The sequence below is a fragment of the Nonomuraea muscovyensis genome, from assembly GCF_014207745.1.
In the GTDB taxonomy this organism is placed as follows: domain Bacteria; phylum Actinomycetota; class Actinomycetes; order Streptosporangiales; family Streptosporangiaceae; genus Nonomuraea; species Nonomuraea muscovyensis.
Map to the genome: position 1 here is coordinate 2764438 of NZ_JACHJB010000001.1, position 453023 is coordinate 3217460.

Below are 453023 nucleotides of genomic sequence, written 5' to 3' on the forward strand. Positions count from 1 at the left end.
GGTCATCTCGGCCAGCGGCGCGTCCCCGGCCGTCGTTCCGGCAGTCCAGGCGAGGAAGCGCCTGGCGCGGGAGAGGTACGTGGCCCTGCTGGAGCAGGCCAGCCGGGAACCGGCCAGCGCCGCGGCGTACGCGGACAGCATCCGGTCGTAGGGGGCCGGGAGCGGGGGCGGGCCGGTCCGTGCGGTCACGAGGTACTCCCTTTCAGCGAGGGCCGAGTCGCCGCGGGGCGGGGCAGGGTGAGGGGGTTCCGGGGCAGAGACGCTAGGGGAGTGGTGGGACGGGGCGACACCCGCTCAGGTCCCCGGCAGCCGGGACCTTCGGCCCTTGCCCGGACCACACGGGTGGGCACGGGCGAAAGGCATGCCCGCCAGGGTGGCCAAGGGTCCCGTGCCCGGCGGATGCTGGGAGGAGGGGACCAGCGAGGGGGAGTCATGCAGGCCAAGCAGTGGACCGTACAGATCTACATCAGCGAGGACGACGGTGACGAGCGCACGCAGGCGCGTGCCGTCCTGTACGCCCGGGACAGCAAGTGGCACGAGAGCGTGGGCGTCGCCAGGCGCAACCCCGGTGACCGCCCGGTGCCGGAGATCGGCGACGAGCTGGCGGCCGGGCGGGCGCTGATGGACCTGGCCGACAAGCTGATCGGCGACGCCGTGGACGACGTCGCCCGGCTGGGCGGGCCCATCGACGCGCGGTGACGCGGCACGGTCCAGGTGTTGACGCAAAGGGGAGGAAGGGATACGTTCCGGTAGATTTCACGGTCGTCCAAGGGAAATCCGGTGAGATGCCGGTGCGGACGCGCCACTGTATCCGGGACGAAGATCCCGGGAGCCAGGTCGCTTGGCGATCGTGACCTCACTGGCTGGGACGCGTCATCCCCGAGGAGGCTCGCATGAGTGGTCTGTCCACTCCGTCCACCCTTCCCCTGCCCCGCCTGCGGCCGTGGCTGCTGCTGGGCGTACCGGTGCTGCTGCTCGTCGCCTACCTGGTGCTGATGGACAACGGCGCCGTCTCCCAGGCGGGCACCTACCTGCACGAACTCATGCACGACGGGCGGCATCTGCTCGGCGTGCCGTGCCACTAGGGGCGCCGGTGGTGCGCACCCTGCTGGTCAGGGGCCTGTTGCTCGGGCTCGTGGCCGGTCTGATCGCGGGCGCCTTCGCCTTCGCCGTCGGTGAACCGCGGGTCGAGAGCGCCATCGCCCTGGAGGAGGCCGCCGCCGCTCCGGCGGGCCACGCGGACCATGACCATGACCATGACCACGGCGCCGTCGTGAGCAGGCCGGTGCAGAAGGCCGGGCTGTTCCTCGCGACCGGGCTCTACGGGCTGGCCGTGGGCGGGATCTTCGCCCTGGTGTACGCGGGACTGCGCGGGCGCGTCGGGCCCAGGTCCGAGGGCGGGCTGGGGCTGGCCGCCGCAGGTGTCGCGTTCGTGGCGGTCATTCTCGTACCGTTCATGAAATATCCGGCCAACCCGCCGGCGGTGGGCGACCCGGAGACGATCACCGGCCGGACGCTGCTGTACGTGGTCATGGTGCTGGTCGGGCTGGCGGCGACGGCCATCGCCGTGGCGACGGCGCGGCAGGTCGGTGCCGGTCCGTGGGCGCGCTGGGCCGCGGCCGTGGCGGCGTTCCTCGTGCCGGTGGTGGCCGCCTGGCTGCTGCTGCCGACGGTGGACGAGGTGCCGGAGGGTTTCCCCGCGACGTTGCTGTGGGAGTTCAGGCTGGCGTCGCTGGGCACGCAGCTCGTCTTCTGGGCGGCCTTCGGCGCGCTGTTCGGCTGGGCCTGCGACCGGGCGGCCCGCGTGCCGAAGGCCGCTCCCGTGGCCGCGGCCTGACCGGGGTGCTGTTCGTCAGGCAGGCGAGCACACCCGGCATGCGCGGGGCCCGCTTCCCCGCCCCGGGGGAGGCGGCCGACCCGGCGAGCCTCGCCCGGGCCGCCGCGCTGGCGGAGACGGTCGCCGGCCGGCCCGCGTTCGCGGCGCCGGCGGTGGCCGCCGGGCAGACCGCCTCGGCCATGGGCCTGGTGGCCTCTGTGGTGCCGGAGCTGGCCGAGCCCGGCTTCGGGCGGTGGGGCGGCCTGCCGTACGGACGGGTCGCGCGGGAGGAGCCGGACGGTCTGGCGAGCTGGCTCGCCGACCCGCGCGCGGCCCCGCACGGCGGCGAGAGTCTGGCCGCGCAGGCGGCGCGCGTCGCCGCCTGGCTCGGCTCCGCGCCTCCGGAGGAGGTCGTGGTCGTCTGCGACGCCGGAGCGATCAGAGCGGCGCTGGGTCACGCGCTCGGCCTGGACCCGCTCTCCGCCGCGAGGTTCGACGTCGCACCGCTGTCCATCACCGCGCTGTCCCCGACCCGGGGCGGCTGGCGGGTCGCCCATGTCAACCGGAAGGTCGCCGCGTGATCGCCACCTACCCGTTCAGCGCCGTCGTCGGGCTCGACGACCTGAAGCTGGCGCTGGTGCTCAACGCCGTCTCCCCGCGTGTGGGCGGCGTGCTCGTCCGGGGGGAGAAGGGCACCGCCAAGTCCACGATCGTCCGGGCTCTGGCCGCCCAGTTGCCCCCGGTGGAGGCGGTGACCGGGTGCCGGTTCGCCTGCGATCCGGCCGCGCCCGACCCCGCCTGCCCCGACGGCCCGCACGAACCCGGCGAGCAGCGGCTGCGCCGCCCCGCCGCGCTGGTGGAGCTGCCGGTCGGCGCCTCGGAGGACCGGCTCGTCGGTGCCCTCGACGTGGAACGGGCGCTGACGGAGGGCGTCAAGGCGTTCCAGCCGGGGCTGCTGGCCGCCGCCCATCGCGGCGTGCTGTACGTGGACGAGGTCAACCTGCTCCACGACCACCTCGTGGACCTGCTGCTCGACGCCGCCGCCCTGGGCACCTGCTACGTCGAGCGGGAGACCGTGTCGGTCCGGCACGCGGCCCGCTTCCTGCTGGTGGGCACCATGAACCCCGAGGAGGGGGAGCTGCGCCCGCAGCTCCTCGACAGGTTCGGGCTGACCGTGGAGGTGCGCGCCTCCCGCGACCCGGGCGAACGGGCCGAGGTGGTCAGGCGGCGGCTCGCCTTCGAGGCCGGACCGGAGGAGTTCGCCGGCCGGTGGGCCGCCGAGGAGTCGGCGCTGGCCGGGCGGATCGCGCGGGCCCGTGACCGGCTGCCGGGCGTGCGGCTGCCGGACGCCCGGCTCAGGCAGATCGCCACGGTGTGCGCGGCGTTCGAGGTGGACGGGCTGCGTGCCGACCTGGTCACGGCGAGCGCGGCCATGGCGCATGCGGCCTGGCAGGGCCGGCAGGTGGTGACGACCGACGACGTGCGGGCGGCGGCCCGGCTGTCGCTGCCCCACCGGCGCCGGCGCGATCCGTTCGACGCGCCGGGCCTCGACGAGGAGCTGCTGGAGCGGCTGCTGGAGGAGACGTCCGGTCCCGACGATCCCGACGATCCCGACGGTCCAAACGGTCCAAACGGTCCGGACGGGCCCGGGGATGGCGGTCCCGTGGGTGGTGGACCCGACGGTCTCGGTCCTGGTGACGGCGGGTCGTCCGGGGAGAGCGCGGGGCTCGGTTCGGAGACGTCGCGGGAGGACGCCGGTTCGCGTCCACAGGGTGTGGACGGCCAGGCGGCCGGGACGGCGGAGGCCGGTCCACAGGCTGTGGACGGGCCGGCGGGCTCTCGGCCGGCGGCCCCCGCAGGGCGGCCGGCGGGGGCCGCCGAGCCGTACCGGGTGCCGTTGCTGCAGGTGCCGGGCCTGGGCGAGGGTGCGGCGGGACGCCGGTCGCGGGCGCGGAGCGCGCACGGCCGCGTCACCGGCGCGCGGCGGCCCCGCGGGCGCCTGCACGGCCTGCATCTCACCGCGACGATCCTCGCCGCCGCGCCGCACCAGAGGACGCGGGGCCGCACCGGGCCCGGCCTGCTGCTCCGCGCGGACGACCTGCGCGAGGTGGTGCGCGAGGGCAGGGAGGGCAATCTCGTGCTGTTCGTGGTGGACGCCAGCGGGTCGATGGCCGCCCGCAGGCGGATGACCGCGGTGAAGACGGCGGTGCTGAGCCTGCTGCTGGACGCCTACCAGCGCCGCGACAAGGTGGGCCTGGTCACCTTCCGGGGCACCGCTGCTGAGGTGGTGCTGCCGCCCACCTCGTCGGTGGAGGCGGGCGCGGCCCGGCTGCGCTCGCTGCCGACCGGGGGCCGCACCCCGCTGGCCGCCGGGCTGGCCAAGGCGGCGGACGTGCTGCGGGTGGAGCGGGTGCGCGACCCGGCCCGCCGCCCGCTGCTCGTCCTGGTGACCGACGGCCGCGCCACCGCCGGCGGCGACGTGGAGCGGGCGGCCGGGCTGCTCGACGGCACGGCGAGCGTCGTCGTGGACTGCGAGAGCGGTCCCGTACGGCTCGGCCTGGCCGTCCGGCTGGCCGCCCGGCTGCGCGCACGGCTCCTCCCGCTCGACGCCCTGTCGGACCTGGGCTCGGCGGTCCGCGACTACCGGAAGGCGGTCTGACATGCCGCAGGGAAAGCCGGCCGTCGTGCCGGACGACGGGCTCACCACCCGGCAGCGCCGCGCCAGGCCGCTGCTGATGGTCCACACCGGGCCGGGCAAGGGCAAGTCGACGGCGGCGTTCGGCATGGCGCTGCGCGCCTGGAACCAGGGCTGGCCGGTCGGGGTGTTCCAGTTCGTCAAGTCGGCCAGGTGGCGGGTCGGGGAGGAACGGGCGCTCAAGATCCTCGGCGCCTCCGGCGAGGGCGGGCCGGTCGCCTGGCACAAGATGGGGGAGGGCTGGTCGTGGATCCAGCGCCCCGGCGCCCAGGAGGACCACGCGGCCGACGCCCGCGAAGGGTGGGAGCAGATCAAACGCGACCTGGCGGCCGAGACCTACCGGTTCTACGTCCTGGACGAGTTCACGTACCCGCTGAAGTGGGGCTGGCTCGACCTCGACGACGTGCTGGACACGCTGACCGGCAGGCCGGGCGCCCAGCACGTCGTGATCACCGGCAGGGACGCGCCGGAGCGGCTGGTGGAGGCGGCCGACCTGGTGACGGAGATGGGCAAGGTGCGCCACCCCATGGACTCCGGCCAGAAGGGGCAGAAGGGCATCGAGTGGTGATCCCGCGGCTCGTGGTCGCCGCCCCCTCCTCCGGGAGCGGGAAGACGACCGTGGCGACCGGCCTGATGGCGGCGCTGCGCGCCCGGGGGCTCCAGGTGTCGCCGCACAAGGTGGGGCCCGACTACATCGACCCCGGCTACCACGCGCTGGCGACCGGCCGGCCGGGCCGCAACCTGGACCCGTGGCTGGTCGGCGAGGAGCGGGTGGCCCCGCTGTTCCTGCACGGGGCGGCGGGGTGCGACGTGGCGGTGGTCGAGGGCGTGATGGGCCTGTTCGACGGCAGGGGGGAGACGGACCTCGCCTCGACCGCGCACGTCGCCCGGCTGCTCGCCGCCCCGGTCGTGCTGGTCGTGGACGCGGCCGGGCAGAGCAGGTCGGTGGCGGCGCTGGTGCACGGGTTCGCGACGTTCGACCCGCGGGTGCGGGTGGGCGGCGTGGTGCTCAACCGGGTCGGGTCCGACCGGCACGAGGAGCTGTGCCGGGCCGCGCTGGCGGCGGCGGGCGTCCCGGTGCTGGGGGCGATCCGGCGCGACGACGCCGTCTGCACGCCGTCCCGCCACCTGGGGCTGGTGCCGGCGGCCGAGCGGGAGGCCGAGGCGCTGGCCGCGGTGGACCGGCTGGCCGCGCTCGTGGCGCGGGAGTGCGACCTCGACGCCGTGCTGCGGCTGGCGCGCACCGCCCCGCCGCTGGACGCGACCCCCTGGGACCCCGTACGGGCCCTCGCGGAGACCGGCGAACCGGACGGCGGGACGCCGCTCGCGGTGGACGCGGTGGACGCGGCGGGGGACCCGGGCCGGTCGGCGGCGGGGCCGGCCGGGGCGCGGCCGGTGGTGGCGGTGGCCGGTGGGGCGGCGTTCACGTTCGGGTACGCCGAGCACGTCGAGCTGCTGCGCGCCGCCGGAGCCGACATCGCCGTCCTCGACCCGCTCCGCGACGAGAGGCTGCCCGACGGCACCGGCGCGCTGGTGATCGGCGGCGGCTTCCCCGAGGTGTACGCCGCCGAACTGGCCGCCAACGAATCCCTGCGCGAGCAGGTCGCCGCGTTCGCCGGCCCCGTCGTCGCCGAGTGTGCCGGCCTGCTCTACCTCTGCCGCGAGCTGGACGGCCGGCGGATGTGCGGCCGGCTGCCCGGCGTGGCCCGGATGACGGACCGGCTGACGCTCGGCTACCGGGAGGCCACGGCGACCCGGGCGTCGCTGCTGACCAGGCCGGGCGAGCGCTTCACCGGGCACGAGTTCCACCGGACGACCCTGGTCACGGACGCCGAGCCGCTGCTGCGGTGGGAGGGCGGCGGCGACGGGTTCGGCGACGCCCTCCTCACGGCCACCTACCTGCACCTGCACTGGGCGGGGCGGCCGGCGTCGGCTCAGCGGCTGGTGTCGTCCTCCAGATCCCCTTCGGTCCTGAGGTAGACCTCTTGCAGACCGCGCAACAGCTCAGGGTCCGGGTGCTCCCACATGCCGCGCTCGGCGGCCTCCAGGAGGCGCTCGGCGATGCCGTGCAGGGCCCACGGGTTCGACCTGGCCATGAACGCCTGGTTCTCCGGGTCCAGCACGTACGCGGCGGTCAGCCTGTCGTACATCCAGTCGGCCATCACCCCGGTCGTGGCGTCGTAGCCGAACAGGTAGTCCACGGTCGCGGCCAGCTCGAACGCGCCCTTGTAGCCGTGCCGGCGCATCGCGGCCAGCCAGTTGGGGTTCACCACCCGGGCCCGGAAGATCCGGGCGGTCTCCTCCGACAGGGTCCGGGTGCGCACGGCGTCGGGGCGGGTGCTGTCGCCGACGTACGCGGCCGGCGCCCGGCCGGTGAGGGCGCGGACCGTGGCGACCATGCCGCCGTGGTACTGGAAGTAGTCGTCGGAGTCGGCGATGTCGTGCTCGCGGGTGTCGACGTTCTTGGCCGCCACGGCGATCCTGCGGTAGGCGCTCTCCATGTCCTGGCGGGCGGGGACGCCGTCGAGGTCACGGCCGTAGGCGAAGCCGCCCCACACCGCGTACACCTCGGCCAGGTCGGCGTCGTCGCGCCAGTTGCGGCTGTCGATGAGCGGCAGCAGCCCGGCCCCGTACGCGCCGGGCGCCGAGCCGAAGATCCGCATGGTGGCCCGGCGGGTGTCGCCGTGCGCCTCGGCGTCGGCGGCGACGTGGGCGCGCACGTAGTTGTCCTCGTGCGGCTCGTCCAGCCCGGCGACCAGCCGGACGGCGTCGTCCAGCATGCCGACCACGTGCGGGAACGCGTCCCGGAAGAAGCCGCTGATGCGGACCGTCACGTCGATGCGGGGCCGGCCCAGCTCGGCGAGCGGCACCGGCTCCAGGCCGGCCACCCGGCGGGACGCCTCGTCCCAGGCGGGGCGGACGCCGAGCAGCGCGAGCACCTCGGCCACGTCGTCGCCGGCGGTCCGCATCGCGCTGGTGCCCCAGACGGACAGCCCCACCGAGCGCGGCCACTCGCCCGTGTCGGCCCGGTAGCGCTCCAGCAGCGAGTCGGCCATGGCCTGCCCGGTCTCCCAGGCGAGCCGGCTCGGCACGGCCCGCGGGTCGACCGAGTAGAAGTTGCGGCCGGTCGGCAGCACGTTGACCAGGCCGCGCAGCGGCGAACCGCTGGGCCCGGCGGGGACGTAGCCGCCGTCGAGGGCGTGCAGGACGTGGTCGAGCTCGTCGGTGGTGCGGGCCAGCCGGGGCACGATCTCGGTGGCGGCGAACACGAGGATGCGCGCCACCGGCTCGTGCCGCTCCCCGGGCACCAGCCGCGCGACCTCGGGGGCGGCTTCGGGGGACCAGCCGCGCTCCTCCATGGACTCGACCAGGGCACGGGCGGTCGCCTCGGCGCGGTCCACCTCACCCAGCCCGGCGGTGCCGTCCTCGGCCAGGCCCAGGGCCTCGCGCAGGCCGGGCAGCGTCTCGCGGCCCGACCACAGCTGCCTGGCCCGCAGCATGGCGAGCACCAGGTTCACCCTGTCGCCACCGGTCGGCGCCCGGCCGAGCACGTGCAGGCCGTCGCGGATCTGCGCGTCCTTCACCTCGCACAACCAGCCGTCCACGTGCAGCAGGAAGTCGTCGAACTCCGTGTCGTGCGGCCGGTCCGTCAGGCCGAGGTCGTGGTCGAGCCGGGCCGCCTGGATCAGCGTCCAGATCTGCGCCCTGATGGCGGGCAGCTTGGCCGGGTCCATGGCGGCGATCGAGGCGTGCTCGTCGAGGAGCTGCTCCAGCCGGGCGATGTCGCCGTACGTCTCGGCGCGGGCCATGGGCGGCACCATGTGGTCCACGAGCACGGCGTGCGCGCGCCGCTTGGCCTGGGTGCCCTCGCCGGGGTCGTTCACCAGGAACGGGTAGACGAGCGGCAGGTCGCCGATGGCCGCGTCGGTGGCGCAGGAGGCGGACATGCCCGCCGACTTGCCCGGCAGCCATTCGAGGTTGCCGTGCTTGCCCACGTGGACCATGGCGTGCGCGCCGAACTCCGCCGACAGCCACCGGTAGGCGGCCAGGTAGTGGTGGCTGGGCGGCAGGTCGGGGTCGTGGTAGACGGCGATCGGGTTCTCGCCGAAGCCGCGGGGCGGCTGCACCATCACCACGACGTTGCCCGCCCGCAGCGCGGCCAGCACGATGTCGCCGTCGTGGGTGAAAAGCTCGCCGGGCGGCGGCCCCCAGTGCCGCTCCATGCCCGCGCGCAGGTCCTCGGGCAGCGTCCGGTACCACTGCTCGTACGAGCTTGCGGGGATGCGCACCGGGTTGCCGGCGAGGTGCTCCTCGGTCAGCCAGTCGGGGTCCTGGCCGCCGGCGGCGATCAGGGCGTGGATCAGCGCGTCACCGTCCTGCTCGGGCACGCCCGGGAAGCCGTCGCCCAGGTCGTAGCCGGCCTCGGCGAGCCGGGCGAGCAGCCTGACCGCGCTGGCGGGGGTGTCCAGGCCGACCGCGTTGCCGATCCGGGAGTGCTTGGTCGGGTAGGCCGACAGCATCACCACGAGCCGCCGCTCGGCCGGCGGGGTGTGCCTGAGCAGACCGTGCCGCACGGCGATGCCCGCCACCCGGGCGGCCCGCTCGGCGTCGGCCACGTAGACGGTCAGCCCGTCCTCGTCGATCTCCTTGAACGAGAACGGCACCGTGATGATCCGGCCGTCGAACTCGGGGATCGCCACCTGCGAGGCGGCGTCGAGCGGCGACAAACCGTCGTCGTTCTCCTCCCACGCCTGCCTGCTGCCGGTCAGGCAGAGCCCCTGCAGGATGGGCACGTCCAGCTCGGCGAGCGCGCCCACGTCCCACGCCTCGTCGTCGCCGCCGGCGCCGGCGGTGGCGGGACGGGTGCCGCCCGCCGCCAGCACCGTCACGACCAGCGCGTCGGCGGCCCGCAACGTCTCGAACAGCTCCGGCTCGGCCGTGCGCAGCGACGAGCAGAAGACGGGCAGCGCCCGGCCGCCCGCGTCCTCGACGGCCCGGCAGAGCGTCTCGACGAACCCGGTGTTGCCCGCCATGTGGTGGGCGCGGTAGTAGAGCACGCCGACGACGGGCCCGTCCGCGCGGCGCGCGGTGCGCTCCAGGAGGCCCCAGGGCGGCGCGGGCGCGGGCGGCGCGAAGCCGTGTCCGGTGAGCAGGACCGTGTCGGACAGGAACGCGTGCAGCTCGGCCAGGTTCGCCGGCCCGCCGTGGGCGAGGTAGGCGTGCGCCTCGGCGCAGGTGCCGGCGCTGACCGTGGACAGCTCCATCAGCTCGGCGTCGGGCGCCTGCTCGCCGCCGAGCACCACCACCGGGCGGGGGCCGGCCAGCAGGTGGTCCAGCCCCTCCTCCCAGGCGCGGCGCCCGCCCAGCAGGCGGACCACGACCAGGTCGGCGCCGTCGAGCAGCGGGGGCAGGTCCTCGGCCGTCAGCCGGGCGGGGTTGCCCAGCCGGTAGGGGGCGCCGCCGGCGCGGGCGCTGAGCAGGTCGGTGTCGGAGGTGGAGAGCAGCAGGACGGTGGTACGGCTGTCGCCAGGCACGCGGGAGTCCTCCCTCGGGGTCCTCGCCCCGGTCGCGGGTGTCGCGACGGCAGGAGTCTCCTGGCTCCCGGATCGACGCTCACCCCGGCCTTCCCGCCCGTCGCCGGGCAGTGGCCTCGTGGTGGGGTTCGCTCCCCGGTCACAGTGGCGGGACCGCGCCGGTTTCGCACCGGCTTCCTCCCTTTGCCATCGCCTGACGCAAGCGTACGGCAGCGAGATCTGGAGTGACCATGCACCTTTCCGAAGCCGGTCCCTTCCGGCGCATGCGGCCGGACTCCTGTCCGGGGGCGCTCCAGACGCACGAGGCGGCTGACGGCGCGCTGGCCAGGATCCGGTTGCCCGGCGGGGCGGTGACCGCCGGCCAGTTGCGCGAGCTGGCCGCGTGCGCGGCGGAGCTGGGCTCCGGGGTGATCGAGCTGACCTCCCGGGCGAACGTCCAGGTGCGCGGGCTCCGCCCCGCCCCCGCCTCGGACGCCGGTGCTGCCCTCGCTGCCCGGATGGCCGGCGCGGGGCTGCTGCCCTCGGCCTCGCACGAGCGGGTGCGCAACATCGTCGCCTCGCCGCTGAACGGGCGCGGGCCCGGGGGCGTGGTGGAGACGCAGCCGCTGGTGGCGGCGCTGGACCGGGCCCTGTGCGAGCGGGCGCGGCTGGCCGGGCTGCCGGGGCGCTTCCTGTTCGCGCTGGACGACGGCACGGGGGACGTGGCCGGGCTGGGCGCCGACGTCACGTACACGCCCGACGGCCTCCTCCTGGCGGACGCCCGGCTCTCCCGCACCTCGGGCGACCCGGTCGCGCTCATGCTCGCCGCCGCCGAGGCGTTCCTGGACGAACGGCGGCCGCCCGAGGGCCACGCTCAGGCCGGCTCGGTGTGGCGGATCGGCGAGCTGCCGGACGGGCCCGCCCGGGTGGCGGCCCGGCTGGGCGGCACCGTGACCCCCGTACCCCGGCGGTCGCCGCGCGGGCAGCGCGCCGGGCTCGTCGAGCAGCGGGACGGCCGGGTGGCGCTGGAGGCGGTGGTCCCCCTCGGCCGGCTCACCGCCGTCCAGGCGCAGGCCCTCGCCGCCCAGGCGCAGGCCGCCGGCATGGTGCGGCTCACCCCCTGGCGGACCGTCGTGCTGCCCGGCCTCGACCCCGACCGGGCCGGGCGGGTCGCCCACCGGCTGGCGGAGGCGGGCCTGGTCACCGACCCGGACTCGCCCTGGGTGGGCGTGACGGCCTGCACCGGCCGCCCCGGCTGCGCGAAGTCACTGGCCGACGTCCAGGCGGACGCGTCCCGGTGGGTGGCGGGCCGAGTGACCGCAGCCGGGACACCGGTCCACTGGTCGGGCTGCGAACGGCGGTGCGGCCTGCCGAAGGGCCCCGTCGTCCAGCTCGTCGCCACCGGCCACGGCTACCACCACGGTTACCAGGAGAGGACACAGTGACCATCGACACGCACACGGGCGACCCGTGGGACGGGTACGTCCGCGACGGCGCCGAGATCTACCGGCGGTCGTTCGCCACCATCAGGGCCGAGGCCGACCTGTCCGGCCTGCCGGCCGACGTCGCGGGCGTCGCGGTGCGGATGATCCACGCCTGCGGGATGACCGACCTGGTCGACGACCTGGCCTTCTCGCCGGGCGTGGTCGCCGGGGCGCGGCGGGCGCTCCGGGCGGGCGCGCCGGTGCTGTGCGACGCCACGATGGTCGCCTCCGGTGTCACCCGGAGCAGGCTGCCCGCCGGCAACGACGTGGTCTGCACGCTCGGCGCCCCCGGCGTGCCCGACCTCGCCCGACGGCTCGGCACCACGCGCAGCGCCGCCGCCCTGGACCTGTGGCGCGACCGGCTCGACGGCGCCGTGGTGGCGATCGGCAACGCGCCGACCGCGCTGTTCCGCCTGCTCGAACTCGTCGTCCAGGGAGCGGGCCGGCCGGCGGCGGTGCTGGGGATCCCGGTGGGGTTCATCGGCGCGGCCGAGTCCAAGCGGGCACTGGCCGGCAGCGGCCTTGCGTTCCTGGTGGTGCACGGCCGCAGGGGCGGCAGTGCGATGGCGGCGGCGGCGGTCAACGCCATCGCGAGCGAGGTGGAGTGATCATGGGTGAGGGACGGCTGTACGGGGTGGGGCTGGGGCCGGGTGACCCCGAGCTGGTCACGGTCAAGGCCGCCCGGCTCATCGGCGAGGCAGACGTCATCGCCTACCACGCCGCCAGGCACGGCCGCAGCATCGCCCGGTCGATCGCCCTGCCGTACCTGCGGGACGGGCAGATCGAGGAGCTGCTGCTGTACCCGCTGACCACGGAGACCACCGACCATCCCGGCGGCTACCAGGGGGCGCTGGACGACTTCTACGCCGGCTGCGCCGGGCGGCTGGCCGCCCACCTCGACAGGGGCCGGACCGTGGTGGTGCTGGCGGAGGGCGACCCGCTCTTCTACGGGTCGTACATGCACATGCACAAGCGGCTCGCCCACCGCTACCCGACCGAGGTGGTGCCGGGCGTGACGTCGGTCAGCGCGGCCTCGGCCGTGCTGGGACGGCCGCTGGTGGAGCGGGACGAGGTGCTCACCGTGCTGCCGGGGACGCTGCCCGGCGACGTGCTCGCCGACCGGTTGCGCGACACCGACTCGGCGGCCGTGCTCAAGCTGGGCCGGACGTTCGGGAAGGTGCGCGACGCGCTCGCCGAGGCGGGGCGGCTGGACGACGCCTGGTACGTGGAGCGGGCCACCATGGGGGCCGAACGGGTCGCCCCGCTCAAGGACGTCGATCCCGAGGGGGTGCCGTACTTCTCGCTGGCCCTGCTGGCCAGCCCGGCCGAGCGGACGTTCGTGCCGCCGCCCGTGACGGCCCCCGCCTCCGGTGAGGTGAGCGGCGAGGTGAGCGTGGTGGGGCTGGGTCCCGCCGGGCGGCCGTGGCTGACGCCCGAGGCGCAGGAGGCGCTGGCGGCGGCCACCGACCTGGTCGGGTACGGCCCGTACGTGGACCGGGTGCCGCCGAACCCGCGCCAGACGCGGCACCGCACCGACAACCGGGTCGAGGCGGAACGGGCCAGGCACGCACTGGAGCTGGCCAGGGCCGGCGCCCGCGTCGCGGTGGTGTCGTCCGGCGACCCGGGGGTGTTCGCGATGGCCAGTGCCGTGCTGGAGGCGGCCGAGGACTTCCCCGGCGTCCCGGTGCGGGTGGTGCCGGGGCTGACGGCCGCGCAGGCGGTGGCGAGCCGGGCGGGCGCGCCCCTCGGCCATGACTACTGCGTGCTGTCGCTGTCGGACCTGCTCAAGCCGTGGGACGTGGTGGCCGCCCGGCTGACCGCCGCCGCCCGGGCCGACCTCGTGCTGGCGATCTACAACCCGGCCTCGCGCAGCCGAACCTGGCAGGTGGCCGCCGCCCGCGACCTGCTGCTGGAGCACCGCGACCCGGCCACACCCGTGGTGATCGGCCGGAACGTCGGCGGCGACGGCGAGAGCGTCACCGTCACCACCCTCGGCGAACTCGACCCAGGCCAGGTGGACATGCGCTGCCTGCTGATCATCGGCTCCTCGACCACCCGGGTGACCGGCGGGGGCGTCGTCTACACCCCGCGCCGCTACCCCTAGCCGGAGGGCCGGGCCGGAGCGGGAGGCGGGCCGCCTCCTCGCGGGCCCCGGCGATCGGCGCGGCGACCGGCGAGGAGCTACCCGGCGTGCCCCCGCGCCCACCGGGCGGCCTCCGCCACGGTCTCCACCAGCCGGACGCCGGGCGGGGGCTGCGGGCGGTCCACCATGATCACTGCGAGACCCAGCTCGCGGGCCGCGACGAGCTTCGCGGTGGTCATCGCGCCGCCGCTGTCCTTGGTGACCAGCACGTCGAGCCGGTGCTCGCGGACGAGCGCCCGCTCACCCTCCACCGTGTACGGCCCGCGGTCGAGCAGCACGTGCGCGTTCGCGGGCACCGGCGGCTCCGGCGGGTCCACCGACCTGGCCAGGAACCACACCCCGGGCACCCCAGCGAACGCCGGCAGGCTCCGCCGCCCCGTCGTCAGGAACACCCGCATGGGCGCCGCCAGCCGCTCGGCCGCCTCCCGGAGCGAGCCGACCCGCTGCCAGGCGTCGCCAGGCCCCTCCCGCCAGCCGGGCCGCCGCAGCACCAGCAGCGGCACTCCGGTGGCCCGCGCCGCCTCGGCGGCCGAGGCGGTCATCCGGGCGGCGAACGGGTGGGTCGCGTCGACCAGCGCGGCCACGCCCTCGGCCGCCAGCCACGCCGCCAGTCCCTCGGGGCCGCCGAAGCCGCCCTCGCGCACCTCGCCGACCGGCAGCCGCGGGTTCGTCACCCGCCCGGCCAGCGACGACACCACCGGCACCCCGGCCGCGTCCAGCTCGGCGGCCAGCGCCCGCGCCTCCGCCGTCCCGCCGAGGATCAGGACCCGCACGCGCGCTCCCGCGCCGCGCTGTAGAGGTGGCTGTCGGGGAACTCCGACGCCGACAGCACCCGCCCCACGACGATGACCGCCGTCCGCCGGACACCCGCCTCGTGGACCCGTTCGGCGATGTCGGCCAGCGTGCCGCGCAGGATCAGCTCGTCCGCCCGGCCGGCCCGCGCCACCACCGCCACCGGGCAGCCGGCCCCGTAGGCGGGCAGCAGCTCCGCCACGACCGCGTCGATCCGCTGCACGGCCAGGTGCAGCACCATCGTGGCCCGGCTCGCCGACAGGGTCGCCAGGTCCTCGCCCTCGGGCATCGGGGTGGCCCTGGCCGAGGTGCGGGTGAGGATCACCGTCTGGCCGACGCCGGGCACGGTCAGCTCGCGGCCCAGCGAGGCCGCCGCCGCCGCGAACGCGGGCACCCCGGGCACCACCTCGTACGGCACGCCGAGCGCGTCGAGGCGGCGCATCTGCTCGGCCATGGCGCTGAACACCGATGGGTCACCCGAGTGCAGCCGCGCCACGTCGAGCCCGGCCCGGTGCGCCCCGGCCAGCTCGGCGACGATCTCGTCCAGGGTGAGGTTCGCCGTGTCGACCAGCCGGGCGCCCGCCGGGCAGGAGTCGAGCAGCTCGGGCGGCACCAGCGATCCCGCGTACAGGCAGACCGGCGACGACTCCAGCACCCGCAGCCCGCGCACGGTGATCAGGTCGGCCGCGCCGGGACCCGCCCCGACGAAGAAGACGGTCACGCCTCGTCCCTTCCGGCCGCGCACCCGGTCACGGCCCGTCCCTCCCGGTGATCGGCCACACGGTCCTCCTTGGTGATCGACCACACCGTCACGGGCATCATCGCCCGCCAGCCGGTGAAGCCGCCCACCGGCGATCCCCGCTGCACCGACAGGCGCACCAGGTCGCCGCCGAGGCGCCCGTACCAGCCCGCGACCACCGCCTCCGACTCCACGGTGACGGCGTTGACCACGAGCCGGCCGCCCGGCCGCAGCGCGTCCCAGCAACGTTCCAGCAGGCCGGGCACGGTCGCCCCGCCGCCGACGAACACCGCGCCTGGCTCGGGCAGCCCGTCCAGCGCCGCCGGGGCCCGCCCCTCGACCACCCGCAGAGACGGCACCCCCAGCGCGTCGGCGTTGCGCCGGATCGCGGCGGCCCGGTCGGCCCTGCTCTCCACGGCGACGGCCCGGCAGGAGGGGTCGCAGCGCAGCCACTCGATCGCGATGCTGCCCGCCCCCGCGCCCACGTCCCACAGCAGCTCGCCGGGCAGCGGCGCCAGCCGCGACAGGCTGACGGCCCGCACCTCCCGCTTGGTGAGCTGCCCGTCGTGCTCGTACGCCGTGTCCGGCAGTCCCGGCACCAGCGGCAGCGGCTCGGCGTGCGGCCCGGCGACGCACTCGACGGCGATCACGTTCAGCGCCGACGGGGCGGACGCCGTCCACTCCTCGGCGGTGCCGTGCAGCGCGGCCTCGGCGGGCGCGCCCAGGTCGGACAGCACGCTCAGCCGGCTCGGCCCGTACCCGCGGCCGGTGAGCAGCCCGGCGACCACGGCCGGGGAGTCGCGGCCGGAGCCGAGCACGAGGACGCGCCGGCCCGGCAGGACGGCCGCGTTCAGCGCGGCCGGTGGCCGGCCCACCAGGCTGACCACCGCGACCTCCTCCGCCGGCCAGCCGAGCCGCGCGCACGCCAGCGCGAGCGACGACACGTGCGGCAGCACCCGCACCCGTCCGGCGCCCAGCAGCCGCACGAGCGTGGAGCCGATGCCGTGGAACATCGGGTCGCCGCTGGCCAGCACGCACACCTCGCGGCCCGCGTACGTCTCCATCAGCCCCGGCAGCGCGGGCAGCAGCGGCGACGGCCAGGCCACCCGCTCGGCCCGTGACGGGCGCACCAGGTCAAGCTGCCTGCGCCCGCCCATCAGCACGCCGGCGGCCGAGATCGCGTCACGGGCGGGGGCGGTGAGCCCGTCCCAGCCGTCGGCGCCGATCCCGACGACCGTGATCACGCGTTGCCCAGGACGCGCGTCACCCGGATCTCCAGGACCACCCGCGCGGGGTTCGGCCGGGGCTCGCGGTAGCGCCCGGCGTAGCGGCGCTCGGCGTCGGCGACCTGGTCGGGCTCGGCGCGCACCACGGCCCGGCCCTCCAACGTCGACCACCTGCGCCCGTCCACCTGGCAGAGCGCCACCTTCGCCCCCTCGGGCCCCGCGGCGGCGACCAGCCGGGCCTTCCGCGAGGTGCCGGAGGTGATCACGCGGGCGATGCCGGCGGCCAGGTCCAGGGTGGCGCCGACCGGCACCACGTGCGGGGCCCCGTCGGGCCGGGCGGTGGACAGCGTGCACAGGTGCCGCTCCCGCCAGAACTCGGCAAAACCGTCACCGCGCTCAACCAGGTTCACATGCCTCCTCGGGGACTCGCGAGGCAATATCGTATGCTCTGGCACACTCTTACGAGTGAAGCGGCTCCTCGTGATCGGCATCGGCGCCGGCGACCCCGACCATCTCACCCTGCAGGGGGCCAAGGCCATCGCCGCGGCCGACGTGTTCTTCCTCGTGGACAAGGGCGAGGCCAAGCAGGAGCTGGTACGCCTGCGGCAGGACCTCATCGAGGCCCACGGGCGCGGGCCGTACCGGATCGTCGAGGCGCGTGACCCCGAGCGCGACCGGACCACGCCCGCCTACGCCGAGGCCGTCGAGGACTGGCGCTCGCGACGGTCGCAGGTGTACGAGCGGCTCATCCGCGACGAGCTGGAGGACGGCCGGACCGGCGCGTTCCTCGTGTGGGGCGACCCCGGCGTGTACGACAGCACGCTCGCCATCCTGGAGGAGGTGCTGGAGCGCGGGCACGTCACCTTCGACCACGAGGTGATCCCCGGCATCAGCAGCGTGTCGGCCCTGACCGCGCGGCACCGCGTCGGCCTCACCCGGGTCGCGCGGCCGGTCCACCTCACCACCGGCCGCCGCCTGGCCGAGGAGGGCGCCACCGCCGACGACGTCGTCGTCATGCTGGACGCCCACTGCTCGTTCGCCGGGGCCGGCGCCGACTTCCACATCTACTGGGGCGCCTACCTGGGCACTCCCGACGAGATCCTGGTGTCCGGTCCGGTGCCCGAGGTCGCCGGCCGCATCCGCGAGCTGCGCGCCGAGGCGCGGGCCCGCAAGGGCTGGATCATGGACACTTACCTGCTGCGCCGGCTCACGCCACCTGCTTGACGATCTCGTCGATCAGCTTGCGCTGGTTGGCGATGATCTTGCCGGCCAGCTCGGCGGTGGGCCCGTGGATGCCCTTGCCCTGGACCGTCTCCGCCATCTGCACGCCGCTGTCGAGGTGCTTGGCCAGCAGGGTCAGCCACATGCGGTCGAACTCGCCGCCCGAGCGCCGTTTCAGCTCCGCGATCTGCGTCGGGCCGAGCATGCCCGGCATGTCGTGCCCCGCCGTGTCCTCCGGCGGCGGGTTCACGTTCCAGGAGCGCAGCCAGGACGACATCAGCGTGATGTCGGCCTGCTCGTCCTCGATCATCTTCGCGCTGAGCCGCCGCACGTAGGCGTCGGAGGTACGGCCGTCGGACAGCTCGGCCAGCTCGATCGTCTGCCGGTGGTGCGGGATCATCTGCAGGGAGAACTGGACGTCCTCCTCCAGGTAGCCGGTCGTCCCGCCCGCGCCCGCCGCCGCCGTCGTCGCGGAGGGGGTGGACTCGCCGGACGCGGTGGCGCAGCCCGTGGCCAGCGGGACGCACAGCGCGGCGGCGGCCACCGCGACCCGCACCGTTCTCGATCGCCAGGAAGCTCCCAGCAGCATGTCGGCCCCTTTCACCCGAGGACCGGCTCTCGCAGGACCGGCCGCTCCCAGGGAGATACGCGCCGGTTCGCCGCGCGGTTCGGCCTCGCGGGCGGAATGTGCCGCATCGGGGACGAGTTCGTCGGCGGCGCTCGCCTAGGCTGGCTCCTCGTGGACGGGCTCCTGGGAACGATCGGCACCGCGTGCGTGCTCTTCGTGGGGACGGACGTCGACGACCTCGTCATCCTGACCATGCTGTTCCTGTCGGCCCGCGCCGGTGGCAGGCCGCGTCCGGGGCAGATCGTGGCCGGCCAGTACGCCGGGATCGCCGCCCTCGTGGCCGTCTCCGCCGTCGCCGCGCTGGGGCTGGCCGTGGTGCCCGACCCGTGGGTGGGGCTGCTCGGGCTGGTGCCGTTCGCGCTGGGGATGCGCGGTCTGGTGGCGGCGTGGCGGGACGGTGACGCGGCCGACGGGCCGGTGGCGGGGGTGGCCGGCGGGACGCTCGCGGTCGCGGGTGTCACGGTCGCCAACGGCGCGGACAACCTGTCGGTCTACCCACCCCTGTTCCGCACGATGGGCCCGGCGGACACGGCGGTGACCGTCGCCGTGTTCGCCGTCCTCGTGGGGGTGTGGTGCGCGGTGGCGGCCTGGCTGGGCTCGCACCGGAGGGTGATCCGGGTGGTCGAGCGGTCCGGGCACTGGCTGGTGCCGGTCGTCTTCATGGTGCTCGGCGCGGTGATCGTGCTGGAGTCGGGCGTCGTCGCCCGGCTCACCCCGGGCTGAGCGCCGACGGGGCCGGCAGGGGGACGGCGGGAACGGCTCGCCGGACGGCGGATCAGACGAAGCGCCGGTAGGTGATCGTCTTCCCGCCGGCCACCGACGCCACCGAGGCCTCCGTCACGCTGGATCCGGGACGCGGCGCGTGGATCACCTGCCCGTCGCCCTTGTAGATGCCGACGTGGGTGGCCGGATCGCCGAAGAAGACGATGTCGCCGGGCTGCGGGTCCGTGACCGGCTGGCCGCTCTTCTGGTAGCCGGCGGCGGTCGTGTCGCCGATCTTGATGCCCGCCTGGTTCAGCGTGTAGTAGACCAGGCCGCTGCAGTCGAAGGCCGACGGCCCGTTGGCGCCCCAGACGTACGGCTTGCCGATGTGCTGACGGGCGGCCGCGACGATGTCGGCCCCCGTGCCGTTGCCCTGCACGTACGGGACGGCCTGCGCGCCGCCGCCCCCACCGGAGCCGGCGGGACCGGAGTAGCCGCTGGAGCCGGCCGGCGCGGCGGTGACGCCGGTGCGGTTGCCGCCGCCGTCGGTGCTCGCCAGGGTGGTCTTCGACCAGTCGGGAACGGGCGTCGGCCGCCAGTCGCGGCCGTCCTGCGGCGGCGTCAGGGCCACGAAGGTCCGCTGCCTGCCGTCGAGCTGCGACCTGATCGTCGTCCTGGCGTTGCCGACCGCCGTGTTCGCCGACTTGAGAAAGGCCTTGGCGTCGGAGACCGCCTGGCGCACCAGGGGCGCGACGGCGTCGTCGAACTGCTTCTGGGTCGCCTGGGGGTTGTTCAGGCGGAAGGCGTTGGCCTGGCCGAGGACGCCGCCGCACAGCTCGCGTACCCGGGACTCGGCCGTCTCCAGCGCCGTGGCCGCCGCGTCGAGAGCGGTGGCGGAGTTGTTCAGCGCGTCACGCAGCCCGTCGCCGGCCGTGTAGTAGGTCTCCATGTGCCCCACGAAGGCGTCGGCGGAGCCGCCCTCCCAGGCGGTGTCGATGGTCTTGACGGCTCCGCGCAGGGTGCCGGTGTGCTCGCCGATGCTCTTCGCCGTGCCGCGCCACCGCTTGGCCACGTCGCGGATGGTGGCCGGATCGCCGTTGACGCTCTTCAGGATGCCGGCCAGCTCGCCGCCGCCGGGTAACGTCTCGAGGTCCTCGCTCACACCCATCAGACGTACGCTGTGTCCGCTCGGTACACGTAGGTCCACACCTTGTCCAGGGCGGACCCGACGCTGGAGAGCTTGCTCTGCGCCGCGCCCAGCTCGTCGCCGACCTCGGTCTCCATCTCGTCGAGGAGTCCGGCCAGTGCTGAGGAGTCGTCGAGCTTGCCGAAGATCGACGAGTCCGCGGTGCCGGCCGGATAACCGCCCGCGAGCTCCTTGTAGCGCTTCGACAGCCTGTTGGCGGCGGCCTCGCCGTCTTCTAGTGCCTGGTACTGGAGAGAGAGCCCTGCCATCACACCCGTCCACCGAAGTCGTCGTTGCGCTCCCGCGGACGAAGATCCGCGCGGGCGCGCAAGCGTCACGATACTCGAAAGCCGGGCGCTCTCGCCGATGTGATCGCAAAGCGGTGAATTTCTCCGGCGTGCGACCCCGCGCGGAGCGCCGTCAGGAGCGGCGGGCCTTCGCGCGGGCCGGACGCGAGCCCCGGCGGAACGTCATGAAACCGAACGTCACCACCGTCGCGGCCACGGCGAGAGCCCCGAGCGCGAGAATTGCCTTGATCATGGTGCACATCCCACTGCCATACGAAGAGTGACTGTCTGTCACTCTGTGCAGTGTCCCCGGCGCGGGTCGGCCGAAAACGTGGCGGGTCAGCGCACCGCCGACTGGATCAGTCCCATCCGGACCTCCGCGGACAACCTGGCCCGCCTGGTGGCGAGGTCCTCGTCCAGTTCGCGGAGCACCTCGCCGACGCGGGCGGTGCCCGCGAAGGCGGCCTGCGGGTCGGCGGCCGAGGTGATCGCGGCGACGGCGTCGGCGTACGCGCGGGTCAGCGTCTCAAGGGCGTCCTCCAGCCCGTCCGCGCGGCCTGACCCGAGCGCGTGCGGCGGAGTGTCGGAGGGATCGGCGGCAACCATGTACGTGGTCCCCTTCAGTGGTGATCGGGGGGCGACATCTGGCCTTCTACCCATCACCGGCCTCTTCGATCCTCCGCCCGGTCCCTCCCCGTCCGCGTGTCACCGGCCGTGCTCGCGGGCCTGCTCTCCACCGGTGGCGGGTGCCCGCCCGGGTGCCGGTCCGACGCCGATCTCCCGCCTTGCCGGACCGCGCTCCGGGGCCGCGCCCTGGCGCTCAAGCCGCCGGTACTCGCTCGGGCTCACCCCCTGGACCCGTTTGAAGGCGGCGCTGAAGCCGAACGCGTCCGCGTAGCCGACCCGGCGCGCCACCGCCGCCACCGTCTCGGCCGAGTCGGCCAGCATGTCGGCGGCCAGCGCCATCCGCCAGTCCGTCAGGTAGGCCAGCGGCGGCTCGCCCACCAGCTCGGCGAACCGCTTGGCCAGCGTCGTGCGCGACACCCCGGACCGGGCGGCCAGCGAGGCGAGCGTCCACGGCCGGTCGGGGGCGTCGTGCATGGCGCGGAGCACCGGACCGACCGCGTCGTCACCCAGCGCGTGGTACCAGCTCGGACGCACCGCCTCCGGCTGGTCGAACCATTCGCGCAGCGTGCACACCAGCAACCAGTCGAGCAGCCGGTCGAGGACGATCTGCCGGCCCGGTCGCGCTCCGGCGAGCTGAGCCTCCAGGTAGTCGCGCATCGACGTGCAGTCGTGGTGGTCCGGCACGACGATCAGCGGCGGCAGGACGCGGAGCAGCCGCCGCGGCACCTGTCCCCGCACGTGGTAGGCCCCGACCAGCAGCACGGTGGGGCTCGCCAGGTCCACGTCGTGGTCGCCGGGCACCCGCCCGCCGCGCACCTCCCGCACCGGCGCGCCCGCTCTCAGGGGCCCGGTCGTCAGGGGCCCCGTCGTCAGGGGCTGGGTCCTCACGGGCTGGGTCGGCGGGGCCTCGGTGGAGAAGACGAACGGCTCGGGCCCCCGCACGATCGCCGACTCGCCCAGCGCCAGCCGCCGGGGCTCCCCACCGGCCTCCCCGGCGATCCAGCCCGCGCCGCGCAGCGGCACGCACAGCGTCAGGGACGCCCCGTCAGTGAACCGCAGCGCCCACGGCGGCGTCAGCACCGACCGGTCGAAGATCGCCCCGTCGGCCCGCACACCACTCAACAGATCGTCGAACGGGTCCATGCCCCCACGATAGGGGTGCCACCTTTACCGACGCCCTGGCGGACAAGCCGGACGAACCCACCCGACCGGCACCGGGCGCTCCAGAACCCGGACGATCGGACATGCGGTGCGAACGGACGGCCATGGCCGCCGGGCGGCCGCGGCGGTTGGCTCAAGGACATGACGACACACATGACGACACATGAGAACGAGATCCTGGTCCTCGGGGCGACGGGCAAGACGGGACGCCGGCTGGTGCCGCTGCTGCGGGCGGCCGGCGAGACGGTGCGGGCCGCCTCCCGCTCCGGCGAGGTGCGCTTCGACTGGACCCGACCGGACACCTGGCGGGCGGCCGTGGCAGGTGCCTCGGCGGTGTACCTGGTGGCGCCCGACGACCCCACGCCGGTCCACGACTTCGTCAAGCAGGCGGTGGAGGCGGGCGTGGGCCGGTTCGTGGCCCTGTCGGGACGCGGGATGGAGCACGTCCACGGCGGCTTCGGCGAGGGCATGGCGGCCGCCGAGGAAGCCGTGCGCGGCTCGGGGGCGGAGTGGACGATCATCCGGGCGAACAACTTCAACCAGAACTTCGACGAGGACCTGTGGCACGAGCCGCTGCGGGCCGGCCGGTTGGCCCTGCCCATCGGTGCCGTCCCGGAGCCGTTCGTGGACGTCGAGGACGTGGCCGAGGTGGCCATGGTCCTGCTCACCCGCGACGGGCACGCCGGGGAGGTGTACGAGCTGTCCGGCCCGCGAGGGCTGACCTTCGGCGAGGCGGTGGAGACGATCGCGCGGGCCGCGGGCCGCGCCATCCGCTACGAGGAGCTGACGCCGGAGGCGTACCGCGCCGAACTCCTCGCCGCCGGATATCCGGCCGCCGTGGCCGACGCGCTCAACACCCTGTTCGCCCTGCACCGTGACGGCCACACCGCCGAACCGGTCGACGGCGTCCGCCGGGTGCTCGGCCGGGACCCGATGGCCTTCGAGACCTACGTGGCCCGCGCCGCCGACGCGGGCGCCTGGTCCTGACCCCACCGGTGCCCGGACAGGGCGACCGCGAGCCCGGCCATCAGGACGAGGGGGCCGGCGACGAGGAGCGGTGAACGCGCACATGCGATAAGGTGCGTGGGTCAGGCCGCGCTCCGCTTCCGGAGGCGGCCACGCTGCTTCGTGGAGCCATTCCGCACCTAGGAGCAGCCTTGACCACGTCACTTCCCCGCCAGCTCGCCCGCACCCGGCGCTTCACCCTGGGCGCGCCCGGCGCGTTCACGCTCTCGCCGGACGGCGCGACCGTGTTCTTCCTGCGCAGCCGCGCCGGCGACGACCCCGTCTCCTGCCTGTGGTCGCTCGACCTCGCCACCGGCCGCGAACGCCTGCTCGCCGACCCGCTCACCCTCCTGGCCGGGGTGGAGGAGGAGCTGTCGCCCGAGGAGCGGACCCGCCGCCTGCGCGCGGGCGAGCTGTCCTCCGGCATCGTCGGCTACGCCGCCGACAGCGCCTGCGAGCTGCTCGCGTTCACGCTTTCCGGCCGCCTGTGGACGGTACGGCCCGCCGACGGCGCCGTGCGGTGCGTCCCGGCGGCCGAGCCGGTGCTCGACCCGCGCCCCGACCCGACGGGACGGCGCATCGCCTACGTCAGCGCCGGTGCGCTGCGCGTGGTGACCGCCGACGGCGGCGTGGACGCGGTGCTGGCCGCTCCTGACGGCCCCGAGGTCACGTTCGGGCTCGCCGAGCACGTCGCCGCCGAGTCGATGGGCCGCCACCGCGGCTACTGGTGGGCCCCCGACGGCCGGCGGCTGCTGGTCGCCCGGGTGGACACGGCCCCGGTCCTGCGCTGGCACCTGGCCGACCCGTCCGACCCGGCCCGCCCGCCGGTGAGCTTCCCCTATCCCGCGGCCGGCACCCCCAACGCCGAGGTCGGCCTGTGGATCGTCGCGCCCGGCGTCCCGCCCGTCCGGGTGGACTGGGACGCGGCGTCCTTCGAGTACCTCACCAGCGCCGGCTGGGACGCCGCCGGCCCGTACGCCGCCGTGCAGAGCCGCGACCAGCGGCGCCTCGTCGTCCTCGGCGTCGACCCCGCCACCGGCGCCACCCGCGTGCTGGCCGAGCAGCGCGACGACGCCTGGGTCGAGCTGGTCCCCGGCCTGCCCGCCCGGGACGCGGCGGGCAGGCTGCTGACCAGCGCCGACCTGGACGACACGCGACGCCTCCTGGTGGACGGCGAGCCCGTCACACCCACCGGCCTCCAGCTCCACGCGGTCGTGGCGGTGGACGGTGAGACGGTCCTGTTCACGGCCTCGGACGAGCCGACGCAGACCCACCTGTGGGCCTACGACCCGGCCGGCGGCCCGCGGCGGGTGAGCGACGAGCCCGGCGTCCACACCGGCACCCGCCGGGGCGGCACCACGATCCTCCAGTCCCGCACGCTGACCCGCCCCGGCACGAAGGTCCGCGCCGGTTCGCTGGAGATCACCTCCTGCACCGAGCGGCCCGTCCTCGACCCGCGGATGGAGCTGCTCACCCTCGGCCCCCGCGAGCTGCGCGCCGCGCTGTTCCTGCCGTCCTGGCACACTCCCGCCCACGGGCCGCTGCCCGTCCTCATGGACCCGTACGGCGGTCCCGCCCTGCGCAAGGTGACCAGTGAGCAGGCGTGGTGGACGTACGCCTCGCAGTGGTTCGCCGAGGAGGGCTTCGCCGTACTCGCGGTGGACGGCCGGGGCACACCCGGCCGCGGCCCCGCCTGGGAACGCGCGGTCCACCTCGACCTCGCGGGCCCGGTGCTGGCCGACCAGGTGGACGGCCTGTGGGAGGCCGCCGCGCGCCACCCGGTCCTCGACCTGACCAGGGTGGGCATCCGCGGCTGGTCGTTCGGCGGCTACCTGGCCGCGCTCGCCGTGCTGCGCCGCCCGGACGTCTTCCACGCCGCCGTGGCGGGCGCGCCGGTCACCGACCAGCGCCTGTACGACACGCACTGGCGGGAGCGCCACCTCGGCCACCCCGACGAGCACCCCGAGGCGTACGAGCGCTGCTCACCGATCCGGGAGGCCGCGTCGCTGACCCGCCCGCTGCTGCTCATCCACGGCCTGGCCGACGACAACGTGGTTCCGGCGCACACGCTGAGGTTCTCGCAGGCGCTCCTGGAGGCGGGCCGGCCGCACGAGGTGCTGCCGCTGTCCCGCACCACGCACCTGCCGTCGCAGGAGGCGGTGGCCGAGAACCTCCTGCTGCACCAGCTCGCCTTCCTACGCCGCGCCCTGGACCTGTCCCCGCGCACCGGGTGAACGCCGACAAGATCGTCTGTTTGCCCCCGATTCCGTCGGAGCGATGGGATACATTACCGACTCATTGATCAGCCGTTCGCGTAGTGCCGCCCCTCCATTCCGGCGTCCCGCGAGCCGTCCGGCCGGGGAGGTCGAGAGTCGTGAGCGCGGACGCACCCGCGTGGGAGCAGCACAGCACGGCACGGGTCGTGTCGCCCGTCCAGCCGCGCAAGCTGGCGAAGGTGCCCTTCGTCGAGCTGGCGGACGGGCGGCTGCAGGGCGTCGTGTCGAGCGGTTCGGACATCGAACGGGTCTACGTCTCGTCCGTGACCGCCGGCACCCACACCTATGACTGCAGCACCAACAACAACCGCCCGTGCGGCGGCCTGTACGGCGCGCCGTGCAAGCACCTGCGCCTGCTCGTGGACGAGGCGGTCACCCAGTACGGCCTCGACCGGGTCGCCGGCTACCTGCGCGCCGAGGTCGGCGACGACGGTGACCTGATCGGCGCCCTCGGCGGCGGGGTGGAGCGCACGTCGGCGGCCATGGTGTTCAGCAGGTTCCTGCGCCACCTGGCCTACCTGGAGCTGCCCGGCACCACGGCCCCGCTGCCCGAGCTCCACTGGTTCCCGGCGGGAGAGGCGCGCTGATGCTCGGAGTGCAACTGGCCGCCCTGCTCGACGGCGAGACGCCGGGCGTCACCGAGACGCTCGACGTGGTGACGGGATTCGACGACGCGCTCACCCACGGGCTCGCCCGGCTCGGCGAGGAGCGGGCCGCCGCGCCGGCCGCCCTGGCCGGCGCCGTGTCGGCCTCGCCCCTCGGCGAGCGGGCGGGCGAGGCCGCGGCCAAGATCATCGCCGGGTCCGTCGCCGGCGACCACCTGACCGCGCTGGCCGGGGCGCGCACCGCCCTGCTGGGCGCCGTGCACGACGCCCTGCTCGCCCGGCTCGACACCGCGCTCGGCCGCTCCAGAGCGGCCTGGGAGGCGCCGGCCGCTCCGGCGCCCGCCGCAGACCATCTGCTCGCCGCCGCCCGCTCCTGGCTGCACGAGCTGGCCATCACCGGCTGGCGCGGCGTCGACCACGACCTCGCCTCCGCCTCCGGCCAGACCGTCGAGGCGTTGCTCGCCGAGCCCCGCCTGCGCCGCGTCGCGGTCCTGCTCGACGGGCTGGCCGCCGAGCTGGCCGCGTGCTGCCCGATCGCCACCGCGCCCCGGGTGCCCGCCCGCCGCTGGGCCGACCTGTGGGCCCGCGCCCTCATGCTGGCGCAGGGCCTGCCCGCCGAGCCCGAGCCCGAGGCGGTGTCCGGCCGGCTGTTCGTCCTCGGCGTGGACGTGCACGAGCACGGCACCGCCGTCCAGGTGCAGGTGCACGGCCTGCTTGAGCCGACCGGCGGCGCGCCCGCCCGGCTGGTGCGCGCCGGCGTCGCCGCCGCCAAGGTCGACACCATCACCGGCCCGGCCGTGTGGCGGCTGCTCCAGGCACACCCCGTGCTGCTCGGCGCGCTGGCCGAGCGCCGCTGCCTCGACCTGGCCGGCATGCCGTTGCTCGCGAGCGGCGACCTGCTCTGGCACGACGACCGGGCCACGGCCGGGGAGCCCGCCGACCCGTTCGCCGTCGCCCGGGTCCAGCTCGCCGCGGCCCTCGCCCCCGCCGTGCAGCCGCTCGACCGCCACCCCGTGCGCATCGCCGAGCCCGTCCTGCTGGAGGGCTACACGGTCAACGGCGACGAGCTGGTGCTCGACGGCCACGCGCTCGCCGTCGACCTGGACCGCCTGCCGCGGTGCGGCCCGCTCACGCCCGAGCTGGTGGCCGCCTCCACGGCCTGCGTCGGCCTGGTGCGCTGGGACGCCGGCCGCTGGTCGGTGCAGCCGCTCGCCGTCCAGGCGACCGTCAAGCGCAAGCCCGTCACCGCCCACACCGGCGACTGGGCGCTCGGCCCCACCGACCCCAAGGTCGTCAAGGCCGAGGCCAGGGCCGGCGACGTGGTGGCCGTGCTGCGCGAGCGAGCGGGACGGCTGCTGCGCAAATGACCGACGACACCCGCACCGACTCCGGCCTCTCCGCCGACGCCAACCGCCGCCAGGTCCTCTACTGGCGCCTGATGGCGCGGCTGTTCAGCGCCGACGAGCAGCCCACCCTGGAGGCGGCCAGCGTCGCCGTCGTCGACGACCTGGGGCTGCCGCCCGCGCTGCTCGACCCCGGCGTGTCCGTCGACAACCTCGTCCAGCGCTTCCCCGAGCTGGGCGCCGAGCTGAAGGGCCTGCTCGCCGAGAGCGAGACCGGCGACGAGAGCGGCGACAAGGCCGGGGGCGAGAGCGGCGACGAGGCCGGGGGCGAGAGCGGGCACGCGCCCGCCGAGGTCGGCGCCGACGAGGTGCGCCGGGCGGCCCTGGTGTCCAAGCTCCTGCTGAACGTCTTCTCCACCGGCACCGGTAACGTCACCGCGACCGACCTGGCCCGCTGGCAGCAGGACGCCGGCTGGTTCGAGGAGGCCCTCGGCTGCGAGCGCGGCACGCTGCGCGCCCGTCCCGGCGACAGCGACCTGGGCGGCGTCCTGGCCGGCCTCGAAGGCGACCTCGTCCGCCGCATGCGGCTGCGCGAGGTGCTGGCCGACCCCGCCCTGGCCAAGCAGCTCACCCCGAGCATGTCGCTCATCGAGCAGCTCCTGCGCGACAAGTCCAACCTGTCGGGCATCGCGCTGGCCAACGCCAAGGCGCTGATCCGCCGGTTCGTCGACGAGGTCGCCGAGGTGCTGCGCACCCAGGTCGAGAAGACCAGCGTCGGCAAGCTCGACCGGTCGGTGCCGCCCAAGCGCGTCTTCCGCAACCTCGACATCGAACGCACCATCTGGAAGAACCTCACCAACTGGAACCCCGACGACCAGCGCCTCTACGTCGACCGCCTGTTCTACCGGCACACCGCGCGCAAGACCACCCCGCAGCGGCTCATCGTGGTCGTCGACCAGTCGGGCTCGATGGTGGACGCGATGGTCAACTGCACCATCCTCGCCTCGATCTTCGCCGGCCTGCCCAAGGTCGACGTGCACCTGGTCGCGTACGACACCCGGGCGCTCGACCTGACCCCGTGGGTGAGCGACCCGTTCGAGGTCCTGCTGCGCACGACGCTCGGCGGCGGCACCAACGGCACCGTCGCGATGGCGCTGGCCCGGCCCAAGATCGCCGAACCACGCAACACCGTGCTGGTGTGGATCTCCGACTTCTACGACAACCGTGACCTGCTCGCCGACTTCGAGGCGGTGCACCGGTCGGGAGTGAAGTTCATCCCGGTCGGCTCGGTCAACAGCTCCGGCAACGCCAGCGTGGACCCCTGGTTCCGGCAGAAGCTGAAGGACCTGGGCACCCCCGTGATCTCCGGCCACATCCGCAAACTCGTGTTCGAGCTGAAGAGCTTCCTCGCCTAACCACTTCCAGGAGACCCCGCTGATGACCGAGATGCTGCGTGCCCCCGCAGAGGTGAAGTACGCCGACGAACTCGACTGGCTGGAGTCGATCGACGACGGCCCCAAGCCGTTCTCGTGGCGGCTCAGCCCCCGCATGGTGCGACTGTTCATCCTCGGGTCCGAGCGCGCCGACGGGCTCGACCGGGAGATCCCGCAGAAGTGGTTCGGTGACCGCAGCTTCGTCGAGCGCAGCATCGTCACCCTCGCCTCCGACCGTGGCCTGCTGCTGATCGGCGACCCCGGCACCGGCAAGAGCTGGCTCGCAGAGCTGCTCGCCGCCGCCATCTGCCGCAACTCCACCCTCGTCGTCCAGGGCACGGCCGGCACCACCGAGGACCACATCAAGTACTCGTGGAACGTCTCCATGGTCATCGCCAAGGGGCAGTCGCGCGCGTCGATGATCCCCTCGCCCATCATGACCGCGATGGAAGGCGGCGTGATCGGCCGGTTCGAGGAGCTGACCCGCTCCACCAGCGACGTGCAGGACGCCCTCATCTCCATCCTGTCGGAGAAGTACGTCTCCATCCCCGAGCTCGACGACGACAACATCGTCTTCGCCCAGCCCGGCTTCTCCATCATCGCCACCGCCAACAGCCGCGACCGCGGCGTCAACGACCTGTCCTCGGCCCTGAAGCGGCGCTTCAACTTCGTCCGCATCCCCGTGGTGACGAACAAGCGCAGCGAGGCGGAGATCGTCCGCTTCCGCACCACCGAGCTGCTGCGCCGCCACCGCATCGAGCTGGACGTGCCGCCGACCCTGCTCGACATCCTGCTGCAGAGCTTCGCCGACCTGCGGGCCGCGTCCGCCTCGGCCTCCAGCGACGACGAGCGGCTGGAGTCGGCGCTGTCCACCGCCGAGCAGATCGGCGTGCTGGAGGACGCCATCCTGCACAGCCAGTTCTTCGGCGACCGCGCGCTGAGCGCCCACACCCTCGGCGGCTCGCTGGTCGGCTCGCTGGCCCGGCGCACCCCCGAGGACCTGGCCATCCTCAACAAGTACTGGCACGGCGTCGTCGAGCCGCGCAGCAAGAAGGACGGCGGCGAGTGGCCCGACTTCCTCGAAGGCGGCCGCCAGGCGATCTCCACGCTGTCATGAGCCCGTTCGGCGCCCTGCGCGAACAGCTCCTCGGCGCGGCGGCGAGCTTCGCCGACGCCCCGGCCGCGGTGCCGGAGATCCTCACCGGCCTGGTCGACGACGTCGACCGGGCGCTGCGCGAGGAGCTGGAGATCTTCCCGGTCTGCCACCACTCGCCCGCCTCCGCCCTCGCCATGGCCCGGCGGCTGCGCGAGAAGCAGCCGAAGGTCATCTACCTGGAGCTGTGCGAGGACCTCGGGCCGCTGCTCGGCGAACTGCGCAACTGCCGCCTGCCGGTGGCGCTGCAGGCGTTCGCGACCGACCTCGACGGCTTCCCCGCCGGGTGGGGGCCGCTCAGCGTGGTGGCGCCCATCACCGAGGCTTCGGCCGAGTACCAGGCCATCGCGTACGCCCTGGAGACCCCGGGCGTCGAGCTGGTGCTGGTGGACCGCTCGTCCGACCACGTCTTCCAGGCGCAGCCCCGCGAGGAGGAGAGCGCCTACGCCGCCGGCGAGGAGGCCGGCCTGCACGGCGACGCCGTCGGCATCGAGATCGGCGACCTGCGCCCCCGCTTCGCCGAGCTGGAGGAGCACCTGCTCCACCACGGCAAGGTCCGCCACTGGTCCGAATGGTGGGACCAGTACGTCGAGCAGCCGCTCGCGGACGCCGACTACGACACCTACCGCCAGGTCATGGTGCTGATCGGCAGCCTCTTCCGCCGCCTGACCCCCGAGAAGGGCGACCGGCTGGCCCGCGACGAGGAACGCGAGCGCCACATGTGGACCCGCATGCGCGAGCACCTCGCCGCCACCGAGGCCGACCCCGCCCACTGCCTGTACGTGTGCGGCGCCTTCCACGCCGCCAGCCGGGTCGAGGAGTTCGGCCTGTCGGGCAGGGCCGGCTACGAGATCACCCCCAGGACGGCCACGCGCTGGCTGTACGGCCTCATCCCGTCCAGCCACTCGGCCATCGAGGCGCAGTTCGGGCTCGCCTCCGGCTCGGTGTCCATCGCCGGCGCCACCTGGGCCAAGGCCGTCTCGCGCGGCGGCGTGCGACCGTACCGGCTGGACGGCCAGCAGGGCGCCCGCACGAAGAGGGCCAAGGCCGCGCCGCCCGCCCCGGCGGCGGAGCCCGTCACCGACAAGCTGTCGGGCTTCCTGTCCAGACCGCCCGAGCTGGACGGCGTCGACGAGGCCGAACTCCTCGGCTGGTGCGTGGACATCGTCCGGCTGGCGCGCCGCAACGGCTACCTGGCCAGCACGGCCGACGCCATCGCCGTGTACGAGACGTCCATCCTGCTCGCCGGGATGCGCAACCGGGTCCGGCCCACGCCGTACGACTTCCAGGACGCGGCCGTCACCTGCATCGAGAAGGACAGCGTCCCCGGCCGACGCGACGTGCGCCACCTGTGCGAGATCCTGCTCGGCGGCGACCGGATCGGCCAGGTCGGCTACGACGCGCTGCCGCCGCTGGCCCGCGACGTCTACGACCGGCTGGAGCCGCTCGGCCTCGACCTGGGCAAGCGCACCGTCCAGCGGGCCCTGCTGAACCTCGACGCCGAGCCCCACCTCGAACCCTGCTCCCACCTGCTGTGGATGCTGCGCTACCTGCTGCCCGACGGTGCCGTGCGCCCCATCATGGGCTCGCGGCGGCTCGGCGAACGCTCCATCCAGGAGAGCTGGGATCTGACGATCGGCCAGCACCAGCGGGCCGTCATCGAGCTGGGCTACGAGGGCGTCACCGTCGAGCAGGTGCTGGAGCAGCGCCTGCGCCGCGCCGTCTGGGACCCCAAGGCGACCGCCGCCACCGCGCTGTCGGCCGTCGAGGACTCCATCCTGTTCCTCGGCAGCCGCCGCTTCACCGACGAGCTGGGCGCGCGGGCCGTGGAGCTGCTGTCCGCCGAGCGGACCGTGGACGACGCCCCCGAGGTGCTGCGCCGCATCCGGCGGCTGCTCGCCCACTACCGCGCCACCGAGCCGGAGCTGCCCGCCTGGTGCGCGGCGTTCGTGACCGGCGGCTACGCCCACTACTGCACCCTGCTGCCGTCCGCGTTCGTCGCCGACGACACCGGGGTCCGGCAGGTGGGCGCCATGCTCGGGTTCCTGTTCACGATGGAGGGCCTGGCGCTGTCGCTCGGCTGCGACCGCGCCCAGCTCGAACTGGCCGTCCAGCAGTCGCACCCCGAGGCGCCCGCCAAGGTGGCGCTGCTGTGGGCGGCCAGGTCGCAGCTCGGCCTGCTGCCGCTCGCCGACCTGCGGGCCCGCTGCGACGAGCTGCTCGCCAACCCGCTCGTCATCCCGTCGTTCCCGCTCTACATCACGGGCTTCGTGCAGGCGCTGGAGTCGGTGCCGTCGCTCGGGCCGTTCGTGGTGGAGGTCATCTCCAAGGCGTTCGCGCGGCTGCCCGACTCCGTGCTGCTGCCCTGGCTGCCCAAGCTCATCACCACCCTCCGCAGGGAGGCGGCCGAGCTGGTGCCGGTCCTGGTGCGCGAGGCGGGCCGCACGTTCCCCGCCGCGCTCGGCGAGCTGGACACCTGGGCCGCGCCGTGGACGGCCACCCGGCCCACGCCTGCGGCGGTCCCGGTGGGGGCCGCCCCTGCCGGGCCGGCGAACACGCTCCTGGCCGCCCACCCGGCCGCCTGCGACGCCGTCGCCGCGCTCCTCGGCTGCGACGGCGCCTGGGCCACCGCGGAGGCGGCGCCCGCCTCCGGCGCGGCCGGCGACCTCCTGTCCCGCCACCCCGCCACGGCTGCCGCCGTCGCGACCCTGCTCGGCGCCTGACGGCCGCGCCGTCCGGCCGTGCCTCGACGGGCGCGGCCGGCCGGCGGCGTCCGCGAGCCGCGACGTTATCCGGGCCCGACCTGCGGGAAGGGCCCGGGGAGACCTGCCTGGAGGATGGCGACACGACGGCGAGACGGCGAGCGGATGCAAACATTCCTGCCCTTCCCCGACTTCACGCGATGCGCCGAGGTTCTCGACCCGCTGCGCCTCGGCAAGCAGCGGGTCGAGGCCCTGCAGATCCTGCGCGCCCTCACCGTCCCGGGCTACGGCTGGCGCCACCACCCGGCCGTCCGCATGTGGGCCGGCTACGAGGAGGCCCTGGCTCGTTACGGCCTCGACGTGTGCCACCACTGGTGCTCCATCGGCCGCACCGACACCTGCGCCGAGACCATCGCCCGCGACCTGGCCGCCCGCTGCGACCGGCACACCATCCGCACCCAGCCCGCCCTGGAGACGGCCGGCGAACTACCCCCGTGGCTCGGCGACGACGCCCTGCACCGCAGCCACCGCTCCGCCCTCCTCCGTAAGGCCCCCGACTTCTACGGCCCCCGCTTCACCCCTCTCTTCGGCCCCGAACCCGACGACCTGCCCTACGTCTGGCCCCCTTCCGACCGCCCCCCGGCCTGCCTTCCCGGCCGCCGGTTCGGGTGAGGCCGCTCCGGTGGCGGACCGCCCCGGCGGGCGGCCCGCCACCGGCGGCTCAGCCGAGCAGCCGGTCGCCGACCCAGCCGTCGGCCGCGCATCCGGGCGGAACGGCGAAGACCGCCGAGCCGATCGGCGTGATCCACTCGTTGAGCAGGTCACCCTCCGCGAGCCGGCGCTGCACCGGGACGAACTGCCGGTCGATGTCCGCCTGGTAGGAGGCGAAGAGCAACCCCGAGTCTGACGTCCCGTCGGCCGTCAGCCCGTCGTCGTAGTTGTACGGCCGGCGCAGGATGCGCTGCCCCGGATCGTCCACCCGCGCCCGCCTGATGTGGGCGTACTCCGGGATGACGGGGAAGCCCAGCCTGTTCAGGCGGGCGAAGTCGGGCTCGTCGTGCTCGGCCCGCCCGGTCAGCGGGGCTCCGGTGTCCAGGCGGCGGCCGATCGTGAACTCCCTGGCCGGCCGGTCGGCGGCGTCCCAGGTCTCCAGGTTCATCCGGATGCGGCGCAGCACCACGGTGGTGCCGCCGCGCATCCCCTCGGGACCCTGGCCGATCCACACCGCCCGGTCGAGGTCCGCCGGGTTGACCGTGCCGTCGAGCTGGCCCATCAAGTTGCGCTGGGTCTCACCGGTGCCGCCCACGCCCGCCCGCCGCCGGAACCCGCGCTGGGTCCAGCGGATCCCGGCGAAGGAGCGCGCGTCCTTGACCGTCATCCGCAGCGCGTGGGCCACGGTGATCGGGTCGTCGGCGCAGATCTGCACCAGCAGGTCGCCGCCGCTCCACCGTTTCTCCAGCTTGTCGACGGTGAACGACGGCAGCGGCGCCACCGGGGAGTCCACCTTGGCGGCCTTGAACAGCCCGGGGCCGAAGCCGAACGTCACGGTCAGCCGGGCGGGGTCGGTGGCCAGCTCGGGTTCGGTGTCGGCGAGCGCCGGCCGCCCCTGGGTGAGGCGGCGGGCGTCGTCGGTGAGCAACCGCATCAGCCGGACGATCGCCTCCCGGTCGCTGCCCGGCTTCAGGTCGAGCCCCAGGAAGACGGCGTGGGCCTGCGGTCGCGTGGCGATGCCCGCCTGGTGGACGCCGTCGAACGGCTCCACGGCGGGGTTCTCGGCCGTGGCGGAGGCGCGGTCGTTCACGACCGCACCCTTCACCAGGCCGGTGATCGGCAGGGCGGCCGCGGCGCCGCCGCCGACCAGCAAGGCCCGTCTGCTGATCCCGGAGGCCATCAGTGACCGGCACCAGGCTGGTAGTCCTCCTTCGCCCCGGCGAAGTCCTTGCCCACCGCCGTGAACTCCAGCGGCGCGCCGTCCTTGACCGTCAGCGTGAACGGGATGCGGGCTCCCGGCTTCACTTCTTCGGTGACGCCCATCAGCATGATGTGGTCGCCGCCGGGCTTCAGCTCGTGGGTGCTCCGGGCCGGCACGACGAAGCCGCCCTCCTTGGGCCTCATGACCATCTTGCCGCCCGAGTCGACGACCTCGTGCAGCTCGATCGTCGGCGACAGCGGCGAGGTCCCGGCCACGACGGCGATGTCGGCGTCGGTGTTGTTGACCAGGGTGCCGAACGCGGCCGTCATCCCCTTCTTCACGGTCTTCACCCACGGGTCGGTGATGGTGAGCGCCGCCCCGGCGGCGGAGGCGGAGGCGGAGGCTGTGGCGGCCGGCGCGGAGGAGGCCGGCGCGGCGGCGTTCTGGGCGGGCTGCGCGCCGCACGCGCCCACGGCGAGAACGGCGGCCAGGGTCAGGACATGGCGAGAGAACACGGGGTTGCCTTTCCACCCGGGTACGGGCAGGCCAAGGCCACCCGTCCGGGCACAGTCGTCGAATTCAGGAAATGTCAGCCGAAATCGACGAACACAGGCGGGCCCCGCCTGCTGACCACGTGCCGCAGCACGGCCGACCGCAGCGCGGGCGGCTCAGCCGTACAGGCAGGAAGGAAAGGAGTCCACGAGGCGACAGGCCGGAACAGCGCCAGCAGCCGCACGGCCAGCCGCCGCAGCACCGCCCAGAACAGCGCCTCACCCCGGGCCAGCCACAACGCCGTCAGCCCGGTCGCCCATGCGTGCGCCACCAGCATGCCCAGCCCCGGCACCAGCCCCGAGTGGCCGTGCCCCGCCACCTCGACCGGCGAGGTGACATGCGCCAGCGAGAACGCCACGTGCATGACCACCTGCAGTCCGCCCAGCAGCGGCAGGATGGCGCCGAACGCCCGCTCGCGCCCCGACAGCGGATACGCCACCGCGAACGCCGCCACCAGCCCCCCGGCCATGGCGTTCGCGGACACCGTGCCTCCGCCGAACAGGTGCGCCCCCACGCCCAGCGCGAGACACACCACGGCGAACACCGAGGTGCGTAGCAGGCGGAACGGCACGGACGCGGACACAGTGCCGCCATCATCCCACGCTTTACGCCACCCCTCCTTCCGGACCCCTGAATCCCAGCCGGAGGGCACGGTGGTGCTGGATCGGCCTGACCCGGGCGTCAGCGCAGAGGGCGGAAGAAGGCGCGGATGTCGCCGGCGAGCAGGTCGGGCGTCTCCATGGCGGCGAAGTGGCCGCCCCGGTCGTACTCCGACCAGTGCGCGATCAGGCCGGCCGGGTCCATGATCGAGCGGATCGTGGTGTCCGCGGCGAAGACGGCCACCCCGGTCGGCGGGCCCTGCCGCTGTCCGGCGTCGGCGGGCCGCTGCTCCTGCTCCTGCTGGGCGGCGAAGGCGCGCCAGGCCCGCATGCCCTCGTAGACCGCGTGCGCGGTGGACGCCCCGGAGCCGGTGAACCAGAAGATGCTGACGTTGGTCAGGAGCTGGTCGAGGTCGACCGCGTCCTCCGGCAGCGCGGCGGCCGGGTCGGTCCACTCCTGGAACTTCTCCACGATCCAGGCGAGCTGTCCGGCCGGCGAGTCGTTCAGCCCGTACGCGAGGGTCTGCGGCCGGGTCGCCTGCATCACCAGGTAGCCGACGCCGTCCTCGCGCAGCGCGTTGAACTTCTCGGCCCGCGCCCGGTCGGCGTCCGTCAGCCCGTCCAGCTCGATCGCCGGGCCGAACGGGTGTGCCGCCACGGTGCCGCTCAGGTGGGTGCCGAGCACCCGCCCCGGGTCCACCATCGGCAGCATGCCCGTCACGCCCGAGCCGACGTCGGTGCCGTGGGCCGCGTACCTCTCGTAGCCGAGCCGGCGCATCAGCTCCGCCCAGGCACGCGCCACGCCGAACAGGTTGAAGCCGTCGGGGCCGATCGGGTTCGAGAAGCCGTAGCCGGGCAGCGAGGGAATCACCAGGTGGAAGGCGTCTGCGGGGTCACCGCCGTGAGCGCCGGGATCGGTCAGCGGGCCCACGAGCTTCAGGTACTCCACCGGCGAGCTGGGCCAGCCGTGGGTGAGGAGCAGCGGCACCGCGCCGGGTTCGGGGGAGCGCACGTGGAAGAAGTGGATCGGCTGCCCGTCGATGACCGTCGTGAACTGCGGCACCTCGTTCAGCGCCGCCTCCCGCGCTCGCCAGTCGAAGCCGGTGGCCCAGTAGTCGGCCAGTTTCCTGAGGTAGCCGGTGGGGACGCCACGGCTCCAGTCGTTCACACCCGGCTGGGCGGGCCAGCGGGTGCCGGTCAGGCGGGCTCTCAGGTCGTCCAGGTCGGCTTGGGGGATGTCGATGCGGAAGGGGTGGATGTCGCCGTTGTTCGCCATGTCCCCCAAGGTAGGGAGTATTGCGGAAAACTTGGTTCCGCGATTGCCGGTGATCGTGTGACGAGCGCGGCCAGGTGGCCTGTGCTCACCGCACTCATGCGCAGGCGGGCGCGGGGGCCCTGGCGGGCTTGGTCAGGGCGAGGACGGCCAGCACACCCAGGGCGCAGACCATGGGGACGGCGAGGCCCGCCTGGGCGGCTGCCGGCCAGCCGGCGCTGAGCGAGCCGAGCAGCACCGTCCCCGTCACCGTGCCGCCCAGCACGCCCCCGGTCTCCTGCACCGTCCCCAGCACGCCCGCCGCCGCCCCCGCCCGCGCCGGGCGGACGCGGGCCAGGACGGCGGAGACCAGCGGCGACATCACCAGCCCCATCCCGGCGCCCGTCACGAGCAACGCCCCCGCCACCCGGTACGGCACCGCGCCCGCACCCCCGACGGCGTGGTGCAGCGACGCGAGCCCCAGCACCAGCGTCACCGCCCCGGCCAGCGGCAACCGGTGCCCGAGCCGCCCCGCCAGCGACGCGGTGCGCAGGGAGGCGGCGAAGAACCCGGCATTCAGCGCCGTGCACACCAGCCCGGCCGCCAGCGGCCCCAGCCGCAGCCCCTCCTGCAGGTAGAGCGCGAGCACGAACGACACGCCCGCCGAGCCGCCGAACAGCAGCGCCACGGCCGCGAGCCCCGACGCGAACCCCTTCGCCGCGAAGACGTCGAGGTCGAGCAACGGCTGCCGCCCGCTCGCGGCCAGCCACCGCTGCCGGCGGGCGAAGGCGGCGAGCAGCGGCACCGAGGCGGCCAGGCACGGCCACGTCCACGCCGGCCACCCCTGCTCACGCCCCTGGACCAGCGGAAGCACGACCGCCACCAGCCCGGCCGCGACCAGACCCGCCCCCAGCACGTCCAGCCCACCGCTCCGGGCCCCGGCGGCAGCACCGGTCCTGGCCGCCCCGGCGGCACCGGCAGCGGGCGCCGGGACCAGCCACGGTGTCAGGACCAGGGCGGCCAGGCCGAGAGGCACGTTCACCAGGAAGCAGGCCCGCCAGCCCAGCCCCATCGGGTCCGCCGCGACCAGCAGCCCGCCGATCGCCTGCCCGCCCACCCCCGCCAGCCCCACCGCCGTCCCGTACCAGCCGAACGCCCTCGGCCGGTCCGCGCCCCGGTACAGCGCGCCGAGCAGCGTGAGCACCTGCGGCGCGAGCAGCGCCGCGGCCACCCCCTGCGCGGCCCGCGCCACCACCAGCGCCCCGGGCGAAGGGGCGGACCCGCACGCCGCCGAGGCCAGCGTGAACACCGCGAGCCCCGCGAGGAAGACCCGGCGCGGCCCGTACAGGTCACCGAGCCGCCCCGCGACCACGAGCCCGGCCGCGTACGCCAGCCCGTACGCCGCGATCACGAGCTGCGCCTGCGAGCCGCTCGCCGCGAGCCCCGCCCGGATGGACGGGATCGCCAGGTTGGCCACGAAGAAGTCCAGCGTGGTCATGAAGACGGCGACCAGCACGACGGGCAGCGCCCACCAGCGGCTCGGTGACATGGGGGTCCTCCAGGGAGGGGGGGGGGACGGGGTGCGATGGAGGAACACCGAACCGGCCCGGCCGGTTGACCTCCCCCCGAGAACCCTGGAACCGGAGGCTTACGATTCGCTGCGGATGAGCTATGGATCGCCGATATCGCAGGCATAATGGCCCGCAATGCCGATAATTCAGGATCTGTCGACGTATGCCGCGGCGATCGCTCCGGTCATCAACGCGGTCCACGTGAACGTGCACGCCTCGGCCCGCCAGGCGGTCGCCGCCCACGCCGAATCCACCGGCCTGACCCCAGGACTCCTGCTCGACCTGCGGTACGTGCTGCCGCTCCGCCCGCTCACCCGCCGCGAGCTGTCCGCCGTCTACCGGTACGGCACCGCCGCCGAGCTGGACACCGAGATCCGCGAACACCTCGGCCAGGGCGCCCTGGCCGAGGCCGGCGACGGCACGCTGCGGATCACGGCCAGGGGGCTGGCGTTCGTCGACGGCCTGTACGCCGCGCACGCCGACGCCACCCGGCGCGTCTGGGCCGCCCACGACCTGCAACCCCTCGCCGACCTCGCCGGCCGGGTCCTCGACCGGGCCGGACGCGACCCCGGAGGCGCCCTGGAGGTGATGGCGCCGCCGTACGAGCCGGCGGGGACCCCCGTGGGGGTGCTGCTGTTCAACCGGGTGGCCGCGCTCCGCTATCACCGGGCGGACGCGCACGCCGCGGCCTGGCAGGCGGCCGGCCTGACCGCGGGCACGGTCGTCGACCTGCAGCCCGGCCCGGTCCGCGACGCCATCGAGGACGACACCAACCACCGGGCCGCCCGGGCGTACGGCCGGCTCACCGACCACGAACGCGAGACGCTGTTCGAGGGTCTCCTCACGCTCGTCTGAAGATCCGCCCGAAGGACTTGCCGTGGCCCGCGGCGGCCAGCAGAGTGGTGACCCTGTGTGTCACCCCCCTCGGGGATCCCAAAGTTCGCAAATTGCCACCTTCAGGTAACCAGCGGCAAGGAGCACTATGGTCGAGTACCCCTGTGAGGAGGGTGCCGTGGATCGTGACCTGCCCGGCGGAGCGCGGCTGATCGTCGGGGTCGATGAGACCCCCGCCTCGCGCTGGGCGCTGGCCTGGGCCATCGGAGCCGCCAGGCTGCACCGCATGCCCCTCGTCGCCGTGCACGTGAGCAGGGCGCCGGTCCACCCGTTCCCCGAGGCGCTGCCCGTGCAGAACGCCCTGCGGACCGGCGAGGAGGCGCGCTGCAACGACATCATCGCCGGCGTGTTCGAGGACGTGGCGGGCGGGATGCCCGACGACCTGACCACGGTCGTGGTGGGCAAGGTCGGCGACCCCGGCTACCACCTCGTCGACCTGGCCCGCGAGGGCGACCTCCTCGTGCTCGGCCGCAGCAGGCGCGGAGTGCTCAGCCGCCTCCTGCTGCCCTCCACCAGCATGTACTGCGCGCGCCACGCCAAGGCCACGCTCGTCATCGTGCAGCAGCCCTCACCGCCCGAGGACCCCGAACATTCAGGCGAGCGCGCCAGACGCTTCTGGGGCCGCAGGCACCCCCAGCCGTAGCGACCGCAGCAGCAGCCGCAGGCCGGCGGGGACGGCCTCCCGCTGGATCGCCCCGTAGCCGATGATCAGTCCGGCTCCGGCCGGCGCTCGGTCGTAGTACGCGTCGAGCGGCTCCACCGCCAGGCCGGGCGCGGGCCGTACGGACACTCCCGGAGCCAGCCGCGCGCAGAGGTGCAGGCCCGCGAGCGAGGGGACCGGGCGCAGGCGGTCGTCGCCCGAGAGCGCCTCGGCGATCAGGTCGCGCCTGGCGGCGTACGCGCGGGTCGCCTTCCTGATGTGCCGCGAGAGCAGCCCCTCGTCGATGAACCGGGCCAGGGCCGCCTGCGTCGGCAGCACCCCGTGCCAGTCGGTGAGCTGCTTCACGGCGCGCAGCGCGGGCACGAGCGACGCCGGCGCCACCAGGAACCCCAGGCGCAACGCCGGCAGCAGCGTCTTCGAGAACGACCCGACGTAGACCACCCGCCCCGCCCGGTCCAGGCTCTGCAGCGGTTCCAGCGGGCGGTCCCCGAAGCGGAACTCGCTGTCGTAGTCGTCCTCGATGACCACCGCCTGCCGCCGTTCGGCCCAGGCCAGCAGCGCCGTCCGCCGCGCCGGCGACATCGGCGTGCCCAGCGGGAACTGGTGGGACGGCGTGACGTACACCAGCCGGGCCGCGTTCGGCAGGGCCGAGACGTCGATGCCCTCGCCGTCCACCGGCACCCCGGCGACCCGCGCCCCGAGCGAGCGGAACAGCAGTCGCGCCGGCGGGTAGCCGGGCTCCTCGACCGCCACGCAGGCGCCCGGCTCGATCAGCACCCGCCCCACCAGATCGAGTGCCTGCTGCGCGCCGCTGGTGATGAGCACGTCGCCGGCGCCCGCCCGCACCGAACGGCTCACGCCGACGTGCCGTGCGATCGCCTCGCGCAGGCCCTCGTGCCCCGCCGGGTCGCCGTACCCGCCCGTCACCGCGCTCGTCCGCAGCTCGCGTGCCACGAGCCGGCGCCACGCCTCCATCGGGAACAGCCGCGGATCCGGCACGCCCACCCGGAAGTCGTACGTCGCCGGGGCCGCCGGCGGCTGTGCCGGCGGCAGGGAACGCCACAGGGCGCGCGGCTGCACCACCCCGCGCGGCGCCGCCCGGCCCCGCACCGGCTCCGCCGACACGAACGTCCCCGCGCCCGCCCGGCCCACCAGGAACCCGTCGGCCACCAGCCGGTCGTAGGCCACGGCGACCGTGTTGCGCGAGATCTCCAGCCGCCGCGCCAGCTCCCGGGTCGGCGGCAGCCGCTCACCCGACCGGAGCCGCCCGTCGAGGATCGCCTCCAGGAGCTGCCGGTAGACCTGTGCGGCCAGGTCGCCGCGCCCGGACAGGGTCACGTGGACGTCCATGCTTGGCCCAATCATTTCGCCGGAAATTGGAGCTTACAACGGGACAAGACCGTTCCTAGATTGGGCGCCATGACTGAACGACTGAAGCTCGGCGCCTTCGCCGCGGACGCATACCGAGCCATGGCCGGCCTGGACGGCTTCGTCGCCGCCGGCACACTGCCCGCGCCCCTCCTCGAACTCGTCCGGCTGCGCGCCAGTCAGATCAACGGCTGCGTCTACTGCGTGGACATGCACAGCTCCGACGCCAAGCAGGCCGGCGAGAGCGACGCCAGGCTGCACGCCGTGTCCGTGTGGCGCGAGGCGCCCTTCTTCACCGACCGGGAACGCGCCGCCCTCGCCTTCACCGAGGCCGCCACCCGGCTCTCCACCCACGACGTCACCGGCGAGATCTGGCGGGAGGCGGCCGAGCACTTCGACGAACAGCAGCTCGCCGAGCTCATCGTGGCCGTCGCCACCATCAACGCCTGGAACCGGATGTGCGTCGCCACCCGGATGATCCCCGCGTCGTACAAGGCCTGACCCTTGACCGGCGGCTCACCCGGCGACGCCCCCGCGCCCGCCCCGGCCCCCACCGATGGCGGCGCTCCCGCGCCCGCCCCGGCCCCCACCGATGGCGGCGCTCCCGCGCCCGCCGGGTCACCCGCGGTCGCGACGCGGGCGGAACGGACGCTCACCCTCGCCCAGCTCGCGAACTCCGTCGGCGACGGCGCCTATCTCGTCACCTCGGCCCTCTACTTCGTCCACGTCGTCGGGCTGTCGGCCGCGCGGATCGGCTTCGGGCTGACGCTCGGCTGGGCCGTGGGCGCGCTCGCGGGCGTGCCGCTGGGCCACCTCGCCGACCGGCGCGGCCCGCGCGGCGTCGCCGTGCTGCTCGCCGTCGCCACGGCCACGGCGGTCGGGTCGTTCGCGTTCGTCCGCTCGTTCGAGATGTTCGTGGTGGTGGCCTGCCTGTACGGCGCCGCGCAGACCGGCCTGTCGGCCGCCCGTCAGGCCCTGCTCGCCGCCCTCGTCGAACCCGCCCGCCGGACCCGGGTCCGGGCCGCCCTGCAGGCCACGCTGAACGGCGGCCTCGCCGCGGGCGCCGGGCTGGGCGGGCTCGCGCTGCACGTCGGCACCCGGGAGGCGTACCTGGCGGTGTTCGCACTGGACGTGGTCGGCTTCCTCCTCGCCGGCCTCGTCCTGCTCAGGCTGCCGGCCGTGACCCCCGCGCCGGTCGCCTCGGGCCCCCGCCTCGCCGTGCTGCGCGACCGGCCGTACGCGCTGGTGACGCTGATCAACACGGTGCTGCTCTGCTACATGCCGCTGCTGAGCGTGGTCGTGCCGCTCTGGATCACGTTGCGCACGCCGGCCCCGGCCTGGCTGGTCTCCGTGCTGTTCCTGGTGAACACGGCCGGGGTTCTGGCGTTCCAGGTGCGCGTCGCCCGGCGGGTGCGCGGCCTGGCGGACGCCGCCCGCTCGGTACGGCGGGCGGGGGCCCTCATGTTGCTGGCCTGCGCGGTGTTCGCGCTGTCGGCGGCCGGCGTGCCCGCCTGGCTCGCCGGCGCCGTCATCGTGGCCGCGGTGGTGCCGCAGGTGCTGGCCGAGATGCTGCTGGCCGCGGGGTCCTGGGAGATCTCCTTCGGCCTCGCGCCGGAGGGCCGGCAGGGGCAGTATCAGGGATTCTTCGGCAGCGGAACCGCCGTGGCCAGGGCGCTGGGCCCGGCGTTGCTCACCACGGTGATCATCGGCTGGGGCGCGGCCGGCTGGCTGGTGGTCGGCGTGGTGTTCCTGGCGGCCGGGGCCGCCATGGCCCCCGCGGTCCGCTGGGCCCGCCCTACCTGACCACCTCGTACCCGGCCTCCTCGACCGCCGCCACGACGTCGGCCTCCTGGACCGGGCCGTCGCCCGACACGGTGAGCAACCCCGTGGCGAGGTCCACCTCCACCGAGGTCACCCCGGCCACCTCGGAGACCTCTTCCTTGACGGAACTCACACAGTGGCCGCAGGTCATGCCTTTGACGGTGTATGTTGCGGTGCTCATGAAGCTCTCCTTCCAGGTCACGCCCAGAACGCCAGGCTACACCGTACCCACCTAGGGTATAGAGGACTTTTTCGGGTCCGCCGGGCGTGATCTGATGGACGGTAAGCCCCGAGACGCGACGGGCATACCACCTCTCACCTGCGACTACCTGGCCATGCTTTGCACATTCCGTACATCTGACTCGTGCGCAACACAAGGACCGCAGCCATCCCTTGCTAGGCTGCAAGTCAACCGTTGGGTCTCACCCCGGCAGGTGAGACCGTCGAGAAGTGGGGTCACACCGTGAAGAAGCTGCTTGTTCTGGCGCTGGTCGCCCTCGGGGGGTTGCTGATCTGGCGCAAGGTGCAGGCTGATCGCGCCGAGCTCGATCTCTGGACCGAGGCCACCGGCAGCGACAACTGACCGCCTGGCGAGGCGATGAGTGACGTCGTCCCCATCAAGCTGGCGTGCCTGGACCTGGCCGGCACAACAGTCGGTGACATCGCCATGGTCGAGCGCGCGTTCGCTGAGGCGATCGCCACGCAGGGCATAGTCCCCGGGACCGGAGCGTACGCGCGTGCGATGGTTCACGTGCACCGGTCCCGGGGGTGCCCCAAGATCGATGTCTTCCGGGGGATCTTCCCCGACAACGAGGTCCAGGCCCAAGCGGCGAACCTCACGTTCGAACGCTCCTACGAGGGCGCCCTCGAACGAGCCGGCCTCGTCGCCATGCCCGGAGTCATCGAGGTCCTCGACAAGCTCCGCGGCTCCGGCCTCCATCTCGCCCTCATCACCGGCTTCAGCCGCACCACCCTGAGCCGCGTCCTGAGCGTCCTCGGCTGGGACGACAAGATCGACCTCGCCATCTCCCCCGAAGACGCGGGCGGCCGCGGCCGCCCCTGGCCCGACATGGTCCTGCACGCCGTCCTCCGCCTCGGCATCGAAGACGTCCGCCAGGTGGCCGTGATCGGCGACTCGGAAAGCGACATGCTCTGCGGCCGCCGCTCGGGCGCCTCCGTCGTGGCCGGCGTCCTGACCGGCGTCCACAGCCGCGAACGCCTCCTCAAGGGCGGCGCCACCCACATCCTCGACTCGATCGCCGACTTCCCCAGCCTCATCCTCAGCGACGACATGGCCCCGCACCACACAACCGCTCCGGCCCGGTAAGCTATCTTCGATCGAGGGGCCTTAGCTCAGCTGGCAGAGCGCCTGCTTTGCAAGCAGGATGTCAGCGGTTCGAATCCGCTAGGCTCCACCTGCGAAAACGCCCCGTTCCGGATCTTGGAACGGGGCGTTCGTGCCATTAACGTGCCATTAGCTCTTGGCGATCTTCTGTTGTTCGGCTGCTACGCGGGCGCTGAGTGCGTCGGCGATGCGCTGGTCGGCGTCGCGTGTCGCGTGCTGGTAGATGAGCGCGGCCCGGTCGCTGTCGTGCCCCATCCGAGCCTTGAGGTCAGCCAGGCTTGCGCCTGACTGGGCGGCGAGGGTGTTGCCGGTGTGCCGGAGATCGTGAAAGTGCAGGCCCTGCAACCCCATCTCCTTGAGCGCTTCCGCCCACTTGGCCTCACGCCGGAAGTTCCCGCCCCGCAGGAACGCTCCGCGCTTGCCGAGGAAGACGAAGGCGTCGTCGGCCTGGTCGACGTAGGTGGCGAGGTGTTCGGTCAGGGCCGGGATGATGGCCGATGGGATGCTGATCGTGCGCCTGCCGGCGCGGGACTTGGGCGGGCTCAGCCGCATCTCGCCGCCGTCGAGTTCGATGAGCTGTTCGCGGATCTGTACCGTCCGGGCGTCGAGGTCGAGGCTGCTACGGCGGAGCGCGATCACCTCGCCCCAGCGCAGGCTCGCGAAGGTGGCCAGTAGGACGAGAGCCTTGAAGCGTCTGTCGGCCATCCGGTCGGCGAGCTCGAAGACCTGGGCCACGGTGAGGACCGGCCGCTCGGGGGTGTGCTCGTTGTCGGCACCCTTGATTCGGCACGGGTTCCGTGCGATCAGCTTGTCCTCTTCGACGGCCGTCATCAGCACGGCGCGCAGCAGGCGGTACGCCTTGGCCGCAGTCGAGACCGAGACGCCGTTGCCGAGCAGATCCGAGCGCCAGGTGCGGATCATCTGGGCCGACAGCTTCCCGACCGCCACGCCGCCGAGCGTCGGGACGATGTGGCGTTCGAGCAGCCACGTGTACAGCTCCACCGTCTTGGGACGCAGGCCGGGACGTTCCTTGATCCAGGCACGGGCGTAGTCGGCGAGCTGGATCTTGCCACGATCCGGGTCCGTCCACTCTCCCGAGATCATCTGGGCCTCGATGAGCGTGAGCGCCCGGTCGGCGTCCGTCTTCGTGGGGTACGTCGTCGCGCCGGTGTGCAGCCGTCCGTCCGGGCCGGGATAGCGGATCTGGAACCGACCGGAGGGAAGCTTGCGGATGTTGCCGAAACGCCGGTGGCCGTCCTTGTTCGGCATCAGGCGGCCCTTCCCAGGTCGGGCTTGTGCATGGGGGTGACTGTTCCGGCGATGACGTACGCGATCACGGCGGACTCCCGGATGCGCACCGGCCGGCCGAGCTTGACGAACTCGATGCGCCGTTCCGCGATGAGCCGCCGGACGAATCTGGGGGAGGTGTTGAGGAGTTCCGCCGCCTCCTCCACGGTCAGAAGCTTGTCCATCTACGCTGCCTCCTCCCCAGTTGCCGAAAGATCTTGGCCGTTGGCTCTGGCTTCCAGCTCCCGCAGGTGCGCGCGCCACCGCTGACGTTCCGCGACGCTTCGCAGCAGCCGGACACCGACTGGAGCCAGGTCCGGATCCCCCGGCTTGACCGGCCGCCAGACGTAGCGATGCGGATCGGTCGGCTCGTCGGCCTGCCCGAGCGCTTCCAACACCCAGGTGCGGCGGTCCTGCTTGTGCTCGGCCAGCGTCTTGTTCGACCACTTTCGGGACACGAGGACTCGACGGCCCGCGTATCCGAGGTGTTCGGGCTTGTGGGCCTTGGAGCGACACCGGCCGGGAGCCATGCCCGCCTTGGCGCCCTTGGGCTGCACGCCGTATCGGAGCCAGTTCGGGCAGGTCGGCGAGCACGGTTCGTAGCGCAGGGCCTCGACGAAGCGCGCGGCATGCTCGCGCTGAGCACGGCTGTCGATGGATTCGCCGAGGCTCTTGGTCAGGTACTTGGATAGGTAACGGATGCACTGGTCAGCGTCCGGCGTCCCGGCGAGCACGCCCTTGACGTCCACCTGGTCACCGAAGCGGACGACGTGCAGAGGTTCGGCGTCGTCGTCCTGGTCCAGCTCGTCGAGGGCCTGGTCCCACGCGGGCAGGACTTCGCCCGTGTCAGGATCGAGGTAGCCGACCCCTTCCTCCCAGACAGGCAGGTGCTCGCCCTCGAAGCGCACCTGATCGCAGGAGGGCCACCACACCTGGTGATAGGTCGCCGCCGCGATCTGCTTCACCTCCGCACGAGGCAGGGTGCCCCTGATGGCCATGTGCAGATGGGGAGCCAGCCGCTTCTGAGGTTCCACGCTGGCGAAGTACTGGACGTCATAGCCCGCCACCCGGCGAAGGTTCTGCACGAACCGATCGACCAGCTTGGAGAAGTGGAGCGCATCGCGGGCCGCCCGCCCATAGTCGTAGCTCTCGGGATCGACGGGCACCCCGTCACGCACCTTGCCGTAAGAGGGCAGGGTAAGCGTCACGAACAGCGACGGCCGGTAGACCTTCCCGTCCGAGGACTCGAAGGTCCGCCCGAGCGTCGTGTTGGACACCTTCCGCTTGGGCAGGTCCGGAGCGTCCTGCCGCCGCCGGGTCGAGCGCACCCGCTTGGGAACCGTCCGGCCGAGCACGTGGCCCCGCATCCCCGCGGCGTTGATCTCCTCATCGAGACCGACGAGAACCGCGTCCCACTCGGAGGTGTCCTCGCCGGCACTTGCCGCCGCATCGCGCCGAGCCTGCATGTCCGCACGGAACTCGACGAGCCACCGCTGTTCCTCGGTGGCCGGGTCGGGAGTGATGACAGGTTCTTCGGCCAGGTGCCAGCCTTCCCGGCACTGCGCCATCCGGAGCTGACGGTTGCGCTTGGCGCAGGACGGACACTTGCTCTCCAGCGTCGCGCCGCACGGGACATCGACGATCTCTTCCTTGCCGGTGACGATGTCGAGCCGCCGGAGCGCAACGGGCCGGACACAGACGCCGTTGAGCTTGGCGACCTCTTCGGCGACTTCACGGGCAAGCGGCTGAGCCATCCGGAGCGCCCGAGGCGTGGAGCGGTGAGAGCTCCGGATTTCCGCTGTCTGGCTTGGACTGTTCAACGGACCTCCTTTCCGATCTCGGGGACGACGAGCGCGGAGCTTCCGCACTCGGTGCACTCGACCAGGGAGCGGACCGGGTCGAGACGCAGGACGTTGAGGGCACTGCAGTCCGCGCAGCGCAGGCCGTCGAGGAAGTGGGCGAGCGTCACGCGACCTCCCCGGCGAACTCGGCGACCATGCCGCGGATGTCGTCATCGGAGACATAGGCCGCACGGACCCGGATCGGATCGGGCGAGGTCTCCAGCCGGACGTAGCCGACGCCAGCGCCCAGCTCCGGCCGGGGAGAGATCTGGTCAGCCAGCGCCCCACGGTCCCGCGCACCCTCACCGAGGACCATGTCCACCTGTTCGGACTCATCGAGCCGAAGCGCGATCTTGTCCGGGAACAGGTTCCGGATGTTCATGACCTCCTTGCGCGGGTCCTGGAGCGCCGCCATGACGCCCACCCCGACAGCCCGCCCCTGAGTGGTGAGCGTCGCCAGGGCAGCAGAGATACGCCGCCGCAGCTCCTTGTCCGACTGGTAGGCGGTCAGGAACGCCACCTCATCGACGAGCACCAGGACGAAGGGATCGTCGACGGTTGGCGTGTGGGCTCGCTGGTGGCCGGCGAATCGAGCGGCGCGCGCCTGCATGACCTTGACCGCGTCGTCCAACAGGTCGGCACAGTCGGCCGGATCGGCGGCGTACCGAGCCCCGAAGAGAGCACGGCCGAAGGACAGCTCCATCAGCTTCGGATCGAGCGCCCAGATCTCGACCAGCCCCGCGCGGACAGCCGGGAGGAGCCCGCGGATGGTGGACCAGATGATCGAGCCCTTGCCGGCCCCGGTGGCGCCCGCGACCAGGACGTGAGTGCCGTGCACCTTGAGCAGCCACGGCCGCCCGTCCTCCTGCTTACCGACCTCGATGGGGCCGACCGTGGGCGTCTCGGGAACCGGCACAGCAGGCAGCGGCGTGGCGAGCGGATCACACCGAGGGAAGGTCAGCCGCAACCGCCCGCCCTTGAGGACCGACACGCGGCAGGAGCTCGCGCCGAACCCCTGGGCGAGATTGTCGCTCCGGTCGGCCCAGTCCTTGACGGCCTGCCCGTTGAGCATGCGAACGGTGACCTGGTCGGCCCACGAGGTGCAGGTGACCTTGCCCAGCTTGGGCAGGTAGTCGCGGCCATGGACGTGTCTTCCGAGACCGGAGATGACCATCACCGGTTGCCAGAGGCGCCGATACACCCACACCAGCCGCCACCAGGCCAGCAGCCGCCATCCGACCCATCGAGCGAAGCTTGCCCGGTCGATCACGCCCCAGGCGACCAGCCCGACGAGCACGGGCGTGACGAGGAGGAGGGCGACGCGCCACCCGTACAGGTAGGACAGCACGCCAGGGATGGCCGCAACCAGCAGGGCGACCGGATGCCGCCACACGGAACGGACCAGACTCGCGACGGCTCGCCACCCGAAGATGACGAGCGTGGCGATCGCCGGCGTCTTGAGCACGGCCGGCCTGAACACGACCGCCGTATCCGGCGTGGTCGAGACGATGCGATGCGGCTCTTCGCCGGGCATCTTCTTGAACATTAGGCTGGAGTCCTTCCAAGCATGTGGAGTGTGTGGAAGACCGAGGGGCCGCCGGAAGTTGCCGCTTCCTGCGGCCCCGCTTGCACGTCAGGCCGCCGTGTCGGGGGCGCCCTTGGCCGACTGTTCGGTGTGCAGCCGCTCGCAGTCGGCGAGGTAGCGAGCAGCGGCCTCGAAGAGCCGCCGCGCGATGTGGAGATCGGCATCGGTGACGAGGCCCGCCCCGGTGGTCGAGATCGCCACGTCCGCCTCAGCCGACGAGATCTCCAGATACGGCCGCGGCTTGTCGAGCACACCGGCGCGCACGCGCAGGTCCGCCGTGTGGAAGCTGACAGCGAGACGAGGCGCGGAGTCCGGCATCACCGAGAGCGTCACGTAGGTGTACGGACCGAGATTCCTCATGCGGCCGTCATCCCGCGCCGATGAATCCGCTCCACGCACCGCGCGAAGTGCTGCGCCTCCTTGGCGAGCTGCCGCGCGAACTCCACCTCAGCCGCCGTGACCCGATCCGACGCGGCCGTGGTGACCTGCACCTGAACCAGCCCGAACGCCAGCGCCAGCACCGGAGTCCGAAGCTGGTAGGCGTGGTTCTCGGCGACCGCACCGGCCCCGGTGTTGAGCGTGATCACGCCCGTCGCCCGAGCCTGCCCCCGCCGCCCCATCACGCCGCATCCTTTGTGGCGCTGGGCTTGCCGACCGGCCGAGGAGCCCGCATCTCGCGAACCCGGATCGAGTACGCCAGCCGCCCGTTCCCGTTCACGTACGGCGTGACGGTCATCTGGTCGAACTCGACCGGCGTGAACGGCAACCCCGGCATGGGTGTCGGCGGAACCGGCTGTACGGGGGACAGGATCTTCACCGCCACGGTCTTCTGAGCGGCCTTGAGCGTCGGGTCGGCGTCCATGACCGTGACCTGCCAGACCAGCTCACCGGCCAGCTTGTCCCGCGCCTGCACGAACCGCCCGTTGGTCGAGGCGTCGAAGTCCTTGACCGGCTCGACTTCCCCGACGATGTAGCAGCCGTGCGGGAAGACCATTTCGAACGTCACAGGGATCGGTCCCTGGAGTGCCATCGTCCACCACCTCCTTCGTCTATCCCCCTAGACAGTTGCGACCACTTCGCTTCAAGGGCTGTCTAGGGGGCTATGCAGAGGACGATAGCCAGAGTCTGCCCCAACTGTCTAGGGGGGTAAACATCAATGCCGAACGAGTCTTGCTGCCGGTCGGGCTCAGGGGCAGCAGTAGAGCGCCGTGGCGTCGTCGAAGGCCTTGCCACGAGGCCAGCGCGAGCCCTGCGGGTCCGAGTGCTCCGCTGCGCGCACTTCCTGGATGACCTGGTCAGGGCCGGACTTGTCGAGCGTGTCCAGCACTTGGCGCCACGTGCGCAGGTGGAACCGGTCGGCGAGGCGGGACACCCCGTCGCTCAGAAGCACAGCGGCCCGGATCTGATCTACGGGCATGCTGCCGGTGAGGGCCTGGTCGGCTGCCAGGGGATCGGCGGCAGCCACCCAGAAGCCGCCGTCACGGTTGCGGTAGGAGCGCAGGGTCTCGACGTAGCGCCGGTGGGCCGAGACGTGTTCGTCGGTGCCGGAGTCGAGAGCGTCCATTTCGGCCCGATGGAGTGCGCCCACTTGGGCCTCGCGATCATCACAGATGACCACGGGTTCTGACGCGCCGGCCACGTCCAGGAGGAGAACGGAGTCGGCTAGGACGAGCCATTCGAGGGCGTCGTTGGTGCGCCGAAGCATGATCACTGTTGCTGAGGGGGAGCCGGGGTGAGCCAGGTCGCAGCTTGCGTCATGGAGTGACGAGACCGTCTTGATCCCTTCGGCCAGCAGCTCGGTCAAGCTGCCGGCGCGCTGGACCATAGTGGCCAGGAGGGTTGAGCCGAGGGTGCGGGAGTACCAAGCCACGCCGTGCGAGCAGCCCGAATCTGAGCCGGCGGGAGTGCCTGCCCCGTCGAGGAGGACGGCTGCGTCAGTGGTCGCGGCGACGAAGTCCTCGTTCGGCCGGCCTGGTGCCGCTTCGGTGGCGAAGGTGACCCGCACGTCTCAGTCCTCCTCGTGTCGGTACAGCGGGCTGGCTAGTTCCGCCTTGACCGGTTCCCCGGTAGCCGGGTCGTATTCGACGCCCACGACGGTCGAGAAGCGCTTGTCGCCTACCTGCCCCCACAGCGTTGCGATCTCGGTCTGAAGGAGGTGCACCACGCCGAGCGTGCCCTGCGGGTGGATGCCAGTGAACACCAGCAGGTTGCCGTTACCGTCTGGCCGCCCGAGCCGTCCGAGGTAGGCGTAATCCACAGGGCGAGCCGGTTCGCTGTCCGATCCGGAGCGGTACACGGCGCCGGTACGGCGGTCGCGCAGCGTCCAAACGTCGTCCTTGACCCACTCCAGGACCGGATCCGACTCGTACAGCGCACCCATGACAGGGGAGAGCTTGGGGCCGCAGATCACGATGAGGTTGGGCCGGTTGACGTCGATCTCACCGCCGAGCGGTACGTGCTCCAGCTCCATCGCCAGATCGAAGCCGCGGGCGAGGTCCTCCAGCCGCTTGGCCGCCGTGACGTCCTCCATCGCGACCACGGGCCGCGCGTTGTTGGCCTCGCGCTTGAGCGGCGTGAACAAGGTGATCGCGCCCGTACCGAGGAACGCCCCTTCGGGTGCAGGACCGGTGTGCCGGATCTGATGGATACGTCCCCGCGTAAGGCCGGCCTCCTTGGCGATCTGGGCGTACGACAGTCCTTGGGCATGGAGCTCTTGGATCACGCGCCGTCGCAGCCGGGAAAGCTCGGTGACCTCCTGCTGGGCAGCGTTGAGACGCTCCGTGGCGACCCGCAGCAGTTGGAACGGGTCTTCTATCGCGGCAATGCGCTCAACGTCACTCGGCGCCATTGATCCCCCTCTGATCACTGAAGGCGAGTCTAGGCCCCTAGACGGAATGCCGTCTATCCCCCTTGACAGTACGCTTTGGACCCGTTCGCCGGTTTTTGAGCTGACCGCACGAATCGCTGACCGCCGATTGGGGACACCTCGTGGACTCACCGAGCCATGCCCGAAAGTAGCGCGAACCACGTGGCGCGAGCTTCGCCGACCCGCACGCGGTGAGTCTCGGCGGGCTGCTGCCCCTGGGTGAAACGCCGGATAAAGGCCAGTCCGCCAGACTCGCACAGTTCGTAGTGGACGCTCCGGCAGTGGCAGGTCCACGCGACCACGCGACACCGCTCGTCCTTGCCGGCGGGGTACCAGTCGAGCCGCACGCATGACGACTGCGGCAATGGAAGGTGCGGCGACAGGCAGGAACCCATCAGGCCGACACCGTCCGCGAGCTGGTGCGCAGCACAGCCCACACCGTCCGACCGTGTTCATCGCCCCACACGCCCCAGTCGACCGCCAAGTTGGCGACGAGTAGGAGGCCGCGCCCACCTTCGCCTTCAGGGTACGGCCGGAAGAGTCTGGGCGACGAAGGCCCGCCCTCATCAAGGACGCCGACCCAGAGACGATCTGTATGAGCTTGGACGCTCACCAGGAAGCGCCCGCCGAAGCGCCCGCTCGCGGAGTGACGTATCGCGTTGGTGGCCAACTCGCTGACGATGAGCTCCACGTCATCGACCGCGGGCCAGCCCCGCAGGAGTGCGGTCACGAAGCGTCGAGCCTCTGTGATGGAGGGGGCGGAGCCGAGGAAGTAGCGAGAGAAGCGCCAAGCCGACATGGCAAGCTCCGTCGTCTAGGGGGCTATACATCGGATGGCGTCAGCGTATGAGTGAGACTAGAACTAGCTCAAGCTATTCGACGCATAAATGCGTCACTTCTCCAGGCGGCCCGCCAGCTCTCGATAGTCGTCAGCCACCGACCCCAGCAGCCGGCGGAGTGCATCGCCGTACACCGCAACAGCCGCGAACGCCTCGAACGTCTCCATATGCGTGGCCAGTTCCTCGGCGTCAGTGAGCGTGACGTCACCCGTCAAGCTCTCAACCACGCTCGCCGACCCGTCATAGATCGTGAACCCATGCAGAGGAAACGCCGGCACCTGTACCGACCATGGCACAACACCGAGAGTCACATGCGAGAGCGTGGCGACCATGGAGAGGCGGTCTAGCTGAGCCAACATCAACGACGGCGGCCCCGGCCAGGTGCGAACCGCACCCTCGGTCAACAGGAACGAGAACTCTCGCACAGGATCGAACAAGACCGTCTGAGCCTCCACCCGCACCGCCGCAGCCTTCGCCGCGTCGACCTCGTCGATATCGCGGCCCACGGCAAGTGCCAGGCGGGCGTATTCGGCTGTCTGTAAGAGAGCCGGAATCATGGCTGACTGGAACGACACCACTCGATGCCCCGCGCGCACCCGAGCCGCATTGGCCGCCTCCCTGCCGGCAAGGCCGCCCTTCAGCCGAGACACCTCATAACGAAGCCGTGTGAGAAGAACATCCAGGTCGGCGCGACCATCCTCATCCAAGCCCAGGGCAGAGACCAGCCGCTCAACGGTCTCAGGCGTGGGGAGGAGCTGACCCGTCTCGATCCGAGAAATCGTAGGTTGCGCTACCTGGGCTCGCTGCGCGAGATCCTTCCCGGTCAGACCCGCGTCCTTGCGAAACCGCCGCAGCAGCTCGCCAAGCGTCCTCAGCCGATCCCGTCGCTCGTTCACACCGAGCGTTCTACCATCAGATATGCAGAGGCGATGGCACACCGATAGATAAGCACATCTTCTACAGGCTGAAGGCCGTACCGCAGCCGTCTGCAAGTCGGGGGGGTGCCAGACGGCACTGCGGCGGTCGATCGCCCCCAACTGCTGTGCACGCTAACCAGGCTGCTAAACAGGGCCCTGTAGGCGAACGAAGACCCCGCGCGAGAATTGGGAACGCTCCTACTGCGGACGGCTAAATCCTCGTATAAGCTCCGTCACTCGCTGTTCGGATTGCTGAAATATTATGCCTCAGTACTTGCTAGCGCGAATCGCAAGGCTTTAATTCCTATCCCACTGCTTCTTTGCTAGGCCGAGAACGGCCGATGGTTCGATATTGGCGATGCTTGGCAAGAGAGCGGTAGACCGGATTCTTGTCAAGCCCCACGCGATCAGACGGCTAGCTCTTTCCGTATCGGCATGAGTGGCGATCACCGCAACAGCTTCGGAGAGGGCGTCCTCGTAAGGGATGGACCGTGTAAGTCTATCGGCATGATCAAAAAGACCCGCAGCCGTCAACGCAGTGACCAGTCCGACTAGCGCCTCCGCCTGCTCGTCCGGGTCTGTGATGGAGCGGGCGAGGGTCTCGGCCTCTTGTGCGAAACGTTCGGCATGGTCGAACCGCTCTGCGGCGGCCGAAGCTTCGATCAGGTGAGTCAATGCTTGGGTGCGGGAGACTGGGTCGGTGATGGTGTGGGTGATAGTTTCGGCCTCCTGTGCAATTTCTTTGGCTTGGCTAGGCTGGCCGATGGTGGACAAAGTGACGGCCAGGTCGATGAGGGCTCGGGCTCGGGAGTACGGGCTGGTGATGGTGTGGGTGATAGTTTCGGCCTCCTGTGCAATTTCTTTGGCTTGGCTAGGCTGGCCGATGGTGGACAAAGTGACGGCCAGGTCGATGAGGGCTCGGGCTCGGGAATACGGGTGCGTTATAGAGCGGGCGACAAATGTGATCCTTTGTGTGATGCGCGGACGATAATCCAGGTCGCCTCTGGTAACGAGCTTGATGAGAGCACGAGCTCGCGAATGCGGGTCGGTGATGGAGTCTGCGAGGGTTTCGGCGTGCTCGAGGTGGCCGGCGGAGGCTTGTGCGGTGACGAGTGCGACTAGTGCTTCAGCTTTGTTGTCTGGGTCGGTGATGGAGTTTGCGAGGGTTTCGGCGTGCTCGAGGTGGCCGGCGGAGGCTTGTGCGGTGACGAGTGCGACTAGTGCTTCAGCTTTGTTGTCTGGGTCGGTGATGGAGTTTGCGAGGGTTTCGGCGTGCTCGAGGTGGCCGGCGGAGGCTTGTGCGGTGACGAGTGCGACTAGTGCTTCAGCTTTGTTGTCTGGGTCGGTGATGGAGTTTGCGAGGGTTTCGGCGTGCTCGAGGTAGCCGGCGGAGGCCAAAGCGATGACCAATTGAGTCATAGCATGGTATTGGCTGTCCGGGTTGACGATAGAGCGAGCGAGAGTTTCAGTCTCGTGAGCAATGCGCCGCCCTTCTTCAGAATGGCCTGCAGCAGCCAATGCGACTACCAGTTGGGTTAGGGCCTCCGCTTGTGAGTACAGGCTTGTGATCGAGCGGGCGATAGCTTCGGCAGTTTCTAGATGGCCTGCCGAAGCCAGGGCGACGACAAGGTCTATCAGGGCTTGGGATTGGAGGTTGGGATGGAAGATCGAGCGTGCCAGAATCTTTGCCTCTTGCGCAATACGGGCGGCGTCGTCCGGGCGCCCGGCTGAGACCAAAACGGCGACCAAATCGACCAGTGCCCGAGCGCGCGTGTCCGCGTTCGTGATAAGTCGAGTAAGATCGGTGACGTGCTCGAGCTCACTCACAGTGGCCATCGCTGGGACCAGCGCACCTAGCGCCAAGTCTCTTTGGTGCACGATGGTGATAGAGCTTGCGAGGGTCTCAGCCTTGCGCGCGACGCGCTCGGCATGATGGAATCTGCCCGCCTTTGCCAATGCGGTGACCAAGTGAATCAGAACGTATACTTGGTAGTACAGCTGCGTGATGGAGCGGGCAAGAGTCTCGACTCTGTAGCTAACGCGCTCCACATCTTGGAAATGACCAGTGTTGGCGAGTGGGGCGATCAGTTCAGTCAGCGCTCTGGCTTGAGAGCCCGGTTCGGTGATTCTAGATATGAGCGCTTCTGCCTTGCTTGCTATACGCTGCACCTGATCGAGATGGGCTGCGGTAGTAGGCAGTGCGGCTATCAGATCAGTTAGGGCCGTGGCTTGGAGGCTCGGTTCGGGAATGCTGGATATCAGCGCTTCAATCTTGGTTGCCATGCGCCGCACCTGATCGAGATGGCCTGCGGTAGCCAACGCGGCAATAAGTGCAATTAGGGCTCGTGCCTGCGATCCAGGGTCGGCGATGCTAGATGTGAGCGCCTCAGCTTTACCTGCAATTCGCTGGGCCTGATCAAGATGGCCAGTTGCGGCAAATGCGGTAAGTAGTGCGGTTAGGGCTTTGGATTCGTAGTAAGGGTCTGTTATGGAGCTGGCAACAGCTTCGGCGTCATCGAACTCGCCGGATGTTGCCAATGCATCGACAAGTCGTGTAAGGGCTTGGCCTTGAGAGTCTGAGTCGGTGATGGACCGGGCAAGCGCCTCGGCGCGAATCACATTGCCGAGCGTAATCCAAGCTGCGGGCAGCCCAATCGGGACGTTAGCATTACGATCAGCGAGGTGATCACGGGTATGGGCCAGTAGCAACATTTGATGCAAGTTGGGCCGCGGCTGTTCGCAAATGAGGCTTTGACAGGCAACGATCTCCGCCAATGCCGCGGCATCGCCGCCGCTAAGGTCAAGCATTCGATCAAGCCTAGCCTGATCCGTAGCACACGCGACCATACGGTCGAGATCGCGCTGTTCCTGGAGTAGCCGAAAGTAGCCGCGCAGTAGGTACTCGGGTGTTTCGTGCGGCCAGTGTCGATCGCGATATCGATCTGCCCAGGAGTGAATTCTGTCTCGATACTTCGTTATAGTCGGCTCGCTGAGTGCTGCCGCTGCGGCGATATTGAGCTCCTCATGAGCTAGAACAAAGGCCTTAGCTCCGTCCCTAGGTCGCCAGGTACTATCCCTACTACTAAACGAGCGTCCTGAAACTGCTCGCAGTTGTTTACTTACTGAATCTATGGGCAATTGAGTCAATTCGGCGAGGTCGTCGCGGCTCAGCCCTCCACCGGCTGCAACAACCAAGCCGAGAAGATCGCGCTCGGCTTGACTTCCATAGAGGAGATGATCCAGTTCGCGCTCAGCATCATCCCGAACCATCTGGGCAGCTGGCGAGGGGCTCAGGCGACGAACAATTGCTGGATCTCGTAGGGGATGCCATGCCGGCACATCCGAGGGAACGGGTGGATTGGGTCGACCTGCAACGACTACGCGCATCCCGTCCGGTAGCTTCGCAGGCAACAGTGCCGCAATGCTATGCATACCCGGGCCAACCTTGACTCCCCTATCTTCATCCAGTCCATCGACGACCAGAACCAAACGCTGCCCGGCTTCTCGACACGTGCGCGCCGCTTCCTTTAACAAGCGCCCGAACCATCCTCGCTGCGTAGCTTCTGTCAACAGCGCAGGCATTGGCTGGCCCAATAGGGTGGCCAATTGTTCGATCACGATGTCCAGGAATGCTGTCCGATCACTCTGCCCGGCATAGCGGGCAGTGATGAAAAACGACACCACTCGCACTCCCGGAGGAGGGTTAAGTACCAATGTGGCCATCAACGCCGACTTGCCGGCCCAAGCTGGCCCCTGCCACCAGACATAGTCGCATCCGCGTTCGTCTGTACAGAATTTGGCCAGTGCGTGCAGCTCTTCCTCTCGTCCGATCAATCGCCATGGGAATATCTGCTCTACTTGTTCGCGGTAGGCTGATTGTGCTAGAGGTAGCGGGGATATGTGGACATCGCCGTAGTGGCTTCCTGTATTGGCATAACTGCCGGGCCCGCCCGTGGCATCGCCAGTATCACGGACTGTGATCTTTGTGGGATGATCGCCTTTCATCATGTCCCAATCGTCACACTGAGACAGACTTGAACATTAATCAAGCTGTGCACCGGTGTTGGCATCGCCCCCATCAGACGCGTCGGCGTCCCCGGTTCGCTCAACTCGTAGCCGATCGGGACCACCCCTGGCCCCTGAGAAGCCTGTGTTAGCCCTCCCTCCACCGCTGACCTTGGCCTGCCCTGTATCCGCAATGTGCATGCTCTTGCTGCGTGAGGGGGTAGGCCACGCTACCCACACAGCTACTCCGAGCGCCGCAACACCGGTCAGTGCCGACACGCCAGACGCGACCTTGTCGGTTGCATCCCATCCCAGGACAGCGAAAACTGCTGCTAGAGCAGCCACCGTTACGGACGTCCCCACCAACACCCATCGCCGCGTCGTCATAACAGAATTGTCCGTGTTGCAGTGCACGATCGGCGCAGAACTTAGGGAAAAGTTGCCTACTAGATAGCTCAAGGGGGCAAACGTTGTTGCACCGCCGTCTAGGCGCACCCTCGGCGCATCGTGGACGGCCCACCCTTCATTTATGCCAGCCTCGGCAAGGCGACGAGGCTCCACCGCTGACGCGCTACCTCATCTGGTCGGCCCGCCCCCGCAGGCCTACAGTTGCGGGTTCATGCCGTGGGGTGAGACCGGCTTGGCCTCGCTCAAGTTGTGATGCAGTGCAGGTTCTGCTGCTCGAGTGGGACGGGGTATGCGCTCTGGCCTGCCCGCAATGCAGTCCATTGCCGAATTCTCCTCATGAGGGATCAAGGGCGGCGCTCCGCGCCGCCTCGCGGCCCTCCGCCGCTCGGCGGCCGGGCGTGCGGCCTGGGGGCCGGTCCCGGCCGCCGGACGGCACGGGCCGCACTGTGCCGTAGCCCAGCCGCATCAATCGCCAACGAGGTGAAGTTCGAGTGCGGCGTCTTCCCCGCAGGCGGCGGCCAAGCGCGCCACGTTCGCCAGGACGTCACGTTCGCCGGCGGTCTCTGCGAGCCCAGCGAGGTAGTCCAGCTCTGCGAGAAACTGCGGCATCTCCTCACTGGTCAGGATCAGATCGCCATATGGATCTATGCGCTCCAGCATGGGCACTCTGCTGCGCCCGCGTGCCCGCTCCACCAAGCGCACAAAGACGTCGTCCCTGTCACCCACAACAGGGCCGGCCGGAACGACTCTTCTTCGTCGAGGGCTCGTTCCAGCGCGATGCACCCTCATCAAGACCGCATCGACTCCCACACTGCTCCTCACCGTGTCTTCTCGAACAAGCAGCCTCCGGCGGGAGCACTCCGGCTCCGGGATGATCGCTACGGCTATGTTCGTCGGCGATGTCCGTAGATGGCTGAGGTGAGCCTGATCATCCCGCCCGCCATCGACCCGGGACAAGCCGAGCAGACCAGGGCCACGGGTACCAGATCGTTCGTCCGTGGGGCGCTCCATCTGGCACCCGTGGCCCTGGCCCGCTTCCCCTTCGGGCGGGTCGACGGCAGACGGGATGATCAGGACGAGGGGTGCGCGCGCCGCGCGGGGGCGACCAGGTGGCGGGCGTGATCGTCGTGCCATTAGCGTGCCATTAAGGGCGGTCAACAGCGGTCAGTCACGGTCACTCGTGGACCGTCCTCCGCACAGGTCGAGGCCGTTGTCCCTGAAGATCAGGCCGTTTTGCAAGCAGGATGTCAGCGGTTCGAATCCGCTAGGCTCCACCGCAGGTCAAAGGCCACTTCCTATGATCAGGAAGTGGCCTTTGCGCTCTCGTACAGCAGCAAAATACAGCTACACGCTCAGTCAAGGTGGCGCAGGGTCGAGCACGTCCACAATCATGCTGTGTGGCGGTACTCCGGTTATTGGCACTCGGCCTTCCTCAGCGGCGGCGTCATGACGATCCCGTTCATACGGGCTCAGCCTGGCAGTGACTTGGATCATGTCCGTCTCGATGCCCTGATCATCATGAACCTGGCTCAGCTCTTGACCGTCCCGCTCGGGTTACTGATCGGCATTGTGCTTGTCGCCAGCCGGTGGTGGACGCGCCCTCCCGGCTACGTCCTGGCTGCGGTCACGATCGTGTTCGGTGTGGTTGTAACGACGCAGGCGTGGGCCATGACGAGCTGGGCCGAAGGCCGACCTTCCGGGATCGGCGATCCAGACGGAGAGGTCGTCCTCGGGGCGCTGAACGTTCTCGCGGGCGCGTTCACGATCCTCCTCGGCGTCTCCATCGCCTTGATTCGGTGGTCTGGTTGGGAGTCGCAGGTGGCTTCGGCGCGTCAGACGTCCTCACGTAGGGCGCGACGGAGCAGGCGTAAGTCATCGGCCCACGTCAGAGGCCATTCCCCATGATCGAGGAATGGCCTCATTCACCTTCGTCGGCGCATGCGCTACGAGTCCAGATGGTCACCGAGCTTCTTGAGCGCTCGGCGCGACTCTTCGGACGAGGCTTCGCCTGTGCGAAGCCCGCCTCCTCACCCCCAGCGAGGCGGCTGCCCTCCTTTCCCAGCCGGTTCCCGACATCCCCGCACCCATCAGAAACCAACTGTGATCCACACGCCACGCACGGTCTGCCCGGGGCACGTGCCCCGGAGGAATTGTCGCTAGGGCCGCACATGCAGCCGGAAACCCGTGCAGTCTGCGGGCTCCAGCCCCTCCTTCAGATGCAGCGACGGGATTTCGTAGTCGCCGAAGTTCTGCCGCCGGAACGCGATCGGCTCGGTCGACTCCAAGGTCAGCAGCCGCTGCTCCCAGGCCTTGGCGATGTCCGGGAAGTCTTCGTCGGTGGTCCGGTCTGTGCCGTACAGCACGAACGGCGGCAGCACCTCGATCCCCGGGTAGTACAGGATCCCGTGCTGGATCGGGAACAGCAGGTCGTCGATCGGACCGTTGATCCCGCGCTCGGCGTAGTGCGACTCCGGGCCGCCGGCGGTCACTGACAGCAGTGCCCGCCTCCCCGCGAGGGTGCCCTCGCCGAAGCGCTCCCCGTACTTGATGTCACTGTGCTCGCCGACGCCGTACGCGAAGTGGTAGGTGAAGACCCGGTCGACCCAGCCCTTGAGGATCGCCGGCATCGTGTACCACCACAGAGGGAACTGGAAGATGATCATGTCAGCCCACAACAGCTTCTCCTGCTCGGCCAGGACGTCCGGAGTGAGGGCGCCGGTGTCGAAGGCCCGCCCCGAGTCCGCGGCGACTTTCAGCGGGCTCGAAGCGGACGGGCCGAAGTCCTCGGCGTCCACGGCCGCCTTCCAGCGCATCGCGTACAGATCGCTGACCCGCACCTCGTGCCCCGCCTTCTCCAGCGTGGCCACCGCCAGGTCCTTCAGCGAGCCGTTGAGCGACCTCGGCTCCGGGTGGCAACACCGTTGCGTTTACCGGCGCCGACGGGATGCAAGTCCATGGTCCATGATCTGGATCTGGACTTCGAGGGTGTAGGTCTGTGCTTGCTGGGGGTGCTTTCCCGCGTTCGGTCCGTACTTGCTGGTCGGGTTCTTGCGGCTGCGGGCCTTGACACGCTGGCGGCGTTCGGCGGGCAACAGGTCGTTCAGGACGGCTCGGCCGATCGCGCCCACGAGAGCCACCGGCTCCGGCGGGAGGATGCCGGTGGCGGTGGTGACCTGGTCTCGGGCCGTCTGGAGGAGGATGGTGAAGCTGATCCGCTCCATGACCAGACCCGGCCGGGAGGCCGCCGCGTCGGCGGCGGTGCGAATGAGGGCCTGGTAAACCGTCAGTAGCGCGTAAACCTCCTGGTCCAGGCCCGCAACGCTGCGCGAGCGCAGGACGCGGCCGTCGAGCATGGCCACCTTGATCGAGAAGTAGGTGGTCTCCACTTGCCACCTGCGGTGATAGAGGGCGACCAGTTCACCGGCGGGGTAGCGCTCGTGATCGACCAGGCTGGTGACCAGGCGCCACGGCTCACGCCGCGTGGTGCCGTCGGCGAGGGTGACAGTGATCCACGCCTCGATAACGCGGACGGGCAGCGCCCGGTAGCCCTCGCTGGCCCGGTAGACGCCGCACAGGCGGGCCAGGTAGGAGCCGTCGGGCAGGCGGCGCTGGATGGCCGGGCGGCGCCGGGCGGAGGAGCGCACCAGGAACTGCGCGCCTGTCGCGCCTACCTGGCGCAGGAACTCCACCGCGTCGAAACCGGCGTCCGCCAACAGCAGCATCGAGCGGTCCAAGCAGCCCAGCAAGCGCTGTGCGTAGGGTACTTCGCCTTGGTTCTCGGGGCCGAAACAGGCCGCGAGCACGGCCCGGGTCCCACACTCGACCACGACCAGCAGGCGCACCAGCGGGTAGCCGAACTCCAGCACGTCCCCGGATCGCTTCGGGTAGCGCCAGGTGACCTGTTCGTCGTCGGGGGCGTGCAGGTGGGTGCCGTCCAGCGCCACCGTGCGCAGTCCCCGGTAGAACGAGCCTGCCTGGCTAGGGCCGGCTACCGGCCCGGCGAGGATCTCGAACAGGCGGCGCAGCGGGGCCGCGCCGACCCGGCGTCGCGCTCGCGCGAGCGAGGAGGCGGCCGGGCACACCGGCGCGAGCTGGCCCAGAGCGGCGGTGAGCTTGCCCCAGGTCGCCCGGTAGGAGCAGTGTCCGAACAGGGCCAGGGCGAGGGTGAAGTAGACCACCACCCGGGCGGGCAGCAGCCGTAACCGCTTCTCCCGTGCCCCGGTCTCCTCCAGCACCGCATCCACCAGCGTGAAGTCGACGATCTGGGTCAGCTCGCCCAGATGTCCGGGCGCGTGGACGCCCGCGGCTGTCTCGATCGTGCGGGTGATGGCAGACTTCTCCTGCAACGGGACCCCTGGTTCTTGATCATCTTGCTCGACACAAGTGATCTACCAGAGGTCCCGTTCGTCGTGATCACCGGCTTGACGAACCGTCGGCCGAACAAACGCAACGGTGTTGCTCCGGGTGGGCATAGACGATCAGCGTCTTCATGTGAACTCCTCGAGATCGGGTGCCTCCGATCCTTCACGGCCGAGCCGCCGCCATTCAGGGGCGCCACCTCCGTCGGACCCGGCTTCCTGGTAACGGCAGTGCCACCTTCCTCGCCGTCGCCCGCGAGATACTTGACCGATGGACGATCTCGCGGGCTTCCTGCGCACCCGCCGCTCCCGGGTCGACCCGGCCGCAGTGGGCATTCCGATCGACAACCGCCGACGGGTCCAAGGGCTGCGCCGCGAAGAGGTCGCGCACCTGTCCGGGATGAGCGTCGACTACTACGTACGCCTCGAGCAGGGCCGCGCCACGCAACCCTCGGAGCAGGTACTTGACGCACTCGCCCGGGTCCTCGGGCTCGACGACACCGAACGCGGGCACCTGTACCGGCTGGCCCGGCAGCGGCGCCGGAAGGCGAAGTCGCCCACCGGGCTGCTGCGCCCGGAACTCCTGCGGGTCCTGGGCCTGATCACCGACTCTCCCGCGCTCATCGTCGACCACCGCCTCGACGCCGCCGCCGGCAACCGCCTCGCCGAACTGCTGTACGGCCGCCCCATGAAAGGGCTGAACACGGCCAGGCACATCTTCCTGGAGGAGACCGGGCGCGGCCTGTATGCCGACTGGGACCAGTGCACCCGCGACGTGGTCGGCCACCTGCGCCTGGCGGCCGGCAAGTATCCCGAGGATCCGCGCCTGGCTTCGTTGATTGGGGAGCTGGCGATGGGCAGCGAGCGCTTCCGGCGCCTCTGGGCCCGCGCGGACGTACGCGCACGGACCCACGGACGCAAGGCCTACCGACACCCCCTGGTCGGGGAGCTGGAACTGCATCAGGAGAACTTCCCGCTGCCGGATGAATCCGGCCTGGAGCTGCTGGTGCTCTCTGCGGCCCCCGGCAGCCCCACCGCGGACGCCCTGCGGCTCCTGGCCAGCCTGCACGCTGATAGTAGCGCGTGTCCCATCGCCCAACCGCAGCCGAGCAGGTAACACGACAACTACCGGCCATGGCGTGGGTCGGGCCGGTCCCGGACGGCGGCGGGACACCGGACCGGACGCCGCACGCCTGCTGCGCCGTCCGGACCGAACGCACCGACCATGGTTGCCGCGCCGCCGCACAGACGAAGCTCTCACGATCGTCACGGCATGGCTGGCCCGCGTGCCATTAGCGTGCCAATAAGGGCGGTCAGCAGCGGTCAGTCACGGTCACTCGCGGACCGTCCTTCGCGCAGGTGGAAGCCGTTGCCCGTGAAGATCCGGCCGTTTTTTGCAAGCAGGATGTTGTGGACGTCGAGAGCCACAGGCAAGGATGCGCAGGTCTTGCGGGTTGCGTGGACGTGGACCTTGCTAACGCCGGCCTTGTCGCAGGCGCCTGCGAAGCTGCGGCGGAAGTTGGACTGCTCCACCGGTCGGCCGCTGGCGGTGGTGAAGACGAGGCCGGTCTCGTGCCAGTTCTCGCCTGCTGCTTCTCGGGCGGCGTCGCGTGCCGTCGCAGCCGACGATGAGAGGCAGTGATCCGCCCGGGCCACCGCAACGGCCACTGCACCACCGCCGTCAAGACCACCACCGGGCCGGTCACCATCGGGTGCCACCGGAATACGGCAGAAACGGGCCGCGGGACGGCAGAGCCGCTGCTCAGCGCTGGGCCAGCGCCTCGTAGGCAGTGGAGCGGCCGATCTTGAGGGTGCGGGCGGCCTCGGTGACCGAGACGCCGTCGTCGACCAGGCGGCGCAGTGTGGCCAGTTCGGCGGGGCCGATAGCGCGGGGCCGGCCGGTCTTCTTCTTGCCGGGCAGCATGGCACCGGTGGCCTCGCGGCGCTTGGCGGTGGCGATCCCCTCGGCCTGGCGCTCGGCGCGCAGCTCCAGCTCGCACTCCGCGGCAGCGGCCAGGACCGCGAACATGAACCGGCCCTCCTTGGTGCCCGGATCGAAGTTCTCCGTCAGCGACACCACCGTGATGCCGCGGTCGGGGAGATCATTGACCGTGGTCAGCACGTGCCCCGCCGAGCGGCCCCACCGGTCGGACTTCCAGAACTTCAGGGCGTCGCCGCCTGCGGCAGCGCCAGGAGCGCCTCCCACTCCGGCCGCGCGACACCGCGCTTGCTCGACTCCTTCTCCATGACCGACTCGTCGTAGCCGCTGGCCGCCAGGGCATCAAGCTGAAGCTGCGGGTTCTGGTCACGCGTCGAGACTCGTGCGTATGCCTAGACGGTCATCAGCCACCCTCTCGGCGATGTCCAGAAACGTCCACTTTTCCAGACGATACGGCAGTCGTGATGCGTCGATCGGGCAGACGGTCCCTGCCATGCCGCCTGCCCGAGCCTCGTCGCGCCGTCTACTCCACGATCGGCGCGCCGTCGGCGACGCTCACCTTCAACTGCGCGCTCGACGACACCACGCTTCCCACCGGAGCATTGGCCAGCTTCGCATCCACGACCACCCCCCGGCGGCCGAGATAGTCATACGTCTTCCGGTCGAAGATGTACTCCTCCCTGACCCCCATGGGCGACACCATCGCCGCCGCGATGCCCGTACGCCCCGCGGCGTCCTGCGCCTCCTTCACCGTCACCACCCCGGGAATCGTGGCCGCCGCGCGGAAGAGCGCGGCCCGCTGCGCGGCGGGCAGATAGGACTCCTGGAGCAGCCCGCCGACCCTGCCCCACGCCTCGTAGTCCTGCAACCCGTCGAAGGGCACCTGCGTGTAGAGGTGCCTGCGCATGCCCTCGGTATCGGTCGGCAGCTTGCTGACGTAGGCGTAGTCGTTGCGCATGAACTCGGGGCGATCGTCGAAGTCAGCGGCCCGTTCAGGACGACTGGGCTTGCCCACCTGCTCCTGCTCCCACTGTGCCAGCGGCGGGAGCATGTGCCCCGGATACGGCAGAGGCGCCAAGATCTCATTCTGCAGGAACGCCTTAACCGAACTGCCCTCGACCGGCTGCCAGAACGTGCGCCTGGCACGCGACAGCCAGATCTGCCCTTCCCCTTCGGCCGAGTTCATGGTCTCCGACTGGTAGACGAGGAACTGGCCGGGCCTGGGATGCAGCTCCGGGCGGCTGCCGGCGTGCTCGGCCGCCCGCGTCAGCACCTCCACGGCCGCGACCGTGCGGATCAGCGGCGGGGGCGGCGTCGGGGCGGGCTGGTTCTGGACAAGGAACACCGCCACTCCCACCGCGGCCGCCAGACCTCCTGCCAATGCGGCGCGCAGTCCGAGGCGGCGAAAATTGGGGCGCGCCGGCGCCGACATGCCGGCCATCAGGCGTTCCGCCTCGGCCCGCAGGTCCTCCTGCACAGGGACCTCGGAGCGGAAGTTGTTGAGCTGGGCCAGGTCATCCATGGCGAACCTCCTCGATGACGAGTGCTGTGGGGTCGGTCCCGCCCAGTTCCTCGCGGATCTTGGTACGGGCGCGGTTGATGCGTGAGCGGACCGTTCCGACGCGGATGCCGAGCGCCTCGGCGGCTTCGGCGTAACTCAGGCCGCCCCAGGTCACCAGGAGCAGCACGTCGCGATGCCCAGCGGGCAGCGCGACAAGCGCGGCGGCCAGGCGCTGTTGTACGGCCTGGGCGCTCAGCCGCTCGTCGCTGCGCGGGGTGAAGGGTTCGGTGACCGGGTCCACACCGGTGCGGACCAGGAGGTTCAGCTGTCTGGCCTCGGTGCGCTTGTGGCGGCCGATGAGGTTGGTGGCGATGCCGTACAGCCAGGGCAGGGCGTTGTGCCTGGCCAGGTCATATCGGCCGCGCTGGTGGAAGGCGGCGAGAAAGGTTTCCGCCACCACGTCCTCGGCGACGTCGAGGCCGAGGCGGCGGATGACGAATCTCTTGATCTCGGCCGCGTGCCTGCGGAAGATCTCTCCGAACACCTCGGGCTCCTGCCGGGACCGCGCGATGACGGCGGAATCGGCGGGGCTAGTTTCTGACATGCTCTGGCCTCTCGGCTCACGGATGGAACACCCCTACTTGCCCGCCCGCAGCCGACCGGTTCCCGCCATCAGGTCCAGACCTGGCCCAAGAGAATGTCGGAGACCTTGACGCCCAGCGTAGCCAGCTCGTCCCCGATCCGATCGACGGGCGGCAAGTCCGTGGCCTCGCGCCGTGCGTCTGCTGGTCAAGCAGCTCGGCGGCCCAGGAGGAAACACTCGGGGACTTGCCGATTTCGATGGACAGGTCGAGGCCGAGCACGTGGTTCAGGTACGGGAACGACTCGAACTTGGCGTCGGCGAGACCTTGGGGCCCGCGTCCAGCTGCCGAAGGATCCGCAACGCCGCGGGGGGTGTCGAGGTCGTCGTCGAAGGAGTCCTGGATGCAACGATCCGCCACCACAAGAAGAGGACTCAACCTTGGGAAGCCGCGTACACAGTTCCGCGATCGATCTCGGGCGCGTCCGAGAAGGTGTACCTTTCTGGACACTCCAGCGACCAGGCACGATGCCGTCCAGAAACCCCTATCCCGAAAGTCGGCCACCACCGCCGTTCCCGTCACGGGGCAAACAGGACGCGGGACTCAAGATCCCACACTCCACAGGGTATGAAGTGGCTGAACAGGGCAACGTAGGTGTTCGAGATGTGCCGGTACGCGAGACCTCCGTAGCCTCCGTAGCGGATGTGGGACTCAGCGAGCAGGTTGTTCTCCCACGTCTCGACTTGGGAGCCGTCCGCGGCCACAGCCTTGCCGTCACCCCACACCGAGGCGATGTCGAGCTGGTTGAACGCGTTGATCACCGTGGTGGAGGCTTTGGCGATCTTCTCGCTGGTGGCGTGCTCGTGCGCGGCCAAAGCGAGCTCGGCGGCGCTGGCCTTGCCCCGCATGTGCGCGGCGACCTGGGCCGGGCCAAGCAGAGTGCCGTGGGTGAACACCGTGAGCACATACCGGCCGAGCGCTTCCTCGATCTTCGGGTCGGAGCCGGAGGCAGGCCCGAAGTGATGGTGCCATCCCAGCTGGTAGGCAATGCGCAAGCGGGACCTGCGCCGGTTGCGTGACACCCTGACGGCGATGGGTTGACGTTCCGCCTCGCGGCGGGTGGGCAACGTGGTGGGGCTGGGGAAGGCGGACTGCGCCTTGGCCTGGTCCAGGCGGGTGCTGTAGACGTTCACCACCAGGTCGACACGCCGAGGGGCCGCACGCTCGAAGGTGACGGCGATGCCATCGGCGTCCTCGACCAGGCTGGTGATCGAGTCGCCGAACACGTACTCCACCTCGCCCTTGGTGGCCTCGTACAGCAGGCGGGCCAGGTCGCCGCGCATCACCTCGTCGTCACCGGCGGCGCGCATCCCGATCAGGTCGGGACCGAGGAAGCGCCCGTCCGTCACCATGGCCATCCACATGCACCAGGGAAGGGACTGACACTCCTCAGATGTCTGGTTCGTGACGACGTCATGCCTGGTCGATGATCGCGTCTCTGGTTGGCGGGGCCGCTGACCAGCAGGGTTGTACTCAGTCGATGTGAAGGAGTCGTCATGAGTGCCCTGCTCCAGCGCCGGGAACTTCGGAAGGTCACGTCCTCGTGGCACAAACCGCTCGCCTACTGCGCGGCGGCGATGGCGGTGCTGGCCCTGGTCAGCGCGCTGGGCCTCGTGGTCGACGGGCGGACGCTCATGGGGCAGGGCGTGTGGCTGAAGCCGTTCAAGTTCGCGGTCTCGTTCAGCCTCTACGCGATCACGCTGGCCTGGATGATCGCTCAAGGGGGGCGCTGGCGGCGGACGCTGTGGTGGCTGGGCACCGTGGCGGTGGGCGGCTTCGTCACCCCCGAGATCGCGGCCATCACCTTCCAGGCGGCGCGCGGCGTGCCCAGTCACTTCAACTTTTCCACCGGGCTGGACACCACCGTGTTCATGGTCATGGGCGGGGCCGCGTACCTGGGCTGGCTGCTGACCTTCGCGATGGGGGTATTCCTGGTGGCGCAGCGGCGGGTGGACAGGGCGATGGCATGGGCCATCCCGCTCGGGCTGATCATCTCGCTGGCCGGCATGTCCGTCGGCTACCTGATGACCGCCCCCACGTCGGACCAGGCGGAGCAACTGGCCAGGGGGCTGAGCCTGACCACGATCGGCGCGCACAGCGTCGGCGCGCCCGACGGCGGGGCGAGCATGGCGGTCACCGGGTGGGAGACCGGTTCGGGTGACCTTCGGGTGGCGCACTTCGTCGGTCTCCACGCGCTGCAGGTGATCCCGCTGGTCGCGATCGGGCTGCGCCTGCTGGCCGGCCGCCTCCCCGTCCTGTCGGGGGCCGCTGCCCGCACGGCCCTGGTGATCGTCGCGGCGTTCGGGTACGCGGGGCTCACCGGGCTGGTGCTGTGGCAGGCGCAGCGCGGACAGGCGCTCCTTCACCCCGACGCCCTGACGCTTCAGGCCGCGCTCGGTCTGTGCGGGCTGGTCGCCGCGTGTGTGGCCCTGATCCTGGCCGTGTCCGCCCGGCGGGTGCCTGGGCTCCGGGTCCGGGCGTTCGCCGAGCGGTGATCCCCCGCACCCGGCCTCCCGAGGCCCTGTCGCTGGAGGGCCTCTTCTAGGCTGCACGGGTGCACAAGCAGGCGAAACTGATCGTCGCCGTCGTGTTCGCCGGCTTCGCGAGCGTCTACGTGGTGGCCGGGGCGCCCTCGGCGGTGGCCGTGTTCGCGGTGCAGGTGCTCTTCACCCTGCGGCGTTGGTGGTGGCTGGTGCCGGTTCAGGCCGTCCTGGCGTACGGGTCGGTGCTGGTGTTCGGCTCCTCGGTGGGCATCCTGGGCTTCGTGGGCGGCTCGCTGCTGCTGACCCCGCTCTGGCCGCTCGCTCCGGCGGTGGTGGCGAGCGCCGCGCTGCTCGGGCCTCTCGACCCGGTGATCAGCATGGTGCTGATCTCGCTGGTCGTGTACGGCCTGACCAGGATGATCGACCGGATCGACGAGGTGAACGCGGCCCGGCTGTCGCTGGCGGTGACGGCGGCGGCCGAGGAGCGGCTGCGCATCGCCGCCGAGTTGAGCGCGGGCCTGGGACGGGCGCTGTCCACGATCGCCGAGAGCGCGCGTACCGGAACTCCTGACGTGGAGACGGCGCGTCGCTCGCTGGCCGAGGCCAGGGCGGCGGCGGCGAGTTACCGGGCCATGTCCCTGGCCCCCGAGATCACCACCGCCAGGGCCATGCTGACCGCCGCGGGCGTCGCCGTGGACGTGCGCGTGAGCCACGCCGAGCCGCTCGGACCGGCGGGCGCGCTCCTGGCGGCCGTGCTCAGGGAGGCCGTGACGGACATCGTCCGGAGGTCCACGGCCACCGTCTGCCGCATCGAGACGTTCACCGAGGGCGCCGCGGTATGGCTGCGGGTCTCCGACGACGGCGCGCGGACGGCCGGCGACGAGAACCTCGGCGACCTGCCGGAGCAGATCGAGAAGGCGGGCGGCACGCTCACCGTCGGGCTCACGGGGGACGCCCGGATGACCGTGGAGGCGGCCCTGCCCGTCACGCGCCCGCCCGTCCAGCCGGCCCGCGACAGCGCCCTGGCGATCGCGTTGCTGACGGCCGTGCTGGTGGGGTTCTCGGTGAAGGCGCTGCTCGCGGCCGGCTCGCTGTGGCCGGTGGCACTGCTGGCCGTCATCGTCGTCATGCAGGTGCGATCGGTCGAGGGCCGTCATCCCGTGGCTCTGTCGATCATGGGGCTGCTGACGTTCGCCCCGATCCCGCTGTTCGGGCAGGCATGGCTGGGGGTGGCGGGATTCCTGGCGGGGCCGATCCTCCTGGCCTTCCCGTGGGCGGTGGCGCTCCTGTCGGTGGCGGCGATCGTGGGGGTCGTGGCGGTCTCGGGCGTGCTGCTCGCCCTGCCGGTCCCGCTGACCGTGAACTACGCGATCAGCACGGTGGTGAGCGGCCTGGTCGTGTACGGGCTGCTCAGCCTGGCCCGGATGGCCAGGGAACTGCGCGAGTCGAGGGACGGGCTGGCCCGCGCGGCCGTCGTCGAGGAACGGCTGCGAGCCGCCCGCGACCTGCACGACCTTCTCGGGCACACCCTGGCCGCGATCCTGCTCAAGTGCGAGCTCGCCCGCAGGCTCGACGCCGAGCGCGCGCGCAAGGAGCTCCAGGACGTCCTGACGATGACCGAGCGGGCCATGGAGGACCTGCGGACGGTGTCGGGCAGGCACGGCGAGCTGTCGCTGACCGCGGAGGCGGAGTCGGCCCGCGCGCTGCTGTCCACCGCGGGTGTCGAGGTCGAGCTCGACCTGGGCCACGACGCCCTCGGCCGGGACGTGGAGACCACGCTCGGCGTCGTGCTCAGGGAGGCGGTCACCAACGTGCTGCGGCACAGCTCGGCTCGCCGCTGCGTGATCATGACCTCCGTGCGGGACGGCCTCGTACGGCTGAGCGTACGCAACGACGGCGTGCGCTCCGCGAAGGGCCGCCACGGCTCGGCCGGGATCGGCAACCTCACCACCCGGCTGGCCGCGCTCGACGGGCGGCTGGACGTCACCCACGAGGACGGCTGGTTCGAGCTGACGGCCGAGGCCCCGACGCTCACCTGGGCCCCCGTCCCGAGCCGCCCCGCCCAGAGCCGGCCCAGCTAGATCCAGCCCGCCTCGGAGGCGATGCGCACGGCGTCGGTGCGGTTGCGGGCGTTGAGCTTGGTCACGATCGTGGTGATGTAGTTGCGTACGGTGCCCGCGCTGAGGAAGAGCCGCCCGGCGATCTCGGGCGGTTCGGACCCCTCGGCGACCAGCCGCAGGACGTCGGCCTCCCGCGAGGTGAGCGGATTGTCGGCCAGGTCCCACGCGGTGACGGCGAGCGAGGGGTCGAGGACCCGTTCGCCCCGCGCCACCTTCCTGATCGCGGACGCCAGCTCCTCCGGCGAGGCGGTCTTCAGCATGAAGCCGTCCACCTGGGAGGCGAGCGCCCGCCGGAGGTGGCCGGGCTTGCCGTGGCCGGTGAGCATGAGCGTGCGGCAGCCCGGCGACCTGGTGCGCAGCTGCGCGGCGGCGTCGAGGCCGTCGATCGCGCCGGGCATGTCGATGTCCAGGACGGCGACGTCCGGCCGGTGCACCAGGGCGGCGGCCACCGCCGCGTCCCCGGACTCGACCGCCTCCACGATCTCGATGTCGGGTTCGAGGCTGAGCAGGGTCACGAGCGCTTCCCTGATGACGTGCTGGTCCTCGGCCAGGAGCATACGAATCACCTGACCATTATGTCCGGATCATGATGACGTCATAGCGAGGTCGTGAGCGGCTCTCTGGCGGCTGAAAACGCAGATCAGCAGGCTTGGAGCCATGACAGAAGCAGTGCGGTTGGACGCGGTGAGCAAGGTGTACGGCAGGGGCCGGGGCGCGGTGGCGGCCCTGCGCGAGGTGTCGGTCGGCATCCCGCGGGGCACCTTCACCGCCGTCATGGGCCCCTCCGGCTCCGGCAAGAGCACGTTCCTGCATTGCGCGGCCGGGCTGGACGTCCCCAGCTCGGGATCGGTACGGCTGGGCGGCACCGACCTGGCGGGCATGGACGAGAACGCGCTGACCGAGCTGCGGCGGCGCCGGGTCGGCTTCGTGTTCCAGGCGTTCAACCTGGTCTCCGCGTTGACCGTGACCGAGAACATCACGCTGCCGCTCAGGCTGGCCGGCGCCCGGATCGACCGGCCCTGGCTGGACGAGGTCGTGCACAGGGTGGGGCTCGGAGGGCGTACCGGGCATCGTCCCGCCGAGCTGTCCGGCGGCCAGCAGCAGCGTGTGGCGATCGCCAGGGCGCTGGTGACCAGGCCGGAGGTGGTGTTCGGCGATGAGCCGACCGGCGCGCTGGACACCATGACCGCCCGCGACGTCCTGACCCTGCTGCGGGAGGTGGTCTCGGCGCTCGGCCAGACCGTGGTGATGGTGACCCACGACCCGGTGGCCGCCGCGTACGCCGACACCGTGCTCTTCCTGGCCGACGGCCGGATCGTGGACGCGATGCCGGCCCCGAGCGCCGACAAGGTCGCCGAGCGGATGACCCGGCTGGGGGCGTGGAAGTGATGATCTCCTTCGCGTTGAAGACGATCGGCCGGCGCAAGGCGGGGTTCGCCGGCGCCTTCGTGGCCCTGTTCTGCGCGGCCGCGCTGGTCACCGCCTGCGGGATGCTGCTGGAGACGGGGCTGCGCGGCGCGGTGGCGCCCGAGCGGTACGCCGGCGCCCCCGTCATCGTGGCGGGCGACCAGTACGTCAGGCAGACCAAGGAGAGCGGCAAGGAGAAGGCCAAGCTCCTCTCTGAGCTCCGGTGGATCCCGGCGTCCCTCTCCGAGGAGATTCGGCGCGTCCCCGGCGTCACGAAGGTGGTCACCGAGGTGACCTTCCCCTACTCCGGGTACACCGCCCACGGCTGGGAGTCAGCCGCGCTCACTCCGTTCACGCTCGCCAGGGGCCGTCCTCCCAGGGCGGCGGGCGAGGTCGTCGTGGACGCGCGCCACTCCGGCAGGGCGATCCCCGGCCACCGCGTGGTGGGGGTGACCGCGCAGGCCCTGCCGGGCCAGGACACGATCTTCTTCGCCACCGGCGAGGCTCGCCGCCTGGCCGGGCGCGACGGGCTGGTGACGGCGATCGGCGTCTGGCCCGCGGTCGGCGTCGCCGTCGAGGGCGCCGTGGCCTACACCGGCGACGAGCGGGGCGCGGTCGAGTTCCCCGAGGCGGAAGGCTCCCGGGTCAAGCTCGTCAGCCTGGGCGGCGCGCTCGGCGGCACTGCGCTGCTGGTGGCGATCCTCGTCGTGGTGGGCACGTTCGCCCTGTCCATGCAGGAGCGCCGGCGCGAGATCGCCCTGCTGCGGGCCGTCGGCGCCCTGCCGCGGCAGATCAGGCAGCTCGTTGGCGGGGAGGCCCTGCTGGTCAGCGTGGCCGCCGGGCTGCTCGGCTCGGGGGCCGGGGTCCTGCTCGGGTTCTGGCTGCGGTCGAGGTTCGTCGAGCTGGGCGCCATGCCCGCGAACCTGCGGCTGGTGGTCAGCCCGTTCCCCGCGATCGTCGCGGTGCTGACCACTCTGGTGGCCGCGTGGGTGGCGGCGCGGGTCTCCGCCCGCCGTACCGTGCGGATCAGGCCGGTGGAGGCGCTGGGAGAGACGGCGATGCCCGGCACCCGGCTCCCGGTGGTGCGGCTGGTCGCGGGCCTGCTCGCCGTCGCCGGCGGCGTGGTGCTGACGATCGTGCTGTCCGGCCTGAACACGGAGGCGGCGTCCAGCCCGGTCACCATGCTGACCGCGCTGGTGTGGACGGTCGCGGTCGCCCTGCTCGGGCCGGTCGCCGCGCGGGCGGTGACGGCGCTGCCGTTGCGGGCGCCCGGCGTGGCCGGCTACCTGGCGCGGAAGAACCTGCTCGCCGGGCCCGTACGGCTGGCCTCGGTGATCACGCCGTTGACCCTGATGACGGCGATGACGTGCACGATCCTGTTCGTTCCGGCCACGATGGGGCACGCCGCCCAGCGCGAGGTGGCCGCGGGCATCAAGGCGGACCACGTGCTCGCCCCGGGCGCGTCCCCGGCCGCCGTGCGCGGGGTTCCCGGCGTGCGCGCGGTGACCGAAGTGCTGCGCACCTCGGTCAGGATCGACCTCGAGAAGTACGCCGCCCAGGCCGTCACACTCGACGGCCTTGACCGGACGATGGACCTGGGCGTGGTGGCGGGCTCGCTGGACGGTTTCGGCGACACGTCGGCGGCGATCAGCCGCACCGCCGCGTCGAGGCTGGACGTGAGTGTCGGCGACAGGCTCTCCCTGGTGCTCGGCGACGGCACGCCGGTCGAGGTGCGGATCGTCGCGGTCTACTCCCGCGGCCTGGGCTTCGGCGACCTGACCCTCTCGCACGGGCTCGTCGCGGGCCACGTGGACGATCCCCGCGGCACCCTCCTGGTGGCCGGCGGCGCGCGCGACGCGCTTCCCGCCGGGACCGCTCCCGGACATGAACCGGCTGGCTCCGCCGACGCGGCGGTCGCGTACGTCGCCATGGGGCTGATCGTCGCCTTCTGCGCGATCGCCGTGGTCAACACTCTGGCGATGTCCACCCTCTCCCGCTCGCGCGAGCTCGCCCTGCTGCGCGTGGTGGGCACGACGCGGCGGCAGGCGGCCCGGATGCTGTGCGCGGAGACGCTGACGGCCCTGTTCGTCGCCGTGGCCATCGGCACGCTGGTCTCGCTGGTCACACTCGCGGCGTTCAGCAGGGGGATGACGGGGTCGGTGCTGCCGCACGTGCCGCCGCTGACGTACGCCGGGGTGATCGCCGCCGTGGCCGTGCTGGCGCTGACCGCCACCGCAGTCCCGGCCAGGTTCGCCCTGCGCCCCCGACCGGCCGATGCGCTCGGCGCCCGCGAGTGACCCCCGGGGCCTTCACGTCCGGAGTGTCATCCGAAGAGCCCGAGTGCGTCGCGGATGGCCAGGCGGCCGTACGTGAGCTCTCCGGTGACACGGTCGTGACGGGACGGCGCACGCAAAGGCGATCATTGACGCCATGCGCACACGACCGGACGGCTTCCGCTGAGTCGATCTCGACAGGGGGCGGAGTGACTGGGACTCGGCTCACGCCTGTGAACTCCTGGAGACGGAGATCGGCCCCCAGGGCGGCTCTAACTCGGACATCTTCCACGTCACCGTCTGCACCCCGTCGGCCCTGGCGGAGCGGCTCCAGCGCCACCCCTTCCTCATCGGCCGGCACTGGCTCTTCGTGCCGGAACTCCACCCTGACACGGTGACCGCCTGGCTGGCCGACCGGATCGCTGTACTGGAGGCGCCGACGTGGGAGGAGCTGGCCGAGAGGATCGGCCGCATCGGGGCCTGGGAGTTCGAGGATGACGACGGCTGAGCTTTGCCAGAGCAACGAGGTCGCACGCCGGTTGCTGTACAGCAGCTCGGCACAGTAACGCCGACGCACAGCAGCACGCTTCACCCGCCATCATCTACTGCTTGACCAGGAGAGAGGCCGCTTGGCGTCGGGACTGGCTCCCGTTTGCATGCAGGATGTCAGCGGTGCGAATCCGCTAGGCTCCACCGCAGGTCAAAGGCCACTTCTCATGATCGGGAAGTGGCCTTTTCAATCTCGCTCAGGCTGGGGTTGCCGCGCCGCCTCAGACCGTCCTCCACGTCTGTCTCTAGATGGTCCGGTCCTCAAACAGGCGCCGTCGTTGCCACCATGCCCAGTCGGAATCGGGCGACGCAGGCGGAGCTGGTGTGGTTCGACGGAGGTAATAGCGGTCAACGGGGAGAACCAAGGCGTAGAGATGCGGTGCGGCCCACGGCGGCAAGGCCATGAGAACCTTTTGAAGCCGCCGGCGGGGCGCATCTCCAGTGCACTCATCGCACTCGCACCTGCCGAAGATGCGGTCGGCGGTCCCGACCAGGGCCGCCCCCTGCCAAGCCACCAGGGCCGCCGCCACCGAACCCGGCCACATCCGGGTGTGTTCGAGGGCGATCACCGCGGCCATGGGACGACGGCCGAGCCCGGGAACATGATGAATCAAGGCTCTGTGGGATCCGCACCCCGACCCTCGCGTACGGACCTCCGAAGGGCGCCTACGCGGCATGACCCTTTCTGGTCGAAGTCATGAGCATGATGATCGCATGCCAAGAGCATGACCTCCAGCTGCCTGATCGCTCGAGACAGAACCATGCCTCCGGCGGGGGCGCTCCGGCTTCGGGATAATCGCCGCGCCGGGTGCCAAGACCGTAGATGGCTGAGGTGGAAGTTGATCATCCAGCCCGCCATCGACCCGGGACAAGCCGAGCAGACCAGGGCCACGGGTACCAGATCGTTCGTCCGTGGGTGCTCCATCTGGCACCCGTGGCCCTGGCCTGCTTCCCCTTCGGGCGGGTCGACGGCGGACGGGACGATCAGCCGGGCGAGCGTGCGCAGGTGCGCAACCTCATGCCATCCTGCGGCCATGCTGACCGTGCGTGCACTTCGTGACTACCTGGAAGGGCTTCCAGACGAAACCCCCGTCGTGATCGATGTCCACGACGGAGACAATTGGTCGCTTCGCGTCGAGAACGTCGAGGTCACGACCGCACAAGACGTGACTGAAGGCGGTGACCCGCACGAGGGCATCGAAGTCGAGATCTTCTGGCAACCCGGCGGGCACGGCTGGACCATGAACGGCCCCTCCAAGACACTCTTCACGCTGGATGAGATGACCGAGGTGATCTCTGAATGCGTTGCTCTCCGGCAGCAACTCGACGCCCTTCGTTCCAGCGCGGGATCTTGATCGTCGTGCCATTAGCGTGCCATCAAGGGCGGTCAGCAACGGTCAGTCACGGTCACTCGAGGGGCTCCCATCGCGCAGGTCGAGGCCGTTGTCCTTGATGATCAGGCCGTTTCGCGAGCAGGATGTCAGCGGTTCGAATCCGCTAGGCTCCACACACCCGAAAGCCCAGGTCAACGGCCTGGGCTTTCGGCTTGTGTTGGGGCTGTTTTCAGGGGCGTGCCCGATGGGTCCTTGGTGAGTGCGCCGCGGGCCAACTCGTCGAGCTTGCGGGCTACCTCGCGTTGTCTCTCGTCGGTGGAGTGCTGGTGGATGAGGGCTGCCCGGGTGCTGGGGTGGCCCATCCGCGCCATCAGCTCCCGGATCAAGGCGGCGGCGCGCCGCCGCCGGGAGCCATCGGCGTACCCAAGACATCACCGTCCACTGGCCCGCCCCCGCACGAACTACGCAGAGTCCTTCGGACCGTCGTCGGGCTGCTCCATCGTCGCGGTTCGCCACCAAGTTCCGCCGTCCGTCTTTGCATCGATTCGGGCCATGACGTGGGCAACGAACTCCGAGGGCAAGCGCACCCCGTGTTCTTTCAGGTAGTGCGAGAGCCCTTCCGGCCAGACGTAGACACCATCGGTGAAATCGCTGGCTCCATTGTGCTGGCCACAGAACCGGCACATCGAGATGCCCATCCAGTCCATGTGACCCATGCCGTTCTCCAGGTAGTTCACGACGAGGAGACGTCCCTGCTCGTCCCACTTGTCATCTATAAGAGTCGAAGGGTGCGGCCAGTCGGGCTCGTGATCGCTGTACCAATAGCCGATCTGTCGTCACTGCATTTGAGGCTCCCATGCATAGGCTCATGCCAAACCTATGCCTCCGGCGGGGGCGCTCCGCTCCGGGAGGAGGGATCTGATCGCCAGCCTGCCTAGACCCAGGCAGAGCCTGCGCCCCGATCTTCTTGCCGACGTCAATATCCGGCGTGACAACGACAGCGCAGAACGGCACGAGAAGCTCCTGGAGATGCTGTTGGCCTTGGTCGGCAACGCATCCACCAGGGGCTTCTCTGCATACGGGCCAGATTCAGAAGCCGACGACAAGCCTGCGACATGCCGCTTCAGGATGGAAACGGCTCACTGCACCCGGTCATCCTCCGCTGACCCGCAGAACAATGAGGCCGACGTAGGCTCTGGCAACTCGACGCCACTCTCGGCCTGCGATTCGGCACCAACTACTTGATCTTGTTACAGGCATTGCCTCGCTGGACGAAGCGGCCGTTCACATGCTCCCAAGCTGCAACGCAGACCAGGGTGCCAGTGGGCAGGGCGCGTCGGATTGTCCTCTTCCAGGTGGCCGGGTGGCCCCAACTCTGGGTATGGCTGTTCCAGCTGAATCCCGTTCCATAGACCTGGAAGTGCCCATAGAAGCGGCTGTTGTAGGTAAGGCTGGCCGTGATGCTCTCCACCCACTGTCCGGAGCCCTCGGTGGTGTTGCACACCAGGACGTGACATGAGCGCGCGCCTGCTTGAGCCGGAGTAGCGGTGGTCGCGATCGCGGCTACTGCAGCCGCCGAGACAAGAGTAATCCGAGCGAGCCGGAGTTTCGGGTGCATGGATCTCGCATTTCTACTGGAGTATGGAACGGACCGCTGTATTCAATCGAAGACGAGCTTCACCGCGCCTTCAGATCGCCCTCGTCCGCATGCTGCAGACTTCCTCGGCTCCAGATGCTGCAGTTCCTGGCGCAGGGCACGCCTTGGTGGACAGATCCTTCGGGGAGTCACCCGCGATCGCCGACACCGAGCCCGGCAGCGCTCCACTGCTGGGCGTCACCGTCGGACTCACGGCCGGAGAGATGACGGTGGCTCAGGACACCCGCCGTGACAGGGGCTCGGCACCGTCGATCGGCACCTGCAAGCGTCAGTTCATCGAGAACGCCCGAGCCGGCCTGGTAGCGAAGAACTCACGCATCCCAGCCGCGGGGCAGCTCGAAGCAGAAAGCCGAAAGCCGAGCCCATCACCGTAGCCGCCGTGCAGGTACAGCAGCGTGATCGGCCGGTCCGGTCCCGGTGCGGGTCGTGTCCTGATCGGCTCTGGCCAAGGGCTTCGGGAACCCAATACGGCGGTCCTGCCTGTGCTCGGCCGGCGTCTCGACCACTTCCGGGACACGAGGACGCGACGGCCCGCGCGTAGCCGAGGTGCTCGGGCTTGTGAGCCTTGGAGCGACAGCGACCGGAAGTCAGACTCGCCTTGGCATTCTTGGTGGTCGTGTGCGGGGTGGCGGCGAATGATCGGCAAACCCCGGCGGGTTCGGCTTTTACCGTGAGGACAGCGTCATTTGGGCACGCCACGGTGCGCCTTCATCTGTTCGCGCCACACAATGCCATCCGCATTTATGGCATAGCTAAATATGTCAGGCTATACAGTGATAAGTCGGGAAATAAGGCTTTGCCCCTTTCCGGGAGAAGGGGGCTTGTCGTCGCCGTTAGCCTTGGGTGATGTCCGCGCCGAATCGGCGTATCAATGGACAGAAACCTCAGGGAGTGATCTCTGATGCTCAAGCGACTTCTCATCACCGCCGCCGTGGCGGGATCCACGCTGCTCGTCACCGGACCGATCACCTCACAGACCGCCAACGCCGCGTCCGCCTACGTGCCGGCCGGCGAGCAGGGCCTCACCGTACAGACTGAGGTTGCGCGCAAGTGCAAATGGCGCAAGCGGAACGGCCGGTGGTGCTACTACTGCCGCTACCACGGCGAGTGGCGGCGCGAGTGGTGCCGGCACCGCGGCTGGGACTGGGACGAGGACTGACCGCCGGTGATGTGACCGCCGCCGCCGTGCGGAAGGGGGCCTTCCGCGCGGCGGTCGGCTGCCCCACGGCCGGCAAGGCCGCTCTTGAGCCGAGAGACCTCATGACGAAGCCGTACGAGGAGAGCATCCAACCCTGCCGGGCTGGTAGGTCAAGCGTCTGAAGTCGGTGTCGTGCAGGTAGACGTGGGCGGCGTCCTCGGTCCAGAACTCATACAGTCCTCCTGTGGAAGTGACGCCACGATCCTTGTCCTCGGTCACGCCGACGAACTCAGTCACTGGCACGAGGACATGGTCGCGCACACCTGAACGATCTTGGAAGCCGCTGGCTGGTGACGGCAACGTCCCCGCACACGGGCTCACTGCGGCAACCATCTACGCGTTCCTGACCCCGGTCTCGATCACCCGAGCTTGGTGCCTGCTCCGCCTGAGCTCGGACGGTCACTGGCTGGATACCGCCTGCTATCCTCATCACCTCGACGGCGGCCCGCGCCGTGTCTCTGCCGATCTACACCGCCGCATCGTGAATCTCAGGCGAGGTCCGTTACCAGCTTGGAGTACAGGTACATGTCGCGGCGCTCGCCGCCGATGTCCTGCCAACTGCGTAGCAATCCCTCACGGACGAACCCCGCTCGCTCGGCGGCCTTCCACGACGACGCGTTCCACGGCTCCACATGCAACTCCAGCCGTGGAATCCCCAGCCGCTCCAAGCCCCACGACGAGACCGCACGCAACGCCGCGTGGGCGACGCCCCGGCCTCGGGCCGACCCTGCCACCCAGTAACCCACCGAAGCCCGTCCATGCGGACCTGGCCACAACCCGATCTGCCCAACGGCCCGATCAGCGCCGACATCCGCGATCGCGAACGAGTACCCAACCCTCTCAACGGCCCTGCTCCACTGCCTGCGGATGAAGGCCGCGCCCTCCACGTCCGAGTATCTCGACGGCACGCTGGTGATCAGAGAAATATAGGGGTCCTCAGCCGCCTCCTTCACCACCGCGACATCATCGAGCCGCCACGGACGAAGCAAGAACCTCTCACCAGCCGGGAGTTCCGGAACTATGAGCGGGTTGTCCATCCTCCCATCATGCCGGCGAGAACGATCAGGGCCGCAGACGTAAGCATCCGGCAGGGGCACTCCGGCTTCGGGATGATCAGGCGGGATGCGTGTGCGTCCGCACGGGGAGGTGGCCGCGGATGTTGTCGCAGCAGACGGAAAGTCCGCTGTGGCGAGGGCACTCGACCTCGTCGGACGTCGGGCAGAAGTAAATGTCCGGGCAGCCGCAGTCGTAGAAGTGTGGCAGCTGGTCGGGCTCTGTGCGTCTCTTATTGAGGTCGGCCCTGGCAGGGTCCGCGGTGGCGTTCGTGCTGCCGCTCCTCGTCCACTGGCAGGTCCGTGATTCGGAGTCCGAGCTCCGGTTGGCAATGGCGTTGGCGCTGGCGCCCTTCCCGCTCAGCATGGTGGCCGCGCTACTGGCCCGTCTGCCTGCCTGGCCGGCCGTTGGGCTGGTGGCACCCTTCGTCATGCTGGCGGTCGTCTTCATCCAGCCGCATTACGACTCCTGGGTGTCCGACGAGAACCTCGCGCTCCACCTCTTCATAGCGGTCCCTGCGGTGACCGGCTTCATGATCACGGCCCTGCTCTGTGCTCTGCTCTTCCGGAAGACCGCGGGCTCGCCAGGGGTAGACGCAGCGTAGGGGAGACATGGCAGGGGCCTTGCTCCAGCCGTGCTCCTGAAGTGTGGACACTTTGCGTACCACCGGATGGTGCCTTTCCGATCTTGTACGGCAGCGAAATACAGCTACCCGCTCAGCGGAGGTGGCGCAGGGCCGAGCAGGTCCACAATCATGGCTGGCGTGGCGGTACTCCGGTTACTGGCAGTTGGCCTGCTCGGAGGCGGTGTCATGACGATCCCGTCCTGTGGGCTCAGCGTGGCAGTGACGCCGAGGAGACAAAGCACTATCTGAGCGGTTCGGCTGTGCCCTGCATCGGCTGATGTCATCGTTGGCCCATGGGGAAGGATCTTGTACGGGGCGCTGGTGTTGGGCTGGTGGTAGGCGTTGGGCTCGGATATCCGGTGTCGCGGTTGTACGAGGAGGACATAGAGGCGTACACAGTCATGCCCGGAGTGGCTGTGGGCATATTGCTGGTCGTCCCCGCCGGATGGCTGCTTGGCATATGGCTGAGGATTGCGCATCCGATCCGCAGTGCGTTGCTTGCGCCCTTGTTGTTGCTGGTGTTGAAGAACGCGGCGGATCTGGCCGTGCCGAGCCCCCGTCCCCATCTGGCCTTGCTCGGGTTCACCGTGCTGGCCATGGTGAGTTATGCGAGCGCCGCCGGATTGGCGGGTACGGCGTCGCCGGTGCCCCGGGTCATCGCGGCTGTGGTCGTGTGCGCGTGTGTGATCACGACGGCGACGATCCAACAGCGACGAACGGAGACTTGGCAACAGCAGCTGCGCACGGACTTGATCGCCTCCTACAACGAGTCCGTTCCCCTGGCGGTGCCTGATGCTGTCCCCGGACGCACGCTGATGAATGTGTGGACCATCACCGACGACGTCCTGGCACTCGAATACGCCAAGGACCGACAGAGCGAGCCCGACGTATTCGTCCGTATCAGCAGCAGCGGGGATCCTCACAAGGCGTGCGCGGCGTGGGGACGGGACTCTGAACCCTGCGAGCGGCTGGCGGCGGATCGATGGCTGTCCAAGAAGGAGGCGAACGGCAGGATGGTGCTGTTCGCCAGGGTGGGGCGCCGGCTTGTTGAGGTCGACTCAACCGCTCTGAGTCTCGACGAGGCCCTTGCTGCGGGGAGCAAGCTGCGCGCGGTCAGCGCGGAGTACCTCGTCGACTACGAGCCTCCGCGGTGATGATCGCCAGTCGGCGTCCATAACGCTACCCGCCCACCGAGGCTGGCATGGTCGCTGGCTTGCGTCGCGCCCACCTGGCCCGCAATCTCGCTCTCCAAGGAGAACGCGCCACCTACAGCGCCCGTGGCGGTGAACGGTGATGCCAGGCGATCGTGGCGTTGCCCAAGGATGCGGCGCGGCAGGTGGCTGTCACCGGCACGCGTCCGGGAGGCAGCCGCGGCCGGCTCGCCGACCTGGAACTCGGCACCGGCGCCGGGCCCTGGCCGAGGACACGTCCCTCCCGCAGACGCTGCCCGCCCCCTGAGCACCTGTCCACCCGTCCCTACCTGCAGAAGGAACCACCCCCCGGGCCCGTGGAACCTTGCTCACCCGACGCGACCGGCGGTCGCGAGCAAGCCTTTCCTCCGTACTCGGACGGGCATCGAGAACCCGGCTGCGCTGAAAGCCGCAGGTGACACCGATACCGTCAAGGGCTGGGGAAGGTGACCGTATCGCGGACTTCGCCCGATGGCCTCACAGGCCACTCGGACGCGGCCACGTGTAGTTACAGGAGGAGAAACCGAGGTCGTTGGCAAGTTTGATCGCTGAGTCATCGTACTTGCGATACATATCTAGATAGGCGGAGGCCGTCTTCCAGTCGTACCGCCCGATAGCCGCGGTCATATTGGACCAGGCCCAGTTTGCCTTCGAGTAGTCATCCCAGATCTTCCGCATCGGACGGGCCATATCGTCCGGCAGATCGGCGGTCGCGGAGCGCCACCTGCGAAGCAACAGCTTGCGCAGTTCGAGAACCTTCTTGGCCCATGGATGGAAGGTGGCAGCGTCACTTCCGGAGAGCCGGTTCATCTCGTCGACGCGCTCAAGGACCTTGCCGCAGGCCCGATCGCCGTCGGTCACCACCAGGTCGGTGGCCTCCGTGTCATCCGTCCCACGGTCGGGCGTGATCGGCTGAGCCTGCGCAGAGTGGGACGATCCGGAAGAGGGGCTAGGAGTGGCGCCAATAATATCTTTCACCGAGGAAACGCCAAGAAACGTAACAATGGCCAATACGGAGGCAATGAATCCAATGATTCCAGCGGCTAGTCCGACGAAACTCTTACGTTTGACGGGCGGCTGTCCAGGAGTACGGAAAGACATCGAACATCCCATTCACCTCGGCGGCGCCAATAAGATGTTTAGTGATTAGCCAATAATCTCATCGTCGGCATGATTGTCAAGATCCGCATTCCCTCGCCTCCAGTCTGGGTGGGTCGAGCAAGATCGGCGTGTGTCTTTGCTCGTAGGGGATCCATTGGGCCGTCTGGGAACACCCGGCTGGACGATCACGAACTGGACGGGGGGAGTGCGGGTCCGCTCGAAGCTCGCTCCTGCGTGTCTGGTGAGGTTGGCGACCTCTTCGGTGGCTCGCTTGAGCACCTCGGCCGGGATGTGCCCCTCCAGGGCTACCTCGTGCGGTCGGTCCATGTCCTCGTCGGGAAGGAGCACATGCATCACCCCTGCCGGCTCTCACTCACGGCCGGAGGCCGCGGGGATGCTAGAATTTTCGGTTCACCTGGTGCCGCTCGTTAGCGCGGTAATCGGCTCCTGGGGTGAGCTGTGATGCCGACGATAGGGATTTCCCCGGCGAACAATGGACTGAGCACGCGCCGCGGAGGACGTCATTCCGGGAAAGGGCGTCCCATCCGCATCGCTGGGCTCGTGTCTTGCGTTGTCCTCTTGATCGCGAGCTGCTCATTCACATCCGGGTCGGCGACCACGGCGCTCTCGGACACGTCGATACGGTCGACCCGGTCGTCACAGCCCGGCACGCCGGCCGCAACCCGCTCCGCGACAAGGCGGCCGGCGCTGAAGCCCATCGATCCGGCCGCATTTCGGGCCGTCGTGGCCGCCGCAGCCAAGAAGCTCCTGGTCCCCGGGGCGGTGGTCGTGCTCCGCACCCCGCAGGGGAACTTTGAAGCGAGGGCCGGCACCACAAAGCTGGGCACGCAGACGCCGCCGGATGCGGACACTCATGTCCGGATCGCCTCGAACACCAAGACCATGACGTCGGCGCTGATCGTGCTACTCGCCCAGGACGGCAAGCTTCGGTTCGACGACCCAGTGTCCACATACGTCCCAGATGTGCCCAACGGCAAGAACATCACCATCGCAGAGCTGCTGAAGATGCGGAGCGGGCTTTACAACTACACGAATGCGCCCGAGTTGGCGGCGGCTCTGGACGCCGACCCGACGAAGGTCTGGACACCGCAGGAGGTATTGGCCATCGCGTTCCGGCGCCCGCCGCAGTTCCAGCCCGGTACGTCCTACGACTACAGCAACACCAACTACGCATTGCTGGGTCTGATCGCCGAGAAGGCCGGTGGGCGCCCATTGGCCCAGCAATTCCAGGACCGCTTGTTCGGCCCGCTCGGGCTGCGGCAGACTTCGCTTCCCGCCGCCGAAGACAACTCCATCCCGGATCGTTACTCGCATGGCTACATGTACGGCGGATCCTCCTATGCGCTGGTCGACAAGCAGTACCCCGCCGACCTGCAGACCGCCGCACGCAACGGAACACTCCAGCCCGTCGACTACACCAACCAGAACTCCTCCTACGCAACCGCTGCCGGTGGCGTCCTCTCCACGGCGGGCAACCTGGCCACGTGGATCCGAGCACTGGTTTCCGGCACGGTCTTGAATGCCGAGTACCAGCAACGATGGCTTCACAGCCTGCAACCCGAGGACCCGGACACACCCGATGGGCAGCAATACGGCTACGGCATCGCCTATCAACGTTTCGGGCCGAACGCCTCGATGTACTACCACGGCGGTGAACTTCCGGGCTTCAACTCGTTCATCGGCCATGACGCAGATAACAACGTGACGCTCGTGATATGGACGAACTTGACCCTGTCGCCCGACGGCAGGACTACGGCGAATGCCCTACTGCCGGCAGTTCTCGATGAGATTTACGCCGGGCTATCGCTGTCGCCCACACCATCCCCTACCACCACCAGGTAATGCGGTCCGACACGTCACCGTCGCCGTGGTGCGCAGCAGCGGGATCCGTCGGTCGGTCGTCTTCCCCTTCACGGCGGCTGCTGAAGCTGGGGCAGCAGGCGTTGCCGGTGCTGGTACACCTGCGCTAAGGCGAGACGTTCAGCGAGCTCGGGGCCGGATTCGGGGTGTCCACGGCGACCGCCTGGCGGTATGTCGAAGAGACGGTGACGCTGCTGCCGGCCTGAACGGCCCGGGTCATCGCATCACTGGACGCAACGATCGTGTGGACCTCGGGCGCGCTACCAGTAAGGCGCATGACCTGAGCGCAGCTATCAAGGGGCGGGAGCGGAGGGGGCGAGGCGATCCCGGACCAGGCGCTGCCGTTCCGCTGACAGGCCCTGGTCCCTCATGGCCCGATGCAACAGGGAAAAATCGCACCCATGCGCGCTCATATGGTCGAGGAGAGGTTCGTAGCGATCGGCCCTGTCCCGCACGAGTTCCGTCGCCAACCGTAGTTCCAAACGAACCGCAGGAACCTGGTGCGAGCCACATGCGATCCACACGTAGTGCTGCCACGGGCCGCGACCAACGCATTCCATCCCGTCCGAGTCAACCTGCCTCTCAACGGTGCTCATTTCCACCTTGACCCCGTGTACCTCGTACCTGGCGAAGTATTGCGAGGACTCTGGCAGCCACGAGGCGGCATGAAGGCAGGGAAACGAGGCGAGCGCGGCACCGAACGTATCCACGTCCTCTCGCCGCGCCGCCAGGAGGTCGATGTCCCCGACAGGAAGCCGAACACCCTGGAGAAGAGCCGCGCTCGTTCCCCCCAGGCGATAAGTGATGTCGGCACCTTCGGCTCGCATGATGGTGAGCACCGTGTCCAGCGCCGCAGTGATGTCCGCCACCCGGAGAAATGTTCCACCGTTGTCCATGGCAGGCAGCCTAAGAGCATGAGGTTGCGATATGTCAGTCCTCTCAGGTCACACACCGGCGCCAGCAGATCAACGAATTCATGAGGACCTCGACGAGTCGGTGGATCTGGGCGACTCCCTCCGCGTCGGTCTTGGTCGCGAAGGTCTCCGGAGCCGGACGGTCCACGCCGCCCGGCCCGGACACTCCACGCCGTCCGGGCCGGGGTGGCGAGCCTGGAACCGCCGGACGGCAGCTTGCGCACACGACCGGGGCGCGGCGCACCCGAGCTCCGTGCGAGCCATGCCCAGGATGAGGTTGCGACGAGGGCTGTTCGAGTAGTCGCCGGATTCTCAAAACCGTTTGCGCGAAAGGCGCGTCCAATACACCGAGTGGGCAGGTAGCGCCGTCTGGGTCACCGCGTCGCTCCATGGTCCCCGCGAGAACTCGATGGAGTGGGAGTGAGTATGGGGATCTTCAAACAGGCCACGAACGATGCCTTGGCCGCCAGTGCCCGCAACGCCGCGGCCGAGGGGCGTACGGTGTTCACCGCTCAGATCATCAGTGAGATCGGACATATCAGCTTCTCCGGCGAGATCGAGAAGCTGGGCCGTGGCATCGAGGCGGTTGAAGCCCAGGGATGGAAGCTCGACACCGTGAACACCCTCAAAGTCGACAAGATGACCGGGGATCGTCCCCTCTTCGTGTGCGTGTTCCGCCGTCACCAGTGGTGAGGTGACAGGTGACGCGCAGCCAACGTCTGCCGACACGGGCTCCAGGAGCCCCGGCAGAGCGTGGGCGACGTTCGTCGTCTCCTGGAGCGTTTCCGTCCCTCGACCGGAGGCCCCCGACGGCCCCTCGGCGCTGCTGTGCTCGCCGCCGACCTCACCGCGAAGGACCTCGCCGAAGACCTTGCGACATCCCGGTGTCAGGCCGGAGCAGGTCGAACAAGATCGGCAGGCGTCATGTCAGCGGTTCGAATAGGCCTTTTCGATCACGTACGGCTGGAAACACGGTTACGAGAGCCGCATGCCGGTGCCCGATGAAGGTCACGTCCGGACGGCGGGACCGAGGATGAAGGTCGTTCCCTCGTGAGCGGGCACCCTCACCGCCAGCTCCGTCTCGGCCAGGGCCCCGGCGATCTCCTCGCGGTCGCCCGCCCACCCGAGGTAGAGCTCGTTCACCAGGTCGCCCCTGGTGTCGAAGGCCGTGTCGTGGCTCTGGGTGTTCCAGAAGACCGCCCTGGGTGATTCCACGTCCTCGGTCAGTTCGGCCACGCGCTGCCAGCATCCTGACGTGGTGGGCCAGAGGGCGGGCTCGGCGACGTATCCCTTCGCGGCCAGGCGTTCGAAGGCCCGCAGGATCCGGCACAGATCGGAGGTCTCCGCGGCGGCCAGCCAGGTCACGATGCCTTCGTCCGGCTCCTGGGAGCCGTGGGCCGCCGCCCGAAGCCGCTCCATCGCCGCCTCGAAATCGTCTTCGTCCTCCGGCTCGTCCTCGGGGACACGGACCACGAGCCCCTCCCAGGCGAAGGCTGACTGGATCTCCGACGGAAGGCCGCCCCTCCAGCGGACGTCGACATCCCGGCGCAGGCCGCCGTCGGCCGAGAACGCGTCTGAGATGTCGTCCGGCAGGGTCAGCAATCCGTATTCGTCGGTCGCGGACGCGAACTCCTTGCCCGTGACGTGTCGCCACCCCTTCTCGTCCAGCCGGTCGAGGGCCCGGTCGAAGGCCTCGCTGTGCGTCTCGGCCGGCGAATGCGCCCTCTCGCGCCTGGCCGCTTCCCGCCGATGATGTGCGACCACCATCGCCCACCAGCAATGCGGATGCCTGAACGCCTCAGGATCGAGTTCCTCCAGCCCTGCGGCGATCTCCGCGAGGCGGGTTTTGTCGTCCGCGGGCCGCTCCGCCCGGGGTGCGTCCACGTACGCGCCCAACCGGCGCACGAACTCGGCGAACGCCTCCAGCGTGGTGTTCACGATCTCGAACCCGGGCTCCTCGTCCTCGTCTCCTCGGGAAAGGAGCACGACGCTCCCCTCGTTCACATCGAGGAAGTACAGCATGTCGCCGTCGGGCCCGGTTCCGCCCAAGATCAGGGCCCGATCGTCCTCGTCCAGCGGGCGGACGGTGAACAGCCCGAGCGGCCCGTCGGGGATGTCCGCGCAGAAGTGCCCGCCTGCCACCCTGGGCAGCCCGGTCTCGGTGAGGAGCACGAGGTCGGCCTGGGACAACCCGAGTTCCCTCCCCTTCTCGACGTCCAGGGTGACGAGATCCTCCTTGCCCGCGGCCATGGCGTTCCCTTCAGCGGGGCGAGTCTTCCGACTGAAGAACCGTAATGACCCGATCTCGTCGGTGTCTCCGGATCGCTGATATCGGCGATCATGCGCCCCGGGCGGGCTTTGTGGCGGGTCTCCACGGGTGGGGTCGGCCGGTCGAGGGCTGAGCCGGGGCGGCCGCCTGGTCGGGTCGCACGACAGCGACGCGGGTGGCGCGGCTACGTCGTCAGTGCGGCGGTGTGGTGGCGCTCGGGTGCGCCGAGCTGGTTGAAGATCGCGTGGGCCCGTTGCCAGCGGGCCTTGGCCAGGGGGGTTCTCCCCTGGCGCTGGTAGGCGTGGCCGGCGGTGAGTAGGGTGCGGGCCTCCGCCAACCGCTGGCCGGTGCGGCGTTGCGTGCTCAGCGCGCGCCGGCAGTGCTCCAGGCACGCGGTCACGTCTGCGAGGCCGAGGGCGGCGATGGCGAGGCGGGTGTGGGCCTGGGCGGCCGAGAGCGCGTATCCGGACGTGCGGGAGAGGTATAGCGCCTGTGTGGCGTGCTTGGTCGCGGCGTCGAAGTCGTGGCGGGCTGCGTGGAGGTCGGAGAGGGCGAGCAGCGCGTCGATCTCGCCGCGCCGGTGCCCGGTGCGATGGACGATGTCCAGGGCGAGGTCAAGCCGGTCGGCGGCGTCGGCCAGGCGAGCCTGCTTGATCTGGACGTCGGCGAGGCCGGTATGGGCGAAGATCTCGTGGCGGCTGTCGGACAGCCGTTGGGTGATGTCGAGACTGGCGGCGAGGGCCGCGGTGGCATCCTCGTACCGGCCGGCGTCGCGGTGCACCAGGCCGACGGCGGTCAGGGCGGCTGCTTCCTCGTGCTGGGCGCCGATGGTTCTGCAGATGGCCAGCGACTGGTCGAGCGCGTCGAGTGCGTCGTCGAAGCGGCCCCGCTCTCGGTGGACGATGGCGATGTTGATGACGGCGATGGCCTCGTTCTGATGCTGGCCGGTCTGGCGCAGCAGCGGCAGCGCGAGCTCGCCGAACTCGGCCGCGCGGGTCAGGTCGCCGGTGAGCAGGTACGTGGCCGCCAGGTTGGAGAGCACGGCGGCCTCGCCGAGCTCGTCCCCGATCTCTCGGTCGATGGCCAGCGCCTGCTCCATCCGGCGGATCGCCGGCCTGGACTGGCCGATCTGGCCCAGCACGATGCCGGTGTTGCACAGGGCCACCGACTCCCCCTGCCGCCACCCCGCGCTCCGCGCGAGGGCCGCCGCGGTCTCGCATTCGTCGATCGCCGCCTGGAACTCGGCGGTGCGCCAGCGCAGGAACCCCAGGCTGTGCCGCATCGCCGCTTCGCCGAGCACGTCGCCGGCCGCCTGCGCGGCGGCCAGTCCGGTACGCGCCACCGACAGCCACTGTGTCAGCGGGGCCTGCACCTGCAGGAAATCGCGAAGTGCGTGGGCCAGTTGCCACACCATCCGGTGCCGGCCCGATGCGGCGGCGTGATCGAGTGCCGCGATCAGGTTCGGCCACTCGCCGGAGATCCACTGCCGGGCCTCGATCTCCTCGGGGAACCGCGTGACCGATACGGCGGCCGGCCAGGGGTCGGCGGGAAGCCGCAGGCGGGACCGCCCGTTGAGGGCGAGGGCGGCCTGGCCGGCGGTGTGGAGGTAGAAGTGGAGCAGGCGGCTGATCGAGGCGTCCCGTTCCGCAGGCGGGTCGTGCTCGGCGGCGAGCTGCCCGGCGTACTCCAGCAGCAGGTCGTGGCAGACCAGCCGGCCCTCCGCGGTGACCTCTGCCAGGTGAAACCGGGCCAAGGCGTCGATCAACGGCGCCACGTCGTCCGCGGGCAGGCCGGCGAGCGCCGCCACCGCGGTGGGGGCCAACCCGGCCGGGGCCGGTACCAGGCCCAGGAGCCGGAACACCCGTCCCGCCGCGGCAGGAAGGGCCTGGTAGGACAGGTCGAACGCGCCGCGTACGGTCGCGTTGCCGTCGCCGTCGACCCGCAACTGGCTCATGGGGCCGCGCGCGGCCAGTTCCTCGACCAGCTTCCGCACGCTCAGGTGGGGCCGGTCCGCCAGGCGGGCCCCGGCGATCCGAAGGGCCAGCGGCAGGTGACCGCACAGATCCGCCAGTTCGGCTGCGGCGTCCCTGTCGGCGCCTACCCGGTCCGCGCCGGCTGTGCGGGCCAGCACATCGACGGCGTCGGTGGCGGGCAGGACGTCGAGTACGAGCCGGTGGGCGCCGTCCAGGGCCACCAGGCCGCTGAGCCGGTCCCGGCTGGTCACCAGCAGCAGGCATCCGGGATCCCCGGGTAGCAGCGGACGTACCTGATCGGCGTCGGCGACGTTGTCCAGCACGACCAGCACCCGCCGACCCGCCAGGATCGACCGGTACATGGCGGTCTGCGCGTCCATGCTGATCGGGATGCGTTCGGCTGCCACTCCGAGTGCGCCCAGCGACAGGGCCAGCGCCTCGGCGGGCGACATCTGCGGTCCGGTGTGGAAGCCACGCATGTCGAGAAAGAGTTGCCCGTCAGGGAATCGCCCGCTGGCTCCGTGCGCCCAGTGCACCGCCAGGCTCGTCTTGCCCACCCCGGCGGTCCCGGTGATCATCGCGAGCACCGTGGCCGCGGGAAGCGTGTCGAGCCGGCGCAGGGACGCGGTACGGCCGGTGAAATCGGCGAAGTCCGGCGGGAGTTGCGCCGGCACCATGGGCTCGGCCGTCCTCGTGGTGTGCTGGTCGATGTCCGCGCCGGTCCCGGCGGCGTCGGCGATGATCGACGTCTCGAGCTCGCGTAGCTGCGGGCCGGGCTCCAGGCCGAGTTCGCTGATCAGCAGGCGGCGGGCACGTTGATAGACCTCGAGGGCGTCGGCGCGGCGGCCGCAGCGGTATAAGGCGATCATCAACTGGCCATGGAGGCGTTCGCGCAGCGGGTGTTCCTCGATGAGACCGGACAGCTCGCCGACCAGTTCGGCGTGCCGCCCCGCGACGAGTTCCGCGTCGATCCGGTCCGAGATCGCCGCGAACCGGGCCTCCTCCAGGCTGCCGCACAACCGTTCACGCAGGGCGCCGGACGCGGCGTCGGCGAGCGCCGGTCCCTGCCACAGCGCGAGGGCCTCGGCCAGCCGGGCGGCGCGCAGGTTCGGCTCCTTGACGGCCCGTGCCTCATCGATCAACATGCCGAATCGGTGCAGGTCCACCGACTCGGGTCTGACCTGCAGGCAGTAGCCTCCGCCAAGAGCCAGCAGCGGCACCGGCTCATCGGCGCCCGCCGATCGCAGCGCGGACCGGATGCGCGACATCAAGGTCTGCAGCGTCGCCCTGGCCGTCGACGGTGGAGCCTGGCCCCACAGCAGGTCGATGAGACGCTCTGCGGTGATCATCCGTTGCGGTTCGAGCAGCAGCACCGCCAGGGCGAGGCGCTCCTGGCGCCGTCGTAGCCGAATCACCTCGCCCTGGGAAGAGCGGATCTCCACCGGCCCCAACAGCCTGAACTCCACACCGAGAAGGTTACCGGCGGGTGTATGCGCTCCAGATCCGTCCAGGGGATGGCAAGGAGATGGCATGCCCGGCGGGCCAGGCTGCGACGGTACGACCGTGAACGCCCGGATGGAGGTGATCGGGATGAAGCGCGAGCCGAGCTGGGGCTAGTCCCCACAGGTGAACGTGGCCCGGCCATCGGCCGGGCCACATCTGTCCGAGGTGAGGAGCAGGGGCGTTCGTGGACGAGCAGGAGGCCGACCGGCCCGCTACCTTCCGGGAAGTACTCGCGGTCGCGGAATATCGCTCTCTGTACGCGGCGACCGTGCTGTCCTGGATCGGCGACTACTTCGCCAAGGTCGCGGTAGCGGTACTGATCTTCAGCGACACCGGGTCCGCGTTGCTGTCCGCCGCGGGCTTCGCCGTCAGTTACCTGCCGTGGGTGGCCGGAGGGCCCGTCCTCGCCGCTCTCGCGGAGCGGTTCCCGTACCGGCGGGTCATGATCATTTGCGATCTGGTCCGGGCGGCTCTCGTGACGCTGGTCGCGGTGCCCGGGCTGCCGCTGCCTGTCCTGCTCCTGCTGCTGGTGGCGTCCTCCATGCTCACACCGTCGTTCGAGGCGGCTCGGTCGGCCATGGTGGCGCAGTTGCTGACCGGAGACCGCTACGTGCTCGGCCTGTCGCTGCAGAACATGTCAGGCCAAACCGCGCAGGTCGCGGGTTACGCGGTGGGAGGGTTGATCGCCGCTGTCGACCCGCACGTCGCGTTGCTGATCAACGCGGCGACGTTCGGGGTTTCCGCGTTGCTCCTGTGGCGCGGAGTACGGGCTCGGCCGCCGGCCATGACCAGGGTGCGCGATCGATCCCTGCTGGCGGAGACCGGTGATGGCCTGAGGCTGGTGCTGGGGCATCCGGTCATGCGACCGATCGCGCTCGTGGTGTTCAGCCTGGTCGCGATCGTGATCGTGCCGGAGGTGCTGGCCGTCGCCTGGTCGGCCGAGTTGGGCGGAGGGTCTCGGACCGCGGGTCTGCTGATGGCGGCCATTCCGGTCGGCAATGTCATCGGCGGCATCCTGACGCGGATGACGGAGCCCGCGCGGCGGCTGAGGTTGCTCAGGCCGCTTCTGCTGGCGGCTCCCTTGCTCCTTGTGCCTGCTCTGGCCCGGCCGCCGTTCGTCGTGGTGTTCTTGCTGATGGTCGGCGCCGGCATCGCCAACATGGTCATGGCGCCGTTGAACGGGCTGTTCGTCAGCGTGCTTCCCGGCGACTTTCGTGCCCGTGCTTTCGGGATCATGCAGGGGGGCATCCAGATCACGCTGGCGGTCTCGGTGCTCGCCGCGGGTGCGTTGGCCGAAAGGTTCTCTGTGCCGATCGTGGTCGGGGCCTGGGCTGTCTGTGGCCTGGTCTTGATGGGGGTCGCCGTCAGGACCTGGCCGGGAGTCGAAGTCATCGATGCCGAGGTCGCGCGAGCCGCAGAACGGAACCGGCAGACTCACTGACGAGGCGCGGCCGGGCCGACGGAGACATTTCCGTCAGGTGTCTCGTTAGAGTGTTGGCTCTGAGTCGCTCTCCCGTTGCGAGGACACGCATGGCGGACGAACCCGCTAAGCCACGACGGCTTACTGTCTACGCTGAAGCTGCTGCTGTTCTGGCCCTTGTCGTGGCGGTCATCGGCGTGGTCGTGGCCGTTTTCGCGTTCGAGCACGACAAGGAGGTCGCCACTGGAAGCCCGGGGGCTACTCCCGTAATCACGGTCACACAGTACGTCCCAAGTCGCGATGCCCAAGAACCCGAAAAGACGAGCTCTTCCTCACCCGGTTTCTGGGGCGGAGTCGGCGTGGTGGTTCTCACCATACTGACCGGCCTCTTCTCCAGCTTCCTGGTTTTCATGTCCTGGGAAGAACTGGTAATCTCAGATTTTATCGTTTTTCTCATTACGGTTGCGATCGCGGGGGCTCACGCTTTCGCACTTTCGTTTCTGGGCATCACTTCGGTCTGGGCCATCATACTCGCGATAATGTTCGCGGCGATCGGATTCGTCGCCAACGTGTTCGCCGGTTAGCGCAGAACGCGCACGTCGGATCGCCGGAGCTACGCGCACAGCGCGCCGCGAGTGATCGACGAGAGAGGCTCCTCGCCGTGTCTGCGCCGGCGAAGGGCCCGCTGAGCCGACGGTTTCGAGGTCACAGCGACGAGCGGTCAGCGGATGTAGGCGCTTTCAGCTTCTTCCACCACGTCATATCCACCTCCCAGTTCGTCGGCTCAGCCCACTGTTGGGCGCGCCTGACGATCTCATCGGGAAGGCGCACCGAATGCTCCCGTACGTAGTGGGCCAGTCCCTGCGGCCACAGGAACACGCCATCCGTGAACTCCAGGCTGCCGTTGGCCATGGCGCAGATTCGGCACGGCGAGAAGCCGGCCGTGGCGTAGGGAGCCCGCATACCGCTCTCGAGGTACAGGGCGAGCAGGTCACGTTCTTCGGGACTCCAGTCGGGATCGACCCAGTCCTGCGGCCGAGGCCATTCCGGAGCGTCGAGGCTCCACCAGTAGCCGATCAGCCGCAGAGGGGGGATATCCACCATGGGGCGATACTCGCAGAGTCATACCCGGCCGCGCCGACCGGACCACATCTCCGGCGTGCCGGTCGCGTGACCGATGGGGTGGGCAGGCAGGGGGACACCTGAGGGCGACGAGTCATCGGTGACCGACGGCCGCCGTCCGTATCATCTCGGCATGGTGCCGAACCTGGAGTTACGGCTCAGCCGGCGGGCGGCGCTCCTGGCCGCCGGAGGGCTGCTCGCCGGGTGCTCCCAGCAGCCCGAGGCCGACAAGGTCCACCTGCGACTGGCCACCGGGCCGGCGGGGGCGGTGTACCGGCGCATCGGCGGTTCGCTGGCCGAGCACATCTCCGAGCAGGTGCCGGGTGCCACGGTGATCACCGTGCCGAGCGGGGCGTCCACCGACAACATCCGGATGCTGCGGGCCGGCGAGGTGCACCTCGGGCTGACGAGCCTGGACGCGCTGATCACGGCCGACGGCAGCGCGCCCGAGGGGCTCTCGGCGATATGCCGGCTCTACGACAGTCACCTGCATCTCGTGGTCATGGCCGGGTCGGCGATCGACGAGTTCCGGGACCTCGACGGCAAGCGCATATCCCTCGGTGCCCGCGACTCGGGCACGGAGTTCACGTCGCTGCGGCTTCTGGAGCTCGACCTGGTGAACGTCGACGGCCGGTATCTCAGCCAGGCCGAATCGGCGGCGGCGCTGCGCGACGGCGAGATCGACGCGATGTTCTCCCTGACCGGCGTCCCGACACCCGCCATCACGGAGCTGGCGCAGCGGCACCCGATCCGGCTGATCCCGTTGGACGCGCAGGCGGACGCGCTCTTCACGGCGTTCCCGGGTCACTACGCTCCGGCCATGATCCCCGCGACGGCCTACGCCGGAGTCCCGGCCACCCGCACCGTCGCTGTGCCGAACGTGCTTCTCGTGCGCAACGACCTGCCCGATGACCTGGTCCACGCCATCACCGGCACCATCTTCACGCACGCTGGCACGATCACCTCCGCCGGCCGCGACGACGCCGAAGCCGTTCCCGAGGCGTGGCAGATCAACGTGCGCACCGGGATCTCAACCGCAGCGATCCCGCTCCATCCGGGCGCGGCCGCCTGGTTCCGCGACCGCAAGCGCTGACCCGGCACCGCGACAGGCCGGCGACGGGAGCCGGGTCCTCAGGCCGGAGCCGGGACGCCGGACGACGACGCCACCCGCGGAACGACCGGCAACGCGACCACCGCGGCGAATCCGTGCCCGGACCCGTCCGGACGCGGCAGGCCCTCCTCCAGCCGCAGCTCGCCCCCGGCCGCCCCGACCAGGTCGGCGCAGATCGCCAGTCCCAGGCCGGTTCCGGACACGTTCTGGTGCCGCGGAGACCGCCAGAACCGTCGTAGCGCCTGGGCCCGCTCGGACGCGTCGATCCCCTGGCCGTCGTCACGGACGGCGATCGTGACCACGCCTCCGTCCGCGGAGGCGTCGCCGTGTCCGGCGCCCGCACCGCGGGGGACGATTCGGGCAGTCACCTGCACCACCTGCGCGTCCGACAGCCGCAACGCGTTGCTGATCAGCTCGTCCAGGATGCTCCCCAGTCCGCCCGTCGGCTCCAGCAACCGCAGCCCCGGCGGCACGTCGACCGCCAGTGTCTGCCCCGCCGTCGCCGTCAACGCCCGCCACCGGTCCACCCGGGTCGCCAGCACCGCGTCGAGGTCCACCGGCGACGACGTCCGGATGCTCTCCATCCGCGCACTGGCCTGCAACGAGTTCAGCATCCGCTGCATCGCCTTCACCTCGTCGACGGCGACGTCGTACACCTGCCGCCCGTCGCCGGCCGCGCCCAGGTGCGGTTCCAGGCTCTCCACGGCGAGCCGGAGGCTGGTCAGCGGATTGCGCAACTGGTGAGAGGCGTCGGACACGAACGCCCGCTGCCGCTGCGCGGCGTTCTCGACCGCGTCCATCATGGTGTTGAACGACTCCGCCAGCCGTCGCAGCTCGACCGGGCCGGCCTCGGCGTCCGCCCGGATCGTGAGGTCGCCGCGGGAGATCCGCGAGCTCGCCGCGTCCAGCTCCCGCACCGGCCGCAGCACCCACGCCGACACCGGCCAGGCGACGGCCACCAGCGCGATCAACGGCAGCAGCCCGAGCCCGGCGAGCTGCGCCCATCGCACGAGGATGCGATGGCGCGTCTTCGACAGGTCGGAAATCGTCACGACGGCGCCGACGACCTCGCTGTCCCGACCCACTGGTTCCGCGACCACGAGTGCGGAGTCGTCCCACGGCGCCCATTCCCCGGACGGTTCGGGCCTCGCCCCGGCCAGCGCCGCGGTCACGATCCTGGGCAACGCCGGCTCGGCTCGCGCCGCCTCCTGGTAGGCGCCGGCTGGTCCGAGCAGCACCGTGCCCGACGTGTCGATCACCGCGACCGGGATGCCGTACAGCTCGTGATAGTGGGCGAGCTCCTGGTGGAGCGCCTCGGTCCGCCCGGTTGACAGCGCGGTCTCGGCCAGCGACGCGAACCGGCCGACGTCGTCGAGCCGGTCGACGTAGGTCTCCTGCATCTCCCGCTCGGCCACGGTGACGCTGAGCGGCACCCCGAGCGCCGCGACGAGGAGCACCGCGAGGGGCACCAGGACGACGAGCAGGCGACGGTGCACGGCGCGTCAGCCGATCAGCTCCGGCCGGTCGGCCAGGAGCCGATAGCCGACCCCGTGGATCGTGCGGATGAGCACGGGCGGCCCGAGCTTGTGCCGTAACGCCGCGATGTGGGTGTCCAGGGTGCGACTTGAGGACTCCCAGGTCGCGCCCCAGATCTGGTCGAGGATGACGTCGCGGCTCACCACGTTCGGCGCCCGCCGGGCCAGCAGCAGGAGCAGCTCGAACTCCTTGCGGGTCAGTGTCACGGGCGTGCCGTCGACGGTGACCTCGCGGGTGCCGACGCCGATCCGCATCGGGCCGAGGACGAGCGGCTCGTCCGGGTGGCTCAGGGCACGAGCCACCCGGGTGCGCCGCAGGACGGCGTCGATCCGGGCCAGCAACTCCGGGATGCCGAACGGCTTCACGATGTAGTCGTCGGCGCCTGCGCGCAGGCCACGGACCCGCTCGTACTCCTCCGATCGTGCTGTCACGGCGATGACGGCGGTCTCCGGGCGGTCACGCAGCTTGCGGATCACATCGAGTCCGTCGCCGTCGGGCAGACCCAGGTCGACGAGGACCACATCGGATGGAGCGGCACGCACGGCCTCGGCGGCGGTGGCGATGCGGTGGACCTCGAAGCCCGCCTGGGCGAGGACGGTCACCAGACCCCGCGCGACGCGGTCGTCATCCTCGATGATGGTGATCCGCATATCGGCGGATTGTACGGCCCGGATCGACACTCGTGTCAGCCCTTCAGTTCTTGGGATTCTCCTGACATCCGGCGCATTCCTTGGGATTCCTCTGACACCATCCGCGTCCATTCCGGCCGAGACTGAAGCCGAGCACTCACCGAGACATGCGCATGCGCTCACGAGGAGGCCGCGATATGAGACCGACCAGCAGGTATCGGGCCGCCGCGCGGGTGATCGCCGCGATCGGCGTCGTTTCGCTCGTCGCCGCCTGTTCCGGCAACGGCGGCACCGCCGGCGGAGGCGCCCCTGGCGGAGGCTACCCGGACCAGAACATCACGCTCGTCGTGCCGTTCAGCGCGGGCGGCCCGACGGACACCGTCACCCGCATGATCGCCGAGCCGATGGCGGCCAAGCTCGGCACCAAGGTCGTCGTCCAGAACGTCGAGGGCGCGGGCGGCACGGTCGGCGCCGGCGAGGTCGCGCGGGCCAAGCCCGACGGCTACACCGTGCTCATGCACCACATCGGCATGTCGACGGCGCCCGCCCTGTACAAGGATCTGGGCTACCAGCCGCTCGAGAGCTTCGAGACGGTCGGGCTCGTCACCGAGGTGCCGATGACGGTCGTCGCCCGCAAGGACTTCGCGCCCGCGACGCTCCAGGACCTCGTGACCTACGTGAAGGCGAACGCCGGCAAGGTCACGCTGGCCAACGCCGGCATCGGCGCCGCATCCCACCTGTGCGGCCTGCTGTTCCAGTCCGCCGCCGGCGTCAAGCTCCAGGAGGTCCCGTACGAGGGCACCGGCCCCGCGCTGACCGACCTCGTCGGCGGCCAGGTCGACTTCATGTGCGACCAGACGACCAACACCAGCGGCCAGATCTCCGCGGGCGAGGTGAAGGCGTACGCGGTCACCACGCCGGAGCGGGTGAAGAGCCTGCCCGACCTGCCCACCACGGCCGAGGCCGGGCTGCCCAAGCTCCAGGTCAGCGTGTGGCACGGGCTCTACGTCCCGGCCGGCACGCCGCCGGAGGTCGTCCAGAAGCTGTCCGAGGCGCTGAAGGTGGCACTGGCCGACCAGAAGGTCGTCGACCAGATGGCCAAGCTCGGCACCGCGCCGGTCCCGGCCGAGGACGCGACCCCGCAGGCGCACCGGGCCAAGCTCGAAGAGCAGCTCGGCACCTGGGCGAAGGTCATCGCCGACGCCGGTGTCAAGGCCTCCTGAGGTGGAGCGCCGCCGGTCCTTCCCGGACGTCCTCGCCGGGGCGATCTTCGTCCTGATCGGTGGCGCGTTCGTGGTGGGGTCGCTCGGCCACGAGCTGGGCACCCCGCTGCGGATGGGCCCCGGCGCCTTCCCCCTGCTGGTCGGCGCGACCGTGGCCGCCCTGGGCCTGGCGATCGTCATCAAGGGACTCATCGCCGGCGAGGTGGCCTCGTTCGGGCCGATCCCCTGGCGTGCTGTCGTCTTCGTCGTGCTCGCGGTCCTGTTCTTCGGATTCACCGTCCGGGGCCTCGGATTCGTACCGACGTCCGCGGTGACCGCCCTGCTCACCACGCTGGCCAGCTCGCGCGTACGGCTGCTCACGGCCGTGGCCGTGGCCGCGGGGCTGACCGTGGCCAGCACGCTCATCTTCGTCGTCGGACTTCAGCTGCGGATCCCGCTGTGGGGCCCGTGGCTGGGGTTCTGACGCGGCATCCGGATTGAGGCATGGAACTTCTCGACAACCTCGCGCTGGGCTTCTCAACCGCCCTCCTGGTCCAGAACGTCCTCTACTGCTTCGTGGGAGTGCTGCTCGGGACGGCGGTCGGGGTACTGCCCGGCATCGGACCGACGGCGACGGTGGCGATGCTGCTGCCGATCACGTTCAGCTTCGAGCCGGTGACAGCGCTGATCATGCTGGCCGGCATCTATTACGGCGCACAGTACGGCGGCTCGACGACCGCCATCCTGATCAACCTGCCCGGTGAGTCGTCGGCGGCGGTCACCGCGCTGGACGGGCACGAGATGGCCCGGCAGGGCCGGGCCGGCGCTGCGCTGGCCGCCGCTGCGGTCGGGTCCTTCATCGCGGGCACGGTGGCCACCGTCGCGCTGGCCGTCGCGGCCCCACCGCTGGCCAGCGTCGCGTTGAAGTTCGGCCCGGCCGAATACTTCTCGCTGGTGCTGCTCGGCCTGATCGTGTCGATCGCGCTGGCACGTGGCTCGGCGCTGAAGGCACTGGCGATGATCGCGCTCGGCGTCCTGCTCGGCACGGTCGGCCAGGACATCTACACCGGCACGCCCCGGTTCGTGTTCGGCCAGCGCGAGCTGTACGGCGGCATCGACTTCGTGTCGGTCGCCGTCGGCATGTTCGGGGTGGCCGAGATCCTGCGCAACCTGGAGAACGAGCAGACCCGCACGGCGGTCGTCAGCAAGGTGAAGAACCTCTGGCCGACCCGCGAGGACCGGCGCCGGATCGTCGGCCCGATCCTGCGCGGGACCGGCCTCGGCGCCGCGCTCGGCGTCCTGCCCGGCGGTGGCCACGTGCTGGCCTCGTTCACCTCGTACGCCGTCGAGAAGCGGATCTCGAAGCGGCAGCAGGAGTTCGGGCACGGCGCGATCGAGGGAGTCGCGGGCCCCGAGTCGGCGAACAACGCCGCCGCGCAGACGTCGTTCATCCCGCTGCTCACCCTGGGGCTGCCCGCCCACCCGGTCATGGCGCTGATGGTCGGCGCGTTCATCGTCCACGGCATAACCCCCGGCCCGAACGTCATCACCGACGAACCGGCGCTGTTCTGGGGGCTGATCGCGTCGATGTGGATCGGCAACGTGCTGCTCGTGGTGCTGAACCTGCCGCTGATCGGCCTGTGGGTGCGCATGCTGCGCATCCCGTACCAGGTGCTGTTCCCGATGATCATCCTGTTCGCCTCGATCGGCACCTACTCCCTGGGCTTCAACGCGTACGACGTCTACGCGATCGTGTTCTTCGGCATTTTGGGCTACGTCCTGATCAAGTGCGGCTGCGAGCCGGCGCCACTGCTGCTGGGCTTCGTCCTCGGCCCCTTGCTCGAGGAGAACCTGCGGCGGGCGCTCATCATCTCCCGCGGCGACGCGTCGGTCTTCCTGACCCGGCCGATCTCCGTGGCGCTCCTGGCCCTGGCCGTGGCGGCGCTCGTCGTCGCCGCCCTCCCGACGATTCGCAGGCGCCGCGAGATCGTGTTCTCGGAGGAGGAGTAGGAACTCCTGGTCCGCTGATGATGCCGTGGTCAGGGTCGCGAGGGCGGCGTCTTGTGCGGCCTGTGGAGCAGCGCGTCGATCCGGTTCCGTGCTCCGGCCCGCAGGCCGGGCTCGTCGGTCAGGTCGTGGCACCGCGTGAAGAACGACAGCGCCTCCTCCGGCCGGTCCTGGCCCAGGCTGAGCTCGCCGAGCGTGTAGGCGGTCAGGGCCTCGCCGTAGACGTCGCCCGTCCGCACGAACATGTCCCGGCAGTGGGCCAGCACCGCCGCCGCCTGCTCGAACCGGCCGAGCCTGCCGTACGCCTCCCCGAGCCTGCGCAGCGTGATCTGCTCGCCGGGGCCCCAGCCCAGCTCCCGGCTGAGCCCGATGCTCTCCTCGTAGTGACCGATCGCCTCCTCGGTCCGCCCCATCTCGTAGAGGGAGATGCCCAGGCTGCGGTGGAACCGGACCGCGTAGTCGCCGTACCTCCGCTCGCCGGTGAGGTCGAGCCCCCGGCGGCACAGCGCGATGGCCTCGTCGTGCTCGCCTGTCGACATGCGCACGCCGACGGCCGTGATCAGCGCGTTGACCAGGCCGCCCGGGTCTCCCAGGGCCTCGAACCCGGCGATGGCCCGGGCGACGAGGGGCCAGGCGCGTTCCGGTTCACCGTCCAGAAGGTGGCAGGTGCCGAGCCCCGTCGACACGTAGAGGTTCGCGTGCCGGTCCCCTTCCGCGGCGAAGTGGCCGGCCAGCTCTTCCAGCAAGGCACGGGCCACCCGGACCTGCCGGTGCTCCAGGGCGATGTCGGCCAGCAGGAGCCGGGTCACCATGGCGGTGTGCCGGTCCGGTGCGCGGCGGACGACGCCTTCGAGCATCGCGGTCGCCTCGTCGGCGAACCCGCTGACGACCAGGAACGGCGAGAGCAGGTGCGCCAGCTCGGCGGCCGTCCGCGGCTCCGCCAGGGCGACCGCGGCGGTCAGCGTCTCCCGCTCCACGTGCAGCCAGTCGCGCCCGGCACCCGCCGTCCTGTCCACCGCGGGACGAGGGGCGGACGGGATCATCGGCGGCGGGTAGTCCTCGGCCGCCTCGCGCAGGCGGCGCAGGCATGCGCCGGTGAAGCGGGCCAGGGCCTCGCCCTGCCGTACGGGGTCCTCCTCGGCGTGCGCCCGCTCGCGGGCGTAGGCGGCGAGCAGGTCGTGCATGCGGTAGCGCGACTGGCCGCTCTGGTCGGCCTCGTCGGCCGTGACCAGGCCGGCGAGCGTGAGCACCTCCATGGACTGCTCCGCCTCACGAAGCGGGCCGTCCAGGAGGGCGGCCACGGCCCACTCGGCCGTGCCGGCCAGCCCCGCCAGGCCGAGCAGCCTGAACGCGCGGCGGGCCGGGGCGGGCAGCGCCTCGTAGCTGATGGCGAAGCTGGCGCGCACGTCGTGGCCGCCGAAGGAGAGCTCGTCGAGGGTTCCGGCCGAGGCCAGCCGGTCGGCCAGCTCACGCAGCGGCCATGCGGGCCTGGTGGCCAGGCGGGCGCCCGCGAGCCTGATGGCCAGCGGCAACAGGCCGCATGCCCGCAGGATGGCCGCTGCCGCGTCGGGATCGGTCCGTACCCTGGCCGCGCCGGCGACGCGTTCGAGGAGTGTGCCGGCCTCGGCCTGCGAGGGGACGGCGAGGTGGACGACGGACGAGCCCGGCAGCGCGGGCAGCGGCCCGCGGCTGGTCACGAGTACGGCGCAGCGCGAGGTGCCCGGCAGCAGCGGGATGACCTGGTGTTCGCCGGCCGCGTCCTCCAGCACGATCAGCATGGACCGGTCGGCCACCATCGACCGGTAGAGCGTGGCCCGTTCATCGGCCGAGTCCGGGATGACGTGCGCGTTGAGCGCCCGCAGCAGCTCGGCCAGCAGGGTGGCGGGGTCGCGCGGTGCGGGACCGCCGAGCCGCAGGTAGAGCTGCCCGTCGGGGAAGGCCGCTCGCGACAGGTGCGCGGCGTGCACGGCGAGCGTGCTCTTGCCCACTCCGGGCGGGCCGGTGACGACCACGACAGGTGGCGCGTGCGCGTCCGGAGAGGACAGGGCGGAGATCCGGGCGAGCTCGCGTTCCCTGCCCACGAAGTCGGCGATGTCGGCCGGTAGCTGGCAGATGGACCGTCGAGGTGACGGCGGCTCGCCCGAGAGGATGTCGTACTGGAGCTCGCGCAGTGCGGGTCCCGGCTCGACCCCCAGCTCGCAGACCAGGGCCGCCCGGGCGTGGCGATAGGTGGACAGGGCTTCGGCCCGGCGGCCGGCCTGCGCGAGGGCTCGGATGAGCTGCTCCCACGCCCGTTCTCGTAAGGGATGCTCGGCGACGAACGGGCGGAGCTCGCCGATCACCTCGGCATGCCGGCCCATCGCCAGCTCTGCCTCCGCCCAGTCGCACCTGGCCCCGGCGAGCTGCTCGTCCAGCTCCGCCAGACGGGCGCCCATCACGGCGGACAGCGGGGCGTCCTCGGCGGCACGCCCACGCCACAGCCCGATCGCCTGTCGCAGCCGATCGGCGCGGGCCGCCGGATCGGCCTCCAGCCGGGCCAGCGCCAGCTCGTCCTGGAAGGCGAGCACGTCGACCTCGTCGCGAGCCACCTCCAGCACGTAGCCGGAGCCCATCGTGACCAGGCGAGGAGCGACGGGCGCGATCCGGCGTAGTTGCGCGATGTAGGTCTGGAGGTTCGCGACCGCGGAGGCGGGCGGCTCGTCCCACACCGCGGCCTCCAGCCGGCCCCGGGAGACGACCGTGTTGGCGTTGAGAAGGAGTGTGGCGAGCACGGCGCGCTGCCTGCCGCTGAGTCGTGCGTACCGCCCGTCGTCCAGCCGCACGAGGACCGGGCCGAGCAACGCGAACCTGTGGCGCATTTGTGGCGATTCTATGGCGCTGCGGCCGCATCGTTGATCGCGCAGTCCACGAAAGGAGAGGTGCCATGAAGATCGAGATCCGCAAGGTCGAGGCGATCAAGGCCACGGCCAACGGCCCCCACTAGACATGCGTGTCGGAGGCGGGGGCGGGTGTCCGTCCCCGCCTCCAGGTGAGGAGATGCGATGCGGGTTGTGCTGAAGGAATGCCTGTGGGAGTCGATGGGCGACGAGCTGCTCGTCCTCTTCGACCCGCGCGAGGCGATCACTCTGGGGGATCCGGACGGCCAGGTGGCCGCCCTCTTCGCGGAGCTGCGCCGTGAGCCGCGCACCCCCGCGGAGCTGGCCCGCTCGCTCGGGGTGTCCGAGGCGGACATCGCCGGCGCGCTGGACGTGCTGGACTCGCTGAGCCTGCTGGAGTACGAGGAGCACCGCTGGCTGGGCGACCCCGAACTGGACCGGCGCCACTTCTCCAATCTCGCCTTCTTCGGCACCTTCTCCGGCCTCGATCGGCCGCGGGCCGAGTACGTGCGCCGGTTGCGCGCGGCCCACGTGCTGGTGCTCGGGGTGGGCGGTGGCGGCTCGTCGCTCGTGCAGTCGCTGGCGGGACTCGGCGTCGGCAGGCTGACGCTGGTCGACCGCGACGACGTCGAACCACGCAACTTCGCCAGGCAGTTCCTCTACCGGCACGCCGACATCGGCCGGTCCAAGGTGGACCGGGCGGCCGAGTGGGTGCGCGAGTACGACCCGTCCATCGAGGTCCGCGCCGTCGACCGCTGGATCACCGGTCCCGACGATCTCAAGGACCTCCTCGACGGGGTCGATCTCATAGCGGGCGGGCTGGACGGTGACCCCGAGGCGCACCTGTGGGTCAACGAGGCGGCCGTCCGCGCGGGCGTGCCGATCGTGGTGGGCGGCATGACGCGCTCCCAGGTGATGTACTACTCCGTCGATCCGGGCAAGAGCGCCTGCGTGCGGTGCGACTGGGAGAACCGCGCCGGCCTCGAGGACGCGTCCGCCGAGGGTTTCTTCGAGCGCAACAGGGCGGCCATCACGGTCACGAACACGCTGATCGGCCCGCTGGCCATGCAGATCGGCTCGCTCGTGGCGTACGAGGCGCTGCGCTACCTCACGGGCTTCGAGCCGCCGGTCGCGGCCGGCTGCTTCGTCAAACTCGACCTGCGCGCCGGCCTGCAGCCGGAGCGCCAGCCCTTCGCCACCACGCCCGACTGCCCCGTGTGCGGATCGTGACGGGCGGATCGTGACGGTACGGCTGCGCCCCCTGAGCCTGGTGGACGAGGGCGACGAGGTGCTCCTCGGCGACCCGGCGACGGGCACGTTCATCGCCATCCCACCGGTCGGCGGCGTGGTGATCGCCGCTCTGCGGGACGGCGCCGACATGGCGGAGACGGCCAGGAGGGCCGAGGAGTACGCCGGAGAGCCCGTCGACGTGCCCGCGTTCGTGGAGGCGCTGCGTGAGCTGGGATTCGTCGACGACGGAGAACGCGCTCCCGTGCCGACCGCACCGGTCCAGGGCAGGCGCTGGCTGTTCGGCGTCCGGCGGGAATGGGCCGCACCGCTGTTCGGCCGGGCCGCCTGGACCGTGTACGGGCTCGCCGCCGCCTTCGACCTGGGTGTGCTGATCCTCGTCCCCGGGTTGCGGCCCGACCCGGGGCGCGATGTCTTCTTCGCCGACGTGGGGCTCAGCGCCGTCCTGCTCTACCCGATGTTCCTCGCCGTGGCGGCGCTGCACGAATGCTGGCACTGGCTGGCGGCTCGCGCGCTCGGGATCCCGGCCCGGTTCGGCGTGGACCGGCGGATGGTGTTCGTGGTCTTCGAGACCGATCTGTCGCAGTTGTGGTCCGTACCCAGACGCCGGCGGTACGGCCCGCTCCTGGCCGGGCTCGCGCTCGACTCGCTGCTGCTGGGGATCACCTTCGCGCTGCGGCTGACGACGGATGTGCCCGTCCTGGCGGCGCTGACGTACGTGCTGGTCTTCCAGATCGCCTGGCAGTGCATGATCTTCCTGCGGACCGATCTCTACGGGGTGCTGATCACCTGGCTGGGCTGCAAGGATCTGTGGCGCGTGCAGTCGCTGCTCCGCAGGCGGGCCTTCGGGCGGTTCGGCGCCGCCGTCGGCAGGTTCGGCACCGGCTTGCGAGAACTCAGCGCCGCGGAGGCGGCCGAGCTGGCCGCCGCCGACCCGCGTGACCTGCGGGCGGGGCGCTGGTTCCGCTGGCTCTGGCTGGCCGGGGTGCTCGTGGTCGCGACCTGGATCGGCCTCTTCACTCTGCCGGTGCTCGCAGGGCTCTGGCAATGGGCCGCCGCGGGGCTGGCCGCCGGACCGGGCTCGTGGCGATTCTGGTACGCGCTCGGCTGCCTCGCGATCGTGCTGGCACCATGGGCGACCGCGGCCTGGCTGGCCGTACGGGAGCGTCGATGAGGTGAAAGCCGTTCTCGGACAACCGTGACGCTCACGCTGTCGGTGCAGCGGTTTGACGGACCATTGTGAATCGCCCGGTGGCGACGTGGCCATTGTCCGTCCCTTTGATCTGTGACTTCTACGGCCGCGTGGAAAGTCGGTCGTCGGTACGCCTCGCACAGGGACCTCTTACATCGAGGTTCAGCCGCCTCACGGATTAGGCCCGGACGCGCCGTTCTATGACGATGGACGCCCCGTGTTCCGCGAACACGTGCCGGCGCGCCTCGGTAATGGCAGGCGGCTCTCCGATCAGTAGACGGAGGTGATCGAAGACGAAATCCGGACGTCTATCGACGAGTGCTTCTCGCCGGGTGAGGCGGTGTCGTCCCCGCATGTTCGTCGGCGCAGTTCCGGTGCTCCCGGCGAGCTTCTTCCTCTTTCTCGTCTCGGGTCTACCCGAGTTTTCGTCGTACGTACACTGCTCATTGCTCACGGCCCGCCCATTGCACGCCTTCCTCAAAGTCGCCGTGCCTGCTCGCCTCCTGTTCCGTGACGCCTGGGTCGCTGGGTGGGACGGTGGCGGACTCGCCGTATTCGCTGGTCAGGGGCCGAACCGACAACGCCGATGGGAAGGGGAGACAAAAAGCCCAAGGGCGAGATGCCTGGGGGCTCTTTCAGACCATGGCTACAGCGGTCGCGCGGTAAGCCGCAGCGTCACATCGTCACCTTGGCGTCGCGACTTCAGCAGATTTCGGTTCTCTGATAGACAGCGGGAGGGGTGGACTCGTACCTCCTCGTCTGGCCCTCCGAAAGCAGCTTGCAGGTGCTGTCGGGCCCGTACTTCCACACCGCCTTGACCTTGTACCCCCAGGCGCAGTTGTTCTTTACCTTGACCCAGGGGTTTCCCGTTATCGTCCTGCCCCCGTCCACCTTCGTGAAGCAGCTCACAGTCTGTGCGGTCTGCGCATTTGCGCTGCCTGCTCCAGAAACCAGCAGGAGTGCGGCACCCGAGGCCACGGCCCACGCCTTGAAGCCTGCTTTCTTCATACTGAAGCTCCCCGATTTGTAGATCGTTTGCGTTCCGGACAAGGGTACGGGAAGGCACGGTAAACCGCTACGGAGATCACCTAAAACGCCATGTGACGCGCCACTCCGTTAAGCCCGCAGGTCAGGCCTGTATTTGACGGCCACGAATGCGCGGGTCGCTCACCCGCGCGTGATGGACAGGTGCATGTCGGTGTAGTCGAAGGTGATGGCGTACGGCTTGAAGAACTCGTGGGTGAAGTTGGCGATCAGGTCGAAGCCGAACGGGACGGACTGGCCCGGGCCCGGGAATCCGGGGAAGACCTTCTCGACCGCGTGGCCGCGGATGTCGCGCCTGACCGCTCTGCCGAGGCTGATCCGCTCGGCCGTGATCGGATAGAGCTTGTTGCCGGCATGTTCGATCGGGTGGTCGTAGTCCACCGTCATGCCCACCCGTTCGGCGATCTCCACCGTCGTGTCGAGGCCCTTGCCGATGCCGCCGGTGTCGACGGTGACCATCCGTGGCCCGTAGTCGCCGAGGCTGCCCAGCGTGCAGGGGTAGTGGTCGCCGGCCAGCCACAGCGGCAGCCGGCCGGCGGCGTGCGTCCGGGGCGCGGCCTTGGTCTTGCGCCGCAGTGTCAGGGCCCGGCCGGCGTAGTTCATGGTGGTCAGGAAGTGGTAGAAGATCGTCGTGCCGAAGGCGCCCGCCGCCGGTGTCCCGTCGGGGAGGGGCGGCCGCTTCGCGTCGCTCCATTGCACGGGAATGTTGCGGATCTCGATGTTCCCGATCTTGAACGAGTTCAGGACGCCCAGCCATATGGTGATCGGCTGGTTGTTGGCGACGCCTCCGGACATGCTGGTCACCGCGCGCAGCCCCGCCTTCTCGGCGGCCTCCTTCGACAGGTCGAGCGTCGCGTAGGTGTCGAGCCAGAACTTCTCGGGTTCGCCGCCGTTCAGGACGGCCTCCACGGCGGGTACGGGATCCAGGGTGACGAAGGGAACGTGTGTGCTCTGCGGCCCGTGGATCTGCCACGGCGTTCCGCTGATGTGGGAGTAGAGCTCGGCGAGGGTCTTGTCGCGGGGCCGTTCGGTGCTCTTCAGCAGCGGGACGGCACGGGCGAACTGGTCTTGCCGGACGTAGGACTCGGCCAGCCGCTGCGTCGAGGCGGCGTCGCCGGGTCGCAGGGCGAGCGCCTTGGACAGGCGCTTCTCCGTGTCGGCGAAGCGGTTGGACAGCAGGGCGATGTAGCCGGCCTGGGCCCAGGCGTGCGCGTCACGCGGGTCCCTGCGGAGGAGACGGCGGTAGCCGCGTTCGGCCGCGGCGAACCTGCCCTGCTTGAACAACTGGTCGGGGTCGTCGTCCGCGGCGGTGGAGGCCGCGCTGGGGGAGGACTCCAGCAGGGGAAGGATCGCGCTCGCGGCCACGGTCAGGCCCGTCCGCCGCAGGAACGCGCGCCGGTCGGGGGCATGGAGATCGTCTTGAGCGGTCATGCCGGGGCTCCTCACGTCGTGCTCGCGATGTCGCGCCGCCGCGGTGATCACGGCAGACGTGAGGGCAGCCAACACGAGGGCGTGTTTCTCCGGCGTTTACCCGCTCCCGCGGGCTTCGGCCCCGGCCGCGACGGGGTGGTGGGCGAGCCGGAAAATTTCACGCCATCAGGGATTGATGAAGAGAACTTTCGGAGATATGTTCACGATCAATCCGCCCTCCCCCTGGGCGGTGAGATGTCGAAACGCTTCCTGGCGGCACTCTCCCCTCCCTCCTCTCCGCCGAGTTCGATCACCATGCCGTCGACGTTCGCCGTCGCCACGGGCTCCTCGACATCGAAGGAACTGGGCACCCAGCCGTATCCCTCATACACCCCCCGTTCAAAGAGGTGAGCATGCCCACAACCAGCAGGCCGGTCCGGCCGATGAGCCTCAGATCCGCGACTCTCGCCCTGGTGGTCGCCCTCGCGGCGGCGCTGCTTCCCCAGGCGGCCTCGGCGCAGGACGTCGGCGTCCTGGCCGCCCACAAGAGCCCGTTCAACTGCGGGAAGACCTTCAACGCCAACAACTGGTACCCCGGCCACAGCCCCTCGGGTTCCATCGACTGGCAGGACTACGGCGGCGACGACATCAACGGTGAGACCGTGCGCGCCACCGCTTCGGGCACCGCGTACTTCTACGACCGGGGAAGCACGAGCTACGGCAAGTGGGTGGAGATCCGTCACGGTGACGGCACCACGACCCGCTATGCCCACCTCGCGACGATGGTGAGGTCGGCCGGCGGCTCGATGAGCGTCAGCCAGGGCACCGCGATCGGCACCGTCGGCTCGACGGGCGGCTCCACCGCTCCGCACCTGCACTACGAGCAGCGGACCTCCGGCGGTGCGGTGGACACCAGCCCCACCGTGGACGGCGTGACCGTGTCCCTGGGCCAGAAGAAGGCCATCACCAGCACCAACGCGTGCGGCGGCAACCCCTACACCCCTGAGGAGGTCTGTGGCAGCGGCTACGGGGTCATCGACTCGGCCGGCCTCACCGGCGGCCGCACGTACCTGCTCTACAACTCGGGTAACGGCAACAACTGCGTCGTGACGCTGAAGACGACGAACCTCGGCTCGCCGTCGGCGGTGTCGGCCTTCCTGGAGCCGCAGGGGCAGAGCAGGACGACCGACTCGGGCAGCTACGCCTACTACGCGGGGCCCGTCCAGCGCTCCGCGGCCGGACAGTGCGTCAAGTGGGGCGGCTCGGTCGGCAGCAGCTCGTACACCAGCCCCTTCGAACACTGCGGCTGACGTGATGGTCGGTCGTTGAGGGAGCGTGTCCCTCCAACGACGTCCGTCTCGGCCGCACACGGTGTCAAAGGCCACTTTCCGGCATGGGAGGTGGCCTTTGACGTCACAAGGTGACATCCCCGTTCTCGCGGGCACATCGTCCGGCGCTGCGTACCATCTGTCCATGTCCGACACGATCTTCGCCGTGGGTGAGGCGACGCTGCTCGTCATGTTCCTGGGCGTTCCAGCGGCATTCGTGTGCGGCTCGGTACTGCTCGCGGCCTGTTCGGGCCCACCCGGCCGGAGTACGCGCGGGTATCGGCACCACCTGGTGCGGGGAGCGGTTCCGGCGGCGATCGGCGGTGTCGCGTTGGCGTTCGGCGCGTGGTCCACTCACGAAGACGCCTCCTACGACGGCTTCGGCTTCTTCGCGATCACCCTGGCGGCTCTACTGGGTGGGCACCTGGTTCTCCTCGGTCTGGGCCCGCTGACCTCCTGGATACTGGAGGTTCTCGGGCGGCGGACCGGGCGGCTGCCGCTGCCGATGCGCCTGGCGGTGCGCGACCTGGCCGACGATCGTGCCCGGACCGCTCCCGCGCTGGCCACGACGACGAACGCGACGGCACTCGCGATCGCGGTCATGATCTGCGCAGTCGCCCTGACCGCGCAGCACAGGGCGGAGTACCACCCTCGGGCCCGGTCCGGCGCCCTTGTGGTGAACACCTTCACGGCGGAGGACGCGGCGGCCGTGTGGGCGGCAGTCCGGCGTGGGCTATCGGGAGCGCCGGTCGCCCAGAGCTTCCGGCAGCGCGAATACGGAATCTTCCGTCCGGACGTCGAGAACGTGGACCTGCCGGATCTGGAGCAGGTCCATCCGGCTGAGATCATCGGTGACCGGGCACTGCTCCGCTACCTCACGGGCGACCCGTCGACCCCCTACGACGAGGGCACGGCCGTGGTGGTCACGTCCGACCACGTGGCCGTCGACAAGGTGACGATCGAGTACGACCTCTCCGAGCACGGCGGGCCGTCGGCGACCAAGACCATCCCGGCGATCGCCGCCGCACCCGCCGCTCCGCACACGCAGGGCATCTTCCTCCCCGCGAAGGTCGTCCGCGATCTGGGCTACCACCTGGAGCCCGAGGAGCTGATCATCGACCCTTCCCTTCACCGGACCTCGGAGAGCGAGCGGGAGCGGCTCGAGGACGATCTGGACGACGTCGCGGACGTCTACCTGGAGCAGGGGTTCCAGCCTCCGACCGGCTGGCGGGTGTTCGTCGGGGCGGCCCTGGCCGTTGCCCTCGCCGGCGCGGTGGCCGCCACCGGCGGGACGGCCGCCGGCGGCCGGGCGGGACGGGTGCTGCTCCGGGTCCGCGGCGGCTCGACCGCGAGCCTGCGGTGGTTCGCCGCGAGCCGTGCCGGACTCGGCGCCGCCTGCGGAACGGTGCTGGGCGCGGTGGCCGGGTGCGCCGTCGGCCTGTCGCTGGCGTGGCCGCTGACGGCCGCCACCGGTGACTGGGAGGTGGTGCCGAGGGCGGGCTTCGACACCCCGTGGACGACGATCGCCGCCCTGGCTTGCGGACTGCCGGTGCTCGTCGCGATCTTCGCCGGCCTCTCCGTACGCCGCCGGTAGGCGCAGGCGAGCCCGGTGCGGCCCCGGCGCCTACTCCCCGGTGAGACCGTCCACCGACTCCCTGATGAGGTCGGCGTGGCCGTTGTGCCGGGCGTACTCCTCGATCATGTGCACCAGGATCCAGCGCAGGCTGGGCGCCTGGCCGTCGGGCCAGCCGCGCCGGGCCGGCCGGTCCAGGCCGCCTTCGGCCAGCGCCTCCACGACCAGGGAGCGCGAGCGGGCCACGGCGTCCTGCCAGAGCGTGCGCAGTCGCTCGGGGGAGTCGTCGGCTGCCGAGTGCCAGTCCCAGTCGGGGTCGGCCTTCCAGTCCACCGTGTCCCACGGGGGCTGCCGGTCGCGCCCGTGCAGCCACTCGGAGAACCAGGACTCCTCGACGAAGGCCAGGTGCTTGAGCATCCCGCCCAGGGTCATCGACGAGGCGCCGACGGTCGCGCGCAGGCCCGCCGTGTCCAGTCCGGCGCACTTCCACTCGAGGGTCGCGCGCTGGTACTCCAGGAAGCCCAGGAGGGTCGCGGTCTCGTCGGCGGCGAACGGGGGTTCGGGGCGGCCTTGTTCGTCCAGGTGTGTCATGGGCGGGGAGTCTAGGTCCGGGAAGCGGGCGCCGTGCGGGTTTCGTGGCATCCGCGAGCCTGACGCCGCCGGCGGATTGCTGGTATGGGTGGAAGCATGATCTTCTTGAGGCGGACGGTCCACGTCGCCGTGCTCACGCTCTCGGTCCTCCCGATCACCGCAGTCACCACCGCCTCGCCGGTGGCGGCGGCGGCCGAGCCGCGCAAGCGATCGCAGGCCGAGGCCGGGGCGCGGGCCCGGCACCTGCTGGCCCAGCTGAAGGTCGCCAGGGCCCTGTCGATCCGCGGCTACAGCCGCAAGCGGTTCCAGCCCCGGTGGGCGCACCACAGGGGCAGGTGCGACGCGCGCGAGGTGGTCCTGGCTCGCGACGGGCGGCGCGTGCGCAGGAACGCGGCCTGCCATCCGGTGAAGGGCCTCTGGTACAGCCCCTACGACGGCAGGTGGCTGAAGAGCGAGAAGCAGGTGGACGTCGACCATCTCGTGCCGCTGGCGTACGCCTGGCGGTCGGGCGCCGGCAGGTGGAGCGCGGCGCGACGGCGCGCCTTCGCCAACGACCTGACCCGCCCCGAGCTGATAACGGTCAGCCACTCCGCGAACATCGCCAAGGGCGGCCAGGGCCCGCAGAGCTGGCGTCCGCCGCGGCGGGCCTACTGGTGCCGCTACGCGACCTCATGGATCACCGTGAAGCACCACTACCGGCTCTTCGTCACCCGAAAGGAGCGGGTGGCCCTGCTCAACATGCTCCGCACCTGCTGAGCGGGGATCGCAGCGACTCCGGGCGCTCGGAACGGTGCCGGCCGGGTGACGAGGCTAGGCTCCGAGATGTCGGGACGCAGCCACGAAGGGATCCGATCATCAGCAGCGACTCTTTCTCTCCCTGGGAGGACCGGGCACGGCCGGCGCGCCGCCGCGTCACCGAGGCGGCGCTGCTCGGCGCCCGCGACCAGAGCCTGGCCGACATCGCCCAGTGGACCTGCCCGCACGGGCAGCACGCCGGGCACGGCTGCGTCACCTGCTACCACGCCTCGGCCGAGGTCGATCCGGCGCTGCCGCTGTGGGAGGTCGCGGCGTGGTTCACCACCGAGCGGCCGATCCCCATCAGGGCGTTGCAGGACGTGCACCGCCACGACCGCGACCTGGCGCTCACCCAGCCCTCGACCCCGCTCGTCTACCTGCTGAGCGCGCAGGTGAGAGCCGCCCTGGGCGCGGAGGCGGTGGCGGGCGTGGTGGGCTTCCTGGTGCAGAACCGGCACATCGTCGACGAGTTCACCGTGACGGAGATCCGCGCCACCCACTCCTGAACGTCCCTAGACCAGGGTCTGGGTGAGCTCGGCGCGCTGCCCGGTGAGCACCACGCGGCCGAGGGCGCCGTTCACCAGGGGCAGGTACGGCGGCACGTGGCCGCACTCGACGTCGGCGATGATGGGCACCCCGAGGCCGCCGAGGGCGTCGAGGACCGCCTCGTGCTGGGTGAGCGTGGCGAGGCCCGGTGCCCGGGTGCGGCCGACGAGGACGGCGTTCGCGCCGGTGAAGAACCCGGCCAGGCGCATCCCGTGCAGGTGCCGGCAGATGGTCGCCGCGTCGGCCGCGTCGGCCTCCACGTAGACGATCAACCCTTCGGGCGCCGCTGCGCGGGCGAAGGAGGCGATGTCGCCGTACGGGGTGCCGGTGAGGTTGCACAGGGTCTCGACGCAGCCGCCGATCAGCCGGCCTTCGACCGCCACGTCACCGTCACCGTCCAGCCGTGTCCAGCGGCCCGGCGTGTCGAGCGTGAACTCGGTCACCTTCGGGGTGGTCTGGTAGTCGTCCCTGCCCTGTGCCCGGTAGCGGTTCGGCGGGGTCTGGCGGAACTCCGTTCCCGGCTCCATCGTGACGATGTCGAGCCAGGTGAGCAGCCCTTCGGGCGCGCGGTAGGGGGTGTCCATCAGGTTGTTGCCGTGGACGGTGGCGACGCCGGTGAGCACGGTCAGCGGTGTGATGATCGTGGACAGGTCGGAGTAGCCCACCACCCAGGTCGGGTCGGCCCGGCGCAGGGCCTCCCAGTCGAGCAGGGGCAGCAGGTCGATCGCGGTCTCGCCGCCCCACGGCGGCACGACGGCCCTGATGCGCGGGTCGGTGAGCAGGTCCGTCAGCTCGCGGGCCCGGTCGGGCGCGGGGGCGCTGACGTGGCCGGCGTCGTCCATGCAGGCGCCGACGACCACCTCGTAGCCGCGCTCCTCCACCGTGCGGATCGCGGCCAGGAGACGATCGCGCAGGTGCTCGGGCACGCCGCTGGACGGGGCGGTGACGCCGACCCGGTCACCGGGCCGGAGCGGGTCGGGGTATCTCATGATCCCGACCCTACGCGGCGGCGCCGCGCCGGAGCGGAATCTCGAAGTGGACCGTCTGGAAGGTGGCCGGGTTCGCGTCGCGGTCGTCGTGCACGAGGGTGGCCAGGGAGCGCCAGAACTCCTCCGCCCCTGGCACCCGGGTGTCGGTGTGCAGGTAGAGGCGTTCGTAGCCGGGTGTGGCGGCGACGAAGTCGCGGGCCAGGCCGACCAGCCGCCTGGCCAGCCCGCGGCGGCGGTGGCCGGGGCGGACGTAGACGCGGTAGAGCTGGGCGGTGCCGGGCTCGGGGTAACGTTCGGCGAGCCAGGCCGGGTGCGGCGGGCTCTTGGGCGCTACGGCGCGGACCCCGGTGGTGGCCACGACCTGCCCGTCGTGGGCGGCCACGAACAGTGCGTGCCGGGGTTGGCGCAGGTAGGCGCCCTCCAGGTCGATGACGTCGGCGTGCCACTCGGGCCGGTAGCCGTAGCCGAGGTCGTGGTAGAAGGCGTCGAGCATGACGCTGCGGGCGCCGTCGAGGTCGGCGGCCTCGGCCGGGCGCAGCGCGTAACGGTCGGTCGAGGTGGTGGCGGTCATGGCTGGGGTTCCTCTTCTCGAGCGGTGAGTACGGTACGGCGCAGCACCTGCGCGGCCGGGCCGTGGTCGGCCAGCCGGCCGTCGGCCACGACGGCGACGTGGTCGGCGAGCCTGGCCACCACGCCCAGGTCGTGGCTGATCACGACGAGGGTGAGGCCGCGGCGCCGGGCGAGGCGCCGGAGGTGGTCGAGGACGGTGGCCTGGGTGAGGGTGTCGAGCCCGGAGGTGATCTCGTCGCAGATCAGCACGTCGGGCTCGGCGAGCAGGGCGCGGGCGAGGGCGGCGCGCTGCAGTTCGCCGCCGGACAGCTCGCCGGGCCGCCGCCGTGCGGTGCCGGGCGGCAGGTCCACCTCGGCGAGCGTCTCCAGGGCGGCGGCCGTCGCCTGGCCGGGGCTCATGCCGCGCAGCCGTACGGCGGTGCGGGAGACCTGGTCGAGGACGGTGCCGTGCGGGTCGAACGAGGCGCGGGCGTCCTGGAAGACGTACTGCACCGCGGCCAGGTCGGCCCTGGAGCGGCGGCGCAGCGACGGGGCCAGCGCGCGGCCGTCGAGCCGGACGGAGCCGGAGTCGGGGGTGTGCAGCCCGGCGAGGCAACGGGCGAGGGTGGTCTTGCCGCTGCCGGAACGGCCGACGACGGCCAGGCACTCGCCGGCGGCGGCGCGCAGCGACACCCCGTGCAGGGCGACGCGGCCGCCGTGCCGGGCGACCAGGTCGGTGACCTCCAGCCGGGCGGCCGGGGCGAGGTCCCGTTCGGTGGCCTCGTCCAGGCGCGGCCGGGCGGCGACGAGGGACCGCGTGTAGTCGTCGCGGGGCTCGTCCAGCACGGACGCGGCCGGTCCGGCCTCGACGACGCGGCCCTCGCGCAGGACGACGACGTGGTCGGCCAGCGCGCGGACGACGTCGAGGTCGTGGCTGAGCAGGACGATCGAGATGCCCTGCCGGACGAGTTTCGCCAGCTCGCCGACCACCTCGTCGCGGGTGAGGGGGTCCTGGCCGGTGGTGGGCTCGTCGGCGACGATGACCGACGGCTCGCCGAGCAGGGCCTGGGCCACCACGAGCCGTTGCTGCTGGCCGCCGGAGAGCTGGTGCGGGTAGCGCCGCAGGAAGGCCCGGTCGGCGGGCAGGCTGGCGCGGCGCAGCGCCGGCTCCACGGACGTGCCGTGCCGGGCGGCGATCTCCCGCAGCACTGCACCGATCCGCCGCACGGGATTGAGCACGGCGGACGGATGCTGCGGGACGAACCCCACGGTCCCGGGCGCGGGCGGGCGGCCGGGACCGACGGGATGCCCGGCGACGCGGACCGTGCCGGTCACCTCGACGCCCGGCGGGTGCTCGCCGAGGAGCGCGAGCCCGGTGGTGGTCTTGCCGCTGCCGGACCCGCCGACCAGGGCGAGGACCTGCCCGGCGGGCAGGTGGAAGCTCACGCCGTGCAGGATCGGCCCGGCGCGCAGGTCGATGACGTCGATCATGTACGGCCTCCCCGGCGCAGCGCACGGTCGAAGGTGAGGTTGAGCCCGACCGACAGCGCCACGATCAGCAGCGCGGGCACGACCACGGCCCACGGCTGCAGGAACAGCCCGGCCCGGTTGCGGTCCACCATGACGGCCCAGTCGGCGGCGTCGGGCGGGACGCCGATGCCGAGGAAGCTGGCCGCCGCCACCAGGTAGAGCGCCCCGGTCAGGCGGGTGCCGAGGTCGGCGGCGAGCGTCCGGAGCATCGAGCGGCCCACGTACCGGACCGCGATGCGCCGGCGGCTCTCGCCCTGCAGGCGCATCGCCTCCAGCGCGGGGCGGGCGGCGATCTCCAGGGCGGCCGCCCTGGAGACCCGGGCCACGTCGGGCAGGTTGATCAGCATGACGATCGGCGCCAGGCTCCACGCGCCCCGGGGCGCGACGGTGGCCAGCAGGATGAGCAGGAGCAGCGACGGCACCGCGAGCAGCAGGTCGAGCGGGCGCATGAGCAGCTCGTCGAGCACGCGCCGGCGGGTCATCGCGGCGGCGACGCCCCAGGGGACGCCGACCAGGTAGGCGCCCGCGGTGGCCAGCAGCGCGACGAGCACGAGGCTCCGGCCGCCCAGCAGGACCTGGTGCCAGGTGTCGCGGCCGACGAAGTCGGTGCCGAGCGGGCCGGCGCCGGAGAACGCCACCCCACGGGTGAGCTCGTCCGGCACGAAGAACGGGCCGGCCAGCGCGACGAGCAGCGGGACCGCCAGGAGCAGCCGGTGCGCCGGGATCACCGGCGGCAGCCGCCTCATGCGCGCGGCGCCAGCCGGAAGGCCGCCAGGTCGGCGACGAGGTTCACCAGCACGGTCGTGGTCGCGAACACCAGCGCCAGCCCCTGCACGACCGGCAGGTCACGGCCGTCGACGGCCCCGGTCAGCGTCGTGCCGAGGCCGGGGATGACGAAGACCGCCTCCACCACGATCACCCCGCCGAGCAGCCAGTCGGTGGTCCGGGCGACCTGCTGGACGGCCGGGGCCAGCGCGTTGGGCAGCGCGTGCGCCAGCCGTACGCGGGGGACCGGGAGGCCGAGCCGGAGCGCGTGCCGCACGTAGTCGGAGCGCAGCGCGTCGATCATCCCGGCGCGGACCAGCCGGCTGATCGAGCAGATCGGCCGGGCCAGCAGCACGACCAGGGGGAGCACCAGCACCGCGGGCTCGGCGAGCAGGCCCGGCACGCCGACGGCGGTGGGCGGCAGCCAGCCCAGGCCCACCCCGAACACCGCGATCAGCACGATGGCCAGGGCGAACTCCGGGATCGCGTACAGCGCGACGCTCACCGAGGTGAGCGCCCGGTCCAGCGCGCGGCCCTCGCGGACGGCCGCGGCCACACCCGCCAGCACCGCGAGCGGCAGCAGGACCAGCAGCGTGAGACCGGCCAGGACCAGGGTGGGTTCCAGCCCGTCGAGCAGGATGCCCGCCACCGGCCGGCCGGAGACGATGGAGACGCCCAGGTCCAGGCGTGCCAGCCCGGCGAGCCAGTCGAGCAGGCGCTCCAGCGGCGGCCGGTCCAGCCCCAGCGTGGCACGGATCTGCGCGATGCGCGCCGGGTCGGGGTTGTCGCCGGCCAGCGAGACGGCGGCGTCGCCCGGCAGCGCCTCGACCAGCAGGAACACCGCGGCGGCGACGGCCACCACCTGGCCGAGGCCGAGCAGCAGCCGCCGCGCGGCGTAGCGGGGCAGGCTCACCCGAGGCGGACCTTGTCGAAGCGGGCCCAGTCGAGGGTGTTGGCGGGCGCGCTCGACACGCCGGTGACGTTCGCGGCCGTGCCGACGATCCAGTCGGCGAACCCCCACACCAGCAGCCCGCCCTCGGCGTGCAGCATCTCCTGCATGCGGTGGTACGTCTGCCGGCGGGCGGCCTCGTCGGCGGTGGAGACCGCCTTGTCGTAGAGCGCGTCGAACTCCGGCCTGGCCCATCGGGTGGCGTTCGTCGTGGAGGTGGACAGCAGCCGCTGCGCGATGTGCGTCTCGATCGGCATCGAGCCGGATCGGAAGCTGACCAGCGAGCCCCGGGTGAGGATGTCGGCCCAGTAGGTGTCCTTGTTGCCGGTCACGACCTCGGCCTTCAGCCCGGCCCGCCGGATCTGGTCGGCGAGGACGCTGGCGGACTCGACGAAGCCGGCAGCCGCGTTCGAGGTGGTGATCTGCACGGTGAGCCCCTCGGCCCCGGCCTTCCTGATCAGCGCCCGGGCCTTGTCCAGGTCGGGCACCCGCTGCGGGATGTCGTCGGCGTAGTACTGGTAGCCCTTGCCGAACAGGTCGTTGCCGACCTGGCCGGCGCCCGGCATGACCGTGTCGACGAGCTGCCGCCGGTCGGCCAGCAGGAACATCGCCTCGCGCAGGGCGGGATCGTCGAACGGCGGGCGGTCCACCTTCATGGCGAACGCCTGGGTGCCGCTGTTGGGCGAGCGGACCATGGTGACGCGAGAGCCGTGCTGCCTGGCGGTGGTGGGCGTGAGGTCGTGGGCGTACTCCACCTGGCCGCCGAGCAGCGCGTTGACCCGGGCGGACTCCTCGTTCGCGATGACGAACTCCAGCTCGTCCAGGTACGGCGGGCCGTCCCAGTAGCCGGGGTTGCGCTTGAGCAGCACCGAGCGGCCCGGCTGGAACGACACGAAGGAGAAGGGGCCGGAGCCGACGGGCTTGGTGAAGTCCTCGGCCCCCTCCGGGACGATGTAGGCGCCGAACGCGGCCAGGACGTTCGGGAACTCCACGAACGGCCGCTTCAGCGCGAACTCCACGGTGCGCTCGTCCACCGCGCGGCTGTTCGCCAGGTCGATCACCGCGAGGCTGGACTTCGCGCGGAAGGTCCGCTTGGGGTCGAGGATGCGGGCGTAACTGGCCAGCACGTCGCGGGCGCGGACGGGACGCCCGTCGTGGAAGGAGGCCTGCCGCAGGGTGACGCGCCAGCGCCGCAGGTCGGCGGAGGGCTCCCACCGCTCCGCGAGCCTGGGCCGGGGCGACACGTCGGCGCCCAGGTCGGCGAGCTTGTCGAACATGGCCTTGGACCTGGCGGCCTCGACGAACAGGTTCGCCAGGTGCGGGTCGAGGACCTCCGTCGCGCCGCCTCCCGCGAAGGCGGCGCGCAGCCTGCCCCCCGTCGAGGTGGAGCCGGTGGTCGGCCGGGCGGCGCAGCCGGTGAGCGCGGCGGCCGTCAGCCCGGCGGTGAGACCGAGGAATCCCCGGCGGCTGGGGTGGTCGATCATCGGGTGGTGCCTTTCCATCGAGTGGACAACCGGGTGGACAACAGCGCGCAGAGGAGTCCGACGGCCACGCACACCAACGGGCCGGCGGCGCCGGACCAGCCGATGAGCGCGTTGCCCGCGGCCGCGGCGACGCCGGAGACGAGCGAGAACAGGCCGAAGTACGTGCCGGCCAGGCCGTCCGGGGCGAAGGCCGGGATGAGCGCCAGCACGAACGGCTGGGCGATCGCCACACCGGCGGCCAGGGCGAGCGTGGCCACCAGGACGGCCACCGGCCCGGCCGGTCCGGGCTCCGCCGGGCGGGTCACGACGAGCGGGGCGAAGCCGAGGCCCATCACGGCCAGCCCGATCGGGACCGCCGCGCCGCGCCCCTCGAAGAGCCGGGTGAGCGGCACCTGCAGCAGCAGCGTCGCCACGGTGGAGACCAGGAAGATCGCCGCCACGGCCGCCGGGTGCCCGCTCTGCCGGTCGGCCTCCATCGGCAGGACCAGGTAGAGCTGGCTCTGCAGCACGTACATGCCGCTCGCGGCGCCGGCGAAGGCGAGGAAGGAGCGGTCGCGCAGGCCCGCGCGCAGGCGGTCCGCGATCGGGCCGCCGCCCGCGGTCACGGCCCGCGCGGGCAGCGCCAGCGCCTGCGCGGCGGTGAGCGCCGCGAACACGAGCGCGGCCACGACGGCGACGACGCGGAAGTCCAGGAGGAGCAGCACGCTGCCGAGCACCGGCCCGGCCAGGGCGCCGGCCTGGGCGAAGACGGTGAACAGCGCGAACGCCCGGACCCGGTCGGCGGCCTCGGCGGCGACGTACGCGCGCACCGCCGGCGTGAACAGCGCCCCGGCCAGCCCGCTCAGCACGGCCGCCGCCAGCAGCGGCGGAGCCGACTCCGCGACGGCGAACAGCCCGAACCCGGCCGAGCGCAGCCCGCACCCCGCGATGATCAGCCCGCGGGCGCCGAACCGGTCGGCCGCGGCCCCGCCGACGATCGCCAGGCCCTGCTGGCTGAGGTTGCGGACCCCCAGCACCACCCCCACCACCGCGGCCGACAGGCCGAGCCCGCCGCTCAGATGGGTGGCCAGGTAGGGCACCAGCATGAAGAAGCCGAGGTTGACGCCCAACTGGTTGACCAGCAGCAGGCGCAGCGGCCAGGACAGATCCCGCACGCGCACACTCCCGCCCCGAGGCCGACTCTCCTATTGCAATGGAAATCATTATCATTCCTCTATGGGAGTGTAAAGCCGGGCATGTCGGTCCGGCGCCTCTTGGGTAGCGTCGGGGGCATGCGGCTTCATGTGGGATGCGCGATGTGGACGCACACGCCGTGGCAGGGGCGGTTCCTGCCGCATCCGCTGCCTCCCGGCGAGCGCCTGGCGGCCTACGCGACCTGGTGCAACGCCGTGGAGGGCAACACGACGTTCTACGCCACCCCGGCCAGGGCCTCGGTCGAGTCGTGGGCGCGGCAGACGCCGCCCGGCTTCCGGTTCGTGGTCAAACTGCCCAAGCCGATCACGCACGAACGCCGCCTCACCGGCGCCGACGAGGAACTGCGCACGTTCCTGGAGACGATGGAGCCGCTCGGGCCGCGCATCCACGCCCTGTGGGTGCAGCTACCGGGCTCCTTCGGGCCGGACGGCCTCGGCACGCTCGCCGCCTTCCTCCGCCGGCTGCCCGGCTCGTACCGGTGTGCCGTCGAGGTCCGCCACCCGGCGTTCTTCGCCGACGAGCGGGCCGCGCGGCTGCTGGAGAGGGTGCTGGCGGGCGTCGGCGCCGAGTGGGTGCCGTTCGACACCGTCACGTTGTTCCGGAGCCCGCCGACCACGGACGCCGAACGGGACGCCTGGACGAAGAAGCCGCGAGTGCCGCGCCGGTCGGCCGCCCTCACCGACCGGCCGATCGTGCGCTACCTCGGCCGCGACGACGTGGACCGGACGGTCGAGGGCTGGCAGCACTGGGTCGGCACGGTCGCCGGCTGGCTGCGCGAGGGCCGCTCGCCCACCGTCTTCGTGCACACGCCGGACAACGCCGAGGCGCTGCCGCTGGCCCGCCGCTTCCACGACGCGGTGCGAGCCCTGCTGCCGCAGCTCGAACCCCTGCCCGAACCCCTGCCGGCCGAGCCGCTGACCCTCTTCTGACTCTGCCGAGCGGCCCGGTCAGCCGAGGGTGAGCAGGACGTGCTCGTCGTCACCGTGGGTGAGCATGCCGGCCCGCTGGAAGCCGCACCGCTCCAACAGCCGCACGGAGGCCGTGTTGCCGATGAACGGGTCGGCGTGGAGGGGCCGGATCCGTTCCTGCCGCAGGAACAGCGTGAGAGCCCGGGTGCCGATGCCGCGCCCCCAGTAGGCGCGGCCGAACCAGTAGCCGAGGAAGCGCCGGTCGTGCTCCCACCAGCTCACGATGTTGCCGGCCGGAGCCTGCGCGACGAGGACCGTCTGGACGAGGACCGTCGGGTCGCCGAGGACCTTCGTCGTCCAGTGCTTCATGAACCGCTCCCGCTCGCGGGGCGCGAACCGCGACCGCCGGGTCGCCTCGGGATCCTGCTCCTGCTCGAAGAAGATCTCCAGATCGGCCTCGGTGACATCCCTCAGTCGCACGTCAAGGCGCATGTCAGCGTTCATGGGGCTGCAGTCTGGCAGCCGGGACCGACAGTCCGGCGCGTGCTCGCCGACCGGCTCGGTGAGCGGCCGCCGGACTAGCCGGCCGGCGCCCAGATCGACGCGGGCGTGACGTAGGGCCGCAGCAGCGCGGTGAGCTCCGGATCGCCCCGGCCGTGCAACTCGTCCTCGGCGATCTTGCGGGCGGCTCCGGCCAGCAGGTCGGCGACCTGGACCCGCGGGTCCGTACGGGAGTCGACGAGCCGCAGGCCGGCCAGCGACGCGCCCAGCAGCTCCTTGAGCCCCGCGATGCGCTCGTCGGTCAGCAGGGTCTGCCGGTCGTGCACGATCGTCACCGGCCCGCCGCCCGCGCCCCAGTGGGCGACGGCCCCGGCGATGGCCGGGATGAGCGGGTCGAGCGAGGGCAGCGCCGGCGGCCGGTCACCGGCGAGCTGCCGCTCGCGCAGCGCCTCCACCTCCGCCCTCGCCCGCTGGAGGCCGCCCAGGGCGTCGTGCAGCCGGCCGGGCGGGGCGGCCAGGAGCAGCGCGTCGAGCAGGTGGAAGGCGGGGCCGGGGTCGGTGGCCGGGGCCCGGCCGTTGCGTCCGCGCAGGAGATCGGTGAAGGCGGCCAGGAACGCCTCCCATCGCTGCGGCCCGAACGCGCGCGGCCCCTCGCGGTGCAGGAAGCCGGCCAGGTCGGGGCCCGCCGCGAGCAGGCCGGCGAGCCTGCCGGTCGCGAACAGCGCCTTGTCGATCAGCAGCACGTGGGCGTTGCCCAGGAGCGGCCCGGCCGGCCCGAGCATCCACTTCAGCGCCTCGCGGTGCTTGCTGCGGCGGATGATGCCCGACTTGTACTCGGTGGTCGGAGACGGCGCGCGGGCGCGGACGCGCTCGATGCCGTTCGCCGCCGCCGCGTGGCTCAGGTGGACGCCCGCGTGTGCGAACACGGCCGTGTTGCCGCCGATGAGCTTCTCGCCCTCGGAGCCGGACTCGTCGCACGCGATCTCGATCAGGGTCCCCCTGAGGTGGGCGCGGTTTCCGCCGTACAGTCTGGCAAGGCGGTGTCCGGGCACTCAAGGAGATTTCCGCCCAGGCGGGCCAGGCGGGCTCAGAAGAACTGCCCGATGCGGAACCTGCGCACCTGGAGCGGGAGCGCGTACCGGCTGATCACCTTGCGGTGGCTGACGCGGGTCCGCTTGTCGATCGTGACCTTCACGCACGTCATGTGGACCACGTGGTGGCCGAGCGGGGCGTAGTAGGAGATGGCGACGCTCCGGCGGCCGAGGCCCCGGTCGGACAGCCCCAGCCCCACCTCCCGGTACAGCCGCGCCGAGCCCTTCAGCCGGAACGCGGTCGAGCCGATGAGCGCGTGGTTCGCCGCCGTGGGACAGTGCGCGAGGATCCGCACGACGTTGTTCTGGCGCGGGCGCTGCGGCATGACCAGCAGGGACGTGCGCCGCTTCCACGAGTCGGACGGCGGGTCACCGGCCTCGCCCGGGGCCGGCGCCGCCTGCGCGGGGGCGGCCGGTCCCAGCAGCAGGGCGGTGATCGCCGCCATCGCCGGGACCGAACGCATGTGCTCCTCCTGTCGGGACGGGTGGCGTGCTCGCACCCGGGCGGCCAGGTGGTCCCCTCCCATTGTGGGGATCCGTGGCGCGCCGGGTCGCGCGCCACGCCCTACCGCACGACCCGGAATCGCAGGTGCGTGACCGTGTCGGAGGCGACCACGCCGACCCGCTCCAGTTCCATCGGCTCCAGGTCCGCCAGCAGCCGGGCGCCGCCGCCCAGGACGACCGGGACGAGGTTGAGCTGCACCTCGTCCACCAGGCCGGCCGCCAGGAGCCGCCGGCCCGTCTCGGCCCCCATCACGACCACGTCCTTGCCGCCGGCCGCCGCCCGGGCGGCCTCGACGCAGCTCTCGGCGCCCGTGGTGACGAAGGTGAACGTCCCGCTCGTCATGGGCAGCGGGTCGCGCGCCAGGCGGGTGAGCACGAAGGCCGGCACGGGGTACGGGGTGTCGCCCCAGTGGGGCAGGCCGACCTCGAAGGTGCGCCGGCCGAGCACCACCGCCCCCGCCGAGGCGGACACCGCGGCGGCCACCTCCTGGTCGCGCGGGTCGGGCCGCTCGGCGAACAGCCACCGGTGCAGCCGCATGCCGCCCTCGCCCATCGGGTGCTCCGCGCTGACCCGCGGGCCGGCGACGAAGCCGTCCAGCGACATGCTCATGTGCAGGACGACCGTGCTCGTGACCGTGCTCGTGACCGTGCTCATACAGACCTCCCGGGGCGTCGTGTGCACCGAGGTGGACCGGCCGGCGCCCGGAAACTCATCGGGACGGGACGAGGTGGGCCCGCGATGGTAAACCCAGCACTACTGACCGCCCCGGCGGGTCGCGGATAGTGTCGCGAACGTGCTGAACGGGACCGCGCTGGAAGCGCTCAACCAGCGGCCGATCCCCTTCCTCCGGTCGGCCTGGCCATGGCGGTCGGTGGCGTACCTGCTGGCCGGCACGGCCCTCGGGCTCGTCGCCGTGGCCCTGGTGGTCGTGTCCGCCGCGGCGGCGACGGCGGCCGCGGTCGCCGTCGCCGTCGTGCTGGTGGCGACGGCGCCGCTGCTGGGCAGGTTCGAGAGGTGGCGGCTGCGGCTGGTGGACCGCGTGCCGCTGCCCGTCACGCCCGGCCGGGGGCGGCGCGAGGCCGTCCTGGGCGCGGTCACGATGCTCGCGCTGTGGTGGATCGACCTGGTGATGCTCGCCGTCACCATCGGCGGGCCCACCGTGCTCGTCCTGTCGCCGGTCGTGCAGCCCACCGGCAACGCCGTCGCGACGACCGCGGCCTCGGTGGCGGGCGTGCTGCTGCTGCCCGTCGCCGCGTACACGGTCACGGCCTGGGCGGGCGCCCGGGCGGGGATGGTGCGGGCGATCCTCGCACCGGAATCGTCGGAGCTGCGTGAGGTGAAGCGCTCACGCGCCCGCCTGGTCGACGCGTTCGAGCTGGAACGGCGCCGCATCGAGCGCGACCTGCACGACGGCGCCCAGCAGCGGCTGGTGGCGCTGACGATGAGCCTCGGCATGGCCAAGCTCGACCTGCCCGCCGACGCGCCGGTGGCCCGGCTCGTCGGGCTGGCCCACGACGAGGCCAAGCAGGCGCTGGCCGAGCTGCGCGAGTTGATCAGGGGCGTCCACCCACAGGTGCTCACCGATCGGGGGCTGCCGGCGGCCGTGCGCGACCTCGCAGGACGCTCGCCCGTGCCGGTGGACGTGGACCTGCCGCTGGCCGTCCGGCTGCCCGCGAGCGTGGAGGTCACCGCCTACTACGTGGTCAGCGAGGCGCTCGCGAACGTCGCCAAGCACAGCCAGGCCGGCCGCGCCACTGTGAGCGGCCGGGCCGCGGGCGAGACGTTGCTGCTGGAGATCCACGACGACGGCAGGGGCGGCGCCGACCCCGCCGGGGGGACCGGCCTCACGGGGCTCGCCGACCGGCTCGCCGCGGTCGGCGGGAGACTGTCACTGTCCAGCCCGGCAGGCGGGCCGACCCGGGTGAGAGTGGAGATCCCGTGCGCGTGGTGATCGCCGAGGACGCCGTCCTCCTGCGCGAGGGCCTGGCGGGGCTGCTCGACCGCTTCGGCCACACCGTGCTCGCCTCGGTCGGTGACGCGCCCTCGCTGGTCGCCGCGGTGGCGGAGCACCGGCCCGACGCCGTGGTGACCGACGTGCGGATGCCGCCCGGTTTCACCGACGAAGGGCTGCGCGCCGCCCTGGAGCTGCGCGAACGTCACCCGGACCTGGCCGTGCTCGTGCTCAGCCAGTACGTGGAGCAGACCTACGCGGCCGAGCTGCTCGACTCCGGGGGCGGCGCAGGGATCGGCTACCTGCTCAAGGACCGCATCGGCGACGTCAAGGAGTTCGTCGACGCGCTGGACCGGGTGGCGCGGGGCGGCACGGTCGTCGATCCGGAGGTGGTGCGCCAGCTCCTGAGCCGGCGGCGCGGCCCGCTGGGCCGGCTCACGCCGCGCGAGCAGGAGGTCCTCGCGCTCATCGCGGAGGGACGGGCGAACGCCTCGATCGCCCGCGAACTGTTCGTCACCGAGGCGGCCGTGGCCAAGCACATCGCCGGCATCTTCCTCAAGCTCGACCTGCCGCCGGCCGCCGACGGCCACCGGCGGGTGCTGGCCGTCCTCGCCTACCTCCGGGGCTGATCGGTAAAGTCTCGGCCATGAACGAGCGGTGGCGCGAGATCGGCGATCGGGTCTACGTACGGCGGCACAGGTCGTTCGACCTGAACGTCGGCCTGGTCGTGGGCGACGACCACTGCCTGGTGATCGACACCCGCATGTCCCACCGCGAGGCCGCCGACCTGATCGAGGCGATCCGCACGGTCACCTCCAGCCCGTGGACCGTCGTCAACAGCCACGCCCACTTCGACCACTGCTTCGGCAACGCGCTGTTCCGCCCGGCCGAGATCTGGGGCCACGTCCGGTGCGCCGAGGAGATCGAGGACTACGGCGAGCAGCAGCGGGCCGCCGTCATCGGCCGCCTCCCGGAGGCCCGGCGCAAGGAGGTCGAGGAGGTGTCGATCACGGCCCCCGACCAGACGTTCACCACGGCCGCCACGCTCGACGTCGGCGGCCGGACCGTGCACCTGCGCCACTTCGGCCTCGGCCACAGCAGCAACGACGTCGTCACCCACGTTCCCGACGCCGGTGTGGTCTTCGCCGGCGACCTGGTCGAGGAGGGGGCGCCGCCGGCGTTCAGCGACTCCTACCCGATCGACTGGCCCGTGACGACCGCGGCCATGCTGGCCGAGCTGACCGGTGACGTGATCGTGCCCGGCCACGGCAGGGTCGTGGACCGGGCGTTCGCCGAGGAGCAGCGGGCCGAGCTGGCCGAGGTGGCCGACCTGGCCCGGCGGGCGCACGTCGAGGGGCTGCGCGGCCTGGTCCACGCGTTCCCCTACCCCGAGGACGTCACCCATCAGGTGATCGAGCGCGCGTTCCTGCAGCTCGACGCCCAGCTCACCTGACCCCGCAGACGCGGGCGACCGGGAAGGTGGCGACGAAGCCGCCGTCCACCGCCGCCAGCGTGCCGCCGTGCAGCGTGGCGATGTCCCGCGCGATCGGCAGGCCGAGCCCCGCCCCGCCCGCGTCCCTGGCCCGCGCCTCGTCCAGCCGGGTGAACCGGTCGAACACCGCCTCCCGCTGCTCCGGCGGCACCCCCGGGCCGTCGTCGGACACCTCCAGCACCGCCCGCCCGTCCGCGTGCCGGACGCGGACCTCGACCCGGGCGGCCGCGTGCCGTACGGCGTTGTCCACCAGGTTGGTGACCAGGCGGGCCAGGTGGCCGCGAGAGCCCTGGACCACCACGTCCGGCTCGACGTCCAGCTCCAGCCGCACCTCGGGGCGGCGCCCGGCGCGCACCGCCTCCTCGGCGGCCACCTGCCCGAGGTCGAGGTCGTCGGCGCGCACCGGCTCGCCCGCGTCCAGCCTGGCCAGCAGGAGCAGGTCACCGGCCAGGGCCTGCAGGCGTTCGACGTCGGCCAGCGCCTCCCGGGTAAGCTCGCTCGGCCGGGCCAGCTCCAGCCGGGCCCGCAGGGTGGCGATCGGGCTGCGCAACTCGTGCGCGGCGTCGGCCACGAACCGCTTGTGCCGTTCCACGGCCGTCTCCAGCCGGTCGAGCGTGCCGTTCACGGTGGTGGCCAGCGCGGCGATCTCGTCGCCGGATTCGGGTACGGGCACCCGCTGGTGCAGGTCGCGGGCCGTGATGTCGGCGACCTTGGCCCGGATCGCGGCGACCGGCGCGAGCGCCCGGCCCACCGAGAACCACGTCATCCCGGCCACCACGAGCAGCAGCGCGGGCACGCCCGGAAGGAGCACGCCGTTCAGCGTCGCCAGCGCCTGCTCCACGTTCGCCAGCGACACCCTCGCCCACACCGTGGCCTGCCCCGTCTTCGTCGCGACGTCCAGGGTGGCCACGGCGTAGTCGCCGGACTCGGCCCAGCTCACCTTCATGGGGACCCCGGCGGTGGACAGCACGACGTCGGCAGCGGGGACGGCCTGCCCGCGCGGCACGTCGTCGCTCAGCAGGCCGACCGCGGCGGGCGGCGCCGCCGTGTCCTCGGGAGAGGGTGTGGCGGGCCGGGTACGGGTGATGATCGTGTCGCTCGGCAGGACCTCGGCCACCGTGCTGGACGGTTCGCTCGCCAGGACGGCCTCGCCACTCTCCGCGTACGGCACCGCCGCCACGGCCCGCCGGGCCGCCTCGGCGCCCGCGGCCGACTCCAGGCTGCCGCGCAACGCCATGACGAGCACCACCGCCGTCAGGCCCAGCGCGAGCGCCACCACGAGCGTCGCCGCCATGGTGGCGCGCAGCCGCACCGACGACAGCCCGCTCACGAGCACGGTGCGCATCCTCATCTCGCCTCCAGCCGGTAACCCGCCCCGCGTACCGTGACCAGCGTCGAACGGCCGAACGGCTGGTCGATCTTGCGGCGCAGGGCGCTGATGTAGACCTCGACGATGTTCGGGTCGCCGTCGTAGCTGAAGTCCCACGCCTGGGCCAGCAGCTCGCTCTTGGACACCACCTCCCCGGCCCGCCGCGCGAGCCCGTGGAGCACCGCGAACTCCTTCGGCGTCAGCGAGATGTCCACCTCGCCCCTGCGACAGCGCAGCCCGGCCGGGTCGAGCACCAGGTCGCCCACCGTGATGGACACCGGCCGCTCCCGCCCGCCCCGCCGGATGAGGGCGCGGAGCCTGGCCAGCAGCACCACGTACGAGAACGGCTTGGTCAGGTAGTCGTCGGCGCCGGTGTCGAGCGCCTCGGCCTCGTCGTGGATGCCGTCCTTGGCGGTGAGCATCATGATCGGCGTCCAGTTGCCGGACTCGCGCAGCCGCGCGCACACCGTGTAGCCGTTCATCCGGGGCAGCATCACGTCGAGGACGATCACGTCGTAGGGGTTCTCCGTGGCCATCCACAGACCGTCGCGCCCGTCGTGGGCCACGTCCACCGCGAATCCCTCGCCCGCGAGGCCGCCCTTGACCAGCTCGGCCAGCCGTCGTTCGTCCTCCACCAGTAGCACGCGCACGCTGACAAGGGTGTCTCATCCCACCTAAAGCCAACCTGAAGATCATTTCGGCTGTCTTCAGGATCGCTTCAGGTGCGGCACGCCAGCCTCAGGGCGTCAGATCGTTTTCCGGACGAAGGAGACACGCATGTTCAAGCGGCGTATGGCGATCCTGGGCGCGGTGGGCGCCCTCGTGCTGACGGGCCTGGGCGGGTCGGCGCTGGCCGACGACGCCCCGGGGGCGCGGCCGGCGGCCAAGGTGGTCTGCAAGACGAGCGACGGCCAGGTCATCGAGTTCGCCCAGCGGGTCGGGGCCATCAAGGCGGAGAAGGGTCCCGACGGCGAGATCGTCGTGGCGGCGACCGAGGCGGTCGTGGGCGCCGACGTGGTCCGCACCGTCGAGGCCGACGCCGAGGCGGGCTCCGCGCACCGCGTCGAGATTCCGGACGGGAAGGCGCCGGAGAAGGGCGAGGTCGTCCGGGCGGTGCCGGCCGAGCCCGCCACCGGGCCCGACGGCAAGCCGCTCGTCGCGGGCAAGGCCGACGGCAAGGCCCTCCCCGTTCCCGCGGACGCCGAGACCGTCACCTGCTCGACCGAGTAGCGAGCACGCCTGACGGGTGACGGGGGCATCCGGCAGGCGCACCCCCGGCGCCGCCGGCCGCGCGGCAGCGGCCGCGAAGGCATGGGCCCGCGGCAGCGGCCGCGAAGCACGGGCCCGGCACCTCTCGGCCATCCCGTACGCCTTCCGGCAACCCCGGCCGATCGGCCGGGAGGCGTACGGCGGGGTGCCGGGCTCTGCGCCCGGCTCCGCTTCGGCGGCACCACCCGTCACGACGAGGACGACGAAACCGGTGTGGCGGAGGCGCGGGCGGTGGTCAACCGGGCTCCCCGAGCAGGGTGTCGATGACCTTGAGCAGCTCGGCCGTCCCGGTCAGGCCGCCCACGACGATGATCTTCAGGCTGGCCCGTTCCTCGTCGTAGACCGTCTCGACGCGCAGCCGCCCGCCGTCTCGCGGCCGTCCCACGGTGGCGGCGATGACCGTGTTGGTCAGGCGCATGGTCGCCTCGGGGTCGATCGCGTCGACCTGCACGATGGCCGAGACCTCGGCGTGGCTGCCGGCCGGGGCGGGCGGCGACACCGGGCGGCCGAGGAAGGCCTCGAGGTCCTCGCGGGTGACCCGATACTGCTTGCCGATCCGGGTCGCCCTCAGCTTGCCGTCCCGCACGTACGAGCGCACGGTCCGCACGTGCAGGTCGAGGAGCTCCGCGACCTGGTCGACTGAGTAGTACCGCTGTGACACACAGGGAGACTACCGAGACTCGACGCGAAAGTGCGCCCCCGTTCCCAGGGGGCGCACTCCGCTCCGGATCACTGCATCTTCCGGGACGCCTCATCCGCCTTCTCGGACACCGTGGAGGTCGTCTGGTCGGTGGACTCGGCGGTGCGGTCCGACGTCTCGCTGATCCAGCGGGACGCGTCGGAGGCGGAGTCCTTCATCTGCTCGGTCCACTGCTGGGCGTTACGGCGATAAGCCATGTAGCCCATTGCGCCCACAGCGATCCCGGTGATCAGGACCATGATCGGCCAGCGCCGCGACTTGGCGGGCGTCGGGTCGATCCGGTCGGCTGCCGCCGTCAGCATCGAGCTGACCTTGGGGGCGAGCTGGTCCTCCACCCGATGGGCGGCCTCCTCCAGCATCGGGGCGGCCCAGTAGCGGGCATCCTCGATGCGGTGGTGGGCGGCCAAGCGCGCCTGGTCGGCGGCGATCCGCGCCTGCTCGGCGGCGATCCGGGCCTGACCCGCGGCCAACCTGGCCTGGGCTCTGGCCTGACCGGCCATCGGGGTCATGCGCTGGCCGGTCTTAACGGCCTGGACCTTCATCCGGTCCATCCACGTGGCGGGAACCTGAATGGCCACGCGGCGTTTTCTCAGTGTCAGGGACACGTCAACCTCCCCTGTTGTTGGGGCCCCGAGCCTGACCTTCCCGGTACAAGGCGGCTCAATCACGGCCGCCGTGGGAGGATGAGGGGCGGCGGCCGAACGGCCATTCGCATCGAAAGAGCACAAACAACCCTGTACATAGAGGGGGGCAGCTGTCTCGTGGCTGAGAAGCTGATCGCAAACCTGCAGACCAATCACGGCAATATCAAGGTCGAACTCTTCCCCAACCAGGCTCCCAAGACGGTGCGCAACTTCGTGGAGCTCGCCGAGGGCGCCCGCGAGTGGACCCACCCGGGCACCGGCGAGAAGAGCACCAACCGCTACTACGACGGCACCATCTTCCACCGGGTGATCTCCGGCTTCATGATCCAGGGCGGTGACCCGCTCGGCCAGGGCGTCGGCGGCCCCGGCTACGAGTTCGACGACGAGATCCACCCCGACCTCTACTTCAACCGTCCCTACCTGCTCGCCATGGCCAACGCCGGCATCCGCTTCGGCAAGGGCACCAACGGCTCGCAGTTCTTCATCACGGTCGTCCCGACGCCGCACCTCAACGGGCGTCACACGATCTTCGGCGAGGTCGTCGAGGGGCAGGACGTCGTCGACTCCATCGCCAAGACGCCGACCGCGCGGGGCGACCGGCCGGTCGAGGACGTGGTGATCCAGTCGGTCACCATCGACCGCGTCCAGGGCTGACCTCGACCGCGGCGGGGGCGGGCCGTGGCGTCCGCCCGCCACCCGCACCCTCCCTGCCGCGTCGGCCCGCCACCCGCGGCGTCGGCCCGCCACCCGCGGCGTCGGCCCGCCACCCGCGGCGGCCCGCCCGCCTCGCGCTGATCGGGCGTGGGGCGACTCAGGGGCGTGAACGCGTGCGTCGGGCCGTGGAACGGGCGGACGCGGCAGGGGGTGCGAGGAATTAGGCTGCGGGCATGACCAGCCAGCCGCCCAGTTCGCCCCTGCCCCCAGAGCAGCCCGCGGAAGCGGTGCCGACGTGCTACCGGCACCCCGACCGGGAGACCTGGGTCCGCTGTCAGCGCTGTGATCGCCCGATCTGCCCCGACTGCATGCGCGACGCGGCCGTCGGCTTCCAGTGCCCCGAGTGCGTGGCCGAGGGCAACAAGGGCATCCGCCAGGCGAAGTCGGCCTTCGGCGGCTCGGTGGTCGGCACGCCCTACGTGACGTGGACCCTTCTGGCGATCAACGTGCTCGTCTTCGGCGCCGAGTTCCTGATCGGCGACCGCGTCACCCGCGAGCTGGCGATGTGGCCCGCCGGGGTGGCGCTGGGCGAGTATCACCGGCTGGTCACCGCGGCCGTGGTGCACAGCAGCGTCTTCCACATCCTGTTCAACAGCTGGGCGCTCTACGTCGTGGGCCCCTACTTGGAGCGCGCCTTCGGACACGTCCGCTACCTGGCCCTGTACGTGCTGAGCGCGCTGGGCGGTGCGACGCTCGGCATGTGGTTCGACCCGCTGAACCAGCCGACGGTCGGGGCGTCGGGCGCCATCTTCGGCCTCTTCGGCGCGATCTTCGTGGTGAGCCGCCGGCTGAACATGGACGTACGCGGCATCGCCATGCTCATCGGCCTCAACCTGCTGATCACGTTCGTGGTCCCCGGCATCAGCTGGACAGGGCACATCGGTGGCCTGGTGACCGGCGCGGCCCTGGCCGCCGCCCTGGCCTACGCCCCCAAGGGCAACCGGACCCTCTGGCAGGTGGCAGCGCTCGTGGGAGCGCTGGCCATCCTGCTGGCGCTCGTCTTCGTCAGGTCGGGGGCCATCCTGGCCTCGCTGGCCTGATTCCCCAGGGTGTGGAAAAAGCTGTGGAAAGAACTAACGCCAGCGGGTGGAAAGCACCACACCGAAGATGATGAAAACAAACCCGATGAGCAGGTTCCACTGGCCGAGGTCACCGAGGAACGGCGCGTTGGGGGCGACGTACCAGGCGGCGATCCACAGGATGCCGATGATCCAGGCCGCCACCATGGTCGGCGCCAGCCAGCGGGGGCTGACCTTGACCTGCTGCGACTTCTGCGGCGGGGTGTAGACCGCCTTCTTCCGCGTCTTCGACTTGGGCACTTGGACCACTCCTGCTGGGGGCCTGGGCATCCGGATCGTCCACAGGCTCTTCGTTAAGCGTAAATGAAGCGGGCCCCAGGATAGTCGCCACGCGCACGTCCTGGCGATCCCCCGCAGGTGCTCAGACCCCGCTTACGCTACCTAGGGTGAGGGCCACATTGCGGACCGTGGGCGAGTTGAGCATCACCGCGGGCCTGATACTGCTGCTGTTCTGCGCCTACCTGCTCTGGGGCACCGGCGCCTACACCGATCGCCAGCAGCCGCTCCTACAGGAGGAGCTCGCCCGCGAGATGGCGGGCGGGCCGCGGCTGGCGGAGGAGAGGCGTCTCGGCAAGGTCCGGCTGGGCGGGGCCGTGGCACTGCTGCGCATCCCCGGGCTGGGCGCCGACTACCGGTACGCCGTGATCGAAGGCGTCAGCCCCGAGCACCTGAAGAAGGGGCCGGGCCACTACCCCGGCACCGCCCTGCCCGGCCAGATCGGCAACTTCGTCGTCTCCGGCCACCGCACCACCTACGGCGCGCCGTTCAACGAGATCGACAAGCTCGACCCCGGCGACGAGATCGTCGTCGAGGCCCGTGAGGCGCGCTACACCTACCGCGTCACCCGGCAGCGCGTCGTCCAGCCGACGGCGCTGGAGGTGGTCGCACCCGTGCCCGGCAAGCCGGGACGCGAGCCGCGCAAGGCCGCCATCACCCTGACCACCTGCCACCCCGAATACTCGGCCGCCCAGCGGCTCATCGTGCACGGCGTGCTCGCCAGGACCGAGCTGAGAGAGGAATGATCACATGTACGGCTGGCTCTGGCGCAGGCTGCCGGGCAACACCGTCGTCAGGCTCCTGACGGCCTCCGTGCTGGTCGCCGTCGCGGCGGCCGTACTCTGGTATGGCCTGTTCCCGCTCCTCGAACCCGTGGTGACGCTCGACGAGGTGACCGTAACCCGATGACCGCCGTGCTGGTGGTGGACAACCACGACAGCTTCGTCCACACCATCGTGCAATATCTGCGTGAGCTGGGCGCCACCTGCGACGTGCGCCCCCGCGACGAGGTCGTGGTGTCCGACGCCGACAGCTTCGACGGCGTCCTCATCAGCCCCGGTCCCGGCACTCCCGAGGCGGCCGGCGTCAGCGTCCCCCTCGTCCACCACGCCGCCCGGCACCGCCTGCCGCTGCTCGGCGTCTGCCTCGGCCACCAGGCCATCGCCGTCGCCTACGGCGCCGTCGTCTCGCGGGCGCCTGAGCTGGTCCACGGCCACACCAGCGACGTCACCCACGACGGCAAGGGCGTGTTCGCCACGCTGCCGTCCCCGGTGCGGATGACCCGCTACCACTCCCTCGCCGTGCGTCCCGAGACCGTGCCGCCCGAGCTGCACATCACCGCCCGCACCGCCGACGGGATCGTCATGGGGCTGCGCCACCGCGACCTGCCCATCGAGGGCGTCCAGTTCCACCCCGAGTCCGTGCTGTCGCAGCACGGCCACCGGCTGCTCGCCAACTGGTTGACCGGGATCGTGTAACGCCCGCTTCGCCCCCGACGACACACGTACGAACGTCCCCGCCGTTGCCCCCGAGCGGCGGGGGCGTTTCACGTTCCGGCCCGCACGGGCGGCCCGGCGGCGCGGCCGCTCATGACGAAGGGCCGCCCCCGCGCGGGAACGGCCCTTCGTCATGCCTGCGTCAGCCCAGGTCGTCGTCCTCGATCGGGACGTCCTGCGTCGGCTCTTCGGTCGGCAACTGCGGGTCATCGGTCGGCTGCGTCGGGTCGGGCTGGTCGGTCGGGAACTCCGTGGGGGTCGTCAGCTCCTGACCCTTCGACACCACGATGGTGATCGTCATGCCGGGGGCCAGCTTGGTGCCCTCGCCGGGGTTCTGCTGGATGACGGTGCCCTCCGGCTGGTCGCTCGTCTGGGGGACGACCTTAACCTTGAACCCGGACGCCTTGAGCAGCTTGGACGCGTCGCCCTGGGTCAGCCCGATCACGGACGGCACCGCGGACAGCTCCTTGGGCACGAACAGCGTGACCTTGCCGCCCTTCTCGATGTTCTCGCCCGCCGCGGGGTCGGTCTCCATGACCTTGCCCTGCGGCTTGCTGGAGGTCTTGGTGCTGATCGTGGCGGTCAGACCGGCCTCCTCGAGGATCGCCCTGGCGTCCTCGGGCGCCAGGCCGATGAGCCCGTCGGGCACCTTGACCTTCTCCGCCCCCTGGGAGACGAACACCTTGACCGTGGAGCCCTTGTCCACGTCGGTGCCGTCGGCGGGGTCGGTCTTGATCACTGTGCCCTTGTCGACCTCGGCGCTGAACTCCTTGACCACCTCGGCCTTCAGCCCCAGCGCCACCAGCTCGGCCACCGCGGCCTTCTCGGTCTGCGTGGCGAGCGACGGGATCTTGACGGACTGGTCGGCCGGGGTGCCGCTCGAGTTGAGGAAGGTGTAGCCGATGCCGATGAACGCGCCGATGATCAGCAACGGCACGATGATCCAGGCGGCCGTCTTGAGCGCCTTGTTGCCGCCGTTGTCGGCCCGGCGCCGGCCCCCGCGGCCGCCGCCCTGGCCGTCGTCGTACTCGTACGCGGGCACGGTGGTGGTGCGCTGCGTGGCCGGACCGGCCGCCCCCTGCGTCGAGGTCATCATGCGCGTGCCGGGCCCGTAGGTGCCGTTCATCGCCGTGGTCTGGGCGTCGACCGGCATGCCGGACATCGCGCGCTGGATGTCGGCCCGCATCTCGGCGGCGCTCTGGTAGCGATGCGCCGGGTCCTTGGCCATGGCCTTGAGCACGATCGCGTCGCACCACGCCGGGATGTCGCGGTCGATCTGCGACGGCGGGATCGGCTCCTCGCGGACGTGCTGGTAGGCGATCGCGACCGGCGAGTCGCCGGTGAACGGCGGCTGGCCCGTCAGCAGCTCGTAGAGCACGCAGCCGGTGGAGTAGATGTCGCTGCGGGCGTCGACCCGCTCACCGCGCGCCTGCTCGGGAGACAGGTACTGGGCGGTGCCGATCACCTGCGCGGTCTGCGTCATGGTCGCGGCCGAGTCGGCCATCGCCCGGGCGATGCCGAAGTCCATGACCTTGACGTCGCCGGCGCGGGTGATCATGACGTTGGCCGGCTTGATGTCGCGGTGCACGATGCCGCCGCGGTGGCTGTAGTCGAGGGCACGCAGGATGCCGTCGACCAGCTCGGCCGCGCGCTCGGGCAGCAGCCGCCGGTCCTGGCGCAGCAGGTCGCGCAGCGTGCGGCCGTCGACGTACTCCATGACGATGTAGGGCACGGGAGCGCCGTCGGTGACGTCCTCGCCGGTGTCGTAGACGGCGACCACCGCGGGGTGGTTGAGTGAGGCCGCCGACTGCGCCTCCCGGCGGAACCTGGCCTGGAAGGTGTGATCACGCGCCAGGTCGGACCGAAGGGTCTTGATCGCGACTATGCGGTCCAGCCGGATGTCTCGGGCGCGATACACCTCGGCCATGCCGCCGCGCCCGACGACACCGTCGAGCTCGTAACGACCTCCGAGTCGCCGAGGCTGAGTCATTTCCTGCACTGTCCCTTACCGTTCATCTTGGGTACGGCCTCGCGCGTGGGCCGCCGCTGTCCATCATCGACCCCATGACACATCACGTCTCTCCCTTCGGCGGGTTTGTGTCGCCCGGGTCAGGTGAGGCGCTCGTTGTCGGAGTTGGCGTTGTGGTTGGTGGCGTGGGGGTCGGTGTCGGGGTCGGGGTCGGGGCGGACGGGGTGGGTTTCGGGGTCGGCTTCCGGGTGGGGGTCGCCGACCTTGTAACGGTAGCCGACCGTGAGGGTACCGGCCGTTGCGACTTCACCGGAACCACCGGGGGCCGCCGGGTGCGTGTCTTGGTCTTGGCGGGCCGTGGCTCCCGGGTCGTCGGCGGTGGCGCGGACGATCCGCTGGGCTCGGCCACATCCGGCGGCCGGGCGGGCAACTGCTGCTGGGTGAGCGTCATGGCGCCGAGGCCGACGACGGCCAGGCAGCCGGCGGTGGCGACCAGCGACGCGAGCACCCGCACGCCCCTGCCCCGCCGCCGGGGGACGTGCCGGGCGGCCCCGCCGCCGGCCGCCCGCGTCGGGGTGCCGCCGGAGGCGCCGGCCCGGGTCGCCGCCGTCTCGGGCAGGCCGCCCGCGGCGAGCGCTTCGCCCTCGGCGGAATCCGCCCGCGGCTCGTGGACGCGGAACCCCGCCGGGTCGGTGAGCATGCTGAGGTCGGAGCTCCGCCCGGCGTCGGCCGGCGTCTCGCGCAGCACGTACGCCCGGTCGGCCAGCTCCCGCGCCGACCCCGGCCGCGCGGCAGGGTCCTTGGCCAGCAGCGCCTTGACCAACTCCCGCACCGGAGCCGGCACGTCGACGCCCAGCGGCGGCGGCTGCTCGTTGAGGTGTCGCAGCGCGATGGCCACCTGGCTGTCGCCCTGGAACGGCGTGCGCCCCGCCAGGCACTCGTAGGCCACGATGCCCAGGGAGTAGAGGTCGGTGGCGGGTGTGAGCGGCAGGCCCTGGGCCTGCTCGGGGCTGACGTACTGGGCGGTGCCGAGCACGGTGCCCGCCTGCGTCACCGGCGCGGCCTCCAGGGCGCGGGCGATGCCGAAGTCGGTCACCTTGATCGTGCCCTCGGGCGTGACGAGCAGGTTGCCGGGCTTGATGTCGCGGTGGACCACGCCGGAGGAGTGGGCCGCGTGCAACGCCTTGGCCGTCTGGTGGAGCACGTCCAGCGTCACGTCGGGCCCCAGCGAGCCGTTGCGCGCCAGGATGGCCGACAGCGACTCGCCGTGCACGAGCTCCATGACGAGGTAGGCCCCGTCGCTCTGCTCGCCGTAGTCGTAGATCTGGGCGATGCCGGGGTCGGTCAGCGCGGCGGTGATGCGGGCCTCGTTGCGGAAACGCTCGCGGAACGACGGGTCGGCGTGGATGTGGCTGCGCAGCGTCTTGACCGCCACCTCGCGGCCCAGCAGCTCGTCGCGGGCACGCCAGACCTCTCCCATACCGCCCGTGGCGATGCGGGAGAGCAGAAGGTAGCGGTTACCGAGCCGCATGATTCAGCACGTTACCGTCAATCACTTGAGCACCGCCTCCATCACCTGCTTGGCGATCGGCGCGGCGGTGCCGCCACCGGTCGCCTCGGCGCCCACCCGGGCGGCGCCCGACTCCACGATCACCGCCACCGCGATCTTCGGATCGTTGGCCGGGGCGAACGAGATGAACCACGCGTGCGGCGGCTTGCCGTCGCTGGTCTCGGCGGTGCCGGTCTTGCCGCCGACCTGCACGCCGGGGATCTGCGCGAGGTTGGCCGTGCCGTTGTTGACGACGCTGACCATCATCTCGCGCAGCTTGGCCGCCGTCTCGGGGCTGACCGCCTCGCTGAGCTCGTCGGGGTCGGCCTCCTCGATGTTGTCGCCCTGGCTGTCGGTGACCTTGTTGACGAGGTAGGGCTTCATCACCGTGCCGTCGTTGGCGATGCCGGCGGCGATCATGGCCATCTGCAGCGGCGTCATCCGGACGCTGCGCTGGCCGATGGCGGACATGGCGAGCCCCGCCTTGTCCTCCTCCTCGCCGAAGTCGCTCTTCGCCACGGTCATGGGCACCTCGAGGTCCAGGCCCATGCCGAACTTCTCGGTCTGCTCGCGCATCTTGTCGTAGCCGAGCTTGATGCCGATGTCGCCGAACGGCGTGTTGCAGGACTTCTCCAGCGCGAAGACCAGCGGCACCTGGCCGGCGCCGCAGGCGGCGCCGCCGTAGTTGGGCAGGCTGATGGTGGTGCCGGGCAGCGGCAGCCGCTGCGGCGCCTGGACGGTGGTGGTGGGGCCGCGGGAGTCGTCGTCCTCCAGGAACGCCGCCGCGGTCACCACCTTGAACGTGGAGCCGGGCGCGTAGGTCTGGCGGATGGTGCGGTTGAGCAGCGGCTGGCCCTCCTGCTTGGCCAGCTCGTCGTAGCGCGTGAACACCTTGCCCTTGTCGGTGCCCGACAGCTCGGCCGGCTCGTAGGTGGGCAGCGACACCATCGCGAGGATCGCGCCGCTCCTGGGGTCGAGGGCCACCAGCGCGCCCCGCTTGCCGCTCTGCCGCAGCGCGTCGTAGGCGGCCTTCTGGGCCCGCGGGTCGATGGTGAGGTCGACGTTGGCGCCCCTGGTGGCCTCACCGGTGAACAGGTCGATGCTGCGGCGCAGCAGCAGGTCGGAGCTGGACCCGTCGAGCAGCTTGTTCTTGCTCGCCTCGATCGCGTCCGCGCTCTCCGGGGAGAAGAAACCGGTGATGTGGGCGTAGAGCTTGCCCTCGGGGTACTCGCGGACGAACCTGAAGCGGGTGCTGTCGGTCTCCTTGGACTGGGCGAGGATCACCTTGCCGCCCGCCGTGATCCGCCCTCGCTGCACCGCGTAACGCTCGTAGAAGTTGCGCTGGTCGCGGGGGTCCTCGGACAGGTTCTCGGCGCGCACCGCCTGGAGGTAGTTGGCGTTGACCATGAGCAGCGCGAACATGGCCAGGCAGGCCACGGCCACTCGCTTGAGCGTGCTGTTCATCGCTGGAACACCTGCGTCATTCCTTCGTTCTGGATCGCCTGGGGCGGCGGCTGCCGGGCCGCGTCCGAGGTGCGTACGAGGAGGGCGATCAGGATCCAGTTGGCGAGCAGGGCCGAACCGCCCTGGGACATGAACGGGGTGACCAGGCCGGTGAGCGGGATGAGGTTGGTCACGCCGCCGACGATGATGAAGAGCTGCCAGGCCAGCAGGAAGGACAGGCCGCCCGACAGCAGCTTGGAGAAGGGGTCGCGGGCCGCGAGCGAGGTGCGCAGGCCGCGCTGGACGATCAACGCGTAGATCATGAGGATCGCCATCACGCCGGTGAGCCCGAGCTCCTCGCCGATGGCGGCGAAGATGAAGTCGGAGTAGGCCAGCGGGATCAGCTCGGGGTGGCCCTGGCCGAGCCCGGTGCCGAGGATCTGGCCGTTGCCGAACCCGAACAGCGCCTGCATGATCTGGTAGCTGCCGCCGATCTCACGATCGTAGAACGCCTGGCTCTCCGGATTGAGCCAGATCTCGAACCGGTCGCCGACGTGGCTGAAGAGCTGACCGGCCATGAACGCGCCGCCGACGAAGAGCAGGATGCCGATCAGCACCCACGACGTGCGCTGGGTCGCGATGTAGAGCATCACGATGAACGTGCCGAACAGCAGCAGCGAGGAGCCGAGGTCCTTCTGCAGGACCAGCACGCCCAGGCTGACGCCCCAGGTGATGAGGATGGGGCCGAGGTCGCGGGCCCGTGGCAGGTCGATGAAGAGCAGCCGCCGGCCGGCCAGCGCCAGGACGTCGCGCTTGGCAACCAGGTAGCCGGCGAAGAAGACGGAGAGCGCGAGCTTGGCGAACTCGGCGGGCTGGATGGTGAAGCCGAACAGGCTGATCCAGATGCGCGCGCCGAAGAACTCGCGGCCGAGGCCCGGGATCAGCGGTGAGACGAGCAGGACCAGACCGATCAGCCCTGCGGTGTAGGTGAGCCGCTGCAGCGTCCGGTGGTCGCGCAGCAGGACCAGCGTCACGGTGAAGAGCACGATGCCCACGCCGGTCATGATGATCTGGTTGGTGGCCGAGGCCGCCTTGTCCACGCCGGTGAGCTCCAGCCGGTAGATCATCACCAGGCCGATGCCGTTGACCAGCGTCACGAGAGGGAGGATGAGCGGGTCCGCCCACGGGGCGAACTTGGCGAGGACCAGGTAGGCGACGAGCATCAGCCCGCCCAGGCTCAGTCCGTAGGTCAGCATGCCCGCGGGGACCTGGCCGTCCACGGCGAGCCCCACGTTGGCGTAGGCGAGCATGATGATGCCCACAGCGAACGCCAGCATGCCGAGCTGCGCCACGCGCCGCTTGGCGGGCATGAGGACGGGGGAGTCTGTCACATCGGTCATCTGGGGCTGCTCATCCGGGGCTTCAGGGTCTGTGGCCTTGTCTCTGCGGGGTCTACGGGCTCTGCGGGATCTCTGCGGTCGCTCTCCAGCGTCTCTAGGGCTTCGTCTTCGTGGTGCTGGGGCTCGGCGACGCGCTGGCGGCCGGTGCGGCCTTCTTCTCGGGCGTGACCGCCATGCCGTTGATCTTGGTGAGGCCCTCGGCGACGCTCGTGACCTCGATGCCGTCCTTGATCAGCGCCTGGTCGGGCTCGGAGAGCTGGGACAGGGGCCTGCCGGTGCGCTGGGCGACCTGGAAGAACTGGAAGGGGCCGACCTCCTGCCGGATGCCCTGGAACACCACCACCTCGCCGCCCGTGACGCCCACGAAGAACTTCTCCTGGGTCCACTGCCAGCCGAAGTAGCCGCCGACGCCCACGGCGACGATGCCGACCCCCAGCACCGAGGCGAGCACGGGCCACACGCGGCGGCGCTTGGCCGGCCGCCGCGCCGCGCGCGCGCCGGGCTCGTCGTAGCCGTCGTCGTCGGGGATCACCGGCTGCGGCGCGGTCACCGCGCCCGCCTGCCCCGGCGGGGCGTCGGGAGGGGCCGGATGCAGGCGGTTCATCCCTGCGGCGCCGACGACCGCGGCCTCGGCCGGGGGTTGCTGCCCCTCGGCGATCTCCAGCACGTCGGCCAGGACGCAGGTGATGTTGTCGGGCCCGCCGCCCCGGTTGGCCAGGTCGATGAGCTGCCGGACGACCTCTTCGGGGTCGTCGATGTTGGTCAGCGTGGCGTGCAGCGTCTCCGCGCTCACCACGCCCGACAGGCCGTCGGAGCACAGCAGGTAGCGGTCGCCGATCTGCGCCTCGCGCAGCGTGAGATCGGGATCGACCTCGCCGCTGCCGTCGAGCGCCCGCAGCAGGATCGAGCGCTGCGGGTGTGTCGCCGCCTCCTCGGGGGTGATGCGCCCGTCGTCGACCAACTGCTGCACCAGCGTGTGGTCGTGGGTGATCTGGTAGAGCTCCCCGCGTCTGAGCAGGTAGGCGCGCGAGTCGCCGACGTGCACCAGGGCCACCTGGGTGCCGTGCCAGAGCATGGCGGTGAGCGTGGTGCCCATGCCCTTGAGGCTGGGGTCCCGCCCGACCATCTCGTGCAGCCTGCGGTTGGCGTCGCGTACCGCGGCCTCGATGGCGTTGAGCAGATCACCGCCCGGTTGGACCTCTTCGAGGGAGGCCATTGCGGCGATGGCGACGGAGCTCGCCACCTCGCCGTGTGCGTGCCCGCCCATGCCGTCGGCGACGGCGAGCAGGCGGCCGCTGGCGTACGCCGAGTCCTCGTTCCCTTCGCGGAGGAGGCCGACGTCCGAGCGGGCGGCGTAGCGGAGTGCGATGGTCATTTGCGCAATTCAATGACTGTCTTGCCGACGCGGATCGGAACTCCGAGCGGCACCGGTGTCGGGCGGGTGACTTTCGAGCGGTCGAGATATGTGCCGTTGGTCGAACCGAGATCTTCCACGATCCACTGACCGTCCTGAGGGAAGAGCCGGGCGTGCCGGCTGGAGGCGTAGTCGTCGGTGACCACCAGCGTGGCGTCATTGGCCCGGCCAATGGTGATGGGCGTCTCCGTGAGGTTAATGGTGGTGCCCTGCAGCGGGCCACCTGTCACGACGAGCTGGCGTGGCTCGTTCTTCTTGTTCTTCGGCTTCGCCGCCGGTTTGGCGGGTTTCGCGGCTTTTCGTGGACCCGCGGAAGCCGTTCGTGACCCGAACAAGTCTGTCCGGATCACGCCGACTGCGGCAATGACGAAGAACCACAGCACCGCCAGGAAGGCGAGCCGGATCAGCAGCAGCGTGAGCTCGGACATGGACCGTTTGTCTACCCCTAATCGCGCCGGAACACCAGTGTCGTACGCCCCAGGGTCACTCGCGTGCCGTTCTGGAGCTCGATACTGCGTACCGGCTGGCCGTTGACGAAAGTGCCGTTGGTCGATCCCAGGTCGACGAGGAGGACCTGCTGACCCTCGACGCGCAGCTCCGCGTGGTGGCGGGAGACGCCGGGATCGACCAGACGAAGATCGCAGTCGGTGCCCCTGCCGAGCAGGGTCACCGGAGTGGTCAGCTCGTAGGAGCGGTCACCCTGCGGGTCGTCCTGGGTGGAGACGAGCAGCCTGGGCCGCCCGCCGAAGGCGTTGGGCCGGGACGGAGGCAGGTCGCTCGCCGGCTGGCGGATCTCGTCCTGCTCGACCGTCGCGCCGCGGATGACGCCGGACCTGATGCGGAACAACCCCACGGCCAGGTCGGAGGCGGTCTCGAAACGGACCCGGACCGGTCCCACGAAGGAGTAGCCCTGCTCCTTGGCGTACTCCCTGGCGAGGTTGGCCAGCTCGTGGCTGATGCTGTCGGTGTAGACCTCAAGCCGTTCGCTGTCGGTCGTCGACAGCTCCACCACGAAGTCGTTGGGCACGAGCGTGCGACCCTGGGCGACGATCGCCGCCCGCTCGTCCATCTCACGCTGAACCGCGCTGGCGACCTCGACCGGCTGAAGGTCAGATTTGAACGCCCGCGCAAAGGCCCCCTCAACCAAGCCTTCGAGCCTTCGCTCGAAGCGCTGAAGGACTCCCACCGGGTACCTCCCTTCCTCCGTGCATATGATCGCGGCTCCGGGCGCTCGCGCGCCCGACCCGCTCGTCCCACGACGCGGCCGGCTCGGCGCTCGTCGGCGCTCGCCCAGCCCCTCCGCTCCCGTGTCTTATGCGATCGTATCCGGGTTCAGTGGCACCGGCTGTTCCGTGCTACTGTTTCTCCGCACCCACAAGGGCGGGTGGCGGAACGGCAGACGCGCACGGTTCAGGTCCGTGTGTCCGAAAGGACGTGAGGGTTCAAATCCCTCCTCGCCCACCTCGGTCTCCGGTGAAATCGGCAGACCCACACTGACGAAGGAAGCCCCGGTTCGCAAGAGCCGGGGCTTGTTCTTTTCCACAACCCAAGTGCCGGGCCCGTACCCACGGGACCAGTCCTACGCCGGGCCGGTTGCGGCCGGCTTGCTCCCGGCCGACGCCGGGCCCGGCCGGTGGGTGTGTTCTTGGCCACATTCGGCGCTCCACCCGGCTGCGCCCGGCGCCTCGTGCCGGGCGCCGGGCGCATCACAGTCCGGTCACGCCGCCTTCGCGCGCGTGTCGAGCAGCTCGCCGATCAGGTCCGTCAGCGTCACCAGGCCGATGACCGCGCCGTCCTGGCCGGTGACCAGGGCCACGTGCGCCCGCGCCTCCTGCAGGGCCGTCACGGCCTCGGGCACCTGCGTGACGCACGCCAGCCTGGGCGCCTGGCGGGCCAGGTCGCCCGCCGTACGGGCGGGCTGGAGCAGCGCGTCGCGGGCGTGCAGGACGCCCCTGACGTCGCCGGGGTCGCCGACGAGCAGCCGCAGGTGGCCGCTGTCACGCGCGACCCGCCTGATGTGGGCGGCGTCGGCCGACGGCGGCACGATGACGGCCTCGCCGATCGGCACCATCAGCCGTTCGATGCCCTCGGCCTGCAGCCGCAGCGCCCGCGTCAGCAGGTCGTGCTCCTCGCGGTCGAGCAGTCCCATCCGGCCCGACTCGCCCACCAGCATGGCGAGCTGGCGCGGCGTCCTGGTGGTGGCCAGCTCGTCGCGCGGCTGCACGCCGAACAGGCGCAGGATCACGTTCGTCAGGCCGTTCAGCGCCGACAGCAGCGGCCGCATCACCGTGACGAACGCCCGGAACGGCAGCGTCAGCAGCAGGGCGGCGCGCTCGGGGTGGGTGAGCGCCCACGACTTGGGCGCCATCTCGCCGATGACCATGTGCAGGAACGTCACCAGGGCCAGCGCGAGCGTGAGCGCGATCGGCATCCGGAGCTGCTCCGGCACGCCGACGGCGGCGAAGACCGGCTCCAGGGAGTGCTCGATCGCGGGCTCGGTGACCTGGCCGAGGATCAGCGTGCACAGCGTGATGCCGAGCTGCGCGCCGGCCAGCATGAGCGAGAGCTGCCGTGAGCCGCCCACGGCGGACTTGGCGGTGAGCCGCACCAGGCGGTTGCCGCCGCTCGCCATCTCCTCCAGGCGGTGCCTGCGTGAGCTGACGAAGGCGAACTCGGCCGCCACGAACAGGGCGTTCAGCGCCAGCAGCGCCAGGCTGAACAGGATGAGCAGCGTCATCGGGCGGCCTCCGCGTGCTGTAGCGGCGCCAGCCGCACCCATTCGGGCACCCGGCGGTTGAGCGACAGGACGGTCAGCTCGGCCAGGTGCTCATGTTCGTCCTCGGCGAACGGATCGGTCTCGGGCGTGGTGGGCACGACGACCTTGTCGCCCTCGTCCGGCATGCGGCCCAGCCGCGCCAGCACCAGCCCGGCCAGCGTGTCGTAGTCGTCGCTCTCGGGCAGCGCGACACCGGTGGCCCGCTCGACCTCGTCGAGCCGCAGGCTGCCGGGCACGTCCCAGGCGCCGCCGGGCCGCTCTACCACGCCGGCCGGCTCGGGGTCGTTCTCGTCGACCAGCTCGCCGACGAGCTCCTCGGCCAGGTCCTCGATGGTGATGACCCCGGCCAGCCCGCCGTACTCGTCGATGACGCAGACGATGTCGTCGCCCGCCGAGCGCATCTCGTCGAGGACGGCCGGCAGCGGCAGCGAGTCGGGCACCAGGCGGGCGGGACGCATGATGTCGCGCACCGGCCGGTCCTCCCACCCGTCGTCCACGCCGGACGACAGCAGCTCGCGCACGCCGGCCATGCCGGCGACGTCGCCGTCGGCGGCGAGGACGGGATAGCGGGAGTGGCCGCACTCGCGCATCACGCCGATGAGGTCGGAGATCGGCTGGGAGTCGCGCAGCACGACGACGCGCGGGCGCGGAACCATGATCTCCTCGGCGATGCGGTCGCCGAACTCCAGCGCCCGCTCCAGCAGCTCCGACAGCCGGGGCGGCAGTTCGCCGGCCCGGGTCGACTCGGCGATGATCCGGGACAGCTCCTCGGGGGTCGCGCCGTGCTCGACCTCCTCGACCGGCTCGATGCCGACGCGCCGCAGCAGCCCGGTGGCCGCCGAGTCGAACAGGCGCACCACGGGGCCGACCACGGCCAGGTAGGCGAGCGTCGAGCCGGCGAGGGACTTGGCGACCTGCTCCGGCCTGGCGATGCCGAGGTTCTTGGGGGCCAGCTCGCCCAGCACCATCTGCACGACGGTCGCGAGGAAGACGCCGACGGCGACGGAGACACCCGTCACGGCGCCGCCGGACAGCCCGGCGTCCACCAGCCAGGGGCGGACGAGGGTCGCGATGGCGGGCTCGGCCAGGAAGCCCACCAGCAGCGCCGTCACGGTGATGCCGAGCTGGGCGCCGGAGAGCATGAACGACAGGCGGGAGGCCACCCGCAGGGCCTTCTCGGCGGCCTTGTCGCCGGCCGCGGCCTGCTCGCGCAGCACGCCACGGTCGGCGGCCACGAAGGCGAACTCCTGGGCGACGAAGTAGCCCGTCGCGGCGGTGAGAAGGAGGAGGGCCAGGAGGCCCATATAGGCGCTCACCACGGTGAGCTCGCAGGGGTACCCGTGCTCGCGCACGGGCCGCTACTCCAAGGGTCCGGAGTGGACACGATCATCCCTTCCATAGAAGTGGTCCACAACGCTAACGACCGCCGCCGCCTCTATGTTTCCGGGGGGACCGTGCGTCGGTTGTGCGTACTTTTCCGTGGGAAAAGCTTGGCAACACCTCTGCAATGGTCAAGGGATGGACGTAGCGTTTACGGCAACCGAGGGGAAGTAGAGGGAAGTGTCTGAGGACGACCGGACGCGGGCCATGCGCTCGCCAGGAGACGGACGCCCGCTGCCTCCCAGGCACGACGGCGGCCCGCTGTCCGGCGGGGCGCCCGCGCACCAGCGCCCCCCGGTGCCGCCTGCCGGGGGCGCCGCGGCGCCGACCGCCAAGCTCCCGGCGACACCGGCGGCCGGTCCCGGAGGCGCCTCCGCCGCCGCGGGCGAGCCGCCCCGGGGGAGTTCGCGCGTGTACGGCAGGCAGCGCTCCGGCAACGGCCCCGTCAGGCCGCTCAGGTCGTCGAAGGGCGAGCCGCCGGCCGCGGCGCCGCCCTCCGGTCCCCGGCCGCCGGCGCAGGGCCGGCCGAAGGGGCCTGGTCGCAGACCGTCCGGCAGGACCATCGCGAAGATCGTCGCGGCTGTCCTGGCGGTGCTGCTCGTGGCGGCCGTCGGCATGTTCCTGTGGATCGACTCGCGGCTGGCCGGCATCGAGGGCGTGCTGGAGGACTACGAGGGCCGCCCCGCCGACACCTCGGGCACCAACTGGCTGCTCGTCGGCTCCGACAGCCGCAAGGGCCTGTCGGCCGCCCAGCGCCGCAAGCTCGCGACCGGCCGCTCGGCCGGGCAGCGCACCGACTCGATGATGCTGCTGCACATCCCCGAGGGCGGCGACAGGCCCACGCTGGTCAGCCTCCCGCGCGACTCGGCGGTCACCGTCTTCGGCAAGGGACGCAACAAGCTCAACGCCGCCTACGCGATCGGCGGGCCGCGGCTGCTGGCCCAGACGGTCGAGACCGTCACCGGCGTGCACGTCGACCACTACATGGAGATCGGGTTCGCGGGCTTCGTGGGCATCGTGGACGCGGTCGGCGGCGTCGAGATCGACGTACGGGCGGCCGTGGACGACCCCAAGGCCGGGCTCAAGCTGAAGAAGGGCCGCCAGGTCCTCGACGGCGGCCAGGCGCTCGGCTACGTGCGCACCCGCAAGGGCGGCGCGCTGCCCGACTTCGAGCGCACCAAGCGCCAGCGCCAGTTCCTCGGCGCCGTGGTGAAGAAGGCCGCCAGCCCCGGCGTGCTGATCAATCCGTTCACCTCGATCCCGCTGGCCATGAGCGCCACCGAGGCGGTCACGGTCGACGACGGCACGGGCGCGTTCGACATGCTGTCGCTGGGCCTGGCGATGGGCGACAGCCCGGTGACCACGGTGGTGCCGTTCGGCGGCAGCGAGATCGCGGGCGGCGGCACGGCCGTCAAGTGGGACCGGGCCAGGGCGACCAGGCTGTTCGACGCGCTCAAGGAGGACAAGCCGGTGCCGAAGGACATCCTCGACGCGAGCTGAGGCGGCTCCACCGGGGCGCGCGGGCGCGCTGGGCCGTTCCCGCAGGGCCCAGCGGGCGGGCCGTGCGCCTGCCCGCGCTCTGCGTCAGCCGCTGCCGCCTCCCACGGCGGCGGCGGTGGCGGCGATCGAGGCCGTCACCACCACCGAGTTGATCGCCGCGATGGTCTGGGCGACGGCGTCGGCCGCCCAGGCGCCCTCGGCGATCTCCTTGATCCGCTTCTTGTCCGCCCCGGGGAACGCCTTCCTGTCGAGCTTGGCGGCGCGCATGAGGGCGATGAGGACGGCGGTGCGCGGGTCGGGGTCGGTGCCCGCGAGCGCGCCCGCCACGCGCTCCCTGACCTGCGCCTCCACGCTGCCGTCGAGCTCCGGCCAGCGGGTGGTGGGGAAGACGCCGAGCACCTTGCCGCGCTGCTCGCTCAGCACCCCGGTGTCGGCGAGCCTGGTCAGCAGGCGGTTGCGGAGCTTGGCGGAGTAGAGCTTCTGCACCCACCAGACGGGCTTGCGCTCCTTGCGCTCCTCAGCCATGCGGGCCAGGGTCGCGTCGAGCTCCGCGTCCGCGAGGGGGGTGGCGTCGCGGACGGACACCTTCTTCGCCGACAGCTCGATCCGCTCGTTGACGGCCAGCTCCGCCAGGATCGCCCCGGCCAGCGCCGGGTCGAGCTGCGTGCCGGAGATGAGCAGCTTGCCGTCGTCCTCGGTGAGGGCGAGGAGCAGGAGTTCCTCGGCGATCGTCACAGTCATGGTTTTGACATTAACGTGCCCTCATGGGTCTTTCGGAGAAGTTGCACGCCGTCGGTCTTCCGCTGCTGAGGGAGCAGCTCGCCCATCCCACTGTCGTGGGCATCGGGCGGGGCGACCTGCCCGAGCCGGTGTTCCGGTCGTGGCTGGAGCAGGACTACCTGTTCCTGCTCGACTACGTGCGGGTGTTCGCGCGGCTGGCCTGGCAGGCGCCCGACGGGCACGTGGGCGACCTGGTGGACCTGGCCCACGCGACGTTCCACGACGAGCTGGACCTGCACCGGTCGATGTCGGCCGAGTTCGGGGCCGACCTGGAGGGGGCGCGCAAGGGCCCGGCCTGCGCGGCGTACACGGCGTTCCTGCTGGAGTCGGCCACGGACTACGGGGAGGGGCTGGCAGCCCTCTATCCCTGCATGTGGGGCTATTCGATGCTGGGCGGGAAGCTGGCGGAGAACCCGCCCGCCGAGCCGCGGTACCGCGCCTGGGTGGACACCTACGCCGACCCGGGCTTCGCGGCGCTGGCCGCGCGGATCGGGGAGATGATCGACGAGGCGGCCCCGGACCCCGCGCGGGCGGAGGCGCTGTTCGTCGAGGGGATGCGGCACGAGCTGGCGTTCTGGGACGTGCCCTGACGGCACGTCGTCGCCGACGGTCCACAGGCTGTGGATTGCCGAGGCCGACCCGTACCCTGGTGACATGCCGGAACTTCCCGAAGTCGAGTCGTTGACCGCCTTCCTGCGGGAGCGGGCGGTGGGCCGCACGGTCCTGGCGGTCGACGTGCTCGCGATCCAGGCACTCAAGACGTTCGACCCGCCGGTGGGCGCGCTCGGCGGGCTGACCGTCACCGGCGTGGCGCGGCACGGCAAGTTCCTCGACCTCGACTGCGACGGGCTGCACCTGGTGATCCACCTGGCGCGGGCCGGGTGGCTGCGCTGGCGCGACGACCTGTCGGGCGCCAAGCCGGTCCGCCCGGGCAAGGGCCCACTCGCCGTGCGCGTGCGGTTCGCGCCCGACGACGCGGGGCTCGCGCCGGGGTTCGAGCTGACCGAGGCGGGCACACAGAAGCGCCTCGCCGTCCACGTCACCAAAGATCCCGACACCGTGCCGGGCATCGCGGCCCTCGGCCCCGACCCGCTCGACGACGCCTTCACCGTCGACGCGCTCAAGCGCATCGTCGGCGGCAACCGCACCCAGATCAAGGGCCTGCTGCGCGACCAGAAGATCATCGCGGGCATCGGCAACGCCTACTCCGACGAGGTGCTCCACGTGGCCCGGATGTCCCCGTTCAAGATCGCCGCCACGCTCACCGACGCGCAGATCGCCGACCTGCACGAGGCCATCGTCACCACCCTGCGCGAGGCGGTCGAGCGGGCCCACGGGCTGGCGGCCAAGGACCTCAAGGCGGAGAAGAAGTCGGGGCTGCGGGTGCACAACCGGGCTGGGCAGCCCTGCGACGTGTGCGGCGACACGATCCGGGAGGTGTCGTTCGCCGACTCCTCGTTGCAGTACTGCCCCACCTGCCAGACGGGCGGCAAACCCCTCGCCGACCGGCGGTTGTCCCGTCTGCTCAAATGAGCGGCACCGAGGCCGACGACGCCTACGACGTCCGGCAGTGGGACACCCGAGAGGGCTGCGAGGTCCGCCAGATCCTCGACCGCGTCGCCGGTCGTGCCGCCCCGGGTGGACTACGCGCTCACGCCGCTCGGCCGTACCCTGCACGAAACGATCAAGGCGCTGGTCACCTGGCCCGAGGAGCACCAGGGGGAGATCGCGGCCGCCCGTGCCGCCTACGACCGCGGGCGCGAGATGATGGACACATGACGGTTCCTGAGATCGAGGCCAACCAGGTCCCCGCCGACGCCTTCCTGCTCGACGTGCGCGAGCGCGAGGAGTGGGTGGCCGGTCACGCTCCCGAGGCGGTGCACATCCCGATGTCGGAGATCCAGGGCCGGGTCGCCGAGGTGCCGGAGGATCGCAAGGTCTACGTCGTCTGCCGGTCCGGCGGCCGGTCGCTGCAGGTGGCGGCCTGGCTGAACCACCTGGGACGCGAGGCGGTCAACGTCGGTGGCGGCATGCAGTCGTGGGAGTTCGTCCGCAGGCCGATGGTCAGCGAGACGGGCCAACCTCCCTTTGTCGCCTGACTAGTGACAAACTCGATCTAGTGTCATAATTCGGGCGATACACACACCCGCGGGAGCTCGGGGCAACCGGGCTGAGAGGGCAGCTACCGCCGCTGCCGACCGCATGAACCTGTCCGGGTAATGCCGGCGTAGGGAGAGTGCGATGGCGCACGTCGCCGACGAGGTTCCGCTGACCCTCGAAGGAGAACCCCCCAAGACCCTCGGGCTGCTCGACCAGGGCGCCCTGTGGGCCAACCTCGGCGTCAGCCTCCTGGGCTTCTCGGGAGCGCTGTTCCTGATCAACCCGCTCGGCGACGCCCCGCTGAGCCTGGCGGCCGCCCTGACGGCCGCGCTCGTCGGCAGCCTGATCGGCACGGCCATGGTGGGCGTGGCGGCCGTGCCCGGCACGCAGACCGGGCAGCCGGCGATGGTCCTGCTGCGCGGCCTGTTCGGGGCGAGGCTGTCGTACATCCCGACCGTGCTCAACATCGTCCAGATGGTCGGCTGGGGCGCCTTCGAGCTCTGGGTGATCGCCATGGGCGCGAGCGCCATCTTCGGCCCCACGGTGCCGTACGCCGTGTGGGTGATCGTGGCCGGGGTACTCACGACCGCGCTGAGCATCTGGCCGCTCGGCGCGGTACGGGTGCTGCGCCGCTACGTGACGATCGCCGTCGTCGTCGCGATGATCTGGTTCGCCGTGGACTTCCTGGGCACGGCGCAACCGGAGACCGGCGGCTCGTGGGCGGCCTTCGCGCCGGCCGTCGACTACGTGATCGCGCTGTCGGTCTCCTGGGTGCCGCTCGCCGCCGACTTCGCCCGGCACTCCAGGTCGAGCACGGCGGCGTTCACCGGTGTGGTCGGCGGCTACACGCTGGCCCAGGTGGCCTGCCTCGGCCTCGGCGTCTACGCGGTGGCCATCGCCGGGTCGGCCGCGGTGAGCGCCGACAGCACGGCGGTGTTCGGGCCGTTCGTCGCGGCGCCGCTCGGCGCGCTGTTCTTCGCCGTCCTCGTGCTGCGGGAGACCGACCAGTCGTTCGCGAACGTCTACTCCACCACCGTGTCGCTGCAGAACCTCATGCCGCGGGTGGACCGGAGGGTCTTCTCCATCGCGGTGGGCGTGCTGACGATCGGCATCGCGCTGCTCGTGAACGTGACGTCCTACGGGGCCTTCCTCAGCGTGATCGGGGCGGTGTTCGTGCCGATGTTCGCGGTGCTGGCCGTCGACTACTTCGTGCTCGGCGGCGCGTTCGGGTGGAACACCGCGGAGGACGCGCCGGCCCGCTGGTCCATGCTGCTGCCCTGGGCCCTGGGCTTCGCCGCGTACTGGCTGACCACCTCGACGCCGACCGTCGGGCAGTGGGACGCCCTGTGGGGGGCGGTGCGCGACGCGATCGGCTTCACCCGGCAGCCGTGGATGAACGGCGCGCTCGGCGCGGCCCTGGTGGCGGCGCTCGTGACGCTGGCGGTGGGCGTGGTCGCCCGCTCCCGCCGACGCTAACGACCAGCCCGGCGCGGTGTTTCAGGGCGGCGCGATGTTCAGAACGGCGCGGTGTTTCAGGGCGGCGCGATGTTCAGAACGGCGCGGCGTTCAGGGCGGCGCGGTGTTCAGGCGAGGGCGCGCGTCTCGACGGTGAGCAGGTGGCGCTTGGCGGCGGTGCCTCCGGCGTAGTCGCCGAGCGCGCCGTCGCCCGGGACGACGCGGTGACAGGGCACCACCACGCACACCGGGTTGGAGCTGAGCGCGTTGCCGACCGCCCGCAGCGCGCGCGGCCGGCCGATGCGCTCGGCGATCGCGTCGAGGGTGGCCGTCGTGCCGTAGGGAACCGCCATCGTCTTCTGCAGCACCGTGCGCGCGAACGGCGTGGCGAGGGCCAGGTCGACCGGTGTGGCGAAGGCGCGCAGCCGGCCGGAGAAGTAGGCGTCGAGCTCCCGGCGCACCGGGTCGAGCCGGCGGGCGTCGGGGCCGATGAACGTGCCGACGTGCCGGGACACCCGCTCGAAGACGACGTGTTCGTCGTCGTAGCTGCACGCCACGAGGCCCTTGCCGGACACCGCGAGCACCATCCTGCCGACGGCGCCGTCGTAGGTGCCGAACGCGATGTCGGGGGGCGACTGTCCGCGGTAGGTGGGCGAGGTGACCCGCAGCAGAGCATCGATGTCGCCGCCCGCCATCCCCTCACCCTCTTCCCGTCGCAAGCCGTGACCGCAGCGTATCGGACGGATCGCACGACGCAGGCACCTCGCCACGGGCACTATGGAGATGTGGGTGACGAGTGGGCCGGCAGTGACGACGAGATCGCCCGTGCGGTGCTCGCCGCCTCGCCCAACGCGCTGATCGCGCTCGACCGCGACCAGACCGTCCTGGTGTGGACGCCGGCGGCCGAACGGCTCTTCGGCTGGACAGCCGAGGAGATGCTGGGCCGCCGGGCGCCGATCGTGCCGGACGAGCTGACGGCCGAGCACAACGCGGTGCTCGAACGCGTGCGCACGGGCGGTCAGGTGAGGCTGCAGACCAGGCGGTTACGCAGCGACGGCGGCGTGATCGACGTCCGGGTCGACACGAGCGCGCTGGTCATCGGCACTTCGGTGGTGGGCTACGTCTGCGAACACCACCCCGCCGAGGCCGACGAGGCGGCCCGCGAGCGCGTGGCGCGCCGGGCGCAGCTCGTGCGCCGGCTGACCGACGTGGTCGCCGACATCAACGCCGAGCTGGAGTTGTCGGCCGTGCTCGACCGGATCGCGGCCAGCCTGACCGAGCTGACGGGCGCCGACGCGGGCGGCTTCGTGCTCATCGAGGGCGAACGCCTGCGCCTGGTGAGCACCCACCGGCTGCCCGAGACGCTCAAGGGCGCGACGGCCGATCTGCGCACCAGCCTCGTCGGCAAGCTGCTGCGCACCGGCCGGACCGTCCTGCTGGAGTCCGGCGGCCTCGGCGAACTGGTCTGGGCCGAGTTGTCCGGACTGCACACCATCGCGCTCGGTCTCGCGGCCGTGGGCGGGCGCCCCTACGGCGCGCTGTACGCGCTGTTCGCCGACGGCCGGCCCGGCCACCTGGAGCTGGAGCTGCTCGAACTGCTCGCCGGGCACGCGGGGATCGCCGTGGGCAACGCGATGGCCTACCAGGAGGCGATCCGCCAGCGGGCCCACGAGCGGGCGCTGTTCGACGCGAGCGCCGACGGCATCGCCGTGCTGGACCGCGAGGGACGGGTGATCCGGTGGAACCCCGCGGCGACCGAGCTCACCGCCCTGCCCGCCGACGCGGTGCTGGACCTGCCGCCGCCGTTCGCGCTGCCGGGGCCGGGCGAGAAGCTGACCTTCCGGCTGCCGAACGGGCGCTGGCTGGACGTGGTGGGCGCCCAGATCGAGGAGACCGGCGAGGTGGTGGTCGACTTCCGCGACGTGACCCAGGCCAAGGAACTGGAGGAGGCCAAGGACCTCTTCCTGGCCACCACCAGCCACGAGCTGCGCACCCCGATCACGATCGTGCGCGGCTTCGCCAGCACACTGGACGCGCGCTGGGACAAGCTGACCGACCCCGAGCGCCGCTCCGCCGTCCACACGATCGCCGAGCGGGCCCGGTCGCTGGGACGGCTCATGGACCATCTGCTGCTCGGCTCCCGCGCCGGCGCGGACGAGCTGAAGGTCCGGGTCGAGGCGTTCGACCTGACCGAACGCATCCACGCGGCGACGCTCGGCCTGCCCGAGCTGTCCGACCGGCACCGGGTCGAGGTGACCGTCCCGGAGGACCTGCCGCCGGTCCGGGGCGACGCGCTGGCCACCGAGATCGTGCTCGGCCAGTTGCTGGAGAACGCGTTCAAGTACAGCCCGGCAGGCGGCCTGATCCGGGTCGAGGCGTGGCCGGAGGACGACACGGTGGTGGTCGTCGTGGACGACGAGGGCGTCGGCATCGCCCCGCCGGACCGGGAACGGATCTTCGAGCGGTTCGTCCAGGTCGACAGCGGCGACCGCAGGAGGTTCGGCGGTGTCGGGCTCGGCCTCTACATCGTGCGGAGCCTGGCCAGGGCCCAGGGCGGCGACGTGAGCGCCCACTCGCGCGACGGCGGCGGCACCCGGATGCGGCTCGTCATCGGCACCGCCTCCATTACTGGATCCGACACACCGATGCGGTAACGAGGTGGTCACGGATGTGCTGACCTACAGTCCAATGTGTACAAGCTGTGATCGAGATGCGGTTTCTGGGATTGAGTAACGGGGCATTTCGGTCGTACCGGGGAGTGTTCCCGCGGGGGGCACTGGTAGACGGGGAGGTGGGTGTGTCAAGCATGGTGCTGCTGCCGTACGCGCCGTCCAGCGTCGCCGTTGCCCGCCAGCGTCTGAGCACTGACCTGCAGGATCTCGGCGTGTTCGACGCCGCGATCGACGACGCCGTACTGGTGGTGAGCGAGCTGCTCAGCAATGCGCTGAGACACGCCCATCCGTTGCCGTCGGGCATGGTCAAGGTGGCGTGGCTGCGCAGCGGCGACCGGATCGAGGTGGCGGTGAGCGACGGGGGAGCCGCCACCGAGCCGCGCGCGGGCCGCCCCACCCTCTCATCGCTGGGGGGCAGGGGGCTCGGCATCGTCGAGTACGTGGCCGAGAGCTGGGGCGTTCGCCATGACGGCGAGATGACGACCGTGTGGGCCATCCTGTCCGCGCCCAACGGCAACGGCTCGATGAACGGGCACGTCGCAGCCCTGAGAGAGGCCGGCTAGCCGACGCGGGCGGCCAGCACGGCGCGCTCGCCGAAGGTCCAGGCCGTGGACACCAGGAGGTACAGTCCGGCGGCCAGCGGCAGCATCGCCGCGGCGACGACCGAGCCCCACGGCAGCAACGGCATGATCTTCCGCAGCGTTTCGGGCTGCTCCTCCGTGAGCGTGGCGCGGATCTTCCGTGACGACAGCCACGCCACCAGTGCGACCAGTGCGATGATCACAGCGAAGACCGAAAATGGCCAACTGATCAGTCCGTAATTGGCTACCACGCCGGCCACCTGCTGACCCAGCGGAACCCCCAGCAACTGCTGGCCGGCGAGCGCGGTCGGATGCGTGGCGACCTGGTACATCAGCCACAGGAACGGCAACTGGGCCAGCCCCGGCAGGATTCCGGCGAACGGCGAGCTGCCCTCCCTGGCGTACAGCGCGGAGACCTCCTTGCTGAGCCGCTGCGGATCGCGCCCGAACCGCTTCTGCAGCCGGCGCAGCTCCGGCGCCAGCCGCTCCTTGACCTTGGCGCTGCGCGCCTGCCGGACGCTCAGCGGGAGCAGCAGCACCCGTACGGCCAGTGTGAACAGCACGATGGCGAGGGCGGCGTGGCCCCCGGACATGCCGACGACGAACGTGACAAGAGAATCGATCATGAGCCCTTCAGACATGAGGAAGTCTTCACACAGAGGAAGACGGACTCAGGGCTCGTCGAAGACGAAGCCCCGCTAACGGGAAGCGGGGCAGGGGGAAGGCGCTCGGGGGCGTGGCCGGCCGGCCGCGCCGGGATCGCGCTGCCGCTGGAACGCCGTGCGCCGGGCGTAGACCAGCGGGAAGCCGGACGGCTCGGCGGTGCCGAGCGGCAGCAGCCTGGCGGCCCAGCTGACCAGCAGCAGGACCGCCACCATCGTGACGCCCATCAGCCAGGGGTCGAGCAGGAACGCGGTCACGGGCTCAGCGGGACGTCTTGCCGACCAGGGTCACCGCGATGAAGACCAGCAGGGCGACCACCCCGATGATCAGCGCGACCTTCAGCAGACCCATGATCATGGGCAGCACGAAGTTGAACAGCACGAAGAGCGCCAGGAGCGCGCCCAGCACGAGCATGACGACTCGACTCATGAGCCCACCGTACGTCCTGTGGGCATGATCCGCGAGGCTTACGAACCGATGACGTGGGTGTCGTCCCGGGTGTCGGCACAGGGTGGCCCGGCCGTACCGTGAAGAGGTGAACACGCGCATCCTCGTGGTCGAGGACGATCCCACCGTGGCCGAGGTGGTGGCGCGCTACCTGGAGCGCGACGGGCACGAGGTGGAGTGCGTCGGCGACGGGGCGGAGGCGCTGCGGCGGGCGCTGGCCCGGCCGCCCGACCTCATGGTGCTCGACCTCATGCTGCCCAAGGTCGACGGGCTGCAGGTGTGCCGCAGGCTCCGCGAACGCTGGCCCGTCCCGGTCATCATGCTGACCGCCCTGGGCGAGGAGATCGACCGCGTGGTGGGCCTGGAGACGGGTGCCGACGACTACGTGACCAAGCCGTTCAGCCCCCGCGAGCTGGCGCTGCGCGTCCAGTCCGTGCTGCGGCGGGCGCGTGGCGCGTCCGTCACGGCCGGCTCGGGGGTGCTGCGCGACGCCGGCCTGGTCGTCGACGTGGGGGCCCACGAGGTACGGCTGGACGGCGGCGAGGTGCCGCTGACCGCCCGCGAGTTCGACCTGCTCGCCTACCTGATGCGCAACCCCCGCCAGGCGTTCAGCCGGTCGGCGCTGCTGAACCAGGTGTGGGGCTGGTCGTTCGGCGACTCCTCGACGGTGACGGTGCACGTCAGGCGGCTGCGCGAGAAGATCGAGCCCGACCCGACGCGGCCGCGCAGGATCGTCACGGTGTGGGGCGTCGGCTACCGCTACGAGCCCCTGGAGTCGCCGGGATGACCGGCCTCGGCGGGCTCGCGCGGGCCGCCGCGATGGGCGACCTGGGCGTGATCGTGGCGGTCACCGCCGGGCTCGGACTGGTGGTGGCCGTGCTCGGCGTGTGGGCGACGTGGTCGCTGCGCAGGCGGTCCATCGGCGTGATGCTGGCCGTGGTGATGGTGGTCTCGGTCGTCGCGACCCTGGCGGGCGTGGTGGCCATCACGCTCATGATGATCATCGAGGGCCGGGTGCGCGACATCGTGCTCAGCGTCGTCGCCGTGGGCGGGCTGGTGGGGCTGGGAGTGGCGTTCGCGCTGGCCAGGCGGGTCGTGGGGGAGAGCAGGCGGCTGGTCGCCGCCGTACGGGAACTGCCGTTCACCGCGCCCCGAGGGCTGCCCGCCGAGCTGCAGACGATCGCCGACACGCTGGAGGAGGCGAGCGCCCGCGAGCGAGCCCTGGAGGAGGCGCGGCGCGAGCTGGTGGCGTGGGTCAGCCACGACCTGCGCACCCCCCTCGCCGGGATGCGGGCGATGGCCGAGGCGCTGGAGGACGGGGTGGTGTCCGACCCGGCGACCGTCGCCCGCTACCACGGGCAGATCAAGCTGGAGGTGGAGCGCCTGTCGGCGATGGTGGACGACCTGTTCGAGTTGTCGCGCATCCACGCCGGGGCGCTGCGGCTCTCGCGGGCCAGGATCGGCCTGGCCGACCTGGTGGCCGACACCGTCGCCGGAGCCGAGCCGCTGGCCCGCGCCAAGGGGGTGCGGCTGGCCGCCGAGGCGATGGGGGCCGTGCCTGTGGAGGCCGACCCGGGGGCGCTCGGCCGGGCGCTGGGCAACCTCGTGGTCAACGCGATCCGCCACACGCCATCCGACCGGACCGTCGTGCTGCGGGCGGGGGTCGAGGCGGGGATGGCCTGCCTGTCGGTCTCCGACTGCTGCGGCGGGATCCCGGACGAGGACCTGCCACGGGTGTTCGACGTGGCGTTCAGGGGCGAGGCCGCCCGGACGCCGACGCCCGACGGGGGAGCCGGGCTCGGCCTGGCGATCGCCCAGGGCATCGTCGAGGCCCACGATGGGATGATCGGCGTGGTCAACGACGGGCCCGGATGCCGTTTCGAGATCCGGCTCCCCCTGGTGCGCTGATCGGCGGCGGGTGGCGCGCGGAGCTCTGCGCGCGCCGGCCGAGGCGATCAGACGTCATGACGGGCTGTCAGGCGGACTCCGGCAGGGGAGGGAAGGCCGTGCCGAACGCCTCCGACATCGCACGAAATGTCGGGCATGGCCAGCGCCACATGCAGCTCCGGCACCGCAGGATCGGGTGCGCGGCGTCGCTCGTGATGCCGCCTGCGTCGCGAGGCTGGTGCAGGTCGAGCAGCCTCAGGGTGAGCTCGGTGAACGTGATCAGGTCTTCACGCGCCCCGGACAGGAAGTCGAGGTCCTCGACCGCCAGCCGGGTGCGCACGGGGACGAAGCCCTCGTGGTTGACCAGACAGCGCAGGCGCCCCGACTCCTCCCGCCAGGAGGCGGCCTTCTCGGTGCGGATGAGGATGGTCTCCAGGTGTTCGCGGAGCCGTTGACGCTGAGGATCTTCGGGTTGTTCAGTGTTCATCGCGATACGCGGGCCCGTGTCTCGCCCAGCCCCTCCTTCTCGGTGAAGTGGTGACCGGATGCGGAGGTGCCGGGCCGCCCCCTTCCGGCCGTGCCGGTGTCACACCGTCAAGCTTCGCGTACTCTCCGTCTCCATGGAGCCCAAACTGATGACAAAAACCGGTGGTCTCCCTCTCGGCGTGACAACGTGACCCGGGCGCTCCGCGCCGCTAGCCTGCCCCTGTGGAGCTCAAGGTCTCGACTCGATCACATGCCGGCCATGCACTCGTTGCGATCGCCGGCGAAATCGACCTCTATACGGCACCCCACCTGCAGTCGGAGTTCACCCGCCTGCTGCAGGACGGGCCCAGCCGCGTGGTCATCGACATGTCCGGCGTGGATTTCTGCGACTCCACGGGGATGAACGTCCTGCTGTCGGCGCTCAAACGGATGAAGGAGCGCGGCGGCTCCCTCCACGTGGCCGCCCCCCGGCCGGCCGTCCGCAAGATCCTGCAGGTCACCGGGCTCGACTCGGTGTTCACCGTGCACGACGAGGTGCCGCAGGAGTTTCTCATCGCCGAGGGATCATGACGGCTGGGGAGGACGGTGTGACCGACGCCACGCACGCACCGGCCGACGGCGACACCGCCGTGGTCGTGCCCGCCAAGGACGAGGCCCACCGCATCGGCGCCACCGTCACCGCGGCCTTGGCCCTGCCGGGCGTCGATCTGGTGGTGGTCGTCGACGACGGCTCGGCCGACCAGACCGGCAAGGTCGCGCGGGCCGCCGGGGCGCGGGTCGTGCGCCACAGCCGTAACCGCGGCAAGGCCGCCGCCATGGAGACGGGCGCCGAGGCCGTCCGCCTGCTGGACGGCCCGACGCCGCGCCACTTACTCTTCCTCGACGCCGACCTCGGCGACACCGCCGGTGCGGCGGCCGCGCTCGTCGCGCCGGTCCGCGCGGGCGAGGCCGACATGACGATCGCCGTCTTCGCCACCCGGGTCAGGCTCGGCGGCCACGGCATGGTCGTCAGGCTGGCGCGTGACGGCATCCGCCGCGCCACGGGCTTCGAGGCCAGGCAGCCGCTCAACGGCCAGCGCTGTCTCACCCGCGACGCCTTCGAGGCCGCCCGGCCGCTGGCCCACGGGTTCGGCGTGGAGACCGGGCTGACGATCGACCTGCTGCGCAAGGGTTTCCGGGTGACGGAGGTCGAGGTGGAGATGAGCCACCGAGCCACGGGCACCGACTGGCGCGCCCAGCTCCATCGCGCCAGGCAGCTCAGGGACGTGGGGCTCGCTCTGGCGGCTCGCGAGCCGCTGATCGCCCAAAACCTCAACAAACTTCGCGCCAACCGCTGATCCGCCCCACGCAAACCACCCATACAGCGCAGCCCTGCCACACCACCGGGCGCGGTGGGCGGCGAGAGGGAGCCCGGGACCACGGGCCGTGCCCGAGGTCGCCGGCCCGCGGACCTGGGTGTGCGGGCGGGTGCGCAGGCGGGGTGTGCGGGCGGGTGTGCGGGCGCGGGCTCTCGCGGTGGTGTGCTGGAATTTGCGGGTGAGATCCGAGACGCGGAGCGCGAGAGGCGGCACCCGGGCGGCGGGAGCGGCCACGGCGGCGATCGGCGGCTCGGTCCTGCTGACGATCCTCATCGGCCTTCTCGGGCCGTCCGCGATGGTGCCGGGGCTGGGCGGCCCCGCGTGGCTGCCGCCGTTCTCGCTGGAGGCCGGGCCCGGGCCGCACCTCGCGGTCGCGCTGGCCGCCGCCGCCATCCTGCTCGGCGGGCTCGGCACGCTGGCCGCCCTGCGCATCCTCCGCCACCACGACGGCGCTGACCTCGACGGCACAAGCACAGGCACAGGCACCGGCATACGCGCCGGCGGCACCGGCCCCGGTGGCGCGGACCTCGGCCGCATGGCCGGGCGGCTCGTGATGCTGGGGTGCGCCGCCGCCGGGGTGCTCGCGTTCCTGCCGCCGTCCGGCTCCGGCGACCACCTCAACTACGCCGCGTACGGGCGCATGGTGGTCCTCGGCGTCAACCCGTACACGCACGGCGCGACCGGCCTGCCCGGCGACCCCGTCGCCGACGCCGTCGAGGCGCCCTGGCGGGAGGAGCCCAGCGTTTACGGCCCGGTCGCGACGGCGGTGCAGGCGCTGGCGAGCTGGGTCGGCGGCGATTCGCCGAGGCTCACGGTGTTCGTGCTGGCCCTGGTCAACGCGGCGGCCTTCGTGATCACAGGGCTGATCGTCGACCGGTTCACCCGTGACGACCCCCGGCGGCGGCTGCGGGCGGCGCTGCTGTGGACGGCCAACCCGCTGTTGCTCTATCACCTCGTCGCCGGCATGCACGTGGACACGCTGGCCGTCGCCTGCATGGTGGCGGCGCTGCTCGCGCGGGCCCGCCCCGCCGCGTCGGGCCTGCTGCTCGGCCTGGGCGTGGCCGTGAAGGTCAACGCCGGGCTGGTCGCCCTCGGCCCGGCGTGGGAGCTGCGGCGCCGCCCGGGACGGCTGGCGGTGATGGCGGGGGTCGCGCTGGCGGTCGTGGTCGCCGGGTACGCCGTCGCGGGGCTCGACTCCGTCGGCCCGGTGACCCGCACCAGCAAGGCGATCTCGCACGCGTCGTACTGGAAGCTCGTGCAGGGCTGGCTGCAGGCGCTCGTCGGCGAGGGCAGCGCCTACCGGGGTGAGATCCAGGCCGGCTCGCTGGTCGTGCTGGCGGTGGTCGCCTGGTCGCTGCTGCGCCTGGCCGGCCGGACCTACGGCGAGCTGCCGGCCGAGGTGGTGGCGGCGGCGCTGGTCACCGCGTACGTGTTCGCCACGCCGTACGTGCTGCCCTGGTACGACGGGATGGCGTTCGGCCTGGTGGCGCTGGTCGCGGCGTCGGCGCTGGACGGGTTCCTGGTGGCCCACCTGCTCGTGCTGTCGCTGGCCTACCTTCCGGCGCGGGTGGACGTGCTGCCGCCGGACATGGGGTGGCTCATGACCGTGGTCCGGCCTCAGGTCGTTCCGCCCGTGCTGCTGGCGCTGACGGCGGCGCTGGTGTGCTGGGCGGTCCTGCGGGGGCGAGCCGCAGGGCGCGCACGGACGCGGCCAGTGCCAGCGGCACCGCCACGGTGAGCGCCATGGCCGGGATGGCGATGCCCGAGTCGTTGATCAGGAAGCCGATGAAGGCGCAGGTCAGCGCGCCGATCAGGCCCGCCCGGAGCGGCGGGGCGAGGGCGTAGGCCTGGCCGAGGGCGGAGGCCCCCCAGCGCGACGGCCGGTCGAGCACCAGGAACAGGAACGCCAGCGCCACCAGCGACAGCAACGTCAGCGACCAGTTGCCCACGGTCACGCCGACCATCGCGCCGAACTTGCGGCCGATCACGGTCAGCGCCTGGCCGTCGATGACCTGCTGCACGAACGCGCCCAGATGGGTGCGCTGGGCCGGCGGCCGCAGCCAGTCGAACACCGCGATGGCGCCGATCAGCACAGCCCCCGAGGCCCCCACGAGCAGCAGCTTCAGCACCGAGACCCGGCTGCCCGACAGCAGGATCCCGAACACCGCCAGGCCCGTCACGAACGCGGGCACGCCGCCGAAGTCGGCGCCCCAGGACGGCCACCCGTCGGCGAAGACCGCGAGACCGCCGTAGCCGGCGCAGACGAGCAGGGAGACGAACCTCGGAACGCCCCGGCCGGCCAGCCACTGCGACACCCCGGCGAGGGCGAGGATGGTGCCCGTCGCGTAGATGGCGAAGGCGATGTTGCTGAAGCCGTAGAACCTGCCGCCGGTGACCGGCTCGTAGCCGCTCACGGCGTTCACCTGGAGCGTGGAGCCGGTCATCACGTCCAGCAGCATCGCCACCGACGTCACGGCCGCGACCACCGTGAGCGGCCCCAGCACGTGGCCGCGCCACGGCCCGGCGAACGCCACCCCGGCGATCAGCCCGGCGATGGCGACGATCGTCGTGATCAGCGAGAGCATCGGCGCAGGTAGCGTCCACCACGGCACGAGCTGCGCCAGGAACGTGGACACGGCGATCGCCCCGCTCACCACCGCCACCACCTGCACGGTGGCCAGCACCCGCGAGGTGGCGGCGTCGTCGCGGGCGGGCGTGCCGGGTGCCCTGGCCTCCCGGCGGCGGCGCAGCGTCAGCGCGGCGAAGACGTAGAAGGCGAGCTGCACGGTCACGAACACCGCGAAGAACGGCCCGCGCACCTCCCGCAGCACCTGGCTGGCCAGGTCGGCGTCCACCAGCCCGGCGATCGTGGCGGCGGGAGCCGCCGGTGCCGGGCCGCCGTTCTGCCAGACGCGGCCGACCACCTCGCGCGGCTGCTCCAGGCCGAGGGCAGCGATCGCGGTGGCCGTCACGTCGGAGATCGTGACCAGGGCGTCCTGCCGGGTGGAGCTCGCCGTCAGGTGGCCGTGCCGGTAGGGCTCGCCGGCGGGCGACGGGCCGGTGGCCAGGGCGAGGTGCAGGTGGGGGTTCGGGGTGACGTCGGAGACGCCGGCGACCAGGACGGTCGTGCCGGCGGGGAGCCTGCCGAGCAGGGCGCCGACGCGGCGGTCCGCCGCCTCCGCCGCCGCCCGCCTGACCGGCGCGGGCATCGCGCCCGGCACGCCGTACTCGTCCAGCGGCCGGCCGGCCCAGGCGGCGGCGAGGTCGGGCGCCTCCATGACGATCAGCTCGTACGGGGCGAGGTCGGCGAGGGCCTCCACCGAGTCCGCGTAACCGGCGACGCGCCCGGACCCGTCGGCGGCGGCCAGCGCGGCGCCCGGCCCGATGGCGGCGACCCGGCCGCCGGCGGCGGTCACCAGCCGCCCGAGGGTGCCGATCCGCGCGTCGTAGCCGGTCGTCGCCTGGTGGGCGGCCAGGTCCGCCCAGCCGGGCACGCTCGCGCCCGTCCCGTCGGGGCGCGGAGCGGGGGTGGGCGGGCAGCCCCGGCCCGCCGTGCCCGCCCGCTGGCCCGCCGAGACGGTCAGCCAGCCGGCGACGGGACAGGTGATGCCGCGGTCCGGGGGCGGCACGGTCCGCGTCGAGAGGGACGCCGAGGCGCCCTGGGCGACGAGCCGCCACAGGGTGGGGGTGCGCGACTCGTCCACGTCGCTCCACTCCAGCCCGGGAACCCCGACCAGGGCCACCCGCCCGCTCGGAGCGGCGCCCGTGGCGGCGGAGCCGGTGGTGCCGGCGGTGGCCGTGGTGCCGGCGGTGGCGGCGGTGGCGGCCAGGGCGGGAGCCGGCAGGGTCAGGCACGCCAGGATCACGCCCAGGATGAGCGCCCTGAAAGCGGCGTGCGGCATGTGCGGACCCCCGGTGTGTGCGCCTCGACGAATCAAAGCCACGGTAACGTGCCACACCGTGACAGGTGGCGTGACGCCGTCGTTCCGGCGGCAGTGGTGGCAGTGGGCCCTCGCGGTGATCGTCGTCGCCGCTGCCGTGGCGCCGCTGGTCGAGCACTGGCTGACGAACCCCGACGACCAGCGCCTCGTGGACCTCGACGTGTACCGCACCGGCGGGCAGATGCTGCTGGAGGGCCGGCCCGTCTACGACTTCGTCACGCCCGCCCCGCAGCTCCTGCCGTTCACCTACCCGCCGATCGCGGCGATGCTGGCCACGCTGCTCGCGCTCATGTCGTGGGAGACGGCCCAGTGGGTCTGGACGATCGGGATCTACGCGGCCCTCGCCGTGACCGTGGGCCACGCCTTCCGCGACGTGCTGGGCAGGCACGCGCCGTGGGTGTTCGCGTTCGTCATGGTGGCCTGCGCGTACCTGATGCCGATCCGCGACCAGGTGCGGTTCGGGCAGGTGGACATCCTGCTCGTGGCCCTGTGCCTGGCCGACTGCGTGGCCAGGCGGCCGTGGTGGCCGCGCGGGTTCCTGATCGGGCTTGCGGTCGCCGTCAAGCTCACCCCCGGCGTCTTCCTCGTCTACCTGCTGGTGACGCGGCAGTGGCGGACGCTGTCCATGGCGACGTTCACCGCCGGGCTGCTCACGCTGCTGCCGTTCGCGGTGGTGCCGCGTGACGCCGCGGGCTTCTGGTTCTCCGCGCTGCTCGACCCCGAACGGCTCGGCGCGAACGCCGCGACCACCAACCAGTCGGTCCGCGGCATGCTCATCCGGCTGTACCTGCCCGACGCGCTGACGTCCGTGATCTGGCTGGCGGTGGTGGCCGTGGTCGGCTGGTACGGCTTCCGCGCGGCCCGCGACGCCTGCCGGGCGCACGACACGATGACGGCGGTGGCGCTGGTCGGGCTGATGGCCGTGCTGCTGTCGCCGGTCGCCTGGATCCACCACCTGGCGTGGGTCGTCGTGGTGCTGGGCGCGATCGTGGGTGACGGGCGCGACCCGGTCAGGCTGCGGGTCGCGGCCGGGGTGTGGCTCTTCTACGTGGTGCCGGTGCCCTGGTGGGGGGTGTCGCTGAAGGCCGCCGAGATCCCCGTGCTCAGCCCGGTGCTGGGCAAGATCGTGCAGAACGGCTACGGGCTGGGGGCGCTGGCCCTGGTCTGGCTGCTGGCGTCCTGGCTGCCGGAACGGCGGGCCCGAGGCGTTCCCGCCGCTTTGCCCGAGCGTTACGCTCTGTAGCGTGCTGATAGCCATATGGATGGGCGCCGCCGCGGGGCTCGGCGGCGCGGTGGTGGGCTACCTCGCGCTCAGGCGGGCGAGGGCCGAGATCGACGACTGCCGCAGGCAGCTCGTTCGGGCCGCGAGCGGCGGCGGTGACCTGCGAGCCATCCGCGACGTGGCCGTCTGCCGCTACGACGCGCTGGAGGAGATGTCCGGCAGGCTGTCGTTCTCGGTCGCCCTGATGAACGGGCTCGGCGACGGCATCGTGCTGACCTCCATCAACGGCAGGTCCGAAACCCGCACCTACGTACGCGCCATAACCGGGGGCCGGGGCGAGCAGCCGCTGGCGCCCGAGGAGCAGGAGGCTGTGCGCGCCGCCCGGCTCGGGCTCGGACCCGTCATCACAAAGCCGCGCGCATCGCGACAACCTGCGGATACTCTGTAACCATGCCCAGACTCGCCTACCTTGGACCCGAGGGCACCTTCACCGAGGAGGCCCTGCGGCTCCTGGAGCCCGACGCCGAGCGCCTGCCCTGCGCCAGCGTGCCCGCCGCGCTCGCCGCCGCGCGCAACGGCGAGGCCGACGGCGCCGTGGTCCCGCTCGAAAACTCCGTCGAGGGCGCCATCACCACCACCCTCGACGAGTTCGCCTGGGGTGAGCCGCTGCTCATCACGGCCGAGCTGCTGCTGCCGGTGCGCTTCTCGCTGCTGGCCCGGCCCGGCACCGAGATCCCGCACATCAAGCGGGTCTACACCCACCCGGCGGCCATCACCCAGAGCCGCGCCTTCGTCGCCCGCGAGCTGCCCGACGCCGTCGTGGTGAGCGCGCCCTCCACGGCCGCCGCGGCCCAGGAGGTCTCGCTGCCCGGCTCCCCCTACGACGCGGCCATCGCGGCGCCCATCGCGGGCGAGCACTACGGGCTGGTCGAGCTGGCCGGCGACATCGGCGACCGGACCGACACCGTGACCAGGTTCGTCAGGGTCAACCGGCCCGGCCCGCTGCCCGAGCCCACCGGCTCCGACCGCACCACGCTCGTCGTCTTCCTCGCCGACGACCACCCGGGCGCGCTGCTGGAGATGCTGACGGAGTTCTCGGTGCGCGGCGTCAACCTGAGCCGCATCGAGTCGCGGCCCACCGGCGACGGCATCGGCCGCTATTTCTTCCACTTCGACTTCGAGGGGCACGCCGCCGACGCCCGGGTCGGCGAGGCCCTCGCGGGGCTGCACCGCATCTGCGGCGAGGTCCGCTTCCTCGGCAGCTATCCGCGTGCCGACGGCGTCGCGCCGCAGGTCAAGCCCGGCACCTCCGACACCGAGTTCGCCGAGGCGGCCGACTGGCTGGCCCGCGTACGCGCCGGCCAGGTCTGACGAGCCGACGGGCGGCATAACCGGGGAGTTATCCACAAGAGAGATTACTCCCCGTCTCGGCGTTCGGTCAGCCTTGGGGGGACGTCCAACGCATCCGTCCAAGGAGATGCCGTGCGCCACACCCCCCGATTAGCGGCCGTCGTCCTGGTCGCCGCCGCGCTCCTCGCCGCCCCCGGCCCGGCCGCCGCCCAGCCGCCGCCCACCGAGCCCGTCGAATGGGTGGAGGTCTTCTCCCCCGACGGCACGATCGAGCGGGTCGAGGTCCCCGAGCGGACCGAGCCCCGCACCGCCCGCATCACGGCCGCGCCGCCCACCGTGGTCGCCCTTCAGCGGACGGGCCCCTCTGACCGCCGCTTCGACCTGGTCTTCGTCGGCGACGGCTACACCGCGGCCGAGCTGGGCGCCTTCCGCAACCACGTGGCGGGCAAGTGGGCCCACATGATCACGGTGGAGCCCTTCCGGTCGTACAAGGACTCGTTCAACGTCTGGATGGTCAACGTCGTCTCACCGGAGTCGGGCGTGGACCACGACCCTTACCGGGGCGTCTCCCGCGACACCGCGCTCGGCATGGGGTTCTGGTGCGCGAACATGCAGCGCCTGCTGTGCGTGAACGAGCGCGCGGCGCGGTCCTACGCCGCCTACGCACCCGAGGCGGACCAGGTGATCGCGCTGGCCAACTCCACCACCTACGGGGGCGCCGGCGGCGGCGTGGCCACCGCCTCGGGCGGCAACCCCCAGTCCGGGTGGATCGCGGTGCACGAGCTCGGCCACTCGGTCGGCGGTCTGGGCGACGAGTACGACTATCCCTACGACCGCTACAGCGGGCCCGAGCCGTCCGCGCCGAACATCAGCGTCTACTCGTCCTCCCAGATGTCGGCCTACCGGCTGAAGTGGTACGCCTACCTCGGCCGGCCGACCCCCGACGGTGGCGTCATCGGCACCTACGCGGGCGCCCACCAGTACCGCACCGGGATCCACCGGCCCTCCCAGGACTCGCTCATGCGCACCCTGGGCAGGCCGTTCAACAGCGTCGGCCTGGACATCATGATCGCGGCCATCCGGGCCCGCACCGGGACCTGACGCCCCGGCGCCCGCCCCGGGCGAGAAGGCGCGGTGCCCGCCCCCGGACGGAGGCGGGCACCGTCGTCACCCCGGGTCGGCGTCGGCGGGCGGCCCGGGCTCCTGGCGGGCGAGCCAGGCGGTGTAGTGCGGGCACGCGTCCAGCGCCTCCTGGTGCGCCCGGGTGGCCAGGCGCACCAGGAGGTCGCCGTGCCGCGCGAGCGGACCGTCGCGCCGCCAGGCGACGAGGTGTCGCATCCACAGCGGCGTGCCGGCGATCGGGAGGACCGCGATGTCCTCGTCGGCGGCGAACGTGGCCCGGCAGGGCGAGAGGGCCCGGCGGCGGGCGACGAGCTCGCGGATCATGGCCACCTCGACCATGAGATGCGGCACCCGTGGCGTGAAGCCCGCCTCGCGGCAGGCGGCGGTGAAACACTCCGGCCAGCCCACCCCGTCGGGCGGCGACAGCACCCAGTCCGCCTCCGCCAGGTCGGCCAGCCCTACCTCGGGCCGTCCGGAGAGCGGATGCCGGCTGCTCATCGCGACGAACACCGGCTCGACGCCCACGCTCCGCGTCTCGATCGAGGGCACCGACGGCAACCGGTGGCCGGGGTAGTCGACCAGTGTGGCGGCGTCCAGCCGGCGGGAGGCCAGCAGGTCGAGCAGCAGCCGGGGGGAGTGCTCCGTCTGCACGGTGACGGCCAGGCCGGGGATCTCGAACAGCCGCGTGAGCAGCCCGCTGAGCACCGGGTTGGCGTAACCGCCGAGACGGGCCGGCCCGGACCCGGGGTCGCCGCCGTCGAGCAGCTCGTCCACGATGGCCAGCGCCGCGCGGGCCCGGGTCAGCACGAACTGACCGAACGGGGTCGGCGTGATCCCGCCCCGGCCGCGACGGAAGATCTGGCCGCCCAAGGTCTCCTCGATGCGCCGCAACTGGGCGGTGAGCGCGGGCTGCGAGACGCCTGCCTGGGCGGCGGCCCGGCTGAGGCTGCCGGCGTCGGCAATGGCGCGCAACGCGCGCAGGTGGCGCAGCTCCAGCCGCATCGACCTACTATAGGCGCCGTATTCGGGAGGCCAACCGCTGTCCGGCACCGGTAGCCTCTTCTTGTGATTGACCTGCGCACCCTTCGTGAGGACCCCGACCGGCTCCGGGCATCGCAGCGTGCCCGCGGCGAGGACGACTCCGTCGTCGACAAGCTGCTCGACCTGGACGAGCGCCGCCGCTCGGCGCTGACCGGCTTCGAGTCGCTGCGCGCGGAGCAGAAGAGCCTGGGCAAGTCGGTCTCCAGGGCGCAGGGCGAGGACAAAGCGGCGCTGCTCGCCCGGGCCAAGGAGCTGGCTGCCGAGGTCAGGGCCGCCGAGGCGGAGGCCGAGCGACTGGGCGCCGAGCTCGACGAGCTGCTGCAGACGGTGCCCAACATCGTCGAGGCCGACGCGCCCGCCGGAGGCGAGGACGACTACGTCGTGCTGGAGACGCACGGCGAGCCGCGGACGTTCGACTTCGAGCCGAAGGACCACCTGGAGCTGGGCGAGCTGCTCGACGCCATCGACATGGAGCGCGGCGCGAAGGTGTCGGGCTCGCGGTTCTTCTTCCTCAAGGGCGTCGGCGCCCGGCTGCAGCTCGGCCTGCTCAACATGGCCATGCAGCACGCGATCGCGCACGGCTTCGTCCCGATGATCACCCCGGTGCTGGTCAAGCCCGAGACCATGCAGGGCACGGGCTTCCACGTGGCCCACGACAAGGAGATCTACCGCCTGCCGGAGGACGACCTCTACCTGGTGGGCACCTCCGAGGTGTCGCTGGCCGGCTACCACGCCCAGGAGATCCTGGCCGGCGACCAGCTCCCGCTGCGCTACGCCGGCTGGTCGTCCTGCTTCCGCCGCGAGGCGGGCTCCTACGGCAAGGACACCCGGGGCATCATCCGCGTCCACCAGTTCGACAAGGTGGAGATGTTCTCCTACTGCCGCCCCGAGGAGGCGCACGAGGAGCACCAGCGGCTGCTCGGCTGGGAGAAGGAGATGCTGGCCGCCATCGAGGTGCCCTACCGGATCATCGACACGGCCGCGGGCGACCTCGGCATGTCGGCCGCCCGCAAGTTCGACTGCGAGGCGTGGATCCCCACCCAGGGCCGCTACCGCGAGCTGACCTCGACCTCCAACTGCACGGAGTTCCAGGCGCGCCGGCTCGGCGTCCGCTACCGCGACAAGGACGGCAAGCCGCAGCACCTGGCAACGCTCAACGGCACCCTGGCCACCACCCGCTGGATCGTCGCCATCCTGGAAAACCACCAGCAGGCCGACGGCTCGGTCGTGGTGCCCCAGGCGCTGCGCCCCTACGTGGGCCTCGACGTGCTGGAGCCCGCCAAGTAGTCCTCGGGGCCGGGCGCGGCCGCCTGGCGGCGGACGAGCGCGACGACCGCCGCCGGCACCGTCACGGCCAGGCAGGCCGCCATCGCCACGGCGATGCCGTAGGAGTCCGGGGTGCCCCGCGCCCAGCCGTGGAAGGGCGCGTACACAGCGGCGAAGGCGAGCGGCGCGCCCGCCAGGCCGACGAGCAACGCCCGCCCCCGTGCGCGCCCGGCGGCGGCGAGGGAGAGGCACACGACGACGCCCAGGAGCGTCGCGGCGGCGCCGAGTGCCAGCGCCACCGGTCGCACCTCGCCGAGATGGTGGTCGGCGAATCCGCGCAGGGTGGTGTAGTACAGCCCGCCGCAGGCCAGCAGCGCGAAGGCCATGTACGGCGGGTGCAGCCGCCGCATGCCCGATCCGAGTGCGCCCAGCAGCACGGCGAGGGCGAAGACGTAGGCCACCTCCCGCTCGCCCTCCACGGGATCGGCGGACCAGGGAGCCGCGAACTCCGGCCAGCCCACGTGGCGCCAGTCGCCGGAGACGTCGCGGACCGTGAGGCCGGCGGCGTCGCTCGCCACCACCACGACGTGCCCGCCCGGCCGGGGCTGCACGGCCAGCCCTCGTGACCGCGCCGCCGTCATGTCCGTGGTCGGGTGCGTCCTGGCCAGGACGTCGATCCGGCCCTGGGACAGCTCCCACGAGGCGTGCCAGGTGGTGCCGCCGTCGTCGGACTGCTCGACGGCCACCCGTCCGGGGACGACGCGGTAGCACCGCCGCGCCTGGTACGGCACGCACGCGGCGCTCGGCGCCCCGACGGGGCCGGTTCCGTCCGGCGCGGCCACGGTCTCCTCCGACCAGGTGCGCCCGCCGTCCGTGGACACGAGACCCTGGACCGGGCCGTCGGGCGCCAGGTAGCCGGCGACCACCACGACGCGCTGGCCCTCGACGCGCACGGCGAGAACCGGGGGCGGAGGGTAGTAGACCCCCGAGGCCGTCACGGCGACCACGGCCAGCGCCACGCCCGCCACCGCTCGCCACCGTCCTGCCCCAGGACCCCACCGTTCCGTGGCCACCGGCCCCCCTCCCGCTGCGGGACGCGGCCGTGGGGCGGGGGTGAGGGTGCGGCGGCGTACCCACCAGGCGAGGGCGAGCGCGGGGAGCGCCACGAGATCCGTGGGATCGGCCAGGACGCGCGACGGACCGGCTGCGAGGGTCCAGAGGTGGGAGGCCGCCTGTGCGCCCGTCTCCGTGGTCTTGACGAGCGTGAAGAGCGCCCCGGTCGCCAGCATGACGGCCAGGTCGGCGCGTCTGGCGAGGAGCAGGGCCGCGAGCGGCGGGGCGACGACGAGCCCCGCGACGTCACTCAGCTTGCCGGTGACGAACCCGGGATGGGCCTGCTTGAGCAGGTGGTCGTTGAGAAGCAGGACGACGGCCGCGACCATGGTCACGGGGTGACACAACCACGCATGCCTCATACCGGGACAGATCGTCCGGGAGACGCGGAGGTTCGGTCACGGTATGACCTGAGTCACATCCGTGACCGAACCGCGCCCTGGAACGGCGAAAGGCCGGGGTCCGCTGGAAGCGAACCCCGGCCTGTCTCGCTGCTACAGGTCAGATGGCACGGACCTGAGAGGCCTGCGGCCCCTTCTGGCCCTGCGTGATCTCGAACTCCACTCGCTGGCCGTCTTCAAGGCTGCGGTAGCCGTTGCCGACGATCTCGGAGAAGTGCACGAACACGTCCGGCGCACCGCCGTCCGGGGCGATGAAGCCGAAGCCCTTCTCGGCGTTGAACCACTTGACGGTTCCCTGAGCCATAAAAGCTCTCCCTCAGGATGTGAATCTATGGGACCCGCACCTCGCGAGTCCCGGTGTGTCGTACAGCAAGCACCCGGGGTGGCTCAGACAATGTCATGCTGGTTTTCACTACGGGATCAGCTAATACAACGCCATCACATCTAACACCATTCTGGCGCGTTGGTGTTCCCGTCCCAGGGAAGATTTCTGGCCGGCCGCATGACCGGGCAAACTGGAACGTGTTATGCAGAGCCTTCCCGCGCCCCGCCTCGTGGCCACCGACCTCGACGGCACCGCCCTGCGCGCCGACGGAACCGTCTCTCCCCGCACGGCCGCGGCGTTCGCCAAGGTCGAGGAGGCGGGGGCCATGCTCGTCTTCGTGACCGGCCGCCCGCCACGCTGGATGAGCGGTGTGGCGAGCGCCACTCGGCACAGAGGCCTGGCCATCTGTGCTAACGGAGCGTTGATCTACGATCTACATACCGAAAGGATAGTCGAATCACGACTTATCACCCCGGAGGTCCTGGCCGAAGTCGTCGCTCAGCTAAGAGCGAACGTGCCCGAGCTCGCATTTTCGGTCGAGTATGAGGGGGGATTTGCGCATGAGTCCGATTTCCCCCTCGGGGGCTGGGACAGCAAGGCCGTGGGCGGGCTGCGGGTGGGCGCGGGCACGCTGACCTCGCAGCCCTGCGCCAAGCTGCTGGCCCTGCACCCCGACATGGACCCCGACAGCCTGCACGCCACCGTGCACGACCTCGTGGGTCACCTGGTGACCGCGACCCACTCCAGCGGCAGAGGGCTGATCGAGATGAGCGCGCACGGTGTGACCAAGGCCACAGCCCTGGCCGTGCTGGCGGAGCGGCACGAGATCAAGCCCGCGCAGGTGGTGGCGTTCGGGGACATGCCCAACGACCTGCCCATGCTGAGTTGGGCAGGCAAGTCGTACGCCGTCGCGAACGCCCATCCCGACGTGCTGGCCGCTGTCGATCACGTGACGGCGGCCAACAACGAGGACGGGGTCGCCCGAGTGCTCGAAGACCTCTTCGGCCGAGCGCCTTACAGGTAGGGGCCCGAACCGCCCGGCGGGCGGTGCTGGTCGTCACCGTGCGGCACGCCGGGCAGCGCCCTGCGCATCTGCTCCAACTGGGCCCGGGCCGCCATCTGCTGCGCGAACAGGGTGGTCTGGATGCCGTGGAACAGCCCTTCGAGCCAGCCCACGAGCTGGGCGTGGGCGATGCGCAACTCGGCGTCGCTCGGCGGCACGCCGTTGTCGTCGGTGAACGGCAGCGACAGCCGCTCCAGCTCGTCGACCAGCTCAGGCGCCAGGCCGTCCTCCAACTCCTTGATGGAGGACTCGTGGATCTCCTTCAGCCGCTTGCGGCTGGCCTCGTCGAGGGGAGCCGCGCGCACCTCCTCCAGAAGCTGCCTGATCATGCTGCCGATCCGCATCACCTTGGCGGGCTGCTCGACCAGGTTGGTGACCGACCGCTCGTCGTCGCCGCTGTCGGCCTTGCCCTGGAAGTCAGGGCCCACCACCACGATGTGGGAGGTGTTGTTGTCCTCAGCATTCATATGTCTCACCGTACTAGCAGGATCTTCCCGATGTGCTCGCCGGAATCGAGCATCCGGTGCGCCTCGGCCGCCTCGGCCATCGGCACCTCCGCGTACACCACCGGACGCAGCGCACCCGCGCTGACCAGCGGCCACACGTTGTCGACGACGCTGCGCACGATCGCGCCCTTCTCGTCGACCGGACGCGCGCGCAGCGTGGTGCCGTGGATGGAGGCGCGCTTGGTCAGCAGGGCGCCCAGGTCGAGCTCCGCCTTCGCACCGCCCTGCAGGCCGATGGTCACCATGCGTCCGCCGGTGTTGAGCGCCCTGATGTTCTGCGCGAGGTACTTGGCGCCGATGATGTCGAGGATGACGTCGGCACTCAACCGGTCGGCGAAATCCTCCTCACGGTAGTTGACGACCTCGTCGGCGCCCAACTCCGTCAGCCGCCGCGCCTTCTCCGCCGACCCCACGGTCGTCACCACCCGCGAGCCGAGCGCCTTGGCGAGCTGGACCGCGAACGTGCCGATGCCGCTCGCCCCGCCGTGCACCAGCAGCGTCTCGCCACGGCGCAGCCTGGCCAGCATGAACACGTTGGACCAGACCGTGCACGCCACCTCGGGCAGCGCGGCGGCCCGCACCGGCGAGACGCCGTCGGGCACCGGCATGAGCTGCTGCCACGGCACGGCCACCCGCTCGGCGTAGCCGCCGCCCGCCAGCAGGGCGCACACCTCGTCGCCCGGCCTGAACCCCTCGACGCCGTCGCCGACCTCCGCGACCACGCCGGAGACCTCCAGCCCCGGGTACGGCGGTGCGCCGGGCGGCGGGTCGTAGAAGCCGCGCCGCTGGTGGACGTCCGCCCTGTTGACCCCGGCCGCCGTCACCTCGATGACGACCTCGCCCTGCTCGGGGCGCGGATCCGGCACCTCGCGCCACTCCAGCACCTCGGGCCCGCCGGGGGCGGTGATGTCGATCGCTCGCATGCAACCACGTTAGCTGGGCAAAGAAGTTGTGGGTTGACTGCGTTCAAGAGAACACATGCCGTTACCCTGCAAGATGTTTGCTGCCCCTTTAGACCCACCCGAGGGGGAACACGGTGGCACGACAGGATCGCGAAGAATCGCTCGAGGAGCAGTTGGCCTGGCTCGACGCGATCAAGGAGACGGACGAGGCTCCGCTGAAGGTCAGCTCACCGGCCGCCGCCGCCACGGCGGACGAGCCGGTCTCCTCGCCGTACCCCGAGGACCCGTGGGGGTCGGTCGCGGCCCTGCAGGGCGACACGCCGACCCCGCCGCTGTTCCGCGCCGCCGTCGACTCCGTGTACGGGCCGCACGCCGCCGAGGAGCTGCCCGCCGGGGAGAGCGAGGCCACCGAGTGGCTGGAGACGGTGACCCCCAAGGAGGACCCGGGGGTCACGGGACAGGGCGACCCGTCCGGACGGGCCGACGACCCGTTCCTCGCGCCGCTCAAGCCGCTGCCCCGGCCCGACGAGACCGACCCGTACGCGCTGTCCTCCCCCGGGGCCGAGACGCTGTCCGGTGACGAGACGCTGCCGCGGCTCGACCGGCCGGGAGACAACACCCCCTGGCCCGAGCCGCCGGGATGGCCGGCGTCCCCGTCGGCCCTCGACGAGCCGCGCCCGGCCGCCGCGGAGTCGCGGTCCGGTGCCGCCGAGGAGCACCCGGTGGACGAGCCGCGGCGCACCGCCTTCGAGGCGGCCCCGGCCACCGGCGACGAGGCGGGGCGTCCTGCGGACGAGGCGGTGCGCAGCCCTTTCGAGCTGCGCCTGGGCGACGTGCCGGCGCGCGGCGTCGTCGAGGAGCGTCCGGTCGAGGAGCGTGCGGCAGGGGAGCCGCGGCGCAGCGCCTTCGAGGTGCCGCCGGTCGGTGACACGCCGTGGGGGGCCACGGAGCCGTCCTGGCAGCGCTCCCAGCAGCCGCCCGCCTCCGACCCGCTCACCACCGACACCCGGCCCGCCACCGACTCGTGGTCCACCGACACCCGGTCGGCCACCGACTCGTGGTCCACCGACACCCGGCCCGCGGCCGAGCCTTGGTCCAACGACACGAGACCCGCCGCCGAGCCCTGGTCCACCGACTCGGGCCCCGCCGACACGAGACCCGCCGAGACGAGACCCGCCGAGACGAGACCCGCCGACCCGGGCCCTGCCGACCCGGGCCCCGCCGAAACGAGGCCCGCCGACCTGGGCCCCGCCGGCACGAGGCCCGCCGCCCGGCCCGAGCCGCAGGTCGAGCGGCCGAGGGAGCGGCCGGAGGGACCCGCGCCCGAGCGGGCGCGGCGCCCGGCGCCGGTGTCCGTGTTCGGCACCTCGCCCAGGCCGCCCGCCACCGGCAGGCCCACCGCGGACAGCCTCGACCCCGAGACCCTGCTGCGCGGCCGCCGCAACGCCCCCTCCAAGGGCTGGCGGCGCCTGGTCTACAAGGCGTCCGGCGGATGGATCAAGCCCGGCGAACCCCCGGAGGTGCGCCGTCGCCGCGAGCTGGTCGGCCGCGCCCGTACCCCCGTCGCCACCGGTCACCACCGCGTGGCCGTGCTCAGCCTCAAGGGCGGCGTCGGCAAGACCACGACCACGGTCGGACTCGGCGCGACGCTGGCCCAGATGCGCGGCGACCGGGTCATCGCGATCGACGCCAACCCCGACCGGGGCACGCTGTCCGACAAGCTGCACCTGGAGACCTCGGCGACCGTCCGTGACCTGCTGAACGAACGCGACCAGGTCAAGAGATACGTCGACATCAGGGCGTTCACCTCGCAGGCGCCGTCACGGCTGGAGGTGCTCGCCTCCGACCGCGACCCGTCGGTGTCGGAGGCGTTCAGCGGCGCCGACTACCAGGCCGTCTCCCAGGTGCTGGAGAACTTCTACTCCATCTGCATCACCGACTGCGGCACCGGCCTGCTCCACTCGGCCATGGGCGGGGTGCTCGGCCTGGCCGACCAGCTGGTGCTGGTCAGCTCCCCGTCGGTGGACGGGGCGCGGGCGGCGTCGGCGACGCTCGACTGGCTGGAGGCCCACCACTACGGCCACCTCGTCAAGGACGCGACCGTGGTGCTGTGCAGCGTCCGGCCGCGGTCGAAGTCGGCGGTGGACATCGGCAAGCTGGAGGCCCACTTCGCGGCCAGGTGCCGTGCGGTGGTGCGGGTGCCGTACGACCCGCATCTGGAGGAGGGCGCCGAGATCGACCTCGACCGGCTGCAGGAGGCCACCAGGGACGCCTACCTGCAGTTGGCCGCCTCGGTGGGCGACGGTTTCGCGGGCACGCCGGACGGCTACGCGGGCGACACGGCCGGTGGCCTCGCCGGAGGCCGCGGGCGGGAGTGAGCGGAGGGTGTGGGATTCGAACCCACGAGGCCATCGCTGACCTGGCCGCTTTCAAGGCGGCTGCACTCGTCCACTATGCGAACCCTCCAGTGCGCACACCACCATAGCGGCTGCGGTGGCGCGGGTGTACGCCAAGCGGCGACGGATCCGCCGGGCGCTACGGACGGCGCCCTCCGGGCCCGCCGCCCGCGCGGCAGGCCCTACCCGTCGAGCTGCGAGAGCAGCCAGCGCGGCCCGGCGGTGGTGGCGCCCAGCTCGGTGACGCGCTGCTTCAGGCCCCGGTCGGCGGTCACCACCAGCACCCGCTCCCACGGCCTGGCCCGGCGGACGACCTCGGTGATCGCGTCGTCCCCGCTGCCCGTGGCGGCCACGACCTGGATGCCCTCCACGTCGGGCACCTGCCGGGCGGCGCCCTCCACGACGGCGACGATCCGCGGATACCACTGGGCGAGCACCGCGTGCGTCAGCCGCAGGCCCGCCACCTCGCGGAGCAGGCGGGCTGCGGCGGCCTCCCTGTCGCGCCACCAGCCGTGTTCGGCGCGGGCGCCCACGATGTTGGCCACGTCCAGCACCAGCGTCTCGGGGGAGAGCTGCGGCTCGATCGTGCCCCACGTCTCGGCGAACCCCGGGTGCAGCAGCATCCCGGTCACCTCCGGCAGGGGCAGCCAGCGCATCTCGTCGCTCTCGCCGTTGGCGGGGGCGACGGCCAGCAGGGCGGGCGCGTCGGCGATCACCGTCTCGAACGCCCAGCCGCCGTGGTCGTCCACGTAGACGCCGCGGACGCGCAGTTCGTCGCCGGGCAACGCGGCCTCCTCGTGCGCCTCGCGCAGGGCGGAGGTGACGGCGTCCTCGTGGCTGTCGCGCGCCCCGCCGGGCAGCCCCCACGTGCCGCCGTGGTGACTCCACTCGGCGCGTTTCTGCATCAGCACGTACGGCACACCGGACTCGTCGTGGTGCACCACCAGCAGGCCGGACGCCCCGTGGATGCCCCAGTGCCGGTGCCCTCGCGCGCACTCCGCCCAGCCGTCACCGTCTTTCGCAGCCATGCCCTCGATTCTCGCAGCCTTTCGTCCCGCCGGGCCGGTCAGAACTCGAAGACCAGGCGGGCCGTCACCGCGCTGGACAGGATCTCCTCGAACGACTGGTTGATCTCCTCCAGCTTGCGCGTCTCGTAGCTGACCCTGGTGCGGCCGGCGGCGTGCAGCTGGAAGACCTCGGCCAGGTCGGCCCGGGTGCCGACGATGGAGCCGATGACGGAGATGCCGCCCAGCACGGTCTCGAAGACGGGCAGGCGCATCGCGTTGTCCTTGGGCAGGGAGACCAGCACCAGCCGGCCGCCGCGCCGCAGCGAGGCGTGGGCCTGTTCCAGGACGCGCGGGCTGGCCGCGAGGACGATCGCCACGTCGGCGCCGCCCAGGGCCTGGATCTCGGCGACCGGGTCGCCGGTGGCGGCGTTGACGGTGTGCGTGGCGCCCAGGTCGCGGGCGAGCCGCAGCTTGTCCTCGGTGATGTCGACGGCGACGGTCTCGGCGCCGAAGATCTGCGCGTACTGCTGGGCCAGGTGCCCGAGCCCGCCGATCCCGAAGATCGCGGCGCGCTCGGTGGGCCGCACGCCGGAGACCTTGACGGCCTTGTACGTGGTCACTCCGGCGCAGGTCAAGGGCGCGGCCTCGGCGGGCGAGATGCCCTCCGGCACGGGCACCACGTACTCGGCGTGGGCCACGGCGTACTCGGCGTGACCGCCGTCGAGCGCGTAGCCGGTGTTGAGCTGCGCCTCGCAGAGGGTCTCGCGGCCGCTGACGCAGTAGGAGCAGGTGCCGCAGGCGTAACCGAGCCAGGGGATGGCGACCCGCTCGCCGACCGTGCGGTCGGTCACCGCGGAGCCGACCTTCTCGACGATCCCGACGCCCTCATGGCCGGGTGTGAACGGCGGAGCCGGCTTGACCGGCCAGTCGCCGTGGGCGGCGTGGATGTCGGTGTGGCACAGGCCGCTGGCCTCGATGCGGACGAGGACCTGGTGGGGGCCGGGCTCGGGCACGGGCAGGTTCTGGATCTCCAGGGGCTTGTCGAACGCGGTCACGACGGCAGCGCGCATGGCTTCCACTCTCCTTCGGGTTCACCACCGAGTCTCGCGGTGGCGCGCCGGGCGGAGCAGGGCCGAAAGTCCCGGCGGCGGCGGCCGTCCGTCATGCCGGCCCGGTCAGGTCGCGGCGGTGCTGTCGCGGACGATCAGGGTGGTCGGCAGCTCCGTCCTGGCCGGGGCCCCGCCCGACAGCAGGGCCGCCAGCGCGGCGGCGCCCAGGTCCGACCAGGGCTGGCGGACCGTGGTCAGCGCGGGCGTGATGTGCGTCGCCGCCACCGAGTCGTCGAACCCGACCACGCTCACGTCGCCGGGCACCTGGCAGCCGTACTCGGCCAGTGCCTGGAACACCCCGACGGCCATCGCGTCGGAGCAGGCGAGGACGGCGGTCGGCGGGTCCGGCAGCGCGCCGAGCATCGCCCGGGTGGCGCGCAGTGCGTCGTCGCGCTGGAAGTTGCCGCACACCTCCCAGCGCGGGTCGACGGGCAGCCCCGCTCCGGCCATCGCCTCCCGGTAGCCCGCGAGCCGTTCGGCGGTGCACGGCACGCCGGGCCGGCCGGTGACGACGGCGATCCGCCGGTGGCCGAGGCCGACGAGGTGGACGACGGCGGCGCGGGCGCCGGCCCGGTTGGCCGAGACGACGACGGGCACGCCCGGCGGGGCCTTGCGCCGCGGGTCCACGATCACCACGGGGATCTCGCGGTCGGCCAGCCAGGAGCGCTGCGCGGCGGTCGGACAGGTGCGGACGAGGAGCACTCCCGCGCTGTCGCGGGCGCTCATCCGGTCCAGCCAGGCGGGCGGCGGCTGGCCGTTCTTGGTGCGGCCGACGACGGCCGAGACGACCAGGTCCACGCCGAGCCGCCAGGCCGCGTCCTCGACGCCGCCGAGGATGGCCAGCGCGTACGCCGAGTCCAGGCCCTGCAGCATGACGTCCACCAGGCTGCCCCGGCGGGGCTTGAGCCGCTGCCGGGGATAGCCCCGCCGCTCCAGCACGTCGGCGACGAGGCGGCGGGTGTGGGGGGAGACGCCCGACCTGCCGTTGAGCGCTTTGGAAACGGTTGCGACGGACACCCCGGCCTCGCGGGCGATGACCGCGAGCTTGGGCAGCGGTGCGGGCGTGTTTGCGGCCGTCATGTCCCCAACTGTGCCCGCCGCTTCACCACCAGGCCACCCCCGCGATCGCGAAAATTTCGGGATTTCGGCATCTGTGCTGCTGAGGGCGGTGCGCCGGGGCGTCTGCCATTGACGTTGCGTCCACGCTGACGGAAGGTTTCCTGCAACCGGTTGCATGCCTGCGCCGTGCAAAGGAGTCACCGTGGCCGTCGTCTCGGCACATCCGGCCCGAAGACCACGTCGGGCCGGCAAGCCGTCAACACCCATCTGCCGATCGCGCCGTCCTTGATCGCGATGCTCGGGCTCCTCGTCTCCCCGATGGCCGGCGTGGTCTTCATCCACAGCTGGAACAACGTCCTCTTCGCCCTCATGTTCATCAACGACCAGGAGAAATTCACCGTGCCCGTGGGCCTTTCCTGCAACCTCGGCGCGCTCGCCGCCGCCGGCGTCGTGGCCGCCCTGCCCGTCGTGATCGTCTTCGCCTTCATCCAGCGCCACCTCGTGCAGGGCATGGCCTCCGGGGCGGTGAAGGGATGACCGCCTACCGCAACCCGGTGCTGAACGCCGACTGGTCCGACCCCGACGTGATGCGCGTGGGGGACGACTTCTACCTGACCGTCTCCACCTTCACGAAGGTGCCCGGCCTGCCGATCCTGCACTCCCGCGACCTGGTCAACTGGACGATCATCGGCCACGCCGTGACCAGCGGATACGACGACGTGCGGCCCGGCTGCGGGGTGTGGGCGCCGTCGCTGCGCCACCACGAGGGCCGCTTCCACATCTTCTACGGCGACCCGGACGTGGGCATCTGCGTGGTCACCGCCACCGACCCGCGCGGCCCGTGGACCCCGCCGCACGTCGTCAAACCCGGCCGCGGCCTCATCGACCCGTGCCCGCTGTGGGACGAGGACGGCCAGGCGTACCTGGTGCACGCCTGGGCCAAGAGCCGGGCCGGGGTGAACAACCGGCTCACCCTGCACCGCATGTCACCCGACGCGCGGGAGATCCTCGACGACGGGACGCTCGTCGTGGACGCCGACCTGCTGCCCGGCTACCGCACCCTGGAGGGCCCCAAGCTCTACAGGCACGACGGCCACTACTGGATCTTCGCGCCGGCGGGCGGCGTGGAGTTCGGCTGGCAGTCGGTGTTCAGGTCGCGTTCGATCTTCGGCCCGTACGAGGGCCGCATCGTCCTGGAGCAGGGCGGCACCGACGTCAACGGCCCGCACCAGGGCGGCTGGGTGGACACGCCGTCGGGCGAGCACTGGTTCATGCACTTCCAGGACCGCGGCCCGTACGGCCGGGTCGTCCACCTGCAGCCGATGGCGTGGGAGGACGGCTGGCCCGTCATGGGAGACAAGGGCGAGCCGGTGCCGGGCGGCCCGCTGCCGGTGCCGGGCGGCACGCCGAGCGCGCCGGCCGCTTCCGACGACTTCGCCGGGCCCGCGCTCGGGCTCCAGTGGAGCTGGCAGGCCGACCCCGACCCCGCGTGGTGGCGGCTGGGCGGCGGCGGGCTGCGCCTCGCCTGCGTACCCGGGCCCGCCGACCTGCGTGAACGCCCGTCCGTCCTCGGCCAGCGGCTGCCCGGCGACCCCTGCGTGGTCACCACGCGGGTCACCCTGCACGGCGTAGGCCGGGCCGGGCTGACCGTGCTCGGGTTCACCTGCGCCGACGTGGCCGTGGAGGCGACGCCGGACGGGACGGCCGTGGTGTGCGGGGACGCGCCGCCGGTGCCCGTCGCCGGCGGGACGGCCGTCACCCTGGGCGCGCGGATCGACGCGGGCGCGGTCGTGACGTTCCTGGCCGACACCGGCGACGGCCTGCGTGAGATCGGCGAGCCGTTCCCGGCCACACCGGGCCGGTGGGTGGGCGCGGTGCTCGGCCTGTACGCCGCCGCCCACGGGGACACGCCCACAGGCCACGCGGACTTCGCGTTCTTCACCGTGCAACTCGACACGGACCTCGATGTGGACACCGAAAGGTAGACGTCACACGGCTGCACACCCCCACGGCGCGCGCTGACCGGCGCCGCCACGTCGCTCCTCCTCGGAGCATGCCGGCAGCATCGCCGTCATGCACCCTGGGTCCACCTGGGACGGCCCGGGTGTTCAGGGCAGCGAGGCCGGCAGGCCGAACAGCCCGAAATGCTCATCCCCGATGAAGGACGTCACCTCGGCGATCAGCTCGCCGCGCATCGTCAGCACGTTGACCGACCAGCTCACGTGGGCGCCGGCCGCCTCGTCCCAGAGGTAGCAGCCCACGGCGGGCTGGCCGTTCGCCCGCACCGGCAGGTGCCGCCACGAGCCGCACGTCGTCAGCGGCACCCGGGTCACGAAGTCCATCACGGGCCCGACGCCGTGATACCAGTGCGGCAGCGGCGGCATCGACCAGGTGACGTCCTCAGTGAGCAGCGCCACCAGCGCGTCGGCGTCGCCGTCTTCGAGCGCCGTCGCGAAGCCCGTGACCACCTCCCGCAACCGCGCGTCACCCACCTCGCGCAGCGTCCGCTGCTGGCTGCGGGACGGCACCCGCTCGGCGACGAGCTTGCGGGCCCGCGCCAGCGCGGAGTTGACCGACGCCGTGGAGGTGTCCATCATCGCGGCGATCTCGGCGGCGGCGAACCCGAGCACCTCGAACAGCAGCAACGCCGCCCGCTGGTTGCCCGGCAGGTGCTGCAACGCGGCGACGAAGGCCAGCTCGACGGCCTCTCGCTGCTCGTAGCGCGCCTCGGGGACCGCCGGCCCGGCACCGAGCCCGGCGTCGTCGTAAGGCCCGAGCCAGGCCACCTCGGTCAGGGGCGCGCCGCCCGCCACGACCCGCTCGCTCGACGGCCCGAGGTCCACGGGCAGCGCCCGCCTGCCCCGCGCCTCGACGAGGTCGAGGCAGGTGCGCGTGGCCACGGTGTAGAGCCACGACCGCAGCGTCCCGCGCCCCGTGAACCGCCCCAGCCCACGCCACGCCCGCAGCAGCGCCTCCTGCAACGCGTCGTCGGCGTCGTGGGAGGAGCCCAGCATCCGGTAGCAGTGGGCGTGCAGCTCCCGCCGCAACGGCTCCACCAGCCGCCCGAAAGCGGCCCCGTCGCCGCCACGGGCCATCGCCAGATCGCCGCCCTCACCCGAGGCGGCCACCACCTGCACGGACACCGAACCAGTCACGACGACGATCCTGCCTCATGCCACCGACAGTTCGACCAGCCGGGCCAGGCGCGCGGGTCCAGGGGCTGCGGTTCGGCGAACCCCTCACCGGCGACTCAGCCCCGTCCGCGGTGGCGCCGGGGGCTGGTGACGCGCAGGCAGCGGGTCGCGCCGAAGACCTGTACGCCCCAGAAGGCCGCCGTCGCCAGACCCGCCACCATGGCGGGCAGGAAGTCCGGCAGGGCCCCCACGCGCCCGTCGAGCGCGAGCGGCAGGGTCATGAGCCCGGTCGCCGGCAGCATCACCCAGACCAGGACGCCCAGCGACCTGGTCACCGCCTGCGGTCCCCGGACCCACCGGGCGCCCCGTCCGAGCGCGAACAGCACCAGCCCGCCGTACAGGCTGGTGGCGAGCTGGGCGAGGTCCAGCGCCCGGGAGAGGGCCACGGGCCAGCCGGTGAGGGCGGCACGGTCCGTCGGGTAGAACCGCCAGACCACCGACCACATGAGGACGGTGACCGGTATGCCGGCGACCAGCAGCATCCCCAGCCGCCGCCCGGCCGCGGCCGTCAGCTCGGCCTGGTAGCCGGGTGCGACCTCCTCGACGGCCCCGAACCCGGCCACCGCCAGCCGCTCGGCCTCCGCCCGGTCGAGCCCGCCGGCCTCCAGGGCGTCGGCCGTGTCGGCGAGGCTGTCGCGCGCCTCGACGAGCAGGTCGTGCTTGGGGCCGTACGGACCGGTCAGGGCGCGCTCCAGCTCGCCCACGTAGTCGTCGATCCGCATGCTGCCAACTCTAGGAAGCGGCCTCCCCTCGGCGGATCCGGAAGAACCCTGAGATCTGCCTACGTCGGGACAACCTATATGTAGATAGTCTACATATTAAGCCGGGCGAGCTCGTCCGGACTGAGCGCCAGGTCGGCCGCCGCGGCCGAGTCCCGGACGGACTCGGGGCGGCTGGCGCCCGGGATGGGCACGATCACCGGGGATCGGGCCAGGAGCCAGGCCAGGGTGACGCGCTGCGGGCTCACACCGCGTTCGGCGGCGACGGCGTGGAACGGCGTCGAGGCCGCCTGGTCCAGCTTGGAAGGGCCGTCGAGCGAGCTGCGGGAGATGCCGCCCAGCGGGCTCCACGGCAGGAACGCGATGCCCAGCCTCCGGCACAGATCGAGCTCGGGTTCGCTGTCGCGGACGGCAGGCGAGTAGCGGTTCTGTACCGAGACGAGCCCGTCGCCGAGGATCTCGTACGCCTGGCTGATCTGCTCGGCGGTCACGTTCGACAGCCCGGCCATGCGGATCTTGCCCGCGTCCAGGAGCACGCGCAGCGCCCCGACCGACTCGGCCCAGGGCACCGCGGGGTCCGGCTTGTGGAGCTGGTAGAGGTCGAGGGCGTCCACGCCGAGCCGCCGGAGCGAGCCCTCGCAGGCGCGCAGGAGATGCTCGGGTGTGCCGGTCACCGTCCAGGAACCGTCACCGGGCCGGCCCCGTCCGCCCTTGGTGGCGATCAGGACGGAGCCCGGGTCGCCGCCGTGGGCGGCCAGCGCCCGCGCGATCAGTTCCTCGTTGTGGCCCCGCTCACCGGCGTGCCAGTGGTAGGAGTCGGCCGTGTCGATCAGGGTCACCCCGGCGTCCAGGGCGGCGTGGATCACGGCGATCGCCCGGGCCTCGTCCGGTCGCCCCTCGACGGACAACGGCATGGCGCCCAGCCCCACCACGCCGACCTCGACGGTGCCGATCCGGCGCGTCCGCATCACGTGTCCTTCCGCGGGCCGACGGCCGCGGCGACGGCCTCGGGCAGCCAGTGCGCGGTCGTGGCGAAGTCGAACCCGAGCCGTTCGGCCCGGCCGTTGTCCATGGCGTAGTAGCGGTCGAAGGAGAACGGCGACGCCTGCCCGCCGTCGGCCGGCCGATAGTCCGGCCTCCGCCCGCATGCCGCCGCGATGAGGTCGCACAGGCCGCTCACGCCGAGCTCGCCGTGGGAGGAGGCGTTCACGGCTCCGGTGAACTCCGCGCCCGCCGCCCAGAACAGCACGTCGGCGATCTCCCGGTCGTGGGTGAACGAGGTGGGGAACGGCTCCCGGTGCACGGTCACCGGCCGGCCCGCCAGGATGTGCTCGACGTAGTGCTCCAGCCGGCCGGTGAAGTCCCTGGCCGCGATGCCGAGCACATGCGCGCTGCGCACGGTGGCGAACGCGAACGGGCTGTCCCGGGCGAGGACCGCCTCGGCCTGCCGCTTGCCCTCGGCGTAGCAGGTGGGTTCGTCGAGAACGCCCGCCATCCGCTCCGGGTCGTCCCAGGGCAGGTCGGCCTGGACCGGCCAGGAGGCGGGATCGACCGACTCCTCGGTGACCGGGACTCCCGGGACGGCCGGCGTGATCGACGCGGAGGTGGCCGGGTCGTACACCTCGATGGTGGAGGTCATCACGTACCGCGAGGTCCGACCGCCGAAGACCCGGCGGGCGATCGCGGCCTGGTGCGGCGTGTAGCAGACCTGGTCGATCACGACGTCGAACGTGCGCCCGGCGACCGCGGCGGCGAGACCCTCCTCGTCGCCGCGGTCGGCGACGAGGTGGGTGACACCGGCAGGCGGCGCCGCCGAGCCGCGGTTGACCACCGTGACGTCGGCGCCCGAGTCACGCAGCAGTTCGATCAGATGGAGCCCGAAGTAGCGGTTGCCCCCGATGACACATACGTCCTTCACGGCGTCGAGCCTGCCGGGCTAGGCTCGTTAGCAGAAGTGCTGACTTACTAAGCTGGCTGTTAGGAAAACTGTTGATCGACGTCAAGCGGCTGCGGATCCTGCGCGAGGTGGCCTGCCACGGGAGTTTCAGCAAGGCGGCCGACGCGCTGCGGTTCACACCGTCGGCGGTCTCCCAGCAGATCGCCGCCCTGGAGCGGTCGATCGGCGCGCCCGTCGTCGAGCGCAGCACCCGCGGCGTGGTGCTCACCGAGCCCGGCCGGCTCCTCCTCGACGCGGCCGAGGCGGTCTTCGCCGAGCTGCACCACGCCAAGGAGCAGATCGACCGGCTCGCGGCCGGCCGCAGCAGGTTGACGATCGCCACGTTCAGCAGCGGCGGGCGCCACATCCTGCCCCGCGCGCTCACCCCGTTCGTCGCCGGCCACCCCGAGGTGGAGATCAACGTGCTGGAGCGCGAACCGGAGGCCGGCCTGCCGCTCGTCCGCACGGGGCAGGCGGACCTGGCCATCGCCTACCACTTCGACGGCCCGCTGCCCGTCACGCCCGGCGACCGATCCCGCATCACCTGGACCCCGCTGATGGACGACCCCATGTCGGTCGTCCTGCCCCGGGGGCACCGGCTGGCCGGCCGCCCCGCCCTCGACCTGGCCGACCTGGCCGGCGAGCGCTGGGTGCTCGGCTGCACCAAGACCGAGGCCTTCCTGCGGCGCTACGCCGCCCGCGCCGGCTTCGAGCCCATGTTCGCGGGCCAGACCAGCGACTACTTCTTCGCCCAGTCGCTCGTCGCCGCGGGCGTCAGCGTGTCGCTGATCCCCCGCGTCGCGCTCGACCACGCGGCCACCGGCCTCGCCGTCGTCCCGATCCGGCCGCCGTGCCCCACCCGCCACATCGGGATCGCCACCGCCCGCCGCCGCCACCCGCAACCGCTGGTCGACAAGCTGGTGCACGCCCTCCTCGCGACCGTCGCCGAAGAATGTCGAAGCACCGCTGTATGACCGCTGCATGACGGTCCATGGACACCTCGTGACCGCGGGTCCTAGCGTGATCACGACGTAAACGATCTCGCATCGGGGAGATTCCTGGAAGACGAGAACGGCTTCGAGGGCGTGGGTGGCGGCCGCGGGCGCCGCATTCGTGCTGGTCGCCGGAACGGGCAGCGCGTGCGCTAACCCCGCCGACGGCCCGTACTCCGACCTCCAGCGCGCGGCCAACGCCCTGGGCCGCTACGGCCACCCCGAGGAGGTCGCCGCCGGCATCGCCTTCCTCGCCGGCCCCGGCGCCTCCTTCATCATCGGCGCCGTCCTGGACATCGACGGCGGTTACCTGGCCTGAACGGCCGATGAGCGGTCAGCGGCTCACGACGGCGCGCAGGTCGAGCGGGGCGGGCGGCGGGAGGGGCTCGGCCTGTTCGGCGCGGAAGGCGCTGAGCAGGTAGGCGACGAGCCGCCGGGAGGCGGCCAGGGCCGTTTCGGTGGGTCCGGTGATGACGCCGCCGTTGGCCATGAGCAGGAGGGCGAGGTCGTCCTGCGCGAAGTCGGCGCGCAGCCCCCCGGTCGCCTTGGCGCGTCGCACCAGCTCGGCGAAGCCCTCGATGGCGCGGTGGCGTTCCCGTTCGACGTCGAGTGCGTCGGGGAACGCCGCGACGAAGGCCGCGCTGAAGCCACGGTCGGCGGCCTGCATGGAGCACACCCTCTCGACGGCCGTGCGGAACCCGCGCCACGGGTCCGGATCGGCCAGCGCGTCGTCCACGACCGACACGCACGCCTCGAACTGGTCGGCGAACACCTCGGTGACCAGCGCTTCCTTGCTGGGGAAACGGCGGTAGAGCGTGGCGACCCCCACGCGGGCCTGCCGGGCGATCGCGGCCATCGGCACGTCGAGTCCGCGGTCGGCGAACAGTTCGCGGGCGACCGCGACCATGCGGTCGCGGTTCTGTCGCGCGTCCGCGCGCAATGCAAGGGGCGCGTCCGCGCGCGATGCAAGGGGCGCGTCCGCGCGCGATGCAAGGGGCGCGTCCGCGCGCGATGCGACGGGCGCGTCCGCGCGCGACTTTGCGGGCGCGTCCGCGGCCGGCATGCGAGATGCCTCGGCGTTCATGTTTCTCACTTTAGGTCAAGTGGACGGGGCTCTCCACTTATCGGATTACGCTGGCCGGCAAGAGACCCGTCGTATGGGAGGTTCCATTGCGCTACCGGGGGCCGCTTCCGAAGCGAGCGATCGGCCGTTTCAACTCCTGTGTCCTGACGTTGCGCTCCTCTCCTCGATGGGGCCGGCTGCTCAGCAGACACCTCACGGTCGTCACCTACACGGGACGCCGCTCCGGACGCACCTTCAGCACCCCCGTCGCCTTCCGGCGCGCGGCCGACACCGTCACGATCGGCGTTCAGTTCCCCGACGCCAAGACGTGGTGGCGCAACTTCCTGGGCGAGGGCGGTCCGCTGTCGCTGCAACTGGAGGGCGTGGACCGTGCCGGGCACGCGGTCGCCAGGCGTGACGAAGCGGGTCGTGTCACCGTCACCGTCCGCCTGGACGGCTGACCGGACATCCGTACGCCGGCACGCGCCGCAGGTCCTGCGACGCCCGCTGTCGTGTGCGTTTCCGGGGGCGGCGACACGCCCGGCCGGTGTCCCGTGCTGTTCGGCGAGGCGTGCCCTGCTCACCCTGCGAAGCTCGGCAGACAGGAAAGGCCGTCGACAGCATCCACAAAGAATGGTCATCTTCCTGAGAGAAACGTCAACAATCCCGCTGACAAAAGTCGGCGCGTTACCCGTTCGACCGGCCGACGCCCACCGGCGAACGTGAATGAGCGCAGCGTACGGCCCTTCCGGTTTCAGTATTCTCACCGATTCATCGGAAGGGAATGCACCCATGAGAGATGGCCATGTGGGCGGTCACGTCCACGGTGCGCTCAGGTATGCGCTGGTCGGCGTCGCCGTATTCGCCCTGTCGGCCGGATCGGTCGTCGCCCAGAGCACGACCGCGATGGCGGCGTCCGCCGCCCCTGGAGTGCCGCAGGATCCACAAGTCGTCTTCACCGAGAATTTCGAGAACGGCCAAGGCGCCGCCCCCATCGTCGTCACCGACTACACGGGGCCCGCGCCTGTTGACCAGACCTACAAGGCCGATCCGGCATGGCTGACCGCCTGCAACGGCTGGGTCGCCTCCCAGCAGAACCCCGCCAACCCGCCCGCTGGTTCCGGCTGCGGCGGGTGGTGGAGCTCGGTCAAGCAACTGGCCGGCACGCTGGGCAAGTGGGCAGGTGGCGATCCGGCGACCAACCACGCCGTCACCGCGTACACCAATGCCGACCCCGGCCCGAACAAGACGCAACTGGAGGCCGTCACACCCGTCGCCATCGGCGCTCCCAACCGGTTCCTGACGTTCTCCGTCGACGCCGCCGAGGTCAACTGCTACGCCAACCACGCCAAGATGGGCTTCTACCTGCTGGACGGGCAGCAGGCCGTGCCCACCTTCACGACCCCGATCGAGCCGTGCGCCAACCCCGGCACGACCGTGGGCGGGATCGCCGTGGGCACCTACACCAGTAACAGCCCGGTTCTCTTCGGCGGTTCCGCTGTCGGGCTCCGGCTGGTCAACTTCCAGGCAAGCGGTTACGGCAACGACGCCGCGTTCGACAACGTGCGGATCCTGGACGTCACGCCGCAGCTCGACGTCGCCTACAGCCCCGCGTCGGTCGAGGTGGGCACGGACGCGACGCTGACGTTCACCATCACCAACACCAGCGAGCTGGCGGTGAAGAACGGCTGGTCCTTCACGGAGCGGCTGCCCACCGGCCTCACCGTGGCGGCCGCCGCACCGGCGACCGACTGCGCGGCGCCGCAGGTGACGGCACCGGCCGGCAGCGGGCAGATCGGCGTGACCGGGACACTTCCCGCAGGTCAGGCGTCCTGCACCGTCAAGGTGGCGGTGACGGCCGCGCGGGCCGGCACCTACACCACCTGCGCCGCCGACCTGGCCGGATACGCCGGAGTCAACCCGCCCGGGTGCGCCGCTGTGAGGTTCGTCCCGCCCGTCCTGGCGTTCGACGCCCACGCTCACGGCGGGCGCGTCAGCAGCCGGCTGCTCTCCGTCGGACCTCTCGAACCGTCGGACATCACCTGCACCGAGACTCCGGGTGCCGACCGGCACGCGCTGGTGAAGGCCACGCTGCCGGGTCTCGGCTCGCTGCGAGCGATCAGGACGGAGGCCTCGGGAAGCGTCGACCCGGCCGGGCTCCGCACCGCCGCCGCCACGGCCAGGACCGCGCACCTCCGCCTGCTCGGCGGCCTCGTCACGGCCAAGGAGATCGTCTCAACGGCGAAGGCCCAGGGCGACGACGCCGGGCACGTGAACTCCACGGGACAGGTGACCCTGACCGACCTCAAGGTCAACGGCGTCGCGATCACCGACACCAAGGCCAACCTCACGATCGACATCCCGCTGGTGGCCAAGGTCGTGATCAACGAGCAGGTGACGTCCGCCGACGGCATCGCGGTCAACGCCATCCACATCCGCACGCCGGCGGGCGCCGACATCGTCATCGGCCACGCCAGGGCGGCACTCACCGTGCCGGGAAAGCCCTGCCCGACCTACTGACCGCCACCTGCCGGCCGCTGCACCTGCCGAAGCCCCGCCCAGACCCTGCCGGCGCCGACCGCGTCGGCGGGGCCTGACCCGCCCGGCGCGACCATGCGCAGGACACGACGCGACGGGTTTGGTCGCGGTGCGGGCGGCCTCGACAATGAGCGGCATGCCGCAGATCACTGTCGAGTACTCCGCATCCCTCGCCGAGGCGTTCGACCGGCGCGGATTCGCGCTGACACTTCACCTGGCCGCAGCCGAGCTGATCGGTGGCGCACTACCCGACTTCAAGACGCGCTTTCACGCCATCACCGAAGCCGTCATCGGTGGCGGCGAAGCCACCGAGGCGATGCTCCATGTGGATCTGGCGATCCTGCCCGGCCGTGCCCCCGAGGTCAAGGCCCGTCTGGGAGAGCTGACCCTTGCGACGCTGTGTGACCACATCAGGCCCGGAACGGAGTTGAACACCCAGGTCACCGTCGAGGTCCGGGACATCGAGAGCTACCACAAACGGGTCCTGACGCGATAGCCGATGCGCGGGCGTTGCTCAGCCGACCCCCTACCCGGGCTGAATCGGGGCAGGGTACGGGCGGCAACAGCTTCGGCATGCGTTCAAAGGCCACTGACGTTCAAGGCGTTATGTTGCGACAAGTACTAGAACCCGCCCGTCGCCCGGGGGTCAGTTTTCACGTGTCGTCGACAACCCGCCCATCCGGCCCGGGGGTGTGACGGTGCGGACGATCGCCGGGCATGTCCCCGTCCCGCAGTTCCGCCTCCGGTGGTCTGCCCTCCCTGCCATCGACGGACCATTCATTGATCTTTCATGCGAGATGCGCGGAAGGTTACGATTTGGGAATGGGACCCGTATTAATGACGTCGCTACTGACCCTGCCAGCGCTCGCCTTGCTACTGATCCCCTTCCATGACGAGTCAGGCGCTGTGGACACGCGACACCGGCTATCCGGCCTGCGAACCCGCCACACACTCGCCTCTCGCGAGGCGTGGGACGCCGCGCACGCCTGGCTGAGGCGCCCCCTGCGATGCCTGGCCGTGGTTATGGCGGCGGTTCTCGTCGTCTCCGTCGCCAGCGAGCTGGCGTTCGGCCTGCCTGAGGCCCTTGCGCTAATGATTGCCGCGTCCCAGGCCGTGTTGTTCGTGGGTGGAATCCTGTTGATCGGTTGGCGCGCCAACAAGGTCGCGGCGCAGGTCAACCAGCCTCGCAACGCGTAGGTCAGTGCTCCGAGGTGCCTACGCCTGCACATCCCCTGAAACGCAGAAGAGGCCCGTAGGGGCATCGGAGATCACGCAGATCTGCGAGGGCAGGGCACAACGAGGGCACACGAGGGTGTGAGACGGTCGGAAGCGTTGAGTACTGCTGAGTGGACGAACGGCAGGTCAGAGGCTGGATCGCGACACCGCCCCAGCTCTCAGCCGCCGCCCTTGCTGAAGTGCTGGTAGTCCTTGGTGCCGGTCCAGTAGCCGCCCCATTCCCAGCCGACCGAGGCGAAGGCGCGCACCACCTTGTCGCCCGGGTTGATGACGCCCTTGCCGCGCACGGGGCGCTTGGCGAACTTCTTGGCGTTCTGGTGGGCGGTGCTGCCTGCGGCCGTGACGTACGGGTTCTCGCGGGGGTTGATGTCGACGGCCTCGCCGTACGCGTGGTTGGACCAGTTGCTCGAACCCGTCGCCGGGCGGCAGTTGAAGGCGGAGGTGTTGTCGGCGTCGATGGAGTCGAAGTCGTCGCCCTTGTAGACGTCGACGAGCTCCATGCGCTTGATCGGGTAGCGCATGTCGTACAGCTTCTTGAAGGCCGTGGTGATGTCGTCGGTGACGGTCTTGCGGACGACGAGCTCGCCGGTGTGCGGACGGTCGTCGAAGCCCCAGTACGTCATGGTGACGAGGCGCAGGTCCTGGTGGTGGACGGGGCAGCCGGGACGCCAGGAGTAGGGCAGGCGGTCGCGGGCGATCCTGGTGACCTTCGCCGTGAAGGCCGGCGGCGCGGTCGTCGTGGGGGTTGCCTCCGAGGTCGAGGACGAGGTCGAGGTCGAGGTCGGGGTCGGGCTCGGGGGCTCGGCGGCCGCCGTGGTCGCGGCGGGGCGGGACGCCGACGACGGCGCGGTGGAGGAGGCGGCCGGGGGTTGGGCGGCGCACGCGAGGGAGGTGAGCGTCACGAACGCCATCGTGGTGGCGCTCCTCATGGTGGCGGCACACATCATCTGCCCACCATATGCGACGTCGTGCCAGGTCAGGGAGTACGAGGGGCGGTGGCGGCGGTGGGCGGCGCGACGGAGGCGGTGGCGCCGCGCAGCGTCAGCTCCTTCAGGAGGACGACGGCCACGAAGCCCAGCAGCGCGATGGGCACGCCGACGAGGAAGACCGTCTCCAGGCCGCGGGTGAACGACTCCAGGACGATGCTCCTGACCGGCTCCGGCAGGGCCTGGATGGCGCTGGGGCTGCCCAGCTCGGGTGTGCCGCCGCCGGGGAGCGAGATGTGCGCGGTGCGCAGGCCGGCCGCCATCTCGGCCTCCAGCCGGTTGACCAGGATCGCGCCGAACGCCGCCACGCCGACGGCGCCGCCGAGCGAGCGGAAGAACGTCACGCCCGAGGTGGTGACGGCCATGTCGCGCGTCTCGGAGCCGTTCTGCGCCGCCAGGACGAGCGTCTGCATGGTCAGCCCGAGTCCGAGGCCGAGGACGCCCACGTCCAGGCCGATCAGCCACAGCCCGGAGTCCACGTGCAGCCGGGACAGCAGCCACTGGCCCGCGGCTACGAGGAGCAGCCCGGCCGCGGGGAAGATCTTCCACCTGCCGGTACGGCTGACGATCCGGCCGGAGACGACGCCGGCGACGAACAGGGCGAGCACCATGGGCAGCGTCATCAGACCGGAGTTGGCCGGGCTCAGGCCCTTGACGATCTGCAGGTACTGCGGAAGATAGATCATCGAGCCGAACATCGCCATGCCGACGAACAGCGAGGCGAGGCTGGTGAGCAGGAACGTGCGGTTGCGGAACAGCCGGGGCGGCAGGATCGGGGCGGTCGCGGCGCGTTCGGCGAGCACCGCGAGGCCGAGCATGACGACGCTGGTCGCGCCGAGCGCGTACGTCCAGCCGGAGTTCCAGGCGAACTCCTGCCCGCCCAGCGTCAGCAGCAGCATCAGGGACGTGGCCGAGGCCGTCATGGTCGTGGCGCCCCAGATGTCGATCGAGGTGTCGCGTGTGACCTTCGGCAGCTTCAGCACCCGCTGGATGACGACGAAGGCGATGGCGGCGAACGGGACGACCACGTAGAAGCACCATCGCCAGCCGAGCCGGTCGGCCTCCACCAGGAACCCGCCGAGCAGCGGCCCCGCGACGGTGGAGATGCCGAAGACGGCGCCCATGTAGCCGGAGTAGCGGCCCCGTTCGCGCGGCGCGACGATGTCGCCGAGGATCACCTGGGCCAGGGCCGACAGGCCGCCCGCCCCGATGCCCTGCACGGCCCGCGCCGCGATGAGCTGGCCCATGTCCTGCGACAGGCCGGCCACGAGGGAGGCTGCCACGAACAGGCCGAGAGCGGTCTGGAACATGAGCTTGCGGCCGAACAGGTCGGACAGCTTGCCCCACAGCGGGGTGGACACCGTCATCGTCAGCATGGTCGCCGAGGCCACCCACGAGTAGTGGTCCTGGCCGCCCAGCTCGCCCACGATCGTCGGCAGGGCGGTGCTCACCACCGAGGTGGAGATCATCGAGGTGAGCATGGCGAGCATGAGCCCGGACATCACCTCGAGGATCTCGCGGTGAGAGTACTGCCGTGCCTGGGTCATGGGGCGCCACACCTCCTGGGATCTCGGCGACCCCAAGAGTATACGTTTGTTTACTAGCCGAGCGGCAAGCTGGGATGCCGGTCGTGACGTGACGAGGCGGCGGCGCGCGATCCGCGCACCGCCGCCTCCCCGGAACGGCTAGGCCTTCGCGTACTCCGCGGCTCCACCCGCGAAGTCGAACACCACGCACGACTCGTCACCGACGACCCACGCGTCGTGTCCCGGCGGGGCGACGAAGACCTCACCCGGGCCGATCTCCGCCTCGCTGCCGTCGTTCATCCGGATGCAGAGCCGGCCCTTGACCACGAACCCGTTGTGGTGGACCTCGCACGACTCCGTGCCGACGATCGGTTTCACGGACTCCGACCACCGCCACCCGGGCTCGAACGTGGCCGTGCCGAAGGTCAGGCCCGTCAGGTTGCACACGTCGAGATGCCCCATGGGGAAGTCTCGGCGCTCGTCGGGCTTGTCGATGCTCTTGACTTCGATCATGACGTCCCCCCGTCATGTCGACCCCTTTGTCCCTCTCAGTCTGGCACCGGGAGGCGTGACCGGTACACCTGCCTGGCCCGCTCGTACAGGGCCAGGTGGTCGGCGTGCTGCTCCTTGCCGTCGAATCGCCCGAACTCCCCGACCAGCTCCTCCAGCCGGTCCAGCCAGCCCAGGCACCAGCGCACGTCCGCCTCCCTCGCCACGTGCTCGCCCGCCACGTCCAGGAAGACCGGGCTGGTGTGCGCGTACGCGCCGCCGCGGTGCTGGCTGCGCGGGTGCGCGCCGCCCGCGGCGACGGCCACCACGTACGTCGGCTCGCCCGCCGCGAGCGTCGCCGTGAGCCGTCCCCGCGGGCCCTCGGCCAGGACGCCGTCGGCGGTGCGGATCTCCAGCCGCTCCACCTCGGGCCCGACCGAGCGCACCTCGACCTCCACCCGGTCACCGGGCGCCAGGTCGAGGGTGTCGCCGGGCTCGTGGCCGTTCACGGTGAGCTGCAGCCACGGCCCGGTGGTCGCGAACGTGCGGCCGAGCAGGACCGCCTCCATGTACGACTCGGCGGTGAGCGGCCCGCCCACGTGCGCGTACACCCGGGCCCAGCCGGGCGGCCCGGAAGCGGTGCCGCGCCGGCAGAAGGACAGGACGGCGTCGGTGCCGGCCGTGACGGCGAGCCGGTTGCCGGCCCCGATCAGGTGGCGGTAGACGGCGGCGGTCCCCAGGATCGACGAGTGGTTCAGCACGTCGAGCGTGTCGATCAGGCCGAGCGCCGCGTCGGCGACGATCTCCCGTGCCGAGCAGTTGCGGCCACGGCTGAGTACGGCCTCGGGCGGGTCGTCGTCGGCGATCGGCCGGTGGAACGGGTGGCCGTAGCCGGTCATCGCGCCCAGGGCGCGCAACTCCTCCAGCGCGGCCGCGTTCGGCGGCCAGTCGGCGTCGCCGGCGAAACCGGAGTGGTAGCGCTGCGGCAGGCCGCGCAGCCCGAACGCGGAGACGTGCCCGACCAGGTCGTTGCGGTACTCGACCCCGATCCTGGCCACGTGCTCGCTGTCGGACCAGGGCAGGTCGCGGCCCACCCAGTGGGCGAGCGCCTCCAGGTCGTAGACCCGCTCGGTCGCCACGTTGCCCGCCACCAGGCCGAGCACGTGCAGGTCCTCCCCGTGCTGGGCGGCGGCGGCCAGCGGGGGAGCGGCGGGTTCCTCGCCCATCCAGTTGAGGTGGACGTGCAGGTCGCCGCCGTACCAGCCGTGCGCCGCCGCGTCGTACAGGCGCTCCGGCGTCAGCTCGACCAGCCTCTCCTCGCCCGCGACCGGGGTGAGCGCGAGGTCGGACTCGGTGTACTCCATACCGCGGGCGACGGTCACGGTGAGCGGCTCGGCGGGCACCTCGACGACGACGTCGTCACCGTGGAAGTACGGCCGCAGGTGCCCGTCCACCTTGTGCGGTGCTCCCTGGGGATACCAGCTCTGCCCGTCGGCGCCGGTCACGCTCCACCGGCACGGGAACCCGGCGCGCAGCCGGAGCGCGGCCGCCGGCGCCCGCCTGGCCAGCGGCGTCAGGTCCACCGGCCGCCCGCCGACCAGGACCTCCCGCGCCACCTCGACCACCTTGGCGCCGCGCGGCTCCACCTCGTGCGGGGTGCCGTCCACGACCACCGTGACCGGACCGGCGCGGCTGGAGTCGAGCAGCAACGCCGTACGGAACGGCGCGTCGCCGAGCACGACCTGGGTGCGTGCCTCCAGCGTCACGCCCTCGGGGGTGAGCCGCAGCGCCGGCAGGTGGTCGAGCACGTCGCCGCCCAGCCCGTCGCGGATCAGCCGGTCGACGTCCACCTCCCCCATGCGGTCGTCCAGCTCGGCCGGTGACGCGCCGGGGTGGCGCTCGGCGAGCTGCCGCAGGCCGGTGTTCCAGTAGTCGTAGCGGCGGTCGAGGAAGACGGTCCCGCGGGCCTGGACGACGTAGCTCAACGGCGCCTCACCCCAGGTGGGCCCGTGCCTGTCACGCAGGTCTCGGTACTCGGCGACGGCGCGGGCCACGGGCTCGGGAAGCAGTGGATCATCGCACATGCGTCACTCCCTGATGTCAGACATGTCGCCAGAGTGACATGAATCAGGGCTGATGTCAGGAGAACTCAGTCAGCGAGCGGGCTCGTCAGCCGGGCGGGTCCGCCGAACGTGCCCTCGCGGCGGACGGTGTGCCAGCGCAGCCGAACGCCCAGCACCGCCGTGGCCAGCGACTGGATCACCACCAGGTACATGAGCTGGCGGTAGACGAACTGCTGCAACGGCAGCACCCACAGCGCGGATGCCCGCTCGCCGTCCAGGCGGAGCGCGTACCAGCCGGTCAGCGCCTGGACCATGACGAACCCCGCCCAGACGGCCACGACCGGCAGCGGGTCGCCCACGGCCGTGCTGTAGAGCGCCATCAGGTCCACGACGGGTGCCAGCAGGGGCAGCAGCACCTGGAACAGCGTGAGGTAACCGAGGCAGCGGCGACCGAACGGACCGCGTTCGAGCACGGCGCGCCGGTGCTTCCACATCGCCTGGAGGGTGCCGTAGCACCAGCGGTAGCGTTGCTTCCACAGCTGGCCGAGCGAGGTCGGCGCCTCCGTCCAGGCGAGTGCCTTCTCCTCGTAGACCACCCGCCATCCGGCCCGGCACAACGCCATCGTCAGGTCGGTGTCCTCGGCCAGGGTGTCGGTGCTGACCCCGCCCAGCGCGAGCAGCGCCGACCGCCGGAACGCCCCGATCGCGCCGGGCACGGTCGCCATGCAGTCGAGCAGCTCGAAGGCGCGCCGGTCGAGGTTGAACCCGATGACGTACTCGATGTGCTGCCAGCGCCCGATCATGCCGCGCCGGTTGCCGACCTTGGTGTTGCCGCTCACCGCGCCGACCGCCGGGTCGGCGAGCTGGCGCACCAGGTTGCCGATGGTGGCGGGTTCGAAGACGGTGTCGCCGTCCACCATGACGACCAGCTCGTGCCTGGCCTGCATGAGGCCGGTGTTGAGCGCGGCGGGCTTGCCGCCGTTGGGGCGGCGGATCACCCGAACGCGGGGATGGCCCAGCTCAGCGGCCAGTTCGGCGGTGCGGTCGGTGGAGCCGTCGTCGACGACCAGGATCTCCAGGTCCCCCTGGTAGGTGGTCTCCACCAGGGAGAGGACGGTCGCCTGGATCCCGGCCTCCTCGTTGTAGGCGGGGACGATGACCGTGACGGGCGGCGGTGCCGGCCAGGTGGGCGCGCGGCCCTTGCGCCGCCTGCCGCCCCGCGTGCGGCGGGCGTGCACCCATGCGAGCACGGCGAAGAACACGAGCCGGGCCAGGGTGAGCGCCCCCGCGGCGAACAGCACCCAGGACAGGCCCCCGGTGACCGTCTCGGCGGCGCGCTGGGCGAAGTTGAGCGCGGACCCGGCGAACCGGTCCACGCCGTCGGCCCGGCTGTGGGCCGAGGGCATGCCGAGCGCCCGCGACACCGTGACCGCCTGGTAGCCCCTGCGGGCCGCGTCCTCCAGCACGAGGCCGACCGCCTCCACGGTCTGGCGCCGGTCGCCACCCGAGTCGTGCATCATGACGATCGCGCCACGACCCCTGGCCGGCCGCGACGACGTCACGATCTTCCCGGTGCCGGGACGTCCCCAGTCCTTGGTGTCGAGGTCGGTCAGCACCACGAGGTAGCCCTCGGCGCCCAGAGCCTTGAGGCTCTCCCACTGCGGGACGGTGAGGGCCTCGGGCGTGGCGGAGTACGGAGGCCGGGCCAGCGTCGTGTGCAGCCCCGTCGCTCCGGCCAGCGCCTTCTGCGTCAGCGACAGTTCGAGCCGGAGCCGCCAGCCGGGCACCGAGGCCAGGTCGGCGTGCGCGTAGGTGTGGTTGCCCAGCTCGTGCCCCTCGGCGACGATCCGCCGCGCCAGCTCCGGGTGCTTGGCGACCTTGGAGCCGACGGTGAAGAAAGTCGCCTTGGCGCCGTGCTTCTTGAGCGCGTCCAGCACCTGGGGGGTCCAGGCCGGATCGGGGCCGTCGTCGAACGTCAGGGCGATCGTCCTGGCGGCAGGTCGTGCGCTGGAGGGCTCGCCACCCGTCAGGTTGAGCACAGGACCGTCCCGCCGCGCCTTCGCCACCTCGGGAGTGGGACGATCGGCCGTGGGGACCGCCTGGGCGTGGGTCTCCCCGACGACGTTGGTCACGTAGCCGTTCAGCACGAGTGCCGCGGCGACCAGCAGCATCGCGACGGCGAGCATGAACCAGTGGCCTCGGGGGTCGGCCGCCTTCGCGACGACCCCGGGGGCGGGCGGCGAGACGGGCGGCGGGGCGGGCGGCGGGCTGGGGTCCTGCCAGGCGGGCACCGGCGCGGGAGGCCGGGCTCGTCCTCCGTCGCCGGCGTGGCCGTTCACTTCTTCGGCCCCTTCGTCCGGTCGGGGTCCTGACCGGGAGGCGTCCTGACTCTGCCGGGAGGCTCCGTGGGCTCGGCGGTGGGCTCCGCCGAGTCGGTGGGTTCGGCCGTGGGTTCGGCCTCGGGCGCGGTGCTCCGCCCGGGGGACGGCCGTACCGTCGGTGACTGCGCGGGCCGGGGCTCCAGCGACGGGGTGGCCGACTTCGCCGGAGTGGGTGTACGGCTCACAGGTTGCCGGGTGACCGGGGTGGTGGTGGGCCGCCTGGACGGGGTCGCGACGGGCGTCGGCGAGCGCTTGGGCGAGGCGGTGCCACCCACCGCGCCGGGCCGGTCGCCGGGCCATCCGTTCACCGAGAGGGTGGGGTCCGAGAAGACACCGCCGACGAGGACGGCGAGCAGCGCCAGGGCCAGCACGCTCGACGCGATCGAACCGGCCATGATCAGCCGTCGGCGACGGCCGCTGTGGTCGACGAAGACGGCGGCCGGGCCGGATTGCTCAGGGGACACTCAGGTGATGGTAGTGACTCGTGGTAACTGGTGGGGAAATACCCCTGCATCTCACGGCATACCTAGAGCTAGAGAAGACTTATCCACATTCGGGGTTCGAAGGGTGGTTGGTCTTCTTAGTCTGGGAGGATCCGGCAGCCGCTCTCTAAGGAGGTAGCCATGACCAAGTTCATGGACGTCCACCGAGGCATGGTGGGCATCACCGCCGAGCAACTCCACGAGGCGCACGACGCCGATCTCGCGATCCAGGCGGAGGAGGGCGTGACCTTCGAGCAGGCCTGGGCCGATCCGGAGGACGGCGTCGTCTACTGCCTGTCGGAGGCGCCGAACGCCGAGGCGGTCCAGCGGATCCATCAGCGGTCCGGCCACCCGGCCGACGAGATCCACCCCGTACCGCTCGTCGTCTGACCGTCCGGTCTCTCACGCGATCCTCACGAAACTCTCAACCGAAAGGCACGCGGCCCTCAGCCGGGACCCAGACGAGATCCGTAGCTTTTCCGTCAACGGCGGGCTTCACCAGCGGAAACACCTCCGCGGGCTCGCCGAGGACCGGAGATCGCCATGCGTTTCGTCAAGCCGCTCGCCGTTGGTCTGCTCGGCGCCACGATGCTCGCCGTCCCGTTCTCGGGCGTCTCGCTCGCCGCCACGGGGACCGACGGCTCCCGTCCGGCCGCGCCGAACCCCGCCAGGTACGCCCAGGCGGTGGGTGACCACGTCTCCGGCGCCACGGTCACGGTGAGCGCCGTGGGGCTCGGTGACGTGGCGGGCCAGGTGGTGGCCGGGCAGAAGTACCAGGTCAAGGTCACCTCCCGTGGCTCAGGGAAGTCCGGCGTCGCGACCCTGAAGACCCCGCAGGGCAAGGCGTACCGGCTGCGCCTGGTCAACGGCAGCGCCACCAAGACCCTCACCCTGCCCCGCACCACCAAGCCGGGCCGCTACAGGCTGAGCGTGGTGATCGGCGGCAAGATCACCACGGTCGAGTGCATGGTGACCCGGCAGGAGGACGCCAGGCGTGCCCCGGAGTCCAAGCGCGCCTCGGAGTCCAAGCGCGCCTCGGAGTCCAAGCGCGCCTCGGGCACCGAGCGTGCCACGGGTTCCGAGCGCGGCACGCAGGCCCACCGCGCCGCCTGAGCGGTCACCCGGCGCTCGAAGACGGGCCGGTCCCTCGACGGGGCCGGCCTTTCGGCGTGTGGGCGGTTTCGCCGGCGGGGGCGTCCGGCCTTCGGGCGCGGGTTCGCGGGCCGGAGGTCTGTGGTGTGCGGGCGTGGGTTCGCGGCCGGGGGGCGTCCGGCCTTCGGGCGCGGGTTCGCGGCCGGGGGTCTGCGGTGGGCGAGCGCGGTTCCCTGGCCGGCCTGCGGCGAATAGCCTGCAGCGAGTAATCAGATATCCCGCCCCAAGTCGCCCCAAACCAGTCTTGACATCCGCACCCCACGCCCCCACTCTGTTGCGTATAGCGCTAGACGTTGCTCTTTGTGAAACCGGGGTGTGACGATGATCCCAGCGTGCCCTCTCGTGTCACTGCCGCGAGGCGAGGCCCTCCGTCTCGACGTCGATCCGCCCATCGCCGTCTTCCACACCGACGACGGCGAGATCTACGCCATCGACGACACCTGCACCCACCAGGACGCCTCCCTGGCCGACGGATGGCTGGAGGGCTGCGAGATCGAGTGCCCGCTGCACGCCTCCCGGTTCGACCTGCGCACCGGGGAGGTGGACGCGCCGCCCGCCAAGCGGCCCGTCCGCACGCACCGGGTCGTCGTCGAGGACGACGTGGTCTACGTCGTCCCGTCGGACGCCCCGCCCAACCTGCCTCCCGGCCTCACCCTGAAGGGACGGCCGTGAACACTGTCTGCGTGGTCGGCGCCTCCCTGGCCGGCCTGCTCACCGCGCGCGCCCTGCGCGGCCAGGGCCACGAGGGGCGCATCGTCGTCGTCGGCGAGGAACCGCACCGGCCCTACGACCGGCCGCCCCTGTCCAAGGACTTCCTCAAGGGCGCGATCGGCGAGGCCGACCTGGCGCTGGAGGGCGAGGGCGGGGAACCGGGCATCGAGTGGCGCCTCGGCGTCGCCGCCACCGGGCTCGACGCGCCCGCCCGCCGGATCACGCTGAGCGACGGCGGGACGCTGACGGCCGACGGCATCGTGATCGCCACCGGCGCCGCCGCCCGCAGGCTGCCCGGCACCGGCGGGCTGGCCGGCGTCCACTCCCTGCGCACCCTCGACGACGCCCGCGCGCTGCGCGCCGACCTGCGCGCCGCGCGCAGGGTCGTCGTCATCGGCGGCGGCTTCATCGGCGCCGAGGTCGCCGCCACCGCCCGAGAGCTGGGCCTCGACGTCACGCTCGTCGAGTCGGGGCCGGCGCCGCTGGCGGGCGTCATCGGCCCCGCGATGGCCGGCGTCCTGGCGGGTCTGCACGAGCGGCGCGGCGTCCGGCTGATCACCGGCGCGTACGTGACCGAGGTGACCGGCACCGGCCGGGCCGACGGCGTACGGCTGGCGGACGGCACCCACCTGCCCGCGGACGTCGTCGTCGCCGGCATCGGGGCGACCCCCTGCACCGGCTGGCTGGCCGGCAGCGGAGTCGAGCTGGGTCGCGACGTGGGCGGCGGCGTGCTGTGCGACGAGGGCGGCGGCACCGGCGTCCCCGGGATCGTCGCCGTCGGCGACTGCGCCGCCTGGTACGACCCGGCGCTCGGCCGCCACCACCGGATCGAACACTGGACCGGCGCCCGCCAGCGGGCCACGGTGGCCGCGGCGACGCTGCTGTCCGGCGGCACCGCCCGCCCGGAGCCGGCGCGCCCGCCGTACTTCTGGTCCGACCAGTACGACGTGAAGATCCAGTTCATCGGGCACCCGGGTGAGGCCGACACGGTGACCGTGGAGGAGGGCGACCCCGCGACCCACAGCTTCCTGGCCGTCTTCCGGCAGGGTGAGCGGCCCGTCGCGGTGCTGGGTGTGAACCAGGTCCGGCTGTTCACCCGCTGGCGCCGCCACATGGAGACCGCGCCGGTCCACACCGGCTGAGACAGGAGTGAATCGTATGGCTCATGAAGTACGCGGCGTCGTCGCCACGGGCAAGGGCAAGCCGGTCGGACTGGAGACCGTCCTGGTGCCGGACCCCGGGCCGGGCGAGGCCCTGGTCAAGGTGCAGGCGTGCGGCGTCTGCCACACCGACCTGCACTACCGCGAGGGCGGCATCAACGACGACTTCCCGTTCCTGCTCGGCCACGAGGCCGCCGGAGTGGTCGAGGCCGTCGGTCCGGACGTCACCGGCGTCGCGCCGGGCGACTTCGTCGTCCTCAACTGGCGGGCGGTGTGCGGGTCCTGCCGCGCCTGCCTGCGGGGCCGCCCGCAGTACTGTTTCGCCACCCACAACGCCACCCAGAAGATGACCCTGGCGGACGGCACGCCGCTCAGCCCGGCGCTGGGCATCGGCGCGTTCGCCGAGAAGACGCTGGTGGCGGCCGGCCAGTGCACCAAGGTGGACCCGGCCGCCAGCCCGGCCGCCGCGGGGCTGCTCGGCTGCGGCGTGATGGCCGGGCTCGGCGCGGCCGTGAACACCGGCGCCGTCGGCCGCGGCGACTCGGTCGCGGTCATCGGCTGCGGCGGCGTCGGCAACGCGGCCATCGCCGGGGCGAGGCTGGCGGGCGCCTCCAGGATCATCGCGGTGGACGTGGACGACCGCAAGCTGGAGTGGGCGCGCGGCTTCGGTGCCACCGACACGGTCAACTCCCGTGAGAGCGACCCGGTCGAGGCGATCCGCGACCTCACCGGCGGGTTCGGGGCCGACGTGGTCATCGAGGCCGTCGGCCGGCCCGAGACCTACCGGCAGGCCTTCTACGCCCGCGACCTGGCGGGCACGGTCGTGCTGGTGGGGGTGCCGACGCCGGAGATGACGCTGGAGCTGCCGCTGCTCGACGTGTTCGGCCGGGGCGGCTCGCTGAAGTCGTCCTGGTACGGCGACTGCCTGCCGAGCCGCGACTTCCCGATGCTCGTCGACCTGTTCCTGCAGGGCCGTTTCGACCTCGACGCGTTCGTCACCGAGACGATCCGGCTCGACCAGGTCGAGGAGGCGTTCGCCAAGATGCACCGCGGCGAGGTGCTGCGGTCGGTGGTGGTGCTGTGATGGATCCGCAGCGTAGCGAGGACATCCGTCACAGCTTCGCCGGGCGGAGCGCGGCCGGGGAGGCACTGTGATGCGGGTGGAACGGCTGGTCACCTCGGGGACGTTCAGCCTGGACGGCGGGACGTGGGAGGTCGACAACAACGTCTGGCTGCTGGGCGACGACGACGAGGTGCTCGTCATCGACGCCGCGCACGACGCCGAGGCGATCGAGCGGGCGGTGGCCGGGCGCGCGGTGCGGGCGATCGTCAGCACGCACGCCCACGACGACCACGTGAACGCCGCGCCCGGCCTGGCCGCCCGCACGGGCGCGCCCGTGCTGCTGCACCCGGACGACGACGTGCTGTGGAAGCTCGCGCACCCCTCCGCCACCCCGGACGGGGAGCTGGCGAACGGCCAGGTCCTGCGGGTCGGCGGCACGGCCGTGCACGTGCTGCACACCCCGGGCCACGCGCCGGGCGCCGTCTGCCTGTATGTGCCCGAGCTGGGCGTGCTCTTCTCGGGTGACACCCTCTTCCAGGGCGGGCCGGGCGCGACGGGCCGGTCCCACAGCGACTTCCCCACGATCATCGCGTCGATCAGCCGCACCCTGCTCACGCTGCCCGCCGAGACGGTGGTGCACACCGGGCACGGCGACGACACCGGCATCGGAGCCGAGGCTCCGCACCTAGAGGACTGGATCCGCCGCGGACACTGACCCGGCCCCTCACGAAGGAGTAGTCCCGTGACCACCACCACGACCTCCAGCGTCATCCCCACCCTGCCGGGCCGCTACTACACCGACCCCGACCTGTTCGCGCTGGAGCAGCAGAACATCTTCGAGGCGATGTGGTTCTGCGCGGTCCGCTCGTCCGACCTGCCGAAGCCCGGCGCGTTCCGGACGGTCCAGGTCGGCGCCGAGAGCATCCTGATCACGCGGGCCCGCGACGGGTCGGCCCGCGCCTTCTACAACGTGTGCCGGCACCGCGGCGCCACCCTGTGCACGGAGGAGTCGGGCGAGGTCAAGCGAGCCTTCCAGTGCCCGTACCACGCCTGGACGTACGACCTCGACGGCAAGCTGGTCGCGGCGCCCAACCTGACCAAGATGGCCGACCTGGACCGGGTTCACTACGGCCTGGTCAAGGTGCACGTGCGTGAGTGGCTCGGCTACGTGTGGGTGTGCCTGGCCGACGAGCCGCCGTCGTTCGAGCAGGACGTGCAGGGCGCGGTGGCCGAACGGCTGGGCGCGGTCGAGCTGATCGACAACTATGACGTGGCCAACCTGCAGGTGGGCCGGCGGATCGTCTACGACGTCAAGGCCAACTGGAAGCTCATCGTCGAGAACTTCATGGAGTGCTACCACTGCGCGACCATCCACCCCGAGCTGACCGAGGTGCTGCCGGAGTTCGCCGACGGCTACGCGGCGCAGTACTTCGTCGGCCACGGCGCGGAGTTCGGCGAGGAGGTCAAGGGCTTCACGGTGGACGGCTCGGCCGGGCTGGACCGCATCCCGGGCGTGAGCGAGGAGCAGGACCGGCGCTACTACGCCATCACGATCAAGCCGCAGGTCTTCATCAACCTCGTCCCCGACCACGTTATCCTGCACCGCATGTTCCCCCTCGCCGTTGATCGCACGGTCGTCGAGTGCGACTGGCTCTACCTGCCCGACGTGGTGGCGAGCGGCAAGGATCTGGACAAGTCGGTGGAGCTGTTCCACCGGGTCAACGAGCAGGACTTCGAGGCGTGCGAGCGCTGCCAGCCGGCGATGAGCTCGCGGACCTACCGGGAGGGCGGCGTGCTGGTGCCGAGCGAGCACCACATCGGCGCCTTCCACGAGTGGGTCCAGGAACGGATCGGGTGATCGTGACGGGCGACGACGAGGACGCGCGGCTGCGGGTCAGCGGGCCGAAGGACTGGGCGGGCGGGCTGCCCGCGGTGGGCAACGCGATGCGGATCGCCCAGCGCGAGATGGGCGTCGCCCGCACCACCCGCACGCTGCTGCGGGTCAACCAGAAGGACGGCTTCGACTGCCCCGGCTGCGCCTGGCCGGAGGGCACGCACCGCAGCCCCGCCGAGTTCTGCGAGAACGGCGCGAAGGCCGTCGCCGAGGAGGCCACGACCCGCCGGGTGACGCCGGAGTTCTTCGCCGCGCACCCGGTGGACGACCTGGCCGTGCGGACCGACCACTGGCTCGGCGGGCAGGGCCGGCTCACCGAGCCGATGCACAAGCCGGCCGGGTCCGACCACTACGTGCCGGTGAGCTGGGAGGCGGCGTTCGAGATCGTCGCCAGGGAGCTGCGCGCGCTCGGCGGCCCCGACGAGGCCGTGTTCTACACCTCCGGTCGCACCTCCAACGAGGCGGCCTTCGCCTACCAGCTCCTCGTGCGCCGGCTGGGCACCAACAACCTGCCCGACTGCTCCAACATGTGCCACGAGTCCAGCGGTTCGGCGCTCACCGAGACGCTGGGCATCGGCAAGGGCACGGTGTCGCTGGACGACCTGCACCGCGCCGAGCTGATCCTCGTGGTGGGCCAGAACCCCGGCACCAACCACCCCCGCATGCTCACCGCCCTGGAGAAGGCCAAGCGCGGCGGGGCGCGGATCATCGCCGTCAACCCGCTGCCCGAAGCGGGCCTGCTGCGCTTCAAGAACCCGCAGCGCCCCTCCGGGCTGGGGCGCGGCACGGCGCTCGCCGACAGGTTCCTGCAGATCAGGCTCAACGGCGACCTGGCGCTGTTCCAGGCGCTGTCGTCGCTGCTGCTCGACAGCCCCGACCGGGCGTTCGTCGAGCAGCACACGCACGGGTTCGAGGCGTGGGCGGAGCACATCCGCGGCCTCGACTGGGACCGGGTCCTCGCCGCGACCGGCCTGACCCGGGCCGAGGTCGAGGAGACGGCCGCCGACGTCCGCGCGGCCGGCTCGGTGGTCGTCTGCTGGGCCATGGGCCTGACCCAGCACCGCAACTCGGTTGCGACGATCCGCGAGGTGGTCAACTTCCTGCTGCTGCGCGGCAACGTGGGCCGGCCGGGGGCGGGGGTGTGTCCGGTGCGCGGCCACTCCAACGTGCAGGGCGACCGGACGATGGGCATCTACGAGAAGCCCTCGGCCGCCTTCCTCGACGCGCTCGGCGAGGAGTTCGGCTTCGAGCCGCCGCGCCGCCACGGTCTCGACACGGTCGAGGCGATCCGGGCCATGCGCGACGGCGGCGTGAAGGTCTTCTTCGGCATGGGCGGCAACTTCGTCCGGGCGACCCCCGACAGCGCGGTGACCGAGGCGGCGCTGCGCCGTACCCGGCTGACCGTGCAGGTGTCCACCAAGCTCAACCGGTCGCACGCGGTGTGCGGCGAGGAGGCGCTGATCCTGCCGACCCTGGGCCGCACCGAGCGCGACCCCGGCGGCTACGTGACGGTCGAGGACTCGATGGGGCTCGTGCACGCCTCGCGGGGCAGGCTCAAGCCGGCCTCGCCGCACCTGCTGCCCGAGGTGGCCATCGTCTGCCGGCTGGCACGGGCGGTCTTCGGCGACGACCCGCACGTGCCATGGGCGGAGTTCGAGCACGACTACGGCGCGATCAGGGATCGGATCGAGCGGGTGATCCCCGGGTTCGAGGACTTCAACGCGCGGGCGCCGGGCGGGTTCGCGCTGCCGAACGCGCCGCGCGACGAGCGCCGCTTCCCTACCGCCACCGGCCGCGCCAACTTCACCGTCAACGAGCTGGAGGTGCTCAGCGTCCCGCCGGGCAGGCTGCTGCTGCAGACGGTCCGCAGCCACGACCAGTACAACACCACCGTGTACGGCCTCGACGACCGCTACCGGGGGGTGAAGGCGGGTCGCAGGGTGGTGTTCGTGCACCCGGACGACCTGGCCGAGCGCGGCCTGGCCGACGGTGAGGTGGTGGACCTGGTCAGCGAGTGGCCCGACGGGGAGCGCACGGCCGAGGGGTTCAGGGTGATCTCCTACCCCACGGCCAGGGGCTGCTGCGCGGCCTACTTCCCGGAGACGAACGTGCTGGTGCCGCTCGACTCGGTGGCCGAGACGTCCAACACCCCGACGTCGAAGAGCGTGGTGATCCGGCTGGTCAGGGCTGACCCGCGTACCCCAGGCGGCGGCTGATCTCCTCGGCGCCCCTGATCAGGAGGGGGGCGAGCTCGTGCATGCGCTCGGCGCTGAAGCGGTAGGCCGGGCCGGAGGCGCTGACGGCGGCGACGACCTCGCCGTGGTAGGAGCGGATGGGCGCGGCCATCGCGTTCAGCCCCTCCTCCAGCTCCTCCAGGCAGAAGGCGTAGCCCGTGCGGCGCGTCTCGGCGAACTGCAGCTCCAGCGCGTCGAGGTCGGTGATCGTCTTGGGCGTGAAGCTCTCCAGCTCGCCCACGGCGAGCAGCCGCTCGCGCTCGCGCGCGTCCTGGTGGGCGACCAGCGCCTTGCCGCTGGAGGTGGCGTGCAGCGGGGTGATCTGGCCGACCCAGTTGTACGCCGTGACGGCCGAGGGGCCGCGTACCTGGTCGAGGTTGACCGCGTGGGCGGAGCGCAGCACGGCGATGTTGACCGTCTCGCCGACCTCCTCGGCCAGCCGCTGGCAGACCGGCCGGGCGCGGCCGATGATGTCCATCTGCGTGCTGACGCCGCCGGCCAGGCGGATGATGCCGAACCCGAGGCGGTACTTGCCGCGGTCCTCGGCCTGCTCCACCAGGCCGCGCGCCTCCAGCGCGCCGAGCAGCCGGAAGGCGGTCGACTTGTGCACGTCGATCTCGGCTGCGACCTCGCTCACGCCGGCCTCGCCGCGCCGGGACAGGATCTCCAGCACGCTGATGGCCCGGTCGACGGACTGCACGCCTCCACTGCCCGAATCGTTGCTCATAGCGAAACTGTAAGTGCTACGGGCAACCTTGTGTGAACAGATGCCCAAAAGATCTCCTGTTGCGAGTAGTGAAACGCGATGCGTATAGCGCTACGATTCGGTGAAACGTGCGATGAGACGAGGCACCAATGACGTCACAGCAGTACGACTTCGTCATCGTCGGAGGAGGCTCGGCGGGCTGCGCCCTGGCCAACCGGCTCTCCGCGGACCCCGGCACGCGGGTGCTGGTCCTGGAGGCGGGCCGTCCCGACTATCCGTGGGACGTGTTCATCCACATGCCGGCCGCGCTGCCGTTTCCCATCGGCAACCGCTTCTACGACTGGCGCTACGAGTCCGAGCCGGAGCCGCACATGCGCGGGCGGCGCATCTACCACGCGCGCGGCAAGGTCCTCGGCGGCTCCAGCAGCATCAACGGCATGATCTTCCAGCGCGGCAACCCGCTCGACTACGAGCGCTGGGGCGCCGACCCCGGCATGAAGAGCTGGGACTACGCGCACTGCCTGCCGTACTTCAGGCGGATGGAGAACTGCCTGGCCGACCCCGGCACCCCCTTCCGCGGCCATGACGGACCGCTGGCGCTGGAACGCGGGCCCGCGGCCACCCCCCTGTTCGAGGCGTTCTTCGAGGCCGTCCAGCAGGCCGGCTACCCGCTCACCGACGACGTCAACGGCTACCGGCAGGAGGGCTTCGCCAGGTTCGACCGCAACATCCGGCGGGGCCGCCGGCTCAGCGCCGCCCGCGCCTACCTGCACCCGGTGCTGGGGCGCCCCAACCTCACGGTCAGGACGCGCGCGCTCGTCTCCAGGGTGCTCTTCGAGGGCACGCGGGCCGTCGGGGTCGAGTACGACGGCGGCACCGTGCGCGCCAAGGAGGTCGTCCTGTGCGGCGGCGCCATCAACTCGCCGCAGCTCCTGCAGCTGTCCGGCGTCGGCAACGCCGCGGAGCTGGGCGCACTCGGCGTCCGCGTCGTGCACGACCTGCCGGGCGTCGGGGAGAACCTCCAGGACCACCTGGAGGTCTACATCCAGCACGGCTGCTCCCAGCCCGTCTCCATGCAGCCCAACCTGCAGAAGTGGCGCCACCCGTGGATCGGCGCCCAGTGGCTGTTCGCCCGCAGGGGGCCCGGCGCCACCAACCACTTCGAGGCCGGCGGGTTCGTGCGGAGCAACGACGACGTCGACTACCCCAACCTGATGTTCCACTTCCTGCCCATCGCCGTCCGCTACGACGGCTCCGCCCCGGCGGGCGGGCACGGTTACCAGGTGCACGTCGGGCCGATGTACTCGGACGCCCGCGGCACGGTGAAGATCAAGAGTACGGACCCGCGGCAGCACCCCGCGCTGCGCTTCAACTACCTGTCCACCGACCAGGACCGGCGCGAGTGGGTGGAGGCCGTCCGGGTGGCCCGCGACATCCTCGGCCAACCGGCGCTGGGCGCGTACAGCACCGGGGAGCTGTCACCCGGTCCGTCCGTCGAGACCGACGAGGAGATCCTCGACTGGGTGGCCAGGGACGGTGAGACGGCCCTGCATCCCTCGTGCACGGCCCGCATGGGCGTGGACGAGATGTCCGTGGTGGACCCCGAGACGATGCGCGTGCACGGCGTGGACGGGCTGCGCGTGGTGGACGCCTCGGTGATGCCGTACGTCACCAACGGCAACATCTACGCGCCCGTCATGATGCTCGCGGAGAAGGCGGCCGACCTCATCCTCGGCAACACGCCGCTCGCGCCCGAGACGACGGAGTTCTATCGGCACCGCGCGTGAAGGAGGCGGTGGGGGCCGCCGCGCCCCCACCGCCTCCCGCTTCACGCGTCTCCCGCCTCAGCGGAAGACGACGGTCCGGTCGCCGTTCAGCAGCACCCGCTGCTCGCTGTGCCACTTCACGGCGCGGGCCAGCACCTGGGCCTCGACGTCCCGGCCCGCGGTGATGAGGTCGTCGGGGTCGAGCTCGTGGTCCACCCGGACGACGTCCTGCTCGATGATCGGCCCCTCGTCGAGGTCGGCCGTCACGTAGTGCGCGGTCGCGCCGATCAGCTTGACGCCGCGTTCGTGGGCCTGGTGGTACGGCTTGGCCCCCTTGAACCCCGGCAGGAACGAGTGGTGGATGTTGATGGCCCGCCCTTCGAGCCGCTTGCACAGGTCGTCCGACAGGACCTGCATGTAGCGGGCGAGCACCACGAGGTCCGCGTCGTACTCGGCGACCAGCTCCAGCACCCTGGCCTCGGCCTGCGCCTTGGTGTCGGGGGTGACCGGCACGTGGTGGTAGGGCACACCGTAGGAGGAGGCCAGCGGCTCCAGGTCGGGATGGTTGGAGACGATCGCCGGGATCTCGATGTTCAGCGCTCCGCCCTGGCGGCGGAACAGCAGGTCGTTCAGGCAGTGGCCGAACTTCGACACCATGATGAGCGTCCGGGTGGGCGTCGAGGCGTCGTTGAGCCGCCAGTTCATCTGGAAGGACTCGGCGACGTAGGTGAAGCCGGCGCGCAGCTCCTCCAGCCCGTGCTGGGCGGCGAAGTGCACGCGCATGAAGAAGCCGCCGCCTCTGCGGTCGTTGAACTGCTTGCTCTGCAGCATGTTGCCGCCGTGCTGCACCAGGAAGCTGGTGACGGCGTACACGATGCCTGGTTTGTCGGAGCAGGAGACCGTCAGGACGAACTCGCGTCCGGGATCGGGTCGGGGAGACATCACACCTCCTAGTGTTGCGTATAGCGCACAACGGTGATGTATGCGCAACAGCGTGGACGCCAGAAGCCGCTCGCGTCAAGAGGGTCGGTCGCTTGCCGTGACGGGCGCACTTCGCAGCGATTTGGTATGTGATGTACGCCACCACTTGACGCGGCGTAGTCGAGCGGTCAATCCTGTTCCTCACTAAGCATTGCCTTGCGCAATACGCAACGATCAAAGGTGCGCCGATGACCGATCTCTATATCGGCGGCACGTGGACCAAGCCGGCCGACGGTGGGCAGCGCCTCATTCACTCGCCCGCCGACGGCAGCCTCGTGACCACGGTCGCAGAAGCCACCGCGACCGACACCGTCGCCGCCATCCGGGCGGCCAGGCATGCCTTCGACCACGGCACCTGGCCCGCCACCCCGGCGCGCGAGCGGGGAGCGCTGCTGTACCGGGTGGCCGACCTGCTGGAGCGCGACCGCGACGCCTTCGCCCGCGCCGAGTCGGGCGACACCGGCAAGCGGCTCGTGGAGAGCGAGTACGACGTCGACGACTGCGTGTCGTGCCTGCGGTACTTCGCCGGCGTGGCCGGCACCGACGCGGGCCGCGTGGTCGACACCGGCCGTGACGACGCGATCAGCCGGATCGTCCACGAGCCGGTCGGCGTGTGCGGCCTCATCACCCCGTGGAACTACCCGCTGCTCCAGGCGACGTGGAAGGTCGCCCCGGCGCTCGCCGCCGGCAACACGTTCGTGCTCAAGCCGAGCGAGCTGACCCCGAGCACCGCGATCCTGCTGATGCGGGCGCTGGAGGAGGCGGGCCTGCCCGCCGGCGTCGCCAACCTGGTGCTGGGCGCCGGGGCGAGCGCCGGCGCACCGCTCGCCGAGCACCCCGACGTGGACCTCGTGTCGTTCACCGGCGGCCTGGAGACCGGGCGGCGCGTCATGGCGGCGGCGTCGGCCACGGTCAAGCGGGTGGCGCTGGAGCTCGGCGGCAAGAACCCCAACATCGTCTTCGCCGACGCCGACTTCGAGACCGCGGTGGACTTCGCGCTGACCGCCGTGTTCCTGCACTCCGGCCAGGTGTGCTCGGCCGGCGCCCGGCTGCTCGTGGAGGACTCGCTGCACGACGCCTTCGTGGACGAGCTCGTCCGGCGGGCCGAGCTGATCCGCCTCGGCGGCCCGTTCGACCCGGAGGCGCACACCGGCCCGCTCATCTCCGCCGCCCACCTGGCCAAGGTCGAGGAGTACGTGGCCGCCGGCCTGGCCGAGGGCGCGGTCCTGCGCTGCGGCGGCGAGCGGCCCGGCGGCCCCGGTTTCGAGCGGGGCTTGTTCTACCGGCCGACCGTGCTGGACGAGTGCAAGCAGGGCATGCGGGTGGTGCGCGAGGAGTCGTTCGGCCCCGTGCTCACCGTGGAGCGCTTCACCGGAGAGGACGAGGCCGTCCGCCTCGCCAACGACACCGAGTACGGCCTCGCGGGCGCCGTCTGGACCCAGGACGCCGGCCGGGCGCAGCGGGTGGCGGGCAGGCTGCGGGCCGGCACGGTGTGGATCAACGACTACCACCCCTACGTGCCGCAGGCCGAATGGGGCGGTTTCAAGCAGTCGGGCACCGGCCGCGAGCTCGGACCGGCCGGACTGGACGAATATCGCGAGATCAAGCATGTGTGGCAGAACACCCGCCCGCGCCCCCAGCGGTGGTTCCCAGCGAGCTGACGCTCCGACGACCGCGCCGACGACCAAGAGGTGGTCATGACTGTGCCGTCAGTGGCCGAACGTAGTGCATCCGACACCGACACCACGCCCGTCCTCGCCGTCCGCGACCTGTGGAAGGTGTTCGGCCCCAAGGCCGAGAGCGTCGTCGGCAGCACGCTCAGCCGGAAGGAACTGAAGGAGAGGACGGGTTGCGTCGCGGCCGTCCGCGACGTCTCCTTCGACGTCCGCAGGGGCGAGGTGTTCGTCGTCATGGGCCTGTCCGGCTCGGGCAAGTCGACGCTGGTCCGCTGCCTGACCCGGCTGATCGAGCCCACGGCCGGCGAGGTGCTGCTCGACGGCGAGGACGTCCGCAAGGCCGACGACCGCAGGCTGCGAGAGCTGCGCAGGAACCGTATGGCCATGGTCTTCCAGCACTTCGGCCTGCTGCCGCACCGGTGCGTGCTGGACAACGTCGCCTTCGGGCTGGAGATCCGCGGGGTGGCCAAGAAGGAGCGCTACGCCAGGGCCCGCGAGGTGGTCGGGCTGGTCGGGCTCACCGGCTTCGAGAACTCCTACCCCGACCAGCTCTCCGGCGGTATGCAGCAGCGGGTCGGGCTGGCCCGGGCGCTCGCCGCCGACCCCGAGGTGCTGCTGTTCGACGAGCCGTTCTCCGCGCTGGACCCGCTGATCCGGCGCGAGATGCAGAACGAGGTCATCCGCCTGCACCACGAGGTCGGCAAGACGATGATCTTCATCACGCACGACCTCAGCGAGGCGCTCAAGCTGGGCGACCGGATCCTCATCATGCGCGACGGCGAGCTGGTCCAGGTGGGCACACCCGACCAGGTGGTGGGCGCGCCGGCCGACGACTACGTCAGGGACTTCGTCAGCGACATCCCGCGCTCGCACGTGCTGACGCTGCGCTGGATCATGCGCCCGCCGCACCCGGACGAGCCGCTCGACGGCCCCGAACTGGGGCCCGACGTGGTCATCCGCGACGCCGTGCACGCGGTGCTCTCCGCCGACCGGCCGGTGCGGGTCACCGATGGCGAGAGCGTGCTGGGCGTGGTGACCAGCGCGGAGATCCTGGAGGTCATCGCCGGGGGGCAGGACTGATGGCGGCCGTGCAGGTGGTGGCCGCGCGGGTGGCCGCCCGGCTGCCGGCCCGCAAGTACCTGGTGCTCGCGGTGTTCGTGGCCTGGGTGCTGGGCTGGGCGGTGCTGCGCGGCCGCGACACGCTGCAGCTCGGCGAGGCGGAGCTGACGCCGCTGCACACCTCGCTCGGCGACGGCATGGACGCCGTGGACGCCGGTCGCAACAGCAACCCGTTCTTCCTGTACTTCATCAACTACATCCGGCTCTTCCTCGACGAGGCCGTGACGTTCGTGCAGGCCCTGATCAGCCAGCCGTCGTTCGGCCGGCCGCTCCCCGTGCTCGGCTGGCTCGGCGTCGTGGGCCTGGCCACCGCCGTCGCCTACCTGTACGGCAACCGCAGGGTGGCGCTGCTGACCGCCGCCGGGTTCCTGTCGTTCGGCGTGCTCGGCCTGTGGCAGGAGAGCATGGACACCCTGGCGCTGACGCTGACGGCGGTGGTGCTGTCGCTGGCCGTCGGCATCCCGCTCGGCGTGTGGGCCGGGTTGAGCGACCGGTTCCACCGGCTGGTCACCCCGGTGCTCGACTTCATGCAGACGATGCCGACGTTCGTCTACCTGGCGCCGCTCACCCTGTTCTTCCTCATCGGCCCGGCCAGCGCGACGGTCGCCACCATGGTCTACGCGATCCCGCCGGCCATCCGGATCACCGCGCACGGCATCCGGCAGGTCTCGCCCGAGACGCTGGAGGCGAGCGCGTCGCTCGGCGTCACCCGCGCGCAGGCGCTGCGGCACGTGCGGCTGCCGATGGCCAAGCAGACGATCATCGTCGGCGTCAACCAGACCATCATGGCCGCCCTGTCCATGGCCACCATCGCGGCGCTCATCGACGCGCCCGGCCTGGGCAAGACCGTGCTGAAGGCGCTGCAGACGCTCGACGTCGGCACCGCGTTCAACGCCGGGCTGGCCATCGTCATCATGGCCGTCGTGCTCGACCGCGCGACCTCGGCGGCCAGCCGCCGGGTGGAGGCCGAGCGCCGGGCCGGGCGGCTGCGCACCGTGCGCGGCCGCCGCCTGGAGGTGGCGGGCGTCCTCGGCGTCGCCGCCGTGCTCGGCTACCTGTCGTACACCTACGTGTGGGCGGCGGAGTTCCCCGTCCAGGCCAACCTCGGCTTCACCGTGCGGGGCGCGGCCGACGCCGCGAGCCTGTGGGTGCAGGACAGCCTGGTCACCTACACCGACGCGGTCAAGAACGGGCTCACCAACGGGCTGCTCAATCCGTTCGAGGCGCTGCTGACCGGCTCGCCCTGGTGGCTCGTCGCCGCCGTGGCCGTGGCGATCGCGCTGCTCGTGGGCAGCGTGCGCGCCGCCCTGGTCACCACGGCCGGGCTGCTGGTGCTGGTGCTGCTCGGGCTCTGGCAGGACAGCATGGTCACGCTCGCCTCGACGCTCGTCGCGACGATCCTCGTCATGGTGCTCGGCGTGATCGTCGGGGTGTGGATGGGGCGCAGCGACCGGGCCGACACGCTGCTGCGGCCGGTGCTGGACGCGGGGCAGACCATGCCGGCCTTCGTCTACCTGGTGCCCATCCTCGGCCTGTTCGGGCCGACCCGGTTCACCGCGATCATCGCGGCCGTGGTGTTCGCCGCGCCGATCGCGATCAAGCTGGTCGCCGAGGGCATCAGGCGGGTCTCGGCGACCACCGTCGAGGCGGCCACTTCAGCGGGCGCGAGCACCTGGCAGCTCATCTCCAAGGTGCAGCTCCCGATGGCGCGCAGCGCCGTCACGCTGTCGGCCAGCCAGGGGCTGATCTACGTGCTGTCGATGGTGGTCGTCGGCGGCCTGGTCGGCGCGGGGGCGCTCGGCTACGACGTCGTGGCCGGCTTCTCGCAGCACCAGTTGCGCGGCAAGGGGCTGGCCGCCGGGCTGGCGATCGTCGTGCTCGGCATCGTGCTCGACCGCGTCATGCGGGCCGCCACCGAGCGGGCCGACGCTGCCGCGCACGGCGGACTCCATGACAAGTGAGAGACACCGGCCGGTGGCCGGTGAGAATCAGGAGGACCAGGTGGCAGTTACCAGGAGCGGAAAGGTCCGGGCGGCCGCGCTCGTGACAGGCGCCGGCCTCCTGCTCACCGCGTGCGGTGGGGCGAAGGTCGGCGAGGTGCAGACGGGTGCGAGCAGCGCCGCGAGCGGTGCGGGCAGTTGCGGCACCGTCAACCTCGCGATCAACCCGTGGGTGGGCTACGAGGCCAACGCCGCGGTCATCGCGCACGTGGCCGAGAAGCAGCTCGGCTGCAAGGTGGTCAAGAAGGACCTCAAGGAGGAGGTGGCCTGGCAGGGGTTCGCCACCGGCGAGGTCGACGCGGTCGTGGAGAACTGGGCCCACGACGACCTGAAGAAGAAGTACATCGACGAGCAGAAGGTGGCCGTGAACGCCGGGCCGACCGGCAACAAGGGGATCATCGGCTGGTACGTGGCCCCGTGGATGGCCGAGAAGTACCCGGACATCACCGACTGGAAGAACCTCAACAAGTACGCCTCCCTGTTCAAGACCTCCGAGTCCGACGGCAAGGGCCAGCTCCTCGACGGCGACCCGTCGTTCGTCACCAACGACGGCGCCCTGGTCAAGAACCTCAAGCTGGACTACAAGGTCGTCTACGCGGGCAGCGAGACGGCGCTCATCACGGCCTTCCGCCAGTCGGAGAAGCAGCAGAAGCCGGTGCTGGGCTACTTCTACGAGCCGCAGTGGTTCCTGTCGGAGCTGCGGCTGGTCAAGGTGAACCTGCCGGCCTGGACCGAGGGCTGCGACGCGGACGCGGAGAAGGTGGCCTGCGACTACCCGCCGTACGAGCTGGACAAGATCGTCAGCAAGAAGTTCGCCGAGTCGGGCAGTCCCGCGTACACGCTGGTCAAGAACTTCACGTGGACGAACGACGACCAGAACCTGGTGGCCAAGTACATCGCCGAGGAGAAGATGAAGCCGGAGGAGGCGGCCGCCAAGTGGGTGGCCGACAACCCGGACAAGGTGAAGGCCTGGCTGCCCAGCAGCTGATGATCCACCCACGCCCGGCCCGGTCGACGCAAGGTGCGACCGGGCCGGGCGTGCGCGTGTCTGTGGACCGTTCCACAGCAGGCGTGCAAACCGTATGGAATACGACAGAACACACTCTTGACACCCGGAACGCGGCAGGCGACGCTTGTTGCGAAAAGTGCGTTTGGTTGCATATATCGCAACAACGGAGGTGGCTATGACGGGCCCAAGCGTCGTCATCATCGGCGCGGGCGTGGTCGGCGCGGCTCTCGCCGACGAGCTGTCCGCCCGCGGCTGGACCGACGTCACCGTTGTCGACCAGGGAGACGTGCCCGCCACCGGCGGCTCCTCCTCCCATGCCCCCGGCCTGGTCTTCCAGATCAACGGCTCCAAGACGATGACCGAGATGGCCCGCTACACCGTCGAGAAGTTCGTCGAGCTGGACAGCTTCCACCAGGTGGGCGGGCTCGAAGTGGCCACCACCCCCGAGCGGCTCGTCGAGCTGCGCCGCCGCCACGGCTGGGCGACCTCCTGGGGGATCGAGACCCACCTGCTGTCCGCGGAGGAGAGCGTCGCCCGCCACTCGCTGCTCGACCCCGGCACGGTGCTCGGCGGCCTGTACATCCCCACCGACGGCCTGGCCAAGGCCGTCAAGGCCGTGGACGCCCAGCTCGCCCGCGCCCGCTCCCGCGGCGTGCGGGTGCTGGCCCGGCACGAGGTGCTCGACATCACGACCGAGGGCGGCCGGGTCAAGGCGGTCGTCACCGACCGGGGCGACATCCCCGCCGACCTCGTGGTCTGCTGCGCCGGCATCTGGGGGCCCAAGGTCGCCCGCATGGTCGGCATGGACCTGCCGCTCACCCCGCTCGCCCACCAGCTCGCCTGGACCGGCCAGGTGCCCGACCTGGCCGGGCAGACCGTCGAGGTGTCCCGGCCCATCCTGCGCCACCAGGACGCCGACCTCTACTACCGCGAGCGCTTCGACACCCTCGGCATCGGCTACTACGGCCACCGCCCCATGCCGATCAGCGCCGACGACATCCTGTCCGTGGACGAGGCCGAGGTGATGCCCTCGGTGCTCACCTTCACCCCCGACGACTTCGCCGACGCCTGGACCGAGACGCGGCGGCTGCTGCCGTCCACCCGGTCGGCCAAGGTCGAGGAGGGCATCAACGGCCTGTTCTCCTTCACCACCGACCACCTGCCGCTCATGGGAGAGTCGCGCGACGTCGAGGGCTTCTGGGTCGCCGAGGCCGTCTGGGTCACCCACTCCGCCGGCGTCGGCCGGGCCATGGCCGAATGGCTCGTGGACGGCCACTGCAGCTCGTTCGACCTGCACGAGTGCGACGTCAACCGGTTCGAGCCGCACCAGATCGCCCCCGACTACGTGCGGGCCCGTGGCTGCCAGAACTACGTCGAGGTCTACGACATCATCCACCCCCTCCAGCCGATGGAGGAGCCGCGCCCGCTGCGCACCAGCCCGTTCCACACCCGCCAGCGCGAGCTCGGCGCGATGTTCCTGGAGGCGTCCGGCTGGGAGCGCCCGCAGTGGTACGAGGCCAACGCCCCGCTGGTGGCCGGCCGCGACATCCCCCCGCCGGGCGACTGGGCGGCGCGTTACTGGTCGCCCATCGTCGGTGCCGAGGCCCAGGCCACCCGCGAGGGCGTCGCCCTGTACGACATGACCGCGCTCAAGCGGCTGGAGGTCAGCGGCCCGGGAGCCGTCGCCTTCCTGCAGCGGCTCACCACCGGCGACGTGGACAAGTCGGTCGGCTCCGTGACGTACTGCCTGCTGCTCGACGTGGACGGCGGCATCCGCAGCGACGTCACCGTGGCCCGGCTCGGCCCGCAGGAGTTCCAGGTCGGCGCGAACGGCAATCTCGACCTCGACTGGTTCGACCGGCACCGGCCCGCCGACGTGTTCGTCCGCGACATCACCCCCGGCACCTGCTGCGTCGGCGTGTGGGGCCCGAAGGCGCGCGACCTCGTCCAGCCGCTCACCCGCGCCGACCTCAAGGCGCTGCGCTACTTCCGCGGCACCCGTACCCACCTCGGCAACGTGCCCGTCACCATGCTCCGCCTGTCCTACGTCGGCGAGCTGGGCTGGGAGATCTACACGACCGCCGACCTCGGACTCAAGCTGTGGGACACCCTGTGGCAGGCCGGGCAGGACCACCTGGGCCCGCAGGGCGTCATCGCCGGCGGCCGGGGCGCCTTCACCAGCCTGCGCCTGGAGAAGGGCTACCGCTCGTTCGGCACCGACATGACCTTCGAGCACGACCCGTACGAGGCCGGGCTGGGCTTCGCCGTCAAGCTCGACAAGGGCGACTTCATCGGCCGCGAGGCGCTGCTCGCCCGCAAGGAGTCGGTCACCCGCAAGCTCGCCTGCCTGCTCACCGACGAGGTCGTCATGGGCAAGGAGCCCGTGTACGACGGCGACCGGCCCGTGGGCTACGTCACCAGCGCCGCCTACGGCCACACGATCGGCCGGGCCATCGCGTACGCGTGGCTGCCCGCCCCGCTCGCCACCCCGGGCCAGACCGTCCACATCGGCTACTTCGACCGGCGGGTCGAGGCCGTGGTGGCCGAGGAGCCCCTGTTCGACCCGGCGATGACCCGGCTGCGCGGTTAGGAAAGGACGCACATGATCGACACCCCGCTGGACGTGCTGGATCCCGAGGTGCACGCCGCGATCGGCGCGGAGCTGGCCCGGCAGCGCTCGACGCTGGAGATGATCGCCTCGGAGAACTTCGCGCCGCTGGCCGTCATGGCCGCCCAGGGCTCCGTCCTCACCAACAAGTACGCCGAGGGCTACCCCGGCAGGCGCTACTACGGCGGCTGCGAGCACGTCGACGTGATCGAGCAGCTCGCCATCGACCGGGTCAAGGCGCTGTTCGGCGCCGAGGCGGCCAACGTGCAGCCCCACTCGGGCGCCCAGGCCAACGCCGCCGCCATGTCCGCCCTGCTGGAGCCGGGCGACACGATCCTCGGGCTCGACCTCGCCCACGGCGGCCACCTCACCCACGGCATGCGCATCAACTTCTCCGGCCGCCTCTACAACGTGGTCGCCTACCACGTCCGCGAGAGCGACCACCTGGTGGACATGGACGAGGTCGAGCGGCTGGCCCGCGAGCACCGGCCCAAGCTCATCATCGCCGGCTGGTCCGCCTACCCCCGCCAGCTCGACTTCGCCGCCTTCCGCCGGATCGCCGACGCGGTGGGCGCCTACCTGATGGTGGACATGGCGCACTTCGCCGGACTCGTCGCGGCCGGCCTGCACCCCTCGCCCGTGCCGCACGCCCACGTGGTCACCACCACCACCCACAAGACCCTCGGCGGGCCGCGCGGCGGCGTGGTGCTGTCCACCGCCGACCTCGCCAAGAAGATCAACTCGGCGGTGTTCCCCGGCCAGCAGGGCGGGCCGCTGGAGCACGTCGTCGCCGCCAAGGCGGTGGCGTTCAAGGTGGCGGCGGAGGAGTCGTTCCGCGACCGGCAGCGGCGCACGCTGGAGGGCGCGCGCATCCTCGCCGACCGGCTGCTCGCACCCGACGCCGTCGCCGCCGGCGTCAGGGTGCTGACCGGCGGCACCGACGTGCACCTCGTGCTGGTGGACCTGCGCGACTCGGAGCTGGACGGCCGGCAGGCCGAGGACCGGCTGCACGCCGCCGGCATCACGGTCAACCGCAACGCCGTGCCCTTCGACCCGCGCCCGCCGATGGTCACCTCCGGGCTGCGCATCGGCACGCCCGCCCTGGCCACGCGCGGCTTCGGCGCCGGCGACTTCCGCGAGGTCGCCGACGTCATCGCCGCCGCCCTCATCCCCGGGGCCGACCTGGCGTTCCTGCGCGGCCGGGTCGAGGCCCTGGCCGGCAAGCACCCGCTCTACGGGGACGTCCGATGACGCCCCGCCCGCCGGGCGCCGCCCTGCCCGAGCACCCCGACCGGCTGTGGACCGCGGCCGAGCCCAGGCCCTCCTACGACGTGGTGATCGTCGGCGGCGGCGGCCACGGCCTGGCCACCGCCTACTACCTGGCCAAGAACCACGGCATCACCAACGTCGCGGTCCTGGAACGCGGGTGGCTCGCCGGCGGCAACATGGCGCGCAACACCACCATCATCCGCTCCAACTACCTGTGGGACGAGAGCGCCGGCATCTACGAGCACGCGCTCAAGCTCTGGGAGGGGCTGGAGGCGGAGCTCGACTACCCGCTGCTGTTCAGCCAGCGCGGCGTGCTCAACCTCGCCCACAGTCTCCAGGACGTCCGCGACAGCGTCCGCCGCGTCGAGGCGAACCGGCTCAACGGCGTGGACGCCGAATGGCTGGACCCGCGGCAGGTCCAGGAGGTCTGCCCGATCGTCAACATCGCCCCCGACGTGCGCTACCCGGTGCACGGCGGCACCTTCCAGCCGCGCGCCGGCATCGCCAAGCACGACCACGTCGCCTGGGGTTACGCCCGCGCCGCGGCGGCGCTCGGCGTCGACTTCGTCGAGAACTGCGAGGTGACCGGGCTGCGGGTGAGCGGCGGCCGGATCACCGGCGTCGAGACGACGCGCGGGACGATCGCGGCCGGCAGGGTGGCGCTGTGCGCCGCCGGGCACACCTCCGTCGTCGCCGCGACCGCCGGCATCGACCTGCCGCTGCAGAGCCACCCGCTGCAGGCTCTCGTCTCCGAGCTGCTGGAGCCCGTCCACCCGACGGTCGTCATGTCCAACGCCGTCCACGTGTACGTCAGCCAGGCCCACAAGGGCGAGCTGGTGATGGGAGCGGGCATCGACGCGGCCAACTCCTACCGCCAGCGGGGCGCGTTCCACATCATCGAGCGGCAGATGGCGGCGGCCCTGGAGCTGTTCCCCGTCTTCGCCCGCGCGCACGTGCTGCGCACCTGGGGCGGCGTCGTGGACGTCTCGCCCGACGCCTCGCCGATCGTCGGCCTGAGCCCGGTCGACGGCCTCTACCTCAACTGCGGGTGGGGCACCGGCGGCTTCAAGGCCACGCCCGGCGTGGGCTGGTGCTTCGCCCACACGGTGGCCAACGACGCGCCGCACCCGCTCAACGCCCCCTTCTCCCTTGACCGATTCGTCACCGGGGCGCTCGTCGACGAGCACGGCGCCGCCGCGGTCGCGCACTGAGGACGTCACATGCTGCTGATCCCATGCCCCTGGTGCGGCCCACGCGAGGAGGCCGAGTTCCACTACGGCGGGCAGGCTCACGTCGCCTACCCCGACGACCCGGCCGCCCTCTCCGACGAGGAGTGGGCCCGCTACCTGTTCTTCCGCGACAACCCCAAGGGCGTCTTCGCCGAGCGCTGGAGCCACTCCGCGGGCTGCCGCCGCTGGTTCAACGCCCTGCGTGACACCGCGACCAACGAGATCCACGCCGTCTACCGGGTGGGCGAGCCTCGGCCGGTGACCTCGTGAGGCGCGAGAGCGGCGGCCGGATCGACCGGTCGCGGACCCTGCGCTTCACCTTCGACGGCCGGGAGTACACCGGGTACCCCGGCGACACCCTCGCCTCCGCGCTGCTCGCGGCCGGCGTGCGCCGGGTCGCAACCAGCGTGAAGCTGGGCCGCCCGCGCGGCGTGTTCTCGGCCGGCAGCGAGGAGCCCAGCGCGGTCGTCCAGATCGAGGCGCCGTTCCCCGAGCCGATGCTGCCCGCCACCACCGTCGAGCTGTACGACGGGCTCGCCGCGAGCAGCCTCGCCGGTCAGGGACGGCTGGCCGCCGAGCCGGACCCGGCCCGCTACGACGCCGTCCACGCCCACTGCGACGTCCTCGTGGTCGGCGCCGGACCGGCCGGGCTGGCCGCGGCGCGCGCCGCCGCGGGCACCGGGGCGCGGGTGATCCTCGCCGACGAGCGGCCCGAGCCGGGCGGCGCGCTTCTCGGCACGGCCGAGGCCGTGGACGGCGTGCCCGGCCCCGAGTGGGCCGCCGCCACCGTGGCGGGGCTGGCGGAGCTGCCCGACGTCACCGTGCTGCGCCGCACCACCGTCTTCGGCTACTACGACGACAACTACCTGGTCGCCGTCGAGCGGCGCACCGGCCACCTCGGCGCGGCGGCGCCCGCGCACGTCGCCCGCGAGCGCGTGTGGCGCATCCGGGCGGGGCGCGTGGTGCTCGCCACCGGGGCACACGAGCGGCCGATCGCGTTCGCGGGCAACGACCTGCCCGGCGTGATGCTCGCCGATGCGGCCCGCGCCTACGCCCACCGGTACGGCGTGCTGCCCGGCCGCCGCGCCGTGGTGTTCACCGCGCACGACTCCGCCTACGCCGCCGCCCTCGACCTCGCCGACGCGGGCGTGGACGTGGCGGCCATCGTGGACGTGCGGCCCGCACCCGGCCCGGAGTGGGCCGCACGGGCCCGCGAACGCGGCCTCGACGTGCTGGCGGGCCACGTGGTGACGGCCGCCCACGGTGTGGAGGCGGTCTCCTCGGTGACGGTCGACGCGCGCCCCATCGCGCCGGGAGAGCTGGCCGCCTCCTCGGGCGGGCGCTCGTTCGAGGCGGACCTGCTGCTCGTGTCGGGCGGCTGGAACCCGGTCGTGCACCTGTTCAGCCAGGCGGGCGGGACGCTGCGCCACGACGACACGCTCGGCACGCTCGTCCCGGACGCCTGCCGGCAGGCGGTCGAGGTGGCGGGCGCGGCCAGGGGTGTGTTCACCCTGGCCGGCTGCCTGGCGGACGGCACCGGCGCCGGCACCCGAACCACCTCCGGGGCGGCCCGGGTGCCCGAGGCGGCGCCCGAGCCGGAGCCCACGGGGGAGCCGTACTGGGTGGTGCCCGCGGCCGATCACACGGCGCACTTCGTGGACCTGCAACGCGACGTGACCGTGGCCGACCTCCACCGGGCCGTCGGTGCCGGCCTGCGCTCCGTCGAGCACGTCAAGCGCTACACCACCGCCGGCACGGCCCACGACCAGGGCAAGACCTCCGGCCTGCTCGCCTCGGCGGTCGTCGCCGAGGCGCTGGGCGTGCCGGTGGCGGAGCTGGGCGTCACCACGTTCCGGGCGCCGTACCTGCCGGTGAGCTTCGCCGCGCTGGCGGGCCGCGACCGCGGCGCGCTGAGCGACCCGGTCCGGGTGACGGCGCTGCACGAGTGGCACGTCGCGGCCGGCGCGCTGTTCGAGAACGTCGGCCAGTGGAAGCGGCCCTGGTACTACCCGCGCCCCGGCGAGGACATGGAGACAGCGGTGCTGCGCGAGTGCCGCGCCGCCCGCGAGGGCGTGGCCGCGATGGACGCCTCCACCCTCGGCAAGATCGACGTGATCGGCCCCGACGCGGGGGAGTTCCTCGACCGGCTCTACACCAACCTGATGAGCACGCTGAAGGTCGGCGCCGTCCGCTACGGCGTGATGTGCCGTCCCGACGGGATGGTGTTCGACGACGGCACGGTCATCCGGCTGGCCGACGAGCACTTCCTCGTCACCACCACGACGGGCAACGCGGCCGCCGTGCTCGACTGGATGGAGGAGTGGCTGCAGACCGAGTGGCCGTCGCTGCGGGTGCACTGCACGTCGGTCACCGAGCAGTGGGCCACGGTCGCCCTGGTCGGCCCGCGCTCGCGCGAGGTGCTGGCGGGGCTCGCGCCGGGTCTCGCCGTGGGGGTGGCCGACTTCCCGTTCATGACGTGGCGGGAGGCGGAGGTGGCCGGGATACCGGCTCGGGTGTGCCGGATCAGCTTCTCCGGCGAGCTGGCGTACGAGATCAACGTCACGTCGTGGGACGGCCTGCGCCTGTGGACGGCGATCATGGACACCGGCGTCGTCACCCCGTACGGCACCGAGACCATGCACGTGCTGCGCGCCGAGAAGGGCTACCCGATCGTCGGCCAGGACACCGACGGCACGGTCACCCCGCACGACCTCGGCATGGCGTGGGTGGTGTCGAAGAAGAAGCCCAACTTCGTCGGCAAGCGCTCCTACACACGGGCCGACACGTCACGGCCGGACCGCAAGCAGCTCGTCGGGCTGCTGCCGGAGGACCCCGGCCTCCTGCTGCCGGAGGGCACGCACCTGGTGGCCGGGTCCGGGGACGGGGAGCCGCTGCCGGAGCCGCCGGTGCCGATGCTCGGCCACGTCACGTCCAGCTACCGCAGCGCCGCCCTGGGCCGCACGTTCGCGCTGGCGCTGGTCAAGGGCGGTCAGAGCCGGATCGGCGAACGGCTGCACGCACCGGTCGGCGGCACGCTGGTGCCGGTGACCGTCACCTCTCACGTCCTGTTCGACCCGGAAGGAGCGCGCCGTGATGGCTGAGCGCAGGAGCCCGGCCGCGGCGTTCGCCGGCCGGTTCGCCGCCGCGTCGGAGGGTGGGGCGCTACGGCTCGCCGAGCTGCCGTTCCTCACCCACGTCGACCTCAGGGTGGACCCGGCGAGCCCGGCGGCCCGTGACCTGGGCGACGTGCTGGGGGTGCCGCTCCCCGTCGAGCCGTGCACCGCCGTGACCGCCGGGGACGTCACCGTGGCCTGGCTCGGCCCGGACGAGTGGCTGGTGGTCGCGCCCGCGGGCCACCGGCACGAGCTGCTGGTCAAGGCCCTCGGCGACCGGCACGGCTCGGTCGTGGACGTGTCGGCCCAGCGCACCACCCTGCTCGTGGGCGGGCCGCGCGCGCGTGACCTGCTGGCCCACGGCTGCGCGCTCGACCTGCATCCGCGCGTGTTCGGGCCGGGCCGGTGCGCGCAGACGCTGCTGGCGCGCGCCCAGGTCGTGCTGCTGCCCCGGCCGGACGACTTCCTGGTGCTGGTCCGCTCGTCGTTCGCCGCGTACCTGTCGGAATGGCTGCTCGACGCGGCGACGGAATACCTGCGATGAGCATCGGCGTCTTCGACCTGTTCAAGATCGGGATCGGCCCGTCCAGTTCCCACACCGGCGGGCCGATGGCCGCCGCGCACAGGTTCGCGCGCGGCCTGCACGAGGACGGCCTGCTCGACCGGGTGGCCCGCGTCGAGGCCGTCCTGTACGGCTCGCTCGGGCTGACCGGCAAGGGCCACGGCAGCGACAAGGCCGTCCTGCTGGGCCTGTCGGGCGACAAGCCCGAACTCGTGGACGTGGACGGCATCGACGCCCGGCTGGCCGAGATGCGCGCCTCCAGCACGCTCCGGCTGTTCGGCCACCGGGAGATCCCGTTCGTCGTCGGGGAGGACCTCGTCTTCGAGCGGAAGATCTCGCTGCCCGGCCACCCCAACGGCATGCGCTTCACCGCCCGCTCCGGCGACGGCACGGTGGTGCGGGAGAAGGTCTACTACTCCGTCGGAGGCGGCTTCGTGGTGGACGAGAACGCCACCGGGGCCGACCGCATCAAGCCTGACGACACCGTGCTGCCGTTTCCGTTCACGACGGCCGAGGAACTGCTCAAGCAGTGCTCGGCCACGGGCTTGTCGATCTCCGGCCTGATGCTGGAGAACGAGAAGGCGTTCGGCCGTACCGAGGCCGAGATCCGCGCCGGGATCCTCACCCTGTGGCGTGTCATGTCCGAGTGTGTCCAGCGGGGGATCACCCGCGAGGGCGTGCTCCCGGGCGGCCTGAAGGTGCGCCGCCGCGCCCACCAGCTCCACCGCCGTCTGCGTTCGGAGTCCTCCGGCAAGGACCCGTTGCAGGCGATGGACTGGGTGTCGCTGTTCGCCCTGGCGGTCAACGAGGAGAACGCGGCCGGCGGGCGGATCGTCACCGCCCCGACGAACGGCGCGGCGGGCATCATCCCGGCCGTGCTCACCTACTACTCGCGGTACGTGCCGCACGCCGACGACGAGGGCGTGATCCGCTTCATGCTGACGGCGGCGGCGATCGGGGTGCTGTTCAAGGAGAACGCCTCCATCTCCGGGGCCGAGGTCGGCTGCCAGGGCGAGGTCGGCTCGGCCTGCTCGATGGCCGCGGCCGGGCTGACCGAGGTGCTGGGCGGCACCCCGGAGCAGGTGGAGAACGCCGCGGAGATCGGCATCGAGCACAACCTGGGCCTGACCTGCGACCCGATCGGCGGCCTGGTGCAGATCCCGTGCATCGAGCGCAACGCGGTCGCCTCCATCAAGGCCATCACCGCCGCCCGCATCGCCCTGCGCGGCGACGGCCGCCACTTCGTCGCCCTGGACAAGGCCATCAAGACCATGCGCGACACCGGCCGCGACATGCTCGACAAGTACAAGGAGACCTCACGCGGCGGCCTCGCCGTCAACGTCATCGAGTGCTAGACGCACCCTCAGAGTGGTACCGTGAAGTTGTACCACTCTGAGGGAGGGGTTATGTCCATCACCGCAAGCGAGGCGCGCCGTAGACTGTTCCCGCTCATCGAGGAGGTCAACAACGACCGCACCGCCGTGGAGATCGTCGCCAGGAGCGGCAGCGCCTATCTGGTGGCCGCAGAGGAGTACGAAGCCCTCCAGGAGACGGCCTATCTGCTTCGCTCGCCCGCGAACGCGCGCCGGTTGATCGAGTCCTACCGGGAGGCGGTCGACGGGCGTCACGAGCGGCACGAACTGCTGGATGACGAGTGAAAATCGCCTTCACCAGCCAGGGCTGGGAGGACTACATCCACTGGCAGACGGCCGACCGTCAGCTCCTCAAGCGTATCAACCGGCTCATCGAGGACGCCCTGCGCGATCCTTACGCGGGCATCGGCAAACCCGAGCCGCTCAAGTACGCCTTGGCGGGCGCGTGGTCGCGCCGTATCACCGATGAGCACCGCTTGGTCTACCTCGTCGCGAACGACGAGATTGTCATCCTGCAGGCCCGCTACCGCTACGAGTAGCGAGTGGACCGAGGTCGGCGGTAAGACCGGACCGCCGCCAGGATGGTGGTGATGAACGTTCCCATGGCCGGTACCGGCTCGCCGGCATCCTCACCTCAGGCCCATGCCAGCGGCGGCGGAGCTGACAAAGTGCTCCACGTCTACCGGATCACCAAGTACGACCCGGCGGACCGCGATGAGCAGGGCTCCTACGTCGGGCCCGAGGACGTGTACAGCGACCACGGTCCGGTGGAAGCGGCCTACCTGGCAGCCGTGGCCGCTTTCGCCGAGGAAACCGGCATCACCCACCTCGCCATCCGCGAACCTGAGGTGACCGGCTACGTCAGCTTCGGGGCGGAACCCCCGATCGATGGTCACGGCTTGGCCGGTCTGTTCCCCCCTGACCTGACCGGCTACCACGACGGCGCGCTGGTGCCGATGGCCGTCGCCCTGGAGTTGGTCCGGGCGATGCTGCGCGACAACGGTGCCTGGTGCCGGTTGCACGTGGAGGACCGCTTCTTCGTCCACGTCGGTTACGACCAGTACGTCTATGTCGGCAGCGCGTTACCGTGCCCACACGCGGTGGCGCTCACCCACCACCGAGGGCTCTTCGCCGAACCGATCAACCAGTCGCCGTACGACCCACAACTCGATGAGGACGATGTTGGTCGGCGCCCCGCCGACGCGGCATTCTGGGCCGAACTGGATGCCCTCATCATCGAGCGAGGCGCGGTGGTGTTGGAGGAGCGCTATGTCTCCAACGCCTCACGCTGGCACCGGATAACACCTGATGAGGTCACCGCAATACGGGCCCGCCTCGCCCCCCGGGTGCGGCTGCTGGTCTGGCCCGACCTGTCGACAGACGTGGAAGCGGCCCTTGCCGGCCTTCCCGACGATGGCTTCGCTGAGATCGTCTGGCAGAACTCTCAGGGGCACATCACCAGCCTGACGGTCGACGAATCCAACAGTCCGGCACTACCGGCCATACTGGCCGCTGCCCGCGCGATGATGATTCTTTCCGGTTGGGCGGACGAGCGTGAACCGCTGATGACCGCCGTGCTGCCCGATCCCGATGGTGTGCTCCGCGCACGATGGACGCCCTGACGCCGGCAGATCAGTCGCCCTCCCCGCCGGGGAGCCCATGGCCATCGCGTGCTGGGCAGTGCTGGGTGCCCGTCCCGCGCCGGAGTCAGCGGCTCACGGCAGTCTCCCGCTCCACCCGCGACAGCTTCTCGGGATTGCGTACGTAGTAGAGCCCGGTGATCAAGCCGTCCTCGACCCGCAGCGCCATGACGCCGTCGATCTCCCCGTTGAGCCGGACGAGCAGCGCCGGGCCGCCGTTGACCTGCACCGGCTCGAACGACATCGCGGCGCCGACCTTGTTCCAGCCGGCGGCGAACACGCGAGTCACCCTGTCGGCCCCCACGATGGGCCGCAGCAGGGCCTGCTTGATTCCGCCACCGTCACTCAACGCGACGACATCGGGGGCGAGGATGTCGAGCAGGCTCTGCAGATCGCCCGTTTCGACCGCCCGTCGGAACGCCTCGAAGGCCCCCCGGGTCTCGACGGGGGAAACGACCCCGCGCGGGCGGCGCGCCGCGACGTGGGACCGCGCCCGGTGGGCGATCTGGCGGACCGCGACCGCGCTCTTGTCGACAGCTTCGGCGATCTCGTCGTAGGCCAGATCGAACACCTCGCGCAGCACGAACACCGCCCGCTCGGTCGGCGTGAGCGTCTCCAGCACCAGCAGCATCGCCATCGAGACGCTCTCGGCCAGCTCGACGTCCTCGGCCACGTCGGGTGCGGTCAGCAGCGGCTCGGGCAGCCAGGGGCCGACGTAGGACTCCTTGCGCCGGCCGAGCGTACGCAGCCGCATGAGCGCCTGCCGGGTGGTGATCTTGACCAGGTACGCGCGCTGGTCCAGCACCGTGCCGAGATCGACGCCCGCCCACCGCATCCAGGTCTCCTGCAGGACGTCCTCGGCGTCGGCAGCCGAGCCGAGCATCTCGTAGGCGACCGTGAAGAGCAGGTTGCGGTGGGCGACGAACGCCTCGGTGGCGGGATCCGGGTGGCCGTTCTCGTTCTCGCCCCAGCCGCGACCTCTGCCGTGGTCCGCAACGCTGGCCATGGATGACTCCTGTCTGTCGGATCTCGACCGGGTCTCACCCACAAGATGCCAGGCCCTGCCGTTCTGTGACACCACGACGGCAAGAGGGTGGCGCCAACGCAGGCAAGATCGCGAAGTGCCACCCGCCTCCACCGCCAGGCACTACGACGAGGACCAGCTCGCCGCCTTGGTGTGCCTGATCGCCTTCATCAACGCCGCCGACCGCCTCAACGTCATCACCCAGCAGCCCGCCGGCGACTACCAGCCCGGCCGGCACGGATGACGGGCAGGACCTGGCCGGATGCCGCCTCGCACCAGCACGGCCCAGGTGACGCCGGCAGCTAGCGGCACCTCAGCGTGAGCCGGGCGACCCTGCCCCGCTCGCCGGACGCCCAGCACGACAGGTCCTTCGTGCACGACACCGTGTCGAACGAGCCACCGTCGAACGTCTGCCACGCCTTCCCGCCCGTGTACGTCACGTCGCTCCCCGAAGGGCCGACGGCGATCGCTGCGAACGGCAGGTACGGCACCCACGTCACCCCGGACCGGTAGGCCGGTGGCGGCGTCGTGGCGGCCTGCCAGGTGTCGCCGCCGTCCCCGGTGACCGCCCCGGCGCTCGGAGACTGCTGGTCCGGCCGGTAGTCGCCGCCCACCGCGACGCCCTGCCGGCGATCACGGAAGGCCAGCGCGAACACCCCGCGCGCCGGATCGCCCGCCGGGATCGGGGTGTCGGCCACAGTCCAGGTGCGGCCGCGGTCGCCGGAGTGGAACACGCGTGAGCGCTCCGCCCCGCCGCCGGCCAGCCAGACGTCCCTCCCTCCCGCCGTGACCAGGCACTGGCCGCTCGCCGCGAACCCGGCCTCGCCGGGCAGCGCCTCCGGCATGCCGTCCGACGGCAGCACCCGCCAGCTCCGGCCGCCGTCCTCGGTGGCGAGGATCCGGAACCTCCCGTCCACCGGGTCGCTCATCGCCAGCCCGTGACGCCGGTCGAAGAACGCCAGGCAGTCGTAGAAGGCCCTCGGCTCGTCGTTCCGGAACGTCTCGGTCCAGGTGCGGCCCGCGTCCTCGGTTCGGTAGACCCGGGAGTCGGTCCCTTCGCCGATCGAGAGCACCACGGCCCGGCGCGAGTCGAACGCCTCCACGTCGCGGAACTGCAACGCGCCCGTGTCCGGCGGCGAGACGTTCTTCCAGGTACGCCCGCCGTCCTCGGTGCGTAGCACGGTGCCCTCGGAACCCGAGGCCCACACCACGTCACGGCTCACCGGCGACAGCCCGCGCAGCCGCGCCGTCACCCCGGTCTCCTTGAGCTCCCAGCCGAGCGCGGGCACGTCGGCGTGGGCGGGCAGCGGGGCGGCGAGCACGCACGCCGCGAGCGCGCTGAACACGAGTCGAAGCCTCATGCCGGGCAAACTAACCCAAAAGATCAAGACCGTCCATGGTCCGGTCGCCGCGGAGGCCGGACTCTCCCGCCGGCCGGTGTTCGGGATTCGGGCGGCTACCGATTCCGGGCGAGCCGGTTGCGGTAGTCGCGCGGCGGCAGGCCGTACTCCTGCCTGAACGCCCGGCTGAAGTGGAACGGGCTGACGAAACCCGAGGCCGCCGCGACCTGGCCGATGTCCATGTCCGTCACCTCCAGGAGCCGGGCCGCGTGCCGGACCCGCGCCTGCCGTACGGCTCGCATGGGTGGGCAGCCCACCTCGGACGTGAACAGGTGCGCGAAGCGGGAGGAGGAGAGGGCGACGGCGCGGGCCAGCGAGGCGACCGAGTGGGGCGCGCCCGGTTCGGCGGCGATCAGCGCGAGGGCACGGCGGACCCGGGCGTCGCCCCCGTCGCCCCCGTCGCCGGACCTGCGGGCGGAGGCGGTGGCCAGGACCAGCACCTCCTCGATCGCCCCGAGCACCAGCTCCCGGGCGGGCCCCGACGCGGCCACGGCGGGCCCGAGCTCTCCGCTCGCGGAGGGGGGCTCGGGGACGGGTGCGGGCCGGAGCGGGTGGTCGTCTGCGGGCGAGATCCAGCGGGCGTCCCGCAGCGCGCGGTGGAACACCCCGTCGATACGGTCGTGCAGGGCGCCGGGCACCCCGCCGACCAGGTGGCAGCCGGCAGCCCGCGCGTACGGGCCGAGCCGGCCGGACCAGGACGGGCGAGGCTGGAAGTGGACCCACCAGAAGCGCCACCGGTCCCTGCCGGGGGCGACCCGGTACTCCTGGGCCGCGCCGGACGCCAGCACCACCAGGTCGCCGGGCCCCGCGGTGAACGACGCCCCCGCCTGCTCGACCAGCCCCGCCCCCGACTGCGTCCACATGAGGAGCCAGCTGGGCCAACCGGAGGAGCGGCGGGTGGCGTAGCCGGGCGTCTTGTCGAAGTGGCCCACGATGATCAGCTCGGCAGCAGGAACAGACAGGTCCTCAGCGGTCACAGGCATACCTTTCGCCGGCCCGGCTTCCTAGCGTGAAGAGCATGAGACTCAACGACTTCCATGATCAGGGGTATGTCCTGGTGCCCGGGCTCCTGGCTCCCCGCGAGGTGGCCGAGCTGCGCGAGGAGTTCATGGCCCTGCACGCCGGAGGCCTCATCCCCGGGCACTTCACGCCCAGACCGCAGGAACCCGGCCTGCCGTACGACATCCTGCGCGACTACCCCCGGATCATGCACCCCCACCTGGTGAATGACCTCGCGCTGCGCTACCTCCTCGACGCGCGGATCGCGGCGATCCTGCGGGAGCTGCTGGGCGAGGAGCCGATAGCAGCCCAGAGCATGTTCTACTTCAAGCCGCCCGGCGCGCGCGGGCAGGCGCTGCACCAGGACAACTTCTACCTCCGGGTCGAGCCGGGCACGTGCGTGGCCGCGTGGGTCGCGCTCGACCGGGTGGACCGGGCGAACGGTGGGCTGGAGGTGGTGCCCGGGACGCACCTGATGGACCTGTTCTGCCCGGAAGAGGCCGACCTCGGCATCTCCTTTACCCGCGAGTACGTCCCGCCGCCGCCTGGCCTCGACCGGGTGCCGGTCGACATGGACCCCGGTGACGTGCTGTTCTTCAACGGCAGCCTGGTGCACGGGTCCGAGCCGAACGCCACGGCCGACCGGTTCAGGCGCAGCTTCATCTGCCACTACGCCGGGCGCTCCGCCCAACGGATCTCCGAGCACTACCCGACGCTCACGATGTCGGGCCTGCCCGTCACGCTGGAGCTCGCCACCGGCGGCGGTCCTTGCGGAACGGAGGCCGCGGGCCCGCACTGAGCCGCCCGAACGGGGCGGCTCAGCCGCCGGACATCTCCGGCCGAGTTGCGCTGCTGCATGGCGGTCGCCAACCAGTCGACGGGCACCGCTTGGTCCATCTCGTCGAGAACGGCGAGTTCGTCATCTGCAGGCTCGCCATCACTGCGAGCAGGCGGCGCCGGCGTCCAGGAAGGGGCCGAGTTCTTCCACCACCGTCGTCAGGGCGCGGACGTCTCGTTCGGCGCGGGCGATCAGGATCGCGCCCTCCAGTGAGCTGATCATGAGCGTCGCCAGCGACCGCGTCCGCCCGGCCGGGATGCCCATGTCGGCCAGCGCCTCGGCGACCGGGCCGGTCCACCGGGCGAACGCGGCCGCGGCGGCGGCGCGGGTGGACTCGGCGGAGTCCGCGCGGTCCACCGTCGCCGCCGCGACCGGGCAGCCTCCGGCCGCGAACCCGGTCCGGTCGAACTCGTCGATCCACTGGCCCGCCATCGCGGCGAACAGCCGGCTCGGCGACGGCTCCGCCATCTCGGCCAGGAAGCGGTCGACGCGCCGAGCGGCGTAGCGGCCGGCCCACTCCACGGCCTCGTTGACGAGTTGCTCCTTGCCTCCGGGGAAGTAGTGCTGGACGGACCCCCGCGGCGCTCCGGCGTGCGCCACCACGTCCCGTACGCCGGTCGCCGCGACCCCGTCGCGCCGGATGAGCTGGGCGGCGCTGAAGACCATCCGCTCCCGGGGGCCGCGCTCGGAGCCCGTCATCTCACCCTCCGCCCGTCCGCGGCCGGATGTCCATCATGACGCTTGTCATAGTCCCGGTCTATCATGACAACTGTCATAGCAGCCTGGAGGTGGCCATGGATGTCGGTTTCGTCGGCCTCGGCGTCATGGGACAGCCCATGGCGCTCAACCTGGCCCGTGCCGGGACACCGCTCGTCGTGTGGAACCGCACCGCCGAACGCTGCGAGCCGCTGCGCGCGGCCGGCGCCACTGTCGCGGCCGATCCCGCGGAGGTGTTCCGGCGGGCCGGCGTCGTGATCCTCATGCTGGCCGACGACACGGCGGTCGACTCCGTCCTCGGCCGGGACACCCCCGGCTTCGCGGCCAACGTCGCCCGGCGCACCGTCGTGCACATGGGCACGACGTCGCCCGGCTACTCCCGCCGGCTCGAAGCCGACGTCCGGGCGGCCGGCGGCCGCTACGTCGAGGCTCCCGTGTCGGGATCCCGCGCCCCCGCCGAAGCCGGGCGGCTGGTGGCGCTGCTGGCCGGGGACGAAGCGGCCGTGGCGGAGGTGCGCCCGCTGCTCGGGCCGATGTGCCACCAGACGTTCGCCTGCGGGCAGGTGCCCGACGCGCTGCTGATGAAGCTGTCGGTGAACCTGTTCCTCATCACCCTGGTGACCGGCCTGACCGAGGCGTTCCACTTCGCCGACCGGCACGGGCTCGACCGGCGGCTGTTCCTCGACGTCCTCGACGCCGGCCCGATGGCCAGCGGCGTCTCCCGGATGAAGGCGTCCAAGCTGCTCGATCGCGACTTCGCCGTCCAGGCCGCGGCCCTCGACGTCCTCAAGAACAACCGGCTGATCGCCGAGGCGGCCCGGGCGTCGCACGTGGCGTCGCCGCTGCTGGACGTCTGTCACGCCCTGTTCGGCGAGACCGTGGCCCTCGGGCACGGCGGGTCCGACATGGTGGCCGTCCTGCACGCGATCGAGGCCCGCGACGCCGGCTGAACCCGGGGACGTCAGGCCAGTTCGAGGCGGGCCAGCTCGCGACGGGAGCGGATGCCGAGCTTGCGGAAGGCCCGGTAGAGGTGGTGTTCGACGGTCCGCGGGCTGAGGAAGAGCTGCGCGGCGATCTCCCGGCTGGTGCCGCCGCCGGCCGCCAGCCGGACGACCTGGAGCTCCTGGCTGGTGAGCCGGTCCGCCGGGTTCGCGGCCGTGGGCTCGGCCTGGACCAGCGACTCGCCGGTGGCCTTCAGCTCGGTCCGGGCGCGTTCCAGCCAGGGCCGCGCGCGGAGCCGTTCGAAGGTCTTCAGTGCCGACCTGAGCGGCACCCGCGCGTCGCTGCGGCGCCGGGCGCGGCGCAGCCACTCGCCGTGGAGCAGCTCGGTGCGCGCCCGCTCGAACGGCCTGCCGGCGTCCTCGTGCGCGCGCAGGGCGCGCAGGTAGTCGTCCTCGTCGTCGGTCAGCAGCGCCCGGCCACGCGCGGCGAGCGCGTGCGCCCACGGCTGCCCGCCCGCCCCCGCCCACGCCTCCAGCCGGCGCAGCGGCTCCTCGGCCCGGTCCGGCTCGCCCAGCCGCACGGCCGCCTCCACCTGGTCGGCCGCCGCCGCGACCAGCCCGGTGGCGTACCGCAGCGGACTCCGGCCGGCCGCCTCCAGCCGCTCCAGCGCCGCCTCGTGGCGGCCCAGCCCCAGGTCGAGCAGGCTGAGCGCCGCGAGACCTGCCATGCCGCCGGTGTCGGGCTCGTCGGCCGAGAGACGTACGCAGCGCTCCTCGTCACCCTCGATGGCGGCGACCCTGGCCAGCACGGAGTTGAGCCGCGCCATCCGCTGGTCCAGCCCCGTGTCGCGGACGATCCGGACGGCCTCGGCCACGGACGCCTCGGCGTCGCGGTGCCGCCCGGCCTGCACCTGCGCCCCGGCCAGGTCCTGCAGCGCCTGCGGCAGCGCGCCGACGAGGCCGTGCCTGCGGCCACGCGTCACCTGCGCCTCGGCCAGCTCGGCGGCCACCGCGTCGGCGCCGAGGATCATGGCGCAGAAGGTGCCCCACGTCATGGTGAGATCGTCGGCCGGCTCCGCCGAGCCGTGCAGGAAGTCGGGCACCGCACGGAGCGCGCCCTCGACGAACTCCGCCAGCAACGGCAGCCCTCGCGCGTAGTCCTCGTCCACGAGGTACGCCATCCCCAGCGCCATCGGATCGAGCCGGCCCATCGCGCGCAGCCGCTCGGCCGCGTCCCGGATCGCCTCCCGGTCACCGCTGAACCACCCGTACCCGGCGCTGGTGCGCAGCATCGCCGCCGCCGCGTCCGGGTCCGCGTGCGCCGACCGTTCGACGAGCAGCCGGGCCGCGAGCCGCCGCTCGCCCAGCTCGAACTCCACCGACGCCCGCACCGGCGCCAGCCGGGCGGCCGACTCCGGGTCGTCCACCAGCCGCTCCGCCTCCTCGGCCAGCTCCGCCGCCTGCGCTGTGAGCCCGGCGGACAGCGCGAGCGAGGCCGCCTCGCCCAGCCGGGCCGCCCGGACGCGCACGTCGGGCGTGACGTTCGCGGCCTGCTCGTACAGCCCGGCCGCGGCTGCGTACGCGGTGCGGGCCCGGTCCCGTTCGGCGACGCGGACGATCTCCGCGGCGACGTCCTCGTCGACCGACGTGGTCGCGACGGCGAGATGCCGGGCCCGGCAGGTGTCATCGGTCGCCGCCCCGGCCAGCGCCCGGTGCACGGCGACGCGCCGCGCCAGGGGTGCCGCCTGGTACGCGGCCGTGCCGACCAGCGGGTGCCGGAAGGTGACGACGTTCCCGGTGACCTGGACCAGCCCGGCCTTCTCGGCCTCCTCCAGGTCCTCCAGCCCCACTCCCAGCGCCGTGGCGGCGCCCAGCAGCGTCGTCAGGTGGCCGCGGCCCTCGGCTGCGACCGTCACCATCATCAGCCGGGTCCTGTCCGGCAACTGCCCGATCCGCGAGCGGAATGAGGCGAGCACCTGGTCCGGCACCGGCATCGGCCCGGCACCGGAGTGGTAGCGGCGCTGCGCCGCGGCGAACTCGATCAACGCCAGCGGGTTGCCCGCCGACTCCTCGATCACCTGCTCCCGCGAGGCCGGGGTGAGCCCGCGCTGCTCCAGCAGCAGCGCCGAGTCCTCCGGTGACAGCCTCGACGGCCGCAGCTCCGGCAGCCCGGTCGGGGCGAAGCCCTCCTCCCGCGTGGCGAACAGCATCGCCACCCCTTCGGCGGTCAGCCTGCGCGCGGCGAACAGCAACGCGTCGGCGCTCGCCTGGTCCAGCCACTGCGCGTCGTCCACCAGGCAGAGCAGCGGACCGTCGTCGGCCACCTCCGCCAGCAGCGTCAGCACCGCCAGCCCCGACAGGAACCGGTCGCGCCCGGCTCGTTCCGCCCAGCCGAGCACCGCGCGCAGCGTGTCGGCCTGCGGTCCGGGCAGCGCGCCGAGCCGCTCCTGCACCGGCCAGACCAGTTGCACCAGCCCGGCGAACGCCAGATCGGCCTCCGCCTCGATGCCGGTGACCCGCAGCGTCCGCAGGCCGGCGCCCTCCGCGTGCTCGGCGCTCCACGCCAGCAGCGCCGACTTGCCGATGCCGGGCTCCCCGCGCAGGACCAGGCCGCCGCTCCGGCCGGCACGCGCCGTGTCGACCAGATCCCGGATCGCCGCCTGCTCGCTCGCCCTGCCGTACAGCACCAGCGCCCCCGCCTCCGTGGCTACGTACACCGCAATCCCCGTACGTACCTACGGAAACCTTACCGATTCGCTGCGTACTCCCCCGTTCATACCGTCGGACCAGCGCAGACAACCCTGCTGGTGAGGAGACCGACGTGAAAGAGCTGTTCGAGCCCGTGACCGTGGGCGAGCTGGACCTGCCGAACCGTCTCGTCATGACGCCGATGACCCGCAGCCGCGCCCGGAGCGGCCTGGTCGACGAGCTGACCGCCGAGTACTACGGGCAGCGTGCCGGAGCCGGGCTGATCATCGCCGAGGGCACCCAGCCATGCGTGCTCGGCCAGGGCTACGTCGACACCCCCGGCCTGCACACACCGGAGCAGGCGACGGCCTGGCGGCGGGTCACCGACGAGGTGCACCGGCGCGGCGGGCGGATCTTCGTCCAGCTCATGCACTCCGGCCGGATCGGCCACCCCGTGCTCTACCCGGGCGGCGAACTGCCGCTCGCGCCGTCGCCGATCCCTTCGGGAGAGCAGCTCTACACCTCTGACGGCATGCTGGACCACCCGACACCGCGCGAGATGACGATGGTGGACATCGCCCGCGCCGTCGAGGAGTTCGCGGCGGCGGCCCGGCTCGCGCTGGACGCCGGGTTCGACGGGGTGGAGCTGCACGGGGCGAGCGGCTACCTGATCCACCAGTTCCTGTCGGACAACACCAACCGGCGCACCGACGCCTACGGCGGCTCGGTCGAGCGGCGCATCAGGTTCGCCGTGGAGGTGGCCCAGGCGGTCGCCGACGCGATCGGGCCCGCCCGCACCGGGTTCCGCGTGTCGCCCGGCATCACCTACAACGGCATGGACGAGAGCGACAGCGAGACCCTCTACATCGAGCTGGCCCGCGGGCTCGCCCCGCTCGGCCTGGCGTACCTGCACGTCTCGGAGATCGACACGCGCGGCATCACCAAGCTGCTGCGCGCCGAGTGGCCGGGCACGCTGATCCTCAACCCGCACCCGAGGGGCGGCGACGGCCCCGCGACCCCCGAGGACGGGGTCGAGGCGCTGCGTTCGGGCCTCGCGGACGCGATCGCGTTCGGGCGGCTGTGGCTGGCCAACCCCGACCTGCCGGCCCGGATCGCCGCCGGCGGGCCGTACACCGCGGCCGACCCCGCCACCTTCTACGGCGGCGACCACCGCGGCTACACCGACTACCCGGCACTGACGGAGGACGCCCGATGACCGGGAAGACGCGTACGGACCGCTCGACGGCCCCGGCGGACGGGGCGGTCCGCGCCGTTGAGCCGGGTCCGGGGGCCCCGGCCGGGTGGCTGGCGCTGCTGGCCGGACCGCTGTCGTTCGGCATCGCCGGTCCGGCGCTGATCCTGCCCGACGCCGCCCGCGACCTCGGCCTCACGACGGCCGCGGCGACGTGGATCGTCACCGCGTTCGGCTGGGCCATCGCGGTCGGCACCCCGCTGGCGGCCGGCCTGCAGAGCCGGCGCGGCGCCCGCACGGCCCTGGCCACGTCGGCCGCGCTCGTGCTGCTGGGCGCGGTCCTCACGCTGGTCGCGCCGGCCTTGCCGGCGCTCGTGGCGGGGAGCGCGCTGCAGGGCCTCGGCACCGCCGGGCTCACCACGATCGCGATGAGCCTGACAGGATCGGCGCGGGCGATGGGGCTGGTCACGGCCTCGCTGGCGACGGTCGGCTCCACCGCGCCGCTGGCCGGCGACGTGGTCGCGGACCTGCTGGGCTGGCGGGCCGCGCTGGCGCTGCCCGTGCTGAGCCTGCTCGCCCTGCCGGCCGTGCTGCGCCGGCGGCCGGTCACGCCGCTGTCCGGCGCCCGGTTCGACCTGCCGGGCGCGGTCCTGCTGACGGCGCTGGTCACGGCGCTGGTGTTCGTGCCGCACGACTGGCAGGCGGCGGGGGCGGCCGCGGCGGTCGCCGGGGTGGCGTTCGGGCTGTGGCTGCGGGCCAGGCCGGACGGGTTCGTGCCGGCCGCGGTGGTGCGGGCTCCGGTGTTCCTCGCCTCGGCGGGGGCGGCGTTCCTGCTGGCTGTGGTCAACTTCGGGATGATGTACGCGCTGCCGCCGCTGCTCGCCGAGCACGCGGGCTGGAGCAGCGGGCGGGTGGGCCTGGCCATCACCTGGCCGCTGCTGTTCGGCGGCCTCGCGTCCTACCTGGTGATCGCGGCGACCGCGAGGGCTCCGTTCCGGGCCCTGGCCGCCGGGTTCCCGGTGCTGGGCGCGGCGGGGGTGGCGCTGGCGGGCCTGAGCGCCGTCCCGGCCGTGTTGCTCGTCGCCCAGGCGCTCACCTCGCTGGCCGCCGCCTCGGGGCAGGGGGCGTTCGCCACGCGTGCCGGTGCGGCGGTGGCGGACGGTGCGCGGCCGGCGGCGATGGGCCTGTTCAACCTCGCCTACCTGCTCGGCGCCGCCTTCGGCCCGGCGATCGCCACCTTGCCGGCTGGCTGATCCTGGAGCGCCAGGAGTTCGGCGACCGTGACGAAGCGGTACCCGTCGGCGCGCAGACCCGCGATGGTGTCCTTGATCGCCTCGCGGGTGTTGCGCCCGCTGGGGTACCACGGGTGCAGCAGGACGATCGACCCGGGCCGGACCTGCTCACGCACCATCGCGGCGATCTCGGCCGGCACCGGGGTCTGGCCGGAGTCGGGCTCGACGTCCCACATCACGGTGTGCCGCCGGTGCTCGGACAGGTAGAGAGGCAGCGAGAGGAGCTTCTTGCCGGTCGGCGGCCGGAACGGGATGTCGCCCCGCTGCCCCGCCCGGCGGATGAGCGCGTCGGTGGGCTCGACCTCGGCGGTGACCGTGCCGGGGGAGACGAAGACCATCCTGCGGTGCGTGAAGGTGTGGTTGCCGAGCTGGTGCCCCGCCGCCACCAGCGCCTCAGCAGCGCCGGGGTGGGCCGCCATCTGCGAGCCGACGACGAAGAACGTCGCCCGTACCCGTTCGGCGGCGAGCAGGTCGATGATCTCGTCGGTGTGCTCGTCCGGCCCGTCGTCGAAGGTCAGGGCGACGACCTTCTCTCCGGTCTCCACCCGCGCGGTCAGCTCTCCGGCGAGCTGGAACGTCCGCGCGTTCACCAGCTTGTACAGGCCGGCGGCCGCCAGCACGACGACGAGCAGCGCCACCAGCCCTCTGACCGTCCACCGTCGCATCCGGGCTCCCCCTCAGCTCGCGATCTTGAGAGCCTAGGGGAAGTCAGTCCTCCCTCGCGTACACTCTGACCACCTTGCCCTTACGGTCGGCGGCGAGGTACGCACCGCCGTACTCGTCGCTGAGGTAGTAGAGGATGGTCGGCTGGTCGTCGGCGAACGTCCAGGCGCCCTGCACGATCACGTAACGCGACGTCGGCTTGTCGATGCCGAGCCGCTGCTCCGCCGCCCGCTGCACCTTCGGCAGCACGTCCCAGTCGAAGACGTCGAACGCGACCGCCTTCTCCCCGAAGCTCAGGATGCCTCCGGGGTCGCGGGTCACCTGCCCGTCCCGGTAGGTGTAGCGGTCGTACATCTTCGGCTTGCCCTTGACGGGAGCCTTGGCCGACGCGTGCCCTGAGTGGACCGACATCTCGATGAACTGCTCGCCGCCCGACGCCTTCTTCAGGGCCGCGACCACGTGGCGGATCCCGTCCGGGGTCAGCAACGTGCCGGGGGTCTCCTCGGCGGTCGGCTCGGTGGTCGGCTTCGGGCTCGTCGTGCCGGGATCCGCGACGGCGGTCTGCGGGGGACCGGCGGTCTGCGAGGAGCCGGGCGTGTCCGTGGGGGCCGTGGGCTCCACCAACCGGGGGACCACCACGAGCGCCACGGTGACGGTGCCCGCCACCGCCACCACCCCGCCGATCACCAGGGCCCGGCTCCGGCGGCCGCGGCGCGACCGGGCCGTCGGACCCGTCGGGTAGTACGCGGGCGGCTCCCCGGGCCTCGGGAACGGCGGCTGCGTGGGCGACCCCGGCACCCCGTACGGACCCTGCCCGTGGAACGATCCCGGCTGCGGCGACATCGGGGAAGGCATCGGGGCCGGCCTGCCGGGTGGCATCGGGGCGGGGCCGGGCATCGAGGACGCCTGCTCGGCGGCCTGCGCCAGCATCCGGTCCAGGTCGGCCGCCGACGGACGCGCGGCCGGTTCGGGCCGCAGCAGTGCGTTCAGCACGGGCGTCATGGGCCCCGACCGCACGGGCGGCGGGATGTGGCCGTTCAGCACGGCCGCGAGCGTGGCGAGGGGGGTGTCGCGGCGCATGGGGTGCCGGTTCTCCACCGCCACGTACAGCAGCATGCCCAGTGACCACAGGTCGGAGGCGGGATTGCCCTCCTGGCCGCGCAGCCTCTCGGGCGCGATGTACTCCGGCGAGCCCACCACGTCACCGTTGGCCGTGAGCCCGGGGGAGTCCTGCATGGCGGCGATCCCGAAGTCGGTCAGCACGGGGCTGCCGTCGGGACGCAGCAGCACGTTCGCCGGTTTCACGTCGCGGTGCAGGATGCCCGCCTCGTGTGCGGTGCGCAGGGCCGCGAGGATCCCGCGTCCCAGCCGCGCCGCCTCGCCCGGCGCCATCGGCCCCTGCGCGAGCCGGTCCTGCAACGACTGGCCGCGCACCAGCTCCATGACGATCCACGGGTGCGCCATCGCCGCCGTGTCCACGATGTGGTGGATCGTCACCACGTTCGGATGATCCAGCCGGGCCAGCGCGCGCGCCTCGCGCAGCACCCGCTCGCGCATCATCCGCCCCCTGGTCGGATCGTCCTCCGGGGCGTTGGACGGGCGGACCTCCTTCAGGGCCACCTCGCGGTGCAGGGCGAGGTCATAGGCGCGCCACACCGTGCCCATGCCGCCGCTGCCCAACCGCTCCATCAGCTCGAAACGGTCGTCGATGACGATACGTCCGGAAGTCACAGCGGACAGCCTAGAGCCACAGACCCGGACGATTCAGGGCTCAGCCCCGCCGACGCCGCAACTGTGATGTTCGCCGGCCTCGGAGTGGCGGTCGCCCACCTGCAAGCGCGTGGTCTCTTGGGCGTAGGAGAGGATCCCGCGCACGAGCCGCGGGCCGGCCCGGCCCGGTCAGGCCACGGGGTGCGGTGCGGTGCGGGACCGGGTGGCCATCAGGTGGTCGATGAGCGCCAGCAGCACATCGCGGCCCGCCGTCCGGTCGCGGGCGTCGCAGAGGACCAGCGGCACCTGCGGATCGAGATCGAGTGCCTTGCGGATCTCCTCCTGTGTCCGGTCCTTGACGCCGTGGAAGCAGTTGACGCCGACGACGAAGGGGATGCCGCGGCTCTCGAAGAAGTCGATCGACGCGAAGCTCACGTCCAGCCGGCGGGTGTCCACCAGGACGACCGCGCCCATCGCTCCGCTGACGAGGTCGTTCCACATGAACCAGAAGCGTTCCTGGCCGGGGGTGCCGAACAGGTAGAGCACGAGGTCGCTGTTGATGGTGATGCGCCCGAAGTCCAGCGCGACGGTGGTGGTGGTCTTGCCGCTCACTCCCTCCAGATCGTCGACGCCGACGCTGGCATGGGTCAGGTACTCCTCCGTACGCAGGGGGGCGACCTCGCTCACCGCGCCGACCAGGGTCGTCTTCCCGACGCCGAACCCACCGGCGATCAGAATCTTCACCGCCAGGGGAGCAGCGTCCCCGTGGTCAGAGATTGCGTAGTCCATCCCTCACCGCCTCAAGGATTGCCATACCGGGAAAGCCGCCTGTCTGCGCGAAGGCCAGCGGTGGCCGGGCCCGCAACTGGCCGGTCTCGATCAGATCGCCGATGAGGATCTTGGTCACCGATACCGGGAGGTTCAGCGCGGAGGCGACTTCGGCCACCGCCAGGGGCCGCCTGCACAGAGCGAGGATGGTGCGGTGCTCCGGCTGCATTCCCCTGAGGCCCCGCCCGGTCTCCGAAGAGACCGCGGAGATCGCCGTCACGAGGGTGATCAGCGTCAGGTCGTCCCGCTCGGGGGTGGTTCGTCCGCCGGTGATCGTATAAGGACGGACGAGGGGCTCGTCGTCGTCGCCGTCGTCGAAGCCCTCCGTCCAGTGCTTCATCTGTGTCTCCCCGCGCCGTCGGCCTCCGGGGCACGCGCGTCGGTCCCCAGCTTCTGGCCCACCTGCTGGATCAGGGTGTGCATCGCGACGGACATCAGTTCGGCGTCGACCTCCTGGGACGCGACCACGGCCAGGTGGGTGCCGCGGCCCGCGGCCGTGACGAACAGCCACAGGTCGGCCATCTCGATGATGACCTGGTGGACCTGACCGCCGTTGAAGAGCTGCCCGACACCGCGAGCCAGGCTCTGCTGGCCGGTGGCGATCGCGGCGAGGCGTTCGGCGTCCGAGCGTTCGAGGGTCCGCGACCGGCTGATCACCAGGCCGTCGTCGGACAGCACGATGGCGTGCCGCGTGCCCGCGACCTGATCGACCAGGCCGTCCAGGAGCCAGTCCAGGTCCGTGTTGGTGGCGGTGGTTCGCTGCGTCATCATCGATCTTCCGTCGTAGGGGAGCCGGGCTCGGGGGATCCGTTCGGCTCGGTGGGGAGGGCGTCGTCACCGGTCCGGCGCTTGCGCGACTGCCTCTGGAACGCGCCGATCGTGGCACTGGATCGGCTGGGCTGGTCGCGTACGGCCCAGGTCTCCTGGTCGGTCTGGTCATCTCGGTCCGCCGGGACCTTGAGCTCGGTGACCAGGCTGGCCTGGCGCACCCGCTGGGGCAGCGGCCGGCGGGCGGGCGACGGGGGTGTGTCGTCCCGATCCGGCGATCCGGCGGGTGCTGTCACGTAGGCCATCGCGCGTCCCCTGGAGCGCGTCGGCAACTGCGCGTCCTCGTGGGACGGGCGGGCATCGGCCGTACCTTCCTGTGGGTGGGGCTGCGGGCCGGTGGCGGCCTCGGGGGCGTCCTCGGGCAGCGCGGCCGGCTCGGGCACCGCACGGGGACGGTCCACCACCAGCGGTTCCGGGAGCAGCACGATGACCCGGGTGCCGCCGAAGGCCGACGGCCGCAGCTCCACCTGGAGCCCCAGGCCCGCGGAGAGCCGGGCGACCACGTACAGGCCGAGCCGCACGTCGTCGGCGTGGGTCATCACGTCGAGCTGCGGCGGCGACTTCATCAGGGCGTTGGCGGCGGCGTACTGCTCCGGTTCCATGCCGAGGCCGCGGTCCTCGATCTCCACGGCGATGCCCCGGCTGACCGGTGCGGCCCGCACCTCGACGGGGGTCAGCGGCTTGGAGAAGGTGGTGGCGTTCTCCATGAGCTCCGCCAGGACGTGGACCAGCGGTCCCACCGCGCGCTCGGCCACCCAGGATTCGCCCTCGACGTGGACCGAGATCCGCCGGTAGTCCTGAACCTCGCCCTGCGCGGCGCGCAGTACGTCGAGCAGGTGGACCGGCTTGCGCCAGCGGCGCTGGGGCTGGCCGCCGCCGAGGATCACCAGGTTCTCCTCGTAACGGCGCAGCCGAGCGGTGAGGTGGTCCAGGTCGAACAGGCCCTCCAGCACCTCGGGGTCCTCGTGCCTGCGTTCCAGCTCGTCCAGCTTCTTCAGCTGGAGGCCGATGAGGATCTGGGTACGGCGGGCGATGCGCTGGAGCATGCGTTGGAAGCCACGGTGCTGTTCGGCCTGCCGCACGGCGGTGAGGACAGCGCTGCGGCGGGCCAGATTGAGGGCGTGCCCGAGCTCGCCGAGCTCGTCGGGGGTGGGCTCGACCATGCGTACTTCGGCGTCCACGTCGACGTCCTCGCCGCGCTCCAGCCGGGCGACCACGTCGGGCAGCCGCTCCTGGAGTTCCTGGGCGTCCTCGCGCAGGCGGAGGATGCGCCGGCGAAGGATGGAGGTGAGGCGCCAGCTCGTGAAGATCACCAGGCCCAGGGCGAGCACGCCCACGGTGGAGATGCTGATGAAGATCACGAAGAGCGTGTTGGCGTGGCTGTGGCCGACCTTCTCGACGTTGCCGAGCCGGAGGCTGAGGAGTTCCAGCAGTTGCGCGGTGACCGCGTCCACCGAGGACCGCCACACGGCGCTGGACTCGCGGAGTGTCGCCTCCTTGCTCTCGGCGCTGATCCCGGAGGTGACCAACCGCCCTTCCAGAGCGGTCATGGTCTCCCACGCCTTGCTGGTCGTGAGCTTCCCGTACCGGCTCTCGTCGCCCGTGAGACTGGGGATCACCCGAGACCGCATGAGGTGCTTCCTGGTGCCGGCGGCGTCGGCGACCAGGCCGTACTCGTCCCTGGTCAGGTGCCCCTTCTCCCAGCCACGGGCCAGAACGGCGTCCGCGCGGCCGATCATGTCGACGACCCAGAAGAGGTCGACCAGCGTCCGCGCCTTGATGGCCACCTCGCTGTGATCGGCGTTGCTGAGGGCGGTCAGCACGCCGAGGTCCGACTCGAGGACGCCGCTGTAGTAGTCGAACGCCTTCTGCTCGCTGGACCAACCGGCGTCCACCGCCCGGCGCTGCTGGTCGAGGAGGCCGAGGTCGCGGTCGGCCCGGGCGATGGCCTCGGTCAGCCCTTCCGGTCCGTAGCCGGTGTCCAGGGTCCTCAGCGGACGGAAGGCGTTCACGGCTTGATCGGTCACCGCGCGCTGCTTGGCGAGCTTGTCGCGGGATGCGCCGGGGGAGCCGGCCTGCACCTCCGCGGTGAGCCGTCGCTCCTGGTCCAGGCTGAAGAACAGATCAGCCGCAGGTCTGCCGACGGTGGTGGTGGCCAGATCCAGCTGGGCCTTCTCCTCCTGCCACTGCGTGGACAGCTGGTTCATGCCGGACGCCAGCAGCGGGGCGAACGTCAGGCTGGGGACGAACACGACGATGAGCAGCACGGCACGCAAAGGCAGCCGGCGACCCCCGGCCAGCCGCCCCTGCCGGCCGCCGGTGGATCCCGCTAAGCCCTCCGCGTCGCCCACGGTCTCCGTTCGTCGTCGCCCGGCCCTGCCCCATCCAGCCACGTGAAGGACCCTCTCCTCACCGATCGGTGCACCCAGACGAAAACGCCGAAGTAGGCGATTGGTGCCCGATAGTAGCCATCCGGCAGTTGACCCGAAACCCCCCTTCCCGGTCCGGCTCCGGCCGCCTTCGCACGTCGCGGTCCCTGGCGGAGCCCCTTGACCGGTTAGTGTGCTGGAGGGCGCGACTGTGCGGTCTCGGCGCCGGCCGAAATTCGCTGATGACCGCTTGGACACACCGGCGACCGACCGGCACCGACCCACCGGCACGCCCCCGCACGCCGGGTGAAGGGAGGGATCGCGCTGTCCCACCACACGGGGGTGCACCGGTCCACGACCGAGCACAGGTTCGCCGAGCACCGCGCTCTGCTGCACGCTGTGGCCTACCGAGTGCTGGGCAGCGTCACCGAGGCCGAGGACGTGGTGCAGGACGCCTGGCTGCGCTGGAGCCGCGTCGACATGGCCACGGTCTCGGACGCCGAAGGCTATCTGGTCCGGGTGGCCATCCGGCTGGCGATCGACCGGCTGCGCAGTGCGCGCGTGCGGCGGGAGTCGTACGTCGGGCCATGGCTGCCCGAGCCGATGCTCACCTCGCCGGATGTCGCCGAAGACGTGATGCTCGCCGACTCGGTGTCGACCGCGATGCTGTTCGTGCTGGAGACCCTGTCTCCCCTGGAGCGGGCGGTCTTCGTGCTGAGCGAGGCCTTCGGTTACAGCCATGCCGAGATAGCACGGTGCGTCGGACGCAGCGACGCGGCGGTACGGCAGATCGCGCACCGCGCCAAGAGAGCTGTCGAGGCACGCCGCCGTCGCTACGACACCGATCAGGCGACCCGGCAGCAGGCCACCGAACGGTTTCTGGCCGCCTGCCTCGGCGGCGACGTGACGGCCCTGATAGAGGTGCTGGCGCCGGACGTGACCATGGTGAGCGACGGCGGCGGCGTCACCGGCGCGCCCCGCAAGGCGATCCACGGACATGAGTACGTGGCCCGTGCGATCGTCATCCTCTCCCGGCGCATGCCTGACGACGCGCGGGCTCGGGTGTCGCAGGTCAACGGCGGCCCGGGGATCGTCGTCCACTCCGGACCCACGCCGGTGCTGGCGATCACGTTGCATCTGGTGAAGGGAGCGGTCGAGACGGTGCACGTGGTCAGCAACCCGGCGAAGCTGACCGGCGTGGTGCTGTGACTCATGTCACGCGAGGGCGTGTCACTTCCTGAGACGCCGCTTCGTCCGTGAGGCGACCGACCACCCGTCGTTCTCACTGGAGAAGGAGACCCCGTGTTCGTCGCCTACGTCGCGGTCACCCTCGTCGCCTCGGCACTCTACGGCCTCGCCGCCGTCGCCAACCTCATCGGTCACGACTATCCCAAGAGCCAGGCGGACAAGATGCGCGTGTCCCGATCCTGGATGCCCCTGTTGGGCGCGCTGCTGGCGGCAGGAGCGCTGGGCCTGCTCGCCGGGTTCGCCGTGCCGGTGCTGGGCACGCTCGCCGCCGCCGGCCTCGTGCTGTACTTCCTCGGCGCGCTCGGTGCTCACCTGCGGGTTCGCGACTACCACCTCGGACCGTGGGCGATGTTCTTCGCCCTGGCGGTGGCCGCCCTGGCCGTGAATCTGGCCTACCGGGGTTTCTCGTAACCGCCGGTGGGTGCGGCTCATCCTCGGGAAGAGCTCACGACGGTCGCCCTGCCGTAAGCCCGGCGACGACCGCCAGGCAGGTCACCTTCCCCGCCGACGCCCGACCGCTCCCCGTCACCGGCATGCGAGCCGCCGGTCACACGCACATCCAGCAGTAGAGCAACTGATCGTTTTCCTTCGCTCGGCGGGCAAGACCGACGAGATCCTTGACAAGGGACAGCGTGTAGCCGTCGTCGTCATAGGTGAATCTCGAGAACTCCTCGATCGCTGCCCATTGCTCGGCCAGCGCCGGTAGGCGTGCGTCGTCCACGCCGGCGAGCACGTCGCGTACGTTCACCAGCAGTTCCACGATCGCCGGACCGTCCCGGTAGGGGAAGTCCTCCGGTAGGGCGTGCGGGGCACCCTCCGGGGGTGGATACAGCTCCACCGTCTCGACCAGGTCCGCGGAGTAGTCCACTTCGCTGGCGAACGCCACGAGCTTGCCCAGGCAGACTTCAGGGTCGATCCATTTGGTCTCCACCACATCGAACTCCGGAACTCCGCGCGAGAGGACACCGATCACACGCGTATGCTCCGGCCTGACGGTCGCCGAGACGCGGTCCGCGGCCCGGTAATACTCGTAGTGGACACCCACGCGAGCGCTCCTGTCCGAGGTCCTGCCGTGGCCGACTTTTCGGACACGCTAGAGCACACGACCGACATTCACCGGCACACGGCGTACCCCTCCGGCGATTCCCTGCGGGGTCGGCCCGCCGGAAACTGCAGAAAACAGTAGAAACAGTCGGCGGTCTTGGCGAGTGCGCCGGCCGGTCGCCGACCAGCCCTCGTTCGCGGCAACCCAGAAGATCTTGATTCACAAGTCTTGCCGATTTGCTCGCTAAAACCTGACAAAGTGCGAACGGCCGTCCACTCTCCGGGGGAATCACCGAAGAGCACGATCAGATGCATTCACTCAGACCAGGAGGGCAAATGAATCCAGTCCAATATATTGCTTGCGTGAACAACGCAGGCTTCGTCATGCACTTCGACCTGGAGTACCTGGACCCGAATACCGGCAAGTTCACAGAATGCGGGCCCGACTCCGGTAACTTCCCCATCAACCAGACCGGGGTGGTTGATCTCGAATCGAGCAGTGTCCCGGTAGGTGCGTCGGCCAGGCCGCTGGTTCACGCGGACGGGGGCGTCAACAATCCTGGCGACACTCTCGTCCAGTACGCCCAGAACGGCCAGACCGCGACCTACGAGGTCCAGGGAACCACGTTGGACTACTCCGTCAAGCTCATCTCCGGCTGACGTGGCGGCTCGGGCGCGCTCGCCGAGGCCGCAGCCTGTGTCGGGCGGCTGAACTGCCGGCGAGGACCGCGTCGACGAGTTCGAACAGAACCTGCCAGGTCAACTTGCCCAGGCGGCCGGGGGCGTAGACCCCGCGGGCGGCCCTGATGGCAAGGGCGACCATGATCATGGCAGGCTGACGGGTCAACGCGACCTCTCTGCGAACGGGACGATCTTGGCGGATTGCCCTGATCCACCAGAGGTCGCGTTGCCTCATCGTCCCTACCGCAACCCACAGCCCTACTGAAAATGGCCTTTCCCGCTATGGCGAAGGGCCATTCGACGTGCGGAGGATCGGGGGTGTGAACCCTCTGATGCCGTTGCCATCAAACCGCGTCAGCAGCTCGGATCTTGCCCGGCCCCATCGGCTCACCTGAGTTTGCCGGTCCTCCTGGAATGGCGCCGTACGGGGCTGGATCGCAACTGAAACCGCAACGTGAAGAGCCCGAGCGGCCAGGCTGCCACATGCACGTTCTGCGCTCCGGCCTCTCGTTTCACGTATCATTCCCGTCTCAGTCAATCGAATAGATAGCCTCGCCGGAGGGGTCCCATTCGAGGGCGACGAGTTTGCCGTATTTCGTGGCCAGCCTGTGGCGCATTTCCTGGTCGAAGGCGTTGGTCTTGAGGATGGCCCGGTTGAGCTCCGGGCGGATGCCCATGGCCCACACTCCTGGTTCCTCGATGGGGCCGGGCTCCTCTTCCATCAACGCCTTCAGCTCGGCGTGGCTGTTCTCCGCGGGCCGTACCTGGGGCACGATCCGGTACGGGAGGTGTTGCCCGTCCGACCAGTCCGTTCCAGAGATCGGCGGAGCCGCCAGCTCGCGCCCTCGCGCGGTGACGTAAGGTGCGACGAGCCGGTACGGCGCGTGCAGGATGTACGGCGGCGCGAGATCGTGTGGATAGGCTTCGGCTCGCCGCTGGGCGGTTTCCTGCGCCCGTTGGAACGGCCGAATACCCTCATACGACCTGAGCAGCACGGGGTGCACGGGCTGGTAGTAGACCTCCACCCGACCACTCGTCGCCGGCTGCACGATCACCCGCCACTCGCCCGGCAGAAACTCGGGCGCCGCCGTCACGACGTAGACGGCGAGCAGCGCGAAGATCATCTTCAGTCGCATGCGCGATGAGTGTAGAGCATCCCTCGCACCATGATCAGTACAGGCGGTTCGAGATGACACCCGGAGATCGCCCCCAGCCAGCTACGGCGGCCGGCCATCGAAAGGGGATCGCAGGTGCTGTCCTGCCCGTCCCCACCGGTTCAACGTGGACCGGCGCCCCGGCTGCTCTACTCGGGACCGCCTGGGACGGCGCCGGATTGCAGCTGAAACCGCGACTATGGAGCAGTCCCCACGGGTGGCATGACCTCGATGATGCGAGCTGTCCCGGCGTGTGGCCGCATCTCGTGCATGGTGATCACGTCGCCCTGGTCGAGATGCTGCCAATGCTCGGGCCTCAGCGGAAGCAGTCTCACCGATGCGCATGCGCCCGGCTCCAAGGCTCCGTAGCCCTCGACCCAGAGTGAGGCGATGCTGAGCAACGGGTCACCCTCAGGCGTGAGGCGGCCGACGTCCCACAGAGGCCGCAGCACTCCGCGGGGAGGTACGGGTCTCTTCCGGCCTCCGTCCTCGGTACGCATCAGACAGAGTTCAGCCCGGATGGCGCCGCTGCGGGCTTCACTACTCCGCCACGCATACCAGTCCGCGTCCTTGAGGCACATCAGGTGAGCAGCGTCGGTCAGCAGACTCCAGAACCCGGGTGGCTGCGGATGCGCGCCACCGAAATCTTCGAGAAGGAGGAGTGCCGCTTCCCAGTCGTCGTCTTCCAGATACTCCATGACGCGGGCAGCGCTGACAGTGGCCTTCTCGCTTCGGGCGTCGGCGAGACAGAGCCGGGCAGCCTTGAGAAGCGGGGAGTCCTGGGAGTCCACGGTCGCTTCAGCCTGGCCACCTGGGGGCAGGCGCTCGACTCGCTGCCCAGGCTGAGCTGATCCGGCAGGTAGGTGATGGGGAACGATCCGATCCCATCGGTCTCGATGACGCATCCGCGGTATACGCGCTATTGATCGTGGATGGTGGGACATTCGTCGGTCAACGGCTGGTAGTGCGAGACGGCGATGAGTTCACCGGATGCGTCGAAGCCCCGGAACTCGGCTCTGTCGTCGGCATGGCGAATCGTGTGCGGCACGGTGACCAGACCACTTTCCGGGACGGTGACGTCCATGACGTCGCCGGCGTAGCGCACCTGCACCGCGGCCACCCTTCGCGTCGCCATCAACGTCAGATCGGCCACCCACTCCATGTCGGGGCGCGCAAGCTGGCACGACAGATCCATCAGGTCATTGCCGAACCAGTCGCGCAGGGGTTCGTCCGGCCGACGCAGCACCCACTCCGGCATCCCCCCTCCCGAGGACGTGGGCGGGTACTGCCACTGCCCGACCGCCGAACGCGCCAGCAGATAGACGTCGTCGTAGAGCTCGCCGTCCTCCAGGTCTCGGGACAGCACGATCACCGAGCCGTAGCGGCCCCACTGACCTGCCGCCGCGATCGCGGCCGAGCCGGCTGGGAGAGCCACCGGAAGCGGGGGTGCGCCATGGTCGAGCGCGTCGAACAACTCCTGCTCGTCGAAGAACCGGTAGGAGTCGTCAGATAACTCATGTTCCGTATCTTCCATATGCCTCAGCGTAACAACGCCCAGGCCCACTTGGTTGCGTCACCCATATCGTGGCTGTGGTGTTCCGGCTGGTCAGAACTCCTCCACCACCAGATAGTCCGCGGCGAGCTGCAGTGAAGGTCCTCATGAAGAGGTAACGGGGCGTTCGGCAGAATGCTGTAGGCACCTGTTGAATGGGGCGGGCAAGCCCCCCCGATACGAACTGACTTCTTCTCGGCGAAAGCATATGGTGAGGCCTGGCACCGTACGGCGAATCCAGCAATCAAAACGGGAGCGAGAAAGGACGTCTCCGCAAATATAAGTGCCCGGCGCCACGGGCTGCTTGGAAATCCGGGCAGCGCGACGCTAGGCACAGTTGCCGCGGTCTATGCATTCCGCGGACTTAGCGATCTACGGACGGTTCCTGTGCTTCTGGCTCTGTCGTCGCCCCGCGCTACGGCGACGGCCAGGACCGAGGATGTAGTCGGCCTGCGAGCGCACGGGCAGGAACGTGAGGATGGTCATGCCAAACCTCCAAGGATCAAAGTCGTTCTCCCTCGAGGGGCGACGATACCGCCCATGTCCGCGACTTAATCCCAAACTTTCGCCAAGCCGGTTCGCGCATCCTTTATTCGAAATAAGAGCACCCGCAAGGTTCGCCGGCGCTCTGGTGCGTTCACCAGGAAGTTGGCCCTTTATTTATCTAGTTTCTTTACAGATAGGGCCGGGGAGCGATACAGCTCCGCGATGATGACGATGTTCATCCTCGGCTGTGCAGCAAGGTGCCAGCCAGAGCGTGCCTTCATCCTGCGATCTTCTCGATGAGCAAATCGAGGACGTCCCCGACGCGATACAAGGGTCGGCCGGTCTTGTCGTGGCCGCGGTTCACCATGTGGCCACGGTGGGCGTAGCCGCGGATCATCGCGGGTGTGAGGTTCGCGCAGAGGCCGTGCAACGCCCGCGCGATCTCGGTGGCCGTGCCGAGTTGGTCGGCGACCTGCTCCATCAGCTACTGCTCGCGCGGCATCGCGCTGTGTGTGCCGCCGCACTCGCGGCAGCGGATAGTACTCGTGCCGTGGCGGGCGTACAGGTCGGTTGTGCAGGTGTCGATGCCGCACGCCCGGCGTACCAGGTCGCCGGCGGCCGGTGGATGACGCGGCGGGCCTGCCGCACGGCGTGCCGATCTCCTTGACGGCCTCGACGGCGGCCGGGCGGGCTATCAGCGCCCGGTGTTGACGTAACAGGCGCCGCGCGATGGCCGGCAGCGTGTCCGTGGGTCGGGCACGTGGGGACGGGGCCGGGCTGTGACGTCAGCGGCTGCTGGTGGCGATGAGGAAAGCGACCAGTTCGAGCACGGTGAGGGGCCAGATCACGGTGGGAGGAAGCGCGGGGAAATGATCACGAGGTACGCCAGGACGGCCAACCAGGCGTAGCCGCCGTTGACGTACGCGGGCGCCAGCGGGTGATCGGACGTAGACGGCTCTTCCTGCGAGAACGGGCGCCGCCGGCGGTCAGGGCGCCGCGGTTGTGCGGAGCTGAGCGTGCGTGAGAGGGGCCGGGTGGCCTGGTGCCCAAGGGGCGGCTTCACGACCACGAGGCTCCTGGGCGCCGGAGGTGACGGCCTGGCCTGGGCGAGCTCGCCGGGCATCTGCCCGACCAGGTCGGCCGACATCGGCCCGCCAGCCCTCGCCGCTTAGCAGGCAGAGGGAATGCCCACCTTGGCCGCGAACCCGGCGGTAAAGACGACCATGACATCGTCGGTACCCAGGTGGTGGACGTCGGTTGGCGGCCATTCCGCCGGGCTCCCCGCGGCTATCCACACGGCCTTCTCCCGCGAGCACAATCTAATCGCGGCCGGAGTCCGGAGGGAGCCCTCGCGATCTTGGGACCAGGCGATGTCGACGGAGGTGAGTGTTCTGTCGACCAGGCTCGACCAGCGTGGGTGATCGGTCACGGCCACCGCCGCCGACCCGCCTGGTTCCCCGATCATCCGCAGGTGAGCGGTCATCGGCTCAGGAAAGACTTCAAGTCCGTAGTGGTCGAAGCTGCTGCCCCACACGGCCGAGAAACAGGCGCCATCGTCGGTGAACAGTTCCACCCCCATGGTGGGCTGGTGCCACGTCCCGAAGTCCCACTCCTCGACGTCGCGACCGTCCTCCCCGCCCATCAAGGGGTAGTAGACGACCCTGTGGATACGCCTGCCTCGCAACATGGCGGCCGTACGTTCATACTCCACCGCGGTCAGCGACGACGACACCGGTACAGCATCACCCCATGCAGACAGCCCGCGCCATCGCATTTCTGCAGTCCCACGACTCGGCGCGACCCGGCGAGCGTTCCGGTCACAGCACGAGCCGTTGGAACTAGCACTGCAACTACGACGCCCCGAAAAGATCAAAGGCCCTCTCCCCGTAATCGGGGCGAGGGCCTTTCACCTGCGGAGGATCGGGGATTTGAACCCCGGATGGTGTTGCCACCAAACCGCATTAGCAGTGCGGCGCCATAGACCTGACTAGGCGAATCCTCCTGGAAGCCATGTGGCTCAGGACAGCGTACCGGCCTTCTGGCGAGGCGGCAAAGCGGTTGCGCCCGCGAGCCCTACGAGGAGGTTATCCACCGCCTGTGGGTAACCTCCTGTGGACGAAGCCCGCCCTGTTCCAGAACGGGCTTTCGAGGAGGCTGCGAGAGAGGGCCTCAGGCGGCCGGGTTGGCCTCGCCCTCGATCTCGATCTTGACCTTCTTGCCCACCAGGACGCCGCCGGTCTCCAGGGCCTGGTTCCAGGTCAGGCCGAACTCCTCGCGGTCCACCTCGGTGTGGATGGAGAAGCCCCACACGGCCTGGCCCCACGGGTTGGTGCCGGCGCCGCCGTACTCGACGGTGAGCTCGACCTCCCGGGTGACGTCGCGGATCGCCAGGTCGCCGACGACGGTGAACTCGTCGTCCGACTGGCGGGTCACGCGCTTGCTCTGGAAGGTGATCTCCGGGAACTTGTCCACGGCCAGGAAGTCGTCGCTGCGCAGGTGGCCGTCACGGTCGGCGACGCCGGTGTCGATGCTGGCCGTCTTGATCGTGAGCTGGGCGGCCGACTCGAGCGGGTTCTCGGCGATCGTGATCGTGGCGCTGTAGTCCGAGAAGTGGCCACGGACCTTGCTCACCATCATGTGCTTGACGACGAAGCCGATGCGGCTGTGGGCCGCGTCCATGGTGTAGGTGCCGGCGGCGGGGACGGTGAGGCCTTCCCAGGTACGAGTGCTCATGAGGTGCTCCCTAGAAGCTTGTCGTGCGGATAGTTGCGTCAACAGACATCTACACGAGGAATATTCCCCGCGTCAACTATCGTCGGATAGGGTGTGAACGTGAAACCGATCGAAGACCCCCGGCTGACGGCCATGGGCCTGCTGTCCGAGGTCCACGCAGGGCTGGCTGCCCGGATGCAGCCGGTGTTCAGCGCCGCCGGGCTGTCGGAGGCCGACTTCGAGACGCTCGTCAGGCTGGGCCGTTCCCCCGGCGAACGGCTGCGCATGACCGACCTGGCCGCCCAGACCGGGCTGTCCACCAGCGGAGTGACGAGAGTCGTCGACCGCCTCGAGCGCGACGGCCTGGTCACCCGTGTGGCCTGTGCCCATGACAGGCGCACCTCCTATGCGGCCCTCACCGACGCCGGCCGCGAACGCCTCGAGTCCGTGCTGCCCCTCCACCTCGCCGACATCGAGAGCTGCTTCACCGGCCTGCTCGCCGAGGACCAGCTCGAAGCCTTCCTCGCCGCCCTGCGCACGATCAGGGACGTCGTACGGCCCTGCGCTACCGCTGGGGCGGAGCGGATATCCCCAGCTCGGACCTGAGCTTGGCCATGGCCCGCGACACCGTGCTCTTGACCGTGCCGACGCTGATGCCGAGCGTGCTCGCGACCTCCGGTTCGGACATGTCCTCGTAGTAGCGCAGCACGATCGCGGCCCGCATGCGTTCGGGCAGCCTGCTCAGCGCCCGTTCGAGCCGCTCGTGCACCTCACCGTACGTCTCCGACGGCTCCCACGGAACCTCCGGCAGCTCGTCGGACGGATACTCCTCCAGCTTGCGCCGCCGCCACTGCGAGATGTTGATGTTCACCATCGCCCGCCGGACGTAGCCGTCGAGCGCTCCACGGTCGGCGATGCGGTCCCAGGCCAGGTACGTCCTGGTCAGGGCGTTCTGCAGCAGGTCCTCGGCGTCCAGAGGGTGCCCGGTGAGCTGGTGGGCGGCGCGCAGCAGCGCGGGACCGCGGGTCGCGACGTACTCGCGGAACTCCTCTTCCTCCTGAGTGATCTGCATCGTGGCCAGAATCGCAGCCGTACGCCCAGTTGGGGCTGAACCGGAATTCATGATTCGGCCCGCCGACGACAAAGATCCGTCCAGGTCGGTGGCGGTTTGTACGACGCCGGATGTCATGTCCTTTCCTTGGGATGCGTATTTTGCTCCCTATGAGCCCCGGCCCGAGCGCGGCGCGGCCGGCCGTGTGACGCTAGAGACGCGACAAGGGAGGGCGAATGGGCTATCCGGACGTCGGGCGCCGCCGGGTGCTCGCGGCGGCGGCGCTGGGCAGGGAGGCGGGCGTCCCCGGCCCCGAGCCGTCGGCCGGTAATTCGTTACGCGCGGTCGCGGGTGAGATCGTCGACATCAGCCCGCACCTGGTCATCATCGAGACGCCGGAGGGCCGGGAGGAGCGGCTGGTCATCGCCCCCTGGGCCACCGCGTGGCACGGCGGCGACACCGCCCCGGCCGACATCCCGATCCGCTCCAGGGTCATGATGCGGACCGTGCGCGAGGGCAAGGTCGTCGAACGCATCTGGGCCGACACCGTCCGCATCACCGGCACGATCCTGACCATCGAAGGGCGCAAGGACCTGACGGTCGAGTTGTCCTGCGGCCCGCACCGCGGCCGACGCACGATCGTCATCCCCTACCGGGCCACCGGCCGTGTCCAGGTGCGTCACCCCAAGCTGGAGCCCGGCTACCTCTTCGACGCGATCGGCGTCAGGCGGGACGGCGCCTGCCACGCGCTGCTGCCGGCCACCTCCCAGCCTCCCTACCCCGCGCGCGCCGTGCCCCCGCCCCCGCCCGCGTACGCCGGGGTGCAGTCGCGCGTCTCCGGCACCGTCACCTGGTCCGACGCGTTCGACGAGGAGGAACGCGGCCTGGCCTACCCCATGGTCGAACGTTCCGACGCCGGCTGCCCCGACGCCGAGGTGTCCTGCGCGGGCCTGCCGTACCTCGCGGTCGGCTCGCTCGTCCAGGTCAAGAACGTCTGCGCCGAGCGCGCGGTCAACGTGCCGGTGGTCGCGTGCGGGTGCGTGGCCGGGCGGTTCTGCGATCGTTGCGTGGAGTGCGGCACGTCGCCGCGCGGCCGGATCGCGGAGCTGTCGCCGTCGTCGTACATCGAGCTCGGCGGCGACCTGGTCAAGGGATGCTTCAACGCTCAGATCGGATGGGGGTGACGCTGGTGGTGGCATCGCAGCTACCGGTCCTGATCGTGCTGCTCGTCCTCGGCACGGTGGCCAAGCTGTCCACAGTGCGCTCGGGCGGCGAGCCGGGCGCGCTGTCCAGGCTGGGGCCCGCCGTCCTGGTGCCCGGGCGGCTGCAGGCTCCGGCGCTGGTCGCGTGCGCGGTGGGGGAGCTGGCCCTCGCCGCGGGCCTTCTGGCGTCCACCGCCGCGATCTTCCGGTGGGCGACGGTCATGTTCTTCGCGCTGTCCACGTACGTGCTGCTGGAGCTGCGCAGGCGGCGGCCGGACGCCGGATGCGGCTGCTTCGGCGACGTCAGCGCGGCCCCCGTGGGCGTCCGGTCGATCAGCAGGACCGTCGCGCTGACCGGGATGGCGGTGCTGACGGTGTGGGCCGAGGTGCCCGGCTGGGTGACGTTCGTCCAGCCGTCGTGGTGGACGGCGGCCGGTGTGGCGCTGCTCCTGCTGCTGTCGCCCGAACTGGAGGAACTGGCCGACCGGGTGAGGTATCGCGCGCCCTGCGAGCAGCGCCGGGCCCCGGCCGAGAGCGTCACGATGGCCCGGCTGCGGGGCAGCCGTTCGTGGCGGGCCCACGAGGAACTGCTGGCCTCGGCTGAGCCGTACGACACCTGGCGGGAGCTGTGCTGGCGCTTCTTCGCCTTCCGGAGCAAGGACGACGGCGACGTGGTCTTCGCCGTCTACCTCAGCGGCCGGCGCCCGGTCGTGCGGGTCGCCGTGGTCAGCCCGGAGGACACCGGATCTCTGCCGTCGTATACGCCGGTATCGGCGTGACGTTAGACAGCCGTAGATTTCCCTCGACGGGCAGCGGGATATGACTCTATTGGGCTATCTAGCTTCCCCACTAGACAGCCCAATAGAGGACTAGGGGCGCCGGTCAGATCGGTTGGGCACGGAGGAACCTCCCGAAATGCGGCACGGTGAACGCGATCTGGCCGCGTTCGGCGCTGTAGATCAGCCCCTTCTTGATCAGGCTGTCGCGGGCCGGTGACAGGCTGGACGGCTTGCGGCCGAGGGCCTCGGCCACGTCGGCGGTGGCGACCGGCTCGTCGCCGATCTGGGCCATGGCGTGCATGTAGTCGCGCTCGGCCGGTGTGGCCCGCTCGTAGCGGCTGCCGAAGAAGCCGACCGCGAGCTCCTCCTCGGCCTCCGGCGCCGACACCTTCACGTCATCCACCGTGATCGGGCTGTGCGGCGCCAGATCCCACGCCACCTTCCCGTACGCCTGGACGAAGTAGGGGTAGCCGTCGGCCGCCTCGTAGAGCGCGTCGAGGGCGTCCTGGGTGAACTCCACCTGCTCCTCGCGCGCCGGCAGGATCAGCGCCAGGTCGGCCGCCTCCCGGTCGAGCTTGTCGATGCGCGCGTAGCGGAAGAGGCGCTCGGAGTAGCTCTTGCTGGCCGACAGCACGCTCGGCAGGTGGGGCAGCCCGGCCCCGACCACGATCAGCGGCCCGCCCGACTGCGACAGCTCGTGGCAGGCGGCGCAGAGCGCGGAGACGTCGGCGGCCTGCACGTCCTGCATCTCGTCGATGAACAGCGCGATGCCGACCCCGAGGTCGGTGGCCACGCTCGCCGCGTCGACGAACAGCTCGGTCAGGTCGATCTCCAGGTCGCCCGAGTCGGCGCGGCCCCGGGTGGCCGGCACCTCGATGCCGGGCGACCAGTGCGAGGTGCCCTTGGCCGCGGCCGGATCGCGCATCGCGAACGCCTTGAGCACCCCGAGGAACTCCTCGATGCGCTCCGGCGCCCGGTGGCGGGGGGCCAGCTCGCGGATCGCCATGTGCAGGGCGGCGGAGACGGGACGGCGGATCGACTGGTCGGGCCGGGCCTCGATCTTGCCCGTGCCCCACAGTCGCTGCATCGCCATGGACTTGAACGTGTTGAGCAGGACGGTCTTGCCGACGCCGCGCAGGCCGGTGACGACCATGCTGCGCTCGGGCCGGCCACGGGCCACCCGCTCCAGCACGACCTCGAACTGCTGGAGCTCACGGTCGCGCCCGGCCAGCTCCGGCGGGCGTTGTCCGGCTCCGGGGGCGTAGGGATTGCGCACAGGGTCCACGCTCTCGGACTTTATTGCCGGATATAGCGGCCGTCGTAGATTTGGGCAGAATGCGCTACGGCGTGTCCGGACAGGGGAGTCCGCCAGCACGGTCATCGGACACACCCCCTCTCACCAGGCCGAACCCGTGTTCGATTCGCTAGCGAGAACTGTAGCGCGGACTCGAACACGCATGCGATGTTTTCGGGTAAAGATCTTTGCAACGCGGCGGACGCCCCGGGCGTCTGGGTGGTGTGGAGTTCGAGGATTTCGTCCGCACCAGGGGCCGGGCCCTGCGTCGCGGAGGGCCCCGGCACCTCCGACGACAATCAGACCAAGGTGGTCAACCTGGAGACCGGCGAGACCAGGCAGGTCGTGGCCGCCCTCGGCGTCGAAGGGCTGCGCTGCGGGCCCACGTAACACGGCCACCGGCGTGGCCGCCCGCGTCGACAACCCCGGCGACTGGAACGGCATCGGCGTGTCCTCGGAGCCCAGCACGATCCTCTACTGGGGCTCGACCAAGGACCAGAGGCCCCGCGAGTACCGGATGCTCAACTTGGCAGCCGTACCACCCGCCCAATAGCGTTTCGGCCCATGCGGACCTTCGCGAACGTACAGGAGCTCAAGGCGGCCGTCGGCGAGACGTTCGGCCCCACCGAGTGGCGCACCGTCACCCAGGACCAGGTCAATCTCTTCGCCGACGCCACGGACGACCACCAGTGGATCCACGTGGACGTGGAGCGCGCCAAGGAGGGCCCGTTCGGCGGCACGATCGCCCACGGCTACCTGAGCCTGGCGCTGCTGCCGTCGTTCATGATGGAGCTCCTGCGCGTCGACGGCATCGCGATGGGCGTCAACTACGGCCTCAACAAGGTGCGCTTCCCCAGGCCCGTGCCGGTGGGCGCGCGCGTCCGGGCCGCCGCCGAGCTGACCGACGTCAAGGGCACCCCCGCCGGCTACCTGTCCAACCTCAAGATGACCATCGAGGTCGAGGGCGAGCGCCGCCCGGCCTGCATCGCCGAGACGCTCAGCCTGTACGTCCCCGCCCAGTAGCGGCATTCTCGCCGCCGCATGCAACAGAAGTACCGGCTCACCGGTCCCTGGTTTCGTGGACCATACGGCTGATTTCGATGAGTTCGTCCGGGCCAGGGGCGAGGCTCTCCTGCGGTACGGCTACGTGCTCTCCGGCAACATGGACGACGCCGCCGACCTCGTCCAGGAGGCGCTGGCGCGGCTGGGCGACGCCTGGCCGCGCGTCCGCAGGAAGGACGACCCCGAGGGCTACGTCCGCACGACCATGGTCCGGCTGCACATCAACGCCTGGCGCCGCCGCCACCGTGAGGACCTGGTGGCGGCGGTGCCCGAGAACGGCAGGTTCGACCGCTACGACGACGCCGACCTCTGGGCCGAGCTGCGGCAGTTGCCCCCTCGGCAGCGGGCCGTCCTCGTGCTGCGCTACTACGAGGACCTCCCCGACGACAGGATCGCCGAGGTGCTGGGCGTCTCCCGCGGAACCGTGCGCAGTCAGGCCGCCCGTGCCCTGGACAAGCTCCGGATCGCAAGAGTGCTGCAGGAGGCGCGATGAGAAGCGAAGAGGACCTGATCCGGACCCTGCGCACGGCCGCGGGCCACGCCGGTTCGGACGGCCTGGCGAGGGCGGTGGCCGCCCGCCGGCGGGTACGCCGCGTCCGGCAACGGATGCAGATGGTGCTGGCGGCCGCCGCTGTGGTGGTCGTCGCAGGTGCTACGGCCGCCGTCCTGTCCCGCGGGGGCGAACAGGTGCGACCGGCCGTCACCGTCACCACCGTCCCGGCCACGCCGACCTCGCGAGAGGCGGTCGCGGGGCAGAAGATCCGGCCGGCGGCCGAGGTGTGGCCCGAGGCGGTGTTCACGATGCCGGCCGAGGCCGCCGGCGGCTGGAAGTACCGCCCGGTGACCGGCCTGGGCCCGACCGAGGTGCTGCTCAGCGCCGAGTCGTCGTTCGAGAAGGCGGGACGGCTGGAGGTGTACGACTCGGCCGCCAAGAGCGCGCGCGTGCTCGGCGACGTGCCCGCCCCCGAGGGTGTGAAGGGCTACTTCGTCCAGGACTTCGAGGTCGGCGAGCAGCACATCGCCTGGTACGGCACGACGCCCAATACTCCGGACAAATGGTCAGATTTCTGGATTATGCCCAGGGCGGGCGGCACGGCGAAGCGCGTGGGGGAGGTGACGGGCCCCATGTCGGAGGTGGATCGCATCGGCGTCACCGACGACTCGGTCGTCTGGTCCGTCGAGCAGGGTGGTGTCTACCGCATGCCGCTGACCGGCGGCACGCCGGAACGCGTCGCCGACGAGCTCCATCTCATGTCCTGGCCGTTGGCGGCCGGCTACGCGAAGGACGGGGAAAGCGGCAGGAAGAGTCAGGACCGGGTGGTCAACCTGGAGACCGGGCAGACGGTCACGGTGCCGGCGCCCGCTGGAGTCACATTCCTCACATGCGGTCCGGTCTGGTGCTACGGCGCCGGCGACGACCGGACGATCGTCCAGCGGCACGACGGATCCGACCGCAGGGACCTGCCGGCGGCAGTCCGCCTGCACGGTATGAGCGAACTCCTCGGTGACCGCTTCGCGCTGCTCACCCCGTACCGGAGCGGTGATCCGGCCAAGGTGTACGCCCCGCTGGTGGCCACCTACGACCCGGTCACCGGACTGATGGGCGGCATGAGCAGGATGCCGTCCGACGGCGGAGGGGCCGGCTTCGGCCGGGGTATCTCCTCCTCACCCACCACGATCGTCTACTGGGACGAGGACGTGCGGTCGTCCCTGGTGTGCACCACCAAGGGACGCGGGAAGCAGTGCGAGACGAAGCAGCGAGGCGGCGGCAAGGAGCTCACCATCGTGAACCTGGCGGCCGTCACAGCAGGGAGCGGATGATCGCCACGGTCGCCACCACGGCCAGCACCCCCAGGTAGGCCAGCACCAGCCGGGTGTCCCGGAGCAGACACTTGCTCCGGGACAGCCCGGCCCGCCGCGCCTTCCAGTAGCTGGCGAACCCCAGCGCCGCGAAGCCCAGCACCGCCCACGGCCCGAACAGCCACGCCAGCAGCGCCACGGTCGCGTACACGCACAGCCGCAGCGGATCGTACGGTCCGGCCTGCTGCGGCGCGCTCACTGCAGGACCTCCAGCGGCAGCCGCACCCGCGGCTGCGAGGCCACCGCCGACAGCCGCTGCTCCGACAGTTGCGGCCACGCCTGCACCGCGCAGAACGGCGCACACTGGTCCTGCTCGGCACGCGTCCCCACGTGCACGCAGCACTGCGTCAGCCGTTCCTCGATCATCGTCGAGATGTCCATGAACGGCTTGACCGTGATCCGCACCACCCGCTCGCCGAGCATCCTGCGCAGCCTGCGGCGCCGGCCGGGCAGCGCCGACGACGCCAGCGTGAGCAGGGTGGACACGCCGAGGTCGCAGTTCTCGCAGATGTCGCGCCACAGGTCGCCGATCTGCGGGTGCGACAGCGACGACTGCTCCGACAGCAGCCCCAGCAGCGACTCCTGCACGGCCAGTCGCAGCTCGCGCGGGATCTCGCTGTCGGCGATGCGGTTGGAGACCAGGCCGAGGTTCGCCTTGAGCCGGTCGTGGCCCATCAGCGCGACCAGCGAGCGCCACTGCCGCGCGTCGTCGCGGATGAGGTAGCCGACCGAGCAGCAGTGGGGGTGCGAGCACGGCAACGCCGTCAGGTCCCGCCACGTCACCAGACCATCGGTCTGGGGCCCGAGCCGCCTGAGCACCCCGGTGTGGGTGAGCCGGTCCATCGGGTCGATCACTCCGCTCCGGCCCGAGCCGAACTGCGGCTGCAGCGACACACCCCCGACGTAAGGCGTGTCGAGGGCCAGCCGGACGACGTCGCCGATCTCGCCGTCGTTGACGCCCAGCGCCGCCGTCATCACCAGCGTGGTGAAGATCTCGCGCTCCGACAGCCTCCGCACGGCCTGCTCCTTGAGCCGGCGCAGGTCGCCGCCGCGGTGGTGCCTGGACGCCTCGGCCGAGCTCCCGTCGTACTGCAGGTAGACCTCGACCCGTTCGCGGTGCTCGGTCAGCAGGTCGAGCAGGGCGTCGTCCCGGGCGACGAGCACGCCGTTCGTGTTGAGCAGGATGCGCGTCACAGGCCGCTGGACCAGCTCATCCAGCAGCAGCGGGAGCTCCGGGTGCAGGGTCGGCTCGCCACCGCTCAGCATGAGCACGTCCAGCTTGCCGTTCTCGCGGGCCAGCCGCTGGTCGACGTTCGCGAGCACCTCGGCGACCGGCACCACACCGCTCAGGTCCGGCGAGCTGCCGGCGAAGCAGGTCGGGCAGCGCAGGTTGCACGCCTCGACGATGTCCTCCAGCAGGATGCAGGTGTGCTGCGTCTGCATCTCCGGCAGTCCGCGCAGGTACGCGGCCGGCACCGGTGTGAAGTTGCCCGTCACGTCCGGGAGGTGTTGTTTCGTGGGCGCGGTCCACTCCTCGAGGTACGCGAGGATCTCCGGGTCCTCGTCGTACAGCGTCCGTACCAGCCCGTGCTCGCGGCACCCGCGTTCCAGCCACACCCTGTCGTCCCGGGCGGCCAGGTAGCCGCTCAGCCGCTCCACCCGGTCCAGGTCACGACCGTGGCAGTGCGGGCAGAACGCGTTGACATATCTGAGGATGCGGTCGCCCCTCAGCCCCATCCCCGTACTCATACCGCGACCTCCCGCCCGAACAGGGCATCGTAGTAACCACGCCGCCACCCGTAGGCGACCCGGATCCCGAGCAGCAGCATCCCCGGGATCAGGAACCACTGCGGCCCGGTGAGATCCAGCCACCCGGTCTCGTTCGCCCGGGCGAACTCCACCAGGAACCTGAACACCGCGTAACCCGCCAGGTAGAGCGTGAACAGCTCGCCCGGCCGGGTCAGCCGCCCGCGCGCCCACACCAGGACGCCGAACGCGACCAGGTGGAACACGATCTCGTACACGAACGACGGGTGCATGGCCTGCCCCGCCAGGCATCCCGGGCACTCGGGCGTCGTCGCGGGGGCGTGCACACCCCACGGCAGATCCGTGGGCCGCCCCGGCGCCTCCGTCAGGTGACACCCGATCCGCCCGACCGCCATCCCCAGGGCCACCGCCGGGGCGAACAGGTCACCGGTGCGCTCCCGATAGCCGATGATCCGCTTGGCCGCCAGCACTCCGACGTACGCCCCGGTCAGGCCGCCCAGGATGCTCCGCGAGCCGTACAGCCACAACTCCGACAGCTCCAGCGTCTCCAGCCACCCGGCCAGCCGCATCCCGATCGCCCCGCCCACCAGCGCCCCCGTGACGGCGACCAGCGACTGCTCGGTCAACGCCCCGCGCCGCCGCGCCTCCCGGACGAAGACGACGGCGGCCACGAACACCCCGAGGCCGACGAAGATCTCGTGCAGCGGCATGTCAGCCGTACATCGTCGGATTGAGGCCCGTGCAGTACCCGGCCGACACGATGGACCACAGCGCCCACCCCAGCATCAGCCCGAGCCCCAGCCCGGTCGCCCACGGCCGCCGCACGAACAGCAACCCGGCTCCAGCCCCCAGCCCGACCAACGCCAGCACCAGGGCGCCCGCCACCAGTATTCCGGTGTTGATGGTGTCGTTGCTGTTGCTCGTGGCCATGACCAGCACCACGAAGCCGAGGACGATGTTGAGGACGCTGTAGACGGTCACGCCGACGAACGCCAGCGCCACGGTGATTCCCGCGGACCCGCTCGACGGGGGAGGCGGCGGCGGCTGCCACCCCCCAGGGACCCCACCCGGCGCCCCACCATAGGGCGGCCCACCATAGGGCGGCCCACCATAGGGCGGCCCGCCATGGGGCGGCCCGCCATGGGGTGGCCCACCGTGTGGCGGCCCACCATGGGCTGGCCCACCGTGTGGCGGCCCGCTGTGAGGAGGCCCACCGTGAGGCGGCGGCCCACCTGGCGGCAACCCACCGGACGGAGACGCCCCGGTCGACGGAGACGCCCCGGTCGGAGGAGGCGGTCCGCCGGAAAGCGGCGGCCCAGTGGGCGGCGGTGCGCTACCAGGAGGAGGACTGCCAGGAGGAGGCGCGCTGTCAGGACGAGGACTACCAGGAGGAGGTGCGCTGCCAGGAAAAGGCGTAGCACCAGAAGGCGCCGGTTCACTCGCCACCTGCGGCCCACCCCCCGACCGGCCGCCCGACCCGTGCGCCGGCCCCTCAGCCGCCTCGCCCTGCCCCGACGACGCCCGGCCCTGCCCAGCGGCCTCGTCACTACCTTCCGGTGACTCCGGTGGCGGTGTGTTCATCACCCGACCCCCCCAATCCCCAGCCAGAGTAGGGGCAATCGCCCGGATTTGTATGTACCGATTCCTCCCTCACCCTCCCGGCCCGGCCACGCCGGCAGGGACCAGACCCCCGCCACACCACCCAAGACCCGGTCCACCCGTTCACAAGCCCCAGCCGGCCGATCCCTTCCCACCCGGCGGGGCCCGACGACCGCGCCACGCGGACCCCGATCTGGCGGTGCCGGAGGCGGCTGGTTCGCCCACCCCCGCTTGCCCCGGTGCGCCCGCCATCCGCAGCCAAGGAGCCGACGGGAACAGGCGACCCAGCAAACCGGCCATCCACCCGACCACTCCCACCCTCAGCCCCTCAGCCCCTCAGCCACGAACGCCCTACTCCCCATCCGTCGAGTAGTGATCCGAGTAGTAGATCGCCGCCTGCACGCGACTCTTCAACCCCAGCTTGTTCAGCACCCGGCTCACATGTGTCTTGGTGGTCGCCTCCGCCATGTCGAGCTCCTTGGCGATCTCCGCGTTCGACAGCCCCCGCCCGACACAGGCCAGCACCTCCCGCTCGCGCGGCGTCAGCCCGGCGGCCCCCGCCCCCGGCGGCTCCCGCCGCAAAGGCTGCTCGGCGAACGCGGAGATCAGCCGCCGGGTCACCGCAGGCGAGATCAACCCATCGCCCCTGGCGACGACCCGGACCGCCTCCACCAGCGCATCGGCATCGGTGTTCTTCAACAGGAATCCGGCCGCCCCCGCCCGCAGCGCCCCGAACACGTACTCGTCCACATCGAACGTCGTCAAGATCAGCACATCCGCCACCCCGGCCAGTTCCCGGGTGGCGGCGATCCCGTCAAGCCGCGGCATCCGTACGTCCATCAACACCACATCAGGCCGCGTCTCCCGAGCCAGCGCCACCGCCTGCTCGCCGTCGGCCGCCTCCCCGACCACCTCGATGTCGTCGGCCCCGTCCAGGATCATCACGATCCCGGCCCGCACCGCCGCGTGATCATCAGCCACCAGCACCCGAATCATCACCCTGCCTCCGAACTCTGCCGAACCTCGCCGCCCAACCCCCGCACCACGACCCCGTCCCCCCGCAACCCCGGCCGCCCCGCAACCCCAGCCGTTCCGCAACCCCGGCCGCTCAGCTCAACCCGAGGCCACAGGCGCCCCACGACCCCGGCCACCCGGCTCGGCCCCCGACCCCGGACGTCGGCCGTCACCGATCACCGGCAGTCACCCCTCCCCGCCTCCCGTGGGCAGGACGGCCTTCACCCGCCACCCACCCCCGTCCACGGGCCCCGCCTCGAACGACCCGCCCACCAGCGCGGCCCGTTCGCGCATTCCGATCAACCCGGCCCCCGCCCCGTCCAGCCGGGCCCTACGCCCGTTCACCGGATTGTCGACCGCCACCGACACCCGCTCCGGCGCGTACTCGATGACGACGGTCGCGGCCTCCTGCCCATGTTTGAGAGCGTTCGTCAGCGCCTCCTGGAGAATCCGATACCCCGCCAGATCGACCGGCGCCGGCAACTCCCGCACCTCTCCCTCGACCCGCATCGTCGTCGCCAGCCCTGCCTCGTGCGCCCGTTGGGCCAGACTCTCCGAGTCGGCCAGCCGTGGCCGCATGGCATCGGCGGTGTCGTCGCCCTCCTGCCGCAGGAGACCGATCATCGACCGCATCTCGGCCATGCCCTGCACGCTGTTCTCCCGTACGGACTGCATGACCCGCCGAACCGTCCGCTCGTCGAGATCCCTGCGGGAGAGAGCGGCTGTGGACTGGATGGCGATGGCACTGAAATGGTTGGCGATCATGTCGTGCAGCTCGCGCGCCATCCGCCGCCGCTCGGCCGCGATAGCCGCCTGCCGGTCGAGCTCCGCCAGGCGGGCCACCTGCTCGGCCCTGGCCCGTTCGGCCGCCGCCTGATCCCGCTGCTGCCGCAGCACCATCGCCGTCGTCACCGGGGTCACCAGCACCAACGCCGCCTGAACGGCGAAGATCGGCAAGACCTTCCAGTCCCTGGCCAGGAACCCCGCGACGGCCCCGGCCAGCACCGCTAGCACGCTGGCCCCACCCAGCAGCCACCGCGAGAACCTCGCCGGCCCGTACAACGCGGCCGCGTACGCGTTGTCCGTGAACACCAGAACGGTCGGCAACGACGGCCCCACCACCAGATCCAGCGAGATGCCCACCACGCCGAGCCCCAGCGACACCAGCGGCGCCCGATACCGGACGAGCACTCCGGCGCATGTCAGGGCCAACGGCACCACCAGCACCCACTCGGGCACACCCCGCCGCGTATAAGCACCCCCCATGATCAGGAGCACCCCGACGACGAAGACCAGCCCCGCCCAGTGCGCCGCGCGTCTCATACCCCCATCCCACCATCGCCCGCGAGCCCCACCCTCCTCCGCCCGACCGCCTGTGGATACACCGTTCGATGTATCCACAGGATCGTTTCCGCCGACGATGTACGGAACGTCCCGTCCCGAGACGATGAATCAGTGATTGTCGCCATCCTGATCGGCTGCGAGGTCGGCTTCTGGGTCCTCCTGGGGCTGGGCCTCGCCTCCCGCTACCTGTGGAACCGCCGCACGCTGAGCACGGTCCTCCTCCTCAGCGTGCCGCTGCTCGACGTCATCCTCCTGGCCGCCGCGGTGATCGACATGCGCGGCGGCGCCACCGCCGACCTCAGGCACGGCCTCGCCGCCGCCTACCTCGCCTACAGCGTCGTCTTCGGCCACCGCACCCTCCGCTGGGCCGACGCCAAGTTCCGTCAGCGCTTCGCCGGCGGCCCCCCACCCCCGCACCCGCCGGCGGCCGGCATGGCCCGCGCCCGCTACGAATGGGCCTTCTGGCTCCGCATCGCCCTCGCCTACGCCCTCGCCTGGTTCATCGTCTTCGGCCTCACCTGGCTCGTGGACGACCCCGCCCGCACCGAACCCCTGTTCACCTTCATGTACGGCCTCCTCAAAATCCCCCTGATCGCCCTGATCTGGCCGGTCAGCTACACCCTCTGGCCCCGCAAGCCGGACACCGTACGGTCATGATTGCCAAATCTGGTTCGAGGCACCGCCGAAGACCCGCTATGCTTGCTTACGCAGCGAGCGGCCGTAGCTCAATGGATAGAGCATCTGACTACGGATCAGAAGGTTGGGGTTTCGAGTACCTCCGGCCGCACCACAGCTCAAAGGCCCTTCGGGATGATCCCGGAGGGCCTTTTTCGATCTCGTACAGCAGCGGTTTACAGCAACGTCCTCAGCTCCCGGAGCCGTCAAGGCTTTGGTTGAGCCGGTCGAGAGCCTTACGGGTTTCGGGGCTTGGGATCTGTGTGTAGACGTCCATGGTCATCGAGATCTGAGAGCGCCGCAGGATGCGCATCGCCACGCGCGGGTGGACGTCGAGGGCGGCCAGGAGCGAGGCGCAGGTGTGGCGGGTGTCGTGGACGCGGATGTGCGGGACGCCCGCGTTGCGGCAGTGGGTTTCGAAGGCGCGGTTGAAGTTGCGCGGTTCGATCGGTGTGCCGGTCCGGGTGGTGAACGTCAGGTCTGAGGGCTTCCATCTGTCTCCGGCCGCCTGCCGTGCCTCCTCCTGGACACGTTGGCGGTGTCGGAGTGCGGAGACGCAGAGGCCGAACAAGGGGAGGGAGGCCGTCGAGTCGTCTGTCTTGGTCGTCTCACGGTGGAGAAGCCGGCCACCGAGCCTGGTGAGCTGGCGGGAGATCCAGAGTTGTTCGCCGCCCAGGTCCACGCAGTCCCAGGCCAGGCCGAGGACTTCCCCGCGGCGCAGGCCCAGGACGAGAATGAGCACGTACGCCGCGTAGAGCGGGTCATCAACCTCCCGAAGGTGTACGAGGAACGTGCGGGCCTCGTCGACCGTCCACACCGCGTGCTGGCGCTTCTTCTTGGTCGTGCTGGGGCTTGGCAGCGTGGTCAGCGATGCGACGTTCTTCGAGATCAGTTCCTCCCGCAGGGCGTGACCAAGCGCGGACCGCAGGACGCGGCGGATGCCCGCGATGGTGCTGCGGGACGGGTAGCCCTTGCAGCACTTGCCGAGCGAGCAGCACCGCCGCTTGTGTTCGGGCCGCTTGTGGTCCTTCTTCTGATCGCAGCAGGTGCAGAGGGTGGGCAGGGTGTTCAGCCAGGCTTGTACGTCGCGGACGGTCAGCTTGTCCAGGCGCTTCTTGCCCAGGCCGGGGACGATGTAGAGCCGGACGAGCGGCTCGTACGCCACGTAAGTCGTGGGCTCGCGGTTGGGCTCGATGACTTCGGCGAGCCAGCGCTTCACGAAGGCGGCCACCGTTTCATGCCTGGTGGCCACAGGTCCCTTGCGCGCGAGCTCGTGGAGCTTGAGCCACTTGTCGTGGGTCTCCTCGCGGGTCTTGCCGTAGGCCCACTTGCGGGTCTTCTTGCCCTCGGGTGTGGTGACCCAGACGTAGCCGGCCGCACCGTCTGGGCACTCATCTCCCTCGCCCCCGTCGGCCCAGTCACATGATTGACTGTCTGTCGCCCCACGTCCCAGAACCAGAGCGAAACTGCTCCCGCCTGGTCTGGCTCACCGCTCGCAACGAGCCGCGCAGAACGCTCGCCTGGACCTGCCATTGCGCTGATGTCGTCTACGAGCTCTGCGCAGCAGGTGGCCAGACCTTTCTCCGCCGCACCGATTCGCCGGGGGAGAAGGCTGTTGAGACTCATCGCATGAGCACCCGAGAGGGACACGCCACATGGCAGGCCCTGCTCGACGGGCATGTCCGATAGCAGTATCCGCAGCTCAGACGCTATGCGGTCAAGCATCCCGTCAAGATCATTTGGTCTGCCGTTCCACGGATGAGAAGTTTCTCTACGTCTTCAAGGGCAGCCCGCCTCCGGCGGCCTGCCGCGCGTCGGGCGGTCGCTGGCCGCGCTGCGGCTCTTCGGCCGGTCGCGGCCAGCACCGCCCACGCGCTATCAGCAATACGGCGAACTGCTAGAACGTCGAAAGGCGGATCACGGCCGAACCCTCGACCGGCTGGACCTGATGTCTCAGCACCCGATCGCTGAAGACGCCACAGCTCAAGCTTGCCGAGTTGTACTCATAGGAGATCAAGCGGCGGCGCGGCGCGCCGCCGTGCCCCCGGCCCTCCGCCCGCCCGCCGTCCGGCGTGCGGCCTGGGGGCCGGTCCCGGACGGCGGCGGGATGCCGGGCCGGGCACTGCACACCGGCCCCGCCGTACCAACCGAACGCCCCGACCGGGGGTTGCCCCGCCGCCGCACAGATTCAGCCCTACGATCGCCACTGCCTGGCCGGCCGCCGTAGATTGCTGGGGGCGATCGTCGATCCGTGCTTCGTTCCTCAGCACGGCTCACCGAGCAGGGTTGTTACGGTCCAGCTCCATGCCGAGGGGCGCTCCAGCGTGTGAGAGCTACACGGTGAGCTTGCGCTCGGTCGCGTCCGAGATGCGGTGTAAAAGTGAACGAGCGTAGGTTGCCGTGCTGAACCGACCAAAGTTCGCACTACGCAAGGACCTACGCTCGTGGCACGCACACTACCGCCCGTTCAGGCCATCCGCGCCGAGATCGACGCCCTGTTCGCCTCTGACCGTGATCTGGTCGAGGTCATCGAGGACGTCGCCCGGCTCGGCGCCCGCCTGATCATCCAGACCGCCGTCGAAGCCGAGGTCGATGCCTTCCTCGGCCGCGCCCGCTACCAGCGCGCCACCGCCGTCACCGCTGACGCCACCAGCTCGAAGGAGAGCACGGTGCGGCCCGGCCATCGCAACGGGCACTGCCCGACCACCGTCAAGACCACCAGCGGGCCGATCACCATCGCCCGCCCGAAGCTGCGCGGCACCACCGAGAAGTGCGCCTCCCGCCTGTTCGGCACCGGCGTCACCCGCACCCACGCGCTGGAGACGCTGGTGATCGCCTCCTTCGTGCGCGGGCTGAGCGTGCGTGACGTCGAGGGCGCGCTGGCCGACGCGCTCGGCCCCGAGGCCGCCCTGTCCAAGTCCACGGTCTCGACCATCTGCCAGGCCATCGTCGCCGAGTACGACGCCTGGTGCCGCCGCGACCTGTCCGAGGTGGAGCTGGACTATCTGTTCCTGGACGCCTCGCACTTCAAGATGCACGACGGGCAGCGGGCCGAGCCGATCCTGGCCGCCTGGGGCATCACCACCGCAGGCAAGCCCGTCTTCGTCGGCCTGGCCGCCGCCGGATCCGAGTCCACCGACGCCTGGCACGACTTCCTGACCGACCTGGCCGGCCGCGGCCTGCGCCCGCCACTGCTGATCGTCTCCGACGGCGCACCCGGCCTGATCAGCGCCGCCGAGCAGGTCCTCGCACCCTCGCTGCGCCAAAGGTGTCTCGTTCATCGCGCCCGCAATGTGCTGGCGAAGGTCAGCGCCGGCGACCAGTCCGAGGTGAAGGCCGCCTACTGGCAGATCTTCGACCTCACCGAGCTCGGCGACGACATCAAGCCCGGCCAGCAGCTCGTCGACTGGGTACAGCGGCGCATCGACGCCTTCGCCAAGGTCTGGGGCGGCCGGTATCCAGCGGCGGTCAAATGCCTGCTCACCGACCGGCAGAGCCTTACCACCTACCTGCGCTTCCCGCTCGAGCACCACAAGCGCGTGCGGCACTCCAACTTCATCGAGCGCACCTTCGGTGAGACCCGCCACCGCGTCAAGGTCATCGGCCGCCTCCCCGGCGAAACCAGCTGCGTCTCACTCGTGTGGGCCGTACTCGACCGAGCCGCACGCGGCTGGCGCGGCTTCACCATGACCAGCACGGGCCTGCGCATCCTGCATGACCTCCGCCGAGCCCTGCTGCAGCCGCCCACACAGCTCCACCCGTCCGACGACCCAGCCTTGGCACCCGTCACCGAGGCCGCCTAAGATCCAACCCACGGCACCTACCTCGTCGAGCCATTTACACCGCTCCGAGGACGCGACCGAGCTTGCGGTCAATACAGCTTTGGGGAGGCGGCGGTTCTGCGGAGAGCCGTCTCGTACTGCTGCCTGTCGAAGACAAAAGGACCCAGCGCCCTGAGATCCCAGTTGGGACGGTGGCCGTTACGAAACCCAGACCAAGTGACGGTCTGCTCGGTTACCTCGACCTGCGCGGTCAACGGCCAGCATCCCCAGTCGCCGCATTCGCAGCCCAGCAGCACCGTCTCTCCTTCGGAAAACCACTGGAGACGGGGTGCCCCGAGGAAATGGGTGCTCGGCCAGCAGATCAAGTCCCGCTCCAGTAGTCCCGCATAGGCCCCCGCGATGCTTGGGCTGGAGGCCAGCGGTAGTTCGACGACGCGCGCGAGTTCGATGAGATTGATGCCGTCGACCAGGATGTCCATGCGCGGATAGACGCTGGGGGCGACCGGCCCTACGCGGAACTCGATCACATTCACGGAGATACCTTATGTCTTGAGTTTAAGATGCTTCGCCAAGTTCGGACGGTCACGAACGTCCTTGGGACACCAAAACAGGGCCGAGACTCAAGATCCGGGATATGCGCGGGATGAACTGCGGACGGTCAGTGCCGCGGTCGATCAGAAGTGCAGGTCGTAGAGCACTCAGCGTCCGAACCGTCAGCCCGCTGTAAAACCGTCGGCTCTCAGGAGCGTGTTTCGGGGGTTGCAGTTTGGGCTGCCATGCACGGCTCGTACCGAGAAGCGCACCACAATCGAGGTCTCGGCCATCGTGCGATGACTCAATTAGGTGACCAGCGCCACCGGTCGAGCTCGGTCCACTTTGCTTCGAGGGCGGTGGCGAGTTGTCCGCCGAAGGCGACCGTTCCCTCGTGGGAGGCGAACGCGATCCAGGTAAGCGTGTCATCGCTCCACACGCCCTCAGCGCCGGTGTACTGGGGTTCTAACATCTCTACATCTACGAGGTAGTCCGCGCCGTACTCGCGCAGTTCTGTCACGCGGCCGCCGCTCATGTCGCGTACTGCGGCGCGCACCTGGGCGAGTCCCTGCTCGTCCCACATCGATACCTCCGTCAGCACGAGGACGTCGGGTGGATTCGGCTCGGCGAGCATGGGGTACCACGACCTGCCCACCAGCCCCCACCGCTGCTCCAACTGTTTCTGTCGTTCGAACGACTCGGCGGGCATCAACACGCGCCGGTAGGGCAGCGGTTCCACCGGAAAGTCGGCCCGCGCTACCCAGGCTTGCAAGGTCGACTGAAACAGCCGGCGTTCCTCAGCCATCGCCTTTGCCTCGGTCTTGTTCGATGCCGGTTGTGTGAACGGCGACTGGGCCGTGTCGGCAGCCTCGGATAGGGCGTCGACGAGGTCGGAGAACTCGGGCAGCCGGTCTGGATCGAGCCGCTCCACGTGTTCCAGGATCGCTGCGATCACGTTGTAGCGGGGGAAGATGCGCCAGGCTTCGGGACGGTACTTGTACCCGAATGCGGACCGTCCCTCGTTGGGCAGTGCGGCGTACTTGTCGGTCAGCTCGTCGTACCGCTCCATCAGGTACCGTCGTGCCGCCGTGTGCAGCGTTACCGAGTCCATGCCACAAACTCCCCATGATTCAGCCGCCGGCGCACTCTGATGCCTGGCAACGGACGTTTCAGTCCAGCACCTGGCCCAGGTTCATGAAGAGGTTATCGGCGACGGATGACCTGTCTGTCGACCAATCACCGGTGAGGCCCTGACGATCGCCGGCCTCGGTTCCCGTAGTCGAGGGCCGTGGCGATTGCTGCAGCGGCCCTTCTCCGCCGCCTCCCGATGGCCGTGGGAGAGGTGACAGCAGCGCTGACAGCAACGTCCCCACACGTCGACCCATCCACGCCACCGTCCGCACCTGACCATGGTCTTGATCACTGGAGCAGGGTGGTTGTTCCGCCTGAAAAGCGGAAGGTCGGCGGTTCGACCGCCCCTGACCACCTCACACGACCAGCCAAGATGCCCCGAAGCGAAGACCGCTCCGGGGCGTTTTCGCGTCTGTGACAGCAACGTCGCCGCCTCCGCTGCAGGGTTGATTTCTTCCTTGGCCTGTGGCGAAAGATTCGCAGCACGGTACAGAGCTGCCCAAGGCGCTACGGACGGTTCGTGCCGTCGACACCGCCACGATGATCGAGTTGCTGCGTGAGACGTCGCACTCCGCGGAGTCGCAGGTCGTTGAGCGGCTGGCCTTTCACCTCGCGCCGGGAGGGGCACACTATGTGATCCCTTGGCCACGTAGGTCGTGGGATGTGGCCGTAAGGCTGCGTCTGTGCGGCCCATTAAGAGCGGTCTAACAGGTCTGTAGCGATGCAGCACGGCGGCCGCAGCACTGGCCGGTAACGACGCCAGCGCATGGCGGACGCCCCGCGGATCACGAGGGTCGGGAAGGCGTTGAAAGCATTCCAGCAGACTGAGGCAGTCGGCGGCGGAGGCGGTCACCGTCCCGTGCTCGGTCAGTGGGCAAGAGCAGCACTGATCGGCGATGATGAGGGGACAGGCACGGTCTTCTCTGGTGATCATTAGGCGTCGAGAACCTCATGATCTCGAAGGTCGTGCCTGTTCTCGTCCTGGAACGTGTCTCCAGGTCTCCAGGCCCCTCCTGCAGCCCGGAACAAACACTCCCAGAAACGGACACTTAGGCTATTACCTCGCCGTGGCCTGAGCCTCCAGGGGAGGATGTCCTCACTTGGCTGCCCCTGGAACCGCGAAAGGGTGGTGTGCTGAAGAAATGTCGGGGAGGTTCGCCGGTAGGAGCGGCAGCGCGTCAGGAACCGTCCGGATCGGGTGGGAGGCGGAACTGTGGAGCTACGGCATTTCCGGTACTTTATGGCGGTCGCCGAATACGGGAGTTTCACCCAAGCCGCCGAACGCCTGTTCGTTTCACAGCCGACGTTGAGTCAGCAGATCCGGGACCTGGAACGAGAGCTCGGAGTCACGTTGTTCCGGCGTGAACGTGACGGCACACGGGTGACTGTGGCGGGGGAGGTGTTCTACGACCGCGCGAAGCGGGTGTTCGCTGCCGTGGAGGATTCGATCGCCGACACGCGCCGGGCGGCGTCGACGATGTCGACACTGTGGATCGGCGTCGCGGGCCCGCTCCCTGAGTCGGTGCACGTTCCCGTCGTCAGCGCGTTCACCGCGGCATTCCCACAGGTGCAGATCCGCATGCACGAGCTGGGCTTTCCGACCTACGAACAGCCGTTGATCGACGGACAGGTGGACGTCGCGCTGCTGCGGGGGCCGATGGATCTTGACCGTCTGGTCTGCCTGCCGGTCGTGGCCGGCGAGCCGTCCGCCCTGCTGACACCGATGGGTCACCCGTTCTGGGACGCCGATGCGGTTGACTTGCGCGACTTCCTCGCCGAGCCCCTGCCCAGGATCTCCCGGGAACTGTCGGAGCGAAGCAGGGCGTTCTGGCTGTACTACAAGGAACGCAACGACGAGTACCCGCGGCTGCTGGGCCACGACGCGGCCACAGCCGCCGACATGGTGCTGTCGGCCGGCCTCCACGGTGTGGTGGTTCCCGCGCCGATCGAAGCCGTACGGGGCGTGATGGTGGCCCGGTTCAAGGCGGTGGAGTTGCGTGGTGGCCACCTCAGTACGACGTATGCGGCCCGCCGGCGCGATGACCGACGGGCGCTGACGGAGACCTTCTGCGAGCTGGCGGCTCAGATCGGCGCCGAGGTCGTCGACGCGGATAGGTGGCGCCGATAGCAGGATCGGCGAGACGTCTTGGACGGCGAGCCGACCGGCGGCGATCCTCGGGTGAGGAGACCGACTAGGTCTCGACCATCGCGACTTGGAGGTCCGTCCGTGAGCACTGCTGGTGGATGCGTGCGCCTGAGGTTGCGCCGCCTAGCCGTCCTGATGTGTGCCGTAGTAGTCACTCTCGCGGGAACGACACCGTCGGCATCGGCATCGGCGTCGGCGGAAGTGTTCTACCCGCTGAACACCTGGTGGAACGCACAGCGCCTGGACAACGTGACCACCGGAGACCTTCGTCAGGAAGAGATGGCCGCTGCCGCGGGGTACGGCTACGTTCGCCGCGAAGGGTGGCTCCTACAGTCCCCGCCCAGCCCGGGAACCGCGCGCCTCGAACTGTTCTGGAACCAGGCGCGGCAGGACAACGCCAGCTTCGCGACGGCGGAGGGTATCGCCTCGGCGTACAGCGCCGGCTACGTCCACGTCGACACCGGGGGCTACGTCTACACCAGCCAGGTGCCGGGCACGATCCCGCTCTATCAGTTCTGGAGCGCGGCCCGTCAGGACAACGTCCTCGCCGCGACGCCCCGCACCATTGACGCCGCCCGCAGTGCTGGATACGTCCTGATCCGCATTGAGGGTTACGTGATCGAAAAACCGCTGGAGCCTTAGGCCGTACCAGCTCAGCACTTCGACGCAATGTCATCCGGACGGGGGAACTCGGCTGGTTGCAAAGCCGGAAGCGCATGATGTGTCACTGAATCGAAACTGTGTGGTTGCCGCCTCTGCCTGGGAGTCCCACCGGCCAGTAGTGTTGCTCCTGCGGAGGTGGCACCCGCGCAGTTTCGGTTCGATGACCATCCCGTCGGCCAGGTGTCAGTAGAAGATGGTCCTTTGGCCGTTCGGGTCTGCGTCTGGACCGGCGAGGTCGGCATGCGTATGAGTGTGACTAGTTTGTGGTTTCCGTGAACCTGCCTATGTACGCCCAATATTCCATGAGTGGTCGATGGGGGCGTGGACATGAAAAAGGGGCGCTTGAGCGGGGCGCTTGGTGTGATCTCTGGGGTGTTGGCCATTCTGGCGTTCCTTGGTTACCAGAACTACAAGGATTTCGACAAGAAGACATCGCCTGATGCCGGCAGGCCGACGGCGGCCGCAACCGCTCCAGACCAATCTGCTTCAGACCCGGAAAAAGGCAAGTGGGACTATATCCACCTGGCCGACACCGCCTGCTACTCCGTCACGGTCAAAGTGGAAGGGCTCGCAGATTACTCCCCGAGAAGTCCCACTGTTTGGCCCAAAGCGGTGAGTGGGTTACGTGCGCGCATGTTGTCGCGATGGAAGAAGGTCGGCCAGCCGGATGACCCATTCTCCACGTCGTTCGGCGATGAAACCAGGAAGATCTGGTCGGATTTTTCCGATGCGAACTGGTGGTGGTCGGAGATGATTCGCCTGATGGCGCGTGGAGAATGGGATGACGCCCGGTCGGCGTACAAGAAGTTCAAGATCTACGACGACGCCGCCATGCGGCGTGCGAACCGGCTCGGGTATTCGAACTGCGACTACGACTGGCCCAGGTTCACTTCATGGTGATCGCGTGACCGCGATGCGTGTGAGCAGGTTGGCGGCAAGCCATCCGCTTGGAGAATGTATCGTCCCGCTCGCCCCGAGCAGCGGTGACGCGATGGTTCGACCTCGCCGATGCGCAGTGGGCGCTGCTGCCTGCGGGCGAGAACCAGGTCGATCCTCGCGGTGGAGCAAGTGCCAGTTGATCGACGGGATCCGCCGTGGCCCGCTTTGTCGGGTTGGCACCAGGTGGCCATGGCTGAGGTGACAGCAAGACTGACAGCAACGTTCTCACATGCCGACGCATCGACGCCACCGTCCACACGCACCTGACCGTGGTCTCGATCGCTGGAGCAGGGTGATCGGTACGCCTGAAAAGCGGAAGGTCGGCGGTTCGACCGCCCCTGACCACCTCATCTGACCAGCCAAGATGCCCCGAAGCGTTACCGCCTTGCCCAAACCCGAGCCGGAGCCGAACAAGTCAGCTGACCACACTCACAGGGGTGGGACCGGAATACGCCAGAAACCTGCCGTGGTGACCGGTAAGCGCGGGTCAGCGGGTGGCCGAGCTTGGACTGACCAGATCACTCCGTCACGGGCAGGCACTCGGCAAGCAGGTCGACGACGTCGCGCCAGGCTCGCTGCGCGTGCCGTGGGTGGTAGCCGACGCCGGGGACCACGGCGTGGTCGACCGTCGGGTGGTGGAAGGCGTGCAAGGCGCCGCCGTAGACCACGAGGCGCCAGTCGACGCCCGCGGCCTGCATCTCGGCGGTGAACGCGTCCCGTTGCGCGGGCGGCATGATCGGGTCTTCCGACCCGACCCCGGCCCACACCGGACAGCGAATGCGCGCCGCCTCGCCCGGTCGGCCCGTGGTCAGTGCGTTGACTGTCCCGATCGCGCGGAGGTCGACGCCGTCGCGCCCGAGCTCCAGCCCGATGGCGCCCCCGGTGCCGTAGCCGACGGCGGCGATCCGGTCGGGGTCGGTCCGCGGTTCGGCGCGCAGCACGTCGAGCGCCGCGTGGCCGATGCCCCGCATCCGGTCGGGGTCGGCGAGCAGCGGCATGCAACGGGCCAGCATCTCCTCGGGGTCGGTGAGCAAGCGCCCGCCGTGGAGGTCGAAGGCCAGCGCCACGTATCCCAGCTCGGCGAGCGCATCGGCTCGGCGGCGCTCGACGTCGCTGAGCCCTGGGCCCTCTGGTCCGAGCAACACCGCGGGGCGGCTCCCGATGCCGGAGGGCAGCGCAAGGTGCCCGATCATCGTCAGGCCGTCGGCCGGGTACTCGACCGTGCGCGTTGTCACTGTCGTCATGAGACTGGACTGTAGTGATCGTCGAGCCCGGTCGGACCGGTGTTCACCGCTGGCAGAGTTCACCGCTGGCAGAACAGCGCGGGTGTGCCTCTGATATGCGGCGATGGCTCACAAGGTCAGTCACAAACCCCGTTCTCGCGGCAGCGTTATCGGATCATCTGCCCTGGCCACGGTGCTGGAGACTGACCCTCGCGGCAGGTTTCTGGCATATTCCGGCCCACCTCTCACACAGCGTCACGAGAGCCATGCCCCAGACCCACGGGCACGGCTCTCGTTTTCACCAACACTCAAGGCAGTTGATCAGCAAGTGGCTCTCGAACCGACCGACACATGGCTCTCGGATCCACCTTCATAGCCATAGTTCCTTGCTGTTCGGAAGGACACAGAGGATGTCGCTGGCATCCGATTGGATGAGGCTCATGACTGCTCACGATGTGGCCCGGCTGCTGCCTGATATCCCGGTGCTTCGTGATCTGTGCCGGTCCATGGCGGTGCTGGAGGCCATCCTGAGTCCGGACTGGTCCAGCCGCTACCACTCCTACGACGCCGGCTGGGGGCCTGGGGAGGAGATGGCCTCGATGAGCAACGGCTCGGGGGACGAATACTCGATCGTCTTCTCCGCGGCGGGTGCGTACATCCGCGGCTTCGCCCACGAGGCGGTGATGAGCCCGTACGGCAAGGACGGGCCGTGGCCGGGGGTGCTCGACTCCGTTCCTGAGGTGTTCCGCCAGTGTGTGCGGGAGCCGGCGTTCTGTGACGAGGACAGCATGCCGGTCGTGACCGCCTGCTTGTGGCGCGCGGTTGGTGATGACTGTTGGCGGGTGGGTGAGATCGACTACCCGGACGGCGTCAGCGATCCCGATGGGGCGGCGTACCTGTTCGCGCGGCTCGTCGATCCGTCTCCGGAGGCGTTCCGGCGGTTCGCGGAGGACTACTACGAGGTGCCCGTGGATCTCGATGCGGTGCGGCACGTCTATGCCCTTCGGCCGCTGACGCAGACGATGGTCGCCGCGCTGAACGCCGACCTCTCCCTGGATGACCTCGCCGACGATCTTGTGGCAGCCCGATATCCGTCCGTTGCCGGCTGAGAAACCAGGAAGGTCAACGTGACTCTTTTCCTGCGCGAGCTGGGCGGCAGCAGCGCTGAGGTGCGTCGGCAGCGTGCTGTACAGCAGCGCGTACAGCAACCCCGCCTCACGCGATCTCATGGCTTCGACCTCTATCCACCGCCTCAGCAGGGCAGCAGCGCGCGAACGAGGCGTCTGCCCTTCCCTACGGATCAGAAGGTTGGGGTTTCGAGTACCTCCGGCCGCACAAGGCAAAGGCCCAGGTCATCAGTGCGATGACCTGGGCTTTTTTGCGTTTGGATCAACCTTCGGTGTCCGGTGGCGTCCGGCTGTCGCCGGTCGGCAACGGCTGACCGTCCCCAATGTGGCCCCACGCTCCGGAGCCAAGGTAGATCTGGTCGGCCAGGACTCCAGGCGCCAGCCAGCCTTCCTGTCGCTGGCAGGCATGATCTCTGGGGAGAATGCGCCCAGTTCGCCGCTCTCGACGACCCCCAGGCCCCGAGAAAGGCCACCATGGAACTTGACCAGCAGACCGTCGACGATGAGATCGAGCGCTTCTTTGCGCGCCATGGCAGAGGCTGGAGGTCTCTCGCCAGACGTCAAGGATGGCTCGTCAGAGCTTTCGTCGCCAGGGAGGGACTGGCCATTCTGGACCGCATCACATTCGGCGTGGAGTGCTCCTGCTGTGAGGAGGAGGCGGAGCAGCGGTGGCGACTTCATGCGGTGAAGAGTGAATACCGCCGCCGGAGAAGCAACCGTCGATGAGTTGCACCGCTTCCCAGCGAGGACTACGGCCACGTTCGCCGTACCCGCGCATCTGAGGAGTGGCTGAACCTTCGGTTATCGCAGCCAGCGGTGATGCTGGAGACTTCTCGGCCTTGGCACCACCGCCAGGAGTCCTACTTCAGGATCTTACTGAGTAGGCCGGCCTCCGTGTTGTCCATGCTTTTGGTGATCTTCCGCGTGCGCTCTTCCCCTACGGATCAGAAGGTTGGGGTTTCGAGTACCTCCGGCCGCACACATGCGAAAGGCCAGCCACCAGGGGAGACCTGGAGCGGGCCTTTGTGTTTGTCAGGACAAGGTCGAGATCTCGCTAACACCCTTGCTAACAGCGTGGCTCCCGGGTGGCTCCCACTACTCACCGATCGCCTGGGCGAAGATGTCCGCCGCCGAGGCTTCCGCCGCGCGAATCACGTGGGCGTACACGCGAAGCGTGATCGAGGGATCGGCGTGGCCGAGGCGGGCCGCGGCGACGTGAACGGGAACACCGGCCAGGAGGAGCGTGGTGGCGTGGACGTGGCGCAGGTCGTGGAGCCGGGCGTGCGGTAGCGGGTCGTCCTTGTGGGCCTTGTTGGAGCGCTTGATGGCAACACCGACACCGCGCTTCGAGCCGACCGCACAAGTCCAGGAGCGCCCTCGGCCTCCCGTAATCCCCACGGGGTGGCACGGCGATGCGGGGTGCGATCTTCGCCGCGGTGCGTCTCGACGGTGACCGCCCGGGCGGGGAGGCATCGGGCTTGACGTACCGGGGCGGACCCCGATCAGGTGCCGTCCTCGGGATCGCCCCGAGATCGTCCCCAGGGATCGCCCTGCCCTTCCCCCTGGATCGTCCTGCGCAGCCGTTACAGGCTTGATGGGCTGTCTACTGTGGGGACCGCGGGTGGAGAGCATGCGAGTGACAGAGGTTCGCTGGATCGGCGAGCCAGGAAATCAGCTGATGGTGGTGACCCGCCTGCTGGAGAGGCCCGAGGCTGTCCAGGCGCCGAACATGAGGGATTACGTCGCCGGTTGACTAATGAAACGGGCGGCGTAATCTCTGAGCTGTCGATCTATTCCCCCCAATCGGCTCCGGCCCGCACAGTGTGCGGCCGTTGCAGATATGGAGGCTCCATGGTTCGTCTCGGCATGCTCATCGACCTGACCACCTGTATTGGATGCCACGCCTGCTCGGTGGCTTGTAAGGCCGAATTCGAAGTCCCTCTGGGTTCATTCAGGGACACCGTGAAATATGTTGAGCAAGGCGCATACCCGCAGGTGACCCGTCATTTCATTCCGATTCTTTGTAACCACTGCGAAGACGCGCCATGCCTGAATGCGTGCCCGACCGGCGCGGTAGTACGCCTCGATGGCGGTGAGGTCACCATCGAGGAAGGCGACTGCAACCTCAACCGGGCGTGCATGGCCGCCTGCCCGTACGGGGCGATCTATGTGGACGTCGACAAGGGCGCCGCGCAGAAGTGCACCTTCTGCGATCACCGGACGGCCGAAGGGCGGCAGCCGGCGTGCGTCGACGCCTGTCCCACCCATTGCCGGATATTCGGTGACCTTGACGATCCGGTCAGCGAGATCGCCAAGAAGGCCGCCGCCACTTCCACCACGGTGTGGAAAGGGGAACAGGAGACCCGGCCTCGCGTTCTCTACGTCGACCCGAAGAACGCCCTGAACCTGATCGAGGATGCCGGGGTTCAAGCGGACCGGTCAGCCGATCTCTCCGGTGAGAGGGCATGACGGGCTCGGACCTGCCCTGGGGGCCGTTGCTGGCCGCCTATGTCGTGCTCGTCGGCTTGTCCAGTGGTCTGACTCTGGTGACCTGGTGGCTGAACCGCCCTGGTGGTTCGGCGGCGCCCTCCATCGACCGCTATGGGGCCTGGGGGGCGATGGCGGTCTTGGTCGTGATCAGTGTCGTCCTCGTCGTCGATCTGGGCCGCCCCGAGCGCTTCTATCTCGTGATCACCAGGTTCGAGAATCCCGCCTCCCCCATCGCGATGGGCGCCAAGCTCATCGCGGTGAAGATGTTCCTGCTCGCCGTGGTGATCTACGCGTTGGAACGCCGATCGCCGGCGCGGGCGAACCGGGTCAGCGTGGTGCTCGTCAGGACTGTCGTCCTGACGAGCTTCGCTCTGGCCGTGTACCCCGCTGCCCTGCTGGCTCGCTCCTGGGGTTCCCCGCTGGCGAACAGCAGCGGCTCCGCGCTGATCTTCGTCATCACCGCACTGCTCATGGGAGCGGCCGCGGTGCTGATCGCGTTGTCCGTGGTACGGGTTCGGTCCGAGGACCTCAACGGGTTCCTCCACAGGACCCGCGAGGCGCTTCTCGTCCTGCTCTGCGCATTCGGCATCTCCTTGGCGTTCGAGGTGCTCTCGCTGGCAGGACGGCCGTCCGATCGCCTCCTGCTGTCGCAACTGCTCACCGGAGGCTTCGCGGTCGTCTTCTGGGGAGTCGTGGTGACCGCGGGCATCGCCGTCCCCGCTGTGGGACTCCTCGTGTTCCCCGGCAAACGGGCGGCCTTGGTCGCGAGTGCCGTCGCCGTGCTCGCCGGAGCGGCGACAGCCCGCTACCTCCTCTTCGCGGTCGGCCACTGATGAGGGAGACAGTCCATGCCAGTCGAGCCGCACAGCCCGGCCAGTCCCAACTGGACGCTGACCCGGCGAGACCTCATGCGCATCGGTACTCTCGCGGGCGCCGCGGTCGCCGGCATGGGAACGATTGAGATCGTCTCTCGCACCACCACCGTGCCGTCCGCACCAGCCGGGACAACCGGTGTCGTGCATCGGGTTCCCTCGATGTGCCAGATGTGTACCACGGCCTGCGGCATCATCGCCCATGTGCGGAACGGCCGGCTTCTCACCATCGACGGCAATCCCGCCGACCCGAACAGCCAGGGCTCCGTATGCGCCAAGGGCGTGGCCGGGCCGTCCGTCCTGTACGATCCCAACCGCCTGCTCTACCCCCTCAAGCGCGCGGGCAGGCGCGGGGAAGGGCGCTGGCTGCGTATCTCCTGGGAAGAGGCGTACACCGAGATCGCGGACAGACTCCGCGCGATCAGGGAAAGCGGTCGCCCTGAGGAATTCGCCTTCCAGCAGGGGCGCAATCGCTCGACCGACATCGTCAGGCGCTTCCTCAACGCTTTCGGCACCCCGTCGGCGTTCAATCATCGTGCTCTGTGCTCGCTGAACCGTCGCGCCGCCATCCTCGCCACCATCGGCGACTCCGACTGGGATCTCGGAGACTTCGAGAACACCCGCTACGTGCTCAACTTCGGTTGCAACTGGGCCGAGGCCCACCAAGGACACATCCCCGTCGCGATCCGGATGATGCGTGCGCGTGAGCGCAACCATGCGAAGATCGTCACCTTCGACGCGCGGCTGTCCAACACGGCCGCCGTCTCGGACGAGTGGTTCTGCGTGAAGCCCGGCACCGACGGACTCATCGCCCTGGCCATGTCCAACGTCATCTGTTCGGAACGGTTGTGGAACAAGGCGTGGTTCGACACGTGGACGAACTACTCAGCCGATGAGTACGCCGCACACGTCCGGCCGTACACGCCGGAGATGGCCGAGGCGGAGAGCGGGGTGCCGGCGGAGGCCATACGGCGGGTGGCACGCGAGTTCGCCGCGGCCGCCCCTCGCTGCACCACGATCTGCAATCGGGGCTCGCACGCTCACCGGAACGGCTTCTACAACGACCGGGCCATCACCGTCCTCAATGCGCTGGTCGGGAACATGGGACACGTCGGGGGCTGGTGCTGGCATCCACTGAGCGCCTGGGACACGCAGGCGTTGCCGGAACCCGGGCCGATCCCGCCCAAGCCGACTGCCCGAAGCCTGATCGCCGAAGCCAAGGACTGGCCGTTGGCGAACGCCTGGGAGGGCAAGCAGATGCGGGTGGGCGAGATCGTCTATCGATGGATCAAGGAACGCCGCCAGCCGATCTCCGCGCTGATGACGTACAACTGCGACCAAGCGTGGGCGTGGCCCGAGGCCGGCCTGGTGCGGGAGGTGCTCAGCGACGAGGAGCTCGTGCCGTTCCACGTGTGCATCGACGTGATGGTCTCGGAGACGGGGAACCTCGCCGACATCGTGCTGCCCTGGACCACCTATCTCGAACGCTGGGACATCGACTCGCGGCCGCCGCAGGGACTCGTCGACTATGTCGGCCTGCGGCAGCCCGTGGTCGACCCGCTGGGCGAGTCGAAGGATCTGCGGGAGATCTTTCCTGAGCTCGCCCGCCGCATCGGCGGTGGCATGGAGCGCTACTTTCCCTGGCGCACGCAGGAGGAGTACTTCGAGGAGTACTTCCGTACGGTCCCCGGCGGGTTCGCCCGCATGCGGGCGAACGGAGTGTGGCAGGACCCGGCCAAGGCCCCCAACTACGTCCCGTACGAGCGGGTCCTCACCGCCGGTGAGCTCAAGGGCAGCCAGACCGATGAGAAGACCGGGATCATCTCCAAGGGCGGGGAGTCCGTCGGCGTCAGGATCGGGGGAGTGGCGCGCCGCGGCTTCTCGACGCCGTCCCGGAAGGTCGAGGTGCACAGCCGCTTCATCGTGGACAAGGGCGCCGAGGCCGACAGGACGATCTCCCCTCTCCCGATCTACGAGCCGATCCCGGGTCAGCGGGAACGGCTGGCGGAGGGCAAGTTGATCATGATCAGCTTCAAGTGGAACGTCCACAACGCGCATCGCACGTTGCAGTCCAAATGGCTTCAGGAGATCTCGCACACCAACCCCGCCTGGCTGAACAGCGCCACAGCCGCGCGGTTGGGAGTGGAGGAAGGGGACTGGATCGAGGTCACCGGCTACCGTCCGATGGACGAGCACGTGCCCGGCGGAGACGGCTCCCCGCTGGGCACGCTGCGGACGCGTGTCCACGTCACCGAAGGGGTGCACCCTTCGGTCATCGCGATCGCGCACAACGCCGGCCGTACGACCGGAGGGCCGGTCGCGTCCAACGGCCGGGATCGGACCTCGCTGCCCGGTCACCCGCCGAGCCGGGACAAGGACCGCGAACGAGTCTGGTGGGAAGGCAGCCTCAGCGTGGCGCAGAACGACATCATGCCGATCTATCCTGATCCGGTCTCGGGCCAGCAGGCCTACCACGACACGATCGTCAGCGTGCGCAAGGTCACGGGCACCGGATGAGCGACGTGCTGCTCCTCGCCTCCCGCCTGCTCAGCAGGGAGATCGACGGGCCGCTATACCGGGCGCTGCTCGCCGCGCCGGACGGGGGTCGCCTCCTCGACGCGCAGACGCGTGCGCTGGGGGAGCCGGAAGCCCTGCGATCCCTGTCGGTCGAGTTCTGCCGACTGTTCGTGGGCCCGCGTCCGGCGTGCCCGCCGTATGAATCCGTTCATCGGGGCGAGCCCGTCGTGGGGGGACGGGCCGAGCGCCGGCTGCAGGACTTCATGGAGAGACACCGGCTCGACGCTGTGATCCCTTCCGGATGTCCCGTGCTCGCCTACGACCATCTCGCCGTCAGTCTCGCTCTGCTGCACCATCTCCTGGGCGTCGCAGCCGATGGCGCTGCACGACAGCTGTTGCAGGACCATTTGCTGGCGTGGGCGCCTGCCTATTTCCGGGGCCTGAAGGCGGCGGCCGTGCTGCCGCCGTACACGCTGATCGCGGATCTCCTGGCGGAGTACCTGGCTTGAGCTGGGCATTCGGTGTGCGGGTGACCCACCGGTGATGGGCTGACAGTCGGCGACGCACGTCTCGCCCGGTGCGGCGTTCTGGGCAGGTGTCATGTCGCTCGTGGGGGAGGGGGGAGGCTGGAGCATGGCGCCTCCTTCGGCTAGGCTGGAAGTATTCAAGTAGCCTTAGAAGGTGAGGTTATAAGGTGACCGAAGAAACAACAAGTGCGGTCCCGTTCCTGCCACAACTCATCGGGCAGGCGTTCAACCTGATCCTCGACGAGCTCTACGAGCGGCTTGTCGAGACCGGACACGGGGATCTGCGGCCCACCCACTGCCTGAACGTGTTCCGGTTCATGGACTGCGACGGCACCCGCCCCACCACGCTGGCCCGCCGAGCCGGGATGACCCCTCAGGCGATGAGCGAACTCGTGGGCTACCTGGAACAGCGCGACTACGTCCGACGCGTCCCTGACCCGACCGACGGCCGGGGCCGTGTCGTCGTCTATGCCGACCGTGGGACCCGCGCCGCCGAGATCAGCGCCACCTACTTCGCCGACATGGAGGCCCGCTGGGATGCCATCGTCGGGCCCGACCGCCTCCAGGACGTCAAGTCCGCTCTCTCGCAGATCCTCAACGCCTCCCCCGCTCACAGCGCTCACGCACCGAGGGTCTCAGCACGGTGAACCGGTCATCCAGAGCTCTCGTCGGCTACTGGGACCGGCAGGCAGCCACCTACGACAGAAGATCGGCCGGGGTCGAACGCCGGTTCTTGGCGGACAGCCGCCGCTGGGTCTGCGGCCGGGCTCGCGGCGCCACTCTGGAGATCGCCATCGGCACCGGCGCCAACCTTCCGCACTACCCCGACGACGTCGACCTGACCGGCCTCGACTGGAGCCCCGCCATGGTCCACGCCGCACGCCGGCGGGCAGACCGGGTCCACCGGGCCGTCAGGCTCCACCAAGCCGACGCGACCGCGCTGCCCTTCCCCGCCGCGACGTTCGACACCGTCGTCAGCACCTTCGCCCTGTGCTGCATCCCCGACGAACGCGCCGCTCTCATCGAGGCGCTCCGCGTGCTGCGGCCCGGGGGGCGCCTGCTGCTGGCCGACCACGTCGCGGCGTCCTTCTGGCCACTGCGCGCACTCCAGCACGCCGTGAACCTGGTCAGCGTCCCCTTGCAGGGCGAGCATTACACCCGTCGCCCCATCGCCACCCTGCGCGGCCTGGGCGTCACCATCGAGGAGACCGAGCGCCTGACCATGGGCGCAATCGAACGCGTCGACGCGCGTAAGCAGTCGCCTGGTCAGTGAAGTCGTCCGGTCTGGTGCAGGTGATCGAAGATGATCTTGTCGACCGGGGATACGCGGTCGCGGTCGGCGTAGGTCAGCCAGGTGATTTCCTCGATCTCGCTGCTGGGTGTCGGTACTCCGTGATGGTCGGCGGTGTAGCAGGCCATCTGCACGGTGATGCCGTCGGCGTGGCCGTGCGCTTGGGCGTGGTAGGTGCCCACGTGGGTGGCGGTGGTGGGGATGATGGTGATGGAGAGTTCCTCGCCGATCTCGCGGATGAGGGTGTCGAGGTCGGTTTCGCCGGGTTCGCGTTTGCCGCCGGGGATGTACCAGACGGTCTTGCCTCGTGAACGGGTGCTGAGGATCCTGCCGTTGTCCAGGTGGATCCAGGCGATCTTGTCGATGGTGTTGTTCACCGTGCTCCTGTCCTCGGGGGTGGTCGTGATCTTCTCCAGCACGGTGGTGTAGAGGTGCCGTCTGTCCGGGCGTGCCTTGCCGGCGGCGTGCCTGAGGGCAGGGATCGTCGGCGCGCCGAGGAGCACGAGCCCGTCGGAGGTGGCCCTTCGGACGGCGGGGTCGGAGTGCGTGAGCAGGCCGACCAGTGCGGGGATGGCCGGCTTCCACGCAGCGTGGCACAAGGTCCTGACCGCCGAGCGCACGATGTCGGGTTGCCGGTCGTGCAGCAGGAGCGAGGTCTGTTCCAGGTAGTCGCCGTGGTTCATCACCTTGCGGGAGATCCGGTGGGCGTGCAGCCGGACTCTCGCCTCGGGATGGCTCAGCGACTCGGCGAGCAGTTCCTCGAGCTCGGGATCGCGATCCGCCGGCTGGTCCGCGTCGTGTCGGCGCGGGCGGGCAGGGGCGTCGTCGAAACGCTCGGCGAGCAGGGTCAGCGCGCGGCGGATCTGCTCGGGGCCGCCGGTACGGGCCAGGCGGAGCAGTTCGGCCCGGGGCGGCTGATGTTCCCGTGCGGCCGCCTGCGGGCCACGCGTTCGGCCGCGGAGTGCCGAGAGAGCGGCGGCGTCCTGCTGGGCCGCATGAGGAGGGCGTAGCGGCCCGTCCGCCAGCACGATTCTGTCGGCGAGGTCGGCTCGTCCTTCTTCGCCCAGCCGCCGGCGCGCCCGTGCCAACGCGGGGGTACGCAGCAGGGTAACCCCGGCGATGAGATCGATCAGGCCCCAGGCGCCGGCTTCGAGACGGCTGGACAGGGCCTCGGCCAGGACGTCGGGTGCCGCCTTGCGCAACGCCCGCTCGGCTGACGCGCGAAGGGAGGGGCCACCGTGTTCCCACCATGACAGCAACAGGGGGATGAGTCGTTCGATGTTCGGCGGGGCCAGATGGGCGGCGACGCGGGCGATCCGTTCGCAGGCCGCGTCGGCGCCGGAGTCATGCTCGCCGGCCTCGCGCATCTCGGTCTCACTCATGAGCGTCAGGGCATGCGCGAGGTCCGCGGTGACGGTGAGGTCGACCCGGCCGTTGAGGAACGCACGCAGCACCGTGAGCCGGAACCGGGGTTCGGGCCAGCTCAGCAGGGCGCGGGCCGCGGCCTCGCGTTGATCCTGTACGGGATCGTCCAGCATTTCCAGCAGGCATTCACACAGGACCGCCGAGCGGGGTTGGCCCCGATCAACCGGACCTGGTGCGCGGACTGTTGACACACGTCGGCGGGCGTCCTCCGCGACAGTCCACGACGGCGCGTCGATCGGCTGGAGTTCGATCATCCAGTCGAGAAGGATGTCGCGCACCTCCGGGCCGGCGGCGGGGAAGATCCCGATCAGCGCGTCGAGCTGTTCGCGCGAATCCAGTGGGCATCCGTCGCGACCAGCACGGGCACGGTCTCCGTGAGAGGCATCAGGTTCGCGGGAGTCGAGACCTTTCATGGGCCGGTCGGCGACGCGGAATCGCCGGAGGGCGTCGGGCGTGCGGGCGGCCGCGGCGAGAGCTTCCCTCCATCGGCCTGCGGCGGGGCGCTCGTGCGCCTCGGCACCGCCGCTCGATGCGGTGGCGGTGACCGGTCGCGTCAGCCCGAACGCCTCCCGTAGCACCTCCTCCTCAGCCAGCCACGGGTTCGCGCCCGCGCGGGCGACGGCCAGCGCCCGCCCGAGATCGGCGCGCGTCAACACCGCGCCGCAGCGACGCAGCAGCGTCAGCGGTGACCGGCTTCCCACGGCCTCCCACGACAGCGCGCGAATCCGCGCGGCGACGTCGAACGCGTCGGCGGGCGACAACCGCACGAGCGTGTCGTCAAGCAGTGCGCGGAGACGGTCGCGGTGAGCACCGCCGATGTCGGCCAGCCCGGCCACCAGCGTCCGCACCGATCGGACGAAGGTCTCCGTCTCGCCGGCCGTCCACGGCGGCGGGCAGAGCCGCAGCGTGAACCGCAGGACCCGACCGCGATCTTCCGGCCCGTCGGCGGCCAGTTCCAGCCAACGTGCCAGCATCGGCCGGAGCCGGCTCAGCCGTTCGACGGCCGGCTCGCCGAGGTCCCCCTCGTACCTCTCCACAAGGCGCCGTGCGGTCTCGACGTTCCAGCCGCGGCTCACCAGGGCGTCGAGCCCGGCGTCCGGCGGGGTGACCGGTGGTGTGGCTCGCGGCGTGATGCCGTGGGCCGCCATCCGGTCGGCCAGCTCCGCAGGCGTACCCGACCCAAGTGCGAGCCGGTCCGCGGCGACGAGCGAGAGCAACGTGGCCCCTGCCGGTGACCCCTGGTCGGCCAGAGCGCCCACGGCACGGGCGGACAGTGAGCCATCGAGTCCGCCCAGCAGCAGGACACGGGTACGGTCGTCGCCGGCGCGGTCGGCCGCGGCGACGACGGCGGCGGCGAAGGCGTCGCCGAGGATCGCCCGCAACGCCTCGACGAGCGTGGCACGCAGGCCCGGGTTGTCGTGCCGGCCGAGCCAGAACAGCAGCTTCGGCACGGCCGCCGGGGCTCCGGCGCGGATCAGCGCGGTCGCGGCGGTCTTCTTGACGTTCATGTTGGGATGGTCGAGACAGGCCGCGATCGCCGCTGCGGCCCAGCACGCGCGCGCGTGCCCGAGCGCGAGCAGCGCCTGCCGTACGGTCTGTACGTCGGGGGCGGTGGTGAGCGGGATCAGGCTTGCCGACAACGCCTGTGCGTCCTCGCCCTCGGCGTCGCGGGCGAGGAGCGCGATGACGTGCTTGCGGACGTGGCGGTCACGGTGGCGTAGCAGCGGATGTACTCGTGACCGGATTCCGCGGTGGGAGGTCCGCAGGAGCAGGCTGAGCAGGATCATCTGCTCGGCCGCCATGAGCGCGGGGCGGTCCAGGAGATCGAGCGCGATGCTCGCGACGAGCGCGTCGCCGGCCTCCCGGGCGTCGGCGGCGTCCAGAAGACAGCGCGGCCGGATCTTCCCCCTTTCGTGGAGTCGGCCGCCGAGGTCACCGATGGCCGCGACGACTTCCGGCGGCACCGCCGGTTCGCCGCTGCCGCCGTACGCGCCCGGCGCCCAGGAGGCCGCAAGGTCGGACACGATCCGCAGCAGCAGGTCGGCGATGGCAGGCACCACGCTGGAGCTGCCGTTGCGCGCCAGCGTGCACAGGGCGGCCACGGGCTTGTCCGGGTCCAGGCCCGCCCGGAGCAACGCCAGTTCTCGTTCGTCCGGGCCGCCGAGATCGGCGGCGATTCGGTGAGGCAGGTCCCGAGGGTCGAGCCGAACGAGGATCGACTGTCGCCGGTCAGGGTCCTCGGTGAGATGCCACAGCACCTCCAGGGCCCGGTGGCGAACCGGTCGCAGGTAGGACACCACAGTGCCGACAGTGTCTGCGCCGTGTCGTCCGTCCAGGCTCAGTCCGTCTCGCAGCGCCGTGACCGTCCGGGCTCCGCCCACGGCTTCAAGAGCCTCCAGTGCCGCCGTCGGCGACCGTGGTAGCGCGGCGAGGACGGCCTCCTCGGCGGCCGTGTGGCGCAGCGCGCGGATCGCGCGCAAGAACGGTGGCGGATCCGGTGCGGTGCGCAGCAGATCAGTGACCTTCTCACCCACCGGCAGGTCGCCGGTGCCCTGAGCGGCCAAGGCGACCAGGAGTTCCAGCCTCCGTGGCCAGTGCGGATCGTCCACGGCAGCCGTCGTCAGCTCCTGGAGCGTCTCGCGCCGGCACGTGAACAAGATGGTGGCGACCTCGTGCGCAGGGACCGAGTGGTCGGCGATGGCCAGATTCACGATCGCCGGTGCGTCGTCGCCTGCCGGGAAGTGCCCACGCCGGTGCAGGCCGCGCAGGCACCGGACGGCCGGCCCGGCGAGCAGGAGCGGGTCGGTGCCGGCCAGGCTCACGAGGTCGCGGATGTCGTCGCGGCCGGCAAGCTCCCCGAGCAGCTCCAGCGCGCGCCGTCGGAGCGCTGGGGGCCGATTTCGGTCGGTGGCCACGTCGCTGAGCAGGTTCTGATGCCCGTGGTGGGCTGCGGCTTCGATCGCCGCGTCGGCCACCGCGGAGACGGTGGAGCCGGGCCCGGTCTCGAGGAACCGGTACAGGTGCTCCGGGGGCAGGGGGTCCACCGCGGCCCAGGGCTCCGACAGCTCACGCAGCGCTGCCGCGGCGAGGCCGGCCGTGGCGGCGTCCATGACGGGTTCCGCGGCGACCGATCCGGTGAGCCCCACCACGAGCGTCCGGGCTCGTGCCGGCGCCAGCAGGCCGGCGTGCACGGCCTCGCGAGTGACCCGCAGGGCCTCCGCCCGCAACACCGGATCGAGCCGGTCCGACAACTCCCGGGCAAGACTCTCCGGCTCGTCCACGTCAGCCGCACCGACCCCACGGACGGCCTGGTAGAGCAGCTCGTCCACGGGCTCGTCCCGCAGGGCCTCAGGCCGGTCAGCGATCTCGGCGCTCAGCCAGGCGATCTGGACCCGGGCCGGCAGATCCGCCCCGCGCCACTCCGGCCAGGGCCGGGGCCGGACGTAGGCTCGCAGCCGAAAGTGAAGGCGCGCCAAGGCCAGCGCCGCCTCCGGCGGACCAGCCGGCGAGCCCGGCAACGACGCCGCGAATCCGGCCAGCTCGGAACGATCTTCCTCTCGTCTCGCGTCAAGGCGTTCGGCCAGGCATACGAGGCCCAGTCCCCGCAGTCGTGGATCCTCATGCCTGACAAGAAGCCGCAGGATGGCCGGCGGGCACCCCAACGGATCAAGACTGGCTGACAGCCGCTCCGCATCAGCGCGGCGGATGGCGGTGAGGACCGCATCGTCGCCCGACGTCACGCGCAATCAACTCCATCCAGCCATCAAACAGCGCCAAGCGTAGCGAAACGGCCTCCATGCGGCCCGCCCGCTGTGCGCTCGCCGGCCTGGTCATACGTGGGTGGACAGTTCCAGGCCTACGGTGATGGCCTCGAAGGCGCGTTCGAGGAGGCTGCCGCCGCCGACGTGGACCTGTCGGCCACCCTGGCAGGCGGGGGAGCAGGTGCCGGTCGAGCGTACTTTCCTCCTGCGGTTCTGCCCTGCCAGTTGACGGTCGCCTCACTGGTGAAGCGAATCATCAGAAGGGTCGCGTCAGCCGGCCAGGCGGCAGTGACAGCACCCCTTCAGGCCGCGGGGATCGCTTCGATGGTCTGCATGTGCTTCTCGCCCCATTCGCCCAGGGGCATGAGGGCTTGGTTGAGTGACTGCCCGAAATCGGTCAGGGAGTACTCCACCTTCGGCGGAACCTGCTGGTACACCTCGCGGTGTACCAGGCCGCAGTGCTCCATCTCGCGGAGCTGGATGATCAGCGATTTCTCGCTGATGCCCGGTACGGCCCTGCGTAGCTCTCCGAAGCGCCGGGGGCCGTCGTGCAGCCCCCACAAGATCAGCGCCTTCCACTTGCCGCCCACCACGTCCACGGCGGCGTCCAGCCCGCACGAGTAGCTGCGCTTCTTCATCCTGGGCCCTTCCATACTGAAGAAAAGGTATGTACCTGAACAAATAGTAGGTACTTGTCGGAAGTGCTGCAAGGAAAGCAGGATCGGTGATGCGCAGGAGGGGCCCATCCCGCGGCATCACTCATCACTTCACCAGCACGGAGACCACGTTGAACTACGGGCGCATCACCGCCAACGGCATCGACTTCTCCTACGCCGAGGAGGGGAACGGGCCACTGGCCCTGCTGCTGCACGGCTTCCCCGAGTCCGGAGACGTCACCTACCGCCACCTCATCCCGGCCCTCGCGGCAGCGGGCTACCGGGCCGTCGCCCCCAACATGCGAGCCTTCGCCCCCACCGCGCTTCCGGCGGACGGCAGCATGCTGCTCAGCGACCTCGTCGACGATGTCAACGCTCTGCACCAGGAGTTGGGCGGCGGCGACGACGCGATCCTGGTGGGGCACGACTGGGGCGGGGGCATGGCCTGGTCCGCTGCCGCCACGACCCCGGAGCGGTGGTCGCGGCTCGTGGTCAGCGACGTCCCGCCCCTGCCGTTCTTCGCCGCCTACGCCAACACCTTCGAGGGCATCGAGAACCTCAACCATTTCTGGTTCATCCAGATGGACATGGCCACCGAGGTTCTGGCCGCCGACGACATGGCCTGGTTGCGGCAGGGCCTGCAGGACAAGTGGACCGCCCCTGACTTCGACGCCAGCGAGGAGATCGACGGGATGCGCAAGGCCCTGGGCGAACCCGCCCGGCTCCGGGCGGCCTTGGACCTCTACCGGACCAACTTCGGGCCCAAGCAGATGGGCACGCCGGAATGGGCCGCCGAGCACGGCCGCCTGTGGGGGAGCCTGCCGAGCCAGCCGACCCTGTACCTGCACGGCACCGAGGACAAGAGCGTCGTGATGGACCAGCAGACCCTGGACGCCATCGGCGCCGCACTCGCCGAAAGCAACGCAGGCTCTGAGGCCGCCTTCGTCGAAGGGGCCGGGCACATCGTCCCGGCCGAAAAGCCGGACCGTTACAACGAACTCGTGCTCGAGTTCCTTCGCAAGAAGATCTGAACGGTCAGATGACGGTTCCCGCGCGCCTCCACGGTGGCATCGCCGCGGAGGCGCGCTTGGCGCCGCAGGCGCTTGCAGACGATCACCATCATCGGTGCGGGACCTACCAGCTCTGCCAGGCGGTGCGCTCCCGGCCGACTCCTGGTCCGTAATCGTCACCTCGGTCCAGGGATCACGCGAGCCGCGATGAGTTCTGCGGCGTCCGAAGGTCGTACCGTTGAACCCGTTACCGAGGGTCGGCGAGGACGTCTTTGCCCTCGTGCAGGTAGCGGTAGCTGGTGGCCTGCGAGATGCCGGCGTCGCGGGCCAGACAGCGGACGCAGCCGTGCTCCCGGACGGGAGAGGAACTCGACGATGTGGCGCGGGACATCGAGCGTGGCGGCACAGGTCACCAACGTGAAGCCTCTGGTTCAGTGGCCACGATCTTGTGGTGAGACCTTTCCTACCAGGGGCTTCACGCCTGTTTTCGGCCTCCGGTGACTCCTCCCGAAGGGCCCGGAACGCCACGGACGGCGTCCAAGAGACCCCGGCAACCCGAACTATTCGCTGGGATCACCTCGATGTTCGCGCGGCGCCGGGGTATGGGTGAACACGGCGATGTCACGGTCAAAACAGACGATGACGTGTCCGTCTACGCTGATGGCCACCTCTGTTACGGGTTTGGGGACGTGCAAGTCGGATCCGATTTGCCTGCGGGTGGTGAGTTTCCATACGCGTACCGTCTGATAGCTGGTGGTCACAGCGACGGGTTGACCGTCCACTGTGGCGGCAGCGACGGCTCCGGTGGCTCCGGTGGGAAGTTCGCCGAGGGCGTCGCCCGTGGCCAGGTCCCATATCTTCACGGGGTCTGAGCTGTTGCGGCTGGCGATGATCGCGGCCGGCCGATCGCCGATGGTGGTGACGGCGAGGTTCTGCACGGATTCGCCGTGCCGATCGGCGGGGGAGGTCGTGGTCGACCGGTTGGTGGTGAGGTCGAGCACCTTGAGGGTGCCGTCTTGGGTGACGGTCAGGGCGACTGGTCGGCCGTTGAGAGTGGTGGCGCCGACTGCGCGCGTGCAGCGCCGCCGGCTGGCGCGGGATGCATCGATCTCTTCGCCTGTGTTCAGGCCCCACATGCGGATCGTTTCGTCGTAGCTGCCGGTCACGGCCACCGGCTGCCCATCGAACTCCACTACGGCAGCCATGCAGACAGCGTTGGTATGACCGGTGAACGGCCCGCCTATCTGCGCCCCCGAGCGGAGATCCCATACGCAGACGGCCTTGTCGGAACTGCCGGTGACCGCCGTCGGTTGGCCGCCGACGAGCGCGGTGGCAACCGCGGTGACCATGTCGGTGTGACCGGTGAACGGATCACCGACCTGCTCGCCGGTAGGCAGATCCCACACCCGGACGGTCTTGTCGTAGCTGCCGGTCACGGCAACGGAACGTCCGTCGAGCACCGTGGTGGCGGCGGCGGAGACATAGCCGGTGTGGCGGTTGAGGGACTCATCGACTCGCCGCCCTGACGACAGGTCCCACATCCGTACCGTGTGATCGTCGCTGGCGGAGACGGCCACCGGTCGCCCATCCACCACCGTCGTCGCGATCGCCCGAACATGATCGGTGTGCCCGGTGAGCGGCTTGCCGATTTGCTGGCGTGACTCCAAATCCCAGATCCGTACATGTCCGTCGATGCCGCCGGTAACGGCCACCGGCCGCCCGTCGAGAACCGTGGTCGCAATCGCCTTCACGAAACCGGTGTCGCTTCTGAACGGATTGCCCATCTGCTGGCGTGACCTCAGATCCCACAAGCGTAGAGTTCCGTCGTCCGCACCGCTGGAAATCGCCACCGGCTGCCCGTCCATCTCCGTGGTCACAACCAGCTCCACGTGATACGTGTGGCCCCTCAGTGGTTTGCCGATCCGTCGGCCCGACTTCAGATCCCACATCCGTAAGGTGCGGTCGTGGCCGCCGGAGACGGCCACCGGCCGGCCGTCCACCACCGTGGTCGCGATCGTTGTGACCCATTTGGTGTGACCTCTGAACGGCTCGCCGATCTGCTCGCACGTCCTCAGATCCCACATGCGCACGCTCTTGTCGTGGCCGCCGGAAACTCCCACCGGCCGTCCGTCCACCACCGCGGTCGCAACCGCCTCGACCCAATCGGTGTGACCTCTGAACGGCTCGCCGACCTGCTGACCGGACATCAGATCGCACACTCGTACGATTCCGTTGTTGCCACCGGCGAAGACCGCCACCGGCCGGCCGTCCAGGACCGTGGTCGCAAGCGACTCCACGTAGTCGTAGGCGGCGCGACCGGTGAACGGCTGGCCGATCTGCTGACCTGACGTCAGGTCCCACAGGCGTAGGGTCCGATCGCGACCCCCGGAGACCGCCACCGGCCGCCCGTCCACGACTGCGGTCGCGATCGCCCACACCCGATCGGTGTGGCCGGTTCGTGGCACCCCGACCGGCTCGCCGAACGCCAGGTCACTCGCTGGCCGACTGGTCCACGTCAAAGTCCACTGGGAATTCTTCGTGAACGGAATCCGGGCCGCGCCCGATCGAGAAGAAGACATGGCGGGCATGCTAGCCGCCACCCCTGACAAAGATCAGCGGAGGAAGCGCCCGCCTTTGACTGCCGTCGGTCAGGTGCGGCCCGAGTGGAACCGCTCTCGCCACCAGCGGCGTCCGACAAATCCCAATTCGCCTGAACTGTTTCGCTGATAGCACCTCGCTGAGCCGAACCGCGCAACGCCGCAGAGATCGGTTCGCTGAGAAAACCTCAAGGGCTCGGCAGCGGCTTCTGCTCCCCGTAACCGATGACTTCCGTGTCGAACTCTCCCAAGAGGCTCAGTGAACCTGCCAGACCCATGGCGATACCCGCGGACAAGAACACTCCCTTCACCCTCTTCCCGAATTCGGCGAACGACGCAGCGAGCTGCATGGCCGATGCCTCCTTCGCCGCAATAAGCGTCGGGTTGTATGTCGAGAGAGCGAAGAGGACCAAGATTCGCAGGACCTGGGCGCCCACCACTCCGAGCATCACGGCATACGCAGTGTCCAGCGCCTTGACCGTGACGCGGAGGGTGTCGGTACGCATGATCAGATATGCCTCATACCTCTTGAGCGCCTCGTTGAAGTCCTCCAGGCGAGTTTCGGCCGCCTTGCTGGCCGGCCCCTTCCACGTCTCGAATCGGCCAGGAATCGCCGACGCGGCATCCCTGAGATCCTTGACCTTGGATCGCGCGTCGCCGTAGGCGTAGAGCGCCTTGTCGATCGCCTCGTCGGAGGGGATGACGAACAGACCGGCCAGTGCCATGACCATGAGACCTTGCACGGTCATCCTCGAGGCGAATGTGCCCAATGCGTACATTCCAGCGCTCGATTTGGCCAGTTGTGACACCGGTCCCTTGATCTTGTGCCAGTCCATTACGGTGAGGAGTGCGGCGGATGTGGCCATGGTGCGAAGGGGGTTTCTTCCCTCAAAATGACCCTCGTGCTGGTTCGATTTGATCCACGAAGGCTCGGCGGGCTGATACGTGGCGGGTGGGTTCGTTTCGAATAGTTCGCCGACATCGCGCTTGAGGTTGGTTATCTGAGCGCCGGTGATCTTCTCGACGTCTGCATAAATGACGCCGTTGTTGTAGAACGCGACACCCATTTGATGAGCCGCTTTCAACCCGCGTAGGGCGTTATCGAAGTCCGATTCGACAGCCTCGTTGTATTTCCAGCGGAACAGCTCACCGACCACCCCCATCCCCACTACGGGTAGCTTGGCGACGGACAGGTCGTCGGCGGCCAGCTTGAATCCCGTCCGCATGGACGCCGAATCCTCGGCGGCGCCCATAGGTGCCGAGAAATTCACGTCGATCCCATCGAACTCGCCCATGCCAGCCCTCCATGCCGCAGCGTAGGTCCGGGACAGGGTATATACCTACATGTTAGCGATCAAGGGTGAGCCGCTTTGACGACTCCCGCCCCAGCTCGTGGGTGTGGCGCGCCAGGGTCTCCTCGATGGTGTGCTCCACGTCCTCTGCCACCGCACTCATCGCACGGCCGCTTCTCGGGGTCATAGCTAGGAGCCGTCTGCGGATCATCGTGCAGCCCCACCGCTGAAGCGGGTGCCGCATCGACCGCGGTCCCGAAGGTCAGGCCCGGGTGAGGCGGGCGTAGGTCGCGGGTGGCATGCCGACCGCGGCGGTGAAGTCGCGGGTGAGGTGGGCCTGGTCGGTGTAGCCGAGTTCGGCGGCCAGCGTGGCGAGGTCGAGGCCCTGGCGGATCCGCTCAGCGGCCTCGTGCAGCCGGAAGCGGCGGATCACCCACTTGGGGCCGATGCCGACATGGTCCCGGAACAGCCGTTGCAGCGAGCGCACCGAGCGCCCCGATCGGGCGGCCAGTTCGTCGACCCTGGTCACGGACACGTCGTTCTCCACCACCGCCACCAGTGCCGCGACCTCTTCCGCCAGCGGATCCGGCTCCGGCGAAAGGCTCAGCAGGAACTTCTCGGTGAGCGCGATGGCGGCCCGGGCATCGGGCTCGGCCAGGACATGCTCGACCATGGTCGCGCCCGCCGGGCCGTACATCTCGCCGATCTCCACGAAGCGGCCGGTCAGCCGGGACACCGGGCCGCCGAGGAACGGCCGGAAGCCGCCGGGGCGGAAGCGGGTGCCGAGCACGCGGCCGCTGCCCCGCATCGTGTAGGAGAACCCGCCCCTGATCACTCCCGCGATCCGGTGGAAGTCGTGGGTGATCGTCATGTTCACGGTGGGGTGCGCGACGATGCGTTGTTCGTACGGCTCGGCGAGGTCGGTCCACGTGACGACCCAGAAGTGGTCCACGTACGCCGCGATGTCGGGCGACGGCGCCTGGTGGGCGAAATCGAAGGCGTTGAGCCCCGCGTACGGGTTGACCCAGCCGCGCTGTCGCGTTTCTACAAGCCGTGACTCGGACCGGCGGGGCACGCTTGCTGCCATGGAAGACATGATGCCGTTGATGACGCGCGCCTCCGAACGGACCGCGGGGCTGGTGCGTGGGGTGCGGCGCGAGCAGTTCGGGTCGGCGACGCCGTGCGCGAAGTTCGACGTCAAGGACCTGGTCAACCACCTTGAGTGGGTGGCGGAGCTGTTCGAGTCGCTGGGGCGCGGGGGGCCGAGCGTCGAGCAGGGGCCCTACGCGGGTGACTTCCCCGAGCGTACGGAGCGCACGCTCGCCGCCTGGTCGCGGCCCGAGGCGTGGGAGGGGACCAGCCCCGCCATGGGCCTGCCGATGACCGCGCTGGCCCACATGTACCTCGTCGACATGGTGGTGCACGGCTGGGATCTGGCCAGGGCCACCGGTCAGGAGTACGAGCCGGACCCCGAGGTGGTCTCGCGGGCGTTGCACTTCACTGAGCAGATGGCGGAGATGGGCAGGCAGCGCGGTGCCTTCGGGCCGCCGGTGGCGGTGCCGGACGATGCCCCGCCCTTCGACCGCCTGCTCGGCCTCATCGGCCGCGATCCGGCCTGGACGGGGTGACTGGACGGGGTGATCCGCACCCGGGGTCGCTCAGCTGAGTGAGAGTGCCGTGATGACGACCAGCGCCAGCAGGAGTGCCAGCCCGCCGCCCGCGACCGCCAGAAGGGTGATCATGCAGCCCTTCCCGTTCCATGGCTGGGGGGCGGGGCCGAGGGCGCCTCGGGAGTAGGCCCACAGGGGGGCTCGGTATTCGACTTCGAGCGCCGTCCCGGGCTGGAGCCAGATCGTCAGGTCCGCGGGGCCGATCTGTGCGGGGAGGAGATAGGGCAGGTGGACGTTGAGGTGGTGCTGGCCGGGCGGAAGCGGGATCGCGTTGCGGCCCCACCGGCCCGGCATCGGATGGCCGTTGATGACGATCGTCGGGGTGATCATGGCCAGCATGAACCCGAGCCAGTGGCGCTTCACGTCGAGGAGGAGATGCGCCTGTGCCCCGGAGGGACCGGGTGGGGGCGGCTGACTCCATGGGGTGGGCGGCGCCGGCGGATGCATGGCGCACATGCTAGCGCTGCCCCGATCTATCACGATCGCCCCCTGACGGGTCTCACGCCGCCAGGTGCTGTCGGTTCGGCCGGCGTGACGGTGCACAGGCCGCCGCGCTCGGTCTGACGTCCGTCACCTCGAGTTGCGTGCCGGGGGCGAGGACGAACTCCTCCTCGCCGGTCAACGCCGACTCCTCGCCGGTGAACGCCGAGAAGCGGCGGATCCCCGCGGCCCGCATGGGGAGCACCTCGATGAGGGTCCGCGTCCGCGTCTGGCCGGCTCGCGCCGTGCGCCGGTTCCACCCCTTGCCGGGCAGCCAGCCGATCTCGTGGAGTGCCGTGTTGACGTGGGCGAGGTGGTTCCCGTCGCAGAAGATGTCGCCCTGTGCCGTGGGGTTGGGGTGGTCGATGTGCCGGACCTCCACCTCGGGTACCTCTGGATCCGGAGGACGACGCCGGGTCATCGCCGTGTGAGCTGGGTGTAGGACGCGGGCAACCGGCTAGCAGTAGCGTTCGTGGCCGGCGTTGTATCCGTCGACCCAGCCTTTTCGGTCCCAGTCGGTTCCGTCATAGGAGAAGCCCGCGCCCTTGTCGCAGTCCTTGGCGTCGCCGTAACCCTTTTTGTAGGCGCTCCAGTACTCTTTCGGCATTTCTTCGGGGCTCGGGGTCGCCGGTGAGACGTTCGTCGCCGCCGTACGGGCTGAACCGGTTGCGGCCGAGGACTGGGAGGCCGCGGCCGGCACCAGGGCGGAGGCGGCGACCAGCGTCGCGCTCAGCAGGATGAGGCGTTGTGTGCTCACCATGGGTTTCTCCTCAGGATCGGCGCCTGCGCATTTCGTTCGGCAGTCGCGGCGATACGGCCAGGCTATGAGGAGGGGCGTGGGGAATGAAGTGACAATGGCCGTTCTTTCTGTGTATATGGTGATAGTGCGCCATTCGAGGGATATTGCCATATGAATGTCGCGGCCTGGCGAGGCTTTGGGGATTGGCGGGTTTGGCGTGCTGCGCCTCTGCGTCACATCGTGGAACGCGGCATGCGCTATTGCGGTGACTTGGACGTCCGTATCCGGCCCGCGCTTGAGATCACGACGCGCTCGATGGATCTTTGAAGCCGGCTCGGCAGAAGGGCGTCACTCCACATGCAGCCACCACCCGCACGTGACACCGCCGGACAGGCCCCGGGGGGCGGGCGGGAGTCGCTCGGCTGGCGGGATCCGCTGTTCCTGGCGGCCAGGCCCAGCGGCGAGCGGGTGCACCGGTTCGTGGCGATGCTGCTGATGCTGCAGCGGCTCAGCTACCTGCTGCCCGCGTGCGCGAGCCTGTTCGCCGAGGAGGCGCTCTTCTCCGACCGCGGCCGCAACGCGGTGCTGCTGGCCCTGGCTCTGGTGTGGAACGTGACATTGTTCCACTGGGTCGCGCGGCGCGGCTGGTTCGCGCCCCGGGCCGTGGTGATCGACGTCCTGGCCACCTGCCTTTTCATGGTCGGCGTGACCGGTGCCTGCCTGCCCGAGTCGGGGACGTGCGTGTCCAACTGGTCCTCGCACGCCCTGCTGGCGACAGGAGCGCTCATCGGCGCGGTCAGCCGGCGTCCTGTCCAGTTCGCCGCCCTGCTGCCGCCGATCGCGGTCTACGCGGTCGCGCACGCCGGCGATCTCGGCCAGCGCTTCCCGCCCGCGCTGGAGCTGGCCGTTCGGGTCAACAGCTACGTCTGGTTCGCGGTCATCGTCTTCTTCATCCGCCGCTACCTGGCCGCCCAGGCCACGCGGTTGGACGAGGTGGCCGATCAGCGGCTGGCGGCCGAGGCGGAGCGGGTCGCCGAGCGGGCGCGGCTGGCGCACTACCGGCAGCTCCACGACACGGTCCTGGCCACACTGACCGCGATCGCCCGAGGAGGGCTGGATCACCACACGGAGGAGGTGCGGCGGCGGTGCGCGGCCGACGCCTCCTATGTGCGGGCGCTGATCCTGCAGGACGAGGCGGGCTCCGCCACCGGGCTGAGCCACGCGCTGGCCCGCGTCGTGGCCAGGGCGGCGGCGCTGGGGCTGTGCGTGCGCCATGCCGCCGAGGGGCTGCCCGAGGACCTGCCCGCCGACGTGGCCGCGACCATGGCTGAGGCCGGTGCGGAGGCGCTCAACAACGTGGCCAGGCACTCCGGGGAGCGGGAGGCCTGGCTCACCGCCGTCGCGGTGGACGGTGTGGTCACCGTTCGCGTGGTCGACCGCGGCAGGGGCTTCGATCCCGGCCGGGTCGAGCCCGGCTACGGGCTGCGCTCGTCGGTCGTCGGGCGCATGCGCGAGATCGGCGGAAGCGCGCAGATCATCGCGGCTCCCGGCGAGGGAGTGTGCGTGCAGCTCAGGTGGCCGGACCGTGCGTAGGGCTCAGGTGGCCAGGCCGTCCTCCCTGACGCGGGCGGCCAGGTCCAGCTTGGTGTACGCGGGACGGCCCGCCTTCCGGTACTTGTCCTTGACCCGTTCCAGGTAGTTCCTGGCGGTCCCCGGCTGCACCCCGGCACTGCGGGCCGCCGCGATGAGCGTCATGCCCGAGGCGTAGGCGAGCAACACCGCACGCTCCTGCGGGGACAGGGCGGGCCGATCGGCGTCCTGGTCGGCCAGCCAGCCCAGCGCCAGCTCGGGGGAGATGGCCACCTCCTCCTTCGCCACCTCCCGGACCTTCGCCACCAGGGCCGCCAGGTCGTGGTCCTTGGTGAGGTACCCGCCCGCTCCCGCGCGGATCATCTGCCTGGCCATGTCGCCCGAGGTGACCACGCTGACGACGAGCACCCGCCGCCGCAGCCGCACCAGCGTGCGCAGGTTGTCCACGGGGTCGGAGCGGTCGGCGAGCAGCAGGTCGAGCAGCACCACGTCGGCCGGTTCCGGCTCCGTCGCGAGCAGTTCCTCGACGGTCGCGGCCCATCCGGTCAGCCGTACGTCGGGTACGCCGGCCAGCCAGGCGGCCAGCCCCTCGATGAGCATCCGGTCGTCGTCCACTACAGAAACGGTGATCACGACTGTCTTTTTCATATCCGACATGTCATGTCAAGGACGCAGTTATGGCGGCTACCGGTCCCGGGCCCGGCAACAGATCATGGCGCCAAGTCCGAGAAGGGAGCAAACATGACCATCACCCTTGAAAGGGCCGAGGAGATCATCGCCGCCTGGAGGTCGGGCGACGAGCCGGACAGCCCGGTCGGCCCGTTGCTGCCCGGCATGTACGTCGAGTCCGAGATCACCATGACCGGGCCGGGTTACTCCGGCAAGTGCGGGACCGCCTGCTCGGGCTCCTACACCCGTTACTGCTGCTGAGCGGGGACGGGAGCACATGGCCGGTGAGTTCGACCCTCCGCTGGACCCGCTGATCGGACCGGCTCTGGCCGACCTGGAGGCCCGGCTGGGGGCGCTCACCGGCCTCGCCGTGGCCGAGCGCGCCGCCATCCTGGCAGGCTCCGCGCGGTCCGTAGAGGAGGACGTCCGCCGCAGGATCACCAGGGTGCTGGTGCTGGAGCTGAACGCCGCCCGGCTGTCCGGGCGCCTGACCGCCGCCGACTCCGCCGCCCGATGGGAGGAATGGAAACGGAGCGTCGCCGAACCGGCGTTCTGGCGCGGCTTGGCGGGGCCGTACCCCGGCATGATGGCCAGGCTCACGACGGTGATACGCCATCGATGCGAGGCCGCCCACCGCTTCGCCGAACGCTTCGCCGGGGACCGCGCGGCGCTCGCCGCGCTTCCGGCGGCACCGTCGGGCGAGCTGGACCGCGTCGAGTTCGGCGCCGGAGACAGCCACCGGGGCGGACAGACGGTCGTCGTGCTGCACGGCGAGGACGGCCGGGTCCTCTACAAGCCACGCTCGCTGGCGGTGGACGCGGCGCTCGCCGAGTTGCTCACCCACCTCGGCGCCTCCACCATGCGCGTGCCCGCGGTCGTGACCCGGCAGGGGTACGGCTGGGCCGAGCACATCGAGCACCGTCACTGCGCCGACGCCGGAGAGCTGCGCGCGTTCTACCGCGGCATGGGCCACTGGCTGGCGCTCATGCGCCTGCTCGGCGGCAGCGACCTGCACGCCGAGAACCTCATCGCCGCCGGACCGCACCCCGTGGTCGTCGACTGCGAGTCCCTGTTCACCCCGCACGCCACGGCGCGCCCCTCGGGGTACGGCCAGGCGGTGGACCTGGCGGTGGAGTTGGTGGACACCTCGGTGATGCGCACCGGGCTGCTCCCGGGACGAGGGGTGGCCCTGGGCTGGCGGGGCGTCGACATGTCGGCGGCGGGTGCGCTGCCCGGCCAGCAGCCGCAGGTCGAGCTGCCGGTGGTGCTCGGCGCGGGCACCGACGACCCCCGGATGGGCACCGAGCGGGTGGAGCTGCCTCCGGCGGCCAACCATCCCAGCCCCGAGGCGGTGCTCGGCCACTACTGGGACGTGATCATCGCCGGATTCGACGAGCTCGACGGCCGCCTGACCGAACTGGACCGGTCGGGCAAGCTGGAGCCGCTGCTGGCGGGCTTCGCCGACTGCCCGGTCCGCGCGGTGCTGCGCTCCACCGAGTCGTACGCGGAGCTGGGCCGCATGCTCTGGCATCCCGTCGCGCTGCACGACGAGGCGCCCGCCCGCGCCAGGGCCGCCGCGCTGCTGGCCAAGATGTCGGAGAACGTGCCGGGCGCTCCCGGCGACCCCGCCATCATCGCCGCCGAGGTGGACGAGCTGTGCCACGGTGACATCCCGATGTTCGACACCACTCCGCGCGTCGGCGTGCTGCGCGGCCCCGCGGGCACCAGGTGCGGCCCGGAACGCGACCTGATCGCCGACGCCGTGGCCCGATGGCGGGCGCGCGACCACGGCCTGGACCGCCGGGTGGCGCAGGCGGCCCTGGTCAGCGCCTACCTCAACGAGGGCTGGATGCCGGAGGACAAGCGGCTCTCGCCCGGCCTGATCCGTACCGACCGCCTGGAGCCCCGGCGGCGCGCGGCCGCGGCCGGCATCATGCGCGGCGTGCTGGACAGCGCCGTGCGCGGCGCGGACGGCACGGTCACCTGGATCACGCCGGTGCTCAACCCCACCGGCTGGGCCGTGCAGCCGCTGTCGGCCGACCTGTACGGCGGGGCACACGGCGTCGCGGTCCTGCTGACCGCCTACATCCGGGAGGCGGCAGGCGGCCGGGCCGAGCCGATCGAGGAGCTGTCCGGCCTCCTGGAGGCGGTCCTGCGCACCGTCCGCCTCGCGGAGGACCGCGACGCCGCCAAGCGGCGGGAGGACATGCGGATGCGGCCGGAGCCCCCCGGCGCCTACCTCGGGATCACCTCGCAGGTGTGGGGCTGGCTGTTGCTGCGCTCCTTCGGCGTGGCCGGAGAGGAGGCGCCGGCCCGCGCCCTCGCGCTGGCCGAGCTGCTGCCGGAGTCGATCGAGGCCGACGACAGCTACGACCTGCTCTCCGGGATGGCGGGGGCGATCGTCCCGCTCCTGCGGCTGGGCGAGCAGACCGGCGAAGCCCGGTGGGCCGAGCTGGCCCGGTCGATCGGAGCACGCCTCGCGGGTCTGGCGGAGCGTCGCCCGGGTGGCGCCTGCTGGCCCAGCCCGCGCTTCCCGCAGGGTCTCGGCGGGCTGGCCCACGGCGCCACCGGCATCGGCTGGGCCCTGTCGCGGCTGGCGGAATCCCCCGGCGGCCCCGACGGTCTGCGGGAGCTCGCCGAGGCGGCGTTCGCCTACGAGGACACCCTCTACGACCCGGACCAGCGCGGCTGGGTGGACCTGCGCGGTGACGGCTTCACCGCCGCCGCGTGGTGCCACGGCGCGGGCGGGGTCGGGATCGTCGCCGCCGACCGGCTGGCCCGCGAGGGCGGCACCCGATGGCTCGACCGGCTGGAGCGCGCCGCCGCCTCCTGCTGGGCCGACGGCACCGGCTGGAACCACACGCTCTGCCACGGCGATCTCGGGTCCTGGGAAGTGATCGAGCACGCGCGGGCGGCCGGGGTCGCGCCGGTGGATCGGGCGCGGCTGGACGCCCACATCCTGGGCAGCCTGGAGGCCAACGGCCCGGTCAGTGGCCTGGCCAGGGACGTCTTCGCGCCGGGTCTGCTGCCCGGTCTGGGCGGGGTGGCCTACCAGCTGCTGCGCATGCACCCGGACCATGCCGTGCCTTCCGTCCTGCTCCCGGACCTGGAGTGAGCGACGTGGAGGAGGAGCTGGTCACTCCGTACTGGCATCTGGACCGGCCGGACGGGCCCCGGCGTACGCTGCGGCGGCTGCCGGCGCTCACCGCACCGGTGCTGCGCCTCATCTGGCAGTGCGGGCGGTGGCCCGCGCTCACCATCCTCGTCCTCCAGCTCGCCGCGGGCGCCGCGACGGCCAGCGGGCTGCTGGCGACCACGGCGGTGCTGGAGGAACTGCTGGCCACGGGGGCGGCGCCCGACCGGCTGGTGGCGGCGGTGCCCGGCCTGGCCCTGGTCGCCGCGATCGTGGCCCTGCGCGGCGCGGCCGAGGCGGCGGTGGAGCTGGCCAGGGCGCGGCTGGAGCCCGCACTGCGACGGGCGGCGGAGGAGCGGCTGTTCGCCGCCGCCCTCGGCGTGCAACTCGCGGACTTCGACGACGTGGACTTCTACGACGGCCTGCACCGGGCCCGCGACCGCGGGCTGTTCCACCTCGACCGCGCGGCGGGCAACACCGTCGACCTGCTCGGCGCCGCCTGCGGGGTGACTGCGGCGGCCGCCGGGCTGGCCGTCCTGCACCCGCTGCTGGTGCCGTTGCTGGTGGTCAGCGTGGTCCCGGAGGCGTGGGCGGTGCTGAAGGCCGCGCAGCGCGGATACGCGGGCATGAGAGGCATGGTCACGCTGAACCGCCGGGTGGACATGCTCGCCGAGCTGGCCACCGAGCGCGAACCGGCGGGCGAGTTGCGGGCCTGCCAGGCCCAGCCGTACGTGCTCGCCGAGTACCGCCAGGCGGCGGACGTGCTGAAGGCGGAGGAGACGCGGGTCGGGTTGTCCATGGCGCGGGCCAGGACCGCGGGCCGCGCGGCGGGCGGCCTGGCGATGGCCGGGGTGCTGGCCGTGCTCGGGCTGATGCTGCACGCCGGCTGGATCGCGCTGGCGGGGGCGGGCGCCGCGGTGATCGCCGTCAGGGTGGCGGCCGCGGCGCTGAGGCAGCTCGCCCAGGCGGCCAACCAGCTGTTCGAGCAGTCCCTGTACGTGGCGGACTACCAGGACTTCCTCGCCGACGCCGAGGCCAGGAGGCGACCGGCCGGGGGTACGGCCGCTCCGCGCTCTCCCGAGCGCATCACCCTGCACGGCGTCGGCTTCACCTATCCGGGCAGCCGGCGCCCCGCGCTGCGGGAGATCGACCTGACCGTCCACGCAGGTCAGACGATCGCGCTCGTGGGGGAGAACGGTTCGGGCAAGACCACGCTGGCCAGGCTGCTGGCCGGGCTCTACCGGCCCACCAGCGGCGTCATGCGGTGGGACGGGCTCGACAGCGCCGGCCTGGACCCGGACACCCTGGCCGACCGGGTGGTCCTGGTGCCGCAGCACCCGGTCCGCTGGCCGCACGACGCCAGGACGAACGTCCGCATGGGCCGCCACGACCGCCCGGACCCGGCAGACCACGCCCTGCGCGAGGCCGCCTCGCTCGCCGCGGCCGACGACGTCGTCGCCGGCCTGCCCGCCGGGTGGAGCACCCTGCTGTCCAAGCAGTTCAGGGGCGGTCACGAGCTGTCGGCGGGGCAGTGGCAACGCCTGGCCGTGGCGCGCGGGTTGTTCCGCGACGGGCCCCTGCTGATCTGGGACGAGCCGACGGCGCCGCTGGACGCCAAGGCGGAGTACGCCGTCTACGAGACGCTTCGCAAGATCGCGGGGGAGCGGACCGTCCTGCTCATCACGCACCGGCTGACGAGCGTACGGCACGCCGACCACATCTACCTGCTGCACCGGGGGCGCATCGCCGAGGAGGGCACGCACGACGAGCTGCTGGCGCTGCGTGGACGCTACGCCGAGCTGTACGCGCTGCAGACCGGGAAGGCGGCCAGGCGGTGACGCGCATGATCCACCCCGGCGAGCCGGGCTACCAGGCCAGGCGCAAGGCCTTCCTCGGCACGCTCGCCGAGGCACTGCCCGCGGCCGTGGCCTGCTGCGCCTCGGAGGCGGACGTGGTGAGCGTCCTGGAGCTCGCCCGCGCGCGCGGCCTGCCGTTCGCGCTGCGCGGCGGCGGCCACAGCTTCGCCGAGCACTCCTCCACGACCGGGCTGCTCGTCGACCTCGGCGCGATGAAGTCGATCGAGGTCGGCGCGGAGAGCGTGCGGGTGGGGCCCGGCGTGACCATCGGCGAGCTGGCCCGCCGCCTGGCCGAGCACGGGCGCATGGTGCCCTGCGGCTGGTGTCCCACGGTCGGCGTGGTGGGGGCGGTGCTGGGCGGCGGGTACGGCGTGCTCAGCCGCCTGTACGGGCTGGGCGCAGACCACCTGCTGGCGGCCCGCCTGGTCCTGGCCGACGGGCGGATCGCCGAGGCGGGAGACGACCTGCTGTGGGCGCTGCGCGGAGCCGGTGCCGGCAACTTCGGCGTGGTCACGCGGATCACGCTGCGTACCCGGCCCATCGTGCCGGTCACCGCCGTCCAGGCGGTCTGCGACTTCGGCCGCGCCGCCGATCTCGTCGACGCGTGGCAGCACTGGGCGCCCGACGCGCCGGACGAGGTCAACCTGGAGATCGCCGTCATCTCCGGCGACGAGCCCGAAGAACCGCCCTACGCCGTGCTCTTCGGCGTCGTGGCCGGGCCGGAGGAGCGGGCCAGGAAGCTGGTCGGCGAGCTCGCGCCGCTGGACCGGCTCCGGCTCACCCGTCTGGAAGGCGCCGCGGCCGCCTGCCACCACGCCTACGCCGACGGCGGGGAGGGCGCCGTCACGGAGCTGCCACACGGCGAGCGGCCCGGGCTGCGCCTGAACAAGTCGGGCTTCTTCGACGGGCACCTGCCCCGGACGGCCGTCGAGGACCTGCTGGAACGGCTGGCCGCCGACCGCGTGCGCGGTGAGATCCGGGACCTGGAGTTCGTGCCGTGGGCGGGCGCGATCGCCCGCGTCGCCCCCGGCGCGAGCGCCTTCGTCCACCGCGCCCCGCGCTTCCTGCTCAAACAGGCCGTCCAGGTGGGATTCCGTGCCACCGACAGCCGCAGACGGGACGCGCACGCGTGGCTGTGCCGGTCGTGGGCGCGGCTGTCGCCGTGGGCCTCCGGCGCGGTCTACCCCAACTACCCCGACGCCGACCTGGAGGACTGGGCGTCGGCGTACTACGGGAGCAACCTGCCGCGGCTGCGGGAGGTGAAGGCCGCCCACGACCCCGAGGGCCTGTTCCGTCACGCCCAGTCCCTGCGCTGAGGGCCGCGGTCGGCGCGAGGCGGATGGGGACGGTCACGTCGAGGGTCGGTGGGCGGGGTTGGTGCCGTCCCATTCGGCCAAGGGGGCGCAGTGCCATCTCCAGCCGATCTGGCGCTCGTGGCCCGGCAGGTCGGCGCGGCCGTTGGCCCAGAGCAAGGTCGTCCACGGGTCCGTGCCGGAGGGCGCCCAGGGGAACAGGCGGCGCAGCGTCGCCTCGGCGAGGTCCGCCGAGGGGGTGAAGGCGCGGCCGAGGGCCTGGCCCGCGTCGGCGGTGTGGACGAGCAGTTCGTCGCAGGCCATGGCCGCGAAGCCCGACGCGTCGGCGAGGCCGTGGGGGTGCCAGCCGCGGGCCTCGGGTGGGGTGGTGTCCACGACGCGGGTGAGAAGGGCGGCCGAGGTGGCCAGGGTGGCGACGAGATCCGCGGGCTCGGACCCGGGCCGGACGCTCATCTCCACGGTGTCGAGCTCGCGGTCGCCCGCGACGAGGTCGGTGGAGTACCAGAACAGGCATTCGCTGATGTGGGCCACGACCTGCGCGACGTTCCGGTCCATCCCGGGAACCGGGATCGCGGCCCACTCCCGGTCCGCCGCCGCGCGCAGGAATCCGCCGCACTCGTCGGCCGCTCGCGCCAGTGTGGTCCCGTCCATGGGGGTGTCCTCTCGGGGGTCAGGGTGGGGGAGTTCGCCGACGCGAACGAGTACAAGGTCCTCTTGGTGCCATTCGGCGCGCGTCGACGCTGAGGCCGAGGACCGTCGCGCCGTCGCGGGTGACGGTGACGATGGCCTGGTAGTGGTCGCGGGCTTCGAGGTAGAGCGTGGGGACGTCGTCGCGGTGTGGCACGCGACCCAGCGTAGGTCCACCTCCCGCGCACAACGCGGCGCCTCCGCTCTGTACACCTAACCAAGCGCTTGTTACGCTCCGGCCATGGTGGCCACGATCGTCTGGGGCACCGGCAACGTGGGCCGCGCGGCCATCCGTGCCGTGGACGCCCATCCGGCGCTGAAACTCACCGCGGTGCTCGTCCACGACCCCGGCAAGACCGGCCGCGACGCGGGCGAGCTGGGCGGCCTCGGCCGCGAGCTGGGGGTCACGGCGACCGATGACGTGGCGGCGGTGCTCGCCACCGGTCCGCGCGCCGTGGTCTACGCGGCGTCCGGCGACATCCGTCCCGACGACGCCCTCGCCGACATCGTCCGGGCCGTCCGGGCGGGGGCCGTGGTCGTCACGCCGTCGCTGTACGCCCTGTACGACCAGCGCAACGCCCCGCCCGAGACGCGGCGGCAGGTGCTGGCGGCCATCGACGAGGGCGGCGGATCGCTGTTCGTCTCCGGAGTGGACCCGGGCTGGGGCAACGACGTGCTGCCGCTGCTGATCAGCGGGCTCGGGAGCACCATCGACGCGATCCGCTGCCAGGAGATCTTCGACTACACCACCTACGACCAGGAGGACTCGGTCCGCTACCTGGTCGGGATGGGCCAGGCGATGGACTACGAGCCGCCCATGCTGGCGCCCACGGTCCCGGCCATGGTGTGGGGCGGGCAGGTGCGGCTGATGGCCAGGGCCCTCGGCGTCGAGCTGGACGGGATCCGCGAGAGCGTGGACCGGCGCCCGCTGGAGGCGAGCGTGTCCACCAGGGCGATGGGCGAGTTCGCGGCGGGCACCCAGGGGGCGGTGCGGTTCGAGGTGCAGGGCATCGTCGGCGGGGAGCCGCTCATCGTGATCGAGCACGTCACCCGGATCCACCCGTCGTGCGCGCCGGACTGGCCGATGCCGCCCGGCGGGGAGGGGGCGCACCGGGTGATCGTCGAGGGACGGCCGCGGATCGAGGTGACGGTCGAGGCGACGGACGAGGACGGCAACCGGTCCGCGGGCGGGAACGCCACGGCGGCCGGTCGGCTGGTGAACGCCATCGACTGGCTCGTGGCGGCCGGACCGGGCCTGTACGACGGGCTCGACGTCCCGCTCCGCCCCGCGGCCGGCCGGCTCGGAAGGAGGCAACGGTGAGAATCGACATCCCCGACGGCAAGGACCCCATCGCGTACGTGTGGGGCGAGATGGTCCCCGGCATCGGGGTCGCCGCCTCGAACTTCTCGCTGGCGGTGTACGCCCACACGACGCTCGGGCTGCGCGAGTTCGAGGCCGCGCGGCTGCGGATCGCGCAGATCAACGGATGCGCGTTCTGCCTCGACTGGCGTACCGAACGCGACGGGCTGAAGGTGGAGGAGGAGTTCGCCGACGCGGTGGTCGAGTGGCGCACCACCGCCGCCTTCGACGAGCGGACCCGGCTGGCCGCCGAATACGCCGAGCGGTACGCCCTCGACCCGCACGGGCTCGACGAGGAGTTCTGGGCCCGGATGACCACGCACTACAGCCAGGTGGAGATCGTCGAGCTGAGCATGTCGATCGGCTCCTGGCTGGCGTTCGGCCGGCTCAACCACGTGCTGGGCCTCGACACGGCGTGCGTGCTGCCCAGCGGCGCCACGCCGTCCGGCGAGCGAGGAGGCACGCCATGACCTAACGACGACCTCGGCAGGCGATCGGACAGAACACCATCTTCACCCAGGGCGCGAGCAGATGTAGCACCTTCTCCTCCTCAAGAGTGAGGAACGCCGCATGAGTGACAACACCTCTGTCCGTGCCGGTTCCCATGGAGTCTCGCGCCGTGGGTTCATCGCTGGAACCGGCTCACTTCTGGGAGCCGCGGCCCTGGCCGGCCGGGCTCCCGCGGCCCAGGCCCGAACCGCGTCGATCGTGTCCGGGGCGCACGTGCCGGCCCTGGTGATCGGCACCGGGTACGGCGGGTCCGTCGCCGCCCTGCGCCTCGCCCAGGCGGGCGTGGACGTGCACATGATCGAGATGGGCAGGGCCTGGGACACACCCGGCTCCGACGGCAAGATCTTCTGCAACACCCGCGAACCCGACTACCGGTCGTACTGGCTGCGCACCAGGACCAAGGCCCCGCTCAACTACTTCCTCGGCTTCCCGATCGACCGGGACATCCCGCGCTACACCGGCATCCTGGACGCCGAGGAGTTCGGCGGCATCACGGTCTACCAGGGGCGCGGCGTCGGCGGCGGCTCGCTCGTCAACGGCGGCATGGCGGTCACCCCCAGACGCGAGAACTTCGCCGCCGTCCTGCCGTCGGTGAACGCCGCCGAGATGTACGACGTCTACTACCCGCGCGCCAACGCCGGGCTCGGCGTCGGCCTCATCGACCCGGCCTGGTTCGACACGACGGCCTGCTACCAGTACGGCCGCGTGGGCCGCAAGCACGCCCAGCGCTCGGGCTTCCCGTTCGTCTTCGTGCCGGACGTGTACGACTGGGACTACATGAAGCAGGAGGCCGCCGGGACCGTCCCCAAGTCGGCGCTGGCCGGCGAGATCCTCTACGGCAACAACCACGGCAAGAAGTCGCTGCAGCAGACCTACCTGGCCCGGGCCAGGGCCACCGGCCGGGTCGCCGTCTCGCCGCTGCACCGGGTCACCTCGGTCGCCCCGGCCGGCGGCCGGTACGCGGTGACCATCGAGCAGCTCGACGACACCGGCGGCGTGACGGCGACCAAGACCGTGACCGCCGACCGGGTGTTCTTCGCCGCGGGCAGTGTCGGCACCAGCAAGCTGCTGGTCAAGCTCAAGGCCACCGGCGTGCTGCCCCACCTGAACGACGAGGTCGGCAAGGGCTGGGGCGACAACGGCAACGTCATGTGCGGCAGGGCCAACCACATGTGGGACGCGACCGGCAGCCTCCAGTCGGCCATCCCCTGCTGCGGCATCGACAACTGGGCCGCCGGCGGCGCGTTCGCCGAGGTCGCGCCGCTGCCCACCGGGATCGAGACGTACGCCTCGTTCTACCTGTCGATCACCAGGAACCCGCACCGGGCCCAGTTCAGCTGGAACGCGGCGGCCGGCCGGGTCGAGCTCAACTGGCAGACCGCCTGGAAGCAGCCGTCCATCGACATGGCCAAGACCATCTTCGACAAGATCAACGCCAAGGAGGGGACGATCTACCGGACCGACCTCTTCGGCGTGTACAAGATCTGGGGCGACCACCTCACCTACCATCCGCTCGGCGGCGCGGTCCTCGGCCGGGTCACCGACGGCTACGGCCGTCTGGCCGGCTACCCGGGCCTGTACGTCATCGACGGCGCGCTGATCCCGGGCAACACCACCGTCAACCCGTTCGTCACCATCACCGCCCTCGCCGAGCGGAACATCGAGAAGATCATCGCCACGGACCTGTGACGCTCGCCCCGCTGTACGTCCGTTGTACGGGGCGCTGTACACCGCTGCTCTAACGTCGTCCGGCGACAGATGACCGGCCGGACGAAGGGAGACACGATGATCGGCGCGTTGGAGCGGCCGGCGCCCCGGCCCGCGGCGAAGGCGGACCCCACCTGGAGCCACCCCTGCTGACTCGGGCCTGTCGCTGTACGCGCGTTGTGCGGGTCGTTGTAGGCGGGCGGCATAGCGTCGTCGGGCGACAGGTGGTCGCCTGACGAAAGGAGACACGGATGATCGGCGCGTTGGGGCGGTTCGGAGACCGGCTGCTGGAGCGGCTGGTGCCCTCGGCCACGGCTCGGGCCGACACGACCTTCAGGGAGTACTGCTACTGCCGGTACACCTACAAGCACTACAGGACCTGCCACGTGGTCGGCGGCACGACGTCCTGTGGCCTGTGCTACTCGGTGTCGGCCACCTGCTGACGGCCGGCGACGACTGAGCGACGCGCCGCCGGGCCCCCCACCGGGTCCGGCGGCGTTCGCGTGCGGCGGGTCTCAGCAGGGCGGGAAGCGGCGGGAGGCCGGCGTGCCGACCGGCTCGTACGTGCCGTGGACGGCGCGGAGCCGGGCGCGGAGCGGTCCGGCGCCCGGATGGCCGTGCCGTTCGAGGATGCGCAGCGCCTGCTGCCAGGCGCTGCGCGCGAGGTAGCGGTCGCCCACCGCGTAGTGGCTCTCGCCCAGCCGGACGAGGGCGCCGGCCTCCTGGAAGCGGTCGCCGTCGCGCCGGAACAGGTCGAGGGAGTGCCGGTAGCAGGTGACCGAACGCTGCAGGTCGCCCAGGCTGTGGTGGATGTGGCCGAGCAGGCGGTGCAGGTGCGCCCGCGCCGGCAGGTCGTTCACCACGCGTTCCGCCGTGTACAGGGCCGCCACGAGGTCGGGCCAGCGGCCCTGCCGGTCGTGGAAGGTGGTCAGGGCGGAGGCGATCCGCCAGCTGTGGCGGGGGAAGCCGTGGGCCGCGGCGTGCCCGACGCACGCCAGCAGCACGGCCTGTTCGGCGGCGAACCACTCCATCGCCTCCCGCTCGCCGGCGAAGGTCTCAGGACGGACTCCCGGCCGGGGCGGCGTGGTGGTGATCGAGGCCCGGCGGGGCTCCAGGGCCGAGGCGGCGGCGTCGGCGCTGTGCAGGTAGTGGTCGAGCATGCGGTGCGCCACCGCGCGGCGTTCGGCGTCGTCGGCGTGCGCGTGCGCCAACTCGCCCGCGTACGCCCACAGCAGGTCGTGCAGGACGTAGCGGCCGGCACGGGGTTCGGTGAGCAGATGGGACCAGGTCAGCTCGGCGAGCAGCGGCCGCACCCGCCGGACCGGCAGCCCGGCCATGCCGGCCGCGGCCGCGACGGAGATCTCCGGGCCGGGGTGCAGCCCCAGCGTGCGGAACAGCCGCGCGCTCTCGGCCCCGAGCGCCCGGTACGACGAGGAGAACACGGTACGCACGTCCGTGGCCGGATCGCCCGTCCCGAGCGCGTCCAGGCAACCGAGCGGCTCGCCCAGCTCGGCGGCGACGCCGGCGAGGGGCAGGCCGGGTTCGGTGACGGCCCGGGCCGCCGCCACGACCAGCGCGAGGGGCAGCCGCGCGCACCGCGCGATGATCTCCTCCACGGCCTCGGGTTCGGCCGCCGCCCGGTCCGGGCCGAGACGGCGGGTCAGCAGCTCGCGCGCCTGCGGGGTGGGCAGCAGGTCGACGGTGAGCGGCCGGGCGCCTTCGGCCGCGACCAGGCCGGTCAGCCGGTTGCGGCTGGTCAGCAGGACCAGGCAGGTGGGGGAGCCCGGCAGCAGCGGACGGACCTGGTCGGCGTCGCGCGCGTTGTCGAGCAGGACGAGCACCCGCCGGTCGGCCAGGAGGCCGCGGTAGAGGCCCAGCCGCGCCTCGAAGGCGGCGGGCACACGGTCGGCCGGCACGCCGAGGGCTTCCAGGAACGCGCGTAGCGTCTCCGACGGGGGCGGCACCGATCCGCCGGCGTCGAAGCCGCGCAGGTTCGCGTGCAGCTGCCCGTCGGGGAAGCGGTCGCGCACCAGGTGCGCCCAGTGCACGGCGAGCGCGGTCTTGCCGACGCCGGCCGTACCCGACAGCACGATGACGGGCGGGCCGTCGCCGAGCAGCGCGTCGAGCCCCGCCAGCTCCCGGTCGCGGCCGGTGAAGCCGTGCGCGTCGAGGGGGAGCTGGTGGGCCGTCGGCTCGCGGCCCGCGGCGGGGAGCAGCAGGTCCCGGTCGCGCCGGAGCATCGCCTCGTGCAGCCGCCGCAGCTCCGGGCCGGGGTCCATGCCCAGCTCGTCGGCCAGCAGCCGGCGGGCGTGCCCGTACGTCTCCAGCGCCCCGGCCGTGTCGCCGCACCGGTAGAGGGCCAGCATGAGCCCGCCGTGGACGCGTTCGCGCAGCGGATGGCGGACGGCCAGCAGGCGCAGCCGTTCGACCACCTCGGCATGCCTGCCGAGCGCGAGCAGGACCTCCACGTGGTCCTCCACGGCGGTGAGGCGCTGCTCGTCCAGGTGGGCGACGACGGACCGCAGGGTGGGGCCGAGCCGGACGTCCTCGGCGGCGTCGCCGCGCCACAGCGCGAGCGCGTCGGCGTAGGCGCGCTCGGCGCCGCCGAGGTCGCCGGCGGAGCGGGCCTGCCGCGCCGTGCCGACGAGCGCCTGGAACCGCCGCAGGTCCAGCTCGCCGGGCGCGAGGCGGAGCAGGTACCCGGACGGCGAGGTGACCAGGCGGTCGCCGGGCGGATCGGCCGGGGCGGGCAGCGACCGGCGGAGCTGCATGACGTAGGTGCGCAGGTTGGACACGGCCGACGGCGGTGGCCGGCCGTCCCACACCTCGTCCACGAGCAGCGGGAGGGAGACGGCGTCACCGGCGTGCGCCAGGAGCATCGCCAGGATGGTGCGCTGCTTGTGGGCGGTGATCCTGGCGGGGCCGCCGCCCGAGACGATCTCCAGCGGGCCGAGAAGCCGGAAGCGCGGGACGTCCGCCGCCTCGTCCCACGCCGTCATCGCCGCGGCCCTCCGGGGCGGCTCGTCGGTGGCGTGGGGCAAAGGGACATGGCGATCAGGCCGGCCTGAGCGTCCAGAAGTGGTTGTCGTCGTGGCCCGAGACCGGCTCGGCCGGGGCCGCGGCGGCGGGAACGGGGGATAAGACGGTCAGCACTGCGGCGGCCAACAGCACGACTCGACGGGTCAACACGCGAACTGGTTCCTCAGTCATGAACATGTGTCCGGAAGCGCTGATCAACTTACCGGGAAATGACCAGATCTGTGGGGGTTCCCGGAACAGCGCGTGGGCGCCGGTCGCAGGCCAGGATGGGGGCGCGGGCGAAGCGGCCGGCGGGTGTTCAATCTCGGCGCCTGTCGCCGGGCGGGGCACGGTAGGCGGTGCCGGCTGCCGTGCCCCCTGGCGGCAGTCAGCTACCCGCCGGCGGGTACGCCTCCGGGTTCTTCTTGGGGTCGGGCATCTTGTCCCAGGACGGGTCGTCGATGACCTTGCAGGGCTTGACCGGCCCGGTGACGATGTAGCCGCTGAATTCCCACAGGGGCCTCGGCTTCTCCGGGCCCGAGGTCTGGTCCGCGTTCTCGGTGAACTCCATGACGGCGGTCTGCCCCGCCTTGACGAGCTGCGGGTTGATCCGCAGCTCGCCGCCGCCCAGCTTGAACGCCTTGCCGTTCGGCGAGTTCTCGATCGCTTCCCGGATCTTCCTGTGCACCTCCGGGTCCTTGCTCTTGAGCTCCTCCTTCGAGAACGTGGGACCGGCTTCGGTCTGCCCGCGCTCGGGGGCGCAGCGGGTGCCGGGCTTGGTGTAGGAGACGTCGGCGGTCAGGCCGACTGCCGCCAGGTCCTTCTCCACCTGGGCCGGATCCCTGAACTCGATGATCTTGAGGGTGATCGTGCCGTCGGTGTTCTTGGTGACCGCGTAGGCCGGAGTCTCCGATCCGCTCAGGAACGGCACCGTAAGGGCCGCGACCGCCGCGAGCCCGGCCACCGCCGCCCCGGTGATCAGCCGCCGCCGCCTGCCCCGCCGGTGCCGGTCGTTGTTGCGAGCCACGATCTCGTCCTTGAGCTCCATCAGCACGTGCTCCTTGTAGTTCACTGAATTCCTTCCAGGACGAAGGGGGCCATCTCTGGCACGGTTCTGAGCGCGCGGCGGGCGCGGTGCAGTCTGGCTCTGGCGGCCCCGTGCCGGATGCCCAGAGCGGTGGCCGCCTCGCTGATCGTGAGCTGGTCGATCACGACCAGTTCGATCATGGCGCGATCACCGTCCGGCAGTCCGGCCATGGCCTGGAAGGCCCGTCTGGCCAGGCTCTCCGCGTCGATCCGCTCTTCGAGTTCGGTGACGTCGTCGGAGTCGAGCGGTCTTCGTCCGCCCACCCGCTCGGCCAGTCTCGTCTCCTTGAACGCCCGCCGCCGCTCGGCCGAGAGGGCGTTGCGAGCCACGCCGTACAACCAGGCGATCTCGCTACCGCGGCCTGGCCGGTAGGTGTGGGCGGAGTCGAGCACCGCTGCGAAGACCTCCGCCACCAGGTCGGCGACCGTGTTCGGATCGGCGACCCTCCGGGCGAGGAACGACGTGATCGCGTCGACATGGCGTCGGTAGAAAGCTTCGAAAGCTTCCGGGTCTGTAGCGATGTCGGCCTGTTTGCGACGCACCAGCCGTACCCCCTTCGTCGTTTACACCCCTTCTTGGTCAGCAACGGGAAAAGTGTTATGAGAGTGAATGAACTGCCCGGCTTCTGGTGCCCTGGGTTCGATGGAGCCGGGGCGGCCAGGTCCCCTACCTGGCCAAGCGCCGTAGCGCGCGGGCACGACACCTCTTCAAGGTCACAGAGTTCCGCGGCGCTTCACCGGGCGTTCGCCTCAGGTGTCGGCGAGGGGCAGGTAGACCGTGCCGCCCTGGTCGCGGAACTGTGCCGACATCTCGGACATGCCGGCCGTGAGCGCCTCGGAGTCGGACAGGCCGTGCTCGTCGGCGTAGCGGCGGACGTCGTGGCTGATCTTCATGGAGCAGAACTTGGGCCCGCACATGGAGCAGAAGTGGGCGGTCTTGGCGGGGGCCGCGGGCAGCGTCTCGTCGTGGAAGGAACGGGCGGTGTCGGGGTCGAGCGACAGGTCGAACTGGTCCTCCCAGCGGAACTCGAACCGGGCGTCCGACAGCGCGTCGTCCCATGCCTGTGCCAGGTGGTGCCCCTTGGCCAGGTCGGCGGCGTGCGCGGCGATCTTGTACGTGATGACGCCCGTCTTGACGTCGTCCCGGTCGGGCAGGCCCAGGTGCTCCTTGGGGGTGACGTAGCAGAGCATGGCCGTGCCGTACCAGCCGATCATGGCGGCGCCGATGCCGGAGGTGATGTGGTCGTAGCCGGGCGCGATGTCGGTCACCAGCGGGCCGAGCGTGTAGAAGGGGGCGTCGTCGCACAGATCGCGCTGCAGGTCGACGTTCTCCTTGATCTTGTGCATCGGCACGTGGCCGGGCCCCTCGACCATCGTCTGGACGGCGTGCTCGCGGGCGATCGCGGTCAGCTCGCCCAGCGTGCGCAGCTCGGCGAACTGCGCCTCGTCGTTGGCGTCGGCGATCGAGCCGGGCCGCAGGCCGTCGCCCAGGGAGAACGCCACGTCGTAGGCGGCGAAGATCTCGCACATGTCGGCGAAGTGCTCGTACAGGAAGCTCTCGCGGTGGTGCGCCAGGCACCAGGCGGCCATGATCGAGCCGCCCCGGGACACGATGCCCGTCTTGCGGCGGGCGGTCAGCGGGACGTACGCCAGCCGCACCCCGGCGTGCACGGTCATGTAGTCGACGCCCTGCTCGCACTGCTCGATCAGCGTGTCGCGGTACACCTCCCACGACAGGTCGGCGGCCACCCCGCCGACCTTCTCCAGCGCCTGGTAGAGCGGCACCGTGCCGACCGGGACGGGCGAGTTGCGGATGATCCACTCGCGGGTGGTGTGGATGTCGCGGCCGGTGGACAGGTCCATGATCGTGTCGGCGCCCCACCGGGTGGCCCAGGTCATCTTCTCGACCTCCTCCTCGACGGACGAGGTGACGGCCGAGTTGCCGATGTTGGCGTTGATCTTCACGAGGAAGTTGCGGCCGATGATCATCGGCTCGCTCTCCGGGTGGTTGACGTTCGCGGGGATGATCGCCCGGCCGGCGACCACCTCGTCGCGGACGAACTCCGGTGTCACGCCCTCCCGGACCGCGACGAACTCCATCTCCCGGGTGACCTCTCCCCGGCGGGCGTAGGCGAGCTGCGTCACGGGCGCCCCCGCGGCCCGCAGCGGACGCCGGGCCGCGCCCCGCCAGGCGTGCTCGTCGCGGGCGGCGGCGCTCGGCCGGCCGTCGTCGACCGGCTGCACCGGCCGCCCGTCGTAGCCCGTCACGTCGCCCCGCGCCAGGATCCACTCCTCGCGCCGGGCCGGCAGGCCCCGGGTGACGTCGGTGGTGGCAGCCGGGTCGGTGTACGGCCCGGACGTGTCGTACAGGCGGATCCGCTCCCCGTTGGACAGCAGCACCTCGCGCGCGGGCACCCGCAGGTCACTGGTGTAGATCTTGGAAAAGCGCGCGCCACTCATGCGGCAACTCCCTTCGCCGGCATTACCCGGAGCAGGTTCTGGCGGTCGGCGGCTGATGGATAGCCGTCCTCTCAGCCCGGTCACACCGGGCTCCCGCGTTGGACCCGATCAACGTAACCCGGCCTCCGGAGGGACGCAACAGCACCGCCGACGGTCAGGCCGCCTCCCTGCGGACGGCCCGCGCGACGCCGCCGGCCGCCGGCAGCACGATCCAGCACAGCACGGAGACGGCCAGCCGGGCGGCCTCGCCGCCGGTCATGGCGCCCGCCATGAGGGGGGCGGACGTGCTGCCCAGGTCGAGCCAGCCGGCCAGGGTCTCGCCGAAGGAGCCGAGGCGGGCCACGGCGCTCCACAGGATCGAGGCCGACAGGCACACCACGATCGCGGCCGGCGCGTTCAGCAGCAGCATGCCGAGGGCCAGCCCCATGGCGACCACGAGCACGTTCCCGGCGGTCCAGCCGAGGAGGGCGGCGGGCGAGACCGACCAGTCGGCCGGGACGTCACGGACCCCGGCGGTGAGCGCGGTCACCGGCACCGCGACCAGCATCGCGAACACCGCCGCCACGACGGCCGTGACCAGCGGCGGCAGGCACTTGGCCGCCAGCACCCGCACGCGCCGGGGTTCGAGGGCGAACGTGGTCAGCACGGTGCGGTGGCTCCACTCGCCGGTCACCGACAGGATGCCGAGCACGGGCAGCAGGGTGCCGAACCCGATCCCGGCCGTGCCGACCAGCTTCTCCAGGCTCGGCCCGGCGACGGCGCCCCGGGCGGCGACGGCGGCGACGGTCAGCGCGACCAGGATCGCCGCCAGCGTCATGCCGCTGCGGGTGTCGAACAGCTTGCGGGTCTCGACCGCCACCAGCCGGCCGAACGGGACGCCCCCGGTGACGGCGCTCATGCCGCGCTCCCGTCAGCGCTCAGAGCGGCGTCGAGGCCGGCGCTCCGGTCCGCGCCCGTGGTGAGGTCGAGGAAGACCTGTTCGAGGGTGCGGCCGTCGCGGCGCAGCTCGGCGACGGTGCCCCGGGCCAGGACGCGGCCCCGCGCGATCAGCACCACCTGGTCGGCGACCTGCTCCACCTCGTGCAGCAGGTGCGAGCTGAGCAGCACCGCGCACCCCGAGGCGGCCAGCTCGCGCAGCAGGCCGCGCAGCCACCGGATGCCCTGCGGGTCGAGCCCGTTGGCCGGCTCGTCCAGGATGACCGCTCTCGGCTCGCCGAGCAGCGCGTGGGCGATGCCGAGCCGCTGCCGCATGCCGAGCGAGTAGCCGCCGAACCGCCGCCCGCCCTCCGCGGCGGTCAGCCCGACGAGACGCAGCACCTCGTCCACCCGCGACCTCGGCAGGCCGAGCGTCATCGCGCCGAGGGTCAGGATCTCCCGCCCGGTGCGGCCGGGATGCTGGGCTCCGGCGTCCAGCAGCGTCCCCACCTGGAACGCCGGCCGGTCCAGCTCCCCGTAAGGCCTCCCCAGCACGGTGGCCGAACCGGACGTGGCCCGGGACAGCCCGACCAGGACGCGCAGGGCCGTCGACTTGCCGGCGCCGTTCGGCCCGAGGAACCCGGTGACGCCGCCCGGCTCGACGGTGAACGACACGTCGTCCAGCGCCCGGACGTCCTTGTACACCTTGCTGACATGCTTGAACTCGATCACGGGTGCAAGTCCACCGGATGCGCGCCGGCCCGTCATCGGACCAGGGTCCCGCCCGGACGGCCCGGCGTAGACCTGCGGCCATCCGGGTGTCGACCCAGGTCGCTAGGGCGGTGACCCGCAGGTTTCCTAGGCTGGGCGTCGTGCACGACCGTACGGAGGACGAGGCGCGCCCGGAGCGGTGGGCCGGCCTGGCGCGCTACCTGTCGGCCGTGGTGCCGATGCTGTTCCACGGCGGCATCATGGCCTGGGTCGCGTTCCGGGAGCCCGGCCGGCTGACGGCCCTCCTGGTGGACGTGGGGCTCGGCGTGGCGGGGCTGGCCCTGCTGGCGGGGTGGCGGCGGTGGCCGCTGCCGGTCGCGCTGGCGACTGCGCTGCTGACCGCGTTCTCCAGCACGGCCGTGGGCCCGGCCTACGCCGCCTACGTCTCGCTGGGCTCGCTGCGGGGGTGGCGCCCGCTCGTTCCGGCAGCGGCCGTGTCCTTCGCGTGCCTGGCCGTCAGCGCCACCTCGCGGGGCATCGACCAGGTGGCCGTGGTCTCGCTGACCGGCGGCAGCACGATCCTCGCGGCGCTGACCGCGCTCGGGCTGTACCTGCGCGGGCGCCGCGACCTGGCGGCGTCCCGGCGCGAGGCGGCGTTGGCCGCGCGGCGCGCCGAGCGGCAGCGGATCGAGCAGGCCAGGCTGGCGGAGCGGGTGAAGATCGCGCAGGAGATGCACGACGTGCTGGCCCACCGGATCTCCCTGCTGTCGATGCTCGCGGGCGGCCTCGCGTACCGGACCGACCTCGGCGCGCAGGAGACGCGTGAGCTCGCGCTGGCGATCCAGGAGAACGCGCACCAGTCGCTGAACGAGCTCCGGGCAGTCCTCGGGACGCTGCGGCGTGACGACGGCCCACCCGAGGACGGCCCGGGCGGCGCGGACGGCGCGGGTGACGTGGGCGGCGCGGGCGCGGGTGGGCCGGAGGCGCCGCAGCCGACCCTGGCCCAGCTCGGCGCCCTGTTCGACGAGGTGCGGGCCGCCGGCCAGCGGGTCGAGGTGGCCGACAGCATCGAGGGCCGCGAGCTGCTGCCGCCGCAGACCGGCCGGCACGCGTACCGGATCGTGCAGGAGGCGCTGACCAACGCGCGCAAGCACGCGCCGGGCAGCCGGGTCACGGCCGAGCTGGGCGGGCGGCCGGGCGGCGGCCTGCGCATCCGGGTGAGCAACCCGGTGCCGCCCGGCGGGCCGTCCCCGGGCCCCGGCGGGCGGCTGGGGCTGGTCGGTGTGGCCGAGCGGACCCGGATGGCCGGCGGCAGCCTCAGCCATGCTGTGCAGAACGGGTGCTTTGTCCTCGATGTCCGGCTGCCGTGGGAAGGTGTGCGACGTGATCCGACTCCTGGTCGTGGATGACGACCCGATGGTGCGCACCGGACTGCGCCTCATCCTCGGCGGCGAGCCCGACCTGGAGATCGCCGGTGAGGCCGGTGACGGCCGCGAGGCCATGGCCGCGATCCGGGAGCTGCGGCCGGACGTCGTGCTGCTGGACATCCGCATGCCCGTCCAGGACGGGCTGGTCACCACCGAGCTGCTGGCCGGACGGCCCGACCGGCCCAGGATCCTCGTCCTCACCACCTTCGACGCCGACGACATGGTGCTGCGCGCCCTGCGGCTGGGCGCGGACGGCTTCCTGCTGAAGGACACGCCGCCGCCCAGGATGGTGGAGGCGGTGCGCGCGGTGGCCGCGGGCGAGCCGGTGCTGTCGCCGAGAGTCGCCCGGCAGGTGATCGCCGCGGCCACGGACGGGCACGGCCGGCGGCGCCCGGAGGCGGAGCGCGAGCTGGCCCGGCTCACCGAACGGGAGCGCCAGGTTGCGATCGAGGTCGCCCGGGGCAGCTCGAACGCCGAGGTCGCCGCCCGCCTTCACATGAGCGTGGCGACCGTCAAGGCCAACATCACCCGCATCTTCGCCAAGCTGGAGACCGACAACCGCGTGCACGTCGCCATGAAGGTGCGCGACGCCGGCCTCCTCTGAGCACGCCCCCGTGAACACGCGCCGGAACGGTGCTGGACAGACCTTCCGGCCATCTGTCACCATTTCCCACATGATCGTGAGAAAGGACAACGCCACCCTCGTCTGGTGAGCGTTCTCGTGCAGCGGGAAGCTGCCGCAATCCACGAAGAATGGCTGGGCCAGGCGTTGTCGACGCGGCCCGCCGACCGTCCGGCCGCAGAGGCGGCCATCACCGGCCTGTACGACCTGATCGGGCTGGCCCCACCGCGCTTCCACTGGGTCTCCTCACCGGCCGTGGCCGTCGCCACGCTCCCGCCGGGGGTGCGCCCGCGCCCGTCGGAGGCCGTGGAGAGGCTGCCGGACTGGCCGCTGCCACCCAGGTTCCGGGCCGCCGTGAACGCGCTGTGCCGCGAGATCGACTCGCGGCTCACCCCGGCGCAACGGTCCGTCGACCAGGTGATCCGCCAGCGCGTGCGCCTCTCGCTCACGCGATCGGCCGCCAACGTGCTCCTCATGCAGCTCACAGCCGCGCACGGCGCGCCGGCCCAGCTCGGGAGCTCCTGGTACGGGACGCAGTGCGTCTCCTGGGTCGCCCACTACGACGCCCTGCGCCGGATCGGCGGCGTGGAGCTCCCGCCCGGCCCGGCCGGGCGGCTCGGCCTGTGGGCGGCGGCCGCCCGCTCGTGCGGCTGGTGGTGGCCCCGCGAGGGCGTGTGCGTCGTGTCCGAGCGGCCCACCGCCGTGCACACGGAACCGTGGGGCGACGCCGGCGAGGTCCGGCCGCACCACGCCGACGGCCCCGCCGTCCGGTACGCCGACGGCTGGGAGGTGCACGCCTGGCACGGCACCCCGGTGCCCCCCTGGGTGATCAACGATCCCGGCGCCGGCCGGATCAGCCGCGAACCGGACGCCGAGGTCAGGCGGTGCGCCATCGAACGCGTCGGCTGGGGGCACTTCGTCGACCGGGCCGCGCTGCGGCTGGTCGCCGACGCTCCGGACCCCGGCAACCCCGGCGCGCGGCTCCGGCTGTACGACCTGCGCGCGGACACGAGAGTGCTCTTCGTGGTCAACGGGTCGGTCGAACGCGACGGAACCCGCCGCCGCCACGGGCTCACCGTGCCCGGCTTCCTCACCGACCCCGTCGAGGCCGCCGCCTGGACGTACGGCCTGACCGCCGAGCAGTACTCCCTTCTCGCCCGACGAACCTGAGGTGACCACCATGAACCTGACCACCGTCCCTTCCCCGCCCACTACGCCCACCACGCCCACCATGCCCACCACGCTCGACCACCTGGAGCGGTCGATGCGCGTCCCCGTCGTCGACGGGCTCCAGGCCCAGGGCGACCTCCTCGTCATCCCGCTGTCCGTCGTCGCGCCCGCCGTCGGCGTCTGGGCGGGCGCCGGCTGGACGGACGTGCCCCCCGAGGGCGTCGAGCTGCTCCGGTCCGGCGCCGGCGGCAACCCGCACACGCTCCTCGCCGAGCCAGGCACCTGCCGGTGGACCACCACCGTGCGGGACCCCGACGTGCTGGCGATCGGCGTCTTCGAGGCCACGGCAGTCGCCTACCTGCTGCATCCCGAGCACGGGGCCGTGGGCTGCGCGCCGGGCACGTACGTGGTCAGGCGGCAGCGCGAACGTGACGGCCACCGGGCCCGCCTGGTCGCCGACTGAGCCGGCTCACTCCACGGTGAGCAGGCCGCGCTGGTAGGCCACGGCGACCGCCGCGGCCCGGTCGTTGACGCCGAGCTTGGCGTAGATGTGCAGCAGATGGGTCTTGACCGTCGCCTCGCTGATGAACAGCCGGGCCGCCGCCTCGCGGTTGGTGGTGCCCTGGGCCACCAGGCGCAGGATCTCCAGCTCGCGGCCGCTCAGCGGGTCGGCGGGCCGGCGTACCTGGCCCATCAGCCGGGTGGCGACGGACGGCGACAGGACGGCCTCGCCGCGGGCCGCCGCCTCGACGCCGCGCGCGAGCTCCTCACGCGCGGCGTCCTTCAGCAGGTAGCCGGTGGCCCCGGCCTCGATGGCGGGCAGCACGTCGCTGTCGGTGTCGTAGGTGGTGAGGACCAGCACGCGGGCCCGGACACCGAGCCGCGCCAGCTCCCTGATGGCCGTCACGCCGTCCATGCGGGGCATCCGCAGGTCCATGAGCACGACGTCGGGGTCGAGGGCGCGGGCGAGGTCGACGGCCTGCGCGCCGTCACCCGCCTCGCCGAGCACCTCGAAGCGCGGGTCACCGGTGAACATGCCGCGGATGCCGTCGCGGACGATGGGATGGTCGTCGACGATCAGCAGCCGGATGGGGGTGTCAGACAAGGGCGCTCTCCTTCGGCGGCCACACGATGGTCCCAGGCGCCGCGGTGTCCGGCACAGTGGTGTCAGGCGCAGTGGCGTCAGGTGCAGGGATCTGCGGTGCCGCGACTTCAGGCATCCGCGCGTTCCCCCGGCACCGCCGGGACGGCCGCGGAGATCGCGGTGCCGCCGCCCGGCTCGCTCTCGATCTCCAGGGTGCCCGCCAGGCGGGTGACCCGCTGGCGCATCGAGGTCAGGCCGTACCCGCCGCCGTCGCGGGCGCGCACCGGGTCGAACCCGGCCCCGTCGTCGCGCACGTCCAGGCTGACCAGGTCCTCCATGTACGACAGCGTGACGGCGACCCGGCTCGCCCCGGCGTGCTTGGCCACGTTGGCCAGCGCCTCCTGGGCCGTGCGCAGCAGCGTCCCCTCCACCTCCGGATGCAGCGGGCGGACCGGACCCGTCGCGGTGACGTCGGAACGTACGCCGTGCAGCTCGGACCACTCGGCGGCGACCCGCGCCAGCGCGTCCGGCAGGGGGGCCGACTGCAGGGGCCCCGGCTCCATGGCGTGCACGGACCGGCGCGCCTCGGCCAGGCTGTCGCGGGCCAGGCGCGTGGCCGTGTCGAGGTGCCGCCGACGGACGGCCGGGTCCTCGCCGGTCTCCTCGGCGTGGGTGGCGGCCTGGAGCTGGGCGATGATGCCGGCCAGCCCCTGGGCGAGCGTGTCGTGGATCTCACGGGCCATCCGCTGGCGCTCGTCGAGCATCCCGGCCTCGCGCGCCTGCACCAGCAGCTGGGTCTGCAGGCCCGCGTTCTCCCGCAGCGTCTCCTCCAGCCGCGCCACCATGCGCTTGCGCTCGGCGCTCCGCTCGGTGGTGACGTCGCCCACGAAGCTGAACAGGCAGACCAGCGCGACGACCACGGCGACGAAGAACAGGTAGGTGAGGATGCCTCCGAGGGTGGGCTCGGGCAGCCGGCCGGTGTAGCCCGGGATGCAGACCGCGGCGGTCGCGGTCACCCCGGCGAGCCGCCATCTGCCGGGCAGGTACCACCACGAGTGCAGGTAACCGGTGAAGGCGAAGAACGAGGCGAACCAGATCCCCCGCGTGTTGAGCACCGCGATCAGGACCACCAGGCCCGCCACGTAGACGACGCGGCGGACCCCGGACGCCCTGCCCATCACCCAGATCCAGGCGGCGGTGAGCGCGGCCAGGCCGAGCGTGGTGAGGCGGTGCGGCCACGCGGTGTCGCCGGTCAGCCAGCTCAGCGCCGTGGACACCACCAGCAGCAGGTACGGCACGGCCGCGAGCAGGCGCTCAAGGCGCCGCTCCCACCGGTCGAGCCGCGTGTCCGCCGCCGTCCTCGTCACGTCCTACTCCCAACGGAAGAATCTGGCCGCCGCCAGGCTGATGACCAGCGCGTACGCGGCCAGCACGGCCATCAGCACGGGGCTGGGGAAGCCGCCCGCCCAGACCTCCTGGAGCGCCTGCCGGAAGGCGCCCAGAGGAGTGTATTCCCCCACGTTCTTCAACACAGCGGGCATCAGATGCGTCGGCTGGATGAGCCCGGCGAGGTAGGCCATGGGGAAGTAGAGCAGCACGCCGATCCCGTTGGCGGCCCGGCCGTTCGGCGCGAGGGCCGCGATCAGCAGCCCGATCGCGAACATCGCGGCCGTGCCGAGCAGGAACGCCACCGTGAGCGCCAGGGCGCCCGAGGGCACGTGGGCGCGCAGGACGGTGCCCGCGACGGCGACCAGCAGTCCGCAGGCGGTCAGCGCCAGCACGAGCTGGAGCGCGAGCTGCACCGTCAGCAGGCTCGCCGGCCGCACCGGGGTGGTGGACAGCCGCCGCAGGATGCCCCGCTCACGGTAGGTGGCCAGGGTGGTGGGGAGCTGGTAGAGGCCGACCAGGCCCACGGCGATGGCCAGGGACATCGGCAGCAGCACCGTGTCGCCGGGCGTGATCGAGCTGCCGAACACGACGAGGATGAACAGCGGGATGAGGATCGTGAACATCGCGCCGGGCTCGCGCGCCAGCAGCTTCAGCTCGACGGTGGTGAGTTTGGCGAGGGCGCTCATGAGGGGTCTCCGAAGGGGCGGCCGGTCAGGGCGATGAAGGCGTCGTCGAGCGTCCGCCTGCCGATGCGCAGGTCGGCGACGAGAAGCTGGTGGCGGGCCAGGGCGGCGGTGACGGCCGTGGCGAAGTCGCCCCGCCCGGTGACGACCACCTGGTCGCCGGTACGGGTCACACCGGACACGCCCGGCAGGTCGCCCAGCAGGGCGGCCGGGTCGACGGCGTCGGTCATGAGGGTGAAGCGCATCTGGTGTTCGGCGTCCACCCCGTCGATCAGGCCGGTCGGGGTGTCGATGGCGACGACCCTGCCGCGGTCGAACACCGCGACCCGGTCGCACAGCTCCTCCACCTCGTCCATGAAGTGACTGACCAGGACGACGGTGACGCCGCTGTCGCGCACCTGCTTGATGACCTCCCAGGTGGCGCGGCGGGCCTGCGGGTCGAGGCCCGTCGTCAGCTCGTCGAGGAAGGCTACCTTCGGGCCGCCGACCAGCGCGAGGGCGATGAACAACCGCTGCTTCTGGCCGCCCGACAGCTTGCCGAAGCGGGCGTTGCGCTTGTCGGCCAGGCCCCACTGCTCCAGCAGCTCGCGCCAGTCGCGCGGGCGGGCGTAGAAGGAGGCGTACAGGTCGAGCGCCTCCCAGACCTTGATGTTCTCGGGGAGCTGCGTGTGCTGGAGCTGCACGCCGATCACCTCGCGCAGCCGGCGGCCGTCCCGCACGGGGTCGAGCCCGAGCACCCGGACCGATCCGCCGTCGGGCCGCCGCAGGCCCTCCACGCACTCCACGGTGGTGGTCTTGCCGGTGCCGTTCGGGCCGAGGATGCCGAAGATCTCGCCGTCCTCCACGGAGAACGACACCCCGTCCAGGACCGTCTGTCCCGCGTACCTCTTCGTCAGGCCGGTGACGTCGATGACTGCCATGGATCAAGCATCCGGCGCGGACCCGCGCGGCGAATCGACCCACCGGCCGGAGTTCGGTGGGTGGGCGGCTGAACCGGGAATCCACCGATCGGTGGATGGCGCGGCGCCGGCGATTGGTGAGAAGTTGGTCGAAACCTGTCCATCAACTGATTGAGCGACCCCGCGGTCGGACCTAGGGTCGGCCGCGTGAGTTCACGGGAGAGCGGCCAGCGGGAGATGATCCTCGAGGTCGCCACCAGGTTGTTCGCCGCGCTCGGCTACGACGGCACGTCCACCCGTCAGATCGCCGAGGCCGTCGGGCTGAACGTCGCCACGGTCAGCTACCACGTAGGCAGCAAGCGCGAGCTGTACCTGGCGGTCATGGAGCGGGCATTTCGTGGCTTCGCCGACGAGATGGAGGACGCCACGCGGGAGCTGACGGCCGCTCCCGGCGAGGCGAAGGTGGTGGCGCTGCACCGGCTCCTCGACCGCTACATCGACTTCTGCGCCGAGCACCCCGAGTTTCCGGCCCTGTGGATGCATCGCTGGCTCGCCGACGCCACCGACGTGGCGGGGCTGGAACCGGTGTACGTCCAGCCGCTCGCCCAGTCCGTCATCGACTCCATCGCGCCACTGAACGTGGGTGACGCCGATATGGACTTCACGGTCATCTCGATGATCTGGTGCATCCACAGCTTCGTGCAGAGCGGAGTGTACGACAAGTCGGGCGAGCGTCAGGGCCCCGAGAACCCTCGCGCGCTGGCGCGGTTCCGCGCCCACATGCACACGATGATCCACCGGACGCTCGGTCTGCCCGGGGAGCCTCCCCGGGTCTAGAAGATGCGGTACGTGCGGCCGCAGTTGTCGGACTTGCCCGCCCAGCAGGTGTACGTGTAGATCTTCTTGATCCCGCGCCCGCTCCAGGTGCCGACGACCTTGCCGTCCCACGACTTGTTGAACGTGTGCCAGGCGCCGTTCTGGTAGTACCTGAACCACACCCAGCCCTTCTTGCCGCCCGCCTTGTCCACGCCGTACCACTTCGTGTGGACCTTGCCGCCGCTCTTCCACGTCCGGCCGAACGTGTAGGCCTTGTGGTCGCTGGAGAAGAACTTGCCCCAGGTGACGACCTGCTGGGACGCGGTCGTGGTGGCCGTCGTGGTGGTGGCCGCCTGGGCGGCGGGGGTGAGGGCGAGACCGGTGACGGCCATGGAGCCGGCCAGGGTCGCGATGGCCAGGGTCTTGCGCATGGGTTCCTCCTCGGGTGCTGCCGGTTTCGTCCGGCAGCACGGACATTACGGAGCCCCCGGAGGATCATCTGTGTAGGAATCCACACAGCAAGGGTGACCAGCGCCACACAACCCGATACCGGGATTCGGCGTCCTAAAAGGGTCACTTACGGATCTCTCACATGAGACCATGACCACGGTTGGCGATCATGCCAACACGCTGTCATGACCTCAGGTCAGGCTGTGAGGCCTGGCCGCCCCGAGAAGGATGGAACGCATTGCGTAAGCACGCCAAGGCTCTTGCCGTGGCCGCGCTCTTCGGAGCCGGCACGATTCTGGCCCACCCCGCCCCCGCCCTGGCCGCCGGCTACACCCCGGAATCCGCCTGCGCCAAGGAGTCCGGCCGCGGCGGCTGGACGCACGTGGCCGACAACATGCGGACGCTGAAGAACGGCGGCTCCACGTGGGGGCACGTCTGGCTGATGTGGAACCGCGGCCTGCAGAAGAACTGCGTCGTGGTGATCAAGACCGCCTATGCCGGGACGCCGACCTACACCCAGGCGATCCTCAAGATCAAGGGCGGCGGCGCCTACCGTGACCCGGGCACGCTGACCGCGAAGAAGTACCGCTACTACGCCGCCGCCATCGGCTACGGCAAGAAGCAGTGTGTCGACTTCGAGGGCCACACCACCGACACGCGTAAGGACTTCGGGATCGCCTCGGCCAAGCGCGGCAAGTGGGGCAACTGCGGCTGATCCGCCAGCCTCACCACGCCGCCACCATGCGGTGCCCTCCCGGGACCGGCCGTCCGCGAGCGCGGCCGGCCCGGGCGGCACCCGCCACGACCTGACGCGAACTTGGCCCGGTGTTGACGACGGGCCAGGGCGTGCCCCCGTGATCGCCGTTGACCTGCGGCTTAGCGTCGCGATGGGGTCGCCCGTGCGGGGCGGCCACGGTCGAAGGGGCCCGTACGCATGCTCATCCGCTCCCGGTTGCGCCGCTCGCTCGTCCTCGCCGTCGTCCTCGCGGCCGCCCTGCCGGCGGGGGCCGCCCGTGGCACGGCCGCCGATCACCACCGGACGGACCCGGCCGCCGAGGGCCGGCTGATCCCGCGGAACGTCACCTGGGCCGGGCACTACGGCCGGACGGTCCACCTGCGCCACGACGGCGTGTTCGAGGGCCGCACCTCCACCGGCGCGTTCCGCGTGCCGTACCAGATCACCGCGCCCTCGGAAGCCGGGCGGGGCAACGGGACGGTCCTGGTCGAGCCGTCGCACTTCTCCATCGGGCTCGGCGCCCGCGACGTCTACCTGCGGCCGCGTCTGCTCTTCAGCCGCGGTTTCGCCCACGCCGGGATCGGCTGGAGCACCGCCGACTTCGGCCCCGGGCAGAACCTGCGCGTCCTCGACCCCCGGGCCCCCGGCGTCTTCGTCCGAGGCGGCACGGCCGAGGGCGGCGGCCGTACCGATCCCGAGATCGTCACCGAGTTCGCCCGCGCGCTGTCCCGCGACCCGGTCGCCCGCCGGATCCTCGGGGAGGCCGCCAGGAAGTACGTCACCGGCTTCTCCGACTCCTCCGTCCCCGTGCTGGACCTCGTCACGTCGGGACGGGCGCGGGGCGTGTTCGACCTGGCGCTGCCGTTCACCACCGAGGGGGCGGACCCGCAGCCCGCCCTGCTGGCCGGGCGCTACGACGGCAGGCTCGTCATCCTCAACTCCGAGGCCGAGGACTCCGCCACCCTCGCCGACCGCGGCGTCGTCCCCGACCGCTACCGCGTCTACGCGGTCGCCGGCAGCCCGCACGTGCCCGACCACCTGGACATCTCGTCCTTCGCGACGCGGACCACCCCGGCCGGTTGGGAGCCCGCCCTGCGCGCGCACTTCCTCCAGGCCGACCGCTGGGTGCGGCACGGCGACGCGCCCCCGGCCTCCTACCACCTGAAGACGGCGGGCGGCGTCATCGCCCGCGACGCCACCGGCAACGCGCTCGCCGTGGACGCCCACGGCCGCCCGGTGCCCCGCCCGCCGTACGTCGAGCTGGGCGAGGCCCGCTACGTGACCGGGTTCGTGGGGAGCTACGACATGGTCAGGAGCATCGGGGAGCTCGGCTTCACCGGTCACGCCGGGTACCTCGCGGCCTTCCGCGGCAAGCTGCTGGCCCAACTCGCCGCCGGCCACATCACCCGGGAGGAGGCCGCCGCGATGCGCGCCCGCGCGGCCCTGTGCCCGCCGCTCACGTACACGCAGACGTATCGCGACCACTACGCCGACTTCGTGGCGATGCGTCCCTGCGCCTCCGCCTGACGGCCCTTCCTGCCCAACGGCGCCAGCAGCGCGAATCCGGTCACGGCCAGCGTGCAGGCCAGGATGACGAGCTGCACGCCGTACTCGATGCCCTGGGTGGGCAGCAGCCGGTGGCCCATGTGGAAGCCGGTGTGCACGCCGACCGCCATCCACAGCGCCCCGCCGCGCACCAGGGCCGCCGCGCAGGCGAAGCCCAGCGCGCTCGCGGTCACCAGGTAGAGCAGCCGCTCCGTCACGGTGTCGGCGGGGCTGGAGGAGAGGATGTGCAGGGCGCCGAAGACGACCGACACGATGATCAGCACGGCGCGGGGCGACAGGCGGCCCGACAGCGTGTCCTGCAGGTGGCCGCGCCACAGCAGTTCCTCCGGGAACGCCTGGCCGAGCACGATGATCGCCATCGTCAGGGGCATCATCGGCAGCACCGGCGCGACCGTCTCCTGCCACGGGGCCCAGACGGCCGCACCGAGCGCCACCGACAGCGCGTTGCCGGCGAGGCGGCCGGCGGGCAGGAGGCGCTGCGGGTGATCGCCGCGCGGCGCCCCGACGTGGCGCTGGTCGACATGCGGATGCCGGGGATGGACGGCGTCGAGCTGATCACCCGGCTGGCCGCCGAGCAGCCGCGGGTGGCCGCCATCGTGCTGAGCACGTTCGACGAGGACGACTACATCTTCGGCGCCCTGCGCGCCGGCGCCACCGGATACCTGCTGAAGGACTGCTCACCCGAGGACCTCGTCTCGGCGGTCCACCGGGTGGCGCGCGGGGAGACCGTGCTGGGCAGCCCGGTGGCCGCCCGCCTGGTGGCCGAGCTGCGGCACGCCCCGCCGCCGGCCGCGACCGCCTTCCGCGGCCAGGAGCTGCTGTCGGCCCGCGAGGTCGAGGTCGCCAGGATGGTCGCCGCCGGCGCCGCCAACAGGGAGATCGCCGCCCGGCTGTTCATCACCGAGGGCACGGTCAAGAACCACGTCTCCAGCGTGCTGCGCAAGCTCGCTCTGCGCGACCGCATCCAGCTCGCCCTACGCGTCAAACCATAGCCCTCACCTGGGCTGACGCCGAGCTTAGGGCGGCCGGGGGGCGGGAAGGGCACCCCCGAGGAGGCTGTCATGGTGACTTCACGGAGCATCTTCCGCCGCAAACCGGTCGAGCGGATCGCCACCGAACACGAGGGGGAGCTCACCCGCACGCTGGGCCTGTGGCAGCTCACCGCCATCGGCATCGGGGGCATCATCGGCGCCGGCATCTTCGCCCTCGCCGGCGCGGTCGCCAACCAGACGGCGGGCCCGGCGGTGCTCATCTCGTTCCTCATCGCCGGCGTGGCCAGCGCCGCCGCGGCCTTCTCCTACGCCGAGTTCGCCGGGCTCATCCCGAAGGCCGGCTCGGCCTACACCTACGGGTACGCCGTGCTGGGCGAGATCGTGGGCTGGTTCATCGGCTGGGACCTGCTGCTGGAGTACACCGCCATCGTCGCCGTCGTGGCCATCGGCATCTCGGGCTACTTCGGCTTCCTCGTCCAGCAACTCGGCGTCGAGGTGCCCGCCTGGATGCTCGGCGCGCCCGGCACCGGCGAGGGCCACGTCGTGGACCTGTTCGCGGTGATCCTCTGCCTGCTCATCGCGTACCTGCTGAACCTCGGCATCAAGAGCGCGGCCAGGTTCGAGACGTTCGTGGTCGCCATCAAGGTCGCCGTGGTGCTGCTGGTGATCGTCGTCGGCTTCTTCTACATCAACACCGCCAACTACACGCCGTTCTTCCCGTTCGGGATCGGCGGGGCGATCACCGGCGCGGCCACCGTGTTCTTCGCCGTCTTCGGCTACGACGCGATGAGCACCGCGGCGGAGGAGTCGAAGGACGCCACGCGCCACATGCCCAGGGCGATCATCTACTCGCTGGTCATCTCGATGATCCTGTACGTGCTCGCCACACTGGTGCTCACCGGCATGCAGAACTACCGCGAGATCGACCCCGAGAGCGGCTTCTCCTCGGCGTTCGCCTCGGTGGGGCTGTCGGGGCTGGCGACAGTGATCGCCGTCGGCGCCATCGTCGGCATCCTGACCGTCATGTTCACGTTCATGCTGGGCGTGACCCGGGTGTGGTTCTCGATGAGCCGCGACGGGCTGCTGCCGCAGTGGTTCGCCAAGCTGCACCCCGTCCGGCGGGTGCCGACGCGCGTCACCTGGATCGTCGGCGTCGCCTCGGCCGTGATCGCGGGCTTCCTGCCCATCAGGGAGGCGGCGGAGCTGACCAACATCGGCATCCTGCTGGCCTTCGTGGTGGTCTGCCTGGCCGTGATCGTGCTCCGCTATCGCAGCCCCGAGTTGCCCAGGACCTTCCGGATGCCGGGGATGCCGGTGGTGCCGGCCATCGGCGCGGTCTTCTCCGTCTGGCTGATCACGTTCCTGGCGCCGGAGACCTGGCTGCGGTTCGCCGTCTGGTTCCTGCTCGGACTGGTCATCTACTTCGCCTACAGCCGTCGGCACTCCGAGCTGGAGCGCGCCCCCAAGTCGCGGGAGTAGGGACCGCGCGGCCGAGTTGCGGGAAGTCGCCCCGGAAACTCCGCCGGAGCGGTTAGTGTCACTTCGGACACAAGGAGTGACGATGAGCAAGCTTGCGCGGGCCGTGGAGCTGAAGGCCGAGCTGGTCCACTTCGCCACCTCGGGCAGGTTCGGCCGCGAGCTGGACGCCGTGCTCGACCGCTTCTACGCGGACGGGCCGCCCGCCGACGAGGCCGCCGCCTTCCTCCCGGTCGACTTCTTCGCCCACCAGCACGAGCTGTCCGGCGGCGGCACGGTCATCGACCGGTTCCTCGCCGAGGTGCCCGGCCTCGACCGGGCCGACGTCGAGCTGCTGACGAGCTGGAAGACCGTGGTCGAGGGCGTGTACGAGGTGCGGGCCGTCGACGGGGCGGCCGCGCTGTTGTTCAACCTCGTGGACGAGCTGGTCTACCGGGCCTTGTCCAACCGCGGCGACGACGCCTTCGGCGAGCTGGAGCCGGGCATGTTCGTGGTGGGCCGGCTGATCCCGCTCGGGGGTGACTGGCTGCTCAGCGGCACCCCGGCGGTGCACGGCGCCGCCGCCGGCGACACGCTGACCGGTGTCGCGGCGCACCTCGCCCTCGCCCATCCCGCCTGGGTGATGCGCAATCCCGTGCTGCTCGCCCAGGCCCGCCGGGCGCAGCGCGAGCAGCGGCGGTGCTTCGTCGAGTACTTCGGCGCCGACCTCGTCGTGCTGCCGGGCGCCGACGTGGCCGCCATGACGCGCGGCTACCTCGCCCACCAGACGGCGCGGCTGGGCGGCCCCCCGCCCGCCGAGCCCGACCTGCCCGAGCACCTCGCCGAGGCCGAGACCGTGGCGCTGATCTTCGACGCGGAGCGGGGGCTCGGCTACTACGCCGACTTCGGCAGGCTGGAGCGGATCTTCGCCGACCCCCGGCTGGTGGTCAGGCGCGAGCACCGCGACCTGCTGACCGCCTACCTGCGCGGCGACGCCGTCTCGCCCGTGCCGCTCGAACGACTGGCCGAGCGGGACCCCGGCAAGGCGGGCGAGGTGTTCGCGCGGCTGCTGAAGCGCGACGGCTTCCAGTGGGAACGCAGCGGCGAGCTGCTGCTGCGCACCCACAAGCCCGGCCACTACAGCGGGCCGCCGCTGCCCACGGTCACTCCGGTGACGGCCGCCATCGCCCGGCACCTGGGTCTGCCCGCCGCGGCCGTCTCGGGTTAGGCGACCGGCTCCGGGAGCGGGGCCCACTTGTGCGGCGCCGGATGGGGTCCGCCACGCTCATGGAGCGCCACGGTCGAGCGCGACGCCTTCGTCTTCGTGACCCCCTGGGACGACCACAGCTTCAACGCCGTGCTCAAGGACGCCCTCGACCACCTCCACCAGGAGTGGCGGCACAAGGCCGCCGGCTTCGTCAGCCAGGGCGGCGTCTCGGGCGGCACCCGAGCCGGTCAACGGCCTGCGCCGGGTGGTCAGCACGCTGGACGGGCTGGCCAAGCTCACCGGCGCGCTGCGCCCCATGCGGCTCGCGGCGGTCTGCGCCATGCCGCCCGCGCGGCGGGCGGGCCGGTCAGCGCTCCTCGTCGTCGTCGACGAGGTGGTCGAGCACGCGGTTCACGGCGTCGCCCAGCGGGCGCAGCACCTCGGTGATCGCGTGGGTGAGCGGGGCGAAGATCTCGCTCACCTCGCCCAGCAGGTCCGGCTGTTTGTTCTCCGGAGGCGTCCAGCGCATGGCGTCGGCGCTCAACGTCTCCCATTCGTCGACGACGCCGTCGATGGCGTCGAGCACGTGATCAGGATCGCGCGACATGACCGTTCTCCAAAGCGCGGGAGTCGGACATGCCCACGGTACCTCCGACGCCTACCCCGGGCCCGCACGGGCCCGGGGAAGGCCGGATCGGCCGCGACGAGCTCCACGGCCTTCCTCACGGGTTCGGTCCCCTCACCCTTGACGTCGGCGGCCAGGGCCACGAGGACCAGGGTGCGCCCGCCGATCGAGGCGACCAAGGGCCGGACGTGCACGGTGCGCACCGGTCGCACCAGCTTGACGGTCCACGTCTCCTCGCCGGTCAGGAGGTCGGTCGCGGTGAGGGCGTTGGTGTAGTCGGCGGTCGTGGTGGTGCGCGTGGTGGTGACGCGGAACGAGTGCCGTTCCCAGACGACGGGGGTGGTGGTCGGCGAGCCGTCCGGCTCCAGCGCCATCGGCCCGATGCCGTGGGCTGCGAACCTCACCGGCGGATCGAACCGCGCGGGCGCGGGCGCGGTCGCCGTGGCCGTCGGGGACGCCGTGACGGTGCTCGGGGGTCGCGGGCTGCTCCGCGCCGGCCGCGCGTCGCCGCCGCAACCAGCCGACGTCACGGCCAGCAGGAGAACGAGGAGCACGGGCGCCTTGGCTCTGGAATCCGTGGACACGCACACCAGCCCTCGGTCGGATCGCATGGGTACGACGTCATCCTGCGGTGGCCGATCTTCCTTGTCGTCAGCGCAGGGCGCAGTGTGTGTTGGCGATGAGCGCAACCCCGCCGCGGATCACCGGCCGTCGAGGGCTTCCGGGCTAGGCGGGGATCGAGACGCCCACGCCGCCGCGGGTCCGGCCGCCGTACCTCTGCTTGTCGGCGGCGAGGTCGAGCGGGCGGATGCTGGTGCGGCCGGCGAGCACCCGCTCGTCGATCAGCGAGGCGGGCACCAGCCACGACACCTCGAACTCCAGGCCGTCGGGGTCGTGCGCGTACAGCGCCTTGGTGGTGGAGTGGTCGGACGCGCCGGCCAGCGCGCCCATCTCCCGCAGCTTGACCGCGACGCGCTCCAGCTCGTCGAGCGTGTCCACCTCCCAGGCCAAGTGGTAGAGGCCGACCGAGGTCCGCCCGGCGGGCGAGGGGGCCGCCCCGGCGCCGATCTCGAACAGGCCCAGGTCGTGGTCGTTGGACGAGCCGGCGGCCTGCAGGAAGGCGGCGCCCGGCATGCTCATGACGACCTCGAAGCCGAGGGCCTCCCGGTAGAAGGCGACGCTGCGCTCCACGTCGCGGACGTAGAGGACGGCGTGGTTGAGTCGCTGAACCGGCATGACGATCCCCTTTCCCAGGATGTATCCACAAGTATATGAGAGTTCAACTAAAATGCCATCCATGACCCGATGGCTGGACGACGACGAGCAGCGGACCTGGCGCGACTTCCTCGCGGCCACACAGCTCGTCCACGAGGCGCTCGACCGCCAGTTGCAGCGCGACGCGGGCATGCCGCACGCCTACTACATGATCTTGGTGGCGCTGTCCGAGTCGCCTGGACGGCGCATGCGGATGAGCGAGCTGGCCCGGCGCGCCCAGTCCTCGCAGAGCCGCCTCTCGCACGCGGTCGCCCGCCTCGAAGAGCGCGGCTGGGCGCGCCGCGAGCGCTGCCCGGAGGACCGGCGCGGCAACATCGCCGTGCTCACCGAGGAGGGCTTCGACGCGCTGGCCGCCGCCGCGCCCGGCCACGTCGAGGAGGTCCGCAGGAGCCTGTTCGACGTGCTGACGCCCGAGCAGCGGAGCGCCCTGAGTGAAATCTGCGGGGCGGTGCGGAACACGCTGGAGGGTTAGCGCGAAACTGTCGGTGCCACGTCGTACGGTTCTCCGGGAAGTCGGTCTGGACGTCGGGGGGTCGGGATGCGTGACACGGACGAGGCGCTGTTCAGGGCGGTTCACGGGATCGCGGGGCGGTTGGCCGGCCAGCCGGTGCCCGTGGTGATGGACGCGCTGTGGCGCCAGTTGCCCAAGGCGCCGGGGCTCGACGCGGTGGAGATCCGCCGCATCGCCGAGGAGATCAGCGTGGGGCGTGACCCCTCGGGCTTGTGATCCGCCTGCCCGCTCGTGCAGCATTCGGAGCATGGGTAGCGTTAACACTCACCGTCCCCTCCACGGCCGGCCGGGCGTGGCCGCATGACACTGGTCGCGGGCGTCGACTCCTCGACGCAGAGCTGCAAGGTCGTCATCCGTGAGGCGTCCACCGGTCGGCTCGTCCGCCAGGGCAGGGCCGCCCACCCGGGCGGCACCGAGGTCCACCCCTCCCACTGGTGGGCCGCGCTGCTGCGCGCCATCGAGGAGGCCGGCGGTCTCGACGACGTCGCCGCCGTCAGCGTGGCCGGCCAGCAGCACGGCATGGTCTGCCTCGACGAGTCGGGCCACGTGGTGCGCGACGCGCTGCTCTGGAACGACACGCGCTCGGCCGGCGCCGCCGCCGACCTGGTGGCCGAGCTGGGCGGGCCCGGCGCCTGGGCCGAGGCGGTGGGCAGCGTGCCCGTCGCGTCGTTCACCATCACCAAGCTGCGGTGGCTGGCCGAGCACGAGCCCGACAACGCGCGCCGCACGGCCGCGGTGTGCCTGCCGCACGACTGGCTCACCTGGCGGCTGGCGGGCGCGCTGCGGCTGCCCTTCGCGTCGTGGGCGGACGCGCCGCCACCGCCCCTCGACCTGCTGACCACCGACCGGGGTGACGCCTCGGGCACCGGCTACTGGTCCCCGGCCACCGGCGCCTACCGCACCGACCTGCTCAAGTCCGCCTTCGGCGCGGTGCCGCTGCTGCCCCGCGTGCTCGGTCCGGTCGCCGACGCCGCGACCCCTCCGCCCGGCGGCGCCACCGCCACCTCCGCGACCCCTCCGCCCTCCGGTGGCGTGACACCCTCGCCCGCCGGTGGTGACGGCCGGACCCGGATCGCGCCCGGCACCGGCGACAACATGGCCGCCGCGCTCGGGGTGGGGGCACGGCCCGGTGACGTGGTGGTGTCCATCGGCACGTCCGGCACCGTCTTCGCGGTCTCCGACGCGCCCAGCGCCGACCCGAGCGGGGCCGTGGCCGGTTTCGCGGACGCCACCGGCCGCTTCCTGCCGCTGGTGTGCACGCTCAACGCCGCCCGGGTCATGGACGCCGCCGCGCGCCTGACCGGCGTCGACCTCGACGGGCTCGGAGAGCTGGCGCTCCAGGCGCCGCCGGGTGCCGACGGTCTCACGCTCGTCCCCTACCTGGAAGGCGAACGCACCCCCAACCGGCCCACCGCCACCGGCTCCGTCCACGGCCTCACCCTGGCCACCGCCACCCCCGCCCACCTGGCGCGCGCCTCGATCGAGGGCATGCTCTGCGGCCTCGCCGACGCCCTCGATGCGCTCGCCCTGTCGCCCGAACGGGTGCTGCTCATCGGCGGCGGGGCCCGCTCGGAGGCGGTCCGCCGCATCGCCCCCACGATCTTCGCCCGCCCCATCCTCGCGCCGCCCCCGGGCGAGTACGTGGCCGACGGCGCCGCCTACCAGGCCGCCTGGCTCCTCGACGGCGAGGTCGAGTGGACGTCCCAGGAGGCGGTCGGCTACGAGGCCGACCCCGAACCCGGCGTGCGAGCCCGCTACGCCGCCACCCGCCCCCACATCCTCGACCGCCCCACCTGACCCGCCCCCAACCTGACCCCGCAGGCTTCCCGCCTCGAACGGCCCCATCCCCGCCGCCTCCCCGCCCGGTTCGGGCCCCGGCCGGTTTCCCCGTCTCAGGGAGACGCAGGACCTGCGGGCGACCGGTCTCCGCCCCGCACCCCCGCCCCCGCCCCCGCACCCCCGCCCCCGCCGACCCGGTGCCCCGCGCCCGCCGGCCCGGCGCCCCACGGCCGCCGACCCTGGGACCCCTAGGGGGTGACTCAGGGATCGGGTGGGGGCAGGCCGGATGGTGGGGAAGGGGGCGAGACGGGAGGGTTGGGGCATGAGCGGATTGATGGCGCGGGTGTCGCCGGGAATGTGGGCGTGGATCGCGTGCGCCGCGATCGGGTTCTCGGCCGTGGCCGTGGTGATCGGGCAGGTGGGCCCGGACCCGTACCTCGATCCGTTCAACGTGACCGTGAGCGAGTACGCCGTGGCCGACCGCGGGGGCGTCACGGAGGTCGCGATGGCGGTGATGGGACTGGGGTCGCTGGCGTTGCTGGCGGGGCTGCGCGCGGTGGGGGCGCCGGTGCGGGGGTTGCCCGAGCGGTTGCTGATGGTGTGGTCGGGGGCACTGGTCGTCGCGGCCGTAATCCCGACCACGCCGCTCGGCGCCGACATGACGCTGACCGCTCAGGTGCACCGGTACGTGTCGGTGGCGGCGTTCGTGAGCCTGCCGGTGGCGGCGGCGGTGCTGGTGCCGCGCCTGGGCGCCCACGCGGACTGGAAGCCGGTCGCGCGGGTGGTGGAGTGGCTGGCGCTGGCCGCCGGGTTCGGGGTGCTGGCGATGACGTACGTGGCGCTGCCGGGGGAGCGGGTGCTGATCGGGCTGGTGGAGCGGCTGCTGCTGGGCGCGGAGGTGGCGGTGCTGGGCGTCCTGGCCTGCTGGCTGGTCCGGCTGGCGTGGACCCGCACACACGCCACAAAAGCCGTCAATTTCCCGACATATCACAGATTTATCGCGAGTTGATCTTAAACCCGGCCGTTTCGGTGCTATTCTCTCCGGCGATCTTCTATCCGGGAGCAGGTACCAATGGCATCGGGCAGATCCATCAGATTCAAGATCGCGACGCTGCTCGTCATCCCCTTGGTCTCCCTGGTCGCCCTGTGGGGCTTCGCCGCGAGCAGCACGTTCGGTGACGCGTTCAACCTGCTGAGAGCCCAGACCATCTGGACCGGCGTGATCAACTACGCCGACGGCCTCGTCGGCAACCTCCAGGGCGAGCGCCTCGCCTCGGCCGAGCGCCTGGGCGGAGCAGTCCGCGACCCGGCACCGCTGGCCGCCGCCCGCGCGAAGACCGACCGGGTGCGCACCAAGCTCACCGAGTCGGCCGGCATGGAGAGCGTCCAGTCGGCCATGACCGCGGAGATGAACGACAGGCTCGCGGACGCCTTCGAGGCGATCGACCGGCTGCCCGACATCAGGCGGCAGGTGGACAGCGGCAAGATGACCGCCGCCGACCTGGTCACCGAGTACTCGGCGATCTCCGACGCGGTCCACATCCTCTACTCGTCCTTCACCATCAGCACCGACGTCGAGCTGGCCCGCCAGGCGCAGGGGCTCATCGCCGCCGACGAGGTGCGCGAGATGATGAGCCGGGGCAACGCCCTCATCGTGGCCTCCGACGGCAAGCTGTCCATGAAGGACGTGCACCTGCTGTCCCGGTTCGAGGGGGCGCGGCTGCACCTGTTCCCCGTGGCGATGGCCAACCTGGATGCCCAGACGCGCGCCCCGTTCGAGAAGATCGCCGCCTCCTCCCGCTACGCCACGATGCAGCGGGCGCTGGAGTCGTACATGTCGGGTGAGCCGGTCAACATGCAGATGTGGCGCGAGCTGGCCGACCCGGTGATGAAGGACTACACCGAGGCCGTCTGGCGCACCGGCGACACGCTGCTCGGCCGGATCGAGCCGGCCGGCGTCACGATCATCGTGCGCGCCGCGGTTGCGGGCGCGCTGGGACTGATCGCGGTCGTGTTCTCGATCATCATCTCCATCCGGGTCGGCAGGCGGGTCGCCCTGGACCTCGGCGCGCTGCGGCGCAGCGCGCTCGACCTGGCCGAGATCCGGCTGCCCGGCGTCGTGGAACGGCTCCGCAGGGGCGACCGGGTGGACGTGGAGGCCGAGGCGCCGCCCATCAAGGTGGCCGACAAGACCACCAGCGAGGTCGCCGACCTGGCGGCGGCGTTCGACAGCGTGCAACGCACCGCCGTGGACGCCGCGGTCGAGCAGGCCAGGCTGCGCGAAGGCGTCTCCGAGGCGCTGCGCAACCTGGCCAGGCGCAGCCAGTCGCTGCTGCAGCGCCAGCTCAGGCTCCTCGACGACATGCAGCGCGAGACCGAGGAGCCGGAGGCGCTGGAGCGGCTGTTCAGGCTCGACCACCTGACCACGCGCATGCGCCGCCACGCCGAGGGCCTGGTGCTGCTGTCGGGCGGCTCGGCCGGGCGCCGCTGGCGCGGCGTCATCCCCGTCGAGGACGTGCTGAACGGCGCCGCCGCCCAGGTCGAGGAGTACACCCGGGTGCGGGTCTACCCCATGCCCGAGTACGGCTTCGCCGGCACCGCGGTGGCGGACCTCATGCACCTGTTCGCCGAGCTGATCGAGAACGCCACCACGTTCTCCTCGCCGGGCAACGAGGTGTCCGTCCGCGGCGAGCTGGTCGGCCGGGGCTTCGCCGTCGAGGTCGAGGACCGGGGCCTCGGCATGCCGCCCGAGATGCGCCAGGTGGTCAACGAGCGGCTGGCCAGCCCGCCCGAGTTCGACCCGTCGCAGACCGAGCAGCTCGGCTTCGCGGTGGTCGGCATGCTCGCGGCCCGGCACGGCATCTCGGTGACGGTCAAGCCGTCGCCGTACGGCGGGACGAGCGCGATCGTGCTGGTGCCGCCGACGCTCGTCGAGATGCTGCCGATGCCGCTCGACATGCCGGAGCTGGAGTCGGTGTCCGTCTCGGTCCTCAGGAACGAGATCCCGGGCATCCACGACCAGACCACCGGCGCCAACGGCACCGGGACCAACGGCGCCAACGGGACAGGGACCAACGGCACCAACGGCGCCAACGGGAGCGGCGGCGCCGAGCAGCCGACCGGCCCCGGCGGGCTGCCGCGCCGTGTCCGCACCTCCAAGCGGACTACGGCGCAGCAGCAGGACACGGGACTGCCGCGCCGCCAGCGGCAGGCGAACCTGCCGCCGCAGCTCAGGCAGCCGCCCGTCGCGGCACCACCGGACGAGCGCTCGCCCGAGGAGACCAGGGCGCTGCTTTCGTCCCTTCAGTCAGGCTGGCAGCGGGGGCGCCAGGACAGCGACCAGGATGGGGGATCTCGATCGTGAGCCGCGAGCACGAGTGGGTCGACGAGGAGGCCGGACCTGTCGTGCGGCCGTACGCGGTCGCCCGGGGCCGCACCAGGTCGTCGGCCACGTCCGAGATCGACCTGCTGGCGAGCGTCGTCGCGAGCGGGCTGCCGGCGCCGGCGAAGGCCGAGCTGAGCGTCCAGCACCGGCGGCTGCTCACCGGCGCCGGACAGTCCAGGCCGGTGGTGGAGCTCGCCGCCGAGCTGGACCTGCCGGTGGGCGTGGTGCGGGTGCTCCTCGGCGACCTGCTGCACTACGGGCTGGTCACGGTACGGCCGCCGGTCCCCAAGAACACGGCGGCCACCGAGAACCTGCTCCGCGAGGTCATCAACGGCCTGAAGGCCCTGTAGGAGGACCGCCGGCTCAGCTCGCCGTGGTCAGCGTGCGCAGGGAGTGCTCGACCAGGGTCACCATGACCTCCTTGGCCGAGGTGCGCCGTCGCACGTCGCACAGCAGCACCGGGACGTCGTCGTCGAGGTCGAGCGCGATCCGCACGTCGTCCACGCTGTGCTGCTGGGCGTCGTCGAAGCAGTTGACGGCCACCACGAACGGCGTGCCGCGCTGCTCGAAGTAGTCGACCGACGGGAAGCAGTCGGTCAGCCGGCGGGTGTCGGCGATCACGACGGCGCCGAGCGCGCCGTAGGACAGCTCGTCCCACATGAACCAGAACCGTTCCTGCCCGGGCGTGCCGAACAGGTAGACCACCAGCCCGTCGCGGATGGTGATGCGGCCGAAGTCCATGGCGACGGTGGTGGTGGTCTTGGCCTCCACGCCGTCGATGTCGTCAACGCCGATCCCGCGCTCGGAGAGCACCTCCTCGGTGCGCAGCGGCTTGATCTCGCTGATCGATCCCACCAGGGTGGTCTTGCCCACGCCGAAGCCCCCGGCGATGAGAATCTTCAGCGCTACGGGGTCCTCAGAGAGCCCGGAGTCCATTGATCACTTCCTTGAGAATGCCCGAACTCGGACGCGGCCTCGCCGCTGAGGGGGACGTCACCGAGATCAGGCCGTGGTCACGCATGTCGCCCAGCAGCACCCGGATGACGCCGATGGGCAGGTCCAGCTCGGAGGCCACGTCGGCCACCGAGATCGGGCTCCGTGCCATCCGCAGGATCGTCTGCTGCTCGGGGCCCAGGTCACTCGGCACGTCGCCGGGCGGCTCATCGACGACGCGTACGGTCGCGATGAGGTCGAACATGTCGCCTGAAGACCTCGTACGGCCGCGGATGAGAGCATAGGGCCGGACGACCGGCCCCGCGTCGTCATCGAGCCACTGCGGGGTCTCCGTCATGAGGTGGCCGCTCGCGGATTGGTCGAGATGTGCTGCCCGACCCGCTTGACGAGCATCGCCATCTCGTAGGCGATGTGGCCCACGTCCACGTTGGCCTCGGCGATCACGGCCAGGCAGGTGCCCTGCCCCGCCGCGGTCACGAAGAGGAACGCCGACTCCATCTCGACGATGGTCTGCCGGACGTCCCCGCCGCCGAAGTGACGCCCGGTGCCGCGGGCCAGGCTCTGGAAGCCGGCGGCGACGGCCGACAGGTGTTCGGCGTCCTCGCGGCTGAGGGCCTTCGAGTAGCCGACCGCGAGGCCGTCGGTCGACAGGATCACCGCCTGCCGCACCGCCGCGACCCGGGTCGTCAGGTCGTCGAGCAGCCAGTTCAGCTCACCGGTGTTGGTCGTCGGCACGGTCATGCCTCCCCCTCTTCTTGTGCTTCTTCTCGGGCGCGTTGGGTTCCCCGTTGGAACGCGGAGAACAGATCGCGTACCTCGTCGGGAGAGCGTTCGGTCTTTTCCTCCGGCTCCGGCTCGGGTGGCGGCTCCGCCCTGAGCTGGGGTGCCAGGTTCGCCTGCCGTACCCGGGTGGGCAGCCCGGCGTGGGTGCCGCCGCTCACGCCGCCCCCGCCGCTCAGCACGGCGAGCGCTTTCTTCCGGGTACGGGTGGGCAGCGCGGACACGCTGTCACCTTCCTTCCTGGCGCGGGCGGCCGGCTCGGCCGCCGCGTCCTCACCGCTCCCGGCGCCGCCGGTGCCGTCAGCACTGTCACCACTGTCGCCGCTGTCGCGCCCGCCGCCGGTCGTGGCACGGGTCCGGCTGGGCAGCGCCGGCGGGGTGTCGCCGGCCGTGAGCGCGGGCTGCTCGGTGACGAGCCGGCGCGGCGCCAGGACGATGGCCGTGGTGCCGCCGAAGGGCGAGCGGCGCAGGAGCACGCTGACGCCGTGCCGCTGGGCCAGCCTGGCGACCACGAACAGGCCGAGCCGGTCGCTGTCGGCCAGGTCGAACTCCGGCGGGTTGGCGAGCAGCGCGTTGAACGCGCCGTACTCGGCCTCCGACAGCCCGAGCCCCCGGTCCTCCACCTCGATGGCGTAGCCGTTGCTCACCATGTCGCCGCGGACCACCACGGGGGCGTCGGGCGGGGAGTAGATGGCGGCGTTCTCGACCAGCTCGGCGACCAGGTGGGTGAGGTCGGCGGCGACGGCGCCGTCGATGGCTCCGGCGGGCATGGCCTCGACCGTGATCCGGGTGTAGTCCTCCACCTCGGCGATGGCGGCGCGGACGATGTCGAGCACGGGCACCGGCTTGCGCCAGGCGCGGCCGGGCTCGGCGCCCGACAGGATGATCAGGCTCTCCGCGTGCCGCCGCATGCGGGTGGTCAGGTGGTCGAGCCGGAAGAGCTCCTCCAGCCGGTCAGGGTCGTGCGTGCGGCGCTGCATGCGGTCGAGAAGCTGGAGCTGGCGGTGCAGCAGCCCCTGCTTGCGCCGGGCGAGGTTGACGAACACCTGGCCCACGCCACGCCGCAGCTCGGCCTGGCCCACCGCGGCCTGTACGGCGGTGCGCTGCACGGAGCCGAACGCGCGGGCCACGTCGGTGATCTCGGCCGAGCCGCTGACCTTGAGCGGCTTGAGCTCCTTCTTGACGTTGACGTCCTCGCCGCTGCGCAGCCGTTCGACGAGGAGGGGCAGCCGCCGTTCCGACAGGTCCAGGGCGGCCGAACGCAGCCCGGCCAGCTCGGCGCCGAGGCGGCGGCCGAACCGCACGGAGATGACGATCGAGGCGAGCACGGCGATCAGCCCGATGCCGCCGGCGACGGCGATCCGCCCCATGATCGCGATGGCGGCGTCGGTGGTGCGGTCGGCCAGTTCCTGGGTGGCGGACATGCCGAGCCGGTCGAGCTGGGCCATGACCTGCCCGGCGGAGGCGTTCCAGGCGTCGCCGTCGGGCGGCGGCGCGCCGGTGGCGACGATCCTCGCCTCCATCAGGCCGAAGCTGCGGAAGGTCGAGCCGGCGAACACCTTCTCGTACGGCTGGCGCAGCGCCAGGTCGAGCCCGGCCGTGCCGCGGGTGTGCAGGAACGAGCGGGTGGCGGCGTACTCGGTGAAGGCGGCCGCCTCGGCCTCGGTCAGCTTGCCGTCGATGAGCGCGCCGCTGATGAGGGCGTGCTCCCTGGCGATGACCTCGCGGGCGTTGCCCATGGCCTGCATGGCGGCGGCCTGCTGGAAGATGGCGAGGTCGGGGAGGGAGACCATCTGGTCGTAGACCCTGAACAGGGAGTCGAGCACGCGGTTGTAGGCGTTCAGGGCGGCCAGGCGGGTGCTGCGGCCGTTGTCGATGTCGGAGCGGATGGCGCCGAGCCGGTCGAGTTCGCGGTCGAGCGCGCCGAGGGAGGCGCGCAGGGTGCCGTCGAGGGCGCTGCCGGCTTCGGTGGAGGCGCGCTTGTAGGTGGTGACGGCCCGGTCGGTGCGGGTCCGCTGGGCGCCGAGATCTTCCGTGAGCTGGCGGGTGGTGATGGCGACCGCCGACCGGGCACGCTCGGCCTGAAGCTGCAGCCCCAGGTCCGTCGAGGTGATGCCGACCGTCTGGTAGATGGTGTTGGCCCGCAACAGGGCCTGGCCGTCGCCCACGGTGAGGTTCAGCACGAACCCCCAGAGCGCACTCAGAGACAGGAGGGGTAGCAGCAACAATAAGAAGATCTTGAACCGAATTGACCGGTTACGCGAGCCCATGTCCCAACCTCGAAGTCGAGGGGCATTTCCACCTTTGTGTAAATACACCTCCGGAAGATCGCATAGGAGACTAGCACCGTTTAAGGTTCCGGCGCAGTGGGAGGAACGGGATGATTAGTGTGATTACTGGTGCCAGCTCCGGCATCGGCGCCGCCGCGGCGGCGGGGCTTTCGCGTGCGGGGCACCGGGTCGTGCTGGTCGGGCGGGACGGGCGGCGGCTCAAGGAGGTGGCCGGCGCGCTGCCCGGCCCCAAGGGCGAGGTGCTGACGTGCGATTTCACGTCCCTGGAGGACGTGCGCAGCCTGGCGTCCCAGGTGCGCGACCGCTACGAGCGCGTGGGGGTGCTGGTCAACAACGCCGGTGTGATGAGCCCGAAGCGGCGGACCACCTCCGACGGGCACGAGCTGATGGTTCAGGTCAACCATCTCGCCCCGTTCGTGCTGACCCGTACTCTGGCCGAGCACGTCGACCGGATCGTGACCACCTCCTCACGGGCGGGCCGCACCGGCAAGCTCGACGTCACCGACCTGTCGCGGGAGCGCCGCAGGTGGAACGGCTGGCTCCAGTACGGCGACACCAAGCAGGCCAACGCCCTGTTCACCGTCGCCCTGGCCGCCCGCGGGCTGGCCGCCACCTGCTTCCACCCCGGCGTGATCAGGACCGGCTTCGCGTCCGACGCCCTGCTCATGCGGCTCATGCTCGTGGTGCCCGGCTACGCCAAGCCACCGGAGTACGGGGCGCGCCGGCTGACGTACCTGGCCACGCACGAGGACGGGCTCCGGCACGCCGGGCGCTACTTCGACGGGGAGCGGCCCGCCGAGGTGCCCGCCACCATGTCGGACCCGGACCTGGCCGAGCGCCTCTGGCAGGCCAGCGCCGCCGCCGCCGACGACACCCGCGCCTCGACGTCGTGAGCGGCGCACCGTAGGCGGCCTCACCCCAGCAGCTCCGCCACGGCGCGGTAGGCGGCGGTGACGGCGGCGTCGGCGCGGGCGGCCGGGACCGCGTCCGAGCCGGCGATGGCGATGCGTCCGAGGCGCCGCCGGGCGGTGTCCGCCGGGAACGGGCCGTCGGGGTAGAAGTCGTGCCACGGCCGGCAGTACTCGGGCGCGTACCCGTGCCCCCACCGGTGCACGGTCACGGCCTCGATGTCGGCGGCCGGGTCGAAGCCGCCCGGCCCGAGCAGCCGGGCGAGCTGGTCGCGGATCGTGTACTCCAGATGGCCGTACGGGGTCCTGAGCAGCGCCCGGCGGCCGGCGGCGGCGCCCCGGGCCGGGCCCAGCTCCGACTGGCACGGCGTGGCGACCAGGTGGACGGTGATCGGCTCGCCGGGATCCCGGGGGCAGTCGTAGTCGGGCGCGCCGACCGGCTGACCCAGCTCCGACAGGCACCAGTAGGCGCCCGTCCAGCGCACCCGGTGCACCCCGGCCCGCCGCCAGGCCCGCCAGTCGCGCACCTGCACGGTGGCCTCCAACAGCGGGATCTTGACCGTCTCGGAGAGCGCCGCCCGCTGCGCCTCCGGCAGGTCCTGGACCACGTGGGGCACGACCACGGCCCAGCAGGCCATGACGACGGCCCCCGCGCCGACCGTGCGGACGCGGTGGCCGTCGAAGTAGGCGACCGTGGCCGAGGTGGCGTCGCCGGGGTCGCCGTCGTTGCGCACCGACACCACCGGGCTGGACAGCCGGAACCGCACCCGGTTGCCCGGCACGTCGAGCCGCCCGTAGTCGTAGCGGGCCGTGGTGACGCCGTCCATGGTCGTGGCCGTGGCGAAGCCGGGGATCATCCGGCCCACCATCATCCGCACCAGCGCCTGCAGCCCCTCGGGCAGGCAGGGGACGTCCTGGTCGCCGGCCCACTCCTTCTTCACGGTCGGCGAGCAGAACCGTGAGGGCTTGTCCGGGTCCAGCCCCAGCCCCTGGAACCCCGGATAGCCGCAGCCCCAGGCGTCGATCGCGCCGAACGCCCGGGCGTCGTAGCCCCACCGGGCGTTCGGCAGCGTCCGGTGGAACAGCTCCACGTCCGGGTGCACCCCGCACACGTCCATCAGGAAGTCGGAGTAGGTCATGCCCGCCAGCCGCTCCTCCTTCTCCTCGACCGGCAGCTCCGGCCACCAGTCGGGCGGGTTCGTGACCAGCCTGAGCAGGTCCCGCCGCGCCTGGTCGGCGAGCGGCAGCCGCCCGGTCCACCGCTCGGGCGGCGTGCCGGGGACCATGCGGTGCAGGCCCTCCACGGGGAACGTCTCCCGATCGCACATCACGCCCTCGTGCAGCCCCAGTCCCGGGTAGAGCCCCTCGTCCACGTGGCGGCGCAGCCGCTTCACCTCGACGCCGAGCCGGGCCAGCAGGTCCTTGCCCTCGGGGGTCCACGTCTCGGGCGACGCGAGCACCCGCGAGCCGCCCTGGCCGATCAGCGCGCCCTTGCGGCCGGGCGGCCGGAACTCGGCCCGTCGCGCCTGGCCGCCGATCTCGTCGTGGTTGTCGAGGATGAGGACACGGGCCCGCGGCTCGTGGCGCAGCCACTCGTAGGCGGCGCTGACCCCGCTGACGCCGCCGCCGACCACCACCAGGTCGTAGTGCTCGCCGGTCGGCTCGGGGTCCCCCGCGTGCTCCCAGAAGCGGCCGTCCCGGAGGGCGTGCGGGACGGCCAGCGAGTCGGCGGTGTCGCCGCGCAGCCCGGTGCGGCGCGGCGGGAACGCGTCACCTTCCTGGGCGGGGGCCCGGCGCCGGCCGGCGGCGTGACCGGTCGCGGCTACCGTGCCGACAGCCGGGCCGATCGCGGCCACCGCGACGCCGTCGAAGAAGTCGCGGCGCGAGATCGGCCGGCTCATCCCGAGGTCGCGCGCGTGGCGCGGGTCGATGTCGCCCATGCCGAGATCCTGCGCGCGGTGGGCAATTGTCATGGTACGCCGCGCAGTGGTTCGACGAACATTTTGCGCGGCCTGTTCCGGCGAATGTTCTTTTGGGCGGTGTCTCACCTTCCGTTTTCGGCTCTCGGGTCCTGACCAGCGGAGAAGCATGGCCGGCCGCAAAAGCCAGAAGAGGGAGAAAGCGCGGAATCCCGTTAATAGCGCCGTTGGCCGGGCCCTCGCCGGTCACGTCCTCTAGCGTTCGTCGCTATGCCGTACGAACGAAATCGGAAATTCATCCCGGCGGTCATTTCCGGAGTATGCGCCGGCATGACCCTGCTGGCCGGTTGCTCCTCCGGCCAGGCCGCCCCGGCGCCGGCGAACCCGGCCCCGGCGTCCGCCACGCCCAGCGTCCCGGGCTCCCCGGGCGCCCGCGCCGCCTCGCAGGCGGACACGGGGCGGCTGCGGGCCGCCCTGCTGCCCGCCCCGGACGGCATGCGGGTCGTGCACGGCCCCGAGACGGGCGCGTTCGGCTCGCTGCAGGCGACCAGGCAGGGCCTGGAGGCCGCCAAGCAGGCCAAGCTGGAGCGCCCGGAGTGCGCGGGCGCCGCCCAGCTCGACGCCACCCAGCCCGCGCTGGCCGGCGCGCCCGCCGCCGTCGTCGCCTACGCCTCGGGCACCGGCTCGATCACCCAGGCGCTGGTCTCGCTGCCGTCGCCCGCGTTCCCCAAGCCGCTGCCGCGGCAGTGCGCCACCTACGAGGCGCAGGTCAACGGCGTCAAGGTCACCTACCGCACCCGCGAGCTGGACATGCCGAAGCGCGGCGACGAGTCGCGCGCCTACCTCACGACCGCCTCGGGCGGCGCCGACAACGCCCAGGTGGGCTCCGTGGTGCTGCGGCGCGGCAACGTCGTGCTGAGCCTGCTCGTGGTGGGCCGCAAGGTGGAGCCGGCCGGCCTGTTCGAGCTCGGCCGCCTCGCCGACCGGAAGCTCGCCCAGGCCGCCGGCTGAGGGTCCCCGCCCGCGCGGGCGGGGAGGAGGACGGATGCGGCGCTACTAGATCAGGACGTGGTCGTCCGGCCGGCCCACGAAGGAGAACTGGGCGTTGCGGGTCAGCTTGATGTGGTCGGCCTGCCAGGTGTGCATGCTGGCGTCGGCGCTGCGCCAGTAGACGAAGTTGAACCGGTCCGCCGAGTAGATCTTGACGCCGTCCTCCTTCAGCCGGCGCACCAGGTGGGTGTCCTCGCCCCGGGTGATGTCGGCGAAGCCGTACGAGCGGAACATGCCGGCCGTGCCGAGGAACGTGCCGCCCTGCACGAGGAACGAGTAGCGGTGCTCCAGACCCGGCAGGCGGAGCATGGTGGTGTTGCCGCCCTCGAAGTAGGAGTAGTGGGCGCCCTTGCCGACCAGCTCCGCGTCGGTGTAGTCGAAGGCCCTGACCAGGTCCGACAGGTAGTGCGCGCCGTAGAGGTTGTCGTCGTCCATCTTGGCGATCAGCTCGCCCTCCGCGGCGGCGATGCCGAGGTTCATGCAGGCGCCGAGCGACAGCTCGGGCGCGGCGGGCAGCACCACGACGTCCGTGATGCCCGCCATGCGGGCCTTGTCGGCCACCACGACGGGGTCGATGTCGAGGCCGTGCAGCACCATGACGAGCTGCAGCGGCCGGTGGATCTGCTTGGCGACCGAGGAGATCGCGTGCTCGATCTGGGAGGCGCGGTTGGTCGGCAGCACCACGGAGATCGAGCGCGACCTCGGCTGCACGGGCCGGCCGAGCAGGTGCAGGATCTGGTCCACGCGGTGGGAGAACAGGTGCTTGTCGAACACCTCGCGCATCGCCAGGTGGCCCATCCTGGCCCGCAGCTCGGGGCTGTTGATCAGGTGCAGCACCTGGTTGTACGACTCGACCGGTTCGCGGGCGATGGGGACCAGCTCGCCGAACGTCTCCTCGATCGCCCGTGACCAGCCGGACACGACCGGGGTCGAGCAGGCCGACAGCTCGAAGACGCGCCGGGCGCACATGGTCGGCGAGTCGAGCACCGAGTTGACGTTGAGGAAGACCTTGTACATCCGGTAGGCGGCCAGCATCTGGTCGTAGGGCAGCTCGCCGACGATGTGCGGGCGGTACTTCTCCGGCCAGGCGTACTTCTCGTCCACCTCGCCGTTGCGGGCGAAGATGTGCAGGCCCAGCTCGCGGACCGGGTCGAGGACGACCTCCATCTGCTCGCGGCGCTCGGGATGCTTGTCGCGGAAGTACATGCCCGCGAAGACCACGTCGTGCAGGCGCCCCTCCTTGCGCTGCACCGGGTTGTGCACGCGCGGCTGGGCGGCGAACTGCAGCACGTCCACCCGGTCGTGCCCCAGCACCTCGCGGTACTTCGGCACCATGTCGCCGTCGCAGGTGAAGACGTAGTCGAACAGCCTGGCCGTGTCGATGAAGAAGTCGAAGTTGGGCGGGTCCTCCTTGTTCCAGAAGACCGTCGGGATGCCCTCGGCCCGGCACCAGGCCACCAGGTCGCGCAGCGGCTCCTTGGGGGCGTTGGTGCCGGTCATCTGGTAGCGCCAGCGGCCCTGGTTGCCGTGCCAGGCCGACTCGCAGAACAGCAGGTCGGGCCGCTTCTCGGCGAAGATCTCCGGCCAGTCCTTGAGCCCGAACTCGATCTGCTCCCACTCGTAGCGGAACGCCATCCGCGAGAAGTCGTCGAGGATCACCGCGACGCGCAGGTCCGGCCGGTTGACCGGCCCGGCCGGCCACTTGACCGCGGGCACCTCGACCAGGGGCGGCCGGTTGTTGGCCGCCTCGATGGCCTCGGTGACCGGCCTCGGCGGCTTGGGCGCCCGCTCCTTGGCCCGGACGGCCTCCAGCACCTTGCCGGGCTTCTTGGCGCCGATGGCCTCGCCCAGCTTGAAGGTCCGCTTGGCCTGGGTGGCCTCCAGCTTCCAGGCGGCGTAGGCGGCCTTGGCCTCGGCGATCTCCAGCCGCCGCCGCAGCTCCCTGAGTTCCGCCTCGTACCGCTCGACGACCTTCCGCTCCTCGGGGAGCCAGTTGACCGGGCCGAGCCGCTGGTAGGTGGGTTCTTCGGGAGTTTCGGCCATGGTGATGCGCCCTATCGCTTAGCGGAGGTATGTCATGTTACGGGGGAGGCCGTACGAAATGAGGGAGTTATTCGGAACGCGCACCCTGGGACGCGGGAGACAGGTTGTCCCCCTTCAGCCAGGCGGCGATCACCCGGGCGATCCGCGGGCCGGCGGCGCCGTCCCACAGCGGGGGCAGCTCACCCGACGGCGTCGTGGCGCCGTCGGACAGCGCCTTCTCCGCGGCGGCCGGCAGCAGGGCCGGCGTGACCAGGCGGTTGGTGCCGTGCGTGATCGTGACGGGCCGCTCGGTGTTGGGCCGCACGGTCAGGCACGGCACGCCCAGCATGGTCGTCTCCTCCTGGACGCCGCCCGAGTCGGTGACGACCAGCGCCGCACCCCGGACGAGCGACAGGAAGTCGACGTAGCCCAGCGGGTCGACGACCTTCACCGACGGCCCGTCGACCAGCCCGGCCTCGGCCAGGCGGGTGCGCCCTCTCGGGTGGATCGGCACCACGAGCGGGAGCTGCCGCGAGACCTCCAGCACGGCCGAGACCAGCTCCCGGGCGGCCTCGGGGGTGTCGACGTTCGCCGGCCGGTGCAGCGTCGCCACGGCGTAACGCTCCGGCAGGCCCAGCCGCTCCACGACGGGAGCCGGGTCCAGCGACGGCAGGGCCGCGAACAGGCTGTCGATCATCGGGTTGCCCACCAGGTGCACCTTCGAGGCGGGCACGCCCTCGGCCGCCAGGTGTGACAGGGCGTCGGGGGAGGTGGCGAACAGTAGGTCCGACAGCGAGTCCGTGACGATCCGGTTGACCTCCTCGGGCATGCCCCGGTCGAACGAGCGCAGCCCGGCCTCCACGTGCGCGGTGCGCACGCCCAGCTTGGCGCAGACGAGGATGGCGGCCAGCGTGGAGTTGACGTCGCCGTAGACGACCACCAGGTCGGGGTCCTGCTCCAGCACGACCTCCTCCAGGCCGACGAGCAGGGCGGCGGTCTGCCTGGCGTGCGTGCCCGACCCGACCCCGAGGTTGGCCACCGGCTCTGGGAGGCCGAGGTCGGCGAAGAACACGTCGGACATCAGCGCGTCGTAGTGCTGACCGGTGTGGATGATGCCCTGCCGCATGCCGAGCTCGCCGAGTGCTCGCACCACCGGGGCCGCTTTCACGAAATTGGGACGAGCGCCCAGAACGTGCAGGACCAGGGGGTTCTCCCTCATTGACCTCGCCTTTCATAGCGGAAGGGGAAAAACGCTGCCTATGGTACGGTCACCGCGTGGTAAACGACGCCAGTCGTCCAGACTCCTCCAACTCCTCCCCGGTGTCGGCCCCGTCGTCGGCTCCGGTGTCGGCCCCGTTGTCTGCCAAGGCCGCGCGCGCCGGGGTCGGCGGGTTGCTGAAGGGCTTCGTCCAGCATCCGATCCTCGTCTCCCGGGTCGTCTACACGAAGATGAAGTCCGACCCCGTACGGGTCGCGCAGGCCGCCGCCGAGGCCCTCCCGCCACGGCTGCGCCCGGTCGTCGGCCGGGTCGCCTGGCCGGCCGCCCGGCGTGCCCGGCGCGCGGTGCGCAAGTTCGGCATGCGGGTGATCAGGGCGCCGTGGGACGAGGCCAAGGTGCACTGGAACGAGGGCCGGGTCAGCATGGCCGCCGAGGTGCTGGAGGCGCACACCAAGTACCCGTTCGTCAAGCGCCGGGCCGCCTACTACCGGGGCGAGCTGGCCGCGATCAGTCCCGACCCCATCCCGCCGGGCGCCAAGGTGACCATCGGTGAGCGGGTCCCGGGCCGGGTGCTCCACTGCGTCACCAACGCGCTGCCCTACACGCAGGCCGGCTACACGGTCCGCACACACCGCATCGTCACCGCCCAGCAGGCCGCGGGGCTCGACCCGCACGTGGTGACGAGCTGGGGCTGGCCGCTGTTCCAGGGGTTCGCCGACGTCACGCCGCACGAGGAGATCGACGGCATCCCCTACCACCGGCTGCTGCCCGAGGGCCGCGAGGAGATGCCGTTCGAGATGCGCGGGCGCATGGTCAAGGGCGCCGACGCGGTCACCCGACTCGTCGCCGAGCTGCGGCCCCAGGTCCTGCACGCCGCCACCGACCACCGCAACGGCTCCGTGGCCCACGCCGTGCGCGACCGGACCGGCACCCCCTTCGTCTACGAGGTGCGCGGCTTCCTGGAGGAGACCTGGGCCTCGCGCGACCCCGTCCGGGTCGGCAGCGAGCGGCACGTGCTCCAGCGCGAGCGTGAGGCGTTCCTCATGCGCGAGGCCGACGCGGTCGTCACGCTGGCCGAGACGATGGCCACCGAGATCGTCGAGCGCGGAGTGCCGCGCGAGCGGATCTTCCTGGCGCCCAACGCGGTGGACGACACGCTGCTGTCGGCCCACTACGACGGCGCCTCGTTCCGGCGGGCCATGGGCATCGGCGACGACGAGATCGTGGTCGGCTCGGTCTCCAGCATCGTGGCCTACGAGGGCTTCGCGACGCTGCTGCGGGCCGCGGCGCTGCTGCGCGACCAGGGCGCTCCGGTGCGGGTGCTCATCGTGGGCGACGGCAGCGAGCGCGCCAACCTGCTGGAGCTCGTCGAGGAGCTGGCGCTGACCAGCGCGATCCTGCCGGGCCGGGTCGGTCCCGACGAGGCCCTGCAGGCGCAGGAGGCGATCGACATCTTCGCCTGCCCCCGCGAGGACCTGCGGGTGTGCCGGCTCGTCACGCCGCTCAAGCCGGTCGAGGCGATGGCGCTCGGCAAGCCCGTCGTGCTCAGCGACCTGCCCGCCCTGTCGGAGCTCGTGGGCTCCGACGGCGCCGGGCTGCTGGTGCCGCCCGGCGACCCGGCGGAGCTGGCCAAGGCCATCGCCGGGCTCAGGGACGACCCCGCCAGGCGCGCCGAGATGGGCGAGGCGGGCAGGGCCGAGGTTGCGGCCAAGCGCACCTGGAGCCGCGTGGCCCAGACCTACCGGTCTCTCTACCAGACCCTTACCGAACGATGACCATGATGTGGGCTGTCTGTTCTGACAGGTTCGGTCGCATTAGGCATGAGCTAGGTGGACTTGAGATAACCTTTGCGACCATGAAGTGTTGTTTCCCGGTTTCAAAGGCACTGCTGTGACAGGAATCGACCTGGCTGTCATCGGCCTGGGGTACGTCGGCATGCCGCTCGCCAAGGAGGCGGTGGCCGCCGGGCTGAAGGTCGTCGGCGTGGACGTCGACCGCGCGAAGGTCGAGGCGCTCAACGCCGGGCAGTCCTACATCGATGACCTGTCCGACGCCGACCTCGAGCACATGCTGGCCAACGGCTTCAGCGCCACGCTCGACGAGTCCGTGCTGTCCCGGAGCAACACGATCGTCATCTGCGTGCCCACCCCGCTCGACGAGGACCACCGCCCCGACCTGTCCGCGGTCGAGGGCGCCACCAAGAGCGTGGCCCGCAACCTCGCCAAGGGCACGCTCGTCGTGCTCGAATCGACCACCTGGCCGGGCACCACCGACGAGGTGGCCCGCCCGCTGCTGGAGACCTCCGGTCTGGTCGCCGGCGAGGACTTCCATCTCGCCTTCTCACCCGAGCGCATCGACCCGGGCAACCCCAAGTTCGGCCTGCGCAACACGCCCAAGGTCGTCGGCGGCTACACCATGACCTGCCGCGACCGGGCGGCCGCCTTCTACGGGCAGTTCATCGAGCAGGTCGTGCCCGTCAGCGGCACCCGCGAGGCCGAGATGGCCAAGCTGCTGGAGAACACCTACCGGCACGTCAACATCGCGCTCGTCAACGAGATGGCGATCTTCTGTGACGAGCTGGGGATCAACCTGTGGGAGTCGATCGAGGCGGCGGCCACCAAGCCGTTCGGCTTCCAGAAGTTCCTGCCCGGTCCGGGCGTCGGCGGGCACTGCATCCCCGTCGACCCGTCGTACCTGTCCTACACGGTGCGCAAGCTCGGCTACCCGTTCAGGTTCGTGGAGCTGGCCCAGGAGATCAACGAGCGGATGCCGTCCTACGTGGTGGCCCGCGTCCAGCGACTGCTGAACCGGCATAAGAAGCCCGTGAACGGCGCCAAAGTGGTTATGCTCGGCGTCACCTACAAACCGGACATCGCCGACGAGCGCGAGACGCCGGCCCTCCCCGTGGCGCGTGCGCTGCTGGAACTGGGCGCGGACCTGTCGTTCGCCGACCCGTACGTCAAGGAGTGGGCGGTCGACGGCACACCCGTGCCGCGTGAAGATGACCTGGCCGCGGCCGTGGTCGGCGCCGACGTGACGCTGCTGTTGCAGCAACACGCCGCGTTCGACCTGGACATGGTCGAGGCGAAGGCCAAGCTCGTGCTCGACACCCGCGGCGTGCTCGCCGAGGGTGAACGCATCGAGCGGCTGTAGCGACGGAGGGCTGCGCGCAGTGCACGTGCTCGTCATGACGGTGGTGCATAACCCCGAGGACGCGAGGATCCTGCACCGGCAGATCCGCGCCCTCGTGGATGCCGGTCATGAGGTCACGTATGCGGCGTCCTTCACGGCCCACGGCGTGGTGCCCCGGCCGTGGGTCACCGGCGTCGACCTGCCCAGGGCCGCCCAGCGCAAGCGGGTGGCGGCCGTCTGGGCGGCCCGCAGGCTGTTCAAGAGGATGCGCGGCAAGGTCGACCTCGTACTGGTGCACGACCCGGAGTTGCTGTTCGCCGTCTGGGGCGTGCGCAACAGCCCGCCCGTGGTCTGGGACGTCCACGAGGACACCCCGGCGACGCTGTCGCTCAAGCCGTGGCTGCCCTCGCTGCTGCGCCCGCCCGTGCGCTTCCTCGCCCGGATGCTGGAGAGCACCGCCGAGCGCAAGATGCACCTGCTGCTGGCGGAGACCGCCTACGCGGGCAGGTTCAAGCACGCCCACCTCATCGTGCCGAACGAGACCTGGGTCCCCGACTCGGTCACCCCGCCCGGCGACGACCGGGTGGTCTACCTCGGCTGGCTGTCCCGGGCGCGCGGCGTCATGGAGGCGATCGAGGTCGCCCGGCTGCTCCAGCCGTACCGGGTGGCCGTGGAGCTGATCGGCTACGCCGACCCGCAGAGCCGCCCGCTGCTCAACCAGGCCGTCACCGAGGGCCTGCTGGAGTGGCGCGACTTCATGCCGAACGACGAGGCGCTCAAGCGGCTCGACGGGGCGCTGGCCGGCCTGTCCCTGCTGCACGACGAGCCGAACTACCGGCACTCGATGCCGACCAAGATCGTGGAGTACATGGCGCACGGCATCCCCGTGATCACCACGCCGTCGCCCCGCGCGGTCGAGCTGGTCGAGCGGTACTCCAGCGGCGTCGTGGTGCCATGGGAGGACCCCAAGGCCGTGGCGCAGGCCGTGCTCACCCTGCGCGACGACGTTCGCGAGCGGCGGGCGCAGGGCGCGCGCGGCTACGCGTCGGCCCGCGCCAACCACCACTGGCCCAACTCGGCCAGGCGGTTCGTCACCCAGCTCGAAGCCTGGGCCGGAGTCGTGAAGTTCTAGCGGCTTACGTTCCGCAGATCCCAAGAGCGGTAGGTTCCTCAACGTGCGCTGGCTCTTCGTGCTGCTGGGTGCGGCCGTCCTGGCAGCCGTGGCGGCCGTCATCGTGGTCCTCCCCGACGACCCGCCGCCCGCGCGGGTCAGCCGGCAGGCCGCGCCCACCCCCACGCCCACCGCCACCGAGCCCACCCCGCAGGTGCCCGAGTTCACCGACGTGTGCGGCACCTACGAGACCGCCGAGAAGTACCCGTACGCCGTCACCGGCTACTGGATCACGCCGCAGTCCAACCGGTGCACCTGGCGCAAGCAGCTCCAGGAGATCCACAGCGTCGGCGGCGACACGGTCATCCGGATCGGCTACGGCCTGCAGTACCGCGCCGTCGACGACGAGGGCCGTGTCCTGGCCAAGGACGGCACCCGCGACTCGCTCTACAAGGACTGCGTGGAGGACGGCCTGTCCTGCCACGACGCGGCGGAGCGCGACCTCAGACGGGCCCACCCGGGCAACCGGGTCGCCCGCACCTACGTCTACCGCACCGACCAGGCGTTCGGCCCCGACCTGTTCCGCTGCTCCGAGGTGGAGCGCTCGGTCCCGGGGGGCAAGCGCGTCTACTACCGGGTGCTCGCGCCCATGGACGGCTCCGACGACGCCACCTGCGACTTCACCAAGCCCAAACCGTACGACCTGATCATCATCGCGGGCGCGGCCGACGACAGCCTCACCGAGCTGCTCTCCCTCGGCGACCGGTTCGGCATCCGGGTCTTCCCCGCGCTCCCGCTGGCCCCGCGCGACCCCAAGACGCCCATCAGGGCCAATCCCGACCACATCGGCACGCTCACCACGCTGACCCGCCGCATCCTGCAGGACTACGGCGCGCGCTTCGCCGACCGCACCTCCCTCGGCGGCGTCTACCAGCCGTTCGAGGTGCAGATGGCCGCCTCCCTGGCCGGCAACCCCACCCTGGAGGTCTACAGCCAGCAGCACCGCATCGTGGAGCAGGAGCTGCCCGGCAAGCCCATCCTGATCAGCCCCTACCTCGACGCGCGCAGGCGGGTCGCGTTCGGCCAGACGCCCGCCCAGGTCGCCGAGGGCTTCAAGGCGCTCGTCAAGACCGGCGTCGGCATCATCGCGCCGCAGGACAGCCGCGGCACCGGCAAGGTCGGCCTGTTCTGGCCCGACCAGCGCGACGACGAGGTGGACGAACGCCTGCGCCCCGTCGTCGGCGAGACCACGTACGGCACCGCCTACCACGGCTCCACCCGCGACTACTACCGCGAGATGGCGCTGGCCCGCGACGAGATGCTGCGGGCCGGCCACGAGGTGGAGCTGTGGGCCAACGTCGAGTCGTTCGAGCCGTCCGGCGACAAGCCGTGCGCCGCCCAGGGCACCCGCGGCAAGACCGACAAGAAGCGCCTCGACCAGGCCGTCACCATGGCCGGCCGGTACGTCCAGAAGATCGTCTCGTACATGTGGAGCGACTTCATGACCTGCGGCTCGCCTTCGCTGGAGCAGGAGGTCATGAAGGACTGGGACCGCCCCATCGCGGTCGACGCCATCCGGCGCGGGCGCGACGCCCGCGACGGCGTCGAGGTGCGCGGCTACCACCTCAAGGACGGCACCGTCACCGTGACCTGGCAGGACGGCGCCACCGAGATGGTCATCGCCACCACGGGCTGGCTGGACGAGGACCCGCTGGAGGAGCTGCCCGAAGGCATGCAGACGGCCTGGGTGCCGTTCGACTGGGGGCAGGTGCCGGCCGGCGAGTGGGTGCGGATCGGCGTCCGGCTCCCCTCGGGCCAGGAGACCACCGAACCCCTCCGCGTCCGGCTCACCACGTGACCGGCCGCCGCGGCGTGTAACGTGCCTGGCATGGTCCCGAGCGTCCCGGTCAGCGTCGACCTGGTCGTGCTGACCGTCCGTTCCCACGCGCTGTGCGCGCTCGTCTGGCGCCGCGACAACCCGCCGTTCCTGCGCCGCTGGTCGCTGCCCGGCGGGTTCGTGCAGCTCGACGAGGACCTGCCCGCCGCCGCCCACCGCATCCTGGCCGAACGGGCCGGCCTCCCCGGCGCGCCGGTGCACCTGGAGCAGCTCCAGACCTACGGCTACCCCGACCGCGACCCGCGCCAGCGCGTCGTCAGCGTCGCCTACCTCGGCCTCGCCCCCGACCTGCCGGCCTCGGAGAAGGCCCACATGAGCTGGCAGCCGGCCGGCGACCTCACGGTCATGGCCTTCGACCACCGGCGCATCATGCTCGACGGCATCGAACGGGCCCGGGCCAAGCTCGAGTACACCTCGCTGGGGGCCGCCTTCTGCCCTCCGGAGTTCACGGTCGCCGACCTGCGCAGGGTGTACGAGATCGTCTGGGACCGCCCGCTGGACCCACGCAACTTCCACCGCAAGGTCACCAAGGCCGAGGGCTTCTTGGTGGAGACGGGCGCCACCACCACCCGCGACGGCGGCCGCCCCGCCAAGCTCTACCGCCGCGGCCCCGCCGAACTCCTCCACCCTCCGATGCTCCGCTCGCTCAAGGAGTGAGCCGGGCATGGCCCCACAGGGCTGACAAGGGGAGCATGTGAAGGTTGTCACCCAGGGAAACGCTGTGGGCACCCAGGTGGAGGACGACACCGGCGACGAAGCGATCGCCCAACGCCTCGCGCAGCCATCGCAGGTGCGTCGCGTCCTTGACCGAAGGGGATGCGCTGGCGACGACCTCGATGCCGGCTATGCGGCCGTCGGAGTGTTCCAGCACGAAGTCGATCTCTCGCCCGTTGCGATCGCGGAAGTAGTAGATCTTGAAGGGCTCCGCTCGTCAGTTCGTCCGTCTCGACGTGACTCGTCACCTCGTCCAACGGGAGCTCGTCATTAGTCCAGCAGCGGGATGAGGGACGGGGGTGGTGCCCCCAGGCAGGCGATGCTCCTAGAGTGTGGGCATGCCTCGTTTCCGCGCCATTCTGGACACCATGCCGGCTTACAAGCCAGGTAAGGCCGTGGCCGCCGCCGACGGCCGGTCCTTCAAGCTCTCCTCCAACGAGTCGCCCTACGACCCGCTGCCGTCGGTGGTCGAGGCGATCGCCGAGGGGGCCCGTCAGATCCACCGCTACCCCGACCCGGGCGCGATCGGGCTGACCGAGGCCATCGCCGAGCGGTACGGCGTGCCCGTCTCGCACATCGCGCTCGGCGCGGGCTCGGTGACCGTGGCCCAGCAGTTGTTCGAGGCCGTCGGCGAGCCGGGCGCCGAGGTGGTCTACGCCTGGCGTTCGTTCGAGGCCTACCCGCTGCTGGCCGACCTGTCCGGGGCGACGTCCGTGCGGGTGCCGCTCGCCGGTGAGGACCACGACCTCGACGCCATGGCGGAGGCGGTCACCGAGCGGACCCGCATGGTGTTCGTGTGCAACCCCAACAACCCGACCGGCACCTCGATCCGCCGGGCCGAGTTGGAGCGCTTCCTCGACCGGGTGCCCGGCGACGTGCTGGTGGTGCTGGACGAGGCCTACCGCGAGTACGTCCGCGACGAGGACGTCCCCGACGGGCTCACCCTCTACCGCGACCGGCCGAACGTCTGCGTGCTACGCACCTTCTCCAAGGCGTACGGGCTGGCGGGGCTGCGGGTCGGCTACCTGATCGGGCACGAGCCGGTGGCGGCGGCCATCCGCAAGACGATCATCCCGTTCGCCGTCAACCACCTCGCCCAGGTCGCCGCCGTCGCGTCCCTGCGCGCCGAGGACGAGTTGCTGGAGCGGGTGGACCGCGTGGTCAAGGAGCGCACCCGCGTCCGCGAGGCGCTCATCGCCCAGGGCTGGGCCGTCCCGCCGACCGAGGCCAACTTCGTCTGGCTCCGCCTCGGCGACCGCACGCTCGACTTCGCGGCGGCCTGCGCCGAGGAGGGCGTGGCGGTCCGGCCGTTCGCGGGCGAGGGCGCCCGGGTGTCCATCGGCGACGCGGAGGCCAACGACACCTTCCTCAGGGCCGCGGCGGCCTTCCGCCGCTGACGTGGGACGGGTCGTCGCGGGGCGCGACCCGGTCCGCTTCGGCGCTCTCGTCGCCGGGCTTGCCGTCACCGGGCTTGCCGGGGTCCTCGCCGGAGCGGGGTGAGCCGCCGCGTTCGATCGAGATGACCAGGGCGACGCCGACGAGGATGACCAGGCCGCCGACGAGGATCTGCCCGGTGACCTGCTCGTTCAGCACGAGTGCGCCCAGGACGACGGCCACCACCGGGTTGACGTAGGCGTAGGTCGAGATGAGCGAGATGGGCGCGTGGCCGAGCAGCCACGAGAACGCCGTGAACCCGATGAGCGAGCCCACGACGACCAGGTAGGCGAGCGCCGTCCACGACCGCCCGGTGATCGCCGCCAGGTCCACCCGCTCGCCCACGCCCGTGCCGAGCACGGTCAGGCCGACGCCGCCGACGAGCATCTCGACCGTGCTGGCGGCGAACGGGTTGGCGGGCATCGCGATCCGGCTCGACATGAAGGACCCGACCGACCACGACAGTGACCCGAAGAGGATCACCACGATCCCGAACGTGCTGCCCGCCTGGGCTCCGCTCAGCGACAGCGCCGCCACCCCGGCGAACCCGACCAGCACGCCCGCCAGGGTGAGCAGCTTGGGCCGGTCGCGCACCATGATCCGGAAGACCACGAGCCACAGCGGCACCGACGCCACGAGGAGCGCCGCGAGGCCGGTGGAGATGTACTGCTCCGACACGGCCACCATGCCGTTGCCGAACGTGAGCAGCAGCAGTCCCACGACGGCCGCTCCGAAGAACTGCCTCCTGGTCATCCGGAAGGCCGCGACCCCGCCCCGCGCCAGGAGGAACCCGCCCAGCAGCAGTCCGGCCACGACGAACCGCATGGCTCCGCTGAGCAGGGGCGGGATGGACTCGACGGCCACGGCGATGCCGAGGTAGGTCGATCCCCACACCACGTAGACGACGGCCAGCGCGCCCCAGACCAGGAGCGACGAGCGGCGGTCAGCAGTGTTTTGGTGCATGACTGATGACAATATCGGTCATTCCCCGGCCGGAACACGCGGATATCGGCCATAGATGTGGCGAGATCTTAGCGCTGATCGGCCTTCACGCCACTGTCGCGTCGCAGTCCGGCCGGACAGGCTGGTCACCGGCCCGAACCTCGTACTCATGTGAGGAAGACCATGTCCGCAGTCACCGCAGTCCCCGCCGCCGCCAACGCCGCCGCGCTCGCCCACTACGCCGCCCGCCTCGCCTTCGAGACCGACGTCTCCGACGTGGCCGCCGACCTGGCGGTGGGGGAGCCCGGCATCGTGGTCGTGGACTCCCGCAGCCTGGAGAGCTGGCGACAGGGCCACATCCAGGGCGCCGTCCACCTGCCCACCGCCGAGATCGCCGCCCGCGCGGCCGAAGTGGTGCCCGCGCACGTCACGGTGGTGACCTACTGCTGGGGTCCGGGTTGCAACGGCGCCACGCGGGCCGCCCTGGAGTTCGCCCGGCTGGGCTATCCGGTCAAGGAGATGCTGGGCGGCTTCGAGTATTGGGCCAGGGAGGGCTTGCCGGTGGAGACGGTCTCAGGGGCCGCCCGCCGCCCCGTGGACCCGCTGACGGCTCCCGTGACGGGCGCCGCCTGCGCCTGCTGAGGCGCGGGAGGAGATTGGCGCCCCCGTCCGAATCCCGTCGATCGGGGGCGTCGGAGAACATACCCGTATCCACAACGGTCAACCAAGAACTCCGTAAGACAGGCCACAAAACCCCTCCCGCCAAAGGGGACTTATGTGATGCAAACTCCCTTTTGTCCCAATGGCCACAAAGAACGGAAGGTATGGCCAAGAATGCGGCGTAACGGCGGCCCGCGATGTGCCGGGTCAGCGGCCGTCTTCCTGGAAGGCCCCCGGCCCCGTGCGGCGGTTGGCGGCCGGCTCGGCCGTGCCGTCAAAGGGATTTCTCCAAAAGGCGAATGAGTACGGCCCGCCGCCCGTGGAAGGGGAAGGTGGACGGCGGACCTGTACAAAGGGGCGGTCAGCGCGGACCGAGCTTCTCCACGATGAGCCGGTAGAGCTGCCGCGGCCGCCCCGGCTGCGGCGTGCGGTTCGGCGGGAGCGGCCACGCGAGTCCCTCGTCAACCAGCGTGCGCAGCAACCGCCGAGCCGTCCGCGGTGTCACCCCGAGCATCTTGCCCGCGCCCTCGGCGTCGACGACCGTGTCTCCGCTCTCCAGCTTGGCCGCCAGCCGCGCCAGCACCTCCACGCCCTTGGGCTTGAGCGCGGTCGCGCCCGTAGGCGGCATCCTGGGGGCCGGGATGAGGGCTCGGCCCTCGCGATCCACGGCGAACCCCTGGGCCTGCTTGCCGGCCTGCGTGCGTGCCAGCGCGGCCCGTGCGTGCGCCTCCGCGTCGTGCGTCGTGCGACCCATCCCCACACCTACCTCGACCGCCAGCCCCAGCTCGTCGCGGATCCTGGACGCGAACGGCAGCACCCTGAAGCCGTCGGTGGCCGCCGCGACCGAGCCCCTGGTCGCTATCACCAGGTAGCTGTGGTCGTCGATGGGCCAGACGGTCGCGTTGATGCGGTTCGCCTCCTGCACGAGCAGCCGGTGCAGAGACAGCCGCAGCTCGTCGCGCCAGTAGCGCGGTGCGGCGCGCCGCACCGGCTCGCGCAATGTCGGAACCTCCACCAGCACCACCGTGAGCTGGGACTCCTCCAGCCGGTGGTGGGCGCCCAGCAGCGCCGCCGTGTGCAGCGCCGTGCGCACCGCCGCCGAGGTGGGCCTGACCCTGATGGCCGGCACGCCCGCCGCCTGCAGGCGGTCGGCGACCGCCGGCAGGCACGTCAGCGCACCCGTGGTGGCGCCCTGGCGGGCCAGCCGTTCATGGTAGGCCGCGATCGTGCCAGTGGCTCCTGGCTCGTCGCGACTGTGCACGTCCCCGGCGGGGATGCCGAGATCGGTGTACGCCTCCTCGACGTCGGCTCGGGACACCACGTCGACGCTGACCCGTTGCGGGTCGATGCGCGGATCCAGCGCGGCCTTCGCCAGCGCGGCGACCAAGGCGGCGCCGCCGAGCTGCACGTAGGTCGCGGGCATCGTCAGCACGCCGGAACGCCTGGCCAGGTCATAGGGGACCGGGCTGGCGAACAGGCACGCGTCGACACCGGGACCGAGCCGCGTCACCTTGTCGGGCGCCTCCTGCTCATCGCGGTAGGCGGCCGCCACAAGGCGACAGGGCAGAGGCGCCGCGGCGTGCCCCATCAACATGACGCGCTCGACCAGATCGTGGGGTCCGACCACGCCGATAGTGAGGTCCGGTGTCATCGCACTCGGGCGTGACACTCGTGTTGTTTCTTCGGCCCTCTCGACCAATGTTCGTCCCATCCTGCCGTAAGTTGCAGTGCTCTCTTTTGGAACGATCGCTCGCGAGGGCCGTAATGTCACGCCCGACTTTTCCGGAAAGTCGGCGGTCCCGACCGCGCTACAACAAGTATGGGCAGCTCAGGAGGCATTTCCCGGTGATTTTCAACCCGCAGAAATCTCTCGTGTAATGTCCGCTCCAAGAGCTCGCATTCGCTCGGCGAGATGCGCGTGCCCGCGGTCGATGAGGTATCCCGACTCGATGACCGTCTCGCCCCTCGCGGCGAGTCCGGCGAGCACCAATGCGATGCCCGAACGCAGATCGTGCGCCGTCACCCGAGTGCCCGTCAGCGGGGTGGCGCCGCGGACGATCGCCCGGCTGCCCTCCACCTTCACGTCGGCGCCCATCTTGTTCAGCTCGCCGGCCAGTGCGAACCTGCCGTCGAAGATGCGCTCGTGGATGTAGCTGTGGCCGCCGGCCAGGGCCGCGACCGTCATCATCGGCGACTGCAGGTCGGTGGCGAAGCCGGGATAGGTGTCGGTGATGATGTTGATGGGGCGCAGCGGCCCGTCGCAGCGCACGTTCAGCACGGCGCCCTGCCGGGCGAACTCGACGCCCATCTGCTCCAGCTTGTAGCGGACGACACCGAGATCGAGGCCGGTGCCCACGAGGCTCACCTCGCCCTGCGTGATCGCCGCCGCCATCGCGAAGACGCCCGCGTCGAGCCGGTCGGGCATCACGGTGTGCTCGACCGCGTGCAGCTCCTGGACGCCCTCCACGGTGATGAACCCCGTGCCGCCGCCGCTGATCCGCGCGCCCATCTTGGTGAGCATGTCGATGACGTCGAGCACCTCGGGCTCCAGCGCGGCGTTCTCGATCACGGTCGTGCCGCGGGCCAGCGCGCCGGCCATGATGAGGTTCTCGGTGCCGGTGTGGGAGGGGGTGTCGAGGTAGAGGGTCGCGCCGGTCAGGCCCGAGGCCTTGACGTGGATGACGGTCTCGCCCTCGTCCACGACCGCGCCGAGCCGCTTGTAGCCGAGGTAGTGGAAGTCGAGGTTGCGGCTGCCGAGGTTGCAGCCGCCGACGCCCTCGACGATCGCCTCGCCGAGCCGGTGCAGCAGCGCGGGCGTGAACAGCACCGAGCCACGGAATCGCCGGGCGATCTCGGCGGGCAGGACGGGGCTGTGCAGCCGCGAGGCGTCGATGACCAGCGTGCGCTCGGCCTCGTGCAGCTCGACGTGCGCCCCGACGGTCTCGGCCAGCTCGACCGCGCGGCGGACGTCCTCGATGAGCGGGACGTTCCGCAGCACGGTCCGGCCCTTCGGGACGAGCAGCGCGGCACCGATCATGGGCAGCACGGCGTTCTTCGCGCCCTGGATGAAGGCGGTTCCACGCAGGGCGTTGCCACCGCGCACGCGGTAACGGACCATTCGTGCGGCTCCTCGGAAGTATCAGTCGGCCTTAGACCGGGCCAACAGTAGCCGCTCGCACCGCCTGTCCCGGCCGAATCATCCGTTGAAGGAAGTGCCCGTGATGCGTTCGTAGGCCTCCAGGTAGCGCTGCCTCGTCTGCTCGACCACCTTGTCCGGCAATCGGGGCGGAGGGTTTCCGGAGGATTTGTCCCAACCTGATTCGGGTGAGGCCAGCCAATCCCGTACATATTGTTTGTCGAAGGACGGCTGTCGCCGTCCGGGGCGCCATTCGTCCGCCGGCCAGAACCGCGACGAGTCCGGAGTCAGCACCTCGTCCCCGAGCGTCAGCACGCCGTCGGAGTCCCAGCCCAGCTCGATCTTGGTGTCGGCGACGATGATGCCCCGCTCGCGGGCGATCTCGGCGCCGCGCGTGTAGACGGCGAGCGTGATGCGCCGCAGCGCCTCGGCCGTCTCGGCGCCGACCTCGGCCACCACCTGCTCGAACGAGATGGGCTCGTCGTGCTGGCCCACCGGCGCCTTCGACGAGGGCGTGAAGATCGGCTCGGGCAGCCGGGACCCGTCCTCCAGGCCCGCCGGCAGCCGGATGCCCGACACCATGCCGTCGCGCCGGTAGTCGTCCAGCCCCGACCCCGTCAGGTAGCCGCGCGCCACGCACTCGACCGGCACCATCCGGAGCGGCCGCGACAGCATGCTGCGCGCGTCGGGCCCCGGACCGGCGATGTGGTGGGGCACCACGTCGGCCAGGCGCTCGAACCACCACAGCGACAGCTGCGTCAGGATGGCCCCCTTGTCGGGGATGTCGGGCTCCAGGACGTGGTCGAACGCCGAGATCCGGTCAGAGGCGACCATCAGCAGCAGGCCGTCGTCGGTCTCGTAGAGGTCGCGGATCTTGCCGGAGTGCAGGTGCTTCATTGCGCAGAGTCCGTCCTCGCGATGTCGGTCCGGTGGAAGGAGCCGCGCAGCTCGACCCGCGACACCAGCTCGTAGGCATGGCGGCGCGCGCTCTCCTGGTCGGTCCCGGTGCCGACCACGCTCAGCACCCGCCCGCCGTCGGAGACCACCTCGCCGTCCACCCGCCTGGTGCCGGCGTGGATCACGTACGCGTGCTCGGTCGGCTCCAGCCCCTTGATCACGTCGCCCTTGACCGGCGCCTCGGGGTAGTTCTCGGCGGCGACCACCACGGTCACCGCCGACCCGGCGCGGAAGGCGGGCGGCGCCTGCTCGCCCAGCGTGCCCGTCGCGCAGGCCGTCAGCAGCCCGCCCAGCGGCGTCTCCAGCCGGTCGAGCAGCACCTGCGCCTCCGGGTCGCCGAAGCGCGCGTTGAACTCGACGACCTTCGGCCCCTTCGCGGTCAACGCCAGGCCCACGTAGAGGACGCCCTGGTAGGGCAGGCCGCGCCGGGCCAGCTCACCGATCGTCGGGTGCACGACCTCCTGCATGACCTGCTCGGTCAGCCCCTCGGGCGCCCACGGCAGCGGCGTGTAGGCGCCCATGCCGCCCGTGTTGGGGCCCTCGTCGCCGTCGTAGGCGCGCTTGAAGTCCTGCGCCGGCTGCAGCGCCACCGCGGTGCGCCCGTCGCTCAGCGCGAACAGCGACACCTCCGGCCCGTCGAGGAACTCCTCGATCACCACCCGCTCGCACGCCCGAGCGTGCGCCAGCGCCCGCTCGCGGTCCCCGGTGACGACCACGCCCTTGCCGGCGGCCAGCCCGTCGTCCTTGACCACGTACGGCGCACCGAACTCGTCGAGAGCGGCGGCCGCCTCCTCCTCGGTCACGCACGTCCTGGCCCGCGCCGTCGGCACGCCGGCCGCCGCCATGACCTCCTTGGCGAACGCCTTGGAACCCTCGATCATCGCCGCGTCCCGCGACGGGCCGAAACACGCGATCCCCGCGGCCCGCACCGCGTCAGCCACACCGGCGACCAGCGGCGCCTCGGGCCCCACGACGACCAGGTCGGCCCCCAGCCGCGTGGCCAGCGCGGCCACCTGCTCCGGGTCGGTGGACGTGACGGCGTGCACGGTCGCGATCTCCTCGATGCCCGGATTGCCGGGGGCACAGTGGAGCTCGCTGACCTGCGGGTCGAGCTTGAGTGAACGGCACAGGGCGTGCTCACGCCCTCCGGATCCGATGACTAGAACGCGCACGCGCCCTATTGTCGCAGCTCTCGCCGCTCGCCACCCCCGTGGGTCGGCCGCCTTCGGGCGTTACCGGGTTGACGCCGGCTTGCTGTGGTAACTTGGTGCGGCTGTATGGCGTCTCGTGATGATTGGAGGTGGTCCGGTATGAAACCTGGTGATCCCAGCAGTACGTGCTCTGGCACGTACGCCGCACATACCCCCGACCACTCCAATCCGGCAGCCTGATCGTGCCTCCACGCTTGTGTGTTGATTGAGGTGACCTTTCGTCGCGCGTGGAGCGTGCCAGGTCGGGCGGAAAGGGACCGCCATGCGCTCGTCCACGCTTTTCCGTCGCATCAACCGTCACCCTGTCCAGGTGCACGCCGCCCGTCAGCTTCCCAAGCCTGAGCGGGCCGTCCGCGTGCCCGCCTCCATCGTCGAGTACGGCGCCTACATCGACGGCAAGAAGGCCGACCTCGTCGGCATCCCCGAGTCGCTGCGCCTCGTCCGCGAGCACAACGCCCTGTCCGGCGACTCGCGGGCCTTCCTCTGGGTGGGGCTGCACGAGCCCGAGGCCCCCGAGGTCGAATGGCTCGCCGAGGTGTTCGGCCTGCACCCGCTGGCCGTCGAGGACGCCGTCAAAGCGCACCAGCGCCCCAAGGTCGAGCGTTACGGTGACTCCCTGTTCATGGTCCTCAAGACCATCGCCTACCTCGACCACGACGAGCTGACCGCCTCCAGCGAGATCATCGCGACGGGCGAGATCATGGTGTTCCTGGGCGCCGACTTCGTGGTGACCGTACGGCACGGCGAGCACTGCCCCCTGACCGAGGTGCGCGAGCGCCTGGAGGACCGCCCCGAGCTGATGCAGCGCGGCGCCGCCGGCGTGCTGCACGCCATCGCCGACCACGTCGTCGACCGCTACCTCCAGGTGGCCGACCTCATGCAGCTTGAGCTCGAAGAGGTCGAGGCCACCGTCTTCGCCGACGTCAGCTCCCGTGACATCAACCGCATCTACCAGCTCAAGCGCGAGATGCTGGAGCTGAAGCGGGCGGTCACGCCCCTCCAGAGCCCCCTGTCGGCGCTGCCCCAGCGTCGCGTCATCCCCTCCGAGATGCGCGAGTACTTCCGCGACGTCGGCGACCACCTCTCCCGGGTGTGCGAGCAGGTCGAGTCGTCGAACGAGCTGTGCAGCTCCATCCTCCAGGCTGCCCTGGCCCGCTCGAACGCCCTGGCCAACGAGGACATGCGCAAGATCTCGTCCTGGGTCGCCATCCTGGCCGTGCCCACGATGATCGCCGGCATCTACGGGATGAACTTCGACTTCATGCCCGAGACCAAGCAAGTCTGGGGCTACCCGGCGGTCCTGGCCGTCATGATCACCGCCTGCCTGCTCCTGCACCGCGGCTTCCGCCGCAACGGCTGGCTCTGACCGAAACGTGGAGCGCTCACTCGGTGTCCTTCGGATGTCGAGGCGACGCGTAGATCACCCAGACGGTGCGAGTGGCATCGTCGATGGCATAGCGGACCCGTCCGCCACTGGTGACCTCGAACTCCACTGTTCCAGGTCCTGGCCATCGCGGCGATGAGTGGCGAGGTCACCTCGCAGGCGATGGCGGCGCCCGTAGGACACGCGTGAGCGTGGGTCAGCGCGGAGCGCATCGTAACAGCGGCGTGTGTTGGCCAGGGCGTGACGGCACAGCTCCTCCCATCCGGTGACAGCCTCGCTGGTGCCGAACCGCACGTCCTATTCGTCGTCGGGCGGTGGAACGGTGACCCGGTCCCCGCGCTTCGGGCTCATGGGGAGACCCGGACCGGTCCGAAGTCACCGCTTGTGCCCTTGCGAGCCGCGGCGTATTCGGCGCGGCTGGCCTTGATGCGAGCCGTCGCCCGCCAGCCCGCGATGACCTCCTGGGCGGTGTCGTCGACATCGAGTTCCGCGGCGTCGGAGAGGGCTTCGACCAGTTCGAGGGTGAAGGCGCGCAGCTCATCGAAGGTGAGGGCGCTCACATCGCCATCGTAATTCAGAACGCGTTCTGATACGGAGAACATTCCGAAGTGAAGGGCTCTTGGTCGAGTGACGCCGGGCGACGGTCATCAGGGGACGGCGGTTCCGTGAGTCAGCCGGAGTCAGGGACGCCGGCGTCCCTGACGAAGACTCGTGGGGTTCAGGGCGAAGTAGCCGTGGTTCGCCGACCGGTTGGTGCGCGGTGCGTCCCGCGGGCCGAGGAGGGCGGCGCGGCCGCCCGCCCCGGATGTGCTGCTAGGGACGCAGGTCCAGGGAGATGTGCGGGGACAGCGCGCGGAGGAAGTCGGGCGCGTCGAAGATCTCGCCGGCGGAGGCGACACCGACCGTCCTGGTCCGCCCCGTGAGTATGCGGTCAACCGCTTCCACCACGAGCGGCGCGGTGACGGCGTAGATGTCCTGCCCTGTCGCCACGGCGCGCCGTTCGCTGCCGCCCAAGCGCACGACGACATCGACGAGGAAGGTCTGCGCCGACCGCCCGAGCTCGTCGGCCGGGGCCGGCGTCGGTGTGTCCGGAGTCGAGATGTCCCGGGCCGCTTCCACCGTCATGTAGGTGCGCACCTCGGGGATGGACAGGTGGCTGGGAACGGTGACGATGTCAGCCATCGAGAACTCCCCGATGACGGCTCGGGGCCCCATCGGGTCGGGGAAGGGCCACTCCAGGGTCGGCGGGGCGTCATGGCGGTACTCCACTCGACCGTTCGTGTAGCGGACGCGTTGGCCGCCCCGCCGCTGCCGGGAGACCGCGCCCGCGATCCGTGTCCCGGCGGTGGGGTGCCAACTGCTCAGCCCGTACGCGATGTGCGCCTCGTCGGCCGTCGTCCAGTCGCCCATCGCGGCGGTGGTCAGCAGGTCGCCGAGGCCGCCGTAGAAGGCCATCGCAGGGACGATCACCGCTCCCGCGGCCCGGGCACGGTCCGTGAAGTGCGTGAACGTATCGATGTTGGCCTCGATCTCGGCCGCGACATCCACATACGGGATCCCGGCGCGCAGTGCCGCCTCGATCACGGGAGCGGCCGTCGTGGCGAAGGGGCCGGCACAGTTGATCACGGCCGCCGCGCCGGCCAGTGCGCGGTCGAGCGAGGCCGGGTCATCGACCGACGCCGGGCGGGCCTCCAGTCCGGATTCGGACGCCAGCACCTTCAGCTTGTCGGCGTCGCGTCCGGACAGGACCGGAACGAACCCGCGATCCCGCAACTGCGCCACCACGAAGCGCCCGGTGTGCCCGTACGCGCCGAACACCGCCACCGTCTGCCCTGTTCCCATGGGTCGTCCTCCCAGCTCAAGTCCAGATCCTCTGCTGCGATCTGTTGCGAACATCCTGGCAAAGGTCGGTGCTCTCAGGCGAGCGTCTGGAACGCCATTACCCATACAATTTCGGACATGAGTACTGTCGCGCTGGCCGTCACCGACGGCATGCTGCACTTCGAGCTGTCCTTGGCGTACGAGGTCTTCGGGGCCGACCTGACCGGCGTGGCCGATCCCTGGTACAGCGTCGTCGTCTGCGGGCCGGGTGCCGTGCGGGTCGGCCGGTTCCGGCTGGAGCCCGACCGCGGCCTCGACCACCTCTCGCGCGCCCACACCGTGATCGTCCCGGGCTGGGCCGACATCGATGTGGATCCACCCGCCGACCTGGTCGACGCGGTGCGTGCGGCCCACGAGGCCGGCGCACGGGTGGCCTCCCTCTGCACGGGCGTGTTCGTGCTGGCCGCCGCCGGCCTGCTGGACGGGAAGCGCGCGACCACGCACTGGGAGCACGCCCAGGTCCTGGCCGCCCGCTATCCCCGGGTGGAGGTGGACCCGGACGTCCTGTACGTGGACAACGGCAGCGTGCTCACCTCCGCCGGCAAAGCCGCCGCCATGGACCTGTGCCTGCATCTGGTCCGCCTTGACCATGGGTCCTCTGTCGCCAACGCGGTCGCCCGCCGCCTGGTCGTGCCGCCGCACCGGGACGGCGGCCAGGCCCAGTTCGTCACCACCCCGGTGCCCGCCCCGGACAACCACCCGCTCGCCGAGCTGTTCCCCTGGGTGATCGAACGGCTGGACCGTCCGCTGACCGTGGAAGGCCTGGCCCGCCAGGCGCGGATGAGCTCGCGCAACCTGGGCCGGCACTTCAGGTCGGTGACCGGCACCACCCCGCTGCAATGGTTGCTGAACCAGCGGATCCGCCACGCCCAGGAGCTGCTGGAGACCACCGACGACAGCGTCGACGCCATCGCGGCGGCCACCGGCATGGGCACCGCCACGACACTGCGTCGGCACTTCAACCGCACGGTCGGCGTCCCTCCGGACACCTACCGCCGCACCTTCCGCTCGCGGACCCGCCCCGGCGCGAACGACAGCGGGCACCGCCACCAACGCCCCACAGGGTGATGGGGCGGCAGACTCCCCGAAGCCGCGGTCGGTAGCCCTCGTCCTCCACCAGCCGTCCCCGGCGCTGTGGGCAGTGGAGCGGGGGCGGGAACAATCACGGACCGCCCACGGTTACATGAGTCGTGGCCGGTGTGCCCAGTGTCCCCGGGCCTCACCTATCGCCTTCGCGGAATACCGTTCGGCTGGAGCCGCGTTGTGCCACTCGCCGAGAGGCGACACGCACACCGGTACGCGCACGTGGGACCGAGGGCCCCGCCGGAGAGGATCCGGCGGGCCCTCGTCCGTTGTCAGGGGGTCAGACGGTGACCGGCCGGAGGGGTTCGACGGGGGCGGGAAGGGGAAGGCCGCGGTCGCGCCATAGGTCGCGCATCCGGTCGGGGTAGTCGGTGACGATGCCCGCCACTCCCAGGTCCAGCATCCGCGCCCCGAGCGCCGGGTCGTTGACCGTCCACACGGCCACGTCCAGGCCGGCCGCGGTCGCCTGGGACATCAGCCGTTCGTCCACCATGACGTGCTCGGGCGACAGCGTGGTGGCCCCCGCGTTGCGGGCCGCGGCGGGGATGTCGTCGCCCAGGTCGTCGTGCCAGTGCAAGGTGTCGAGCTCGATCAGCGCGAACCGGGATGTGCCCGGCGCCATGGCCGCCGCGTGGCCGATGACCCGCCAGTCGAAGCTCAGGATCGCCGCGTTGTCCAGCCGGCCGTGCCGTTCGAGCTCGTCCACCACGAGCCGGGTGAACAGCTCCGGATCGGCCGTCAGCGCGGGCCTGGTCGGGTCGGACTTGAGCTCCACGTGCAGCCGCACCCCGTCGGCCTCGTAGGCGTTGACCAGCCCGAGCACCGCGCCGAGCGTGGGCATCCGGGTCTCCGGCATCGGGAGCTGGGTGGGGGCGAAGGGGTCGTCCGGCCGGCTCGGCAGCCGGACGCCCACGTCGAGGGTGCGCAACTGCGCCAGCGTCAGCGAGTTGATCGGCTTGCCGACGTAGGGGAAGCTCGGGTCGTCCGGCCGGACCGGCCGCGTGTCGGCGCTCGTCACGGCCGAGACCGTGAGATCGTGCGTGAGCACGAGCCGTCCGTCGGCGGTGAGCGCGACGTCGAGCTCGAGCGCGTGCACCCCGAGCTCCATCGTGCGGATCAGACCTGGCAGCGTGTTCTCGGGCCACAGGCCCCTCGCTCCCCGATGACCGTGTATCTCAACGCGCACACCGGGACCCTACCCTGGCAGCCGCCCCGCCCCGTGAGTCGCCACGCCGCGCCCCTTTTGTGGTCGTACGCCCGAGAGATGCCGATCGGGCCGGGCGCCGGTGTCCGGCATCGGGTGCCGTGTGATGGTGAGGTGCACTTTGCCGGGTAGACACCCTTTTGCATGGATAGATGTCATATCCCTGCCCTACGCTGATCGCCATGACGCAGGCTGTCAGAACGGTCAGGCCCGAGACCGTGCGGGCGTGGGTGGACGGCTGGGTGATCTCCCGCAACGCCCCCGGCCCGGTGCGCGAGCCGTGGGGCGTGCGCGTCGACGTCGGCCTCCCGGGCCACCTGTCCCGCCACATCGTCCCGTCGCCCACCCCGGCGACGCTGCGCCACCTGACGGCCGTGCTGGACGCCCCCGGCACGTGGCTGAAGCTGTGCGCCCCGGCCGAGGCCGTGGAGCGCTGGCTGCCGCCGTCGTGGGCGGTGCAGGAGCCGGAGTTCATGATGACCGCCGAACTGGAGGAGGCGCCCGTGACGGCGCCTCCCGGCTACACGCTGGCCCTCACCACCCGCGCCGGCGTCACGGTCGCCCGGCTCCTCACGCAGGCGGGCGAGGTGGCGGCGCGGGGCCAGCTCGCCATCGCGGGCGGCACGGCCGTCGTCGACCAGGTCGAGACGGCCGGCCACCACCGGCGCCGCGGCCTGGGCACCGTCGTCATGAGGGCGCTGGCCGCCCACGCCGCAGCGGGCGGGGCCGGCACGGGAGTTCTCGTGGCCACCCCGGCCGGCCGCTCGCTCTACGAGACGCTCGGCTGGTGCGTCCACACCCCGATGACGGCCGCCGTCCTCACCGTCTGATGGCGGTCCCGCGGTCAGGTGAGCGAGCGCAGCACCAGCGTGGCGTCCCGCGCGGGACCGACGCCGACGGCGGAGATCGGCGCGCCGCTCATCTCCTCCAGGGCCCGCACGTACGCCTGCGCGTTCGGCGGCAGGTCGTCGAACGTCTTGGCTTCCGAGATGTCCTCCTGCCAGCCCGGGAACTCCTCGTAGACCGGCTTGGCGTGGTGGAAGTCGGTCTGCGTCATCGGGATCTCCTCGTGCCGCACCCCGTCCACCTCGTAGGCCACGCACACCGGGATCCGCTCCAGCCCGGACAGCACGTCCAGCTTGGTCAGGAAGTAGTCGGTGACGCCGTTGATCCGCGTCGCGTACCGGGCGATGACCGCGTCGAACCAGCCGGTGCGACGGTTGCGCCCCGTCGTCGTGCCGAACTCGGCGCCCGTCTGCCGCAGCCACTCGCCCGTCTCGTCGGTCAGCTCCGTCGGGAACGGGCCCGAGCCGACGCGCGTCGTGTACGCCTTGACGATGCCGATCACCTTCGACAGCCGCGTCGGCGGGATGCCGGACCCGGCACAGGCGCCGCCCGAGGTGGGCGAGGAGGAGGTGACGAACGGGTAGGTGCCGTGGTCGATGTCCAGCAGCGTGCCCTGGCCGCCCTCCAGCAGCACGAACTTGCCGTCGTCCAGCGCCTTGCTCAGCACCAGCGACGTGTCGGCGATGTGCGGGCGCAGCCGCTCGGCGTAGCCCAGGTACTCCTCCACGACCGCGCCGGCGTCGATGCCGCGCCGGTTGTAGACCTTGGTCAGCAACTGGTTCTTCTCGGTCAGCGCGACCTCGATCTTCTTGGCCAGGATGCCGGGGTCGAGCAGGTCCTGGACCCGCACGCCCATCCGGTAGATCTTGTCGCCGTACGCGGGGCCGATGCCCCGGCCCGTCGTGCCGATCTTGGCCTTGCCGAGGTAGCGCTCGCTGACCTTGTCCAGCGCCCGGTGGTGGGGCATGATCAGGTGCGCGTTGGCGGAGATCAGCAGCCGCTCGGCGGAGATGCCCCGCGCGGCGAGCCCGTCGATCTCCTCCAGCAGCACGCGCGGGTCGATCACGACGCCGTTGCCGATCACCGGCACCACGTCGGGCGACAGGATTCCCGTGGGCAGCAGGTGGAGCGCGTACTTCTGGTCGCCGATGACCACGGTGTGGCCCGCGTTGTTGCCACCCTGGTAGCGGACGACGTAGTCGACGTCGCCACCGAGCAGGTCGGTGGCCTTGCCCTTGCCCTCATCGCCCCACTGGGCGCCCACGAGAACGACAGCCGGCATGGTTCTAGTCTCCCGAGCACAAAAGTAAACCCCTGGCGCAAGCGCGACAGGGGCTCTTGCGTGCAGAGACTACCCGACTGTGCCTATCTGTCCCAAGGGCTAGTCGCCCGCGAGCGCGTCGTAGGCGGCCCGGTCGCTGTCCTTGAGGAACTGCACGCACCGCTCGGCCTCGTCCTTCTCGCCGATGGCCTGGGCGGCCCTGGCCAGCGAGTAGAGGCAGCGCAGGAAGCCGCGGTTGGGCTCGTGCTCCCACGGGATCGGCCCGTGTCCCTTCCAGCCGCTGCGGCGCAACTGGTCGAGCCCACGGTGGTAGCCGGTGCGGGCGAAGGCGTAGGAGGTGACCGCGTGCCCCTGCGCGAAGTACTCCTCCGCGAGCGCCGCCCACGCCGCCGGGTAGGCGGGGAAACGGGCGGCCACGTCGGAGGCCTTGGCCCCGGCCTCGAGCGCCTCCCTGGCCTCGGGCAGGTCCGGCAGGCGAGTCGGGGGCGGCCCGGCGAGAAGGTTATCCATAGGACAAGTCATACCCGCCGGGCCCCGAGCGTGGCTAGGAGATCTTCGTCCCGGCGCTCTTGAGGTGCTCGCACGCCTCGCGCACGCGGGTGGCCATCCCGACCTCGGCCGCCTTGCCGTAGGAGCGAGGATCGTAGGTCTTCTTGTTGCCGACGTCACCGTCGACCTTCAGTACGCCGTCGTAGTTGCGGAAGATGTGGTCGGCGATCGGCCTGGTGAAGGCGTACTGGGTGTCGGTGTCGATGTTCATCTTGACGACGCCGTAGGAGATCGCCTCGTGGATCTCGTCCAGCGACGAGCCGGAGCCGCCGTGGAAGACCAGGTCGAACGGCTTGTCCTTGCCGTGCTTGGCGCCGACGGCCTCCTGGATGTCCTTCAGCACGCTCGGCCGCAGCTTGACGTGCCCGGGCTTGTAGACGCCGTGCACGTTGCCGAACGTGGCGGCCAGCATGTAGCGGCCCCTGTCGCCGAGCCCCACCGCCTCGGCCGTGGCCAGCGCGTCGTCGGTGGTGGTGTAGAGCTTCTCGTTGATCTCGCCGACGACGCCGTCCTCCTCGCCGCCGACCACGCCGATCTCCATCTCCATGATGATCCGGGCGCGGGCGCACTTGTCGAGCAGCTCCTGGGCGATCTCCAGGTTCTCCTCCAGGGGTACGGCCGAGCCGTCCCACATGTGCGACTGGAACAGCGGGTCGAGGCCCTTGGAGACCCGTTCGAGGGAGATCTCGACGAGCGGCCGCATGAAGCCGTCCAGCTTGTTCTTCGGACAGTGGTCGGTGTGCAGCGCCACCGTCACCGGGTACTTGGCGGCCACCACGCGGGCGTACTCCGCCAACGCCGTGGCGCCGGTCACCATGTCCTTGACCGAGGCGCCCGACAGGAACTCCGCGCCACCGGTGGACACCTGGACGATGCCGTCGCTCTCGGCCTCGGCGAAGCCGCGCAGCGCCGCGTTGAGAGTCTGAGAGGAGGTCACGTTGATGGCCGGGTAGGCGAATCCGCCCGACTTGGCCCGGTCGAGCATCTCGGCGTAGACCTCTGGAGTGGCTATCGGCATGATTCGTCTCCCTGTGAAGTAAGGCTCCGCGCAGCCCAGTATCCCCGTCCGGTACCCCGTGTGGTAGAGACAACGCTCCCCGGCGTGCCCGCCGGAGATGTCCGCAACCGCCCGCGCGCTGGCCCTTCGAGCCCCTGTGGTACGGGTAGGCTCAGCCTGTGGATTGGCTCCTGAATCTTCTCGACCCGACGTGGTGGCTCACCATTCTCGGCGCGTTCGCCACAGTCGGCGTGCTGGCCATCATCTTCGCCGAGACGGGTCTGCTCCTCGGCTTCTTCCTGCCGGGTGACTCGCTCCTGGTGGCCGCGGGGATTTTCAGTTCGGCGTCCGTGGCGTACGGCATGGGCATCGAGCCGTTGTCGTTCCCGGTGCTGTTGATCGGCACCCCGCTGTGCGCGATCGCGGGCGCCCAGCTCGGCCACTTCCTGGGGGCCCGCTTCGGGCGACGGCTCTTCGACAAGCCCGACTCGCGGCTGTTCAAGCGCGAGCACGTCGACCGGGCCGAGGAGTTCTTCGAGAAGTTCGGGCCGGCCAAGGCCGTGGTGCTGGCCCGGTTCGTGCCGATCGTCCGCACGTTCATGAACCCGGTGGCCGGCGTGCTGGAGATGACGAGCCGCCGCTTCTTCGTGTGGAACATCGTCGGCGGCGTGGTCTGGACCGAGGGGCTGCTCGTCCTCGGCCACTACCTCGGCAACCGGGTCGATCCCAAGCAGATCGACAAGTACATCCTGCCCGGCGTCTTCCTCATCGTGTTCATCTCGCTGATCCCGATCTTCGTCGAGGTCGTCAAGCGCCGCCGGGCGGCCAAGGTCGTGGTCGTGCCCACCGGCAAGCACCACCGCATCCCGTCGAGCACCGAGGGCCCCTAGCCGCAGGCTTCTGGCGCGGTACCCTCCCTGTGTGGGACGCCACAGGTCAGATCCGATGGGCCTCGCCCGCCTCGCGCTCGCCGTCCTGGCAGCCGCGATGGTGGTGACGCTCCTGGTCATCGGCGGGCGTGCGCTCTTCGCGCAGCTCGACACGCCGGAGCGACCCGGTCTTGGCCGGCAGGCCCGGACCGCCACCGCGCAGCCTCCCTCGGCCGCCGCCCAGGTGCCGACCGTCCGCATCGAGTGCGTGGCCGACACCTGCCCGCTCGTCACGGTCCGCGTGCCCGGCGGTGACGTGCTGCAGTACCGCGACATGAGCAGGGGCGAGGAGGTCAGCTACTTCGAGCCCGAACTCGACGTGGTGCTCACCGACGCGGCCACGGTCCGGGTCACCGCGAACGGCACGCCGCGCCCCCAGGGCGACCCGGGCGAACGCGAGGCGTTCACCGTCCAGGGCTCCTGACCTCACTCAGCCTCACAGGCCGAGGTCCGCCAGGGTGTAGGCGCTGCGGTAGTCGAGGCCCTCGCCGGCCATGCGCTCCGCCGCGCCGCGGTCGACGATCGTGGCCACCGCCACCACCTCCGCGCCCGCCTCGCGCAGCGCCTCCACGGCGGTCAGCGGGGACGAGCCGGTCGTCGAGGTGTCCTCCACCACGAGCACGCGGCGCCCGGCGACGTCCGGACCCTCGATCCGGCGCTGCAGCCCGTGCGCCTTCTGCGCCTTGCGCACCACGAACGCGTCCAGCTCACGCCCCCGCGCCGCCGCGGCGTGCAGCATGGCCGTGGCCACCGGGTCCGCGCCCAGCGTCAGCCCGCCCACCGCGTCGAAGGCCAGGTCCTCGGTCAGGTCCAGCATCACCCGGCCGACCAGGGGCGCGGCCGTGCCGTCCAGCGTGATGCGGCGCAGGTCGAGGTAGAAGTCCGCCTCCCGTCCGGAGGAGAGCACGACCTTGCCGTGCACCACGGCCTTCTTCTTGATCTCGGCCAGGAGGTTGTCGCGATCCGTCATGCGCCCAAGCTTATGGGCCCCCACCTGGGTCGCGATCGGGCACCTGGAGGTCATGGCGGGTTATCGGTTTAGCCGGGGCGGTGGGTGCGGAATGAATGCGCTCGGCAACTTTCGGTAATCATGAGGTGACCATGCGTGTCGAACCACCGCAGAGCGACGCCGACCTGCTCAAGGCGGTCGCGGCCGGCGACGCGTGGGCGTACGAGGAGCTCCGCGAGCGCCACGCGGCCGCCGCCCGCGCCCTGGCCCGCCGGCTCGTCCGGGGGGAGACCGAGGCCGAGGACGTGGTGGCCGAGTCGTTCACCAGGGTCCTCGACCTGGTGGGCCGGGGTGCCGAGCCCGGGGCGGCCTTCCGGGTCCACCTGCTGGCGGTGGTGCGCCGCACGGTCCACGACCGGGCCAGGATCGCGGGCGGGTCCTCGCCGGAGCCGTTCGGCCCGTTCGTGGACGCGGCCCTCGTCGGGCTGCGGGGCGCGATGCTCGCCCGGGCGTTCCTGTCGCTGCCGGAGCGGTGGCAGGCGGTGCTCTGGCACGTCGAGGTGGAGAGGTCCAGACCCGCCGACGTGGCGCCGCTGCTCGGCCTGCCGCCCGACGGCGTACGGGCCCTCACCGGCCGCGCCCGCGCGGAACTGCGCCGTGCCTACCTCCGTACGCACCTGTCCGCGCCGCACCCCGAGCCGTGCGGGCCGTACCTCGGCCTGCTGGCCGACCACGTCGTGAACGACCTGCCGCGGCGCGCGGTGCGGGAGGTCGAGGGGCACGTCGAGGGCTGTCCCGAGTGCCGTGCGGTCATGACGGAGCTGTACGACCTCGAACGCGATCCCCGTGGCGTCCTCGGCCCGCTCCTGGTCGGCCCGGTCTTCCCGACCTACAGCGCGACACTCCCGAGAACCCGCCTCACCCGCGCCGAGACCGTGCGAAGCGTCCCGATCCTCCGCGACCAGCCGGCCGTCACCACAGGCGTCCCCCAGCGGTCAGCCGCCCTCACCGGCGGCGACGCGGCCCTCGGTGACCGGCGGGCCCACCCCACGATCACGCACGCGGCACGTCCCACCCCCTCCGCCGCCCCACACGAGGACCAGCCCGCCCACGCCGGGCCCCCGCGGTCGGGGCGACCTGCCGAGGACGCCGCCAGACAGCCGGAACAGCCTGCTCAGGAGGGCGCCCAGGCGCCAGTCACCCCGGTCGAGGGCGGCGAGGTAGTGCCGGGTGAGGGCGGCGAAGGTGTGCCGGGTGAAGGCGGGGAGGTCGCCCCGGTCGAGGGCGGGGAGGTCGTGCCGGTCGAGGGCGGCGGGGTCGTGCCGGGTGAGCGGGGCGGGGTCGTGCCGAGTGAGGGCGGCGGGGTCGTGTTGGGCGAGCGGGGCGGGGGCGTGCAGGGCGTTCCGGGCGGCGCCGGGTCCGGTGTGGTGGTGGGGCGGCGGTCGCGGGGGCGGTTCCGGCGTGTCGTCGCGGACCGGCGGGTGCGGGCGGCGGGGTGCGCCGCCGTCGCCGTCACCTCGGCCGCCGCCTTCGCGCTCATCGCCGGCACGCGGCCGGACGGGCGGCCCGCATCGTCGTCGGTGGTCCATCCCCTGGTGTCCGTACAGCCCCCGCCCACCCTGCTGCCCACCCTGCCCCCCACCCCGCCGCCCGCCGCACCCACCCCCGAGGCGATCCCCGAGCACGCGGCGGCCCCGGCCGGCCGCCCAAGGCTCCAGGCGTCGATCGACCCGGCGGGATCGCTGGTGCCGTCCCGGCCCGGCATCGTGGCGGTCCGCCTGCGCAACATCGGCGACGGGCCGAGCAGGGCGCTGGAGGCACTCGTCCACCTCCCGCCCGGCGTCACCCTGTCCCCATCGGGCCCGCACATCCACGGCCCCGGAGCCGGGCCCAGCGCCCGCCGCGGCACCGCTCCGAGCGTCGAAGAATCCACCCACGAGAGCACCGACCCGAGCGCCGGCCGGCCCACCCGTCCGAACACCGGTTCGGCCACCGGTCCAGCCCCCGGTTCGGCCACCGGTCCGGCCACCGGTCCGGCCACCGGTCCGGCCACCGGTCCGGCCACCGGTCCGGCCACCGGTCCGGCCACCGGTCCGGCCACCGGTCCGGCCACCGGTCCGGCCACCGGCCGAAGCGCCGACCGGGCCGGCGGCCCGAGCGCCGGCCTCCGGACGGGGGGTCGTCACAGGGCGAGGTTCGTGGGGCCGGCGGGGACGGGGGACGGGTGGACGTGCCGGGCCGTGTGGCAGGGCGCGCGGTGCGCCAGGGAGCCGCTGGAGGCCGGGGGCCGGACGGCGGTGTTCCTGCGGGTCCAGGTGGCCCCCGACGCCCCCACCGGACACGGACCGTCCGTACGCCTGAAGGCGGGCCCTCTCCAGGTGACCGCACGGGCGGCGGCGGGGGTGCGGCCGGGAGGCGCGCCGGCGAGGTTCGCGGCCGACGGCCGGGTGACGGCCATGGCGGTCGGCAACTCCCTGCTGTCCTGCCCCGCCGAACGCGCCGGCTGCGCCGAGGCCAGGCAGCGCGCGGGCGACAGGCGGGACAACGACCTGTGGCCCCTGGTCCCGCTGGACGAGGACGCGGTGCCCGCCACGACCGCCTCCAGCGGCGCCGAGCTCCGGCTGCCCCGAGGCAGCCGGGTGGTCTGGGCCGGGCTCTACTGGTCGGCCGCCTCGCGGACGCCGGGCAGGCCGATCAAGTTCAGGACGCCGGGACAGCGGCGATACGTCGTCGTCCGTCCCGACGAGGTGATGGCCAGGGAGCTGCCTGCGGGGGCCGGCTACCAGGCCTTCGCCGACGTGACCGGGCTCGTCGGCAACGCGCGGAAGGAGGGCGCGTGGTGGGCGGCGGACCCGCCGATGGAACCGGGCGCCTCACGGCACGCGGGGTGGAGCCTGGTGGTCGTCGCGACCGGCCCCGCGCTGCCGTACGGCCGGGCGGTGGTCCTCGACACCGCCACGGTGACGGGCGGTGCGGAGGGCGACCTGCGCCTGCCCCTCGGCGGCCTCACCCCCGCCTGGACCTCCCCGCCCGAGCCCACCCGAGGCTCCTCGACGCACGCGCCCACGCGCCACCCCGAGCCCTTGGCGCGCCCGGCCGGAGCGTCGGCGGGCGAGACCGGCTCCCCGGTCCGCCGTGCCGAGGTGCGGGGTGTGCGGGCGGCAGGGGGGAGTGCCGAGTCGGGGCGTGGACGGGGTGGGGGCGCAGGGGGTGGGCGGGTTCCCGCCCGTGTCGAGTTGGTGGTGTGGGAGGGGGACGCCGGACTCGACGGTGACGGTGTCTCGGCCGGAGAGGGGCCGCTCGCCCCCGTGGGCGGCGACCGTGACCCGGCCGACGTCTTCGACGGCTCCGCGAACGGCGCGCAGGGGACGACGTTCGGGGTGGACGTCGACACCTTCCACACCGCGCTGGGGGAGGAGCCGGTCTTGACGATCGCGGCCGAGCGGGATGTGCTGCTGTTCGGGGTGGTCGCGGTGAGCGTGCGTGCCCGCCCCTGACCATAATGTGGACAAACTGGTACGGTCTCCCTGGATCGGCCGGTCCACCGGCGGGCGGGGGGCGAATCGTCGGGATTAACCTCGCGCGATCACCTGCTTTCACTACCCTGAGAGAGGGCCGCCACGTCCGGCTCTGACGGTGCAGAGCCAGTGAGGTCGGACCACCAGGAAAGGGGCGGTTTCAGTGGATCGCTGCGCGCTGTTCGTGGACGCTGGCTATCTGCTGGCCGACGGCGCGATGGCCGTGCACGGTACCCGCCATCGCGAAGCCGTCTCCTGGGACTATCCGGGGCTGCTCCAGCTGATGACCGGCCTGTCGCGCGAGCGCACCGGGCTGCCGTTGCTGCGGTGCTACTGGTACGAGGCGACCGTCGAGGGGCGCCGCACCCCGGAGCACGACGCGCTGGCCGACATCCCGGGTCTGAAGCTGCGCCTGTCGCGCATCCGGCCGGGCCGCCGTGAGGGCGTCGACGCCCAGGTTCACCGCGATCTGATGACGCTCGCCCGCAACAACGCCATCTGCGACGCCGTCGTGGTCAGCGGCGACGAGGACCTCACCCAGGTCGTCTGCGACGCGCAGGACCTCGGCATCCGGGTGACGGTGGTGCACATCGCCGCCGAGGGCGGCTGGGCCGTCTCACGCACCTTGCGGCAGGAGGGCGACGACCTCATCGAGCTCGGCGCGACCCACCTGCGGCCGTACGTCACCCTGGTGACCGGCATCAGCGAGCCCTCGTCCAACGGCCACCACCAGCCGCTCAGCAACGGCCACGCCGCCACGCACGCGCTTCCGCCCGCACCGCCCCCGTCGTCGTCGGCCTCGGCGCCCGGTTCGCTGCCCGCCTCGCTGCCGACCCCGCCGCAGAGCAGCGGCAGCCACGCGGCCCCGCCCCGCTCGTCGTCCCACGGCGCTCCCACCCACGGCTCCCACGACTCCTCCGCGCACAACTCTTCGGCGCACAATTCGTCGGCGCACGGTCAGTCCGGACACAGCTCGCCCGCGCACGGTCCCGCCACACCCGCCATCCCGCCCGCCGTCCCGTCCGGCGACGGCGGCTCGTCCGCCGGCCACGGTCAGGGCTCCACGCCGTCGGCGCTGCCCAGCTACTACCAGCAGGAGCCGCCGCCCCAGCCCCCGGCGACCGGGCCGATCCAGCAGCAGCCGCAGACGCCGACCACCGGCCAGTTCACGATGCCGTCGTCCAACGGCACCTACCAGCCCTCGCAGCTCGGCGCCTACACCGGCCCGCAGCCCGCGCCGGTCCCGCCGGCCTCCGCGAAGGGCGGCGCCACCACGCTGGCCGACGCCGTCAAGGCCGCCCACCGTGAAGGCCACGACTTCGGCGAGTCCGTCGCCCGTGACGCGCCGGCCCTCTGGCTGGAGGCCGTGCTCGCGCGCAAGCCCCGCATGCCGTCCGACCTGGAGGCCCGGCTGCTGCAGGGTTCGTCGCTGCCGATCGACTTCCTGCTGCACGACGAGGTCCGCCACGCCCTGCGCCGCGGCTTCTGGGACGCCCTGGAACGGGCCAGGCAATGACCCGCCAGACCCGCACCCACGGCACGGCGTAGCGGCTGCCTGCCGCACCAGGCTGTCGTGGCCCACCCGCACCCAGGGTGTGCGACGCCGTCGCGGTCACCAGCGCAGCAGGGCCGCCACGCCGTCGTGGGCGGTCAGCGCGACCGCCGCGTCCCTGTGCACGATCATCACCTCGGCGCGGGTCTCCAGCGCCCGCTCGATCATCCGCTCGCCCAGATCGGGCTCCTCCACGGTCTCCATACCGAGCGGTGCCTGGCCCGCCGCGTACAGGAAGCCGTCGCGGCCCCGGCCGCCCCGCCAGCGGCCGCTCTCGTCGAGGAGCAGGCAGTCCACCCGCCCCTCGTTCAGCAGCCCGAGCGTCCGGGCGAGACCGAGCGAGCCGCGCCCGCCCGCGAGCGCCAGGTCGGTGGCCCGCTGGACCGTCTCGGCGTCCCGGCGCACCCGCACCGCGGCCAGTTCGCCGGCGATGCGGCCGACCACCTCGCCGGCCGGCAGCCCGGCCTCGACGGTGGCGTGGATCTGGACGGGGTCGAGGGGACACAGCGCCTCCGCCAGGACTCCGGTCAGCTTCGGGTCGCCGACGAGCAGCACGTCGCTCCAGCGCAGCGCGCCGATCCGGTTGCTGATCTCGGGGGCGGCCGAGTGGAGGCAGCGGATCAGGCACTCCGCCAGCCGCCGCGGCTCCCGCGGGCCGCCGCCCTCGCCGTCGCAGTCGAGGTCGAACGCGGACAGGTGGACGTCCTCGGCCAGGCCGTAGCGGTAGTCGATGAGCCGTACGCCCTCCCGTCGCACCACCGCGACGCCGGCGGGGGCGCTGGTGGCCATCGCGGCGATCATCGGGCGTACGTACGGGGTCGGCTCCAGCACCGCGCTCGTGCCGACCGGCACCTGCAGGGCGGCCCGGCGGACCTCGCTCGTGCACACCGGCGCGAACAGCGCCCGCCCGAGCCCCGGCGCGGCCGGATCGGCCAGCTCGGCGACCTCCGGCTCCAGCGCGTCGAGGTGTTCCAGCACGGTGGCCCGCCGGATCCGGTCCGGCCATCCGGCCACCCGCTCCCGTACGGCCCGCAACTCCGCGCGCAGTGCCGGAGCGCCACCTCCCGGCTCGGCGGTCACGTAGAGCGAGACGACGCCCATCTCGTCCTTCATCGCCACGAGCTCACGCAGGAACGAAAGATCGTGCACCACGTCGGTTCTCCTCTGCCCGGCACCACTACGACTCTAGAGACCCGAAATCTGCACAAATCGCTCTATTGGCGGATGTTGCCTGCGGTTTTACCGCATCTCCGAAGAAGGCCTCGGCTTTCAGGCCGGGGATGAATCGGTCCCCCGACAGGGGATGGCCCAGACAGCCCGGAGCGCGTAGTGCGGACCCTCGTCTCAGGTCGGGCGGCGTTGCTGTCCGATGTACTGGCGGATGATCGACAAGGGTGCGCCGCCGCAGGACGCCGCGAAGCAGGACGGCGACCAGACGCGGCCATGCGTGATGGCAGTGACCGTCACACACCTCGATCACGGCTTCTTCGCAAGCGGTCTTCCGGTGCACCGGGTGCGGCCTGGTCGCGGACGTGAACGCCGAGGACCGGGAGGAAGCCGAGTCAGGAGAGCGCGTCGAACCCGGCCCGCAGGCTCGCCACCCGGTCGGCCAGGTCGGACAGCGGCGACGCCAGCGCCTGGTCCTGCGACTTGCGGGCCACCTCGCGCACCCGTTCGAGGTCCTCCTCCACCGCGGTCAGCCGCCGCGACAGCTCCGGCAGCACCGCCGACTGGTCGCCGGCACCCGGCGGCAGCTCGGTCGACACCCGCTCGCGCAGCATCGCGGCCTGCTCGGCCAGCCGCTTGTTCATGTTGTAGAGCTCGGCGAACACCGACACCTTCGCCCGCAGCACCCACGGGTCGAACGGCTTGGTGAGGTAGTCGACGGCACCCGCCGCGTAACTGCGGAAGGCGTAGTCGGGGGCGCTGTCGACCACCGTCAGGAAGATGATCGGGATGTTGCGGGTGCGCTCACGCCGCTTGATGTGGGCGGCCGTCTCGAACCCGTCCATGCCGGGCATCCGGACGTCCAGCAGGATGAGCGCGAACTCCGTGTTGAGCAGCGCCTTGAGCGCCTCCTCGCCCGACCGGGCCCGCACCGGCACCAGGTCGAGCGAGCTGAGGATGGCCTCCAGGGCTATCAGGTTCTCCTCGCGGTCATCGACCAGGAGGATCTTGGCACGGTCCGTCACGATCACGATCCTTCGGCTGGGTCCGTGGTGGACACCCGCCCACGGCTGAGCCAACCACGCAGTCGTTCGAGCAGCCGGTCCACGTCGACCGGCTTGGGCACGTAGTCGGACGCACCCGAGGCGATGCTCTTCTCACGATCACCCCGCATGACCTTAGCGGTCAACGCGATGATCGGCAGATCGGCGAACTGCGGCATGCGGCGGATGGCCGACGTCGTGGCCCAGCCGTCCATCTCCGGCATCATGATGTCCATCAGCACCAGCGCCACGTCCTCGTTGCGCTCGAGCTGCTCGATCCCCTCGCGCCCGTTCTCGGCGTAGACGACCGTCGCGCCGTGCCGTTCGAGCACGCTGGTCAGCGCGAACACGTTGCGGATGTCGTCGTCGACGATGAGGATCTTGGCGTCGTTGAGCGGGTCGTCGCCCTGCCACTGCGCGACCTCGACCGGCGACTCGGTCAGCTCCGGCATCGGCAGGTCGAGCGGCATCGGCGGCTCCGGCGCCGTCGGCTCCTCCACCTGCGCGGTCATGAGCTGCCTGCGGGTGGTGCCTTCCTCGGGGGCCGCCAGCGGGCCGGCGTAGGAGGCCGGCAGGTAGAGGGTGAAGGTGCTGCCGTCGCCCAGCTCGCTCTCCACGTGGATCTCACCGCCCAGCAGCCTGGCGATGTCGCGGCAGATGGCCAGGCCCAGACCCGTGCCGCCGTACTTGCGGCTGGTGGTGCCATCGGCCTGCCGGAACGCCTCGAAGATCAGCTCGCGCTTGTCGGGCGCGATGCCGATGCCGGTGTCGATGACCTGGAACGCCAGCAGGTCGGGCGCGTCGCGCAGCGAGTCGTCGTCGTAGACCACCCCCGCCGGCGCCTTGGCCACCCGCAGCCTGACCTCGCCCTTCGGGGTGAACTTCACCGCGTTGGACAGCAGGTTGCGCAGCACCTGCTGCAGGCGCTGCTCGTCGGCGCGCAGCTCCTTCGGCACGTCGTCGGCGACCTCGACGGTGAACGCCAGCCCCTTGTCGGCGGCCAGCGGCGCGAAGGCGGCCTCCAGCAGGTCGACCATCTTCGGCAGCGACACCTGGATCGGGTGGATGTCCATCCGGCCGGCCTCGACCTTGGACAGGTCGAGCATGTCGTTGATGAGCTGGAGCAGCGCCGAGCCCGCGCCGTGGATGGTCCGGGCGAACTCCACCTGCTGCGAGGTGAGGTTGCCCTCGGCGTTCTCGGTCAGCAGCTTGGCCAGCACGAGCAGGCTGTTGAGCGGCGTACGCAGCTCGTGCGACATGTTGGCCAGGAACTCCGACTTGTAGCGCGACGACACCGCGAGCTGCTCGGCGCGCTCCTCCAGCGTGCGGCGTGCCTGCTCGATCTGGAAGTTCTGGATCTCGATCGCGCGGTTCTGCTTGGCCAGCAGCGCCGCCTTGTCCTCCAGCTCGGCGTTGGACCTGCGGAGTTCCTCCTGCTGGCGCTGCAGCTCGTCGGAGCGCTCCTGCAGCTCGCGGGTGAGGCGCTGCGACTCGGTCAGCAGGTCCTCGGTGCGGGAGTTGGCGATGATGCTGTTCATCGTGACGCCGATGGTCTCGACGAGCTGCGTCAGGAAGTCGAGGTGCACCTCGCCGAACTTGGTGAACGAGGCCAGCTCCAGCACGCCCAGCACCCGGTTCTCGAACAGGATCGGCAGCACCACGATCTGCGCCGGCGTCGAGGAGCTGAGCCCGCTGTCGATGGTGATGTAGCCGGGCGGCACGTCGTCGAGCAGGATGTGCCGGCCCTCGGCCGCCGCCTGGCCGACGATGCCCTCGCCGACCGCGAAGCGCTGGCGCGGGCCCCGGTCGGGCCGCACGCCGTAGCCGCCGATCAGCAGCAGCTCGTGGTCGCCTTCGGGATCGACGCTGTAGAAGGCGCCGTAGCGGGCCGACACCAGCGGCGTCAGCTCGCTCATCGTCAGCTTGGCCACCTCGAACAGGTCGCGGTGCCCCTGCATGAGGCGCGAGATGCGCGCCAGGTTGGACTTGAGCCAGTCCTGCTCCTGGTTGGCCTGCGTCGTCTCGCGCAGGTTGGCCACCATGGAGTTGATGTTGTCCTTGAGCTCGGCGAGCTCGCCCTGCGCCTCGACGGCGATCGAGCGGGTCAGGTCGCCCCGGGCCACGGCGCTGGTCACGGTGGCGATGGCGCGCACCTGGGTGGTGAGGTTGCCGGCCAGCTCGTTCACGCTCTCGGTGAGCCGCTTCCAGGTGCCCTCGACGCCCTCGACGCGGGCCTGGCCGCCGAGCTGGCCCTCCGAGCCCACCTCGCGGGCCACGCGGGTCACCTCGGAGGCGAACGAGGAAAGCTGGTCGACCATCCGGTTGATGGTCGTCTTCAGCGCGAGGATCTCGCCCTGCGCGTCGACGTCGATCTTGCGGGTCAGGTCGCCGTTGGCGACCGCGGTCGTTACCTCGGCGATGTTGCGCACCTGGTACGTCAGATTGTTGGCCATGAAGTTGACGTTGTCGGTGAGGTCCTTCCAGACGCCCGACACGCCCTGCACCCGCGCCTGGCCGCCGAGCTGGCCCTGCGTGCCGACCTCGCGGGCGACGCGGGTCACCTCGTCGGCGAACGACGAGAGCTGGTCGACCATCGTGTTGAGGGTGTCCTTGAGCTGCAGGATCTCGCCCTGGGCATCGACGGTGATCTTCTTCGACAGGTTGCCCTGCGCCACGGCCGACGACACGGCGGCGATCTGCCGCACCTGCGAGGTGAGGTTGTTGGCCATGGAGTTGACGTTGTCGGTGAGGTCCTTCCAGACGCCCGACACGCCCCGCACCTGTGCCTGGCCGCCGAGCTGGCCCTCGGTGCCGACCTCGCGGGCGACGCGGGTCACCTCGGAGGCGAACGAGGAGAGCTGGTCGACCATCGTGTTCATCGTCGACTTGAGCTCCAGGATCTCGCCCTGCGCGTCGACGTCGATCTTGCGGGTCAGGTCGCCGTTGGCCACGGCCGTGGTCACCTGGGCGATGTTGCGCACCTGGTAGGTGAGGTTGTTGGCCATGGAGTTGACGTTGTCGGTGAGGTCCTTCCAGACGCCGGACACGCCCTTCACCTCGGCCCGGCCGCCCAGCTTGCCCTCGGTGCCGACCTCGCGGGCGACGCGGGTCACCTCGTCGGCGAACGACGAGAGCTGGTCGACCATCGTGTTGAGGGTGTCCTTGAGCTGCAGGATCTCGCCCTCGGCGTCGACGGTGATCTTCTTCGACAGGTTGCCCTGCGCCACCGCCGTCGCCACGGTCGCGATGCTGCGCACCTGGCTGGTGAGGTTGTTGGCCATGAAGTTGACGTTGTCGGTGAGGTCCTTCCAGACCCCGGACACACCCGTCACCTGCGCCTGGCCGCCGAGCTGGCCCTCGGTGCCCACCTCACGGGCCACGCGGGTGACCTCCTCGGCGAACGCGGAGAGCTGGTCGACCATCGTGTTGACGGTGTTCTTCAGCTCGAACATCTCGCCCACGGCGTCGACCGTCACCTTGCGGCTCAGGTCGCCCTTGGCCACGGCGGTGGTCACCACGGCGATGTCGCGCACCTGCGCGGCCACCCGCGACGACATCGTGTTGACCGCCTCGGTGAGGTCGCGCCAGCTCCCCGACATGCCGCGCAGGTTGGCGCTGCCGCCCAGCCTGCCCTCGGTGCCCGCCTCGCGGGCCACCCTGGTCACCTCGGAGTTGAACAGCGCGAGCTGCTCCACCATGCCGTTGATGGCCTTGCCCAGGCGGCGCACCTCGCCCCGCGCCGACCGGTCGAGGTCGATGCGCCGCGACAGGTCGCCCTTGGCCACCGCGTCGATCACGTCGGCCGCGCCGCTCACCGGGCTCACCAGGGATTCGATCAGCATGTTGACCGACTCGACGCTCTCCGCCCAGGCGCCGACACCGGGCCCAGGGGTGAGCCGCTCGCCGAAGCGCCCCTCCTTGACGACCTCCTTGCGCACCCGAGTCAGCTCGTTGGCCAGGTGCTCACGGCGGTCGGCCACCTCGTTGAGCAGCAGCCGCACCTCGCTCAGGGCGCCGGGCGGGGCATGCGGCACCCGCCGCCGGAAGTCACCGTCACGCCAGGAGAAGAGAGTCTCCAGGATCGGGGCCAGGTCAGCCTCGCTGTAGACCTTCTCATCAGATCCAGGGGCGGTCTTGACCGTAGGCATAGGGCCTCCTTCACTCCTGGCGCGCCGCGGTGAGTGCTTCAAGTCTGTCACGTTCGGTAGCTCGCAGTCCTGCCCTCGGATTTACCCCAAGTCAACGCGAAGTGTGGTAGGCACGGGAGGATGACTGCTTCTCCCCGTGCCGTGCTCGCGGCCACGTTCGCGCCCGGAGAGTCCGCCGTGCCGGCCGCGATGAGGTTCACCCGCGAGGTGATGACCGCGTGGGCCGTGGGCGGCGTGTCGCACGTGGCCGAGCAGATGGCCGGCGACCTGACCGAGCAGGTGGTCGACGAGCCGTTCGAGGTCGTCTGGAAACATTTCGGCGATGCCGTGCAGGTCGAGCTGAGGCAGCGGAACATACCGCAGGGCGATCCGAAGGCTCCCTCTGTCGCGGTCGAGGAGTGGGGCATCACCTTCGCGGGTGACTCCCGGGTCCATTGGGCACGACTCACGCTACCCGGCTCGCCCGACAATGTCGCATCGGAGTGGCTCGCCGACACCTCCCGCGGCCCCCATTGGCTGGGCTTCCTCGCCGACGCGAGCGACCTGCTGGCCGGCACCCTCAACCCCGACATGGTGCCCGCCATCATCGCCCAGATCGTGGTGCCGCGGCTGTGCGGCTGGTGCGCCGTCTACACCTCCGACGGCGGCTCCGGGCCGCTGCGCCTGGCCTACCTGTGGCACGCCGACGAGGCGCGCATCGACGGGCTGCGTCAGGAGCTCGCCGAGATGGACGTGAACGCCGCCGGGGAACAGGGCACCTCCGCCCTCACCGCCGGTGACCACCAGGTGCTCGCCGTGCCGCTGACCGCCCGCGGCCGCGCGCTCGGCATGATGTGCCTCGGCCGGTCCGACCGCTTCCCCGACGAGGTCATCCAGTTCGCCGACGACATCGGCAGGCGCGCCGCGCTGGCCATGGACAACGCCCGCCTCTACGCGCAGCAGGCCGCCGCCAACCGCGCGCTGCAGCGCAGCCTCCTGCCGCCGAACGAGCCCGAGGTGCCCGGACTCGACTACGGCGTCGTCTACGAGCCCGCCGGTGAGGCCAACGAGGTCGGCGGCGACTTCTACGACCTGTTCAAGGCCGGCGACGACTCCTGGCGCTTCGCGATCGGTGACGTGTGCGGCACCGGCCCGGAGGCCGCGGCGGTGACGGGCCTCGCCCGCCACACGCTGCGCCTGCTCGCCCGCGAGGGCTACGGCGTGGCCGCCGTCCTGGGGCGGCTCAACCAGGCGATCCTGGAGGAGGGCGAACGGGCCCGGTTCCTCACGCTGCTCCACGGCGACATCACGCCGGTGGAGACGGGCCTGGAGATCCGCATGGTGTCCGCCGGTCACCCCGAGGCGCTGCGGCTGAAGGCGGGCGGCGAGGTCGAGCCGGTGACCACCCCGCAGTCGCTGCTCGGCGTCTTCCCCGAGGTGGTGTTCGAGGCCGACACGGTGCATCTCGACCACGGCGACGTGCTGCTGATGGTCACCGACGGGGTGACCGAACGCCGCAACGGCGAGCGCCTGCTCGACGACGAGGGCGGTTTGGCCAGGCTGCTGGGCGAGTGCGCGGGCCTGTCGGCCCGGGCGGTGGCCGAACGCATCCGCCGCGGCGTCGCCGACTTCGCCGTCGAGCCCAGCGCCGACGACATGGCCATCATGGTCCTCCGCGCCCGCTGACGTCCGCCCGCGGCCCGGTCAGCCGACGTGCTTGCGGGCGAAGTCCAGTTGCATGCTCATCTGCGCGATCCGCTCGGCCACCACCAGCGACCCGCGTACGGCGTCGTAGGTGTAGATCTCGTGGTCCCGCCCGTGCTCGGCGAGCTTGGCCACGTACTTCTCGATCTGGCGCAGCGGGCAGCGGTTGTCGTTCTCGCCCGCCAGGATCAGCACCGGGCTCTCCACCCGGTCGACGTAGGTGATGGGGGAGCTGGCGGCGTAGCGCTCGGGCTGCTCGTCGGGTGAGCCGCCGAGCAGCGCCCGATGGTAGGCGCGCAGGCTCTCGGCCTCGTCCTCGTACGAGGTCTGGTGGCAGGCGATGGGTACGGCGGCGATGCCGGCCGCCCACAGCTCCGGCTGGGTGCCGAGCCCGAGGAGCGTGAGGTAGCCGCCCCAGGCGGTGCCCGACAGCAGGATCCTGGCCGGGTCGGCGATGCCGTGCTCGACCACCGCGCGGCGCACGGCGGCGACGTCCGATAACTCGATGTGTCCGACCTCGCCGTGCAGCGCGTCGCGCCAGCCCGAGCCGTAGCCGGTCGAGCCCCGGTAGTTGACCCGCACCACCGCGAACCCGGAGTCCACCCAGGCCGCCACCTCCGGGGAGAAGGCGTCACGGTCGTGCGCCGTCGGGCCGCCGTGCAGCATGAAGACGGTGGGGAAGGGGGCGCTGCCGTGCTCGGGCCGGGAGACCAGCGCGTGGATGCGCCCGCCGGGGCCGGGCACGTCGAGGTCCTCGACGGGCACGCTCGGCGGGGCCGGCGGACCGCTCGCGTTCAGCACCACCTGGCCGTTGCTCGACCGGATGACGGGCGGCCGGGAGGCGCTCGACCAGGAGTACTCGACATGGCCGCCGGGTCGCGGCGCGGCGTCGTCTATCACCCCGTGCGGGGTGTCGATGAGCGTGAGCCCGCCGCCCGCGAGGTCGTAGCGGTGCAGGTGGCTGCGGGCGCGGGTGTCGCGCAGGATCAGCAGGCCGCGGCCGTCGTCGTACCACTCGGCCGCCAGGTCGCCGGAGTCGCGCAGCCAGATCTCGCGCTGCTCGCCGGTCACCGGGTCCCACACCAGCGGCTCCTGGCGCTGGCGGCGTTCGTGCAGGGCGAGCAGCCGCCGGTCGCCGGGGACCGGGGCGAACCTGAGGCCGAGCACGCCCTTGCCGTCGCCGTCGTAGAGCTCGCCGACGGTCTGGCCGGACGGGCGCACCACGCGCAGGGCGGGATGCCGGAAGTCGCCGTACTCGCCGTGGTTGATGGCGATGAGCTGGCCGTCGAGCGACATGTCGGCCACCCAGGCGGCCTCGGCGTGCTCGTGGAGGAGCTGGGACGGTTCGCCGGGGCGGACGAGGTGGGTCCTGAAGGCGCCGTCGCCGGCGAGGCTGATCGCGGCCAGGCCGGTGGTGGACAGGGCGATCCCGCCCGGCTGGCCGGGCGGCACGTCGGGCGCGACCGGCTCGTCGGGACCGCCGGTGAACGGCTGGCGCCACCACACGCCGAACTCGTCGCCCTCGGTGTCGGCGAACCAGTAGATCCACTGGCCGGTGGGGTCGACGGCGGCGTGCGCGGTGCCCCTGGGCCGGTCGGTGACCTGTCTCGTCTGGCCGGTGGCACGGTCCCAGGCGTAGACCTCCCAGGTGCCCGTGGCGTTGGAGCGGTAGATCGAGCGGTGCGGAGCCCGTCGCGCCCAGACCGGCAGCGTTGTGCGCGACGCTCGGAACCTGGCCTGCCAGCGTTCCTCGGCCTTCATCCGGCGCGCCCCTTCCCTCGCCTCCCCGCCTCCCGCCGCGGGTTGCCGTCCAGTATTGCGTCTGAGTCACGGAAATACTCGGCGAATGTGGGGGAATTTCGTACTAAACGCCTCATCAGTAACACCAGCCCCACTCGTCCGTCAAGCAACGGCCCCTGATCATGGTGTCGTCTCGAAGATAGACAGGTGAAAAGCAGCCCGTGTTGCTACTTTTTCCCGATTTTCCGCCCTCTGCCCTATAAATGCGGAGATTCGTGCCTGCAGTTCGGCTGCCTCAGTGTGCCACGCACTGGGTCCCATCCTGACCACCTCGGCGATGTCCTGACGCGACAGTTGCATGTCGAATTCGATGGTCCGGCGTTCCGTTTCGGCGAACCCCTCCATGCTCCGCGTCACCCGCTGCTCCTTGGCCTCGTCCACCGAGAGCAGCCCCAGCTCACGCACCAGCGGGCTCAGGTGCGCCGGCGCCGGCGTGACGACCACCACAGCGCCCCCCGGCCGCAGCACCCGCCGGAACTCGGGCCCGTTGCGCGGTGCGAAGACGTCCATTACCACGTCGGCCACCCCGCTGCGCAGCGGCAGCGGCCGCCACACGTCGGCCACGAACGCCCCGGCCCGCGGATGCGCCCGAGCCGCCCGCCGCACGGCGTGCTTCGACACGTCGAACGCCACCCCGACCCCGTGGTCCACCACGTCGAGGACCGCCGCCAGGTAGTGTCCGGTGCCCGCGCCGGCGTCCACGACCACCGGCCGTGACGCGCCGCCGACGGCCTGCCCCTCCGGCGCCGCGTCATGACGCGAACGGGGACCACCGTACGCCTTCGCCGCCCCGCCGTCCGGCGGCTCGGAGAACCTTTCCCCACGAATCCTGTTCGCCCTGTGAACGCATGCCGCCACACTCTCGGCCAAGGCCTGACTAAGTGGGGCGAAATGCCCGGAAGCCAGGAAACCAGCACGGGCCGCCACCATTTCCGCGCTGTCAGCCGTCCCCGGAGCGCGCGACCCGACGAGCAGGCTCACATATCCCTGCCGGGCGACGTCGAAAACGTGCCCGTGGGCGCACCGCAGCGCCCCCTGCTCCAGCGCCACCCGTTCGCGGCAGACGGGACACACGAGATATTCGACGATGTCGGCAAGCATGCCCCCATTCTGGCCTCGCCCCCGGGCAGGTCCGTGGCGGGAGGAGCCCTAGCACACCGGCCGTGCCATGCGACGCCTAGCCCTCCTGGGCTATTCCCGGGCGGTTCTGCGTGCCGAACGCGCGGAGTGACCTGCGGGGCCGTAACAATGTTCTCCTCAGGTCGCCGTCAAATCACCCGCGCCCGGTGTGGAGAACGGCATGGAACGCCCATCGACGCCGCGACATCGTGTCAAGCGTGATGCAGGGCTCCTGCAATGCGATGAGGCTTCCATGGAAGCACGTACACAAGGGGGACTCCCATGAACACCAGCACCTGCTGCCCGCGCTGCCACCACGAGCTCGACGAGGGCCCGATCATGTACCGGTGCTCCCACTGCCGGCGCGCCGTCTACGCCGCCGACCTGGAGAACGAGTACGTGCCGCGCACACCCGTCGCCGCCTGACCCGGGCCGACCACTCCGCCCGACCACCCCGGGCCGACTAGTCTGGGCGAATGCCGCACCCGCCACGCATCGTCGCCGGCGCCGAGGTGACACCCCTCTGCGACGCCGTGGGCGCCATGGGCCCGGCGATCCGCCGTCCGATGGCCGAGACGTTCCCCGGAGCCGCGCTCGACGAGGAGCCGTGGATCCTGCACTTCCACTGCTACCTGATCCGCGACCGCGCGGGCCGCGTCACGCTCGTGGACACCGGCATCGGCGCCGCCGACTCGCCGGCGTCCAGTTGGGCGCCGGTCCCCGGCTCGCTGGACGCCGAGCTGGCCGCCGCAGGCGTCACGCCGGCCGACGTGGACGTCGTCATCCTCACCCACCTGCACAGCGACCACGCCAGCGGCGCGGTGACCGACGCCGGGCTGCGGTTCGTCAACGCCCGCCACGTCGTCCAGCAGGCCGACCTCGACGTCGTGGGCGGTGAGATGCTCGACCGGGTCGTCACCCCGATCAAGGACCGGCTCCACGTGGTCGAGGGCGACGAGGAGGTCGTGCCGGGCGTGCGCGTGCACCTCACGGCCGGCCACACCCCCGGCCACCAGATCGTCCGGGTCGGCGAGCTGGCCATCACCGGTGACCTGGTGCTCCACCCGGTGCAACTGGCGGACCCGAGCATTCACTACGTCTACGACGACGATCCCGAACGGGCCGCCGCCACCCGGGCCGAGGTGCTCGCCGGGCTGCGGGCCGAGCGCGCCATCCTCGCCACCGCACACTTCACCGACCCGTTCCTGCCACTCTGACCCGTCAGGATCCGCCCGGCACCCGTTGCCGACCGCTCACTCCCGACCGCCCGGCACCCGTTCCTGACCGGCACCCGTTCCCGACCGGCCCGGGAGCCGTTCCCGGGGTCCGGGTGGGAGCGTCAGCGACCGGCGAGGGCCGGCTGGTCGGCGAGCAGCGACGAGGGCAGGGCGACGCTCGCCGACAGCCCCCCGTACGGCGAGGGCCCGAGCCGGACCCTGATGCCGTGCCGGGACGCCAGCCTGCTCACCACGAACAGCCCGAGCCGGTCGCTCCGCGCCAGATCGAATTCAGGGGTCTCCGCCAGCCGCGCGTTCAGCTCGTCCAGCTCGGCCCGGGTCAGCCCGAGCCCGCGGTCCTCCACCTCGACCGTGATCCCGCTGCGGGTGCTCGTGGTCCGCAGGTCCACCCGGGTCTGCGGGGGTGAGAACAGGGTGGCGTTCTCCACCAGCTCGGCGACCAGGTGGGCCACGTCGGTGACGGCGTTGCCCAGCACCGCGACGGGCGGCGGTTGCAGCACCTCCACCCGCTGATACTCCTCGACCTCCGCGACGGCCGCCCGCAGCACGTCGTGGACGGGCACGGGATTGCGCCAGCCCCGTCCCGGCGCCTGGTCCGACAGGATGAGCAGGCTCTCGGCGTGCCGCCGCATGCGGGTGGTGAGGTGGTCGAGCCTGAACAGGTCCTCCAGGACCTCGGGCTCCTCCGTCTTGCGTTCCATGGAGTCGAGCTGGAGGAGCTGGCGGTGCAGCAGCGACTGGTTGCGCCTGGCCAGGTTGACGAAGACCTGGCTCACCCCGTGGCGCAGCCGGGCCTGGTCCACCGCGGCCTCCACGGCCGTGGCCTGCACGTGGTTGAACGCCGCGACGATGTCGCGCACCTCCGCGGTGTCGGCCTTGACCTCCAGCGGCGCCACCTCCTCGGGCGAGGGCAGTTGCCCGCCGGCGCGCAGCCGCTTGACCAGCGCCGCCAGCCGTATCTCGGCCAGCTCAGTGGCGGCGTCGCGCAGGCCGGCCAGCTCGTCGCCCAGGCGGCGCCGGAAGCGCAGCGACAGCAGGACCGAGGCGACGACCGCGAGCAGGCCCACGCCGCCCGCCACGCCGATCTTGGTGAGGATGTTGTCGGCGGCCGGGTCAACCCGCTGCACGACGGCCTGCACGGCCTCGAACTGGTTGCGTTCGACCGCCGCCCACAGGTTCGCCGCGTCGACGGGCCAGGTGGCCGCGGAGGCCGGCAGCCCGTCGAGGACGGCCACGCCGCGCAGGGAGTTCTCCACCTCAAGGAACTCCCGGTACGCGGGCGAGCCGACCAGCCGCTCGTACGGCACCCGCAGCCCGGAGTCGAGGTGGGGCAGCGCCTGCGTGTAGAGCAGCCGCCGGGTGGCCGCCATGCCGATGAACGCCTCGCGCTCGGCCTCGGTCACCCTTCCCCGGGCCAGCACGACGGTGATGACGGCTCGTTCCCGCGACAGGAAGTCCTTGGCCTCGCCGAGCATGGTGACGGCCCGGGCCCTGCGGTAGAGGGAGGTGTCGGGCACCAGCACCATGGCGTCGCGCATGCGGAACGTCGCGTCCACGATCTGGCTGTAGCCGTCGATCACGTCGAGCGGCCGGGGGCTCGGGCCGTCGACCTTCTGGCGGATCTGGGGCAGCTCGTCGAGCTTGCCGTACAGGGCGGTGAGCTGGGCGGCCATCTGCGGCGACAGGTCGCGCTGCTGGGCCGCCAGCTGCCGGAACAGGGCCACGGTCCGGTCGGTCAGCGCGCGCTGGGTGGTGAGCCGGTCGCGGCCCTGGCCGTTCGTGAGGAACTCGACGGAGATCAGCCGCTCGCTCTGGAGCTGGACGTCCATCTGCTCGGCCGGGTTGGAAAGGTTGCGGACCAGCTCGTTGATCTGGAGGAGCCGCAGACCGTCGCCCCCGGCCAGGCTCGCCGCGAACACCCACAGCCCGACGAGGGAAGTGAGCGGCACGAGCAGCAGGACCAGCAGCTTCAGCGCGATGGGACGGCCACGCGTGGGGGGCATGCGACCTCCGGAGGCATGATGAGATCGCCTCGCAGAGTACACCCCATTCGTCCGGAACTTCATGATCCGGCGCGAGGGCCGGTACAACGGCCCTCGCGCCGGATCGATGCGCTTCGGCCGGGCGTCCGCCGCACGGGGGCGCCGCTACGGCCTGGTGTCCTCGGAGCCGCGGGCGACGAGCCGGTCGCCGGTGGCCTGCCGGGGGACGGGGTGCTCGGCGGTGGTGCGCTGGGCGGCGGCGTGCCGCCCCTCGGCGGCGCGCTCCCGCTCGGCCGCGCGCTCGTGTTCGGCGGCCTGGCGGCGTTCCTCGGCCTGCTGCCGCTCGGCGGCCTGCTCGCGTTCGAGGCGGCGCTCCAGCTCGCGCTTCTCGTCCTCCAGCCGGGCCACCCGGTGGGAGGCCTCGGCCTTGGCGCTGCGCATCTGCCGGCGTCGCCGGGCCGCGTGGCGCGAGCCCGCGGCCATCAGGGCGAGGCCCGCGAACAGCACCGCCGCCGTGACGGCGCCGGCCGCGAACATCTCGACGTGGCTCGGCTCGAACATGTAGCCGAACAGGTTGTACCCGGTGCTGTCCTCGGTGGCGACCCAGGCGATGGCTCCACCGGCGAGCAGGACCAGGAGTAGTCCTAAGAAGATCATCCAACTCACCCCTTGTCGTCAGTGCGCCACTCCACTGCCCAGGCGGCGGGCCGGTATGCCGCTACAACGCCGATCCGGTAGGGGTTCCAGGTCATCATGATCTCCATGAGACCCGACCCGGGGCAGGTGCTCCACTTCTCCGAAGACCCGACGATCACCACGTTCACGCCGCACGTCGCCCCCACCTCGCTGGAGACGGAGCCGTACGTGTGGGCGGTCGGCGCCGACCGCTGTCCCGACTACTGGTTCCCGCGCGCCTGCCCCCGGGCGATGGCCTGGCGCGATCCCGGCACCACCGACGACGACGCCGCCCGCATCCTCGGCTCGGGCTGCGGCGACCGGGTCCACGCCGTGGAGTACGGCTGGCTGAAGGCCATCACGGAGGTGCGCCTGTACGCCTACCGGCTGCCGGTCGAGCCGTTCGCGCCCATCGGCGACCCGCCGCACGCGGTCGTGGCGACCGTGCCGGTGCGGCCGCTGGGCCCGCCCGAGCCGGTCGGCGACCTGCTCGCCCTGCACGAGGAGGCGGGCATCCAGTTGCGCGTGCTCGACCGGATCCGGCCGTTCTGGGACGAGGTGATCTCCAGCACGCTCGGCTTCAGCGGGATACGGCTGCGGAACGCTCGTCGATGAGCGCGGTCAGCCGCTCCACCGGCATCGATCCGGGCGGCAGCCTCTCGCGGGCGAACCTGCCGGCCTCCTGCTGGAGCACCTCGTTGACCGGGGTGGGAATGCCGTACTCGCGGCCGAGCAGGACGATCTCGCCGTTGAGGTAGTCGGCCTCGATGGTGCCGCTGCCCCGGGCAAGGCTCTGCCACGACGAGCCGCCGCGGGAGAGACCCTCGACGGGCAGGAGGTCGACCTTCCGGCCCCGGGCCTCGCGCTCCTCCTGCGGGCTGGAGTAGAGGATGCCCGCCTCCTCCAGGACGGCGGTGCCCTCGGCCCTGGCCCGCTCGTGGAGCGCCTCGAAGCCGGGGGCGCGCTCGCACAGCGCCTCGACCGCGTTGCCGAGGTTGCCGAGGAGCTTGCCGTACTTCCAGCGCATCACGTCGGGGGTGGTCACCGTGACGAGGCCGCTCTTGGTGAGGTCGGCGGTCATCTGCCGGGCGCGGTCGTCCACACCCTGGGGATAGCGGCCGAGATGGAACATCCCGGAGTGCGGGTGGCCGTAGGCGGCGACCGTGCCGGGCTCAAGGTGCAGAGCCGGCAGCCACACGCACATGCCGTACACCTGGGCGAACCTGCGCAGCACGGTCCGCTCGTTCTCGACGCCGTTCTGGGCGCACACGACGGGCAGGTGCCGGGGCCAGGGGTCGAGGGCCGCGATCGTGTCCTGCGACTTGGTGGCCAGGACCAGCACGTCGTCCTCGCGGGGCGCGACGGGGCCGTCGGCGGCGGGGATGGGGAGGGTCTCGGTGGAGTGCGGGGTGATGAGGCGCAGGCCGCCGGTGCGCAACGCCTCGTAGTGGGCGCCGCGGGCGATCAGCAGCACGTCGTGCCCGCCCTGGAAGAGGCGGGCACCGATGGTGCCGCCGACCGCTCCGGCTCCGATCACGATGTAGCGCATGATCCGAGGATGTCACCCCCGGCCCCGCGGCGGCGAGGGCGGGGGGCGGAGCCCTACTTGGCGAGCGCCACCTGGGTCTGCGGGGTGGGGGCGCCGCGGAAGCGCTCGCGGAAGATGGTCTTGAGCACGCGCCAGCCGTCGCGGACGGCGTGCAGGTTGCTCTCGCCGTGGATGCGGGTGCGCTCGTGGCTGGGCACCTCGGCGATGGCGAGCCCGGCCTGGGCGGCACGGACGTTCATCAGCGTCTCGATCTCGAAACCGTCGCAGTCGAGCGCCATCGCGTCGAGGTGGCGGGCCCAGAAGGCGTTGTAGCCGTAGCACAGGTCGGTGTAGCGGGTGCCGTAGAGCAGGTTGGTCAGCCCGGTCAGGGCCACGTTGCCGAGGGAGCGTAGCCGGCTGATGTCGTCGGAGCCGCCGCCCGGGGCGTACCTGGAGCCCTTGGCGAAGTCGGCGCCGTCGAGCAGGGCCTTGACGAAGGAGTAGATCTCCCGGCCGTCGGTGGAGCCGTCGGCGTCGATCATCACGATGATGTCGCCGCGGGCGGCGGCGAAACCCTCGATCAGCGCGTTGCCCTTGCCGCGCCCGGTCTGCGTGACGACCCGGAGGTCGGGGCGCAGCCTGCGGGCGACCTCGACGGTGGCGTCGGTGGAGTTGCCGTCGACGAGGACGACCTCGTCGATCCACGAGGGCAACGTGGCGAAGACGTGGGGGAGGTTGTCGGCTTCGTTCATCGCGGGAACGACGACAGTGACGCTGGCGGCGAACGGCTCCATGTTCATGCCACGAAGATGACCCACGTCACCTGCAACTGGCTTGACTTCGTCTTGCAGTGATCAAGGTCATCGATGTTCGGCCGGCGTTGTGACCGTCCTGTGACCTGGTCGCAGGGGGTTTCGGGCAGGGTCAAGTGCCCTTGACTCCGTGCGGTAAATGTGCGCTCCTAGCGCAACAGCGGCAGCCGGCCGGTGAGCCGCTCCACGGTCTCGCGCGGGCCGAGCAGGCTCACCGCGTAGTACGCCAGGTCCTCGCCGCCGGTGCGGGACAGCTCGGCCAGATAGTCGTCGTAGACGTTGGTCCGCTGGGCGATGGCCGCCATGTCGGTGACCACTAGGGCGCCGTCCGCCGCGGCCTCGTCCCTGATCCGGCGGACGATCGCGCCGGGCGCCGCCAGCACCGTGCACCCCGTCCACGGCAGCCCCGCGTGCGCCTGCCCGGAGGCGTCGGCGCCGCCGGGCCCGAGAATCGCGGGCACGGCCCGGCCCACCGAGGCGGCCAGGCAGGCGGCCGCGTTGGCCTGCAGTCCGCGCGGCAGGTCGCGGTCCATCACGATCACCCACTTGACGGGCAGCTCCCTGGTGGGCAGGTCACTGCGGCGCTCCAGCTGCGCGAGCACGGTCATCGATGGTCCTCTCTCCTGCTTCCGAATATCTGCAGGCAGAATGGCATCTTTCCCGTGTCCTCAGCAGGCACAATAGGCTCTGGCCGGACGAAGTTCGGGAATTGGGTGATGGAGGCGCGCGTGGACGAACTTGATACGGCGATCATCGTCGAATTGCAGCGCGACGGCCGCCAGACCAACCGCGAGCTGGCCGAGCGGATCGGCATCGCACCCTCGACCTGCCTGGAACGCGTCCGGTCGCTGCGCGCCACCGGGGTGATCGAGGGCTTCCACGCCGAGGTCAACCTCGGCGCCATCGGCCGCCCGGTCCAGGCGCTGATCAACGTCCGCCTGCACCCGAAGATCAGGGAGGCCGTCGAGGGCTTCCGCGACTACGTCACCGCGCTGCCCGAGACGCTGGCGGTGTTCGTGGTGTCCGGCGGCGACGACTTCATCATCCAGGTGGCCGTCCGCGACGCCGGGCACCTGCGCGACTTCGTCCTCGACCACGTCTCCCGGCACCGCAACATCGCCGACGTGCGCACCTCGCTCGTCTACGACCACATCCGCAAGACCTCGATCGAGGTGCTGCCACCGCCCGACCGGCCGAACCGCCCCCGCACCGGGCGCCGCACCCGCTAACCCGCCGGCACCTCGGCCTCGCCGGCGCGGGCCAGGATCTCCTCGACCGTCTCGGCGGGCGTCTGCGCGGACGTGTCGAGCCACAGGCGGATGCGCGGGGTGTCGCGCCTGAGCGTCCCGTCGAGCTGGGCCACGGTCCAGGCGCCGTAGCCGGTCTTCGCCCGGTCCCGCTCGCGCCGCTCGACCGCGGCGGCGTCCGGCGCGAGCACGACGACCAGCAGCGGGCGGCTGCGGACCAGCCCGGCGAACCTCTCCAGCTCCGCGCCGAGCACCACGTCCTGCACGATCGGCGTGAAGCCCGCCGCGAAGAACAGGTCGGCGGCCCCCGCCGCGATGCGGTGGCGCAGCCGGAGCTGCCGCAGCGCCTCATCCTCGCCCTCCGGCGTCATGGCGGCCCCGCCGTTGACGATCATGCGGCGGAACGCGTCGCCCCGGACGTGCGCGGACCGGGGCAGCCGTTCGGCCAGCGCCTGCGCGACCGTCGACTTGCCCGCCGCCATGATCCCGGTGATGAGGAAGACCCTTCGCACGGCTACCGGCCCACCAGCTTGCGCACCCGGTCGGCGCCCACGGTCAGCAGCAGCGTCGGCAGCCGCGGACCGGTCTCGCCCCCCACGAGCAGCCGGTAGAGCAGCGTGAAGAACGCCCGCTGCGCCGTCTTCACCTCGGGCGTCGGCTTGGCGTCGGCGGCCAGCCCGGCCCGCAGCTTCGGCACCCCGTAGACCAGCGTGGTCAGCCCGTCGAGCGACCAGTGCTCGTCCAGGCCGTCGGCCAGCAGCCGCAGCGCCTCGCGATCGTCCTCGCCGAGCGAGCCGAGAAGCTCGTCGTCGGGCGCCTCCCGCACGTGGGTGCGCTGGTCGGCGGGAAGCTGCGTGTCGACCCAGCGCTGCGCGCGGTCGAGCCGCGGGCGGGCCTCGTCCAGCGAGGCGACCGCGTCGAGGTCGCCCAGGATGCGCAGGATCTGCTCGCCGTCGCCGGTCGTGATGTCCACGATCGAGGCCAGGGCCCGGTACGGCACCGCCCGCTCCGTGCCGGTCAGCGGCCCCTCGGCGGTGCGGGTCGCCCGCTCGTACGCGGCCAGCTCGGCCGGCTGGGCCGTGTCGCCGGCCACCTTGCGGCCCAGCGCGTCCCACTCGTCGTACAGCCGGTGGATCTCCTGGTCGAAGGCCACCTTGAACGACTGGGACGGCTTGCGCCTGGCGTACAGCCAGCGCAGCACCGGCGCCTCCATGATCTCCAGGGCGTCGGCCGGCGTCGGCACGTCACCCTTCGAGCTGCTCATCTTGGCCATGCCGGTGATGCCGACGAAGGCGTACATGGGGCCGATCGGCTGCTCGCCGCCGAACACCTCGCGCACGATCGGCTCGCCGACCACCCAGGCCGAGCCCGGCGAGTGGTGGTCCACACCCGACGGCTCGAACACCACCCCCTCGTACGCCCAGCGCATCGGCCAGTCGACCTTCCACACCAGCTTGCCGCGGTCGTGCTCGGCCAGCCGCACGGTCTCGCCGAAGCCGCAGGCGCAGGTGTAGGCCAGCTCGGTGGTGTCGTCGTCGTAGGCGGTGACCGTGGTGGAGTCGCGCTCGCACAGCTCGCAGTAGGGCCGGTAGGGGAAGTAGGGCTTCGGCTGCGGGGCGTCGCCGGTCTGCTTGGTGCGGTACCGGGCGAGGACGGCGTCGATCCGCTCGCGCTCCCGCATGGCCAGCAGGATCTGCTCCCGGTAGGCGCCCGAGGTGTACTGCTCGGTCTGGCCGATGCCGCGGTAGGTGACGCCCAGCTCGGCCAGCGCGGCGGTCATCGGCGCCTTGAAGTGCTCGGCCCAGCTCTCGTGGGAGCTGCCGGGCGGCGCGGGCACGGACGTGAGCGGCTTGCCGATGTGCTCGGCCCACGAGGGGTCCACCCCGGCGGGCACCTTGCGGAAACGGTCGTAGTCGTCCCAGGACAGCAGGTGCACGCAGTCGAGTCCGCGCCGGCGGATCTCGTCGGCCACCAGGTGCGGCGTCATCACCTCACGGAGGTTGCCCAGGTGGATCGGCCCCGACGGGCTCAGCCCGGAGGCGCAGACGATGGGTTTGCCCGGTGCGCGACGCTCCGCCTCGGCGATCACGTCGTCGGCGAACCTGGCGACCCAGTCCGAATCCACGCTGTCTCCTGCGATCATCGCGCCATTCTCGCGGCTCGCGAGGGCTGAGGCCAACGTGATGGCCGTACCGGGCGCGGATCAGGCCGGCGCGCCGGCCTTGAGGACCACGACGGCAACGTCGTCGCTGAGCATGCCCGACTGGAAGGCGGCGACTTCGTCGAGGAGGGCGGCGGCGATGCCGGCCGCGTCCTCGCCCCTGGCCGCCAGCAGCGCCTCCTCCATCCGCCGCTCGCCGAACAGCTCCCTGCCGCGCTGCCCCTCGATCACCCCGTCGGTGTAGAGGACGACCGCCTCGCCCGGATGGACGTCCACGGTCACGTCGCACAGCTGCGGCACGCGCAGCACGCCGAGCAGTGTCCCGGGGCTGCCGATCCGGGACAGGCCCGACGAGGTGAGGAGCACGGGCGGCGGGTGGCCGCCCAGCGCGAGCGTGAGCCGGCAGCCGCCGCCCGGCGTGATGGCCAGGTGCGCGTAGACGGCGGTGAGGAAGCGTTCGGCGCCCCGGTCGATGACGGCCTCGTTGAGGGTGGACAGCAACGCCGACGGGGCGCTGTCGCGTGCTGAGGCGGCACGCAGGGTGTAGCGGGCGAGGCTCGTCACCACGGCCGCCTCCACGCCCTTGCCCTCCACGTCGCCGAGGACCACGGCCCAGCCGCCCGCCGTCTCGTACACGTCGTAGAAGTCGCCGCCGACCTCCTCACCCCGTCCGGCGGGCCGGTAGACGCCGGCCAGATCCACGCCGTCGATGTCGGGCATGGCGGGCGGGACGAAGCTGGCCTGCAGGACCCGGGCCAGCTCGTGGGCCTCCTTCTCGGACTGCTCGGCCCGCTGCCGCGCCCGCAGCAGCTCGCGTTCGTAGCCGCGCCGGTCCGTCGCCGCGAAGACGCAGATCCACACCGCGTCGCCCTTCGTCACGGCGTTCAGCAGCGCGGGCAGCCGGCCGCCGGCCGCGCGGCGGAAGTCCACGGCGATCTCCCGGACCGTGGACTGCAGGGCGAGCAGCGGGGCGAAGTGCGTCTCGTAGTAGATCCGGTCGCCCACGACGAGCAGGTCCTGGACCCGCGCGCGACCGACCAGATCCTCGGCCCGGTGGCCGGTCAGCTCGCAGAAGGTGTGGTTGACCCGCCGCAGCGTGCCGTCGGACGCCGCGACCAGGAAGCCGCACGGCGCGTCCTCGAACAGCTCCTCGAACCCGCCGGTCACGTCCATGGGATCACAGGAAGGCCCGGATCGCCGCGATCGTCTCCTCCGGGGCGCTGAGGTTGGGACAGTGGCCGGTGGCGCGCATCATCACCAGCTCGCTGCCGGGGATCGCCTCGTGCACGTAGCGGCCGACCGCCTCGGGCGCGATCGCGTCGTTCGCGCACTGCAGGATCAGCGACGGGATCTTGCAGCGGGACAGGTCGGCCCGGTTGTCGGACAGGAACGTCACCTGGGCGAACTGCCTGGCGATCTGCGGGTCGGTGCGGCAGAAGCTGTTGGTCAGCTCCTCGCCGAGCTCCGGCCGGTCAGGGTTGCCCATGATGACCGGTGCCATCTCGCTGGACCAGCCGAGGTAGTTGCTGTCGAGCGACTCCAGCAGCTCCTCGATGTCCTCGGCGCTGAACCCGCCCGTGTAGCCCTCGTCGTCGATGTAGCGCGGCGACGGCCCCACGAGCACCAGCCGGCCGAACCGCTCGGGCTCGGCGTTGGCGGCCAGCACGCCGATGAGCGCGCTCACGGAGTGCCCGACGAAGACGATGTCGGTGAGGTCCAGCTCACGGCAGATGTCCAGGAGGTCCTGCGCGTAGCCGTGCAGGCTGGAGTAGCGCTCGGGGGAGTAGGCCGACAGGTCGGACCGGCCGGCGCCGACAAGGTCGAACAGGACGACCCGATGGTCGGCCTCGAAGGCGGGGGCGACCAGGCGCCACATGTTCTGGTCGCAACCGAACCCATGGGCGAACATCACCGGCCTGCCGTCCGGTTGCCCGGAGACGTTGACATGGTTGCGTACCGTCACAGTCATCATCCCGAGGATAGCTGTGCGAATCCTTGCAAAGGCATCAAGTAACGGCCAAGCATCCGCCACCCACGGCACAGGCAGAACGGTCATGGACGGCCAAACCGGCCTGCTGGCCGGTGCGGCCCATCGAGGTGGCTCGCCCGCCCACCTGCCACCTGGTGAATAACAGGAGGCCGGTCGCGTTCCGGATGGATACCCTCTCGCCATGATCATCCGTCCGGAGCGCCTGGAGCGCGGACATCCCTTCCGGCAGTGGAAGACGTGGAAGCTGCCCGGCACCCGGTTGTCCCTCACCGGCTGTTCGCGCGCCAACGACAAGACGTTCTTCCACGTCCCCGAACTTAAGCTCGCCCTGGACGCCGGCCTGGTCGAAGGCCGTCAGGTCGACACGGTGCTGCTGACGCACACGCATCTGGACCACTCCAAGGACCTCGACTTCCTCGCCACACGACCGACCGGAGTCGACATCTACGTGCCCGAGGAGGCGTTACCGTACGTCCGCCGCTACCTGCGCGCCACCACCGAACTGAACCAGGTCGCCGCCTTCGCCCCGGCCCTCGCGGCGGAGGCCCGGGTGCACGGGGTGCGGCCGGGCCAGGAGTTCTCCTTCGGCAGGCACGACTCGCACACGGTCCGGATCGTCCAGACCGAGCACAAGGTGCCCAGCGTCGGCTATGGCGTCGCCGAGAACCGGCGAGCCCTCCTGCCGGAGATGGAGGAGCTCAAGGCGACGCTCGACCCCGCCGAGTTCGGCCGGCTCATCGCCGGCAGGCGCAGGCAGGGCATCGCGGTGGACCGGCAGGTCCAGCGGCCGTTGTTCGCCTACCTCGGCGACACCCACGCTGACGCCCTCGGGCGCAGCCGCTGGATCTTCGACTATCCGGTCATCATCACCGAATGCACCTATCTGGACGATGCCGAACTGGAGCGAGCCCGGCGCGTCGGCCACACCGTGTGGAGCCGGCTCAGGCCGTACGTCCAGGCGCACCCGGACACCCTCTTCGTGCTGACCCATTTCAGCCTGCGCTACTCAGACCGGGAGGTTCTCGCCTTCTTCGAACGCGAGAACCTGACGAACGTGCTGGTGTGGGCCCACCCCGAGAGCCACCTGCCCGAACAGCACCAACACTGATCAGCCCGCCGGCCACGGCCCGGACGCCATACGCTCCGGGGAGGGCGTGGGGTGGTGTTCAACCCTTCACCGAGCGCGCGTCGTCAGCCGCCGGTCACCCGGCCGAGATACTCCAGACTCGGATGGTGCCCTCGTCATGACCGGTCACGACGACGGGCTCGCCGTTGATCTCAGTGGCGGTCATGGCTGTCGGGACCTGCTCGCCAGGGACGGCCAGCGCACCGCCGAGCTGTTCGGCTCGGGCGAGGTCCCAGATCCGGGGTGGTTCCTCGCCGGCCTCGGTGACGGCGAGCAGACGCCCGCCGAGCCGCGTCAGGGTGATGTTCTGGATGGCGTCGGCATGCCCGGACATCGGTGCCCCGAACGGCCGGCCGGTGGTCAGGTCCCAGATCCACAGCAGGTTGTCGCCACCGCCGGTGAGGAACACGGCACGGCCGGCCAGCTCGGTCACCGCGAGGGCGGAGACGTGGCCGCCGGTCTGCCGAGGGCCGCCCACGGCCTGCCCGGTGAGCACGTCCCACACCTCGACGTGGGAGTCCTGACCGCCGGTGACGGCCAGCGGGCGCCCATCCACGACAGCGGCGCTCATCACGCCGTTGTAGCCGCCCGGGATCTCCGCGACGCGCTCGCCGGAGGCGAGCGCTGAGATGAGCAGCACCCCCTCCTCGCTGCTGCTGAGCACCAGCGGTCCGCGTTCGGAGGGGAGGACGGCCAGAGCGGTGACACCCAGGCCATGTCCGGTCACGGTCTTGCCGATCTTCTCGCCGGTGGCCACGTCCCAGCAGCGGACGGCGCCGCCCAGGTAGTCCTCACCAAGCAGGGAGGTCAGGTCGAACCGGCCGCCGCCGGTCACGATCACCGGACGGCCGTCGAGGCTCGCCGCAGTGAGCCGGGAGACGACCTCGTCCGCGTCCGCCTCGCCCTCCTCGTCATCGAGGTCCTCGTCGTCCCGGTCCCAGATGGTCCCTTCGGCGTCGGGGGCCGGATCCTCGGGCGCGGCGCTGTCGAGATCGATGGAGCGTGCGACGCGTTCACCCGTGGTCAGGTCGCAGGTCCACAGGGCGCCGTCGCCGTGTTTGCCGATCACCGCCGGAACGCCGTCCAGGACGAGCGGGGCAAGGGCGTGGACGGCGTCGTCCTCCGGGTCGTGGAAGGAACGCAGGACTCGATGATCACTCATGCGCAGGACCGTAGTCCATGGCACCGACACGCCGGCCACCACGAAAAGCGGCTTCAGGCGATCAGCAGGCGAAGGCCGAGCTCTGCCGCGTCGAGATCGACGAGGTCTCGGTTGCGTACGGCCCACCGACCGGATGCGAGGTCGTTCCGGAGGCTGCGCACCGCGCGCTGCTCGGCCTCCGGCCCGACCCTGGCCCACACCGACATCCCGCGACGGACGTGGTCGTCCAGGTACGCCTCCGGCCGGCGCCAGTAGGCCTCGAAGAAGCCGTCGGCGCAGTCCCACGGAATGAGCACCGGTTCCGTCCGGGCTCCGATCGCGTCGGCCAGCTCGGTCACCGAAGGCCGGCCGGCAAGGAGGTCCGAGAACTCAGGCAGGTAGTCGCGGGTGAGCCAGAACCGACGGAGCCATCCGGTGTCACTGGTGTCGTGCGTGAACACCACCACGCGGCGAGCAACGCGCCGCATCTCACGCAGACCGGCGATCGCGTCCTGCCAGTGATGAACGGAGGAGACAGCCATCGCGGCGTCAAAGGACTGGTCCTCGAACGGCAGCTTCTCGGCGGATCCGACCAGGCACGGCGCAGCGTCCGGAAGGCGCTGCGAACGCATGAGCGCCGACGGCTCCACCGCGAGGACGTGGCGGTCGGGGGGCTCGTAGGACCCGGTGCCCGCCCCGACGTTCAGCACGGTCCAGGCATCGCCGAGCGCGTCCCAGATCCGCGCGGCGATGCGCGGTTCGGTGCGCCGTGTCCCGGTGTAGCCGGCCCCGATGGTGTCGTACAACTGCGCGCCGGACATCGACACTGCCTTTCCGATGTCACCCATCGTCCCCGCACCGTGCCTGTGGCCTGGGTCGTGCCGCTGCGCGGGATGTCCCTTGATCGCCAGTTCACCATACGGATCGGCATGCGAGAAGCCGCCCTGGCAAGCATCCCCTTCACTCTGTAGGGATACTGCGGGGTGTCGTGCACGGATCCTCCAGCACCGAATGGGCCGGCGTGCGGGCGGTCTCGTCCGACATCGCCACGACGGCGGGTTCGGCCGCGTAGTGCACCTCGACTGCCGGGCCGCGTGCTCGGCCTGCTCCTGGGTCTCGGTCACGACGACCGCGACCGGCTTGCCGTGCCAGAAGACCCGTCCGTTCATGATCGGCAGACTCATGGCGGTGGCAGCGACCGGGGACCTGAGCGTGGAGTATGCCCCGGTGGGCTTCATCGGCGGCGCGTTCTCGTGCGTCATCACCAGCACCACCCGGGCGCGCCGCGAGTGCTCGGGAGGAGTCGATGGCGGTGATGCGGCCCTTGGCGATCGCGCTGGGCCCGGTGACGGCGTGGGCGAGCCGCGCGGGGACGCGATCGGCGGTGTAACAAGCCGACGGGTCGCCCGTAGGGCGCCCGCCGGCTGGCGGGTCGGTGTTAGCGGAGCAGTTGGGCTGCGGCCCAGTCGGCGTGGTCGCTGTTGATGCCGTCGCCGGCGTCGGTGACCTTCAGTTCCAGGGTTTTCACGCCGGCGATGCTGATGTCGATGGACTGGGTCGGGCTGGTCGGGGTCATCACGGTCGGGCTCTGGTAGAGCTTGACGCCGTCGCCCCAGACTTGGAAGGTCATGGTCGAGTTGGCGTTGACCTCGTCGTCGACGCCGATGTCCGACTGGAAGCGGGAGTAGGCGCCGTTGAGGGTGTAGGTGATGCTGCCGTTGGCGTGGATGCCCAGGCCTTTGGCGTAGCTGGTGCCGTTCAGCCTGATCGGGTTCCCGTCGACGCTCTTGTCCTTCTGGACGGTGCCGAAGTCGCTTCTGGCGCTGCTCCAGGTGAGGCCGCTGAGTGCGGTAGGTGTCTGCTGGATGAGCTTGGCTGCGGCCCAGTCGGCGTGGTCGCTGTTGATGCCGTCGCCGGCGTCGGTGACCTTCAGTTCCAGGGTTTTCACGCCGGCGATGCTGATGTCGATGGACTGGGTCGGGCTGGTCGGGGTCATCACGGTCGGGCTCTGGTAGAGCTTGACGCCGTCGCCCCAGACTTGGAAGGTCATGGTCGAGTTGGCGTTGACCTCGTCGTCGACGCCGATGTCCGACTGGAAGCGGGAGTAGGCGCCGTTGAGGGTGTAGGTGATGCTGCCGTTGGCGTGGATGCCCAGGCCTTTGGCGTAGCTGGTGCCGTTCAGTCTGATCGGGTTCCCGTCGACGCTCTTGTCCTTCTGGACGGTGCCGAAGTCGCTTCTGGCGCTGCTCCAGGTGAGGCCGCTCAGATCGACGGCCTGTCCGTCTCCGCTGGTGGTGACGGTGACGGCGTTGCTGGCCTCGGAGATGTTCTGGGCGGCGTCGACCGCCTTCACGGTGAAGGTGTACGGCGTCGAGGCCGTCAGGCCGGTCGCGGTGAAACTCGTGCCGGTCGATGACCCGGCGAGCGTGGTGCCGCGGTAGACGTTGTAGCCCGTCACGGCGACATCGTCGGTGGACGCGGACCACGTCAGGGCGACGCTTTTCGAGGTCACGTTGGTCGCGGTGAGCCCGGTTGGCGCGCTGGGTGCGGTGATGTCCCCCGTGGTGGTCCCGGCGTTCGCGGTCACGGTCGCGCCGGCGGCCACCGGCACGGTCACGTAGGACACCGTCTTGCCGTACAGCGACTTGGTCTGCGGGGTGTGAGGGGTGCCGTTCACGGTGATCGTGGCAGGGGTGCCGTAGAACTGGGCTTTCCAGGTGACGGTGCCGCCGGAGTTGTTGGTCAGCGTGGAGGCCTTGGTGCCGGTGTGCTTGAGCTTCAGGTCGTTGTCGCCGACCTTGAGGTGGTCGATCTCCACCCACGGCGTCTCGGACGTCAACCGCGAGACGGTCGCCACCGTGTCGTGCGGGGCGTCCGGCTGCACGCCCATCATGCCGTCGATGACGCTGCTGACCGTCGCGAAGGAGATCTCAGGGTAGGTGTCGCGGCCGGTCATGAGCTTCTTGAGCCAGGCCCAGCCCTCGGAGGACCGGTTGTACTGGTAGTACATCTCCGGCAGGTAGGAGGTCGCCTCGACGTTCAGGTCGTCGTCGTTGGCGGCGATGAAGTCGAGGTAGCTGTCAGTCCGGGGGCCGTAGTCGCCGAGGCCGGTGAGCATCATCAGGAAGCTGGCCTCGTGCCCCCAGCTGCTGTAGCCGGTGCCGGCGGCGTCCTTGCCACGGTGGTACCGGTTGTTCGACGCGTCCCACCAGTTCTTCTCGAAGTAGTCGCGGACCCGCTGGGCGCGGTTGGCCCACTTTGAGCTGCCGGCGCTGTCGCTCTTCGCCTTCAGGATCTCCGAGTAGGCCAGCATCGACTGGTAGTAGAACCCGAGTGAGTCGCCTGCGGAGGTGAGGTTCTCGTTCGGGAACTCGAAGTAGGTCGCCAAGTACTCCCCGGGCTGCTTCTTCGGGACCGGCTGTTCGTCGGCCGGGTTGGCGTCGTTCCAGGTCACCTCGTGATTGGTCAGGAACGCGCCCATGGTTGAGTCGTAGTAGGCGGAGAGGGTCGGGTCGTTGATCCAGTCCGTGTTGCCGGTCCACTGGTACTGCTTGTAGGCCTTGGCCATCAGGTTGAACGGCGAGGGCAGTTCGCGGAAGCCGGTGCCGTCGATGTAGTACATGGCGCCGTAGGAGCTGTGCGCCCACAGCGGCCAGCCGTTCTGGCCCGGGTCGTCGGCGTCGCCGGCGAAGGTCTTGAACATGTTGAAGGTCTCGGCGTCCAGGCCGAGCGCGTGCGCGCCGTCGGACTGGTGGGTGATGTCCCGGTTGTAGAAGGACTCGCGGTTGGTGTAGGCGCCCCAGTAGCCGGGCTGCACCTCAGTGTGCGTGGCATCCTTGAGGCGCCACCACTCGGCTTCGTGGCCCATCATCGGGTTGCCGGGGTAGAACGTCATGCCCAGGGCCCGGTCCTTGCCCCAGTTGAAGCCGTCGTTCAGCGTCGCGTTCGGTGAGTTGATGGTCAGCGTGCTGGTCGGCGGCCCGACGTACTGCTGGATGGTGATCTTGTCAACGCGCGGCACCTCGCCGGCGGAGGTGGCCGTCAGCACGATGACGTCACCGGCCTTGAGCGCGATCTTGCTCGTGGTGCGGGTATCGATGTTCTTAGGGTCGGTGTCGTCGGTGCCCCACCGCCGGGCCGTCGCCCAGGAGTCAACCGGGGTGGAGTTCACGGAGATCTTGTACGTCACGCCGTTCTCGGCCATGGCGTTGTAGCGCGTGATGAGGTCGTACGTTCCCGTGGTGCCGGTGAAGCCGGTGCGGGCGGTGCTCGTCTGTCCAGCCACGCCCTTGGCGTAGGTGACGTTGTCGACGGACGCGCCGTTCCAGGTGTGGTTCACGGTCTCCGTCGAGAAGTTGGTCAGCGCCATGTTCTCGACTTCGACCACGTAGGGACCGGCCGCCGTCGCCGCCAGCGCGGGTGCGGGGGGAACGGCGACTGCGGTGCCGACTGATGCGAGTAAGGCGGATAAGGCACAGGCCAATCGACGCATGTGCGATCGATCCTTTCGGGTGGGGGGTGTTCTTTCGAGAGCGGTCGGCCTCGACCGCCCGTCTGTGGGGGCGGATCGTTCCGGGACAGGGCTGGTCGTCGGCGTTCCGGACCCTAGCCGCCTTCGCGTGTCGCCGGTTTCGTTGCCTGGGAGGGCGGCTGGCCAGCACCGGCTCCCGAACCCTTCAGAGCCGGTTGGGTGCTCGATCCGTAGGCCGAGAGCAACGCGCCACTCGCTGTCAGCGCGCTGAGCTGGAGAAATGAACGATGGTTCATGAGCTATCTCCCGCGGGGGACTACGGCGACGATACTCCCGCGGCTTGCACGAATTCAATGAAAACTTTCGCCTCTTCTTGCGGATGGCACTCAGTGATGCGCATGGCACCGTCGACTCGGATGACTGGATCGGCCTCTGCCTCCAGCCTGAACGGTCTGGACCCCGCCACGGCGAAGACCTGCACGATCCTGTGCAGGACCCGTATCACCCCCGGCCTGGGCGCTCGGAACCTGCGGGACTTGAGCGCGGAAGATGTGACAAGTGGCTCGCCACCAAGTCGAAGACACTTAGCACCCGGACCCTTCAGGGCCTCCACGGCCGCCTGAACCGCGCGATCAAGCGAGCGTTGGCACGGGACAAGGTCGAGCGGAACGTAGTGGCCCTGTGCTCGGTCCCGAAGGGGAAGGAAGGACGCCCGTCTGAGACCGTGTCCTATGTGGTGAGCCGGATGAACCGCTTGTAGCAGCACAGTGCGGCAGCGAGCCCGAGAAAGGCCAGGTAGTTGCCGGAGTAGCGTTCGTAGCGGATGGTGGCCGGCGATAACCGATCAGCCAGGACATGGTCCGCTCGATCACCCCCCGGTGCCGGCCTAATCGCTGGCTGGACTCGACTCCCTTGCGCGCGATGCGAACCGCGATGCGCTTGCCGCGCAGCCGTCGGCGCAGGTCATTGCGGTCATACGCCTTGTCCGCGTAGAGCTTGCCGGGCTTGACGCATCTGCCGTGGCGAGGGTCGCGTCTCGTTTGGAGCTCAGTCACGATGGGTTTGAGGGCTTCGCCCTCGTGGGTGTTGCCAGATGAGACACCGACCACGACGGGCAGTCCGGACCGGTCGGACAGGACGTGCATCTTGGAACCCGGCTTGCCCCATCTCTCTCGGGTTCGCCCCCGACGGCAAGCGCCAGCGCCTCAAGCGAAAGGCTAAGACCAAGACTGCGGTCAAGGACAAGCTGATCAAGGCCGTCAAAGACCTTGAGACCGGCGTCACCGCATCGGAGACCTACACCGTGCGAGATGCCGTCAACGACTGGCTCAGCAAGGGCCTGAAGGGCCGTTCTGAGGGAACCATCACCAAGCTGCGCATCCCCGCCGAGACGCACGTAATCCCGAAGCTGGGCAAGATCAAGCTTCAGCAACTACGTGCGGACCACGTGGACGAGTGGCTTGACGAGCTCTCAAGCGACCTGGCCACCCGGACGCTACGAGACGTCCATAGCGTCTTGAAGCGGGCCATCAGACAAGCTCAGGCGCGTGACCTGGTGCTCAGGAACGTTGCCGAGCTGGTCACCACGCCTACGGGCACGGACGGGCGGCCCAGCAAGGCTCTCACCCGGCAACAGGCAGAAGCCGTGCTTCAGGCCGCAGAGTCGTCTGAACTGCACGCGTACGTGGTAATCAGCCTCACCACGGGCATCCGCACCGAGGAAGCCCGCGCGCTCCGCTGGGACCACGTCGTCGCCTGGATCCCGAGCCTCAAAAGTGGCAGCCGGTGACCCAGGCCGGGTTAAAGCACAAGAGGTTCGCCATCTACGTGTGGCGCGCCGATCGAGTAGGAGGTGACACCAAGACCCGCAAATCGCGGCGCACGCTGGAACTGCCCACGCTCGCCGCTCACAGCCTCAAGCAACACCACGCACGCCAAGCCGCCCACAAGCTCAAGGCCGGTGAGGCGTGGCAAGACCACAACTTGGTGTTCTGCACGAGCGTCGGTACTCCGCTGGATGCTGCGAACGTACGGCGAGTGTTCCGACACATCACCAAGAACGCGGGGATCGGAACCGGCTGGACACCCCGCGAACTGCGTCACTCGTTCGTCTCCATCATGAGTGACCAGGGCGTACCCATCGAGACCATCGCCGATCTCGTTGGGCACGCGGGCACCAGCGTCACGGAAGCGGTCTACCGGTACCAGCTCAAGCCGGTGATCACCAAGGGCGCCCACACCATGAACACAATCTTCGGTGACTAGCCGACGGGTTGAGTTCAAGTGAGATGGCTCCCCGATTGGCTCCTATCGACTTCCAGAAACGGAAAAGGGCCCAACCCGCTTAGCGGATCAGACCCTCTACCTGGCCAAATTCTGTCGGGGTGGCGGGATTTGAACCCACGACCTCTTCGTCCCGAACGAAGCGCGCTGCCAAGCTGCGCTACACCCCGGTGCACACCGTCTTGCGCGTGCTTGGGAAAGTCTAGCGGACTTCGGGGGTGCTCGTGACCGTCAGCGCCTCGGAACGAGAGTCAGCAGCGAAGCCTCCGGGAAACACGCGAAGCGGGCCGGGGCGTACGGCGAGGTGCCGAGGCCGGCGGAGACGTGCAGCCAGGCCGAGTCGTGGTGGCTCAGACCCTTCACGCGGGCCCGGTCGATGCCGCAGTTGGTGACCAGGGCGCCGTAGAAGGGGATGCAGAGCTGGCCGCCGTGGGTGTGGCCGGCCAGCAGCAGTTCGTAGCCGTCGGCGGCGAAGCGGGTCATGTTGCGCGGCTCCGGCGAGTGCATCACCCCGAGGCGCAGGTCGGCGTCGGCCGGAGCCGGGCCGGCGACCAGGTCGTAGCGGTCGCGGTCGATGTGGGAGTCGTGGATGCCCGCCACCGCCACGTCGAGGTCGCCGACCTTGATCCGGGCCGTGGTGTTGTTCATGTCGAGCCAGCCCTCGGCCGCCATGCCCGCGCCGAGCTCCTCCCAGGGGAGGGACGGGACGTACTGGCGCCGGTCGTTCTTGGAGGTGCGCCACAGGTAGCGGACGGGGTTCTTCGGCTTGGGGGCGTAGAGGTCGTTGGAGCCGTAGACGAACAGGCCGGGGCGCGACAGCAGCGGCTCCAGCGCGTGGAGCAGCGCCGGGACGGCCTCCGGGTGGGCGATCGAGTCGCCGGTGTTGACGACCAGGTCGGGCTCCAGCGAGCCGAGCGAGCGCACCCAGTTGATCAGCATGCTGCGGCGCGGCGTCAGGTGCAGGTCGGACAGGTGGAGGATGCGCACGGGGCGCCGGCCGGGCGGCAGGACCGGCACGTCGAAACGGCGCAGCCGGAACCAGTTGCGCTCGACGACCGAGGCGTAACCGAGCCCGGCGAGACCCAGGCCCAGCATGGACAGTGGCACAGCGACGGCTTTCCTCACGTACTCATGATGCCCGACCGTGGACACGGGCCGCCCGCCCAGACGGCAAGATGGACGGCATGAGCGCATTGAAGGACAAGCTGAAGGCCGACCTCACGGCCTCGCTGAAGAGCCGCGACGAGGTACGCCTGCGGACGATTCGGATGGCCCTGGCGGCGGTGAACGTCGAGGAGGTCGCCGGCAAGGCGGCCCGGCAGCTCTCCGACGACGAGATCGTCAAGGTGCTGACCAAGGAGGCCAAGAAGCGGCGGGAGGCGGCCGAGGCGTTCCGCGGCGCGGGGCGCACCGAGCAGGCCGACGCCGAGCTGGCCGAGCAGGCCGTGCTGGAGGAGTACCTTCCGGCGCAGCTCTCCGACGAGGAGCTGCGGAAGCTGGTCGACGAGGCCGTCGCCGAGACGGGCGCGTCGGACCCGCAGGCGATGGGCCAGGTGATGAAGGTGGTCAACCCGAAGGTCGCCGGGCGCGCCGAGGGCGGCCGGGTCGCGGCGGCCGTCCGCGCGCGCCTGTCGAGCTGAGCGAAAGAGGCCTCCGCCGGTGAGCGGAGGCCTCTCGTGGTGAGCCCGTCGTGGCCCCGGGGGCCGGTCGCGGGCCCGCGGTGGGTCAGTTGCGGCGGCCGAACGGGTTGTCCCGGTCGCCGGACCTGTCGCGGCCCTCGCCGTTGCCGGGCCGGTCGAACTGGTCGTCGAGCTGGTCGACCAGCTCGGGCTCGTCCTCGCCCCTCGGCTCCTCCTGCTTCCGCTTGGGCGCGCAGCCCGTGCCGCAGCCGCCGAAGCGCGACTGGTCGGCGGCGGTGAACTCGGCCGCCTCGACGCCCTTGAGCGCCCCGATCATGGAGTCCTTCCAGATGCGGCCGGAGATCGAGGCGCCGTACACGTAGCCGTAGTAGCGCCCGCCGATGGTGACGCCGATCAGCTTGTGGCTGAAGGCGCCGCGCGGGTCGCCCAGGCTGACCGCGCTGGCCAGGTTGGGCGTGTAGCCGGCGAACCAGGCCGCCGTGTAGTCGTCGGTGGTGCCGGTCTTGCCCGCGGCGTCCCTGCCGATGCCGCCGACCTCCCGCATCGTGCCCTTGGTGAACACCCCGGACAGGATGCTGCTCACCGCGTCGGCCACCTCGGGGTCCATGGCCTTCTCGCACTTGGGCTTGAACTGCTTGACCTTGCCGTCGCGGTCCGTGTACTCGGTGATCGCCAGCGGCCTGCAGTACTGGCCGCGGGAGGCGAAGACGGCGTAGGAGTTGGCCACGGTGACCGGGTCGACCTCGTTGATGCCGAGCGTGTAGGTCTCGTACTCGCCGAGCGGCTTGCCGTCGGCCCGCTTGAGGCCGAGGCGCTTGGACAGCTCGATGACCTTGCACAGCCCGACCCGCTCCTCCAGCTTCATGAAGAAGGTGTTGACCGAGCCCCAGGTGCCGGTCTGCAGGGTCTTGAAGCCGCCGCCGCCCTCACTGGAGTTGCGCACCGGGTGCTTGGGGTCGCCGACCCGGTTGCCCTTGCAGTCGCGGAAGGCGCTGTAGCTCGGCGCGTAGTAGGTGGAGCCGGTCGCGAGGCCGTCGTTGAGCTTGAAGCCGTTCTCCAGCGCCGCCGCCAGCGTGTAGGCCTTGGCGGTCGAGCCCTGCTGGAAACCGACGCCGCCGCCGTGCTTGGCGTCGGCGACGATGTTGTAGCTCATCTCGTTCTTCTTCTTGCTGCGGCCGAACGCGCGGGAGGCGGCCATGGCCTTGATCTCGCCGGTGCCCGGCACGACCATGGCCTGCGAGGCGACGGGCTTGTCCTTGGTGCTGACGTACTTCTTGATCGCCTTCTCGGCGGCCGCCTGCATCTTGGGGTCGATCGTGGTCTTGATGTCCAGGCCGCCGCGCTGGAGGAGCCGCTGGCGCTCCTTCGGGGTCTTGCCGAAGCTCTCGTTGTTGAGGATCTCGTGCTGGACGTAGAGGCAGAAGTACGGGTACTCGCTCTCCTCGCAGCCGCCGCGGACCTCGGTGTCCTTCCAGCCGAGCTTCTTGGCCTTGGCCTCGGCCGCCTGCTGCGGGGTGATCTTGCCCAGCTCGGCCATCCTGTCGAGCACGGTGTTGCGCCGTTCGACCAGGGCCTGCTGGGCCTTCTTGCCGCGGTTGGGGTCGGTCCGGTCGGGGTTCTGGACGGCTCCGGCGAGGGTGGCGGCCTGGACGAGGCTGAGCTCGGAGGCGGGCTTGCCGAAGAACCGCTTGGCCGCGGCCTGGATGCCGTGGGCGCCGGCGCCGAAGTAGGCGATGTTGAGGTACTTCTCCAGGACCTGGTCCTTGGAGTACTTGCTCTCGATCGCCATGGCGTGGCGCAACTCCTTGAGCTTGCGCGCCACCGTCGGGGCCTGCGCCGCCTGCACCTCCTCGGGCGTCTCGGCGGCGTTGATCAGCACCTGCTTGACGTACTGCTGGGTGATCGACGAGCCGCCCTGCGCCACGCCGCCGGTGGTCATGTTCTTGAGCAGGGCGCGGGCCGTGCCCTCGATGTCGATCGGGCCGTGCTCGTAGAAGCGGAAGTCCTCGATCGAGATCAGCGCCGTCCGCATGATGGGCGCGACCTTGTCGAGCGACACCGACTCGCGGTTTTCGAAGTAGAACCGCGCGATCTGCTTGCCGTTGGCGTCGCGCAGCAGGGTGCGCTCCGAGAGCGGAGGCTCGTCGAGCGGCTCCGGCTTCAGGTTGAGCTGTTCCATCCCGCTCTTGGCGGCGACGCCGGCGCCGCCGACGGCGGGCAGCGCCACGGCAGCCGTGAGCACGCCTGCGGCCGCTCCGGCGGCGATCAGGCGCACGACGTTCACGATCGGAGAGGAACGATCTTTACCCTGAGCTTGCACAGCACCAAGGGTACGTCGAAAGAGTGGCCTTATCGGTAACTGGGCCCCATTTCGCCTTGACTGGTAGGGGTGACTAGTCATTCCCGGTCAACACTGGCGCGAGAAATTGGTCCTCTGGGGTCTGTCGGCCCGAACGTCTCGTTGCGTACGTTCTCCCTGCGGCAACTGAATACGGAGGCTCGGCGCCCGCGCCCGTCGGCCCCAAATGACGACTGACCACCTAAGGGGAGTGGGGTCGAAAAATGTGGATCACGGATTGGACCTCCCGTGCCGCCTGTCGAGGTGCGGACCCGGACGCACTGTTCGTCCAGGGGGCCGCTCAGAACAGGGCAAAGCTGATCTGCCGAGGATGCCCGGTCCGTACCGAATGCCTCGCCGATGCGCTGGACAACCGCATCGAGTTCGGGGTGTGGGGCGGTATGACCGAACGCGAGCGTCGGGCGCTGCTGAGGCGGCGGCCGGACGTGGACTCATGGCGCGACCTGCTTGAGTCCGCCAAGGAAGAGTACGAACGCACCAATGAGCTGATCGCGGGCTGACCGGCCCGCGAGTACGGCCGGCGTACCACGCCGGCCGTACTCATGTGCCTGCCAGGAGCTCCCCGATCCGGCGCAGACCCGTCAGGTCGTGGACGTCCTCGGACATGGCGCGGACCTGGACGACCGGGACCGTCGGGTGCGCGGAGACGAAGTGCTCCTGCTCCCGGTGCTCGCGAGCCGCGAGTTGCATCCTGCCGGTGTGTAGCCGCAGCACGGCAGCGGTCAGCTCGTGCTCGCGCCGCGACTCCAGGTCCTCGGCCGCGGCGGCGCTCCGGGCCGCGGACAGCGTCGGCGCGGGTGACTCGTGCACCCGGTTGACCACCAGGCCGGCGAGGGGCATGCGCTCCTCGGCCAGCCGTTCGACGAAGTAGGACGCCTCGCGCATCGCGTCACGCTCGGGCACGGCCACGACGACGAACGCGGTGCCGGGCGCCTGCAACAGCTTGTAGGTCATCTCGGCGCGCTGCCTGAACCCGCCGAAGACGGCGTCCAGCGCGGAGACGAACGTCTGCAGGTCCTTGAGCACCTGCGCGCCGAGCAGCTTGGTCATGGCGCCCGCCACCAGCCCGAACCCGGCGTTGAGCAGCCGGAAAGCGTTGCGCCCGCCCGCCTTGGCGGGGGCGGTCAGCAGGCGGATGAACTTGCCGTCGAGAAACCTGCCGAGCCGCTCGGGCGCGTCGAGGAAGTCGAGCGCCGAGCGCGACGGCGGGGTGTCGACCACGATCAGGTCCCACTCGTCGGAGCGGCGGAGCTGGCCGAGCTTCTCCATGGCCATGTACTCCTGTGTGCCGGCGAAGCTGGACGACAGCGACTGGTAGAAGGGGTTCGACAGGATCTGCCGGGCCCGCTCGGGGTCGGCGTGCGCCTCGATGATCTCGTCGAACGTGCGCTTCATGTCGAGCATCATGGCGTAGAGCTGGCCGCCGCTCTCGTGCGAGCTGACCAGGCGCGGCGTGTTGTCCAGCTCGGTGAGGCCCATCGACTGGGCCAGCCGCCTGGCCGGGTCCACGGTCAGCACGACCGCGCACCTGCCCCGTTCGGCGGCACGCAGGCCGAGCGCGGCGGCCGTCGTGGTCTTGCCCACGCCGCCGGCTCCGCAGCAGACGATGATCCGCGTGCCCGGGTCGTCGACGATCGCGTCGAGGTCGAGGCGGGCGGGCTTCTTCACGATGCTCCCTGGGTGCGGATGCTCTCGGCCAGCTCGTACAGGCCGGCCAGGTCGACGCCGTCGGCGAGGAGCGGCAGCTCGTAGCGGGGCAGCGACGCCTGCTCCAGCGACTCGCGCTCGCCGTGCTCGATCTCGGTCCGGCGGGCGTGCTCGACGACCTCCTCGGCCAGCGCCTCGGCGACCGTGGCGGCGTCGGTCCCGTCGGCCAGCCCGGCCGCCTTGAGTCCGAGAGTCAGTTCGGCGACGTCGAACCCGCCCCTGACAGCCGAGTCAAGAGCGGCCTGCGGGAGCTGGGATTCGCGCACCATGTTGATGAAGACGCCGCCGGGCGGCAGGCCCGCCGCGCGCAACTCCTCGATGCCGTCGAGCGTTTCCTGAACCGGCATCTCCTCCAGGAGCGTGACGAAGTGCACCGCCGTCTCGGGTGACTTCACCACGCCGCTCACCAGGTCGGAGTGATGCTTGATCGGCCCGACCTTGGCCAGGCCCGCCACCTCCTGGGTGACGTTGAGAAAACGGGTGATGCGGCCGGTCGGCGGGGCGTCGAGCACGACGGCGTCGTAGACCCGCCTGCCGTTCTTGCCGCGCCGGCGCACGGCCTCCGTCGTCTTGCCCGTGACGAGCACGTCGCGGAAGCCGGGCGCGACGGTGGTCGCGAAGTCGACGATGCCCATCTTGGTCAGCGCCCGGCCGGCGCGGCGCATCCCGTAGAACATCTCCATGTACTCGAGCATGGCCTCCTCGGGATCGACGGCCAGCGCGTAGACGTCGCCGCCCGACGGCGCCACGGCGATCTTGCGCTCCTCGTACGGCAGCGGCGGCAGGTCGAAGATCTGGGCGATGCCCTGCCTGCCCTCGACCTCCACCAGCAGCACCTTGCGCCCGCCCGAGGCCAGCGCCAGCGCGAGGGCGGCGGCCACCGTGGTCTTGCCGGTGCCGCCCTTGCCGGTGACGACGTGCAGCCGCACGCCATCCCAATCGGTGTCCCGAGACTCCACGTTTTCGAGGCTACCGAACGGTCACTTGCGGCAGGCCGACGCCTGCCCTTTGACATTGCTCACACTACGCTGAGCCCCATGAAGAAATGGGAGTACCTCACGGCCCCCGTGCTGATCCACAACACCAAGATGATCCTCGACAACTTCGGCGCCGACGGCTGGGAGCTGGTCCAGATCCTGCAGGGCGCCACGCCCGAGCAGCTGGTCGCCTACTTCAAGAGGGAGAAGCAGTGACGCCCGAGCAGAAGCTCGCCGACCTCGGTCTGACGCTGCCCGAGGTGGTGCCGCCGCTGGCCGCCTACGTGCCGGCCGTCCGTACCGGCGACCTCGTCTACACCTCCGGCCAGGTCCCCATGGTGGACGGCAAGCTGGCGCGCACCGGCAAGCTGGGCGCCGAGCTGACCGTCGACGAAGGCAAGGAGCTGGCCCGCATCTGCGCGCTGAACGCGCTGGCGGCGCTGAAGTCGGAGGTCGGTGACCTGGGGAGGATCGTCCGGGTCGTCAAGGCGGTCGTGTTCGTGGCCAGCGCTCCCGACTTCACCGGGCACCCGCAGGTGGCCAACGGCGCCAGCGAGCTGCTCGGCGAGGTGTTCGGCGAGGCGGGCAAGCACGCGCGCAGCGCGGTCGGCGTGGCCGCCCTGCCGCTGGACGCCCCCGTCGAGGTGGAGCTCATCGCCGAGGTGTCCTGACCGGCCGCCGGATCCTGACCGGCTGCCATCCGAAACGGAGGTCATGTGACTGGTCTTCCGCTCCCGGGCGAGCTCGGGGAGCACGCGAGACGGGTCCTCGCCGGCAGGGTCCGGCCGGTCCCCGCGCGCGACGCCGCCACGGTGGTGATCCTGCGCGCGGGGCCGGCCGACGGGATGCAGGTCTACCTGCTGAGACGCAGCGCCACCATGGCCTTCGCCGCGGGCGCGTACGTCTTTCCCGGCGGCTCGGTCGACCCGCGCGACGCCGACCAGGCCGTGGCCTGGGCAGGCCCGTCACCGGCTGAGTGGGGCAAGGACCTCGGCGCCGACGAGGCCGTCGCGCGCGGGCTGGTGTGCGCGGCCGTACGGGAGACGTTCGAGGAGAGCGGCGTGCTGCTCGCCGGGCCGGACACCGGTTCGGTGGTCGCCGACACCACCGGCGACGACTGGGAGGCCGACCGGCTCGCGCTCATCGACCGGAGCCTGGCCTTCGCCGACTTCCTGGCCAGGCGCGGGCTGGTGCTCCGGTCCGACCTGCTCAAGGTGTGGGCCCACTGGATCACTCCAGAGGTCGAGACGAGGCGCTTCGACACGAGGTTCTTCGTCGCCGCGCTGCCGGAGGGGCAACGCACCCGCGACGTCGGCGGCGAGGCCGACCACGTCGTCTGGCACCGCCCCGCCGAGGCGCTGGAGCTGGCCCGGAGCGGCTCGATCTTCCTCATGCCGCCCACGTACCGCACGCTGGACGAGCTGGCCGGCCACGACGGGGTCGGCGCGGTGCTGGCGGCCCGGCGCGAGATCGTCACCACGATGCCCACGGTCGTGGAGGTCGACGGCGAGTTGCGGCTGGTGATCCCGTGAGCGGCCTGCGCATCCCGGCCGGTGGCGGCCCCGACGGCTCGCGCACCGCCCACGCCGAGAACGTCCTGGCGCCCAACCCGTCACCGATGACCCTCGACGGCACCAACACCTGGATCATCGGCACCCGCGACGCCGTCGTCGTCGATCCGGGGCCGGACGACGAGCGCCACCTGCGCAGGCTCACCGACCACCTCGGCGGGCGGCGCGTCACCCACATCCTGCTCACCCACGGTCACCACGACCACAGCGGCGCCGCCCGGCGCTTCGCCGAGCTGGTCGGCGCGCCCGTGCGGGCGCTCGATCCCCGGCACCGGCTGGGCGAGGAGGGGCTGGGCGACGGCGACGTGGTGACCGTCGACGGCATCGAGATCCACGTGCACGCCACGCCGGGGCACTCGTTCGACTCGCTGTGCTTCTGGCTGCCCGCCGATCGCGCCATGCTGACCGGCGACACCGTGCTCGGCCGGGGCACGACCGTCATCGCGCCCGACGGACACCTCGCCGACTACCTGCGCAGCCTCGACCGGCTCCGGAGCCTGGCGGAGAGCCTGGACGCCGTGGCGCTGCTGCCCGGCCACGGGCCGGTGCTGGCCGACCCGATCGGCGCGCTCGACGGCTATCTCACCCACCGGCGCCAACGCCTCGACCAGATCAGGGCGGCCCTGCGGCAGGGCGCGCGCACCCCCAGGGAGATCGTGGAGATCGTGTACGCGGAGGTGGACGAGAAGCTCTGGCCCGCCGCCGAGATGTCGGTGCGGGCTCAGCTCGACTACCTGGAGCGGTTGTAGAGCCGGTCCATGTCGAGGATCACCACGGCCTTGGCCTCGATGCGCAGCCAGCCGCGCTGGGCGAAGTCGGCCAGGGCCTTGTTGACCGTCTCACGGGAGGCGCCGACGAGTTGTGCCAGCTCCTCCTGGGTGAGGTCGTGGTGGACGCGCGTGCCGTCGTCGGTCTTGGTGCCGAACCGCTCGGCCAGGTCGAGCAGCTGCTTGGCCACCCGTCCGGGAACGTCGGTGAAGACCAGGTCGGCCAGCACGTCGTTGGTGCGCCGCAGCCGCTGGGCGAGCGCGCGCAGCAGGTGGAGCGCCACCTCGGGGCGGCCGGTCAGCCAGGGGCGCAGGTCGTCGTGGCCCAGCCCGGCCAGGCGGACGTCGGTCAGCGCGGTCGCGGTGGCCGTGCGCGGCCGTGGGTCGAAGAGCGACAGCTCGCCGAACATCTCACTCGGGCCGAGGACACTGAGCAGGTTCTCGCGACCGTCGGGTGACTGGCGCGAGAGCTTGATCTTGCCTTCCAGCACGACGTAGAGCCGGTCGCCCGTCTCGTTCTCGTGGAAGAGCGTCTGTCCCTTGGACAGTTGGACCTCCGTGATGCTCGTGCGCAGCGCCGCGGCGCTCTCACGGTCGAGCGCGGCGAACAGGGGGGCCTTGCCCAGGACATCGTCGGTGTTCACTCTGCCTCCTCTGCTGCCATTGTGACGCACCCCACTTCAGGCGGCGCACTTAGGCTAGGGGAATGCCTCAAGAGTCAAGGCTCGCCCTCGTCCGTCGCGCTCGCCGGATGAATCGCATCCTGGCGGAAACCTATCCCGACGCCCACTGCGAGCTCGACTTCGGTACCCCTCTCGAACTTCTCATCGCGACGATCCTCTCCGCCCAGTGCACGGACAAGCGGGTCAACATGGTGACCCCTGTCCTGTTTGCGAAGTATCCCACCGTGGAGGACTACGCCAACGCCGATCCGCGCGAGATGGAGGAGATCATCCGCTCGACCGGGTTCTTCCGCGCCAAGACCAACAGCATCATCGGCATGGCCCGCGCGGTGTCCGAGCGGCACCGCGGCGAGGTGCCGGGCAAGCTGAAGGACCTGGTCGCCCTGCCCGGCGTGGGCCGCAAGACCGCCAACGTCGTGCTCGGCAACGCCTTCGGCGTGCCGGGGCTCACCGTCGACACCCACTTCCAGCGCCTGGTGCGGCGCTTCGGCTGGACCGACGAGACCGACCCGGTCAAGATCGAGCACTTCGTGGGCGAGCTGATCCCCAAACGGGAGTGGACCGTCTTCTCCCACCGGGTCATCTGGCACGGCCGCCGCATCTGCGTCGCGCGCAGGCCCGCCTGCGGCGCCTGCCCGCTCGCCACTCTGTGCCCCTCCTACGGCACGGGCCCCACCGATCCCGTCGAGGCGGCCAAGCTGGTGCGATCGGGTCCTTTCTCGTGACCGGGAAGCTCGGGCCGGGCCCGAGCGTTGGAGATGGCGTGATCGTGGTGCCCGACTGGCTCGACAGACTCGCGGCGCAGGCCGCACTCATCTCCGTCCCCCCGGCGCTGCGCCCGCCCGCCGGCCGCGGCCGGGAGGCCGCGGTGCTGATGCTCTTCGGGGAGGGGCCGCTCGGGCCTGACGTGCTGCTCATCCAGCGCAGCTCGCGCGGACGCCGGCATGCCGGGCAGCCCGCGTTCCCCGGCGGCGGCGTCGATCCCGGCGACGGCGGTCCGGTCGGGGCGGCGCTGCGCGAGGCGGCCGAGGAGACCGGCCTCGACCCCGGCGGGGTGACCGTGCTGTGCGCGCTGCCCGAGCTGTACCTCTCCCACAGCGACAACCGGGTGACCCCCGTCGTCGGCTGGTGGCACGACCCCTGCGCCGTGCACGCGGCCTCGCCCGACGAGGTCGACTCCGTCGAGCGCGTGCCGGTCTCCGAGCTGGTCGATCCGGTCAACCGGTTCACGCTGCGCCTTCCCCGCGGCTTCGCCGGGCCCGCGTTCCGGGTCCGGGGGATGCTCGTGTGGGGGTTCACGGCGATGCTGCTCGACCAGGTGCTGAGCGAGGGCGGGCTGGACCGGCCGTGGGATCCGGGCCGGGTGGAGGAGATGCCGCCCGACGTCCTCGACCTGACGGCGCGCGGCTAGCCGGACTCCGGGTCGCCGCCCGTGGTCAGGGTGAGGCCGAGCGCGGCCCAGTCGGCCACGTCGGTGTCGCCGTCGGCCGACAGCCTGCGCAGCGCCTCCAGCCCCGCCCGGTCGGGCGGGGCGCCGAGCACATGCTGCAGCGCGTACGCAGCTCCGTACCTCACCCGGGCGTCCTCGTGGGCGGCCAGGTCGATCACCGACGGCAGCGCGCGCGGGTCGCCGAGGTGGCCGAAGGCGATGAGCACCGAGTAGAGCACCATCGCGTCCTGCTCATCGGCCGCCAGGTAGCGCAGGACGGGGAGCGTGCGGTCCACGAACGAGCCCAGCATGCCCATGATGTCGACGCCCAGCAGGCGCTCATCGACGTCGTCGGCCGCGCAGAGCCGCCTGGCCTCGATGAAGGTCTCCAGATCGCCGCGCTCGCGCAGCATCGAGATCACCTGCCACCGCACCGGCCCGTCGGGATCGGTGTCGGCCAGGGCGGCCTCGACGAGGCGGCGCACTGATCCTTCGGCTGGCGGCATACGGCCCAAGGTAGTCAGCGGGGTGACGCCGTCCTGGCGGAAGACGTGCACACTTGACCCTATCGCTGGTTACCTTTGAAGCGTGCGCGGTGATCTGCTCGACCTCATCCTGATCGGCCTCGTGATCGCCTTCGGCATCTCCGGCTACCGGCAGGGATTCATCATCGGGGTCATGAGCTTCGTGGGGTTCGTGGGCGGGGCCGTGCTCGGGGTGTTCATCTCGCCGCCCATCTCCAAGGCCGTGGTCGACGGAGACACCCCGCAGTCGCTGCTCGCCATCGTGATCGTCTTCCTGTCGGCCACGATCGGCCAGTTCGCCTCCTCGACGATCGGCGCCGTGGTGCGCAGCCACGTGACGTGGGAGCCGGCCAAGGTCGCCGACGCGGTCGGCGGCACGTTCGCCAGCGCCCTGTCGGTGCTGGTGATCGCCTGGCTGATCGGGTCGCTGGTGGTCTCGACGTCGTTCACGCCGCTGGTCGAGCAGGTGAAGAACTCCATGCTGCTGACCACGGTCGACGAGGCCGTCCCGCAGGCCGCGCGCAACTGGCAGACGCCGTTCAAGAAGTTCATCGACCGCTCGGAGTTCCCGCCCGTCTTCGACGCCATCGGCGCGGGCACGCTCGTCGACGTGCAGCCCGCGCCGCGCAGCATCCTGCAGGGCGCCAAACTGGGCCGCGCCCAGCGCGCCATCGTCAAGGTGCAGGGCAACGCCCAGAGCTGCAACAAGCACATCGAGGGCACCGGCTTCGTCTACGCCCGCGAGCGGATCATGACCAACGCCCACGTGGTGGCGGGCGTGACCCGCGAGCTGCAGGTCATCGACTCGCGCAACAGGCGGCACAAGGCCACGGTGGTCCGCTACAACCCGCAGCGCGACATCGCCGTCCTCTACGTGCCTGGGCTGGACCTGCCGCAGCTCACCTTCCAGGGCGACGGGGAGAAGGGCGACAACGCGATCGTCGCGGGCTTCCCCAAGGGGCAGGGGTTCACCGCCGAGCCGGCCCGCATCAGCAGCCGGCTCGACGCCGAGGGGCCCGACATCTACCGCAGCACCAACGTCACCCGCCAGGTCTACGCCATCCGCGGCAAGGTGCTGCCCGGCAACTCCGGCGGGCCGCTGCTCACCGTCGACGGGCGCGTCTACGGGGTGATCTTCGCTGCGGCGATCAGCAAGGAGGAGACCGGCTACGTGCTCACCGCGGCCGAGGTCAGGCCCGACGCCGACCAGGGCCGCACCGACACCTCGCCGGCCAGCACCCAGGGTTGCGACTAGGAGCTGTTTGGGATTCGGATCTTGGTGGGGTCGGTGCTGGGCTGGTCGTGACTGGTAGAACTCGGATGTGGCGCGCTTCGATGTGACCGATGCCGAGTGGGCTTTGATCGAGCCGCATCTGCCGGTGGCGGCTACCGGGCCGCTGCCGCGGCGGGTGCGTGATCAGTTCAATGGGATCTTGTGGCGGTTTCGCACCGGATCCGGCTGGCGTGACGTGCCGGAACGGTACGGGCCGTGGTCCACGGTCTACTCCCGGTTCAACGGCTGGGCCAAGGCCGGGGTGTTCCAAGGGCTGATGGACGCATTGATCGCCGAGGCCGCATCGCGTGGACAGGTCGGGCTGGAGCTGGTCAGCGTGGACTCTACGATCGTGCGGGCGCATCAGGAGTCGGCCGGGCTGGCGGTCGCCGGGGAGACCCTGGATGCGCTGGAGCAGGCGCTGACCGAGGAAAAGGGGGCTCCGCTGCCGGAGCAGCCGCCGGTGCTGCGGGTGATGCGCCCGAGGCCACACCCGAGGCCGGCGCGTCGCCGCCGCACGAGCGCGCCGCCGTTCGGCGACGCCGCAAGGCGCGGGCGAAGGCTGCCGCGCTCGGCCGATCCCGGGGCGGGCTGAGCAGCAAGATCCATGCCGCGGTCGATGCCGCCGGGCTGCCGCTGGTCTTCGTGCTCACGCCCGGCCAAGCCGCCGACTGCCCGCGATTCACCACTGTCCTGGACAAGATCCGCGTGGCCGGACCGGTGGGCCGGCCACGGACCCGCCCGACGGCGGTGGCCGCGGACAAGGCCTATTCCTCCAAGGCTAACCGTGCCTATCTGCGCCGCCGCCGGATCGGCGCGGTCATCCCGGAGAAGAGCGACCAGCAGGCCAACCGGAAGAAGAAGGGCTCAGCCGGTGGGCGGCCTGCCGCCTTCAATCCCGAGCGCTACCGGCAGCGCAACACCATCGAACGCTGCTTCCAGAAGATCAAGGCCTGGCGTGGCCTGGCGACCCGCTACGACAAGGCCCCGGAAAGCTACGAGGCCGGGCTCTACCTCCGGGGCTCGATCCTGTGGTTAAGACTCCTCACCTCAACCACATGATCCGAACTCTAAACAGCTCCTAGCGGCGCCGGCCTCCGGGGCTGAGGTCGACGGCCGCGCGGACGACCACGCGGTCCTTCTCCTTCTCCTCCTCCGACAGCTCCCGGTAGGGCAGCCGCTGCTCCGGAGGGGCCCACGCGCCGTTGCGCTCCAGCCAGGCGATGTGCACCTGCTCGCTGGCCTCCTCCATGAACTCGACGCTCGTCAGGTCGGCGCCGCGCCTGCGCCCGTCGTCCACCAGCCGGACACCCACGGCGGCCGAGTCCTTGTTCTCCTTCTGCCAGTCGGCGGGCAGGTCGCGGTAGCGGGTGTTAGCGATGTCGACCTCGTCGGTGCCGTGGCGCCGGATCCAGGCCTGGTCCTTGGTCGTCTTGGGCCGCGGTTCGAAGCCGCCTCCCTGCCGCCAGCGCGGGGCCCGCCAGATCTCGTGCAGGCGCGCGGCCACCGTGTCGATCCGGCGGGTCCGCGGCGTCCTGAGCAGGGCCGCGAAGATGCGCCCGACCCGGCTCAGGGCCTCGCGGAGCATGGTCAGAACGCGCCGGGCCAGGGCGGTCACGCGCGGCAGCAGGTGGGGCGCGAAGGCGACGGCGGCCACGGCGGCCACTGCGGCGCCCGCCAGCAGCGTGCCGATCCATTCGACGAGGTGCTGGGAGACGACCAGCCCGGCGGCGGCCACCGTGAACCGGACGGCCAGATCGGCGGTCTGGCGCTCCGGGCCGCCCTGGCCGGTCAGGTAGGCGTGCGCCGCGTCCGCGGCCGGGCCCTCGTTCGCGCTCGCCAGGCGGGTGGCGGTCCCGCTGTCCTGCAGCAGCAGCTGGTGATGGCGCGCGGCCTGGGTGAGCACGGCGGCGTGCTCGCCGAGCAGCGCGGTGTCAGGGAGGCGCGGGATGCGCAGGATGCCGAGGCCCGTGACGACCACCGGTTCGCTCATCAGGCTCATGCCCGCGCCTCCCGCGCCGCCTCGACGCCCGCCTCGATGCCCGCCTCGGCCGTGCGCTCGGCCAGCGTGTTGACCTCGGCCATGACGACCTGGCCGGCGCCGGAGTGGCGCAGGTGCTCGCCGAGCAGCTCGCACCCCTCCAGCAGCGTGCGCCTGAACTCCAGGTACGGCGCCGCGAACTCCTCATAGGGCAGCGGGCTCATCTCGCTCCACCCGGCCCGCAGCTCGGCGGTGAAGGCGGCGTGGTCGTCCGCCAGCGTCCCGTAGCGGAGCCCGGAGGCGCGCCGGCCGCCGGCGTCGATGGTCACGTCGTACGGGTCCACGGGCCTACCTGCCTTCCAGCCGGCGCAGCGTCTCGTCGAGGGCCGACACCAGGCGGTCGAAATCTTGGGCGGCCTGGAGCTCCATCTCGTCCAGCCGCTGGACCAGGGGTTCCGGATCGGGTTCGGCCGTCGCGTCCGTCGCGTCGGCGGCCTGGCTCAGGTGGCGTCGCTGGGCCGCCCGCACGGCGGTGACGACCTGCTCGGCGAGGCCGTGGGAACCGAGCCGCAGCACGCGGGGGTCGAGGCGCAGCGCCTCCAGCAGGCCGTCGTCGCCGACCGTCGCGGCCACCAGCCCGTCGCCCGAGGAGCCTGACCCGCGCCCGTCTCCGGAGGAGTGCTGCCGAGCCATGTGACGCCTCCCGGTCGATCCGATCATGGTCGCCCGCAGGATACGACAAGCATGGTCGGCGCCGCCGGTCAGCCCGGAAGTTCCTTCAGGATCAGCTCGACGGCCTGGCCGGCGTCGGTGTCGGGGCCGAGAGCCGAGGCCACCCGGCCCACGCCGTCGTACGGCCCGCCGTACGCCTGCACGCGGGCGGCGCCGCGACCGAAGAGGGTCAGCGCCCCGCGCCCGTTGCCGCGCTGCAGGTGGGTGAGGCCGACGCAGATCTGGGCGAGGCCCTGCCACAGCTCACGCTCGTCCTCGGGCGCGCACTTCCAGCGGCCCTCGAACACCTCGTGGGCGTTGAACGGCAGGCCCTCCACGAGGAAGCGGCGGGCGTCGGCCAGCGCCTGCTCGGTCGTGGGGGCGTAGTCGTCGGGGACTCGGGGCATGCCGGGCGAGCCGTACGGCAACGGCCTGCCGTAGGCGTCGCGGGGCCGGGCGTTGCGCGGCCTGCCCTCGGGGTCGCGGTCTCTGGTCGGCTCGGAGGCGTTCATCGGTCGGGCTCGTGGTCTCTCGTCGGCTCGGGAACGCTCATGGGTCGGGCTCGTGGTCTCTGGTCTGCTCGGGAGCGCTCATGGGTCGGGCTCGTGGCCTGTCGTCGGCTCGGGGGTGTTCATCGGTCGGGTTCGGGGTCGCTCAGCCAGCCGATCAGCTCGGCGTCGAACGTGGCGGGCTGCTCCTCGTGGGGGAAGTGGCCGGCGCCTTCGAGGAGCTTCCACCGGTAGGGGGCGGCCACGTAGCGGCTCGACCCCTGGGCGGTGCGCGGCAGGATGCAGGTGTCGAGCGCGCCGTGGAGCTGCAGGGTCGGCGCCTCGATCTCGCTGCGCATCACCCTGGCGTAGCGCGCCCCGTCGGGCCGCAGCTGGGAGCGGCCCAGCCAGCGGTGATACTCCAGCGCGCAGTGGGCGACCGTGGGGATGCGGAACGCCTCCTGGTAGACCCTGGCGGTCTCGGCGTCGGGCCAACTCGGTCCGGACCACTGGTCGAGCAGCCTGCCGACCAAGGCACCGCCCTTGCGGGTCAGCCGGTGCTCCGGCAGCCACGGAAGCTGGAATCCCAGCCGGTGGCTGCTGGCCTTGAGCTGGCCGAACAGGTCGGTGCGCAGGGCGGTGCGCAGCCGTACGGGATGGGGGGCCGAGACCGTGACCAGGCGGTGGACGCACTTGGCGTCGAGCACCGCCATCGTCCAGGCCAGCAGGCCGCCCCAGTCGTGGCCCACCACGATCGCCCCGGTCTCGCCCAGCGCGCGGATCAGCCCGGTGGCGTCGGCCGCCAACGTGGGCAGGTCGTAGCCGCGCGGCGGCTTGTCGCTGCCACCGTAACCGCGCAGGTCGACCGCCACCGCCCGGTAGCCGGCCGCGGGCAGCGACTCGAGCTGGTGCCGCCAGGTCCACCAGAACTGCGGGAACCCGTGCAACAGCAGCACCAGCGGGCCGTCACCGGCCTCGACGACGTGGAAGCGGGTGCCGCCCGCGTGCACCTGGCGGTGCCGCCACGGGCCCTCGATCTGGACGACCGACTCGTCAGGCGCCATCACGGCCCACCGGCTCACGATGCAGCCCCACCAGGCCCGCGCCGGGCTCCTCCGGTGAGGCGATCTCCTTGAGATCCTTGATCGACCGGGTGGTGCGCCTCATGCCGGCCAGCCCCTTGAGCCTGCGGACGCCGACGAAGACGAGCACCGCGGCGACCACCAGGTAGAAGACGGTCACGATGAGGAAGGCGGCCCAGTCGGGCAGCCACTGGGCCAGCACGTAGGCGATGGTGAACGAGGCGAGGATCAGACACAGGTGCGCCATGAACGCGGCGGCGGCGAACAGCCCGCCGGCTGTGCCCACCCGCTTGGCGTCGAACCTGAACTCGGCCTTGGCCAGCTCGATCTCCGAGCGGACCAGGGTCGAGATCTGATCGGTCGCCTGCGCGACCAGTGAGCCCAGAGATTCTTCCTCGGGAGTCTGCGGCATGAACGTCTCCTATCGAGGCCCGGTGGCCCTGTCAAACATCATCCTGCGCATTCGCGCCGAATGCGTACCCGTGCGCCCGTATGCGCCTCCTGGAGTGCCGCCGCCAGGAGCGGGCGCCTGCCCGAGACATCCTGGCCTGCCGGGAGAGGACGCCTGCGGGTGGGTATGCCGGGAACTTCCCGAGCGGGGGTGCCGCCAAACGACCAAGGTCGCCCGACCACAAGGGCCGCTCGACCCCGAGCGCTCGGGATGAAGCGGCCCTTGGGACACCCGCGGTCAGTCTTCGGACTTGGCGCTCGGGAGCTTTTCGGAGATGAGGTTCATCACCGTGCTGTCGGCCAGGGTCGTGACGTCGCCGATGCTGCGGTTCTCCGCCACGTCACGCAGCAGGCGACGCATGATCTTGCCGGAGCGGGTCTTCGGCAGCTCGGGCACCACCAGGATCTGGCGCGGCTTGGCGATCGGGCCGAGGGTCCTGGACACGTGGGAGCGCAGCTCGGCCGCGATGTCCTCGCCCTCCTCCGCGCTGCCGCGCAGGATCACGAACGACACGATGGCCTGGCCGGTCACCGGGTCGGTCGCGCCCACGACGGCGGCCTCGGCCACCTTCGGGTGGCTGACCAGCGCGCTCTCCACCTCGGTGGTGGAGATGTTGTGGCCGGAGACGAGCATCACGTCGTCCACGCGGCCGAGCAGCCACAGGTCTCCGTCCTCGTCCTTCTTGGCGCCGTCGCCGGGGAAGTACATCCCCTCGAACCGGCTCCAGTAGGTGTCGATGTAGCGCTGGTCGTCGCCCCAGATCGTGCGCAGCATCGCCGGCCACGGCTCGCGCACCACCAGGAAACCGCCGCCCCCGTCGGGGACGCTGTTGCCCAGGTCGTCGACCACGTCGGCGACCACGCCCGGCAGGGGGCGCATCGCGGCGCCCGGCTTGGCGTGGGTGACGCCGGGCAGCGGGCTGATCATGATGGCGCCGGTCTCGGTCTGCCACCAGGTGTCCACGACCGGGCAGCGGTCGCCGCCGATGTGCTCGCGGTACCAGACGTACGCCTCGGGGTTGATCGGCTCGCCGACGGACCCCAGGACGCGCAGGCTCGACATGTCGAACTTGGCGGGGATGTCGTCGCCCCACTTCATGAACGTCCGGATCGCCGTCGGGGCCGTGTAGAGGATCGTCACCTTGTACTTCTGGACGATCTCCCAGAACCTGCCCCGGTGCGGCGTGTCGGGGGTGCCCTCGTAGATGACGCTGGTCGCGCCGTTGGCCAGCGGGCCGTACACGATGTAGGAGTGCCCGGTCACCCAGCCGATGTCGGCCGTGCACCAGTAGATGTCGGTGTCGGGCTTCAGGTCGAAGACCGCGTGGTGAGTCCAGGCCGTCTGCGTCAGGTAGCCGCCGGTGGTGTGCAGGATGCCCTTCGGCTTGCCCGTCGTGCCGCTGGTGTAGAGGATGTAGAGCGGGTCCTCGGCGTCGTGCGGCTCGGGGCTGTGCTGGTCGCTCTGGCCGTCCACGAGGTCGTGCCACCAGACGTCACGGTCGGTGACGGCGACGTCCTGGCCCGTCCGGCGGACGACCAGGACCTTCTCCACCTCCGGACACTCGGCGACGGCCTCGTCCACCGTCGGCTTGAGCGCGCTCGGCGCGCCGCGGCGGTAGCCGCCGTCGGCGGTGATGACCAGCTTGGCGTCGGCGTCGTGGATGCGGTTCTTCAGCGCGCTCGCCGAGAAACCGCCGAACACCACCGAGTGGATCGCGCCGATGCGGGCGCACGCGAGCATCGCGATCGGCAGCTCGGGGATCATCGGCATGTAGATCGCGACCCGGTCGCCCTTGCCGACGCCCAGCGCCTCCAGCGCGTTGGCCGCCTTCGACACCTCTCTCTGCAGGTCGGCGTAGGTCAGCGTGCGGCTGTCGCCCTCGGGCTCGCCTTCCCAGTGATAGGCGACCTTGTCGCCCCGGCCGGCCTCCACGTGGCGGTCGACGCAGTTGTAGGCGACGTTGAGCCGGCCGCCCACGAACCACTTGGCGAAGGGGGGGTTCCACTCCAGCGTGGTGTCCCACCGCGTGGTCCAGCTCAGCCGGTCGGCGGCGCCTTCCCAGAACGCGAGGCGGTCGGCGGCCGCCTCGCCGTAGGCCGCCTCGGTCACGTTCGCGGCCGCGGCCAGCTCTGCCGGCGGCGCGAACCGGCGGTTCTCCTGCAGCAGGTTCGACAGCGCCTGAGGCTCGGTGCCAGGGGTCTCCGGGGCCACCTCGTGCTCCTTCTTGGCTGATTGGATAGGTCGTGTCCCACTTCACCAGCTCACGGGCTCTGTACACAAGAGGTCTAGACAGGTCTGTACCGAGCGCCCGGACGGGACAGCCTTCTTATCGGATGGGCGTGACAAAGCTATGAAACCGTTGTCGGTTCGAAATTTAACAATGGTGGAACGGGCCAATTGGGTCGCCTTTATCGGCCGATCGCGGGGTGAGCCGTACCAGTGCGGGGCAGCTCGTACCGGCGGGTAAGGTCGGATTCCGTGAGCGACCCCTTGTCCGTCATCGCGCGGCTTCCCGGCGTACCCGAGGCGGTGGAGGAGGCCCGGCAGGCCGTCGACAGGCTCTACCGGCACCGCGTCCTGCGGCGGGCCAGCCCCGCAGTCTCCGCCGAGTCGTCCCTGCGCGGGGCGCGGGCCTCGGCCGCCCTCGAAGGTGCCGACGTGCCCCTCGACGTGCTGCGCCGCGACGAGGCGCACGACCCCGTCGTGCAGGGCGCTCTCCGTGCGTCCGCCGAGAGCGGGCGGCTCGGCGCCACCTGGCGCAGGGCGCCGCGGCAGGTGCTGGCCCGGCTGCACACCGTCGCCGCCACGGGGCTTGCCGACCAGGCCGTGCTGGGCCGCCCGCGCGCCGACGACACGGCGCCCGACCCGTACGGGCTGGGGCCGGCGCCGGGCGCCAAGGAGGCGGCGGCGCGGGTGGACGCCCTGGTCGAGCTGCTGTCCACGCCCACGAAGGCGCCCGCGCTGGTGCTGGCCGCCGTGGTCCACGCCGAGCTGGCCGTGGTGCGCCCGTTCGGCACGGCCGACGGCGTGGTGGCGCGGGCGGCGGAGCGGCTGACGCTGGTGGAGTACGGGCTGGACCCCAAGTCGCTGGCCGCCGTCGAGGTCGGGCACCTGGAGCTGCCGTACGCGGAAGGGCTGCGGGCGTACCTGACGGGGACAGGGGACGGGGTCGGGCAGTGGGTCCGGCAGTGCGCCTCGGCGGTGACGCTGGGGGTGCGGGAGGCGACGGCCGTCTGCGAGGCGTTGCAGCGAGGGTGAGACGGTCACGGGGCCGGCGGGCCGGATATATCCGGACATAGCGGACGGCGTCTCGGGGATGAGACGCCGTCTGCCGGTGCGTCACACCGGGTTACCAAGCGTGCACCTGTATTCGTCGGACGGGTCAAGCCCGTCTCGACGCGCCTCCCGCGGCTGGTCGCGCGTGGGTGCCCGGCTGACGCACCCGGACAAGAGGTCCGTGTCACCTTTGTACGTCCGATCCGCCCTGATGGGAACCCCTGCGAGCAAGACCTTTGCCAACTTGGACCACCCGCGTCGGCGCCCGCGCAATGATCACGCACCGTTACTGGCTTTATGTGATTGTTATGAGGTCGCCAAAAAACTTGGCGAAAATACGAGTTTTCGCCTCGACGGAACTCGAGTGGATCGGGCAGCATACGGAGGTATCTCTTGAACAATCAGAGACTCCGCACGGGATTGCTTTGCCAGTCCCTTGCCATGCTCCGGTCAAGTGATGAAAGCTTTCTTCTGAAACGGGACCGGCTCTACCCCCCCGGAGCCGGACCGGTTAGGCGACCCCCGCTCTCCCCCCCGGCGGGGGTCGCCCCTTTTTCTCCCGCCGGCCTGGCGACGGACCGTCATCTCTCCCGCCGGCCCGGCAACGGACAGTCACCGCTCACTCCGGCTTGGCGACGGACAGTCACCGCTCCCGTCAGCCTGGCGACCGACCGTCACCGCTCACTCCGGGCGGTCGGACATCCGCGGAAGCGCAGTGCGCCCGGCCCTGGCGGGTCGATGTGGTCCAGGTAGGCGCGGGCCAGTGAGCTTGCCGCCTCCCACGCCCGCCCCATGCGGCCCGCCGTCATCCACAGGCGACGCCGTCAAGCCGCCACAATCCCCAGAACCCCGTTCGCCCCAACACCCCCGCCATCCCGTGCAAGAAGGTGAGACCTCCCAACCCCAGGGAGGACCGATGCACCGCCCGCTGGTCATCACCGAGGACCGTGACCTGCTCGACGACCTGGTCCGCATAGCCGCCGCGGCCGGCGCCCAGCTCGACGTCGCCCACGCCCCGGCCCACGCCCGCCCGTTCTGGAACCTCGCGCCCCTCGTGGTGGTCGGCGACGACCTGGCGGACACCCTGGCCGCCACGGCGCCGCCGCCCCGGGACCGGGTGCTGCTCGTCACCCGCGAGCCCGACGATCCGGAGTCCTGGCGCCGGTGTGTCTCCGTCGGCGCCCAGGCCGTCGTCACCCTTCCGGCGGCGGAGCGCCGGATGGTGGACGAGTTCGCCGACGCCATGGAGCCCGAGCCGCGGGCGGGGGCGGTGCTGTGCGTGATCGGGGGACGAGGAGGCGTCGGCGCCAGCGTCCTGGCCTCGTGCCTGGCCCTGCGCGCCTCCCACGACCGCCTGCGCACCCTCCTGGTCGATGCCGACCCGCTGAGCGGCGGCATCGACGCCCTGCTCGGCCACGAGGAGACCGGCGGGGCCCGGTGGGGAGACCTCGTGGCCCGCGAAGGGCGGGTCGGCTCGGCCGCCCTGCAGGCCGCTCTGCCGGCGTTCGGAGACCTCAGCGTGCTGTCGTTCCACCGCGGCGAGGTGCGCCCCATCCCGGCCCAGGCCATGCGCTCGGTCCTCGAAGCCGGTCACCGCGGCTTCGACCTGGTCGTAGTCGACCTGCCGCGCCACCTCGACCCGGCCGCCGCCGAAGCCCTGGGCCGGGCGAGCAGCACCTTTCTCGTGACGGCCGCCGACGTCCGCGGCGTGCTGGCCGCCGTTCAGGTGCTCGCCGAGGCGGGCCGCCACACCTCCGACATCCGCGCCGTCATCCGTCCCGGTGTCCTGGACGAAGACGTCGTCGCCGCGTCACTCGGCATCCCGACGGCCGGCCACCTGCCCGACCAGCCCCGCCTCACCGCCACACTCAACCGCGGCGAGCTGCCCAGGCTCGGCTCCCGCACCGTCCTCGGCGCCCTCTGCACGACGCTCCTCCGCGACGCCCTGCCTCCCGGCTGACCCCGCCCCGACCACCGGCGACCGGCACGCCCGCACCCACCGACACCACGGCGACAGCCCCCTGCGACATCCACCCCGCAGCCCCGCCGCACCTGAAGCGGAGCCGCCGACGAGCCACCGGCAGCCCGCCCCTCCGCGGTCCACCCGACATGTACAGCAGGCAAGGAGATCATGTGAACACCCCCGTGTCCCCCGAGCTGGTCGAAGCCGTTCGCGTCCGGCTGGCCCGCACCGGTGTGGAGCCCAGCGCCGCCCAGGTCGCCGTGGCCCTGCGCGCGGAGAAGTCCGTCTACGGCGACGCGGAGATCCTCGCCGTCGCCCGCGCGTTGTGCGCCGACCTGATCGGAGCAGGCCCCCTGGAGCCGCTGCTGGCCGAGCCCGACGTCACCGACGTCCTGGTCAACGGCCCGAGAGAGGTGTGGGTGGACGACGGCCGAGGGCTGCGCCGCACGTCGACCGCCTTCACCGACGACGGCGCGGTCCGCAGGCTGGCGCAGCGCCTGGCCGCCGCGGCCGGCAGGCGACTGGACGACGCCTCGCCGTACGTGGACGCCAGGCTCGCCGGAGGCGTTCGCCTGCACGCCGTCCTCCCGCCCATCGCGTCGGGTGGCACCTGCGTGTCGCTGCGCCTCCCGCCCAGGCGTACGTTCACGCTGGCCGACCTGGTCGCGGCAGGCACCGTCCCACCGCCGGCGGTCCCCGTCCTGACGTCGATGGTCGCGCGCAGACTGGCCTTCCTCGTCACCGGCGGCACCGGCACGGGCAAGACGACGCTCCTGTCCGCCCTGCTGTCCCTCGCCGACCCCGGCGAACGCCTCCTCCTCGTCGAGGACTCCGCCGAACTCCGCCCTCTCCACCCGCACGTCGTCCGGCTCGAGTCCCGCCCCGCCAACCTCGAAGGCGCGGGCGGCGTGGGCCTCCGCGACCTCGTGAGGCAGGCGCTGCGGATGCGGCCGGACCGTGTGGTGGTCGGAGAGGTACGGGGCGCGGAGATGGTCGATCTGTTGGCCGCGCTCAACACCGGCCACGAAGGCGGTTGCGGCACCCTCCACGCCAACACGGCGGCCGACGTCCCGCCCCGGCTGGAGGCGCTGGGCTGCGCGGCCGGCCTGAGCAGAGAGGCCGTCCACAGCCAACTGGCGGCCGCCCTCGACGTGGTGGTCCACCTGACCCGCGGCCGCCACGACGGGCGCCGCCGGGTCGCCGAGATCTGCCTCCTGTCCCGCACCCCCTCGGGCCTCGTCCAAGCCGTCCCCGCCCTCACCTTCGACGCCGCGGGCCACCCCCACCACGGCCCCGGCTACGAAGCACTCACAGAACACACACCGTCATGACCCGAAACACCGTCACAACACCGAACACCGTCACAACACCGGAGTCCGTCACGACACCAGAGCCTGTCGCGACATCGACATCGACATCGACATCGACATGACCAGGGCCATGACCAGGACCAGGACCAGGACCAGGACCACGCTCACGACACCGAACACCGTCACGACCAGGGCCATGCTCCTGGCCGGGAGCACCGCCACGGACAGGAGCCCCGTCACGACCCGGACCACCGCCACGGACGGCAGCACCATCATGATCCAGAGGGACGTCCCGCCCCCACCATCGCCGGCCCTCCAGAAGCGAAGGCCCGCCTCCACCCGCAGCCGGCGGCACGAGGCCACCCTGGGGCACCTCGGGGTCGGCCGGGAAACCTTCACGAGCCCGATGCGCCGTCCCGGCAACACGCGGACCTCGCCATGACACCGGCGATCGCGGCAGCGATATCCACAGCCCTCGCCGTCTGGCTGTGGACAGGCCCCGACGCCGCGACGGCACGACTGATCAGACTGACCTCCACCGAGCACCCCCTCAGATGGCGCACCCTTCGACAGCGGATCACCCGCCCCCACCCGGCCCGCAGAGCCGACGCGTGGAGCCGCGCGACAGTCGAGCTCTGCCAGGCGCTCTCCGCCGAGCTCACAGCGGGCCGTACTCCCGGCGAGGCGCTGACCCGAGCCCTCGCGGCCGTCGACTTCCCCGACCCCGACGCCCTACGACCGCTGGTCGCCGCGGCGAGAGACGGCGGAGACGTGCCGACGGCCCTCGCAACGATCGCGCCCGCTCACGGCGGCGAGGGGCTACGCCGCCTGGCGGCCTGCTGGGAGGTCAGTGTGACAGCCGGCGCAGGACTGTCGGCCCTCGTCGAACGCGTCGGCAGCACCCTCCGCGCCTCCCAGGCCCACCGGCAGGACGTCGCCGCCCAACTGGCCGGCCCTCGCGCCACCGCCCGTATGCTCGCCGTCCTCCCGGCCCTCGGCCTCCTCATGGCCGGAGCCCTGGGCATGCGTCCCCTCGCCTTCCTCTTCGGCAGCCTCCCCGGCATCGCGTGCCTGGTCACCGGCATGACACTGGATGCCTGTGGCCTGTGGTGGACCAACCGCATGGCCCTACGCGCCCAGTCCTCCTGACGTTCCACATGCCCTGTCGCGCGGACCACGCTCTACGCCGCCGCCCGCCCTCACCACCCCAACCCACGCGAACAGATGCCGCTCGACCACCCCGGTCCATACCACCCAACCCACACCATCCACTCCCATGCCGGGCCGCCCCCACACCATCCACTTCCATGCCGGGCCACCGACCATGACCCACCACCACCATGACTCGCCACCCACCATGACCCGCCACCCACCCGACCGGGTCATCCCCCGCCCCAGCCTCGGCCTGCAGACGAAGCAGCTACTCGTGCCGGCATTCACGGCTCCCGCCACTCCCAGCTGACATGCGCGGCCGACCAACACCTCCCGCGCCAGCAGCCGTCCATGCCAACCGCCGCCCTCCGAAGAAGCCCGTACCAGATGGCTTCGAACCACACCGCCGATCTCACCCCGTCGAGAGAGACGCCCGCTCCAGACCGGAATGCCCATGACGCTGATCTACGTATGCTCGGCAGCCTGCATCGGCATGGCCGTGTGGATGTGCCTTCCGTCCACAACCCCAGCCGACCGCCTCGCCCGCCTGCTCCCGACCCCCAGAACGCCCACGATCACAGCCCCACCGTCATCAACCGTCGGCAGCGGCCCCCGCCCGGACCACCGAGAAGCGGTCGAGAACGGGCTCCCCGATTGGCTGGAAACCAAGGCCACACACCGCGGCCTGGACCGCCGTACGGTCATCTCCGCCGCGGCCGCGGGCCTCATCTGCGGCCTCCTGATCGGAGGCCTCGCGGGAATCGGGACGGCCCTCCTCGTCGCTCCCGCCACAGCCCTCGTCCTGCGCCGGCACGAGGACCCCGCCGTCAAGCAAACACGGGCACGGATCGCCGACGACCTCCCGTTCGCGGCTGACCTGATGGCCGCCTCCCTGCTCGCGGGCCGCCCGGTCAGCGCCGCAACGGAGATCGCCGCGACCGCGATCGGAGGCCCGCTCGGCCGGCGCCTCGCCTGGGTGAGCGGCCAACTCCGCCTGGGCGCCGACCCGGAACCGACCTGGACCCAGCTCGCCCGAGACCCCGCGACGGGTCACCTCGCCCGCGCCATGAGCCGAGCCGCTCAAAGCGGCGCCCCGGTCGCCGACGTCCTCACCCGCGTGGCCGACGACGCACGCGAGACGGCCCGGGCCGCATCGGTCGCCACGGCCAGAAGCGTCGGCGTCAAGGCCGTGGCGCCGCTGGGCTTGTGCTTCCTGCCGGCGTTCGTCCTCCTCGGCATCATCCCGGTCGTGGCCGGCCTCGCCACCACGATCGTCCTTCCGTAACCTCCATCCCTACCGCGAGGCCGTACCCGAGCAGCGCCCAACCCCCCAAACCCCGCTGGCCCACGCCCCGAACGAACCCCCCCCTGGCAGCGGACTTCGCGTCCGACTCCACTCTTCCCCCCGCCCTACCTGCAAACGACCGGCGCTTACCCCATCCGCCGTCCGCCGTCCGGCTTCCCCTGGTGTCCCGCTGCCCGTCATCCGCCGCGGACTACCCGACCTGCGCCGCCGACTACGACCTGTGCCGACCTGCCCGAGTGCCCGACCTGTGCCGATTTGCCCGAGTGTTCGCGGTCCGCTACCGGGTGGCTGGTGTCCGCCGTCCGCTATCCACCGCCCGCCTGTCCGATGCGCGCCACCTAGGCTGCCGCATGCCGTCGCGCCTATGGCCTGGTCCACTGTGGCGGCCATCTGGGCGTCTTACCGCTCACCAGCACTTGCGCCTCTCCGGTCCCTGGGCGGCAAACGCCAACGCACTGACTCGCCCCAACTCCTGCCTGCACAACGGCTGTGTGGGACTCCTGTGGCACAAGGCCGTGCCTGACTGGCCCAACCCCTGTCGGCACGCATCCGCGCCCTTGGCGCGCATGCATCCGCGCCACAACCGGCCCTACCCGTGTCCGGCACCTGCGCCTGTGTGAGCCACGAAAGGCGCCCGCGTCCCACGCCCCACGCCCCACGCCCCACGCCCCACGCCCCACGCCCCACGCTCCGCGCCCCACGCTCCGCGTCTCGCGCCCCACGCTCCGCGTCTCGCGCTCCGCGTCCCACGTCTCGCGCTCCGCGTCCTGCGTCCTGCGTCCGATCCTGCCCGGCACACCCGGGTGCGTGTGCCAGACACGAATCCCGTCTGGCACACGCACCCGGGTGAGACGCGAGTCCGTCCGGGACGCGTGCCTGCGGCAGACCGCGCAGGCGCTGGCGGCCTCACACCAGCCTGCCTGCGCCCCGCTTACGGTTTCAGTTCCCTGGCGCCGGCTGCTGAGGTTCGCATCGGCTTGTCCACAGGCTGCGCGATCCGTTATCCCCAGGTTTTTCCACAGCTTCGCGTTTTCCACAGAACCCCGCTCGGCCCCTCGCCCCTACGCCTGCCTCGACGACGCTGGCATTCCCCACGCCGGTGCAGATCCGGCGTTCAGCACCTTGGAGGCACCATGAGCGATACCCCAGCCGCCCCGCACGGCGCCAACAACTCGCATGACGCCGCGACGGGCGGCACCACTGTCACCAGGGGTGTCACCGGCGCCACTGTCACGGACGCCGTCATCGCAGGGGCCGCCGTCGCAGGCGCCACAAGCCGTCCGTCCGGCCTCACCGACAGGATGGCGTGCCATTCCGTCCCCACCCCGACTATCCCGGCCATCGCACCAGCCCGCGCCCGACGCCGGCATTTCGCGGACTGGGCGCGGCTCGCGGTGGCGAACCGGGAGCGCGGCATGTCCACAGCCGAATACGCGGTGGGCACCATAGCGGCCTGTGCCTTCGCAGCCCTGCTCTTCAAGGTGGTCACCGGCACCGAAGTGCAGGAGATGCTGTCCTCGCTCATCGACCGCGCGCTCAAAACAGCCGGATGATCCCGGAGAGCGTGCGCTCCCCGCGAGCTGCCTGGGGCGGCCCGTCGTCGAAGGGCTCGGTGACCGCTGAGACGGCGGCCGTACTACCTGCCCTCATGGTGGTTCTCGCGGCGGCTCTATGGGTCATCCAGGCTGTCGGAGCACAGCTCGAATGCGTGGACGCCGCACGGGCGGCGGCGCGGGCCGCATCGCGGGGTGAGCCGCTCGACCGGGTGCGCGACCTCGCGCGTTCGGCGACACGACCAGATGCGCGAGTGAAGGTGAGCCGAGACCAGGAGCGCACAAGGGTGGAGGTCTCGGTGGAGGTGCAGCCCCCGTGGGGAGCGTCGCGGCCTTCGGTGCGGGTGTCGGCATCCGCCTCGGCGGACACCGAATCCTGAGGCAGGACTCCAAAAGAAGCACTCTGAGCAGAATTCCTGGAAGTGGTCCACGCAACAGGTCAGCGATGCGGGGCCACGCCCCGAAACAAGTCCAGCCGCCCAACCACACGTCGTCCTCGCGGGAGGGAGAGAGATGCGCCGTGATCATGGAGATCGTGGGTCCGCGACGCTGTGGGGCGTCGCTCTCATGGGTCTGCTGATGGCTGTGGCAACGGCGTTGGCGACCGTAGGGTCCGTACGGGTAGCCCGTCACAAAGTGAACGATGCGGCGGATCTGAGCGCGCTGGCGGCGGCCAGACTGGCGATCGCCGACCCGGAAGGCGCGTGCGCGCGGGCGGCAGCCCTCGCCGTGGACAACGGTGTGAACCTTGTGAAGTGTGAGATCAACGACGAAGTCGCCGACGTGTGGACGTCACTATCGATCACCGTGCCACTGGTGGGAGCACGCGAGTTGACCGGCAGAGCACGCGCCGGGCCGGCACAACCCGGCTCGCCGAGATGATGAGCGGCAGTGGCCGGGCCGCTGGCCGGGCGGTGCAGGCTCATCGTGCTCGCTGGCTCCAAGGATCGGCAGTGCCCGAGAGCGTCAGCCGCCGCACGGTGCTTCGAAGGCCCGACGGCCGGTGCACACACGTCATGGAAGGCCGACGATGGTAGCCCGGTCAGTAGCCGAGGCGGACGGTAGTGAGTCGGCATCATGGGTGGCGGTAGTGACTCCCGGTCAGGGGCAAGGCGGGCGGGAGTAGCTCCCGGTCAGGATCAGGCGTGCGGGAGTAGCTCCCGGTCAGGATCAGGCGGGCGGGAGTGGCTCGCGATACAGGAACCAGGGTCGACGGCGACTCCTCGTCAGAGCCTGAGCGGTCGACGGTAGCCCTGGTCAGAAACCAGGAAGACGGCAACTCCTGGTCCGAGCCCGGGCGGACGGCAAGAAATCTGGTCATGAAGCATGAGGACAGCAGCCCCTGGTCAGGCATACGGCAGACGACCGTGGCCTCTGGTCAGGAACCCAGGAGGGTGTCCAGGAGGCGAATGGCGCCTTGCTTGTCCAGGGGCTCGTTGCCGTTGCCGCACTTGGGGGACTGGATGCATGAAGGGCAGCCACGTTCGCACTCGCAGGAGGCGATGGCCTCACGGGTCGCCGTCAGCCAGTCGGACGCGCGGGCGTAGCCGCGTTCCGCGAAGCCGGCCCCGCCCTCGTGGCCGTCGTAAACGAACACGGTAAGGAGACCCGTATCGGCATGGAGTTCGGTGGAGACGCCGCCGATGTCCCAGCGGTCACAGGTGGCGAAGAGAGGCAGCAGGCCGATGGAGGCGTGCTCGGCGGCATGGGCGGCCCCGCCCAGGTCGAAGCCCTCGTCGGCCAGGGCGGTCAGCTCCGGTGCCGGGAGCGTCCACCAGACGGCACGGGTGCGCAGGGTGCGCGGCGGGAGGTCCAAGGGCTCATCGCCCAGCATCTCGCCGGAGTGGAGGCGCCGTTTGAGGTACGAGACGACCTGCCGGGTCACCTCCACCTCACCGAAGTGCAGTTGCCCGCGGCCGAGGGGCTGCGAGCGGAGGGACTCCAGCACGGAGATCTCCGTCACATCTCTCGCGAACGTGGTGTAGTCGGGCTCGGCGTCGCTCACCAGGGCGACGCCGGCCTCCAGGTCCAGGGTCTCCACCAGGAAGGTTTCGCCTTGGTGCAGGTACACGGCCCCCGTGTGCACGGTGGTGTGCGCGGAGGGCTCGTCCACGCTGCCGAGCAGCCGGCCGGTGGCCGATTCGACCACCTGGATGGGTGCGCCGCCCCCGCCCCGGATGTCGGCGAGGTCGGTGGCCCGTTCGCGGCGGGTCCAGAACCAGCCCGCGGGCCGCCGCCTCAGCAGCCCCTGGGAGACCAGGTCGTCGAGGACGTCCGTCGTGGTGGCGCCGAAGGTGTCGAGGTCGGCCTCGGTCAGCGGAATCTCCGCGGCGGCCGCGCAGAGGTGGGGGCCCAGCACGTACGGGTTGTCGGGGTCGAGCACGATCGCCTCGACCGGCCGGCCGAACAGGGCCTCGGGGTGATGGACGAGGTAGGTGTCCAGGGGGTCGTCGCGTGCGATGAGGACGGCCAGCGCGTCCTGACCCTCGCGCCCCGCCCGGCCCGCCTGCTGCCACAGAGAGGCGCGGGTGCCCGGCCACCCGGCGATCAGCACGGCGTCCAGCCCGGAGACGTCCACGCCGAGTTCGAGGGCGTTCGTGGTGGCCAGACCCAGGAGAGAGCCTGAGCGGAGCGCCTTTTCGAGCAGGCGGCGGTCTTCCGCGAGGTAGCCGGCGCGGTAGGCGGCGACCTTGTTCGGGAGATCGGCCCAGCCGTTCGTGCTGGGAGGGCTTGACGCGGAGGAGGTGGCTACGGACGACACCGCGGCGGTGTGGGGTTCACCGGCCTCCGCCCAGGTCTCCGGAGGTGCCTGCGACCCGTCTGGGAGGAGGGGGTTGTCCAACCGCTGCGGCCCCCGGGGTGTGCCCGCGGTCCTCGATCGCTCGTCCCCGATCCCGGGCCCTCCTCCCTCGGGCCGGGTGGCCGCAGGCTCGGGCTGCCCGGTCTGGTTCTCGGGTCGGTTGCTCCGGCTCTCCGGTCGCCCGGTCCGGCTCGTCGGCGGCTCGCTCTCAGGACGCCTGGCCTCGCCCTGAGCGGGTCTGGGGTTGCCTTCGGCCTGCAGGGGCGTGTCAGCGGGCTGGTGCGGCGTTGTGCCCGCCGGGTGGGGACGACCGTCCGTAGCGGGGGCGGTGTGTGGGCGCGGGTGGCGGGGGGCGTACCGGGTGGACAGGGAGAAGGCGACGTCGGACAGTTTGGCCCGGGCGGAAAGGGAGACGGTTTCGGCGCCGCGGCGGGAGCGGACGAACGCGAGGGTGCGGACGTCCGCCAGGACGAGGTCGGCGAGCAGGTCCGCGGCCTCGGCCGTCGCCGTGCGGCGCACCGGAGCCCCCCGCTCGCCCCGTAGCTCCGTCAGGGGAGGCTCCCAGAGGGCGAAGGTGGTCGAACCTCGTGGCGAGGAGTCCACGGTCACCTCCTCCATCTCCAGCCCCGTCAGTCGCTTCGCGAACGCGCCGGGTTCGCTGGCCGTTGCGGAAGCCAGCACGAAAACCGGCTGCGAGCCGTACCGGGAGCTGATCCGGCGCAGGCGCCGGAGGATCTGGGCCACGTGGGAGCCGAAGACCCCCCGGTAGCCGTGGCACTCGTCCACCACGACCATGCGCAGCCGGCGGAGGAACGACGACCACTGAGCGTGACGAGGGAGGATGCCGCGGTGCAGCATGTCGGGGTTCGTCAGGACGTAGTTGGCGTGCTGACGGACCCAGGTCCGCTCCTCGAAGGGGGTGTCACCGTCGAAGCAGGCGGCACGGAGCTGGGTGATGCGCAGTTCGCGCAGCGCCCGGAGTTGGTCTGCGGCCAGGGCCTTGGTCGGCGTGAGGTACAACACGGTGCCCCCGTCGAGGCACGAGGTGACCGCCGGTGTGAGGTACGCCAGCGACTTGCCCGAAGCCGTACCCGTCGAGATGATCACGTTTCGGCCACGATGTGCCAGGTCAGCCGCCTCGTACTGGTGCGGCCACAGTCCTGTGACGCCTCGGTTCGCCAAGCGCGTAACGAGGAGTTCGGGTGTCCAGTTCGGCCATCTGGCTTGACCCGCCTGACGTGCAGGAACATGCTCCACATGGGTGACGCGCTCGTGACGTGCGGGAACGCCGAGCAGGTGTCGGAGGAGTGGACCTGGCCGGTGTGGGGAGGAAGCGGTGGAAGTCACTGTTTCCAGTCTGCATCCGTGGGCAAAGTCGCCGGGAATCGTGATTTCGTATAGACACAAGCCAGACGCATGGTTGAATGCCGCGCGTCAGGGTCGGACGGTCCGGAGTGTGGCTCCGGACAGCCCGACTCATAAGGGTACTTTCGCAGGCGAGGCGCTGGAGGATCTGTGGATCTGAAGTTGGATCACCGCACCGAAGACGGACTCACCATCGTGGAGGTCGAAGGTGAGATCGATGTCTACACCGCGCCTAGATTGCGTGAGCTCCTCATCGACCTGGTGAACAAGGGTAACTTCCACCTTCTCGTCAACATGGAGAAGGTCGACTTCCTCGACTCGACCGGGCTCGGCGTCCTGGTCGGGGGGCTCAAGCGGGTTCGTGCCCACGACGGCTCGCTGGAGCTGGTGTGCACGCAGGAGCGCATTCTGAAGATCTTCCGGATCACCGGTCTGACCAAGGTCTTCGGGATCTACGCTTCGGTCGACGAAGCCAAGGAAGCTCACGGCAAAGAC

At 71.2% G+C, this 453023-nt stretch carries 426 protein-coding genes, 6 tRNA genes, 9 pseudogenes and 3 riboswitches (2 of these 444 only partly in view); of the genes and pseudogenes, 219 read left to right on the forward strand and 222 right to left on the reverse strand.

Features of this window, described 5'->3' with window-relative positions:
* Window positions 1-189: the 5' portion of a site-specific integrase gene (locus tag FHU36_RS13105; protein ID WP_185083983.1), read on the reverse strand. Its footprint begins 144 nt before the window's first position; the window shows 189 of its 333 coding nt (coding positions 1-189); its start codon is at window positions 187-189; its stop codon lies off the left edge, out of view.
* Window positions 190-432: 243 nt separating this feature from the next.
* On the opposite strand from FHU36_RS13105, the gene FHU36_RS13110 reads away from it, so the two are divergent.
* From FHU36_RS13110 to FHU36_RS13140, 7 genes are all read left to right on the forward strand, one after another.
* Entirely contained in the window at window positions 433-699 is a 267-nt protein-coding gene (locus FHU36_RS13110; protein WP_185083984.1) for a DUF1876 domain-containing protein, read from the forward strand.
* Window positions 700-893: 194 nt separating this feature from the next.
* Complete coding sequence (locus FHU36_RS13115; RefSeq protein WP_185083985.1) at window positions 894-1085, forward strand: CbtB domain-containing protein; 192 nt, start codon at window positions 894-896, stop codon at window positions 1083-1085.
* Window positions 1086-1093: 8 nt separating this feature from the next.
* Window positions 1094-1837, forward strand: a complete 744-nt coding sequence (locus FHU36_RS13120; RefSeq protein ID WP_185083986.1) for a CbtA family protein — start codon at window positions 1094-1096, stop codon at window positions 1835-1837.
* 5 nt (window positions 1838-1842) lie between these two features.
* The gene (locus FHU36_RS13125; RefSeq protein ID WP_185083987.1) at window positions 1843-2397 is read left to right on the forward strand and encodes a histidine phosphatase family protein; all 555 of its coding nucleotides are present in this window, start codon (window positions 1843-1845) and stop codon (window positions 2395-2397) included.
* On the forward strand, window positions 2394-4475 hold the full coding sequence (locus tag FHU36_RS13130) for a magnesium chelatase subunit D family protein (protein WP_185083988.1): 2082 nt from the start codon (window positions 2394-2396) through the stop codon (window positions 4473-4475). Before FHU36_RS13125 ends, FHU36_RS13130 begins: the two co-directional genes overlap by 4 nt.
* A gap of 1 nt (window position 4476) precedes the next feature.
* Window positions 4477-5079, forward strand: coding sequence for a cob(I)yrinic acid a,c-diamide adenosyltransferase (cobO, locus tag FHU36_RS13135; RefSeq protein WP_185083989.1), 603 nt, complete (start codon window positions 4477-4479; stop codon window positions 5077-5079).
* Complete coding sequence (locus FHU36_RS13140; protein ID WP_185083990.1) at window positions 5076-6491, forward strand: cobyrinic acid a,c-diamide synthase CobB; 1416 nt, start codon at window positions 5076-5078, stop codon at window positions 6489-6491. Before cobO ends, FHU36_RS13140 begins: the two co-directional genes overlap by 4 nt.
* On the opposite strand, the gene cobN is transcribed toward FHU36_RS13140, so the two are convergent.
* Window positions 6446-10045 carry a cobaltochelatase subunit CobN gene (cobN, locus tag FHU36_RS13145; protein ID WP_312891558.1) on the reverse strand — a complete coding sequence of 1200 codons (3600 nt, stop codon included), beginning with the start codon at window positions 10043-10045 and terminating at the stop codon, window positions 6446-6448. The genes FHU36_RS13140 and cobN overlap by 46 nt on opposite strands.
* A gap of 34 nt (window positions 10046-10079) precedes the next feature.
* A riboswitch (cobalamin riboswitch) is annotated at window positions 10080-10269 on the reverse strand.
* 6 nt (window positions 10270-10275) lie between these two features.
* Between cobN and FHU36_RS13150 the strand changes: the two genes are divergently transcribed.
* The 3 genes from FHU36_RS13150 to FHU36_RS13160 are packed head-to-tail and all read left to right on the forward strand — an operon-like array spanning window position 10276 to window position 13612.
* Window positions 10276-11469 carry a ferredoxin-like domain-containing protein gene (locus FHU36_RS13150; protein ID WP_185083991.1) on the forward strand — a complete coding sequence of 398 codons (1194 nt, stop codon included), beginning with the start codon at window positions 10276-10278 and terminating at the stop codon, window positions 11467-11469.
* Window positions 11466-12116, forward strand: a complete 651-nt coding sequence (locus FHU36_RS13155) for a precorrin-8X methylmutase (RefSeq protein WP_312891559.1) — start codon at window positions 11466-11468, stop codon at window positions 12114-12116. Before FHU36_RS13150 ends, FHU36_RS13155 begins: the two co-directional genes overlap by 4 nt.
* A gap of 2 nt (window positions 12117-12118) precedes the next feature.
* On the forward strand, window positions 12119-13612 hold the full coding sequence (locus tag FHU36_RS13160; protein WP_185083992.1) for a precorrin-2 C(20)-methyltransferase: 1494 nt from the start codon (window positions 12119-12121) through the stop codon (window positions 13610-13612).
* 77 nt (window positions 13613-13689) lie between these two features.
* On the opposite strand, the gene FHU36_RS13165 is transcribed toward FHU36_RS13160, so the two are convergent.
* The 4 genes from FHU36_RS13165 to FHU36_RS44335 are packed head-to-tail and all read right to left on the reverse strand — an operon-like array spanning window position 13690 to window position 16818.
* A complete protein-coding gene (locus FHU36_RS13165; protein ID WP_312891560.1) occupies window positions 13690-14424 on the reverse strand; it encodes a cobalt-precorrin-6A reductase in 735 nt (244 codons plus the stop codon).
* Window positions 14412-15164, reverse strand: a complete 753-nt coding sequence (cobM, locus tag FHU36_RS13170) for a precorrin-4 C(11)-methyltransferase (RefSeq protein WP_185083993.1) — start codon at window positions 15162-15164, stop codon at window positions 14412-14414. The genes FHU36_RS13165 and cobM overlap by 13 nt, the downstream gene beginning before the upstream one ends.
* The gene (gene cbiE / locus FHU36_RS13175; RefSeq protein ID WP_185083994.1) at window positions 15161-16426 is read right to left on the reverse strand and encodes a precorrin-6y C5,15-methyltransferase (decarboxylating) subunit CbiE; all 1266 of its coding nucleotides are present in this window, start codon (window positions 16424-16426) and stop codon (window positions 15161-15163) included. Before cbiE ends, cobM begins: the two co-directional genes overlap by 4 nt.
* Window positions 16423-16818 (reverse strand): TIGR03618 family F420-dependent PPOX class oxidoreductase, encoded by a 396-nt coding sequence (locus tag FHU36_RS44335; RefSeq protein WP_312891561.1) that lies wholly within the window; start codon window positions 16816-16818, stop codon window positions 16423-16425. The genes cbiE and FHU36_RS44335 overlap by 4 nt, the downstream gene beginning before the upstream one ends.
* Before the next feature lie 55 nt (window positions 16819-16873).
* Between FHU36_RS44335 and cobF the strand changes: the two genes are divergently transcribed.
* A complete protein-coding gene (cobF, locus tag FHU36_RS13185) occupies window positions 16874-17632 on the forward strand; it encodes a precorrin-6A synthase (deacetylating) (RefSeq protein ID WP_185083996.1) in 759 nt (252 codons plus the stop codon).
* Here the strand turns inward: cobF and FHU36_RS13190 are convergent.
* Window positions 17616-18218 (reverse strand): DUF305 domain-containing protein, encoded by a 603-nt coding sequence (locus tag FHU36_RS13190; protein ID WP_185083997.1) that lies wholly within the window; start codon window positions 18216-18218, stop codon window positions 17616-17618. The genes cobF and FHU36_RS13190 overlap by 17 nt on opposite strands.
* Window positions 18219-18368: 150 nt before the next feature.
* Between FHU36_RS13190 and FHU36_RS13195 the strand changes: the two genes are divergently transcribed.
* Entirely contained in the window at window positions 18369-18980 is a 612-nt protein-coding gene (locus FHU36_RS13195) for a cadmium resistance transporter (protein WP_312891562.1), read from the forward strand.
* Window positions 18981-19032: 52 nt separating this feature from the next.
* On the opposite strand, the gene FHU36_RS13200 is transcribed toward FHU36_RS13195, so the two are convergent.
* The 4 genes and pseudogenes from FHU36_RS13200 to FHU36_RS13215 all read right to left on the reverse strand — a co-directional run.
* Entirely contained in the window at window positions 19033-20127 is a 1095-nt protein-coding gene (locus tag FHU36_RS13200; protein ID WP_185083999.1) for a bifunctional WXG100 family type VII secretion target/C40 family peptidase, read from the reverse strand.
* A complete protein-coding gene (locus FHU36_RS13205; RefSeq protein WP_185084000.1) occupies window positions 20127-20414 on the reverse strand; it encodes a hypothetical protein in 288 nt (95 codons plus the stop codon). The genes FHU36_RS13200 and FHU36_RS13205 overlap by 1 nt, the downstream gene beginning before the upstream one ends.
* 357 nt (window positions 20415-20771) lie before the next feature.
* Window positions 20772-21038 carry a hypothetical protein gene (locus tag FHU36_RS13210; protein ID WP_185084001.1) on the reverse strand — a complete coding sequence of 89 codons (267 nt, stop codon included), beginning with the start codon at window positions 21036-21038 and terminating at the stop codon, window positions 20772-20774.
* Between the two features lie 180 nt (window positions 21039-21218).
* Window positions 21219-22202, reverse strand: a pseudogene (locus FHU36_RS13215) (AraC family transcriptional regulator); the annotation flags it as partial.
* Between the two features lie 171 nt (window positions 22203-22373).
* Between FHU36_RS13215 and FHU36_RS13220 the strand changes: the two are divergent.
* The 8 genes from FHU36_RS13220 to FHU36_RS13255 all read left to right on the forward strand — a co-directional run bounded on the left by FHU36_RS13220 (window position 22374) and on the right by FHU36_RS13255 (window position 33409).
* A complete protein-coding gene (locus FHU36_RS13220; RefSeq protein WP_221495866.1) occupies window positions 22374-23207 on the forward strand; it encodes an NmrA family NAD(P)-binding protein in 834 nt (277 codons plus the stop codon).
* 170 nt (window positions 23208-23377) lie between these two features.
* Window positions 23378-25459 (forward strand): S9 family peptidase, encoded by a 2082-nt coding sequence (locus FHU36_RS13225; protein ID WP_185084004.1) that lies wholly within the window; start codon window positions 23378-23380, stop codon window positions 25457-25459.
* A 140-nt stretch (window positions 25460-25599) separates the two neighbouring features.
* Complete coding sequence (locus FHU36_RS13230) at window positions 25600-26088, forward strand: hypothetical protein (RefSeq protein ID WP_185084005.1); 489 nt, start codon at window positions 25600-25602, stop codon at window positions 26086-26088.
* The gene (locus FHU36_RS13235) at window positions 26088-27473 is read left to right on the forward strand and encodes a hypothetical protein (protein ID WP_185084006.1); all 1386 of its coding nucleotides are present in this window, start codon (window positions 26088-26090) and stop codon (window positions 27471-27473) included. Before FHU36_RS13230 ends, FHU36_RS13235 begins: the two co-directional genes overlap by 1 nt.
* Complete coding sequence (locus FHU36_RS13240) at window positions 27470-28864, forward strand: VWA domain-containing protein (RefSeq protein WP_185084007.1); 1395 nt, start codon at window positions 27470-27472, stop codon at window positions 28862-28864. Before FHU36_RS13235 ends, FHU36_RS13240 begins: the two co-directional genes overlap by 4 nt.
* Window positions 28865-28883: 19 nt before the next feature.
* Window positions 28884-29999, forward strand: a complete 1116-nt coding sequence (locus tag FHU36_RS13245) for an ATP-binding protein (RefSeq protein ID WP_221496297.1) — start codon at window positions 28884-28886, stop codon at window positions 29997-29999.
* Window positions 29996-32758, forward strand: a complete 2763-nt coding sequence (locus tag FHU36_RS13250) for a DUF5682 family protein (protein ID WP_185084009.1) — start codon at window positions 29996-29998, stop codon at window positions 32756-32758. Before FHU36_RS13245 ends, FHU36_RS13250 begins: the two co-directional genes overlap by 4 nt.
* Window positions 32759-32872: 114 nt before the next feature.
* Window positions 32873-33409, forward strand: a complete 537-nt coding sequence (locus FHU36_RS13255) for an MSMEG_6728 family protein (protein ID WP_246502031.1) — start codon at window positions 32873-32875, stop codon at window positions 33407-33409.
* 49 nt (window positions 33410-33458) lie between these two features.
* Here FHU36_RS13255 and FHU36_RS13260 read toward each other — a convergent pair whose 3' ends face one another.
* The 5 genes from FHU36_RS13260 to FHU36_RS13280 all read right to left on the reverse strand — a co-directional run bounded on the left by FHU36_RS13260 (window position 33459) and on the right by FHU36_RS13280 (window position 38601).
* Window positions 33459-34628 (reverse strand): Dyp-type peroxidase, encoded by a 1170-nt coding sequence (locus tag FHU36_RS13260; protein ID WP_185084010.1) that lies wholly within the window; start codon window positions 34626-34628, stop codon window positions 33459-33461.
* Window positions 34628-35164: a copper chaperone PCu(A)C gene (locus FHU36_RS13265; RefSeq protein WP_185084011.1), complete on the reverse strand. Its 537-nt coding sequence runs from the start codon at window positions 35162-35164 to the stop codon at window positions 34628-34630. The genes FHU36_RS13260 and FHU36_RS13265 overlap by 1 nt, the downstream gene beginning before the upstream one ends.
* A gap of 74 nt (window positions 35165-35238) precedes the next feature.
* Window positions 35239-35784, reverse strand: a complete 546-nt coding sequence (locus FHU36_RS13270) for an MFS transporter (protein WP_185084012.1) — start codon at window positions 35782-35784, stop codon at window positions 35239-35241.
* Window positions 35785-35882: 98 nt separating this feature from the next.
* On the reverse strand, window positions 35883-37076 hold the full coding sequence (locus tag FHU36_RS13275; RefSeq protein ID WP_185084013.1) for an epoxide hydrolase family protein: 1194 nt from the start codon (window positions 37074-37076) through the stop codon (window positions 35883-35885).
* Between the two features lie 94 nt (window positions 37077-37170).
* Entirely contained in the window at window positions 37171-38601 is a 1431-nt protein-coding gene (locus FHU36_RS13280; RefSeq protein ID WP_185084014.1) for an MFS transporter, read from the reverse strand.
* Between the two features lie 157 nt (window positions 38602-38758).
* Between FHU36_RS13280 and FHU36_RS13285 the strand changes: the two genes are divergently transcribed.
* Both FHU36_RS13285 and FHU36_RS13290 read left to right on the forward strand, forming a co-directional pair.
* Window positions 38759-39478 (forward strand): hypothetical protein, encoded by a 720-nt coding sequence (locus FHU36_RS13285; RefSeq protein ID WP_185084015.1) that lies wholly within the window; start codon window positions 38759-38761, stop codon window positions 39476-39478.
* 157 nt (window positions 39479-39635) lie between these two features.
* Window positions 39636-40160: a universal stress protein gene (locus tag FHU36_RS13290; protein ID WP_185084016.1), complete on the forward strand. Its 525-nt coding sequence runs from the start codon at window positions 39636-39638 to the stop codon at window positions 40158-40160.
* Here the strand turns inward: FHU36_RS13290 and pdxR are convergent.
* The gene (pdxR, locus tag FHU36_RS13295; protein WP_185084017.1) at window positions 40110-41528 is read right to left on the reverse strand and encodes a MocR-like pyridoxine biosynthesis transcription factor PdxR; all 1419 of its coding nucleotides are present in this window, start codon (window positions 41526-41528) and stop codon (window positions 40110-40112) included. The two genes, FHU36_RS13290 and pdxR, sit on opposite strands and share 51 nt — an antisense overlap.
* Before the next feature lie 69 nt (window positions 41529-41597).
* On the opposite strand from pdxR, the gene FHU36_RS13300 reads away from it, so the two are divergent.
* Together FHU36_RS13300 and FHU36_RS13305 are read left to right on the forward strand one after the other, a co-directional pair.
* Entirely contained in the window at window positions 41598-42047 is a 450-nt protein-coding gene (locus tag FHU36_RS13300) for a carboxymuconolactone decarboxylase family protein (RefSeq protein ID WP_185084018.1), read from the forward strand.
* A 3-nt stretch (window positions 42048-42050) separates the two neighbouring features.
* Window positions 42051-43349: an MFS transporter gene (locus tag FHU36_RS13305; protein ID WP_281394171.1), complete on the forward strand. Its 1299-nt coding sequence runs from the start codon at window positions 42051-42053 to the stop codon at window positions 43347-43349.
* Here FHU36_RS13305 and FHU36_RS13310 read toward each other — a convergent pair.
* Complete coding sequence (locus FHU36_RS13310; protein ID WP_185084019.1) at window positions 43342-43548, reverse strand: heavy-metal-associated domain-containing protein; 207 nt, start codon at window positions 43546-43548, stop codon at window positions 43342-43344. The genes FHU36_RS13305 and FHU36_RS13310 overlap by 8 nt on opposite strands.
* A gap of 282 nt (window positions 43549-43830) precedes the next feature.
* On the opposite strand from FHU36_RS13310, the gene FHU36_RS43485 reads away from it, so the two are divergent.
* The 3 genes from FHU36_RS43485 (at window position 43831) to FHU36_RS13320 (ending at window position 44782) form a co-directional block, all read left to right on the forward strand.
* Window positions 43831-43950 carry a DLW-39 family protein gene (locus FHU36_RS43485; RefSeq protein WP_240197081.1) on the forward strand — a complete coding sequence of 40 codons (120 nt, stop codon included), beginning with the start codon at window positions 43831-43833 and terminating at the stop codon, window positions 43948-43950.
* Window positions 43951-43965: 15 nt separating this feature from the next.
* On the forward strand, window positions 43966-44694 hold the full coding sequence (locus FHU36_RS13315; protein ID WP_185084020.1) for an HAD-IA family hydrolase: 729 nt from the start codon (window positions 43966-43968) through the stop codon (window positions 44692-44694).
* A 15-nt stretch (window positions 44695-44709) separates the two neighbouring features.
* Window positions 44710-44782, forward strand: a tRNA-Ala gene (locus tag FHU36_RS13320).
* 59 nt (window positions 44783-44841) lie between these two features.
* On the opposite strand, the gene FHU36_RS13325 is transcribed toward FHU36_RS13320, so the two are convergent.
* From FHU36_RS13325 to FHU36_RS13390, 14 genes are all read right to left on the reverse strand, one after another.
* Window positions 44842-45981: a tyrosine-type recombinase/integrase gene (locus tag FHU36_RS13325; RefSeq protein WP_185084021.1), complete on the reverse strand. Its 1140-nt coding sequence runs from the start codon at window positions 45979-45981 to the stop codon at window positions 44842-44844.
* Window positions 45981-46184 carry a helix-turn-helix domain-containing protein gene (locus FHU36_RS13330; protein WP_185084022.1) on the reverse strand — a complete coding sequence of 68 codons (204 nt, stop codon included), beginning with the start codon at window positions 46182-46184 and terminating at the stop codon, window positions 45981-45983. Before FHU36_RS13330 ends, FHU36_RS13325 begins: the two co-directional genes overlap by 1 nt.
* A complete protein-coding gene (locus FHU36_RS13335) occupies window positions 46185-47753 on the reverse strand; it encodes a replication initiator (protein WP_185084023.1) in 1569 nt (522 codons plus the stop codon). It abuts the gene before it with no gap.
* 62 nt (window positions 47754-47815) lie between these two features.
* Window positions 47816-47968 carry a hypothetical protein gene (locus FHU36_RS13340; RefSeq protein WP_185084024.1) on the reverse strand — a complete coding sequence of 51 codons (153 nt, stop codon included), beginning with the start codon at window positions 47966-47968 and terminating at the stop codon, window positions 47816-47818.
* Entirely contained in the window at window positions 47965-49386 is a 1422-nt protein-coding gene (locus FHU36_RS13345; protein WP_185084025.1) for an FtsK/SpoIIIE domain-containing protein, read from the reverse strand. Before FHU36_RS13345 ends, FHU36_RS13340 begins: the two co-directional genes overlap by 4 nt.
* Before the next feature lie 87 nt (window positions 49387-49473).
* Window positions 49474-49785 (reverse strand): hypothetical protein, encoded by a 312-nt coding sequence (locus FHU36_RS13350; RefSeq protein ID WP_185084026.1) that lies wholly within the window; start codon window positions 49783-49785, stop codon window positions 49474-49476.
* On the reverse strand, window positions 49782-50048 hold the full coding sequence (locus FHU36_RS13355; RefSeq protein ID WP_185084027.1) for a hypothetical protein: 267 nt from the start codon (window positions 50046-50048) through the stop codon (window positions 49782-49784). The genes FHU36_RS13350 and FHU36_RS13355 overlap by 4 nt, the downstream gene beginning before the upstream one ends.
* A complete protein-coding gene (locus FHU36_RS13360; protein ID WP_312891563.1) occupies window positions 50045-50431 on the reverse strand; it encodes a plasmid replication, integration and excision activator in 387 nt (128 codons plus the stop codon). The genes FHU36_RS13355 and FHU36_RS13360 overlap by 4 nt, the downstream gene beginning before the upstream one ends.
* Before the next feature lie 180 nt (window positions 50432-50611).
* Window positions 50612-51430, reverse strand: coding sequence for a protein phosphatase 2C domain-containing protein (locus FHU36_RS13365; protein ID WP_185084029.1), 819 nt, complete (start codon window positions 51428-51430; stop codon window positions 50612-50614).
* A 3-nt stretch (window positions 51431-51433) separates the two neighbouring features.
* Window positions 51434-52273, reverse strand: a complete 840-nt coding sequence (locus FHU36_RS13370; protein WP_185084030.1) for a sigma factor-like helix-turn-helix DNA-binding protein — start codon at window positions 52271-52273, stop codon at window positions 51434-51436.
* Between the two features lie 412 nt (window positions 52274-52685).
* Entirely contained in the window at window positions 52686-53090 is a 405-nt protein-coding gene (locus FHU36_RS46785; RefSeq protein WP_185084031.1) for an ATP-binding protein, read from the reverse strand.
* Window positions 53091-53183: 93 nt separating this feature from the next.
* Window positions 53184-54026 (reverse strand): helix-turn-helix domain-containing protein, encoded by an 843-nt coding sequence (locus tag FHU36_RS13380; protein ID WP_185084032.1) that lies wholly within the window; start codon window positions 54024-54026, stop codon window positions 53184-53186.
* 318 nt (window positions 54027-54344) lie between these two features.
* Complete coding sequence (locus tag FHU36_RS13385; RefSeq protein ID WP_185084033.1) at window positions 54345-58055, reverse strand: P-loop domain-containing protein; 3711 nt, start codon at window positions 58053-58055, stop codon at window positions 54345-54347.
* An 870-nt stretch (window positions 58056-58925) separates the two neighbouring features.
* The gene (locus FHU36_RS13390) at window positions 58926-59120 is read right to left on the reverse strand and encodes a hypothetical protein (protein WP_185084034.1); all 195 of its coding nucleotides are present in this window, start codon (window positions 59118-59120) and stop codon (window positions 58926-58928) included.
* A 249-nt stretch (window positions 59121-59369) separates the two neighbouring features.
* Here FHU36_RS13390 and FHU36_RS13395 point away from each other — a divergent pair, with 249 nt between their 5' ends.
* Together FHU36_RS13395 and FHU36_RS13400 are read left to right on the forward strand one after the other, a co-directional pair.
* On the forward strand, window positions 59370-59582 hold the full coding sequence (locus tag FHU36_RS13395) for a hypothetical protein (RefSeq protein ID WP_185084035.1): 213 nt from the start codon (window positions 59370-59372) through the stop codon (window positions 59580-59582).
* 273 nt (window positions 59583-59855) lie between these two features.
* Window positions 59856-60365: a hypothetical protein gene (locus FHU36_RS13400; RefSeq protein ID WP_185084036.1), complete on the forward strand. Its 510-nt coding sequence runs from the start codon at window positions 59856-59858 to the stop codon at window positions 60363-60365.
* Window positions 60366-60616: 251 nt separating this feature from the next.
* Here FHU36_RS13400 and FHU36_RS13405 read toward each other — a convergent pair.
* A pseudogene (locus FHU36_RS13405) lies at window positions 60617-61372 on the reverse strand (NAD(P)H-dependent oxidoreductase); the annotation flags it as partial.
* A 15-nt stretch (window positions 61373-61387) separates the two neighbouring features.
* Complete coding sequence (locus FHU36_RS13410) at window positions 61388-62806, reverse strand: IS4 family transposase (RefSeq protein WP_185081846.1); 1419 nt, start codon at window positions 62804-62806, stop codon at window positions 61388-61390.
* Window positions 62807-63089: 283 nt separating this feature from the next.
* Between FHU36_RS13410 and FHU36_RS13415 the strand changes: the two genes are divergently transcribed.
* Window positions 63090-63935, forward strand: coding sequence for a helix-turn-helix transcriptional regulator (locus FHU36_RS13415; protein ID WP_185084037.1), 846 nt, complete (start codon window positions 63090-63092; stop codon window positions 63933-63935).
* 206 nt (window positions 63936-64141) lie between these two features.
* On the opposite strand, the gene FHU36_RS13420 is transcribed toward FHU36_RS13415, so the two are convergent.
* The 6 genes and pseudogenes from FHU36_RS13420 to FHU36_RS43490 all read right to left on the reverse strand — a co-directional run bounded on the left by FHU36_RS13420 (window position 64142) and on the right by FHU36_RS43490 (window position 68257).
* Window positions 64142-64537, reverse strand: coding sequence for a site-specific integrase (locus FHU36_RS13420; protein WP_185084038.1), 396 nt, complete (start codon window positions 64535-64537; stop codon window positions 64142-64144).
* A 43-nt stretch (window positions 64538-64580) separates the two neighbouring features.
* The gene (locus FHU36_RS46790) at window positions 64581-64742 is read right to left on the reverse strand and encodes a helix-turn-helix domain-containing protein (RefSeq protein WP_281394265.1); all 162 of its coding nucleotides are present in this window, start codon (window positions 64740-64742) and stop codon (window positions 64581-64583) included.
* 72 nt (window positions 64743-64814) lie between these two features.
* Window positions 64815-65095, reverse strand: a pseudogene (locus FHU36_RS46795) (recombinase family protein); the annotation flags it as partial.
* Between the two features lie 185 nt (window positions 65096-65280).
* Window positions 65281-66279 (reverse strand): CU044_5270 family protein, encoded by a 999-nt coding sequence (locus tag FHU36_RS13435; protein ID WP_246502033.1) that lies wholly within the window; start codon window positions 66277-66279, stop codon window positions 65281-65283.
* Entirely contained in the window at window positions 66272-66862 is a 591-nt protein-coding gene (locus FHU36_RS13440; RefSeq protein ID WP_185084040.1) for an RNA polymerase sigma factor, read from the reverse strand. The genes FHU36_RS13435 and FHU36_RS13440 overlap by 8 nt, the downstream gene beginning before the upstream one ends.
* A 555-nt stretch (window positions 66863-67417) precedes the next feature.
* Entirely contained in the window at window positions 67418-68257 is an 840-nt protein-coding gene (locus FHU36_RS43490; RefSeq protein WP_221495868.1) for a Tn3 family transposase, read from the reverse strand.
* Window positions 68258-68395: 138 nt separating this feature from the next.
* Here FHU36_RS43490 and FHU36_RS13450 point away from each other — a divergent pair, with 138 nt between their 5' ends.
* Both FHU36_RS13450 and FHU36_RS46305 read left to right on the forward strand, forming a co-directional pair.
* Entirely contained in the window at window positions 68396-69394 is a 999-nt protein-coding gene (locus tag FHU36_RS13450; protein WP_185084041.1) for a hypothetical protein, read from the forward strand.
* Between the two features lie 59 nt (window positions 69395-69453).
* Window positions 69454-71463 (forward strand): sensor histidine kinase, encoded by a 2010-nt coding sequence (locus tag FHU36_RS46305; RefSeq protein WP_185084042.1) that lies wholly within the window; start codon window positions 69454-69456, stop codon window positions 71461-71463.
* On the opposite strand, the gene FHU36_RS13460 is transcribed toward FHU36_RS46305, so the two are convergent.
* The gene (locus FHU36_RS13460) at window positions 71460-72068 is read right to left on the reverse strand and encodes a response regulator transcription factor (protein ID WP_312891564.1); all 609 of its coding nucleotides are present in this window, start codon (window positions 72066-72068) and stop codon (window positions 71460-71462) included. The two genes, FHU36_RS46305 and FHU36_RS13460, sit on opposite strands and share 4 nt — an antisense overlap.
* Window positions 72069-72159: 91 nt before the next feature.
* Between FHU36_RS13460 and FHU36_RS13465 the strand changes: the two genes are divergently transcribed.
* The 4 genes and pseudogenes from FHU36_RS13465 (at window position 72160) to FHU36_RS47070 (ending at window position 77086) form a co-directional block, all read left to right on the forward strand.
* Complete coding sequence (locus FHU36_RS13465; RefSeq protein ID WP_185084043.1) at window positions 72160-72891, forward strand: ABC transporter ATP-binding protein; 732 nt, start codon at window positions 72160-72162, stop codon at window positions 72889-72891.
* A complete protein-coding gene (locus tag FHU36_RS13470) occupies window positions 72891-75206 on the forward strand; it encodes an FtsX-like permease family protein (protein WP_185084788.1) in 2316 nt (771 codons plus the stop codon). Before FHU36_RS13465 ends, FHU36_RS13470 begins: the two co-directional genes overlap by 1 nt.
* Before the next feature lie 214 nt (window positions 75207-75420).
* Window positions 75421-75690, forward strand: a pseudogene (locus FHU36_RS13475) (Imm8 family immunity protein); the annotation flags it as partial.
* Window positions 75691-76492: 802 nt separating this feature from the next.
* On the forward strand, window positions 76493-77086 hold the full coding sequence (locus tag FHU36_RS47070) for a DUF6225 family protein (protein WP_512699247.1): 594 nt from the start codon (window positions 76493-76495) through the stop codon (window positions 77084-77086).
* A 440-nt stretch (window positions 77087-77526) separates the two neighbouring features.
* Here the strand turns inward: FHU36_RS47070 and FHU36_RS13485 are convergent, their stop codons facing one another.
* Window positions 77527-77802, reverse strand: coding sequence for a hypothetical protein (locus FHU36_RS13485; protein ID WP_185084045.1), 276 nt, complete (start codon window positions 77800-77802; stop codon window positions 77527-77529).
* Window positions 77803-79623: 1821 nt separating this feature from the next.
* Here FHU36_RS13485 and FHU36_RS13490 point away from each other — a divergent pair.
* Window positions 79624-79881, forward strand: coding sequence for a hypothetical protein (locus tag FHU36_RS13490; protein WP_185084046.1), 258 nt, complete (start codon window positions 79624-79626; stop codon window positions 79879-79881).
* A gap of 527 nt (window positions 79882-80408) precedes the next feature.
* Here the strand turns inward: FHU36_RS13490 and FHU36_RS13495 are convergent.
* Complete coding sequence (locus tag FHU36_RS13495) at window positions 80409-80957, reverse strand: GNAT family N-acetyltransferase (RefSeq protein ID WP_185084047.1); 549 nt, start codon at window positions 80955-80957, stop codon at window positions 80409-80411.
* Window positions 80958-81235: 278 nt separating this feature from the next.
* On the opposite strand from FHU36_RS13495, the gene FHU36_RS13500 reads away from it, so the two are divergent.
* Entirely contained in the window at window positions 81236-81577 is a 342-nt protein-coding gene (locus FHU36_RS13500; RefSeq protein ID WP_185084048.1) for a hypothetical protein, read from the forward strand.
* 314 nt (window positions 81578-81891) lie between these two features.
* Entirely contained in the window at window positions 81892-82752 is an 861-nt protein-coding gene (locus FHU36_RS13505) for a hypothetical protein (RefSeq protein WP_185084049.1), read from the forward strand.
* A 513-nt stretch (window positions 82753-83265) separates the two neighbouring features.
* Here the strand turns inward: FHU36_RS13505 and FHU36_RS13510 are convergent.
* On the reverse strand, window positions 83266-83889 hold the full coding sequence (locus FHU36_RS13510) for a hypothetical protein (protein WP_185084050.1): 624 nt from the start codon (window positions 83887-83889) through the stop codon (window positions 83266-83268).
* Between the two features lie 521 nt (window positions 83890-84410).
* Window positions 84411-84650 carry a hypothetical protein gene (locus FHU36_RS44345; RefSeq protein ID WP_246502034.1) on the reverse strand — a complete coding sequence of 80 codons (240 nt, stop codon included), beginning with the start codon at window positions 84648-84650 and terminating at the stop codon, window positions 84411-84413.
* Here FHU36_RS44345 and FHU36_RS13515 point away from each other — a divergent pair.
* Both FHU36_RS13515 and FHU36_RS46800 read left to right on the forward strand, forming a co-directional pair.
* Window positions 84634-85752, forward strand: a complete 1119-nt coding sequence (locus tag FHU36_RS13515) for a serine hydrolase domain-containing protein (protein WP_312891565.1) — start codon at window positions 84634-84636, stop codon at window positions 85750-85752. The genes FHU36_RS44345 and FHU36_RS13515 overlap by 17 nt on opposite strands.
* Before the next feature lie 74 nt (window positions 85753-85826).
* A pseudogene (locus FHU36_RS46800) lies at window positions 85827-85967 on the forward strand (helix-turn-helix domain-containing protein); the annotation flags it as partial.
* Between the two features lie 96 nt (window positions 85968-86063).
* On the opposite strand, the gene FHU36_RS13525 reads toward FHU36_RS46800, so the two are convergent.
* Window positions 86064-86666 (reverse strand): hypothetical protein, encoded by a 603-nt coding sequence (locus FHU36_RS13525; protein WP_185084051.1) that lies wholly within the window; start codon window positions 86664-86666, stop codon window positions 86064-86066.
* Between the two features lie 444 nt (window positions 86667-87110).
* On the opposite strand from FHU36_RS13525, the gene FHU36_RS13530 reads away from it, so the two are divergent.
* Window positions 87111-87377 carry a hypothetical protein gene (locus FHU36_RS13530; protein ID WP_185084052.1) on the forward strand — a complete coding sequence of 89 codons (267 nt, stop codon included), beginning with the start codon at window positions 87111-87113 and terminating at the stop codon, window positions 87375-87377.
* Between the two features lie 315 nt (window positions 87378-87692).
* Here FHU36_RS13530 and FHU36_RS13535 read toward each other — a convergent pair whose 3' ends face one another.
* Entirely contained in the window at window positions 87693-88934 is a 1242-nt protein-coding gene (locus tag FHU36_RS13535) for an SUKH-4 family immunity protein (RefSeq protein WP_185084053.1), read from the reverse strand.
* A gap of 203 nt (window positions 88935-89137) precedes the next feature.
* Window positions 89138-92392 carry an AfsR/SARP family transcriptional regulator gene (locus FHU36_RS13540; protein WP_185084054.1) on the reverse strand — a complete coding sequence of 1085 codons (3255 nt, stop codon included), beginning with the start codon at window positions 92390-92392 and terminating at the stop codon, window positions 89138-89140.
* A gap of 221 nt (window positions 92393-92613) precedes the next feature.
* Between FHU36_RS13540 and FHU36_RS13545 the strand changes: the two genes are divergently transcribed.
* Together FHU36_RS13545 and FHU36_RS13550 are read left to right on the forward strand one after the other, a co-directional pair.
* On the forward strand, window positions 92614-93870 hold the full coding sequence (locus tag FHU36_RS13545) for an MFS transporter (RefSeq protein WP_185084055.1): 1257 nt from the start codon (window positions 92614-92616) through the stop codon (window positions 93868-93870).
* Between the two features lie 89 nt (window positions 93871-93959).
* Window positions 93960-94433 (forward strand): hypothetical protein, encoded by a 474-nt coding sequence (locus FHU36_RS13550; RefSeq protein ID WP_185084056.1) that lies wholly within the window; start codon window positions 93960-93962, stop codon window positions 94431-94433.
* 121 nt (window positions 94434-94554) lie between these two features.
* On the opposite strand, the gene FHU36_RS13555 is transcribed toward FHU36_RS13550, so the two are convergent.
* On the reverse strand, window positions 94555-94953 hold the full coding sequence (locus FHU36_RS13555; protein ID WP_185084057.1) for a hypothetical protein: 399 nt from the start codon (window positions 94951-94953) through the stop codon (window positions 94555-94557).
* 151 nt (window positions 94954-95104) lie between these two features.
* Between FHU36_RS13555 and FHU36_RS13560 the strand changes: the two genes are divergently transcribed.
* Entirely contained in the window at window positions 95105-96064 is a 960-nt protein-coding gene (locus FHU36_RS13560) for a TAXI family TRAP transporter solute-binding subunit (RefSeq protein WP_185084058.1), read from the forward strand.
* 38 nt (window positions 96065-96102) lie between these two features.
* On the opposite strand, the gene FHU36_RS13565 is transcribed toward FHU36_RS13560, so the two are convergent.
* Window positions 96103-97578, reverse strand: coding sequence for a sensor histidine kinase (locus tag FHU36_RS13565; protein WP_185084059.1), 1476 nt, complete (start codon window positions 97576-97578; stop codon window positions 96103-96105).
* 6 nt (window positions 97579-97584) lie between these two features.
* Window positions 97585-98268, reverse strand: a complete 684-nt coding sequence (locus FHU36_RS13570; protein ID WP_185084060.1) for a response regulator transcription factor — start codon at window positions 98266-98268, stop codon at window positions 97585-97587.
* A gap of 176 nt (window positions 98269-98444) precedes the next feature.
* Between FHU36_RS13570 and FHU36_RS13575 the strand changes: the two genes are divergently transcribed.
* Genes FHU36_RS13575 through FHU36_RS13585 form a run of 3 tightly spaced genes read left to right on the forward strand, consistent with a single transcriptional unit; the run spans window position 98445 to window position 101459 of the window.
* On the forward strand, window positions 98445-99470 hold the full coding sequence (locus tag FHU36_RS13575; RefSeq protein ID WP_185084061.1) for a tripartite tricarboxylate transporter substrate-binding protein: 1026 nt from the start codon (window positions 98445-98447) through the stop codon (window positions 99468-99470).
* Entirely contained in the window at window positions 99454-99933 is a 480-nt protein-coding gene (locus FHU36_RS13580) for a tripartite tricarboxylate transporter TctB family protein (RefSeq protein ID WP_221495870.1), read from the forward strand. Before FHU36_RS13575 ends, FHU36_RS13580 begins: the two co-directional genes overlap by 17 nt.
* 20 nt (window positions 99934-99953) lie before the next feature.
* Window positions 99954-101459: a tripartite tricarboxylate transporter permease gene (locus tag FHU36_RS13585; RefSeq protein ID WP_185084062.1), complete on the forward strand. Its 1506-nt coding sequence runs from the start codon at window positions 99954-99956 to the stop codon at window positions 101457-101459.
* Window positions 101460-101488: 29 nt separating this feature from the next.
* Here the strand turns inward: FHU36_RS13585 and FHU36_RS13590 are convergent, their stop codons facing one another.
* Window positions 101489-104314 (reverse strand): AfsR/SARP family transcriptional regulator, encoded by a 2826-nt coding sequence (locus FHU36_RS13590; RefSeq protein ID WP_185084063.1) that lies wholly within the window; start codon window positions 104312-104314, stop codon window positions 101489-101491.
* 183 nt (window positions 104315-104497) lie between these two features.
* Between FHU36_RS13590 and FHU36_RS13595 the strand changes: the two genes are divergently transcribed.
* Complete coding sequence (locus FHU36_RS13595; RefSeq protein ID WP_185084064.1) at window positions 104498-105562, forward strand: HesA/MoeB/ThiF family protein; 1065 nt, start codon at window positions 104498-104500, stop codon at window positions 105560-105562.
* A gap of 10 nt (window positions 105563-105572) precedes the next feature.
* The gene (locus FHU36_RS13600) at window positions 105573-106754 is read left to right on the forward strand and encodes a hypothetical protein (protein WP_312891566.1); all 1182 of its coding nucleotides are present in this window, start codon (window positions 105573-105575) and stop codon (window positions 106752-106754) included.
* A 720-nt stretch (window positions 106755-107474) separates the two neighbouring features.
* Here FHU36_RS13600 and FHU36_RS13605 read toward each other — a convergent pair.
* The gene (locus FHU36_RS13605) at window positions 107475-107780 is read right to left on the reverse strand and encodes an alpha-amylase inhibitor (protein ID WP_185084065.1); all 306 of its coding nucleotides are present in this window, start codon (window positions 107778-107780) and stop codon (window positions 107475-107477) included.
* A 159-nt stretch (window positions 107781-107939) separates the two neighbouring features.
* Window positions 107940-109247, reverse strand: coding sequence for a retropepsin-like aspartic protease (locus FHU36_RS13610; protein ID WP_185084066.1), 1308 nt, complete (start codon window positions 109245-109247; stop codon window positions 107940-107942).
* Between FHU36_RS13610 and FHU36_RS13615 the strand changes: the two genes are divergently transcribed.
* The 3 genes from FHU36_RS13615 (at window position 109224) to FHU36_RS13625 (ending at window position 112148) form a co-directional block, all read left to right on the forward strand.
* Window positions 109224-109637, forward strand: coding sequence for a hypothetical protein (locus FHU36_RS13615; protein ID WP_185084067.1), 414 nt, complete (start codon window positions 109224-109226; stop codon window positions 109635-109637). The genes FHU36_RS13610 and FHU36_RS13615 overlap by 24 nt on opposite strands.
* A gap of 2 nt (window positions 109638-109639) precedes the next feature.
* Window positions 109640-110536 (forward strand): M23 family metallopeptidase, encoded by an 897-nt coding sequence (locus tag FHU36_RS13620; protein ID WP_221495871.1) that lies wholly within the window; start codon window positions 109640-109642, stop codon window positions 110534-110536.
* A gap of 163 nt (window positions 110537-110699) precedes the next feature.
* Window positions 110700-112148, forward strand: coding sequence for a hypothetical protein (locus FHU36_RS13625; RefSeq protein WP_185084068.1), 1449 nt, complete (start codon window positions 110700-110702; stop codon window positions 112146-112148).
* A gap of 30 nt (window positions 112149-112178) precedes the next feature.
* Here FHU36_RS13625 and FHU36_RS13630 read toward each other — a convergent pair whose 3' ends face one another.
* A complete protein-coding gene (locus FHU36_RS13630; protein ID WP_185084069.1) occupies window positions 112179-112718 on the reverse strand; it encodes a DinB family protein in 540 nt (179 codons plus the stop codon).
* A 96-nt stretch (window positions 112719-112814) separates the two neighbouring features.
* Here FHU36_RS13630 and FHU36_RS13635 point away from each other — a divergent pair, with 96 nt between their 5' ends.
* Both FHU36_RS13635 and FHU36_RS13640 read left to right on the forward strand, forming a co-directional pair.
* Window positions 112815-113474: an HNH endonuclease family protein gene (locus FHU36_RS13635; RefSeq protein ID WP_185084070.1), complete on the forward strand. Its 660-nt coding sequence runs from the start codon at window positions 112815-112817 to the stop codon at window positions 113472-113474.
* The gene (locus tag FHU36_RS13640; RefSeq protein ID WP_185084071.1) at window positions 113390-114019 is read left to right on the forward strand and encodes a hypothetical protein; all 630 of its coding nucleotides are present in this window, start codon (window positions 113390-113392) and stop codon (window positions 114017-114019) included. The genes FHU36_RS13635 and FHU36_RS13640 overlap by 85 nt, the downstream gene beginning before the upstream one ends.
* 6 nt (window positions 114020-114025) lie before the next feature.
* Here FHU36_RS13640 and FHU36_RS13645 read toward each other — a convergent pair whose 3' ends face one another.
* The 7 genes from FHU36_RS13645 to FHU36_RS13675 are packed head-to-tail and all read right to left on the reverse strand — an operon-like array spanning window position 114026 to window position 121479.
* Entirely contained in the window at window positions 114026-115048 is a 1023-nt protein-coding gene (locus FHU36_RS13645) for a S66 family peptidase (protein ID WP_185084072.1), read from the reverse strand.
* A 10-nt stretch (window positions 115049-115058) separates the two neighbouring features.
* Window positions 115059-115619 carry a GNAT family N-acetyltransferase gene (locus FHU36_RS13650; RefSeq protein ID WP_185084073.1) on the reverse strand — a complete coding sequence of 187 codons (561 nt, stop codon included), beginning with the start codon at window positions 115617-115619 and terminating at the stop codon, window positions 115059-115061.
* Window positions 115616-117088, reverse strand: a complete 1473-nt coding sequence (locus FHU36_RS13655; protein ID WP_185084074.1) for an ABC transporter ATP-binding protein — start codon at window positions 117086-117088, stop codon at window positions 115616-115618. The genes FHU36_RS13650 and FHU36_RS13655 overlap by 4 nt, the downstream gene beginning before the upstream one ends.
* Complete coding sequence (locus tag FHU36_RS13660) at window positions 117085-117873, reverse strand: ABC transporter permease (RefSeq protein ID WP_185084075.1); 789 nt, start codon at window positions 117871-117873, stop codon at window positions 117085-117087. The genes FHU36_RS13655 and FHU36_RS13660 overlap by 4 nt, the downstream gene beginning before the upstream one ends.
* Window positions 117870-118805 (reverse strand): ABC transporter permease, encoded by a 936-nt coding sequence (locus FHU36_RS13665; RefSeq protein WP_185084076.1) that lies wholly within the window; start codon window positions 118803-118805, stop codon window positions 117870-117872. Before FHU36_RS13665 ends, FHU36_RS13660 begins: the two co-directional genes overlap by 4 nt.
* A complete protein-coding gene (locus tag FHU36_RS13670) occupies window positions 118802-120325 on the reverse strand; it encodes an ABC transporter substrate-binding protein (RefSeq protein WP_185084077.1) in 1524 nt (507 codons plus the stop codon). Before FHU36_RS13670 ends, FHU36_RS13665 begins: the two co-directional genes overlap by 4 nt.
* The gene (locus FHU36_RS13675) at window positions 120322-121479 is read right to left on the reverse strand and encodes an MFS transporter (RefSeq protein WP_221495872.1); all 1158 of its coding nucleotides are present in this window, start codon (window positions 121477-121479) and stop codon (window positions 120322-120324) included. Before FHU36_RS13675 ends, FHU36_RS13670 begins: the two co-directional genes overlap by 4 nt.
* A 117-nt stretch (window positions 121480-121596) precedes the next feature.
* Here FHU36_RS13675 and FHU36_RS13680 point away from each other — a divergent pair, with 117 nt between their 5' ends.
* Window positions 121597-122448, forward strand: coding sequence for a DUF72 domain-containing protein (locus FHU36_RS13680; protein ID WP_185084078.1), 852 nt, complete (start codon window positions 121597-121599; stop codon window positions 122446-122448).
* An 18-nt stretch (window positions 122449-122466) separates the two neighbouring features.
* Here FHU36_RS13680 and FHU36_RS13685 read toward each other — a convergent pair whose 3' ends face one another.
* From FHU36_RS13685 to FHU36_RS13700, 4 genes are all read right to left on the reverse strand, one after another.
* Window positions 122467-122931, reverse strand: coding sequence for a GNAT family N-acetyltransferase (locus tag FHU36_RS13685; RefSeq protein ID WP_246502035.1), 465 nt, complete (start codon window positions 122929-122931; stop codon window positions 122467-122469).
* Window positions 122932-123005: 74 nt separating this feature from the next.
* Window positions 123006-123980 carry a hypothetical protein gene (locus tag FHU36_RS13690; protein WP_312891567.1) on the reverse strand — a complete coding sequence of 325 codons (975 nt, stop codon included), beginning with the start codon at window positions 123978-123980 and terminating at the stop codon, window positions 123006-123008.
* A gap of 35 nt (window positions 123981-124015) precedes the next feature.
* The gene (locus FHU36_RS13695) at window positions 124016-124483 is read right to left on the reverse strand and encodes a hypothetical protein (RefSeq protein WP_185084079.1); all 468 of its coding nucleotides are present in this window, start codon (window positions 124481-124483) and stop codon (window positions 124016-124018) included.
* A gap of 101 nt (window positions 124484-124584) precedes the next feature.
* Window positions 124585-125178 (reverse strand): dihydrofolate reductase family protein, encoded by a 594-nt coding sequence (locus FHU36_RS13700; protein ID WP_185084080.1) that lies wholly within the window; start codon window positions 125176-125178, stop codon window positions 124585-124587.
* A gap of 139 nt (window positions 125179-125317) precedes the next feature.
* Between FHU36_RS13700 and FHU36_RS13705 the strand changes: the two genes are divergently transcribed.
* The 3 genes from FHU36_RS13705 to FHU36_RS13715 are packed head-to-tail and all read left to right on the forward strand — an operon-like array spanning window position 125318 to window position 127928.
* Window positions 125318-126475 (forward strand): sensor histidine kinase, encoded by a 1158-nt coding sequence (locus tag FHU36_RS13705; protein WP_312891568.1) that lies wholly within the window; start codon window positions 125318-125320, stop codon window positions 126473-126475.
* A complete protein-coding gene (locus FHU36_RS13710) occupies window positions 126463-127104 on the forward strand; it encodes a response regulator (protein WP_312891569.1) in 642 nt (213 codons plus the stop codon). The genes FHU36_RS13705 and FHU36_RS13710 overlap by 13 nt, the downstream gene beginning before the upstream one ends.
* A 17-nt stretch (window positions 127105-127121) precedes the next feature.
* Window positions 127122-127928, forward strand: coding sequence for an MBL fold metallo-hydrolase (locus tag FHU36_RS13715; protein ID WP_185084081.1), 807 nt, complete (start codon window positions 127122-127124; stop codon window positions 127926-127928).
* On the opposite strand, the gene FHU36_RS13720 is transcribed toward FHU36_RS13715, so the two are convergent.
* Both FHU36_RS13720 and FHU36_RS13725 read right to left on the reverse strand, forming a co-directional pair.
* On the reverse strand, window positions 127921-129318 hold the full coding sequence (locus FHU36_RS13720; RefSeq protein ID WP_246502036.1) for a sensor histidine kinase: 1398 nt from the start codon (window positions 129316-129318) through the stop codon (window positions 127921-127923). The genes FHU36_RS13715 and FHU36_RS13720 overlap by 8 nt on opposite strands.
* The gene (locus FHU36_RS13725; RefSeq protein ID WP_185084082.1) at window positions 129315-129986 is read right to left on the reverse strand and encodes a response regulator transcription factor; all 672 of its coding nucleotides are present in this window, start codon (window positions 129984-129986) and stop codon (window positions 129315-129317) included. Before FHU36_RS13725 ends, FHU36_RS13720 begins: the two co-directional genes overlap by 4 nt.
* 127 nt (window positions 129987-130113) lie before the next feature.
* Here FHU36_RS13725 and FHU36_RS13730 point away from each other — a divergent pair, with 127 nt between their 5' ends.
* Window positions 130114-130566: a hypothetical protein gene (locus tag FHU36_RS13730; protein ID WP_185084083.1), complete on the forward strand. Its 453-nt coding sequence runs from the start codon at window positions 130114-130116 to the stop codon at window positions 130564-130566.
* 274 nt (window positions 130567-130840) lie between these two features.
* Here the strand turns inward: FHU36_RS13730 and FHU36_RS13735 are convergent, their stop codons facing one another.
* Both FHU36_RS13735 and FHU36_RS13740 read right to left on the reverse strand, forming a co-directional pair.
* Window positions 130841-131266 (reverse strand): helix-turn-helix domain-containing protein, encoded by a 426-nt coding sequence (locus FHU36_RS13735; protein WP_185084084.1) that lies wholly within the window; start codon window positions 131264-131266, stop codon window positions 130841-130843.
* 68 nt (window positions 131267-131334) lie between these two features.
* Window positions 131335-131883, reverse strand: a complete 549-nt coding sequence (locus FHU36_RS13740) for a hypothetical protein (RefSeq protein ID WP_185084085.1) — start codon at window positions 131881-131883, stop codon at window positions 131335-131337.
* A 183-nt stretch (window positions 131884-132066) separates the two neighbouring features.
* Between FHU36_RS13740 and FHU36_RS13745 the strand changes: the two genes are divergently transcribed.
* Together FHU36_RS13745 and FHU36_RS13750 are read left to right on the forward strand one after the other, a co-directional pair.
* Window positions 132067-132603 carry a peptidylprolyl isomerase gene (locus FHU36_RS13745; RefSeq protein WP_312891570.1) on the forward strand — a complete coding sequence of 179 codons (537 nt, stop codon included), beginning with the start codon at window positions 132067-132069 and terminating at the stop codon, window positions 132601-132603.
* Window positions 132604-132836: 233 nt separating this feature from the next.
* A complete protein-coding gene (locus FHU36_RS13750; protein WP_185084087.1) occupies window positions 132837-133703 on the forward strand; it encodes a rhomboid family intramembrane serine protease in 867 nt (288 codons plus the stop codon).
* Window positions 133704-133736: 33 nt separating this feature from the next.
* Here the strand turns inward: FHU36_RS13750 and FHU36_RS13755 are convergent, their stop codons facing one another.
* Window positions 133737-133982, reverse strand: coding sequence for a cell division protein CrgA (locus FHU36_RS13755; RefSeq protein WP_101787440.1), 246 nt, complete (start codon window positions 133980-133982; stop codon window positions 133737-133739).
* A 167-nt stretch (window positions 133983-134149) separates the two neighbouring features.
* Between FHU36_RS13755 and FHU36_RS13760 the strand changes: the two genes are divergently transcribed.
* From FHU36_RS13760 to FHU36_RS13770, 3 genes are read left to right on the forward strand one after another with little or no spacing between them, the layout of a single operon-like run.
* Window positions 134150-134764: a class E sortase gene (locus tag FHU36_RS13760; RefSeq protein ID WP_312891571.1), complete on the forward strand. Its 615-nt coding sequence runs from the start codon at window positions 134150-134152 to the stop codon at window positions 134762-134764.
* Window positions 134765-134768: 4 nt separating this feature from the next.
* Complete coding sequence (locus FHU36_RS13765; protein WP_185084089.1) at window positions 134769-134927, forward strand: hypothetical protein; 159 nt, start codon at window positions 134769-134771, stop codon at window positions 134925-134927.
* Complete coding sequence (locus FHU36_RS13770; protein ID WP_185084090.1) at window positions 134924-135496, forward strand: anthranilate synthase component II; 573 nt, start codon at window positions 134924-134926, stop codon at window positions 135494-135496. Before FHU36_RS13765 ends, FHU36_RS13770 begins: the two co-directional genes overlap by 4 nt.
* Before the next feature lie 160 nt (window positions 135497-135656).
* Here FHU36_RS13770 and pknB read toward each other — a convergent pair whose 3' ends face one another.
* From pknB to FHU36_RS13805, 7 genes are all read right to left on the reverse strand, one after another.
* A complete protein-coding gene (gene pknB / locus FHU36_RS13775) occupies window positions 135657-137504 on the reverse strand; it encodes a Stk1 family PASTA domain-containing Ser/Thr kinase (protein ID WP_185084091.1) in 1848 nt (615 codons plus the stop codon).
* 82 nt (window positions 137505-137586) lie between these two features.
* Entirely contained in the window at window positions 137587-139014 is a 1428-nt protein-coding gene (locus FHU36_RS13780) for a serine/threonine-protein kinase (RefSeq protein WP_185084092.1), read from the reverse strand.
* A gap of 21 nt (window positions 139015-139035) precedes the next feature.
* Window positions 139036-140496, reverse strand: a complete 1461-nt coding sequence (locus FHU36_RS13785) for a peptidoglycan D,D-transpeptidase FtsI family protein (RefSeq protein ID WP_185084093.1) — start codon at window positions 140494-140496, stop codon at window positions 139036-139038.
* Window positions 140493-141875, reverse strand: coding sequence for an FtsW/RodA/SpoVE family cell cycle protein (locus tag FHU36_RS13790; protein ID WP_246502037.1), 1383 nt, complete (start codon window positions 141873-141875; stop codon window positions 140493-140495). Before FHU36_RS13790 ends, FHU36_RS13785 begins: the two co-directional genes overlap by 4 nt.
* Before the next feature lie 94 nt (window positions 141876-141969).
* Complete coding sequence (locus tag FHU36_RS13795; protein WP_185084094.1) at window positions 141970-143250, reverse strand: Stp1/IreP family PP2C-type Ser/Thr phosphatase; 1281 nt, start codon at window positions 143248-143250, stop codon at window positions 141970-141972.
* Window positions 143247-143717 carry an FHA domain-containing protein FhaB/FipA gene (locus FHU36_RS13800; protein ID WP_185084095.1) on the reverse strand — a complete coding sequence of 157 codons (471 nt, stop codon included), beginning with the start codon at window positions 143715-143717 and terminating at the stop codon, window positions 143247-143249. The genes FHU36_RS13795 and FHU36_RS13800 overlap by 4 nt, the downstream gene beginning before the upstream one ends.
* A gap of 17 nt (window positions 143718-143734) precedes the next feature.
* A complete protein-coding gene (locus FHU36_RS13805) occupies window positions 143735-144475 on the reverse strand; it encodes an FHA domain-containing protein (protein WP_101787431.1) in 741 nt (246 codons plus the stop codon).
* Between the two features lie 192 nt (window positions 144476-144667).
* On the opposite strand from FHU36_RS13805, the gene FHU36_RS13810 reads away from it, so the two are divergent.
* Window positions 144668-144750: transfer RNA gene (locus tag FHU36_RS13810), tRNA-Leu, on the forward strand.
* A gap of 256 nt (window positions 144751-145006) precedes the next feature.
* Here FHU36_RS13810 and FHU36_RS13815 read toward each other — a convergent pair.
* Together FHU36_RS13815 and FHU36_RS13820 are read right to left on the reverse strand one after the other, a co-directional pair.
* On the reverse strand, window positions 145007-146026 hold the full coding sequence (locus FHU36_RS13815) for a hemolysin family protein (protein ID WP_185084096.1): 1020 nt from the start codon (window positions 146024-146026) through the stop codon (window positions 145007-145009).
* Entirely contained in the window at window positions 146023-147369 is a 1347-nt protein-coding gene (locus tag FHU36_RS13820) for a hemolysin family protein (protein WP_185084801.1), read from the reverse strand. The genes FHU36_RS13815 and FHU36_RS13820 overlap by 4 nt, the downstream gene beginning before the upstream one ends.
* 256 nt (window positions 147370-147625) lie before the next feature.
* Between FHU36_RS13820 and FHU36_RS13825 the strand changes: the two genes are divergently transcribed.
* Window positions 147626-148945 (forward strand): LCP family protein, encoded by a 1320-nt coding sequence (locus FHU36_RS13825; RefSeq protein WP_312891572.1) that lies wholly within the window; start codon window positions 147626-147628, stop codon window positions 148943-148945.
* An 84-nt stretch (window positions 148946-149029) separates the two neighbouring features.
* Here the strand turns inward: FHU36_RS13825 and FHU36_RS13830 are convergent, their stop codons facing one another.
* Complete coding sequence (locus FHU36_RS13830) at window positions 149030-149686, reverse strand: GOLPH3/VPS74 family protein (RefSeq protein WP_185084097.1); 657 nt, start codon at window positions 149684-149686, stop codon at window positions 149030-149032.
* 23 nt (window positions 149687-149709) lie between these two features.
* On the opposite strand from FHU36_RS13830, the gene FHU36_RS13835 reads away from it, so the two are divergent.
* The 5 genes from FHU36_RS13835 to FHU36_RS13855 all read left to right on the forward strand — a co-directional run bounded on the left by FHU36_RS13835 (window position 149710) and on the right by FHU36_RS13855 (window position 153301).
* Window positions 149710-150315, forward strand: coding sequence for a TenA family protein (locus tag FHU36_RS13835; protein ID WP_185084098.1), 606 nt, complete (start codon window positions 149710-149712; stop codon window positions 150313-150315).
* A gap of 64 nt (window positions 150316-150379) precedes the next feature.
* Window positions 150380-151258 carry an Fpg/Nei family DNA glycosylase gene (locus FHU36_RS13840; protein WP_185084099.1) on the forward strand — a complete coding sequence of 293 codons (879 nt, stop codon included), beginning with the start codon at window positions 150380-150382 and terminating at the stop codon, window positions 151256-151258.
* 93 nt (window positions 151259-151351) lie between these two features.
* A complete protein-coding gene (locus FHU36_RS44355; RefSeq protein ID WP_312891573.1) occupies window positions 151352-151504 on the forward strand; it encodes a winged helix-turn-helix transcriptional regulator in 153 nt (50 codons plus the stop codon).
* Entirely contained in the window at window positions 151501-151824 is a 324-nt protein-coding gene (locus FHU36_RS13850) for a rhodanese-like domain-containing protein (RefSeq protein ID WP_185084100.1), read from the forward strand. Before FHU36_RS44355 ends, FHU36_RS13850 begins: the two co-directional genes overlap by 4 nt.
* A gap of 39 nt (window positions 151825-151863) precedes the next feature.
* Window positions 151864-151976, forward strand: a riboswitch (TPP riboswitch).
* Window positions 151967-153301, forward strand: coding sequence for a purine-cytosine permease family protein (locus tag FHU36_RS13855; protein ID WP_185084101.1), 1335 nt, complete (start codon window positions 151967-151969; stop codon window positions 153299-153301). It overlaps the preceding riboswitch by 10 nt.
* Window positions 153302-153408: 107 nt before the next feature.
* On the opposite strand, the gene FHU36_RS13860 is transcribed toward FHU36_RS13855, so the two are convergent.
* Window positions 153409-153999 (reverse strand): methylated-DNA--[protein]-cysteine S-methyltransferase, encoded by a 591-nt coding sequence (locus FHU36_RS13860; RefSeq protein WP_246502038.1) that lies wholly within the window; start codon window positions 153997-153999, stop codon window positions 153409-153411.
* A gap of 66 nt (window positions 154000-154065) precedes the next feature.
* Here FHU36_RS13860 and FHU36_RS13865 point away from each other — a divergent pair, with 66 nt between their 5' ends.
* A complete protein-coding gene (locus FHU36_RS13865) occupies window positions 154066-155934 on the forward strand; it encodes a sensor histidine kinase (RefSeq protein WP_185084102.1) in 1869 nt (622 codons plus the stop codon).
* Between the two features lie 152 nt (window positions 155935-156086).
* Window positions 156087-156515 carry an ATP-binding protein gene (locus tag FHU36_RS13870; protein WP_185084804.1) on the forward strand — a complete coding sequence of 143 codons (429 nt, stop codon included), beginning with the start codon at window positions 156087-156089 and terminating at the stop codon, window positions 156513-156515.
* Here FHU36_RS13870 and FHU36_RS13875 read toward each other — a convergent pair.
* From FHU36_RS13875 to FHU36_RS13885, 3 genes are all read right to left on the reverse strand, one after another.
* A complete protein-coding gene (locus FHU36_RS13875; RefSeq protein ID WP_185084103.1) occupies window positions 156512-157159 on the reverse strand; it encodes a YidC/Oxa1 family membrane protein insertase in 648 nt (215 codons plus the stop codon). The genes FHU36_RS13870 and FHU36_RS13875 overlap by 4 nt on opposite strands.
* 72 nt (window positions 157160-157231) lie before the next feature.
* Window positions 157232-157453, reverse strand: a complete 222-nt coding sequence (locus FHU36_RS13880) for a DUF6412 domain-containing protein (protein WP_185084869.1) — start codon at window positions 157451-157453, stop codon at window positions 157232-157234.
* Window positions 157454-157457: 4 nt separating this feature from the next.
* Window positions 157458-157625: a hypothetical protein gene (locus FHU36_RS13885; RefSeq protein ID WP_180903609.1), complete on the reverse strand. Its 168-nt coding sequence runs from the start codon at window positions 157623-157625 to the stop codon at window positions 157458-157460.
* A 106-nt stretch (window positions 157626-157731) separates the two neighbouring features.
* Here FHU36_RS13885 and FHU36_RS46310 point away from each other — a divergent pair, with 106 nt between their 5' ends.
* Window positions 157732-158430 carry a response regulator transcription factor gene (locus FHU36_RS46310; RefSeq protein WP_185084104.1) on the forward strand — a complete coding sequence of 233 codons (699 nt, stop codon included), beginning with the start codon at window positions 157732-157734 and terminating at the stop codon, window positions 158428-158430.
* The gene (locus FHU36_RS13895; protein WP_221495874.1) at window positions 158427-159551 is read left to right on the forward strand and encodes a sensor histidine kinase; all 1125 of its coding nucleotides are present in this window, start codon (window positions 158427-158429) and stop codon (window positions 159549-159551) included. Before FHU36_RS46310 ends, FHU36_RS13895 begins: the two co-directional genes overlap by 4 nt.
* Window positions 159552-159618: 67 nt before the next feature.
* On the opposite strand, the gene FHU36_RS13900 is transcribed toward FHU36_RS13895, so the two are convergent.
* Window positions 159619-160017 (reverse strand): hypothetical protein, encoded by a 399-nt coding sequence (locus FHU36_RS13900; protein WP_185084105.1) that lies wholly within the window; start codon window positions 160015-160017, stop codon window positions 159619-159621.
* A gap of 221 nt (window positions 160018-160238) precedes the next feature.
* Between FHU36_RS13900 and FHU36_RS13905 the strand changes: the two genes are divergently transcribed.
* The 3 genes and pseudogenes from FHU36_RS13905 to mptB form a co-directional block, all read left to right on the forward strand.
* A complete protein-coding gene (locus tag FHU36_RS13905; RefSeq protein ID WP_185084106.1) occupies window positions 160239-160586 on the forward strand; it encodes an STAS domain-containing protein in 348 nt (115 codons plus the stop codon).
* On the forward strand, window positions 160583-161353 hold the full coding sequence (locus FHU36_RS13910) for a glycosyltransferase family 2 protein (RefSeq protein ID WP_185084107.1): 771 nt from the start codon (window positions 160583-160585) through the stop codon (window positions 161351-161353). Before FHU36_RS13905 ends, FHU36_RS13910 begins: the two co-directional genes overlap by 4 nt.
* 574 nt (window positions 161354-161927) lie before the next feature.
* Window positions 161928-162791 (forward strand): annotated as a pseudogene (gene mptB, locus FHU36_RS44360) (polyprenol phosphomannose-dependent alpha 1,6 mannosyltransferase MptB); the annotation flags it as partial.
* A 181-nt stretch (window positions 162792-162972) separates the two neighbouring features.
* Here the strand turns inward: mptB and FHU36_RS44365 are convergent.
* Window positions 162973-165276, reverse strand: a complete 2304-nt coding sequence (locus FHU36_RS44365) for a hypothetical protein (RefSeq protein ID WP_246502039.1) — start codon at window positions 165274-165276, stop codon at window positions 162973-162975.
* A 58-nt stretch (window positions 165277-165334) separates the two neighbouring features.
* Between FHU36_RS44365 and FHU36_RS13920 the strand changes: the two genes are divergently transcribed.
* From FHU36_RS13920 to FHU36_RS13935, 4 genes are all read left to right on the forward strand, one after another.
* The gene (locus FHU36_RS13920) at window positions 165335-166558 is read left to right on the forward strand and encodes a glycosyltransferase 87 family protein (protein ID WP_312891575.1); all 1224 of its coding nucleotides are present in this window, start codon (window positions 165335-165337) and stop codon (window positions 166556-166558) included.
* A gap of 1 nt (window position 166559) precedes the next feature.
* Window positions 166560-166985, forward strand: a complete 426-nt coding sequence (locus FHU36_RS13925) for a DUF4446 family protein (protein ID WP_312891576.1) — start codon at window positions 166560-166562, stop codon at window positions 166983-166985.
* A 2-nt stretch (window positions 166986-166987) separates the two neighbouring features.
* Window positions 166988-167908: a prephenate dehydratase gene (pheA, locus tag FHU36_RS13930; protein WP_185084108.1), complete on the forward strand. Its 921-nt coding sequence runs from the start codon at window positions 166988-166990 to the stop codon at window positions 167906-167908.
* 111 nt (window positions 167909-168019) lie between these two features.
* Entirely contained in the window at window positions 168020-168988 is a 969-nt protein-coding gene (locus FHU36_RS13935; RefSeq protein WP_185084109.1) for a M64 family metallopeptidase, read from the forward strand.
* Window positions 168989-169054: 66 nt separating this feature from the next.
* Here FHU36_RS13935 and FHU36_RS13940 read toward each other — a convergent pair whose 3' ends face one another.
* Entirely contained in the window at window positions 169055-170011 is a 957-nt protein-coding gene (locus FHU36_RS13940) for a LysR family transcriptional regulator (RefSeq protein ID WP_185084110.1), read from the reverse strand.
* Between the two features lie 63 nt (window positions 170012-170074).
* On the opposite strand from FHU36_RS13940, the gene serS reads away from it, so the two are divergent.
* Complete coding sequence (gene serS, locus FHU36_RS13945) at window positions 170075-171337, forward strand: serine--tRNA ligase (protein ID WP_185084111.1); 1263 nt, start codon at window positions 170075-170077, stop codon at window positions 171335-171337.
* On the opposite strand, the gene FHU36_RS13950 is transcribed toward serS, so the two are convergent.
* Window positions 171301-172764 (reverse strand): sialidase family protein, encoded by a 1464-nt coding sequence (locus FHU36_RS13950; protein ID WP_185084112.1) that lies wholly within the window; start codon window positions 172762-172764, stop codon window positions 171301-171303. The two genes, serS and FHU36_RS13950, sit on opposite strands and share 37 nt — an antisense overlap.
* 166 nt (window positions 172765-172930) lie before the next feature.
* On the reverse strand, window positions 172931-173134 hold the full coding sequence (locus FHU36_RS13955; protein ID WP_043619750.1) for a cold-shock protein: 204 nt from the start codon (window positions 173132-173134) through the stop codon (window positions 172931-172933).
* Between the two features lie 250 nt (window positions 173135-173384).
* Between FHU36_RS13955 and FHU36_RS13960 the strand changes: the two genes are divergently transcribed.
* Window positions 173385-174179 (forward strand): HAD family hydrolase, encoded by a 795-nt coding sequence (locus FHU36_RS13960; protein ID WP_312891577.1) that lies wholly within the window; start codon window positions 173385-173387, stop codon window positions 174177-174179.
* On the opposite strand, the gene FHU36_RS13965 is transcribed toward FHU36_RS13960, so the two are convergent.
* Window positions 174170-174685, reverse strand: coding sequence for a bacterial proteasome activator family protein (locus tag FHU36_RS13965; RefSeq protein WP_185084114.1), 516 nt, complete (start codon window positions 174683-174685; stop codon window positions 174170-174172). The genes FHU36_RS13960 and FHU36_RS13965 overlap by 10 nt on opposite strands.
* A 5-nt stretch (window positions 174686-174690) precedes the next feature.
* On the reverse strand, window positions 174691-175647 hold the full coding sequence (locus FHU36_RS13970) for an NAD(P)H-quinone oxidoreductase (RefSeq protein WP_185084115.1): 957 nt from the start codon (window positions 175645-175647) through the stop codon (window positions 174691-174693).
* A gap of 113 nt (window positions 175648-175760) precedes the next feature.
* On the opposite strand from FHU36_RS13970, the gene FHU36_RS13975 reads away from it, so the two are divergent.
* Complete coding sequence (locus tag FHU36_RS13975; protein WP_312891578.1) at window positions 175761-178004, forward strand: MinD/ParA family ATP-binding protein; 2244 nt, start codon at window positions 175761-175763, stop codon at window positions 178002-178004.
* A 1-nt stretch (window position 178005) separates the two neighbouring features.
* Here the strand turns inward: FHU36_RS13975 and FHU36_RS13980 are convergent.
* The 4 genes from FHU36_RS13980 to FHU36_RS13995 all read right to left on the reverse strand — a co-directional run bounded on the left by FHU36_RS13980 (window position 178006) and on the right by FHU36_RS13995 (window position 181218).
* Window positions 178006-178092: transfer RNA gene (locus tag FHU36_RS13980), tRNA-Ser, on the reverse strand.
* Between the two features lie 112 nt (window positions 178093-178204).
* A complete protein-coding gene (locus FHU36_RS13985; protein ID WP_185084116.1) occupies window positions 178205-179050 on the reverse strand; it encodes an NUDIX hydrolase in 846 nt (281 codons plus the stop codon).
* Window positions 179051-179088: 38 nt separating this feature from the next.
* Window positions 179089-180099: a zinc-dependent alcohol dehydrogenase gene (locus tag FHU36_RS13990; RefSeq protein ID WP_185084117.1), complete on the reverse strand. Its 1011-nt coding sequence runs from the start codon at window positions 180097-180099 to the stop codon at window positions 179089-179091.
* A 105-nt stretch (window positions 180100-180204) separates the two neighbouring features.
* On the reverse strand, window positions 180205-181218 hold the full coding sequence (locus tag FHU36_RS13995; RefSeq protein WP_185084118.1) for a LacI family DNA-binding transcriptional regulator: 1014 nt from the start codon (window positions 181216-181218) through the stop codon (window positions 180205-180207).
* Window positions 181219-181482: 264 nt separating this feature from the next.
* Here FHU36_RS13995 and FHU36_RS14000 point away from each other — a divergent pair, with 264 nt between their 5' ends.
* Both FHU36_RS14000 and FHU36_RS14005 read left to right on the forward strand, forming a co-directional pair.
* Window positions 181483-181734 (forward strand): ABC transporter permease family protein, encoded by a 252-nt coding sequence (locus FHU36_RS14000; RefSeq protein WP_221495875.1) that lies wholly within the window; start codon window positions 181483-181485, stop codon window positions 181732-181734.
* Complete coding sequence (locus FHU36_RS14005; protein ID WP_185084119.1) at window positions 181731-183182, forward strand: glycoside hydrolase family 43 protein; 1452 nt, start codon at window positions 181731-181733, stop codon at window positions 183180-183182. The genes FHU36_RS14000 and FHU36_RS14005 overlap by 4 nt, the downstream gene beginning before the upstream one ends.
* 123 nt (window positions 183183-183305) lie before the next feature.
* Here the strand turns inward: FHU36_RS14005 and FHU36_RS14010 are convergent, their stop codons facing one another.
* The 4 genes from FHU36_RS14010 to FHU36_RS14025 form a co-directional block, all read right to left on the reverse strand.
* Entirely contained in the window at window positions 183306-184352 is a 1047-nt protein-coding gene (locus FHU36_RS14010) for a sigma-70 family RNA polymerase sigma factor (RefSeq protein ID WP_221495876.1), read from the reverse strand.
* 95 nt (window positions 184353-184447) lie between these two features.
* Window positions 184448-185113: a permease prefix domain 1-containing protein gene (locus tag FHU36_RS14015; RefSeq protein WP_185084120.1), complete on the reverse strand. Its 666-nt coding sequence runs from the start codon at window positions 185111-185113 to the stop codon at window positions 184448-184450.
* Window positions 185114-185202: 89 nt separating this feature from the next.
* Window positions 185203-186078, reverse strand: coding sequence for an aldo/keto reductase (locus FHU36_RS14020; protein WP_185084121.1), 876 nt, complete (start codon window positions 186076-186078; stop codon window positions 185203-185205).
* Window positions 186078-187028 (reverse strand): Rossmann-fold NAD(P)-binding domain-containing protein, encoded by a 951-nt coding sequence (locus FHU36_RS14025; protein ID WP_185084122.1) that lies wholly within the window; start codon window positions 187026-187028, stop codon window positions 186078-186080. The genes FHU36_RS14020 and FHU36_RS14025 overlap by 1 nt, the downstream gene beginning before the upstream one ends.
* A gap of 71 nt (window positions 187029-187099) precedes the next feature.
* On the opposite strand from FHU36_RS14025, the gene FHU36_RS14030 reads away from it, so the two are divergent.
* Both FHU36_RS14030 and FHU36_RS45580 read left to right on the forward strand, forming a co-directional pair.
* Complete coding sequence (locus tag FHU36_RS14030; RefSeq protein ID WP_185084123.1) at window positions 187100-188020, forward strand: LysR family transcriptional regulator; 921 nt, start codon at window positions 187100-187102, stop codon at window positions 188018-188020.
* Window positions 188021-188135: 115 nt separating this feature from the next.
* A complete protein-coding gene (locus FHU36_RS45580) occupies window positions 188136-188357 on the forward strand; it encodes an SDR family oxidoreductase (RefSeq protein WP_312891579.1) in 222 nt (73 codons plus the stop codon).
* A gap of 15 nt (window positions 188358-188372) precedes the next feature.
* On the opposite strand, the gene FHU36_RS14040 is transcribed toward FHU36_RS45580, so the two are convergent.
* The gene (locus FHU36_RS14040; RefSeq protein ID WP_246502040.1) at window positions 188373-188945 is read right to left on the reverse strand and encodes a TetR/AcrR family transcriptional regulator; all 573 of its coding nucleotides are present in this window, start codon (window positions 188943-188945) and stop codon (window positions 188373-188375) included.
* Between the two features lie 263 nt (window positions 188946-189208).
* On the opposite strand from FHU36_RS14040, the gene FHU36_RS14045 reads away from it, so the two are divergent.
* The 4 genes from FHU36_RS14045 (at window position 189209) to FHU36_RS14060 (ending at window position 192836) form a co-directional block, all read left to right on the forward strand.
* Entirely contained in the window at window positions 189209-189562 is a 354-nt protein-coding gene (locus tag FHU36_RS14045) for a hypothetical protein (protein ID WP_185084124.1), read from the forward strand.
* Window positions 189563-189893: 331 nt separating this feature from the next.
* The gene (locus FHU36_RS14050) at window positions 189894-191621 is read left to right on the forward strand and encodes a choice-of-anchor P domain-containing protein (protein ID WP_185084125.1); all 1728 of its coding nucleotides are present in this window, start codon (window positions 189894-189896) and stop codon (window positions 191619-191621) included.
* A gap of 154 nt (window positions 191622-191775) precedes the next feature.
* Window positions 191776-192135 (forward strand): 5-carboxymethyl-2-hydroxymuconate Delta-isomerase, encoded by a 360-nt coding sequence (locus FHU36_RS14055; protein ID WP_185084126.1) that lies wholly within the window; start codon window positions 191776-191778, stop codon window positions 192133-192135.
* Window positions 192136-192476: 341 nt separating this feature from the next.
* The gene (locus FHU36_RS14060; RefSeq protein ID WP_185084127.1) at window positions 192477-192836 is read left to right on the forward strand and encodes a hypothetical protein; all 360 of its coding nucleotides are present in this window, start codon (window positions 192477-192479) and stop codon (window positions 192834-192836) included.
* 197 nt (window positions 192837-193033) lie between these two features.
* Here FHU36_RS14060 and FHU36_RS14065 read toward each other — a convergent pair whose 3' ends face one another.
* The 6 genes from FHU36_RS14065 to FHU36_RS14090 all read right to left on the reverse strand — a co-directional run bounded on the left by FHU36_RS14065 (window position 193034) and on the right by FHU36_RS14090 (window position 200784).
* Window positions 193034-193822: a M15 family metallopeptidase gene (locus FHU36_RS14065; protein ID WP_246502041.1), complete on the reverse strand. Its 789-nt coding sequence runs from the start codon at window positions 193820-193822 to the stop codon at window positions 193034-193036.
* Between the two features lie 29 nt (window positions 193823-193851).
* The gene (locus tag FHU36_RS14070) at window positions 193852-195408 is read right to left on the reverse strand and encodes an MDR family MFS transporter (RefSeq protein WP_185084129.1); all 1557 of its coding nucleotides are present in this window, start codon (window positions 195406-195408) and stop codon (window positions 193852-193854) included.
* A 138-nt stretch (window positions 195409-195546) separates the two neighbouring features.
* On the reverse strand, window positions 195547-195900 hold the full coding sequence (locus FHU36_RS14075; protein ID WP_185084130.1) for a cupin domain-containing protein: 354 nt from the start codon (window positions 195898-195900) through the stop codon (window positions 195547-195549).
* A gap of 35 nt (window positions 195901-195935) precedes the next feature.
* Window positions 195936-197960: a CehA/McbA family metallohydrolase gene (locus FHU36_RS14080; RefSeq protein ID WP_185084131.1), complete on the reverse strand. Its 2025-nt coding sequence runs from the start codon at window positions 197958-197960 to the stop codon at window positions 195936-195938.
* A 65-nt stretch (window positions 197961-198025) separates the two neighbouring features.
* A complete protein-coding gene (locus tag FHU36_RS14085; protein WP_312891581.1) occupies window positions 198026-200278 on the reverse strand; it encodes a bifunctional polysaccharide deacetylase/glycosyltransferase family 2 protein in 2253 nt (750 codons plus the stop codon).
* Window positions 200275-200784 (reverse strand): hypothetical protein, encoded by a 510-nt coding sequence (locus FHU36_RS14090; RefSeq protein ID WP_185084132.1) that lies wholly within the window; start codon window positions 200782-200784, stop codon window positions 200275-200277. The genes FHU36_RS14085 and FHU36_RS14090 overlap by 4 nt, the downstream gene beginning before the upstream one ends.
* Window positions 200785-200943: 159 nt before the next feature.
* Here FHU36_RS14090 and FHU36_RS14095 point away from each other — a divergent pair, with 159 nt between their 5' ends.
* From FHU36_RS14095 to FHU36_RS14130, 8 genes are all read left to right on the forward strand, one after another.
* Window positions 200944-201192 carry an SCO4226 family nickel-binding protein gene (locus tag FHU36_RS14095; protein WP_185084133.1) on the forward strand — a complete coding sequence of 83 codons (249 nt, stop codon included), beginning with the start codon at window positions 200944-200946 and terminating at the stop codon, window positions 201190-201192.
* Between the two features lie 153 nt (window positions 201193-201345).
* Window positions 201346-201915 (forward strand): hypothetical protein, encoded by a 570-nt coding sequence (locus FHU36_RS14100; protein ID WP_185084134.1) that lies wholly within the window; start codon window positions 201346-201348, stop codon window positions 201913-201915.
* Window positions 201916-202275: 360 nt separating this feature from the next.
* Complete coding sequence (locus FHU36_RS14105) at window positions 202276-202626, forward strand: bifunctional 3-phenylpropionate/cinnamic acid dioxygenase ferredoxin subunit (protein WP_185084135.1); 351 nt, start codon at window positions 202276-202278, stop codon at window positions 202624-202626.
* The gene (locus tag FHU36_RS14110; protein WP_185084136.1) at window positions 202623-203807 is read left to right on the forward strand and encodes an NAD(P)/FAD-dependent oxidoreductase; all 1185 of its coding nucleotides are present in this window, start codon (window positions 202623-202625) and stop codon (window positions 203805-203807) included. The genes FHU36_RS14105 and FHU36_RS14110 overlap by 4 nt, the downstream gene beginning before the upstream one ends.
* Before the next feature lie 16 nt (window positions 203808-203823).
* The gene (locus FHU36_RS14115) at window positions 203824-204909 is read left to right on the forward strand and encodes an S-(hydroxymethyl)mycothiol dehydrogenase (protein ID WP_185084137.1); all 1086 of its coding nucleotides are present in this window, start codon (window positions 203824-203826) and stop codon (window positions 204907-204909) included.
* A 70-nt stretch (window positions 204910-204979) separates the two neighbouring features.
* A complete protein-coding gene (locus FHU36_RS14120) occupies window positions 204980-205603 on the forward strand; it encodes an MBL fold metallo-hydrolase (protein ID WP_185084138.1) in 624 nt (207 codons plus the stop codon).
* 27 nt (window positions 205604-205630) lie between these two features.
* Window positions 205631-206746 (forward strand): aromatic ring-hydroxylating oxygenase subunit alpha, encoded by a 1116-nt coding sequence (locus FHU36_RS14125; RefSeq protein WP_185084139.1) that lies wholly within the window; start codon window positions 205631-205633, stop codon window positions 206744-206746.
* The gene (locus FHU36_RS14130; RefSeq protein WP_376774144.1) at window positions 206746-208998 is read left to right on the forward strand and encodes an FdhF/YdeP family oxidoreductase; all 2253 of its coding nucleotides are present in this window, start codon (window positions 206746-206748) and stop codon (window positions 208996-208998) included. Before FHU36_RS14125 ends, FHU36_RS14130 begins: the two co-directional genes overlap by 1 nt.
* Here FHU36_RS14130 and FHU36_RS14135 read toward each other — a convergent pair.
* Window positions 208964-209743: an IclR family transcriptional regulator gene (locus FHU36_RS14135; RefSeq protein WP_221495877.1), complete on the reverse strand. Its 780-nt coding sequence runs from the start codon at window positions 209741-209743 to the stop codon at window positions 208964-208966. The two genes, FHU36_RS14130 and FHU36_RS14135, sit on opposite strands and share 35 nt — an antisense overlap.
* A 128-nt stretch (window positions 209744-209871) precedes the next feature.
* Here FHU36_RS14135 and betA point away from each other — a divergent pair, with 128 nt between their 5' ends.
* Complete coding sequence (betA, locus tag FHU36_RS14140; protein WP_185084141.1) at window positions 209872-211509, forward strand: choline dehydrogenase; 1638 nt, start codon at window positions 209872-209874, stop codon at window positions 211507-211509.
* Between the two features lie 57 nt (window positions 211510-211566).
* On the opposite strand, the gene purU is transcribed toward betA, so the two are convergent.
* Window positions 211567-212430, reverse strand: coding sequence for a formyltetrahydrofolate deformylase (purU, locus tag FHU36_RS14145; protein WP_185084142.1), 864 nt, complete (start codon window positions 212428-212430; stop codon window positions 211567-211569).
* Window positions 212431-212657: 227 nt separating this feature from the next.
* Between purU and FHU36_RS14150 the strand changes: the two genes are divergently transcribed.
* The 14 genes from FHU36_RS14150 (at window position 212658) to FHU36_RS14215 (ending at window position 230049) form a co-directional block, all read left to right on the forward strand.
* Window positions 212658-214130 (forward strand): aldehyde dehydrogenase family protein, encoded by a 1473-nt coding sequence (locus tag FHU36_RS14150; protein ID WP_185084143.1) that lies wholly within the window; start codon window positions 212658-212660, stop codon window positions 214128-214130.
* A gap of 36 nt (window positions 214131-214166) precedes the next feature.
* On the forward strand, window positions 214167-215225 hold the full coding sequence (locus FHU36_RS14155; protein WP_185084144.1) for a quaternary amine ABC transporter ATP-binding protein: 1059 nt from the start codon (window positions 214167-214169) through the stop codon (window positions 215223-215225).
* Window positions 215225-217225, forward strand: a complete 2001-nt coding sequence (locus tag FHU36_RS14160) for an ABC transporter permease (RefSeq protein ID WP_185084145.1) — start codon at window positions 215225-215227, stop codon at window positions 217223-217225. The genes FHU36_RS14155 and FHU36_RS14160 overlap by 1 nt, the downstream gene beginning before the upstream one ends.
* Window positions 217226-217265: 40 nt before the next feature.
* On the forward strand, window positions 217266-218252 hold the full coding sequence (locus tag FHU36_RS14165; protein ID WP_312891582.1) for an ABC transporter substrate-binding protein: 987 nt from the start codon (window positions 217266-217268) through the stop codon (window positions 218250-218252).
* A gap of 196 nt (window positions 218253-218448) precedes the next feature.
* On the forward strand, window positions 218449-220863 hold the full coding sequence (locus FHU36_RS14170; protein ID WP_185084147.1) for a GcvT family protein: 2415 nt from the start codon (window positions 218449-218451) through the stop codon (window positions 220861-220863).
* Window positions 220864-220875: 12 nt separating this feature from the next.
* On the forward strand, window positions 220876-222132 hold the full coding sequence (glyA, locus tag FHU36_RS14175) for a serine hydroxymethyltransferase (protein WP_185084148.1): 1257 nt from the start codon (window positions 220876-220878) through the stop codon (window positions 222130-222132).
* Window positions 222129-223361 carry a sarcosine oxidase subunit beta family protein gene (locus FHU36_RS14180; RefSeq protein WP_185084149.1) on the forward strand — a complete coding sequence of 411 codons (1233 nt, stop codon included), beginning with the start codon at window positions 222129-222131 and terminating at the stop codon, window positions 223359-223361. Before glyA ends, FHU36_RS14180 begins: the two co-directional genes overlap by 4 nt.
* Window positions 223362-223370: 9 nt before the next feature.
* Entirely contained in the window at window positions 223371-223649 is a 279-nt protein-coding gene (locus FHU36_RS14185) for a sarcosine oxidase subunit delta (protein ID WP_180903852.1), read from the forward strand.
* The gene (locus FHU36_RS14190) at window positions 223646-226480 is read left to right on the forward strand and encodes a 2Fe-2S iron-sulfur cluster-binding protein (RefSeq protein ID WP_185084150.1); all 2835 of its coding nucleotides are present in this window, start codon (window positions 223646-223648) and stop codon (window positions 226478-226480) included. Before FHU36_RS14185 ends, FHU36_RS14190 begins: the two co-directional genes overlap by 4 nt.
* Window positions 226473-227036, forward strand: a complete 564-nt coding sequence (locus tag FHU36_RS14195) for a sarcosine oxidase subunit gamma (protein WP_185084151.1) — start codon at window positions 226473-226475, stop codon at window positions 227034-227036. The genes FHU36_RS14190 and FHU36_RS14195 overlap by 8 nt, the downstream gene beginning before the upstream one ends.
* Window positions 227033-228409: an L-serine ammonia-lyase gene (locus FHU36_RS14200; RefSeq protein WP_185084152.1), complete on the forward strand. Its 1377-nt coding sequence runs from the start codon at window positions 227033-227035 to the stop codon at window positions 228407-228409. The genes FHU36_RS14195 and FHU36_RS14200 overlap by 4 nt, the downstream gene beginning before the upstream one ends.
* Window positions 228410-228460: 51 nt before the next feature.
* Window positions 228461-228712, forward strand: a complete 252-nt coding sequence (locus FHU36_RS14205) for a type II toxin-antitoxin system Phd/YefM family antitoxin (protein WP_185084153.1) — start codon at window positions 228461-228463, stop codon at window positions 228710-228712.
* On the forward strand, window positions 228709-228966 hold the full coding sequence (locus tag FHU36_RS14210; protein ID WP_185084154.1) for a Txe/YoeB family addiction module toxin: 258 nt from the start codon (window positions 228709-228711) through the stop codon (window positions 228964-228966). The genes FHU36_RS14205 and FHU36_RS14210 overlap by 4 nt, the downstream gene beginning before the upstream one ends.
* Window positions 228967-229017: 51 nt before the next feature.
* Window positions 229018-230049: an RNA-binding protein gene (locus FHU36_RS14215; RefSeq protein WP_221495878.1), complete on the forward strand. Its 1032-nt coding sequence runs from the start codon at window positions 229018-229020 to the stop codon at window positions 230047-230049.
* An 85-nt stretch (window positions 230050-230134) separates the two neighbouring features.
* Here the strand turns inward: FHU36_RS14215 and FHU36_RS14220 are convergent, their stop codons facing one another.
* Window positions 230135-231073: an RNA polymerase sigma-70 factor gene (locus FHU36_RS14220; RefSeq protein WP_185084155.1), complete on the reverse strand. Its 939-nt coding sequence runs from the start codon at window positions 231071-231073 to the stop codon at window positions 230135-230137.
* A 115-nt stretch (window positions 231074-231188) separates the two neighbouring features.
* Between FHU36_RS14220 and FHU36_RS14225 the strand changes: the two genes are divergently transcribed.
* Window positions 231189-231335 (forward strand): carboxymuconolactone decarboxylase family protein, encoded by a 147-nt coding sequence (locus tag FHU36_RS14225; RefSeq protein WP_221495879.1) that lies wholly within the window; start codon window positions 231189-231191, stop codon window positions 231333-231335.
* 58 nt (window positions 231336-231393) lie between these two features.
* On the opposite strand, the gene FHU36_RS14230 is transcribed toward FHU36_RS14225, so the two are convergent.
* Window positions 231394-232452, reverse strand: a complete 1059-nt coding sequence (locus tag FHU36_RS14230) for a WD40/YVTN/BNR-like repeat-containing protein (RefSeq protein WP_185084156.1) — start codon at window positions 232450-232452, stop codon at window positions 231394-231396.
* A 95-nt stretch (window positions 232453-232547) separates the two neighbouring features.
* Window positions 232548-233468: an AraC family transcriptional regulator gene (locus FHU36_RS14235; protein WP_221495880.1), complete on the reverse strand. Its 921-nt coding sequence runs from the start codon at window positions 233466-233468 to the stop codon at window positions 232548-232550.
* A gap of 41 nt (window positions 233469-233509) precedes the next feature.
* Between FHU36_RS14235 and FHU36_RS14240 the strand changes: the two genes are divergently transcribed.
* A complete protein-coding gene (locus FHU36_RS14240) occupies window positions 233510-234289 on the forward strand; it encodes a phytanoyl-CoA dioxygenase family protein (RefSeq protein ID WP_185084158.1) in 780 nt (259 codons plus the stop codon).
* A gap of 138 nt (window positions 234290-234427) precedes the next feature.
* Here the strand turns inward: FHU36_RS14240 and FHU36_RS14245 are convergent, their stop codons facing one another.
* The gene (locus FHU36_RS14245) at window positions 234428-235027 is read right to left on the reverse strand and encodes a TetR/AcrR family transcriptional regulator (protein WP_185084159.1); all 600 of its coding nucleotides are present in this window, start codon (window positions 235025-235027) and stop codon (window positions 234428-234430) included.
* Window positions 235028-235122: 95 nt separating this feature from the next.
* On the opposite strand from FHU36_RS14245, the gene FHU36_RS14250 reads away from it, so the two are divergent.
* Window positions 235123-235995: an NAD(P)-dependent oxidoreductase gene (locus tag FHU36_RS14250; RefSeq protein ID WP_185084160.1), complete on the forward strand. Its 873-nt coding sequence runs from the start codon at window positions 235123-235125 to the stop codon at window positions 235993-235995.
* Window positions 235996-236006: 11 nt separating this feature from the next.
* On the opposite strand, the gene FHU36_RS14255 is transcribed toward FHU36_RS14250, so the two are convergent.
* Window positions 236007-238703, reverse strand: coding sequence for an ATP-binding protein (locus FHU36_RS14255; RefSeq protein ID WP_312891583.1), 2697 nt, complete (start codon window positions 238701-238703; stop codon window positions 236007-236009).
* Window positions 238704-238807: 104 nt separating this feature from the next.
* On the opposite strand from FHU36_RS14255, the gene FHU36_RS14260 reads away from it, so the two are divergent.
* Window positions 238808-239890 carry an alkene reductase gene (locus FHU36_RS14260; protein WP_185084161.1) on the forward strand — a complete coding sequence of 361 codons (1083 nt, stop codon included), beginning with the start codon at window positions 238808-238810 and terminating at the stop codon, window positions 239888-239890.
* Complete coding sequence (locus FHU36_RS14265) at window positions 239887-241119, forward strand: MFS transporter (RefSeq protein WP_185084162.1); 1233 nt, start codon at window positions 239887-239889, stop codon at window positions 241117-241119. Before FHU36_RS14260 ends, FHU36_RS14265 begins: the two co-directional genes overlap by 4 nt.
* On the opposite strand, the gene FHU36_RS14270 is transcribed toward FHU36_RS14265, so the two are convergent.
* The 6 genes from FHU36_RS14270 to FHU36_RS14295 form a co-directional block, all read right to left on the reverse strand.
* Complete coding sequence (locus tag FHU36_RS14270; RefSeq protein ID WP_185084163.1) at window positions 241065-241823, reverse strand: polysaccharide deacetylase family protein; 759 nt, start codon at window positions 241821-241823, stop codon at window positions 241065-241067. The two genes, FHU36_RS14265 and FHU36_RS14270, sit on opposite strands and share 55 nt — an antisense overlap.
* A 43-nt stretch (window positions 241824-241866) precedes the next feature.
* The gene (locus FHU36_RS14275) at window positions 241867-243552 is read right to left on the reverse strand and encodes a serine/threonine-protein kinase (RefSeq protein WP_312891584.1); all 1686 of its coding nucleotides are present in this window, start codon (window positions 243550-243552) and stop codon (window positions 241867-241869) included.
* A 168-nt stretch (window positions 243553-243720) separates the two neighbouring features.
* On the reverse strand, window positions 243721-244320 hold the full coding sequence (locus tag FHU36_RS14280) for a GTP-binding protein (protein ID WP_185084164.1): 600 nt from the start codon (window positions 244318-244320) through the stop codon (window positions 243721-243723).
* Window positions 244301-244699, reverse strand: a complete 399-nt coding sequence (locus FHU36_RS14285) for a DUF742 domain-containing protein (protein WP_185084165.1) — start codon at window positions 244697-244699, stop codon at window positions 244301-244303. Before FHU36_RS14285 ends, FHU36_RS14280 begins: the two co-directional genes overlap by 20 nt.
* Window positions 244696-245127 (reverse strand): roadblock/LC7 domain-containing protein, encoded by a 432-nt coding sequence (locus tag FHU36_RS14290; RefSeq protein WP_185084818.1) that lies wholly within the window; start codon window positions 245125-245127, stop codon window positions 244696-244698. The genes FHU36_RS14285 and FHU36_RS14290 overlap by 4 nt, the downstream gene beginning before the upstream one ends.
* The gene (locus FHU36_RS14295; protein ID WP_185084166.1) at window positions 245127-247538 is read right to left on the reverse strand and encodes a sensor histidine kinase; all 2412 of its coding nucleotides are present in this window, start codon (window positions 247536-247538) and stop codon (window positions 245127-245129) included. Before FHU36_RS14295 ends, FHU36_RS14290 begins: the two co-directional genes overlap by 1 nt.
* 324 nt (window positions 247539-247862) lie before the next feature.
* Here FHU36_RS14295 and FHU36_RS14300 point away from each other — a divergent pair, with 324 nt between their 5' ends.
* Both FHU36_RS14300 and FHU36_RS14305 read left to right on the forward strand, forming a co-directional pair.
* Window positions 247863-248765, forward strand: a complete 903-nt coding sequence (locus FHU36_RS14300) for an RNA polymerase sigma-70 factor (RefSeq protein WP_312891585.1) — start codon at window positions 247863-247865, stop codon at window positions 248763-248765.
* 93 nt (window positions 248766-248858) lie between these two features.
* A complete protein-coding gene (locus FHU36_RS14305; protein ID WP_185084167.1) occupies window positions 248859-249215 on the forward strand; it encodes a DoxX family protein in 357 nt (118 codons plus the stop codon).
* Between the two features lie 136 nt (window positions 249216-249351).
* Here FHU36_RS14305 and FHU36_RS14310 read toward each other — a convergent pair whose 3' ends face one another.
* Window positions 249352-249849: a hypothetical protein gene (locus tag FHU36_RS14310; protein ID WP_185084168.1), complete on the reverse strand. Its 498-nt coding sequence runs from the start codon at window positions 249847-249849 to the stop codon at window positions 249352-249354.
* A gap of 362 nt (window positions 249850-250211) precedes the next feature.
* On the opposite strand from FHU36_RS14310, the gene FHU36_RS14315 reads away from it, so the two are divergent.
* Window positions 250212-250508 (forward strand): hypothetical protein, encoded by a 297-nt coding sequence (locus tag FHU36_RS14315; protein WP_185084169.1) that lies wholly within the window; start codon window positions 250212-250214, stop codon window positions 250506-250508.
* A 551-nt stretch (window positions 250509-251059) separates the two neighbouring features.
* On the opposite strand, the gene FHU36_RS14320 is transcribed toward FHU36_RS14315, so the two are convergent.
* Window positions 251060-251665 carry a hypothetical protein gene (locus tag FHU36_RS14320; protein ID WP_185084170.1) on the reverse strand — a complete coding sequence of 202 codons (606 nt, stop codon included), beginning with the start codon at window positions 251663-251665 and terminating at the stop codon, window positions 251060-251062.
* Between the two features lie 647 nt (window positions 251666-252312).
* Here FHU36_RS14320 and FHU36_RS14325 point away from each other — a divergent pair.
* Window positions 252313-252534: a hypothetical protein gene (locus tag FHU36_RS14325; protein ID WP_185084171.1), complete on the forward strand. Its 222-nt coding sequence runs from the start codon at window positions 252313-252315 to the stop codon at window positions 252532-252534.
* Window positions 252535-252602: 68 nt separating this feature from the next.
* On the opposite strand, the gene FHU36_RS14330 is transcribed toward FHU36_RS14325, so the two are convergent.
* From FHU36_RS14330 to FHU36_RS14350, 5 genes are all read right to left on the reverse strand, one after another.
* A complete protein-coding gene (locus FHU36_RS14330; RefSeq protein WP_185084172.1) occupies window positions 252603-253217 on the reverse strand; it encodes a hypothetical protein in 615 nt (204 codons plus the stop codon).
* A 781-nt stretch (window positions 253218-253998) separates the two neighbouring features.
* The gene (locus FHU36_RS14335; protein WP_185084173.1) at window positions 253999-254202 is read right to left on the reverse strand and encodes a hypothetical protein; all 204 of its coding nucleotides are present in this window, start codon (window positions 254200-254202) and stop codon (window positions 253999-254001) included.
* Between the two features lie 687 nt (window positions 254203-254889).
* Window positions 254890-255453 (reverse strand): hypothetical protein, encoded by a 564-nt coding sequence (locus FHU36_RS14340; RefSeq protein WP_185084174.1) that lies wholly within the window; start codon window positions 255451-255453, stop codon window positions 254890-254892.
* 181 nt (window positions 255454-255634) lie between these two features.
* A tRNA-Ser gene (locus FHU36_RS14345) sits at window positions 255635-255723 on the reverse strand.
* 167 nt (window positions 255724-255890) lie between these two features.
* Window positions 255891-256454: a YceI family protein gene (locus FHU36_RS14350; RefSeq protein ID WP_185084175.1), complete on the reverse strand. Its 564-nt coding sequence runs from the start codon at window positions 256452-256454 to the stop codon at window positions 255891-255893.
* 99 nt (window positions 256455-256553) lie between these two features.
* On the opposite strand from FHU36_RS14350, the gene FHU36_RS14355 reads away from it, so the two are divergent.
* A complete protein-coding gene (locus tag FHU36_RS14355; protein ID WP_312891587.1) occupies window positions 256554-257039 on the forward strand; it encodes a MarR family winged helix-turn-helix transcriptional regulator in 486 nt (161 codons plus the stop codon).
* Here FHU36_RS14355 and FHU36_RS14360 read toward each other — a convergent pair.
* Window positions 256999-257505: a SigE family RNA polymerase sigma factor gene (locus FHU36_RS14360; RefSeq protein WP_185084176.1), complete on the reverse strand. Its 507-nt coding sequence runs from the start codon at window positions 257503-257505 to the stop codon at window positions 256999-257001. The two genes, FHU36_RS14355 and FHU36_RS14360, sit on opposite strands and share 41 nt — an antisense overlap.
* A 215-nt stretch (window positions 257506-257720) precedes the next feature.
* Between FHU36_RS14360 and FHU36_RS14365 the strand changes: the two genes are divergently transcribed.
* Window positions 257721-258668 carry a hypothetical protein gene (locus FHU36_RS14365; protein ID WP_185084177.1) on the forward strand — a complete coding sequence of 316 codons (948 nt, stop codon included), beginning with the start codon at window positions 257721-257723 and terminating at the stop codon, window positions 258666-258668.
* Window positions 258659-259465: a MauE/DoxX family redox-associated membrane protein gene (locus FHU36_RS14370; RefSeq protein ID WP_221495881.1), complete on the forward strand. Its 807-nt coding sequence runs from the start codon at window positions 258659-258661 to the stop codon at window positions 259463-259465. The genes FHU36_RS14365 and FHU36_RS14370 overlap by 10 nt, the downstream gene beginning before the upstream one ends.
* Before the next feature lie 103 nt (window positions 259466-259568).
* Here FHU36_RS14370 and FHU36_RS14375 read toward each other — a convergent pair whose 3' ends face one another.
* The gene (locus FHU36_RS14375) at window positions 259569-260750 is read right to left on the reverse strand and encodes an ATP-binding protein (RefSeq protein WP_185084178.1); all 1182 of its coding nucleotides are present in this window, start codon (window positions 260748-260750) and stop codon (window positions 259569-259571) included.
* 177 nt (window positions 260751-260927) lie between these two features.
* On the opposite strand from FHU36_RS14375, the gene FHU36_RS14380 reads away from it, so the two are divergent.
* Genes FHU36_RS14380 through FHU36_RS14400 form a run of 5 tightly spaced genes read left to right on the forward strand, consistent with a single transcriptional unit; the run spans window position 260928 to window position 263642 of the window.
* The gene (locus FHU36_RS14380; protein WP_185084179.1) at window positions 260928-261149 is read left to right on the forward strand and encodes a hypothetical protein; all 222 of its coding nucleotides are present in this window, start codon (window positions 260928-260930) and stop codon (window positions 261147-261149) included.
* A gap of 13 nt (window positions 261150-261162) precedes the next feature.
* Window positions 261163-261312: a hypothetical protein gene (locus tag FHU36_RS14385; RefSeq protein WP_185084180.1), complete on the forward strand. Its 150-nt coding sequence runs from the start codon at window positions 261163-261165 to the stop codon at window positions 261310-261312.
* 11 nt (window positions 261313-261323) lie between these two features.
* Window positions 261324-261782, forward strand: coding sequence for a MaoC family dehydratase (locus tag FHU36_RS14390; RefSeq protein WP_185084181.1), 459 nt, complete (start codon window positions 261324-261326; stop codon window positions 261780-261782).
* Between the two features lie 55 nt (window positions 261783-261837).
* Window positions 261838-262314 carry a SigE family RNA polymerase sigma factor gene (locus FHU36_RS14395; protein ID WP_185084182.1) on the forward strand — a complete coding sequence of 159 codons (477 nt, stop codon included), beginning with the start codon at window positions 261838-261840 and terminating at the stop codon, window positions 262312-262314.
* Window positions 262311-263642: a TolB-like translocation protein gene (locus FHU36_RS14400; RefSeq protein ID WP_185084183.1), complete on the forward strand. Its 1332-nt coding sequence runs from the start codon at window positions 262311-262313 to the stop codon at window positions 263640-263642. The genes FHU36_RS14395 and FHU36_RS14400 overlap by 4 nt, the downstream gene beginning before the upstream one ends.
* On the opposite strand, the gene FHU36_RS14405 is transcribed toward FHU36_RS14400, so the two are convergent.
* The 4 genes from FHU36_RS14405 to FHU36_RS14420 are packed head-to-tail and all read right to left on the reverse strand — an operon-like array spanning window position 263623 to window position 266450.
* A complete protein-coding gene (locus tag FHU36_RS14405; RefSeq protein WP_185084184.1) occupies window positions 263623-263880 on the reverse strand; it encodes a hypothetical protein in 258 nt (85 codons plus the stop codon). The two genes, FHU36_RS14400 and FHU36_RS14405, sit on opposite strands and share 20 nt — an antisense overlap.
* Window positions 263877-265430: a radical SAM protein gene (locus FHU36_RS14410; protein ID WP_185084185.1), complete on the reverse strand. Its 1554-nt coding sequence runs from the start codon at window positions 265428-265430 to the stop codon at window positions 263877-263879. The genes FHU36_RS14405 and FHU36_RS14410 overlap by 4 nt, the downstream gene beginning before the upstream one ends.
* A complete protein-coding gene (locus FHU36_RS14415) occupies window positions 265427-266158 on the reverse strand; it encodes a prolipoprotein diacylglyceryl transferase (RefSeq protein WP_185084186.1) in 732 nt (243 codons plus the stop codon). The genes FHU36_RS14410 and FHU36_RS14415 overlap by 4 nt, the downstream gene beginning before the upstream one ends.
* Window position 266159: 1 nt before the next feature.
* Window positions 266160-266450 (reverse strand): hypothetical protein, encoded by a 291-nt coding sequence (locus tag FHU36_RS14420; RefSeq protein ID WP_185084187.1) that lies wholly within the window; start codon window positions 266448-266450, stop codon window positions 266160-266162.
* 155 nt (window positions 266451-266605) lie between these two features.
* On the opposite strand from FHU36_RS14420, the gene FHU36_RS14425 reads away from it, so the two are divergent.
* Window positions 266606-266866: a hypothetical protein gene (locus tag FHU36_RS14425; RefSeq protein ID WP_185084188.1), complete on the forward strand. Its 261-nt coding sequence runs from the start codon at window positions 266606-266608 to the stop codon at window positions 266864-266866.
* A 532-nt stretch (window positions 266867-267398) separates the two neighbouring features.
* Here the strand turns inward: FHU36_RS14425 and FHU36_RS14430 are convergent.
* Both FHU36_RS14430 and FHU36_RS14435 read right to left on the reverse strand, forming a co-directional pair.
* Complete coding sequence (locus tag FHU36_RS14430) at window positions 267399-268043, reverse strand: response regulator (RefSeq protein WP_185084822.1); 645 nt, start codon at window positions 268041-268043, stop codon at window positions 267399-267401.
* A gap of 204 nt (window positions 268044-268247) precedes the next feature.
* Window positions 268248-269384 carry a sensor histidine kinase gene (locus FHU36_RS14435; protein WP_185084189.1) on the reverse strand — a complete coding sequence of 379 codons (1137 nt, stop codon included), beginning with the start codon at window positions 269382-269384 and terminating at the stop codon, window positions 268248-268250.
* 132 nt (window positions 269385-269516) lie between these two features.
* Here FHU36_RS14435 and FHU36_RS14440 point away from each other — a divergent pair, with 132 nt between their 5' ends.
* Together FHU36_RS14440 and FHU36_RS14445 are read left to right on the forward strand one after the other, a co-directional pair.
* Complete coding sequence (locus FHU36_RS14440) at window positions 269517-270062, forward strand: hypothetical protein (RefSeq protein ID WP_185084190.1); 546 nt, start codon at window positions 269517-269519, stop codon at window positions 270060-270062.
* Between the two features lie 57 nt (window positions 270063-270119).
* Window positions 270120-270195 (forward strand) — tRNA-Arg (locus FHU36_RS14445).
* Window positions 270196-270270: 75 nt separating this feature from the next.
* Here FHU36_RS14445 and FHU36_RS14450 read toward each other — a convergent pair.
* Entirely contained in the window at window positions 270271-271311 is a 1041-nt protein-coding gene (locus tag FHU36_RS14450; protein WP_221495882.1) for a site-specific integrase, read from the reverse strand.
* A gap of 1213 nt (window positions 271312-272524) precedes the next feature.
* On the opposite strand from FHU36_RS14450, the gene FHU36_RS14455 reads away from it, so the two are divergent.
* A complete protein-coding gene (locus FHU36_RS14455; RefSeq protein ID WP_185084191.1) occupies window positions 272525-273883 on the forward strand; it encodes an IS256 family transposase in 1359 nt (452 codons plus the stop codon).
* Window positions 273884-273951: 68 nt separating this feature from the next.
* Here the strand turns inward: FHU36_RS14455 and FHU36_RS14460 are convergent, their stop codons facing one another.
* Complete coding sequence (locus FHU36_RS14460) at window positions 273952-274395, reverse strand: hypothetical protein (protein ID WP_185084192.1); 444 nt, start codon at window positions 274393-274395, stop codon at window positions 273952-273954.
* Window positions 274396-274697: 302 nt separating this feature from the next.
* Entirely contained in the window at window positions 274698-275504 is an 807-nt protein-coding gene (locus tag FHU36_RS14465) for a hypothetical protein (protein ID WP_185084193.1), read from the reverse strand.
* A gap of 1233 nt (window positions 275505-276737) precedes the next feature.
* Between FHU36_RS14465 and FHU36_RS14470 the strand changes: the two genes are divergently transcribed.
* From FHU36_RS14470 to FHU36_RS14480, 3 genes are all read left to right on the forward strand, one after another.
* Window positions 276738-277652 carry a LysR family transcriptional regulator gene (locus FHU36_RS14470; protein WP_185084194.1) on the forward strand — a complete coding sequence of 305 codons (915 nt, stop codon included), beginning with the start codon at window positions 276738-276740 and terminating at the stop codon, window positions 277650-277652.
* Window positions 277653-277871: 219 nt separating this feature from the next.
* Entirely contained in the window at window positions 277872-278312 is a 441-nt protein-coding gene (locus tag FHU36_RS14475) for a hypothetical protein (RefSeq protein ID WP_185084195.1), read from the forward strand.
* Between the two features lie 342 nt (window positions 278313-278654).
* Window positions 278655-279233: a hypothetical protein gene (locus FHU36_RS14480; RefSeq protein ID WP_185084196.1), complete on the forward strand. Its 579-nt coding sequence runs from the start codon at window positions 278655-278657 to the stop codon at window positions 279231-279233.
* Window positions 279234-279790: 557 nt separating this feature from the next.
* On the opposite strand, the gene FHU36_RS14485 is transcribed toward FHU36_RS14480, so the two are convergent.
* Window positions 279791-280516 (reverse strand): dienelactone hydrolase family protein, encoded by a 726-nt coding sequence (locus tag FHU36_RS14485; protein WP_185084197.1) that lies wholly within the window; start codon window positions 280514-280516, stop codon window positions 279791-279793.
* A gap of 389 nt (window positions 280517-280905) precedes the next feature.
* Between FHU36_RS14485 and FHU36_RS14490 the strand changes: the two genes are divergently transcribed.
* Entirely contained in the window at window positions 280906-281604 is a 699-nt protein-coding gene (locus FHU36_RS14490) for a hypothetical protein (RefSeq protein ID WP_246502042.1), read from the forward strand.
* Window positions 281605-282717: 1113 nt separating this feature from the next.
* On the opposite strand, the gene FHU36_RS44380 is transcribed toward FHU36_RS14490, so the two are convergent.
* Window positions 282718-283020: a tyrosine-type recombinase/integrase gene (locus FHU36_RS44380; protein ID WP_312891588.1), complete on the reverse strand. Its 303-nt coding sequence runs from the start codon at window positions 283018-283020 to the stop codon at window positions 282718-282720.
* Window positions 283021-283473: 453 nt separating this feature from the next.
* Between FHU36_RS44380 and FHU36_RS14500 the strand changes: the two genes are divergently transcribed.
* The 6 genes from FHU36_RS14500 to FHU36_RS14525 all read left to right on the forward strand — a co-directional run bounded on the left by FHU36_RS14500 (window position 283474) and on the right by FHU36_RS14525 (window position 289301).
* On the forward strand, window positions 283474-284091 hold the full coding sequence (locus tag FHU36_RS14500; protein WP_185084198.1) for a 4Fe-4S dicluster domain-containing protein: 618 nt from the start codon (window positions 283474-283476) through the stop codon (window positions 284089-284091).
* Window positions 284088-284945 carry an NrfD/PsrC family molybdoenzyme membrane anchor subunit gene (gene nrfD / locus FHU36_RS14505; protein WP_185084199.1) on the forward strand — a complete coding sequence of 286 codons (858 nt, stop codon included), beginning with the start codon at window positions 284088-284090 and terminating at the stop codon, window positions 284943-284945. The genes FHU36_RS14500 and nrfD overlap by 4 nt, the downstream gene beginning before the upstream one ends.
* A 114-nt stretch (window positions 284946-285059) precedes the next feature.
* Window positions 285060-287501 (forward strand): molybdopterin-containing oxidoreductase family protein, encoded by a 2442-nt coding sequence (locus FHU36_RS14510; RefSeq protein WP_376774145.1) that lies wholly within the window; start codon window positions 285060-285062, stop codon window positions 287499-287501.
* Window positions 287498-288010: a TorD/DmsD family molecular chaperone gene (locus FHU36_RS14515; protein ID WP_185084201.1), complete on the forward strand. Its 513-nt coding sequence runs from the start codon at window positions 287498-287500 to the stop codon at window positions 288008-288010. Before FHU36_RS14510 ends, FHU36_RS14515 begins: the two co-directional genes overlap by 4 nt.
* A 185-nt stretch (window positions 288011-288195) precedes the next feature.
* Window positions 288196-288675: a MarR family winged helix-turn-helix transcriptional regulator gene (locus tag FHU36_RS44385; protein ID WP_185084202.1), complete on the forward strand. Its 480-nt coding sequence runs from the start codon at window positions 288196-288198 to the stop codon at window positions 288673-288675.
* On the forward strand, window positions 288672-289301 hold the full coding sequence (locus FHU36_RS14525) for a class I SAM-dependent methyltransferase (RefSeq protein WP_185084203.1): 630 nt from the start codon (window positions 288672-288674) through the stop codon (window positions 289299-289301). The genes FHU36_RS44385 and FHU36_RS14525 overlap by 4 nt, the downstream gene beginning before the upstream one ends.
* Here the strand turns inward: FHU36_RS14525 and FHU36_RS43495 are convergent.
* Window positions 289295-294220: a HEAT repeat domain-containing protein gene (locus FHU36_RS43495; protein WP_221495883.1), complete on the reverse strand. Its 4926-nt coding sequence runs from the start codon at window positions 294218-294220 to the stop codon at window positions 289295-289297. The two genes, FHU36_RS14525 and FHU36_RS43495, sit on opposite strands and share 7 nt — an antisense overlap.
* A gap of 587 nt (window positions 294221-294807) precedes the next feature.
* Window positions 294808-295143, reverse strand: a complete 336-nt coding sequence (locus FHU36_RS14535; RefSeq protein ID WP_185084204.1) for a winged helix-turn-helix transcriptional regulator — start codon at window positions 295141-295143, stop codon at window positions 294808-294810.
* Between the two features lie 149 nt (window positions 295144-295292).
* On the opposite strand from FHU36_RS14535, the gene FHU36_RS14540 reads away from it, so the two are divergent.
* On the forward strand, window positions 295293-296192 hold the full coding sequence (locus FHU36_RS14540) for an alpha/beta fold hydrolase (protein WP_221495885.1): 900 nt from the start codon (window positions 295293-295295) through the stop codon (window positions 296190-296192).
* A gap of 226 nt (window positions 296193-296418) precedes the next feature.
* Here FHU36_RS14540 and FHU36_RS14545 read toward each other — a convergent pair whose 3' ends face one another.
* The 4 genes from FHU36_RS14545 to FHU36_RS14560 form a co-directional block, all read right to left on the reverse strand.
* A complete protein-coding gene (locus FHU36_RS14545; RefSeq protein WP_185084870.1) occupies window positions 296419-296562 on the reverse strand; it encodes a hypothetical protein in 144 nt (47 codons plus the stop codon).
* A 169-nt stretch (window positions 296563-296731) separates the two neighbouring features.
* The gene (locus FHU36_RS14550; protein WP_185084206.1) at window positions 296732-298750 is read right to left on the reverse strand and encodes a WD40 repeat domain-containing protein; all 2019 of its coding nucleotides are present in this window, start codon (window positions 298748-298750) and stop codon (window positions 296732-296734) included.
* A gap of 206 nt (window positions 298751-298956) precedes the next feature.
* Window positions 298957-300063 carry a hypothetical protein gene (locus FHU36_RS14555; RefSeq protein ID WP_185084207.1) on the reverse strand — a complete coding sequence of 369 codons (1107 nt, stop codon included), beginning with the start codon at window positions 300061-300063 and terminating at the stop codon, window positions 298957-298959.
* Window positions 300064-300322: 259 nt separating this feature from the next.
* Window positions 300323-301147: a helix-turn-helix domain-containing protein gene (locus tag FHU36_RS14560; protein WP_185084208.1), complete on the reverse strand. Its 825-nt coding sequence runs from the start codon at window positions 301145-301147 to the stop codon at window positions 300323-300325.
* Between FHU36_RS14560 and FHU36_RS14565 the strand changes: the two genes are divergently transcribed.
* Complete coding sequence (locus FHU36_RS14565) at window positions 301146-301688, forward strand: TIGR03086 family metal-binding protein (protein WP_185084209.1); 543 nt, start codon at window positions 301146-301148, stop codon at window positions 301686-301688. The two genes, FHU36_RS14560 and FHU36_RS14565, sit on opposite strands and share 2 nt — an antisense overlap.
* A 30-nt stretch (window positions 301689-301718) precedes the next feature.
* Here FHU36_RS14565 and FHU36_RS14570 read toward each other — a convergent pair whose 3' ends face one another.
* From FHU36_RS14570 to FHU36_RS14580, 3 genes are all read right to left on the reverse strand, one after another.
* Window positions 301719-302093, reverse strand: coding sequence for a hypothetical protein (locus FHU36_RS14570; protein ID WP_221495886.1), 375 nt, complete (start codon window positions 302091-302093; stop codon window positions 301719-301721).
* A 136-nt stretch (window positions 302094-302229) separates the two neighbouring features.
* The gene (locus FHU36_RS14575; protein WP_185084871.1) at window positions 302230-302592 is read right to left on the reverse strand and encodes a hypothetical protein; all 363 of its coding nucleotides are present in this window, start codon (window positions 302590-302592) and stop codon (window positions 302230-302232) included.
* Window positions 302593-302667: 75 nt separating this feature from the next.
* On the reverse strand, window positions 302668-302970 hold the full coding sequence (locus FHU36_RS14580; protein WP_185084210.1) for a hypothetical protein: 303 nt from the start codon (window positions 302968-302970) through the stop codon (window positions 302668-302670).
* A 336-nt stretch (window positions 302971-303306) separates the two neighbouring features.
* Between FHU36_RS14580 and FHU36_RS14585 the strand changes: the two genes are divergently transcribed.
* Entirely contained in the window at window positions 303307-304542 is a 1236-nt protein-coding gene (locus FHU36_RS14585; protein ID WP_185084211.1) for a sensor histidine kinase, read from the forward strand.
* Window positions 304543-304545: 3 nt separating this feature from the next.
* Here FHU36_RS14585 and FHU36_RS14590 read toward each other — a convergent pair whose 3' ends face one another.
* A complete protein-coding gene (locus FHU36_RS14590; RefSeq protein WP_221495887.1) occupies window positions 304546-305187 on the reverse strand; it encodes a response regulator in 642 nt (213 codons plus the stop codon).
* Window positions 305188-305280: 93 nt separating this feature from the next.
* On the opposite strand from FHU36_RS14590, the gene FHU36_RS14595 reads away from it, so the two are divergent.
* Genes FHU36_RS14595 through FHU36_RS14610 form a run of 4 tightly spaced genes read left to right on the forward strand, consistent with a single transcriptional unit; the run spans window position 305281 to window position 311513 of the window.
* On the forward strand, window positions 305281-305469 hold the full coding sequence (locus FHU36_RS14595; protein ID WP_185084212.1) for a DUF6229 family protein: 189 nt from the start codon (window positions 305281-305283) through the stop codon (window positions 305467-305469).
* Window positions 305470-305485: 16 nt separating this feature from the next.
* Window positions 305486-308323, forward strand: a complete 2838-nt coding sequence (locus tag FHU36_RS14600) for a type 2 lanthipeptide synthetase LanM family protein (protein WP_185084213.1) — start codon at window positions 305486-305488, stop codon at window positions 308321-308323.
* Window positions 308320-310179, forward strand: coding sequence for an ABC transporter ATP-binding protein (locus FHU36_RS46315; RefSeq protein ID WP_185084214.1), 1860 nt, complete (start codon window positions 308320-308322; stop codon window positions 310177-310179). Before FHU36_RS14600 ends, FHU36_RS46315 begins: the two co-directional genes overlap by 4 nt.
* 5 nt (window positions 310180-310184) lie before the next feature.
* The gene (locus FHU36_RS14610) at window positions 310185-311513 is read left to right on the forward strand and encodes an FAD-binding oxidoreductase (protein WP_246502427.1); all 1329 of its coding nucleotides are present in this window, start codon (window positions 310185-310187) and stop codon (window positions 311511-311513) included.
* Window positions 311514-311546: 33 nt separating this feature from the next.
* Here FHU36_RS14610 and FHU36_RS14615 read toward each other — a convergent pair whose 3' ends face one another.
* On the reverse strand, window positions 311547-312161 hold the full coding sequence (locus tag FHU36_RS14615) for a maleylpyruvate isomerase mycothiol-dependent enzyme family protein (RefSeq protein WP_185084216.1): 615 nt from the start codon (window positions 312159-312161) through the stop codon (window positions 311547-311549).
* Window positions 312162-312438: 277 nt separating this feature from the next.
* Here FHU36_RS14615 and FHU36_RS14620 point away from each other — a divergent pair, with 277 nt between their 5' ends.
* The 4 genes from FHU36_RS14620 to FHU36_RS14635 all read left to right on the forward strand — a co-directional run bounded on the left by FHU36_RS14620 (window position 312439) and on the right by FHU36_RS14635 (window position 316217).
* Window positions 312439-313518, forward strand: coding sequence for an NAD(P)H-dependent amine dehydrogenase family protein (locus FHU36_RS14620; RefSeq protein ID WP_185084217.1), 1080 nt, complete (start codon window positions 312439-312441; stop codon window positions 313516-313518).
* Window positions 313515-314027: a carboxymuconolactone decarboxylase family protein gene (locus FHU36_RS14625; RefSeq protein WP_185084218.1), complete on the forward strand. Its 513-nt coding sequence runs from the start codon at window positions 313515-313517 to the stop codon at window positions 314025-314027. Before FHU36_RS14620 ends, FHU36_RS14625 begins: the two co-directional genes overlap by 4 nt.
* 100 nt (window positions 314028-314127) lie before the next feature.
* Entirely contained in the window at window positions 314128-315756 is a 1629-nt protein-coding gene (locus FHU36_RS14630; protein ID WP_185084219.1) for a GMC oxidoreductase, read from the forward strand.
* A 269-nt stretch (window positions 315757-316025) separates the two neighbouring features.
* Window positions 316026-316217, forward strand: a complete 192-nt coding sequence (locus FHU36_RS14635) for a hypothetical protein (protein ID WP_185084220.1) — start codon at window positions 316026-316028, stop codon at window positions 316215-316217.
* A gap of 72 nt (window positions 316218-316289) precedes the next feature.
* On the opposite strand, the gene FHU36_RS14640 is transcribed toward FHU36_RS14635, so the two are convergent.
* The 7 genes from FHU36_RS14640 to FHU36_RS14665 all read right to left on the reverse strand — a co-directional run bounded on the left by FHU36_RS14640 (window position 316290) and on the right by FHU36_RS14665 (window position 323985).
* Window positions 316290-318815, reverse strand: a complete 2526-nt coding sequence (locus tag FHU36_RS14640) for an AfsR/SARP family transcriptional regulator (protein WP_221495888.1) — start codon at window positions 318813-318815, stop codon at window positions 316290-316292.
* A 13-nt stretch (window positions 318816-318828) separates the two neighbouring features.
* Complete coding sequence (locus FHU36_RS45590; RefSeq protein WP_281394174.1) at window positions 318829-318963, reverse strand: hypothetical protein; 135 nt, start codon at window positions 318961-318963, stop codon at window positions 318829-318831.
* Window positions 318964-319180: 217 nt separating this feature from the next.
* A complete protein-coding gene (locus FHU36_RS14645; protein ID WP_185084221.1) occupies window positions 319181-319864 on the reverse strand; it encodes a hypothetical protein in 684 nt (227 codons plus the stop codon).
* Complete coding sequence (locus tag FHU36_RS14650) at window positions 319861-320421, reverse strand: RNA polymerase sigma factor (RefSeq protein ID WP_312891591.1); 561 nt, start codon at window positions 320419-320421, stop codon at window positions 319861-319863. The genes FHU36_RS14645 and FHU36_RS14650 overlap by 4 nt, the downstream gene beginning before the upstream one ends.
* 207 nt (window positions 320422-320628) lie before the next feature.
* A complete protein-coding gene (thiC, locus tag FHU36_RS14655) occupies window positions 320629-322338 on the reverse strand; it encodes a phosphomethylpyrimidine synthase ThiC (protein ID WP_185084222.1) in 1710 nt (569 codons plus the stop codon).
* Window positions 322330-322445: riboswitch (TPP riboswitch) on the reverse strand. Its footprint overlaps the gene before it by 9 nt.
* A 47-nt stretch (window positions 322446-322492) precedes the next feature.
* The gene (locus FHU36_RS14660; RefSeq protein ID WP_185084223.1) at window positions 322493-323236 is read right to left on the reverse strand and encodes an ABC transporter permease; all 744 of its coding nucleotides are present in this window, start codon (window positions 323234-323236) and stop codon (window positions 322493-322495) included.
* Window positions 323233-323985, reverse strand: coding sequence for an ABC transporter ATP-binding protein (locus FHU36_RS14665; RefSeq protein WP_185084224.1), 753 nt, complete (start codon window positions 323983-323985; stop codon window positions 323233-323235). Before FHU36_RS14665 ends, FHU36_RS14660 begins: the two co-directional genes overlap by 4 nt.
* A 140-nt stretch (window positions 323986-324125) precedes the next feature.
* On the opposite strand from FHU36_RS14665, the gene FHU36_RS45595 reads away from it, so the two are divergent.
* The 4 genes from FHU36_RS45595 (at window position 324126) to FHU36_RS14685 (ending at window position 327646) form a co-directional block, all read left to right on the forward strand.
* Window positions 324126-325373, forward strand: a complete 1248-nt coding sequence (locus tag FHU36_RS45595; RefSeq protein ID WP_185084225.1) for a sensor histidine kinase — start codon at window positions 324126-324128, stop codon at window positions 325371-325373.
* Window positions 325348-325995: a response regulator gene (locus tag FHU36_RS14675; protein WP_312891592.1), complete on the forward strand. Its 648-nt coding sequence runs from the start codon at window positions 325348-325350 to the stop codon at window positions 325993-325995. The genes FHU36_RS45595 and FHU36_RS14675 overlap by 26 nt, the downstream gene beginning before the upstream one ends.
* 105 nt (window positions 325996-326100) lie before the next feature.
* The gene (locus FHU36_RS14680; protein WP_221495890.1) at window positions 326101-327183 is read left to right on the forward strand and encodes a DUF6745 domain-containing protein; all 1083 of its coding nucleotides are present in this window, start codon (window positions 326101-326103) and stop codon (window positions 327181-327183) included.
* Window positions 327184-327193: 10 nt separating this feature from the next.
* A complete protein-coding gene (locus FHU36_RS14685) occupies window positions 327194-327646 on the forward strand; it encodes a DUF8820 family protein (protein WP_246502044.1) in 453 nt (150 codons plus the stop codon).
* A 6-nt stretch (window positions 327647-327652) separates the two neighbouring features.
* Here the strand turns inward: FHU36_RS14685 and FHU36_RS14690 are convergent, their stop codons facing one another.
* From FHU36_RS14690 to FHU36_RS14705, 4 genes are all read right to left on the reverse strand, one after another.
* Window positions 327653-328288: a response regulator gene (locus FHU36_RS14690; RefSeq protein WP_185084227.1), complete on the reverse strand. Its 636-nt coding sequence runs from the start codon at window positions 328286-328288 to the stop codon at window positions 327653-327655.
* Between the two features lie 107 nt (window positions 328289-328395).
* Window positions 328396-329634, reverse strand: coding sequence for a sensor histidine kinase (locus FHU36_RS14695; protein WP_185084228.1), 1239 nt, complete (start codon window positions 329632-329634; stop codon window positions 328396-328398).
* Window positions 329635-329637: 3 nt separating this feature from the next.
* Window positions 329638-330342, reverse strand: a complete 705-nt coding sequence (locus FHU36_RS14700; protein ID WP_185084229.1) for an ABC transporter permease — start codon at window positions 330340-330342, stop codon at window positions 329638-329640.
* Entirely contained in the window at window positions 330339-331259 is a 921-nt protein-coding gene (locus tag FHU36_RS14705) for an ABC transporter ATP-binding protein (RefSeq protein ID WP_185084230.1), read from the reverse strand. The genes FHU36_RS14700 and FHU36_RS14705 overlap by 4 nt, the downstream gene beginning before the upstream one ends.
* 186 nt (window positions 331260-331445) lie before the next feature.
* Here FHU36_RS14705 and FHU36_RS14710 point away from each other — a divergent pair, with 186 nt between their 5' ends.
* On the forward strand, window positions 331446-332075 hold the full coding sequence (locus tag FHU36_RS14710) for a TetR/AcrR family transcriptional regulator (protein ID WP_185084231.1): 630 nt from the start codon (window positions 331446-331448) through the stop codon (window positions 332073-332075).
* Here FHU36_RS14710 and FHU36_RS14715 read toward each other — a convergent pair.
* Complete coding sequence (locus FHU36_RS14715; protein ID WP_185084232.1) at window positions 332072-332485, reverse strand: hypothetical protein; 414 nt, start codon at window positions 332483-332485, stop codon at window positions 332072-332074. The genes FHU36_RS14710 and FHU36_RS14715 overlap by 4 nt on opposite strands.
* A 257-nt stretch (window positions 332486-332742) precedes the next feature.
* Between FHU36_RS14715 and FHU36_RS14720 the strand changes: the two genes are divergently transcribed.
* Together FHU36_RS14720 and FHU36_RS14725 are read left to right on the forward strand one after the other, a co-directional pair.
* On the forward strand, window positions 332743-333219 hold the full coding sequence (locus FHU36_RS14720; RefSeq protein ID WP_185084233.1) for a hypothetical protein: 477 nt from the start codon (window positions 332743-332745) through the stop codon (window positions 333217-333219).
* A 219-nt stretch (window positions 333220-333438) separates the two neighbouring features.
* Window positions 333439-334767, forward strand: a complete 1329-nt coding sequence (locus tag FHU36_RS14725) for an alpha/beta hydrolase domain-containing protein (protein WP_185084234.1) — start codon at window positions 333439-333441, stop codon at window positions 334765-334767.
* Here the strand turns inward: FHU36_RS14725 and FHU36_RS14730 are convergent.
* Window positions 334725-335240, reverse strand: a complete 516-nt coding sequence (locus FHU36_RS14730; protein WP_312891593.1) for a CPBP family intramembrane glutamic endopeptidase — start codon at window positions 335238-335240, stop codon at window positions 334725-334727. The two genes, FHU36_RS14725 and FHU36_RS14730, sit on opposite strands and share 43 nt — an antisense overlap.
* Window positions 335241-335249: 9 nt before the next feature.
* On the opposite strand from FHU36_RS14730, the pseudogene FHU36_RS14735 reads away from it, so the two are divergent.
* The 4 genes and pseudogenes from FHU36_RS14735 to FHU36_RS14750 all read left to right on the forward strand — a co-directional run.
* A pseudogene (locus FHU36_RS14735) lies at window positions 335250-335798 on the forward strand (response regulator); the annotation flags it as partial.
* A 69-nt stretch (window positions 335799-335867) separates the two neighbouring features.
* A complete protein-coding gene (locus FHU36_RS14740; RefSeq protein ID WP_185084236.1) occupies window positions 335868-337277 on the forward strand; it encodes an amino acid permease in 1410 nt (469 codons plus the stop codon).
* 82 nt (window positions 337278-337359) lie between these two features.
* On the forward strand, window positions 337360-338481 hold the full coding sequence (locus tag FHU36_RS14745; protein WP_185084237.1) for a hypothetical protein: 1122 nt from the start codon (window positions 337360-337362) through the stop codon (window positions 338479-338481).
* Window positions 338482-338508: 27 nt separating this feature from the next.
* A complete protein-coding gene (locus FHU36_RS14750; RefSeq protein WP_185084238.1) occupies window positions 338509-338907 on the forward strand; it encodes an NADPH-dependent FMN reductase in 399 nt (132 codons plus the stop codon).
* Here FHU36_RS14750 and FHU36_RS14755 read toward each other — a convergent pair.
* The 3 genes from FHU36_RS14755 to FHU36_RS14765 all read right to left on the reverse strand — a co-directional run bounded on the left by FHU36_RS14755 (window position 338828) and on the right by FHU36_RS14765 (window position 340321).
* On the reverse strand, window positions 338828-339046 hold the full coding sequence (locus FHU36_RS14755) for a hypothetical protein (RefSeq protein WP_185084239.1): 219 nt from the start codon (window positions 339044-339046) through the stop codon (window positions 338828-338830). The genes FHU36_RS14750 and FHU36_RS14755 overlap by 80 nt on opposite strands.
* On the reverse strand, window positions 339001-339696 hold the full coding sequence (locus tag FHU36_RS14760; protein WP_185084240.1) for a hypothetical protein: 696 nt from the start codon (window positions 339694-339696) through the stop codon (window positions 339001-339003). The genes FHU36_RS14755 and FHU36_RS14760 overlap by 46 nt, the downstream gene beginning before the upstream one ends.
* 115 nt (window positions 339697-339811) lie before the next feature.
* Window positions 339812-340321, reverse strand: a complete 510-nt coding sequence (locus tag FHU36_RS14765) for a VOC family protein (protein WP_185084241.1) — start codon at window positions 340319-340321, stop codon at window positions 339812-339814.
* Between the two features lie 61 nt (window positions 340322-340382).
* Here FHU36_RS14765 and FHU36_RS14770 point away from each other — a divergent pair, with 61 nt between their 5' ends.
* The 6 genes from FHU36_RS14770 (at window position 340383) to FHU36_RS14795 (ending at window position 346385) form a co-directional block, all read left to right on the forward strand.
* Complete coding sequence (locus tag FHU36_RS14770; RefSeq protein WP_221495891.1) at window positions 340383-340832, forward strand: MarR family winged helix-turn-helix transcriptional regulator; 450 nt, start codon at window positions 340383-340385, stop codon at window positions 340830-340832.
* Window positions 340833-340898: 66 nt separating this feature from the next.
* Complete coding sequence (locus FHU36_RS14775) at window positions 340899-341087, forward strand: hypothetical protein (protein WP_185084243.1); 189 nt, start codon at window positions 340899-340901, stop codon at window positions 341085-341087.
* An 84-nt stretch (window positions 341088-341171) separates the two neighbouring features.
* Window positions 341172-342668 carry a xylulokinase gene (gene xylB / locus FHU36_RS14780; RefSeq protein WP_185084244.1) on the forward strand — a complete coding sequence of 499 codons (1497 nt, stop codon included), beginning with the start codon at window positions 341172-341174 and terminating at the stop codon, window positions 342666-342668.
* 304 nt (window positions 342669-342972) lie between these two features.
* Window positions 342973-343659 (forward strand): DUF998 domain-containing protein, encoded by a 687-nt coding sequence (locus FHU36_RS14785; protein ID WP_246502045.1) that lies wholly within the window; start codon window positions 342973-342975, stop codon window positions 343657-343659.
* Window positions 343660-343722: 63 nt separating this feature from the next.
* Entirely contained in the window at window positions 343723-346014 is a 2292-nt protein-coding gene (locus FHU36_RS14790; protein WP_185084245.1) for a sensor histidine kinase, read from the forward strand.
* Window positions 346011-346385 carry a DUF742 domain-containing protein gene (locus tag FHU36_RS14795; protein ID WP_185084246.1) on the forward strand — a complete coding sequence of 125 codons (375 nt, stop codon included), beginning with the start codon at window positions 346011-346013 and terminating at the stop codon, window positions 346383-346385. Before FHU36_RS14790 ends, FHU36_RS14795 begins: the two co-directional genes overlap by 4 nt.
* 13 nt (window positions 346386-346398) lie before the next feature.
* Here FHU36_RS14795 and FHU36_RS14800 read toward each other — a convergent pair whose 3' ends face one another.
* From FHU36_RS14800 to FHU36_RS14815, 4 genes are read right to left on the reverse strand one after another with little or no spacing between them, the layout of a single operon-like run.
* Window positions 346399-346971, reverse strand: coding sequence for a GTP-binding protein (locus FHU36_RS14800; protein WP_185084247.1), 573 nt, complete (start codon window positions 346969-346971; stop codon window positions 346399-346401).
* Complete coding sequence (locus FHU36_RS14805; protein ID WP_185084248.1) at window positions 346952-347326, reverse strand: DUF742 domain-containing protein; 375 nt, start codon at window positions 347324-347326, stop codon at window positions 346952-346954. The genes FHU36_RS14800 and FHU36_RS14805 overlap by 20 nt, the downstream gene beginning before the upstream one ends.
* A complete protein-coding gene (locus tag FHU36_RS14810) occupies window positions 347323-347730 on the reverse strand; it encodes a roadblock/LC7 domain-containing protein (protein ID WP_185084249.1) in 408 nt (135 codons plus the stop codon). The genes FHU36_RS14805 and FHU36_RS14810 overlap by 4 nt, the downstream gene beginning before the upstream one ends.
* A complete protein-coding gene (locus tag FHU36_RS14815; protein WP_185084250.1) occupies window positions 347727-349994 on the reverse strand; it encodes a sensor histidine kinase in 2268 nt (755 codons plus the stop codon). Before FHU36_RS14815 ends, FHU36_RS14810 begins: the two co-directional genes overlap by 4 nt.
* A gap of 155 nt (window positions 349995-350149) precedes the next feature.
* Here FHU36_RS14815 and FHU36_RS14820 point away from each other — a divergent pair, with 155 nt between their 5' ends.
* On the forward strand, window positions 350150-350953 hold the full coding sequence (locus FHU36_RS14820; protein WP_185084251.1) for an SDR family NAD(P)-dependent oxidoreductase: 804 nt from the start codon (window positions 350150-350152) through the stop codon (window positions 350951-350953).
* Between the two features lie 20 nt (window positions 350954-350973).
* Here FHU36_RS14820 and FHU36_RS14825 read toward each other — a convergent pair whose 3' ends face one another.
* A complete protein-coding gene (locus FHU36_RS14825; protein ID WP_246502046.1) occupies window positions 350974-352908 on the reverse strand; it encodes an NAD(P)-binding protein in 1935 nt (644 codons plus the stop codon).
* A 309-nt stretch (window positions 352909-353217) separates the two neighbouring features.
* Between FHU36_RS14825 and FHU36_RS14830 the strand changes: the two genes are divergently transcribed.
* Window positions 353218-353898, forward strand: coding sequence for a hypothetical protein (locus tag FHU36_RS14830; protein WP_185084252.1), 681 nt, complete (start codon window positions 353218-353220; stop codon window positions 353896-353898).
* Between the two features lie 45 nt (window positions 353899-353943).
* Here FHU36_RS14830 and FHU36_RS14835 read toward each other — a convergent pair whose 3' ends face one another.
* Together FHU36_RS14835 and wecB are read right to left on the reverse strand one after the other, a co-directional pair.
* Complete coding sequence (locus tag FHU36_RS14835; protein ID WP_185084253.1) at window positions 353944-355980, reverse strand: glycosyltransferase family protein; 2037 nt, start codon at window positions 355978-355980, stop codon at window positions 353944-353946.
* 67 nt (window positions 355981-356047) lie between these two features.
* Window positions 356048-357178 carry a non-hydrolyzing UDP-N-acetylglucosamine 2-epimerase gene (gene wecB / locus FHU36_RS14840; RefSeq protein ID WP_185084254.1) on the reverse strand — a complete coding sequence of 377 codons (1131 nt, stop codon included), beginning with the start codon at window positions 357176-357178 and terminating at the stop codon, window positions 356048-356050.
* Window positions 357179-357315: 137 nt separating this feature from the next.
* Between wecB and FHU36_RS14845 the strand changes: the two genes are divergently transcribed.
* The 5 genes from FHU36_RS14845 to FHU36_RS14865 all read left to right on the forward strand — a co-directional run bounded on the left by FHU36_RS14845 (window position 357316) and on the right by FHU36_RS14865 (window position 363975).
* Window positions 357316-358953 carry a glycosyltransferase family 4 protein gene (locus FHU36_RS14845; RefSeq protein WP_246502047.1) on the forward strand — a complete coding sequence of 546 codons (1638 nt, stop codon included), beginning with the start codon at window positions 357316-357318 and terminating at the stop codon, window positions 358951-358953.
* A 115-nt stretch (window positions 358954-359068) separates the two neighbouring features.
* Complete coding sequence (locus FHU36_RS14850) at window positions 359069-360331, forward strand: nucleotide sugar dehydrogenase (protein ID WP_185084255.1); 1263 nt, start codon at window positions 359069-359071, stop codon at window positions 360329-360331.
* A 19-nt stretch (window positions 360332-360350) separates the two neighbouring features.
* Window positions 360351-361442 (forward strand): glycosyltransferase, encoded by a 1092-nt coding sequence (locus tag FHU36_RS14855; RefSeq protein WP_185084256.1) that lies wholly within the window; start codon window positions 360351-360353, stop codon window positions 361440-361442.
* Window positions 361443-361485: 43 nt separating this feature from the next.
* Window positions 361486-363279, forward strand: a complete 1794-nt coding sequence (locus tag FHU36_RS14860) for a DUF4434 domain-containing protein (protein WP_185084257.1) — start codon at window positions 361486-361488, stop codon at window positions 363277-363279.
* Window positions 363280-363309: 30 nt separating this feature from the next.
* Window positions 363310-363975 carry an NUDIX hydrolase gene (locus FHU36_RS14865; RefSeq protein ID WP_185084258.1) on the forward strand — a complete coding sequence of 222 codons (666 nt, stop codon included), beginning with the start codon at window positions 363310-363312 and terminating at the stop codon, window positions 363973-363975.
* On the opposite strand, the gene FHU36_RS14870 is transcribed toward FHU36_RS14865, so the two are convergent.
* Window positions 363965-364231, reverse strand: a complete 267-nt coding sequence (locus FHU36_RS14870) for a DUF4143 domain-containing protein (protein WP_185084835.1) — start codon at window positions 364229-364231, stop codon at window positions 363965-363967. The genes FHU36_RS14865 and FHU36_RS14870 overlap by 11 nt on opposite strands.
* Window positions 364232-364370: 139 nt before the next feature.
* Between FHU36_RS14870 and hisC the strand changes: the two genes are divergently transcribed.
* Window positions 364371-365429, forward strand: coding sequence for a histidinol-phosphate transaminase (gene hisC, locus FHU36_RS14875; protein ID WP_185084259.1), 1059 nt, complete (start codon window positions 364371-364373; stop codon window positions 365427-365429).
* On the opposite strand, the gene FHU36_RS14880 is transcribed toward hisC, so the two are convergent.
* A complete protein-coding gene (locus tag FHU36_RS14880) occupies window positions 365401-366429 on the reverse strand; it encodes an EamA family transporter (protein WP_185084260.1) in 1029 nt (342 codons plus the stop codon). The two genes, hisC and FHU36_RS14880, sit on opposite strands and share 29 nt — an antisense overlap.
* A gap of 162 nt (window positions 366430-366591) precedes the next feature.
* Between FHU36_RS14880 and FHU36_RS14885 the strand changes: the two genes are divergently transcribed.
* Window positions 366592-367050 carry a rhodanese-like domain-containing protein gene (locus tag FHU36_RS14885; protein ID WP_185084261.1) on the forward strand — a complete coding sequence of 153 codons (459 nt, stop codon included), beginning with the start codon at window positions 366592-366594 and terminating at the stop codon, window positions 367048-367050.
* A 379-nt stretch (window positions 367051-367429) separates the two neighbouring features.
* Here FHU36_RS14885 and FHU36_RS14890 read toward each other — a convergent pair whose 3' ends face one another.
* The 4 genes from FHU36_RS14890 to purD form a co-directional block, all read right to left on the reverse strand.
* Window positions 367430-368719 (reverse strand): GTP cyclohydrolase IIa, encoded by a 1290-nt coding sequence (locus FHU36_RS14890; RefSeq protein ID WP_185084262.1) that lies wholly within the window; start codon window positions 368717-368719, stop codon window positions 367430-367432.
* Between the two features lie 201 nt (window positions 368720-368920).
* Window positions 368921-370186: a UDP-N-acetylglucosamine 1-carboxyvinyltransferase gene (murA, locus tag FHU36_RS14895; protein WP_185084263.1), complete on the reverse strand. Its 1266-nt coding sequence runs from the start codon at window positions 370184-370186 to the stop codon at window positions 368921-368923.
* Window positions 370187-370264: 78 nt separating this feature from the next.
* Entirely contained in the window at window positions 370265-371101 is an 837-nt protein-coding gene (locus FHU36_RS14900; RefSeq protein WP_185084264.1) for a phosphoribosylaminoimidazolesuccinocarboxamide synthase, read from the reverse strand.
* On the reverse strand, window positions 371098-372333 hold the full coding sequence (purD, locus tag FHU36_RS14905) for a phosphoribosylamine--glycine ligase (protein ID WP_185084265.1): 1236 nt from the start codon (window positions 372331-372333) through the stop codon (window positions 371098-371100). Before purD ends, FHU36_RS14900 begins: the two co-directional genes overlap by 4 nt.
* Before the next feature lie 349 nt (window positions 372334-372682).
* On the opposite strand from purD, the gene corA reads away from it, so the two are divergent.
* Window positions 372683-373738, forward strand: coding sequence for a magnesium/cobalt transporter CorA (corA, locus tag FHU36_RS14910; protein ID WP_312891594.1), 1056 nt, complete (start codon window positions 372683-372685; stop codon window positions 373736-373738).
* Window positions 373739-374103: 365 nt separating this feature from the next.
* Here corA and FHU36_RS14915 read toward each other — a convergent pair whose 3' ends face one another.
* Both FHU36_RS14915 and FHU36_RS14920 read right to left on the reverse strand, forming a co-directional pair.
* Window positions 374104-374316: a hypothetical protein gene (locus FHU36_RS14915; RefSeq protein ID WP_185084267.1), complete on the reverse strand. Its 213-nt coding sequence runs from the start codon at window positions 374314-374316 to the stop codon at window positions 374104-374106.
* A 253-nt stretch (window positions 374317-374569) separates the two neighbouring features.
* Window positions 374570-375598: a saccharopine dehydrogenase family protein gene (locus FHU36_RS14920; protein WP_185084268.1), complete on the reverse strand. Its 1029-nt coding sequence runs from the start codon at window positions 375596-375598 to the stop codon at window positions 374570-374572.
* A 117-nt stretch (window positions 375599-375715) separates the two neighbouring features.
* Between FHU36_RS14920 and FHU36_RS14925 the strand changes: the two genes are divergently transcribed.
* Window positions 375716-376705: a helix-turn-helix domain-containing protein gene (locus FHU36_RS14925; protein ID WP_185084269.1), complete on the forward strand. Its 990-nt coding sequence runs from the start codon at window positions 375716-375718 to the stop codon at window positions 376703-376705.
* A gap of 295 nt (window positions 376706-377000) precedes the next feature.
* On the opposite strand, the gene FHU36_RS14930 is transcribed toward FHU36_RS14925, so the two are convergent.
* Window positions 377001-377906, reverse strand: coding sequence for a glycerophosphodiester phosphodiesterase family protein (locus tag FHU36_RS14930; RefSeq protein WP_185084270.1), 906 nt, complete (start codon window positions 377904-377906; stop codon window positions 377001-377003).
* Window positions 377907-378106: 200 nt separating this feature from the next.
* On the opposite strand from FHU36_RS14930, the gene FHU36_RS14935 reads away from it, so the two are divergent.
* The gene (locus tag FHU36_RS14935; RefSeq protein ID WP_185084271.1) at window positions 378107-378754 is read left to right on the forward strand and encodes a GNAT family N-acetyltransferase; all 648 of its coding nucleotides are present in this window, start codon (window positions 378107-378109) and stop codon (window positions 378752-378754) included.
* A gap of 14 nt (window positions 378755-378768) precedes the next feature.
* Here FHU36_RS14935 and FHU36_RS14940 read toward each other — a convergent pair whose 3' ends face one another.
* The 3 genes from FHU36_RS14940 to fbaA all read right to left on the reverse strand — a co-directional run bounded on the left by FHU36_RS14940 (window position 378769) and on the right by fbaA (window position 381619).
* Window positions 378769-380052, reverse strand: a complete 1284-nt coding sequence (locus tag FHU36_RS14940; RefSeq protein ID WP_185084272.1) for an adenylosuccinate synthase — start codon at window positions 380050-380052, stop codon at window positions 378769-378771.
* A gap of 99 nt (window positions 380053-380151) precedes the next feature.
* Complete coding sequence (locus tag FHU36_RS14945) at window positions 380152-380562, reverse strand: DUF3151 domain-containing protein (RefSeq protein WP_221495894.1); 411 nt, start codon at window positions 380560-380562, stop codon at window positions 380152-380154.
* 34 nt (window positions 380563-380596) lie between these two features.
* On the reverse strand, window positions 380597-381619 hold the full coding sequence (fbaA, locus tag FHU36_RS14950) for a class II fructose-bisphosphate aldolase (RefSeq protein ID WP_185084274.1): 1023 nt from the start codon (window positions 381617-381619) through the stop codon (window positions 380597-380599).
* A gap of 158 nt (window positions 381620-381777) precedes the next feature.
* Here fbaA and FHU36_RS14955 point away from each other — a divergent pair, with 158 nt between their 5' ends.
* Together FHU36_RS14955 and FHU36_RS14960 are read left to right on the forward strand one after the other, a co-directional pair.
* A complete protein-coding gene (locus FHU36_RS14955) occupies window positions 381778-382488 on the forward strand; it encodes a DedA family protein (RefSeq protein ID WP_312891595.1) in 711 nt (236 codons plus the stop codon).
* A 31-nt stretch (window positions 382489-382519) separates the two neighbouring features.
* The gene (locus tag FHU36_RS14960) at window positions 382520-382951 is read left to right on the forward strand and encodes a hypothetical protein (RefSeq protein ID WP_185084275.1); all 432 of its coding nucleotides are present in this window, start codon (window positions 382520-382522) and stop codon (window positions 382949-382951) included.
* Window positions 382952-382963: 12 nt separating this feature from the next.
* On the opposite strand, the gene pyrE is transcribed toward FHU36_RS14960, so the two are convergent.
* Entirely contained in the window at window positions 382964-383497 is a 534-nt protein-coding gene (pyrE, locus tag FHU36_RS14965; protein ID WP_185084276.1) for an orotate phosphoribosyltransferase, read from the reverse strand.
* 131 nt (window positions 383498-383628) lie between these two features.
* On the opposite strand from pyrE, the gene FHU36_RS14970 reads away from it, so the two are divergent.
* Window positions 383629-386973 carry a sigma-70 family RNA polymerase sigma factor gene (locus FHU36_RS14970; RefSeq protein ID WP_185084277.1) on the forward strand — a complete coding sequence of 1115 codons (3345 nt, stop codon included), beginning with the start codon at window positions 383629-383631 and terminating at the stop codon, window positions 386971-386973.
* Window positions 386974-387157: 184 nt separating this feature from the next.
* On the forward strand, window positions 387158-388510 hold the full coding sequence (locus FHU36_RS14975; protein WP_185084278.1) for an NYN domain-containing protein: 1353 nt from the start codon (window positions 387158-387160) through the stop codon (window positions 388508-388510).
* 96 nt (window positions 388511-388606) lie between these two features.
* Here the strand turns inward: FHU36_RS14975 and FHU36_RS14980 are convergent, their stop codons facing one another.
* The 4 genes and pseudogenes from FHU36_RS14980 to FHU36_RS14995 all read right to left on the reverse strand — a co-directional run bounded on the left by FHU36_RS14980 (window position 388607) and on the right by FHU36_RS14995 (window position 394904).
* Window positions 388607-389698: a baeRF10 domain-containing protein gene (locus FHU36_RS14980; RefSeq protein ID WP_185084279.1), complete on the reverse strand. Its 1092-nt coding sequence runs from the start codon at window positions 389696-389698 to the stop codon at window positions 388607-388609.
* Between the two features lie 192 nt (window positions 389699-389890).
* Window positions 389891-389989 (reverse strand): annotated as a pseudogene (locus tag FHU36_RS14985) (IS200/IS605 family transposase); the annotation flags it as partial.
* 119 nt (window positions 389990-390108) lie between these two features.
* A complete protein-coding gene (locus tag FHU36_RS14990; protein WP_185084280.1) occupies window positions 390109-390738 on the reverse strand; it encodes a response regulator in 630 nt (209 codons plus the stop codon).
* 2 nt (window positions 390739-390740) lie between these two features.
* Window positions 390741-394904, reverse strand: a complete 4164-nt coding sequence (locus FHU36_RS14995) for a HAMP domain-containing protein (RefSeq protein ID WP_185084281.1) — start codon at window positions 394902-394904, stop codon at window positions 390741-390743.
* 120 nt (window positions 394905-395024) lie between these two features.
* Between FHU36_RS14995 and FHU36_RS15000 the strand changes: the two genes are divergently transcribed.
* A complete protein-coding gene (locus tag FHU36_RS15000) occupies window positions 395025-396569 on the forward strand; it encodes a PP2C family protein-serine/threonine phosphatase (protein WP_246502048.1) in 1545 nt (514 codons plus the stop codon).
* Between the two features lie 18 nt (window positions 396570-396587).
* Here FHU36_RS15000 and FHU36_RS15005 read toward each other — a convergent pair whose 3' ends face one another.
* A complete protein-coding gene (locus tag FHU36_RS15005) occupies window positions 396588-398348 on the reverse strand; it encodes a S9 family peptidase (protein ID WP_185084282.1) in 1761 nt (586 codons plus the stop codon).
* Between the two features lie 159 nt (window positions 398349-398507).
* Window positions 398508-399488 (reverse strand): putative RNA methyltransferase, encoded by a 981-nt coding sequence (locus FHU36_RS15010; protein WP_185084283.1) that lies wholly within the window; start codon window positions 399486-399488, stop codon window positions 398508-398510.
* Window positions 399489-399788: 300 nt separating this feature from the next.
* On the opposite strand from FHU36_RS15010, the gene FHU36_RS15015 reads away from it, so the two are divergent.
* A complete protein-coding gene (locus FHU36_RS15015) occupies window positions 399789-399932 on the forward strand; it encodes a hypothetical protein (protein ID WP_185084284.1) in 144 nt (47 codons plus the stop codon).
* Window positions 399933-399982: 50 nt separating this feature from the next.
* Complete coding sequence (locus tag FHU36_RS15020) at window positions 399983-400723, forward strand: MBL fold metallo-hydrolase (RefSeq protein ID WP_246502049.1); 741 nt, start codon at window positions 399983-399985, stop codon at window positions 400721-400723.
* Between the two features lie 122 nt (window positions 400724-400845).
* On the opposite strand, the gene FHU36_RS15025 is transcribed toward FHU36_RS15020, so the two are convergent.
* Window positions 400846-402747, reverse strand: a complete 1902-nt coding sequence (locus FHU36_RS15025) for a sensor histidine kinase (RefSeq protein ID WP_185084285.1) — start codon at window positions 402745-402747, stop codon at window positions 400846-400848.
* Window positions 402748-402891: 144 nt separating this feature from the next.
* Window positions 402892-403383, reverse strand: a complete 492-nt coding sequence (locus tag FHU36_RS15030) for a hypothetical protein (RefSeq protein ID WP_185084286.1) — start codon at window positions 403381-403383, stop codon at window positions 402892-402894.
* Window positions 403384-403488: 105 nt separating this feature from the next.
* Here FHU36_RS15030 and FHU36_RS15035 point away from each other — a divergent pair, with 105 nt between their 5' ends.
* Window positions 403489-404016, forward strand: a complete 528-nt coding sequence (locus FHU36_RS15035; RefSeq protein WP_185084287.1) for a DUF6886 family protein — start codon at window positions 403489-403491, stop codon at window positions 404014-404016.
* On the opposite strand, the gene FHU36_RS15040 is transcribed toward FHU36_RS15035, so the two are convergent.
* The 3 genes from FHU36_RS15040 to FHU36_RS15050 all read right to left on the reverse strand — a co-directional run bounded on the left by FHU36_RS15040 (window position 403982) and on the right by FHU36_RS15050 (window position 406349).
* On the reverse strand, window positions 403982-404950 hold the full coding sequence (locus FHU36_RS15040) for a ketopantoate reductase family protein (RefSeq protein WP_185084288.1): 969 nt from the start codon (window positions 404948-404950) through the stop codon (window positions 403982-403984). The genes FHU36_RS15035 and FHU36_RS15040 overlap by 35 nt on opposite strands.
* Window positions 404951-405003: 53 nt before the next feature.
* Complete coding sequence (locus tag FHU36_RS15045) at window positions 405004-405729, reverse strand: glycosyltransferase family 2 protein (RefSeq protein ID WP_185084290.1); 726 nt, start codon at window positions 405727-405729, stop codon at window positions 405004-405006.
* 161 nt (window positions 405730-405890) lie between these two features.
* On the reverse strand, window positions 405891-406349 hold the full coding sequence (locus FHU36_RS15050) for a DUF2000 domain-containing protein (protein ID WP_185084291.1): 459 nt from the start codon (window positions 406347-406349) through the stop codon (window positions 405891-405893).
* Window positions 406350-406469: 120 nt separating this feature from the next.
* Between FHU36_RS15050 and FHU36_RS15055 the strand changes: the two genes are divergently transcribed.
* Window positions 406470-406970 (forward strand): Lrp/AsnC family transcriptional regulator, encoded by a 501-nt coding sequence (locus tag FHU36_RS15055; protein WP_312891596.1) that lies wholly within the window; start codon window positions 406470-406472, stop codon window positions 406968-406970.
* On the opposite strand, the gene FHU36_RS15060 is transcribed toward FHU36_RS15055, so the two are convergent.
* The 4 genes from FHU36_RS15060 to FHU36_RS15075 all read right to left on the reverse strand — a co-directional run bounded on the left by FHU36_RS15060 (window position 406967) and on the right by FHU36_RS15075 (window position 411118).
* Entirely contained in the window at window positions 406967-407500 is a 534-nt protein-coding gene (locus FHU36_RS15060; RefSeq protein WP_185084293.1) for an AAA family ATPase, read from the reverse strand. The two genes, FHU36_RS15055 and FHU36_RS15060, sit on opposite strands and share 4 nt — an antisense overlap.
* 2 nt (window positions 407501-407502) lie before the next feature.
* Complete coding sequence (gene lysS / locus FHU36_RS15065) at window positions 407503-409113, reverse strand: lysine--tRNA ligase (protein WP_312891597.1); 1611 nt, start codon at window positions 409111-409113, stop codon at window positions 407503-407505.
* 78 nt (window positions 409114-409191) lie between these two features.
* Window positions 409192-410322 carry a PP2C family protein-serine/threonine phosphatase gene (locus FHU36_RS15070; protein ID WP_185084295.1) on the reverse strand — a complete coding sequence of 377 codons (1131 nt, stop codon included), beginning with the start codon at window positions 410320-410322 and terminating at the stop codon, window positions 409192-409194.
* A gap of 4 nt (window positions 410323-410326) precedes the next feature.
* Window positions 410327-411118: an alpha/beta fold hydrolase gene (locus FHU36_RS15075; RefSeq protein ID WP_185084297.1), complete on the reverse strand. Its 792-nt coding sequence runs from the start codon at window positions 411116-411118 to the stop codon at window positions 410327-410329.
* A gap of 202 nt (window positions 411119-411320) precedes the next feature.
* Between FHU36_RS15075 and FHU36_RS15080 the strand changes: the two genes are divergently transcribed.
* A complete protein-coding gene (locus tag FHU36_RS15080; RefSeq protein ID WP_185084298.1) occupies window positions 411321-412247 on the forward strand; it encodes an MBL fold metallo-hydrolase in 927 nt (308 codons plus the stop codon).
* Between the two features lie 94 nt (window positions 412248-412341).
* Here the strand turns inward: FHU36_RS15080 and FHU36_RS15085 are convergent, their stop codons facing one another.
* The 4 genes from FHU36_RS15085 to FHU36_RS46805 form a co-directional block, all read right to left on the reverse strand.
* Window positions 412342-413427 carry a WD40 repeat domain-containing protein gene (locus FHU36_RS15085; protein ID WP_185084299.1) on the reverse strand — a complete coding sequence of 362 codons (1086 nt, stop codon included), beginning with the start codon at window positions 413425-413427 and terminating at the stop codon, window positions 412342-412344.
* A 53-nt stretch (window positions 413428-413480) separates the two neighbouring features.
* Entirely contained in the window at window positions 413481-414254 is a 774-nt protein-coding gene (locus tag FHU36_RS15090) for a class I SAM-dependent methyltransferase (RefSeq protein ID WP_221495896.1), read from the reverse strand.
* Between the two features lie 590 nt (window positions 414255-414844).
* Entirely contained in the window at window positions 414845-417793 is a 2949-nt protein-coding gene (locus FHU36_RS46320) for an NPCBM/NEW2 domain-containing protein (RefSeq protein WP_185084300.1), read from the reverse strand.
* A 716-nt stretch (window positions 417794-418509) separates the two neighbouring features.
* On the reverse strand, window positions 418510-419022 hold the full coding sequence (locus FHU36_RS46805) for a transposase (protein ID WP_221495897.1): 513 nt from the start codon (window positions 419020-419022) through the stop codon (window positions 418510-418512).
* Between FHU36_RS46805 and FHU36_RS43500 the strand changes: the two genes are divergently transcribed.
* Both FHU36_RS43500 and FHU36_RS43505 read left to right on the forward strand, forming a co-directional pair.
* Window positions 418971-419666: a tyrosine-type recombinase/integrase gene (locus FHU36_RS43500; protein WP_246502050.1), complete on the forward strand. Its 696-nt coding sequence runs from the start codon at window positions 418971-418973 to the stop codon at window positions 419664-419666. The genes FHU36_RS46805 and FHU36_RS43500 overlap by 52 nt on opposite strands.
* The gene (locus tag FHU36_RS43505) at window positions 419663-420142 is read left to right on the forward strand and encodes a site-specific integrase (RefSeq protein ID WP_312891598.1); all 480 of its coding nucleotides are present in this window, start codon (window positions 419663-419665) and stop codon (window positions 420140-420142) included. The genes FHU36_RS43500 and FHU36_RS43505 overlap by 4 nt, the downstream gene beginning before the upstream one ends.
* A gap of 114 nt (window positions 420143-420256) precedes the next feature.
* On the opposite strand, the gene FHU36_RS15110 is transcribed toward FHU36_RS43505, so the two are convergent.
* Window positions 420257-420330: transfer RNA gene (locus FHU36_RS15110), tRNA-Pro, on the reverse strand.
* Window positions 420331-420391: 61 nt separating this feature from the next.
* Window positions 420392-421255: a metallophosphoesterase gene (locus FHU36_RS15115; protein WP_185084840.1), complete on the reverse strand. Its 864-nt coding sequence runs from the start codon at window positions 421253-421255 to the stop codon at window positions 420392-420394.
* 89 nt (window positions 421256-421344) lie between these two features.
* Here FHU36_RS15115 and FHU36_RS15120 point away from each other — a divergent pair, with 89 nt between their 5' ends.
* Window positions 421345-421800, forward strand: a complete 456-nt coding sequence (locus FHU36_RS15120; protein ID WP_185084302.1) for a GatB/YqeY domain-containing protein — start codon at window positions 421345-421347, stop codon at window positions 421798-421800.
* 85 nt (window positions 421801-421885) lie between these two features.
* Here FHU36_RS15120 and FHU36_RS15125 read toward each other — a convergent pair whose 3' ends face one another.
* Entirely contained in the window at window positions 421886-424084 is a 2199-nt protein-coding gene (locus FHU36_RS15125) for a transglycosylase domain-containing protein (protein ID WP_312891599.1), read from the reverse strand.
* 278 nt (window positions 424085-424362) lie between these two features.
* Between FHU36_RS15125 and FHU36_RS15130 the strand changes: the two genes are divergently transcribed.
* Window positions 424363-424659 carry a WhiB family transcriptional regulator gene (locus FHU36_RS15130; protein WP_036326687.1) on the forward strand — a complete coding sequence of 99 codons (297 nt, stop codon included), beginning with the start codon at window positions 424363-424365 and terminating at the stop codon, window positions 424657-424659.
* 40 nt (window positions 424660-424699) lie between these two features.
* Here FHU36_RS15130 and bagB read toward each other — a convergent pair whose 3' ends face one another.
* Both bagB and bagA read right to left on the reverse strand, forming a co-directional pair.
* The gene (gene bagB / locus FHU36_RS15135; protein WP_185084304.1) at window positions 424700-425827 is read right to left on the reverse strand and encodes an ATPase BagB; all 1128 of its coding nucleotides are present in this window, start codon (window positions 425825-425827) and stop codon (window positions 424700-424702) included.
* Window positions 425824-426825: an ATPase BagA gene (bagA, locus tag FHU36_RS15140; RefSeq protein ID WP_185084305.1), complete on the reverse strand. Its 1002-nt coding sequence runs from the start codon at window positions 426823-426825 to the stop codon at window positions 425824-425826. The genes bagB and bagA overlap by 4 nt, the downstream gene beginning before the upstream one ends.
* A 78-nt stretch (window positions 426826-426903) precedes the next feature.
* Here bagA and sp36 point away from each other — a divergent pair, with 78 nt between their 5' ends.
* From sp36 to FHU36_RS15160, 4 genes are read left to right on the forward strand one after another with little or no spacing between them, the layout of a single operon-like run.
* Entirely contained in the window at window positions 426904-427059 is a 156-nt protein-coding gene (gene sp36, locus FHU36_RS15145; RefSeq protein WP_165959776.1) for a Sp36 family protein, read from the forward strand.
* Window positions 427056-427514 carry a RidA family protein gene (locus FHU36_RS15150; RefSeq protein ID WP_185084306.1) on the forward strand — a complete coding sequence of 153 codons (459 nt, stop codon included), beginning with the start codon at window positions 427056-427058 and terminating at the stop codon, window positions 427512-427514. The genes sp36 and FHU36_RS15150 overlap by 4 nt, the downstream gene beginning before the upstream one ends.
* Window positions 427515-427559: 45 nt before the next feature.
* Entirely contained in the window at window positions 427560-428375 is an 816-nt protein-coding gene (locus FHU36_RS15155) for an NUDIX hydrolase (RefSeq protein ID WP_185084307.1), read from the forward strand.
* A complete protein-coding gene (locus tag FHU36_RS15160; protein WP_312891600.1) occupies window positions 428372-429163 on the forward strand; it encodes an MBL fold metallo-hydrolase in 792 nt (263 codons plus the stop codon). The genes FHU36_RS15155 and FHU36_RS15160 overlap by 4 nt, the downstream gene beginning before the upstream one ends.
* Here the strand turns inward: FHU36_RS15160 and FHU36_RS15165 are convergent.
* Window positions 429145-429825 carry a Crp/Fnr family transcriptional regulator gene (locus tag FHU36_RS15165; RefSeq protein ID WP_185084308.1) on the reverse strand — a complete coding sequence of 227 codons (681 nt, stop codon included), beginning with the start codon at window positions 429823-429825 and terminating at the stop codon, window positions 429145-429147. The two genes, FHU36_RS15160 and FHU36_RS15165, sit on opposite strands and share 19 nt — an antisense overlap.
* Window positions 429826-429887: 62 nt before the next feature.
* Here FHU36_RS15165 and nth point away from each other — a divergent pair, with 62 nt between their 5' ends.
* Both nth and FHU36_RS15175 read left to right on the forward strand, forming a co-directional pair.
* Complete coding sequence (nth, locus tag FHU36_RS15170) at window positions 429888-430589, forward strand: endonuclease III (RefSeq protein WP_185084309.1); 702 nt, start codon at window positions 429888-429890, stop codon at window positions 430587-430589.
* A gap of 38 nt (window positions 430590-430627) precedes the next feature.
* Complete coding sequence (locus tag FHU36_RS15175; RefSeq protein ID WP_185084310.1) at window positions 430628-431275, forward strand: NUDIX hydrolase; 648 nt, start codon at window positions 430628-430630, stop codon at window positions 431273-431275.
* On the opposite strand, the gene FHU36_RS15180 is transcribed toward FHU36_RS15175, so the two are convergent.
* Window positions 431272-431799 (reverse strand): HEAT repeat domain-containing protein, encoded by a 528-nt coding sequence (locus FHU36_RS15180; protein ID WP_185084311.1) that lies wholly within the window; start codon window positions 431797-431799, stop codon window positions 431272-431274. The two genes, FHU36_RS15175 and FHU36_RS15180, sit on opposite strands and share 4 nt — an antisense overlap.
* A gap of 82 nt (window positions 431800-431881) precedes the next feature.
* On the opposite strand from FHU36_RS15180, the gene FHU36_RS15185 reads away from it, so the two are divergent.
* Both FHU36_RS15185 and FHU36_RS15190 read left to right on the forward strand, forming a co-directional pair.
* On the forward strand, window positions 431882-433072 hold the full coding sequence (locus FHU36_RS15185) for a MarP family serine protease (protein ID WP_185084312.1): 1191 nt from the start codon (window positions 431882-431884) through the stop codon (window positions 433070-433072).
* 67 nt (window positions 433073-433139) lie between these two features.
* Window positions 433140-434152, forward strand: a pseudogene (locus FHU36_RS15190) (IS5 family transposase).
* A 19-nt stretch (window positions 434153-434171) separates the two neighbouring features.
* On the opposite strand, the gene FHU36_RS15195 reads toward FHU36_RS15190, so the two are convergent.
* From FHU36_RS15195 to acs, 7 genes are all read right to left on the reverse strand, one after another.
* Complete coding sequence (locus FHU36_RS15195; protein WP_185084313.1) at window positions 434172-435092, reverse strand: hypothetical protein; 921 nt, start codon at window positions 435090-435092, stop codon at window positions 434172-434174.
* Window positions 435089-435415, reverse strand: coding sequence for a hypothetical protein (locus tag FHU36_RS15200; RefSeq protein ID WP_185084314.1), 327 nt, complete (start codon window positions 435413-435415; stop codon window positions 435089-435091). Before FHU36_RS15200 ends, FHU36_RS15195 begins: the two co-directional genes overlap by 4 nt.
* A gap of 4 nt (window positions 435416-435419) precedes the next feature.
* Window positions 435420-435764: a YbaB/EbfC family nucleoid-associated protein gene (locus tag FHU36_RS15205; protein WP_185084315.1), complete on the reverse strand. Its 345-nt coding sequence runs from the start codon at window positions 435762-435764 to the stop codon at window positions 435420-435422.
* Between the two features lie 68 nt (window positions 435765-435832).
* A complete protein-coding gene (locus tag FHU36_RS15210; protein ID WP_185084316.1) occupies window positions 435833-436294 on the reverse strand; it encodes a DUF309 domain-containing protein in 462 nt (153 codons plus the stop codon).
* A gap of 119 nt (window positions 436295-436413) precedes the next feature.
* On the reverse strand, window positions 436414-437334 hold the full coding sequence (locus FHU36_RS15215) for an alpha/beta fold hydrolase (RefSeq protein ID WP_185084317.1): 921 nt from the start codon (window positions 437332-437334) through the stop codon (window positions 436414-436416).
* Window positions 437324-437764, reverse strand: coding sequence for a phage holin family protein (locus FHU36_RS15220; protein WP_185084318.1), 441 nt, complete (start codon window positions 437762-437764; stop codon window positions 437324-437326). Before FHU36_RS15220 ends, FHU36_RS15215 begins: the two co-directional genes overlap by 11 nt.
* Window positions 437765-438040: 276 nt before the next feature.
* Entirely contained in the window at window positions 438041-440014 is a 1974-nt protein-coding gene (gene acs, locus FHU36_RS15225; protein ID WP_185084319.1) for an acetate--CoA ligase, read from the reverse strand.
* 267 nt (window positions 440015-440281) lie between these two features.
* Between acs and FHU36_RS15230 the strand changes: the two genes are divergently transcribed.
* The 3 genes from FHU36_RS15230 (at window position 440282) to FHU36_RS15240 (ending at window position 444373) form a co-directional block, all read left to right on the forward strand.
* On the forward strand, window positions 440282-441061 hold the full coding sequence (locus FHU36_RS15230; protein WP_185084320.1) for a Fic family protein: 780 nt from the start codon (window positions 440282-440284) through the stop codon (window positions 441059-441061).
* Between the two features lie 934 nt (window positions 441062-441995).
* Window positions 441996-443039, forward strand: coding sequence for a septum site-determining protein Ssd (gene ssd, locus FHU36_RS15235; protein ID WP_185084321.1), 1044 nt, complete (start codon window positions 441996-441998; stop codon window positions 443037-443039).
* Window positions 443040-443188: 149 nt separating this feature from the next.
* Window positions 443189-444373: a TadA family conjugal transfer-associated ATPase gene (locus tag FHU36_RS15240; RefSeq protein ID WP_185084322.1), complete on the forward strand. Its 1185-nt coding sequence runs from the start codon at window positions 443189-443191 to the stop codon at window positions 444371-444373.
* Window positions 444374-444421: 48 nt separating this feature from the next.
* Here FHU36_RS15240 and FHU36_RS15245 read toward each other — a convergent pair whose 3' ends face one another.
* A complete protein-coding gene (locus tag FHU36_RS15245) occupies window positions 444422-444628 on the reverse strand; it encodes a hypothetical protein (RefSeq protein ID WP_185084323.1) in 207 nt (68 codons plus the stop codon).
* Between the two features lie 162 nt (window positions 444629-444790).
* Between FHU36_RS15245 and FHU36_RS15250 the strand changes: the two genes are divergently transcribed.
* The 5 genes from FHU36_RS15250 to FHU36_RS15265 all read left to right on the forward strand — a co-directional run bounded on the left by FHU36_RS15250 (window position 444791) and on the right by FHU36_RS15265 (window position 449245).
* A complete protein-coding gene (locus FHU36_RS15250; protein WP_185084324.1) occupies window positions 444791-445501 on the forward strand; it encodes a type II secretion system F family protein in 711 nt (236 codons plus the stop codon).
* 457 nt (window positions 445502-445958) lie between these two features.
* Window positions 445959-446789 carry a type II secretion system F family protein gene (locus FHU36_RS15255; protein ID WP_246502051.1) on the forward strand — a complete coding sequence of 277 codons (831 nt, stop codon included), beginning with the start codon at window positions 445959-445961 and terminating at the stop codon, window positions 446787-446789.
* Between the two features lie 1154 nt (window positions 446790-447943).
* Window positions 447944-448363 carry a DUF4244 domain-containing protein gene (locus FHU36_RS45605; protein ID WP_281394175.1) on the forward strand — a complete coding sequence of 140 codons (420 nt, stop codon included), beginning with the start codon at window positions 447944-447946 and terminating at the stop codon, window positions 448361-448363.
* Window positions 448360-448743, forward strand: coding sequence for a TadE family type IV pilus minor pilin (locus tag FHU36_RS43510; protein ID WP_221495899.1), 384 nt, complete (start codon window positions 448360-448362; stop codon window positions 448741-448743). The genes FHU36_RS45605 and FHU36_RS43510 overlap by 4 nt, the downstream gene beginning before the upstream one ends.
* Before the next feature lie 133 nt (window positions 448744-448876).
* The gene (locus tag FHU36_RS15265; RefSeq protein WP_281394176.1) at window positions 448877-449245 is read left to right on the forward strand and encodes an Rv3654c family TadE-like protein; all 369 of its coding nucleotides are present in this window, start codon (window positions 448877-448879) and stop codon (window positions 449243-449245) included.
* A 496-nt stretch (window positions 449246-449741) separates the two neighbouring features.
* Here FHU36_RS15265 and FHU36_RS15270 read toward each other — a convergent pair whose 3' ends face one another.
* Window positions 449742-452270 carry a DEAD/DEAH box helicase gene (locus FHU36_RS15270; RefSeq protein WP_312891601.1) on the reverse strand — a complete coding sequence of 843 codons (2529 nt, stop codon included), beginning with the start codon at window positions 452268-452270 and terminating at the stop codon, window positions 449742-449744.
* A 408-nt stretch (window positions 452271-452678) separates the two neighbouring features.
* Between FHU36_RS15270 and FHU36_RS15275 the strand changes: the two genes are divergently transcribed.
* Window positions 452679-453023: the 5' portion of an STAS domain-containing protein gene (locus FHU36_RS15275; protein ID WP_101786510.1), read on the forward strand. Its footprint extends 6 nt past the window's final position; 345 of the gene's 351 nt are visible here — the first part of the coding sequence; its start codon is at window positions 452679-452681; the stop codon falls past the right edge of the window.

Bases quoted from the DNA above. Each gene is read 5' to 3' on its own strand.
- FHU36_RS13730 (WP_185084083.1), top strand. From the start codon at position 130,114: ATGTTCAAGCGGCGTATGGCGATCCTGGGCGCGGTGGGCGCCCTCGTG.
- FHU36_RS13530 (WP_185084052.1), top strand. From the start codon at position 87,111: ATGGGGATCTTCAAACAGGCCACGAACGATGCCTTGGCCGCCAGTGCC.
- ssd (WP_185084321.1), top strand. From the start codon at position 441,996: ATGCACCGCCCGCTGGTCATCACCGAGGACCGTGACCTGCTCGACGAC.
- FHU36_RS13910 (WP_185084107.1), top strand. From the start codon at position 160,583: ATGACGGCTGGGGAGGACGGTGTGACCGACGCCACGCACGCACCGGCC.
- FHU36_RS13335 (WP_185084023.1), bottom strand. From the start codon at position 47,753: ATGGCTCAGCCGCTTGCCCGTGAAGTCGCCGAAGAGGTCGCCAAGCTC.
- FHU36_RS13680 (WP_185084078.1), top strand. From the start codon at position 121,597: ATGCGGCTTCATGTGGGATGCGCGATGTGGACGCACACGCCGTGGCAG.
- FHU36_RS13895 (WP_221495874.1), top strand. From the start codon at position 158,427: ATGACCGGCCTCGGCGGGCTCGCGCGGGCCGCCGCGATGGGCGACCTG.
- FHU36_RS14800 (WP_185084247.1), bottom strand. From the start codon at position 346,971: ATGGACTCCGGGCTCTCTGAGGACCCCGTAGCGCTGAAGATTCTCATC.
- FHU36_RS15035 (WP_185084287.1), top strand. From the start codon at position 403,489: ATGAGACCCGACCCGGGGCAGGTGCTCCACTTCTCCGAAGACCCGACG.
- FHU36_RS13965 (WP_185084114.1), bottom strand. From the start codon at position 174,685: ATGAATGCTGAGGACAACAACACCTCCCACATCGTGGTGGTGGGCCCT.
- glyA (WP_185084148.1), top strand. From the start codon at position 220,876: ATGATCGACACCCCGCTGGACGTGCTGGATCCCGAGGTGCACGCCGCG.
- FHU36_RS14280 (WP_185084164.1), bottom strand. From the start codon at position 244,320: ATGGACTACGCAATCTCTGACCACGGGGACGCTGCTCCCCTGGCGGTG.
- FHU36_RS43500 (WP_246502050.1), top strand. From the start codon at position 418,971: ATGAGACACCGACCACGACGGGCAGTCCGGACCGGTCGGACAGGACGT.
- FHU36_RS14620 (WP_185084217.1), top strand. From the start codon at position 312,439: ATGGTGGCCACGATCGTCTGGGGCACCGGCAACGTGGGCCGCGCGGCC.
- FHU36_RS15265 (WP_281394176.1), top strand. From the start codon at position 448,877: ATGCGCCGTGATCATGGAGATCGTGGGTCCGCGACGCTGTGGGGCGTC.
- FHU36_RS14595 (WP_185084212.1), top strand. From the start codon at position 305,281: ATGACCATCACCCTTGAAAGGGCCGAGGAGATCATCGCCGCCTGGAGG.
- FHU36_RS13940 (WP_185084110.1), bottom strand. From the start codon at position 170,011: ATGCGGCTGGAGCTGCGCCACCTGCGCGCGTTGCGCGCCATTGCCGAC.
- pheA (WP_185084108.1), top strand. From the start codon at position 166,988: ATGCCCAGACTCGCCTACCTTGGACCCGAGGGCACCTTCACCGAGGAG.
- FHU36_RS14195 (WP_185084151.1), top strand. From the start codon at position 226,473: ATGGCTGAGCGCAGGAGCCCGGCCGCGGCGTTCGCCGGCCGGTTCGCC.
- FHU36_RS14580 (WP_185084210.1), bottom strand. From the start codon at position 302,970: ATGGTGAGCACACAACGCCTCATCCTGCTGAGCGCGACGCTGGTCGCC.
- FHU36_RS13240 (WP_185084007.1), top strand. From the start codon at position 27,470: ATGACCGACGACACCCGCACCGACTCCGGCCTCTCCGCCGACGCCAAC.
- FHU36_RS13830 (WP_185084097.1), bottom strand. From the start codon at position 149,686: ATGACTGTGACGATCGCCGAGGAACTCCTGCTCCTCGCCCTCACCGAG.
- FHU36_RS14040 (WP_246502040.1), bottom strand. From the start codon at position 188,945: ATGGTCGCGGTCGCCCGCGAACTGTTCGCCGACCGCGGACTCGACGTG.
- FHU36_RS15005 (WP_185084282.1), bottom strand. From the start codon at position 398,348: ATGAAGGCCGAGGAACGCTGGCAGGCCAGGTTCCGAGCGTCGCGCACA.
- FHU36_RS13900 (WP_185084105.1), bottom strand. From the start codon at position 160,017: ATGAACACTGAACAACCCGAAGATCCTCAGCGTCAACGGCTCCGCGAA.
- FHU36_RS14100 (WP_185084134.1), top strand. From the start codon at position 201,346: ATGCGTTTCGTCAAGCCGCTCGCCGTTGGTCTGCTCGGCGCCACGATG.
- FHU36_RS15240 (WP_185084322.1), top strand. From the start codon at position 443,189: ATGTACAGCAGGCAAGGAGATCATGTGAACACCCCCGTGTCCCCCGAG.
- FHU36_RS14220 (WP_185084155.1), bottom strand. From the start codon at position 231,073: ATGGCCAGCGTTGCGGACCACGGCAGAGGTCGCGGCTGGGGCGAGAAC.
- sp36 (WP_165959776.1), top strand. From the start codon at position 426,904: ATGAAGAAATGGGAGTACCTCACGGCCCCCGTGCTGATCCACAACACC.
- FHU36_RS14660 (WP_185084223.1), bottom strand. From the start codon at position 323,236: ATGAGCGCCGTCACCGGGGGCGTCCCGTTCGGCCGGCTGGTGGCGGTC.
- FHU36_RS14945 (WP_221495894.1), bottom strand. From the start codon at position 380,562: ATGGATAACCTTCTCGCCGGGCCGCCCCCGACTCGCCTGCCGGACCTG.
- FHU36_RS13765 (WP_185084089.1), top strand. From the start codon at position 134,769: ATGTACGGCTGGCTCTGGCGCAGGCTGCCGGGCAACACCGTCGTCAGG.
- FHU36_RS43490 (WP_221495868.1), bottom strand. From the start codon at position 68,257: ATGGCCATGGTGACGGACGGGCGCTTCCTCGGTCCCGACCTGATCGGG.
- FHU36_RS14200 (WP_185084152.1), top strand. From the start codon at position 227,033: ATGAGCATCGGCGTCTTCGACCTGTTCAAGATCGGGATCGGCCCGTCC.
- FHU36_RS14760 (WP_185084240.1), bottom strand. From the start codon at position 339,696: ATGCGATCCGACCGAGGGCTGGTGTGCGTGTCCACGGATTCCAGAGCC.
- FHU36_RS13840 (WP_185084099.1), top strand. From the start codon at position 150,380: ATGCCGGAACTTCCCGAAGTCGAGTCGTTGACCGCCTTCCTGCGGGAG.
- FHU36_RS15080 (WP_185084298.1), top strand. From the start codon at position 411,321: ATGATCATCCGTCCGGAGCGCCTGGAGCGCGGACATCCCTTCCGGCAG.
- FHU36_RS15195 (WP_185084313.1), bottom strand. From the start codon at position 435,092: ATGAGCCTGATGAGCGAACCGGTGGTCGTCACGGGCCTCGGCATCCTG.
- nth (WP_185084309.1), top strand. From the start codon at position 429,888: ATGCCTCAAGAGTCAAGGCTCGCCCTCGTCCGTCGCGCTCGCCGGATG.
- FHU36_RS13210 (WP_185084001.1), bottom strand. From the start codon at position 21,038: ATGGTTGCCGCCGATCCCTCCGACACTCCGCCGCACGCGCTCGGGTCA.
- FHU36_RS13415 (WP_185084037.1), top strand. From the start codon at position 63,090: ATGGACGATCTCGCGGGCTTCCTGCGCACCCGCCGCTCCCGGGTCGAC.
- FHU36_RS14150 (WP_185084143.1), top strand. From the start codon at position 212,658: ATGACCGATCTCTATATCGGCGGCACGTGGACCAAGCCGGCCGACGGT.
- FHU36_RS13630 (WP_185084069.1), bottom strand. From the start codon at position 112,718: ATGACACACCTGGACGAACAAGGCCGCCCCGAACCCCCGTTCGCCGCC.
- FHU36_RS13325 (WP_185084021.1), bottom strand. From the start codon at position 45,981: ATGCCGAACAAGGACGGCCACCGGCGTTTCGGCAACATCCGCAAGCTT.
- FHU36_RS14565 (WP_185084209.1), top strand. From the start codon at position 301,146: ATGGAAGACATGATGCCGTTGATGACGCGCGCCTCCGAACGGACCGCG.
- FHU36_RS14365 (WP_185084177.1), top strand. From the start codon at position 257,721: ATGGGCTATCCGGACGTCGGGCGCCGCCGGGTGCTCGCGGCGGCGGCG.
- FHU36_RS14555 (WP_185084207.1), bottom strand. From the start codon at position 300,063: ATGGGCGAGTTCGATGGGATCGACGTGAATTTCTCGGCACCTATGGGC.
- FHU36_RS14545 (WP_185084870.1), bottom strand. From the start codon at position 296,562: ATGTCCCGCGCCACATCGTCGAGTTCCTCTCCCGTCCGGGAGCACGGC.
- FHU36_RS14890 (WP_185084262.1), bottom strand. From the start codon at position 368,719: ATGACACCGGACCTCACTATCGGCGTGGTCGGACCCCACGATCTGGTC.
- FHU36_RS14715 (WP_185084232.1), bottom strand. From the start codon at position 332,485: ATGCGCAAGACCCTGGCCATCGCGACCCTGGCCGGCTCCATGGCCGTC.
- FHU36_RS14810 (WP_185084249.1), bottom strand. From the start codon at position 347,730: ATGACCGTGCCGACGACCAACACCGGTGAGCTGAACTGGCTGCTCGAC.
- FHU36_RS14725 (WP_185084234.1), top strand. From the start codon at position 333,439: ATGCTCATCCGCTCCCGGTTGCGCCGCTCGCTCGTCCTCGCCGTCGTC.
- xylB (WP_185084244.1), top strand. From the start codon at position 341,172: ATGACACTGGTCGCGGGCGTCGACTCCTCGACGCAGAGCTGCAAGGTC.
- FHU36_RS13720 (WP_246502036.1), bottom strand. From the start codon at position 129,318: ATGAGGATGCGCACCGTGCTCGTGAGCGGGCTGTCGTCGGTGCGGCTG.
- FHU36_RS14205 (WP_185084153.1), top strand. From the start codon at position 228,461: ATGTCCATCACCGCAAGCGAGGCGCGCCGTAGACTGTTCCCGCTCATC.
- FHU36_RS13795 (WP_185084094.1), bottom strand. From the start codon at position 143,250: ATGACCATCGCACTCCGCTACGCCGCCCGCTCGGACGTCGGCCTCCTC.
- betA (WP_185084141.1), top strand. From the start codon at position 209,872: ATGACGTCACAGCAGTACGACTTCGTCATCGTCGGAGGAGGCTCGGCG.
- FHU36_RS14485 (WP_185084197.1), bottom strand. From the start codon at position 280,516: ATGACGACAGTGACAACGCGCACGGTCGAGTACCCGGCCGACGGCCTG.
- FHU36_RS15015 (WP_185084284.1), top strand. From the start codon at position 399,789: ATGAACACCAGCACCTGCTGCCCGCGCTGCCACCACGAGCTCGACGAG.
- FHU36_RS14410 (WP_185084185.1), bottom strand. From the start codon at position 265,430: ATGAGTACGGGGATGGGGCTGAGGGGCGACCGCATCCTCAGATATGTC.
- FHU36_RS14415 (WP_185084186.1), bottom strand. From the start codon at position 266,158: ATGCCGCTGCACGAGATCTTCGTCGGCCTCGGGGTGTTCGTGGCCGCC.
- FHU36_RS14865 (WP_185084258.1), top strand. From the start codon at position 363,310: ATGGTCCCGAGCGTCCCGGTCAGCGTCGACCTGGTCGTGCTGACCGTC.
- FHU36_RS15010 (WP_185084283.1), bottom strand. From the start codon at position 399,488: ATGCTTGCCGACATCGTCGAATATCTCGTGTGTCCCGTCTGCCGCGAA.
- FHU36_RS13645 (WP_185084072.1), bottom strand. From the start codon at position 115,048: ATGAGATACCCCGACCCGCTCCGGCCCGGTGACCGGGTCGGCGTCACC.
- fbaA (WP_185084274.1), bottom strand. From the start codon at position 381,619: ATGCCGATAGCCACTCCAGAGGTCTACGCCGAGATGCTCGACCGGGCC.
- FHU36_RS15020 (WP_246502049.1), top strand. From the start codon at position 399,983: ATGCCGCACCCGCCACGCATCGTCGCCGGCGCCGAGGTGACACCCCTC.
- FHU36_RS14055 (WP_185084126.1), top strand. From the start codon at position 191,776: ATGCCGCAGATCACTGTCGAGTACTCCGCATCCCTCGCCGAGGCGTTC.
- FHU36_RS13110 (WP_185083984.1), top strand. From the start codon at position 433: ATGCAGGCCAAGCAGTGGACCGTACAGATCTACATCAGCGAGGACGAC.
- FHU36_RS15120 (WP_185084302.1), top strand. From the start codon at position 421,345: ATGAGCGCATTGAAGGACAAGCTGAAGGCCGACCTCACGGCCTCGCTG.
- FHU36_RS13315 (WP_185084020.1), top strand. From the start codon at position 43,966: ATGAGTGACGTCGTCCCCATCAAGCTGGCGTGCCTGGACCTGGCCGGC.
- FHU36_RS14270 (WP_185084163.1), bottom strand. From the start codon at position 241,823: ATGCGACGGTGGACGGTCAGAGGGCTGGTGGCGCTGCTCGTCGTCGTG.
- FHU36_RS45605 (WP_281394175.1), top strand. From the start codon at position 447,944: ATGAGCGATACCCCAGCCGCCCCGCACGGCGCCAACAACTCGCATGAC.
- FHU36_RS13465 (WP_185084043.1), top strand. From the start codon at position 72,160: ATGACAGAAGCAGTGCGGTTGGACGCGGTGAGCAAGGTGTACGGCAGG.
- FHU36_RS13255 (WP_246502031.1), top strand. From the start codon at position 32,873: ATGGCGACACGACGGCGAGACGGCGAGCGGATGCAAACATTCCTGCCC.
- FHU36_RS14885 (WP_185084261.1), top strand. From the start codon at position 366,592: ATGTCCGCAGTCACCGCAGTCCCCGCCGCCGCCAACGCCGCCGCGCTC.
- FHU36_RS47070 (WP_512699247.1), top strand. From the start codon at position 76,493: ATGCCTCCGGCGGGGGCGCTCCGGCTTCGGGATAATCGCCGCGCCGGG.
- FHU36_RS14830 (WP_185084252.1), top strand. From the start codon at position 353,218: ATGACCCTGCTGGCCGGTTGCTCCTCCGGCCAGGCCGCCCCGGCGCCG.
- FHU36_RS13525 (WP_185084051.1), bottom strand. From the start codon at position 86,666: ATGGACAACGGTGGAACATTTCTCCGGGTGGCGGACATCACTGCGGCG.
- FHU36_RS13985 (WP_185084116.1), bottom strand. From the start codon at position 179,050: ATGGCTGCGAAAGACGGTGACGGCTGGGCGGAGTGCGCGCGAGGGCAC.
- FHU36_RS14765 (WP_185084241.1), bottom strand. From the start codon at position 340,321: ATGCCGGTTCAGCGACTCAACCACGCCGTCCTCTACGTCCGCGACGTG.
- FHU36_RS14080 (WP_185084131.1), bottom strand. From the start codon at position 197,960: ATGTGCGATGATCCACTGCTTCCCGAGCCCGTGGCCCGCGCCGTCGCC.
- FHU36_RS14600 (WP_185084213.1), top strand. From the start codon at position 305,486: ATGGCCGGTGAGTTCGACCCTCCGCTGGACCCGCTGATCGGACCGGCT.
- FHU36_RS14050 (WP_185084125.1), top strand. From the start codon at position 189,894: ATGAGAGATGGCCATGTGGGCGGTCACGTCCACGGTGCGCTCAGGTAT.
- FHU36_RS14115 (WP_185084137.1), top strand. From the start codon at position 203,824: ATGGCTCATGAAGTACGCGGCGTCGTCGCCACGGGCAAGGGCAAGCCG.
- FHU36_RS46785 (WP_185084031.1), bottom strand. From the start codon at position 53,090: ATGTCGGCTTGGCGCTTCTCTCGCTACTTCCTCGGCTCCGCCCCCTCC.
- FHU36_RS15255 (WP_246502051.1), top strand. From the start codon at position 445,959: ATGACGCTGATCTACGTATGCTCGGCAGCCTGCATCGGCATGGCCGTG.
- FHU36_RS14290 (WP_185084818.1), bottom strand. From the start codon at position 245,127: ATGACGCAGCGAACCACCGCCACCAACACGGACCTGGACTGGCTCCTG.
- FHU36_RS13670 (WP_185084077.1), bottom strand. From the start codon at position 120,325: ATGATCGACCACCCCAGCCGCCGGGGATTCCTCGGTCTCACCGCCGGG.
- FHU36_RS13435 (WP_246502033.1), bottom strand. From the start codon at position 66,279: ATGGATGACCTGGCCCAGCTCAACAACTTCCGCTCCGAGGTCCCTGTG.
- FHU36_RS15210 (WP_185084316.1), bottom strand. From the start codon at position 436,294: ATGAACGCCTCCGAGCCGACCAGAGACCGCGACCCCGAGGGCAGGCCG.
- FHU36_RS15245 (WP_185084323.1), bottom strand. From the start codon at position 444,628: ATGATGGTGCTGCCGTCCGTGGCGGTGGTCCGGGTCGTGACGGGGCTC.
- FHU36_RS13590 (WP_185084063.1), bottom strand. From the start codon at position 104,314: ATGCGCCACAGGTTCGCGTTGCTCGGCCCGGTCCTCGTGCGGCTGGAC.
- FHU36_RS14745 (WP_185084237.1), top strand. From the start codon at position 337,360: ATGAGCAAGCTTGCGCGGGCCGTGGAGCTGAAGGCCGAGCTGGTCCAC.
- FHU36_RS14635 (WP_185084220.1), top strand. From the start codon at position 316,026: ATGATCGGCGCGTTGGGGCGGTTCGGAGACCGGCTGCTGGAGCGGCTG.
- FHU36_RS14995 (WP_185084281.1), bottom strand. From the start codon at position 394,904: ATGCCTACGGTCAAGACCGCCCCTGGATCTGATGAGAAGGTCTACAGC.
- FHU36_RS14700 (WP_185084229.1), bottom strand. From the start codon at position 330,342: ATGAGCGCCCTCGCCAAACTCACCACCGTCGAGCTGAAGCTGCTGGCG.
- FHU36_RS13470 (WP_185084788.1), top strand. From the start codon at position 72,891: ATGATCTCCTTCGCGTTGAAGACGATCGGCCGGCGCAAGGCGGGGTTC.
- FHU36_RS15220 (WP_185084318.1), bottom strand. From the start codon at position 437,764: ATGCCGCAGACTCCCGAGGAAGAATCTCTGGGCTCACTGGTCGCGCAG.
- FHU36_RS14500 (WP_185084198.1), top strand. From the start codon at position 283,474: ATGGTTCGTCTCGGCATGCTCATCGACCTGACCACCTGTATTGGATGC.
- FHU36_RS46805 (WP_221495897.1), bottom strand. From the start codon at position 419,022: ATGCACGTCCTGTCCGACCGGTCCGGACTGCCCGTCGTGGTCGGTGTC.
- FHU36_RS13780 (WP_185084092.1), bottom strand. From the start codon at position 139,014: ATGCGGCTCGGTAACCGCTACCTTCTGCTCTCCCGCATCGCCACGGGC.
- FHU36_RS13330 (WP_185084022.1), bottom strand. From the start codon at position 46,184: ATGGACAAGCTTCTGACCGTGGAGGAGGCGGCGGAACTCCTCAACACC.
- FHU36_RS13610 (WP_185084066.1), bottom strand. From the start codon at position 109,247: ATGACCGCTCAAGACGATCTCCATGCCCCCGACCGGCGCGCGTTCCTG.
- FHU36_RS13625 (WP_185084068.1), top strand. From the start codon at position 110,700: ATGTCCGACACGATCTTCGCCGTGGGTGAGGCGACGCTGCTCGTCATG.
- FHU36_RS14705 (WP_185084230.1), bottom strand. From the start codon at position 331,259: ATGGCAGTCATCGACGTCACCGGCCTGACGAAGAGGTACGCGGGACAG.
- FHU36_RS15070 (WP_185084295.1), bottom strand. From the start codon at position 410,322: ATGGACGTGACCGGCGGGTTCGAGGAGCTGTTCGAGGACGCGCCGTGC.
- FHU36_RS14075 (WP_185084130.1), bottom strand. From the start codon at position 195,900: ATGATCGAAGTCAAGAGCATCGACAAGCCCGACGAGCGCCGAGACTTC.
- FHU36_RS13390 (WP_185084034.1), bottom strand. From the start codon at position 59,120: ATGCTGGAGCGCATAGATCCATATGGCGATCTGATCCTGACCAGTGAG.
- FHU36_RS13970 (WP_185084115.1), bottom strand. From the start codon at position 175,647: ATGCGAGCGATCGACATCACCGCCCCCGGCGGGCCCGAGGTGCTGGAG.
- FHU36_RS15090 (WP_221495896.1), bottom strand. From the start codon at position 414,254: ATGGGTGACATCGGAAAGGCAGTGTCGATGTCCGGCGCGCAGTTGTAC.
- hisC (WP_185084259.1), top strand. From the start codon at position 364,371: ATGCCTCGTTTCCGCGCCATTCTGGACACCATGCCGGCTTACAAGCCA.
- FHU36_RS13505 (WP_185084049.1), top strand. From the start codon at position 81,892: ATGGGGAAGGATCTTGTACGGGGCGCTGGTGTTGGGCTGGTGGTAGGC.
- FHU36_RS14180 (WP_185084149.1), top strand. From the start codon at position 222,129: ATGACGCCCCGCCCGCCGGGCGCCGCCCTGCCCGAGCACCCCGACCGG.
- FHU36_RS14020 (WP_185084121.1), bottom strand. From the start codon at position 186,078: ATGCGGACGCGCCGGATCGGCACCGTCGAGGTCGGCGTGGTGGGGCTG.
- FHU36_RS15075 (WP_185084297.1), bottom strand. From the start codon at position 411,118: ATGACTGTGACGGTACGCAACCATGTCAACGTCTCCGGGCAACCGGAC.
- FHU36_RS14920 (WP_185084268.1), bottom strand. From the start codon at position 375,598: ATGGGAACAGGGCAGACGGTGGCGGTGTTCGGCGCGTACGGGCACACC.
- FHU36_RS14095 (WP_185084133.1), top strand. From the start codon at position 200,944: ATGACCAAGTTCATGGACGTCCACCGAGGCATGGTGGGCATCACCGCC.
- FHU36_RS14245 (WP_185084159.1), bottom strand. From the start codon at position 235,027: ATGACGGGCTCCGAGCGCGGCCCCCGGGAGCGGATGGTCTTCAGCGCC.
- FHU36_RS13495 (WP_185084047.1), bottom strand. From the start codon at position 80,957: ATGGACAACCCGCTCATAGTTCCGGAACTCCCGGCTGGTGAGAGGTTC.
- pyrE (WP_185084276.1), bottom strand. From the start codon at position 383,497: ATGACGGATCGCGACAACCTCCTGGCCGAGATCAAGAAGAAGGCCGTG.
- FHU36_RS13585 (WP_185084062.1), top strand. From the start codon at position 99,954: ATGGAACTTCTCGACAACCTCGCGCTGGGCTTCTCAACCGCCCTCCTG.
- cobO (WP_185083989.1), top strand. From the start codon at position 4,477: ATGCCGCAGGGAAAGCCGGCCGTCGTGCCGGACGACGGGCTCACCACC.
- FHU36_RS14935 (WP_185084271.1), top strand. From the start codon at position 378,107: ATGACGCAGGCTGTCAGAACGGTCAGGCCCGAGACCGTGCGGGCGTGG.
- FHU36_RS13160 (WP_185083992.1), top strand. From the start codon at position 12,119: ATGGGTGAGGGACGGCTGTACGGGGTGGGGCTGGGGCCGGGTGACCCC.
- FHU36_RS13510 (WP_185084050.1), bottom strand. From the start codon at position 83,889: ATGTCTTTCCGTACTCCTGGACAGCCGCCCGTCAAACGTAAGAGTTTC.
- FHU36_RS13300 (WP_185084018.1), top strand. From the start codon at position 41,598: ATGACTGAACGACTGAAGCTCGGCGCCTTCGCCGCGGACGCATACCGA.
- FHU36_RS15050 (WP_185084291.1), bottom strand. From the start codon at position 406,349: ATGACCGTGCTCGCGCAGCTGGAGCGCCGCAGTGACCTGCCCACCAGG.
- FHU36_RS13660 (WP_185084075.1), bottom strand. From the start codon at position 117,873: ATGAGGCGGCTGCCGCCGGTGATCCCGGCGCACCGGCTGCTCCTGGCG.
- FHU36_RS15180 (WP_185084311.1), bottom strand. From the start codon at position 431,799: ATGCCGCCAGCCGAAGGATCAGTGCGCCGCCTCGTCGAGGCCGCCCTG.
- FHU36_RS13815 (WP_185084096.1), bottom strand. From the start codon at position 146,026: ATGACGCTGCTCATCCTGTTCAGCCTGGCGCTGCTGGCGCTGAACGCC.
- FHU36_RS13150 (WP_185083991.1), top strand. From the start codon at position 10,276: ATGCACCTTTCCGAAGCCGGTCCCTTCCGGCGCATGCGGCCGGACTCC.
- FHU36_RS14400 (WP_185084183.1), top strand. From the start codon at position 262,311: ATGAGAAGCGAAGAGGACCTGATCCGGACCCTGCGCACGGCCGCGGGC.
- FHU36_RS13560 (WP_185084058.1), top strand. From the start codon at position 95,105: ATGGTGCCGAACCTGGAGTTACGGCTCAGCCGGCGGGCGGCGCTCCTG.
- FHU36_RS14330 (WP_185084172.1), bottom strand. From the start codon at position 253,217: ATGGAAGATACGGAACATGAGTTATCTGACGACTCCTACCGGTTCTTC.
- FHU36_RS15040 (WP_185084288.1), bottom strand. From the start codon at position 404,950: ATGCGCTACATCGTGATCGGAGCCGGAGCGGTCGGCGGCACCATCGGT.
- wecB (WP_185084254.1), bottom strand. From the start codon at position 357,178: ATGAGGGAGAACCCCCTGGTCCTGCACGTTCTGGGCGCTCGTCCCAAT.
- FHU36_RS13350 (WP_185084026.1), bottom strand. From the start codon at position 49,785: ATGAGGAATCTCGGTCCGTACACCTACGTGACGCTCTCGGTGATGCCG.
- FHU36_RS13655 (WP_185084074.1), bottom strand. From the start codon at position 117,088: ATGATCGACGTCATCGACCTGCGCGCCGGGCCGATCCTGCACGGCGTG.
- FHU36_RS14805 (WP_185084248.1), bottom strand. From the start codon at position 347,326: ATGACGGAGACCCCGCAGTGGCTCGATGACGACGCGGGGCCGGTCGTC.
- FHU36_RS13695 (WP_185084079.1), bottom strand. From the start codon at position 124,483: ATGCGTTCGGTCCCGGCGATGGCGGCGATCACCGCCCTGCTGCTGGGA.
- FHU36_RS14105 (WP_185084135.1), top strand. From the start codon at position 202,276: ATGATCCCAGCGTGCCCTCTCGTGTCACTGCCGCGAGGCGAGGCCCTC.
- FHU36_RS14215 (WP_221495878.1), top strand. From the start codon at position 229,018: ATGAACGTTCCCATGGCCGGTACCGGCTCGCCGGCATCCTCACCTCAG.
- FHU36_RS14120 (WP_185084138.1), top strand. From the start codon at position 204,980: ATGCGGGTGGAACGGCTGGTCACCTCGGGGACGTTCAGCCTGGACGGC.
- FHU36_RS14160 (WP_185084145.1), top strand. From the start codon at position 215,225: ATGGCGGCCGTGCAGGTGGTGGCCGCGCGGGTGGCCGCCCGGCTGCCG.
- FHU36_RS14060 (WP_185084127.1), top strand. From the start codon at position 192,477: ATGACGTCGCTACTGACCCTGCCAGCGCTCGCCTTGCTACTGATCCCC.
- FHU36_RS13790 (WP_246502037.1), bottom strand. From the start codon at position 141,875: ATGACCGATGTGACAGACTCCCCCGTCCTCATGCCCGCCAAGCGGCGC.
- FHU36_RS13850 (WP_185084100.1), top strand. From the start codon at position 151,501: ATGACGGTTCCTGAGATCGAGGCCAACCAGGTCCCCGCCGACGCCTTC.
- FHU36_RS14430 (WP_185084822.1), bottom strand. From the start codon at position 268,043: ATGATTCGGGTGCTGGTGGCTGATGATCACGCGGCGGTGCGGGCCGGG.
- FHU36_RS13750 (WP_185084087.1), top strand. From the start codon at position 132,837: ATGACCAGCCAGCCGCCCAGTTCGCCCCTGCCCCCAGAGCAGCCCGCG.
- FHU36_RS14560 (WP_185084208.1), bottom strand. From the start codon at position 301,147: ATGGCAGCAAGCGTGCCCCGCCGGTCCGAGTCACGGCTTGTAGAAACG.
- FHU36_RS13615 (WP_185084067.1), top strand. From the start codon at position 109,224: ATGGAGATCGTCTTGAGCGGTCATGCCGGGGCTCCTCACGTCGTGCTC.
- FHU36_RS13535 (WP_185084053.1), bottom strand. From the start codon at position 88,934: ATGGCCGCGGGCAAGGAGGATCTCGTCACCCTGGACGTCGAGAAGGGG.
- FHU36_RS13345 (WP_185084025.1), bottom strand. From the start codon at position 49,386: ATGTTCAAGAAGATGCCCGGCGAAGAGCCGCATCGCATCGTCTCGACC.
- FHU36_RS15030 (WP_185084286.1), bottom strand. From the start codon at position 403,383: ATGATCTTCTTAGGACTACTCCTGGTCCTGCTCGCCGGTGGAGCCATC.
- FHU36_RS43510 (WP_221495899.1), top strand. From the start codon at position 448,360: ATGATCCCGGAGAGCGTGCGCTCCCCGCGAGCTGCCTGGGGCGGCCCG.
- FHU36_RS14970 (WP_185084277.1), top strand. From the start codon at position 383,629: ATGCGTGTCGAACCACCGCAGAGCGACGCCGACCTGCTCAAGGCGGTC.
- FHU36_RS13385 (WP_185084033.1), bottom strand. From the start codon at position 58,055: ATGATGAAAGGCGATCATCCCACAAAGATCACAGTCCGTGATACTGGC.
- FHU36_RS13190 (WP_185083997.1), bottom strand. From the start codon at position 18,218: ATGCTGCTGGGAGCTTCCTGGCGATCGAGAACGGTGCGGGTCGCGGTG.
- FHU36_RS13605 (WP_185084065.1), bottom strand. From the start codon at position 107,780: ATGAAGAAAGCAGGCTTCAAGGCGTGGGCCGTGGCCTCGGGTGCCGCA.
- FHU36_RS14585 (WP_185084211.1), top strand. From the start codon at position 303,307: ATGCAGCCACCACCCGCACGTGACACCGCCGGACAGGCCCCGGGGGGC.
- FHU36_RS14685 (WP_246502044.1), top strand. From the start codon at position 327,194: ATGAACCTGACCACCGTCCCTTCCCCGCCCACTACGCCCACCACGCCC.
- FHU36_RS13285 (WP_185084015.1), top strand. From the start codon at position 38,759: ATGCCGATAATTCAGGATCTGTCGACGTATGCCGCGGCGATCGCTCCG.
- FHU36_RS13115 (WP_185083985.1), top strand. From the start codon at position 894: ATGAGTGGTCTGTCCACTCCGTCCACCCTTCCCCTGCCCCGCCTGCGG.
- FHU36_RS14230 (WP_185084156.1), bottom strand. From the start codon at position 232,452: ATGAGGCTTCGACTCGTGTTCAGCGCGCTCGCGGCGTGCGTGCTCGCC.
- FHU36_RS13770 (WP_185084090.1), top strand. From the start codon at position 134,924: ATGACCGCCGTGCTGGTGGTGGACAACCACGACAGCTTCGTCCACACC.
- FHU36_RS14325 (WP_185084171.1), top strand. From the start codon at position 252,313: ATGCGCGCCACCGAAATCTTCGAGAAGGAGGAGTGCCGCTTCCCAGTC.
- FHU36_RS15250 (WP_185084324.1), top strand. From the start codon at position 444,791: ATGACACCGGCGATCGCGGCAGCGATATCCACAGCCCTCGCCGTCTGG.
- FHU36_RS15115 (WP_185084840.1), bottom strand. From the start codon at position 421,255: ATGCTGGGCCTGGGTCTCGCCGGGCTCGGTTACGCCTCGGTCGTCGAG.
- FHU36_RS14370 (WP_221495881.1), top strand. From the start codon at position 258,659: ATGGGGGTGACGCTGGTGGTGGCATCGCAGCTACCGGTCCTGATCGTG.
- FHU36_RS13235 (WP_185084006.1), top strand. From the start codon at position 26,088: ATGCTCGGAGTGCAACTGGCCGCCCTGCTCGACGGCGAGACGCCGGGC.
- FHU36_RS14170 (WP_185084147.1), top strand. From the start codon at position 218,449: ATGACGGGCCCAAGCGTCGTCATCATCGGCGCGGGCGTGGTCGGCGCG.
- FHU36_RS14265 (WP_185084162.1), top strand. From the start codon at position 239,887: ATGACCGGGAAGACGCGTACGGACCGCTCGACGGCCCCGGCGGACGGG.
- FHU36_RS13885 (WP_180903609.1), bottom strand. From the start codon at position 157,625: ATGAGTCGAGTCGTCATGCTCGTGCTGGGCGCGCTCCTGGCGCTCTTC.
- FHU36_RS14825 (WP_246502046.1), bottom strand. From the start codon at position 352,908: ATGGGCGACATCGACCCGCGCCACGCGCGCGACCTCGGGATGAGCCGG.
- FHU36_RS14155 (WP_185084144.1), top strand. From the start codon at position 214,167: ATGACTGTGCCGTCAGTGGCCGAACGTAGTGCATCCGACACCGACACC.
- FHU36_RS13280 (WP_185084014.1), bottom strand. From the start codon at position 38,601: ATGTCACCGAGCCGCTGGTGGGCGCTGCCCGTCGTGCTGGTCGCCGTC.
- FHU36_RS14465 (WP_185084193.1), bottom strand. From the start codon at position 275,504: ATGGACTCGGTAACGCTGCACACGGCGGCACGACGGTACCTGATGGAG.
- FHU36_RS14250 (WP_185084160.1), top strand. From the start codon at position 235,123: ATGGATGTCGGTTTCGTCGGCCTCGGCGTCATGGGACAGCCCATGGCG.
- FHU36_RS13870 (WP_185084804.1), top strand. From the start codon at position 156,087: ATGGTGCTGCTGCCGTACGCGCCGTCCAGCGTCGCCGTTGCCCGCCAG.
- FHU36_RS13685 (WP_246502035.1), bottom strand. From the start codon at position 122,931: ATGAACGCTGACATGCGCCTTGACGTGCGACTGAGGGATGTCACCGAG.
- FHU36_RS13835 (WP_185084098.1), top strand. From the start codon at position 149,710: ATGGGTCTTTCGGAGAAGTTGCACGCCGTCGGTCTTCCGCTGCTGAGG.
- FHU36_RS13820 (WP_185084801.1), bottom strand. From the start codon at position 147,369: ATGGGCCTCCTGGCCCTCCTCCTTCTCACCGCCGCGACGGGCTACTTC.
- FHU36_RS14610 (WP_246502427.1), top strand. From the start codon at position 310,185: ATGATCCACCCCGGCGAGCCGGGCTACCAGGCCAGGCGCAAGGCCTTC.
- FHU36_RS13715 (WP_185084081.1), top strand. From the start codon at position 127,122: ATGAACGAGCGGTGGCGCGAGATCGGCGATCGGGTCTACGTACGGCGG.
- FHU36_RS13785 (WP_185084093.1), bottom strand. From the start codon at position 140,496: ATGAACAGCACGCTCAAGCGAGTGGCCGTGGCCTGCCTGGCCATGTTC.
- FHU36_RS13855 (WP_185084101.1), top strand. From the start codon at position 151,967: ATGGCGCACGTCGCCGACGAGGTTCCGCTGACCCTCGAAGGAGAACCC.
- FHU36_RS15085 (WP_185084299.1), bottom strand. From the start codon at position 413,427: ATGAGTGATCATCGAGTCCTGCGTTCCTTCCACGACCCGGAGGACGAC.
- FHU36_RS14005 (WP_185084119.1), top strand. From the start codon at position 181,731: ATGACCGCCTACCGCAACCCGGTGCTGAACGCCGACTGGTCCGACCCC.
- FHU36_RS14065 (WP_246502041.1), bottom strand. From the start codon at position 193,822: ATGATGTGTGCCGCCACCATGAGGAGCGCCACCACGATGGCGTTCGTG.
- FHU36_RS13490 (WP_185084046.1), top strand. From the start codon at position 79,624: ATGCTCAAGCGACTTCTCATCACCGCCGCCGTGGCGGGATCCACGCTG.
- FHU36_RS15205 (WP_185084315.1), bottom strand. From the start codon at position 435,764: ATGGCTCGGCAGCACTCCTCCGGAGACGGGCGCGGGTCAGGCTCCTCG.
- FHU36_RS13550 (WP_185084056.1), top strand. From the start codon at position 93,960: ATGGCGGACGAACCCGCTAAGCCACGACGGCTTACTGTCTACGCTGAA.
- FHU36_RS13570 (WP_185084060.1), bottom strand. From the start codon at position 98,268: ATGCGGATCACCATCATCGAGGATGACGACCGCGTCGCGCGGGGTCTG.
- FHU36_RS14775 (WP_185084243.1), top strand. From the start codon at position 340,899: ATGCGTGACACGGACGAGGCGCTGTTCAGGGCGGTTCACGGGATCGCG.
- FHU36_RS14740 (WP_185084236.1), top strand. From the start codon at position 335,868: ATGGTGACTTCACGGAGCATCTTCCGCCGCAAACCGGTCGAGCGGATC.
- FHU36_RS13640 (WP_185084071.1), top strand. From the start codon at position 113,390: ATGGATCACCGTGAAGCACCACTACCGGCTCTTCGTCACCCGAAAGGA.
- FHU36_RS14940 (WP_185084272.1), bottom strand. From the start codon at position 380,052: ATGCCGGCTGTCGTTCTCGTGGGCGCCCAGTGGGGCGATGAGGGCAAG.
- FHU36_RS14515 (WP_185084201.1), top strand. From the start codon at position 287,498: ATGAGCGACGTGCTGCTCCTCGCCTCCCGCCTGCTCAGCAGGGAGATC.
- FHU36_RS13955 (WP_043619750.1), bottom strand. From the start codon at position 173,134: ATGGCTCAGGGAACCGTCAAGTGGTTCAACGCCGAGAAGGGCTTCGGC.
- FHU36_RS14900 (WP_185084264.1), bottom strand. From the start codon at position 371,101: ATGAAGCACCTGCACTCCGGCAAGATCCGCGACCTCTACGAGACCGAC.
- murA (WP_185084263.1), bottom strand. From the start codon at position 370,186: ATGGTCCGTTACCGCGTGCGCGGTGGCAACGCCCTGCGTGGAACCGCC.
- FHU36_RS44365 (WP_246502039.1), bottom strand. From the start codon at position 165,276: ATGCCGCACGCCGCTTTCAGGGCGCTCATCCTGGGCGTGATCCTGGCG.
- FHU36_RS13800 (WP_185084095.1), bottom strand. From the start codon at position 143,717: ATGTCCGAGCTCACGCTGCTGCTGATCCGGCTCGCCTTCCTGGCGGTG.
- FHU36_RS14135 (WP_221495877.1), bottom strand. From the start codon at position 209,743: ATGAGCAACGATTCGGGCAGTGGAGGCGTGCAGTCCGTCGACCGGGCC.
- FHU36_RS13440 (WP_185084040.1), bottom strand. From the start codon at position 66,862: ATGTCAGAAACTAGCCCCGCCGATTCCGCCGTCATCGCGCGGTCCCGG.
- FHU36_RS46790 (WP_281394265.1), bottom strand. From the start codon at position 64,742: ATGCTGCCCGGCAAGAAGAAGACCGGCCGGCCCCGCGCTATCGGCCCC.
- FHU36_RS14240 (WP_185084158.1), top strand. From the start codon at position 233,510: ATGAGACTCAACGACTTCCATGATCAGGGGTATGTCCTGGTGCCCGGG.
- FHU36_RS14435 (WP_185084189.1), bottom strand. From the start codon at position 269,384: ATGAGACGCGCGGCGCACTGGGCGGGGCTGGTCTTCGTCGTCGGGGTG.
- FHU36_RS13635 (WP_185084070.1), top strand. From the start codon at position 112,815: ATGATCTTCTTGAGGCGGACGGTCCACGTCGCCGTGCTCACGCTCTCG.
- FHU36_RS14880 (WP_185084260.1), bottom strand. From the start codon at position 366,429: ATGCACCAAAACACTGCTGACCGCCGCTCGTCGCTCCTGGTCTGGGGC.
- FHU36_RS13370 (WP_185084030.1), bottom strand. From the start codon at position 52,273: ATGGCGCCGAGTGACGTTGAGCGCATTGCCGCGATAGAAGACCCGTTC.
- FHU36_RS13310 (WP_185084019.1), bottom strand. From the start codon at position 43,548: ATGAGCACCGCAACATACACCGTCAAAGGCATGACCTGCGGCCACTGT.
- FHU36_RS13395 (WP_185084035.1), top strand. From the start codon at position 59,370: ATGGCTGAGGTGAGCCTGATCATCCCGCCCGCCATCGACCCGGGACAA.
- FHU36_RS13555 (WP_185084057.1), bottom strand. From the start codon at position 94,953: ATGGTGGATATCCCCCCTCTGCGGCTGATCGGCTACTGGTGGAGCCTC.
- FHU36_RS13700 (WP_185084080.1), bottom strand. From the start codon at position 125,178: ATGAGCACGGTCACGAGCACGGTCACGAGCACGGTCGTCCTGCACATG.
- FHU36_RS14510 (WP_376774145.1), top strand. From the start codon at position 285,060: ATGGGAACGATTGAGATCGTCTCTCGCACCACCACCGTGCCGTCCGCA.
- FHU36_RS14535 (WP_185084204.1), bottom strand. From the start codon at position 295,143: ATGAAGAAGCGCAGCTACTCGTGCGGGCTGGACGCCGCCGTGGACGTG.
- FHU36_RS14925 (WP_185084269.1), top strand. From the start codon at position 375,716: ATGAGTACTGTCGCGCTGGCCGTCACCGACGGCATGCTGCACTTCGAG.
- FHU36_RS13595 (WP_185084064.1), top strand. From the start codon at position 104,498: ATGCGGGTTGTGCTGAAGGAATGCCTGTGGGAGTCGATGGGCGACGAG.
- FHU36_RS13990 (WP_185084117.1), bottom strand. From the start codon at position 180,099: ATGCGCGCTGCCGTCGTGACCGCGTTCGACAAGCCCCTGGAGATCCAG.
- purU (WP_185084142.1), bottom strand. From the start codon at position 212,430: ATGTCTCCCCGACCCGATCCCGGACGCGAGTTCGTCCTGACGGTCTCC.
- FHU36_RS13250 (WP_185084009.1), top strand. From the start codon at position 29,996: ATGAGCCCGTTCGGCGCCCTGCGCGAACAGCTCCTCGGCGCGGCGGCG.
- FHU36_RS13575 (WP_185084061.1), top strand. From the start codon at position 98,445: ATGAGACCGACCAGCAGGTATCGGGCCGCCGCGCGGGTGATCGCCGCG.
- FHU36_RS13200 (WP_185083999.1), bottom strand. From the start codon at position 20,127: ATGGGTGTGAGCGAGGACCTCGAGACGTTACCCGGCGGCGGCGAGCTG.
- FHU36_RS13650 (WP_185084073.1), bottom strand. From the start codon at position 115,619: ATGACCGCCACCACCTCGACCGACCGTTACGCGCTGCGCCCGGCCGAG.
- nrfD (WP_185084199.1), top strand. From the start codon at position 284,088: ATGACGGGCTCGGACCTGCCCTGGGGGCCGTTGCTGGCCGCCTATGTC.
- FHU36_RS14360 (WP_185084176.1), bottom strand. From the start codon at position 257,505: ATGCAGATCACTCAGGAGGAAGAGGAGTTCCGCGAGTACGTCGCGACC.
- FHU36_RS14590 (WP_221495887.1), bottom strand. From the start codon at position 305,187: ATGAAAAAGACAGTCGTGATCACCGTTTCTGTAGTGGACGACGACCGG.
- FHU36_RS14790 (WP_185084245.1), top strand. From the start codon at position 343,723: ATGGCATCGGGCAGATCCATCAGATTCAAGATCGCGACGCTGCTCGTC.
- FHU36_RS13995 (WP_185084118.1), bottom strand. From the start codon at position 181,218: ATGACGGCCGCAAACACGCCCGCACCGCTGCCCAAGCTCGCGGTCATC.
- FHU36_RS14380 (WP_185084179.1), top strand. From the start codon at position 260,928: ATGTTTTCGGGTAAAGATCTTTGCAACGCGGCGGACGCCCCGGGCGTC.
- FHU36_RS14490 (WP_246502042.1), top strand. From the start codon at position 280,906: ATGTCGCTGGCATCCGATTGGATGAGGCTCATGACTGCTCACGATGTG.
- FHU36_RS14550 (WP_185084206.1), bottom strand. From the start codon at position 298,750: ATGTCTTCTTCTCGATCGGGCGCGGCCCGGATTCCGTTCACGAAGAAT.
- FHU36_RS15025 (WP_185084285.1), bottom strand. From the start codon at position 402,747: ATGCCCCCCACGCGTGGCCGTCCCATCGCGCTGAAGCTGCTGGTCCTG.
- FHU36_RS14770 (WP_221495891.1), top strand. From the start codon at position 340,383: ATGACCCGATGGCTGGACGACGACGAGCAGCGGACCTGGCGCGACTTC.
- FHU36_RS14615 (WP_185084216.1), bottom strand. From the start codon at position 312,161: ATGGACGGGACCACACTGGCGCGAGCGGCCGACGAGTGCGGCGGATTC.
- pdxR (WP_185084017.1), bottom strand. From the start codon at position 41,528: ATGGACGTCCACGTGACCCTGTCCGGGCGCGGCGACCTGGCCGCACAG.
- FHU36_RS15045 (WP_185084290.1), bottom strand. From the start codon at position 405,729: ATGAACATGGAGCCGTTCGCCGCCAGCGTCACTGTCGTCGTTCCCGCG.
- FHU36_RS14350 (WP_185084175.1), bottom strand. From the start codon at position 256,454: ATGAGCACTCGTACCTGGGAAGGCCTCACCGTCCCCGCCGCCGGCACC.
- FHU36_RS13220 (WP_221495866.1), top strand. From the start codon at position 22,374: ATGACGACACATGAGAACGAGATCCTGGTCCTCGGGGCGACGGGCAAG.
- FHU36_RS14070 (WP_185084129.1), bottom strand. From the start codon at position 195,408: ATGACCCAGGCACGGCAGTACTCTCACCGCGAGATCCTCGAGGTGATG.
- FHU36_RS13260 (WP_185084010.1), bottom strand. From the start codon at position 34,628: ATGGCCTCCGGGATCAGCAGACGGGCCTTGCTGGTCGGCGGCGGCGCC.
- FHU36_RS13275 (WP_185084013.1), bottom strand. From the start codon at position 37,076: ATGGCGAACAACGGCGACATCCACCCCTTCCGCATCGACATCCCCCAA.
- FHU36_RS13620 (WP_221495871.1), top strand. From the start codon at position 109,640: ATGCCCACAACCAGCAGGCCGGTCCGGCCGATGAGCCTCAGATCCGCG.
- FHU36_RS14320 (WP_185084170.1), bottom strand. From the start codon at position 251,665: ATGCGACTGAAGATGATCTTCGCGCTGCTCGCCGTCTACGTCGTGACG.
- FHU36_RS13205 (WP_185084000.1), bottom strand. From the start codon at position 20,414: ATGGCAGGGCTCTCTCTCCAGTACCAGGCACTAGAAGACGGCGAGGCC.
- FHU36_RS14285 (WP_185084165.1), bottom strand. From the start codon at position 244,699: ATGAAGCACTGGACGGAGGGCTTCGACGACGGCGACGACGACGAGCCC.
- FHU36_RS14015 (WP_185084120.1), bottom strand. From the start codon at position 185,113: ATGCGGATCGACGACTACGTGGGCGAGCTGGAGCGCGCCCTGACCGGT.
- FHU36_RS14820 (WP_185084251.1), top strand. From the start codon at position 350,150: ATGATTAGTGTGATTACTGGTGCCAGCTCCGGCATCGGCGCCGCCGCG.
- FHU36_RS15000 (WP_246502048.1), top strand. From the start codon at position 395,025: ATGACTGCTTCTCCCCGTGCCGTGCTCGCGGCCACGTTCGCGCCCGGA.
- FHU36_RS14185 (WP_180903852.1), top strand. From the start codon at position 223,371: ATGCTGCTGATCCCATGCCCCTGGTGCGGCCCACGCGAGGAGGCCGAG.
- FHU36_RS15215 (WP_185084317.1), bottom strand. From the start codon at position 437,334: ATGGCGCCTGACGAGTCGGTCGTCCAGATCGAGGGCCCGTGGCGGCAC.
- FHU36_RS14835 (WP_185084253.1), bottom strand. From the start codon at position 355,980: ATGGCCGAAACTCCCGAAGAACCCACCTACCAGCGGCTCGGCCCGGTC.
- FHU36_RS14390 (WP_185084181.1), top strand. From the start codon at position 261,324: ATGCGGACCTTCGCGAACGTACAGGAGCTCAAGGCGGCCGTCGGCGAG.
- FHU36_RS13875 (WP_185084103.1), bottom strand. From the start codon at position 157,159: ATGATCGATTCTCTTGTCACGTTCGTCGTCGGCATGTCCGGGGGCCAC.
- FHU36_RS15130 (WP_036326687.1), top strand. From the start codon at position 424,363: ATGTGGATCACGGATTGGACCTCCCGTGCCGCCTGTCGAGGTGCGGAC.
- pknB (WP_185084091.1), bottom strand. From the start codon at position 137,504: ATGACTCAGCCTCGGCGACTCGGAGGTCGTTACGAGCTCGACGGTGTC.
- FHU36_RS14335 (WP_185084173.1), bottom strand. From the start codon at position 254,202: ATGGAGCAGGTCGCCGACCAACTCGGCACGGCCACCGAGATCGCGCGG.
- FHU36_RS14785 (WP_246502045.1), top strand. From the start codon at position 342,973: ATGAGCGGATTGATGGCGCGGGTGTCGCCGGGAATGTGGGCGTGGATC.
- thiC (WP_185084222.1), bottom strand. From the start codon at position 322,338: ATGAGTGGCGCGCGCTTTTCCAAGATCTACACCAGTGACCTGCGGGTG.
- FHU36_RS13450 (WP_185084041.1), top strand. From the start codon at position 68,396: ATGAGTGCCCTGCTCCAGCGCCGGGAACTTCGGAAGGTCACGTCCTCG.
- FHU36_RS14630 (WP_185084219.1), top strand. From the start codon at position 314,128: ATGAGTGACAACACCTCTGTCCGTGCCGGTTCCCATGGAGTCTCGCGC.